Raw genomic sequence first — 451,178 nt, 5'->3', positions numbered from 1 at the left:
TCCGCCACAGCGGCGACGACGGATGCGCCTCGACCGCCATCAGAGCGTCCGTTCGAGAGCGCCAGGCACCTCGACGAGCCAGCCCTCACGATCGGCGTCGGCCGGCGCGACGGGCACGCGCCCCTCGCCGTCGGGCAGCGGGATCGCGGCGAGCAGGGCCCGCGTGTACGGATGCAGCGGGTCCTGCCAGACCGCCTCCGTCGCACCCGACTCCACCACGCGCCCGCGGTACATCACGAGCACCCGGTCGGCGATCCGGCGCACCACCGAGAGGTCGTGCGAGATGAAGAGCATGCCGGCGCCCGCCTCGACGCTCAGCGACCTCATGAGCGCGGCGACGCTGGTCTGGGTGGACGCGTCGAGGGCGGAGATGGGCTCGTCGGCCACGAGCATCCGCGGTCGGGCGGCGAGCGCGCGGGCGATCGCGATGCGCTGCTTCTGCCCGCCCGAGAACTGGTGCGGGTAACGGTCGACCATCGCCGGGTCGAGTCCGACGCGGTGCAGCCAGTCGGCGGGGTCCGACCCGGCGTCGCCGCGGGCCAGGGCGGCGCGGACGCCGTCCTGGAGCTGGTCGCCCACCCGCCGACGCGGGTTGAGCGACGAGTTCGGGTCCTGGAACACCATCTGCAGCCCGGTCTGGGACGTCCCACGACGGCGCAGTCCGAGCGGCTTCACCTCGTCGCCGTTCAGTCGCACCGAGCCGGAACGCCGCTTCTCGATCCCCACGACCGCGCGGGCCAGGCTCGACTTGCCGCATCCGCTCTCGCCGACCAGGGCCACGACCTCGCCGGGCGCGACCGTGAAGCCCACGCCGTCGACCGCGCGGAGCGGCGGGCGGCGGCCGTACTCGACGACGATGCCGTCGGCCTCGAGCACCGGTGCTGCGGTCATCGGGTGGCCCCCTCGGAGTCGGGATCGATGGAGTCGGCCGCCACGACGTCGGCGCGAGCGTCGAGGTCGTCGGCGGCGACCGCTCCGCGGCCCGCGATCAGGTCGTCGACGAGCTCGTCCGGCGTCTCCTCGAACGACGACCCCGGCAGCGCGGCGAGCAGCGAGCGCGTGTACTCGTCCTGCGGGTCGGTGAACAGCTGCCGGCGGGGCGCCGACTCGACGACGGCGCCCTGGCGCATCACGGTCACCACGTCGGCGATCGCGCTCATCACGCCGAGGTCGTGCGTCACGAGCAGCACGCTGAGTCCGCTGTCGTCGACGAGCTCGCGCAGCAGCTGCAGCACGCCCGCCTGCACGGTGACGTCGAGGGCGGTCGTGGGCTCGTCGGCGAGCAGCACCGACGGGTCGCACGCCAGCGCCACCGCGATCGCGATGCGCTGACGCTGTCCGCCCGAGAACTGGTGCGGGTACTTCTTCAGCGCACCGGCCGCATCCGGCACACGGACCCGGTCGAGCAGCTCGACGGCGCGCGTGCGCGCCTCCGCCGCCGACAGCCCGAGGTGGTGCCGCATGTGGTCGGTGAGCTGACGCCCGATCTGCAGCTGCGGATGCAGGCTGGTCGACGGATCCTGGAACACCATCGCGATGCGGCGGCCGCGGATCTGGCCGAGCGTCCGCCGCGACGCGCCGACGAGCTCGACGTCGTCGCCGCCCGCTCCGGCCCCCGCGAGCCGGATGCTGCCGGACGCCATCATGCCGCCGGGCAGGAGGCCGAGCACGGCGAGCGCCGTCATCGTCTTGCCCGAGCCCGACTCGCCGGCGAGGCCGTGGATGCCGCCGCGGGCGAGGGTGAGGTCGATCCCGTCGACGATGGTGCGGCCTCGGGCGGAGATGCGCAGGTCGCGGATGCGGAGCGCGTCGCCCGGCAGCCTGGTCGTGTCGCTCACAGCGTCGGCCCTCCCCCGCGGATCGTGGACGAGGTGGGATCGAGGGCGTCGCGCAGGGCGTCTCCCACGAAGTTGAACGCGATCACCACGGTGAGGATCGCGAGCCCCGGGAAGACGCCGATCCACCAGGCGTCGAAGTTCTTGATCGCATCCGACACCATCGAGCCCCACTCAGCCGTCGGCGGCTTCGCGCCGAGGCCGAGGAACGACAGTCCCGAGAGCAGCAGGATCGCCGTGCCGATGTCCAGACTCGCCAGCACGAGCACCGGGCCCACGATGTTGGGGGCGATGTCGCGGCCGAGCGAGCGCAGCGGAGAGAAGCCGAGCAGCTGTCCCGCGACGACGTAGTTCGATCTGCGCAGTCCCAGGACCAGCCCGCGGGTGAGCCTGGCGTACGACGGCCACGACACGATGAGCGCGGCGAGCACGGCGTTCAGGAGCGACGCGCCGAGCGCGGCGGCGATCACCATCGCGAGGATGACCGTGGGGAACGCCATCACGAGGTCGGTGACGCGCATCGCCACCTCGTCGACCGCGCGGCCGAAGAACCCCGCCACCGCGCCCACGATCGCACCGATGAGCACGGACAGCACGACCAGCAGCAGCGCGAGCGGGATCGTCACCTGAGCGCCCCAGATGACGCGGGAGAAGACGTCGCGACCCAGCGCATCCGTGCCCATCAGGGTGCCCTCGCCGGGCGGCTGCAGGATGGGGAGGTCCTGGGCGATCGGGTCGTGGGGCGCGATGACCGGGGCGAGGATCGCGACGACGATCCACGCGAGCGCCACGCCCGCGCCGATGAGCCCGAGCGGGGCGGACCAGCGGCCGAGCCGCATCCGCGGGCGACGCCAGCGCGGGGACGCCGCGTCGATCGGGTCGAGCACGCCGGCTCCGACGCCGTCGCGTGGCCCTGCGGGCGCGCCGTCGCGGGGATCGGGTGTCGTGGAGGTCCGCGGCGAGGTCACGAGGCCAGCCTCACTCTCGGGTCGAGCACGCCGTAGAGGAGGTCGACGACGAGGTTGACGAGCAGGTACATCACGCCGATCAGGAGGCCGACGCCCATGACCCCGGGGAGGTCGAGGTGGGAGGCCGCCTGGTAGGCATAGGAGCCGATGCCGGGCCAAGCGAAGATCGCCTCGACGAGGACCGTGCCGCTCAGCAGGCTTCCGAAGGCGAGGCCCACCACGGTGAGGATGGGGATGCTCGCGCCGCGGAGGACGTAGGACCAGATGACGGTGCGGCCGGGGAGGCCCTTGGCCCGCGCCGCGCGCACGTAGTCCTGGTCGAGGACCTCGAGCACCGCGGTGCGCACGAAGCGGGTGAGAAGGCCCACCGTGTAGAGCGTGAGCACGAGCACCGGCAGGAAGAGGTGCGCCATGGCGTCGAGGAACGTGTCGAGCTGGCCGACGAGGAGCGCGTCGACCGTGTACATCCCGGTCACCGTGGGAGGCGTGGTGTAGTCGCTGCTCAGCCGTCCGGATCCGGGCGCGATGTGCAGCTGGAAGTAGAAGACGTAGTAGAGCACCAGCGCGAGCCAGAAGGTCGGCACGCTGAGCCCGGCGAGCGACACGACACGGAGCACGTGGTCGGACGCCTTGCCGCGGCGGTGCGCGGCGATCGTGCCGAGCACGACGCCGATGATCACGCTGAGCACGATCGCGCCGATCGCGATCTCGAGAGTGGCGGGCAGGGCCTTCGCCAGGTCGGACGCCACCGGGTTGTGCGTGGTGGTCGAGACCCCGAGGTCGCCGTGCAGCAGGTTGCCGAGGTACGTGAAGTACTGCACCACGAGCGGCTGGTCGAGACCGTACTGGGCGCGGAACTGCGCCACGATCGCCGGGTCCTCCGCGGCCCGCTGGCCGAGCGCGGCCGCGACCGGGTCACCGGGGACGAGGTTCGTCAGGATGAACGTGACGAGGGTCACGCCCACCACGAGGAGCAGCGAGGTGATGACGCGCCGGAGCGCGTAGCGGAGGAAGGGGTGGGCCGCCCGGCCCCCACGCTGACGTGGGGACCGGACGGCCGTGTCACTGCGCGACAACGCTGCTACTTGCTGCCGAGCTTCGCGATGTCGAGGGTCCACACCGCGTTGTAGACCACGTTGTCGACCTTCGAGGCCGCGGCGATGTTGTTGCCGGGCTGCAGGAGCGGGATGAACGGGCCGTCGGCGTTGAGTGCGGTCTGCAGCTCCTCGAAGCGCGACTGGCGCTCGTCCGTGCTGCCACCCGCAGCGGCCGCGTCGGCGAGGGTCGAGATCGCCGGGTTCGCGCCCTCGGCCCAGCCGGCGCGGAGGCCGACCACGTTGCCCGGGGTGAACACGAGGTAGTCGCTGGGGTCCGGGTAGTCCGGGCCCCAGTACCAGAGGCCGATGGTCTCCGTGCCGTTGCGGTACGCGTCGAGCTCGGTCGCGACCGGCGCCGGGGCTAGCTCGACGTTCACGCCGATCTCCTTCAGCTGCGACTGGATGCGCTGGGCGATCGTCGGGAAGTCGAGACCGTTCAGCGTGATGTCGCTGGGGAAGTTGAGCGTGACGCTCTCGCCCGCGTAGCCGCTCTTCGCGAGGTCGGCCTTGGCGGCGTCGAGGTCCTGCGTGAGCTTCTCGTCGGCGGGGAGCGCGCCGAGCAGCATGCTGGGGATGACGCCCGAGGCCTGCGCGGTGCCGGTGCCGGCGATCGACACGAGGTCGTCGTAGTCGATGGCCTCCTTGACCGCCTTCACGAAGTCGGGGTTGGAGGTGATGGCCGACACGCTCGGGTTCTGGTTGAGCAGCAGGAAGATCACGTTCGCGGACGGGTCGCTGGTGACGGCGACCGAGTCGCCGAGGCCCTCCGCCTGGGTGCCCGAGAGGTCGAGCGCGATGTCGGCGCTGCCGCCCTGGACGTTGATCTTCTGCGTGGCGCCCTCGACGTTCTGGATGACGACGCGGCCGAACGCCGGCTTGTCGCCGTCGTACTTGTCGTTCGTGGTGAGCACGACCTGCGAGGCGAGGTCGAGCGAGTCCAGCACGTACGGCCCGGATCCGGCCGAGTGGGTGTTGAGGTACTGCTCGGCGGTGTCGGTCTCGTCGGTGGTGCCGCCGTTCTCCTTGACGACCTTCGAGTTGAGGATGCCGAGGGCCGGGTTGGCGAGGATCGCCGGGAGCGCCGGGGTGGGCGTCGCGGTGGTCAGCACGACCGTCTTGTCGTCCTTCTTGGTGACGGTCACGCCGTCGAGGAGGAAGGACGGGTTGCCCTTCAGGCCGATGACGCGCTGCAGCGAGAACACCACGTCGTCGGCCGTCATGACGGTGCCGTCGGAGAAGGTGTGGTCGCCGTTCAGCGTGAGGGTGAACTCGGTGGCGGCGTCGTTCTGCTCGAGGCTCGCGACTCCGTCGACGACCTTCGAGACGTCGCCGCCCTCGAAGGTGAGGAGGGTCTCGTACAGGGCCTTGTCGACCAGCTGGCCGGTCGGCTCGTACATGCGGCCCGGGTCGGCCGTCTTGAGGTCGAACGTCTTGTCGATGGTCAGCGTCTGCGTGCTGCCGTCAGCGCTGTCGGTCTTGCCCGACGCGCATCCGGTGGCGACGAGCGCGAGCGAGACCGCTGCTGCGGCGATCGCGACTCGGGCCGGGGTGGAGCGGAAAACCATGGAGGCCTCCTGGAGGAATGGATCACTTGGACGGTGTGGAGGTACTTTGGCACAATTCCGCGCCGAACGTCTTGCTTGACGAGGCCCTTTCAGACGGAATAGCGTCGGCTCACGGAATCGGAGGCGAAATGTCGAACACTGAGAAGCGGTCCGGCGGTTCGGCTGGACAAATCCATCCACCCCTGGACGAGGTGAACCTGCGCATCCTCGAGATCCTCCGGGAGGACGGCCGCATCTCGATGTCCGCTCTCGCCGAGCGTGTCAACGTCTCCCGGGCCAGCGTCTACAGCCGCGTCGAGCAGCTCACCGCATCCGGGGTGATCGCCGGCTTCTCGGCCATGATCGACCCCGGCAAGGTGGGTCTCGACATCTGCGCGCTGGTCTTCGTGACCGTGCATCCGCAGTCGTGGCACCGCTTCCGGGAGGGCATCCTGCAGATGCCCGACGTCGAGTACTGCTGCGTCACGACGGGCGAGCACGACGCGATGCTCATCGTCCGCTCGACCGACGTGGGCGGCGTGCACGACTTCGTCACGGGTGTCGTCGCGGCGCGGCCGGAGGTGAAGTCGGTGGTGTCGGTCGTCGTGCTTGACGAGGTGGTGCGGAAGTCCTTCGTGCTGCCGAGCGACATCCCCGACCGCTCCGGATCCACGAACCGCCTCGGAATGACGCGCTTCACCACCGCCGGCAACGGCCGCGACACCGCCCTGTAGCCGACCCCGCTCCCCGCGCGTCGGACAGCGTCCTCAGACCTCGACGCAGACGCTCACGTGGTCGACGCCGTCGATGGTGAAGTCCTCGATCAGGCGGATGCGTCCGGCCTCGCCGGTCTCCACGCGGCTGGCGCTCGATCCGGTGACGACGGTCCCGCCGTCCAGCAGGACGTGCGCGAAGGTCACCGACAGCGCGTCGCCGACGCGCGTCCCGAGGAAGCGGCCGAACGTCACGGTGTCGCCCTCGTAGTCGCCCCAGATCACCCCGTCGCGCTCGGAGTACCAGAACCGCGACGGCGACTCGGGGTCGACGGCGCTGTTCGTCGACGACTCCATCACGAACTCGCGGCCGTCGAGGCTCGGGGCGGATGCGGCGGGCACGTCGACTCGTTCGTTCACAGTCGAAGAGTATGCATCACGCATCGCTCCGTCTGGGCGGCATCGCCGCTTTGTCCCGTGCTTTCCACTCCACGCGATCGTGGGCTGGATGTTCCGTGACAGATCGAGCCTCCGGCGTCCGATTCATCCGGCGCCGCAACCTCCCACCGGATCTCGTCGACCGGGCCACCACACACCCGGCGGACGACCGAGCTGCGGGTTCCGCCCTCCCCACGCGGCGCCGCCGCCCCTCCGGGCACGAACACCCGCCGGACGGGCGGAACCCGCACAGAACGCACGGTGGCCGACCCACCTCTCGGTCTCCTCGGAGAGGACGACACTGGGATGATGATCGGACCTCGCACACACGCGTCCGCCGGTCGGTCACCGCTGAGGACCGGTATGGCGATCGCGCTCGTGGCGCTCATGCTGTCGGTCACGGGATGCGCACGACGGACGGACGTCGACGCCGGCTTCTGCACGCAGTTCGCCGAGCGCTGGAACTCCTTCGCCAGCCGAGGGCCGGACGCGGACGCTCCCGCCCTGCGCGACGAGCTCCTGGACTTCTGGGAGGACTCCCGCGATCCGGATGTCGTGAACGACACCGTCGACGAGGTGCTGCAGCTCGCCGCCCGCGACCTCCGGCAGGCGTTCTCCGAGCGCGGGCTCAGGCAGAAGGACGCGATAGCGGACCTCGACAACGCCCTCGGACTCGTCGCGCAGGAGTGCGCCGCGAGCGGTCACCCCATCGCGTACACCCCCGCCGCCGACGCGCTCCCCTGACGCGGGACCCTCCGCCGGGTGATCAGGAGGCGAGGGCGCGGACGCGGGCGAGCGCGGAGCGTTCGCCGTCGCGGGTGAGCTGCTCGGCACCGGCCGGACGGATGACGTAGCCGGTCGTGGGATCGAGCTGATCCAGGCCGATGTCGCCCGTCCGCGACAGGGTGTATCCGGCCGCGGTCTCGGCCTTCTGGCGGCGCCCGTACGCCAGGAGGACGACGAAGTTGACGAGGATCACGGCGATGACGACCACGACAACGCTGATGAGCGGCAGACCGACCAGCACCGAGTCCCCCGCGGTGAGACGGACGGTCTGCAGCCCGATGACGGCGATCACCGGAACCACCGTCAACGACGAGGTGACCCGGAGCACACGGGCCCAGGCCGTCGAGGGCATCCCAGGGAGCATGGCGCGGCGCGGCGGTGTGACGTACGACTGCGACGGCGCGCTCCGCCCCGAGCTCGCCGCGGTTCCGGCAGCCGCTGCACGGGAGGACAGGATCCGGTCACGGAGCTCCTCGATGGATCGCCCGCGCGCGGGGTTGAGCCCGCGTCCCGAGATCCCGAAGCCCAGCTCCACCGGCTCGTGAGGGGTGCGGATGCGGAGCGACAGTCCCGAGTACGACTTCCGTTGGATGGTCACGAAGGTCTCGGAGACTCCGAGGACATCGGGCCAGGCCACGGAGACCACGAGCTGTGCGTCCTCCTTGCCCCGGAAGACGTGCACGCCCTCGCCGTCGAGGGCGAGGACGAACGACCCGCCGATCACGGCGGGATCCACACCCCCGAGCACGCGGACGGCCTCGTCGGACTCCGCCACGCGCAGCGCATGGACGAGCATTGCCCCCGGCCGAAGCGCCCCCACGATCGCGAGCCGCTTGGCGGCCTGCCATTTCATGATGACGGCGACCACTCCGAAGACGGTCCCCAGGGCCGCCCCGATGATGATCGGGACGAGCGATCCGTGGAGCCGCGGGAACAGTGCCACGGCGAACCCGATCCCCGCGCCGAGCGGGATCAGCAGCAGCCAGACCAGGAAGCGCAGCGCCGCCGGCGGCACCGCGGGGACGCCCAGCGTCGCGACCGCCGCCCTGGCCTGCTCCGTCGTGACGTCGCCGCCCAGTCCCCGTCGTCGCAGCGCGGTGAGAGCCGCCGCCGCGTCGATCGCATCCCCGAGCCCGGTCGTGGGTGCGGGGCCCGCACTCGGGCCCGCCTCGTGCGCGAGGGTCATCGGCACGGTCACCGTCCCGAGCGAGGGGCTCACGACCGCGAGCGCGAGACGATCCGGGCCGTCTGCCGCCGCGCTGCGGACCACCCGCCACGGGAGGCCGAACGAGACCTCGCCCCCCGGCGACCGCAGTCGCATCCCCGTCACGTCGGCCTCGACGACCACCCGCTCCGGAGCCGCTCCGGCGAACCTCTCGGCCCCGATCGGAGCGATCGCGGCGAACAGCGCCGCGTCGCCGACCACGACGAACCTGACCTCGGACACGCGTGCCCCTCCCCCTCAGAAGAGCACCATCCTCACACACCACGCGCACCCGCTCAGAACACCAGAAGAGGGGGCAAGCCTCGAATCGGGGATTTGCGGCGCGTCGCTTAACTTAGTTAGATCGAGGGCGTGGCAGACCCCCTCTCGCAGCGCTCGATCGTGGATGCTGCCCTCGCCGTGCTCGACGAGGGTGGAGCGAGCGCCGTGACCGTGCGCGCGGTCGCCGCTCGGCTCGGGGTGCAGGCGCCCGCGCTGTACTACCACGTGACGAGCAAGCAGCATCTGCTCGACGAGATGGGCACCGAGATCACCCGCAGGGTGGTCTCGGTGCTCACGACTCGAGCCTCCGATGGACACTGGCTGCACGATCTGGCGGCCTATGGCGCCGCGCTGAGGGACGAGTACCTCCTCCACCGCGACGGCGCACGCACGTTCAGCGGCACGCTCATCACCGACCCCGCGGTGCTGCGCGCCCTGGAGCCCTGGCTGCGACGTTGGACCGACTACGGTGTGCCCCCGAGCGCGGTGTTCGATGCGATCGAGATCGTGACCGCCTTCGTGACCGGATACGTGATCGAGGAGCAGGAGCGCCTCCAGTCCGCGGAGGAGCCGGAGCGCTACTCGCCTGAGGCGAGGCGCGCACGACTCGGCGACGGCACCCCGCTCGTCGTCGACGCCGGCTATGCCCGCACGGATCCGAGTGGACGCTTCGAGAGGCAGCTCGCCGCGGTCATCCGCGGCATCGGCGAGTCGTCCCGCGTCGCAGAGGGAGCATCCGATGGTCCTTGAGCTGCTGGAGGCCACGGGCCGTCTGCAGGACGTGGGCGCGATCCTGTACGTGCTCTACTCCGTCTACAAGGAGCTGCGCTGGAGGCCGCTCTCCACGCGAGGCGAGTGGGGGATGCCGACGATCCTCGGACTCATCGGCGGGATCAGCCTGCTCAACACGGGTCTGTTGTCCGCCACGCCGATCGAATGGATCCTGGTCGGGGCGACGGTCGCTCTCGCGCTGGTGTGCGGCGTCCTCGCCGGGTGCGCTGCACGGTTCCGGCCCCTGTCCGATCGCGATCGTGCGTCGCTGGAGCGCCGGGCGGAGCGGGGAAAGCGGTCGCGCACCACCCCCTTGCCGGTCCTCGAGGTGAGGACGGGATGGATCGGCGCGGTCCTCTGGGCGGTCACCCTCGGCTCCCGCTACGGTGCCGAGTACCTGGGCGAGCACCTGGAGGCGCCCCTCGCCACCACGACGGGGCTCGCGCTCCTCCTCGTCGCCGTGAACGAGGCCGGGCGCGTCATCGCCGTCTCCCGCCGCGCGCCCCGCGGTGCGGATGCCGTGTCGCCGGCATGAGCCTACGCCAGGACCCGGTCCTGCCGAGGGGGACACTGGAACGGTGCTCGCCTCTCGCCTCGGCGCCCCAGCCGGTCGACCACCGCCGAGGGCGGCGACGGCGATCGCACTGATCGCGCTCAGGGAGGACTCTCGCGATCCGGACGTCGTGAACGACACCGTCGCGCAGGTGCTGCTCTCCGTCGAGCGCGACCTCCGGCAGGCCCTCTCGGAGCGCGGGCTCAAGCGAGAGAATGCGATCACCGACCTCGAGAACGCTCTCGGCGTCATTGCGCAGGAGNCAGCCCAGGCGTCCCGCCCCCCCCCCCCCCCCCCCCGACTTGCGGGAGATGCCCAGCGACGACGCCGTCGCGGTGCTCTCGCGCTTGCCCGCATCACGCCCGGCATCCTGGTACCGCACTGAGACGAGGGGGTGAGCTATCCTCGAACAATGTCCAGGAAGCATCGACCGGTGACAGAGGGCTCCGGCCTCACGCCCGAGTTCACACAGCTGCTCGTGGAGAGCTTCGTCGAGACCAAGGCGAAGCAGGAGCGTGCGGCCGAGAAGTGGGGCTTGGGCTCCAGCCGCGAGTGGTCCGCAGACCTCGCGCAAGGCACGATCACCTTCGACTTCCCTGATTACACCTTGCACGGGCGATGCCAGTTCCTCGGCAGCTATGCGCCCGAGGCGAGCACCTGGCTGTGGGGATGGGCAAACGAATCAATTCCCGCCCCGATGAGACACGCGGCCCTGCAGGTCCGCGCCCTCGCCGAGCGGCCCGGACTCGAGCTCCTCGCAGAGCCCAAGGTGGGTGTCCGGGCTGACATCGCCGACGACTTCGCCAGCATCGCGGTCGAGGTGGCCGGACTCGACGGCTGGTATCGCGTCCCCGCTGCGAGGTCCAACGCCTACCTGGGATTCACCGGCTTCGACGTCGAACCGCACGACTGACGACGGGCGACTGCACGGATCTGGCACTCATGGCGGGCTTCGCGGGGAGGCAGGCCGCCACGAGTGTCAGATCCGCTGCGGAGTCGCGCAGGCGCGGGGCCGTCAGTCCTCGAGGAGGATCGTGTAGACCTTGGCGATGCGGCCGTCGCGGATGAAGCAGGTGTCGACGCCACGCACGACGGGCGGCTGACCCTCCGGGCCGAGGTTCCAGGCGAGGTAGCCCATGTCGTGGTTGACGTAGATCCGGCCGGCGGGGCTGAAGATGAACCCGGGGGCGCCGTCGAGGAGACGCTGCGCCTTCGCGTCGAGGGCCTCCCGCCCGGTCGTGATCTCATCGGGATCGACGAACTCGACGTCCTCCGTGTAGGTGCGGGCGATGGCCTCGCGGCGGCGCTCGGGGTCGCGCTCGCCGAAGACCTCGAGGAGGTTGGCGCGCATGAGGTTCTCGATCGTGTCCGTCATCTCGTCGTCCTTCGTGTGTGTCCGAACGTCCTTCTCGGAGCGACTCTCTCGCATGCGGGGAAGGGAGGCAACCTCGGAGTCGTTCGAGGATCTAACGTGTGGGGATGAGCATCCGATCGCCGTCCGCCGCGCGGTGGTGCCGCTCGTCGGGGCTGCATCGGGTGGAGATGCGCTGGTTCGACGACCTGGGCCGCCCGGTGCAGGACGACGCGATCCTGCACCGGCTCCGGTCGCTCGCGATCCCGCCCGGATGGCACGACGTCTGGGCCGACGCCGACCCGGAGGCACGCGTTCAGGCGACGGGCGTGGATGCGCGCGGGCGCACCCAGTACCGCTATTCGGCCGCCGCCGAGGCCGAGGCGACCGCCCGGAAGTTCGCGGACCTGCTGCAGTTCGGGGGCTCGCTGCCCACGCTGCGCACGCACGTCGAACGGCACCTGACCGAGGGCGTCGGCGAGGACTCGCCGAGCCGGGTGCGGCGCGCGACGGCCGCCGCGGTGCGGCTGCTCGATCGCGGTCTGTTCCGGGTCGGATCCCCCCGGTACGCGCGGGACAACCACACCTACGGGCTCACCACGCTCACCCGTGAGCACGTGCGACTCGACGGCGACGAGATCGAGTTCGAGTTCATCGGCAAGGAGCACCGGCCGTGGCATGTGACGGTGCGCGACGGGCAGGTCGCCGAGGTGATCCGGATGCTCGTCGCCTCGTCCTCGTCGGCGACGGCGCCCCTGTTCTCGGTGCGGACCCCGGAGGGCGAGCACGCCATCACGAGCGCGGTGGTCAACGCGTACGTCCACGGCGCGACGAGCGCGCCGGCCACAGCGAAGACCTTCCGCACGTGGGGCGGCACGGCCGCAGCCGCCGCGGTCGCGGGCGGCGCGACGGCACCGTTCGCGGCCCGGTCGACACGACCGGACCTCGTCGCGGTCGAGGTCGCGGCGTACCTGCTCGGCAACACCCGCGACGTCGCCCGCCGGTCGTACGTCCATCCGCTCGCCCTCGAGGCCGGGCGCTCCCCCGCGGTCGTCGAGGCCATCGCCGCGGCCGCGCGGGCCTCCGGCAGCTCGGACGTCCGCGAGCTCCTGCGCGCCGACGCCGTCGTCCTCGCCCTCGCCGCAGAGCTCGCCCGCATCACGGCCTCCCCGGCGCCGCCCGCGTCCCCCGGACCGCCTCGCTGAGGTCGCCGGCCCGACCTTCGGCGACGCTCCGCCGGGGCGATCCGCGGGCCGAGAGGTTGCGGTCGCGGGCGCGCAGCGCCACGATGCGATCAGGCGCCCTGCAGCCGACTCTGGGCCGGAAGGGATCGACGGTGGACGACGAGACGCTCCTTGCGGTCATCTACCGAGGGCGGCCCGCGACGATCGAGGCGGTCGCCGACCTCACCCACCAGACGGCGGAGGCCGCGCGGGGCGCCGTGGATCGCCTCCGCGAGCGAGGGGTCCTCGGCGGGGACGGCGAGGACGTCCGGTACGTGCATCCGGCGGCGTGGGCTGCCGGGACGGTGGCCGATCAGTCCCAGCGGATGCGGGAGGAGGCCGCTCGGAGCCTCGTGCGGATCGAGGACGTCGTCGCGTCCCTCCCCTCGCTCCTTCGCGACTGGGCGGTGGGCGAGACGTCCGGCGATCCGGTCCCCGTCTACACACGGCACGGTCCGCATGCGTCCGAGGACCTCTGGTTCGAGATCGCCCCTCACGACACCGGGACCCTCTACGCCCTGCTGCCCGAGGTCGACCGCTTCCTCGAGCCGGACCCGGAGCGCGCCGCGCGCTTCGGCAGGGCCCTCGCCGGCAAGGACGCGGTCCGGGTGATCATGCCCACCTGGGCCGGGGACAATCCCGCCGCGCTTCGTTCCGTGGAGCACTACGAGCGCTCCGGCGTCCAGTACCGTCTGCTCGATCAGCCGGCGAGCTGGTTCTGGGTCGACGGCGACCTGCTGGCGGTGCCCTTCGAGTGGGGCGAGGGCCGACCGACGAGCGTGCTCTGCGTCCGCAACGCCTCTCTGGCCGGGATGGCGCGCGACTACTTCGAGCAGCTGTGGTCCAGGGCGGCCTCGCTCGAGCCGCCGGAGCACCCGTGGGCGTCGCTGCTCGTGCTGATGCGCCAGGGCACCACCCTCGACACGGCCTCCCGCATCCTCGGCATCAACCCGCGCACCGGCCGACGGCGGATCGCCGCCGCGATGGAGCACTACGGCGTCTCGACCCTCTTCGCGCTCGGAGTGATGGTGGGCACGCACGAGGCGTCGGTCCGCCCGGGCGCCCACCAGGGGTGAGGATGTCGGCGGGTCGCGCGCCGCGCTCCTAGCGAGCAGGCCGGATGCTCTGCGGCTGGTGGAAGACGTTCTCGGGATCGTAGGCGGCCTTGATCCGACGCAGCCGTTCCACACCATCGCCCCAGTACTCGTGGTCGCTGTCGCGCGCATCCGCGTTCGGGACGTTGACATAGGCGCCGGCGACATAGGGCTCGAGCGCCCGCCCGAAGCGGTCCACCCACGACAGGCACGCCTCGGTCAGCGCGGGGTCGCCGGCCGCGACGCCGGCCCGGTCGCCCCAGCCGGCACCGGGCTCCGCGTAGAACAGCGCACCGCGATGGGCGAAGGCGCTGCCGCCGGCCGGCTCGCTCGACGACATGCCGCCTCGCAACGCGTTCGTGAAGTAGTTGCACTCCGTCGTGGGCGCCTCCGCGATGAATTGCGCCACGACGGCGATCGCGTCGTCCGGGAAGGGCTCGGTCACGAACTGCGAACCGAAGCGCCAGTTCGCCGGCTCGTCCTCGAGCGGCACCTGGATGCCCGCGTAGAGATCGGCCCAGGGCCCCTCCTGCACGGTGATCTCCGGCGAGCCGAGACCGAGCAGGGGCTGCAGCAGCTCGTGCACCTCCGCCGTCGTGCCTCCCGCCGAGACGGCGATCAGGGCGATCCCGTCCCGGTGGATCTCGAGTTGGCTGGTCACCCGCGCGTCCGTGAACGGTGCTGTGCTCTGCCAGGCGCTGAACACCTCTCCGAGGAAGTCGAGGCCGGGCCATCGCGCCGTCATCAGCACGGCTTGCGGCAGGGGGTGCACCCGGTAGGTCAGCGAGGTCACGACGCCGAACGCCCCGTTGCCCGCGCCCCGGAGCGCCCAGAGGAGGTCGGGATCGTGCTCGGCATCCACCCGGGTCGCCGCCGCCGACCCGTCGGCGGTCGCGCGGACGATCTCCACCCCGAGGAGGTTGTCGCTCGCGAGACCGAAGGCCCGCGTGAGCAGTCCGAAGCCCCCGCCCAGCGTGGCGCCGACCAGACCGACCGATCCCTCCACCCCCGTGGGCGCAGCGAGCCCGTAGGCGCCCAGCGCCGAGACCGCCTCCTGCTGGAGGAGGCCGGCCCCGACCGTCGCGGTCCGAGCGGCGTGGTCGATGGCGACCGACTTCATCTCGCTGACGTCGATCACGAGGCCGTCGTCCAGGGAGGACCAGCCCTCCAACTCGTGGCGCCCACTGCGCACCCGGAACGGCATGCCCTCGCGGCGAGCCCAGCGGACGGCGCCGACGACCTCCTCCGTGGACCGGCAGAACGCGATCACGGCCGGATCGCGCGTCACCAGACGGTTCCAGGAGGCGCGGGCGCCGCCCCATCGCTCGTCTCCGCGCACGACCACACGCCCGGGGAGGTCGGCCACCTGCGGCAGCGAGATCGAGGGGCTTCCCATGGATCCCCAGTGTGGAGGACCACCGCCATCAGCGGTAAGGCCCGCTTCAGGACGTGTCCTGAAGCGGGCCTTGTCAGCCCGTCAGGGCGTCTCCCACACTGATCCGTGTCCGGAAGGGGCTCCATGGCCGACTGTCTCGCGGCGACCGGGGGCACCCTGCTCCCCCTCGTCCTCGCCCTCGTCCTGCTCGCGCTCGGCGCCGCGGCGGTGCTCACGATGAGGCGCGGCGGTCGTCTGCGCAGAGGGGCTGCGCTCGGGGTCGTGCTCGCCCTCGTACTGAGCGCATCGGTCGCCGCCTCCACAGGCCTCGATGCCGGCCCCGCCTCCGCCGCCGACGCGGCCTGCACCACTCCCGGGGCCGACCCGACGCAGACGCCTGCACCGGCGACCCCGGTCATCGGCGCCGATCAGGAGGTGATCTTCGCCAGCGGCGGAGTCACCTTCCACGGCTCCTACCGCGGCCCGGTCGACACGTCGGCCCCGGTCCCCGGGGTCGCCATCGTCGTGGGCACCGGGGGCGTCGACCGCAACGGCACCGCGGGAGACCTGCAGACCGACGCCTACTCATGGCTGGCCGACCTGCTGTCCGCCCAGGGGATCGCTTCCCTGCGGTACGACAAGCTCGGGACGGGCGCGACGGGCCTGGGCCCGTACACCGCCGATCCGGCGGAGATGCTGCCCCTGTCGTACGAGCAGCTGCGGGTGCAGCCCGCGCGCGACGCGCTCTCGTTCCTGGCCGCCCAGCCCGGGGTCGACACCGGTCGGCTGCTGCTCCTCGGTCACAGCGAGGGCGGGGCGGTGGCGCTCGACATCGCCACTCACCCGGGCAGCGCTCCCCCGCTGGCGGGACTGCTGCTGGTCGAGCCGGCGTACACCCACATCCTCGACATCGTCTCCCGCCAGTTCACCCAGGAGATGGACGAGGTCGTGGCCGCCGGGGGCATGACGGCCGACGACGAGGCCACCCTCACGACGTGGATGCGGGAGGGCGTCGACCAGATCCGCTCCGGGACGCCGCCCTACCCCGCTCCGGGTCCGGTGCCCCTCCCCGGCGCGACGGGCTTCACCCAGTACGTCCAGGGCATCATCCAGTCGAACGTGTACGGCTCCGATCCCGCCCAGATGGTGATCACCCACGCGTACCGCACGGCATACGGCAAGGACTTCGACGCGATCGTGGCCGACGAGCTCGCGTCTCAGGTGACGATCCCGACCCTCATCACCTGCGGCACGAGCGACTTCAACACGCCCTGCGGCGACGGCAGCCCCGGCAGCGGCGTGCTCGCCGTCGCGGCGGCCTTCGCGCCCGGCGTGGCGCAGCTCGAGGTCATCCCCGACATGGTGCACATCCTGCGCGACACCGGCGAGGACGACGTCCCCGCGATCGCCGACCAGCTGACGTACCCGTTCTCGCAGGACTTCGCCGCCCGCTTCAGCGCCTACGTGGCCCGCTTCAGCACGGAGGCCGCCCGATGAGCGCCGAGCGCGGGACGCCATCCCCCGAGCTGAAGCGGACGCTCGGCGGCTTCCAGGTCTTCGCGATCTCGTTCGCCTTCATCTCGGTGGCCGTCGGCATCTTCGGCACCTACGGCGACGTGCTGTCCTCGTCCGGACCGGTCGGCATCTGGCTGTGGGTGCTGGTCGCCGCCGGCCAGATCCTCGTCGCCCTCGTCGTCGCCCAGTTCGCCGCGCGCATCGCACTGAGCGGATCCTCGTACCAGTGGGCCTCGCGGCTGGCCAACCCCAGGGTGGGCTGGTTCTTCGGCTGGCTCACGTTCTGGTACCTGGCGATCGCCGTGGTGGCGATGGACAACGCGCTCGCGAGCCAGGCGCTCGCACCCCTGTTCGGTCTGCCGTCGGATGAGGGCACGACCCGGCTTCTCACCCTCGTCGTGCTCGCCGTGCAGGCGATCCTCGTCATCCTGTCGACTCGGCTCCTCGGCATCGTGAGCTCGGGTGCCGTGGCCGTGGAGCTGACGATCGTGGCCGTGCTGGTCGTGGTGCTGCTGGTGGTCGCGGCGGTGACGGGGACGGGACGGCCCGAGAACCTCGTCTCGCAGGGTGTGGCCACCGGGGCACCCGACTACTTCGCGATCGGCGGGGGGCTCATGGCCGGCATGCTGATGGGCCTGACCACCTTGGTGGGCTTCGACACCGCCGCGAACCTCGCGGAGGAGGCCAAGGATCCCTTCAAGAGCGTTCCCCGAGCGATCGTCGCCTCCGTCATCGCGGCTGCCGTGGCCGGCATGCTCTTCCTCGTCGCACTCACCGTGTCGATCCAGGACGTGGGCGCGGTGACCTCCGACGGGTCGCCGGTCGCCGCGGTGGTCCGGGAGCAGCTCGGCCCGGTGTGGGAGCGGGTGTTCCTGGCGGGCATCGCCTTCGCCATGTTCGGGGCGGGGATGGTCGTCATGGCCTCCTGCGCCCGGCAGGTGTTCGCGATGGCCCGCGACCAGCGCTTCCCCGCGCACGGCCTGATGCGCCGGGTGAACCCCCGGACGCAGACGCCCGTCGCGGCGACGGTGCTGATCGTGGCCGTCGGCATGGTGCTGATGGTGGCGCTGCCCGGGCAGGCGCTCATCCAGCTCATCGTGGGCAGCACGATCCTGCCCGCCCTGCTGTACGGCGGCGTCGTGGTGCTGTACCTCGTGGTACGCAAGCGGCTGGAACGCCGGGAGGGCGGGTTCAGCCTCGGCCGGTTCGAGCTCCCCGTCGCGATCGCCGCCCTGGTCTGGCTCGCGTTCGCGCTGTTCGCCCTGGTCACCCCCGGCGACGCCCTCGTGCCCGCCCTGATCGTCGCCGGGCTCATCCTGGTGGGGGCCGGGTACTTCACGTGGCTCCTCGTGGCTCGCCGCAGCACCCTCGACCACGAGCAGCCCGCGGACGGCGCGGTCGAGTCGATCGAGGCGGACCCCGCGTAGCTCAGCGGAGGCTCGGGGCCGGGAGCGGAGGGACGTACAGCCCCTCACGCTGCGCGAGCACCGCCGCATGGGTGCGGCTGGGCGACCCGAGCTTCGCGAGGATGTGCTCGATGTGCGTCGCGACGGTCCTCGAGGCGACCGTCAGGCGGTCGGCGATCTGGGCGTTCGTGCATCCGTCGATGATGGCGCCGAGGACCTCGAGCTCCCGCGCGGTCAGCCCGTGATGGTGTCCGGCCGGTGACAGCAGGACCAGTCCGGACAGTCCCCCCACCGGGCCCGCGAGGGCGAGATGGGTGACGCGCACGTGCTCGTCGCGAGACGGCTCGTCCGGTCGGGGCCAGAGGAACGCGGTGTGCGGCTCCACCATCTCGAGGAGGCTGCCGATCATCGACAGCAGCGGGGAGCCTCGCACCAGGAGCGGATCGCCGGGCAGGCCCGGCAAGGGGTGTGGACCGTCCGGGTCGAGCAGGAGGATCCCCGCGTACGCCTCCCTCATGAGCCTGCTCGCCGCCACGATCGACGCCACCCGGAAGCCGCCGCCGTGCGGGCCGGGTCGGGAGGCGTCTGCGGGTCCATCGGGCTCGAGAGGTGCGATGGCGTCCTCCGATCGCCTCAGGCGGTGTCCGCGGGCGAGACGGACTCACGCTGGTCGTCGGGCGACAGCGTCGTGTCAGATGCTCGTCGTCGCCATCTCGGTCGCACAGGGGGTTGCGCTTCCGCTACCGAGGAGATCGTCGAGCCCGCTCCGTGCGGGCTCTCGGTCAGGTCGGACCATCCGATCCCTCCCGGGCCAGGAGATCCGGTCCGGATCCGAGTCCCTGCACGTCGGGGTGGAGCCTCCTCCCCTCGCCCGCCGCGGCATCACGCAGGCGGGTCCGCCGCTCCTCCAGAGCCGCACGTCGCTCGGGCGGAGCGGTCTCGACGAGGTCGTCCAGGGCGGCCAGGAGTCGCCGGGCGACGAGAGGCGAGGACGAGCCGAGGTCGACGAGCTCGTCGAACGCGACGGCCACATACCCGTCCCAGGAGAGCTCCCGTGTGATCAGGCGGACCGTGCCGGCGGCATCCCGGTGCATGCTCTCGCTCAGCGGGCGGACGCAGAGCTGGCGCATGGCGTCGTGGAGGCGGTCGATCGACTGCACGGCCGTCGCGGGGTCCTGGTAGGGACTGGACGCGATGCTCCGCTCCGCGATGTCGACGAGCTTCCGCAGGCCGTAGGCGGCGTCGCCGACGTGGCTGCGCTCGTTGTCGAGCACGATGCCGCGCCGGATCGCTCGGGCGTCGAGGGCGCCGCCGCCACCGCCACCGCGACCGCCTCCGCCGCGCACGACGGGCGCGCCCCGGGGGACGAAGTCGCCGACCGCGACGAGCATCTCGAGGCGGTCCTCGCTCCGTCGGGCCTGATCGATGAGCAGAGGGTGATCGAGCATCACGACCACTCCGGACTCGTCTGCCGTGACGACGCCGGCCTCGACCCGGGGAGTCGTCCGCGCGGGGAAGGATCGGTCGATCTCGCTCTGCAGGTTGTCGCCGACCACGTCGATCAGCCCCGCCACCCGCAGCGACTGCCCGGCGTGATGCACGTAGGCGACCAGGACGATCAGGCTCGCGAAGAGCAGGACGTAGCCGGAGGCCACCGTCACGCTCGGCACCTGCTGCCCGGGTTCCGCCGTGTCGTCGACCTGTGCCACCGCGATCATGCAGAACAGGAAGGTCCCGGCGAAGAGACCGTGGGAGAGCTGGCTCGCTCGATCGCCGAGCAGGGCGCGCACGATGCGCGGGGAGAACTGCTGCATCGCCAGCTGGACGCCGAGCGTGAGCACCGTCAGCACGATCGTCGTCAGCGTCAGCATCGCGGACGCCGCCGTGCTGAGGATGGTCTCACCGCGGTCGGCGTGCCGAGCACGCTCGTCGGGAGAGCGTCGAAGCCCACGGCGTGGTCGACGGCGAGCGTGATCCCGGCGACGAGCGCCCCGCCCACGATGCACATCATCGGCACGGCCCACAGGCTGTTGACCTCCCAGTGGTACTCCCACCGGGTCGGGCGCCGCCCCGAGCGCTCCGGACGATGCGCCCGGGGCGAGCCCGAGCGGCTCATCAGGCGCCCGCGCCCGGCTTCAGCACCACCTTGGTCCAGCCGTCGTCCCGGGCGTCGAAGTGCCGGTACGCGTCCGGGGCCTCGTCGAGCGGCAGCTCGTGGCTGACGACGAACGACGGGCTCGCCTTGCCCGCGGCGATGAGGTCGCGCAGCTGGCGGTTGTAGCGCTTCACCGGAGCCTGGCCGCTGCCGAGCTTCTGACCCTTGAACCAGAACATGCCGAAGTCGAACGCCAGCTTGCCCTGCTTCGCCAGGTCGTCGGCCGCTCCCGGATCCTGCGGCACGAACACGCCGACGCAGCCGATCGTGCCCGTGAACCGGACCGAGCCGACGAGGCGGTTCATGGTGAGGTTGGCCTCCTCCTCGCCGTCCGGCTCGTGCGCCTGGTAGCCCACGCACTCGCATCCGTTGTCGGCGCCGAGGCCCATCGTCTGCTCCAGCACCGCCTCCACCGGGTCCACCGCGGAGTCGTCGATCGCGATCGCCCCGATCGACTCCGCGAGCGCCAGACGGTCCGGATGCCGGTCGACGACCATGACCTTGCTCGCACCCCGGATCGTCGCCGAGAGAGCGGCCATCAGGCCGACCGGACCCGCGCCGTAGATGACGGTCTGGTCCCCGGGCTTCACACCCGCCATCTCCGTCGCGTGATATCCCGTGGGGAAGATGTCGGCGAGCATGACGTAGTCGTTCGCCCTCTCCTCGGCGTCCTCGCCGAGGCGCAGGCAGTTGAAGTCGGCCCACGGGACGCGGAGGAGCTCCGCCTGCCCGCCGGCCCAGGGCCCCATGTCCGCGAACCCGTAGGCGGCTCCCGCCCAGGCCGGTTCGGGCTGCGCGGTCAGGCAGTAGTTGGTCAGACCGCGTTCGCAGTTCTTGCAGTGTCCGCAGGCGACGTTGAACGGGACGACGACCCAGTCGCCCACCTTCAGCTTGTCGACCCCGGCTCCGACCTCGATGACCTCGCCGAGGTTCTCGTGCCCGAACCACCGCCCGGTCTCGAAGTCCGTCCGGCCCTCGTACATGTGCAGGTCGGACCCGCAGATGTTCGTGGTGGTGATGCGGATGAGCGCGTCGGTGGGCCGCTCGATGCCCGCGTCCGGGACATCCTTGACGACGACGTCTCGCGGGCCCTCGTACACGACTGCCTTCATGGCCGTTCTCCTCTCCTCGAGTCCCGATGACCCGAGGCGGACGGAGCGCGCCGACAGCCTCTCGATCGTGACTAGCCCCAGTCGACGCCGCGGATCCGAGGGCGCCCATCGGCAGACATGCCGATCTCTTCGGCGGGGCACCGCCGATCGGCGATGTGGGACGGCGAAGTCAGCGGGCGGAGGACGTCAGGACGCGGAGGGCGTCACCAGACGATGCCGCCGCCGATCGAGATGCCGCCCCAGGTGAGGAGGACGAAGATCGCGGCGAAGACGACGGGGGCGATGCCCTTGCCGCCCCGCGCGAGGCCCTTCAGGAGGCCGATGACCGCGAACACCGCGGCGACGATCGAGAGCCCGCCGCCCAGGATCAGGCCGATGAAGAGCGGGATCGGCATGAGCAGCAGGCCGACGAGGCCCAGCCAGAAGGCGGCCCAGGCGCTGGGGTTCGTGCGGCGACCGTCGTAGGTGGAGGACATACCCCATTATCTGCTGAACGCCAGGGGACGGGCGGGGCTGGTAGCGGATGCGGAGACGCCGGTCCGGCGGGCTGCTCTGCCCGCCGGACCGGCGTCCCGGTGGCTACTCGCTCGCGCCGTCGGCTCTCGGACCGCGTCGACGACGGCGGGTGACGAACACCGCTGCAGCTCCACCGGCGAGGACGATCAGGGCCACGAGGGTGATCAGCAGCGCCTGGCTGCCCGTGCTCGCGAGGTCGCCGTTCGAGCTCGACGCGGAGCCGCTGCCGACGCCGACCGCACCCGAGCCCGCACCGGGCTGGCCTGCACCGGGACCGGTGCCAGGTTCCGTACCAGGGCCCGTTCCGGGGCCCGTTCCGGGACCGGTGCCGGGGTCGACGACCGTCACCCCGAACACCGAGGCGAGCAGGCGCACGGCCTCGACAGGGTCACCGCTCAGCAGCACGTGCTCCGCATCCGCGGTGATCCCCGCCGACGCGTCGCCCGTCACGGCGGTGCCGTTCACCATCGCGTCCTGCGCCAGGTCGCGGATCACCGAGACGAGCGTGTCGGACGCGGACAGCGTGGACGTGTCGACCGCCGCGAGCGCCGCGGCCCTCGTCGACACGGCCCCCGCGCCAGGCACGAGCTGAGCTGCCGCGTCCGCCGCGAGCTGCGCCGCGGTCACGCGGGCCTCCGCCGAGTCCGTCACCGCACCCGAGGCGTCCCAGACGGGAGCGTCGACGAGCGCCTGCACCGCATCCTGAGCGGCCCCTGCCGGCAGCGACGAGACCAGCGCCTCGAGACGGGCGCGCGGCGCATCCGTCCGCTCACCCCAGCCGTAGGCGTAGAGCGGCGAATACGACTCGTCCCCGACGTTGATCGGCACCTGGTCGGCCGAGGCGGGCCAGGTCAGCGGCAGGCGACCGGTGAAGGGGGTGTCGCCGAACAGCACGTCCGCGACTCCGGCACCCTCGCTGCCGGGGAGGAACGACGCCACGAGGCCGGAGATCTCGTCCATCTTGTCGGTGACGATCTGCGACCGTCCCGCGACGACGAGGACGACGCACTCCATGGCCCCGCAGACCTTGTCGATGGTCGAGCGGTCGGCGTCGCTGAGCGAGAGGCTCTTCCCGTTGTTCCCGACGTCGCCCTGACCCTCGGCGTACGGGGTCTCGCCGACCACGACCACGCCGACGCTGTCACCGTCCATCGGGGCCGACGCGTCCTTCGAGTAGGTGATCTCCGCATCCGGCGCCACCTGCTGCATGCCCGCGAGGATCGTGGTGCCCGTCGTGGCGGTGGGGCCGGAGCCGCCCTGCCACGAGATCGTCCAGCCGCCCATCTGGTTGCCGAGGTCGTCAGCGTTCGAGCCGGCGACGTAGATCGAGGCGTCCTTGGCCAGCGGCAGCACGCCGTCGTTCTTCAGCAGCACCTGCGACTCCGCCGCGGCCTGGCGAGCGTCCGCGCGGTGCTCGGCGCCGCCGAACTGGTCGGCCGTGCTGCGGTCGGTCAGCGCGTTCTCGAACAGGCCGAGCTCGAACTTCTGGGTGAGGATGCGGCTGACGGCGTCGTCGACGCGGCTCTGGGCGATCGTCTTGTCGACGGTCACCGCGTTCTCGACGCTCGTGATGAAGGCGCCGAAGTTGTAGGGCGCCATCGCCATGTCGAGGCCCGAGTTCACCGAACGCACCACCTTGTCGGCGTAGGTGCCGCCCGGCAGCTTGTCGATGCCCTCCCAGTCGCTGATGAGGAAGCCGTCGAAGCCGAGCTCGCCCTTCAGCAGGTCGGTGTTGAGCGCCGTGTTCTCGTGCATTCGGATGTCGCCGGTGCCGCCGATGTCGACGCCCGAGTACGAGGGCATGATCGTGCCGACGCCGGAGTCGATCGCCGGGATGTACGGCGCGACGAACTCCGTCTTGAAGTCGTCGAGCGACGGCGAGTGCGTGAGGCCCTGGTCGATCGGGTAGCCGTTCCCGACCTTCGACGGGTCGTAGGCGGTGCCGCCGTCACCCGCCCAGTGCTTGGCCGAGGCCAGCACCTCGTCGGTGCCCGACTTGTCGGTCGGGTCGTCGCCCTGGAGCCCGACGATGCTCGGGGCCGCGAAGGTGGAGACCAGCGCCGGGTCCTCGCCGAAGGACTCGTAGGTGCGGCCCCAGCGCTCGTCGAGCCCGACGCAGAGGCACGGTGCGAACGCCCAGTTCACGCCCGTCACCTTGGTCTCGACGGCGGTGTCCTGCGCGAGCTGCTGCACGAGGGCCGGGTCGCGCGTGGCGCCGAGTCCGATGTTGTGCGGGAAGATCGTCGCGTCGAGCACGTTGCTGTGCCCGTGCACCGCATCCGCCCCGTAGAGGAGCGGGATCTGCAGCGGCGTCGAGAGCGCCTGCTCCTGGAACCCGTCGATCATGTCCGCCCACGCCTCCGGCGTGTTCTGCGCCGGGGTCGATCCGCCGCCGGACAGGATCGAGCCGAGGCCGAGGTCGGCGATCTGGCTGGGCGAGGACAGGCCAAGGCGCTCGGCCTGCGCCATCTGCCCGACCTTCTCCGACAGGCTCATCCGGCTCATCAGATCGGCCACGCGGGTGGCGACCGGGAGCGAGGAGTCGAGGTAGGGCAGGCCGTACGCGTTGACGACCACCTTCGGCGGGCTCGCCGGGAGCTGGGCGCCGTCGGCGTCGAGCTCGATCGGGATGCTGCGCGCCTGGTCGCCCGCGGCGTCCGTGGTGAGCGCGGTCACCTCGAACGTCTGCGTCTGGCCGGATGCGGTGCCCGCCGGGAAGGTGAGCTCACCGCCGAACGCCCCCACGTGGGTGCCGATCTCGGCGGTGCCCGTCCCGGGTCCGTAGCTGACGGTGACGTCCTCCGTGAGCGCCTCGCCGTCGGAGGTGTTCAGCGTCACTCCGACCTGCACCGTCTGGCCGCGGTCGAGCAGGTACACGTCCTTGGTCGTGTCGACGGTGAGGTTCGCGGCCTGCTGCGGGGTGCCGTAGAGCTGCACGTCGTCGACCGCCCAGCCCGTGCTGGTGGCCTTGCCCGGGGTGAAGGTGATCGCGAAGCCCCACGCCTTCGTCAGGTCGAAGGTGCCGTTCTGGGTCTCGGCGCTGCCGGGCTGGTAGCTGCCCGGCGTGAAGGCGCTGAACGGCAGCTCGACGAGCTTCCAGCGGCTGGTGGAGCTGCCCCAGTTGTCCTTGAAGGTCGTGGTCCACAGCTCGGAGTGCTCGCCGTCGGGGCCGCCGTCCTTCACCTCGACCTTGATGTCGTCGCCCGCGGTCGGCGAGGCCGGGTTGCTGGCCTGCGAGGCGTACCACCAGAAGCGGAGGCCACGGTACGAGCTCCAGTCCTGCGACGACGCGAGGTTGTCGCTGAACCCGGCGTATCCGCCGGCCGGGATGAGGTAGTTCCCCGAGAGCACCCTGTTGTCGGGGACATCGCCGCGCTCCTGCGCCGTGACGTCCATCGTGACGAGGTTCTCGGCGCTGCCCCAGGTGAAGAAGCCCACGGGATCGGCCGAGGTGCTCAGCGGGACGTCGCCCTGGAAGTCCTCGAGGGTCGTGGCCCGCTCGAAGATCGCGAAGTCGTCGAAGCGGTAGGTTCCCGCGCCGAGGCCGGTGAGCGTCACGGCGAAGCCGGTCGAGGCGCCGGGCTCGAAGCGCGACGGGTCGGAGGGGTTGCCCTTCAGGCGCAGGTCGACGAAGAGCACGTTCACCTGCCGCCATCCGACCGAGTCGTCGACGACGTTCTTGTCGAAGAGCTGCCCGTTCGACTTCACCTCGAAGCTCAGCGTCTTGCCGGTGCCCTGACCGAGGAACCAGAAGCCGAACCCGTCGGCGGCCGACCAGTCCTGAGCGGCGGTGTCGTTCGTGAAGCCGAACCAGTCGTTCGCGCCGGGTGCGCCGGACACCGTGGCGACCAGCACGTGGTTGTCGGTGGAGGCGCCGGGGATGCCGTCGTCGACCGTCGTGGTGAGCGCCGGCTTGAGAGTGTCGTTGCTCGCCCAGGTGGAGTAGTCGGCGGGGACGCCCGACTCGAAGCCCTGGAGAACGGTGCGGGCACCGTCGTTCGGCAGGTCGCCGCTCGGAGAGAGCGTGACGACGGCGGTGCTCCGGGTGCCGAGCGTGATGCCGTCGGACGGGTCGGACAGCGCGAGCGTGAAGCTCCGCACGGGGGCGAGGGCGCCCTGCGACACCGTCGGGACGGTGACCGGCACCGAGGTCTCCCCGGCGGGGATCGTGACCGTGGTGTCGACGGCGGTGTAGTCGGTGCCCGCGACGGCGCTGCCGTCGGTGCTCTGGACGCGCACGGTCTGGTCGGTGGCGGCGGGACTGTTCAGCGTGACGTTCGCGGTGGCATCGCTGCCCGCGCTCACCTCGATGCTCTGGTCGTCGAAGCCGACCGAGGGCACGGTGACGCTGCCGCGCACGGCGAACGTGAAGATCGAGTAGCCGTAGTAGTGGAGGGTGGGCGCCTCCCAGGTGAAGGCGACACGCTTGAGCATGGCGACACGCACGTAGCGGGCGTCGGTGGGCGTGGCGAAGGTCACCTGGTCGGTGCCGCCGTCGCTGTCGGTGACGCTCGCCGCCGTGCTCCAGCTGGCCGGGTCGTCGGGGTTCGCCGACGCGACCTGCACGTCGTACGCGGTCGCGTACGCGGCCTCCCACGTGATCTCGACGCCGGTGACGGTCGCATCCGACCCGAGGTCGCTGGTGAGGGTGGCGGTGAAGGTGGTGTCCTCATCCGGGCCGTTGCCGCTGGCCCAGCGGGTGGTGGCGTCACCGTCGGTCGCGTTCGAGGCGGGGAAGTTCCCGTCCTTGTCGTTCTGCGAGGCGGAGGCCGTGGTCGTGCCGCTCCGGGCGAGATCGGGATCCGCCGCGGTCGCGGTGGCGGTCTGGCCCACCACGAGGCCTGCGCCCAGGAGGGCGGCGACCACGCTCGTCGCGAGCACCGAGCGGAGGCGACGGCGGGAGTCGGGGCGGGATGCGGCGGGCCGCGGGGCGAGCAGAGTCACTGTCACTCCTTCATGACTGTCCGTTCAACGGCGAACGGAACCCCCTGAACGCGTGTGACGCATCCGGGGGGTCGTTCGAGAAGCTTGTCATCCGGACCCGGTGCGGTCAAGGCTGCGGATGGCGGATGACAACGTTTGACAGAGCGACTGGCCATCCAATACCGTCGAAGTCATCCTTCGTCTGACAACGATGTCACAACCGTTTCGGCCCACCCGCCCAGGCGAAGCTCCCCGACACACGGCCATCACCGGCGAAGGAGTCACCGTGGCAGCCCACCGACCCGAACGAGCTCGCACGCGACGGAGGGCTCCGCTCCGCAGAGCCGCCGCGCTCCTCACGGCCGCCGCGCTCTGCTCCCCCGTCGTCGCCCTCACCGGCCCGGCCCTGGCCGCATCGGCCGCGCCCTCGAGCACCGCGGCCGTGGCCGGCCCCGCCGCGTACGGCGCCCCGGACGACACCGCCGCCGAGTACTACGCGGCCCTCCTGCGCCACACCCGCTGGACGAACACGGTGTGGGATGCCTCGATCAACGCCTACCAGTCGAAGGACTTCAACTTCGCGGTCGTGCTGGGCAACGCCGTCCTGCTCACCCACGGCGACTACGACGCCTCGATCGCCGGTATCTCGAAGGACGAGCTCCGCGCCCGCACGATCAGCACCATCCGCTACTACGCGGCGAAGAACCGCTTCGTCGACCCGAAGGGCACCTGGGGCCAGCAGCTGTTCTGGGACTCGACCTTCCAGTCCTACTTCCTCGACGCCGGCCGGCTGATGTGGGACCAGCTCGACGCCCAGACCCAGCAGAACCTGGTCACCATCGCCACGGGTCAGTCCTCCTACACGGCCGACCTGGACTACGGGGACGACCCCCGCTCCGGCTCGTGGACGGCCGACTGGCCGACCGGCAAGTACGAGGGTGACACCGCCCAGGAGGAGTCGGGCGTCTACACGCAGGCCCTCACCCCGGGTCTCGCGTGGGCCCCGAACGACCCGGATGCCGGGCGCTGGGCCGAGCAGCTCGGCGACTGGGCGCGCAACGCCGCCGGACAGCCGACGGCCGACGCGAACAACCCCGCGATCGTCGCGGGCAAGCCGATCTCGTCGAACACGATGCACACCATCTGGGACACGTACCTGGTCGAGAACCACGGCTCGTTCGGTCCGCACTACCAGTCCGACATCTGGCGCTCGGGCGGACGCAACGCGATCCAGTTCATCCTGAACGACCAGCCGATCCCCGACTTCCTCACCCATCAGCCCAACTCGGCCGAGCTGTGGGAGTCGATCAAGCTCGTCATGAGCGACCAGGGCGAGCCCTTCATGCCGATGGTCGCCGACCGCGAGTACCTCTACGGTCGCGACGTGCTGCCGATCGCCTTCCTCGGGCAGGTGCTGCGCGACCCCGACGCCGCCCGCGCCGAGGCGAACCTCGCCGGCGCTCTCGAGGAGTACCAGGCCTACGCGCCCACCGACCGGCTGACGAAGTTCTCCGGGGAACCGAAGTACGAGCCGGAGGCGCGCGCCGAGATCGCGATCTCCTACCTCCTCCACGTCGAGGCCGCCGAGTCGGCGGACGGTCCGGTGCAGCCCACCCCGCAGGAGGAGTTCTTCGACCGCCTCTCCGGAGTGCGCGACTACGGCGCAGGCCCCGGCCTCACCGTGCAGCAGACCCCGGATGCGTGGGCCGCGGCCTCGAGCCACCCCGGCTTCCTGAAGTTCCCGTGGGTGCCCTCGCACGACTCCTGGCTGTTCGCGCTGTCCGGCTCGAACCCGTTCCTCTACCCGACGAGCGGCGCCACGGTCGACGACCGCCGCGTCACCACCTACACCGACCCCCGCGACGGGTTCGAGGGCACGTCCTCGGTGTTCAGGATCGGCGACGGATACGCCGGCCAGGTGACGCTGCCGACCGGGTCCGCGATCTACGCCTCCACCGGCGCCGGCTGGCAGGACGGCACGGTCTCCGTGCGCAACCTCGACCTCTCCGGATACGACGGGCTCGACGGGTCGCGCACGTACACGACGGCCGAGGGCGCCACCACGGCGACCCTCCCGGTCACCGTCCCCGCCGACCCGGTCGACGCCCAGGCCGCGCGGATCGACGACCTCTCGTTCGATCCGGTCTCGGCGCGCTACGTCCGCATCCAGGGTCAGCAGGGCAACCCGAAGTACGGCTACTCGCTGTACTCGCTGCACGCCTACGGATCCGGCTCCGAGGCCTCGACCGACCTGGCTGCCGGCAAGCCGGCCACCGCCTCCAGCGAGGACGCCAAGGGCGGCAGGACGGCCTCGACCGTGACCGACACGAACCCCGGGTCGCGCTGGGCCGTGGCGACCGACCAGCGCACCCGCGCCGACTCGTGGATCCAGGTCGACCTGGGCTCCGAGCAGACCGTGGGGGCCGTGCGCCTGGCCTGGGAAGCCAGCGCCGGCGAGCGCTACCTCGTCCAGACCTCGTCCGACGGGGTGACCTGGACCACGCAGACCGCGTTCACCGGCTCCGCCGACGCGAACGCGGCGCGTGTCGACACGATCGACCTGACGCCCCCGGGCGCCCCCGCTCCGGCTCCGGTGGACACCCGCTTCATCCGGATGCAGGGCGTGCAGGGCGACTCGGCGTACGGCTACTCGCTCTACACCCTCCGGGCGCTCACCTCGACCGGTACGAACGCCGCGGCGGGCAAGCCCGCCACCGCCTCCAGCGAGGACCCGACGAAGCCGGCCTCCGCCGTCACCGACGCCGACGGCACCTCGCGCTGGGCCGTCTCGAAGGCGGACCGCGGTCGCCCGGACTCGTGGATCCAGGTCGACCTCGGCGCCCCCACCTCGATCGCCCAGGTGCAGCTCGCCTGGGAGTCGGCGGCGGGCCGCGAGTACCGCATCCAGACCTCGCTCGACGGCGAGACCTGGACGGACGCGGCGAGCTACCGCTACACCGGCGACCAGATCGCCTCGACCGAGGGCTCGTGGATCAACGTCGAGGACGAGGCGGGCTTCGTGGTCCGCGGCGGTCAGGCGCCGATCACCGTCTCGACCGAGGACCCCTCGATCAACGCGGTGCGTCTCGGCGGCGGCGACCAGCCGTTCCTCGTCGAGATGGTGCCGGGCGACTCCGCCGCGACCGCCGCCCAGGACTCGGCCGCCGAGCCGACGACCGACGCGCCGGGCCTCCTCGTGAGCTCGCTCGACGGCTACCTGACGGCGTTCAACCTCACCGACGCGGACGTGTCGGGCACGATCACCGTGCCCTACACCGGCGACACCGTCTCGCTCTTCGCCGGTGACCAGACCCTCGGCGCGGACTCCTCCTCGCTCGCGGTGACGGTCCCCGCCGGGAGCGCGGTCGTGCTCGCCCCGCGTGCGACGATCGCCGCCTCGGCCGCCGACGGCCTCGCGGTGTCGGTCGCCGACGGGCGCACGATGAGCGTCGCTGCCGCTGGTGTCTCCGCTGCCGCTGCCGCGGCCGACGCTGCTGCGGCGACGGTCGACGTCACGAACGTCGAGACCGGGCAGACGCAGTCGCTGCCGGTGGGCGGCACGGCCGTCGCCGGGGCGGCCACGTTCCCGGGCGCGACGCCGTTCCCCGTCCCGGATCTCGCGCTCAGCACGCTCACGTTCCCGGGCTCGGTGCTGCCCGCCGGGATGACCGCGCCGTCCCTCGCGGTCGACGGCGACAGCACGACGTCCTGGACGCCGGGGCCCGATGGCCGGATGGTCACCGATCTCGGCGCCGCGCATCCGATCGGGACCGTCACCACGCTGTGGGACGGCGCCGACGCCCCGGGCGCCACGGTGTCGGTGAGCGACGACGGGCTCACCTTCACCGAGGTGGGCACGATCGAGGCCGGCACCACGCACGGGTCCGTCGAGGTCGCCGCGACCGCGCGGTACGTGGCGCTGTCGACCACGTGGGCCGACGGCGACCCGGGCCTCGTGGCGCTGCGGGTGCTCGCGCCCGGCGCGGTCGACGACGCCGCCCCGGGCCCGATCTCGGGCGAGCTGTCGGACCTCACGGTGGGCCAGGCGGCGACCGGCGACCTGAGCGCGGACGGGACCCCGACCCCGACCTACGCGGTCGTCGCCGGAGCCCTCCCCGCGGGTGTCGTGCTCGATGCCGCGACGGGCGCGTTCTCCGGGACGCCGACGACCGCGGGCGCCTACGCCTTCACGGTCGCCGCGTCGAACGGGGTCGGCTCGCCGTCCGTCCGCGACTTCTCCGGGGTCGTCGCGGCCGAGGCCACCACGCCTCCCACCACTCCCGGCGAAGGCTCGGGCGGCACGGGTGGCACGGGCGGATCCGGCGGTTCTGCAGGCTCGGGCGGATCCGCGGGCGCGGGTTCGACCGGGTCGAACGACGCGGGTGACCTCGCCACCACGGGCATGGTCATCGGCTGGTCGCTCGCCGGTGCGCTCGGACTCCTCGTGGCCGGGGCCATCGCCTTCGCCGTGACCCGACGTCGCCGGGCCCAGCAGGGCTGAGACGACGCGAGGGGCCGGCCGGATGACGGCCGACCCCTCGCCCGATCCGCTCAGGACAGGGCGCTGAGGCGCTCGAACTCCTCGTCGGTGAGCGTGATCGCCGCACCCGCGACGTTCTCCTCGAGGTGCTCGACCGACTTCGTCCCGGGGATCGGGAGGATCACCGGCGAGCGCCGCAGCAGCCAGGCGAGGGCGAGCTGGCTCGGCGTCGATCCGTGCTCGGCGGCGATCGACGACAGCACGCTGCCGGGCCCCGACAGCTCACCGGTCGCGAGCGGGAACCACGGGATGAACGCGATGCCGTTCTCCGCGGCGTAGTCGAGGACGTCCTCGGACTTCCGGTTCGTGAGGTTGTAGAGGTTCTGGACGCTGACGATGTCGGCGACCGCACGAGCCCGCTCGATCTCCTCCACCGACACCTCGGACAGGCCGATGTGGCGCACCTTGCCCTCGTCCTGCAGGGCCTTCAGCTCGCCGACCGTCTCCTCGACGGGGACCTTCGGGTCGATGCGGTGCAGCTGCAGGAGGTCGATGCGCTCGACGTCGAGGTTGCGGAGGTTCAGCTCGGTCTGCTGCCGGATGTACTCGGGGCGACCGACCGGCGTCCACTGACCCGGGCCCTGGCGGGTGAAGCCCACCTTGGTCGCGATGACGAGATCGTCGGCGTAGGGATGCAGGGCCTCGCGGATGAACGCATCCGTCACGTAGGGACCGTAGACGTCGGCGGTGTCGATGAGGTTCACGCACAGCTCGACCGCGCGGCGGAGCACGCGCACGGCGCCCTCGCGATCCTCGGGCCAGCCCCAGACGCCCTTCCCGGTGAGCTGCATCGTCCCGTAGCCCAGCCGGTGGACGGGGAGGTCGCCGCCGAGGGTGAAGGTGCCGGATGCGGATGCGGTGATGTCGGTCGTCTCTGCCATGCCCAGCCCAACCCGGCGGGGCCTGACGCTATTCCGGGCAGATGAGGCCGGGAGCGCATGTGACAGTCGTGGAGGGTTCGCACGCTCCGAGACCACCACGAGTGTCACATCCACGCCGCTCTCGAGGCCGATCACCCGGAGGCGTCGCCCGGTCGTGCAGAGTGGAGGCATGACAGCACCGCGCCAGCTCCGCCTGATCATCGAGACCGACGACTTCGACGAGGCGGTCCGCTTCTACCGCGACGTCCTCGGCATGCCCGAGCAGCCGGCGTTCGCCACCGAGGGCGACGACCGCATCTCGATCCTGCACGCCGGGATCGCGACGATCGAGCTCGCCACCCGTACCCACGTGCGCGCGATCGACGCCGTGGAGAACGCGCCGACGAGCGAGGGCCCGGGACCGACGCTCCGGATCGCCCTCGAGGTGCCCGACACCGCGGATGCGGTTGCGGCCGCCGAGGAGTCCGGCGCCGAGCTGCTCGCCCCGCCCACGGAGACGCCGTTCCGGACGACCAACGCGAGGGTGCAGGGCCCGTCGGGCTGGCAGGTCACGTTCTTCCAGGAGCTCGAGACCCTGGAGGAGCGCACCGCCCGCCCCGGCTTCACCACCGACGACGAGCGCGCACGCTGAGCGCCGACCACCACCGGAGGAACACCATGGACGATCAGGCCTCCGCCCTGCTGCGCGCGGTGCGTGCGGCAGGGCTCCTCTCCGATCCCGTCGAGGACGAGGGCGTCGTGCGCGGCCCGGCCCGGCTGGACGCGGCGGGATACGACGTGTCGGTCAACCTCGACCCGGACCCCGACCTCGAGGATGCCGACGACTCCCCGGTCGACCCCGCATCCCTCATCGCAGCGGCCAGGGCGTTCCTCGCGCTGAGCCGCGAGAGATGGAGCGACCTCCTCGGGGAGATCGTCGAGGAGGTCGGTCCCGTCGCCGGACGCCTCCTGACGCGCGAGGACCTCGTGCTCGCGTGGGTGGCGGTCGTGCCGGAGGCGTACCTGCTGTCGTTCCCCGTGCCCGGCGACCCCCTCGCGGCCCACGTCCGCGTGCAGCTCGGCGCCGACCTCGAGCTCGATGAGCTCGGCGTCGACGAGGATGAGGACGAGGACGACGAGGATGCGCTCGAGTTCGACTCCCTCGACGCGCTGCTCGACGAGCTCGAGGGGAAGAGCACCTGATCGCCCACGCGGGCGGTGGCAGACTCTGGGGGTGAGCTACTCCGTCGACGTCGATCCGCAGCGCCTCGACCGCGAGTGGATCTGGCGGATGCTGTCGACGGAGGCGTACTGGCACCGCTGGCGCACCCGCGAGCAGATCGACCAGCAGGTGGACACCGCCTGGCGGGTCGTCGGCGTCTATGACAGCCTCACCGGAGCGCAGCTCGGCTTCGCCCGAGCCGTCTCCGACGGGGTGAACGACGCCTACCTGGCCGACGTGATCGTCGACCCGGACGAGCGGGGCCGGGGAATCGGAAAGCTCCTCGTGAAGACCATGATCGAGGACGGCCCCGGCGCAGCGTTCCGATGGACGCTCTTCACCGGAGACGCCCACGGCCTGTACCGCGGCTTCGGATTCGCGGCCCCGGACAGCACCGCGATGGTCCGCCCGGGCGCGCGCCCCGCTCGGGCGTAGGCCGGTTCCTTGTAGCGGATGGTGCGCTGCGTCGAGTCCGTATGCTGACTACGTGACCTCGACTCTGGGCTGCATCGGTTTCGACTCCGCCGGCCGAGCCGAGCTCCTGACCACCGTCGGGCGACTCGCCCACTCAGCCCGACCGCTGGGCACGGCCGACGGTGTCGAGGTTCTCCGCTGGGAGGACCCGAGCGGAGCGCGTCTGACCTTCGACCGACTGCGAGACCGTCTCGTCGCCTTCGTACCCTCGTTCGCCGGCCGGCCCGGGGTGTTGCTCCGCAATTGCCGCACGGTCGGCACGAAGGTCGTCGTCGGCGACGTGCTCGACTCCGCAGGGGCGCAGATGACGGTCATGGGCTTCGAGCTCGAGCAGCGCCGAGCCCTTGCGACCGACGAGCAGTGGTCGGGCACCGCGGCCGTCACCGGGTTCGCGCGGACGGCGGAGTTCTTCGACGACAGGACGGCGTACTCCCGATCGCCGTACAGCCTGCTCGATCCCGCCACCGCGGACGACGAGGTTGCCCCCGAACATCAGCTGGACACCGTGCGGAAGAGGACGGAACGCATGGCGGCCGAGTCATTCATTCCGTGGGGGCTCTTCGGCGACGGAACGGATCCCTCTGCCGAGGCCCGGCTCAACGGGACCGTCGTGGAGGCCACCCTACGTCGGAACACGGTGACCGGAACGCGCTTCCTCAGCGCGCGAGTCACCTGCATGGGGTTCGAGATCGATCTGGTCGCGGCGTGGGATCGCGACGAGCCCCCGACGCCCGGCTCAATCGTGGCAGCGGAGCTGTTCCTCATCGCGTCGATTGACTCACTGACGTTCGAGGGTGCCGCGTCCCGCCCCCCCCCCCCCCCCCCCCCCCCCCCCCCCCCCCCCCCCCCCCCCCCCCCCCCCCCCCCCCCCCCCCCCCCCCCCCCCCCCCCCCCCCCCCCCCCCCCCCCCCCCCCCCCCCCCCCCCCCCCCCCCCCCCCCCCCCCCCCCCCCCCCCCCCCCCCCCCCCCCCCCCCCCCCCCCCCCCCCCCCCCCCCCCCCCCCCCCCCCCCCCCCCCCCCCCCCCCCCCCCCCCCCCCCCCCCCCCCCCCCCCCCCCCCCCCCCCCCCCCCCCCCCCCCCCCCCCCCCCCCCCCCCCCCCCCCCCCCCCCCCCCCCCCCCCCCCCCCCCCCCCCCCCCCCCCCCCCCCCCCCCCCCCCCCCCCCCCCCCCCCCCCCCCCCCCCCCCCCCCCCCCCCCCCCCCCCCCCCCCCCCCCCCCCCCCCCCCCCCCCCCCCCCCCCCCCCCCCCCCCCCCCCCCCCCCCCCCCCCCCCCCCCCCCCCCCCCCCCCCCCCCCCCCCCCCCCCCCCCCCCCCCCCCCCCCCCCCCCCCCCCCCCCCCCCCCCCCCCCCCCCCGCCGACGCCCGCTGTTCGGATCGTAAGCAATAACCCGTGGATACCGAACGAACTCGATCGAGGTAGGCCCCTCAAGATGCCAGACCGCAAACGCCCACGGGCTACATCTCAGTGGTCCGCTCTGCCTGCAGCCCTCGCGTTGCTCGCGATGATCATTGCTCTTGTCCGGGCAATAATGGGGCATGTGCGCCTTGGTCATCGTTCGGTGGTATGTGGGTGCCTAGCGATCCGATCAGGGGCATACCTTCCAGGGGACTAGCCATGGTTCTCAGTGGTGTCACTCTCACCGTCACGCTTATCTGGGAACGGCCAGACGGAAAGCTGCGGACGATCACAGCTGATGATGAAGTCGTCAAGGTCACGAAGCGATGGATGGTGATTCGTGAGTCTCATCGCTAGTGGGCGTTGCCGCGACCCCGAACAGATGTGCTGCTGCTGACGAACTCGCCGGGAAGATCGTTGAGCTCGGCGATGGCGCCAGTAGCGATCCTCACTCGGGCTATTGCGCAGTCCCACGGAGTCCGACCATGGAGCCCTCTCGTCTTCGCCGCGCATCTCTGAGCTGACGTCCCGACGTCTAGGGAACCCACCGGGCATCGCGCATCGGCGATGCCCGGTGGGTTCGTCGTGAGGCTACCGCTCCCCGATCACCGTCAGCGTTCCAGTAGCCACGATGTGCGGGAGGATGTTGAAGGTGACGAACGCGGGAGTCGCTTCCTCGTCGAGTCCGAGCTCCTTGATGCTCGCGACATCCAGCGCGTAGACGGTGAAGGCGTAGTGGTGCGGGCCGCTGCCCACAGGCGGGGCCGACCCGATGAACTGCGCTGCGCGGGCGTCGTTCTTCACGGTCCAGGCCGGAGCCTCAGGCTGACCAAGGCCTGCCTGCAGTTCCCTGGTGGTCGCGGGGAGATCCGCGATCATCCAGTGCCAGAAGCCGGACGGCGTGGGGGCGTCGGGGTCGTGGACGGAGACGACGAAGCTTCGGGTCGACTCGGGCGCTCCGGTCCAGCTCAGCTGCGGGGAGCGGTCCTCTCCCCCGGGCACTCCGAACATGGCGGAATAGTGTGCTGCGCCGAATCGACCTCCCTCTTCGATGTCGGTGCTCGTCACCGCGAGCGTGCTGATCGGGCTTGAGGTGGTGGTCATGATGACTCCTTCTTGTGTCGTTGTGATGAGGGATCTGGGTCAGCGCCGAGATTCGTCGAGATCGGTGAGGACGACCTTGCCGATGACGCTCCCGCTCTCCACGAGCTCGTGAGCTCGTCGTAGGTTCTCGACGGTCCGACCGACCAGGACCGTCGTCGCGGTGCTGCGGATGAGGCCGGAATCGACGAGCTGGGCGACGTGGGAGAGGATCGCAGCCTGCCGGTCCATGTCTGCGGCGTGGTGCATCGACCGTGCGAACATGAACTCCCAATGCCAGGTCAACGCCTTCGACTTCAGCGTGACGACGTCGACGTGGGTCGGGTCATCGATGGCGACGATCTGCCCGAAGGGCTTCAGTACCGAGACGTAGGTCGGAAGCTGTCCGTGCGAGTTCGTGGTGAAGATCCAGTCGACCCCCTCCGGTGCAGCCTGGCCGAGTTGAGCGACGACGTCGCCGTGGTGATCGACCACATCGTGAGCGCCCAGGTCGCGCACCCACTTCGCGCTCTCCGGTCGCGACGCAGTCGCGATCACGTGGATCCCCGGGTACAGCGCTCGGACGAGCTGGATGACCATGGATCCGACGCCGCCGGCACCGCCGACCATGAGCAGGGTCCCCTCGCTGCTCGCCGTGAGGTGGAGTTTGTCGGCGAGTCCCTCGTAGGCGGTGAGCGCGGTCAACGGAAGCGCGGCCGCATCCGCGAAGGCCAGTGACTCCGGCTTCCTGGCCGCGATCCGCTCGTCCACGAGCTGAAGATCAGAATTGCTGCCGGGACGGTCGAGAGCCCCTGCGTAGTAGACCTCATCCCCTACGGAGAAACCCTGTACGTCCTCACCGACCCCGGTCACGATGCCCGCAGCATCGAAGCCGAGGATTCGGAACCCGTTCGTCGCGGGCGAGTGAGCCCGCACCTTCACGTCCACCGGGTTGACCGATGTCGCGCGGACGGAGACGAGCAGGTCACGGGGCCCCGGCGTGGGGGCCGCGATCCTGGCGGCGACGAAGCTGCGTTCATCGGAGGTCGGACCAGGATGCGTGAACCCGATGGCAGAAGTGAGCGTCTCAGATGTCATGACGACAGTCTCGAATCCACACGGTGGTTACCCGCAAGGGCACCGAGTTACCCGACGGTAACCACAGTCACCCCATTCCAGACCCTGGTACCCACTTGTAACCAGGTTCATTTCGGGAATCGCGTTCCTCGTCGTAACGTGATGGCGTGACAGCCGTGGATCACACCGACACCTGCGACCGAAATGACGTCTACGCCGCCGCATGCCCATGCCGCGAGATGCTCGATCTGCTCGCCAACAAGTGGTCGGCTCTGACCATCGGACTGCTGGAAGAGGGCCCGATGCGGTTTGGAGAGCTGAAACGCGAACTCCCCGGCGTGAGCCCCAAAGTGCTTTCCTCCACACTCAAACGACTAGAGGAAGCCGAGCTCCTCACTCGAACCGTCTATCCCGAAGTGCCCCTCAGGGTCGTCTACACACTCACCGAGAGGGGCGTCTCCGCTGCGGCTCCGCTGGCACACCTCCGCGAGTGGGTCAATGACAACGTCGGTCGTCACTGAATACACACTTTCCGGCTCCACCCCTCGCACGCTGGCCGGTGCCCTCGTCACGCCTTCGATGGCCGCTAACTGACGTCATGTCGCATGCGGTCCGACTCAGGCTGTGGCCGATGACACCCGGGGGGGGGAGAGACGGAATCCTCGGGCACATCGTCCGTGGCCTGGGGAAGCATGACCGGCGAGGCCATCGGGGGTCTGCCTGCTGCAGCGCACGCGAGGTACGCCTCGTACGGGTCGTCGGCTGAGGGGGCCGGGGGCTCTGTCGCTGCGCGCCGTCGGCGTTGCGACCACCAGCCTCCACGGGGGTATCGGAAGCCGGAATCCGGCGAGATCGTCAACCCCAGCATGCGTCCCGTGTACTTCGTGAGCGTCACGGGTTCTCGGCCTGCGCGCTGAGTGCGGTGAGGGCTTCGCGGTTGGTGCGGTAGATCGGTTCGTCGCTGATGAGTCCGAGGGTGCGCATCCGGTCGATGATCTGCTGACGGGGTCTGCTGTAGGCGATGGAGACGTGCCGGTCGGTGAGCCAGCGGGTGAGCGTCTCGAAGGTCTCGGCGCCCGTGACGTCGATGTCGGTGACGGCCTCGAGGTCGAGCACGACGTGGCGCACGTCGGGTGCGGTGGTCACGGCGCGTTGCACGGCGTCGCTGAAGACGGAGCCGTTGGCGAAGAAGAGGGGTGCGGCGAGCCGGATGACGACCACGCCGGGTGCGGTGGCGGTGCCGGCGGGTGCCGGGTCGAGCAGTGACGAGCCGGGTTCGCCATCGGGGGCGAGGACGTCGATGGCCGGGGTGGAGGCGCGTTTGGCGAGGTTGACGAGGGCGAGGACGAAGGCGATGACGATGCCGGGGATCGCCCCGATGAACAGGGTGGCGAGGAAGCAGACGGCGCCGATGACGAACTCGAACCGATCCTGCCGCCACAGTCGGCGGAACTCGCCTATGCCGAGGAGCGGGAGGATCGCGACGCCGACGACGGCGCCGATCGCGGGTGAGGGGATGTGCTCCAGCAGTCCGGTGCCGAAGACGAGGAGCAGCAGAGTGCCGACCGCGGCCACCAGGGAGGGCAGCTGGGTGCGCGACCCGGCCTGGTCCATGGCGGCCGTGCGCGACGTGGACGACCCGACGGCGAATCCGCCGGTGGCGCCCGAGGCGATGTTGCCGAGGCCGAAGGCAAGGAGGTCGCGGTTGGGTTGGGTGCGGTAGCCGCGTTTGTCGCCGTAGCTGCGGGCCACGAGCAGGCCTTCGGCCATGGTGACCATGGTGAGGGCGATCGCCGAGGGGACGAGCGCCAGCCAAGTTCCCCAGTCCAGGATCGGCCAGGTGAGGCTGGGTGGTCCTGCCTCGACGGGGCCGAGCACCGCGACCCCGCTCTGCTCCAGGCCCGTGGTGACCACGATCACGGTCGTGACTACGAGGACGAGAAGGGCCCAGGGGATCATCCGGGCGATGCGTCGACCGACGACGAGGACGGCGATCGAGGCGGCGGCGATGGCCACCGACCAGCCGTTGATCGCCCCCAGCCCGGTGATGAGGCCGGCGATCTTGTCGACGAACTCGCCGCCGGAGTCGATCTTCACGCCGAGCATCTTGGCGATCTGGCTGACGAGGATGTCGAGGGCGAGGCCGCCGACGAAGCCGACCAGGATGGGCTTGGAGAGGAAGCTCGCCAGGAAGCCGAGCTTGAACACCGAGGCCAGGACGAAGAGCACGCCGCTGATGATCGCCTGCGCGAACGCCATGATGGCGTAGTCGGCGCTGCCCGCTACCGCCAGCCCACCCACCGAGGAGGCGACGAGCGCGGCAGCGGCGGCGTCCGGTGAGGCGACGACCTGCCGGGAGGACACCACCAGGGCATAGACGACCGCTGGGACGACCAGAGCGTAGAGGCCCGCCGTGGGCGGTAGCCCGGCGATCTGTGCGTAGCCGATGTTCAGCGGCACGGCGATCGCGAGGAGTGTCACGCCGGCGAGGATCTCCCGGCCGGCGTTGCGCCAGGTGAGCCCGGCGAGGGGACGTGTCATGGGGTGGTCAGGGCTGCACGATGGTGAACCAGAGGGGGAAGTCGTCCAGCGAGGAGAAGAGCTGTTCGAGCGTGGCTCGGTCGCCCTCGACGTCGATGCCGTCGTCGGGGGAGGGCAGACCGTGGCGTCCGAAGAGCGCTTCGGCGAGCTTCGCCTTCGTCGAGGATGCTCGCGCGTCGACGGCGTCGAGCGGTGCGCCCGCGGTGTAGATCAGCACCCCGTTGCGCAGCTCGAGCAGGTAGTTTGCTGGACCGTCGGGTGCATCGGTGATGGTCCAGCCGATGGTGGCGTCGACGGTGGACACGGCAGGGCCGTTGAGCTTGATCCCCGCGTAGTCGAAGATCATCTCCGGCGTCATCGCGGCGAACACGTCGGGGGTGGCGAGCTCGACGCTGCCGAGGTCCCTCACTCCGTGGCGCAGCTCGAGTGCGGCGGCGAGATACTCGTTGCGCCACGTGCCGTTCTCGGACTGGTAGCCGAGCTGTTCGAGGGCGTCTGCCTGCAGCAGGGCGGCCTCCCGATGGTCGGGATGGGAGAACACCACGTGGGTGAGCACTTCGGCCACCCACCTGTAATCGCCGGCATCGAATGAGACGCGGGCCTTCTCGACGACCGCGTCGGGGCCGCCCATGAACTCGGTGTACCGTGCGCCGGCCTCCTCGGGAGGGAGCGCGTGGAGGTGTGCGGGGTGGGAGTCGTACCAGCCGAGGTAGCGCTGGTAGACCGCTTTGGCGTTGTGGTTGAGGCTGCCGTAGTAGCCGTGGCTGTACCACTGCTCGTCGAGACCGGGCGGCAGGGTCAGCTGCTCGGCGATCTCGACCATGGTGTAGCCGTGATTGGTCAGGCGCAGCACCTCGTCGTGGATGAACTTGTATAGGTCGCGCTGGTTCTCGACGTACTCCCGGATGTCGGCGTTGCCCCAGCGAGGCCACCCGTGCTGCCCGACGATCACGTCCATGCGGTCGCCGAACAGCTGGAGGGTCTCGTTCAGTGTCTTCCACCAGGTCGCGGCGTCGCGCACCTGCGCTCCGCGGAGAGTGAGGAGGTTGTGCATCAGGTGGTTGACGTCCTCCGCGGCGGCGAGCATCCGCAGTCCGGGGAAGTGGATGAGGAACTCCGCCGGCGCCTCGGTGCCCGGGGCCATCTGGAACACCATCTCGACTCCGTCGACGACCCGTCGCTCGCCGGTGGTCGTGATCAGGTCGGTGGGTGGCACCAGGGTGCTGCTCCCACCCACCGCCAGGCTGTTCGCCAGGCCCGCGTTGATCTGTCCGCGAGGACCGGGAGGCACCAGGGTGCCGTACATGTAGAAGCTGCGCCGGATGTCGGCGTTGCCGGCGTACACGTTCTCCGCTGCCGCTTCGTAGAGGAACCCCTCTGGCGCGATCACGGTGACGCCGTCCTGGCCCTCGACCACGACACGCGACCCGCCATAGTGGTCGGCGTGGCTGTGCGTGTAGATCAAGGCTTTCACGGGCCTGTCGCCGCGATGCTTCCGGTACAGCTCGAGCGCTGTTCGAGCGGTCTCGGTGAAACTCAACGGGTCGATGACGATGATGCCGCTGTCGCTCTCCACGATGGTCACGTTCGCGAGGTCGAGTCCGCGAACCTGGTAGACGCCCGGAACGACCTCGAACAGTCCGTGGTAGCGGTTCACTCGGGCGTGACGCCAGAGACTCGGGTGCACGGTATCGGGCGCGTCCTCGGACTCCGCGATGAAATCGTGGTCGGTGACGTCGTGGATCGGACGCCCGGCAGCGTTGAGGATCACGGGGTCGTCCAGGGTGGCGACGAAGCCACGCTGGGCGTCGTCGTAGTCCCGCCGGTCGGCCAGCGGCAGCGACCTCAGCGCCTCCGCATTCACGCGGGCCGTGTGCTCGGTCGCCGGCTTCGGGGCCAGCTCGTCGACATCAGTCATCGATCATCATCCTTCTGCTCAGAGGTTCGAACGCGACGGGCGGCGGTCAGCGCTGCCCGAGGTCGTGGATGAGCTCCTGCTCGTCCTCCTGCGACAGCGAGGTCTGCACCACGGTTCCGTTGTACGGGGCGAGCGCGGCGGCGAACTTGTCCTCGGTGAGCTTCACGGCGTAGACGACGACGGCCGACTTCCCCGCGGTGACGGTGGACTTGACCCGGTCTCGGAACTCCGCATCCAGGCCGGTCTTGTCCAGCCCGGCGAACAGAGCGCCGAACAGACCGCCGAAAACCAGGCCCGCGAAGGGCACGAAGAACAGGATGCCGATCAGCGTCCCGAATAGGGCCCCTCCGGCAGCGCCGACACCGATCTTCCCGACAGTTCCGGGGTATTCGACCTTGGTCTTGCCCTCGGCGTCGACCTTGACCAGGGCCAGGCCGGCAAGCTCGACGATCAGGTCGGACTGCAGTTGCTGGACCTGGTTGTAGGCGCCCTCGGCGTCCGTCTCGGAGTCGAATGCGATGACGATCAGATCGGCCATGATGTGTCCCTCCCACCGGGGTGTCCCGGGTGTTGCTGTCTGGTGACACCGATCCTCGTCGGCGGCCTGGTCAGCGTGCATCACCCTGAACGGGCGATGTGTCACGGCTGCTGCCGGACCTCCTGGATCTCCATGCCCATGTCCGCGATCCGGGCCAGTAGGCCGTGGAGTTCGCTCTGGTCCTGGACCGGGCCGATGAGCAGGGTGGAGGACGGCCCTACGGCGACGGCGTCCATCTCGGGAAAGGCCTCGGCGAGGATGTCGGACAGGGCGTGAGGAAGCCGGATCTCGTACTGCTTCGCAGTCATGGGTCCTCCCCGCGTCGACGTCCTGCCAGCGAGTCTGACCTCAGGGAGCGGGCCCCGCTTCACCCGGAAGGGGTGACGTTCAGAGGATTCCCTCGCGCCGGGCCCGGTCCACGGCGCCGCTTCGGTCGTTGACGTCGAGCTTGAGGTAGATCGACCTCAGGTGCGTCTTCACGGTGTTCACCGACAGGTGGTGCCGAGCCGCGATCGCCGCGATGCCGTGATGGGTGGGGAGATCCTGCAGCACGTCGAGTTCCCGGGCGGTGAGCGTCAGCGGAGGCGTGGAGCTGATCGCATCCGTCCACCCCGATGTCCTCTCCAGGATCAGCGCAGACCACGAGTCGGTGCGGCTCGCGGGCGGTGCCTCGGCGAGAAGCCGAGCCCCGGCGAAGGAGCGCGCCAGGAACGGCCGGATGGTGCGGTGGCGACGCGAACTGCTCACCGCCTTGGCGAGGTACCGGTGTCGCAGGCCGCCCTGGGCCAGCGAGGTGCTCTCGGCCAGCAGCAGCCACGCTCCCACGGGCGCGCCAGGATGCCACGCGCGGTGCGAGCGCTCGAGCGCAGCGAGGAGAGCAGCCGCAGTGGACTCGTCCCTGCCAGCCAGGATGTGACGAGCGAGATCGAGTTCGAGAGCGCCAGCACCGAGCACATCGGCGGCGAAGGCGGTCACGTCCTCGGCGGTGTCTCGGTCTCCGGCGGCGACGTAGTGGTCGACCAGTCGCAGCAGGGAGCAGCCGACCAACCTGGGATAGCGACGTCCCGAGTGACGCAGCAGCTCCGTCACGGTCTCCACGGCGCGGCCTGCATCGGCCGGTTCGTCAAGTCGCGGCAGCAGTCGCATCATCTGGGCAGGGACGCGTAGTCCTGTCGCGGCCGAGTTGCGGTCACCGGAGATCACCCGGCTCAGCTCGTCGTCATCGACGGGCAGGGCCTGCTGGTAGCGGCGCGCGGCTCGAACGATCGCCGCTCCGTCTCGCACCCGACCGAGCAGACCAGGCTGGGGCCGTTCCGCGAAGCTCGCCAGGTCGTCCTCGAGGACACGTGCACGGTCCCAGTCGCCGGAGCGGACGGCCACCGTCACCGCCAGCTCGGCGACCTGCAGGTACAACCATGCCAGCCCCGCCGATCTCGCACTCTCCGCGACCGCGTCCAGCAGACGGATGGCGTCCCGCGCGTTTCCAGCCCGCTCCTGCTCCCACGCCTCCGCCCCCAGGCACACCAGGTCCACCGGAAGGGATCGACGACGCATCTCCCGCGCCTCGCCGTCGTTCAACGGCACCAGCGGGCGGGACGCGCTCCCCGCGCCCGGGATGGGAGGGCGGAAGCGTTCCAGCGCGGCCAGGAGGACGTGCCAGGGGGAGTAGGCCGTCGCTGACGCTGCCGTCTCCGCAGCGTCGAACAGGTGACCGGCTCTGATCGCATCCGGGTAGGGGACCTCGATCAGCAGTCGCGTGACCAGAACGGACAGGGGCGGGTCTTCCCGGTCCGTGGCCTCCAGCAGACGAAGCACATCGTCTCGTTCTCCGGCCAGCACCAGATCGAGCGCGAATCTGTCGACGAAGGACGCCATCACGGTCTGGTCGCCAGTGCGAGCAGCATGGGAGAGTGCCTGCCCGGGCTCTCCGTGACGGGCGTACCAGCGCGCGGCCACACCGTGTGCCGTCAAGACGCGGGCCCGGTTCCGGCGTCTGGCCTCAGCCTGAAGCACCTCGAACACCACCGGATCGAATCGCACCCCATCGTCGTCGACGCTGATCATGGTGACGCGGTGAGCCAGACGCCACAGTCTCGACATCGCGTCCGCCCGCCCGGCCAGTTCACTCACCAGCGAGGCGGGCACCGAGCGGTCCACCGCCGCGTCCAGCAGCAGCTGCTCGTCATCCTCGTCACACCCGGCCAGGAGCTCGGCGGTCAGCATCTCGCCGATCGCGCGTCCGTCATGCACGAGACGAGCGAGCTGCTCCTCTCTGTTCGCGGCCTGCTCGAGCAGGGGCATCACCCAGGCGACCCCGGCGCACCAGCCGCCGAACCGGGTCTCCACGGCATCCAGCTGCGGCTCGGTCAACGTGAGCCTGTGCAGGCCGGCCACGGCGACGGTCTCCTCCCGAGTGAAGGCGAGATCCCCACTCCGCAATTCCCGCAGCAGGCCGCGCGCGGCCAAGGGGAGTGTGGATCGGACGGGAGCGTATCGACCCGCGACAACAATTCGGACCCGCTCCTGCGTCGCCGCAGCCGCAAGGAGCGCCTCAACACCCGAAGACGCTGCCGTGTGCGCGTCGTCCAGGAACAGGAACACCGGGTCGACATCCGCGGCCACATGCCCCCAGGACGAGGGCGGACCATCCACGGCGCGGACGTCGAAGCCCCCCGCTCGCAGCCGCGTCGTCCACTGCTGCAGGAGAACTGTCTTACCCGCTCCTGCAGGAGCCCACACCGCAGCGATCCGGGCCGATCCGACCACCAGATCGTGCAGAGGCGCCAGCAGCCTCGACCTCGCCAACAGGCTTCGCGATCCGACTTGACCGAACGGCGCCCCCGCCCTGTTCGCCACCATCCCCACCCCACTCGTCGCACACTCGTGACAACACTCGGGACACCCTCACCGTAGCAACGCCCGCAGCCGAACAGAAGCACCGACCAGACGTACCTCCACCAGATCGCCCGAACCGGGTGAGGCGAGCGATCTCAGCCGAGCCGACACTGGAGCCGCACTCCCAGATCGAGAGGAACGATGACAATGCGCGCGATCATCGGAGCAACCCTCCCGCTCGAGCCATTCACGGAAGACACTCAGGACGGAGACGACAGATGAGCGATCAGGAGTCCACGGGATTCACGGGCGGATTTCCCGATCCGGACACCATCGCATCCGCGTACGACGCCGCGGACCTCGCCCGGGCGGTGGTCTGCTACAAGCACTTCTTCCCGCTCGTCTCCGGTGCCCGCATCTTCACCGGGCAGGCCGAGGTGGGCGTGCAGGTCAATCGTGTCTTCGGCTACATGGACACCCGCCCGCAGCAGGCCGGGTTCACCCTCAACTCCGACACCCCCTACGCCGGCCCGCTTCTCGATCTGCGGGTGGGGCCGATGGTCGTCGAGGTGCCCGCCGGGGTGATCTTCGGTGCCGTGCTCAACTACGACCAGAGCTGGATCACCGACATGGGCATCCCTGGCCGCGACGGCGGCAAGGGAGGCCGGTACGTCATCCTGCCGCCCGGATACGACGGAGAGCTGCCCGACGGGTTCCATCTCGCTCAGGCTCAGTCGTTCAAGATCCTCGTGGGCCTGCGCGGCGTGCCCCTCCACGGCGACGTCGCCGCCGCGATCGAGCTGCTGAAGACCGTGCGCGTGCATCCTCTGGCGGAGGACGTGCATTGGGATGAGCCGGAGTGGCTCGACATGTCGGGCGCCCCGCAGGACACCTCGGCGGTGCCTGTGGAGGCGGGCTTCGACTTCTGGGAGACCCTGCACGAGGCGCTGCAGGACGAGCCGCCGCGGGCGGGCGACGTCGCCTACGAGGGCGAGCTCGCCGCGCTCGGCATCGAACGGGGCAAGCCTTTCGCGCCCGACGACCGCGCCCGGGAACTGCTCACCCGCGCCGCGGTCGAGGCCGACGCGCAGATGCGGGTGCAGTCCCTGGCCGACCGTCGACCGGACCGGGTTGTCTGGGACGACCGCCAGTGGGAGTGGGTGACCCTGCGTCCGGAGAACGCCGACTTCCTGATCGACGGCCACGTCGACGTGGATGCGCGCGACACCTGGTTCTTCCAGGCCATCGCCACGTCACCGGCGATGTTCCGCCGCCGCGCCGGTGGCGGCTCCCTCTACTGGTTCACAGCCCACGATCGCGAGGGCGAGTACCTCGACGGAGCGCGCGACTACACCTTGACCGTGCCGCTCCCGGCCCCGGCCGCGCTGTTCTGGTCGGTCACCGTCTACGACGCCCTCACCCGCAGCCAGATCCTCACCGACCAGAACCTCGCAGCGCTCCGCTCCCTGTTCGAACTCACTGCCGCGCCCGACGCGACGGAGATCACGCTGCGCTTCGGCCCCGAGCAACCCGCTGATGGGCCGGATCGCTGGATCAAGACCATCCCGGGGCGCGGCTGGTTCGCCTACCTGCGCCTCTACGGCCCCACCGAGCCGGCCTTCGACGGAACCTGGCGCCCCGGCGATGTCACCGCCGGATGACCCCCAACCCAACCCCCGGCCTTCCGGCTTCTCATCGACGCGCACTCAAGCTCTCTCGACGATTCAACGGGGCGGCCTCCAGGCCGTGGACGGCATCGCCGTCGACGGCGATCGCGACAGCCTCGAACAGCTCTTCGCGTCTCTGCAGGAGTTCACCCTCTGGTTCGACATCGTGCAACCCTGACTCGGGACACGTCACCTGGCGATAACTCGACCTGATGAACCTCCCGCAATCAAGCCGATGATGTTCCGTATGTCAACAGTCACGCCCGAGGCCGCTGTGACGACGCGTGGGTTCGCCGAGCACATCACGTGGAACTCACCCAGCTACACCGTGGACCTACTGGCAGTCCTAGCCCGCTGGCTCCAGATTCGGTGAGAGCTGGTCTGGCTGGAGAACGCCGCGGGATTCAAGGCCGAACCCGTCGCAGACCAGCCGAGCTCAACGAGCTGAAGATGCGTCGGACCCTTTGCGCGAGCACCCCTGTGTTCTCAACGTCTCAGAGTGTCGCGCGGGTACTCGCCGTAGGAGCTGAGGTAGGCAGACGCGAAGCGTGACATGTGGCCGAATCCGACCGCTCGGGCGATGTTCTCCACGCTCGCGGTGGCCGGGTCGGCGGCGAGGAGCTTCTCGCGTGCCAGAGCCAGCCGGGCGCTTCGCAGGTAGGCGGTCGGGGTCACTCCCAGCTGCGATCGAAACGCCTCCTGCAGGGCCCGCTCGGAGAGGCCGGCCGCGGCGGCGATGTCGTTGACGGCTATCGGCTCGTGAGCGTGGTCATCGACGAACGCGATCGCGCGTCGCAGGGTCGCCGTGGTGGGGTGCGTGTCGCCGCTCGCGTCCTGCCAGTTGTTCGGGAAGCAGCGGATCACGGTCGCGGCGACCAGGTCGGACAGTGCCTTGGCGATCATCGGATCGTCGACGAGACCGCCCCACATCGCGGTCTCCACCGTCTGGAGCGTGGATCGCCACAGCTTGTCGTGGGCTTCGGAGTGCGGCGCTGTCCCGGTGAAGCGCAGTGGCCCTCCGGTCGTGTGGCCGGCGGTGCGGTCGAGGAAGTCGACCAGCGTCTTCTGGCTGATCATGACCGCCTGTGCCGTGGTGTGGTCGTAGGTGCCGCGCAGTCCTTCGGGGAGGAGGAAGGGGCGGTCGGAGTCGATGGTGTCGCGCCCGAGCGTCATCTCACCCTTCATGTGCGCGACAGTGAACGCATATCCGACCGAGCTCTCCACGAAACCGTGGGTGGGCCGACCGGCGATCATGTAGTCCAGGAAGGTCAGGCCCTGCGGGCTGACGAAGGTGTCGAAGTCGCAGCGGAACTCCTCCCCGTGCCCGCTGCCGATCGTGGTGCCGGGGAAGAACTGGTCGATCGTCTCGACAGCCTCATCGGTATCGTGCGCTGACACGCTGACGGTGTGCATTGGAGCCTCTCCCTTCCCCTGGCTTCACGCCGTTCCTGCGCCTACGAGGCCGAGAATCCGCTGGCGGCGATGGGGTTATGGTGCGCAACCGGCCTCGGCGCATTCTGGCCCGGCTCCTCGATGAGCTGCAGCCCGCCGGGCTTGTTGGCCTCGAGCATCATCGCGTCGACCCATTCCGGGTTCACGGCGGGCTTCCTGTGCCCGTAGTACTTGAAGACGACGTCCGAGAGCGGGTGAATCCACACGGTGGTGCGGCCGTCGCCGGCGTCGGGGCTGTCGCGCCAGCTGAAGAGCATGGATTCGCCCCGGCGCAGCTTCGCGCCGATCACGACCTGGATGTGAGCGAGGACCCGATCGTCGAACTCCACGGCTATGTGAGAGCCGCACAGGAACTTACCCATGGCGGCCACGATTCCGCGGAAATCGGATCGTCGTCAACGCCCTGTGGCTAAGAGCGGTCGCGGTCTATGTTGCTTCCAGCATTCCGGATCAAGACTCTCTCCATGGGGAACGAAGCGCGGCCTCTCGATCCACAAGACGTCTCCGAGGGCGAACAGACGGCCCTGAAACGCCTCGAGTACGGCCCGCTGGATGTGCCCCCAGCCGACGACATCTGACGTCGCGCATCCGCCCAGGAGCAGGACACAGAATCCGACTTTCAGACCTGCTCTTGTCGCGGCGTCGCCTCTGCGATGGGACCTTCGAACCGCAGACGCGGTTCGACATTGGTCTTCTCGCCGCGACTTCACGGCCCGACGTACTCGCCGCGGGGACGCAGCCGCATCGCGGGCTCGGCGTATTCGGCGGCGATGTGGGCGATCCATCCGGCCGTGCGCCCGATGACGAAGACCGTGGCCGCGGTGTCCTCGGGAAGCCGGGCCGCCGAGGCGAGGGCTGCCAGCGCCAGGTCGACGTTCGGCGCCAGGCGGGCGCGGTCGGCGACGGTCTGCTGGAGCCGGCGCACGGCATCCATCGTCCCCTCGCCGTCGGGCAGGGTGGCGAGAACCGCTGTACAGATTGTTGAAGCAGGCGGTCCAGCCGTTCTCCCTCTGCACGAACAGGCTTCGGCGCAGCTCGGTCGTCAGCGGCGGCAGCAACTCCAGGGCGTCGCGCAGGTTCGGCAGGCCATGAGCCGAGCGGTCGGCGTACTTCCCGAGGCCCCGCATCCACGCGCCGAACTCGTCAGCGACCCTGTCGACATCGGCCCGGATGAAGCCGATCTGCCTGGTGATGGGCGCGTACTCCTCGTCAAGAAGCGTCCTCACCCTGTCCACCCTCCCCGCCTGATCGGTTGAACGGTACCCCTGCGGCTGTGATCTCGGCCACCGGGAGTGAGCGACCGATGCGCGCGCAGCCGAAGGAGACTCGCGGGTATCGCCCGGTAGTCGGGAGGCCGCAGGAACGAGTACGGGGACAGGCCTTGGGGCTGGATGGGCCGCCACGACTTCAGCGTCGTCCGCCGATGCGCCGCCAGCTGGCGGTCCAGGTGTCCGACGATGAGATATCGGCGCCGGAACCGGCCGCACGTCAGGTGCGCCCCGTGGAGCGCCGCCACAGCCACCAGTGTCCCCAGCTCCTGCAACGGCGTCATCACGCGACCATCACCGACGCGGGTGGAACCGAGGCACTCGACCCCGGCGACGGAACCGAACTCGACGGCAGGGATCTCGCCCCGGCCTCCGTAGACGGTCATCGGCAGAGCGGCGGGATCTCTCGGTTGGACGAGGAGCGAGAGCTGGGGTGTCCCGCTAGTGCCCTCGTCGACGAGATGGATGTCCGCACTCTCTCCCAGGTCGGTGGCGAGGTACTGGGCGAGGGCCTGGAGACTGTCCACAACGTTCCGATCTCACATGCAGGGAGGGGCGTTGAGGACCTGGCGGGTCTTCGACGTACTTCGAACACTAGAGCCACACCGGGCGTGCCGCCTGAATGCAGTGGAGACGAACGGTCGAGACCTCACTCGAGGAACTCGAGCAGGGCCTCGGCGAGCAGTTCCGGCTGTTCGTCCGGGATGACGTGGCCCGACTCCGGGATCACGACGCTCCGGGCATCGTCGGCGTGCGGGCGGACCGGGGCTGCCATGTCTGCGATGCTCGTCTTCGGGGAATGCGGGTACGCGGATGCGTCCCTCGACACCCTCGGCACGGCGATGAGCGGCAAGGTCACGGCCGTCTGCGCGACGTCGGCCGCGATCCTCGGTCGGCTTCAGCGCGAGTCGCGGCGACGGCTCGCGACCCCCTCGAGCAAGCGGCCGAGCAGCTCGATCGTCTCGTCCGTCGTCGACGAGATCTGCGAGCGCTGAGCAGCGTCGGCCAGCAGGTCGGTCCACTCAGCCCGGAGCCGCGCGAGGTTCTCCCCCGCCTCCCGGGTGGGGTGGAGCTCGATCACACGTCCGTCGGCGCTTCCCGCGCGCTTCTCGACCAGCCCCCTCCCGGCGAGCGAGGACACCAGGGTGCTCAGGTTGCTGCGCTGGAAGCCCGTGGCCGAGGCGACCTCCCCCAGCGTCGATCCCGGGTTCCGGTCGACGAAGCGCATCACGGCGGCCTCCGCGCTGGTGAGCGGCACGATCCGCCGATCGCGGTACCCCGGCCCCTGGATCTCCCGGGCCAAGGTGAGCACGAGGTCGGCCAGGTCCGCCCAGTCCTGGGAACCCGCATCGTCGTCCATGGACCCCATCCTAGTCACTTATGTGTATAGAACCATATACAATTGCTCGGTGACCTCTCCGCCCACCGACCTCACCTCCGTTCGTCACCGCTCCGTCACGCCAGGGCTGCTCGTCGTGCTCGCGCTGCTGTCGGCGATCGCCCCGTTCGCCACCGACCTCTACCTGCCCTCCTTCCCTCAGATGACGAGCGAGCTCTCGGCATCCGCCACGGAGGTGCAGCTGTCGCTCACCGCCTTCCTCGTGGGCGTCGCCGTCGGTCAGTTGATCTTCGGCCCGCTCTCCGACCGGTTCGGGCGGATGCGGCCCCTCGTCATCGGCGCCGTCGTCTGCCTCCTGGCCAGCGTGGTGACCGCGCTGGCCCCGACGATCGGCGTGCTGGTGGCGGCGCGGCTCGTGCAGGGTTGCGCGGGAGCCGCGGGCATGGTGATCGGACGCGCCGTCATCTCGGACCTCGCGCGGGGTGTCGCGGCGGCCCGCGCCTTCAGCCTCATGATGATCGTCGGCGGGGTGGCACCGATCATCGCGCCTCTGCTCGGGAGCGTGTTCAGCACGACGATCGGGTGGCGCGGTTCGATGTGGTTCATCACGGCGCTCGTGCTGGTGATGCTCGTGTCGGTGCTCGTCGTCGTGAGGGAGACCCACACGGCGGAACGACGTGCGGCGGCACGCGAGGCCCGGACCGGCGGGGGCGCGATCCGAGAGCTGGCTCAGCGCGCCTTCATCGGCAACGTGGTGGCGTTCGCCTTCGGGTTCGCCGTGATGATGGCGTACATCTCCGCGTCGCCGTTCGTCTACCAGACGATGATCGGGCTGACACCCGTGCAGTACGCGATCGCGTTCGGAATCAACGCCATCGGACTGGTGTCGGTGAGCGCGCTCTCGGCGCGGCTCGCCCGGACCGTGCCCGTGCAGCGGCTCCTCGGCATCGGGCTCGCCCTGATCCTCGTCGCCACCCTGGCGCTGCTCGCACTCGTGCTGACCTCGGCACCTCTGTGGCTGCTGGCCCTGCCGATCTTCGTCGCCGTGGCCAGCCTCGGTCTCGTGATGGGCAACGCCACAGCGGGGGCCCTCTCCGCCGTGCGCACGACCGCAGGCCTCGGATCAGCCCTGCTCGGCGCGCTCCAGTTCGGGGTCGGAGCCCTCGTGTCCCCCCTCGTCAGCGTCGCCGGCGAGACCAGCGCCCTCCCGCTCGCCGTCATCATGGCGACCTGCGCCGTCATCGCCACGCTGGGCTACCTCGCCGCGCGGCCCCGCACCCCACGAACGGGCGCCGCGGCGAGGCCCTGATCACCCCGGCCGAGGAACCTCTCGTTGCGTCGAATCCGCCGACGCTGACCCGATCGTCAGAGCGGGGCGCCTGTGTCTGCGAGGGGAAGCGCTGCCGTGACGGCCGTGCCGACGCCGAGGCGGCTGTCGACCACGACGCTCCCGCCGAGGCCGTTGATCCGGAGTTCGTGCGATGCGAGACCGACGTGGCCGGCCCGGATCGCAGCGCTCGAGGTCGACGGACCGACCGTGAAGCCGTGGCCGTCGTCTGTGACGGACAAGACGATGAGCTGGTCCCGCCGAGCGAGTGCGACGTCTATCCGACCCGCTTCGGCGTGACGTTGAGCGTTGGCGACGAACTCCCGGCACGCGCCGAACAGTGCGGCTTCTCTCTCGGACCCGAGAGGCGGCACGGGCTCGACCGTGGCGAACACCGGGACCGTTCCGCGCGAGGTCGCCGTGCGGGCGAGCTCCTCCACGGCTGCGGCGAGGCCGAGCTCCGCGAGGACCTGCGGGTGCAGGCTCTGGACGGTGCCTCGCAACCGGGCCGTCGTCTCCTCCAGCAGGTGATCCGCCGTGGCTATGAGGGCGGTCTCCGTTGACGTGTCACCGATCTGCTCGAGCAGGCGGCGGACCGCGATCACGTCCTGCAGCGGCCCGTCGTGCAGCTCGTCCGCCAGTCGGGTGCCGGCCCGATGGTCGGCGGCGAGCACCTGGGCGACGAGGCGCGAGTGCTCGCTCTGCGCTGCGGTGTCGGTGCGGGCGCGATGGGCGAGCACGAGCGACAGCGCCGTCGTGGTCAGGGCCATCCAGGTCAGCAGGAGGAAGTGCATCCACACGATCCCGGGCTGTGCAGGTCCGCCCCGTACCGCGAGGTTCTCCAACCAGACCGCGGCGTAGCCGCCCGCCACGAGCCCGCCCACGACCGCGGTGAGCGCCGGCCGATAGTAGAACACCGAGAAGACCGGGTAGAGGTAGAACACCGGCGTAATGAAGGACGTCGCCCCGGCCGAGCTCAGCGCCATCGCGATGAACATCCCCAGATCGACGAGGATGCTCGCCGTTCCTGCCCAGGACGGCACGGGACGCCACACGGACCACCCCACGGTGAACAGACCCCAGATCGCGAACACCGACACCCAGATCGCGAACGCGGTAGCGCCGGCATCTCCGGAATCGGCGAGGAACACCGCGAGCACGATCAGCGGAGCCAGGAGCGCCACGCGCAGCAGCGCCGTGACCCGATGGACGGATCCCAGGATGCGCGCGCCGAGGGAGAGGGACCCGCCGTTCGGGCGAGGACCGACGGACGTCATCGCAGCAGGCCCAACCGCATCGCCTCGGCGATCGCTGCTCCACGGCTGCCGACACCGAGCTTCTCGTAGAGCCGCCGGAGATAGGTCTTGACGGTGGACGTGGAGAGGTGCATCGCTCGGGCGATCTCAGGCGCCGATCGCCCCGCCGCTGCCGCCGCGAGGATGTCGCGCTCCCGTGGGCTCAGCGTGACCGCCGCCGGCGCAGTCCTGCGCTGCCGTATCTGGTCGAGCACGTCGCCGACGAGCTCAGGCGGGAGCACATCGGCGCCGGCGGCGACCGTGCGGATGGCGGCGATCAGGGTGTCGCGGTCGGCGTCCTTGGAGAGGAACCCCGCCGCGCCGTTCTCGAGGCACCGGAACACGATGGCGGGCTCGGCATAGGCGGAGAGCACGATCACCCGCGTCGGCAGCTTCTCCTCCGCGACCGCCAGCGCGAGGGCCGCTCCGTCCAGCCCGGGCATGCGGAAGTCGGAGAGCGCCACCTGAGGCGTGGTGGCGCGGATCGCGTCGAGCAGCTGCGTGCCGTCGTCGACCTCCGCGACGACGTCGACGACCTGCGACGCCATCAGCAGGTGGACGAGGCCGGCTCGCACGACAGGGTGGTCGTCGCCGACGGCGACCGTGATCTTCACACTCGCCCCCGGCCTGGGCGCATCGGCCCTCGAGGACCATCATCATCGCTCACCGGTCGTGGATCAAACGTCTGCGCCGTGGTCGGGCGGATCGGACGACAGAGGATGTCGTCCGATCGGATGACGCCCGGACGCCCGGCAGACACGAGGGCATGGGACCCCTATCGTCGAGCCGGAGCGCGCGGACAGCGGCTCCCTCACCGCCTAGAGAGGCGTCCCATGATCTCCGACATCATCTCGACCGTTCTCGCGGCCGTCATCGGCAACTACCTGATCAGCTGCTTCGTGCTCGGTCTCATCGTGGCGGTGGTCAAGGTGCTGCGCTGGAGGGGCCCTCGCACCGCATCCGTCATCAGCGGGCTGTTCCTCAACGAGTTCATCCTCTACGCGCTCGGGGTGGCCTTCGCGATCAACTTCGTCATGCACTCCGTCTTCGGCGACTACGCGGCCAAGACGATCGGATGGGCGCAGTCGCCCTTCCAGCTGGAGCTGGCCCTGGCCAGCCTGGGCTTCGCGATCATCGCCTTCGCCGTCTGCGGTCGCCGGGCCCAGTTCAGGGCGAAGGCGGCCGTCGTCGTCGCCGCGTTCGTCTCCGGACTCGGCGACGCCGCGGGCCACGTCTACCAGATGGTGGTCAACGGCGACTACGCGGTGAACAACACCGGCCTGCTCCTCATCGGCGACATCGTGATCAACGTGGTCGGGTTGGCCCTCGTCATCTGGCATGCCGTGGCGCGACGCCGCGATCCCGTCACCGGCACCGATGCCGCCCCGCCACGGAGTGCTGCGGTCGACGAGGCGGTGACGGCCCGATGAGCGGATCTCGATGGGCCTGCGCGGCAGCGGCCGCCACGGCCGTGCTCCTGGCGATCGCGCCCCTGTCGGCGGCGACGGCGGCACCGGGGCCGGGCGAACACGTCGTGACCATGACACCGGAGCTGCAGTCGCGCATCCAGGGGATGGTCGAGGGATTCCTCGTCGACAACCCCTCCGTGCCGGGGATCTCCGTCGCGGTCGTCACCCCCGATCCGGCGGGGACGGATCCCGTGATCACGACGTTCTCCGCCGGCGTCGAGGATCGCACCAGCGGAGCTCCCGTGCAGGCGACCACGCAGTTCGAGCTGGGGTCGGAGACGAAGGTCTTCACCGCCGACCTGCTCGAGTACCTCGTCGACACCGGGACCGTCTCGCTTGACGACCCCATCCAGAAGTACGCTCCGGCCGGAGTCGTCGTCCCCGAGTGGGAGGACCCGGACACCCACGAGAAGACCCCCATCACCTTGCTCGACCTGGCCACCCACACCGCGGGTCTCACCGACGCCCCACCCAACTTCCAGGACGGCTGCCCCGACGCACCGGAGAAGTGCGCCAACCCCAAGCCCGGCTACACGCCGAGCATGCTCTGGGACTCCTTCTCGAAGGACTGCGCCGACACGCGACAGTGCCCCTTGTGGAAGCCCGGCACCGCCTGGAACTACTCCAACTGGGGCTTCGCACTGCTGGGCGACATCGTCGCCGGTCTGGTCACCCCAGGAGCGGTCCCGACAGCACCGACCGGGCCGGGTGAGGTGTTCCAGACCTCCCTCGAGACGACGTTCCTGAATGAGCTCGGCATGACCTCGACTACGGTCGAGTTCCCGGACACCACCCCGGCGACCCCCTACTACGGTGACTCCGAGACCTACCGTTGGGACAACTACAACGCTTACGTGGGTGGCGGCGGCCTGATCTCCGACGCCGACGACATGGGCGCCTACGTCGCGGCGAGCCTCGGGTACCTCCCCGCAGACGTCTCGAGCGGACTCAGAGCGGTCGCGGACAGCGTCTCCCCGGTCCTCCCGATCAGCCAGACCTGCACACCCACCGTCCCGGCCCCCGAGCCGCCCGCACCGCCCACGAACACCTGCGAGAGCGCGGACTTCCACATGGGCCTCGGATGGGAGCGCTATCCCGCACAGGCGAAGGGCATCACCGTGCCCTACGCGCACAAGAACGGCGGAACCGAGGGCAGCAGCACCGACACGCTGCTCGCGCCGAGCCTGCATGTCGGGGTGAGCTCGATGTTCAATCAGAACGAAGCAGGCATCACCCAGCTCGCGCCGCGCATCCTGTCGCTGCTCATCGAAAGCCAGGCCTCGCCGACGCCCACCGCCGATCCGTCCCTCGCGAACACAGGCGTGGGCGCGGTCGGGTCCGGGCTGACCGCAGCGGCCTTCCTGTTCCTGGGCGTCGCCGCGGTCCTGGTCCGGCGCCGCGCAGGCACCCGCAGTTGAGCTCCCTGAGGAGGACCGTGTCCGCTTCCACTCTCTCGCGCCCGCTCTCGCACCGGTATCGCCGAAGTGCCGCGTTGCTGGTCGGCCTCGCGCTGCTCGGATCGAGCGTCGGCGTGGCTCAGGTCGTGAACGGATCACCCGCGGTCGCCGCCGATGCCGATGCCGCCTCTTGCGACGTCGTTCCCAGCACCGCCGCGGGTGCGAGCCCGATCGTGGGCGCCGACCTCGGAGATGAGGACTCGGGGATCTTCGACTTCATCACCTCGGTCGCCTCCAACGCGGTCGCCGACGGAGCGACGGATGGGGCGGGTTGGCTGCTGAGTCTCATGCTCGGCAACGGCGGAGGCGACGGGGACGACAGTGCGCTGCTGGCGAATCAACAGGCTCAGCAGCAGCAGCTCGATGCCATCCAGGCGTCCGTCAATGCGCTCGCCGACCAGCTGACGGACGCCGAGTACGCCATCAAGGCACAACTGACGCAGTCCACCTACGACGAACTCGTCGCCTCGGAGGATCAGAACATCTCCGCCATCCAGGCCAGCGTCCAGGCCGTGTGCAACCTCGCCAGCGAGGCCTCGACCTACAACGTGACGAACCCCTACCTGCCCGACTCCACCGACATCAACACCATCACCACTCTGCGCGACAGCGGCCTGGGCTATCTCGACGATCTCTCCAGCGCTCTCCTGGGCTCCAACGGCGCCGAAGGCATCATCGCCGTGTACCGGCAGGCGGTGTGGGATGGCGCCACCATCTCCGCATCCTCACCCCCTTCGCAGTCGACCTGGACGAGCGCGTACCTCGATGCCATGCACGCGCTCCTCGACTACTACGTCAACCTGTCAGGACAACTGTTCAACGCCTACGCGGAAGCCGTCCACTGGCAGAACGCAGCGTCCCCCGGGGTCGATGCCCTGGCCCCCGACAACTCGGACAAGATCGGTCAGTTCTACACTCAACTGCAGCTGGACATCCTCGCGTGGACCGACGCTGCGACCAGCAACCTCCCCACCATCCCCGACGGCACGGCGATCGACTTCAAGTCCGGCTCGAACGGGGTCTACAACCTGTGGACGACCGAGCCCGTGCAGGATCTGGGCACGAACTCGAACCAGTTCTGCCTCACTCCCGCGTCTTTGTGCGTCTACAACGTGTGGGAAGCATCCGCGAGCCCCTCATCCGTGGTGTCCACCACCATCGTGCCCAGCGTCATCCCGGTATCGAACCTGCTCACGACCGACCCTCTGGGATTGACCGGGTGGCGAGTCCCGTCCGCCGCCGATTGGCAGAGCTGGGTCGCGCCGGCCTACAGCGGCACGGGACCGACCACGGTCCTGTCCGGCCTCGACCCGAACAGCGGAGTCGCCGCGTGGGCTGCTGCTGAACAGATCCCGGTACTCGAAGCGCAATCGTTCACCGTCCCCGAAGGCGGGCCGATCGCCACCATTCCGCCCGTATTGGTCGACGGGGACTCCGATTCCGTCTACAGCTTCAACAACCCCGCGTCGGCATCACCGACCACCATGACACCGGCCACCGGAACCGGCTACGCCGGGCAGCTCGTCCTGGTCAGCTCGCTGACGGCAGCCCCGCCAGACCTCCCCGCAACGGTGCCCACCACGACGACGACTCCGACATCGGAAGGACGTCTCAGCATCTCCGCCGGCAGCCCCTCCGCCCAGGACTCCACCGCGACGGTGGCCGCCGCTGAAGCGCTGGGAACCACCGGGACGCTCTTCCAGTGGACGACCTTCTCGTCCGCGAGCTCCTGCTCGACGAACGGTTTCACCCAGCCCGCGGGCGCGAACGCAGTGCGAGTGACGGTCACGGGCGGCACGGGCGGCGGAGGCTGGGCGGGCGGAGGCCACAACGCCGGTGGAAGCGGCGCCCAGGTCAGCGCGGTCCTCCCTCTCTCGGCTGGAGCCACGATCTACGCTCAGGTGGGCGCCAATGGTGGAGACGGCTACCAGAACGGCGACAACGGCGAAGGCAACACCTACTGGGCTCCGGGCGGTGGCGGGTTCGGGGGCGGCGGGCCAGGGGGCCAGACCATCCCGACCGGGTCGATCTTCGCCGGCGCCGGAGGCGGGGGCGGGGGCTTCTCCGGGATCAGCGCCGACGCTGGATGCTCGCAGTGGCTGACCATCGCCGGTGGCGGCGGAGGGGCAGGCGGCATGTACAACCACAGCAGCGGCAGCGATGGCGGCAACGGATGCGTCCAGACCGGATGCGCGGGACAGACCCTCGACAAGGTCGGTGACGACACCGGCGGAGGTACCGGCGGCAACCTCATCTCCGCGGGCTCTGCGGGCGAGCACGACGGAAACTACGCCGGGTCGGGCACGAACGGTGGACGCTTCACGGGCGGGACCGGCGGCGTAGGAGGAAATGCCAGCAGCAATCCCTTCCACGACTGGGGAGGCGGCTCAGGCGGTGGCGGTGGCGGAGGCTGGGGCAGCGGTGGCGGAGGTGGCGGCTCCACCGGTGACTACGCGGGCGCAGGCGGAGGCGGAGGCGGCAGCTACCTCGCCTCCGGCGTCGCGCAAGCCAGCTTCACCACCTCCGACGCCGGTCCCTCGGTCAGCATCCAGCCCGTCCTCGGCGACGAGTACGCCATCACGCAGACGGACGGACACCGCTGGATCGCGCCTGACAACGGCGCCGGGCAGCCGATCACCTCAATCAACCCGTTCATCTGGTCCGACCTGGAGGAATGGGCCCTGCTTCCCGTGACCCCCGGAGCGGATTCCTACCAGATCGCCAACGGACCAGCCGCCCTCTGCGCGTCGTCGACCGGCGGCGCTCTCACCGGGGAGCCCTGTGCCTATCCCGCGAGTGCGCCGAGCTCGCAACAGGACTGGACCTTCCAACCCCAAGCGGGAGCCCTCGCGATCCTCGACGACCAAGGCGACGCCGCGTTCGGGGCGGGAGCTTCACCCGCCTCCATCACCTTCGGTCCCTGGCAGGACGTGAACTGGAGCACGTGGAACCTCACGCTCAGCCCCGACACCATCTGGGCCGCCCCGGGCGCCCCCAGCCCGCTCGGTGACGTCGACGCATCCGAACCCAGCCCACCGGCGGCCACTCCGGCCGCCCCGGGATCGACCGCGGCAGCCGCGTCCGGAGCCACGCAGCTGGCCGCCACCGGTACGACGTCGATCCCCCTCATCCTCGCGCTCGCGCTCATCGCCACCGCCGGGGGGATGGTCGTCGTCGTAGGGCTCAGGCACTCGCCGCGGCACAGGAGGACTTAGCCGGCCCGCAGGGCGAGGTGCTCCTCGCGCAGGATCGCCCACACCTGCTTGTCGTGGAAGACGCCGCCGTTCAGCCACGCGCCGCGCAGGGTGGCCTCGAACCGCATCCCCACCCGCTGCGCCACCGCCGCACTGCGGACGTTGTCGGCTCGACACCTCCACTCGGCGCGATGGAGCCCGCGCTCGATCAGCGCCCAGTCGAGGAGCGCGTTCACGGCGGGGGTGACGAGTCCCTGCCCCTCGGCCGCCGGCTCGAGCCAGCAGCCGATCTCGCACACCCCGGCCGCCGCGCTGAAGCTCACGAACATCACCCCGCCCCGCAGCACGTCGTCGACCCAGATCCCGTAGAGGCGCCCTCCGTCGGCGGCCGCCGATGTCGCGTAGCGGGTGATCGTCGCGGCGGCACCCTCGACGGTGTCCGTCACGAACGCGGGCCCGACCCAGGGGCGGATGTGCTCCCGCGCGCGGTCGAGGTGCGTCGCGAACTCCTCCGCGTGCCAGATCTCGAGGGGTCGCAGGGAGGCCGAAGGGCCGAGGTCGAGTCGGAACATGGGACCAGCATGACGGAGACACTGCACTCCGAGACGTCCCACACGACCAGCGCCTCCGACTGACCCCTCCGCCGCGCGGCCCAGGTCTCCCGCGCGGGGACCGGCCGGAGCCGGAGGTCACCCCCCTGCGAGAGACGTTACGGTCGAAGGATGGCGAGCATCACCTACCCGAGGGCGCTCCGCCCGGGCGCCCGGGTGGAGGTGCCGGCGCCGTCGATGGGGGTCCCCGCCCACCTTCTCCCGCGGTTGCGTGCGGCGGTCGAGGCGCTCACGGCGGGCGGGCTCGACGTCCACGTGCGTCCTCATGCCCTCGTCGACGGCCTCACCCCGGCATCCGCAGATGCCCGCGCTGAGGACCTGCACGCCGCCTTCGAGGAGGCGGCGGTCGTCCTCCCACCGTGGGGCGGTGAGCTCGCGATCGAGCTGGTCGAGCTTCCTCCGGGGAGCGCGTTCGAGCAGCGCAGCGCGCCTCGCCGGCGCAGCCGACCCTGGGGCGCGTGGGAGGACGAGCCGCTCGACCGCGATCGCGCGTACGACACCCCCACTCGGTGGCGGGCACTCGACGGCACGGACGACGTGGCGATGCGCGGCCGCCTGATCGGCGGCTGCCTCGAGACGGTGTCCCTGCTCGCCGGGACCCCCTACGGGGACGTGCCCGGTTTCGCACGGAGATACGCCCCCGAGGGGACGATCGTCTACCTCGAGGCGGCCGAGTCCGGGTCGATCGCCGTCCTGCGGATGCTCACGTCACTGCGCCTCGCGGGCTGGTTCGACGACGCGAACGGCATCCTCATCGGCCGCACCGAGGGCGCGGCGGTCCCGGAGCTGAGCCAGGAGGATGCGGTCCGACGCGCGCTGGGCGACCTCGATCTCCCGGTGATCCTCGACGTCGACACCGGACATCAACCACCGCAGCTGCCGCTGGTCAACGGCGCTCTCGCGGAGGTCCGCCTCGACGGCGCCGCGGGGACGATCGTGCAGCACCTGATCCCGTGAGGTGACCGGCGCTCCGACAGGTCAGCGGGCGGTGACGACGGCCTCGCTGCGGGAGCCGCCGGTGCGGATCTCGTCGCTCCACGCCAGCGCGATCCCGAGTCGGCCGGAGAGCAGGCCCCGGTACTCCTCGCGTCGCGCCGGGTCCTCGTAGACCTGGGCCGGACGGACGCGCTCGGTCGCGCAGAACGCGGCCAGCGCGCCGGCCGCCTCACCGATCGACCACTCGACGGGGTGCAGGCGGTAGGCGCCGTTCGTGATGTGCGTCGTCCCGATGTTCTTGTTCGCGGCCAGGAGGTTCTCCGTGTCCACCGGGAGGAGCGCGCCGAGCGGGATCTGGAAGGGGAAGCAGTCGATGTCGACGTAGGTGCGGCCTCCCGTCGACGGATGCAGGTCGATCCGGTAGAAGCCGATGCCGACGCTGTCGTCGAAGAGGGCGGATCCGGCGCCGTCGCCCCGCATCTCACGACCGATGTGCCCCTCGGTCACCGTGAAGCGGGCCTTGATGCGGCGGGACTCGCGCACGTACACGGCCTTCGCCAGGCCGTCGGTGGTTCCGAGCACGTCGCCGCGGAGCGCGAGCTCCGGGTACCCCTCACCCCCGTCGGTCCGTGGCGCCTCGGTCTGGATCCAATGGACGAACGACAGCGTCAGCTCCCGCGCCTCGGCCATCGCCAGCCTCTGAGCCGAGGGCGTCACCCCGATCAGCGGCCGGTCCCAGTAGTCGACCTGCGGCCAGTTGACGAGCGTGACGTCGTGGCCGGCCCAGTCCTCGTGCATCATGCGACGAGCGAGGATGCGGCGGTAGTGCCAGAGATCGAGGTCGTCCCCGTCGATCGCGTCGGTGGGGCGCCCGGCGAAGATCGGCCGCTCGCGGCGCTCGAGGGTGATCGGATCGACGTCCTCCCACGACAGCTGAGGCCCCGGCCAGAACGAGGGGACCGTGGTCCGCCAACGGTCGTACCCCTCGGGACGCGCGATGACGTGCGATTCGCCCGGTCGGAGCTCCAGGGCCGCACACCAGGTGACGGCCTGCTGGTCGTCGGGTCGCGCCTCGGCGGGGGCGTGGAGCTCGCCGGTGTCGCCGACGCCCTCGGCGCCCACGACGTGAGCGACGTCGCCGAGCTCGAGGAGGTCGCCCAGCTCGGTCGCATCCGCCACCAGCTCCGCCTCGACGAGCACCTCGTCGCCGGTGCGGAGGTCGCGCAGCAGCACGCCGGTGATGCGGTCGCCCTCCCGGTGGACCTCGATCGGCTCGTGCTCGGTGAGCACGGTGAGGAGCCCCGAGGCCTCGAGAGGCGACGTCATCTCGCGCACCGCGAGGTGGGCGACGCGGGGCTCCGCGCAGAGGCGCGACACGAATCCCGCGCCCGGGTTGAGGGCGACCGTGGTCCGCGCGCGCTCGGTCAGCGGGTACTCGCGGCGGTAGTGGTCGCGGATCCGGTCGCGCAGCTCGGAGTAGCTCGGCGAGATGCGCTGGCGGTCGATCCACTCGTGCTCGTCCGGGGGCACTCCCTGGCTCGTGAGCTGCCCGCCGAGCCAGTCGGTGGCCTCGGTGAGCACCACGGGGAGGCCGAGCCGTGCGGCGGTGACGGCCGCGGCGGTGCCGCCGAGCCCTCCCCCGATGACGGCGAACGGGACGCGGAGATGGCGTGTGGGCATGGGGTGTCGATCCTTCTGGTGGAGACGGGCGCTCGGGTGAGACGGGCGGATGCGGTGGGAGGCTGCGCGCTGGTCAGCCCTTGACGCCGCCGTCCGAGAGCCCGGAGATGAAGCTGCGCTGGTTGAAGAGGAAGACCACCAGCACCGGGAGCGTGGCGATGACGGTGCCGGCCATGAGCGGTCCGTACTGGACGTTGCCGCTGCCGAGGAACCGGGCGAGGGCGAGCTGCACGGTCTGCACCTCCTGCGAGCTCGTCACCACCAGCGGCCAGAGGAAGTCGTCCCAGACGCCGGTGAACGAGAAGATCGCGACCACCGCGATGAGCGGCTTGGCGAGCGGGAGGTAGACGCTGAAGAAGATCCGCAGCTCCCCCGCCCCGTCCATCCGCGCCGCCTCACCCATCTCCAGCGGCGCCGACAGGAAGAACTGACGCGCCAGGAAGATGTTCATCGGCATCACGATGTAGGGCAGGATGACGCCGGCGAGCGTGTCGAGCAGCCCGCTGCCTCCGTGACCCAGGATGTCGTTGCCTCCGACCAGCGGGATGCCCCGCGCCATGAGGAACAGCGGGATGAGGGTGACCGAGATCGGGATGGCCGCCGTCGAGATGAGCGTGTAGAAGACGGCGCGATTCCCGGGGAACGGCAGCATCGCGAACGCGTAGCCGGCGAGCACCGCGAGCAGGCAGTTCGTCACGACGGTGACGACGCCGACGATCCCCGAGTTCAGCAGGGCTCGGCCGAGGTCCGCATCCGAGAACGCGGTGCCGTAGTTCTCGAGCGTCGGATGCGCGGGGATGAGCGACACCGACCCGAACGCCTCCGACTCCGGCGTCAGCGAGAGGGAGATCACCCAGGCGAACGGCACCAGCACCAGCACGGTGACCACCATTAGCACGATGATCGAGCCGACGCGGCCCTGGCCCGGCGCGTGGCCCCGGCGCATCCGCCGCAGCGCGCTCGCACGACGGGTCTCGGCGGCGGCGCTCACCGGTTGCGTCCCATCACGCCGCGGATGGTGAGGAGCGAGAAGCCGATGATGAGGGCGAACAGGACGAAGGCCATGGCGGATGCGGATCCCATCGAGTTGTACTGGAACGCCTCGGTGTAGATGAGGTAGTTCACGGTCGTCGTGCTCCCGAGCGGACCGCCCTGCGTGAGCACGTAGATCTCGGCGAAGCCCTGAGCGAGGTAGATGATGTCCATCGCGATGACGTAGACGAGCATGGGCCGGAGTCCCGGGAGCGTCACGTACCGGAAGGTCGCCCAGCGACCGGCCCCGTCGACCCGCGCCGCCTCGTAGAGGTCGCGCGGGATGGACTGGAGCCCCGCGAGCAGGAGGACCATGTTGCTGCCGAGCGCCTTCCAGATGCGCATGGCCGAGACCGCGTTCAGAGCGGAGTCCGAGTCCAGGAGCCAGCTCTGCGCCGGGGCGCCGAACCAGCCGAGCACCTCGTTGAACAGGCCCGTCTGCGAGTACATCCAGAGCCACACCATGCTCACCGCGGTGAGCGAGACGATGTGCGGCACGTACAGCGCCGACCGGAAGAGCCCGACGCCCTTGAAGGGGCGGTTGACCAGGATCGCGAGGCCGAGGGCCAGGATCACGGTGATCGGGAGCACCTGCAGCACGTAGCGGCCGGTGACGAGGAGCGCGGAGCCGAAGTCCGCGTCGCTCAGCAGGTCGGTGTAGTTCTCGATCCCCGTGAACACCGGGCCGGAGCGGCTCAGCGGGCTGTACTTCGTGAACGAGAGGACGAGGCCGTACAGCACCGGCACGAGCTGGAAGATGACGATGTACAGGCCCGCGGGCAGGACGAAGAGCAGTCCGATGAGGGCGGTGCGGCTCCACCGCCGTCGCTTCCGGACGCCCCCGGGCTCAGGGGACGTCCTCCCGGCGGGCGGGGAGTCCACGTCCGCCGGGAGGATCACTGTCGTGGCCATGCGTGTGCTCTCTCTCAGCCGTTCGCGGCGAGGATCTTGTCCGCCTCGTCCGCGGCGTCCTTCAGCACCGAGGTCGAGTCGGCGACGCCGTTGAGTCCGCGCTCGAGCTGCTTGTCGAGCGCGTCGCGCACCTGCACCCAGCCCACGACGTTCGGGTTCGCGTGGAGGTGAGACGACTCCTGGAGGAACATCGTGATGATCGCGCTGTTCTTCGCGTAGTCGCTGTCGGCCGCCGAGGCCCGCACCGGGATGGTTCCGGTGCCCTGCGTGTACTCGGTGCTGATGTCGGGCGAGAGCATGAACTGGATGAAGCTCCACGCGAGATCGGCGTCGGGTGCGTCGGCGTTGATCATCAGGCCCGGTCCGGCACCGCCGAACGCGGCGGGCTCGCCGCCCTCGAACGAGAGCGCCGGCATGACCCGCAGGTCGCGGCCGGGCGACGCGTCGACGATCTGCTGCATCATCGACGGGGCCTGCACGGTCATCGCCGCGGTGCCCTGCACGAGCGGCTGCTGCGCGGCGGGGGCGTTGAGGTAGTCCTCGCCGAGGTTCGCCGAGACGGCGTCGTCGCCGGTGTACAGGCTCGTGAAGAAGTCGAGCGCGGCGGCGCCCTCGTCGGAGTCGAAGGTCGCCTCGGTGCCCTCGTCGTTCACCAGCGAGCCGTCCTGTCCGAACAGGAAGGTCGCGAACGACTGCTGGCGCGCGATCGCCTGGCTCGGGGTGAGGAACCCGGAGCGGGTGATCGTGCCGGAGGCGTCGCGCTGGGTGAGCTTCTCGGCGGCGGCCTTGAGGTCCTCCCAGGTGCTGGGCGGGTCGTCCGGGTCGAGGCCCGCGGCGCGGAAGGCGTCGGCGTCGTACATGACGAGGTAACCCTGCAGCGACAGCGGCATGAGGTACTGCGCGCCGTCGACCTGCCCGCCGGGGAGCGCGGCCGCGAGGTCGTCGCGGTCCTCCTGGCTGAGCGACGCGACACGGTCGTCCAGGTCGAGGATGCGGCCGTTGGCGACGAAGTCGGCCGTGGCGGCGGGTCCGTGTCCGAAGATGTCGGGGGCGGTGCCGGCGGCGAAGGCCGCGTTGAGCTTCGTCGAGATGTCGCCCCAGTCGACGTAGGTGACGTCGACCGTGGCGCCGGTCTCCTCCTCGAAGGCGGGGACGATCGTGTTCGTCACGAGGTCGATCTCGGTCTGATTGTTGCCGGGCAGCCAGACGCTCAGCGTCTTGTCGCCGCCTGCGCCGGAGTCGTCGCTGGTGGCGCATCCGCCGAGGGCCGCCGCGATGGCGCCGACGGCGGCGACCGCGGTGATCCGGGCGGCGAGGCGCGCCGTGCGGCGCCGGGAGAGGGAGTGAACGTCCATGTTGTCTCCTTATTCGTATTAGCTAGAGGGTCTGCGGAAGGGATGTCGTGCGGTGGCGACGTCAGCGAGCGGTCGGGAGGGCGGCGGCCGCGGGAGCAGCGACCGTACTCGCCTCCGGCGGCTCGCACGGGAGAGGCGTGACGAGATGATCGGTCGGCTCCCCGTCGATCACGGCGAGGAGCAGCTCGACGGCGCGGCACCCGAGCTCGCGGCGCGGCACCCGCACATGGCTGAAGGCGTCGCCGCGGGGGTCGGAGTCCAGGCTGATGACCGACAGGTCGGCGGGCGCGGAGAGACCGGCCTCGTCCAGAGCCTCGGCGAGGGCGCGGGCGAGGTCGAAGGTCTCGACGACGATCGCCGTCGTCCCTCCGCCGACGACCTCGGCCAGCCACGACGCCGTCACGGCGTCGACCTCGCGGACGTCGACCTCGAAGGTGGGCCGGTCGGAGGCGGCGATCTCCTCCACGGCGGCGCGGAAGCCGTCGAGGCGGTCCTGCTGCGCGAGACCCCGGAGCGGGGCGGCGAGGTAGGTGATGCGATGGTGGCCGGCATCCGTCAGCAGCGCGACGACGGGATGCATGGCCGCGGCGTAGTCCGCGGTGACGAAGGGGATGTCGACACCCTCGACCTTCCGGCGCCCGACGAAGACGAAGGGGAAGCCCTCCTCGGCGAGACGGCGGATCTCGTCGTCGTTCTTCTCGAAGCCGAGGATGACCGCGCCGTCGGCGAGCCGCATCCGGTTGCTCCCGGATCCGTAGATGCTGCGTGTGCCGTCGGGCTTCTGCGTGGAGGCGAACAGGACGAGGTCGAGGTCGGAGGCGACCGCCTGCTCCTCGATGCCGTTGAGGAACTCGCGGTAGTAGTCGTCCGGCGCCGTCGGGAACACCCGCTCGAAGGTGTGGACGCCGATGAGCCCGCTGCGGCCGCCGCGAAGCGACTGGGCGGCGACGTTCGGCACGTAGCCGAGCTCGGCCATGGCCTCGCGGATGCGGGCCTGAGTCGTCTCGGGGATGCGGTTTGCTCCCGCCCGGCCGTTGAGCACCATCGACACCGTGGCCTGGGACACGCCCGCGAGGCGGGCGATGTCGCTCTGGCGGGCGATGCGAGGACGGGTCACGGTGTCTCCTTCGACGACTGAGGCGACTATAGGCGCTGATACGTATAACCCGCAAGTGCTTCGAAGCGCTTGTCGTTATACGTATAAGCGACTACGAACGGAGGTGACCCATTCCGGTTCAAGGAGGAACCCATGAGGATACGACGACTCGCGCTCGCCACGATGACGGCGCTGGCACTCGCGGCGGGGGTGCTCGTCGCCACTCCGGCGCCTGCCGCACACGCCGCAGGCACGACCTACTACGTCGACGCCACCGGCGGATCCGACACCAACACGGGCACGAGCGAGAGCGCCGCCTGGAAGTCGCTCGCGAAGGTGAACGCCCTCACGGCGAGCGCCGGCGACCGCATCCTGCTGAAGGCCGGGAGCACCTGGACGAACCAGTACCTCGATCTCAAGGGCTCCGGGAGCCCGACCGCTCCGGTCCTCGTCGGACGGTACGGGACCGGGGCGAAGCCGCGCATCGACTTCGGCAACACCTCGGTCGGCGGTGAGGGCTTCGGCGTCCGCGTGACGAACGGGTCGTGGTGGACGATCTCCGACCTCGAGATCACGAGCGGCCAGCAGCCCACCTCCCTGCGGCGGAACGGCATCCTCATCCTCGGCGCGGGCTCGGGCGGGGGCGCCTTCAGCGGCATCACGATCCTGAACAACGACATCCACGACGTCTTCGGCAAGGACCGTCGCACGGGCGGGATCAACCTGCACGCCCGTCAGTCCGCGGCGAGCGACCCCGAGAGCACCTGGGACGGCGTGCTCATCCAGGGCAACACGGTCGACAACGTCGCCGACACCGGCATCCAGACGATGACCGACGCCTTCCTCGCCGGCTCCAGCTGGGTGCACACGCACGACGCGTTCACGAACGTGGTGATCCGCGGCAACACCGTGACGCGCATCCACCGCGACGGGATCCTCGTGCGCGCCGGGGTGGGACCGCTCGTCGAGTACAACACGACCGACCGGATCGGGAAGTACACGACCGTCGACACCTCCGTCGTGACCTACCTCCCGGCCGTCAGCGTCGTGGCGGCGCAGTGGGCGTACTACACGTCGGGGGCGGTGTTCCAGTACAACGAGGCGTCGCGCACGCGCCGGATCGACGGGGACGGCCAGCCGTGGGACTTCGACGTCGAGGTGACCGACAGCGTCTACCAGTACAACTACAGCCACGACAACGAGGGCGGCACGCTCCTCATGATGGACCACACGGCGGACAACGTCTTCCGCTACAACATCTCGCAGAACGACCTCGACCGCTCCGGCGGCGCCTTCAGCATCCCCTTCGGCGGCGGCGCCCTCACCGTGTACAACAACACCTTCTACCGATCGGCGGGCCAGACGGGCCTGCTCACCACGTCGAACTCGGCGGGCGTCGCGACGCACACGAACAACGTGTTCGTCAACGCGGCGTCGGGCACGTACGCGGTCGGCGGCGGGGCCGTCTACTCGAACAACACGTTCTTCGGCGCGAACTCCTCAGCGGCTCCCCACACGGGCAAGCTGACGAGCGATCCGCTCCTGGCGGCTCCCGGGACGGCGACCTCGATCGCCGACGCGGCGGCCGCGTACACGCTCGGCTCCACCTCGCCCTCACGGGACTCGGGCGCGACGATCACCTCGAACGGCGGGCTCGACTTCTCCGGCCGTCAGGTGCCGCAGGGCTCGGGTCCCGACCGGGGCGCGGTGGAGGGCTCCCCCGCCTCGATCCTGTCCTCCGAGACGTTCGAGAGCGGCGGATTCGGCGGGTGGGCCGCCGTCACCGGGACGTGGACCGTCGGCGGACAGCCGGGGGCGCTGAGGCAGGCGTCGACGTCCGGCGAGGCGATCGCCACGACAGGGTCGACCGCGTGGACCGACTACACGCTGTCGGCGCGGATGGCCGTGGGCACCGCGAACGGGAACGCCGGGGTGCTGCTGCGCTACACGGACAGCTCGAACTTCCTCCTGCTGCGCGTGAACCTCGCGACCTCCGCGCTCGAGCTGTACTCGAAGGTGGCGGGCACGCTCACCCTCGTGGCGAGCGCCCCCGTCAGTGTGCCGACCGGCCGCCTGGTGTCGCTGCGCGCCGACGTGCGCGGAAGCACGGTGACCGGATGGCTGAACGGCTCGCCGCTCCTCACCTGGACGAACCCGGTCGCTCAGCTCACCGCGGGCAAGGTGGGGGTGCGCACCGCCTCCTCCGCCGCCGTGTTCGACGAGGTCGTCGTGCGCGGGTAGTGCCCGCGGCGCGGGCGTGGAGGGCCGGGCGGACGTCGTCGGTGATGAGTGCGGCGAGGTCGTCAGCGCAGGGAACGGGCCGCACGACTCCGACGGCGGAGCGCGACGCGGGCGCCCGCCCCCGCGACCACGAGGAGCACAGCCGACGCCATCAAGGCGCCCGGGTCGCCCATGCCGGTCGCAGCGAGCGCTGCGGCTCCGCCCGAGTCGCTCCCGCCCGGTTCCACCGGACCGGGGACGGGAGCGGGCGCTGGGCCGAGCGCCAGGAGCGTGCCCACCGCATCCGCGAGCCCGGCACCGACGAAACGGCTGCGATCGACGTCGGCCGGCATCACCGTCGAGTAGGCGTCGGGGCGTGCGGCCGAGGTGAGCGCGGCGGTCAGGTCGGCGACGCCTGTCCCGGGAGCGTGCTGCAGCGCCAGGGCGAGCACGCCGGCGATGCTCGGTGCCGCCGCCGAGGTGCCGTAGAAGACGTCGCCGCCGGCGAGGTCGAAGGAGATGGGGACCCCATCCACACCCGCCACGGTCGGGCCGGGGACGGTGACGAGCGAGCCGGACACGCTCCTCAGCGCCGGCCCGCCCGATGAGAACGTCTCGAGCTCGAACGTGCTGCTGTCGACGGCCGCCACCCGGATGGCGGCCGGGTTGGCGTTGTGGCCGGACATCGATCCACCGACCGCGACCTCGTCGGTGGACTGGGGGTACTCGATGTCGCGGGCGACGAGAGCCGCGCCACCGGGCACGATTTCGAGCACCCACTGAAGCGGAGGCGACCCGACGGCATCGGGGCTGTCGCCCTCGAGCACGATGCTCACCGAGACGTCGGCGGGCGCCGTCCTGTCGAGGTTGACGAGACCGGCGGGGATGACGGGAGCACTCGGGTCGGGGCGAGGAACCGGATGCACGCTGCCGTCTGCGAACGTGAGGACGTAGCCGATGTTCGCGCTGCCGACCCAGCTCAGCTGGCCGGTCATGGACCCGGCGGCCGGGAGCGACACCCGCATCGCCGGATCCTCCGACCCCGCGGCCGGGTCGAAGTCGATGCAGGAGACGTCGTCGGGGTAGGCGGCGCTGACGTCATCGGGGCACGAGATCCAGTGGTAGCTCTCGGACGCCCAGCCGGCGATCGGGTAGCCCGCGCTGGGGGTGCCCGCCGCTCCCAGGACGTTGTCGTTGCCCGCAGCGGTGACGTACGTCACCCCGGAATCGACCGCGGCCTGGATGGCGGCGTCGGCCGCGTTGCTGATGATCGGATGCTCGTCGGTGCTCTGGATGTCATCGACGATCACATCGACCCCCCGCCCCACGAGCAGCTCGATCGCCGTCGCGAGCCCCTCCGCGCCACCTCCCTGGGGCGAGGCGAAGAAGAGCTCGGCACCCGGCGCGATCCCGTGCACCACCTGCGCCATCGCCCGGCCTTCGTCGTCCTCCGACGACAGGCCGTCGCGGACGACGGTCACGGGCGTGGTGTATCCGCAGGGGTTGCCGGGGCCCGGCAGAGCGCCGCTCAGCACGTCGTCGGCGGCGGTGGGGACCGCCGCCGTGTTGAACGAGTTCGAGATGACGCCCACCTTGACGCCCGAGCCGTCGACGCCGAACAGCGCACGCGCCTCGTCGGCATCGAGCGCCGCCGAGGCGACCGACGGCGCACAGCCCGGTGTGGCCCCGTTGCTCGCGTCCTCCGCCCATGCCGCCGGCGTGACGAGGGCCGTGCCCGCGCACACCGCGAGTGCGGCGATCGCCGACAGCGCTCCGATTCGACGCCCCATGGTGACCTCTCTCGTCCAGCGCTCACTGTAGTGGAGGTGGTCGCTCACGTCGCGCCGAGGGCGCGTTCCCGCGTCGCGGCTCAGGCGTCGAGCTGGGCGATGCGGCGGGCCAGCGCGGTCCGCCGTCGGCGCGAGTGCAGCACCGCCCGGATCGCGCCGTCGCGCAGGCCACGCAGGATCGGGCCACGGAGGGTGGCCATCCGCGTCATGCGGTCGGTGAGGGCGATCACCCGGCGGGCGGCCGGACGTCGCAGCCGCTCGTACTGCGCGAGCGCATCCGCCCCTCTCTCGCCTCCGAGGACATCGGCGAGCAGACCACCGAGCAGCACGGCATCCTGGATGCCGAGGTTCATCCCCTGCCCGCCCGCCGGGCTGTGGACGTGGGCGGCGTCACCGGCGAGGAAGACGGCGCCGTCGCGGTAGGTCGCGGCCAGGCGATGAGCGACGCGGAAGCGCGAGCCCCAGACGAGCGAGTCGACCACCGCTCCGCCCGGGCCGCGCTCGTCGAGGATGTGCTGGACGTCCGCCACGGTGGGCTGGGCGGGGGCCTCGTCCATGGTCGCGACGATGCGGTGGCGCCCGCCGGGGAGCGGTGCGACGACCACGAGACCCCGCGTCGCGAGGAACAGCTGCACCTCGTCTGCGGGAAGCGACCAGCGCAGGACGACGTCCGCGAGGACGAAGGAGGCGGCGTACTCCGAGCCGTCGAACGCGATCCCCCGCTCCTGACGGACACGACTCCGGCTCCCGTCCGCGCCGATGACGAAGCGGGCGGCGACCTGCTCGTGCGTGCCGTCCGGATGGCGGAGGACGGCGACCTCGCCTGCGCCGCCGGCCACGCCTGCGCCGCCTTCGCCGCCTGCGCCGCCTTCGCCGCCGGAGTTCGCTCTCATGAACGTGTCGAGCTCGACCTCCCTCTCCACCTGACCACCGAGCTCCGCGAGCGCGGCGTGGAGCAGCTCCTCGGTGCGCGCCTGGGAGAGCATGAGGGTGTACGGGTACGGGGTGCGGAGTCCGCGGAAGTCGAGGCGGGCGAGCGTCCGCCCGCCGTCGCGCACCGTGAAGTCGGGCACGACGACACCCTCGCCTACGAGCGTCGCCGCCATGTCGATCGATTCCAGCACCTCGAGGGTCCGCGCGTGGATGACGGCGGCGCGCGACGTGGTCGCGCCCTGCGGAGCGGCGTCGACGATGCGCACGCTCGCGCCCCGACCGCGGAGCGTCACGGCCGCGGCGAGACCGACGGGCCCCGCCCCGACGATGAGCACGTCGATCGGGCCACGAGCCGGTTCGGATCCAGAAGTCATCATGCGTTGACAATCTCATCGGTGACCTCAAAAGTCAACGGGTGTTGCTAAATTGAGTGGATGGCCTTCCGCGACGCTCTCATCTCCACCCCGAAGGGCCGGCGCTCGCGCGAGTCGATCCTGCGTGCCGCCGCCTCGCGGTTCGAGACCGACGGCTTCGAACGCGCGACGGTGCGAGCCATCGCGAAGGACGCGGCCATCGACCCGGCGATGATCATCCGCTACTTCGGCAGCAAGGAGGGCCTGTTCCTCGCGGCCACGACCATCGAGCTCGACCTGCCCCGGATGGAGTCCGTCCCGCAGGCCGACCTCGGCCACGCTCTCGCGCGGCACGCGGTGTCGTTGTGGGATGGCGAGACCCCGGGTCGGGCGCTGCGCATCCTGCTGAGGGCATCAGCGCAGGATGCGGACGCCGCCGCTCGTGTGCGGTCGGTCTTCGCCGCGCAGGTGCTGCCCCTCCTCCCGCGCGGGCTCGCGGACTCGGCTCTGCGGGCGAGCCTCATCACGTCGCAGATCCTCGGCTACGCGTTCGGCCGCTACGTGATCGGCCTCGAGCCGCTCGTCCACCTGGACGCGGAGGAGGCGGCCCGCCGCCTCGGCGCCTCCCTCCAGTCCGTCCTCGACGCCGCCTGAACGGCGCCGGCGTCCGCGCGATCGGCAGGGTCACGAGCGGGGGCGCGATCCGCGCGGCGACGCATCGCCGACCAGGCGGGGCGCGAGCCGGGCCAGTGCGGCCCGGACGGACGATCACGGAGCGTTGTCGTCCCGGTCGCGCTTCCCTGGCGGGTGGGGCGGGCGGTAGCATCGGGCCATGCGCGCCCTGGTCTCCTCGTGGTGGTGGCTGCAGTAGCAGCCGGGTGACGCATGTTCGCGGGCTGCATGGCAGTCCGCAGGCCCGCGGTCCCTCCGTGCAGCCCTCTCCTCAGAAGGGGCTTCTCGATGGACTCATTCGCCGCGACGCAGGCCAGGATGGCCGACCTGGACGACCGCATCCGGGCCGATCCTGCACGCTTCCGCGTCCTCACCGGAGAGCGGCCGACGGGACGCCTCCACCTCGGCCACTACTTCGGGACGTTGGCGGGCCGGGTCCTGCTGCAGGATCGCGGCGTCGAGGTCTTCCTCGTGCTCGCCGACTACCAGGTCATCACCGACCGCAACACCTCCCGCGACGTCGTCGCGAACGTGCATGAGGCGGTCCTCGACTATCTGGCCGCGGGGCTCGATCCCGCCGCGACGACGATCTTCCCGCACTCGGCCGTGCCGTCTCTCAACCAGCTCCTGCTCCCCTTCCTGAGCCTCGTGACGGAGGCCGAGCTGCACCGCAACCCGACGGTGAAGGCCGAGACGGCAGCGTCCGGGCGCGCCCTGAGCGGGCTCATGCTGACGTACCCCGTGCACCAGGCCGCCGACATCCTGTTCTGCAAGGGCAACCTCGTGCCGGTCGGGAAGGACAACCTCCCCCACATCGAGATGACGCGCACCATCGCGCGGCGGTTCACCGAGCGCTACGGCGCGCTGTTCCCCGAGCCGGAGCCGCTCGTGACCGCGTCACCCGAGGTGCCCGGCGTGGACGGGATGAAAATGTCGAAGAGCCGCGGCAACGCGATCGCCCTCGGGATGACGGAGGACGAGACGGCCGCGGTCATCCGGCGCGCGAAGACCGACGGAGAACGCCGCATCACCTTCGACCCCGTGGCGCGCCCGGGCGTCTCCGCGCTCCTGACCACGGCGTCGCTCTGCACGATGACTCCGCCGGAGGTGATCGCGGACGAGATCGGCGACCGGGGCAGCAGCGAGCTCAAACGCGTGACGACGGATGCGGTGAACGCCCGATTCGCGGACCACCGTCGGCGCAGATCCGAGCTGGCTGCCGACCCCGGCGTGATCGACGAGGTGCTGACCGCGGGCATCGAGCGCGCGAACGCGATCGCCGACCGCACCCTCGACGAGGTCCGCGAGCGCATGGGCATGCGCTACCTCGCGCGGGCGTGACGCCCCCGGCTCCGCCGCTCGAGACGACGGCGCTGAGTGACGGATGTGACAGTCGTGGCGACCTCCAGGCGCGGGAAGCCGCCGCGAGTGTCAGATCCGCACGCCGTGGGCCGGGCGCGGAGGCCTCCCCACCCCGGGGTTTGTCCACCTTTCCGTCGCGAAAACCGCGTTTCGCGACGGAAACTTGGACAAAGCCGGGGGTCGAGTGCGGGCGCAGGGGTTCACGTCGAGGAATGCGCGGCACTCGACGTCGCCAGCGAGTGCGGGGCGGGCGGTCCGGATGTGACAGTCGTAGCGACCTCCCGGCGCGGGAAGCCGCCATGAGTGTCAGATCCGCACCGCGTGCCAGTGACGACCCGGATGGGGCACTCGTCACGACCTCAGGCGTGCGACCATGCCACATCCGCGCGTCATGCGGAGAAGCGCCCGCTCGGCGGCCTCCCCTCCCCGGGGTTTGTCCACCTTTCCGTTCCGAAAACCGCGTTTCGCGACGGAAAGGTGGACAAAGCCGCCCCTCGCCCGTCAGAGGGAGGTGGCGAGGGCGGCGAGGGCGCGGTCGGGGGTGCCGAAGCGGTGGGCGGTGATGGAGACGGCCTGCTCGCGGAGGAAGGGGAGCAGCTCGAGGCGGCCCGACTCCGTGACGGGGCCCGCCCACACCGCGACGTCGGGGCGGCCGGAGGTGACCGCGACGATGTCGGCGGCGTCCGCATCCGAGCCGAGGAGGCGGATGCGCGCGGGCGGCGTCGTGCGGAGCGACGCAAGCCACTGCTCGGCCGACTCCACGCGGACGGTCAGGTCAGACTGGCCGGAGAGGACGGACGCGAGCGCCGGGGTCGCGACGCTCACCGTCGCGCCCGACCCGCTGAGGAGCGCGGCCGCGACCACGCGCACGAGGTCGGCGGGCGCGGCGGTCTCGCCGGCGCGCACCACGATCGAGGGTGCGGGCCGGTAGCGGAACACGTTGTGCTCCGCCTCGAGGCCCGACACGTCGGAGCCCGATCCGAACCGGTCGCGCCAGGCGATCGCGTCGCTCTGCACGGCACGGCGCACCGACTCGCGCGCCGCCTCGTCGAGCGCCGACGCAGCACCGTCCACCAGACGCGAGACCGGAGCCGACACCGCGGCAGAGGCCACCCCGACAGCAGCTGACGGAACCCACGACCCGAGCCCGACGAGGTAGTTCGGCCCGCCGGCCTTGCCGCCTGCGCCGACGGCCGAGCGCTTCCACCCGCCGAACGGCTGGCGGCGCACGATCGCGCCCGTGATGCCCCGGTTGACGTACAGGTTGCCCGCCTCGATGCGGTCGAGCCACGTGGTGATCTCACCGCGGTCGAGCGAGTGCAGGCCCGAGGTGAGGCCGTAGTCGACCTCATTGACGATGTCGATCGCCTCGTCGAGCGTGGCGGCGGTCATGATCCCGAGGATCGGGCCGAAGTACTCGGTGCGGTGGAAGGCCGATCCACGCACGACGCCGTCGCGGACGCCGGGGCTCCACAGCGTGTCGGAGTCGTCGAGACGGCGCGGCTGGATGAGCCACTTCTCGCCCCGGCCGAGGGTGGTCAGTCCCTCCCGCAGCTTCGGACCGGGCGCCTCGATCAGCGGGCCCATGCGGGTGGCCGCGTCGGACGGCATCCCCACGGTGAGGGAGCCCACCGCGTCGAGCAGCTGCGAGCGGAACCGCGGCGAGGTCGCGACCGACCCGACGAGCACCACGAGCGACGCGGCCGAGCACTTCTGGCCGGCGTGCCCGAACGCGGAGGCGACGACGTCCTTCACCGCGAGGTCGAGGTCGGCCGAGGGCGTGACGATGATCGCGTTCTTGCCGCTGGTCTCCGCGAGCAGCGGCAGGTCGGGCCGGAACGAACGGAACAGCGACGCCGTCTCGAACGCGCCCGTGAGGATCACGCGGTCGACCGACGGATGCGACACGAGCTGGCGACCCAGCGCATCCTCGTCGACGTCGACCAGCCGCAGCACCTCGCGCGGCACGCCGGCCGACCAGAGCGCCTCGGCGACGAGGGCCCCGCAGCGAGCGGAGAGCCCGGCGGGCTTGAACAGCACGGCGGATCCCGCCGCGAGCGCGGCGAGCGCGGAGCCGGCGGGGATCGCGACCGGGAAGTTCCAGGGCGGGGTGACCAGGGTGAGGCCGGCCGGCACGAAGGACGCGCCGTCGACCGACTCCAGCTCGAGGCCGAGCTCGGCGTAGTAGTGGGCGAAGTCGACCGCCTCCGACACCTCGGGGTCGGCCTGGTCGAGGGTCTTCCCCGCCTCCGACGCCATCACCTCGAGGAGCTCGGCACGACGCCGCTCGAGCTCGTCGCCCGCGCGGTGCAGGATGCGGCCCCGCTCCTGGGCGCCCAGCGCGGCCCAGGCGAGACCGGCGTCGCGCGTGGCCGCGACGAGCGACTCGAGCTCGGGCTCGCTGCTCACCCGCGCCGCCGCGACGGTCGCGCGCCCGAGGTCGCTCGACGGCACGCGGGCGAGGATCTCGTCCGCCCACTCGCGGTTCGAGCGCACGGACGGGTCGGTGTCGGGGGTGTTCTCGAAGAGCCCGGGCTGCGGATGCGGCACCGCCGCGAACCGGTCGGCCACGCGGTGAGCCGGCGGGACCGTGTCGTCGAGATCGGCGAGCGAGGCGAGGAAGCGCCCGCGCTCCCGGGCGAACAGGTCGGCCCGGTCGTTGAGCTCGAACACCGCCGACATGAAGTTCTCCTGCGACGCACCCTCCTCGAGGCGTCGGATGAGGTAGGCGATCGCGACGTCGAACTCGGTCGGCGAGACCACGGGCGTGTAGAGCAGCAGCGATCCGACCTCGCGCTTCACCGCCTCCGCCTGGCCCTGCGCCATGCCGAGGAGCATCTCGATCTCGAGCCCGTCGCGCACACCACGCCGACCGGCGAGGATCCAGGCGTAGGCGAGGTCGAACAGGTTGTGGCCCGCGACGCCGAGACGCACGTTGCCGATGCGGGACGGATGCAGGGCGTACTCGAGCACGCGCTTGTAGTTGGTGTCGGTCTCCTGCTTCGTGTGCCAGGTCGCCAGCGGCCAGCCGTGCACCGACGCCTCGACCCGCTCCATCGGCAGGTTCGCGCCCTTCACCAGGCGCACCTTCACGCCCGCGCCGCCGGCGGCGCGGCGAGCGGCCGCCCAGGCCTGCAGGCGGATCATCGCGCCCAGCGCATCCGGCAGGTACGCCTGCAGCACGATGCCCGCCTCGAGCTGCGTGAACTCCGGGCGATCGAGGAGGGTGGTGAAGACGGCGATCGTGAGATCGAGGTCCTTGTACTCCTCCATGTCCAGGTTGATGAACTTCGCCGGGCGGCCCTGCGCCACCGGGCGCATCGCCTCGCGGAACAGCGGCAGCAGCTTCTCGACGACGTCGGCGACCGCCTCGTCGAACGCCCAGGGGGCGTGCGGGGCGACCGTCGACGAGACCTTGATCGACACGTAGTCGACGTCGTCGCGCGCGAGGAGGCGGACGGTGCCGCCGAGTCGGCGACCGGCCTCGCTGTCGCCGAGCACCGCCTCACCGAGGAGGTTCATGTTGAGGCGCGTGCCCGGCTTGCGGATGCGCGCGATCGCCGGGCCGAGCTTCGCATCCGTCGCGTCGATGACGAGATGACCGACCATGCGGCGCAGCACGCGCCGGGCGATCGGGACGACGATGCCGGGGAAGGCGGGCGCCAGAGCGCCACCCAGGCGGACGGCCGCGCGGAGGGGCAGCGGGAGGAACGCGGGCACGTCCGGGGCGATGCGCTGGAGGGCGCGGGCGGCGACCCGCAGGTCCTCGGGGCGGACCACGCCGTCGACGAAGCCCACGGTGAAGTCGAGGCCCTTCGGATCCGCGAGCACGCCGGCCAGGCGGGCGGCAGAGGCGTCGGCGGTGTGCTCGGCCGCCTCCGCGAGCCAGCGGCGGACGAGCGCCTCGACCTCGTCCGCGAGAGCCAGCCCGGACGCGGAGTCGGTGCCGGGCGCTGCCGACGCGGCGGCGCGTGCATCCGCGTCGGCGCCGGACGCGGAGTCGAGGGCGAGATCGGCGTCGGCGGGGCGCGAGGAGAGATCCGTCATGAGGTTCATGTTCGGCGATCAGAACGCTCAGGAAAAGCGACGCTTTGTGACGGATACCGATAAGCTGCGGTGATCGATCCAGAGGGGGCGCGCATGCTCGACGTCCGGAAGCTCGTCCTGCTCCGTGAGCTGGCGATCCGCGGCACGATCGCGGCCGCCGCCGAAGCCCTGAGCTTCAGCCCGTCCGCCGTCTCGCAGCAGCTCAGCGCCCTCGAGCGGGAGACCGGCGTCGAGCTCCTCCGCAAGGCGGGGCGCCGCGTGCAGCTCACCCCGCAGGCCGAGGTGCTCGTGGCCGCCACCGCCGAGCTGCTCGACACCCTCGAGCGCGCCGACGTCGCGATGCAGGCCTCCCTCGGCGAGGTGACCGGCACGATCCGCGTCGCCGTGTTCCAGTCGGCGGCGCTGACGCTGATGCCCGCCGCGCTCCGGGCGATGACGGAGGCGCATCCGGGCCTCCGCATCGAGATGGCGCAGCAGGAGCCCGGCCAGGCGCTCAGCGACACCTGGGCCCGCGAGTTCGACGTCGTCCTGGGCGAGGAGTACCCGGCGCACTCGGCGCCCTGGCTCAGCGGGCTCGAGCGGCACGACCTCACGTCCGACGCCGTGCAGCTCGCCCTGCCCGCGGAGGCGGAGTCCCCGCATCCGCTGGCCTCGCTCGACGACGCCCGCACCATGCCGTGGGTGATGGAGCCGCTCGGCACCGCGAGCCGGCACTTCGCCGAGCAGCTCTGCCGCGTCGCGGGCTTCGAGCCCGACGTGCGCTACGAGACCGCGGATCTGCAGACGCAGATCCGCCTCATCGAGACCGGCAATGCGGTCGGGTTCATGCCCGAGCTCGTGTGGTCGGGCAGGCCCACGACGTGCCGCATCCTCACCCCGCCGGGGGCGCCGCGGCGGACGATCTTCACGGCGCACCGTGCGTCAGCGTCGGGGTCGCCTGCGATCGCCGCACTGCGCGGGGCGCTGGAGGCATCGGCGGCCGCGTGGCGCGCATCGACGATGGTGCCGGATGCCGCCGGCGCCTCGACTCGCGCGTCCGCGGCAGCGGGCGTGTCGCCTCAGGTCAGCGACGCCTTGTAGATCGCGGCGATCGACGCCTCGAGGGTGGCGTGGAACTCCTGGTCGGTCTGGTGCACCGAGAGCCCGTCGAGGAGGGCGCGGCTGAAGCTCGCGATCAGGCCGTGGTTGCGCGCCAGGCGCTCATCCGCATCCTCGCGGCTGTAGCCGCCCGAGAGGGCGACGACCCGGGCGACGTTCCGATGCGCGATGAGGTCGGCGTAGAAGTCGTCGACCGAGGGGATGGAGATCTTCACCGCGACCTTCCGGTCGCCGAGTCCGGCGAGGTGTTCGAGGATGCGCGCCTTGAGCTGCTCCTCGGCCGCCGCCTTGTCGGGGGCGTGGATGTCGACCTCGGGCTCGAGGATGGGCAGCAGTCCTGCGTCGAGCACTGTGCTCGCGAGGTCGAACTGCTGGTCGACGATCTGCGCGATCCCGCCCTCGTCGGCGGCGTGGATGACGGAGCGCTCCTTCGTGCCGAGCGCCCCCGCGGCCTTGGCTCGGCCCAGCAGGTCGCCGAGATCGGGGATGTCGCGCATCAGCTGCACGCCATCGGCCTCATCGCGGAGGCCCTTGTCGATCTTGAGGATGGGCACGATGCCCTTCGTGGCCCACAGCCACTCGGCGACGCCCTTGCCCTCGATCTCGCGGCCCAGGGTGTCCTCGAACAGGATCGCGGCGAGGATGCGCTCCGAGGTGAACGCCGGGTCGGTCATGATGCGGACGCGTTCGGCGTGGATGAGGTCGAACATCTGCTCGTCACCCGAGTACTCGGAGGGCTCGATGCCGTAGAGCTGCAGCGCCTTCGGCGAGCTCCCGCCGCTCTGGTCGAGCGCGGCCAGGAAGCCGCGGCCCGTCTCGAAGCGGCTGAGCATGGTGTCGTGGATGGTGGTGTCGTCGGTCACGCGTCACGCCTTTCGTCCGGGTGGCCCGCCTGGGGGAGCGGGCGTGTGCCGACCCGCCAGGGCCGAGCCTAGGCTCCGCCCGGCGGCGGCACCAGAGTGCGGATGCGGCGGCTGGTGGGTCCGAGCGGGACTCCGTGCCGAGCGTCAGGCGAGCTCGGCGGCGATCGCGGCGGCGGCGGCGCGCAGCCGCTCGCCGATCCGCTCGATGTCGGTGTCGTGGTGCACGTACACCACGGCGACCGCGGCGGGCGGGCGACCGCCCACGACGATGGGAGCGGCGACCGAGGCTAGTCCGGCGATGACCTCGTCGTGGCTCGTCGCGTAGCCGGCGGGCAGCGCGCGGTGGGTCGGGGCGTCCGCGATCGCGGGACGCCCCGCCGCCGGCATCGCCATCTGGATCGCCAGTCCGGGCGCCCCCGCCTCGAGCGAGTGCCTCGTGCCGGGCCGCTGGGCGACCGCGGCGTGCAGGTGCCGCGGCTCGACGCTCACCAGCGTCGTCACGATGTCGTCGCCGTCGAGCACCACGACGAAGGCGGTCATGCCCAGCTCGTTCGCCACGGCGGTGAGCTCGGGCAGCGCCGCGGACTGCAGGTCGCGCGCCACCGAGCGGGCGAGCGCGGCGAGTCGGGCGCCGAGCTCGAGCGCGCCCGCGGAGTTGCGCACCACGAGCCCGTGCTCCTCGAGCGTGCGCACGATCCGGTACACGATCGAGCGGTGCAGCCCGAGCCGGGTGGCGAGCTCGGCGATCGTGAGCGGACGCTCCGCCTCCGCCAGAAGCTCGAGCGCCTGGATCCCGCGCGAGAGCGTCTGCGACGACGACCCGCCCGCGGTCCGGCCCTCGTCGCTCATGCCCCCATCCTCCCATCGCCCGCCGCTCCGACGGGATGGACCCCCTCCGTGCATCGGGTGACCTCATTCCGGTCGCCCCCATCCGTCACTTTCCGCTAGTCCAGGGCCCGCGCACTATCCGAAAGTGACGGATGGGGGCGGCCGACGGAGACGTGCGGCCCCGGCTCAGGCGCGGGCGATAGCCTGACGGCGAGCCCGCCCCGCCGCTGCGCCCCGAGGAGGACCCGTGTTCCGGTCACCGCTGACCCTGTACCGCACCGTCGCGATCGCCGAGGCGGTGTCGTGGACGCTGCTGATCGCCGGGCTCGTGCTCCGCGCCACCGTCGGACTCGACGTCGCCGTGAGCATCGGGGGTGGCATCCACGGGTTCGTCGTGCTCGCCTACGCGGCGACGACCGTGCTCGTGGCGAAGAACCAGCACTGGACGGCGCGCCCGACGATCCTCGCGCTCATCGCCACGGTCGTGCCCTACGCCACGGTCCCGCTCGAGCTGTGGCTGCACCGCAGCGGACGCCTCGCCGGCCCGTGGCGCACCGCGCCCGCCCCTGCGCCCGGCGACCCCCGCGACCGCACGTGGCACGATCGCGCCTTCCGCGCGGCGATCGGGCACCCGCTCCTCCTCGGCGGCGGCCTCGTCGCGGTGGTCGCACTCGCCTTCGCGGTGCTCCTCGTGCTCGGGCCGCCCGTCCCGAAGGCCTGACGGCCGCGGTGAGAGGACGCCCGTCACGGAACATGCGCAGGTCCCCCGATATACGCGGGGGACTTGCCGTATTCCGTGACGAGCGTGCCGTTCCGGGCCCGAGAGACCACGAATGACCATGCGACATCATGGAGAGAGCGATCCCGCTCGCCATCGACCACCCTGGAGGACGCCGACCGTGCCATCGTCTCGCCCGAACACCCGCGCTCTCGCCTGGAGCGGCGCGGTGATCGCCGCCGCGATCCTGACGGGATGCTCATCCCCCGCCGCCTCCGACCCGAGCGCGGCGACCCCCGCCCCGACGCCGTCCCCATCGAGCACGCCGTCGCCCGCCCCCTCGAGCACGTCGACGGGCTCGTCCGCCGGCGGCGACTACGAGGCCTTCTGCGACGCCAACCGCGCGGCGGCGGCCGCCAAGGTGGGCACGGTGGGTGAGGACATCGTGGCCGGGAACGCTCAGCTCGAGGCGATCCGCGCGATCCTCCCCCTCCAGGGCGTGAGCGCGGAGATCGCCGCCGGAGCGCAGGTGTTCGAGGCGTCCGCCGTGGAGACCCTCGGCATCCTGGCGCAGTTCCCGTCCGACAGCCTCGTCTCCGACGTCGGCCTCGACCCGAGGTTCCTCGAGTCGGACGCGCTCCGCAACGCGGCCTCGGACCCGAACTACCAGGCCTTCATCGGCTGGACCATCCAGACCTGCGGCATCGGCGGCTGACCTCGGGGACGATGCCCCGACTCGACCCGCGCGGTGACGATTGGATAAGGTAACCCTTACCTAACCGACCTCGCCCGTCGAAAGGCCGTCCCGTCATGCCCGCGCGCTCCTCCCATCGTCGTCTCACCCTCGTCGCCGCCGTCCTCGGCGCGGCCGTGGTGCTCTCCGGATGCTCGGCGCAGGCGGACGCGGAACCCACGGCGACGGCGGGAGCGACCCATGAGGTGACGCACGCCCGCGGCACCACGGCGGTCCCGGACCAGCCGGAGCGGGTCGTCACGCTCGAGCCGCTCGAGCTCGACACCGCCGTGGCCGCGGGCATCACACCCGTCGGCGCGGCCGTCGCGAACACCACCACCGGCGTTCCCGCCTACCTCGGCGTCGACGGTGTGGAGCCGGTCGGCACCGTCAGCGAGCCCGACCTCGAGGCCATCGCCGCCCTGAAGCCCGACCTCATCCTCGGCACCGAGTCCCGTCACTCGGGGCTCTACGACCAGCTCAGCGCCATCGCGCCGACCGTGTTCATCGCGACGCAGGCGGATCCGTGGCGCGACAACGCCGAGCTCATCGGCGAGGCCCTGGGTCGCGCCGACGAGGTGAAGGCGGCCGTCACCGCCGTCGACACCCGCTGCGACGAGGTGGAGGGCGCCCACGACCTCGCCGGGAAGACGGCCGAGATGATCCGACCGCGCGACGAGACGACGCTGAGCCTCTACGGGCCGGTGTCGTTCGCCGGGAGCCTCCTCGAGTGCGTGGGCTACACCATCCCCGAGCACGACTGGGCCGACGGACTGCAGGCCGACATCTCGCCCGAGAACATCGCCTCGGCCACCGCGGATGCGGTCTTCGTGACCACCTCGGACGTCGACGACCCGTCGACCATGCCCGCCGCCATCACGCAGAACGCCGCCGCCTTCCCGACCGTGACCCTCGTCGACTCGAGCACGTGGGTCGCCGGAGTCGGACCGAAGGGCGCCCAGTCGGTGCTCGACGACATCGAGGGCTTCCTGAAGTCGGGTCGATGACGACCGAGGCGGTCGCCGACCCCACACGACCCGGATCCACACGACCCGGATCCGCACGACCCGGACCGACGCGACCCCGGCCCGTGCGGCTCGGCAGGACCGCCGTCGGCGCCCTCGTGCTCGCGGCGGTCCTCGCCGCGGCGATCGCCCTCTCGCTCATGATCGGCGCCAACCCGCTGCCCTGGTCGACCGTCTGGGAGAGCCTGCGCGGCGCGGGCACACCCGACTCCGACTACATCGTGCTGGGCCTGCGCCTGCCGCGCACGGTCGCCGGGATCGTCGCGGGGAGCGCCCTGGGCGTGGCCGGGGCGCTCATGCAGTCGTTCTCGCGCAATCCGCTCGCCGACCCCGGCATCCTGGGTGTGAACGCGGGGGCGGCCTTCGCCGTGGCCCTCACGGTCACCCTCGTCGGCGCGCACTCGCCGCTGCTCCTGGTCTGGCCCGCCTTCCTCGGCGCCCTCGTGGTGACGATCGCCGTGGCCGTCGTGGGTTCGTCGGGACGCGGCCCGGCCGACCCGCTCCGCCTCACCCTCGCCGGCGTCGCCGTGGGCGCGGTCCTCTCGGGCATCACCTCCGGGATGATGCTCAGCGACCCCGACGCCTTCGACTCGATGCGCGGCTGGAACGCCGGATCCCTGCTCGGACGCACCCTCGACGTCGTGCTCCCGGTCGTGCCCTTCATCCTCGCCGGACTGCTCCTCGCGTTCGTGCTCGGCCGCCCCCTCAACGCCCTCGCGCTCGGCGACGACCTCGCGCGGGCGCAGGGCATCCCCGTCGGCGCCGTGCGGGTGGCGTCGATCGTCGCGGTGACCCTCCTCGCCGGGGCGGCTACCGCGCTGGTCGGGCCGCTCTCGTTCGTCGGGCTCATGGTGCCGCACGTCGTGCGCTGGATCGTCGGACCCGATCAGCGCCGCATCCTGCCGCTCAGCGCTCTCGCCGCCCCCGTCGTGGTGCTGCTGGCGGATGTGCTGGGTCGCGTCGTCATCGCCCCCGCTGAGGTGCCCGCGGGCATCGTCACCGCGTTCGTGGGCGCGCCCGTGCTCATCGTGCTGGCCCGGCGACGGAAGGCGAGCGCGCTGTGACGGGCATCGACGTGGGGTACCGCAGGCTGGAGCTGCGGATGGGTCCGGTCCGCATCCCGCTGCGTGTCCGCAGCGTCGTGGTGGGTGCGGCGGCCCTGGTCGCGGTGCTCGTGCTCACCGTGCTCTCGCTGGGGTGGGGGACGTACACGGTCGCGCCCGACGCGGTGATCCGCGCGCTCCTCGGATCGGGGGACGCGATGGACACCACGGTGGTCGTCGGCTGGCGCCTCCCCCGCACGCTCGCCGCCGTCTCGATCGGAGCGCTCCTGGCCATCGCGGGCGCGCTGTTCCAGACGGTGACACGCAATCCGCTCGCGAGCCCCGACATCCTCGGCCTGTCGAACGGCGCGTTCACCGGGATGCTCGTCACCCTCGTGCTCGTCTCGGCGTCGTGGCCCGCGCGGGCCGTAGGCGCGCTCGTCGGCTGCCTCGCCGCCTCCGCCGTGATCTGGCTGCTCGCGTCTCGCGGCGGCGTGCAGGGGTTCAGGCTCATCGTCGTCGGGATCGGCGTCTCGGCGATGCTCGCCTCGCTCAACACGTGGATGCTGCTGCAGATCGAGCTGGAGACCGCGATGTTCGCGTCCAGCTGGGGTCAGGGCTCGCTGAACGGCGTGACGGGGGACGCCCTCGCCGGCGTGCTCGCCTGCGTGACGCCGTTCGCCGTCGCCGCGTTCGCCCTCGTCCCGGCGCTGCGGCAGATCGAGCTGGGCGACGACGTGGCGGCGGCGAGCGGGGTGCGCCCTCCTCTCGTCCGCGCGCTCGCTCTCCTCGTGGGGGTCGTGCTCGTCGCGGCGACGACCGCCATCGCCGGGCCGGTGGCGTTCGTCGCGCTGGCGGCGCCGCAGATCGCACGTCGCCTCGCCGGGTCGCCGACGCTGTCGCTCGCGCTCTCGGCCGTGGTGGGCTCGCTGCTGCTCCTCGCCTCCGACCTGGTGGCCCAGCACCTGCTGCCCGTCCCCCTGCCCGTCGGCGTCGTCACCGTCTCCGTCGGCGGCCTCTACCTCATCGTCGTGATCGTCTCGGAGATCCGTCATCGTGTCTGAAGCATCCGCATCCACCCCAGTAGCGTCTTCCGCCGTGTCTGCCCCGCCCGGTCTCTCTCGCCTCGTCGCCGAGGGCGTCACCCTTGGGTACGGCGACGCGCCGGTCGTCTCCGAGCTCTCCGTCGCGGTCCCGCCCGGATCCTTCACCGTCATCATCGGACCCAACGCCTGCGGCAAGTCCACCCTGCTGCGGGCCCTCTCGCGCCTGCTCGCTCCGACGGCCGGACGCGTGGTGCTCGACGGACGCACCATCTCCGCGCACCCCGCGAAGGAGGTCGCGCGTCGCCTCGGGTTGCTGCCCCAGTCCGCCCTCGCCCCCGACGGGATCACCGTCGCCGATCTCGTCGCCCGCGGACGCTATCCGCACCAGTCCCTGCTGCGGCAGTGGTCGAACGCCGACGAGGTCGCCGTGCGCGAGGCGCTCGAGGCGACCGGGACCACCGAGCTCGCCACGCGCCCCGTCGACGCCCTCTCAGGCGGGCAGCGCCAGCGCGTGTGGGTGGCGATGGTGCTCGCGCAGCAGACCGATCTCCTGCTGCTCGACGAGCCGACCACCTTCCTCGACATCGCCCACCAGGTCGAGCTCATGGAGCTGTTCGCCGACCTCCACACGCGCGGCCGGACGATCGTCGCCGTGCTCCACGACCTCAACCACGCCGCGCGGTACGCCGACCACGTCGTCGCGATGCGCGACGGGCGCATCGTCGCGCAGGGCTCGCCGCGCGAGGTGATCACGACCGAGCGCGTCGAGGAGGTGTACGGGCTGCCCAACGTCGTGATCGACGACCCCGTCACCGGCGGTCCGCTCGTCGTCCCGCTGCGCGGCGGGGCCCGCGTGGCCGGAGCCGGCACATGACCGCGCCTCGCCCCTGGGCGTACAGCGCGTTCCCCGTGACGGTGAGTGCCCGGCGGATGCTGTCCCCGCGGTTCCTCCGCCTGACCCTGGCGGGCGGGTCGCTCGAGCACTTCGCGCCCTGGGGCGTGGACCAGCGCATCAAGCTCGTGCTGCCTCTCCCCGGCGGCGGCCTCGCCGACTTCGGCCTCCTCGACGAGCCGACCCCGCATCCCTCGCACTGGTACACCCGCTGGAAGGGCCTTCCCGAGGGCGAGCGCAACGTCCTCCGCACCTACACGCCCGCCGCCGTCCGCCCCGACGCCCGCGAGATCGACGTCGACGTGTTCCTGCACTCCCCCGAGGGCCCCGCCTCGTCGTGGGCACGAGCCGCTCGCGTGGGCGACGAGCTTGTGGTCACGGGCCCGGATGCGCGCAACGGCTGGACCGGGTACGGCATCCACTGGACCCCGCCGGACACGGGCCCCGTCCTCCTCGTCGGCGACGAGACGGCCCTCCCGGCCGTGCGCAACATCATCGGGTCGCTGCCGCCCGACGCGTCGGGGGTGGCGATCGTCGAGATCGGGGACCCCGCCGACGACGGCGCTCTGGGCGGCGCGGGTCTGCCCTCCGGGGTGGAGCTGCGGATCGTGCGGCGCGGCGAGACGGCGTCGGCGGTGCGGGCGCACGCCTCTGCGGACCTCGGCGCCGCGTGGCTGGCCGGCGAGTCGAGCGTGGTGACGTCCTGCCGCCGCCTCATCCGCGAGACGGGCCTCCCCCGCGAGCGCCTCTCCTTCCTGGGCTACTGGCGCGAGGGCGGCCCCCTCGTCGACTGAAGGCCCCGCCCTCACCGTCGCTCGTCACGGAACATGATAATCTCTCAGTATGACCCCGTTTTGGAACAAGCGCGCTGAACCGACCACCGAGTCCGTGATGGTTCACCTCAATGCCAGGCTGCAGCCCGAGCACCGCGGGCAGATCTTCGAGGACCCTCTCGCCGAGCTGCTGGAGACTCGTTCACCCCAGAGCGTGGTGACGGGTGCGGGCACGGTCGTGAACCCCGAGGGCGGCCAGGAGTCGTGCGACATCTTCGTCGACCTCGCGGGCGATATCGACTCGAGCATCCGGACCATCACCGAGTTCCTGGAGTCGGCCGGAGCACCGGTCGGGTCGTTCGTCGAGCGCGGGTCGCGCAGGATCCCCTTTGGCTCCTATCGCGGGCTCGCACTTCGGGTCGACGTGACCGGCCTCGCCCCGGAGCTCTTCCAGGAGTACGACATGAACGACTTCATCGGCACGCTCAAGGCGCAGCTCCCCGAGAAGGCCGCCCTGCAGTCGTGGTGGAACGGACCACATGGCACGACCTTCTACTTCTACGGCCCCGACATCGACGCACTCCAGGAGTCGCTGAGCCGTGCGCCGAGTCTCTCCCCGCTGGCCCGGGACAGCCGCGTCGAGGTGATCGCCTGACTGTCCCGGTCCACGCGACGGGTCAGCCGACGACGACCAGGATCTGGCCCGGCTGGAGGGTGGGGATCTCGGTGTGGCGGAGGGGGTGCTCGCCGACGAGGGAGCCGTCGGCGGCGTAGATGCGCAGCGCCTGGTCGGCGCCGGCACTCGGCTTCACCTTCACGCGCTCGGCGTCCGACCCGGAGTTGTAGTACAGCGCCGTGGACCCGTCACCCGACGCGGAGACGCTCACCACCTCCGGTCGCACGAGGAAGCCGTCCAGTTGCAGGTCGGCCTCCTGCACGCACAGCCCGAGGTCCGCCGAGTTCCACGCCACGGTGCCGTCGAGCCGCTGCGGGAGCAGTGCGCCGCTCGCCTCGGTGACGCCCTTCGGGCCCACCGACGAGACGAGCGTGCCCAGGTCGCGGTTGCGCGCGGTCCAGGTGGAGACGGGCGCGGGCGCCGTCCCGTCCTCGACCTGCCACGAGACGGGCTCGACGATGCGGTCCTGGTGGTCGTCGCCGCGGCCGAGGGCGGCCGTCGCGCAGGTGCCCGCGGCGACCTGCGCGTACGCCCCGTTCCAGCTCGACTCCCCGGTCCAGGTCGACTCGGGCGTCACGACGCTCACGCCGTCGCCGGAGACGACGTCCTCCGCCTGCACGAACGAGATCCCCGCGCGCTCGCCGGCGGTGGTCACCGAGGTGGCCCGAGCAGCGACCGACGGATGCGCGTCCAGCGCGAGGACCGAGAGGAGACCGTGGATGGTCGACTCGGCGCCCGAGTTGCGGTTGATCGAGCCGTCGGGCTGGATCCCGTCGTACGTCACGCCCGTGGCGGGGTCGTACATCGGCTCCCCGGCGGGGTTGAGCCCGAAGAACCAGGCGCCCTGCAGTCCGGCGAGGTCGGTGTAGAGCGACGAGCCCGTCGCATCCGCCAGGGCCAGCGAGGCCTGGAGGCGCGAGTCGGCGCCGTAGGCGATCTGCACCCGCTCGGTGGGCGAGGGGTACCAGCCGTTGTCGGGGCCGCCTGAGGCGAGGAGCAGCGAGGCGAACCCGCCACCCTCGATGACGGCCGGCTCGGCGAGGGAGTCGTCGCCGAGCGCCTCGGCCGAGCGCACGAGGGCCGTGGGCATCTGCGACGACCAGGCGTGCCACATCGACCGCGACTGCGTCCACGGCAGCGCCGCCCCGTAGGGCCACTGGGTGGTGTCGCCGTCGGAGGTCGTGCGGGCCATCGCCTCGACGCCCTCGGCGAGCTTCTGCGTCGAGTCGCGGACGCCCGCGTCGTCCACTCCGGTCTCGAGGTAGGCGGAGAGACCGAGCAGCGCCTCGGCCGTGGCATCGGCTCCGTCCGCGAGGAGCCACGCGGGCACGGTCACGCCGTCGGCGACGAGCGTGGAGCCGTACTGCGACAGCACCTCGCGATCGACCGCGCCGACCGCGAGCTGCAGCCGCTCCTGGAGGAACGCGGCGAAGCCGGGGTCCGAGTCGCGGAACGCGGCGTACCCCTCGCCGAAGGCCCAGATCGTGCGGGCGAGCCAGTAGCTGTCGCCCGAGTCGCTCGGGTCGGGCAGCTCGACCGGCTCGGCGCTCGGGTTGAGCTCGCCGTCCGGCTGCATCCAGAGGATGACGTTGCCCGCATCCGGCCCGGAGTCGGTCTGGAAGTAGGCCAGCCCGCGCAGCACCTCGTACGCGTGCTCGCGGGCGGCATCCGACCCGGTCTGCTGCCAGTCGCGCAGGTAGACGACCGCGGCGCGGGCCACGTCGTCGGAGTTGAAGGCGCCCTGGGCGTAGTCGCCCGTGGCGGGGTCGAGCGGGCCGCCGCCGATGCGCTCGAAGGTGCCGCCCTCGCGCGCATCCGCGTAGGTCCACGGCACGGTGACGGTCGGATGCTCGGCGAGCTCGTACGTCGTGTGTCCCGGCACCTCGGACAGGGTCGGGGTGTCGAGCAGGAAGTCGAGGTGCGCCGTGTTGGCGAGCGGCGCAGGGGCGGTGTCCGCGGGCGACGCGAGCGCAGCCCCTCCTCCCACGCCGAGGGCGAGGCCTCCCGCGACGAGCGCGGTGGCGGTGGCCGCGGCGATCCCGCGGCGGACGGTGCTCTCCATCGAGCACTCCCTTCGTTCAGCGGGCTTTGTCCACCTTTCCGTCGCGAAACGCGCGAAACGCGACGGAAAGGTGGACAAACCCCGGGGGTTACGTGTGGAGGAGGCGGGCGGCACCGATCTTCGAGTCGGCCATGCCGTAGAAGACGTAGTGCGTGCCCTCGATCTCCTCGATGGCGGTCGGGAAGACGACGTTCGGCACGATGCCGCTGCGCTCCTCCTCGGTCTCGGCCGAGAGCAGCGGCTCGGAGGTGCGGGCGATCACGCGCGACGGGTCGTCCCCGTCGAGCAGGATGGCGCCCGCCGCGTAGTTCACGTTCTGCTGCTGCGAGAACGCGCTGTCGATGGTCCCGGTCACCCCATGGTGGAGGAGCAGCCAGCCCTCCGGCACCCGCAGGGGCGCGGGGCCGCCGCCGATCTTCACGGCCTCGAACGGGAACTCGGGCCCGGCGAGGAACCGGTGCCGCGTCCAACGCGTGAGGTTCGCGAGGTCCCTCTCGACCTCGGAGACCGGCACGTAGCTGATCCAGATGCTCTGCCGCTCGTCGGGCTGCCCCACCGGCAGGCGCACGCCCTCACCGGGCTTGGTCTCTCCGAGGTCCCACATCGGGCGGTGCAGCACCGCGTACGACCAGGTCCCGTCCGGGGCGGCCACGGGCGTCGGGAAGAACACCGTGTCCTTGTTGTGGAAGAGGTTGAGGTCCATGTCGAGCGCGTCGTCGTAGGCGAACGACACCGGGCCGAGGCGCTCCCACGAGCGGAGGTCGCGCGACACCGCGACGGCGGTGCGCGGCCCGAGGGGCCCGTAGGCGACGTAGGTCATGACGTGCAGGCCGAGATCCGGGATGAACGTCACCCGGGGATCCTCGACGCCGGCGTTGTGCGCGCCGCGCTCCCAGCCGCGGTCGGGCGCCAGCACGACGCCCTCCCGGGAGACGCCGACGGGGACGCCGTCGTCCGACACGATCACGCGGGCCAGCCCCACGCGCGACACGTTCCCGGCCGCCACGAGGCGGGGCAGCAGGTACAGCTCGCCATCCGGCCCGCGACCGGAGGCGGGGTTCAGCACGCCCTCGGCCTCCAGCTCGTCGCCGGGCACGGGCTCCATCACGACCCCGACACGCTCGAGGCGGTAGGGAACGGTGGTGGTCTCGGTGGGCATGGTCATCCTTTCACTCCGGATCCGAGGTCGGTCGAGACGAAGTAGCGCTGGAACACGATGAACAGCACCACGACGGGGGCGGCGAGCACGACGGCCCCCGCGAGGATCGCGCCGAACGGGTTGTCGGTCGACGCGGCGACGTTGGAGATGTAGTTGGCGAGGGACACGGCCAGCGGCTGCTTGGACGCATCCTTCGTGATGAGGAACGGCCAGAGGAACTCGTTCCAGGGGCCGATGAAGGTCAGCAGCACGCCGGTCACGAGGGCCGGCCGCACGAGCGGCAGCCCGACGCTCCACAGCAGGCGGAACTCGCCCGCCCCGTCGATCCGGGCGGCCTCGAAGAGCTCCCGCGGGAGCTGCAGGAAGTACTGCCGGAAGATGACCGTCGCCGTCGAGTTGATGAGGAACGGCAGGATCATCCCCAGGTAGTTGTCGCTGAGTCCGTAGTCGCGGGCGATCAGGACGTACAGCGGGATCTGCAGCAGCTGGAACGGGATGACCTGCACCAGCACCGCGAGCGCGAAGGTCGCCTTCTGCCCGCGCCACTGGAGCATCGCCATCGCGTAGCCGGCGAGCACGCCGAACACGATCGTCCCGAGCAGCACCCCGCCGGTGAAGATGCCGGAGTTGACGAGGCTGGTCCACAGGTTGATGCGGTCGTTGACGTTCGTGTAGTTCTCGAGGGTCAGGTTCGACGGGTTCGGGATGGCGCCCGCGATGGTGGGGTCGGGATCCGTCTGCAGCGACCCGACGATCATGTAGTAGAAGGGGAACAGGAACACGACGGCGCCGACGCCGAGCACGATCCCGCGCAGGATGATCGCCGCGCGCGACATCCCGTCGGGCGTGCGCCGACGGCGCGGCGAGGACGTGGTGGTCGGAGCGGGCGCCGCCTTCGAGGGCTCGGAGGCCGAGGCGGATGCGGCGGTGTCGACGGTGGTCATCAGTCACGCTCCCCTGCGAATCGGTTCTGGAGCCAGGCCACGATCAGCACCAGGATGACGAGCACCACGCCGATCGCGCTGGCCACGTCGGGCTGACCCTGCTGGATGCCGAGCTGGTACATCAGCAGCACCGGCGAGGCGGAGGCCCCGTTCGGTCCGCCGCCTCCGGTGAGGAGGTACGGCTCGGTGAAGAGGTTCGCCCCGGTCACGGTGGAGACGAGCAGCACCAGCACGGTGGCGGGCCGCACGCTCGGCACGGTGACCGAGAAGAACTGACGGATGCGCCCCGCGCCGTCGGTCGCGGCCGACTCGTAGAGCTCCCGCGGCACGTTCTGGAGCGCCGCGAGGTACAGCAGGATGTAGAACCCGAGCTGCTTCCAGGTCACGTACAGGGCGATGACCGGCATGGCGAGCTTCTCGTTGATCAGCCACGACGGATCCGGCGCCAGCGGTCCGAGGACCGTGTTGACCAGACCGTTCCCGTTGAAGAGGAACAGCCAGACGGCGACCACGGCGACCGAGGCCGTGACGTAGGGCACGTAGAAGCTGACCCGCAGGAAGGTGCGCAGGTGCACGACCTTGTCGAGCGCGATGGCGAGCAGCATCGAGAGGATCACCGTCAGCGGCACGTTGATGACGAGGAAGATCAGGATGTTGCCGAAGGAGCGGATGACGGCCGGGTTCGTGAACGCCGTGACGTAGTTCTCGAACCCGACGAACGGCCGGTCCACCTTCGCGCCGGGGGCGGCGAAGAAGAAGTCGTGGAACGAGATCCAGACCGAGTAGACGATCGGGAACGCGAAGATCGCGATCACGAACACGAGGTACGGCGCGCTGAACAGCAGTCCGAGGGGCTGCCGCCCGAGGATGCGCCGGACGAGGCTCCGCTTGGCGCGGGGCTCCGGGGCCTCGCCGCTGGGGTGCGGCGAGGCCTCCGGAGCGGGTGCGAGTGTCGTCATGACGTCACTTCTGGCCCGCCAGGTCGGTGATCTTCTGCGCGGCGTCGTCGAGCGCCTGCTTGGGGTCGCCCTCGCCGAAGATCACGGACTTGCTCCACGCGTCGCGGAGCGTCTGCAGCATCTGCACGGTGTTCGGTCCGCTCGGCACCTCGATGGTGCGGGCGGCCTGGGCGCCGAACGCCTGGTAGGCGGGGTTGGCCGAGAAGTAGTCGGCGTAGGTGGTCTCGAGGTCCTGGCGCAGCGGCATCTGGCCGGTGGTCTCGAGCAGCTGGCCGTCCTGCTCCTCGCTGGTGGCGAACTTCAGCACGTCCCACGCGGTGCCCTTGTTCTGGCAGGCGGTGAAGAGGCCGACGTTCTTGGCGTCGCTGAAGGTCCAGGTCTGATCGGCCGGCGTCCCGTCCTGCGTGGGCACGGGCACCGAGCCCCAGTTGACCTTGTCGTAGACCGAGATCGCCCACGGTCCGACGATCGCCATGGCGGCCTTGCCGTCCGCGAACGCGTCGCCCTGGTACTGCTCACGGCCGGCGAGACCCTGGTCGTAGAGGCTCTTCCAGAAGTCGGCGACGGCGTATCCCTTGTCGTCGTTGAAGGTGGCCTTGCCGTCCTCCACCAGACCCGTGCCGCCGGTGGCGGCGGCGTACAGCGGCATGAAGTCGAACTGGGTCTGGAAGAACTCGCTCGTCGGAGCGGGCTGGATCGCGTACTGCGACACCCCCGCGGCCACCAGCGCCTTCGAGGTGGCGAGGAAGTCGTCGTAGGTCGACAGCTTCGGATTCTCGGGGTCGAGGCCGGCCTGGGCGAAGAGGTCCTTGTTGTAGAAGATCTGGACCGGGTTGCTCTTCCACGGCATCTGGTAGTAGTCGCCCTCGGGGTTCTTGTACTGCTGCGCGAGGTCGCCGGAACGGGACTCGATGTAGCTCGCACCGTCGGGGAAGCTCGACAGGTCGACGAGGCCGCCCTGCTTCTCGAACTGTCCGACCGCGCTCGGCGCGGTGTTGAAGACCAGGCAGGGGGCGTTGCCCGCGGTGATCGCGGCGCCGATGACCTCCTCGCTGCTCTTGCCCGCGGGGATCTCCTGCCCCGTGATCTGCTGGTCGGGGTTCGCCTGGTTCCAGGCGTCGACCATGGCCTTGCCCCAGGCGACCTCCTGCTCGTTGTTCGAGTACCAGATCGTGATCGGGCCCTTGGCGCTCAGGTCGTCGGATGCGCCTCCGCCGCCTCCACAGGCGGTGAGGCCCAGGGCGGCGACTGCGGCGATCCCGATGCCGGCCAGGGCGCGGGTCCTCATCCTCTTCTTCGAGGGGTTCACGGTGTCTCCTTCGTTGCGTCGTGCTCTTCGGTTCTGTCTTGCGGGGGTGTCACGACCGCGGTGGCGCGGTCGAGGCGCGGACGACCAGGCCGGCGGGCGGCAGGTCGACGTCGGATGCGCTCCCGTGCTCCACGAGGTCGAGCAGGGTGCGAGCGGCCTCCTGGCCCCACTGGCTGGGGCGCGTGCGGGCCGACGTGAGTGAGGGGTAGACGTAGTCGGCGATCTCCGAGTCGTCGAACCCCGTGATCGAGAGGTCGTCGGGGAGGCGGAACCCGTTCTGCTGGGCCACGCCAAGACCGGCGATGGCCATCGGGTCGTTGGCGTAGACGATGGCCGTGACGCGCTCGTCGGCGGGATCCGCCAGGAGGGTCGACGTGGCGTTCGCGCCCTCGCGCGCCGAGAAGTCGGTCTCGAGGATGCGCGCGGGCGCGAGGCCGTGGGCGGCCAGGGCGTCCTCGAACGCCTGTCGGCGGCGCTGCGCATGGAGGAGTCGGCTCGGTCCGGCCACGTGAGCGATGCGCCGATGGCCGAGTCCGATCAGGTGACGGACCGCCTCGGTGATGCCGGGGGTGTCGTCGAGCACGACCGCCGGGAGCCGGCTGCGGTCGCTCGGCACGCGGCCGAGGGTCACCGCGGGCAGGCCGAGCTCGGCGAGCAGCTGCGGACGCTCGTCGTCGGCGCGGAGGTCGGTGAGGAAGACCCCGTCGACCCGGCCGTCCGCGGCCATGGCGCGGTACGCCTCCGCCTCGGCCGCGTCGTCGGTCACGACGCTCAGCACCAGCGCGCGTCCCCGGGCCGCCAGCACGCGCTCGACGCCCGAGATGAACGAGGGGAAGAACGGGTCGGCCGCGATCACCTCGGGATCGCGGGCGACGACGAGACCGAGCGCGTACGACGTCCGGGTGGACAGCGATCGCGCCGCGATGCTCGGCCGGAACCCCAGCTCGTCGGCGGCCTGCAGGATGCGGTCCCGCGTCTCGGGGGCGACCCCGGGGCGCCCGTTGAGCGCGAAGCTCACGAGCCCCTTGCTCACCCCCGCGCGCTGGGCGACGTCGATGATGGTCGGCTTCCGCTCCATCGTGTCCCGCCTCTCGCCTCGTCGCGTGTGCTGCTGAACCGGTTTAGCTGAACCGGTTTAGACGAGACCGTACCCCCAAAGGGTGACATCCGCAACATGCCCGTGGGCTGCCCGTCCCGGTCGTCTGCTCCGAGCGCACCCAAGAAGAGCGCTTTCTCGAGCCCCGCATCCGCGGTTTCCGGGTGCGCTCGCAGGCGTGGTCTACCGGCGCTCCTGGGGTTCACCGTCGCGCTCGCGCGCTCGTCGCCGGGCGCGGAGCATCACACGGACGAACATGATCTCCATCACGCACGCGAGAGCCGTCACGATGAAGAGAGGAGGCTGATGCTGGGCGATGCCGCCGACCGCGGTGCCCACTGCGATCAGTCCGCACATCACCACGTTGAAGACCGATCCGACCGACCCATATGGCCCCAGCGGCATGTTCGGGTCAGCCGGATCGAACCGCCCCAGCGTCCGTCTCATCGCATGCCCCCAGCCGATCCAGTAGGGCAACGCTAGCGGAACCGGCGGCGCGAGCGGATCTGACGCTCGTGGTGGCTTGGCGCGACGCGAAGCCACCACGAGTGTCAGATCCGCGCTACCGCATCCGCGGGAGCGCGTCAGACGAGCAAGCCCGCGCTGGCGAGGATGCGGGTGGGGCGGATGTGGAGGGCGACGCGCTCGGGGTTGGGGCGGGGCGGGCGGTAGCGGCGGGAGTAGAGCTCGACCGCGGTGGCGACCTCGTCCCGGTCGTCGTGCACCGAGGCGATCCCCTGGATGGACAGCCAGCGCGCCTTCTCGACCTGCGCCACCGTGGCCGTGGGATCACGCAGGATGTTGCGGACCTTCTGAGAGCCCGCGTTCGTGATGATCCGCACGATGCCGTCGGCGCCGAGGGTGAAGCCGACCGCGACCACGTGGATGCCGCCCCAGGGCGCCATCGTCGACAGCGTCGCCAGGTGGTAGTCCTCGAGGAAGGTCCGGCCCTCGTCGGTGAGCTCGCGCATCCTCAGACGCTAGCGGACGGACGGCCCCCGGTCCGACGAGCCCGACGCGTCCGACGACTCCGACGCGCGCTGACGCCGTCGCGCGACGCGCGAGATCCCGTAGAGGAGGAGCCCGAGCGCCACGAAGCCGCCGCCGTAGGCCCAGACCAGCGGCTCCTGCTGGGTGAGCAGCAGGATGCAGGAGGCCACACCCAGGATCGGGATCGGCGTCCAGATGCGGAAGTGCTTGTGGTCGACCTTGTCGCGCCGCAGCACCAGCACGGCCACGTTGGTGCTGATGAACACGAACAGGAGCAGCAGCACGACGGCCGACGCGAGGGTCTCGAGGTCGCCGATGAGCGTCAGAAGGATCGCGACCGCCGTCGTGGCCACGATCGCCACCCACGGGGTCCGCCGACGCGGCAGCACCCTGCCCAGAACGGACGGCAGCAGACCCTGCTCCGCCATCCCGTACGTGACCCGGCTCGACATGATCATCGTCAGGAGCGCGCCGTTCGCCACGGCGACGAGCGCGATCGCGCCGAACAGCCAGTCCGGGATCGGCACCCCGGATGCGGCGACCACGGCGAGGAGCGGCCCCGACGAGTCCGACAGCTCGTCCGCCGACAGGGCGATCGACGACGCGATCCCGACGAGGATGTAGACCACGCCGGCCGCGAGCAGCGCCCCGAAGAGCGCCCGCGGGTAGACGCGGGAGGGATCCTTGACCTCCTCGGCCACGTTCGCCGAGGTCTCGAATCCCACGAACGAGTAGTACGCCACGATGGCTCCGCCGAGGATCGCGAGCGCCGGCGAGACCCCCTCGGGGAACTGTCCGATGCGCGAGACGTCGCCGCCTCCCCCGCCGAGCAGGAGTCCGACGACCACGACGACGATGACGAGACCCGACACCTCGACGACGGTCATGACGACGTTGCTCTTCACCGACTCCGAGATGCCGCGGGCGTTGAGGGCCGCGACCAGGACGAGGAAGACCATCGCGGCGGGGATCGACGGGACGGGGAGGAAGGTCTGCAGGTACTCGCCGGCGAAGGCGAGTGCGAGCCCAGCGGCGCTCGTGACGCCGGCCGCGAGCATCGAGAACCCGACGAGGAAGGAGATCACGGGCGTCTTGAACGCCCGCTCGGCGAAGATCGCGGCGCCGCCGGCCTTCGGGTACTTCGTCACCAGCTCCGCGTAGGACCCCGCCGTGAGGAGGGCCAGCAGAAGGGCCGCCGCCAGCGGGGCCCAGAGCGCCCCGCCGACCTGGCCGGCGAGCACGCCCATGAGGGCGTAGATGCCGGCGCCCAGCACGTCGCCGAGGATGAAGAGGAACAGCAGCGGCCCCGTGATGCCCTTCTTGAGCTTCGAGTCGGAGGCGTCGGAGGCGTCGGGGGCGCCAGCGGCCTCGGATCGCGGGGTCGCCTCGCCGCGGGTGTCGGCGCTCACAGCGTCGGCAGCTTCGCGAGGGCCTCGTCCGCTCGGTGCTCGTCGACACCCAGGGTCTCGACGAGGAAGCGGCGGCCCGTGGCGGTGTCGCCCGACCGGTACGCCCGGAAGGCCGCCTCCGCCTCGGCGATCAGCTCGGGTGTGATCGGCATGTCCTTCGCGCCGAGCTGATCGGCCAGCGCCTGTGCGGTGTCCACGCCGTAGGCGCTGCGCAGCTGCTCGGGGAGCCGGTAGCTCCCCCACGTCCCGAGATCCATCTTCTGCCTCCTGGTGCTCGGTGCCCCACCGTAGGAGGAGGACGAGGAGGACCCGAGGGGGTCGCCGGACGGAGCGATTCGGAGTAGCGGGAGCCCGCGACGTCAGCAGTGGGCGTAGACGTACTCCGGCGACTCGGGCGTCGTCAGGCCGCGGTCACGGTAGACCGTCGACGTCGGGCGGGAGGGGTCTGCGCAGATCGAGTCGAGGGTCACCGAGGGGTCGTCGGCGTACTCGATGTCGATCACGGAATCGCCGTAGACGTCGGTGTAGGCCTCGCACTCACCGTACGAGACGCACTCCTCCGCGACGGCGAAGTCGAACCCGACGTCGGACCTCAGCGCCGACGCGTACTCGGCGGAGTTCTTCTGGCCGATCGACAGCCCCATCGCGTGAGCCCGCCCGGCGTAGAGCGCCGCGAGCGCCATGGCGCCCTCCAGGCTGAGCCCGTCGGCGCGGGTGAACGAGTCGAGGTTGTCGATCTCGACGGCGTCGAACCCGCTGCCCGCGCAGCGGGCGATGTCGGCCCCGAGGACTCCCGCGATGCGCTCCCGCTTCTCGTCGCTCGAGGTGTCGAGGATCACCTCATCGGGCCAGTCCGGGTCGGTGACCAGAGCGCCGGAGGAGTCGTGGAGGAGGAGATCCTCGTCCCACCGGTCCTGCTCGCCGGGCTGCGTCTGGAACCCGTTGACGTAGCAGATCGACCACACCCCGGATGCGGGCTGGGCGGTGCTGTCGCGCGCCACGATGCCGACACCGGCCGGCGGGTCGTAGGCGCCGCCGAGCTGGTAGTCGACGAGGGCCCCCGCCGGGAACGGCGCGCCGCTCACCGCCACCGTCGGCGGCGGCGTCGCGACCGGCGGCTCGGCCCCGGTCCCGGAGCAGGCGGTCACCGCGAGCATCCCGACGGCACCCATCGCCCCCACGGCGAGGCCGGACAGCAGCGGATGCGGACGACTCACCGCCCGAGTACACCACACCCGCCCGACAGTCCCGTGAGCGGATCGTGCCCTTCCGTGGCGAGACGACCTACCGTGGTGGCATGAGCGTGCACGCCGCGACAGCATCCGCCTTCGAGTCCGGCTCCGACTCCGACTCCGACTCCAGGAGATGAGCTCGCGTCTGCGGCAGCGGATGACCGCGGCCATCGCCGTCGGCGTCGCCTCCGCCGCCCTGCTGACCGGCTGCGTCGGCGGGCTCGGCGGCGTCAGCGGCGGACCGGGCCAGGGGCAGGACGCCGAGGTCGTCGAGCAGCACCTCGAGGCGGTCGAGGGCGTCGCCTCGGCGACCGTCGAGCAGGACGAGTACTCCAGCGGGCCCTCGGCGCAGCGCACGAGCATCGTGCACGTCGCGCTCGCCGACGGCTACCGCGTCGGCGACCCCGCCGCCGCCTTCGAGTGGCTGGCGCGCACCGCCTGGGCCGTCGACGACGACGGCCCCACGACGTCCAACCTCATGTTCGGCTTGACGGACGCCGGCGGCACTCCGATCGACTGGGACTGGTCCGCGGGCGCCTTCGCCCTTGGTTCGCGGGCGCCTTCGCCCTCGGCCTCGACCCGGACGACGTCGACTCCCTCCTCGCCGACCAGGGCCTCGTCGACGTGGTCGCCTCGACGGTGCCCTCCGCCTGGGGCCCCGCCCCCGGCCCGCTGCCCGAGGCCCCCGCCGGCGCCATCGTCCCCGACTGAGCCCACCACCCCGCACGTCCCGCGTCCGAGAGACGTGCGGGGCGAGGAGTCTGGCCGGGGAGGACGTCAGATGGCGTAGGCGCCGTACTCGGCCGCCCAGTCGACGGGGATGTGGAGGTCGGATGCGTCGCCGCGGCCGAGGGCGGCGCAGACGCGCTCCACCTCGCGCTCATCGTTCCACACGTGGAACGCCACGCGGGCGCGGCCCGCGCGGGAGGACGCGACGATCCCGGCCGCCGCGAGCGCCGCCGCGTCGGCTCCGGTCGCGTCCGGCCAGGTGACGATCGCGCTCCCCGTGAGGGGCAGGCCCAGTCGCGTGCGCAGCGTATCGGCGAGCCCGCCCGTGTACGCCCGCACCTCCTCGGCCGGCACGGCCGCGAACAGCTCGAGCGACGTCGTCGCCCCCACCCACGCCTGCCAGGCGGGCGAGACGTCGAAGCGGCGAGCGTCCGGCGCGAGCGTCATCGCGGGTCCGTAGCAGGATCCCCACACGTCGTCACCGGCGTACCAGCCGGCCGCGGTCGGGACGAGCTCGTCCGCGAACGACTCGCTCACCGTCAGCAGCGCCACACCGCGCGGAGCGCACAGCCACTTGTACGCGTGGCACACGGTCGCGTCGAAGCGGAAGGCGTCGACCGGCATCCACCCCGCTGCCTGCGTGGTGTCGCAGAGCGTGCGTGCGCCGGCCGCGCGGGCGGCGGCGACGATCGCGTCAGCGTCGGCGATCTCGCCCGTCGCCGACTGCACGAGCGAGAACGCGACGAGCGCCGTGGTCGACCCGATTGCATCCGCCAGCCCGGCGATCGGCACATGACGCACCACCAGGTCGTCGCGCACGAGGAACGGGAACACCATCGAGCTGAAGTCGCCCTCGACGACGATCACCTCCGACCCCGCGCGCAGCGACGCCGCGATCATCCCCACCATCACCGACGTCTGCGAGCCGATCGCCACCCGCGACACGTCGACCCCGACGAGTCGCGCGTACGCGGCACGTCCGCGCTCGGCCCACGCCCCGTAGCCCAGCGGCGTGGTCGTCCCCGCCGACCACGCGTCGAGGTCCTCGCGCAGCGCAGCGACCGCCTGACGCGGCGGCACTCCCGAGGTGCACGCCGCGAGGTATCCGGGCCGCACGTCGAACGACTCGCGCAGCTGCTCGACCGACTTCCGCCCCACCGTGTCCGCATCCATGTCCCCATGGTCGCGGTCCGCCCATCCATCACACAACGGCAGAGTCTCGATGCCATCCATAACCTCTTGTTATCGGATGCGCTAGGGTGCGCTCATGACGCTGGTCACCACCTCCGCCGGTGCGTTCGAGCTGGACTCGCAGACGCTCCGGATCGTCCACGCCGTCGCGACGTACGGCTCGATCACCCGCGCCGCCGCCGCGCTCGGGTACAGCCAGCCCGCCGTGAGCCAGCACCTGCGCCGGGTGGAGACGCGCATGGGCATGCCGCTCGTGACCCGGGTGGGCCGCGGCATCGCGCTCACCGACGCCGGCGAGGTCGTCGCGCGGCACGCGGGCGTCGTGCTCTCGGCGCTGGACTCGGCGTCGGGCGAGCTCTCCGAGCTGTCGGGCCTGCGCGCCGGGCGCGTGCGCCTGAGCGGGTTCCCGTCCGCCTCGTCGACGGTGGTCCCGTCGCTGCTGCGGACCATGGCGGACCAGCATCCCGGGATCGAGATCGGGTACGTGGAGGCGGAGCCGCCTGAGTCGATCGCCGCCGTGCGCGACGGGTCGTGCGACGTCGCGATCGCGTTCGCGTACCCGACCGATCCGGCGGATGCGTTCGGTCGCCTCACGGAGGGCCTCGCGGTCACGACGCTGTTCCGCGACGACATCCTCGTGCTGACCCCGTCCGACCTCGAGGTGGACGCCACCTCCCTCGGCTCCCTGCACGACTCCACCTGGATCGCCGGATGCCCGCAGTGCCGCGGTCACCTGCTCGACACCTGCGCCCGAGCGGGCTTCGCCCCGTCGATCGGCTACGAGACCGACAACGCGGTCGCCGTGATGAGCATGGTCGCGGCCGGACTCGGCATCGCCATGCTCCCGGCCCTCGCCACGACGGCCTCCCCCGTCCCCGCGGGTGTCACCGCGCACCCGACCGCCGGTGAGCACCGTCTCGTGGTCGCGGTCACCCGCCCCGATGCCCGCGCCCTCCCCGCCGTCGACGCCCTCCTCACCGCCCTCACCGCGGAGCGCCCCGCCGACCGCGCCGCCTGACGCTTCGACAGCGCCGACCGGCGCCGCGCGCGGCGTTCCGGAGGCCTGGCCGCCTCATGTCGGCGGACGCTCATCACGGAATACGGCGAAGCTCGCCCGTCTACGGCGAGGGTCACCCGGATCCCGTGATGAGCGTCGGCCCACCGACGGGTACGACGCCCCGGAACCTCAGTAGACGTACTCGAGGAGGTCGGTGCCGAGGGTGCGCATCCCGTCGAGGACGGCGAGCCGGGCGGGCAGGTCGCGGTCGTTGAAGCGCATGGTCACCGCGTACGCCACGCCCGCATCCGGCCCGGTGAGGACACCCACCTCCGAGCGGATGCCGTGATCCGACCCGGTCTTGTTGAACAGCGTGAGCCCGTGGCTGAAGTCGTCGTGCGCGAGCGGGTCGAAGCCGAACGCGCTGGCCACCATCGACAGGTCGGAGCCGAGGCTGAGCCATCCGACGACGAGCTTCGACGCCATCTCGTCGGCCGCCTCGCCTCGATGAATGCGCCGGAACAGCGACGACAGCTCCCGCGCAGACCCGACGGAGAGGTGCGGGGCGTCGTCGGGCCCGCGTTCGTCGCGCACGATGTCGAGCAGGTGCGTGCGCCGGAGGCCGAGCTGCTCCCCCCGGGCTCGCACCGCGTCGAGCCCGATCCGGCGCAGGAGCACGTTGGTGGCGAGGTTGTCGTTCGTCGCGCCCACGAGGGCGGCGAGGTCGGCGATGGGCAGAGCGGGCACCTGCAGGTGCTGCCAGAGCCCGGATCCCCCCACCCGATCACCCGCGGTGCGGTTGAGGATGCTGAGCGACTCCGCTCCGGGCACGGCGCGGAGCCCGGGTCGGCCTCCCGCGGTGTCGTCGGGCGAGGCGCCGCGGGCCGGCTGGTCCCGCTCGGAGATCCGTGCGGCGACCTCGACGAGGAGGAGCACCTGGCCGACCCCGGCGGTGGGCACGGAGAGGTGGTCGTCGACGGAGAACAGCACACGCCCCGTCTCGAGGTCGAGGACCGACGCCGTCACCTGCACGCCCGAGAGGGCGAGCGCCGTCAGGGACTCGAAGCCGTGGCGGAAGATCCCCCCCGCGCTCTCGCGCGCATCCGATCGTCGTCCCCGCGGCGGAGCGTCGTCTCGCTCGTCGCGGGGCCGTCTGCGGAGTGGCTCCGACACGGCACATCCTCCCCTCGCGCCGGCGCGGATGCGTTCGGGTTGCGCAGCCGCACGGGCAGTCGGCCTCCCAGCCGACGCGGTCCTACCAGATGGTCACACGCTCAGCTGGGTCCAACCAGAGACGGTCGTTCGAGGAGACCTCGAACGCGTCGTAGAACTCGTCGATGTTGCGCACGATCTGGTTGCAGCGGAACTCGCTCGGCGAGTGCGGGTCGATGGCGAGGAGGCGGATGACCTCCTCGTCGCGCGACTTCTGCTGCCACGCCTGGGCCCAGGAGAGGAAGAAGCGCTGGGCTCCGGTGAGCCCGTCGATGACCGGCGGCTCCTCCCCGCCCAGCGAGATGAGGTACGCCTTCCACGCGATGCCCAGCCCGCCGAGGTCGCCGATGTTCTCGCCGATGGTGAGGGCTCCGTTCACGTGGTGGCCCGGCGTCTGCGCGGGCTCGAGCACGTCGTACTGCGCGATGAGGGAGCTGGTGAGCTTCTCGAACGCCTCGCGGTCCTTCTCGGTCCACCAGTCGGTGAGGCGGCCGTCGCCGTCGAACCGGGAGCCCTGGTCGTCGAAGCCGTGGCCGATCTCGTGACCGATGACCGCGCCGATCGCTCCGTAGTTGGCGGCCGCATCGCGGTTCTCGTCGAAGAACGGGAACTGCAGGATCGCCGCCGGGAACACGATCTCGTTGAACCCGGGGTTGTAGTACGCGTTGATCGTCTGGGGCGTCATGAACCACTCGTCGCGGTCGAGCGGCTTGCCGATCTTGCCCAGCTCGCGCTGGAACTCGAACTCGTTCGTCGCGCGCACGTTCGCCATCAGGTCGCCCGGGTCGATCGTGAGCGCCGAGTAGTCGCGCCAGGTGGCCGGGTACCCGATCTTGGGAGTGAACTTCTCGAGCTTCTCGAGCGCACGTTCGCGGGTCTCGTGGCCCATCCAGCTGAGCTTCCCGATCGACTGCCGGTACGCCTCGATGAGGTTCGCGACCAGCTCGTCCATCGCCGTCTTCGCCGAGGCGGGGAAGTGCTTCTCGACGTAGATCCGGCCGACGGCCTCACCCATCGCACCCTCGACGAGCGAGACGCCGCGCTTCCAGCGCACGCGCATGCTGGGTGTGCCGGTGAGGGTGCGGCCGTAGAAGTCGAAGTTCTCCTGCACGAAGTCGTTCGAGAGGTACGGCGCCGCGGAGTGGACGATCTTCCAGGCGGCCCAGTCCTTCCACGACTCGAGCGGGACGCTGGTCAGGAGGTCGACCACCCCGGTGACGAAGCTCGGCTCGCGGACGACGAGCTCGTCGAACGCATGCTCGGGAGCCCCGACCGCCTCGCGCCAGAGATCGAGCAGCGCGGTCCCGTCGACCGTGCCGGCGTCGCCGCCGAGCCCGACGAACCCGCTCCACGACTGGAGGTTGTAGGTGGCCTGCGCGTCGCGCGTGCGCACGTTGTCCCAGTGCGTCTTCGCGATCAGCGTCTCCAGGTCGAAGACGCGCTGGGCGCGCTCGGCCGCATCCGACAGCCCGGCGAGCTCGAACATGGCGCCGATGTGACGCACGTAGGCCTCACGGACCTCGGCGAACTTCTCGTCGCGGAAGTAGCTCTCGTCGGGCAGCGAGATGCCGCCCTGCTCGACGAAGACGAGGTAGCGCTCGGGGTTGCCCGGGTCGTTGTCGACGAAGAGGCGGAGCAGCCCCGAGAAGCCCTCCCGCTCGAGGCGACCCAGCGTGCGTGCGAACGCGGGCACGTCGTGGACGGCGTCGACGATCGCCAGCTGCGCCTCGATCGGCGTCGCGCCGAGGCCGTCGATACGCTCCTCGTCCATGAAGCTCGAGTAGAGGTCGCCGATCTTGCGCGCCTCGCTGCCCTCGGGGGCCGACTGCGACTCCTCGATGATCTCGTGCACCGCCTTCTCCGCCTCCTCGGCGAGGACGTAGAACGAGCCGTAGCGCGCCTTGTCGTCGGGGATCGCAGTGCTTTCGATCCACCGGCCGTTCACGTGGCGGAACAGGTCGTCCTGCGGGCGGATGCTGGGGTCGAGCTGGTCGACGTCGATGCCGGAGTCAGTCACCCGTCAACTCTACGGACCTCCACCGTCATCCCAGCGAACTCTCGGCGTTCGCCTGAGTTCCGGATGCGGTCGGCGGCCGGATGCACGACAGGCGGCCGGACTACGCTTCGGGCATGAGCACGGACGCTCCCTCCCCCAGCGGCTCTCGCGGGATCTCCCGCGAGGCGCAGTCGTCGATCTTCCGGGCCGGCATCAGCGGCGCCCGCCCTCGAGTCCCGGTCGATCCCGCCCGGCTCGCGAAGGCGGCCCGGCGCGCACTCTCGACCGAGGCGTACGCGTACCTGGCCGGTGGTGCCGGGTCGGAGCGCACGCAGGCAGCCAACCGGCGGGCGTTCGAGCGCTGGCAGGTCTGGCCGCGTCCCCTCCGCGACGTCTCCGTCCGCGACCTCTCGACGACGCTCCTCGGCCGCCGACTGCCCTCGCCGCTGATCCTGGCGCCGCTCGGGGTGATGGAGCTCGCGCATCCGGAGGCCGACCTCGCCGTGGCACGAGCGGCGGCGTCCGCGGGTGTGCCCGCGGTGCTGAGCGGGCAGGCCTCGTTCCCCATGGAGGAGTCCGCGGCCGCCGCCCCCGGCGCCCCGAGGATGTTCCAGCTCTACTGGTCCGCCTCCGACGAGCTCAACGAGTCGCTGGTCCGCCGCGCCGAGGCCTGCGGATGCTCGGCCATCGTCGTGACGCTCGACACGCACCTGCTGGGCTGGCGCACCCGTGACCTCGACCTCGGCTACCTGCCCTTCACACGGGGGCTCGGGATCGCCCAGTACACCAGCGATCCCGTGTTCCAGCGGCTCGTCGACGAGCGCGCCCGAGACTCCGCGCCCGCCGAGGCTCCCCCGGTGCGGCTGACGCCGCGCACGGTCGCCGCGGGCATCACGATCGCCCGCAAGGGGAGGCGTCTGACCGGAGGCGGCCTCCGGGAGAGCCTGCGGTCGCCGCTGCCCCGCGCGGCGGTGGAGACGTTCCTCGACGTGTTCTCGACCCCGGCCCTGACCTGGGAGCGACTGGCCCGCATCCGCTCGTGGACCTCGTTGCCCGTGATCCTCAAGGGGATCGTGCATCCGGATGACGCCGAGCGGACCGTGGCCGAGGGCTACGACGGCGTCTGGGTGTCGAACCACGGCGGTCGTCAGATCGACCGCTCGGTCCCGACGCTGGACGTGCTGCCGGAGGTCGCGGCCCGCGTCTCGGGCCGTGTCCCGGTGATCGTCGACTCCGGAGTCCGCAGCGGGGCCGACGTCGCCGTCGCCCTGGCACTGGGTGCCGACCTCGTCGCGCTCGGACGCCCGTACGCGTACGGGCTCGCCGTCGCCGGTGAGCCTGGAGTGGCGGCGGTGATCCGCAACGTCCTCGCCGAGCTCGACATCACGCTGGGTCTCTCGGGCCACACCGCCGTGTCCGAGCTCGGCCCGGCGTCCCTCCGCCGAGCCGACTGACCGGCCTGGCACGTCACCGCGACACCGAAGCGGCAGCGCGTCGATTCCGCGGGCTCAGGCCTCGAGGTCGTCGTGGAGCCGGAGCTCCTCGTGGCGACCCGACATCCGCGGAACGACCCGGTCCTCTCGCCCTCGCCAGGGGTGTCGCCGGGGCCTCCTAGGGTGGATGCGTGAGAGAGCTCGACCGCGACATCCTGCGCCTCGCGGTCCCGGCGCTCGGCGCCCTCATCACCGAGCCCCTGTTCCTGCTCACCGACACCGCGCTGGTCGGTCACCTGGGCGTCGATCCGCTCGCTGCGGTGGGTGTGGCGGGAGCCGTGCTGCAGACCGTGATCGGACTCCTGATCTTCCTCGCCTACGCCACCACGCCGGCCGTGGCGCGGAGGCTGGGTGCCGGCGACCGACCGGGTGCGATCAAGGCGGGCATCGACGGCATGTGGCTCGCTCTCGCCGTCGGCATCGTCCTGGCCCTGGTGGGCTGGCCGCTCGCACACCCGGTGGTCGGCCTGTTCGGCACCACCCCCGCGGTCGAGGCGCTCGCCGCGCAGTACCTCGGTCTCTCCCTCCTCGGCATCCCCGCCATGCTCCTCGTCATCGCGGCGACCGGCCTCCTCCGCGGACTGCAGGACACCCGCACCCCGTTGGTCGTCGCGGTCGCAGGCTTCGCGGTCAACGCCGGACTGAACGCACTGCTCATCTACGGGGCGGGCTGGGGGCTCGCGGGCTCCGCCGTCGGGACGGTCCTGGCCCAGTGGGGCATGGCGGCGGTCTACGTCGTGATCGCGGTCCGTGCCGCCCGCCGAGACGCCGTGTCGCTCCGCCCCGGCGTCGAAGGCGTCTCCGGGGCTGCGATCTCGGGCGGATGGCTCCTCTTGCGCACGGCCAGCCTCCGCGCGGCCATCCTCGGAACGGTGGCGGTGGCAGCGACGCTCGGCGTGGTCGAGCTCGGCGCCTTCCAGATCGCCTTCACCGTGTTCACCACGCTCGCCCTGGCGCTCGATGCGCTGGCGATCGCCGGACAGGCCCTGATCGGACACGGCCTCGGCGCCTCCGACGTCGAGCGGGTCCGGGCGATCACGCGACGGCTCATCGCCCACGGCCTCGTGACCGGCGTCGTCCTGGGGGTACTGCTCGCTGCTGTCGCGCCCTTCGCCGGCCCGGTGTTCACGTCGGATGCGGCGGTCCAGGCCGCGCTGACGGTCTCGCTCTGGATCCTGGCCCTGAGCATTCCTCTCGGGGCATACGTCTTCGTGCTCGACGGAGTGCTCATCGGAGCCGGCGACGCCCGCTACCTCGCCCTGGCCGGCGTCATCAATCTCGTCGTGTACGGGCCGATGCTGGCCGCGGTCGCGCTCATCCACCCCACGGGCGACGCCGGCCTGGTCTGGCTCTGGATCGCCTTCGGCTTCGGGTATCTCGGCATCCGAGCGCTCACGCTGGGCCTGCGGGCGCGCAGCGACCGGTGGATCGTCGCCGGCTCCACACGCTGATCTCGCGCGAGCGGGCCGATCAGAGCGTGATCGTGAGCCCTCGGCGCGCGATGATCACCTCTCCCGGAAAGGTCGAACGGGCCCGCACACGAGCATCCTCCTGCGTGATCGAGCCGTCGATGTGCGTCAGCACCAGTCGAGCGGCGCCGACGGCGGCAGCAGTGGCCCCTGCCTCCTCGGGGGTGTGGTGCACGGACGGCTCCGTCGGCAGCTGTGCGGCGGTGCCGGCTTCGATCAGGACGGTGGTCGCCCCGGCGAGCGCGGTGTCCACCGCGGGGCCTGGCGCGGAGTCGCCGCTGTAGCCCAGCAGCACCTCGCCGTGCTGCGCGAACGTGAACCCGAAGGCCGGCATCCCGTGCTCGACCGGAGCCCAGGCCATCTCCAGGTCGCCGACTATCGCGCTTCTCTCCTCCGCCAGGTCACGAACATCGAGCGCCTGAGGCAGGCCCGTTCGCGAGCTCGGGCCCAAGAAGGCCGCCATCGCCTCGAGCATGCCGCGAGGCGCATACAGCGGTACCGGGCGGTCAGGGCGGTCCTCCGCGAAGCGCAGGGCGTAGTAGGCCGTGAGTAGATCGGAGGTGTGATCCGCGTGCTGATGCGAGACGACGATCGCCGTCAGGTCGCGGAGCGCGATGGCCCGCTGGAGCTCGGCGAGCGTGCCGGGGCCCGCGTCGAGCCAGATCGCGGTCGTCCCCGTCTGCACGAGGTAGCCGGACGCGGGCTCGTCCGGCCGCGGATACGGCGTCGCGGAGCCCAGCACGGTCAGATCCATCCGCTACCTCTTCTCGGGCTGCTTCTCGTATTCCGTCGCGTACTCGCGGAGGAGCCGGTGCTCCTCGTCCTTGCGCGGGTAGAAGAGCACGACCACGAGCGCGCCGATCACCATGGCGATGATGCCCGTCGCGTAGGCCCAGTCCGCACCCGAGAGGAAGGACTCCCGCGCCGCCTGGACGATCTGGTCCTGGTACTGCGGATACTGCTTCGCGATCGAGATCGCTCCGTCGAAGGACTTCTGCAGCTGCGCCTGGATGCCGGAGGTCACCTCGCTCTGCACGTCGGCCGGCGCCGAGGCCACGCTCTTCGCGATGGCGGAGGCGTACCCGGCGGTCAGGATCGAGCCGAGCACCGACTGCATGATCGATCCGCCGAGATCACGCTGCAGGTCGGAGGTGCCTGAGGCCATCCCCGCCCGGAAGACGGGGACCGAGTCGGTGAGCGAGCGGGAGGACGGCGGTCCCGCGAGTCCGACGCCGAGTCCGATCAGCGCGTAGCCCACCGCGACCGGTGCGTAGCTGATGCCCACGTCCCAGAAGACGTACATCGTGAGGAAGCCGAGCAGGCAGGCGGCGAACCCGAGGAGGAAGACCGTGCGCGCCCCGAACCGGAGCACGAGTCGACTCGACAGCGGCGCCGCGAGCACCATCACGGCCGCGGCCGGGAGGATGGAGGCGCCCGACTGGAAGGCGCTGTAGCCGAGCACGTTCTGGAGGAACAGCTGGCCGATGTACATCGCGCCCATCAGCGACCCGAAGACGATGATGCCGCCGACGGCCGCCACCCAGAACGTCCTCCGGGAGGCGATCCGCAGGTCGTAGAGCGGATTGCGCGCCCTGCGCTGGCGCAGGACGAACGCGACACCCGCGACGACGGCGATCACGCCGAGCACGAGAGCGGTCGTGCCCTGTCCCGGGACGGCCGCGAAGTTGATGCCGAGCACGAGCGACGCGACCATCACCGTCGAGAGGACGCCGCCCAGGTGATCCACCGCCTCCGTCGTCTCGTTCACCTTGGCCGGGACGAGGACGAGCACCAGGACGAGCGTGACGACGCAGAGCGGCAGCGTCATGAAGAACACGGACGGCCAGTCGAACATCCCGATGAGCCAGCCGGAGGCGAGCGGCCCGAGCGCGGAGATCGCTCCCCCGAGCCCCGACCAGAGCGCGATCGCCGCGATGCGCTTGGGCCCGGTCCAGAGCGCGGCGATGAGCGACAGCGTCGTCGGATAGGCCATGCCGGCCGCGACGCCGCCGAGGATGCGGGCGAGGAAGAGAACGTCGACGCTCGGTGCGAACGCGGCCAGGAGACAGGCGGGGATGCTCAGGACGAGACCGAGCACCAGCATCAGCTTGCGTCCGTAGCGATCACCGAGCGCGCCGAGGTAGAGCACGGACCCGGCGAGGCCGAGCGAGAAGCCCACCGCCACCAGGTTGAGCGCGCTCTGCGACGCGTCGAAGGCGGCGCCGATCGACGGGAGCGCGACGTTCGCGACGGAGAGGTTGAGGTTCGCGACACCCGCCGCGAGGATCAGCGCGAGGAGCACGAGCGGCCCGCGGGCCGGAGCCGTGCCCGCGGCGGGGCGGGACGCCGCGCCCGTGCCGGTGCCGCCGGCCACTCCGCCGGTGCTGTCGGTCGCTCCGCTCATCGCCCCTCCTCGCGGGTGCGCGGCTCGACCGGTCGCGCTCGAGGGAACACTATCGCCCGGGTGCTCCCGGAGGGAGGACGATGTCGTCCGGATCCGTCCAGAACCGACCCCGGGCGATCAGACGGGCGGCGGCGCGGTCGTCGTCCCGGCGTGGAAGACGCAGGGATACCGCCTCGAGGAGACCTCGTCGCCGGCGAGCAGCGCCACCACCGTCTCTCCCGCGGCGCGACCCTTCTCCGCGACCGGCTGGACCATCGTCGTGAGGTCGTGACGGGTGAGGCCGTCGATCCGCACACCGTCGAACCCGGTCACGCTCAGCTCCCGCGGGACGGCGATGCCGAGCTCGTCCGCCGCCTGCAGCACGCCCACGGCCAGCAGATCGCTCTGCGCCATGATGGCCGTCGGCCGTCGGTCCGCGGGGACGTCGAGGAGCACCCTCGCGGCCGCGGCGCCGCCCTCGACGAAGCTGTCGGCGCAGGCGTAGGCCTCCGCATCCGGGAACACACGCCGCATTCCCGCTAGGCGCTCGCCGGTGACCACGGTGGTGATGGCCGTCTCCGCCTCCGGAGTGAGGGGCCCGGAGGCGCGCTTCTCGTCGGTGGCGAGGGTGACGGTGGCGACCCGGCGGTGGCCGAGCTCGGCCAGGTGCCGGGCGAGCTCCTCGGCCGCACCGGCGTTGTCGAGACCGATGTCGACGACGCCGTCCTCCTCGTCGCCCTCGATCGACACCACGGGGATGCCGCGCCGCCGCAACGACTCGATGATCGTGCCGAGGTGCGGGCTGCACCCCATGATCACGGCGGCGTCCACGACGGCGGATCGCACGCTCTCGCTCGTCGCGCCGGTCTCGGTGAGCAGCAGGATCCCGTTGCTGTCCACGCCGAGCCCCTCGACGATGCCGTCGAGCGTGCCGATGTTCACCGGGTCACGGAACGCCTGCAGGAGGCGCTCGTCGAAGACGACGCCGACGACGCCGGAGCGACCCTGGCGCAGTGAGCGGGCCCGCGGATCCGGGCCGCCGTAGTCGAGCTCGGCGGCGGCGGCCAGCACCCGCGACCGCGTCTCCTCGGAGACCGGGCCCGCTCCGCTGAAGGCGAGGGAGGCGGTGGAGCGCGACACCCGCGCCCGCGCGGCCACGTCGGCGAGCGTGGCGCGGCGCGCTTGCCGACCCTCGTTCATGGCGGCTACTCTAGTCGAATCGTTTCGATCGAATCGATTCGATGCTCACTTTCCCGACATCCACGGAGCACTCCATGCAGCAGCAGCTGTCCGCTCGCGGACTCCGCGCCTGGCGCAACGCGATCTTCACGATCTTCGCCCTGAGCGGTCTCTCCCTCGCCACCTGGGTGTCTCGGCTCCCCGCCGTCCGCGACGAGCTCGGCATCGACACGCTGCAGCTCGGGGTGCTCATCTTCTGCATGTCGGCAGGATCCGTCATCGGCCTCATCGCCGCACCTGTCGTGATCAACCGCATCGGCGCGAAGGCGGGAATGGTCGGCGCGCTCATCGTCGTCTCGATCGGTCTCGTCCTGATCGGGGTCGGGAGCGACCTCGCCGCCTCCTCCCCGGTGGTCGGCCTCGGGCTCGCGTTGTTCGGCTTCGGGAACGGCACGTGCGACGTCATCATGAACGTGGAGGCCGCTGCCGTCGAGAAGCAGGCCGGGCGCACGCTCATGCCGCTGATGCACGCCTTCTTCAGCTTCGGCACCGTCGCCGGCGCCGGGCTCGGAGCCCTCGCCTCCGGCCTCGCCGTCCCGATCCTCGTGCACACCACCGTCATCGCCGTCGCCATCGCCGTCACGGTCCTGGCCGTGATCCGCTTCGTGCCGTCTGGGGCCGAGGCCGACGACGCCGCGAGCGCCGCCGCCTCCGCCCCACCTCGGGTCCCGTTCCGGCAGCGGCTCGTCGACGCCCTCGCCGTCTGGAAGGACGTCCGCCTCCTCCTCATCGGAGTGATCATGCTCGGCATGGCCTTCGCCGAGGGCTCGGCCAACGACTGGCTCACCATCGCGGTGGTCGACGGCCACCACCAGGACAACACCGTCGGCGCGATCGTGTTCTGGGTGTTCACCGCCTCGATGACGGCCGGGCGCATCGCCGGCGGCCCGGTGCTCGACCGGTTCGGCCGTGTGCCCGTGCTGCGCGTCAGCGCGCTCCTCGGCGTGATCGGCATCCTGCTCTTCATCGTGTCCCCGCTGCCCTGGCTCGCGTTCGTCGGGACGGTCTTCTGGGCGCTCGGATGCTCGCTGGGCTTCCCCGTCGGGATGTCGGCCGCCGCCGACGTCGACGACCCCCGGCTGTCCGCGGCCCGCGTGAGCGCGGTCGCGATCATCGGGTACTGCGCCTTCCTCGTCGGTCCCCCCGTCATCGGCCTCCTGGCCCACCAGTTCGGCATCCTCGGCGCACTGCTGCTCATCCTTGTCCTCGTCGTCCTCGCCGGGCTCGCCTCCCCCGCCGCCCGCGAGAACCACCCCTCCCCCGTCCCCGCCCGCTGACCCACCCTGGTTTCGCTGCCTCTCTGACCTTTCGCTGCCCCAATGACCCAGCGAGACGCCAAAGAGGCAGCGGAAGCGAGGTCCGCAGCGGGTACGCTCGTCGGGTGCGTCTGGTCATTGCCACCTGCTCCGTCGACTACGCCGGACGGCTGAGCGCCCATCTCCCCCTCGCGAAGCGTCTCCTCATGCTGAAGAGCGACGGCAGCATCCTCGTGCACTCGGACGGCGGCTCGTACAAGCCGCTCAACTGGATGAGCCCGCCGTGCACGGTCGCCTCGGTCGACCCCACGCCGGAGCAGGTCGAGGTCGGCGTCACCGAGGTCTGGCGTGTGACGCAGGCGAAGACCAACGACGTGCTCGTCGTCACGCTCTACGACATCGAGCACGACAGCAGCCACGAGCTCGGCATCGACCCGGGGCTCGTGAAGGACGGCGTCGAGGCCGACCTGCAGCGCCTCCTCGCCGAGCAGATCGAGCTCCTCGGCGACGGCCACACCCTCGTCCGGCGCGAGTACATGACGGCGATCGGTCCGGTCGACATCCTCGCCCGCGACTCCGCGGGCGCCGCCGTGGCCGTCGAGATCAAGCGGCGCGGAGAGATCGACGGGGTCGAGCAGCTCACCCGCTATCTCGAGCTCATGAACCGCGACCCGCATCTGGCTCCCGTGCAGGGCGTGTTCGCCGCGCAGGAGATCAAGCCCCAGGCACGCACGCTCGCTCAGGATCGCGGCATCCGCTGCGTGGTCCTCGACTACGACGCGATGCGCGGGCTCGACGACTCGCACACCCGCCTGTTCTGACGTTCTGAATGTCCTGAGCGGATGCGCGCCCCTCCGTCTGGCCGGTTCCTGCCCTGTCCCGGGTCGCTCTCTAGGCTGGGTGGGTGGCCCGACCTGCTCCCGCCTTCCCCAAGACCTACGCCAACCGCCCCCTGAGGACGGCGCTCGAGGCGTTCGCCGCGCATCCGGACGAGTCGACGCTCGAGGCGATGCTCGACGCCATGACCCGCGGCGGTCTCGTGATCGACCTCACGGGGACGACGGATGCGGGCGACCCGCAGGCCCGCACCATCCTCTCGACCGACGGCCGACAGATCCTGCCGCTGTTCACCTCGGTCACCGAGCTCCGAGCGGCCGTCCCGCCCGCCGCGCGCAAGGCGGTCCGGGCGACGATCCTCCCCGCGCCGATCGCCCTCCGCCTCGTCGAGGGCGGAGACATCGTCGCGGTGCAGTTCGACGCGGGCTCGATCGCGCAGATCGTCACACGTCCCTTCGTCGACCGCGCTCTCGCCCGTCTCTCGCCCGACGGCGAGTGAGGCTCCGGCGGGTTCGGCCCTCTGCGCGGGCTGTGACCGCCTGGACGGAGCTCACCTCTCGCGGAGAGGGCACAACCCGCACCATCGCCCTCGTACAGGCCGCGCCGCACGCATCCGCACGGCCCCATAGGATTGCTCGGTGACTGCGCAGACCCCGACCAAGCCGTGGACGTGCATCCTCTTCGACCTCGACGGCACGATCACCGACTCCGCACCGAGCATCATCGACCGCCTCTCGCGGACGCTCACCGCGCTGGGGCGCCCGGTCCCCAGCCCGGCCGAGCTGGTCCCGTTCGTCGGCCCGCCCATCCTCGACGGATTCCGTGACGTCGCCGACATGACCCCGGACGAGGCCGTCGAGGCCCTCGAGGTGTACCGCTCCTTCGCGCTCTCGGACGGCCCTGCCGCCGAGTCGCACGTCTACCCCGGGATGCTCGGACTCATCCGCGACCTGCACGCCGCAGGCATCCCGCTGGCCCTCGCCACCTCCAAGGGAGAGGCCCAGGCGGAGCGGGTGCTCGCCTACCTGGACCTGACCGACTGCTTCAGCGTCGTGTGCGGTTCGTCGCCCGACGAGACCCGCAGCGCGAAGGCCGACATCGTCGCCGAGGCCCTGCGTCGCCTGCGTGAGCAGGGCATCGACCTGTCGCACACCGTGATGGTCGGCGACCGCTCGCACGACATCGAGGGCGCCGGCGAGCACGGCGTCCCCGTCATCATGGTCGAGTGGGGCTACGGCTCACCCGCCGAGTCGGTCGGCTCGATCGCCGTCGTCCACTCCGTCGACCAGCTCCGCGCCCTCCTCCTCTGAGCCCTCCCGCGGGGAGCGGGGCGGACCTACGCCCGGCGTCCGCTGCGACGCGCCGTCACGACGGCGATCCCCGCGAGGACGGCCATGGCCGACACCGTTCCTCCGACGAACAGGAGGAGTCCGTCGCTGCCGGTGCTGGCGAGCTGACTCCCTCGGGTGTTCGCCGACCCGGCGACCGGCGGCGTCGTGGTCACCGCCGGGGCGACCGTGCGGCCGATGAAGGTGAGACTGCGGATCGCGGACGCGACGACCTTGCCGTCCTCCGCGTACGCACCGCGAAGGGTGAGCGTGCCGGAGAAGACCCCGCCCGGTGCAGGGCCGAAGGTGACCACCAGACTCGACGTCTCGCCGGGTCGCACGATCGACGGCGCGGCAGCGCCCGCATACACGATGGGCAGACTCGCGCCGTCGGACGTGATCGCGGTGAGGCCGGCCGGATCGAACTCCAGGTCGAGCACCCCATCGTTGACGACGGTGATCGTGGCGGACGCCAGCGCTCCGGACGCGACCTCGCCCACATCGATCACCCCGTCAGCCGGGCCGACGATGGAGAAGCTGGCGGGGTCCGTCGCGATCGAGAGCCCTGTGAGCATCAACCCGTATTGACGACTCATGCCGGCGACGTTGAACTCCGCGACCGACAGACTGATCGGCATCGAAGCCGCCCCGAGGACCACTGGGGCGAAGGTCAGCGTGAACTCCCGAGATTCGCCCGGGCGCACCTCCTCACCTGAGACGACGTGGTTGTCGGTGATCGAGAAGGGGGCCGTGACCGTCGCACTGAGCGTGCTGCCGTCGATGTCGACGCTCTTGGTCCCCGTGTTGGTCACGGTGACCACCAGGCTCCTGCTCGTGCCCGACTTCACCGGTCCCACGTCGGTCGACGATATGGCGAGGACGACATCCCCCGGGGCCGCCTGGGCGACGGGGGCCGAGGCCGCTCCCGCGGCGGTCAACGCGACGAGAAGCACGGCGGCTCCGAGGCCGGCGCGGATGCGCGCACGCATGGGGTCTCCTTCGGTCGGTGCAGAGTTCGGTCTCACCGTCCCAGCCCTTCGGCATCGGGCGTTATGAGCAATCCCTACTCATGAGCCGCGGGCCGCGGGCTCGAAGGGAAGCGTCATCCGCGCTCCGTACGATGGGGGCATGGGCGACCTCTCGCTGCTCTCCTTGCTCCCCAGCGTCGTGGTGTTCGGCGTCGCGATCGCTGTCTTCGTGCTCCTCGTGGTGTGGTTGCGGCGGCGGATGGCGCGCATCCGCTCACGGGCCGCCCAGGCGCCGGCCGTGTCGGGCGCGCCCCGGCGCCAGAGCGTGGAGGAGCTCGAGCGACGTGCGGGCATCCAGCTCGTCCAGATGGACGATGCGATCTCCGAGGCGCAGGACGAGCTGGGCTTCGCCGTGGCCGAGTTCGGGGAGGCCGAGACGAGGGCGTTCGCCGAGGCGCTCGAGACGGCGCGCAGGCGGTCGTCGGAGGCCTTCGCCCTGAAGCAGAGGCTCGACGACGCCATGCCCGACACCGAGCAGCAGCGCCGCGATTGGAGCAACCGGATCGTGCTGCTCGCCGACTCCGCGGTCGCTGCCATCGCCGCGCAGTCCTCGGCCTTCGAGCGGCGACGCAGGGCGGAGACGGCGGCCCCGGCGGCGCTCGATGCCGCGGAGCGCGCGGTCGCGGTCCAGCGCGAGAGGCTCCCGCTCGCCCGGACGGCGGTGACGGAGGCGGCAGCGCATTTCGCCGCCACCGCCGTGCAGCCCGTCGCCGAGGGCATCGATCGGGCGGAGCACCTCCTCGACCAGGCGCTCCAGCGGCTCCAGGAGGCGCGGACCTCTCTCGCCGCCGACTCTCTCGCCCCCGTGTCCCGGCAGGTCGCCGCCGCGGAGTCCGACGTGCGCCGTGCGGAGCGCTTGCTCGACGCCGGGGAGGGTCTCGACGAGACGCTCGCCATGGCCCAGACCCGGCTCGACGAGGCCGTGACCGACTCGCGCCGTCGTCTCGACGAGGCCGCCCGCATCCGGGAGACGGCGACCGACCCCGGACACGTCGCAGCCATCACCGCGGCGATGACGACGCTCAGCTCCGCCATCGTCCCGGACGGCACCCTCCCGGACCCCGTGCGCACGACCGACGTCATCGCCACCGCGACCACGGCGCTCGACGCGGCGCTGGCCGTCGCGCGATCCGCGTCGCAGAGGATCGAGGCCGCCCGCGACGCCCTCGCTGGAGCTCAGCGCATCGCCGAGAGCCACATCGCCACGGCCGCGGCCTCGATCGACGGGTCCCGCGGTCGAGTCGGCGTCGACGCCAGGACACGGCTCGCAGAGGCCCGCCGCCAGCTCGACATCAGCCGCGACGAGGCCGATCCTGTCGCCGCGCTCGATGCCGCCCGACGGGCCGCGACCGCCGCCACGGATGCCGATGCCCTGGCCGTCTACGACGCCACCCTGCGCTGAGGGTTATCCCCACCACTTTCCACAGCTGTGGGGACGGCACGACGGCGTTTTCCCCATCTCTCCACAGGTTGTCCACACCCCGGAGGGGGCCTCCTTTCCCGCACAATCGGCGTTGGAGCGGAAGTTATCCACAGAAGTCGTCCGCATCCCCTCACCACAGTCGGCTCGCCGCACACTCGACCGCATGAACGCAGACAGCATGGCCACCATCACCCTCTACGACCGCTCCGGCAGGATCGCCGAGCGTCACGACGACGTCCCACTCGCCATCCGAGGTTCGGAGCTCGTCTTCGGCGCGCCGATGCGCCGACGAATCCCGCTCCTCGAGGTCGAGTCGATCAGCTCCGAGGGGGACGACCTCGTCCTCTCGATCGACGACCATCGCCTGGAGGTCATGCTCGGAGACGTCGAGGCGGAGACGTGGGCCGACGGCTTGCGCTCGCTCGTCGACGCCCTCGCTCCCGGCGTCAGTCCGTGACGATGTCCTTCTCCACGGCTGTCCGGAGTGCCTCGAGCATCGCCGACCAGTTCGCCTCGGCGTGCTCCTGCTCCTCCTTGCCGGCGTTGTGGTCCTGCGTCAGCACGACGCGGGTCCGATCGTCGCCGATGGGCTCGAGGACGTACGAGACGGTGTGATGCACCTCCGTCGCCTCGGACTGGTCCGGCTTCGGGGCGAAGTGGGTCATCACGAGGCGGTGGGGCTCCTCCACGAGCACCACCTCACCCCGGTCCTCGAAGGACCTCCCCTCCCATTCGCCGCGGTAGACGATCGGGGAGCCCACCGTCCAGTCGGTCTCCACCTCGGACCCGAACATGTACTCCGGCACACGCGCGGAGTCGGTGAGCACGGCCCACACCTCCTGAGGCGTCGCCCTGATCTGCACGGTCGCGGTCGCCACGTGATTCTCGGTCATGTTCCGATCCCACACCCCGGAGCCGACAGCGCACACCCCTGGGAGGAAGGGGAGACCAGGCATGAAAGAGGAGGGTGAAACAAGGAGAGGACCCGGATCATCGATCCGAGTCCTCTACCGTCCGTGCGCGAGGGGGGACTTGAACCCCCACGCCCTTGCGGGCACTGGCACCTGAAGCCAGCGCGTCTGCCAATTCCGCCACTCGCGCGAACTGGACGAGACTACCACACGCCGGTGACGCGCCAGAGCCGCGACCGAGCCGCCCGGGCCACGTCCACCCGAGCCCGCTCAGGACGCCGGCGGACGCGCCCCGGTCACGGCGAGCACGACGGCCGTGCAGCGATCCTCGACGTAGTCGAGCCCGCCCTCCTCGGCGATCCGCCGCGCCTCCGGCGACGCGATCCCGAGCTGCAGCCAGACTCCGCGAGCGCCGATGCGGACCGCCTGCTCGGCGATGCCCGCCGCCTCCGGGGAGGGCCGGAACACGTCGACGAAGTCCACCTGCTCCGGGATGTCCTCGAGCGATCGGTAGGCGGGCTCACCGAGCAGCGTCGTCGCGGTCGGATGCACGCCGATGACGCGGTATCCCACCTGCTGGAGACGTGCGGGCACGGTGTGCGCCGACTTCGCCGGATCGGTGCTGAGGCCCACGACCGCGATGGTCCGGGACGTGCGCATGAGGCGCTCAGCCACCTCGTCCATGCTCTCCACAGTGCTCTGGTCGCCCATGTCCCGTATCGTAACCCCGCGTGCCTCGACGGCGGTCTGGCAGTGGTTTATCGGTCAAGCTGAGTAACATCGTCGTAGCATCCACCCCCAACACCGACACGCACCCGCTGTGCGAACCCCCATCCATTCGTTCCCGCCGCCGACGACGCCGTCAGGGACAGGACCGATAGAGGAAGCAAGGAGAACGGGACAGACGTGGGAATCCTGGACAGTTTCGAGCGAGGTCTCGAGCGTGCCGTCAACGGCGCGTTCGCGAAGACCTTCCGTTCGGGGCTCCAGCCGGTGGAGATCTCGTCCGCTCTCAAGCGCGAGCTCGACACCAGGGCCGCCGTCGTGGCCCGCGACCGCATCCTCGTGCCCAACTCCTTCCGCGTGCTCCTCTCGCCCGCCGACCACGAGCGGATGACCGCGCTGGGCTCGGCGCTGATCACCGAGCTCGACGGCATCGTGAAGCAGCACGCCGCGCAGCAGGGCTTCCAGTTCGCCGGCCCGGTCGTCATCGACCTCGTCAGCGACGAGTCGATCAGCAAGGGGATGATCGAGGTGGAGTCGTCGAACCTCGCCGACGACGTGCGCTGGGTCCCGGTGGTCGACATCGCGGGCAAGCGCCATCCGCTCCGCTCCCGCACCGTGATCGGCCGAGGCAGCGACGCCGACATCACGATCGACGACACCGGCACCAGCCGCAAGCACGTCGAGATCGTGTGGGACGGCTCGCACGCCCAGGCGCGCGATCTCGGCTCCACCAACGGCTCGCAGCTGAACGGGCGTCCGTTCCAGAAGGCGACCCTCGAGCCCGACTCGGTCATCACGATCGGCCGTACCGCCATCACCTTCCGGGTGGTCCCGCAGACGAGCGCGACGAGCACGAGCGGATCGGGCCGCGCGGGCGCGGGCCGGACGCCGGGCGCTCCGCCCCAGCGGCCCGCTGCCGCGCCGAAGCAGTCGGGCGGTCAGCGTGCCGCCCACGATCCCGGCGGGTTCTGGGGGTAGCGGCCGATGAGTGAGCTCACCCTGCTGATCCTCCAGCTCGCCTTCCTGGCGCTGCTGTGGATCTTCGTCTTCGTGATCGTGTACGCGATGCGCTCCGACCTGTTCGGCGCGCGGGTCCGCCGCATGAAGGAGGCGCCCGCCGCGGCCGCGCCTGCCCCGACACCGGTGACCACGCCGCCCTCCGGCGCCCCCGCTCCCAAGGTGCCGACCTTCGTCCCCGCACCCGGCACCGAGCTGAGCGGACCGCCGCGGGCGACGACCAGCAACGCCGGCCGCCTGGTCATCACCTCCGGCCCGAAGTCGGGCGCCGAGATCCCTCTCGGCACCGAGCCGCTCACGATCGGCCGCTCCTCCGACTCCAGCGTCGTCATCCGAGACGACTACACCTCCACGCACCACGCCCGCCTGATGGTGTGGGGCGAGGAGTGGGTGGTCCAGGACCTCGACTCCACCAACGGGACGTTCCTCGACGGGCAGCGCGTCACCTCCCCTCTGCACGTGACGCTCAACACGCCGATCCGCATCGGCGCCACCACGTTCGAGCTGCGGCGGTAGTCCGTGGCGATTGTGACCGTGAGCGCGGCCGTTTCGCACACTGGAAAGATCCGCTCGAACAACCAGGACTCCGGCTTCGCCGGGGAGACCCTGTTCGTGGTCGCCGACGGGATGGGCGGTCACGCGGGAGGCGACGTGGCGTCGGCTCTGGCGGTGCGCCGGCTCGCCGAGATCGACGGCGAGTACAGCTCGGCGGTGGATGCGGAGTTCGCCCTGCAGGAGGCGATCGTCGCCACGAACGCGGTGCTGTCCGAGACGGTCTACGAGCATCCGGAGCTCACCGGCATGGGCACGACGCTCAGCGCCCTGGTTCGGGTGGGCCAGAGCGTCGCCATCGCCCACATCGGCGACTCGCGCATCTACCGGCTCCGCGACGGGGTGCTCTCGCAGATCACCGTCGACCACACCTTCGTGCAGCGGCTCGTCGACTCCGGCCGCATCACGCCCGAGGAGGCGAAGACCCATCCCCGCCGCTCGGTCCTGATGCGGGTGCTCGGCGACGTCGACGCCGCACCCGAGGTCGATCTCCAGGTGATGGACACCCGACCCGGCGACCGGTGGATGCTCTGCTCCGACGGACTGAGCGGCGTCGTCGAGCGCGACGACATCGAGCGCGTGCTGACGGAGCTGTCCGATCCGGATGCGGCCGCCGACGCCCTCGTGCGCGAGAGCCTCGACCGCGGGGCGCCCGACAACGTCACCGTCATCGTGATCGACGTCGACCAGTCCCTCGAAATCACCGAGCAGACCCCGACGACGGTCGGGTCGGCCGCGGCGCCGATCGTCTTCGACCAGCAGGTCGGTCGACGTTCGGCCCGCCTGCCGGGCCTGCGCCTGCACCCGCGCCCGGTGCAGCCCGAGAGCCACTTCGAGCCCGAGTCGGAGGGCTACCTCGACGAGCTCATCGAGGAGGATCGCCGCCGGTCGCGCCGTCGGAAGGCGACGTGGCTCGTGGGCGCGCTCGTCGTGATCGGGATCATCGCGGCCGGCCTCTACGCCGGATACCAGTGGACGCAGACCCGCTACTTCGTCGGCCAGTCCGACGGCTACGTCGCGGTCTACCAGGGGGTCCAGCAGGGGATCGGGCCGGTGTCCCTCTCGCACGTCTTCCAGCAGACCGACATCCCCGTCGACTCGCTGTCGCCGTACGCGCAGGGGCAGGTCTCGAACACGATCAGCGCGGGCTCGGTGACCGAAGCCCTCGAGATCGTCCAACGCCTGTCGAACGCGACGGTGCAGCCGGACGACCCGGCCACCCCGAGCCCCACGCCGACACCGACACCGCAGCCCGCGGACCAGCCGGCCCCGCAGCCCGCCGCCGAGGGGGTGACCGGATGACCGACGTCACCGCTCCCGTCGGCACCACACGACCCGAGACGCCCGGCAAGGGCGTGCGTCGCATCCGCGTGCCGAAGAAGCTCCGCAACCTCGAGCTGGTCATGCTCCTCTTCGCGTGCGCGCTCAACGCGGCCGCGGTGGTGCTCGTGCAGTTCGGCGCGCTGGGCTACGCCGACCAGACCGTGCTGTTCCTCGGCGCCGGACTGTCCATCCTGGTGTTCGGGATGCACGTGGCGCTGCGGTTCGTCGCGAGCAACGCCGACCCCTTCATCCTCCCGATCGCGTCGCTCCTGAACGGCCTCGGCATCGCCGAGATCTACCGCATCGACATCGCCAACGACCTCACCGGCTGGGAGAGCACCGCCGTCCGCCAGGTGGTGTGGAGCGCGATCGCCATCGTCATCGCGATCGCGGTCGTGGTCGTGATCCGGAACCACCGCGTCCTGCAGCGCTACACCTACATCGCGATGCTCGTCGCCGCGGTGCTCCTGCTGCTGCCGATGCTGCCGGTGGTGGGCCAGGAGATCTACGGCGCGAGGGTGTGGATCCACATCGGGGAGTTCTCGTTCCAGCCCGGCGAGGTCGCCAAGATCGCCCTCGCGGTGTTCTTCGCGGGGTACCTCGTGTCGCGTCGCGACAGCCTCTCGATGGTGGGCCGCAAGTTCCTCGGGATGCGGTTCCCGCGCGCCCGCGACCTCGGCCCGATCCTGGTGCTCTGGGGCGTCGCGATGGCGATCATCATCTTCCAGCGCGACCTCGGCACCGCTCTGCTCTACTTCGGGCTCTTCGTCGTGATGCTCTACGTCGCGACCGGGCGGGCGAGCTGGGTGGTGCTCGGCGTCGGGCTGTTCCTCGCCGGTGCGATCATCGCCAGCCAGGTCCTGCCGTACGTGAACGACCGGTTCACCAACTGGCTCTACCCGTTCAAGGACCCCGACAACGCCAGCTACCAGCTCGTGCAGGGCCTCTTCGGCCTGGCGAACGGCGGTCTGATCGGGACGGGCCTCGGGCAGGGACGCCCCGACATCACCCCGCTGGCGCAGAGCGACTACATCATCGCGAGCCTGGGCGAGGAGCTGGGGCTGGCGGGCCTGTTCGCGATCTTCTGCCTCTACATGCTGTTCATCGCCCGGGGCTTCCGCATCAGCTTCGCCGGCCAGGACGACTTCGGTCGCCTCCTCGGCGTCGGGCTGTCGTTCACCGTCGCGCTGCAGTGCTTCATCGTCATCGGCGGCGTCACCCGGGTGATCCCGCTGACCGGTCTGACCACCCCGTTCCTCGCCGCGGGCGGTTCGTCGCTCGTCGCGAACTGGATCATCGTCGCTCTCCTGCTGCGACTGTCCGACACAGTTCGCAATCAGCCAAGGCTGGTGATCTAGAAGGATGACCCGAGAACTCAAGCGCGTGAGCATCGTGGTCGTGCTGATGTTCGTCACGCTCTTCGTGTCGAGCACCACCATCCAGTTCTTCCAGGCCTCGAACCTCGCCGACAACCCGCGGAACGCCCGGACGATCTACGCCAGCTACGACGTCCAGCGCGGATCCATCCTGGTGCAGGGCCAGCCGATCGCCGAGTCCGTGCCGAGCGGCGACGAGTACAAGTACCAGCGCGTCTACACCAACGGTCCGCTCTACAGCGCGGTCACCGGCTACTACACGCTCGGCCAGGGGTCGACCGGCATCGAGCAGTCCCTGAACGACTACCTCAGCGGAACCTCGAGCTCCCAGTTCCTCGACTACCTCAACCGCATCATCACCGGCCAGAACCCGCAGGGCGCCTCCGTCTCGCTCACCATCGACCCGGTGGCCCAGCAGGCGGCCTACGACGCCCTCGGCGACCTCCAGGGAGCGGTGGTCGCGATCGAGCCGTCGACCGGGCGCATCCTCGCCATGGTCTCCAAGCCCGACTACGACCCGAACGCCCTCGCGGTCCACGACACCAAGGCCGTCGACGACACCTACCAGCAGCTGCTCCAGGCCGCCGGCGATCCGCTCATCAACAAGACGATCGACGACCTCAACCCGCCCGGGTCCACGTTCAAGATCGTCACCACCGCCGCGGCGCTCCAGAACGCGGGCCTGCCCGTCGACCACACCCTCGAGAACACCGCCCGCTACCAGCTGCCCGGATCCGACCAGACGGTCTCGAACGCCGGCGGCGGCACCTGCGGGGGCGGCGACCAGGTCAGCATCGCGACCGCCTTCATCCTGTCGTGCAACATCCCGATGGCCGAGCTCGGCGTGGAGATGGGCGACAAGGACCTCGGCGACATGGCGAACGCGTTCGGCTTCGGCAAGGAGCTCACCGTCCCGATGGATGTCGCGGCGAGCCAGTTCCCGAGCACCGCGGGCGACGACGCCCAGCTCGCCCTGCAGTCCTTCGGCCAGGGCAGCGACGTCGCCACCCCGCTGCAGATCGCGATGCTCTCGGCCGGCGTCGCGAACGGCGGGAAGATCATGACCCCGAACCTCGTCGACTCGATCAACGCTCCCGACCTGAGCAGCCTCCAGAGCTTCCAGCCGAAGGAGTTCGCCACCCCGATGACGAGCGACACCGCGTCGACGATCTCTCAACTGATGGTCGAGGCGGTCCAATCCGGAGCGGCGACTAATGCAAGAATAGACGGGACCAGTGTGGCCGGTAAGACGGGGACCGCGGAGAACGGGGACGGCGATCCCTACACGCTGTGGTTCACCGGATACGCGCCTGCCGACAATCCTCGGATCGCCGTGGCGGTCGTGGTGGAGAACGGCGGCGGGCAAGGGCAGTCCGGCACGGGCAACAGCCTGGCCGCGCCGATCGCGAAACAAGTACTAGAGGCGGTGCTGAATAAATGAGACCCACAGCAGGGCTGACGTTCGGAGGCCGGTACGAGCTGTCCAAGCGGATCGCGATCGGCGGCATGGGCGAGGTGTGGGAGGCCACCGACCTCGTCATCGGACGCACCGTCGCCATCAAGATCCTCAAGGACGAGTACATGGGCGACCCCGGGTTCCTCGAGCGCTTCCGCGCCGAGGCCCGGCACGCGGCGCTCGTCAACCATGAGGGCATCGCGAACGTCTACGACTACGGCGAGGAGGAAGGCAGCGCCTACCTCGTGATGGAGCTCGTGCCCGGCGAGGCGCTCTCCACGATCCTCGAGCGTGAGCACACCCTCCCGACCGACCGCGTCCTCGACATCGTCGCTCAGACCGCGCTCGCCCTGCAGGCCGCCCACGCCGCCGGCCTCGTCCACCGCGACATCAAGCCCGGCAACCTCCTGATCACGCCGGATGGGCGGGTGAAGATCACCGACTTCGGCATCGCCCGGATCGCCGACCAGGTCCCACTCACCGCCACCGGTCAGGTCATGGGCACGGTGCAGTACCTCTCGCCCGAGCAGGCGAGCGGTCAGCCGGCCTCGCCCACCACCGACATCTACTCCCTGGGCATCGTCGCGTACGAGTGTCTCGCCGGCCGCCGTCCCTTCACCGGCGAGTCCCAGGTCGCGATCGCGATGGCTCAGATCAACGAGCAGCCGCCGCCGCTGCCCACCACCGTGCCCGAGCCCGTGCGCAACCTCGTGCTCGCCTGCATCGCCAAGAAGCCGGATGAGCGGCCGTCCTCCACCGGGAACCTCGCCCGCGCGGCGATGGCCCTGCGCCGCGGCGACATCGCCGCTGCCGCCGCAGCCGTGCCGGCCGTCCTCGGCGGCAGCGAGCTCCCGCCGACGTCGGCGACGCGCGTCATGTCGTCCGCCGCGCCCACCGCGGCGACCACGGTCCTCGGTGCGCAGGGCATCCAGCCCACGCCCACCGCTCAGGCCCCGGTCGCCACCGAGCCGCCCGCCGAGGCAGAGAAGAAGAAGCGGAGCCCCTGGACGGTCCCGCTCATCGTCCTCATCGTCATCCTCGCGCTGGTGATCGTCGGCACGATCGTGGGTCTGCTGCTGCAGAACACGGGGAACAGCTCGAACCCGACGCCGGCGCCGACCACCCCGACCTCGGCGCCCAGCACGCCGACGAACACCCCCACGCCGACTCCCACTCCGACGCCCACCTCGAACACGGTCGCGGTCAGCGAGGCCGAGCTCAAGGGCAAGACCTTCGATGAGGCGGCGGCCATCCTGACCGGTCTCGGACTGAGCGCCGACCGCGCGGCCGGCGCGCCGGCGACGAGCCCCGACCAGGTCGACGTCGTCTACCAGGCGAGCCCAGTCGGGAACGTCAACAAGGGCACCACGATCACGCTGACGGTGTACAGCGCCCAGATCGTCCCCGACGCGCCCAAGGACGCCCCCAAGGTGCAGAGCGGCGAGTCCGGCGGCAAGGTGCCGGCCAACGGCACCTTCGTGGTGAGCTGGCCCGCCTACAGCTGCCCCTCCGGGACCACGCTCAGTGGCTACACGGTCCAGGCCTCCAACGCTGCCGTGACGATCGAGCCGGGTACGGGCACCACCGCGACGCTGCAGGCCGCGAACGCCGAGGGCGCCACCATCTCCGTCACCTACGCGGTGAGCTGCTCCGGTGCGGCGTCGGGCTCCTCGCCCACGCTCACCGTCCCGATCGGTCCCGCTGCCAGCAGCGGCGGCACCGGCGGCGGCGGCACCGGTGGCGGCGGCTCCGGCAACTGATCACCCCGCGTCCACCACGTCCCGCAGCACCAGAGGAGCCCCATCACCGTGACCGACGACACCCGACTGCTCGCTGGGAGGTACCGCCTCGGTGACCTCATCGGCCGCGGCGGCATGTCCAACGTCTACATGGGGCGCGACGAGCGGCTCGGTCGTCAGGTCGCGATCAAGCTCCTCCGGTCGCAGCTCGCGGGCGATCCGATCTTCCGCACCCGGTTCCGGCAGGAGGCGCAGGCGGCCTCGCGCATGGCGCATCCGACCATCGTGCGGGTCTTCGACGCGGGCGAGGAGCGGATCGCCGAGCCGGGCGGCTTCGAGGGCGTCGTGCCCTTCATCGTCATGGAGTACGTCGACGGCCGCCTGCTGAAGGACGTCATCAAGTCCGACGGCCCGCTCGACGTCGCCGAGGCGATCCGGATCACCGAGGGCATCCTCACCGCGCTCGAGTACTCGCATCGGGCCGGCGTCGTGCACCGCGACATCAAGCCCGGCAACGTGATGATCACGCACGGCGGCCAGGTGAAGGTGATGGACTTCGGGATCGCGCGCGCCATCTCCGACTCGTCCGCCACGGTCGCGCAGACGACCGCCATCCTCGGGACGGCGCAGTACTTCTCTCCCGAGCAGGCGCGCGGCGAGTCGGTCGACGCCCGCACCGACCTGTACTCCACGGGGATCGTGCTCTTCGAGATGCTCACCGGGCGACCGCCCTTCAGCGGCGACACCCCCGTCGCGGTCGCCTATCAGCACGTCAGCGAGGCACCGGTCGCCCCGTCGACCCTCAATCCGCTGGTCTCCCCGGCGGTCGACCAGGTGGTGCTGCACTCGCTGGCGAAGGACCGCTTCGCCCGGTTCCAGAGCTCGGCGGAGTTCCGCGCCGATCTCGAGGTCGCCGCCTCCGGCCGCATCCCCTCCAAGCGCGTCCCCGTCGACGACTTCCAGTCCTCGCTGTTCGGCGCACCCCCGAGCCTCGCCGCAGGGTCGGAGTCGCCGCTCACCCAGCTGGCGGGCGACGACCAGTACGCGGTCCGCACCCAGTCGCGACCGCCGGTGCTCTGGATCTGGGCCGGCATCGCCTCCGTCGCCGTCATCCTGGTGGCGATCGTGTTCTGGGTGCTCTCGCTCCAGCCCTCCGATCAGCTGCCCGCGGCTTCGCGCGAGGTGCCGACCGTGACAGGGCAGACGTTCGAGGATGCCCAGTCCACGCTGCAGCAGCTCGACCTCGTCACCGCGCGCTTCGAGGTCTACAGCGACACCGTGCCCAAGGGCCAGGTCGTCGACACCAACCCCGCGGCCGGGACCATCGTGTCTCCCCAGACGGTGATCACCGTCAACGTGTCGCAGGGGCGGAAGAGCGTCCCCGTGCCCTCCGTGCAGGGGCTGTCGTCGACCGACGCCGCCGCCCAGATCACGCAGGCGGGGTTCAAGGTCGGCCAGATCACCAAGGAGAACTCGGCGTCGGCCCCTGCCGACACCGTGATCCGAACCGACCCGGCGGGCACGACGGACGGCTACGCCGGCGACACGATCAACCTCGTGGTCTCCTCGGGCCTCGTCACGGTGCCCGACGTCACCGGTCAGCCGATCGATGCCGCCCAGTCGACGCTCTCCGGCCTCTCTCTCGCGGTCAAGGTCGAGCAGGACATGGGGTGCGACGCCGTCACGGGAAATCCCGTCTCAGGCCAGTCGATCGCCCCCGGCGATGCTGCCCAGGGCTCGGAGATCACACTCCGCTACTGCGGCCGACGCTGACACCGATCCGCCCGGCCCGTCCGGTCGGCCCGCGCATCGCTCTGCGAGCGGAGGCCGGGCAGCTCAGACGGCGCGGAGGAGCGGGTTGAGACCCTTCGAGAGCTCCTTGGCCTCGACCAGTCCCGCGACCGCGAGCCAGTTGCCGAGCATCGCGTAGCCGCCCTCGGTGAGCACCGACTCGGGGTGGAACTGAACACCGTAGATCGGTGCGGACACGTGGCGCAGACCCATGATCACGCCGCCCTGCGTCCGTGAGGTGATCACGAGCGACTCGGGCACCGTGCCGTCGACCACCGCGAGCGAGTGGTAGCGGGTTGCCGTGAACGACGCAGGGACGTCGTCGTAGAACGCGCTCCCGTCGTGCTCGATCACCGAGGTCTTGCCGTGCATGAGCTCCTCGGCGTTGGTGACCGTCGCGCCCATCGCCTCGGCGATCGCCTGATGGCCGAGGCACACACCGAGCAGGGGCACGTCGGCCTCGATCGCCGCGTGCACGACCGGGATCGACACCCCCGCATCCGCGGGCTTTCCCGGACCAGGCGAGACGAGGACGGCGTCGTACTCGGCGAGCTTCGTGGCGGCGTCGGAGGCGTCGAACGAGTCGTTGCGCACCACGTCGACCTCGGCACCCAGCTGCTGCAGGTAGCCCGCCAGCGTGTAGACGAAGCTGTCGTAGTTGTCGATGACCAGGACCCGGGTCATTGGTCGACCGTCACATCCTGCGTGGGGGTGGTGAGCTCGTCGATCCACGGGAACACGTAGAAGGCGAGCACGTAGAGGATCGCCGCGACGAGGACGACGAGGATGAGGATGCGGAGCCAGACCGGACCGGGCAGAACACGCCAGAGAGCTGCGTACATCAGGCGCCCACCATCCCTGCGATCTCCGCCGGCGGCCCGGCCGACCTCGGCTGCCAGCTCTCCAGCACGCCGTACGCGATGATGCGCTCAGAGGCGATGTAGAGCGGGTTGCAGCTGGTCAGGGTGATCAGGCGGTCGGTCGGAGCGACACCGTCGGCCTGCGGGACCGGGTCGATGACGCCCACACCGTACGGCGTGACGTACTCGAGCCCACGGAAGCGATAGGTGTAGAACCCGTCCTGCGTCTCGATGTAGATGGGGTCGCCGATCTGGAGCTCGTTGATCTTGAGGAACGGGCTCCCCCAGCCGTCGCGGTGGGCCGCGATCGCGAAGTTGCCCACCTCGCCCGGCATCTGGGTGCTCGGGTAGTGACCGGCGCCTCCGTTGTTGAGGACGGCCTTCGGGTCGACGCCCTGAGCGATGGTCTTCCGGAAGTCGCTGCCGAAACGGGGCACGTAGAGCACCGCGAACTCCTGGCCCGCCCCGGGAATGGCGGCGACGGGCGGATCGCCGTACTGGCCGCTCGCCGGGCTCGGCGCCGCCGTGGGGCTCGCATCCGTGGTCGGCGCCGTCGTGGGGGTCTCGGTGGCCCACTGCTGCGAGAGGGAGGACGCGTCGCTGGCCTGCTGGTTGTTCAGCATGATGCCGTTGATCGAGAACTGCCAGCCGAGGAAGAGGAGAACCAGCACGCCGGCCGTGATGAGCAGCTCGCCGAACACGCCGATGATCCGCGACGCGACGCTGCGACGGGGCTTGGTCTTCTTGGGCCGGCGCGGTCGCAGAGGAAGGTCGTCGGCCCCCGGGGCGACGTCGTCAGACGTGCTCATGGTGACATCCTAGGTGCGTCTACCTGAAGGACTGCTCCGGAATGGTTGCCTGTGGAGAACGACCCGGGTGCGCACAGGCGTTTTCGTTAGACTTCTCCCCATGGCCAGAGACCGAGCATCCTCGAGCGACGTCGCGCGACGCTCGCGCGACGTGCAGCGCACCACTTCCGACGAGACGGCGAAGAGCCCGAATCCGGTCTGGTACAAGCCCGTCATGTTCGGCTTCATGCTGATCGGGCTGCTCTGGATCATCGTCTTCTACGTCAGCCAGGGCATCCTGCCCGTCCCCGGGCTCGGCACGTGGAACATCCTCATCGGCTTCGGCATCGCCTTCATCGGCTTCATCATGACCACCAGGTGGCGCTGACCCACGACCGGGTTCCACAAGTTACACCGGTGTAATCATCCCCAATGGGGATAAGGCTGTGGATAACTTTCGTCAGTAGGTGAGCGATCTGACCACGGTGAGTGCGATGAGCACCACCACGATCGCCGCCACCAACAGGATCTGCACCCACCTCTGCTGCCGACGCCTCGTGCGCACGAAGACCAGTGCGACGAGTGCGCCCGCGACGAGGCCACCCACGTGCGCCTGCCACGAGATGTTCGACAGGAAGAACCCCATCGCGAGGTTCAGTCCCACGAGCACCAGGATCTGAGCGCTGTCGCCGCCCAGGTGACGGTTGATGATGAAGAACGCGCCCATCAGACCGAAGATCGCGCCCGAGGCTCCGACCACGGCCGTCAGGGGGTCGGCCAGCAGGTCGACCGCCACAGAACCCCCGAAGCCCGCGACCAGGTAGAGGGTCAGGAACCGCCACCGCCCGACCATCCGCTCCAGGATGGGGCCGAAGATGAACAGCGTGTACATGTTCAGCAGGATGTGGAGGATCGACCACGGCGCTGAGATCGAGAACGGGGAGTGCACGAACACCGCGGTGATCATGCGCCAGGGCTCGAAGGGCACCCCCGGCAGACCGCTGGTGTAGATCGGTGCGTACTGCAGGGCCTGCGTGACGCCCAGTCCGGGGATCGACTGCAGGATGTAGACGAGCACGCACGCGGCGATGATCGCGTACGTCATGACCGGCGCACCCTGCCCGGTGAGGTTCCGGAGGAACGACGGCCGCCGCGACGCGCTGTACGCTCGCGGGGTCTCCTGTCGATCGCGTCGAGCGCACTCGACGCAGTGCACGCCCACCGCCGCCTGCACCTGGCACTCAGGACAGATGGTGCGACCGCACCGCTGACAGAGGACGAAGCTCTGTCGGTTGGGGTGCCGGTAGCAGTAGTTGTCGGGGGAGTCCGGGAGACTCGTCATGGGCGGCGAGCGTGCGCGACGGGGAGGGTCAGACGGCTTCGACGGTGACGCTCTCGATCACGACGTCGTCGAGCGGACGGTCGTAGGAGTCGGTGGCGACACCCGCGAGCTTGTCGACGACGCGCTTCGACGCGTCATCGGCGACCTCGCCGAAGATGGTGTGCTTGCCCTGGAGCCAGGTGGTCGGGCCCACGGTGATGAAGAACTGCGATCCGTTCGTGCCACGGCCGCCCTGGATGCCGGCGTTCGCCATGGCGAGCATGTACGGCTGGGTGAAGTCGAGCTCGGGGTTGATCTCGTCGTCGAAGCGGAAGCCGGGGCCGCCGGTACCGGTGCCGAGGGGGTCGCCGCCCTGGATCATGAAGCCCGGGATGATGCGGTGGAAGACCACGCCGTCGTAGAGCGGCGCCGTGGAGGGCTGGCCCGTCTTCGGGTCGGTCCACTCGATCTCACCCGTCGCGAGCCCGACGAAGTTGTTCACGGTCTTCGGTGCGTGGAAGCCGTAGAGGTTGACGACGATCGGGCCGTGGTTCGTGTTGAGGGTGGCGACATGGGTGTGAGCGGGCATGGTCCGATTCTCCCACACCGGCCGTGTCGTCCAGGGAAGCCGCAGCCGCCTTGCGGCGGATGACCAGTGAGCTGCTATGGCCGATGTGCGGATGCGTGGCAAGATGACAGTGATCGTGCTCACTCCGATGGAGGTTTCACATGGCTCTCTCCCGCCGACGCCGTAAAGAGCTCAAGCGACTGAAGGGGTCCGCCGAGTCGCTCTGGGCCGACCAGCAGGTCTTGATCGAGCGTGCCAGCGACGTCCTCAAGCAGGCGAAGCTGCAGGCAGGCCACCTCACGACGGAGGAGGTCATCCCCCGGGTGAAGACCGCCGCCGACTCGGTGTCGCCGGCCATCAGCAAGAACGTCGCCGCCGTCAAGGCCGCGGGCGACACTGCCCGTGATCGCTTCACGTCGGATGTGGTGCCCGCTGTGGCGACCACCCTCGGCTCGGCCGTCGCCGTCCTCCAGGCCGCTCGCGACCCCGAGCTGGCCAAGAAGCGCGCGAAGAAGCTGAAGAAGAACGTCTCGAAGAACATCGCGGCGTTCTCCCCCAAGAAGCAGAAGTCGGGACCCGGAGCCGGTGCCGTCGTGCTGATCAGCCTCGGTGCCGTCGTCGCGGTCGGCGTCGCGTACGCCGTCTGGCAGACCTTCCGTGCCGACGACGAGCTCTGGATCGCCGACGAGGAGCCCGACTCGCTCGACAAGCCTAACGCCGAGGGCTGACCCTCCGCGCTGACCTCGAGAGGGGCCGTCCGATCCGTCGGGCGGCCCCTTTCTTGTGTCTTCCTCATGTGCTACTTTGTAGAACATGGCCGAGGTCGGGATTCGGGCGCTGAAGCAGAACGCTTCCGCCGTCGTCGCACGAGTAGCCGCAGGTGAGACAGTGACCATCACCGACAGAGGGCGCCCCGTCGCGCTCATGACCCCGATACGCCCGTCGCGCGTCGAGGAGATGATCGCGTCGGGCCAGATCAGGCCCGCCACACGATCGTTGGCCGACATGCCGCTCCCGAAGCCCCTCGACGACGACGGCCCCACGTTGTCGGAGGTGCTGCAGCAGATGCGCGACGAAGACGACCGGTAGCGTGTACTCCTACTTCGACTCGTCCGCGTTCGTGAAGCTGGTCATTCCCGAGGAGGCCAGTGTGGAGTTGAAAGCGTGGGTCGATGGATCTTCGCTCAGCCCCATCTCCAATGATCTCCTTCACACCGAGATCCTGCGCGCAGTCAGACGGCGTGCCCCTCAGCGCCTTCCTGACGCGCGCCACCTGCTCTCCGGTGTGCTGACGGCGTCCATCACGACGAGCATCGCCGACAGGGCCGCGTGGCTCGAGCCACCGTCGGTCCGATCGCTCGACGCGCTCCACGTCGCGACAGCCCTGGAGATCGGCGATGGAGTCCACGCCTTCGTCACGTACGACACCCGGATGCAGGAATGCGCCAGGGCACATGGGTTCGATGTGGTGGCGCCGGGGGCGTGAGCTTCGCGTGAAGGAGCTCGCGTGAAAGAGCTCGCGCCGAGCGGAGTAGCGCCGGAAGCGGTGCTTCCGGCTTGCGACGAGGGGAATCGTCCCTGAGCCAAGCATGGCTCAGGGGCCCACCCCTGGTCGGGCTTCTCATCCACGCATCTGCACCGAATGACGAAGGCCCCGCACCAGCGGGGCCTTCGTCATTCGGTGGAGACGAGGGGAATCGAACCCCTAACCCCCTGCTTGCAAAGCAGGTGCTCTGCCAATTGAGCTACGTCCCCGAAGGGATGGAGTGGGGCTACAAGGACTTGAACCTTGGACCTCTTCGTTATCAGCGAAGCGCTCTAACCGCCTGAGCTATAGCCCCGTAGGCCGGAATGGCCGAATAGAACCCTACCTCACGACCGGCTGGTCATCCAAACCGGCCGCGAGGCCCGGCTCACTTGTTGGTGAACCCGAGCATCACGCCGCCGGTGATGCGGACCGCGAGGTTGTACAGCGCGGCCGCGATCGCACCGAGCGCGGTGATGACGATGACATCGAGCACCGCGACGACGACCGAGAAGCCCATGACCTGACCGAGCGACGCGATGTCGTTCAGGTTGAAGTTCTCCTGGCCGGCGATCGACTGCAGCAGCGTGTTGATGCGGTCGAACACACCGGTCTGGTTGAGCACCGACCAGATCAGGAAGCTCGCCACGATGGTGATGATCCCGAGGATGATCGCGAGCAGGAACGAGATCTTCAGCACCGACCAGAAGTCGATGTAGACGAGCTTGAGGCGTACCTGCTTGGTCGACGCCACTCGCGCGGTCTTCTTCGCGAGCTTGTCGGCAACGTTACTCATCCGTCGGTACATCCTCTCCAGACGCCAGGTCGGCGGCGGCCGCCCCGGGCTCGGATTCGAGCTCGGCGTCCAGGTTGCGTTCGGTGTTCTTGGCCACAGCAATGATGCGGTCGTCGTCTGAGAATCTGGCGAAGACGACGCCCATCGTGTCACGGCCCTTGGCCGGGACTTCGGCCACGGCAGACCTTACCACCTTGCCGCTGGCAAGAACCACAAGCACCTCGTCGTCCTCGCCGACGATCAGCGAGCCCACGAGATCGCCCCTCGCCTCGGCCAGCTTGGCCACCTTGATGCCCAGTCCGCCGCGGCCCTGGAGCCGGTACTCGTCGACCGAGGTGCGCTTCGCGTACCCGCCCTCGGTGACGATGAACACGTATCCGTCGTGGCTCACCACGGACGCGCCCTGCAGGGTGTCGCCCTCGCGGAACTTCATGCCGATGACACCGGACGTCGCGCGCCCCATCGGACGGAGGGTCTCGTCGGAGGCGGTGAAGCGGATCGACATGCCGTGACGCGACACGAGCAGGACGTCGGAGTCCTCGTTCACGAGCAGCGCCGAGACGAGCTCGTCGCCCTCGCGCAGGTTGATCGCGATGATGCCGCCCGAGCGGTTCGTGTCGTACTCGGTGAGGGCGGTCTTCTTCAGCAGACCGTCGCGCGTGGCGAGCACCAGGTACTGGGCGACCTCGTAGTCGCGGATGTCGAGGATCTGCGTGATCTGCTCGTCCGGGCTCATCGCCAGCAGGTTGGCGACGTGCTGGCCCTTCGCATCGCGACCGGCCTCCTGGATCTCGTACGCCTTGGCGCGGTAGACGCGCCCGGTGTTCGTGAAGAACAGGAGCCAGTGGTGCGTCGTCGTGACGAAGAAGTGCTCGACCACGTCGTCGGCGCGCAGCTGCGCGCCCTTCACGCCCTTGCCACCGCGGTGCTGCGAGCGGTAGTTGTCGCTCCGCGTGCGCTTGATGTACCCACCGCGCGTGACCGTGACCACCATCTCCTCCTCGGGGATGAGGTCCTCCACGCTCATGTCGCCGTCGAAGCCGAACATGATCTCGGTGCGACGGTCGTCGCCGAACTTCTCCGTGATCTCACGGAGCTCGTCGGCGATGAGGGTGCGCTGGCGGATCTCGGACGCGAGGATCGCCTCGTACTCCTCGATCAGCGCGGCCAGCTGCTCCGCCTCCTCCTGGATCTTCTGCCGCTCGAGCGCCGCGAGGCGTCGGAGCTGCAGCTCGAGGATGGCACGGGCCTGCACCTCGTCGATCTCGAGCAGGTCGATCAGGCCGTCGCGCGCATCCTCGACCGTGGGCGACCGGCGGATGAGGGCGATCACCTCGTCGAGGGCGTCGAGCGCCTTGAGGTACGCACGCAGGATGTGCATGCGCTCCTCGGCCTTGCGCAGCCGGAAGCGGGTGCGACGGACGATGACCTCGATCTGGTGCGTCACCCACTCGCGGATGAAGCCGTCGAGCGAGAGCGTGCGCGGCACGCCGTCGACGATGGCGAGCATGTTCGCGCCGAAGTTCTCCTGCAGCTGCGTGTGCTTGTACAGGTTGTTGAGGACGACCTTGGCCACCGCGTCGCGCTTCAGGATGATGACCAGGCGCTGACCGGTGCGGCCGGACGACTCGTCGCGGATGTCGGCGATGCCGCCGATCCGCCCCTCCTTGACCAGGTCGGCGATCTTGATCGCCAGGTTCTCCGGGTTGACCTGGTACGGCAGCTCGGTGACGACGAGGCAGGTGCGACCCTGGACCTCCTCGATGTTCACGACCGCGCGCATCGTGATCGAGCCGCGACCCGTGCGGTACATGTCGTGGATGCCCTTGACGCCGAGGATCTGCGCCGACGTCGGGAAGTCGGGCCCCTTGATGCGCTGGATGAGCGCCTCGAGCAGCTCCTCGCGCGACGCATCGGGGTGCTCGAGCGCCCAGAGCGCACCCTCGGAGACCTCGCGCAGGTTGTGCGGCGGGATGTTCGTGGCCATGCCGACCGCGATGCCGACGGAGCCGTTCACCAGCAGGTTCGGGAACCGGCTCGGAAGGACGACCGGCTCCTGCGTGCGCCCGTCGTAGTTGTCCTGGAAGTCGACGGTGTCCTCGTCGATGTCGCGCACCATCTCCATGGCGAGCGGAGCCATCTTGGTCTCGGTGTACCGGTGCGCGGCCGCGCCGTCGTTTCCGGGCGAACCGAAGTTGCCCTGTCCGAGCGCCAGCGGATAGCGAAGCGACCACGGCTGGACCAGTCGCACGAGCGCGTCGTAGACCGAGCTGTCACCGTGCGGGTGGAACTGGCCCATCACGTCGCCGATCACACGCGTGCACTTGGAGAAGGCCCGGTCGGGACGGTATCCGCCGTCGTACATCGTGAAGACCACGCGGCGGTGCACCGGCTTGAGGCCGTCGCGGACGTCGGGCAGCGCACGGCCGACGATCACGCTCATCGCGTAGTCGAGGTACGAGCGCTGCATCTCGAGCTGGAGGTCGACCTGCTCGATCCGGTCGCCGGCGGGGCCGGTGGTCTCGATGTCGTCGGTCACAGGGATCTCTTTTCAGGATGTGCGGGGCGCCGGGGCGCGGAGAGAGGGGACGGGAGGCGGGGCCTCGGCGTCAGATGTCGAGGAAGCGGACGTCCTTGGCGTTCTGCTGGATGAAGGTGCGGCGTGCGTCGACGTCGTCGCCCATCAGGGTCGCGAAGATGCCGTCGGCGATGGCCGCGTCCTCCAGGGTCACCTGCAGCAGCGTGCGCGAGTCGGGGTTCATCGTCGTGTCCCACAGCTCCTGGTGGTTCATCTCGCCCAGACCCTTGTAGCGCTGCACGCCGTTGTCCTTCTGCAGACGCTTGCCCGCCGCGGCGCCGGCCTCGAGCAGCGCATCCCGCTCGCGGTCGGAGTAGACGTACTCGTGCTCCGCGTTCGTCCACTTCAGACGGTAGAGCGGCGGCTGCGCGAGGTACACGTAACCGAGCTCGATGAGCGGTCGCATGTAGCGGAACAGCAGGGTGAGCAGCAGCGTCGTGATGTGCTGACCGTCGACGTCGGCGTCGGCCATGAGCACGATCTTGTGGTACCTGGCCTTCTCGCCGTCGAAGTCCTCGCCGATGCCCGTGCCGAACGCCGTGATCATCGCCTGGATCTCGGCGTTGGCGAGGGCGCGATCCAGACGCGCCTTCTCGACGTTGAGGATCTTGCCGCGCAGCGGCAGGATCGCCTGCGTCTCGGGGTTCCGGCCGGTCTTGGCCGAACCACCCGCCGAGTCTCCCTCGACGAGGAAGATCTCGCTGCGCGAGGGATCCTTGCTCGAGCAGTCGGCGAGCTTGCCAGGGAGGCCGCTGCCCTCGAGCAGTCCCTTGCGACGGGTCTGCTCGCGCGCCTTGCGGGCCGCGATGCGGGCCTGGGATGCGGAGATCGCCTTGCGGATGATCTCGCGCGCCACCTGCGGGTTGCGCTCGAACCAGTCGCCGAGCTGCTGACCGGTGATGCGCTGCACGAACGCCTTCGCCTCGGTGTTGCCGAGCTTGGTCTTGGTCTGGCCCTCGAACTGCGGTTCGCTGAGCTTGACCGAGATGACCGCGGTGAGACCCTCGCGCACGTCGTCGCCGGAGAGGTTCTCGTCCTTCTCGCGGAGGAGGTTCTTCTCGCGCGCGTAGCGGTTGACCAGCGAGGTCAGAGCCGCGCGGAAGCCCTCCTCGTGCGTGCCGCCCTCGTGCGTGTTGATCGTGTTGGCGTAGGTGTGGACGCTCTCCGAGTACGCGGTCGTCCACTGCATGGCGACCTCGAGGGCGATCTTCTTGTCGGTGTCCTCGGTCTCGAAGGAGATGATCTCGGGGTTGACCACCTCGCTCTTCTTCGCCGAGTTGAGGTACTCCACGTAGTCGACGAGACCGCGCTCGTAGTGGAAGACGTCGCTGCGGGTCTTGCCCTCGTCGTCGGGCTCGCGCTCGTCGTCGAGCGAGATCCGCAGGCCCTTGTTGAGGAAGGCCATCTGCTGGAAGCGGGTGCGCAGGGTCTCGTAGTCGAACTCGACCGTCTCGAAGATCTCGGCGTTGGGCCAGAACGTGATCGTCGTCCCGGTGCGCTCGGTCTGCTCACCGCGCTCCAGCGGTGCCTCGGGCACGCCGTTCCGGTAGGACTGACGGAAGACGTAGCCGCCACGGCTGACCTCGACGTCGAGCTCGCGCGAGAGCGCGTTGACGACGGAGCTGCCGACGCCGTGGAGTCCGCCGGAGACCGCGTAGCCGCCACCGCCGAACTTGCCGCCCGCGTGGAGGATGGTCAGGACGACCTCGACGGTCGACTTCTTCTCGGTGGGGTGCTCGTCGGTGGGGATGCCTCGACCGTTGTCGATGACCCGCACACCACCCGACGACAGGATGGTCACCTGGATGTCGTCGGCGTAGCCGGCGAGCGCCTCGTCGACGGAGTTGTCGACGATCTCGTAGACCAGGTGGTGCAGACCGCGCGGACCGGTCGAACCGATGTACATGCCGGGGCGCTTGCGCACCGCCTCGAGGCCCTCGAGCACCTGGATCTGATTGGCGCCGTACTCATGGTCGACGGGCTGATGATGAACCGCCTCGCCTGAGATCGCAGGAGTGTCGTCCGTCACAGGCTCGTTCGATTCATCCGTCATAGATTCCAGGCTCCTCAGCTGTCGCGAAAGCGACCCTTCATCCTATCAAGCGAGGCCCCGATCGCGGGGCTGGAAAGGCCCTCTGAGCGGCTTTTTCGCTCCTGGCGACCAGATTTGTCCACTCAGCCGTAGGTATCGCGAGGGCCACGCCCTGGAATCGATCTGGAGCCTCGTTTCCAGGTGGGGGCGTGGGGCGCTTCGAAGCGGATGGACTCGATGCCCGCATCGGGGTATCTCTGAGCGATGCTCCCCAGCAGGTGCGAACGCATCGTGCGCAGCTGCGTCGCCCAGGCCGTCGAGTCGCACTGGATGGTGAGCACGGCGTCGGTCACGCCCATCGGCCGCGAGTGCTCGGCCGTCTCGGGCCCGGCGATCTCGGCCCAGTCGAGCATGATGTCGGACTTCGCCAGCGAGGCCGTCCAGCCCAGCTCCTGCGAGAGCGAGTCGACCACGTCGCCGAGGGGTCGCGGGTCACGGCCCCGACCGTACGGCATGTTCGTCCCGTCGTCGTCGACCTCCCTCGTGCGGATCCCGCGACGCGTGCGGCGGACGGGGGCGCCGGCCAGGGCCTCCTTCAGACGGAGGTAGACGTTCTGCGACTCAGTCATCGGCCGCCTCCGTCTCCACGATCTCCCCGGCGTTCACGTGCACGGTGTGCGCGGTGAGCTCCTTGGGCACGTCGTCGTAGACGGCGGCGGTGATCAGCACCTGCTCGTAGTCGAGGACCGCCTCCGCGAGCCGAGCCCGCCGGCCCGAGTCGAGCTCGGCGAACACGTCGTCGAGGATCACCACGGGATCTCCGAGGAGCGACTCGGTGCGCAGCAGGTCGGCGCTGGCCAGCCGGAGCGACAGCGCGAACGACCACGACTCCCCATGGCTCGCATACCCCTTGGCGGGCAGCCCGTTCAGGGTGAACAGCACGTCGTCGCGGTGCGGACCGCAGAGCGTCACCCCTCGATCGCGCTCGGCCCGGCGCACCCGGTCGAGCCCGGCGCGGAACATCGCCCGGAGATCGTCGATCGAGGAGGACACGTCGCCCAGCGGCCCGGACTCGCCGTCGGCGTCCTCCGAGTCCGGATGATCGGCGAGCACGCTCAGGACCACCCCGAGCGCCGGCTCCTGATCCGTCCCGGCCACCGCCTGATACGCGGAGCGGACACGCGGACCGAGGGCGGCGACGACGGCGATGCGCTCCTTCATGATCTCGGCGCCCAGCTCGACCAGCCTGTCGTTCCACACCTCGAGTGTCGGCAGCGTCTCGGCCTTCAGGCCGGATGCGCGCGCGGACTTCAGGAGGGCGTTGCGCTGACGGAGCACCCGGTCGTAGTCCGAGAGCACCCCGGAGAGCCGAGGGCTCCGCTGCACGAGGAGCCCGTCGACGAACCGACGCCTCGTCGACGGCTCGCCGCGGACGAGGGCGAGATCCTCGGGAGCGAACAGCACGCTCGCCGCGTAGCGCGGCAGCTCGCGCGGCTTGATCGCCGCGCGGTTCACCTGCGCGCGGTTCGCTCCCGTCCGGTTGATCTGCACCTCGACGAGCAGCTCACGCTGCTCGTGCGTCAGCTTCGCCCTGATCACCGCCGACTCGCATCCGCTGCGGATGAGGGCCTGGTCGGTCGAGACGCGGTGCGACCCGACCGTGGCCAGGTACCCCACCGCCTCGACGAGGTTGGTCTTGCCCTGCCCGTTGCGGCCGACGAACAGGTTCGCGCCGCGCTCGAGCGCCACGTCCGCCGTCCGGTAGTTGCGGAAGTCGGTGAGCTGGAGGTGACTGACGTGCACTCAGGCGATCAGTCGAGCTCTTTGACGGCGTGACCGCCGAACTGGTTGCGCAGGGCCGCGACGGCCTTCATCGAGGGCGAGTCCTCCTGGCGCGAGACGAAGCGGGCGAAGATCGCGGCGCTGATGGCGGGCATCGGCACGGCGTTCTCGATCGCCTCCTCGAGCGTCCAGCGGCCCTCGCCGGAGTCCTGGACGTAGCCCTGGATGTCGTGGAACTCGGGGTCGGCCTCGAGTGCGCGGACCAGGAGGTCGAGGAGCCAGGAGCGCACGACCGTGCCGCGCTGCCAGGCCTTGAACGTCCCGGTGACGTCCTTGATGATGTCCTTCTTGGTGTCGAGCAGCTCGTAGCCCTCGGCGTAGGCCTGCATGATGCCGTACTCGATGCCGTTGTGCACCATCTTGGCGTAGTGGCCGGCGCCGACCTCGCCGACGTGCACGAAGCCCTCCTCGCGCGGACCCTCGGGACGCAGGGCGTCGAAGATCGGCATGGCGCGCTCGACGTTCTCGGCGGTGCCGCCGACCATCAGCCCGTAGCCGTTCTCGAGGCCCCAGACGCCACCCGAGACACCCGCATCCATGAACTCGATGCCCTTGGGCACCAGGTACTCGGAGTGCTTGAAGTCCTCGGTCCACTTCGAGTTGCCGCCGTCGATGATGAGGTCGCCCTCGTCGAGCACGTCGGCCAGGTCGTGGATCACGCCGTCGGTGATCTCACCGGCGGGCACCATGACCCAGACGATGCGCGGCGCAGGCAGTGCCGCGGCGAGCGCGGCGAGGTCGGGGACGTCGGTCACGGCCGGGTTGCGGTCGTATCCCGTCACCTCGATGCCGGCGTTGCGCAGACGGGTGCGCATGTTGTTGCCCATCTTGCCGAGTCCGATGAGACCGATCTGCATGAACCTTCTCCTTGTTCGAGGTGTGCCGAGTTCGAGGTGGGGTGGAGGGGCCGGGATCAGCGGAGCAGCAGGTTGGGCTGCAGCAGGTAGCGGTAGTCGTCGGACCCGGGCTGGTCCTTCGACGACTGGCTGGTGATCAGCACCGGGCCGGGCTTGTTCGGGTTGTCGGTCTTGGTGAACGAGATCCGGACGAACTCGGAGTGCACGGCGCCGAGTCCGTCGAGGAGGAACTGCGGCTTGAGCGACACGACGGTGTCCTCCCCGGTGAGGAGGGCGTCGATGGTCTCGGATGCCTGCGCCTGCTCGGATCCGATCGCCTCGAGGGTCACGCCGTCGAGGGTGAAGCTGAAGCGGAGCGCGGCCTCGCGCTCGAGCACCAGGGAGACGCGCTTGACCGCCTCGATGAGCTCAGCGGTGTTCATGACCGCGTAGTTCTCGACGCTCTCGGGGAACAGTCTCTTGACCGGCGGGAAGTTGCCCTTGATGAGCAGCGTCGTCACCGTCTTGCGATCGGCGCTGAAGGCGATGAGCTCGCGGTCGTCGGTGCCCGTGATCGACACCGAGATCGTGCCCGCGTTGCCGAACGTGCGACCGACCTCGTGGAGGGTGCGCGCCGGCACGAGCGCCGTCGCCTGCTGGACTCCTCCGTCGCTGCCGTCCCAGTCGATGTCGCGGACCGCGACGCGGTAGCGGTCGGTGGCGACGAGCGAGAGCGAGTTGTCGGCGATCTCGAGCTGGACGCCGGTGATGACGGGCGTGACGTCGTCGCGGGACGCGGCGACGGCGACCTGCGCCACCGCGGTGGAGAACGTGTCGGCCGGGAGGACGCCGCTCTGGGCGCCGACCTGCGGGAGGGTCGGGTACTCCTCGACGGGCATGCTCAGCAGGGTGAAGCGAGCGGAGCCGCAGCGCACGACGATGTGCGAGTCCTCCGTGGAGAACTGCACGGGCGCGTTGGGCAGGCGCGAGGCGATGTCGCTCAGGAGGCGCCCCGAGACGAGGACCACGCCCGACTCCTCGACCTCCGCGGGGATCTGCGTCTGAGCGGAGACCTCGTAGTCGAAGGACGACAGGGTGAGCTCTCCGCCCTCGGCCTCGATGAGCACGCCGCTCAGGATGGGGAGGGTGGTGCGCTGCGGGAGGAGCTTCACCGCGAACGAGACCGCCTCGCTGAAGACGTCTCGATTTACTTGGAACTTCACGAAGTCACCTCTGAGTGCACGGTAGACGCTGGGTCGACTCATGTTATCTGGTGCGGTCGGCCGCCGCCGATCGGGTTCGCCGATCCCCAAGGTTGTGGGGAGCCATTAATGAGAGAGAGATCGTTAATGGTGTTAACCGCTGTGGATATGTGGACAAGTCTCGTCCCGCCGCGCGGATTCTGGAAACTACAACTCTGTAAGTTGTCGATGACGTGTGAATGACACCGTGTGCCGAGGAAACCGCATCCGGCGGCGAGATGAACGGATCCACAACTCGACGCGACGGACTCACAATTGTCATTCGGTTCTCCACAGGTTGTCCACACTGTGTGGAAACATGACGAAAGCCCCTCTCTCGGGCCGTCGTGGCCGAGGTCGGGGCTGTGTCGGGGAAGGGCGTCAGGCGCCCTTGTAGCGCTGGTCGTGCTTGATGCGGTTGCTGATCTCGGTGACCTGGTTGTAGATCGACCGCTTCTCCGTCATGAGCTTGCCGATCTTGTTGTTGGCGTACATCACCGTGGTGTGGTCTCGTCCGCCGAACAGCTGACCGATCTTGGGGAGCGAGAGGCTCGTCATCTCGCGGCACAGGTACATCGCTATCTGGCGTGCCGTCGCGATGGCCTGCGAGCGGGACGACCCGTAGAGGTCGTCGACCGAGAGCTTGAAGTACTCGGCGGTGTTGTTGATGATGTCGACCGGCGCGATGACGTTGTCGTCGTCGAGCGTGATGACGTCCTTCAGCACGGTCTGCACCAGCTGCATGTCGACGGGCGTCCTGTTGAGGCTGGCGAAGGCGGTGACCCGGATGAGCGTGCCCTCGAGCTCGCGCACGTTGGACGAGACCTTCGACGCCATGAACTCGAGGATGTCGTCGGGCACACGGAGTCGCTCGCTCTGCGCCTTCTTCCTCAGGATCGCGATGCGGGTCTCGAGGTCTGGTGTCTGCACATCCGTGATGAGGCCCCACTCGAAGCGGGTGCGCATCCGATCCTCGAAGCCGGTGAGGTGCTTCGGAGGGAGGTCGGAGGTGATGACGACCTGCTTGTTGTGGTCGTGCAGGGTGTTGAAGGTGTGGAAGAACGCCTCCTGCGTCTCCGCCTTGCCCTGCAGGAACTGGATGTCGTCGATCAGCAGCAGGTCGATGTCGCGGTACCGGGAGTGGAAGGCCGCTCCGCGGTTGTTGGCGATCGAGTTGATGAAGTCGTTCGTGAACTCCTCGGAGCTGACGTACCGGACGCGCACCCCGGGGTAGAGGCTCATCGCGTAGTGGCCGATGGCGTGGAGCAGGTGCGTCTTGCCGAGGCCGGAGTCGCCGTAGATGAAGAGGGGGTTGTAGGCCTTCGCCGGCGCCTCGGCCACGGCGACCGCCGCGGCGTGGGCGAAGCGGTTGGATCCGCCGATGACGAAGTTGTCGAAGCTGTACTTCGGGTTGAGCCTGGTGTCGTTGTTGCGCTGCGGCCCGACCGCGGTCTCCTGCACCGGAGCGGGCAGAGCCTCGACGTAGGCGGCCTCAGACACGGCGACGGCCTGCGTCTCCTCGCGCGCGGGGAGAGGGACGGAGGACTCGGCGAGCCGATAGCCGTCGATCTCGGGGTTCACCACGACGGCGAAGGTGCTGACGCCGAGTTCGCCGTCGAGCGAGCTGAGCGCCTGGATGAGAGCGGGCCGGACACGCTGCTCGAGCATGTCGCGGGTGAAGTCGTTGGGCACCTCGAGGTAGAAGGCGCCGCCCATGATCCCCTTGGGGACGACCAGCGAGAGGAAGCCCTTCAGCTGGGGGGTGATGCGCTCGTCGGCGGCCAGGACGGAGAGGACGGTGCGCCAGTTGTCTTCGGTGGAATCTCCTACCTCAGCCAACGGAACTCCTGTCGGGACGACTGCCGAACGACGACGGCCGTCGCGTGCGAGATTGCGAACATGTGCCAGTCGGTCAGACCCCGGCTGGCAGCAACTGTGAGCACCTAAGCTAGCCACTGCCATGGTCGGTGGCAAGTTTGCGGTATTGACCGGAGGTGTGTCATACACAGATGTTGTCCACAGGTGTGGAGAACGTCGGCGGACACTGACATTTGACCATTCCGCGTTGTGCACGTAGCTTTAATCAGTTGACTTATGGGTTCTGCCGAGCCCGTCCCCCTTTCTATTCGCCGGGTGTGCGTCTCGTACCGCGCCTGGACACGGAGAAAATCATGAGCAAGCGAACCTTCCAGCCCAACAACCGCCGCCGCGCCAAGGTGCACGGCTTCCGCGCCCGCATGCGCACCCGCGCCGGCCGTGCCATCCTCTCGGCGCGCCGCTCCAAGGGCCGCACCGAGCTCTCGGCCTAGTCCGACCCTGCCCTGACGGTGCGGAGCGGTGCTGGCGAGACGCAATCGACTCACCACGGGTGAGGAGTACCGCTCCACGGTGAGGCGCGGTCGGCGCTTCGTCGGCCCTCACACCGTCACCTACATTCGCGCATCCGATTCGTCGGATGCGCGTTTCGGCTTCATCGTGGCGAAGAACGTCGGCGGGGCCGTGGTGCGCAACCGGGTCCGGCGTCGGCTCAAGGCGGCGAGCTACGACCTGCTCCCCGCGGTGTCCGGCGGACTCGACGTGGTGGTCCGGGCGCTGCCCGGAGCTTCGTCCCAGCCTTACGGGGTACTGTTCGACGAGCTCTCCACGTCGCTCAGAAAAGGATCAGTGCTCGCATGAGGATGCTGCTGACGACGATCCTGCTTCTCCCCCGCAACCTGGCGGTGCTCCTGCTTCGCGGATATCGCGCGGTGATCTCTCCCCTCTACGGCGACGTCTGCCGCTACTACCCCTCGTGCTCCGCCTACACGCTGCAGGCCATCCAGCAGCGCGGTCTGGTCGTGGGCTCCGCGCTCGGCGTGTACCGCATCGCACGCTGCCACCCCTGGGCGAAGGGCGGTGTCGACGACGTCCCGCCGGTTCGTCGGCCGCGCTACCGCACCACGCCATTCGGCTTCGTCGTCTCAGCTAGCCACGGAAAGGGCTGACGCTCACCACCATGGAAATCCCCTTCATCGATACGATCCTCTGGCCCATCAAGTGGGTGGTGGAGCTGATCCTGGTGGCCTGGCACTGGCTGTGGACGAGCATCGGCCTCGACCCGGCCGCCGGCCTGACCTGGGTGCTCTCGATCGTCGGTCTGGTGATCGTGGTCCGCGCCGCGCTCATCCCGATCTTCGTGCGCCAGATCAAGAGCCAGCGCAAGATGCTCGAGGTCGCGCCACAGCTCAAGAAGATCCAGGACAAGTACAAGGGCAAGCGCGACCAGTTCTCCCGCGAGGCGATGTCTCGCGAGACCATGGAGCTCTACCGCCGCACGGGGACGAACCCGCTCTCGTCGTGTCTGCCGCTGCTGATCCAGATGCCGATCTTCTTCAGCCTCTTCTCTGTGCTGAACAATGCTCAGAAAGGTCAGGCGGGCGTCGGCCCCCTGAACGCTGAGCTCGGCAAGCAGTTCGGCGACGCGACGCTGTTCGGCGTGGCTCCGCTGCACGACACCTTCATCGGGTCCTGGAACGCGGGCGGACCGTGGCAGGTCATGGTGATCGCCGGTCTGATGGTCGTTCTCATGACGGCCTCGCAGTTCTACACCCAGCTGCAGATCATGGCGAAGAACCAGTCGCCGGAGGCCAAGGCGAGCCCGATGTACCGCCAGCAGCGCATCCTGCTCTACATCCTCCCGCTGGTGTTCGTCTTCTCGGGTGTCGCCTTCCCGCTGGGCGTGATGTTCTACTGGCTCACGTCGAACTTCTGGACGATGGGTCAGCAGTTCCTCGTCATCCGCAACATGCCGACCCCGGGCAGCGAGGCCGCGAAGGCCCGTGAGGCCCGTCTGGCCAAGCGGGGCAAGCTGGTCCAGAAGGACGATCCCGGCGTCGAGGAGATCGAGCAGCCGAAGCAGAGCACTCAGCGCCAGCAGCCGATCAGCAAGGCACGAGCGAAGAAGCAGGGGGGTCAGAAGTGACCGAGACCGACGTGACGGAGACCGAGACCGTGGACGCCGCCGTCCAGGACGACGGCGACATCGCCGCCGACTACATCGAGGAGCTCCTCGACATCTGCGACATCGACGGCGACATCGACATCGAGGTCCGCGATGGCCGGACCTATGTCTCGGTCGTGGCCTCCGGCGACAGCAACCTCCACGTCCTGTCGAACCCCGAGACGGTGACGGCTCTCCAGGAGCTCACGCGTCTCGCCGTCCAGGCGAAGACCGGCGAGTTCAGCCGGCTCATCCTCGACGTGGGCGGCAGCCGCGACGCTCGCCAGCGTGAGCTCGAGGCGATGGTCGACCGCGCGATCGGTCAGCTGGACGCCGGTGCCGAGGAGGCTCACCTCGAGCCCATGTCGTCGTACGAGCGCAAGCTGGTGCACGACATCGCCGCCGGCCGTGGCTTCGGCTCGGAGTCGGAGGGCGAGGGGCGCGATCGTCACACGGTGATCACCCGCGCGTGAGCATGGACTCCCCCGCTGTCGAGGTCGAGGCGGAGCCCGCGGTCGCGGCTTCGCTGTTCGGCGACGGGATCGAGAAGGCGCGCGCCTTCGCGGCCGACCTCGCTGCGCGCGGGGAGACGCTCGGCCTGATCGGTCCGCTGGAGCTTCCGCGATTGTGGAGCAGGCACATCGTGAACTGCGCCCTCCCCGCTCCCCTGTTCGAGGCGGACACCTCCGTGGCCGACATCGGAAGCGGGGCGGGGCTGCCGGGGATCGTGCTGGCGATCGCTCGTCCTGATGTGGCGTTCACCCTGATCGAACCGATGGAGCGACGGGTGGCCTGGCTCGAGGAGCAGAAGTCCCTGCTCGCACTCGACAACGTGACCGTCATCCGTGCCCGTGCCCAGGATGCGACGGGCTCCTACGACGTCGTCACGGCCCGAGCGGTGAGCGCGTTCTCGAAGCTCGTCCCCATGACGGTGCCGCTGACCCGCGACGGCGGGCGCCTGGTCTTCATGAAGGGCGCCAACGCCGAGGCGGAGATCACCGCGGCGGCGAAGGTGATCGCGCGCTTCCGTCTCCGCGACGTGGCGGTGTCGGTGCTCGGCGCGGACCTTCCGGTCGAGCCGACCCGCGTGATCACCGCCCTCGTTCCGTAGTTCCCCCCTCCGCTGTCGCGTGGGTGCGCGGGTGGGCTCGGCTCTCGGCGGCGGCCGCTGTCGCTTCATCACGGATTCCGTGACACCTCCGCGTATAGCCGGGGGCCTGCCCGTATTCGGTGATGAAGCGCCACGCCCGTTGCGATCGTGTAGGTCGAGCCGGCCTAGGGCTCTTCCGTTCTCGGGTGGGGCGCGTGGAAGCGGATGCGGCTCTGCGTCGTGGTGCCGCGCTCGGCGCCGCGGCTGTCGCTTCATCACGGATTCCGTGACACCTCCGGGTATAGCCGGGGGCTTGCCGATTTTCCGTGATGAAGCGACACGTCGACTGCGATCGCGCAGTTCGAGCTGGCGTATGGCTCTTCCCGTCTCGGGTGGGGCGCGTGGAATCGGACGCGGCTCTGTGTCGTGATGCCGCGCTCGGCGCCGCGGCTGTCGCTTCATCACGGGTTCCGTGACACTTCCGCGTATAGCCGCGTGCTTGCCCGAATTCCGTGACGAAGCGACATGTCGGCTGCGATCGCGCAGTTCAAGCCGGCCTATGGCTCTTCTCCTCTCGGGGGGACGTGGACGCTGCTCTGCGTGGTGTGGTTGTCGTGTTCCGCGCCGCGGCTGTCGCTTCATCACGGATTCCGTGACACTTCCGCGTATAGCCGCGTGCTTGCCCGAATTCCGTGACGAAGCGACACGTCGACTGCGATCGCGCAGGTCGAGCCAGCCTGGGGCTCTTCTCCTCTCGGGGGGACGTGGACGCTGCTCTGCGTGGTGTGGTTGTCGTCCTCCGCACCGCGGCTGTCGCTTCATCACGGATTCCGTGACACCTCCGCGTATAGCCGCGTGCTTGCTCATATTCCGTGACGAACCGACACGTCGACTGCAATCGCGCAGGTCGAGCTACCCGCAGTTCCTGTCCTCTCGGGCTGACCGGCCCCGGTTTGTGCAGGCAGGTGAAAGCGGACTCGGCGCTGCGTTGTGTCGACACCCTTCTTAGCCGCGACGGCTGTCGCTTCATCACGGATTTCGGAACACCTCCGCGTATAGACGGGGGCTTGCCCATATTCCGTGATGAAGCGACGCATCGGGTGCTATCGCGTAGGTCGAGCCGGTGCTGTCGTCACCGGGCTCGCTCCGAAGCTCGCCCCTCTCGTGCGGGCCGACTGCCCCGCTGGCGCAGGGGGAAAGCGGACCGCGCTTTGCGTTGTGTCAGTGTGGTGTTCGGGGTCCGCGGCTGTCGCTTCATCACCTAATTCGCGACACCTCTGCATATAGGCGGGGACTTGCCGGTATCCCGCGACGAAGCGCCACGTGGGGTGCGATCCCGTAGGTCGAGGCAGCTCCATGGATCCTGTCCTCTCGGGCAGTCGGTTGTGCGTTCGTGCGGCGGGCGGAAGCCGACGGGCCTGTGCGTTGTGTCAGTACTTGTTCGGTGTACTCGGTTGTCGCTTCATCGCGGATTTGGTGGAAGCTCGGCGTGTGGGAGGGAGCCTTTCCCGTATTTCGTGACGAGCCGACATGTAGGGTGCGATCGCGTAGCCGAGCCGACCGTGCGTCCCAGCCCCTTGGCGGGGCCACTCGCCCGTCTGCCTGGAGTCCTTGTTCACCAGCCGGAGCACACCCGGCTCGATGTCGTGTCGGTGCCGTACTCGGTGGCGGTGTGCGCGCTGCAGCGCCGGATTGGCGCGACCTTCGGCGTATGGGCGCGGATTTGCGTGTATTCCGTGTCGAGGCGTCACGCGGGAAGCGATCGTTTAGGTCGAGGCGTTCTGGATGATCGTCGCGCTCGTGCCGCGCCTCCTCGGTCCCTGAGCGCACCGCTCCCCCGTTCACGGCGAGTGATCGGCGGGTTGCGTGTGCGTGCGCGGTCGCGAGCGGGATGGCGGCCGTGCTTGGTGGCCTCGGTGGTCGTTTCACCGCGGAATCAATGAGGACATCGGCGTTTAGGCGGGTACTTGCGTGTGTTCCATGTTGAGGCGTCATGCGGGAACTGATCGTCTCGTTGAAGGGTTCACGCGGGTATCGATCGTTTAGGTCGAGGCGTTCCGGATGATCGTCGCGCTCGTGCCGTGTCTCGGTGGCTCCTGAGTGGATCACTCCCCCGTTGGTCCAGCCGGGTCGGCGGGTTGTGTGTGAGGTCGCGGGGCGAGTAGTGGCTGTGGCGGGGATCGCGGCGGCCGCTTCAGCACCGAATAGGCCAGACCTTCGGCGTCTAGGCGGAGACCTGCGTGTATTCCGTGTCGAAGGACATCGAAGTAGCAGTCGCGTAGGTCGAGCTGCCTTGGGTGGTTGTTGCGCTTGTTCCGGACTCCCCGTCATATGGGGCAGGCCATTCGCTGTTCGCGCAGGGAGTGCGGCGGTGTGCGGGAGGGTAGGGTTCCGCGTCGGGCGGTGGCTGTGTTGGATGGCCGCGGAGGTTGGTCCAGCGCCGAAGCTGCGGGGCCTCCGGCACATAAGCGGGGAGTTGGTTGTAGTTCGTGTCGAGGGGTCACTCGGGCGGTGATCGAGTCGGTTGAATCGACACCGGGTCCTGACGGCGCTCCCCCTGTACGTCTCGTCATCTCGCTCTTACCGTGATGCGTCGCGGCCCCTCGGTTTTGTGGGGAATGCACGCCGTCGGCTGGGTGTCCGTGCGTGGTGATAGGGAGGCGGTTTCAGGTGAGCGGTGTTCCTCGCGGCGGCGGGAGGAGTGCGCCTTCCGGACTCGATCACCTGCGCATGGGCCGAGCGCGTGAAAAGAACTGGCCGTCGTGTGTCTTTAGAGATCGTTCTTGATCATGAGGGCTTGGTCGTGTTTCACGTGAAACATCAAGTGGGCGGTTGAGCATGGCAAGTGCGGCGAGGAGCGGCTGAGACGGGCCAAACTGCTCTCTGTGGAACGCAATGACCCAGTCATAAGGCCTGCAGCTCACCCGGCAAGGTGTCCATCACGAGCTTAGGATGGCTCCTGGTGAACTTCGGCCCTTGACCTGGGGTTCTAGTGGCGCCAACGGCGTGCTCCGTGGTCATCTCGCGCCATCGAACGCTCGCCGGGTCGGTGAAGCCCATCTTGGACTCCTCCCACTCGCCTGCGCCGGTCGCCGAGACCGTCACACGGGCTATCGGCGCTCCGAACCCCACCCCACGTTTCACGTGAAACATCGCGTGAGGGGCGCATCCGCGCACAGGTTCGTTGGATAGCATCGGAGGGCTCAGTGACCGAGTCGAGACCCGGATGTTTCACGTGAAACGTCGTGATGGAGAACTGCACCGCATGCCGTCTGAATCAGCCTTCGACGAGACCACTCCCCTGGCCCGTGAGCTCGCCGACCTGTCGGAGCGCAAACGTCGACTGGCGTCACGCACCTTCCCCTTCCCGGAGACCACGCGGATCTTCACTGTCGCCAACCAGAAGGGCGGCGTCGGCAAGACGACGACCACGGTCAACCTCGCTGCGGCGCTGGCCAAGCACGGGGCGACCGTCCTGGTGATCGACCTCGATCCCCAGGGCAACGCGTCGACGGCGCTGGGCATCGAGCGTCGAGCGGACACGCCCAGCATCTACGACGTCCTCATCCACGACGATGACGTCGCGGAGGTCGTCGCCAAGAGCCCCGAGTTCGAGACCCTGTGGTGCCTTCCGTCGAACATCAACCTCGCGGGCGCCGAGATCGAGCTCGTGCCCATGGTGGCCAGGGAGCAGCGGCTGCGCACCGCCCTCGACGAATACATCTCCAAGCGAGCGGCGGAGGGCGATCCGATCCACTACGTCTTCATCGACTGCCCGCCGTCCTTAGGGTTGCTGACGATCAACGCGTTCGTCGCCGCGCGCGAGGTGCTCATCCCCATCCAGTGCGAGTACTACGCGCTGGAGGGACTGAGTCAGCTGCTCAGCAACATCCAGCTCATCGAACGGCACCTCAACCCCGCTCTGACCGTGAGCACGATCCTGCTCACGATGTACGACGCGCGAACCAGACTGGCGTTCCAGGTCGCCGAGGATGTCCGCACCCACTTCCCCACCCAGACGCTCGCCACGGTGATCCCTCGTACGGTGCGGATCTCCGAGGCGCCCAGCTACGGGCAGACCGTCATCACCTTCGACCCAGGATCGACCGGATCCGTCTCCTACCTCGAGGCAGCAGGCGAGATCGCAGACAGAGGAGCAGCACATGGCCACTAAGAAGCGAACCGGCCTCGGTCGAGGCATCGGCGCCCTGATACCGACCGAGCCGACCAGCAGTGACGGCAGCCGTCCCGTCGACGTCTTCTTCCCTGATTCGAGGGCGGTCGCGGTCTCCGCAGCGGTGCCGGGAATCGCCGAGGCCACCACGCAGGGACCTGCTCCCGATGACGCACCCGACCTGGTCGCGGTTCCTGGCGCGCGTCTCGTCCAGCTGGACCCCGCGTCCATCGTCCCGAACGCGAAGCAGCCGCGTTCGGTCTTCGATGAGGACGACCTTCAGGAGCTCATTCACTCCGTCCGCGAGATCGGGGTCCTCCAGCCCATCGTGGTGCGCGAGCTCCCGAAGGACGCGGACGGCGACGAGCCCCGCTTTGAGCTCGTCATGGGCGAGCGTCGACTCCGTGCGACGAAGGCGGCGGGCCTCGATCGCATCCCCGCCGTCATCCGCGACACGGCCGACGAGGACATGCTGCGTGATGCGCTCCTCGAGAACCTGCACCGATCGCAGCTGAACCCGCTGGAAGAGGCCAGCGCCTACCAGCAGATGATCGACGACTTCGGCATCACGCAGGACCAGCTGGCCGAGCGGATCGGTCGCTCGCGTCCTCAGATCACCAACACGATCCGCCTGCTGAGGCTCCCTCCCGAGGTGCAGAAGCGTGTGGCGGCCGGCGTCCTGAGTGCCGGGCACGCGCGAGCGGTCCTGTCGGTGGGCGACGTCGAGGCCATGACGAAGCTCGCCGACAAGATCGTCAACGAAGAGCTCTCGGTCCGTGCTGCGGAGGCCCTCGCGGCCGAGACGCCGAAGCAGAACCGATCGAAGCCGACGGCGGGGACCAAGCGCGGACACCTCGACGAGATCGGCGACCGTCTGGGCGACCGTCTCAACACCCGGGTCCGGGTCAGCCTCGGCCGCACGAAGGGTCAGATCGTGATCGACTTCGCGACGATCGATGACCTCAACCGAATCCTGGGGGAGATCGGCGAGGACGGATTCGGCCGGGCCTAGTCGAGGGGATGCTCGCCGGCGTCGCGGATCGCGACCTCGGCGAGGGTCTCGTACACCTCGCCGAGCTCGAGTCCGGCCGCCACCAGAGCCTGGGGCACGATGGACGTCTCCGTGAGACCGGGGAGCACGTTCGCCTCGAGGAACCACGGGACGCCTGCCTCGTCGACGATGAAGTCGACACGGGAGATGTGCCGGAGGCCCAGCACGTCGTGAATGCGCAGGGCGGCATCGCTCACGGCCGCGGCCACGGAGTCGTCGAGCCGAGCGGGCGTGAAGAAGCTCGTCTCCCCCGCGTTGTAGCGTGCCTCGAAGGAATAAACCCCTGATCGGGGCACGATTTCCACGATCGGCAGCGGCTGCGGGCCCTCACCGAGATCGAGGATGCCGACGGACACCTCGGTGCCGGCGACCTTCGTCTCGACCAGCGCGGTCTCGACGTAGGTGAAGGCGTCGACGATGGCTCGCGGCAGCTCGTCCTCCGCATGGACCGAGGTCACACCCTGCGCCGAGCCGCCGGTCGCGGGCTTCACGACGACGGGTCCCGGGAACGACGAGTGGACGCGCGACAGGACCTGGGCGCCGCCGAGCTCGCGAACCGAGTCGCGGGTGAGGGTCAACGAGAGGGGCGTGCTGAACCCGGCGCGCGACACGAGCACCTTCGCGACCGGCTTGTGCCACGCCAGGCGCGAGGCGTCGGCGGTCGAGCCCACATACGGCACCCCCTGCGCGGCGAGCAGTGCGCGGAGCGCGCCGTCCTCACCGCTCGCGCCGTGGAGCGCCGGCCACACCACATCGGGACGGGACTCCTCGAGGTACGGAAGGAGGGTGGCGTCGGGATCGCGCACGACGACCCGGTGCCCGCGGGCGGCCAGGGCCTCGGCGACGCGGCGCCCGGAGCGGAGCGAGACGTCGCGTTCGTGCGAGATGCCTCCGGCGAGGACGAGTACCGTGCGAGGGGTCTTGGAGGTCATGTCAGTCCAGGTTCGGGGGCGGCGCGGAGAACGAGGTCGAGGCGGATCGGAGCGGCACGGGTGCGCCGGAGGAGAACGTGCTGACGAGGTCGGTCTCGCCGCTGATCACCGTCTGGAGACGGCGGACACCGACCCGGATCATCTCCGGCGTCGGATAGCAGAACGACAGTCGGATGTTGTCGTGCCCTCCCCCATCGGCGAAGAACGCGGTTCCCGGGGTGTAGGCGACGAGCTCCTTGACGGCACGGGGCAGCATCTTCTTGGAGTCGAGGTACGGCGGAAGGGTCAACCACACGTAGAAGCCGCCCTGCGGATCGGTCCAGCTCAGCTCGGGGAGGTACTCCTGCAGCGCGGAGATCATCGCCTCCTTCCGCTCGCGGTACACCCCGCGGAACCGGTCGACCTGGGCCCGCCAGTCCACGGTCTCGAGGTACTCCGAGATCACGAGCTGCGAGAAGGAGGACGGAGAGAGGATGGCCGCCTCGTTGGCCAGGATGAGCTTCTCTCGGATCGCGTGCGGTGCGACGGCCCATCCGACCCGGAAACCGGGCGCGAACGTCTTGGAGAACGTACCGAGGTAGATGACCCCGTCCTCCTCGACGGACCTCATCGCCGGAGGCGGAGGCGTGTCGAAGTGCAGCAGGCCGTACGGGTTGTCCTCGAGGACGAGGATGCCGTTGTCGCGGGCGATCTCGAGGATCTCGAGACGACGCTCCCAGGTGAGAGTCACTCCCCCGGGGTTCTGGAACGACGGGATCATGTAGAGCAGCTTCAGTCGCTTGCCCAGACCCTTCAGGCGCGCGATCTCCTCGCGGAGCGACTCGGGGATCATCCCGTGCTCGTCGCTCCGCACGTGGAACACGTCGGCCTGGAACGACTTGAAGATGACGATGGCGGTGAGATAGGTGGGACCCTCCGCCAGCACGGCGTCGCCGGGGTCGAGGAACAGCTTGCTCACGAGCTCGAGCGCGTGCTGCGATCCGGTGGTGATGACGACGTCGTCGGCGCTGGCCCGGATGCCCTCCATCGCCATCACGTCGAGGATCTGCTCCCGCAGACGGGGCACCCCCTGCCCGGAGCCGTACTGGAGCGCGACCGAGCCCCGCTCGGCCATGACGCGGTTGAACGACTCGGTCACCAGCTCCTGCGGAAGCGCGGAGACGGCCGGCATCCCGCCGGCGAGCGACACCACCTCGGGCCTCGAGGCCACGGCGAACAGGGCGCGGACCTCGGAGGCGGCGAGCCCGGCGGTACGGGCGGCGTAGTTGCCGTACCAGGGGTCGAGGTTGTTGCCCGAAGACTGCGTTGACGTGTGACTGCTCACTGCACTCATCCCATGTTGACCGAGATCCCATGCTAGGGCAGACGAAAGTGGCCCGTGCACGAGGTGCGACGGGCCACTTGGATGCGCGTGGCCACCCCCGACGGGCGCGCCGGGGATGGCTGCGGAGCCGGCGAGGCCGGCGCGAGGTCAGATGAAGTCGGCGAGATCGGCCTCGAGGGCCGCCTTCGGCTTCGCGCCGATGATCGTCTTGACGACCTCTCCGCCCTTGTAGACCTTGAGCGCCGGGATCGAGGTGATCTGGTACTTCATGGCCGTCTCGGGGTTGTCGTCGACGTTGAGCTTGACGATCTCGATCTTGTCGCCGTGCTCGGCGGAGATCTGGTCGAGGATGGGGGCGACCGCACGACACGGACCGCACCACTCGGCCCAGAAGTCGACCAGGACGGTCTTCTCGTTGCCGAGGACGTCGGAGGCGAAGCTGGCGTCGGTGACTGCCTTTGCGTTGGACATGGTTCCTTCTCTCTGATGGTCTGTGATGCTCGTCGCCGTCGGCGGCGAGATGGTTCGGTGAGCCCTACTCCGCGCTGACGAGCTGCTCCGCTTCGAGCGGGATGCCCGCCGCCTTCTCGACCTCGATCTGGTCGAGCGCGGCGAGGTAGTGCTCGGCGTCGAGAGCAGCGACGGTGCCCGACGCCGCGGCCGTGACCGCCTGGCGGTAGCTCGGGTCGATGACGTCGCCCGCCGCGAACACGCCGCGGAGGTTCGTCTTCGAGGAGCGGCCCTCGACCGCGATGGTGCCGTCGGCGGTGAGGTCGAGCTGACCGTGCACGAGGTGGACCCGGGGGTCGTTCCCGATGGCGACGAAGAGCCCCTGCACCGGCAGCTCGCGGGTCTCACCGGTGATGGTGTCTCGGAGGGTGAGCGCCTCGACGGCGTTCTCGCCCGTGATGCCGGTCACCTCGGAGTTCCAGACGAACTCGATCTTCTCGTTCGTCATCGCGCGCTCCTGCATGATCTTCGAGGCGCGCAGCGAGTCCTTGCGGTGCACGACGTAGACCTTCTCGGCGAAGCGGGTGAGGAAGGTCGCCTCCTCCATGGCCGAGTCGCCACCGCCCACGACGGCGATCGTCTTGCCCTTGAAGAAGAACCCGTCGCAGGTCGCGCACCACGAGACACCGCGACCCGACAGACGCTCTTCGTCGGGGAGGCCGAGCTTCCGGTAGGCCGACCCGGTGGCGAAGATGAGCGAGCGGGAGTCGTAGGACCCGCTGTACCCGGTCTCGACGTGCTTGACGTCGCCCGTGAGGTCGACGCTGGTGACGTCGTCGAGGATGACCTCGGCACCGAACTTCTCGGCCTGCTCCTGCAGCTTGGACATCAGGTCGGGACCCATCACGCCCTCCGGGAAGCCGGGGAAGTTCTCGACCTCGGTGGTGTTCATCAGGTCGCCGCCGGCCTCGACGCTGGAGGCGAGCACCACGGGCTTGAGGCCGGCGCGGGCCGCGTAGATCGCAGCGGTGTACCCGGCGGGGCCGGAGCCGATGATGACGATGTCGCGCATGTGAGTCCTACTCCTCGTGGAGACCACGGATCTGGACCGCCGATCGCGGTCCTCGTGCAGTAGAACACATCCTAATCTCGCGCTATTCCGCCGTCGGCGGACGCTCGGCGCGCCTTCAGGAGGGGTCGGGACGACGGCGCCGGATGCGCGACATCACAAGTGCGCGGGCCTCGTGCACCTCGGGCGAGCGGAGCAGGAGGAGGGCGCCGGCGTAGACGGCGAGCATCACGACGCCGACGATCAGCATGGTGAGGATCGGGGTCAGGTATCCGCCCGTGATGAAGTCCGTCCCGAAGAGCTGCTGCAGCGCCCACATCACGAGCAGCCCGACGATGCCGGCGGGCACGGCCGCGCCGACGAAGCGGGCGAAGCTGACGAGGACGGTGCGGCCCCCCGCTCCGCCGAGCTTGCGCCGCACGAGCAGGGCCGCGACGAGGGTCTGGACCCCGGTCGCCGCCGACAGCGACAGCGCCAGGCCGATGGCGATCCACTGCACGGGGAGCAGCCCCGACAGCAGGGCGAGGACGGCGAAGATCGACGCCTGCAGCACCTGGAGGAAGAACGGGGTCCGGGTGTCGCTGAGCGCGTAGTACACCCGCTGCAGGATGAACAGCACGGTGAACGGGATGAGCCCGACCAGGAACGCGATCAGCACGTTGCCCATCGCGACGGCGTCGGCGGCGGTGTCGCTGAACAGGCTCGCGAACGGATAGGCGACCACGGCGAGCACCACGTTGGCGAGCACCATGAACGCCGCGGTGGTGCGCAGCAGGGTGGACACGTCGACCCGGAAGGACCCCATGTCGCCCTTGCTGGCGTGGGTGCTCATCCGGGTGAAGAACGTCGTGGCGATCGAGACCGTCACGAGCGAGTGCGGGAGCATGAAGATCAGCCAGGCATAGCTCACGGCGGCGACGGACGCGCCCTGGCCCGAGGCGATCGCGGCGATGTTCGTCTCCAAGAGACCGGCGGCCTGGGTGACCAGGAGCATCGCGAACGTCCAGCCGGCGAGCTGACCGGCGCTGCCCAGGCCGACGCCGCGCCAGCGGAAGTCGGGGCGGTAGCGCACGCCGACCCGTCGCCACGCCACGAAGAGGATGAGCGCCTGGGCGGCGACCGCGACCGTGGTGGACCCGCCGAGCAGGACCACCATGCTCGGCGACCAGTCGGTCACCGCGCGGACGCCCTCGCTGTCGGCGCCGAAGAGCACCATGAACGCCACGAGCCCGAGGATCGAGACGACGTTGTTGAGCACCGGCGCCCAGGTGAACGGACCGAACGCGTTCTTGGCGTTCAGGACCTCTCCGAGCACTGTATAGAGGCCGTAGAAGAAGATCTGCGGCAGGCACCAGTAGGCGAAGACGACCGCCAGGGCCCGCTGGTCGCCGGTCCATGTCGTCGTCGAGATCCAGACCAGCGCCGGTGCGGCCAGCGTGGCGACGAGGGTCGTGGCGCCCAGGATCACCATCGCGATGGTGAGCAGCTTGTTGATGTAGGCGCTGCCCCCATCCGAATGCAGCATCGCCCGGACGATCTGAGGCACGAGCACCGCAGAGAGCGTTCCTCCGGCGATGATCGCGTAGATGTTGTTGGGCAGCTGGTTCGCGACGGCGAACGCGTCGGCGCTCGCGCTGTTGACCGCGCCGATCGTCGCTGCGAGCACGATCGAGCGGACGAAGCCCATGATCCGGGAGACGAAGGTGCCCGACGCGAGGAGCACGCTCGAGCGTCCGATGCTGGACGGGCTCACTCGGCGACCTCCTCGTGGGCGGTGCTCTGCGCCGCTTCGTCCTCGGCGCTCTGCGCCGCGTGGCGCCTGCGGCGCTTGATGATCTCGCGGGTGATGCCGATGCCGAACAGCACGACGACCAGGCCGCCGGCCACCGCGGTGCCGACGGTCTCCCAGTCGGCGCTCACCGTCACCTGCCGCGCGGGCGGCGACGACAGCACGGTCCCGTCGGGAGCCAGCAGCTGGAGCCGCAGCAGGACCTGCCCGTTCGCGACCTGGGCCTCGAGCGGGATCTTCACGCTCTTCCGCGAGCTCGCCTCCAGGGTCACGGGGGTGTCGGTCTGCCCGACCACCAGCCGGCCATTCGACGGCACCGCATGGAGCACCACGCTCACGGGATAGGGCAGATCGTTGGCCAGCGTGATCGGCAGCTCGGACTGGTTGCTCACCATGGTGATGCTCGATCCGTCGACGATCTGCACCGACTCGAGGGTCTTGGCGGTGGCGTTCACGACGTCGGAGGTCGCGGTCGCGAACGCGGCGGGCCGATCGGCCCAGGCGTTCGCGAGGGTGCTGAGCGCGACGGCGCGCGATCGGCCCTGGATCAGCTGCGGGTCGTCGAGGACGCTGGAGAACGTGTCGAGCCGGGGGATCGTGCCGAGCACGGAACGCACCTGGTCGACGCGTTCGGCGGGCTCGGCGGAGTCGACCAGGGTCGCCGACGCCGTGGTGCTGCGGACGGAGTCGACGAGGTCGCTGAAGTCGGTGGTGCCCGCCCACGGCACGGACTCGAGCGCCGAGAAGAGGCGGTCGGTCGACGCCGGCGGCGTGCTGTCGCGATCGAGCACGATGAGGGTCCCCCGGTCGCCCGTCGACGCGGAGCGCTGAGCGTCGACGGCGAGGGCGGCGGAGAGCTCCGCGATCGACTGGCCCCTGGTGATCTCGTCGGTGTCGCTCACGCTCCCCCGCGCGGCGACCGAGGCGGCGCGGTCCGAGACGAGGACCGGGCTGTCTCCGATCAGCGCCGAGGATCCGGGAAACTCGCCCCCGGAGGAGTCGGTGAGCTGGCTCGAGCCGATCAGCGGTGTCTCGAGACCCGAGGCGAGGTAGAAGCCGAAGTCGTCCGCGACGACCGTGCCGTCCCGGGGCCACGCCACGCCCGTGCTGGTCCAGTTCCAGGCCAGGAGCTGATCCGTCGTGGGAACGGTCCCGGAGGCGAAGTCCGACGCATCCAGGGCCCAGCTGAAGGAGGTCGGCGTGAGGGCGGAGGGGAGGCCGGCCTGCGCCTGCGCCGACAGGTCCGCATCGCCGTACTGGAGGGCGAAGGTGTCGTTCGAGACGTCCGCCAACCGGGCGAGCCAGGCCGACGCCGACTCGGGCGCACGGGTGCCGAGGACCCGGATCGACGCGATGATGCGGGGATCGATCGCCAGCGCGACCGGACGATCGGCGTAGGCGTCGAGCTGGGCCGTGAGCACCCCGTCGGGCGCCGTGTAGGCCTTCAACTCGTCGCTGCTGAGGAGTGCGGATGTGGTGACCGGCACGGTGATCGGTGCGACGAGGGCGACGGGATCGGCCGTCGGGGCCCCGCCCTGGTTCCAGACCACCGCCGATCGACTGGTCGCCTCCACGTCGCCCGCGACGGTCACCTCGGCCGACACGCCGTACGCACCCCACTCGGTGAGACCGAACGCCCCCGGGTCGATGGTGACGGAGACGGAGTGGGTCGCGCCGGAGGGCACGGAGGGCATCGACGCCGAGCCCACCGGCACGGTCGTCGCCGTGACGCCGTCCGCGGGGGCGAGCCACGAGGACAGGGCGGCATCGTCGGCGAGGCGGGTCCGGTCGAGCTCCACCTCGACCGCGCCGGGAGCGAGCGTGGACGCCGTGCCGTTCGTCACCTGGACCTGCACGGAGTAGGCCGCGCCGGGGGTGACGACGCCGTTGGCCGAGGGCGACATCTGGACCGACACCGTCCCGTCGTTCAGCGGGCCGGGCGACGCGGTGGGGGTGGGCGTCGGCGTGGGGGTCGAGTCGGCGAACGCGGCGCCCGGGGTCGCGAAGACCGCGCCGGCGACGAGCGCTGCAGCTGCGATCGCGGGCGCGACTCGAGGGGATCGGCGCGCTTCGTGCATGGGGGCTGGGGACACCGGCGCTCGCCGCGCATCCGTGACAAGTGTAGGACGACCCCGCCGGGAGACCCGGGAGGCGAGAGCTGGGAGGGCCGTCGCGGCTACACTGTCCCGGTGCAGTCGGTCCAGCAGTCGCTCGAGTTCCTCTCGCGACTGGCCTCCGAAGGGCCGGTCGCGACCCTCGCGGCCGCCTTCGCCGAGGCCGGCTACGAGCTCGCTCTCGTCGGCGGGCCGGTGCGCGACGCCTTCCTGGGCCGGCCGATCACCGATCTCGACTTCACGACCGACGCGCGACCCGACGACATCCTGCGGATCGTCACCCCGATCTCGCAGGCGCAGTGGGACGTCGGACGGGCCTTCGGCACGATCGCCGCTCGCATCGACGGCGAGAGCGTCGAGATCACCACCTACCGCAGCGACGTCTACGACGGCCGGACCCGCAAGCCGGAGGTCGAGTTCGGCGACACGCTCGAGGACGACCTCACCCGTCGCGACTTCACGGTGAACGCGATGGCGCTCCGGCTGCCCGAGCTCAAGCTCGTCGATCCCTCCGGCGGCATGGACGACCTGATCGCCGGCGTCCTGCGCACCCCCGGCGCTCCCGAGCGCTCGTTCGGCGACGATCCGCTGCGGATGCTCCGCGCGATCCGGTTCAGCGCGCAGCTCGGTTTCCGGGTCGACGTCGACACCGCGGTGGCCATCTCGGAGCTGCGCGACACCATCGAGATCATCTCGGTCGAGCGGATCAAGGAGGAGCTCTCGAAGCTCCTGAAGACGGATGCGCCCCGGCGCGGCGTCGAGCTGCTGGTCGAGAGCGGCCTGGCCGACCTGATCATCCCCGAGATCCCCGCGCTGCAGCTCGAGATCGACGAGCACCACCACCACAAGGACGTCTACCAGCACAGCCTCACAGTGCTCGACCAGGCCATCGACCTCGAGCGGAGCCGGCACCCGGGATCCCCGCCCGATCTGGTGCTGCGCCTCGCCGCGCTGCTCCACGACATCGGCAAGCCGGCGACGAAGCGCAACGAGCCCGGCGGACAGGTCAGCTTCCACCACCACGACGTGATCGGCGCGAAGATGGCGCGCAAGCGGCTGCGTGCGCTGCGGTTCGACAACGACACGATCGCGGCGGTGTCGCGGCTCATCGAGCTGCACCTCCGCTTCTTCGGATACACCGACGGCGCCTGGACCGACTCCGCGGTGCGTCGGTACGTGCGCGACGCCGGCGACCAGCTCGAGCGTCTGCACATCCTCACCCGAGCCGACGTGACGACCCGGAACCGGCGCAAGGCCGACCGGCTGCAGTTCGCGTACGACGACCTGGAGGAGCGCATCCGCGTGCTCGCCGAGGAGGAGGAGCTCGCCGCCGTGCGGCCGGACCTCGACGGCAACGACATCATGCGCATCCTCGACATCGGCCCCGGCCGCGAGGTGGGTCAGGCGTACGCGTACCTGCTCGAGGTCCGCCTCGACGAGGGCCCTCTCCCCCGCGAGGAGGCGGAGCAGCGCCTCCGCGCCTGGTGGGCCTCCCGCGCCTGAGCACGGCCGCACTCTCATGACCCCACCCCGGATCGCCACCCTGGTGACCTTTCGCCATGCGCATGAGCGTGGCGAAAGGTCACGAGCATGGCGAAACGTGGGGGGTCAGGAGAGGTGGGCGGCGATGAAGTCCTCCAAGGCGGCACGGGCCTCATCGTCGGGCATCTGCCGGGCGGGGCTCTTCATGAAGTAGGCGCTGGCCGCCTCGAGTGGACCGCCGAGGCCGGCGTCCTTCGCGATCTTCGCCGCACGCACGGCGTCGATGATGACGCCGGCGGAGTTCGGCGAGTCCCACACCTCGAGCTTGTACTCCAGGCTCATCGGGGCCCCGCCGAAGCCGTGACCCTCCAGCCGGACGAACGCGAACTTGCGGTCGTCGAGCCACGGCACGTGATCGCTCGGCCCGATGTGCACGTCGTGCGCGGGCAGGTCGATGTCGATGTTGCTCGTGACGGCCTGGGTCTTCGAGATCTTCTTGCTCGACAGGCGGCGACGCTCGAGCATGTTCTTGAAGTCCATGTTGCCGCCGACGTTCAGCTGGTAGGTGTGGTCGATCTGGATGCCCCGGCTCTCGAGCAGGCGGGCGAGCACCCGGTGGGTGATGGTCGCGCCGACCTGGCTCTTGATGTCGTCGCCCACGATCGGCAGGCCCGCCGCGACGAACTTCGCCGCCCACTCCGGATCGCTGGCGATGAAGACCGGGATGGCGTTGACGAACGCGACACCCGCATCCAGGGCCGCCTGCGCGTAGAAGCGGGTCGCCTCCTCCGAGCCGACGGGCAGGTAGCTGACGAGCACGTCCGCTCCGGATGCGCGCAGCGCCTCCGCGACGTCGGCCGGCTGGGCGTCGGACTCCTCGATCATGTCGACGTAGTACTCGCCCAGCCCGTCGAGGGTGGGGCCGCGCTGCACCAGCACGCCGGTCTCGGCGACGTCGGCGAACCTCAGCGTGTTGTTCTCGCTCGCCCAGATGGCCTCCGCGAGGTCGACGCCGACCTTCGCCGCATCCACGTCGAACGCGGCCACGAACTCCAGATCGCCGACGTGGTGGGGTCCGAAGCGCACGTGCATGAGGCCCGGCACCACCTCGTCGTCGGGAGCGTCCCGGTAGTAGGTGACACCCTGCACCAGCGAGTTGGCGCAGTTGCCGACACCCGCGATCGCGACCTTGACGCTCATCGGACCTCTTCCCACGTCGTTGCACAAACGCAACGAGCTTACCGAGCGCTGCGGTACCGCTCGACGACGCCGACCGGGTGACGCTGACCGCCGCTGAGTACGAAGTCGTCGCCGTCGAGGGTCAGCTGCGAGGCGTGGGCGGTCATCGCGGCCCGCTTCGCTGCGAGCGAGCCGAGGGTCAGCAGGTCGAGCGCGCTCTCGCCCGGGCCGTCGTCGACCCGGGGCTCCACGATCTCGACGAGCGGCAGGCGGAGACGCTCGGCGACGGCGCCCGCGGCCTCGCGCATCCGCACGTGATCGGGGTGCCCGTATCCGCCCCGCACGTCGTAGCTGACGATCGACGTGGGCTCGAAGGCGGTCGCGAGAGCGGTCAGGTCGGCGACGACCTCGTCGAGGGGGGCGAGGCTCAGCGCGTCGCCCGGCGCGTCCTCAGCCGCGACCGCGAAGCCGTCCGGCCCCCAGGCCATGCCCGAGTCGACGTACCTCCGGTCGCGCTCCTCGCCCAGCCAGGCGTGCTGCGGGCGGCCGAGCGCGGTGAGGGCGGCGGCGAGCTCGCGCTCGCGGTGGGGTGCGAGGGCCGGAGTGCCCTCGAAGGCGTGGAGCGGGCCGGGCACGACCTCGCCGCGCTCGCCCCGCGTGCCCGTGACGACGAGCACCGCCGCACCTCGGGCGAGGAGGGCGGCGATCGTGCCGCCCGTGGAGATGGTCTCGTCGTCCGGATGCGCGTGGGCGAACAGGACGCGATCGCCGAGTGCGGTCAGCAGGTCGGTCATGCGCACGCCGTCCGGAGCGAGACCACACGGTCGTAGTCGTTGAGCATCTGCTCCGCCGCGCGATCCCAGGTGCGCGAGGCGGCGTGAGCCAGGGCGCCGCGTCGCAGCGGGATGCGCTCGAGGTCGTCACGCGTCATCCGCAGCATGGCGGCCGCCCAGGCCTCCGGATCGCGCTCGGGCACGAGGAGCCCGGTCACCCCGTCGATCACCGACTCGGACAGGCCGCCCGCACCCGAGGCGATCACGGGGACGCCGCTGGCGGCGGCCTCGAGCGCGACGATGCCGTAGGTCTCGGAGAACGAGGGCACGAGGAGGGCCGCTGAGCGTCTGAGCAGCTCCGCCGCGTCGGCCCGTCGGCGGGCCGGCAGCAGCTCGACCCACGGATCGAGGCCGAGCGCGGCGATGCGGGCGCGCAGGATCCTGCCGTACTCCTCGTGTCCGGGGCTCACACCGCCCGCGATCACGAGGCGGGGTCGCGCCGGGGCGGGGATGCGGGCGAGGGCCTCGATCGCGAGGTCGGCCCCCTTGAGCGGCTGCAGTCGAGCCAGGAGGAGCAGGGGGCCGCCGACCGGTGCGGGGTCGACCGGATGGAAGAGATGGCTGTCGACGCCGGGTTCGACCACGTCGACGCAGGACTCGGATGCGCCGTAGTCGCGCACGACGGCCGCCGCCTCGAAGCGGCTCGCGGCGATCGTGAAGGCCGACCGGCGCACGGCCTCGTGCTCCGCGTCGATGCGGGTCTGCGGCTCGGGCCGGTCCCCCGGCGCGAGGAGCGCGTTCTTCACCGTGGCCACGGTGTGGAGGCTCGTGATGTGCGGGATGCCCTGGGCCTCCGCCACGGGCAGGGCGGCGGCCGCGCTCAGCCAGTAGTGCGAGTGCATCAGGTCGAAGCGCGGCAGCGCGCCCAGGGCGGCGCCGAACTCGGCGGTGAGGGCGGGGAGCTCGGACTTCGGCACCGGCGCCGGAGGCCCTGCGGGGAGGTGACGCACAGGGGCCCCGCCCGGAGTGGTGTGGAGGTCGCCGCGGGGCTGGTCGGCGGACGTCCGTCGAGTGAGCAGCTCGACGTCCGCTCCGCGAGCGGTGAGCGCATCCGCGAGGCCGGCGAGGTAGACGTTCATGCCGCCGGCGTCCCCCTCCCCCGGCACGTCGAGGGGGGACGTGTGCATCGAGACGAGGGCGACGCGGATGCTCACCCCACCAGAGTAGACGCGGATCCCGTCCCTCCCTGGTCGGGGATCCGCGGCTCTGCTAGCATGTACAGGTTGTCCTGCGCCCAGTGGCGATCGCCACGCGGACGCGGACAGATGCAGATACACCCTCCTGTCACAGACCGTCTGTGACCGTTCTAGTCCGAAGGAGGTGGGTTTGTGACGCATCAGTACGAACTCATGGTGATCCTCGACCCCGAGATCGATGAGCGCACCGTGGCCCCGAGCCTCGACAAGTTCCTCAACGTCATCCGCAACGACGGTGGCACCGTGGACAACGTCGACATCTGGGGTCGCCGCCGTCTCGCCTACGAGATCAACAAGAAGTCCGAGGGCATCTACGCCGTGGTGAACCTCACCGCGACGTCGGAGTCGACCAAGGAGCTCGACCGCCAGCTGAACCTCTCCGAGGCCGTCATGCGCACCAAGGTGCTGCGTGCCGAGGAGGGCTTCGCCCAGGTCGCGGCAGCCCAGAAGCTGGCCGAGGAGAAGGCCGCCCGCAAGGCGGCCGGCCCGAAGTCGGCTCCCCGTGCGGCGGCGGCGAGCAAGTAGTCCGTCATGGCAGGTGAGACCGTCATCACCGTGGTGGGCAACCTCACGGCCGACCCCGAGCTGCGCTACACGCAGAACGGGCTCGCTGTCGCGAACTTCACCATCGCGTCGACGCCGCGCACCTTCGACCGCCAGTCCAACGACTGGAAGGACGGAGAGGCGCTCTTCCTCCGTGCCAGCGTGTGGCGCGAGTTCGCCGAGCACGTCGCCGGGTCGCTGACCAAGGGAAGCCGAGTCATCGCGACCGGTCGTCTGCGTCAGCGCTCCTACGAGACGAAAGAGGGCGAGAAGCGCACCTCGATCGAGCTCGAGGTGGACGAGATCGGCCCCTCGCTGCGCTACGCGACCGCTCAGGTCACCCGCACCTCGGGTGGCGGCGGTGGCGGTGGCGGCCGCGGTCAGGTGAGCCAGTCGAGCGAGCCGTGGGCGGCATCCGCCCCCGCGACCTCGTCGAGCGACCCCTGGAGCAACCCCGGCGGTGGCGGCGGCTACGCCGACGACACCCCCTTCTAAACACTTCTTCCTCAGAACAGGACACTTCTCATGGCTGGAAAGTCGAGCGGCGATCGCCGCAAGCCGCTCCGCGGCAAGGGCGCGAAGAACGCAGCGCCCGCGAAGTCGATCCGTGTCGGCGTCATCGACTACAAGGACGTCGCCACTCTTCGCAAGTTCATCTCCGAGCGCGGCAAGATCCGTGCTCGCCGCATCACCGGTGTCTCCGTGCAGGAGCAGCGCCTCATCGCCCGCGCCGTCAAGAACGCGCGCGAGATGGCGCTCCTGCCCTACGCAGGCTCTGGCCGCAACTAAGGAGCGCACGCATGTCGAAACTCATCCTCACCCACGAGGTGACCGGGCTCGGCTCCGCCGGTGACGTCGTCGACGTCAAGAACGGCTACGCCCGCAACTACCTCATCCCTCAGGGCTTCGCCGTGGCGTGGAGCCGCGGTGGCGAGAAGCAGGTCGAGCAGATCAAGTCGGCCCGCGCCGCTCGTGAGCTCGCCACCCTCGAGGAGGCGCAGTCGCTCAAGGCCAAGCTGGAGGACACCACCGTCAAGCTGACCGTCAAGGCCGGCAAGGAGGGTCGTCTCTTCGGCTCGGTGAAGACCTCCGACATCGCGGACGCGGTGTCGGCGGCCGGCATCGGCGACCTCGACCGTCGCAAGATCGAGATCCCGACCGCCATCAAGTCGGTCGGCACCCACGAGGCCACGGTGCGTCTCCGCGACGACATCTCCGCCTCGATCACCCTCCAGGTGGTCGCAGCAAAGTAGCAGCTCCCGCTGCCAGGTGGCAAGAGCCGAAACGGCTCTTGCCACCTTTGTTTTCCCCAGATCCATCCACAGGTGACGACACTTCACAGAAGTCTCCACTACCAGTCGAACCTTTTCGATGTGCACAGGGTTGGGATGGATGGAATCCCTGGTCAGAGCGGATATCGTTCAGTGGCTGCGTCATCTTTCCACAGTCGTTCCCACAGCTTGTGCACAACCCGCCCGGCGTTTTGCCCACGTCCTCCACACTTCTGTCCACAGGCCGTGTTGAAGCCGAGGGACGACGTTCCGTAGGGTGAGGCGCGCCCAGGGGGAACCCGTCGGATGTCGGTCGTGGGCGCGATACTGCGTCATGTCACCACACCGGTCAGGCGACCACAGAAGGAGTGCCCGTGTCGATCGCTCACCTCGGTCTCGAGTCCCGTCAGGGCAACGATTCCCGTGGTCCCGCGACCGACCGCGTCCCTCCGCACGACCTCCTCGCCGAGCAGAGCGCTCTCGGCGGCATGCTGCTGAGCAAGGATGCCGTGGCCGACGTCGTGGAGACGGTCCGCTCGGTCGACTTCTACATCCCGAAGCACGAGGTCATCTTCGAGGCCGTGCTCAACCTGTACTCGCACGGTGAGCCCACCGACGTCATCGCCGTCACCGACGAGCTGACCAAGACGGGCGAGCTCACCCGAGCGGGCGGCGCCGAGTACCTCCACACGCTCACCAGCCTCGTTCCCACGGCCGCCAACGCGGGCTTCTACGCCTCGATTGTCGCCGAGAAGGCCGTGCTCCGACGCCTCGTCGAGGCCGGCACGCGCATCGTGCAGATGGGATACGCGAGCGAGGGCGAGGTCATCGACCTCGTCAACAACGCGCAGGCCGAGATCTACAACGTCAACGGCGGTGTCGAGACCGAGGACTACGTGCCGCTCTCCAACGCCGTCACCGCGGCGATGGACGAGATCGAGGCCGCCGCCGGCAAGGACGGTCAGATGACCGGCGTGCCCACGGGCTTCGCCGACCTCGACAACCTCACCAACGGCTTCCACCCCGGCCAGATGATCATCGTGGCCGCGCGACCGGCCCTCGGAAAGTCGACGCTCGCTCTCGACTTCGCGCGTGCCGCCGCCATCAAGAACGACATGCCCGCCATCTTCTTCTCCCTCGAGATGGGTCGCAGCGAGATCGCGATGCGTCTGCTGTCGGCCGAGGCGTCGGTCCCCCTGCAGAGCATGCGCAAGGGCAAGGTCGACTCGCGGGACTGGACGACGATCGCCTCGACGCGCGGCCGCATCAACGACGCTCCGCTCTACATCGACGACAGCCCCAACATGTCGCTCGTCGAGATCCGGGCCAAGTGCCGTCGGCTCAAGCAGAAGGTGGGCCTCAAGCTCGTCGTCATCGACTACCTCCAGCTGATGACCTCGGGCAAGCGCGTCGAGAGCCGTCAGCAGGAGGTCAGCGAGTTCTCGCGTGCCCTCAAGCTCATGGCGAAGGAGCTCCAGGTGCCGGTCATCGCCCTCTCGCAGCTGAACCGTGGTCCCGAGCAGCGCGCCGACAAGAAGCCCGCGATCAGCGACCTCCGCGAGTCCGGATCGCTCGAGCAGGACGCCGACATGGTGATCCTCCTCCACCGTGAGGGCGCCTACGACAAGGACAACCCCCGCGCCGGCGAGGCCGACTTCATCGTCGCGAAGCACCGCAACGGCCCCACCGACACCATCACCGTCGGCTTCCACGGCCACTTCTCTCGCTTCGCCGACATGCCCGCGATCTAGCGTCTGTCCGAGTGCACCCGGAAAGAGCGGTTGCATACGCCGCGCATCCACGGTTGCCGGGTGCGTTCGCGCCGCAAGAGTAGCGTCAGAGTGTGAGTGACGAGCGGGACGTCGCGACGCGGAGGCTGCTGTTCTGGCTGCGCGTGCCCTACGTGGCCGACGCGGGGCTGGTGGTCATCGGGGTGTGGCTGCTGCTCGACGGGAACGGCGTGGGGTGGTGGGTGCTGCTGTTCGCCGCGCTGCGGGCTGTAGTCGGCACGATCTCGCTGTTCGTGATCGCGCCGCGCATGATGGCGGCGCGTCGGCGCGAACCCTGAAGTCCGAGTGCACCCGGAAAGAACGGTTGCACGCGCGGCGCATCCGCGGTTTCCGGGTGCACTCGCACCTATGCCGCGCGGGAAGAGGCGACGCCGAGGTGGCGGGCGAGGAACCTCGCGGCCTCGTCGCCCGCGTACGCGGGGACGCCCGTGTGGCCGCCCAGGTTCGCCGCGAGCGACTTCTCCGGCGAGCCGAACGCGTCGAAGAGGTCGAGCGCGGCCTGGCGAGGATTGTCGACGTCGTCCCACTGCAGCAGCATGTGGATCGGGATGCGCATGGCGCGGGCCTCCTCGAGGATGACCCGCGGGATCCAGCTGCCGGCGAAGAGCACGGCCGCGGCGATCCGAGGATCAGCGAGGGCGAGCCGGACGCCGAGCGAGATGATCCCGCCCGAGTACCCGACGGGGCCGCCGAGCCCCGGGAGCGCGGACAACGCGTCGAGCGCCGCACGGCACTCGGGCACGGCGGCGTCGACGAGCGGCAGGACGAGCCGGTCCACCGTGGCGTCGGCCACCGGCTCGCGCGCCCCGAGAGCCGTCCGAAGCTCCGCCCGCGCTTCCTCTAGCGCCGACAGCCGCGGCCGAGAGCCACTGCCGGGCAGCTCGAGGGCCGCGCTCGCGAACCCGTCCTGCGCGCTGCGCCGGGCGCGCGCGATCAGTCGAGGATGCTGGGCGTCGAGACCGCCGGGATGACCGAGGAGGATCAGCGGGGCGGACCCCGAGGGATCGAGGGGAGGCATCCACAGGATGCCCGGGACGTCGCCCACGAGGAGGGAGCGTTCGAGGAGATCGCCGTCGAGTCGGCGTTCGGAGAGGATCTGCAAGGTCATGGTCGTGCCCTTCGGGAGCGCTGGATGTGCGGTGCTCCCGGACGACCTATCGCCCGACCGTGACCTCCGAGGGGAGCACCCCTGTCGTCTGCTTCACGGGTACCACCTCCTCGTCCTCGCTCACGGTGTCCCCGCACAGTAGCAGCCCACGCACCGGCGCGACAGAGCCGCGACAGGACGCGACGGAGCCGGGCCCGGGCGTAGCGTGAGGGCATGACGAAGGCGGTGGAGTTCGCGCCACGGGTGGGCGACGACGAGCTCGAGGAGCTCAGGGCGCGGTTGCGGTGGACGCGGTGGCCCGACGTGATCGAGGGATCCGGGTGGACGCGCGGCATCGACGTCGTGTGGCTGCGCGACCTCTGCGCGTACTGGGCCGACGGCTTCGACTGGCGTGCCCAGGAGGATGCGCTCAACCGGCTGCCGAGGCACCTCGTCGAGGTCGGCGGTCTGCGCATCCATGTCGTGCACGCCCTGAGCGCGGGGAACGGGGACGGACGGCACGGCACTCCCCTGCTGCTCTGTCACGGCTGGCCCGACTCGTTCTGGCGCTACACGAAGGTCATCGGCCCGCTGACGGAGGCGGGCTACGACGTGATCGTGCCCGACATGCCCGGCTTCGGGTACTCCGAGGCACCCCGGGATCGCGTGCTCGACTCTCGGGCCGTCGCCGCGCTGTGGGCCGAGCTCATGACCACGCTGGGCTACGACCGGTTCCTCGTCGCCGGGGGCGACATCGGCAGCCACGTCGCCCGCTACCTCGCCCTTGATCATCCTGAGAGGGTCGCCGCAGTGCACAGGACGGATGCGGGACTCCCGCCGGCCACGCTGGATCCGTCGACGCTGTCCGACCCCGAGCGGGTGTGGATGGCGCGGGCGAGCGAGTGGAGTGCCGCCGAGGGCGCGTACGCGGCCATGCAGCGCACCAAGCCCGACACGGCCGCCGTCGGCCTGACGGACTCTCCCGCGGGGGTGGCCGCCTGGATCCTGGAGAAGCTGCACGCCTGGAGCGACCTCGGCCCCGGCGGTGCGCTGGAGGACGTGTACTCGCGCGACGAGCTGCTCACGGCGGTCTCGATCTACTGGCACACCGGGACCATCGCGTCCTCGCTCCGCATGTATCAGGCGAACGCCGCCATCCCCGCGGAGCAGCTGATGCGGCGCGTGGAGGTGCCGTCGGGCTTCTCCCTCTACCCCGGAGACATCGCCACGCCGCCGGACGAGTGGCTGCAGCGGATGGCGGAGGTCGCCCGGGTGACGAGACCGGAACGCGGCGGCCACTTCGCGCCGTTCGAGGTGCCGGAGTCGTACGTGACGGAGATCACGTCGTTCTTCGAACCGTACCGGCCGTGAGATCCATTCATTGACAGACCTGAGGATCACTCGGTAGTGTGCGAGGAAATCTCATCACACCGTCGGGGGTCATCATGGTGGGCAGAATCTTCGTATCCGCTCTCATCGGCGTCGCGGTCGCGGCGACCTTCCTCGCCGCGGGCTCAGCGGCGTCGGCGTACGTGCCGGACGGCCAGGTCTCGATCAGTCCGGCCAGCGTCTCACCCGGTGGGGTGGTCACCGTCAGTGCGTCCGCCGACTCATTCCTCGCGGGTGAACCGGTGCGGGTCGCCGTCAACGGATACGCCGCGCAGCAGGCCGCACTGGGGCTGCTGGTCACCGCCAGCGTCGTCGAGGCGCCCGTGAGCGAGACCACCGCCACGACCGGGTCGGCCTCGCCGACCGGTGCCCTGGTCGTCACCGTGACCGCTCCGCCCGATGGCCGAGGGAACTATGTGGTCGAACTCCAGGGCCTCACCAGCGGAAGGGTCTACAGCGGCGCGTTCTCCGTCGACTCGCCCGCGGGTGCAGATGGCTCGTCCGCTGGAGGCACGCTGCCGAACACCGGCACCGACTCCTTCGTCTTCTACGAACTGGGCGCCATCGGCCTCGCCGGGCTGATCGGGGGCGCGCTCGCGACGGCCTCGGTCCGCCGACGTCAGGGGGCGTCGACCGCCGAGCGGTAGACATCCGCCACCCGACCGAGGAAGCGCTCGATCGTCTCGCGCTCCTCCGGGTCGAGCGAGGCGACGACGTCGTTCACGCTCGAGATGACGGGGACGAGTTCGCTCATCGCCCTGGCGATCGAGTCGGGCGAGGGCACGACGACGATCTTCCGACGGTCGTGCGGATGCGGGCTGCGCGACACGTGCCCGAGCGAGACGAGCCGGTCGACGACGAGGGTCGACGCGGCCGTCGAGATGCCGAGGCGTGTGGCCAGGTCGCTCGGGGTGAGGGGCCCCTCCTCGATGAGGTGCTCCATCGCCGCGAGATCGGTGGGGTTCACCGAGAGATGCGACCCGAGTCGCCGCTCGAAGGCGTGCGCCAGCGTGAGGATCTCGCGCAGCTGGGTACCGAGGGTGGTCGGCTCGGGGATGCCGTGCGTCGCCGCGAGTGCGGTCGCGTCTCGCGCGCTGTCGGCCATGGGAGCCATGGTAGACCTCACCCGTCGCCCGGCGCCCCGCCCGGGTGGGCGTCCAGGCAGCGCCGACTACACTCGAACGGTCGGAACGAAGAAGGATGCCGTAGTGAACGACGCGACGAGCGCCGCCGAGAGATCGCCCTACTGGGGCGTGCCGCTGGCGCGAGCCATCCCCTATCTCGTCACCGGACTCGTCATCACGTTCGTGTCCGACCACTCCCCCGTGATGGGCCTGGTCAGCTACGGCCTGCTCTCCCTCGTCGCGAGCGTGCTCGTCGGCGTGCTCACGCTGCGGACGCTCACCGAGCCACGCGACCGGTCCGCTCGACTGCTCTTCCTCATCCAGTCCGTGGTGGGAGTGGTGCTGGGTGTGCTCGCCCTCGTCTTCGCGGGCGTCGGCGGGGGTGCGGGCCTGGAGGCGTTCGTCTTCGTCGTCGGCATGAACGCCGCGATCGGCGGGTTCCTCGAGCTCTACACCGGGTTGCGATCCAAGCACGCCGCTCACCGCGACTGGATGGTCGTGGGCGGCGCGACGGTCGTGCTCGCGGTCGTGACGCTGCTCCTCCCCCCGGGCGATCCCGTGCTGGCCATCGGCATCGTCGGCGCCTACGCGATCATCGTCGGCCTCTTCCTCGTCATCGCGGGCTTCTCGCTGCGCTGGGGCGGGCACCAGATCTCCACCACCCGAACCCGGAAGACATCGTGAACGCACCCTCGAGACGCGACCGGCTGCGCCCGGTCGAACTGCTGGTCCTCTCGGCCGTGATGGCCGCCTTCGTCGGGCTCGTGGTGTTGATGTCGACCCGCGAGCTCTCCCTCGCGGGCATCTTCGCGGGTGTCGCCTTCATCGTCACCCTCGTCGTGATCGCGATGTTCGCGCTGACCTTCAAGCCGAACGAGACCGAACGGCACGAGATCGACGACGACGACTCCCAGCGCCCCACCGGACACTGACCAGGAGGCGCGTCAGTCGGCGAGGTGGTCGACGAGCTGCGAGGCGAGCCCGACGTAGCGCGCGGGGGTGAGCGCGAGCAGCCGCTCCTTGGCGGCGTCGCCGATGTCGAGGCCCCGGATGAACTCCGCCATCTCCGCGGCGCCGACGCGACGGCCGCGGGTCAGCTCCTTCAACAGGGCGTAGGGGTCGGCGATCGACGATCGGCCCTCGGTGACCTCGGCGCGGACCACGGTCTGGATGGCCTCGCCGAGCACCTCCCAGTTGGAGTCGAGGTCGGCCTCGAGCGCCGCCGTGTTGAGGGAGATCTGTCCGAGGCCGCCGCGGATGTTGTCGAGCGCGAGCACCGAGTGGCCGAGCGCGACACCGATGTTCCGCTGTGCGGACGAGTCGGTGAGGTCGCGCTGGAGCCGCGAGGTCACGAGCGTCGAGGCGAGGGAGTCCAGGAGCGCGCTGGAGAGCTCGAGGTTCGCCTCCGCGTTCTCGAAGCGGATGGGGTTCACCTTGTGGGGCATCGTCGACGAGCCCGTCGCGCCCTCGACCGGGATCTGGGTGAAGTAGCCCATCGAGATGTACGTCCACACGTCGGTGCAGAGGTTGTGCAGGATGCGGTTGGCGTGGCTGATCCGCGCGTACAGCTCCGCCTGCCAGTCGTGCGACTCGATCTGCGTCGTCAGCGGGTTCCACGTGAGCCCGAGCGAGGTGACGAACTCGTTCGAGATCGCCTGCCAGTCCGCATCCGGGTCGGCGGCGAGGTGGGCGGCGAACGTCGCGGTCGCGCCGCTGAACTTGCCGAGGTACTCCGTCGCGACGATCTGGGCCCGGACCCGCTGCAGGCGGTGGACGAACACCGCGAGCTCCTTGCCCATGGTGGTCGGGGTCGCCGGCTGGCCGTGGGTGTGCGCCAGCATGGGCGCATCCCGGTAGAGCTCGGCCTGGCGGGTGAGCTCGGCGATCACCGCGTCGAACGCGGGGAGCCACACCGAGGAGACGGCCGAGCGGATCGTGAGCGCGTAGGAGAGGTTGTTGATGTCCTCGCTCGTGCAGGCGAAGTGGGTGAGCTCGGCGATCGAGGTCAGGCCCAGCTCGTCCAGACGCCGGCGGATGAAGTACTCGACGGCCTTCACGTCGTGGCGGGTGGTCGCCTCGAGGGAGGCGAGCTCGTCGATCGACGCCTGGTCGAAGCCGTCCACGAGGGAGCGCAGCGACCGCTGCTGCTCCTGGGTCAGCGGGGTGGTGCCGAACATGCCGTGGTCGGTGAGGTAGATCAGCCAGTCGATCTCGACCAGGACGCGAGCGCGGTTGAGGCCCGCCTCGGACAGGTGGTCGCCGAGCGCCTGGACGGCGGGACGGTAGCGGCCGTCGAGCGGGCTGATGGGCTGAGGGGGGAGGGTCATGAGGGGCTGACCGTCGGCCTTTCGTCGTGGTGCGTCGCCCGCATGGCGGGCGCGATCTGGTGGAACAGGGCTCGATCGGCGCGCTCGATCTCGGCGAGCACCGCATCGAACATCGCCGCATCGCCGTAGTAGGGGTCCGCGACGTCGGACGCGCCGCGCGCCTCCGGATCGAAGGAGAGCAGCAGGCGGATCTTGGAGCGGTCCTCGTCGGATCGGGCCCAGGAGCGCAGGATCCGCTCGTGGCTGCGGTCGAGGGCGACGACGAGGTCGAGGTCGTCGAACCAGCTCGGGTCGAACTGCCGCGCCCGGTGCGTGCGGCCGTCGTAGCCGGCGTCCTCGAGCGCCGCGAGGGTGCGCGGGTCGGCCTGCTCGCCGACGTGCCACTCACCCGTGCCGGCGGACGTGACGCGGATCGCGTCGCCGAGACCGGCATCCTCGGCCATGCGGCGGAGGACCACCTCGGCGATCGGGGACCGGCAGATGTTCCCGGTGCACACCATGCAGATGCGGAACGGATCGGCCATGGCCTTCATTCTCCCATCCCGTCCTGCGGTGGCGCGCCCGGTGGCGGCCGAGGCGCTCCTTCGGTCGAGCCTCGCGGATCAGCGGTCGCGGCGGCTCCGGGCGAGCGGCCGCAGGATCGCGCCGATGATGGCGGACAGGATCGCCATCACGAGGGCCCCGAGCACCGCCCACCAGAACCCGTCGACCACGAGGCCGAAGCCGAAGATCGTCGTCGACAGCCAGCTCACGAGCATGAGCAGCAGTCCGTTCACGATGAGCGCGAGGAGGCCGAGCGTGAGGATGTACAGCGGGAAGGCGACGACCCGGATGATCGAGCCGAGGATGCCGTTGACGACTCCGAAGATCAAGGCGACCAGCAGGAGGGTCAGGATCGACGGCAGGACACCGGAGTCGTAGGAATCGAGATGGATGCCTCCGCTCACGATCAGTGTCGTCAGCCAGAGGGCGATCGCGTTGGCCACGAGCGACACGAGGAATCTGCGCATGGCCTCACTATCCCAGAGCCGACGGCCGGAGGCCAGGGTCGCGCCTCCTGCTCCCTCCGGCCCCGGTCGTAGGATGACGGGATGGTGAAGCTGCGCCCCGAGATCCTCGCCCTTCCGGCCTACAAGCAGGGCAAGGCGGCGGAGGGCGGCTACAAGCTCTCGTCGAACGAGAACCCCTTCGATCCGCTGCCGGGCGTGCTCGAGGCGGTCGACCGCGCGACCCGGTCGCTGCACCGCTACCCGAACGCCGCCGCACCGGAGTTGACCGCCCGCGTCGCCGCCACCTGGGGTGTGGCCGAGGACGAGGTCATCATCGGCGCGGGCTCGGTGGCGCTCCTCGTGCAGTTCACCCTGGCGGCCGCCGGCCCCGGCGACGAGATCGTGTTCTCCTGGCGCTCGTTCGAGGCGTACCCGTGGATGGCGGTGCTCCCGGGGGCCACGGCGATCAAGGTGCCCAACACCCCGGACGAGCGCCACGACCTCGACGCGATGGCCGCGGCGATCACCGACCGCACCCGCCTCGTGATCGTCTGCAGCCCGAACAACCCGACCGGCACGATCGTCACCCAGGCCGAGTTCGACGAGTTCCTCGCGAAGGTGCCCGACGACGTGCTCGTGATCCTCGACGAGGCGTACGCCGAGTTCGTCACCGACGTCGCCGCCGTGAACGGGCGCACCCTGGCGCTGCGCCATCCGAACCTCGTCGTGCTGCGCACGTTCTCCAAGGCCTACGGCCTGGCCGGCCTCCGCATCGGCTACGGGGTGGGCCCGGCCTCGATCCTCGCCGCCGCGCGCACCACGATCATCCCCCTGAGCGTGACGGATGCGGCCCAGCAGGCCGCTGTCGCCTCCCTCGACCGGGTCGACGAGCTGCACGAGCGCGTCGCCCACATCGCCGCTCGCCGAGACCGCGTGTGGGCGGCTCTCGTCGACCAGGGGTGGGACGTGCCGAAGCCGCACGGCAACTTCGTCTGGCTCGCCACGGGCGAGCACAGCGAGCGTGCCGCCGAGGTGTTCTCGCAGCACGGGGTGATCGTCCGGGCGTACATGCCGGACGGCGTCCGGGTGACCATCGGAGAGGACGAGGCTGTGGAGCACGTCCTGGCTGCAGCGGAAGAGATTGTGCAGACTCTCCAAGGGAAGGGCCTGCGGCTGCCGGTACGGTAGATCCGACGTTGTCAGGAGGTACCGCCGTTGTCCGACACGACGCCGACCGTCCAGTTCCTCTCCCTCGAGGGTGAACTGCGACCCACCGACGCCGCCGAGGAGTTCGCGGATCGGCTCGCCGAGCTGACCGACGACGACCTCCGGTCGATGTACCGCTCGATGCAGCTCGCCCGGCACTTCGACGCCGAGGCCTCGAACCTGCAGCGACAGGGCCAGCTCGCGCTGTGGATCCCCTCCCACGGCCAGGAGGCCGCGCAGGTGGGCTCCGCGATGGCGGCCCGCGCGCAGGACCACATCTTCCCGGCCTACCGCGAGCACGTCGTCGCACTCGTGCGCGGCGTCGACCTCTACGAGGTCCTCCGCCTGCTGCGCGGCGAGACGCACGGTGGATGGGATCCCACCGACCCTGCGAACGGCAACGTCCACGGGTACACGCTGGTCATCGGCGCGCACTCGCTGCACGCCGTGGGCTATGCGCAGGGACTCCAGCTCGACGGCGTGGTCGGCACCGGCGACCTCGAGCGCGACGCCGCCGTGCTCTGCTACTTCGGCGACGGCGCCACCTCGCAGGGCGACGTGAGCGAGGCGCTCGTCTTCGCCGCGAGCTCCCAGGCGCCCACCGTCTTCTTCGTGCAGAACAACCAGTGGGCCATCTCCGTGCCCGTGCGGGTGCAGTCCCCCGTCCCCCTCGCGCTGCGGCCGACCGGGTTCGGCATCCCCGGGGTGCGCATCGACGGCAACGATCCGCTGGCGAGCTACGCGGTCACCCGGTCCTTCCTCGACGACGCGCGCGAGGCGCGCGGGCCCCGGTTCATCGAGGCGCTCACCTACCGCCTCGGCGCTCACACGTCCTCCGACGACCCGACGAAGTACCGCGATCCCGAGGAGTACGCGTACTGGGTCGCCCGCGACCCGATCGTGCGCTTCGAGAAGCACCTCCGCCTGCTCGGCGAGGGCGACGCCTTCTTCACCGACGTCGTCGCCGAGGCGGAGGAGTTCGCCGACCGGATGCGCCGCCGCATCCTCACCGCGGGGTCGCCCGACCCCGCGACCATGTTCGACCACGTGTACGCAGAACCGCATCCGGTCATGACGGAGCAGAAGCTCTGGCTGGAGCGCTACGAGGCCTCGTACGCAGAAGGAGTGCAGTGACCATCCAGGATCAGGCGACCGCCCCCGCCGCGCCGACGCGCGCCGCGGTGGAGGAGCTGCCCATGGTGAAGGCCCTCAACGCCGGCCTCCGCCAGGCGCTCGCCGACGACGACAAGGTCCTCCTCATGGGAGAGGACATCGGCACGCTCGGTGGCGTCTTCCGGGTGACCGAGGGGCTGCAGGCGGAGTTCGGCGCGAAGCGCGTGTTCGACACGCCGCTCGCCGAGTCGGGCATCGTCGGCACCGCCATCGGGCTGGCGATGCGCGGATACCGACCGGTGTGCGAGATCCAGTTCGACGGGTTCATCTTCCCCGCCTTCGACCAGATCACCACGCAGCTGGCCAAGCTCACCAACCGGGCGCAGGGCGCCTTCTCGCTGCCCGTCGTGATCCGGGTGCCCTACGGCGGCCACATCGGCGCCGTCGAGCACCACCAGGAGAGCCCGGAGGCGTACTTCGCCCACACCGCGGGCCTGCGGCTGGTCAGCCCGTCCACCCCGCACGACGCGTACTGGATGATCCAGGAGGCGATCCGCAGTGACGACCCCGTGATGTTCTTCGAGCCCAAGAGCCGCTATTGGCCCAAGGGCGCCGTCGACTTCGGAGGCAGCACCACCCCGCTCCACGCGAGCCGGGTCGTCCGCCAGGGCACCGACGTCACGCTCGTCGCCCACGGGGCCATGGTCAGCGTGCTCATGCAGGCCGCCGAGGTCGCCCAGGAGGAGGGCATCAGCGCCGAGGTCATCGACCTGCGGTCGCTCAGCCCCGTCGACTACGGCCCGATCGTCGAGTCGGTCACCAAGACCGGGCGGCTCGTCGTGGCCCAGGAGGCGTCCGGATTCGTGTCCCTCGGCTCTGAGATCGCCGCCACCGTCACCGAACGGGCCTTCTACTCGCTGAAGTCGCCGGTGCTCCGCGTCTCCGGCTTCGACATCCCGTTCCCGCCCGCGAAGCTCGAGAAGCTCCACCTCCCCGACGCCGACCGCGTGCTCGAGGCGGTCGACCGGGCCATGGCCTACTGATCACGAGGATCCGCATGAGCAGCACCCAGTTCCACCTCCCGGACGTCGGCGAGGGCCTCACCGAGGCCGAGATCGTCTCCTGGAAGGTCGCGCCAGGCGACCCCGTCGAGATCAACCAGGTCATCGTCGAGATCGAGACCGCCAAGTCGCTCGTCGAGCTGCCCTCCCCCTACGCGGGCGTCGTCTCGGGCATCCTCGTCGACGAGGGAACCACCGTCGACGTGGGCACCGCCCTCATCACGGTCGACGCGGTCGATGGCGAGGAGGCGCCCGTCGTCACGCCCGAGGACGAGGTCGGCGGCGGCTCGGTCCTCGTCGGATACGGCAACCACGGCAGCATCACCAGCCGTCGCGCCGGACGCGGCAAGGCGACCATCCGCGCCATCGGCGAGGAGGAGGGCGGGCCCCGTGCGCGACCGGGCCGTCACCACCCGGTCCCGGGCATGCCCGTGCTCGCCAAGCCCCCCATCCGCAAGCTCGCGAAAGACCTCGGGGTCGCCCTCGAGGAGGTCTCCCCCACCGGGCCCGGCGGCGAGGTCACCCGGGAGGACGTCATCCTCCACGCCGACCAGGCGAAGGTGTTCCAGAACATCGAGACGCCGCAGTGGGCGCCCGTGCGCGAGGAGCGCATCCCCGTGAAGGGCGTGCGCAAGCAGATCGCCCAGGCCATGACGACCAGCGCGTTCCAGGCGCCCCACGTCAGCCTCTTCGTCGACGTCGACGCCACCCGGACCATGGAGTACGTGCAGCGGCTCAAGACCTCGCCCGACTTCGCCGGCATCAAGGTCTCCCCGCTGCTCATGATGGCCAAGGCCGTCATCTGGGCGGTGCGCCGCAACCCGATGGTGAACTCCGCGTGGACCGACCAGGAGATCATCGTCCGCAACTACGTGAACCTCGGCATCGCCGCGGCCACCCCCCGCGGACTGATCGTGCCCAACATCAAGGACGCCCACGACATGTCGCTGCGGCTCCTCGCCGAGTCGCTGCAGCAGCTCACCCAGACCGCGCGCGAGGGCCGCACCACCCCCGCCGACCAGGCCAACGGGACCATCACGATCACCAACATCGGTGTGTTCGGGATGGACACCGGCACCCCCATCCTCAACCCCGGCGAGGTGGGGATCATCGCCCTCGGCACCATCAAGCAGCGGCCCTGGGTCGTCGACGGCGAGGTGCGACCCCGCTACGTGACGACGGTGGGCGCGAGCTTCGACCACCGCGTCGTCGACGGCGACGTCGCGAGCCGTTTCGTCGCCGACGTCGCCTCCATCCTCGAGGAACCCGCGCTGCTGCTTGATTAGGACGCCGCCGCCCCTGCGGCGTCCTGCCGCGATCTGTTGCGCTGCTCGGGTTGCGCCGCGGGTCTGCTGAGGAAGCGACGTCACGCCGCCGCTTCCTCAGTGCGTGAGGCGCCGCGGTCGGCGTGGGCGGGCAGGGGGCGCGGGCTTGCACGGGAATGAGGGTGCGGCTAGCATCGCCGGATGCAGAAGATGAGGATGCGTCACTGTCTCGCGATGGCGGCGAGCGTGGCGGTGAGCGCGGCGGTTGTGGGAGCGGGCGCGGCGTCGGCAGCGATCGTGAAGCCGCCGATCGAGCTCGTCAGCCACGACGTCGCGGGCGGATACGGCGATGCGGACTCGGACCGGTCATCGGCGAGCTCCGGCATGCAGTCGATCGCGTTCATCTCCAGCGCGAGCGACCTCGATGCACCGTCCAACGGTGACGCTCAGGTCTACGTACGTGATCGCGAGAGCGGACGGCTCGAACTCATCACCGTCGGCACGGGAGGCAAGCCGGCGGTGGGCGACGCACAATCGGTGGCCATCTCGGCCGACGGTCAGAAGGTCGCCTTCACCTCAGCCGGCGCCGACATCATCCCGGGGCTCACACCCGGTGTCTCCCAGGCGTACCTGCACGACAGGTCGACCGGGCAGACGATCCTCCTGAGCCATGACGCCATGGGAGCACCGTCGTCGAAGCAGGTGAGGAACGTCGACATCGACGACGCCGGCGACACCGTCTCCTTCGATACCGCGGGCGAGCTGACGTCCGTGACCGGCAAGGGGGTCGGACAGGTCTACGTCTGGCGATCCGGCACGGTCCAGATGGCGAGCGTGGACCCCACCGGGACGGTAGGAGGGACGATGGGCACGGAGGAAGGGCTCCTCTCGCCCGACGGGCGGATCGTGGCATTCACCTCCTTCGATCAGCTCAGCGCCTCCCCGGCCAACGGTTCACGGCTGCAGTCCTACGCCCGGTACCTCGACAGCGGCACCACCGTCATGATCTCCACCTCGCCGGACGGTTCTGCCTCGGCCGACAAGGACGCCCTCGTGAGCGCCGTGCTCGACGACGGCACAGCCCTCGTCTCGACGTCGGCGGCGAACCTCGCGCCCGGCCTCACCCTCGACCCCGCGTTCACGCAGCTCTATCACGTCTCCGGCGCTGCACCGGGATCGCCCACCAGGACATCGATCCTCATCACGCACACGGCCGCGTCGGCGACCACGTCCTCCCGGGCCGACGTCGGCAGCTCCGGGATCTCCTCCGATGGCACCTACGTCGTCTTCGATTCACGCGCGGTCGACCTGACGACCTCGCCGAGGGGGACGGGTGACCCGGAGATCTACAGCTGGGACCCGTCGACGGGTGTGGTGAGCGGAGAGAGCGTCGACGTCTCCGATCCCGGGCGGCTATCAGGGCGTGGTGCAGGTGATGTGTCGGTGGCACCGGACGGATCGGGATACGCCTTCACCGCTCGGACAGATGGCCTGGTGACTGTGCCGACGCCGCCGATCGTCCTGGTGTGGCAGGTCTACGCGGGCTTCAGGGCGGTGACTACTCCCGACCCGACCCCCTCGCCGTCGGCTTCCGGTGGCGCCATCGGAACCGTCGCGCAGACCGGCCGAGACGGTCTTGCGGCCACGGGTCTGGATCCGAGGGGGCTGGGAGCGGCGGCCGTCCTCCTCATCGTCGCGGGTCTGGGTGCGGGCCTCAGCTTCCGGAGGCGGACCAGGCACCGGCGAGCATGACGACACCCAGGGTGGCGACCGCGGCGTTGCCGGCCAGGGGGGTCACGCGGGCGAGACGTGGGCCCGCCCGCCGACCCACGAGCGCTCCCGTCAGGACGAGGACGAGCTGCCACGTCGCCGAGGCCAGGCCGACGCCCGCGACGAAGAGCACGCCGCCGGCCGGGGACGGTGCGGCGCCCTGCCCTGCGACGAGGGCCGTGAAGTACAGCAGGGTCGCCGGGTTGAGAGCGGTGAGACCGAAGAAGAGCAGGAAGCGGTGGCGGGAGCGCGGGCGCCGCATGTCGGCCCCGACATCGATCGCTCCGGGCCTGGCAGCGCGGACGAAGCCCCGGGTGGCGATCGCGAGAAGGGCGACACCGCCGATCACCCCGGGCCAGGGCGACCACGAGGCGATCAGGGGTGCAGCGGCCGCACCCACCGACACGGCGGCCGCGCAGTAGAGGACGTCGACCACGGCGACCGCCAACGCGGCCGGAACCCCGCCGACCAGGCCCCGGGACGCGCCCTCCTGGAGGAGCAGGATCCCGATCGCCCCCAAAGGGAGCGCGAGGGCGAGGCCCGCGACGATGCCGGCGCCGAGCGCCTCGTGAGGGTCCATGACGTCCGAGTGTCGCGAACGGCAGCGGAGGTCGCAGTGCGATCGTGCAGTTCGATGAGAGGATTCACCATGTGGACGCCATCGACGAGCAGATCATCAGCATCCTGCGGGTCGACGGACGCGCATCGTTCAGTGCGCTCGGTCGTGAGGTCGGGCTCAGCACCAACGCCGTCGCCGCCAGGGTCAGGCGCCTGGAGAGCAGCGGAGTCATCACGGGTTACCGGGCGATCCTCGGTTCCGACGCCCCGGACGAGGTGAGCGGCCTCGAGGCGTTCGTCGACGTCCGACTCGAGCCCGGCCGCGACTCCGAGGAGTTCTTGGCGTGGGCGGTCGGTGCCCCGCCGATCCTCGACGCGGTGCACGTGACAGGGCCGTACGATTACCTCCTTCGTGTTCGCGTTGCGGACACCGCCGCGCTCGACGGTCTTCTCCGGCTCCTCAAGCGGGAAGCCGGAGCGGCGCAGACCCAGACCCGCCTCGCGCTCCGGCCTCATCCGCACGCCTCCGCATCCGCTGGACGGCGATTTTGATAACCGTTCTCAGGTGATTAGAGTCGGGGGTCGTGATCCCGAATCCAGGCCGCCCGCGTCTGCGCAGGAGTGCGCTCGCGCTCGCGGCGGTCCTCTCCGCGGGAGCGGCGCTCGCGGGATGCACGAGCATGCCGGCGGCGACGATGACGGTGGGCAGCGGCGCGTCGGCCACGCTGTCGGTGGTGGCCTCCACCGACGTCTACGGCAGTCTGGCGAGCGCGGTCGGCGGCGACCAGGTCGCGGTGACCAGCCTCATCGACAGCCCGACGAAGGATCCGCACGAGTTCCTGGCCAGCGCCCGCGATCAGCTTGCGGTGAAGGACGCCGATCTGGTCATCGAGAACGGCGGGGGCTACGACGACTTCCTCCCCCAGATGGTCGATGCCTCGGGAGCGAGTCCCGTCGTGGTCTCGGTGGCGGAGGTGTCGGGGTATCCGGCCGAGGGCCTGAACGAGCACCTCTGGTACGACGTCCCCACGATGGAGCGGCTCGTCGACGAGCTCGCCGATCGGTTCAGCGACCTCGACCCCGAGGACGCACCGGTCTTCACCGCCAACGCCACGAGCGCCAAGGGCCAGCTCGCCGCCCTGGCCGCCACCGAGGACGATCTCGCCGAGAGCTACCGCGGCCAGCGCTTCCTCGCGACCGAGCCGCTCGCGCTCTACATGCTCGACGCGATCGGCCTGGTCGACGCCACCCCTGCCGGGCTGCAGGATGCGGTCGAGCGCGGCGCCGAGGTCCCTCCCGACGAGTTCCTGCAGGCGATCGAGCTGGCCACGAACGGCACCGTCGACCTCGTCGTGCACGACACCCAGACCCCGACGGCGCAGGCGAACGCCCTGGTGGAGAACGCGAAGACGGCGGGGACTCCGACGGTGGCGCTGTCCGAGACCCTGCCGGAGGGCGAGGACTACTTCACCTGGATGAAGGCGAACCTCGACCGGATCACCGAGGCGCTGGCGCGATGACCGGTCCGGCCGAGTCGCCCGTCCTGCGCATCCGCGGTGGTGCGCTCGCCTACGGCCCGCGTCGACTCTGGTCCGGTCTCGACCTCGACGTCCAGGCGGGCGAGTTCATCGCGGTGCTGGGGGCGAACGGATCGGGCAAGACGAGTCTCCTCCGTGCCGTCCTCGGCCAGCAGCCCCTCACCTCGGGCTCGATCGAGTTCCTGGGCCGCCCGGCCCGCCGCGGCGATCGCCGCATCGGCTACGTCCCGCAGCAGAAGCTCGCCGACGACGGCACCCCGCTCCGCGCTCGCGATCTCGTCGCGCTCGGCATCGACGGGCACCGGTTCGGACTGCCGCTGCCGTCGCGCTCGCGCCGAGCGCGCGTCGACCTCCTGCTGGAGGAGGTCGGGGCCGAGTCGTACGCGGATGCGGGGGTCTCCACCCTGTCGGGTGGCGAGCAGCAGCGGCTCCGGATCGGGCAGGCGCTCGCCGGCGAGCCGCGGCTGCTCCTCTGCGACGAGCCGCTCCTCTCGCTCGACCTCGCGCACCAGCGCGGGGTGAGCGAGCTGATCGACCGGCAGCGTGCCGCCCGCCGGATGGGCGTGCTCTTCGTCACGCACGACATCAACCCCGTGCTCTCGTTCGTCGATCGCGTGCTGTACCTCGCCGGCGGCGGGTTCCGCATCGGACCGCCCGACGAGGTCCTGCGGAGCGACGTGCTCTCCGAGCTCTACGGCTCCCCCGTCGACGTCATCCGCACCCGCGGGCGCGTGATCGTGGTGGGGACGCCGGATGCGGGACACGACCACCACCACGACGACGACGAGGTGGAGTGATGGACGACATCTGGTCGCAGATCTTCGACTTCAGCGACTACGGACAGCTGCTGGCCCTGCTGCAGAACTCGATCATCGCGGGAGCCGTGCTCGGGGTGGTCGGCGGACTGATCGGGGTCTTCGTGATGTCGCGCGACATGGCCTTCGCCGTGCACGGCATCAGCGAGCTGTCGTTCGCCGGGGCGGCCGCGGGGCTGCTGTTCGGCATCGGCGTGGTCGAGGGTGCGCTCGCGGGGTCGATCGTCGCGGCCCTGCTCATCGGCATCCTGGGGGCGAGGGCACGCGACCGCAACTCGATCATCGCCGTGCTCATGCCGTTCGGGCTGGGGCTCGGGATCCTGTGCCTCGCTCTCTACCCGGGGCGATCGGCCAATAAGTTCGGGCTCCTCACGGGCCAGATCGTCGCCGTCGACGATCCGCGCCTGAACTCCCTCATCGTGATCTCGGCCATCGTCGTGATCGGCCTGCTCCTCACCTGGCGCCCGCTGACGTTCGCGAGCGTCGACGCCGACGTGGCGGCGGCTCGCGGGGTGCCGACCCGCGCGATGTCCATCTGGTTCATGCTGCTCCTCGGCCTCGCCGTCGCGGTGTCGGTGCAGATCGTCGGATCCCTGCTGGTGCTCTCCGTGCTGGTCACCCCGGCCGCGGCGGCGCTGCGGGTGTCGAAGTCACCCGTGGTCGTGCCCTTGCTCTCCACGCTCTTCGCCGTCGGCTCGCTGGTCGGCGGCATCCTGCTCGCGCTCGGATCCTCCGTGCCGATCAGCCCGTACGTCACGACGATCTCCTTTCTCATCTACGTCGTGTGCCGCATCGTGGAACGTGTCCGCCGAGGGCGTGACGGCAGACGGCATACCCCCAGCCGATCCGCGTTACCGTGGGAGGAGAGGACGGAGAGGGCATGAAGCGCAACACCTGGCAGCGGGAGGCCGTGCGGTCGGCGCTCGGATCGCAGATCGGCTTCGTCAGCGCGCAGACGCTCCACTCCTCGCTCAAGGGCTCCGGATCGCAGATCGGCCTGGCCACCGTGTACCGCGCGCTGAACGACCTCGCCCAGGAGGGTGAGGCCGATTCGCTGCAGTCGCCCGAGGGCGAGGCGCTGTACCGGGCCTGCTCCCTGGCGCACCACCACCACCTCATCTGCCGCAGCTGCGGCCTGACGGTGGAGATCGAGGCCGACGAGGTCGAGGAGTGGGCGCAGCGCACGGCGAAGCTGCACGGGTTCAGCCGGCCCGAGCACGTGGTCGACATCTTCGGGTTCTGCTCAGCCTGCGTCCCGCCCCAGCGCTGACTTGGCGGATGCGCATCCGTCGCGTACTCTAGGAAGGTTGGGTGGAGCCTCCGCCCATTGTGGACCGGGCACAGCCCGGTTCGCCGACAAGTCATCTTGGGTGAAGACGCTCGTCTTCACGGTAACCAAATGGAGGAACAGTGGCAGCAGTGTGCCAGGTGACAGGAGCCGTTCCCGGCTTCGGTCACAACATCTCGCACTCGCACCGTCGTACCAAGCGGCGGTTCGACCCGAACGTGCAGAAGAAGACCTACTACGTCCCGTCGCTTCGCCGTAACGTCACCCTGAACGTCTCGGCCAAGGGCATCAAGGTGATCGATGCTCGCGGCATCGAGTCCGTCGTCAAGGACATCCTGGCGCGTGGGGAGAAGATCTGATGGCTAAGCAGCAGGACATCCGGCCGATCATCAAGCTCCGCTCCACCGCGGGCACCGGCTACACCTACGTGACGAAGAAGAACCGTCGCAACGACCCCGACCGTCTCGTCCTCAAGAAGTACGACCCGGTGATCCGCAAGCACGTCGACTTCCGAGAGGAGCGGTAAACAATGGCCAAGAAGAGCAAGATCGCGCGCAACGAGCAGCGCAAGGTGATCGTCGACCGCTACGCGGCTCGTCGCGCCGAGCTGAAGAAGGCTCTCGTGAGCCCGAGCAGCACCGACGAGGAGCGCGAGGCCGCCCGCCTCGGCCTGCAGAAGCTCCCCCGCAACGCCTCGCCGGCTCGCGTCCGCAGCCGCGACGCCATCGACGGACGTCCCCGTGGAGTGCTGACGAAGTTCGGCATCTCGCGTGTGCGCTTCCGCGACATGGCGCACCGTGGCGAGTTGCCGGGCATCACCAAGTCCAGCTGGTAGGTTACAGGCGGTCGTTCCCGACCGCCTGTATCAATTAGGGAGCTACCGGTCGGTAGCGAAGAAGGTCCGAGGAGGACACCCATGGCTGATAAGTCACTCAACAAGACCGAGCTCGTCGCAGCCGTCGCCGCCGCTTCGGGTCAGACCCAGTCCGCTGTCAACGACGTGCTCGACGGTCTGTTCTCGACCCTGGCCGACTCCGTCTCGAGCGGCACCAAGGTCACCATCCCGGGCTGGATCGCCGTCGAGCGCACCGAGCGTGCCGCCCGCACCGGCCGCAACCCGCAGACCGGCGCCACCATCGAGATCCCGGCCGGCTACTCGGTCAAGATCTCGGCGGGCTCGAAGCTGAAGGCTGCTGCCAAGTAAGTCCCCGACTTCTGTAGGAAGGGCGTCGACCTCACGGTCGGCGCCCTTTTCTGCATACCGGGCGCGTGCCGAGCGAGGGGCGGCGCTCAGGATGGGGCGCGTACGCTTGTCGGGTGACACGAGTCGTGAGGATCGTCGCGCCCGCCGCGCTGGTGGTCGCGTCGTTCGCCGCACTCCTGATCGCGCTCGCCGTCGGCGGCGCCGCGGCCCCGCAGCTCCTGCAGGACCCGGGCGACGTCGTCCGCTACGGGCTCCCCGTGGCGCAGATGATCGTGAACATCGCCGCCGCCGGCATGATCGGGGCTCTCGGCATGGCGCTCTTCGTGTTCCGTGCCGGCAGTGACGAGTACGGCAAGACGCTCGACATCGCGGCCGCCGCGTCCGCTCTGTTCACGGTGTCGGCCGCGGTGACGGGGTTCTTCAACTACCTCAGCGTCACCGCCCGCACGGTCAGCCTCGACGACAGCTTCTCCCAGGGGCTCGGCCAGTTCCTCACGCAGATCGCCCTCGGCCAGGCCTGGCTCTGGACGACGCTCCTCGGCGCGGTGCTGACCGTGCTGTGCTTCGCCGTGCGCAACCAGACGGCGCTGTTCTTCGTGGGGCTGCTCTCGGCCGCGGCGCTCATCCCGATGGCGCAGCAGGGCCACGCCTCGGGCACCGAGGGCCACGACGCCGCGGTCACCGCGCTCGCCCTCCACATCATCTTCGCGGCCGCCTGGCTCGGCGGGCTCCTCGTGCTGGCCCTCCTGAGCCGCCGCCTCGAGACGCTCGACCTCGTCGCGGCGGTGTCGCGCTACTCCGCGGTGGCGCTGATCTGCTTCGTGGTCGTGGCCCTCTCGGGCTACGTGAGCGCCCAGCTGCGCATCGGCACCCTCGACCAGCTGGCCAGCGCGTACGGCGCACTGGTCCTGGTGAAGGTGGGCGCTCTGCTCGCCCTCGGGGTCATCGGCGCCCTGCACCGCACCTTCCTGGTCCGTCGCCTCGACCGGACCGGGCACCGCGGGTACTTCTGGTGGCTCGTCGCCGTCGAGATGGTGTTCATGGGCATCGCCACGGGCTTCGCGGCGGCGCTCGGGCGCACCGCGACGCCGGTGTCGCAGGAGATCCCGGTGGTGCAGACGCCGGCGCAGATCCTCACCGGCGAGCCGCTCCCGCCCGAGCCGTCCTTCCTCACCTACCTGACGTCGTGGAACTTCGACCTGCTGTGGGTGCTGGTGTGCGGGTTCGGCATCGCTTTCTACCTCGCCGGGGTGATCAAGCTGCGCCGCCGTGGCGACGCGTGGCCCTGGTACCGGAGCGTGCTCTGGGTCGCCGGGATGCTGCTGCTGTTCTGGGTCACGAACGGCGGGCTCAACGTCTACGAGAAGTACCTGTTCAGCGTGCACATGTTCGGGCACATGACCCTGAGCATGATGGTGCCGCTCCTGCTGGTCCCCGCCGGTCCCGTCACGCTGGCGCTCCGCGCGATCGACAAGCGGTCCGACGGCACCCGCGGCATCCGCGAGTGGATCCTGCTCGCCGTGCACTCGCGTGTCGCGACGGTGATCGCCAACCCGATCGTGGCCGGCGTGCTGTTCGCCACCTCGCTCGTCGCGTTCTACTACACGCCGCTGTTCCGCTGGGCCACCGTCGACCACATCGGTCACGAGTGGATGATCGTGCACTTCCTCATCGTCGGGTACCTCTTCGTGCAGGCGCTCATCGGCATCGACCCGGTGCCCTACAAGCTGCCCTACCCGTTCCGGCTCCTGCTGCTGCTCGCCACGATGGCCTTCCACGCCTTCTTCGGCCTGGCGCTGATGAGCGGCACGGGTCTGCTCATGGCCGACTGGTTCGGGGCGATGGGCCGCACGTGGGGACCGAGCGCGCTCGTCGATCAGCAGAACGGCGGCGGAGTCGCGTGGAGCGTGGGCGAGATCCCCACCTTCATCCTCGCCGTCGTCGTGGCCGTGCAGTGGAGCATGAGCGACAAGAAGGAGGCCACGCGGAAGGATCGCGCGGCCGACCGCACCAACAACGCCGAGCTCGCGGAGTACAACGCGATGCTCGAGAAGCTCTCGGCGCGAGACGGCGGCCGGTGATCGTCCCCGACGCCACGACGGCGCTGCGGATGCTCGACGCCGGCGACATCTCCGCCGTGGAGCTCGTGTCGGCCCACCTCGACCTCATCGAGCGCCGTGGCGGGGAGCTCAACGCGGTGGTGGTCGTCGACCGTGACCGGGCGCTCGCGGAGGCCGCCGCGGTCGACGAGGCACGCGCATCCGGCCGCGACCCGGGTGTCCTGGGCGGCGTTCCGATGACGGTGAAGGACTCGTTCGCGGTGGCGGGGCTGCCCGCCTCGGATGGTCGGCGCTCCTCTCTGTCCACGCCGAGCGAGGATGCTCCCGCCGTGCGGCGGCTGCGGGCTGCGGGCGCGATCGTCGTCGGCAAGACCAACCTGCCCGACGAGCTGGGCGATCACCAGACGCGCAGCGAGCTGTACGGGGTGACGCGCAACCCGTGGGATCCGACTCGTACGCCGGGCGGGTCGTCGGGCGGATCCGCCGCCGCCGTGGCCGCGGGCCTCTCGGTCGCCGACCTCGGCAGCGATCTCGCGGGGTCCATCCGCGTGCCGAGCGCCTGGAGCGGGACGTTCGGACACGTCCCGAGCCACGGGCTGATCTCGAAGCGCGGGCATCTGCCGCGTCCGCTCGGGTCGAGGCTCGAGCCGCCGCTGTCGATGAGCGGTCCCCTCGCTCGCTCGGCGGACGATCTCGCCCTGCTGCTCGAGGTGCTCTCGGGGCCCGGCACTCCCGGTGAGGGAGCGCCGACGCCGGCGCCCCATGCGGTGAGCTCGCTGCGCGGTGCGCGTGTGCTGGTCTGGACGGATGCCGCTGCTCCCACCACGCGCGAGCAGTCGGATGCGGTGGCACGGCTCGCGGTGGGTGTGTCGGATGCGGGCGCCCGGGTCGAGGAGCTGCGCACCGAGTGGAGCGACGTGGTCGAGCTCTTCGGCCGGCTGGTCGCGGGCGAGCTGACGTACGGGACCGCGGGGTCGCCCGCCTCGTGGACGGACGTCGAGAGACAGCTCGAGCTCTCCGAGCAGTGGACGCACCGCCTCGGCGGAGCGCTGGTGATCGCGCCGGCGACCTTCGGCAGCGCGCCGCTTCTCGACGACGGGCCCCAGAGCGGGCGACGCTACGACCTCGACGGCGTGTCGATGCCGGCCGGGCCGGTGACCTCGGCCTGGAGCGCGCTGGTGAACACGCTCCGGGTGCCGTCGACGATCGTGCCCCTGGGACTCGACAGCGCCGGTCTCCCCCTGGGCGCGCAGATCGTGGGTCCGCGCCTCGGCGACCGCTCGACGATCGAGCTCGCCCGGCTGCTGACCGAGGCGGGCCTCATCGCGTTCGCCGCACCGCCCGGGTGGTGACGGGCCGCCTGGAACCGGACTGACCCTCAGCGCTGGGCGAAGGTCACTGTGCCGTCGGGCTGGATGGTGAGAGTGAACGTCACCGTGAAGGGGACGGACTCGTCGACGGTGGTCTCGGAGCCGTCGAAGAGCGAGCGCTCCCCCACCGTGACGTGTGCGGATCCGCTGCTCGAGGGGACCACCCAGGACGACTGGCCCGCGATGATGGAGACGGTCGGGTACTGCTCGATGCTCCACTGCGGAGAGCTCGTGATGCGGTTGTCGACGGCGAGGCCGAACGGGCATCCGGGAGGGTAGAGCACGGTCTGCGCCGCGCACGCGTCGAGGAAGGTGTCGACGGAGTCCTGCACCGCGTTCACCAGCGCGAGCTTGGGCTGGACGTCGACGATCGCGCTGATGGAGCTGAGCGGAGCCGTCGCGGCCATGCCGATGCTCTTGGCGCCGAGGAAGTCACCGCTGTGGGAGAGCACGTACATGCCGGGCACCAGCACCTCGTACGAGCCGCTGGCGTGGAACGCGGACGGGTCCGCCGTCTCGACCTCCGCTGCGCCGGCGGTGAACGACGCGGCGTGGGCGACCGTGATCGTGGCGGACGCGATCGGTGACTTCGCGAAGGCCCAGGTGGGGAAGACGAGCGCGCTGGAGCCCGTGCGGACGACGTCGAACTCGGAGCGTCCGTCTGTGACGTGACGGTCGGAGCCGACGAGGCTGTAGCTGAAGACCAGGCGATACCGGTCGGGGGCGATCTGAGCGTCGCTGACGAGCGAGACGTCGGTGAGCGTGCCCAGCGCATCCGCCTGCAGCAGGGCTGCGGCCCCTGTGCCCGGCTCGTCGCTCGAGGTCAGGACCACCCCGGGCATGCCCAGCGCCGCGTCGACGTCGTGTCGGGCGAGGGCGTCGAGGTACTCGCGGACGAAGGCCTCGGGGCTGTACGTCTCGCGCGCCATCGCTCCGACGGACGCGCCGAAGGCGACCAGGAGCAGGGCGCCGATGCCGCCCCAGATGAGCAGCGTGCGTCGGCGAGCACCCTGCTCGCCTGTGGACGACAAGCTCATGTCCACAGTCTAGGGAATCGGGTCGCCGCAGCCCCCCGGGCGGGTAGCCTGGGTACTCGCATCCCGAAAGGCCAGTCATGGATCGTCCGCCCCTGTCTGACGAGCAGCAGCGGGTGTTCGACCTCATCGAGGGCACCCGCGAGCACGTGCTCGTCACCGGCCGAGCCGGAACCGGGAAGTCGACGCTCCTCAACCACCTCTCGTGGAACACCGAGAAGCAGATCGTGATCAGCGCGCCGACCGGGGTCGCAGCGCTCAACGTCGGCGGCCAGACCATCCACTCGCTGTTCGGACTCCCGATCGGGCTCATCGCCGACCACGAGATCGAGCTCCGCGCCGACGTCCGGAAGGTGCTCAACACCATCGACACCCTCGTCATCGACGAGGTCTCGATGGTCAACGCCGACCTCATGGATGCGATCGACCGGTCGCTCCGCATCGCCCGCCACCGCAAGCTGGAGCCGTTCGGCGGCGTGCAGATCGTCCTGTTCGGCGACCCGTACCAGCTCCCCCCGGTGCCCGGCGACAGCGAGGAACGGGCGTACTTCGCCGACCGCTACCGCTCCATGTGGTTCTTCGACGCCGTGGTCTGGCAGCAGACGCCGTTGCGGATCGTGGAGCTCACGCAGGTGCACCGTCAGAACGACGACCAGTTCCGGTACATGCTGAACGCGGTGCGATTCGGGCAGGTGACGAAGGACATCGCCGACGTCCTCAACGAGGCCGGTGCGCGCACCCCGCCCGACGACGGGACGATGACCCTCGCGACCCGGAACGACGCCGTCAACCGCATCAACAAGGCGTCGCTCGAGCGGCTGCCGGGACGGGCTCTCACGGCGAAGGCCGAGGTGAGCGGCGAGTTCGGCGGCCGGGCCTACCCCGCCGACGTCGAGCTGCAGCTGAAGACGGGGGCGCAGGTGATGTTCCTCCGCAACGACGCCGACTCACGATGGGTCAACGGCACCGTCGGCACGGTGACGAGGATCGACGGCACGAAGGTGCGGGTGGAGGTCGACGACGAGGAGCACGAGGTCGAGCCCGTCGCCTGGGAGAAGTACCGCTACTCGTACTCCACCGAGTCGAAGCAGCTCACGAAGGACGTCGTCGGCGAGTTCACCCAGTTCCCGCTCCGCCTGGCGTGGGCCGTCACCATCCACAAGTCCCAGGGGCAGACCTACGAGAAGGCCGTGGTCGACCTCGGGCACCGTGTCTTCAGCGCGGGACAGACCTACGTGGCCCTGAGTCGGCTGACCTCCCTCGAGGGGCTCTACCTCACGCGGCCGCTGCGGCCGAGCGACATCATCGTCGACCGCGACGTGCTCGACTTCATGCGCCGATCCCGCGAGGGCGCGGCGACCTGACCGCCGTGCTCACGAGAGCGGGCCGGGGGCGGTGCTAGTCTGCGAACCGGCCCGATCCGGGGCCCGTGAGTCAGGGGGATGACGATGAGCGACGAGCAGCAGGGTACCGGGGAGCCGACACCGCCCATGGAGGGCGTGCCGCCCGTACCGCCGGCACCGCAGAGCGCGCCTGTGCCGCCGGCGCCGTCCGTGCCGCCAGCTCCGCCGGCACCGCCGTCGGGATCGCAGCCGTACGCGGCTCCGGTGCCGCCGTCGGGTTCGCCGCAGCCGTACAGTCAGCAGCCCTACGGCCAGCCTGATCCCGCGGCTGCGTACGGGCAGCCGCAGTCCTACGCGCCGGCGCCCCCCGCGCCGCCGTCCTACGGCCAGCCCTACCCGCAGCAGCAGCCCTACGGTCAGCCGCAGCCGTACGGCTACCCGTCTCCGTACCCGGCTCTGCCGCCGTACGAGCCGCTCGCGATCGCGTCGATCAGCGTGGCGGGAGGGGCGGCCATCCTCGGCTTCTTCCTCACCTTCCTCGCCGTCGGTGCGGTGGTCGGCGCGATCCTCGGTCTCGTGGCGCTCTCGCGGATCAAGCGCACCGGCAACAGGGGTCGCGGGCTCGCCATCGCCGGGACGATCGTGGGCTTCGTGGTCACCGGCATCGGACTGCTCGTCCTCATCGTGGCCATCGGATTCTTCGCCGTGGCCGTCGGGAGCTACGGCTACCCCAGCTGACGCGGACGAGACTCGGAGTGTCATGCTCCGTTGCGGGTCGCACATCACCCCTGCCATAGTGATGCTCGGCCCATCCGGGCGTGACGATGAGCCCGATGCGGGCCAGACAAGGGGAACGACATGACCGAGCAGCAGCCTCCCGCCTACAACCAGCCGCAGTACGGTGCCGCCGCACCCTACGGCGAGCCGAAGTACAACACCCTCGCGATCGTCGGGTTCATCCTGTCGTTCTTCGTGTCCCTGGGTGGGATCATCGTGGGCTTCATCGCCCTGTCGCAGATCAAGAAGACGGGCGAGAAGGGTCGCGGCCTCGCGATCGCCGGCATCATCATCGGCTTCGTCGCCATCGCCTTCACGATCATCTACATCATCGCAGCCATCGCGCTCGTCGCCTCGTCCGCGACCTACAGCACGTACTGATCAGCGCCTGATCGCTTGATCGCAGACGCCCCGTTCGGGTCAACGCCCGACGGGGCGTCTGCGTACCCGCTACTGTTGCCACACGGAGGGACCCGATCCGATGGCGACACTGCTCTACCGCGTAGGCGCGTTCGCCGCACGCTTCCACATCCTGGTCATCGTGGGCTGGGTGATCGTGCTGGGACTCGCCGTCGGCGGGGCCCAGCTGCTGGGCGGCACGCTCGTGTCGTCCTTCTCGATCCCCGGCACCCAGTCCCAGAACGCGCTCGACATGCTCGAGCAGCGCTTCCCGCAGGCCAGCGGCGCCGCATCCAAGGTGATCTACGTCGCCCCGCAGGGCCAGCAGATCACCGCCTTCGAGTCGCAGATCGACGACTCGATCGCCCAGCTCAAGACCCTCGACCACGTGTCGATGGTGACCGGGCCGTGGGACAAGGATGCGGACGCGCAGATCGCCTCCGACGGCTCGATGGCCTATGCGAACGTCCAGTACGACGTGCCCTCCACCTCGCTCACCGAGCACGACACCGACGCGATCATCTCGGCGGGCGACGTCGCCTCGACCGACGGCGTGACGGTCGGGTTCGCGGGGGTCACCGATCCGCCCGAGGCCGGCGTCGACTACACCGAGGCCATCGGTCTCGTCGTGGCGTTCGTCGTGCTCGTCATCACCTTCGGATCGCTGCTCGCGGCCGGGATGCCGCTGGTCACCGCGCTGATCGGCGTGGGCCTGGCGTCGATGTCGATCACCATCGCGTCCGGCTTCGCCACGATCTCCTCCACGGCTCCTCTCCTGGCGACGATGCTCGGTCTCGCGGTGGGCATCGACTACGCCCTCTTCATCGTCTCCCGCCACCGATCGCAGCTCGCACGCGGGGTCCCGGTGAGGGAGTCGATCGCCATGGCGGTGGCGACCGCGGGGAGCGCGGTGGTGTTCGCCGGACTGACCGTGATCATCGCGCTGCTCGGGCTGGCCGTGGTGCAGATCCCCTTCCTCACGGTCATGGGGATCGGCGCGGCGATCGCCGTGGTGTGCGCGGTCATCGTGGCGGTGACGCTCCTGCCTGCGCTGCTGGCCCTGTTCGGACGGCTCCTCATCCCCAAGCCCACCTCGCGGGCCGCCCGCCGCGAGCTCGCGGGCCCCGGCGGGCGTCCGACCCTTGCCCGGAGGTGGGTGCGCCTCGTCACCGCCCGTCCCATCATCACCGTGGTCGCGACGGTGCTGGGCCTCCTCATCCTCGCCGTGCCCGCGACGCAGATGCGCCTGACGCTGCCGGATGCGGGCTACAACCCGCCCGGTTCGGAGTCGCGCCAGGGGTACGACCTGCTCTCGCAGGGCTTCGGACCGGGCTTCAACGGTCCGCTCCTCGTCACCGCCGACATCAGCAAGACGCTCGACATCAGCAAGGCCCTCACCGCCCTGCACGACGAGTTCGCCGGCCTGCCCGACGTCGCGTCGGTCAGCCAGGCGATCCCCAACGCCACCGCCGACATGGCGATCGTGTCGATCATCCCCGACTCGTCGCCCGACAGCGAGCAGACCGTCCAGCTGGTGCAGTCCATCCGCGACAAGGCCGGCTCGTTCGAGGACGCGAACGGCTTCCCGTACCAGGTGACCGGCCAGACGGCGCTCGGGATCGACGTCTCGCAGCGGCTGTCGGATGCGCTCCTCCCCTTCGCGCTCGTCGTGGTCGGGCTGTGCATCGTGCTGCTGACCATCGTGTTCCGCTCGCTCGCGGTTCCGCTCTCCGCCACTGTCGGCTACCTGCTCTCGGTCGTCGCCTCCTTCGGTGTGACGACCGCGATCTTCGAGTGGGGCTGGCTGGCGGATGCGCTCACCGTCGCCAAGGTCGGCCCGGTGATCAGCTTCATGCCGATCCTCGTGATGGCGGTGCTCTTCGGGCTGGCGATGGACTACGAGGTGTTCCTCGTGTCGAAGATGCGTGAGGAGTTCGTGGAGCACGGCGACGCGCACCGCGCGGTGGTCGACGGGTTCTCGGGCGCGGCGCGTGTGGTGACGGCGGCGGCGTGCATCATGTTCGCCGTGTTCGCGTCGTTCGTGCCCGGGGGCAACGCGATCCTGCAGCCGATCGCGCTCGCGCTCGCGGTGGGGGTCTTCCTCGACGCGTTCGTGGTGCGGATGACGCTCATCCCGGCCGTCATGATGCTGCTCGGGCGGTTGGCGTGGGCGCTCCCCGCGCCGCTCGCGCGACGGCTGCCCGACGTCGACCTCGAGGGTGAGCGGGTGCGGCACATGCTCGCCGCGGCGGCGTGGCGCCCCGCGGGTGCGGGTGCGGGTACCGCTGCCGGCGGGGGCGGCGCGGGTGCCGTCGGTGCTTCGGGTGCGGGCGTCGCCGGTGCTTCGGGCGCGAGTGCGGGTGCGGCGGGCGCGGGTACTGCGGGTGCGGGTGCTGCCGGGTCGGGTGCGGCGGGTGCGGGTGCTGCCGGTGCGGGCGCGGCGGGTACGAGTGCTCCTGCCGGCGAGGGGCGAGTGGAGCGGGAGGGAGCCGACGAGGGGGCGCCCGAGGGCATCGATGCACTCCTCCTCGGAGACGAGGCGGGACTCGAGCCGATCGCGCACGATCAGCCGGACTTCGTGATCGCCCTCGAGGACGCCGTGGTCGCCGGCTCGGGCGCGGGTCCGCTGACCGTGACGGCCGGCCCCGGCGACGTGGTCCTCGTGACCGGACCCGCGGGCACCGATCCGCTCGCCGTGGCCGCTGCCCTCACCGGACGGCAGCACGTCGAGTCGGGTCACGCGGTCGTGCTCGGCCACCCCCTCCCCTACTCGGCGAGCCGCCTGCGGCGGGAGGCGGCGCTGCTGCTGTCCGACCCCGGCGACGCGGGGCGGCCCGGTCGCGAGACGGACGTGCTCAGCGCCGTGCCGAGGCGAGCCGCCCTGGTCGCCGTCGACCTCACCGGTCCGGCGGGCTCAGGGTCCGGGCTCGACCTCGCCGCGATCGACCGGGCCGTGTCGCTCGCCACCACCGTCGTGGTCGCGACCAGAGCGGACGATGCCGACAGGTGGAGCGTTCCGGGACGCGAGGTGCGAGTCCTGCACCTGACCCCTCCGCCGTCGAGCTCTCCACAGATCCGCTCCGCCCCACCAGGTGAAGGGCGGGCGCAGGACAGGATCGGATCGGACGACAGCAGAGAGGAGGTGACCGCGTGAACCGGTTGAAGGCACTCACCCGACGCGGTGACCTCCGCGCCCTGTCGCCGTTCGCCCGCACGGTCGTCCTCGTGCTGGCGGTCCTCACGCCTCTCGTGGTGGCGGGCGTCTCCGTCTCCGCGATCCAGGAATCCGACCGCGGATCGGCGTCGAGCCCCACGGTGCTCCCGGCCGCGATCGTCAACGACGACCAGCTCGTCAACGTCGATCAGAACGGCACCCAGACCCCTGTGCTCGCGGGCAAGCTGCTCGTCAGCCAGCTCACCTCGAGCGGCTCGGCCACGGGATTCGACTGGACCGTGACCGACGCGGGGACCGCATCCGATGGTCTCGCCTCGGGCCGGTTCAGCGCGGTCGTCACCATCCCCGGCGACTTCTCGAAGTCGTACGTGTCGCTCTCGAGCAGCGATCCCGTGCAGGCGCAGCTGCAGGTGCAGACGAACGGCGCGGGCAGCTACGTCGGCGAGCTCCTCGCCTCGGCGCTCTCGGTGAACCTGCAGGCGGCGCTGTCGAGCACGGTGACCGAGCAGTTCGTCCAGACCACGCTCGGCGGCTTCACCTCGATCCAGAGCTCCCTTCAGCCCGCGGCGAGCGGCGCCGGCGAGCTGGCGGGGTACCAGAGCACGCTCGCCTCGGGTGCGGGCGAACTGGCCACCAACCTCCACAAGGCCGCCGATGGCGCCGGTGAGCTCAACACGGGTGCGCAGGCCTACGCCGGCATCATGCAGCAGATCGCCTCGGCGACCACCGACCTCCCCACCTACGCCGGGTACCTGGCCGATGGCAGCTCGCTGGTCACCAGCGGCATCGGCCTGATGCGCGACGCCGTGACGACGAAGTCGCAGCAGGTGGGCACGCTCGCCTCCGATCAGGCGGCGCAGGCGGCGCAGCTCAGGGAGATCGCCAAGGGGGTCAGCGACCCCGCGACAGCTCAGAAGCTCGACGACCTCGCCGACGACATCGACGGCACGGCCGCGGGCGCCGCCCTGATCTCGGGCGGGCTGGTGTTCGACTCGCTCGGCGGAGACGTGCTCGAGTACGGCTCGGGCCTCGTGACGGGCGGTGCGCAGGAGTTCGCCGACGATCTCCCCTTGCTGTCCACCGGTCTCCAGGACGCAGCCACAGGTGCCGCGGGCATCGCCACCGGCACGGCGGGGCTTGCCGACGGACTCGGCCAGTTGGCGACCGGCACCGACCAGCTCGCGGGCGGGGCGAGCCAGATCTCGACCGGCCTGACCGGCCTGGCGAACGGCCTCGACCAGGCGGTCGCGCAGATCCCCACCTACACCCCCGACAAGGCCAAGTCCGTCGCCACCGTCGTGGCGCAGCCCGTCGTGACGAGCACGTCCGACGTGTCCGCGCTGCCCGGCGCGGGCGCGGCGATCTCGGCCGTGGCGGTTCCGGTCGCCCTGTGGATCGGGGCGCTGGTGCTGTACCTGGTGCTCATGCCGTTCACGCGGTCCGCGCTGCTGTCCACCGCATCCACCCTGCGGGTCGTGGTGTCGGCGCTCAGGTGGCCGCTGCTCCTCGGTGCGGCTCAGGCGGCGCTCGTCGCGGGCGTCCTGCTCGTGGTGGGCGTGCGTCCGGCGCATCTTGTCGGATCGGTCGTGTTCGCCTTCGTGATGGCGGTGTCGTTCGTGATGCTGCACCAGGGGCTCGTGGCGCTGCTCGGGCAGGGCGGGCGCATCCTGTCGCTCGCCCTGGTCGTGGTGCAGGTGGTCGCCGCCGCGGTGGTGATCCCGGCGGGGCTGAGTGCGCCCGCCTACACGGGGCTCGCGACCGTGCTGCCGCTGTCGCATGCCATCACGGGCATGCAGCTCCTCGCGACGGGCGGCTCGCTGCTGTCGGTGCTGCAGGAGGCCCTCGTGCTCCTGGTGTTCGCGCTCATCGGGCTCGTGCTCGCCCTCGTCGCGGCATCTCGGGCCCGGTCGCGAGACCTGGTCTCCGGAGCGGTGCCCGCGCCCGCGGCACCGCGCGACGCGGAGCGCGCCGCGACACCCCCGGCGGACGGCCCGCGTACCCCCGGCACGGTCGTCGGTCCCCACGGGTCCCGCGGCCTCACCACTCCTCCCCCGGCGCCCTCCGGCGCCTGACCGCCGCCCCGGGAGGCCGCGGTCCGTGCCGCTTCGCGCCTGCCCGCCGGCGCATGACATCAGCCTGCGTCGGCCGGGATGGTCCGGCCGCCTCGCGCTTTCCCCGGCGCCTGCTGCCAGCCTGGGCGTCCGCAGTGTCCGGCCGCCTCGCGCGCGCCCGGCAGACCAGCCGCCCACCGCCGTCTGTGACGTGGAGCGGCGGCCCCTTTTCAGGAGATCCGGGCCGGATCGCCCGCTTTCAGGGCGATATGTCCTGAATACGGCCGCCGCTCCTGAAAACGGCATTGGCACCGCGCCGCCCGGCCCGGACCGATATGCGCCGATGGAGGTGTCGCCCCGCCCTTGGAAGGCGCTCACGTGGTCGCTTCGTCACGGATTTCGGCGGAGTCCCTGCGTGTATCGGGGGACTTGCGCGTATTCCGTGATGAGGCGGCGGGAGGACGTCCGCGGGCCGGTGCCGACGTCGGGTAGCCGCCGGCAGCCCGTCAGCGGGATCCCGGGTCGCGCGGACCGGGCGCTTCGTCACGGATTCCGGCGGAGCCCCCGCGTATACGGGGGGACTTGCGCGTTTTCCGTGTTGAAGCGACGCGGGGTGCCCGCCGCGGCGCGCTCAGCGGCGGGCGGCGGCGAGGCGCTCGGCGCGGGCGGCGACCGCGAGGCGGATGAGGTCGTCGCGCGAGAGGCGGGGCTCGAAGCCGAGCAGCTCTCGCGCGCGGGCGTTGGACGTCGTGTAGCTCGGCGCCGAGACCGGCAGCACCACGTCGACCGTGCCGAGGCCGGCCGCCGCGGCGAGGTCGCGGGCGAAGGCGCCGAGGTCGAGCGGCTCGTCGGGTCCGAGGCCGATCACCTCGTGCCCCGTCGTCTCCGCCTCGAGGGCGAGCACCACGCCGTGGGCCAGGTCGGGGGTGCCCAGGATGCCCATCTGCACGGGGGCACCATCCTCACGGGAGGCGACGAGCAGCGTCGAGTCGTCGTCGGAGAACGGCTCGAGCGCCGCCACCACGGCGGCGTGCCCGGCCGCCCGCTCTCGGGCGAGGCGCCGCGAGGCGAAGAACCGGGGCCCGGAGAAGAAGGAATCGGGGTCGAGCAGCTCGGCCGGATCCTGCGTGTGCGAGAAGCGCAGCACGACGGTCGACCAGTCGAGGGTGCGGCCCGCGAAGGCCACGACCTCCTCCGCGAGCACCTTGCTGAGGCCGTACCAGGTGGTCGGCAGCCGGGGTGGTCCTCGTCGAGCGGCTGGTACTGGGGCGCGTTCTCCGGGTACACCTCCCCCGTGCTGGCGAGCACGAAGCGGCGGACCGCCGAGCCCTCGAGGGCCCGCACGAGGTGCACCGTGGCGTCGGTGTTCGCCGACAGGATGCGTTCCGCGTCGGCCGGCGACCACGACATGAACGCGCCGAGATGGGCGACCGCCTCGACGCCGGCGAGCCGGGGATCGGCGATCGGCAGGTCGGACAGGTCTCCGACGAGGTACTCCACCCCGTCGAGAGGTGTGCGCGGCGGCACGAGGTCGAGCCCGACGACGTCGTGACCCCGCGAGCTCAGCTCGGCGGCGACGGCCCGACCCACGCGGCCGGAGGCTCCGGTGACGGCGATGCGCATCCGATCGCCCCGCTCAGGCCTGCTGCCGCAGCGGCAGGCGGAACGTCTCGCGAGCCCGCAGCACGACCACCAGCGACACGGCGGCGGCGGCCATGACGTAGAAGGCCGGTGCGAACGGGTTCCCGGAGGCGGTGATCAGGAAGGCGGCGAAGTACGGCGTGATCCCGCCGAAGATCGCGACCGACACGTTGTAGGCGATCGCCATCGACCCGTAGCGGATGTTCGTGGGGAACAGCTCGGCCATCGCCGCGCTCGAGGCGCCGTCGTAGGCGGCCATGAAGACGCCCAGCAGCACCATCGCGGCCGTCGCCGCCCAGAAGTTGCCCGCGTTCATGAGCATGAGCGTCGGATACGTGAGCACCACGAAGCCGATGCAGCCCGCGATCATCACCGGCTTGCGTCCGATCCTGTCGCTGAGCAGGCCCATGAACGGCACGAGGACCGCGATGGCGAGGAGCCCGATCGTGGTGACGGCGTAGCTCGTCGTCTGGTCGTAGTGGAGCGTGGTCTGCAGGTACGACGGCATGAAGGTCTGGAGGATCCAGTGCCCGACGGCCTTGATCACGACGAAGCCGACGCAGAACAGCAGCGCCTTCCACGACGTGCGGAGCGACGTGCGCAGCGGCGACTTCGTGACCTCGCCCTTCTTCTCGATCGCCTGGAACTCCGGGGTGTCCTCGAGCTTCCAGCGCAGGTAGAGCCCGGCGAGGCCGAGCGGCAGCGCCAGGAGGAACAGGATGCGCCACCCCCAGCTGTTGAGCGCATCCGCACCCAGGGTCGAGGTGAAGAGGAGCACCAGGCCGGCGCCGACGACGAAGGCGGCGAAGCCGAAGACGTCGACGAAGCTCGACACGAAGCCGCGGCGGTTCGACGGCGCGTACTCCGCGAGGAGCGTCGTCGCGCCCGAGCTCTCGCCGCCCGCGGCGAAGCCCTGCACGAGACGCACCAGCACCAGCAGGAGCGGCGCCCACAGCCCCACCATCGAGTACGTGGGCAGCAGGCCCATCACCACCGTGGCGCCCGAGGTGACGAGGATGACGGTGGCCAACGTGGACTTGCGGCCCATCCGGTCGCCCAGGGAGCCGAAGAAGAGCCCGCCGAGGGGCCGCATGACGAACCCGGCGCCGAAGACCGCGAACGCCGAGAGCAGTGCGGCTCCGGGGTCGCCCTGCTGGAAGAAGTTGATGGCGATGACCGTCGCGAGCGTGCCGTAGAGGCCGAAGTCGAACCACTCCACGAAGTGGCCGGCGCCGGCGGCGAGGATCACCTTCCGGATGCGGCGGGAGCGCTGATGGTCGTCGAGGGGCGTCGCCGCGCTCGCGGCGGTCGGGTCGGTCACGGTCATGGTGTCTCCCACATCGTTGTCGGGGCTCGGTCTGATGGCGATTGTATCACCAGACGCAACCGATGTACCACTGAACGGTAGAAAGTGATCACCAAGTGGTACTGTCGAGGATCGACGCCGGCACCACCGCCGACGCGGATCGACGCTGATCGGAGACCCATGCTCAAGCGAACCACCACCGCCGACGTCGTCGTCATCGGGGGCGGACTCGCCGGCGTCTCCGCCGCGGTGGCGGCGGCTCGCCTCGGATCCAGGGTCTCGCTCGTCACCAACCGCCCGGTGCTGGGCGGGAACTCCTCGAGCGAGGTGCGGGTGTGGGTGGTCGGCGCCACGGCGCACGGCACGCAGAAGTTCGCCCGCGAGACGGGCATCATGGGCGAGCTGTTCCTCGAGAACCAGTACCGCAACGCCGAGGGGAACCCCTACTACTGGGACCAGGTGGTGCTCGACCTCGTCCGCGCCGAGCCGGGCGTCACCCTCCACCTCAACACGGATGTGCGGACGCTCGCCATGAGCGAGGACGGCCGACGCATCCGCTCGGTGACCGGGTGGACGATGGGCAGCGAGATCGAGACCACGTTCGAGGCGCCGATGTTCCTCGACTGCACGGGCGACGGCCTCATCGGCCATCTCGCCGGAGCCTCCTACCGCGTCGGGCGCGAGGGTCGCGACGAGTACGGCGAGGAGTGGGCGCCGGAGACGGCCGACGACGAGCTGCTCGGCAGCTCCCTCTTCTTCTACACGAAGGACACCGGTCGTCCGTCCCGGTACGTCGCCCCGAGCATCGCGAAGGACATCACGCAGACGCCGATCGTGCAGAACCGCATCATCCGCACCGGCGACAACGGATGCGACTACTGGTGGATCGAATGGGGCGGAGAGCTCGACACGGTCGCCGAGAACGAGCGGATCCGCGACGAGCTCTGGGGGGTCGTGTTCGGCATCTGGGACCACATCAAGAACTCCGGCGAGTTCGACGCCGACACCCTGACGCTGGAGTGGGTGGGGTCCGTCCCGGGCAAGCGCGAGTACCGGCGGTTCGTCGGTGACCACACCCTGACGCAGAACGACATCCTCGACCAGGTCGCGTTCCCGGATGCGGTGGCCTTCGGCGGCTGGTCGATCGACCTGCATCCTGTGGAGGGCGTCTACGCCGATCGGGCCGGGGCGCAGCAGCGCTACAGCCCCGGCACCTACGACATCCCGTTCCGATCCCTCTACTCCCCCGATCTCGACAACCTGCTCTTCGCCGGGCGCGACATCTCCGCCTCGCACGTCGCGTTCGGGTCGACGCGCGTGATGGCGACGTGCTCCACCCAGGGGCAGGCGGCCGGGACGGCGGCCGCGCTCGCGGCCCGTCACGGGCTGACGCCCCGCGAGCTCGGACGCGACAGGCTCGCGCTGCTCCAGTCGACGCTCCTCCGCGAGGACGCGCCGCTCGTGGGCGTGCGGTCGGACGACCCCGACGACCTGGTGCGGTCGGCACGCCTCTCGGCGTCGTCCACGCTCGAGACGATCGACACCCGCGCCCTGCCGTCGGCGGGGATGGTGGACCTCGACCGGGACCTCGCGGTCGTCATCCCCGTCGAGCCCTCGCTCGACAGCGTCACGTTCGAGGTCGAGGCGGAGGCGGCGGGCGAGATCCAGATCGAGCTCTGGACGACGGGCAAGCCCCAGAACTACGCGCCGATCGAGCACGTCGCGACGGTGACGGCGACGGTCGAAGCCGGGTGCGGCGAGGCGGTCGCGCGCTTCGACTGGACCCCGGACGAGCCTCAGAACGGGGTCGTCGTGGTGCGGGCCCACGAGGGGGCGCGGCTCGCCCTGCGCGAAGGGCGGCCGTACGGCCTGCTCGCGCTCGCCGGGCGGCGCCACGACGACGCCCCGTTCGACCACCACATCCCCGAGGAGCACGATCAGCCCGCGACGGACTGGGTGGCGCGCGGCCTCCGCCGTCGGTCGTTCGCGCTGGCCGTCGAGCCCGCCACCACGGCCTACGCAGCCTCGCACGCGGCCGACGGGCTGCAGCGGCCCTACGGCGGGCCGCACCTGTGGTCGTCGGAGATGCGGGATCCGGGAGCTCGGGCGTCGTTCGCGTCGTTCGCGTCGTTCGCGGAGCATCCCGAGGTGCTGACCGCGCGCTGGGACGCGCCCGTGACGATCCGTTCGGTGCGCGTCGTGCTCAACGACGACGTCGACGAGGACCTCGTGAACCTCCACCATCACCGCACCAACTTCGACGTCGTGCCCGAACTGGTGACCGACTACCGCATCGAGGCCTGCGTCGACGGCGAGTGGCGGGTGCTCGCGGCGGAGTCCGGCAACCGGCACCGTCACCGCATCCACGACGTCGAGCCCGTCGAGACCAGCGAGCTGCGTCTGGTGTGCACCGCCACGGCGGGTGCGCCGTTCGTGTCGGTGCACGCGCTGAAGGCGTATGCCGAGCCCAGCGGCCGCGTCGCGCCATGGTCGGACGCCGGGGGTGCTCGCGGCTCCGGTACGGTGAACTGAGCCCGCGCCCGCGGGCGAGAGCGTGCGCGAGGGAGTCGGAGCGGACATGACGGGCGAGGTGCATCAGGGCATCGGTCGCGCGGCCGCCGTGCTCACCGCCCTCGGCGAGTCGAAGACGGGAGCGCTGCGCGCCTCGGACATCGCGAGGGCCATCGGGCTCGGTGCGTCGACCACGGCCCGTCTGCTCACCTCGCTCGAGGAGCTGCGGTACGTCCGCTCCGACGGGCAGCTGTATTCCATCGGCTCGGCGATCCTCGAGCTGGCGAGCCAGGGGCTCAACCACAACCCGGTGCACCGCGAGTCGCGGGCGGCGGCGGAGGAGCTGGCGCACCGGATCGGACTGAGCGTCAACGTGGGCGTGCGCGACGGCGCGTCGCTGGTGTACCTCTGCCACTTCGAGGGCGAGCTCGCGCCGAAGGCCCACACGATGGTGGGGATGCACCAGCCGCTCCACGCGTCCGGGCTCGGCAAGTGCCTCCTGCTCGATCTCGACGAGGAGGGGCGCCGCTCCCTCCTCGGGAACGACCTGCCCGCCTACACCGCGCACACCATCACGGATCACGCCCGGCTGACCGAGGTGCTCGCCGAGTCGGAGCTGCGCGGCTACTGCCTCGAGGACCAGGAGCTGGCCCTCGGCCGCCTCTCGATCGCCGCACCCATCCGCGACGCGGACGGCATCGTCGCGGGCATCTCCGTGTCGGGCCGCCTCTCGCTCGTGCGCGAGCTCGACCGCGACGAGCTCGCCGAGCAGCTCATCGAGACCGCCGACCGCATCAGCGTCGGCCTCGGGCTGATCTCCGCCCGCCCCCAGCGCCGCTGAGCCCCGCCGTCCGGCGCGGGCGTCGACGTGGCCGCGGTGCGCGCGCGGGCGCGCGTGTGCCGTCGTTCGTCACGTCAGACGTGCAAGCTCCCCGCGTAGAGGCGGTGGTGGTGCGGTATTCCGTGACGAGCGACGGCCACGGGGGCTCGCCCCGTCGCCTCGACACCGATTCCGGGCATGTCTCTCCTTATACGCCGGGGTGCGTCACATCCGGTGTCGAAGCGACGTCGCTCAGGATCGCGAGGGCCGCTGCCCGCAACCGCACTCGTGAGAGCGGGTCACCCCGCCCCGGCCGCAGGAGGCGGACCGCCTACGAAGACGACCAGGAGGGCGGCGACGACCCCGACCGCGGCGACCACGGCCACGAGAGCGAGAAGGGCCATCACGGAACCCACGACGATCAGTGCCCATCCCCACGCGGGCAGGGGTGCTCGTCCACCCGACATCGTCGCTCCCCCTGGAACCTCGTGGACGGAGTCTAGCCTGCGCCCGTTCTCAGGAGGAGAGGACCGAAACGCCCGTACTCAGGACGATGTGTCCTGAGTACGGGCGTAGTTCCTGAAAACGGCCGCGGTCGTGGGCGGTGCCGGTGCCGCGCCCGCGGTCGCGGGCGGGGCCGGCGGCGGGCGGTCAGCGGGTGGCGCGGCGGCGGCGGAGGCCGACGAGGAGGAGTGCGCCCGCGGCGAGGACGAGCGCGCCCGCGCCGCCGATCGCGCCGGCGTCGAGGCCCGTCGCGGCCAGCGAGCCCGTGCCCGCAGTGCCCGCGGCGGCGGGGGCGACGGGGGTGGCGGGCGTCGTCGGGGCCGCCGGCGTCACCACCTGCGCCGTCCCGCCGGTCGCGAGCACGCGGACCGAGCCGTCGGACTCGAGCTCGACGGTGGCGCTCATCGCCGCGGCGAGGTCGAGGCGCTGCCACGATCCGCCGCCCGACCCGGTGAGGTCGAGCGGGAAGCCGGAGTCGATCTGGGTCTGGGCCAGCACCGAGGTGCGCTGCGCATCCGTCAGCGTCGGGAAGGTCGTGAGGAGCAGGTTCTCCGCTCCGGCGGGGACGTCGGGGGCGAGGCCCGGCGTGCCGACCTGGCCGAAGCCGTAGGTGAGCCGCTGCTGGTAGGCGGCGACGGCGGAGGCGCGGTCGGTGACCTGCTGCGCCCCGAAGTCGGCCGAGAACGCCTGGCCGCCGTAGGGGTCCGCCTGGTACTGCCCGCCGGCGGCGGTCTGCTCCGCGATGCAGTGCGCGAGCGTGTCGCCGCACTTCGCCTCGAGGTACGACACCAGCTCGGCACGGGCGGGCTCGAGGACGGAGGTGCGGTAGTCCGCATCCGACCACAGCGTCGAGAGCGCCAGCTCGCCGGCGATGCGGCCGCCCATCACGTCGAGCGGGTAGTGCACCCCGAGCACGATGCGGTCGTTGCCGTTCTCGGAGGCGCGGGAGAGGATCTCCGGCGCCAGCTCGGGCAGCAGCGTCGCGAGCGTGATGCCCGCCTGATACGCCGTCGTGGTGTGACCGCTCGGGAACGACCCGCCCTGGCAGATGCCGGTCGAGCCGTATCCGGCGCTCAGCGGGACGTCGTTCGGCGAGAACTGGTGGGTGGTGTCGACGGTGTCGGGCACGCGCTCGATGAGGAGGTTGCCCTGAGTGTTCGCCCCCGCGGATGCCCACGGTCGGCCCACCCGGTCGGCGCTCAGCGAGCCGGCGTTGGTGACGTCGGGGGCGCAGGCGGCGGCGTCGCCCGGGGTGGCAGGGGTGTTCGGGTCGGTGGCGAGGTAGGGGCGCGGGTGGCTGAAGTAGCTCTTCGCGGTTCCCGTGCCGACGAAGGCGCCGGCGGATCCGGTCTCGCTGTTGATGAGGGCCGACGTCAGCGGCAGCGAGCCGTCGTTGCGGCCAGCGATGTAGAGCGCGCCGAGCGTCGCGCCGAGGCCCGTTCCGACGGTGATCGACTGGTCGTAGGCGGTGCCGGTGTTGTCGTACTCCGCGTCCTGGAGCGCGGTGAACCGCTGCGCGTCGGTGGCGGAGCGGTTGATCCAGACGGCGAGCTCATCGTCGTAGGCCATCACGTCGGGGTTCTCCACCGTGCCCTGCTGCACCGTGGGCGAGACGCGCGAGTCCGGGACCCAGAAGGCGCTGTATCCGGAGAGCGCGGGGACGATATCGGGGGGCGTCGGCGCCGCGTGGGCGGCCGCCGGGATGGCGACGAGGGCGGCGGTCACGAACGCGGTCGCGGCGAGCGGGCGCGCGAACCGGGATCGCGCGGAGGGCATGCGCATGTCGGGTTCCTCTCGAGGGGAGGGAAGTTCACACCGGTGAACTTCCTCGCGCCCCACGGTAGGACGATCCGGCTCCCGCGTCGATGAACGACGGATGACGCTCCGGTGAAGGAGCGCTCGCGCCCTCAGGCGACCGCAGCCGCCTTCGCCGCGGCGAGGTCGAGGAACAGCTCCGTGTTGAACCGGTAGGCCACGAGCACCTCGTCGATGACGCGGTCGCGCTCCGCCTCGTCCCACCCGACGGCGTCGAGCTGGGTGCGGTAGTGCTCCTTGAACTCCTTGGGCTTCGCGATCTCGTCGAAGAGGTAGAAGCCGACGCCGTTGGTCTCGAAGCCGAACTGGCGCTGCATCAGCGTGCGGATGATCTGCCCGCCCGACAGGTCGCCGAGGTAGCGCGTGTAGTGGTGGGCGATGAAGCCGCCGTTCCAGGTGGCCGCGACCTCGTCGATCCGGGCGACGTAGCGCTCGGTCGTGGGCAGCGGTCGGATGCGGTCCTTCCAGTCGTCGCCCAGGAGGAAGCGGAGGTCCTCCTCGAGAGCGGGCAGACGCGTGAGCTTGGGGGTGATGAAGAGGGCGGCCACCGGGTCGTCCTTCATCGCCTCGGCCGCCGCCTCGAGCGCGGCGTAGATGAACCAGTGCTGGGCGACCAGCGAGACGTAGTCGTCGCGGGTGCCCTTGCCGCTCATGAGGTCGGTCATGAAGCCGGCGCCCTCGCTGTCGCTGTGGCCGCTCCAGGTGCGCTCGCGCAGCGCCTGCGAGAAGGGGATCACAGTGGCCATCGTCACTCCCAAGTTAGGTTAGTGTCACCTAACTTAGCGGACCGATCGCCTCACGTCACGCATGAGGACGCGGCTCGACGCCGAGGACGGCGCAGGCCTCGTCGTACAGCGCCACGATCTCGCGTCGCACGTCCGGACGCTCGGCGATCGGGCCGTTCGGCCAGGCGACCGTGGCGCTCCGGGTCGAGCCGCTCGTGGTCACCTCCCAGGTTCCGCCGTCCGCGTCGTATCCCGTCATCACGGATGCCTCTGCGGACGGATCGACGAAGGCCCGCGCGATGAGGATGTTGTCGTCGGTGTGGTCGCCGTTCATGTGCCGCAGGATGGCCTGCACGACGTCGGGATCGAAAGCGCTCATGCCTCGACGGTAGTGCAGGAGGAGGCGGCCGCTCAGTCCAGCAGGTGCGACTGCAGGAAGTAGGCGGACCGGGCGAACGCGAGCGCGGCGGCGTTCTTGTCGAGCAGCTCGAGCATGGTCGCGTTGGCGAAGCCGTCGCCGGTGCCTACGTAGGTGTGCTGCGTCACGGGCGTGCCGTGCTCGCGGAGACGTGTGATGAAGCGGTCGGTCTCGGCCCCGTTCTCCCACACGCCCGCCTCCGATCGATGGACCAGCACGGGCGCGGGCACGATGCCCACCTCGTCGTCGGCGAGCCCGGCATAGTACGACACCACCGCATCCACCGATCCGCTCTGCGCCGCGCGCAGCGCGAGCCAGCCGCCCACCCCCAGCCCGATCACGCCGACCCGTGCGGCGCCCGCCCCGCGGGTGAGCTCGATCGCGTCGTCGAGGGTCGCGATGGCGAAGCCCGCGTCCATCCGCTGCAGCAGCTCGTCGGCGCCGGCGGGATCGACCGTGGCGAGGCCGTCGAACAGGTCGGGCACGGCCACGAAGAACCCTTGAGCGGCGAGCGCCGTCGCGTAGGCCTCGAGGTAGGGCAGCCGTCCGTACGAGTCGTGCACGATCACGACCCCGGGCCTGCCCTCCTCGCCGAAGGTGAGCGGCCACCCGGGCGACGGGATGTCGACGAACTCGGCCATGCTAACGATCCTCCTCCATGAGGTGCTCGAGGTGCATCGCCGTCTGCTGGAGCGCCGACTGGAGCACGAAGCCGCGCATGTTCTCCCATCCCGGCGACCAGCTCACGCGGGAGGCGATCTCGAAGACGGTCGGGTCGGCGAGCGTGTCGCGGGCACGGGCGACCTCCTCGCTGCGGCGGAGGTGGTGTCGCGCGATGCGCGCACACCGGTCGGCGAGGCCGCGGAAGCGGTACTCGTGTCCGGGGAGCACGTCGAGCGCGTCGTACTGCGCGATGCGGCTCAGCGAGTCGAGCATGGCGGTGAGCGCGTTGCGTGGCGAGGGCCCGCCCAGCCCGAGGCCGCTGTACACGGTGGGCAGAACGTGGTCGCCGGTGAAGACGACGCCGGAACCGCCGGAGCCGTCGAGGCTGCCGGGGCTGCCGGGGCCGACGGAGTCGTCGAGGTCGTCGACGAGGCACAGGCTGCCGGGGGTGTGCCCCGGCGTGACGACGGCGCGCAGGGAGCGGCCGGGGATGGGGAGGGTGTCGCCGTCGTCCACCAGCGCGTCGGCGCGGAACGGCGTGACGTGAGCCGCCCGCTCGGCCACCTCGAGGAGCTCGGGGATCCTGTCAGCGGGCACACCCCATCCGCCCGCCCTCTCGCGGGCACGTTCGACCCAGGTGGGCGCCGAGCCCACGAGCGCGTCGATCGAGGCCTGCTCGGCGCGGCTCAGCAGGACGGGGGCGCCGGTGCGCTCGCGGAGGGCGGCCGCCATCCCCAGGTGGTCGCTGTGGAGGTGGGTCACCACGATCGACGACAGATCGGAGAGCCGCCATCCCCGCGCGGCGAGGGCGCGCTCGACACGCTCGAGGTTGTCGGGGGAGTCCCATCCGGTGTCGATCAGGTGCGGAGCGCCGTCGCCGTCGGCGACCAGGTACGCGAGCGTGTACGGCACATTGGGGCCGGGCGGCAGGGGAAGGGCGACCGTGGAGATCCCGCCCCCGGCATCCTCGGACGCGGGAGCGGTGCGCGAGGCCGACGCCCGGAGCTCCGCCTCGCTGAGGGCCGGGGGCGCGACCTCGTCGGTCACGGCAGCAGGGCGATCGTCTCGAGGAAGACCCGGTTCACGCGCGCGGTGTCGACGCCCAGCGCCACCTCGACCGGATGGGCGGTCGCCGCGGAGCCGTGCACCGCATCCTCACCGTGGCGGACCCTGCGGTCGACCACGGTCTGGCCCCGGCTTGCGCCCTCGAGCTCCACCCGCACCGGGTGCACCCGGGTGAGCAGCGCCTCGGGGTCCACGAGCGCGACCACGGCGCCGGCGTCGCCGATGTGGCCGGAGTATCCGTCGGGGTTCTCGGGGTCGGGGTCGGCCATCGGATGCGTGAGCAGCTGCGCGACCACCTGCTCCCCCACACGAGCGCTGTCGGCGAGCCGGTCGCGCTCGGCGCGGGGCATCTCGACGGCGTTGAACACGTCGAGCCCGTACATGTAGGTGGGCGCCCCGGAGCCGATCGTGACCGCGGCGGCCTCGGGGTCCTGCCACACGTTGAACTCGGCGACCGCCGTGGCGTTGCCGCCCGAGGCGGAACCGCCCATGAAGACGATGCGCTCGAGCGCCTCCGCGACCTCGGGGTACTGGCGCAGCAGCAGGGCGATGTTCGTCTGCGGGGCGAGCGCGACGATGGTCGCCTTGCCGTTCCCGTCGGCTGCGGCCTGGAGGATGAGGTCGCGGAACAGGTCGACGCTGTGACGCGGGTCGACCTGGCGCGAGGAGGGCGGGAGGTCGAGGCCGCCGAGGCCGTCCTCGCCGTGCACGTGCGAGGGGCGAGCAGGCTCGATCAGCGGGCGGCTCGCGCCGGCTGCGACCGGGATCGCCGGCGCGTCCGCCGCGTCGAGGACCCGGAGGGTGTTGGCGACCACCTGCGGCAGCGGGGCGTTGCCCGCGACGCAGCCGATGCCGAGCACCTCGATCTCGGGATGGGCGACGGCGAAGAGGATCGCCATCGCGTCGTCGATGCCGGTGTCCACGTCGAGCAGGATGCGGTGTGCCACTCGCCCTAATGTACCGGCGCTGCCGTGCCCACCGCTGCCGTGCCGGACGCTGCCCTGCCTGGCGCCGGGCGAGCTCCGACGTGCGTGACCTCGTGCACGAACTCGCGGAGTCGGCGGTACACCTCCTGCGACTGCGGATACCCGTCGAACTGCTGCCAGGTGTGGAGCGTGTTCGGGGTGGCGCGGTCGTAGACGAGGGACCGCACCCGCACACCGTGCTGGCGCAGGCGCTCGATGAAGTTCAGGTTCGCGCGGTAGAAGTAGTCGCGCTCGGAGGTGCTGACGAAGACGGGCGGGAAGCTCCGGTCGACCCACTCGATCGGCGAGAGCGGTGCGGACGCGCGTCGCAGCTGCGCGCGCGTCGCGTTCCGCGCGCCGCCCGGCAGCAGCATCCGCACGAAGCCGAGGCCCATGATGAAGCCGCGCTCGAACAGGACGGAGAAATCGACCACGCTGCAGTGCTGCACGAGACCCCGGATGGCCCCGGCGGCCCCGGCCAGCGGCGCGGCCCGCAGACGGTAGTGCCCGGCGAGCGTGCGGTGGTGGGCGGATGCGGTGAGCAGTGCCGAGATCTGCCCGCCCGCCGAGTCGCCGCCCAGCACGAGGCGGTCGGGGTCGCCGCCGTAGTCGGCGATGTGCCTGCGGACCCAGGCGAGCGCCGCATCCGCGTCGTGCATGATGTGGGTCATCCGGAATCGGGTGGCCCGGCGGTAGTTGACGTTCACGACCACCATGCCGTGGCGGGCCTGGCACGCGCAGTACTTCGTCAGCGCATCCTTGTCGCCGCTCGTCCAGCCGCCGCCGTGGAAGTACACGTAGACGGGGAGGGGCTCCTCTGCGGCACGGGCGCTCTTCGGCGTGATCACGTCGAGGCGGTGCGCGCGGATGCCGTCGCCGACGAAGTCGAGGTCGAGGTGGTAGTCGACGTCGGTCACCGGATCGGCGTTGAATCGGGCGAGCTCGCTGCGCCGCAGCGCGCGCATGAGCCCGCGCCACATCCACACCGGGACGCGCCGGGGCCGACCGAGATCGGCCAGCCGCTCGAGCGCGCGCCGCAGGCGGGGCGCGCGGGCGCGGACTCGTTGCATGGGCACGAACGTACGCGGCGCACCCGAGCAGCCGCTCCGCCGCTGCTCCGCGTTCCCTGAGCGCTGTTCCGGCGCCGGGACCGTCGTTCATCACGGAATACGGCCCACCGACCGCGTATGGCGGGTCGGTTGCTCGTATCCCGTGATGAGCGACCGGGATGCCGCGTCATCTCGACACCGAATCGGTCGGACCGACGCGGATATCGCGGGGCTGGAGCGGATTCGGTGTCGAGCTGACGCGGTGGCCCGAGTCAGAGGCGGGCGAGGGTGTCGATGTCGGCGAGGAAGTCGGCGGCGACGTCGTCGGCCACCGTGCGGCGGGTGGCGCGGATGGCGGCGAGGTAGTCGCCGGTCGTGGGGCCGTCGGGGTCGGACGGCGTGGGGTCGGGCGACGCGTCCGCGGTCGCCCCGTCCCGCTCGGCGGGGAGGGCGCGCTCGAGCGAGGCCTGGGCGGCTCGGCGGGCGGCGTACTCGATGTCGGCGGGCGTGAAGCCGTCGGTGGCGTCGACGAGGGCGTCGAGGTCGATGTCACCCGCCGCGGGAGGGAAGTGTCCGCGCCAGATGGCGGCGCGTGCCGCCGCATCTGGGAGCCCGATCGGGATCACGTAGTCGAACCGGCCGTGCCGGAGGAACGCGGGATCGAGGGCGCGGATGAAGTTCGTCGCGCACATCAGCAGCCGTCCCTCCTGCTCGCGGAACTCGGGGATGAGCTTCAGCAGCTCGTTCGTGACGCCCTGCGTCGCGCTCGGCGGCTCGCCGCCGCGGCGGGAGGCGATCTCCTCCACCTCGTCGATGAAGACGACGGCGTGCTCGAGCTCCTCGATGCGGGCGAACGTCTCCCGCAGACCTCCGGCGAGGCCGCGCGGGTCGCCCGCCAGGCGCGACGGGAACACCTCGACGAACGGCCATCCGAGACGACTCGCCACCGCGCGGGCGAACGTGGTCTTCCCGGTTCCGGGTGGGCCGAACAGCATCGCCGCGCGCGGGGCGACGACCCCGTGGCGGGCGGCGACCTCCGGATGCGACAGAGGGGTGACGAGCCGCAGCTCGAGCAGCTCCTTCTCGCGGGTCATGCCGCCGACGCGGTCCCACAGCCCGGGCGCGGGCATCCGGCCGCCGAGCTCCTGCAGCACGGCGAGCGTCTCGCGCCGCACCGGGACCGTGCGCTCGACGTAGTGCAGGTCCTGCTTCAGCGTGAACGACGCGCTCAGGTAGTCGTCGAGGTGCTGGTCGGTGGCGGGCAGCAGCGCGGAGAGCTTGCCGAGTCCGAGGGGCGCCATCCGCCGCTCGAGCGCCGACAGCAGGCGCGCGCCCAGGCCGTCGTTCCGCTCGGCGTACAAGGGCAGCACGCCGAAGAACACGATCCACCCCTGCGCGTGCGCCGCGCGTCCCACGGCGGCGCCGACCACCTGCTCGCCGTCGACCGCGATCATGGCGTGGTCCTTCTGGCAGCTCGCGATCACCTCGCCGAGGGCGTAGACCGGCTCCGCCGGGTGCGCCTGCTCCCACAGGTGCAGCACGCCGTCGAGGTCATCGACCTGGAAGTCGCGGATGCGGATGCCCGACATGGCTTTCCTCCTCTGCCCACCTCGGTGTGGGTGTTGGTTCGAGGGGAGCATTCTGGCAGGTCGGCCCTTGTCGTCGCCATCGTCCAGGCGGCGGTCGGGGGCGCGGCGTCAGCGGCGCTGCTCGGCGGACCGGTCGGGCGGGGGCATGAACGGCGTGAGGTCGCTGCCGCCCCAGACGGTGTCGCGGTCTCTCGTGGCCGTTCCGCCTCCCACGCCGGTGGTGTCGTCGTCTGCCTCCACGGATGCGTCGGGGTCGAGGGCCGGGCGCCGCCGTCGCAGCGCCGTGACGACGAGGGCGAGGGCCAGGGTGAGGAAGCCGGCCGTCAGCGCCGCGGGGACGACGACGTACGACAGCTGCTGCAGCGTGTAGACGACGGTCTGGCTGCAGCCGACCCCGGGTGTGCACTCCTGGATCGTCGAGTTCGTGACGTCGGGCGTCCGTGACCAGACGGCGTACCCCGATCCGCCGACGATCAGCACGGCGGCGACGCACCAGAGGACGACGGTGGGGCGCATGGCGGCTCTCCTCGCGTTCGTGGGGGTGGGCAGCAGCGGGCGCACGGCCGCCAGGGCGAGTGACGCCGACGCGCTCACCGCACCCGCGAGGAACAGCGGCTGCACGTGATCGAGCGCGGCCCCGTGCAGGGTGAACAGGAGCGGATCGCGGCTCACGCAGCCGAGCCCGCTGGTGCAGGTCATCGCGTAGTCCTCGAGGTCGAGCGACGAGAACACCGCGTACACGAGGGCACCGAGGACGATCATGACGAGGCCGGTGACGGCGGCGGCGGAGACCGGGTTTCGCACGGGGCACCTCCTGCGGATCGCGTCGGTGCGGCGCTGGTGCGGGACCAGGATCGTGGAGCGGATGACGGGAATCGAACCCGCGCTATCAGCTTGGGAAGCTGAAGTTCTGCCATTGAACTACATCCGCGTACCGCCGAAGCGGTCTCCACATCCTAGCGGAGACGAGCGGAGCGTGTGCGAGTCGGCCCGACACGCCTCGCTATGCTGGGCGCGTGCTGCTCTCCGACCGCGACATCCGCACCCGACTGCACGACGGACGGATCCGCCTCGACCCGCTCGACGAGTCGATGGTGCAGCCCTCGAGCGTGGACGTGCGCCTCGACCGCTTCTTCCGGCTGTTCGACAACCACAAGTACCCGTACATCGACCCCGCGGTCGACCAGCCCGAGCTCACGCGGTTGATCGAGACCAAGGGTGACGAGCCGTTCATCCTCCACCCCGGGGAGTTCGTGCTCGGGTCGACCCTCGAGCTGGTCTCGCTGCCCGACGACATCGCGGCGCGTCTGGAGGGCAAGAGCTCGCTCGGCCGGCTCGGACTGCTGACCCACTCGACCGCGGGGTTCATCGACCCCGGGTTCTCGGGGCACGTCACGCTCGAGCTGTCGAACGTCGCGACCCTGCCCATCATGCTCTGGCCCGGCATGAAGATCGGGCAGATGTGCTTCTTCCAGCTGTCGAGCCCCGCCGAGCGCCCGTACGGATCGGCGGAGTACTCGTCGCGGTACCAGGGTCAGCGCGGCCCCACCGCGAGCCGGTCGTTCCAGAACTTCCACCGCACGGTCGTGCCGCCCTCGAGCTCGGACTCCCCCTCGATCTGAGGCTTTGTCCACCTTTCCGTCGCCGATCGCGCGATTCGCGACGGAAAGGTGGACAAACCCCGGGTAGGGGCGGGGTGGGCGCTACGCGGAGGCGCCGCCGGGGAGGCCCGCGGCGCCGAGCGTGGTCGCGCCGCGCGAGCGGGCGCGCTGCTCCTCGAGCGCGGCCTCGAACTCGGACTCCCACTCCGGGTCGACCGCGATGCCGAGGCGTCCGGCCTCCTCGAGCGTGAGCTCCTTGGGGAAGCCGTTCGTGTCGGAGAGGCGGAACACGTCGCGTCCGGTCATCGTGGTGCCCGCGTACTCGGCGACCATCTCGAGCCCGGCCTCGAGCGTGCGCCGGAAGGAGGTCTCCTCCTTCACGAGCACCGCGATGACCTCGTCGCGGCTCTCGGCCACCTCGGGGTAGTCGTCCTGGTACAGGTCGGCGATGACCGGCACGATCTCGCCGAAGAAGTTCTCGCTCAGCCCGAGGGCGAGCGCCTGGCGGATGGCGCGGCGCAGCAGGCGCCGCATCACGTACCCCTGCTCCTTGTTGGACGGACGCACCCCGTCGACCGCGAGGAACGTCGCTCCGCGCAGGTGGTCGGCGATGATGCGCATCGCGACCGTCTCGTCCTCGTAGGAGCGCCCGGTGAGCTCCTGCAGCTTCGCCACGATCGGCCACATGAGGCTGATCCGGAAGACGTCGGGCGAGTCGATGGCGGCCGCCGCGATGCGCTCGAGACCCCCGCCGAAGTCGACGTTGCGGCGCGTCAGCTCCTCGAACGAGCCGTCCTCGAGGCGGTGGTACTGCATGAAGACCTCGTTGCCGATCTCCATGAACTGCCCGCTGTCGGATGCGGGGTGCGCCTTCCCGAAGGACGGATCGTGGTGCTCGGGGCCGAAGTCGTAGAACACCTCGCTGTCGGGTCCGCAGGGGTCGCCGATCGGGGTGCCCTCGAGCGAGCCGCCCCGCGACCACCAGTTCTCGCCGCCGTCGTAGTAGAAGATGCGCTCGCCGGGGTTCACGCCGCGGGCGTCGCCATCCGCCTGGCTGCCCATCGCGACGATCTCGGCCTCGATGCCGCGCTCGTGGAACACCGTCTGCCAGATGTGCGCGGCCTCCTCGTCGCGCGGGATGCCGCGCGACTCGTCGCCGATGTACGCCGTCACGTACAGCTTGTTCGGGTCGAGCCCGACGACGTCGACGAGGAACCCGAAGAACTGCCGGATCTGCTCCTCCTTGAAGTAGTCGCCGAGGCTCCAGTTTCCGAGCATCTCGAAGAAGGTCGTGTGCCGGTTGTCGCCCACGTCGTCGATGTCCTGGGCGCGCACGCAGGGCTGGCTGTCGGCGAGGCGCACGCCCGCGGGGTGCTCCTCCCCGAGCAAGTACGGCAGCAGCGCCTGCATCCCGCTGCCCGTGAAGAGGGTCGAGCGGTCTCCCTGCGGGACGAGCTTCGCGCGCGGGATGATCACGTGCCCTCTGTCCTTGAGGTAGGCGAGGTAGGAGTTGCGGATCTGGTGGGCGTCCATCCGCGCATCATCCCATAGCGGGGCGCCCGCGCGGGAGGGAGTGAGCACCACCCCATACGGGTGAGCCGTCGGCGGATCGGCGCGTGAGCCTCCTTCACTATCATCGACGGATGCGACACGTGGTCTTCGTCCTGGAGGTGGGCGACGCGGTGGCGGCGCTCGAGCGGATCGGGCGACGCCGTGACGTGTACGAGCTCTCGGTCGACGGCATCCCGCAGTCCAGGATCTCGCTGGTCGAACCCCGGACGCTGGCGTTCGAGTACACCCAGTGGATCGGGAGGATCCTCGACGCGGCCGCTCCCGCATCCGACCCGCTCACCGTGGTGCACCTGGGTGCGGGGGCGCTCACCCTCCCCCGGTACGTGGCCGCCACTCGCCCCGGGTCGCCGCAGTTCGTGGTGGAGCGTGAACAGGAGCTGCTCGAGGGCGTGCTGAACGCGTTGCCCCTTCCGGACGGTGCCGACGTGACGATCGCGTACGGGGATGCCCGCGCCGTCGCCACGGAGGCCGCGACGCAGGGCTGGCCGGAGGCAGCGGATGCGGTGATCGTCGACCTCTGGAGCGGGGCCCTCATCGGTGCGCGGGTGGCCAGTCGCGAGTTCTACGCCCTCGTCGCCGAGCGCCTGGCGCCGGGCGGACTTCTCGTCGTGAACCTGCTCGACGGCCCCGGGTTCGAGTACACGCGGTCGCAGGCGGCCACCCTCGCCTCGCTGCTCCCGTCGGTCGCGGCGCTCATCGAACCGCGGATGGCGTCGAACACCGAGCTCGGCAACGTCGTGCTCGTCGCCTCGGCCCGACCGCTCGACGCCGTGCTGGAGGGCCTGAAGTCCCCGGGAGGAGCGCGCGAGGCGGGGCCGCGTGTCGTCGAGGGCGAGGCGCTGCGTGCCTGGATCGGCGACGCCGCGCCCGTGGACGACTCGACCGCGATCGACTCGCCGCCCATGGAGGACGAGCACTTCGCCCGCCACTTCGGACGCCCGCTCCCGGGGCTGTAGACCGGACGTCAGTCCTTGGTCGGCTTCGGGGGAAGGGTTCCCATGGTGCGCCTCCTTCGGATCGTGGGACGACCGTAGCGCTCGATCGAGCAATCCTCAATCCGCATCGGTGCTCTGGGGAGGGAACCGGGGTTGGCTGGGGGTGTGCAGACGTTCCTCCCCCACGCCTCATTCGCTGCCAGCGCGGCCGTGCTCGATCCCCGCCGGCTCGGCAAGCAGCGGGTTGAGGCGCTGCAGGTGCTGCGCGCCATCACGGTGCCCGACTACGGCTGGCGCCACCATCCCGCCGCGAAGATGTGGCGGGGATACGTTCCGGCGCTCACCGCGTACTCGCTCGCGGTGACGGATGCCTGGATCGAGGCGGGCTACGCCGACACCGTCCGTCCGCAGCTGCTGGCCTTCGCGCCCGAGGTCGACGGGGTCGCGCAGGCGGATCTCGAGCTGCCGCCGTGGATCGGCGACGAGGCTGTCCATCGCAGCCACCGCTCGAACCTGGTGCGGAAGGACCCGGAGTTCTACGGGCCGCTCTTCCCGGAGGTACCCCCGGACCTCCCCTACGTCTGGCCGCCCGCGACGCGCTGAGCGCTCCGTCCGCGCGACTTGCCCGTGATCGGAGGTGTCGGCTAACCTGACGATCACTCACCGATAAGCGAGGATCTGTCGTGAAACCGTCCCGTGCCCTCTCCGCCGTGCTCGCCGGTGCCCTCGTCGCGGCCGTCGCCCTCGTCGCCTCCGTCCCTGCCCACGCCGCGGCCGGCGACATCCGCGTGTACACCGACGTCCTACCCGGGACAGGCCCCGGGGCCGTGCGAGAAGCGCCCGACGGGTCGATCTGGGTCGCGGAGCACCTCGGCGGCTACGTGCACAGATACACCGCGGGCGGGGAACATGACAGCATCTACGGCCCCTATGCCGGATTCGGCACGATCGCCGACACCATCTTCGGACCCGACGGACGGCTGTGGATGATCTCGTCCACGCACGTCGGCGCAGCGAGTGGGGGTGCTCTGACCGGCTCGTGGGATCTGCGTGGAGCCGCTCCTCTGGGCGGCGACGTCGATCCGACAGCGATCACCAGCAGTGACGGGTCGCTGTGGATGGCAACGGGGAGCGGATTCCAGGGAGTGGTTCAGGTCGCCACCGGAGGAGCGTTCGACTTCATCGATCTTCCCGAGCGAGTGTTGGACATCGATGCGCACCCCTCTGCGTCCAGGGTCTGGTTCAGTGAGATCCTCACGGAGTACGTCGGCTTCGTCGATCCTGCGACGAAGCTCTACACCCGGGTGCCGAATCCCGACGGCTCGAGACTGAATGGATTCGTTGCAGCGGCTCCGGACGGCTCAGCGTGGGTGGCGTCCGGAGCGGACATCTATCACGTCACTGTGATGGGCACCTCGTCGACATGGCAGAAGTTCTCGGTACCCGGGACCATGTACGTCCGGGCGCTCGAACTGGGACCAGACGGTACGCTGTGGGCCAGCTACAACGGAGACTCGCTCTTCGCGGTGTTCTCCGATGGAGCGACCGTCGACTTCGGTTCAACCGGGGTCGAGCTCGACGAGCTGTCCGTGATCGGCGGCAAGCTGTGGATGTCGGGGGGAATGGACGACCTGGCCGCGATGGAGCTCCTGGTGCCCCCCACTCTGACCGCCTGCCCGACGCCGACGGGAACGGTGGGGACGGGGTACTCGTCCGGCGCTCTTCCCACCACCGGGAGCGACCCCAAGCGGTTCTCGACGGTGGTCGGATCGGTTCCTCCTGGCCTCACACTCGACACCGCGACGGGCGCGCTGTCCGGTACGCCGACCGTCGCGGGTACGCACGTCTTCACGCTTCGCGTCACGGGGTCGATGGGGATGCGCGAGGCCGCGTACGACAAGCGCTGCGTGGTCACCATCGCCCCGGCGCCCGCGATGCCGCCCGTGCTGGGCCCGCTCGTCGAGAGCGGAGGAGCCGTGGCCGGAGTCGCGTACTTCGCGACCGTCACGACCACGGGCGCGGAGCCCATGACGCTCACGGTGACCTCCGGATCCCTGCCGCCGGGCGTCACTCTGGCGACGAGCGGACGGGTCGCGGCACTGAACGGCGCGCCCAGCACGGCCGGAACCTACGACTTCGAGATCACGGCGACCAACGCGGATGGATCGAATACGCGAGCCTATCGGATCGTGGTCGCACCGTCGCCCGCAGGTCCGCCCGTGCTCGGTGGCCTCGTCGAGTCAGGCGCGGCGGTGACAGGGGCGGCCTACGCGGCCTCCGTCACGGCGACCGGTGATGAGCCGATGACCTTCGCGCTGACGTCGGGCACCCTTCCCCCTGGCATCACTCTGACGGCCTCCGGCAGGGTGGCGACACTGTCCGGGACACCGACCACCGCCGGCACCTACACGTTCTCGCTGACGGTCACGAACGCCGCGGGAGCCGGTACTAAGAGCTACCGGATCGTGGTGGCTGCAGCGGCGGTCGCCCCGACGTTGCCCGTGGCCTCCTGGCCCGCCGTGCAGGTGAACACGCCATTCTCACAGACCCTGACCGCGACCGGCGACGAGCCCCTGACGTTCGCGGTGAGCAAGGGAACGCTCCCTCCGGGACTCGCGCTCATGTCAGCCGGACGGACGGTGACGATATCGGGCACGCCGACGGCGGCCGGAGACACCGACATCGAGATCACCGCGTCCAATGCCGCGGGCAGAGATTCGAAGGCCTACCGCATCTCGGTGACCGCGCCACCGCCCGCACCCGTCGCACCCACGCTGGGTGAGGCGACCTGGGCGGCAGCGAGGGTGGGCGATCCCTTCGACGCGTCCATCGCCGTGACCGGGACGGCGCCCGTCGACGTGCGGGTCACGGCGGGATCGCTGCCCGCGGGGCTCACGCTCGGGCGGACGGCCACCGGGGTCCGGATCTCGGGGACGCCGATCTCGGCGGGGCCGGCCGCTTTCACGCTCACCGCGACGAACGCAGGGGGCGAGGTGTCGCTCGAGTATCGCATCACGGTCGAGCCGCTGGCGGTGACGCCGGGCAACGGGGGTGGGGGCGGGACCACACCGGGAGCATCGGGAGGCGCCGCAGCTGGTGGCGGGGGCGCCGGAGGCGCCGTGACGGGAACGCGACCGGGCGCCCTCGCGAGCACCGGGCTCACCGGGCCGGGCGGCGCCCCGCAGCTCGCGGTAGGAGCGCTCGCCCTCGTGCTCTCCTCCGCGGGCGCGGCAGCGGTGGGGGCGGCCACAGGTCGACACCGGGTGTTCACCGTCCGTTCGGGGGCCGCGAGCCGACGGGAGGGCTAGGCAGGTTCTCGTGCGGGTCGCGCCGAGTCGCGACGGCCCGGTCGACCGGACGGCCGGCGGCCGCCGCACGGGAAGGGGAGGTGGCGCGGTGGACGACGTGCTCATCACCGTGATCCTCGTGATCGCGTTGGCGCTCGTGTTCGACTTCACCAACGGGTTCCACGACACCGCGAACGCGATGGCCACGTCCGTCGCGACCGGCGCGCTCAAGCCCCGCGTGGCGGTGGGCATCTCGGCGGTGCTGAACCTCGTGGGGGCGTTCCTGTCGACGGAGGTGGCGAAGACGGTCTCGGGCGGCATCATCAACACCGGACCGAACGGTCTCGACATCACGCCGGTGATGATCTTCGCCGGACTGGTCGGGGCGGTCATCTGGAACATCGCCACCTGGTATCTCGGACTGCCCAGCAGTTCCACCCACGCCCTCTTCGGCGGACTCATCGGGGCCGCGATCATCGGTGCAGGCTTCGACGCCGTGAACTTCGGCGTCGTGATCTCGAAGGTGGTGCTCCCAGCACTGTTCTCCCCCGTCGTCGCCGGCCTCATCGCCCTCGTGGCCACCTACCTCGCGTACCGGATCACGAAGAACGCCCGCGCCCGCGGATCCGAGACCGGATTCCGGCACGGACAGACGATCTCTGCGTCGCTGGTCAGCCTCGCCCACGGCACGAACGACGCGCAGAAGACCATGGGCGTCATCACGCTCACCCTCGTGGCCGCCGGCTACCAGGGCGGAGACAGCGGGCCGCAGTTCTGGGTCATCCTCGCCTGCGGCCTCGCGATCGCGCTCGGCACCTACCTCGGCGGCTGGCGGATCATCCGCACCGTCGGCAAGCGCATCACCGACATCCAGTCGCCTCAGGGCTTCTCGGCCGAGACCAGCTCGGCCGCGACGATCCTCGTCTCCTCACACCTCGGCTTCGCGCTCTCGACCACCCAGGTCACCTCGGGCGCGGTCGTCGGGGCGGGCCTGGGCAAGAAGCTCGCGTCCGTCCACTGGGGTGTGGTCGGCAGGATCGGTGTGGCCTGGCTCGTGACGCTGCCGGCCGCGGCCCTCGTCGGGGGCGTGGCCGCCTGGGCGGCGAGCACCAGCGTCATCGGCCTCTTCGTCGTGATCGCGTTCGCGGCGGCGGCCATCCTCACGTTCTACCTGCTCTCCCGCAGGAACCCGGTGAACCACGAGAACGTGAACGACGAACCCGGCGACGGTCAGAAAGACGACCAGAGGCGCGACCAGAGGGACGACGAGCGGGCGGGAGCGAGGGCATGAGCATCGACATCGACTGGGGCGCCTTCGTGCTGGTGTTCGCCGTGGCGCTCGCCGCCACCGTGGCCATCGTCACCTCGTACTCCGTGGGGCTCCGACTGCTCGCCACGGGTGCGGATGCGAAGCACCGGCCCGCGATCGCCACCGCCGGGGCCTTCGTCTGCTTCGCGATCGGGGTCGCCGCTGTGCTCTACGGCCTCTACCTGATCATCCCCCAGTTCCACTGACCGGATCGGATGAACAGCGCGTGAGACGTCGTCGACTCGCCCGTTAACGTCCATCGTGCACAATGACCCCCATGTCCAAGAAGATCGATGCCGCCCTCAAGGCTCTTGTGAAGGCCCTCGAGAAGCACGCTGATGCCGTCTCCGACAGCTCGGCGAGCAAGCAGAAGGTCGTGCGAGCCGCCGCCCGCGTGCGCAGCGCCGCCACGACCTACGCTTCCGTGACGTACGCCAAGGCCCACACCGAGAGCCCGTTCACCGACATCGTCGACCCGAAGCTCCCGGACGACACCCTGGCGTCGCTGCGCGCTGAGCGCGACGCCCTCAAGGCGAAGAAGTCCGCCACCTCGAAGTGAGCACAGCCGCCGGGGGAGTCGACCAGGCCGTCCTCGACCGGGGCGGCGCCGCGGCGCATCCGCGCACGCTCATCGACGTGCTCCGGGCCTCCGTCGAGGCCTCGCCCGAGGCATCCGCCCTCGAGGACGCCGCGGGCTCGCTCAGCTACCGCGAGCTGATGGCGCAGGTCATCTCGACCTCCGCCGAGCTCCACGCGGCGGGTGTCCGCCGGGGCGACCGGGTGGGCGTGCGGATGCCGTCGGGCCAGCGTGAGCTGTACGTCGCGATCCTCGCGGTGCTCGCCGCCGGTGCGGCCTACGTCCCCGTCGACGTCGATGACCCCGATGAGCGTGCCGCCCTCGTGTTCGGCGAGGCGGACGTCGTCGGGGTGATCAGCGGATCCGGCGTCTACTCCCCCCGCAGGGCGAACGCCGACGAGGGCGGCGCCGACCGGCGTCTCTTCCGCACCGGCCGTCCGGCCCCGCACGCCAGCACGTCCGCGCTCCCCGTCATCACTCCTCCGACCCCCGACGACGACGCCTGGATCATCTTCACCTCGGGCTCGACCGGCACGCCGAAGGGCGTCGCGGTCTCGCATCGGTCGGCCGCGGCCTTCGTCGACGCCGAGTCGCGTCTCTTCCTCCAGGACGAGCCCCTCGGGCCGGGCGATCGTGTGCTCGCGGGGCTCTCGGTCGCGTTCGACGCCTCCTGCGAGGAGATGTGGCTCGCCTGGGCCCACGGCGCGTGCCTCGTCCCGGCTCCGCGCTCGCTGGTCCGCAGCGGGATGGACCTGGGTCCGTGGCTGACGACCCGCGACATCACGGTCGTCTCGACGGTGCCAACGCTGGCCGCGCTGTGGCCGCCGGAGTCGCTCGACAACGTGCGCCTGCTCATCTTCGGCGGCGAGGCGGTCCCGCCCGAGCTCGGTCAGCGCCTCGCCACCGCCGGCCGCGAGGTGTGGAACACCTACGGGCCGACCGAGGCGACCGTCGTCGCCTGCGCGGCGCCCCTCGGTGGCGACGGACCGGTGCGGATCGGCCTCCCGCTCGACGGCTGGACTCTCGCCGTGGTCGACGCGGACGGCGCCCGGGTCGCGGAGGGCGAGGTCGGCGAGCTCATCATCGGCGGGGTGGGTCTCGCCCGGTACCTCGACCCGGCGAAGGATGCGGAGAAGTACGCCCCGATGCCGTCGCTCGGCTGGGAGCGCGCCTACCGCAGCGGCGACCTCGTGCGCTTCGAGGCGGAGGGCCTGGTCTTCCAGGGCCGCGCCGACGACCAGGTGAAGGTGGGCGGACGGCGCATCGAGCTCGGCGAGATCGAGGCTGCGCTGCAGAACCTGCCGGGCGTCTCCGGCGCCGCCGTCACCGTGCGCACGACCGCGGCGGGCAACACCGTCCTCGTCGGGTACGTCGTCGCCACCGATCGGGCCGGCTTCGATCGCGAGCTCGCCGTGCAGCGCCTCCGCGAGGAGCTCCCCGCCGCCCTCGTGCCGCTGCTCGCCGTGCTCGACGACCTGCCGACACGCACCTCCGGCAAGGTCGACAAGGCGGCCCTCCCCTGGCCCCTGCCCTCCGACGTCGCGGACGAGGATCCCGACGCCGCCCCGCTCGACGAGCTCACCGCACGGCTCGCCGAGCTGTGGACGCGCGTCCTAGGCATCGCCGTCACCGACCAAGACGCGAACTTCTTCGACCTCGGCGGAGGTTCGCTCTCGGCCGCGCAGCTCGTCGCCGGGATCCGTGAGATCGATCCCGAGTTCACCGTCGCCGACGTCTACGCGCATCCCCGGCTCGGCTCCCTCTCGGCCGAGCTCGCCGCCCGACTGCCCGACGCGGACGCGGGCGGTCCCGGCGGCGCGAGCGGAGGCGAGACCCGCGCGCCCGCCCGCCCCGTGGTCGCCACACCCCGGCGGATGCGCATCCTGCAGACCCTGCTGGGCGCCCCGCTCTTCATCCTCTCCGGCCTTCGATGGCTCGTGTACCTGCTCACCGCCTCGGCGATCCTCCAGACGATGGACGGCTTCGGGTTCCTGCCGACGGCGCCCTGGTGGCTCCTCGTCATCGGACTGGTGCTGTTCGCGACCCCCTTCGGGCGGATGGCGCTGTCGGTCGTGGCGTCGCGGCTCCTGCTGAGGGGCCTGGAGCCCGGTGACTACCCCCGCGGCGGATCCTGGCACCTGCGGCTCTGGCTCGCCGAGCAGGTCGCACACCAGGTGGGTGCGGTGAGCCTCGCGGGCGCGCCGTGGATCAATTACTACGCCCGCGCGCTCGGTGCCCGGATCGCCGACGACGTCGACCTGCACTCGCTGCCGCCGGTCACCGGGCTGCTGCGCATCGGCCGGGGCGCGGCGATCGAGCCGGAGGTCGACCTCTCGGGCTACTGGGTCGACGGCGACACCGTACGCATCGGCGAGGTGCGCATCGGCGCCGGCAGCTCGATCGGCGCCCGCAGCACGCTCCTCCCGGGCACGAAGATCGGCAGGGGCGCGGCCATCGCGCCGGGATCGAGCGTCTTCGGGCGGGTGCCCTCGGGGCAGCGCTGGGCCGGATCGCCCGCCCAGCGCGTGGGCAAGGCGCGGACCTGGTGGCCCGAGGAACGCCCGCCGCGTCGATCGCGCTGGCTCGTCGCGTACGGCGCCTCGAGCGTGGTGCTCTCCCTCCTGCCGCTGGTCTCGCTCGCCGCCGGTGCCGCCGTGGTCGCCGCGTTCGCACGCTGGTCGGCGACGCTCGGCGAGGCCGTCGGCCGAGCCGCCGTCGGCCTGGTGCCCGGTACCCTCGTCGCGGGAGTGCTTCTCACGGCGCTGGTGCTGCTGCTCACCCGGCTGTTCGGTCTCCGGATGACGGAGGGCGTGCACGCGGTCCGCAGCCGCGTGGGCTGGCAGGTCTGGTCGACCGAGCGTCTCCTCGACATGGCGCGCACCCTGCTCTTCCCGCTGTACTCGGCGCTGTTCACCCCGGTGTGGCTGCGGATGCTCGGGGCCGAGGTGGGCAAGGACGTCGAGGCCTCGACGGTGCTGCTGGTGCCCGCGATGACGCGGGTGAAGGACGGCGCGTTCCTCGCCGACGACACCCTCGTGGGCTCCTACGAGCTGGCGGGCGGCTGGATGCACGTGGCCCGCGCCGAGATCGGCAGCCGGGCGTTCCTGGGCAACTCGGGCATGGCGGCGGCCGGCCACCGGGTTCCGCGCGACGGGCTCGTCGCGGTGCTCTCGAGCGCTCCCCGCAAGGCGAAGTCCGGCTCGTCGTGGCTGGGGTCTCCCCCGGTGCGGTTGCGACGAGCGCCCGCGGAGACCGATGAGTCGCGGACGTTCGCTCCCCCTGCCGGGCTGCGTGTCGCGCGGGTGCTGTGGGAGCTGTGCCGCTTCGTGCCGGTGGTCGTCACCTGCGCGATCGGCCTCGGCGTCGTGTTCGCGCTCGCGGCGCTCGCCTCGATCGAGCTGTGGCTCGCCGTCGTGCTGAGCGGCGCGGTGATGCTCGCGGCCGGTGCTGTCGCGGCGGGCGTGAGCACCGCGGCGAAGTGGGCGCTGATCGGTCGCATCCGCGCCGGTGAGCATCCCCTCTGGTCGAGCTTCGTGTGGCGCAGCGAGGTCTCCGACGTCTTCACCGAGCTCGTCGCCGCGCCCTGGTTCGCGCAGGCCGCGAGCGGCACCCCGGCGCTCGTCTGGTGGCTGCGCAGCCTCGGCGCCCGGATCGGGAACGGCGTGTGGTGCGAGACCTACTGGCTCCCCGAGGCCGACCTCGTCCAGCTGGGAGACGCCTCCACCGTGAACCGCGGATGCGTGGTGCAGACGCATCTGTTCCATGATCGGATCATGAGCCTCGACACCGTCACCCTCGACGCGGGCGCCACGCTCGGCCCCCACAGCGTCATCCTGCCCGCCGCCCGCATCGCGGCGCAGGGGACGGTCGGCCCGGCGTCGCTCGTGATGCGCGGTGAGCTCGTACCGCTCGGCAGCCGCTGGAGCGGGAACCCGATCGGGCCGTGGCGCGAGGTGCGCACCCGCGAGTACCGCGCGGCCGGCGGCGCGCGATGACGGGGCGCGGAGTCGCGTTCTCAGGGGATCCCTACACCCCGGGTGTGGGGACCTGGTCGTACCGGGTGTCCTCGTACGACCTCGACCTCGACTACCGGGTGCCCACCAACCGCCTCGACGGGGTCGCCGTGATCGAGGCCGTCGCGATGGTCGACCTGGACCGCATCGAGCTCGACCTGTCGAAGCTCAAGGCGTCGAAGGTGAAGCTCGACGGGAAGCGCGTGCAGGGGGTGTCGCACGTCGGGCACAAGCTCGCCGTGAGGTCGCCGGCCACCATCCCGGCGGGCAAGGCCTTCACCCTGGAGATCGAGTACGCGGGTCGTCCGGGTCCACGGCGGAGCCCGTGGGGTCCGATCGGGTGGGAGGAGCTCGCAGACGGCGTCCTGGTCGCGTCGCAGCCCATGGGCTCGTCGACGTGGTTCCCCTGCAACGACCGACCCGGCGACAAGGCGACCTACCGCATCCGTTTCACCGCCGAGGAGGACTACGCCGTCGTCTGCAGCGGCGAGCTGACGAAGACGTCGACGCGGAGCGGTCGGACCACCTGGGTCTACGACCAGGAGGCGCCCACCGCGGCCTACCTCGCGACGGTCCAGGTGGGTCGGTACGCGCGCCGGACCGAGGGGAAGAAGGTGCCCGTCGACTACGCGTACCCGCTCGAGCTCGAGAAGCGGCGGGCGAAGGACTTCGGCCGCCTCGACAAGATGATCTCCTACTTCTCCAAGGCCTTCGGGCCCTATCCGTTCGACCGGTACGGCGTGGTGATCACCCACGACACCCTGGAGATCCCGCTCGAGGCGCAGGCGATGGCGGTGTTCGGCGAGAACCACGTCGACGGCGAGCACGGCTCCGAGCGCCTCATCGCGCACGAGCTCGCCCACCAGTGGTTCGGCAACAGCGTCGGGCTGTCGTCGTGGCGGCACATCTGGCTCAACGAGGGCTTCGCCTGCTACGCGGAGTGGCTCTGGTCGGAGGAGCGCGGCGGCGCCTCGGCCGACGTGCTCGCCCGGCAGCACTACGACAGGTTGCGCGCCGCACCCGAGGACATCGTGATCGGCGACCCGGGCTCGGCCTCGATGTTCGACGACCGGGTCTACAAGCGCGGCGCTCTGACGCTCCACCAGCTGCGCAGACGCCTGGGCGACGACGACTTCTTCGGGCTGCTGCGACGGTGGACGACGGAGCACCGGCACGGCGTGGCCGAGACCGAGGCGTTCGTCCGGCTCGCCGAGGAGGTGTCGGGCGATCAGCTGCGGGCGCTGTTCGACGAGTGGCTCAGTCGCCCTGCCCTGCCGTTGTGGTGAGCTCCAGGCTCCGCCAGCTCACCACCGGGACCACTCGCTTCCTGCTCGTCTTGCGCGGCGCGATCGCGACGCTGGCTCGGACTCGGCGATCGAGTCGCACGTCCGCCAGAGCGTAGCGCGGTGCCTCCGGGTCGGATCCGATCGTCGCCGAGATGGCGCCCTCCTGCGCGGTGATGAGCACCGAGGACGGGTCGACGGTGAGGCCGCGCCCGTCGGCCTTCAGCACCGATTCGAGGCGTGTCCAGTGCTGCACCGGATCCCACGTCCGACCGGCGGGGCGCGAGGTGGGCGGGACCAGGGCCGCGATGGCCGAGACCGCCTCGACCGACGTGTCGACGGGCTCCACGTCGATGCCGACCAGCCCGCTCCAGCTCGCCGCGACGGCGACGCCGGCCGAGCAGTGCGCGATGCTCACGCTGAGCCGACGGCCCTTCGGGCGCGCCACGTCGACGTTCGGCCGGCCATGCGGACCCCCGCAGTGCGAGCAGATCGCCCACACGGTGACGTCGGCGGCATCGACGGGCGGATCGGCGAGCTCGGCCGCCAGCCTTCTCACCGCGACGCGTCCGGTGACGAACCGACGAGCGGCCTCCTGGTCGCTCATCGCGTGGTGACGGCCGCGCTCCTCCTCGGTGAGCAGGGACAGCATCCCCCCGAGGTCCTCCCCCGAGGGGAGAGGAACCCAGCGGACATGCACCTGAGGCGTCATCGCGAGCGACACTAGCGCGCGAGGGTGTCCTCCAGGTGAACGTCAGCCGCCCGCGATCCTGCCGCGCGGTGATCGGCTCCGACGCGCGAGGACGAGCCCGATGACGCCGATGACCACGACGGGGACGGCGCCCGAGAGCAGCATCCCGGCCCTCGCGCCCACGTTCTCGACGACCTGTCCCATGATCGGTCCGCCCAGGGCCTGGCCGCCGAGGAGCACCAGCACGTAGAGGGCCATCACGCGTCCGCGGATGGCGGCGTTCGACGACATCTGGACGAGCGTGTTCGCACAGGTGATGAAGAGCAGCCAGCCCAGACCGGTGACGACGAGACCGGCGCCGAACGCCGTCTCCGTCGGCAGGAGCGCGGTGAGGGACTGCGCCGCCGCGTATCCCAGGGCGCACAGGACGACGGTCCGCAGCCGCACCGTGCGTCGACGGGTCGAGAGGATCGCCCCGGTGAGTGCGCCCACCGCGACCAGGGTGTTGAACGCGCCGTAGCCGCCCGCTCCGGTGCCGAAGACGTGGTCGGCGAAGCCGGCGAGGAGCACGGGGAGGTTCTGCGAGAACACCGCCAGCACACCCATGATGACGATGGTCCAGAGGATGGCGGGCTTCGCCGCGGCGTACCGCAGGCCCTCGATCAGCTGTCCCCTGCGCCGCGGCGCCCTCGGCACAGGGTGCATCTCGGAGCTGCGGAGCCGGGTGAGGGCCACCACGGTCGACGCGCAGGCGAGCGCGTTGATCGCGAACGACCAGCCGGCGCCCACGCTGACCAGCAGCACGGCGCTCGCGGCGGGGCCGATGATGCCGCCCAGCTGGAAGCCGGACGAGTTCAGGCTGATCGCGTTGGGCAGCAGGCGCGGTCCGACCAGCTGGCCGGTGAAGACCTGCCTCGCCGGGTTGTCGACCACGGTGACGAATCCCAGCACCAGGGCGGCGGCGAAGACGTGCCAGATCTGAGCGACCCCGAGGAGCACGACGACGGCGAGCACGGCGCTCGTCAGGAACGAGAGGCTCTGGGTGATGACGAGCAGCGTCCGGGTGCGGTACCGGTCGACGATGAGCCCCCCGAGCAGGCCGAACAGCAGCATCGGGCCGAACTGCAGGGCCGACATCGCGCCGACCGCGGCCGTGGAGCCGGTGAGCTCGAGGGCGAGCCAGTCCTGCGCGATCCGCTGCATCCACACGGCCGACATGGCGATGAGGTTCGCGGAGGCGAAGAGACGGTAGTTGCGCACCCCGAGGGAGACGAAGGTCTGGCGCCAGGGCGGCGAGGAGGAGAGGACGGCGATGGGTTCGGTGGGCGGGGAGGGTGGAGCTGCGGTCGTCACGATCCTTCGACGCTACGCTCGCCGTATCCATTGCGGAACCGGATAGGGGCTATTATTCCCATCACGTTTCGTAATGAGGAGGCGCCGTGCTCGATCCCGTCATGCTGAGGAGCTTCCTCGCCGTCGCCGAGACCGGCAGCTTCACGCGGGCGGCGGCGCAGCTCGGCATCAGCCAGCCCACCGTGAGCCAGCACATCCGCAAGCTCGAGCAGGCCACGGGCCGGATGCTGGTGGCGCGCGACACCAGGGAGGTCGCGCTCACCGACAACGGCGAGGCGCTCGCGGGCTTCGCCAGGACGATCCTCGCCGCGCACGCCGCAGCCGACGGGTACTTCAGCGGCTCGGCGATGCGGGGACGGCTCCGCTTCGGCGCGGCCGACGACCTCGCGCAGACCCAGCTGCCGCGCATCCTGCGGCACTTCCGGCGGCTGTACCCGCAGATCAACCTCGAGCTCACCGTCGGGCAGAGCTGGCCGCTGTACCGGAGGCTCAAGGGCGGCCATCTCGACCTCATCCTCGTCAAGCAGGTGCCCGGAGACGAGAGCGGCCTGCCCGAGTACGGCACCGTGGTGCAGCGCGACGAGCTGGTGTGGGCGGGCGAGGAGGGTGCCGCGATCGCGGAGGGCGCGCCGGTGCCGCTCGTCACGTACCACGCGCCGAGCATCAGCCGTCGGCTCGCCATCCGCGCGCTCGAGGGCGCCGGGCGCACGTGGCGGATCACCTGCAACACCCGCGAGGTCAACGGCGTGCTCGCGGCCGTGCGCGCCGGTCTCGGCTTCGCGGCGCTCCCGAGCCGCCTCATCCCGGGCGACCTCGTGCAGGTCGGGCCGCGGCTCGGCCTCCCCCCGATCGGCGACGTCGAGTTCACGCTGCTCGAGAACCCGATCGCGCCGGTGGAGCCGGTCCGGGCGCTCGCCACCGCCATCCGGGAGCGCACCCTGACGTGACGCGCGCGTGCGCGGCTGCGCACACGCGGATAGCCGATCCCGCGGGCCCAGGAAGGCCGCAGAAGTAACACGATCGAAACATTCGGGGTTGATCCGCGACATCTCCGTGCTCCAAAGTGGACGTCATGCCCAAAAGCAGTATGGACGCCACGTCCATTTCCGCGGGATCCGCGAAGGGTCTCGTGAAGGGGATCGCCCTGGTCGACATCGTCGCTGCCAGCGCGAAGCCCCTGCGCCAGGTCGACCTCGTCGAGGCGAGCGGCCTCCCCCGCCCCACCGCGGTCCGTCTGCTCGAGTCGCTCGTCGAGCTCGACGTCCTCCGCATCGAGTCGCGCGGACTGTACGAGCTGGGTCCCCGGGTCGCCGCGTGGGGCCAGGCCTTCCTCGACGGCCTCGACCTCACCCGTCAGGCGTTCGACATCATCGAGGGCCTGGTGGACAAGAGCGACGAGACGTCCTACCTCGGCGTGCTCGACCGGAGCTCGGTGCTCTACATCTCCGCCGTCAACAGCCCGCAGCCGGTGCGGCCCGCGGCACGGATCGGTGCTCGCAACCCGCTCCACTGCACGGGCATCGGCAAGGCGATCCTCGCCTTCCGCACCCCCGCCGAGCGGGCGGAGCTGCTGGGCGACGGCGAGCTCGAGCGTCGCACGCCGAACACGATCACCGATCGCGACGCGCTCGCCGCCGAGCTCGACGCCATCGCGGAGCGCGGCTACTCGATCGACGAGATCGAGAACGAGGAGGGCGTGCGCTGCGTGGCGGCACCCGTGCGCGACCACCTCGGGAACGTGATCGCCGCCATCTCGGTGTCGGCGCCGGCCTACCGGTTCACGCGGGAGGACGTGCTCGAGTTCGCGCCCACCGTCGTCGCCGCGACGTCCGAGCTGTCGGCGCGACTGGGATACCGCGACCGCGCCGCGACCGCGACGACCGAGGCATCCGCGGACGAGCCGGAGGCCCAGCTCGCCGCCACGAAGGGAGACACCGATGACTGACGAGAGCTGGCGCGGCAAGGTCGGCGCCCTCGACGACGAGGCGATCGAGGCGTTCCTCGAGGAGCCGCAGATCGCCCGCCTGGCCTGCCTCGACCTCGAGGGCTGGCCCTACGCCGTCCCGATGTGGCACGAGTGGCGCGAGGGTGCGTTCTGGCTCGTCGCCCGCCAGAAGTCGGCCTGGGCGCGCTTCCTGCAGAACGACGAGCGCTGCGCGCTCACGATCGACGAGTCCGGCGCCCAGCGCAAGGTCACCGGACAGTTCCGGGCGGTCATCGTCGAGGAGCCCAACGTCGGCGGAGCGTGGGTTCCCGTGGCCGAGCGGATGTCGGTGCGCTACCTCGGCGAGAACGGCGTCAAGTATCTCGAGCCCACTCTCGACAAGCCGCGGTGGCTCATCCGCCTGGATCCGGTGAAGATGCAGACCTGGCAGGGCAACGACTGGGCGGGTCGCTACAAATGAGCCGTCCCACCGACGTGGTCGAGCTCGCCCAGCGGCTCATCCGCGTGCCGAGCCCGAACCCGGGAGGCAACGAGCGCGCCGTCGCCGCCGTCATCACGGATGCGATGCTCGATCTCGGCCTGCCCTTCCCCCGCACCGTCGCCAAGACCGCCGATCGGCCGAACCTCGTGTCGACGATCGACTTCGGCCCCGGCGGCCGTCACCTCGTGCTGGCGGGCCACATCGACACCAAGCCGGTCGGCGACGCCGTCTGGACGGTGGACCCGCTCGCCGCGGATGTGGACGGGGACCGGCTCTACGGTCTCGGCTCAGCGGACATGAAGGGTGCGATCGCCGCGATGATGCTCGCCGTCGCCGGGCTGGTGGGCGACCAGGAGCCGGCGTCCGGTCGCGTGACCCTCGCTCTCGTCGCCGACGAGGAGAACGGCGCCGAGTACGGCGCCCAGCACCTCTGTCAGACCCTCGACCTCGAGGCCGACGCGGTCGTCATCGGCGAGCCCGGCGGCATCCACGACGACTGGGACCGACTCCATCTGGTGAGCCACGGCATCGCCCGGATGCTCGTCACGGCGTCGGCCCGTCAGGGCCACTCGAGCCTCTCCGGGCTCCTCGGCACGCGCAACGCCGGCGTCGACGCCGCTCGAGCCCTGGTCGCCATCGCCGACCGCGCCGAGCTGGTCATCCCGGAGAACACCGCAGGGCTCGTCGACTGGCAGGCGACGATCAACCCCGCGCTGCGATTCTCCGGGGGCGTCGGCTACGGCGTGCTGCCGGACGCGATCTCGGCGGCCGCCGAGGTCCGCACCCTCCCGGGGATGCGCCAGGAGGACATCCGGGACGCGTTCGTGGCGGCGGTGGCCGCCGACCCGGGGCTCCGCGACGCCGACGTCGAGATCGACTTCGACGCGGCACCCAACGACTTCCTCGCGGCGACGTCCGTCGATCCGGAGCATCCGGTCGTCGCGGCGGCGCGACGCGCCTCGGTGCTCGCGCTCGGCGTCGAACCCCCGCTCGCCGCCTTCCCGGGCACCACCGACGCGACCTGGTTCGATCGCGCCGGCATCCCCACGCTCCCCGCTCTCGGCCCCGGGCTCCTCTCGCGGTGCCACGGGGCGGACGAGTGGGTGTCGGTCGACGCGCTGAGACAGGCCGTCCCGCTCTACGGCGAGCTTGTCTCGGCGTTCTGCGCGGAGCGCGTGGAGGTGTCGGCATGAGCAACGCGTCCGCCTTCCTCGCCCGCAGCGGGCGCACGCTGGCACCGCTGGCAGGTCTGATCGTCGTGCTCGTCGCGGCGGCGATCACCACCCCGGGGTCCTTCACCGTCGACGTCCTGCGTCTGGTGCTCTTCCAGATCGGGCTCATCGGCGTCACGGCCATCGGTCAGACCCTCGTCCTGCTCGTGGGCGGGATCGACCTGTCGATCGGCGCCGTGATGACGCTGGCCACGGTGATCGTGGCGACGACGACGAACGGCGACGACAGCGCGCTGCTCGTGGCGGTGGTGCTCGCGGTCCTCGCGGGCCTCGCCGTCGGAGCCGCCAACTCGGCCCTCGTGCAGCTGCGGAGCGTTCCCCCCTTCGTCGCGACCTTCGCGACCTTCGTGCTGGTGCAGGGCATCATCGTGGCCTGGACCCGTGGTGCGCCGTCCGGCGCCATCCCCGACGCGATGCGCTGGCTGGGGATCGGCCGGCTGTTCGACTTCATCCCGGTGCCGGCCGTCGTGTTCGCCGTCCTCGCCGTGGTCGTCGGCCTCGTGCTCGTGCGCACCACCCTCGGCCGTCGGGTGTACGCCACCGGCGCGAACCCCCGTGCCGCCCGCCTCTCGGGGGTCCCGACCGGGTGGATCGTCACCGGCGCCTACCTCGCCAGCGCGCTCACGGCCGTGCTCGCCGGGCTGATCAACGCCGGATACATCGGCTACGTCGACGCGGGGCTGTCGCGCAGCCTCGACCTCAACTCCATCGCCGCCGCCGTGATCGGCGGCGTGGCCCTGACCGGAGGAAAGGGACGCATCGGCCAGACGGTCGTCGGCGTCGTCCTCCTCGCCGTCCTGCTCACCTGGCTCGTCCAGCTGGGAGCAGGCGCCGGTGCCCAGCTCATCGTCTCCGGGATCGTCATCCTCGGCGCGGTCTGGCTGCAGTCCGGACGCTTCACCCTCAGCACCATCCGTCATCTGACCCGTAGAACCACCACAGCAGAGAGAGGCTGACCCGCTCATGTCCTTCCGTCCATTCCGGTCCGCCCGCGGCCGCTCCGCGGTCGCGATCGTGGCCAGCGCCGGCGTGCTCATCGCACTCGCGGCCTGCAGCTCCGAGCAGGAGGGGTCGTCCTCGACCTCGGCTGCGAACGCCGACTGCTCCAACGCCGCTGCCGCCCAGGACAGCTACACCAAGGCCTGGTCGACCACCGCCGAGGAGCTCGGCATCCAGGACCTCACCCCGGTCGAGGAGACCGTGTGCGAGATCGACACCGCGTCCTACAAGAAGGACGAGCCGGCGGGCGGCTACACCATCGCCCTCGCCGCGCAGGGCCCGATCAACTCGTGGGGCACCCTCAGTGAGGAGGCGTTCAAGCGCCACGCGGACGAGATCGGCGTCAGCACCCTCTACGCGTCGGCCAACGGCGACGCCACGACGCAGGTCGACAACATCCAGCAGCTCGCCAGCCAGAAGCCCGACGCCATGGTCGTCGTGCCCATGGGCGAGGGCATCACCGGTCAGGTGCAGGCGGCCACCGAGCAGGGCATCCCGGTGATCCTCTGCTCCGGCATCCTGCCCGACGACAGCGGCGCCGTCTCGACGGTGACCCGCCAGTACGACCTCCTCGGCTCGGCGTACGCCGAGTGGCTCGTCCAGAAGCTGGGCGGCAAGGGCAAGGTCGCGATGCTCAGCGGTCTCGCCGGCGTGCCGACCGCCGAGTACCAGGCGGCCGCGGCCAAGAAGGTGTTCGAGAAGTACCCGGACATCGAGGTCGTCACCCAGCAGTACACCGAGTGGTCGCCGACCGTGGCGAAGACCGTCGCGGACAACCTGATCACCCAGTACCCCGACCTCGACGGCATCTGGAGCGACTCCGGATACGGCGACCTCGGCGTCGTGCAGGCGTACACCGAGGCCGGCAAGACCGTGCCTCCGCTGACCGGCGACTCGAGCAACGCCTTCCTCAAGGCCACCGAGGGCACCGACGTGCAGTTCGCGCTGTCGACCTTCCCGCCGGAGATGAGCGCCGACTGCCTCGACACCGCCGTGTCGGTGCTGAAGGGCGAGCCCGTGCTGAACAAGGTCTTCATCGACTCCCCGTCGTTCACCAACGAAGACGCGGCCCAGTACGTGCGCAAGGACTGCGGCGACAACCTGTTCGTCCCGTCCACGCTCGACGACGCCACGCTCGTGGAGCTGGGGCTCTGCAGCTAGTCATGCCCACGCAGCACACGGTTCTGGAGGCCCGGGGACTGACCAAGTCGTTCCCGGGCGTCCGGGCCCTCTCCGGAGTCGACTTCACCGCGCGCGCCGGACGGGTCCATGCCCTCCTCGGTGAGAACGGCGCGGGGAAGTCGACCCTGGTCGGGATCCTCACCGGCAACCAGCGCGCCGACACCGGCACCCTGACGGTCGCCGGCGAGACCCGGGACTTCGGCAGCCCCCGCGAGGCGCTCGACGCCGGGGTGATGGCCGTCTACCAGGAGCTCACCGTCCTCCCGGCGATGACGGTGCTCGACAACGTCATGCTCGGCCAGGAGGTGACGAAGGCGGGCTCGCTCAGCCTGTCGCAGCAGCGCTCCATCGCCCGCGACGCCCTGTCCCGCGTCGGCCTGGCCGACATCGACCTCGGCGCCCAGGCCGGCGACTACTCGCTCGCGAACCAGCAGCTCATCGAGATCGCGCGTGCCCTCATCCGCAGGGCGAGCGTGGTCATCCTCGACGAGCCCTCCGCGGTGCTCTCCGGCGACAAGCTGGATGCGCTGCACGCGGTCGTGCGCGAGCTCGCGGCCGCGGGGACCGCCGTGGTGTACATCACCCACCTCCTCGACGAGGTGCAGGAGCTGGCCGACGACGTCACGATCCTCCGCGACGGCGCGACCGTCGCCGAGGGCGAGAAGAAGGACTTCGACACCGAGCGCATCGTGCGCGAGATGGTCGGCCGCACGGTCGACGCGGTGTTCCCCGAGCCGGGCGAGCTCACCGGCGACGTCGTGCTGCGCCTGACCGGCGTGGTGCCGCGCAGCCGCACCCGTCGGCCGGCGCCGATCGACCTCGAGGTGCGCGCGGGCGAGATCGTCGGGGTCGCGGGGCTCGTGGGCTCGGGCCGCAGCCGTCTGCTCCGCACGATCGCGGGCGCGCATCCGCTCGCCGCGGGCCGCATCGAGGTGGCCGGCCGGCCGATCGGCGGATCCATCCGCCGGGCCCTCCGCGCGGGTGTCGTCCTGGTGCCCGAGGAGCGGAAGACGGAGGGGCTCGTGCTCGACCTCACCGTCTCCGAGAACACGACGATGGCCGTGCTGGGCAGGATCGCCCGCTTCGGCTGGATCCGGCGGGCCGTGCAGCGCGACCGGTGGTCGGCCGAGCAGGAGCGCCTCGGCATCCGCGCATCCGGTCCCGACCAGGAGACGCGACTGCTCTCCGGCGGCAACCAGCAGAAGATCGTCATCGCCAAGTGGCTCGAGCTGGGCCCTACGGTGCTCGTGCTCGACGAGCCCACCCGTGGGGTCGACGTGGGAGCCAAGGCGGAGATCTACCAGATCATCTCGGAGCTCGCGGCCCAGGGCCTGGCGGTCGTGGTCGCGTCCAGCGAGCTGATCGAGGTGCTCGGGCTCTCGCACCGTGTGCTCGTGGCCAGGGACGGCTCGATCGCCGGTGAGCTGCCGGGCGGTCTCGGCAACGAGGAAGAGGTCATGCACCTCGCGATGGGAACGAACCGATGAGCACTGCAACCGCCACCGTCGACGCGCGACCCGAGAGGTCGAAGCGCTTCGGCTTCGCCGCCCTCGTACGCGGCGGCTTCGCGGTCTGGGTCGTCGTGATCGCGCTCGTCGTCGCCCTCAGCATCGTCAAGGGCGGCGCGTTCTGGACACCGTCGAACCTCTCGACGGTGCTCACGGCGACCGTCGTGCTCGGCCTGGTGGCCATGGGCCAGCACCTCGTCATCCTCACCGGCGGCATCGACCTCTCGGTCGGATCGACGGCCACGCTCTCCGCGCTCCTGACCGCGGTGCTCATCGACGCCTATCCGATCCGCGTGATCCCCGTCCTCCTCGGGATGGTGGTGCTCGGGGCACTCGTGGGTCTGTTCAACGGCGCCTTCGTGGCGTTCGCCAAGCTGCCCGCGTTCATCGTGACGCTCGCGTCGTTCTACATCGTGCAGGGCATCGCCCTCACCGTGTCGAGCGTGCCGGCGGGCAAGGTCACGTCCGACCTCAAGAACTTCGCGCTGGGCAGCCTCGGGCCGATCCCGTACTCGTTCCTCGTCGTCGTGATCGCGGTCGCGGTCGTGGGCTACCTCCTCGCCCGCACCCGCTGGGGCAAGCACGTCTACGCGGTCGGCGGCGACCTCAAGGCGGCGCGCGCCGTGGGCATCAAGGCCGACCGTGTGCTCGTCTGGGTCTACGTGGCCTCGGGCATCCTCGCCGCCATCGCGGGCATCATGCTCGCCGCCCGTTCGTCGATCGGCTCGCCGACCGCAGGGCAGGGCCTCGAGCTCTCGGCGATCACGGTCGTCGTCATCGGCGGCACCTCGCTGCTCGGCGGCCGCGGCAGCCTGTTCGGCACGCTCGGCGGCGTGCTGCTGCTCGCGCTGGTCTCCAGCTCGATCACGCTGCTGCAGATGCCGTCGACGCTCACCGACCTCATCCGAGGCGCGGTCATCGTCATCGCGGCGACGCTGTTCGTGGTGAAGGCGAAGCGATGACCCGCGTCGACGCGCACGCCCACGTGTTCCGGCCCGCCGCGGTGTCGCCGCGAGGAACGGACGAGCTGGCGCCGGACGACCGCGACGCCCCCGTCGAGGCGTTCGTCGCCGAGCTCGAGCGCCACGGCGTGGGCCGCGCGGTCCTGGTGCCGCTCGACGAGCACGACGACTACGTGCGCGAGTGCCTCGACGCCGATCCCGAGCGCTTCGCGGCCGTCGCGGTGTCCTCCGACGCCGAGCGCGGCCGCGCGGGTGGCCGGCATGCGGAGTCCGTCTCGGACGCGCTCGACCGCCGCCGCGCCGGGTTCCGCTTCGGCGGCCTGCGCACGACCTGGCTCGGGGAGCCCGGACAGGACATCCGCGACTCGCCCGCCCTGCCGATGCTGAGGTGGTGCGCCGACCGTGGCGTGGTGCTCTGGGCCTACCTGCCGCCCGACCAGTTCCCGCTGGTGGAGGCGGTGGCCCGCGAGCTGCCGGATCTCGCCATCGCGCTCAACCACTTCGGCTTCTCCCCCGCCGACATGAGGGTGGACGCGCACGGGCGGCCCTGGTTCGCCTCGCGCCTCCCCGACGAGCGGGTGGAAGCGGTGTGCGCGCTGGCCGCGCATCCGCAGATGCACGTACTCGTCTCAGGTCACTACGCCGTCTCGCAGGAGGACGCGCCCTACTCCGACCTGCGCGGACCGACCACGAGGTACCTGGAGGCCTACGGCGCCGACCGGGTGATGTGGGGGTCCGACATGCCCTGGCCCGCCGCCGCGCCCGGATACAGCGCCCTCCTGGATGCGATCGGCTCGGCGCTCGACGAGGCCGGCTCCTCCGCCGCCGAGCGGGAGGCCGTGCTGGGCGGGACCGCCTCGCGCCTGTTCGCGCTCGCTCCCGCCTGACCCCGCAGGCGATCCGCGGATCGGCCCCGTCCGACCGGGCCGTCTTGGCGCGGGCCCCCGGCCGCCGCCTCCGCCCCACGACTCCACCACCGACCAGCACGACGAGAGAGAGACACAATGCCCCAGCTCGCACCCGCGGCCGACGCGATGCCGAGATCCGGCATCCGCCGGGTCATGGATGCCGCATGGAAGCTCGACCGACCGGTCATCGGCCTTCATGTCGGGGAGCCCAGCTTCGACCCGCCGACCCACGTGGTCGCCGCGGCGGAGGCGGCGTACGAGACCGGTGACACCCACTACACGCCCAACGCGGGCGTGGGGGCGCTCCGCAGCGCCATCGCCGACAAGCTGCGGTCGCACAACGGGCTCGAGGTCTCCCCCGACCAGGTCGTGGTGACGGCGGGCGGCGCCCAAGCGCTCCACGTCGCGTTCACGGCGACGCTCACCGCCGGCGACGAGGTGCTCATCCCCGACCCGGGATGGCCCAACTACACGATGGCGGTCGGGCTCCTGCAGGCGGTCCCGGTGGGCTACTCGCTGCGGCCGGAGAACGGGTTCATGCCCGACTTCGAGGAGCTCGAGCGACTCGTCACGCCGCGGACGCGGCTCATCGTGGTGAACACGCCGTCCAACCCGCTCGGCTCGGTCATGTCCGCCGAGGTCGTCGAGGCGCTCGTGCGCTTCGCCGACCGCCACGACATCTGGCTGCTCTCCGACGAGTGCTACGACGCGCTCACCTACGAGGCCGTGCACACCTCCCCCGCTCGCTTCGACGGCCAGGGTCGTGTGCTCAGCGCGTTCAGCTTCTCGAAGACGTACGCGATGACCGGGGTGCGGGTCGGCTATCTCGTCTCGGCGCCGGAGTTCGCGCCGACGCTCGCGAAGCTGCAGGAGCCGATGATCGCGTGCGTGAACGCGCCCGCTCAGGCGGCCGCCCTCGCCGCGCTGACCGGCCCCCAGGACGAGGTGGTCGCCATGCGGGAGGTCTACCGGACACGTCGCGACGCCGTGATGGCGGCCCTCGACACGCTCGGCATCCACTACCTCACCCCGCACGGCGCGTTCTACCTGTGGCTCGACGTCAGCGACCGGACGGACGGCGATGTCGCGACCTGGGCGGTGCGGCTGCTCGAGAGCGAGTACGTCGCCGTCGCGCCCGGCACAGCGTTCGGACCGGTCGGAGAGGGGTGGATCCGCCTCTCGCTCGCCGCCGACACCGACGACCTCCTCGAGGGCGTCCGACGGATCGGGGACTTCCGATGACCGCCCGGCTGCCCCTCAGCGACGTGCTCCTCGCGAGCCGGGTGGTGGCGATCGTCCGGGGCCGCTCGTCGGAGCACCTGCTGGCGGTCTGCGAGACGCTCATCGAGTCGGGCGTGCGGTGCCTCGAGATCACGACGAACACGCCGGGCTGGATCGACGGCATCCGCACCCTCCGCTCGCGGTACGGTGCGGAGGTGGATCTCGGGTCGGGCACCGTGCTGACGGCCGAGCACGTGGCGCAGACGGTCGACGCGGGCGGCGCGTTCCTCGTGTCGCCGTCGCTCGACCTCGGCGTCGGCGCGGCGGCCGCCGTGGCCGGGCTCGCCTGGTACCCGGGCACCCTGACCCCGACCGAGATGGTCACCGGCTGGAACGCCGGCGCCACCGCCGTGAAGGTGTTCCCCGCGGCGACCGCGGGCGGGCCGGAGTACCTGAAGCAGGTGCGGGCGCCGCTCGACGACGTCCTCATGATCCCGACCGGCGGCGTGTCGGCCGGGGACATCCCCGCCTACCTGCGCGCGGGAGCCTCCGCCGTCGGCGTGGGATCGCCGCTCATCGGCGATGCGCTCTCGACGGGCGATCTGGCCGGCCTGAGGTCGCGGGCGTCGGCGATCCTCGCCGCCGCCGCCCCGGAGGGGGCAGCATGACCGACGTGCTCACGTTCGGCGAGACCATGGCGCTGCTCACCCCGCACCAGGTGGGGTTGCTGCGCCACGCCGACTCGCTCGCCGTCGGGATCGCGGGCGCCGAGTCGAACGTGGCGATCGGGCTCGCGCGACTGGGCGCATCCGTCCGCTGGATCGGCCGTGTGGGCGACGACGAGTTCGGGCGCCTCATCACGATGACGCTGCGGGGCGAGGGCGTGGACGTGCGTGCCGTGGTCGACCCCGACGGGCCCACCGCGCTGATGCTCAAGGAGCAGCGGATGTCGCGCGCCACACGCGTGGTCTACTACCGTGCCCACAGCGCAGGATCGCGGCTGTCGCCGGCCGACGTCGACGAGGCCTCCATCGCCTCGGCGCGGGTGCTGCACGTGTCGGGCATCACCGCCGCCCTCAGCGCATCGGCGCGCGACGCCGTGCTCACGGCCGTGACCCACGCCCGCGCCGCCGGGGTGCTCGTGTCCCTCGACGTGAACCACCGCTCCGCGCTCTGGGATGCGGCCACCGCCGCTCCCGTCTACCGGGAGCTCGTCGCCGCATCCGACATCGTGTTCGCCACCGAGGCGGAGGCGTCGATGATCGTCGACGGCTCGGACGCCGTGAGCCTCGCCCGTGCGCTGAGCGGGCTCGGGCCGTCGGCCGTCATCGTGAAGCGCGGCTCGCTCGGAGCCGTCGCGGTGATCGACGGGCAGGACCACGTCGTGCCGCCGATCCCGGTGACCGCCATCGACTCGGTCGGTGCCGGGGACGCGTTCGCGGCGGGATACCTGGCCGGACTGTGCGCGGACGAGTCGCCGGAGGCGTGTCTCGCGCTCGCAGCGCGGACCGGGGCGTTCGCGGTCACCGTCCGCGGTGACTGGGAGGGTGCGCCCACGCGCGACGAGCTCGTGCTGCTGGACGCGGCACCCGACGAGGTCGCGCGCTGAGCGCACGGATGGCGACGCGCACCGAGCGCGGGACGGGAAGAGAATAGGGACATGACGCTTCGACTCGGATACAAGGCCAGCGCTGAGCAGTTCGACCCGCGGGAGCTGGTGGAGATCGCCGTCGCCGCGGAGGCGCACGGGATGGAGTCGGTGGCCGTCTCGGACCACTTCCAGCCCTGGCGGCACGAGGGCGGGCACGCGCCCTTCTCCCTGACGTGGATGGCCGCCGTGGGCGAGCGGACGTCGTCGATCCGGATCGGCACGTCGGTGATGACCCCCACGTTCCGCTACAACCCCGCGGTGATCGCGCAGGCGTTCGCGACCATGGGCGAGCTCTACCCCGGACGGATCTTCCTCGGTGTGGGCACGGGCGAGGCGCTGAACGAGATCGCGACCGGGTTCCGCGGAGCCGGCGAGCAGACCTGGCCCGAGTTCAAGGAGCGGTTCGCCCGCCTGCGTGAGGCGATCTCGCTGATGCGGGCGCTGTGGACCGAGGACCGCGTGAACTTCCAGGGCGAGTACTACTCGACCCACGACGCCTCCATCTACGACCGGCCCTCCTCCCCCATCCCGGTCTACGTCGCGGCGGGCGGCCCGGTCGTGGCGCGCTACGCCGGCCGGGCGGGCGACGGCTTCATCTGCACCTCGGGCAAGGGCATGTCGCTGTACACCGACGACCTCATCCCGGCGGTGAAGGAGGGCGCGGCGAAGGCCGACCGCGACTTCGACGACATCGATCGGATGATCGAGATCAAGCTCTCCTACGACACCGACTACGACACGGCGCTCGAGAACACCCGGTTCTGGGCCCCGCTGGCGCTGTCGAAGGAGCAGAAGCACGACATCACCGACCCGGTCGAGATGGAGAAGGCGGCGGATGCGCTCCCCATCGAGCAGATCGCCTCGCGCTGGATCGTGGGCGCCGACCCGGACGAGGTCGTCGCCCAGGTGGCGCAGTACGTCGACGCCGGGCTGAACCACCTCGTGTTCCACGCGCCCGGCCAGGACCAGCGCCGCTTCCTCGAGCTCTTCGAGCGCGACCTCGCCCCGCGCCTCCGCGCCCTGTCCTCCTGACGCGCGCGCCGCGGGCTCTCTTCGAGACGCGGATCTGACAGTCGTGGTGGGCTCGCGAGCCGTCAGCCCGCCACGAGTGTCAGATCCGCGCGGCCCTCAGTAGCCCGCGCGCGGGTCGACGACACCCTCGAGGGGCGAGCCGGCCCGGCGCGCGGCCACGTTGCGGCCGATGCGGTCGGCGAGGAGGGGTTCGATCATCGCCGGCGTGTCCGCCGTGTGCGGGGTGATGAGCGCGCGCGGCTCGGTCCACAGCGGATGCCCGTCGGGCAGCGGCTCCGGATCCGTCACGTCGAGCGCCGCGCCCGCGATCCGCTCCTCCCGCAGGGCGCTGACCAGCGCATCCGTGTCGATCAGCCCGCCGCGCGCGATGTTGACGACCACCGCGTGAGGCTGCAGCAGGGCGAGTGCGTCGGCGTCGAGCAGGCGCCGGGTGCCGTCCGTGAGCGCGGCGGCGACCACGACCACGTCGGCGTGGGCGAGCACCTCGGCGAGGCGGTCGCTCGTCACGGTGCGGTCGGCGCCCTCGGCCGGAGCGTCGCTGCGGCGCACGACGGTCACGGTGGTCCGGAATCCCTTCATCAGCCGCACGATCTCGAGCCCCACTCCCCCGGCGCCGACCACGACGACCTCCAGCCCGTGCAGGCTCGTCCCGGCCACCTCGCCCCAGCTCGTCGCGCGCGCCCGTTCGGGCAGCAGTCTCAGCAGCGCGAGCGTCAGGGCCAGCGCGTGCTCGGCGACGGGTTCCGCGTACGCGCCCTTCGCGCTCGTCCAGGCGAGCTCCAGATGCGCGCGCAGCGACCCGGCGTACTTCTCGATCCCGGCACTCGGCAGCTGCACCCACGACGCCTCCGGATGCGCCTCCAGCGTGCGCTCCAGGTCGTCGGGGCGGGTCCCGAACCAGACCACCAGCCCGTCGAGCCGCTCCCCCTCCCGGACCTCGACCACGCTCCCTCCCGCCTCGCGGACGGCGCGTTCCACCCTGTCGTTCGTCTCGGGCAGGACACCGACGCGCAGCTCGCTCATCCCCCCATCCTCCCCCGGGACGCGGCCATCCTCCCCCGGAGCGCGGCGCGCGTCAGAGGGCCGGGACGGACTGGGCGGGGTCGGGGTGGAGGCGGTCGAGCTGCAGGGCGAGCCAGGGGCTGAACGCCCAGCTCGCGGCGGAGACCGCGACGCGGAGGTCCGCCGGGTCGACCCAGCGCCACTCCATCACCTCGTCGCGGTGGGGGTCGAACGAGCCCGACACGCGGGCGGTGTAGACAGGGCAGACCTCGTTCTCGACGATGCCCGAGGCGTCGACCGCGAGGTAGCGGAAGTCGGGCAGCACCGGCTCGACGCCCTCGAGCGTCATGCCGAGCTCGTCGGCGGCGCGGCGGTGGACGGCGTCGACGATGTCCTCCCCCGGCGCCGGGTGTCCGCAGAACGAGTTCGTCCAGACTCCGGGCCAGGTGCGCTTGTGGAGCGCGCGTCGGGTGACCAGCATCCGGCCCTCGTCGTCGAAGACGTGGCACGAGAAGGCGAGGTGCAGCGGGGTGTCCTCCGTGTGCACGGTGGCCTTGTCGGCGGTGCCGATGGCCTCGCCGTCGTCGGAGAGGAGGACCACCTGCTCGGTCGTCTGCACCATATCGTTGACCTCCTTTATTACTAGACTGCCATGTAATGTGAAGCAGGTGGACGCACACGGCCTCCTGGCTCTCTCCGAACGGCGCACGCACCTGGTCGACGAGGTGCTCGAGCGCTTCTTCGCCGAGCAACGTCGCCGAGCCCGGGGGATCGGCGAGGCCTACAGCACACTCTGGGAGACGCTCGAACGCAACTCTGCGGGCGGCAAGCGGTTCCGTCCGCGCATGGTCATGGCGGCCTACGAGTCTCTCGGAGGGCAGGACCTCGAGTCGGCGGCGACCGTCGGCGCCGCGTTCGAGCTGCTCCACACGGCGCTCATCGTGCACGACGACGTCATCGACCGCGACTTCGTGCGGCGGGGGAGCCCGAACGTGTCGGGAAGCTACCGCGACATCGCGACCACCGCCGGCATCCCGATCCCGATCGCGGAGCACCGCGGGATGTCGGTGGCCGTGATCGCCGGCGATCTCGCGCTCTTCTACGCCTACCGGCTGATCGACTCCGGAGGCCTGTCCGAGCAGGTACGCCGTCGTGTGGTCGACGTGCTGGACGAGTCGATGTTCCTCTCCGCGGCGGGCGAGCTCTACGACGTCGACTTCTCGATCCGCCCGGGCGTCCCGCCGGTGGAGGAGATCGTCGAGATGGAGCGCCTGAAGACGGCGATGTACTCCTTCGAAGGTCCGCTGCGGGCCGGCGCGCTCCTCGCGGGCGCGCGAGAGGAGGCGGTCGTCGCGTTGGGCGACTTCGGCCGCGGCATCGGCATCGCCTTCCAGATCGTCGACGACCTCCTCGGCGTCTTCGGCGACGAGGAGGCGACCGGCAAGTCGAACCTCGGCGACCTCCGCGAGGGGAAGAGCACGGTGCTCCTCGCGCACGCGGTGACCCGCCCCGAGTGGCAGGAGGTCGCCCACCTCGTCGGCGACCCCACGCTGACGCTCGAGCAGGCCGACCGCATCCGCGCCGTGCTGGAGGCGACCGGCTCCCGCCGCTTCGCCGAGGCGCTCGCGCGCGACTACGCCAACCGCGCCTGGGAGGCGCTGGCCTCACCGGCGCTCACGAGCCGTGTCCGCGACGAGTTCCGCCCCGTGGTGGCCGGGGTGCTGGAGCGCGTCCGATGACCGAGGCCGCGCGCGAGTCGCAGCTCTCGCTCTACGACCGTGTCGCCGTCGAGACGGCGGCGATCGTGATCCGCCGCTATTCGACCTCCTTCGGTCTGGCCGCGCGTCTGCTGGGTCCGACGGTGCGCCGCGACGTCGAGAACATCTACGCGCTGGTGCGGATCGCCGACGAGGTCGTCGACGGGCTGGGGGAGTCGGCGCACCTCGACGCCGACGGGATCCGCGAGCGGCTGGATGCGCTCGAGGCGGAGACCGAGCAGGCCATCCGCGTCGGATACAGCACCAACCTCATCGTGCACGCCTTCGCGCTGACCTCCAGGCAGGTCGGCATCGGAACCGACCTCACGCGTCCGTTCTTCCGGTCCATGCGCGCCGACATCACCCGGACGGCCCACGACCGCGCGTCGTTCGACGACTACGTGTACGGATCGGCCGAGGTCGTCGGCCTGATGTGCCTCGCGGCGTTCCTGCGTGGAGTCGACGTGACCCCGTCGGAGCGAGCGCGTCTCGAGACCGGCGCGAAGCACCTCGGAGCGGCGTTCCAGAAGATCAACTTCCTCCGCGACCTGGCCGCGGACTTCCGCTCCCTCGGGCGCAGCTACTTCCCGGATGTGACGGTCGAGTCGTTCACGGAGGCCCAGAAGGCGCAGATCCTGGCCGAGATCGACGACGACCTCGCCTGCGCTGCCCGCTGTCTGCCCGGGCTCCCGCCGTCGTCGCGGAGGGCGGTGGCCCTGGCCCAGGGGCTCTTCGAGGAGTTGGCGACACGACTTCGCGACACGCCCGCCGCCACGCTCATGACGACCCGCATCCGCGTTCCCAACCCGGTGAAGGCGAGAATAGCTGCAGGGGCCGCCGTCGGGCGGCTGCCACGGGCGGTCGAGAAGGAAGCAGCGGAGTGACGTCGAGAGCGGTCGTGATCGGAGGAGGGATCAGCGGCCTGGCCACGGCGGCGCTGCTGGCCCGCGAGGGACGTCAGGTGACGCTCCTGGAGAAGAACGAGAGCCTGGGCGGCCGGGCGGGCAGCTGGGAGCAGGACGGCTTCCGCTTCGACACCGGCCCGTCGTGGTACCTCATGCCCGAGGTGTTCGACCATTTCTTCAAGCTCATGGGGACGAGCGCCGACCAGGAGCTCGATCTGGTGCGCCTCGACCCGGGCTACCGCGTGTACACGGAGGGCGACCCGAAGCCGATCGACATCGCCGCGAGCCGCGAGGAGAACATCGCGCTGTTCGAGTCGCTCGAGCCGGGCTCGGGACCGCGGATGGAGGCGTACCTCGACTCCGCCGCGGAGACGTACGGGCTCGCCAAGGAGCACTTCCTCTACTCGACGTTCGACCAGGTCCGACCGCTGCTCGTCGGGCCGGTGCTGAAGCGCTTCCCCAAGCTGGTCCGGCTGCTCACCGAGAACCTGATGTCCTTCGCAGGCAGGACGGTCCACGACGACAGGCTGCAGAAGATCCTCGGCTACCCGGGCGTCTTCCTCGGTACCTCGCCGTATTCCGCTCCGAGCATGTACCACCTGATGAGCCACCTCGACCTCGCCGACGGCGTGCTTTACCCGCGCGGCGGGTTCACCTCGGTGATCCACGCTCTCGAGCGGATCGCCCGCCGAGAGGGCGTCGAGATCATCACGGGGGCCGAAGCGACCCGCATCGTGCTCGCAGTCGAGGCGGAAGCGGCGGCCGAGGCCATTACGAAGCCGGCGGATCCGTACGACTACCCCACCACGGAGTTCGACACCACGGTGCTCGACCGCGACGAGCTGCGTCGCATGCTCGGAGGGGAATACGAGCCGGCCGCCACGGTGCCGGCGGCGGTCGAGGCGCCGCGGCAGGCGGCGAAGGGCCAGCTCCCTCACGTGGGCGGGGTCAACTGGTCGGATGCGGAGGGTCGCGCCCACTCCATCGACGCGGACCTCGTCGTCTCGACCGCCGATCTCCACCACAGCGAGACGGACCTCCTGCTGCCCGAGCTCCAGACCTACCCGGAGTCGTACTGGGAGAAGAGGACCGCGGGTCCGTCCGCCGTCCTGATCCTGCTGGGCGTCCGCGGCGAGCTGCCCGAGCTCGAGCACCACACGCTGTTCTTCACGAAGGACTGGCGGTCGAACTTCCGCGCGATCTTCGACTCCCCGCCCGGCACGGCCGTCCCGGACCCGGCGTCGATCTACGTGTGCCGACCCAGCGCATCCGACCCTGCCGTGGCGCCCGACGGCGAGGAGAACCTCTTCGTGCTGGTGCCGATCGCTCCGGACGTCTCGCTCGGACGCGGGGGAGTGGACGGGGACGGCGACGCGCGCATCGAGACCATCGCCGACGCCGCCATCGAGCAGATCGGGGCCTGGGCCGGCATCCCGGACCTCGCCTCTCGCATCCTCGTCCGCCGGACGGTCGGGCCGGCCGACTTCGCCGACGACTTCCACGCCTGGAAGGGCACCGCCCTCGGGCCCGCGCACACGCTCCGACAGAGCGCGATGTTCCGGGCGAAGGGCGTGAGCTCGAAGGTCGACGGCCTCTACTACGCGGGGGCGTCCACCATGCCCGGAGTGGGACTGCCGATGTGCCTCATCAGCGCCGAGCTGGTGATCAAGCGCCTGCGCGGTGACGTCTCCACGACGCCTCTCGCGGAGCCGCTCGAACCCCTCGACACGGTCGACCGGATGGTGCCCGGCGCACCGTCCGGCGGCAGGAGCTGACCGATCGCGGATGGGCGTCCTCTACCTCTGCGCGCTGCTGATCTCGATCGGCGGCATGGTCACGCTCGACGTCCGGTTCCGGCTCTTCGTCTTCGCCGGGGCTCCCGTGCGCGCGGTCGTGGTCCTGGTCACGGGCGTGGTGTTCTTCCTCGTCTGGGACCTCTTCGGCATCGGTCTCGGCGTGTTCTGCCGCGGCGAGACGGCGTTCATGACGGGCCTGGTGATCGCTCCCGAGCTGCCCGTGGAAGAGGTCTTCTTCCTCCTGCTGCTCTGCTACCTCACGATGGTGCTGTTCTGCGGCGCCCGTCGGATGCTCGCCGCTGCGGGTCGCCGGACCGGGTCTCGGGCGGGAGCGGGGGAGGGGGCATGACGTACTGGGCGCTCAACTCCTTCTTCCTCGCGGTCACCGCGGGGGTGGGGATCATCGCGGTGGTGGTGCTCGCTCGTCGGTCGGGCGCCGTGCTGAGGCGTTCGCTGGCGGCGGGAGGCCTCGGCCTCGGCGTGCTGCTCGTGATGACGGCCGTGTTCGACAACGTGATGATCGCCGTGGGCCTCGTGGCGTATGCCCCGGATCGCATCAGCGGCGCCTTCATCGGGATCGCGCCGGTCGAGGACTTCGCCTACGCGATCGCAGCGGCCGTGCTCCTGCCGTCGCTGTGGGTGCTCCTGGAGCGTCGGGCGCGTGTGGCGCCTCGGGCACGGGTGGCGCCGCGCGCGCCGGAGCCGGGGGAGGAGCCGCGATGATCCGCCAGCTGCTCCTCTCGTCGCGCCCGCTGTCGTGGGTCAACACCGCGTACCCGTTCGCGGCGGCGTACCTGCTGACCGTGCGCGAGGTCGACTGGGTCTTCATCGTGGGCACGATCTACTTCCTGGTGCCCTACAACCTCGCCATGTACGGCATCAACGACGTCTTCGACTACGAGTCCGACCTGCGCAACCCGCGCAAGGGCGGCGTCGAGGGCGCCGTGCTCGACCGGTCCCTGCACCGGATCACCCTCTGGGGCGTGGTCATCACGAACGTGCCCTTCCTCGTGGTCCTCGTGCTGGCCGGCTCGCCCCTGTCGTGGCTCGTCCTCGCCGTGAGCGTCTTCGCCGTGATCGCGTACAGCGCGCCGGTGCTGCGCTTCAAGGAGCGCCCGTTCCTCGACTCCCTCACCTCGAGCACGCACTTCGTCAGCCCGGCCGTCTACGGGTTCGCCCTCGCGGGTGCGACCGTGACGCCGGCCCTCGTGGCGCTCCTCGCGGCCTACTTCGTCTGGGGTGTCGCGAGCCACGCCTTCGGCGCGGTCCAGGACATCGTCCCCGACCGGGAGGCCGGCATCGGATCCGTCGCGACCGTCATCGGCGCTCGCGCCACAGTGCGCCTGGCCTTCGTCGCGTACCTGGTGAGCGGAGCGCTGATGCTGCTGACGCCGTGGCCCGGCCCGCTGGCGGGTCTGCTCGCCCTGCCCTACGCGGTGAGCATCCTGCCGTTCTGGTCGATCACCGACGCCGAGGCCGAGGGGGCGAACCGCGGCTGGCGGCGCTTCCTGCTGCTCAACTTCGTCACCGGCTTCCTCGTCACCCTCCTCCTCATCTGGACCTGGATCCTCACGCCCTGATCCGGGCCCGACGGGCTCCTTCGATGGGCGCGCCCCGCTCCTACGACGGGCCCGACCCGCTCCTGCGATGGGCGCGCCCCGCTCCTACGACGGGTCCGCCAGCCAGGCGAGCGCCGACTCGACCACACGCGTGTCGCGGATCGCGCCGAGGTGGTCCAGTCCCGCGTGCTCGGTCACGCGCATCCGCTCCGCGGCGAGGGGTGCCGCCGCGCGGAGCGCCTCGCGGAACCGCGTCGCGGCCTCCGGCGGGACGTGCGTGTCGTCCGCGCCCAGTTCGAACGCGATCGCCGGGCCGTGAGCGTAGCCGCCGGGGTGGGTCATCGGGTCGAGGTGCGAGTACATCCACTGCCCGAAGGCGGTCGGATCGCCCTGGAGGATCACCTCCTCCGGGTTCCCGACGTGTCGCATGCCCGGCCGGGTCCAGTCGGGCGTCGCGCCCACGGCGGCCACCCGGGTCACGCGCCGGTCGATCCCCGCGAGAGCGACGCCGATGTCGCCCCCCATCGAGAGCCCACCGGCCACGATGTCGTCCGCAGCCACGGGGAAGCGTGCGGTGGCCCAGTCGAGGACGCGGACGGCGTCGAGCGTGGTCTGCCCGAGGATGGGCCACATGTCGCGTCGGAAGTGGGCGAACACCGACGCGACGACCGCCCGGTCGTCGCCGTCGCCGCGTTCGCCGAGCCTGAAGGGGTCGAGGCCGACCGCGGTGAAGCCGTCGTGCGCCAGTCGCGCGAGCTGGGGCGCGACGGTCTCCTTCGTGCCCCCGAGGAAGGGGAGGAAGAGAGCCAGACGGCCGCGGTCGTTCGCGGGCGCGGGGGTGACGAAGACGACCGGGAGCCCGTCGACGGATGCGCGCTGCAGAGGTGTGTCGCTCACACCGACGAGGCTACGACCGGCGCCGCGTTCATCGCGAGGCGGGTGCGCGGTCGGCGAGCCAGGGGAGGAGGGTGTCCAGCACCTTCAGCGCGATCTCGCCGTGGCCGACGCCCGGGTAGGTCTCCGAGGTGACGTCCGTTCCGGCTGCCTGCTGGGCGACGACGTAGGAGGCCGTGACAGCGGGGCGGACGAGGGTGTCGGAAGCGCCTTGCGCGACGAAGAGCGGGACGTCGAGCCGGGTGGTGGGAGCGGCGTTCTGGGCCAGCACGTCCTTCCACCCCGGGACCGTGGTCGGATCGTGGGCGAGGAAGCTCCCGATGAGCGGATCCGCGATGTCGTGCAGCTGCGAGTTCTGGCCGATCAGACAGAGGTCCGCCATCCCCGGGACCGCGTCCGCGCCGGCCTGGGTGAGGATCGCCGCGAGCGGATCGGCGGGCAGCGATGAGGCATAGGCGGTCGCGTACGAGTCGAACGCGTAGGCGCCGATGGTCACGCCCGACACGTCGCCGATGTCGGCGGAGAGCAGGCTCGCCAGATCGGTGGCCGGAGCGGCGACGGCGACCACCTGTACCTCGAGGTCGGGGGAGTAGGCGGGCGCGCGGGCCGCCGCGAAGAGCGAGGCGTGGCCGCCCTGAGAGTGGCCCCACAGCACGACTCGGTCGCTCGCTCCCGTGCCGTCCACGTGCTGTGCCGCACGGGCGATGTCGAGCACGTTCGCGGCCTCGGTGTCGCCGATGAGGAACGACGGAGACCCGGGCGCACCCATCCCTGCATAGTCGGTGGCGGCGACCACGTAGCCCGCCGCGAGCAGCCGGTCGAGCCCTTCGATCAGGTCGAAAGGATCGACACCGATCGAAGGGGCGCAGCGCGGTGCTGTGCCGGTCGTCGGATGCGCCCACGACACGACGGTGCGGTCGCCCTCCTTCGCTGCATCGACGGGGGCGATGATGGTGCCGGAGACGGCGATGTCGGCGCCCGACGCATCCGTCGAGTGATAGAGCAACCGCCAGGCCAGGGCGCCCTCGGGGCCGTCGTCGAGGCGCTCGGTGCGGATGACGTCACCCGGCTGCCCGGCCGGGAGCGGCGTGGGCGGGGTGTAGAACGAGGGATCGCCCGCAGAGGCGGCGCCCTCCGCGAGACGGCCGGCGATCTCGACGACGCCCGCGGTGACGGGGACCGCGATCAGCAGCACCACAGTGAGGACGATCGCAGCGAACACGCGACGGCCGCCTCGGGCCGGTCGCTCCGTCGCGTTCCCCATCCGGGCAGGATACCGGGCGGAGCCGGATCCTCCCGTCGGCGACCTCGTCCGGCGGGCTCGCGGGGTCGCCGCGACCGGTGGAGACGGGGGAGGCGCGCTGGGTCACCGTGACGAATGTCACGGCGAGGTCGTGACGCAGGGCCGAGGACCTCGATGCGCGTCGACGCCAGGCTGGAGACATGCAGACGACGACACCCTCCCGGCAGGCGCCACCCGCCGCCACCACCCTCAGCCCCGCGGTCGACGCGACGGCGCTGGTCAAGCGCTTCGGCACGGTCCGCGCCGTCGACGGTGTCGACCTGCACGTGCGACAGGGCGAGATCGTGGCCTTCCTCGGGCCCAACGGCGCGGGCAAGACGAGCACGATCGACATGCTCCTCGGCCTCACCACGCCGGACGAGGGCAGCGTGCAAGTCTTCGGCGAGGCGCCCCGAGCGGCGATCGCCCACGGCCTCGTGTCGGCGGTGCTCCAGACCGGAGGGCTCCTCAAGGACATCACCGTGCGCGAGACGCTCGAGCTCACGGCGAGTCTCTTCGCCGACACCCGGCCGGTGGCCGAGGTGATGGCGCGTGCGGGCATCGCGGAGATCGCCGACCGTCGCGTGGGCGTCTGCTCGGGCGGTCAGCAGCAGCGGCTGCGCTTCGCGATGGCGCTCCTCTCGGACCCGGGGCTCCTCATCCTCGACGAGCCCACGACCGGCATGGACGTCGAGGGCCGCCGCTCGTTCTGGAGCGCCATCCGCGCCGACGCCGCCCGCGGCAGGACGGTGCTGTTCGCCACGCACTACCTCGAGGAGGCGGACGAGTACGCCGACCGGATCGTGCTGATGAGTCGCGGTCGGATCGTGGCGGACGGCACGACGAGCGAGATCAAGAACCTCGTGTCGGGCCGGGTCGTGCAGGCGACGCTGCCGCAGGCGGACCAGGTGTCGCTCGCGGCGCTCCCGGGCGTGGACGACGTGGAGGTCAAGGGCGACCGCGTCGTCCTCCACACGAAGGACTCCGATGCGGTGGCGCGATACCTGCTCACGCAGACCGACGCCCGCAACGTCGAGATCACCCCGCAGAACCTCGAGAGCGTCTTCCTCGCGCTCACCTCCGATGAGACGGGCGCCCAGCCGCCCGCGGACGACCAGCAGAAGGGGGACCGCTCATGACCGCGGCGACCACGACCACCGGCGGATCCGGATCCGGATCCGCATCCGCTCCCGCTCAGGCAGGAACCGCATCCGCTCCCGCTCAGGCGGCAACCGCATCCGACCGGGTCGCCCTCGACCGCAGGGTGCCGCCCTTCGGCGGCTTCAACCTCACGTACCTGCGGATCGAGCTGAAGCGCAAGCTGCGCAACCGGCGCACGCTCGTCTTCACCATCGCGTTCCCGATCGTGATGTTCGTCATCATCGGGCTGCCCCTCCGCGACGAACCGCTCACGGCGACGCCGCTCGACCAGGGCGGCCCGTCGGTGGCCGCGTACATCATGGTGTCGATGGCGATGTACGGCGCGATGATGTCGGCGACGCAGACCGGCGCGGCCGTCGGCGTCGAGCGCGCCCAGGGGTGGAGCCGGCAACTGCGGCTGACCCCCATCAACCCGCTCGTGAACGTCGTGATCAAGATGATCGCCGGCATGCTGCTCGGCCTCTTCGCCGTGGTGGCGACCTTCGCCGCGGGCGCGATCAGCGGCATCCAGCTCGAGCCGTGGCAGTGGATCACGACCGGCCTCGTCGCGTGGGTGCTGGCGGCCGCCGTGTTCACCGCGCTCGGCCTCATGGTCGGCTACCTCGTGCCGGGCGAGAACGCCGCTCAGATCACGAGCCTCGCGATCGTCCTGCTGGCCTTCCTGGGCGGACTCTTCTACCCGGTGAGCAGCATGCCCGACTTCATGCAGACGATCGCCTCCTTCACGCCCGTCTACGGCATCAGCCAGATCGCCCGTGCTCCGCTGACCGGCGAGAGCGTCGACCTGCTCTGGGTGGTCAACGCCCTGGTCTGGCTCGCGATCTTCGTCGGGGGGACGGCCTGGGCCTTCCGCCGCGACACCAAGCGGGTCTGACGTGGGTGCGACCGTAGAGTGATCCCCATGGTGGACGGACGAGTGGACGGCGGGCCGGGGTGGCCCGTCCGTCCCTCGTCCATCACGTCGTTCGGCCGACTCTCCCGGGCGGAGATCCTCGTGTCGGCGGGGGCACGGCGCTGGTACGTGGGCGCGGCGATCGCGCTCATCTGGTTGATCAGCATCGCTCAGGATGCGGTCGAGCACTCCGGCTCCGTCCCGGCCGCGATCGGCGGCGTCGCGCTCGTCGTGCTCTTCGGCGCGGCCTTCCTCGCCGGAGCGCCCCTGACCTGGTCGCTGCCGCTCCGCCTCCGGCTCCTCGTGCCCGCCGGTCTCCTGGCGCTGTCGTTCACGCTCTTCCCGTGGGTGCACTGGGGCGTGGTCGGGACGTGGACCTACGTCGGCGTGCTGGTCGGGATGGGGCTGCTGCCGTGGCGGGTCACCTGGCCGGTGATCGTCGGGTTGGCCGCCGTCGCGCTCGTGGCGCTGGGCGTCACGGAGGGGTGGAGCGAGGACATCCTCTGGCTGCCCGCCATCATCCTGTCGATCTCGGCGATGATGGCGGCCTTCGCGCGGACGACCGCGACGATCGCGCAGCTGCGCGACACGCAGGTGGAGCTCGAGCTCCTCGCCGTCGAGCGCGAGCGCAATCGCGTGGGCCGCGACCTCCATGACATCCTCGGCCACTCGCTCACCGTCATCACGGTCAAGGCCGAGCTCGCGGGCAGGCTCATCGACGCCGATCCGCAGCGAGCGCGCACCGAGATCGCCGAGGTCGAGGGCTTGGCGCGGGGTGCGCTCGCCGACGTGCGCGCGACCGTCGCCGGGTTCCGCGGTGTCAACGTGAGCACCGAGCTCGCGGCGGCGCGGTCGGCGCTGGCGGCGGCGGGCATCGCGGCCGACCTGCCGTCCTCCACCGACGTCATCCCCGCAGACCGCCGCGAGCTCTCCGGCTGGGTGGTGCGAGAGGGCGTGACCAACGTCATCCGGCACTCCGGCGCCTCGACCTGCCGCATATCGTTCCGCGGGGGCGAGGTCGAGGTCGCCGACGACGGCATCGGGCCCACCGCCTCCGCCGCGACGTCGACCGGGCTCGCCGGTCTGCGGGAACGCGTCGAGTCGGCGGGCGGGCGGATGAGCGTGGGGCGGAGCGATCTCGGCGGGTTCAGCCTGCGGGTGGTGCTGTGAGCGCGGGTGCGGTTGCTGGTGCGGGTGCGGGTGTGGGCGCCGCGGCATCGGCGGGCGGCGGCGGGTCCATCCGGCTCCTGGTGGCGGATGACCAGGCGCTCGTGCGCGGCGCACTGTCCGCTCTGCTCGGGCTGGAGCCCGACATCGAGGTCGTGGCCGAGGCGGGCCGCGGCGACGAGGTGGTCGGGGCGGCGCAAGCGGCGGACGCGCAGGTCGCGATGCTCGACATCGAGATGCCCGGCATCGACGGGATCGCCGCCGCTGCCGAGCTGCGCGCCGCGATGCCGTCCTGTCGCGTGATCATCGTCACCACGTTCGGCCGCCCCGGGTATCTCAAGCGCGCCATCCAGGCGGGCGCATCCGGGTTCGTCGTGAAGGACACCCCGGCCACCCAGCTCGCGGACGCCATCCGCCGGGTCCATCGGGGCGAGCGCGTGCTCGACCCCACCCTCGCGGCCGAGTCGCTCGCCCAGGGCGACTCCCCGCTGACGGAGCGGGAGACGGACGCCCTCGCCCTCGCCCGCACCGGCGGCTCGGTCGCCGACATCGCCCGCATGCTGCACCTCTCGGAGGGCACCGTCCGCAACCACCTGTCCGCCGCCATCGGCAAGACCGGCGGTCGCAACCGGGCCGACGCCGCGCGCATCGCCGAGTCGAACGGCTGGCTGTAGTCGTAGCCGGACCGCGGCGGCGGGTACCCCATCTCGGCGGTCGTCGCCATCCGTCTCGGATGCGTCGGGGCACGGGATAGCGTGGACGCATGGAGCGCAGATCAGCGGTGCCGACCGTGCAGGTGGACGACGGCACCTTCCGAGTGACGGAGTGGCGGTTCGAGCCGGGTGCGGAGACCGGATGGCACACGCACGAGCACCCGTACGTCGTCGTGCCGCTCTCCACCGGGACGCTCGCGGTCGAGCAGGAGGACGGCGGCCACGCCGTGTTCGAGTACGTCCACGGCCGCAGCTACAGCCGCGAGCCCGGCGCCCGCCACAACGTCGTCAACCACAACCCCGGCGAGTTCGCCTTCGTCGAGATCGAGCTCGTCACCCGCTGAGCTGCCCCACGCCCCCCGCGCCCCGCGTCAGTTCCCGAGCGCCCCCAGAAAGAGCGCTTTCCCGGCGCGCAGAGCCGCGCCTTCTGGGTGCGCTCGCGCCCGGCCGCGCGGCGGCGCACGGCGCAGCCGCCGAGGCCGAAGCGCGCTAGAGCGGCTCGACGCCGAAGGCGCGGGCGAGCTTGTCGATCTTCTGCGCGCGGCCGAGGCGCGGCAGGTCGGACCCGTCGCGGATGACGCGGCCCCGCGCCTCGAAGTCGGCGAGGAAGTCGCGCGCCCACGTCACATCCGACTTGGTGGGGGAGATGACCTCGTTGATCACCGGCAGCTGGTCGCGATCGAGGCACAGCTTGCCGGTGAGCCCGAGCGCCACCGCCACCTCCGACTGCTCGCGCAGGATCGGGTGGCTGGAGCTGACGGTCGGGCCGTCGATCGGGCCGGGGAGCTTTCCGATGCGCGAGGCCACGACCAGGCGGGACCGCGGGTACGCCATCGCCATGTCGTCGGCGCTGGTGCCCGTGTCGCGGCGGTAGTCGCCGCTGCCGAACGCGAGACGGAAGGCGCCGCGGGCACGGGCGATCGACACGGCCTCCTCGATGCCGAGCGCCGACTCGATGAGGGCGAGCACAGGGGTGGATCCGCCCAGCCGGTCGAACGTCTCGGTGACGTCGGCGGCCGACTCGGTCTTCGCCAGCATCACCCCGCGCAGGCCCGGCAGACCCTTGAGGTGATCGACGTCGCCGCTCCAGAAGTCGGTGGTGCGATCGTTGATGCGCACCCACGCGCTGCCGCCGTTCGAGAGCCACGTCGCGACATCCTCGCGGGCCTGCGGCTTGAGCTTCGGATCGACGGCGTCCTCGATGTCGAGCACGATCTGGTCGGCCCGCGAGCGGTGCGCCACGTCGAACTCGTCGGTGCGGCGGGCGGACACCAGCAGCCAGGATCGTGCGATCTCGGCGGACACCTCGTCAGCGTCGTCGGCGGGGCGTGATGTAGTGGGCAACGTCATCGTCTCGGGCTCTTCTCTCGGTCGTGCACGTGTCGGAGCGCTTTCGATGTTACCCGCGCCCGTCCACCCGCCGATTCACGTGGTCACGTCAGGGGCCCATCGTCGCCAGCCGCTGTACGTGGGTCACGACGCCGTGCTCAGGATCATCCAGAGTGCGACTGCTCCGCCTGCGCCCGTGAGGGCCGCAAGCAGGGGGAGTCCGACCTCCTTGACGAGATCAGAGTCGCTAGAGCGGTGAACCCACCGCCTCCTCACCGCGACCGTGAGCGCCCACACCGTCAGGACAGCGGACACCGCGAGCGAGACCGGAGTCAGGAGCATCGCGACGACCCCGAGCGCAGCAGCCGGTGGACCGCCACCTGGAAGCACCGCCAACGCGCAGGCCACGAACGGAGGAGCGTCGAAGACGAGCGCCGCGAGACCGATCGACGAAGGGTTGGTCTGTCCGCGTCCGTTCACGTGCCCGTGCCGAGGAGGGGCTCGAACGACTGGAGGGTCGCGCTGAACAGGAACGCGAGCGTGATCGCCGCGACCGCGCTGAGCAGCGCGACGAGCGACAGGGCGAGCCCGATCCCGGCGAGCGTGCGGGGTCGGCGGAGGAGCCCCACGATCGCGGTGATGGACCCGCCGAGCCCGAGGAGCCCGGCGAGGGGAGCCGCGACGAACCACGACAGCAGCCCGACGAAGACGTCGAACTGAGCGGAGTCATCGAGCTCCAGCTCGCCCCACACCACCGCCACGAGCACCACGATCACGACCACGATCGGCACCGCGGCCAGCACCCCCACCCCGCCCACGATCACCGACGCGAGCCCCGGCCCGTTCATCCTCCGCGGCGCCACCGCATACTGAGACATACTCGGTTATAGCACGATGTTCATCCACGTGATGCCGACGACATTCGAGAAGGGACAGGGCTGATGGATCCGAACAAGTACGTCGTGACCGAGAACACCCCGATCGTCGACGGCGACGCGGACCTCGAGGGCAACGAGTACCGGTACGCGGATGGCACCAGGATCACCGAGGAGAACACTGAGGCGTACACCGTCGAGCGCAAGCGAGCGGGTGGTCGTCCCTCGCTCGGGGCAGCCCGCGGAACCTCCCCCTCGGTGAACTTCCGACTGCCCGCGAAGCTGCGAGAGGAGGCCGAGGAGCTCGCCCGCAGAGAGGGCCGGGGCTTGTCGGTCATCGCACGCGAGGCCCTGGAACAGTACATCGTCTCTCACCGCGCGAGCTGAGCCTGACCCCGAGCGTCGCGCAGGACACGAGTGTTCACGCCCGGTTCACGGGCGCGACCCCGAGCGGTCGGGCGGGGTGCATACCGTCCTCCAGTGGATGTGCCGCGCGCCACGCGCATCCGGCCCACAGCATCGGAGGAGACCCGTGAACACCACCACCCCGACCACCGACGGCATGAGCGCGTTCCGCGCCGGACGTCGCCCGCATCCCCGTCGCGCCGCGCTCGCGGCGGGAGCAGCCGCCGTCGCGCTGTCGCTCACCCTCGCCGCCTGCTCCGGCTCGGCCGACGCCAGCGGGGGCAGCAGCTCCGCCGTCGGCGACGCGGCCACGGCCACGAGCGCCGCCGACCTCGGCGGGATGGACGCGCTCGTCGAGGCCGCGAAGGCCGAGGGCCAGCTCAACGTCATCGCCCTGCCCGACAACTGGGCCAACTACGGCAAGATCATCTCCGCCTTCGAGGACGAGTACGGCATCACGGTCAACTCGGCGGACCCCGACGTGTCGAGCGCCGAGGAGATCCAGGCAGCCCAGAACCTCAAGGGCCAGGACACCGCTCCCGACGTGTTCGACCTCGGCGCCGCCGTCGCGCTGGCGAACACCGACACGTTCGCGCCGTACAAGGTCGAGACGTGGGATGACATCCCCGCCGACAACAAGGAGTCGACCGGTCTCTGGGTCAACGACTACACGGGCCTGATGTCGATCGGCTACGACCCGAAGGCGGTCCCCGCCCCGAAGTCGCTGCAGGATCTGCTCGGCGCCGACTACAAGGGCAAGGTCGCCATCAACGGCGACCCGACGCAGGCCGGCGCGGCCATCGCGGCGGTCGAGCTGGCCGCCCTGCAGAACAAGGGCACCGCCGACGACATCCAGCCCGGCATCGACTTCTTCTCGAAGCTGAACGAGGCGGGGAACTTCCTCACCGTCGACCCGACCCCGGCGACGATCGCCTCGGGCGAGACCCCGGTGGTCTTCGACTGGAGCTACAACAACCTCAGCGCCGTCGACGCCTCGAGCGGCCGCGAGTGGAAGACGGTCATCCTGCCGGGCGTCGCGCTCGGCAGCTACTACAACCAGGCCATCAACGTCGACGCCCCGCACCCCGCGGCGGCGCGCCTGTGGCAGGAGTTCCTCTACGGCGACGAGGCGCAGAACCTCTTCCTCGCGGCCGGTGCCTACCCGGTCCGCCTGAGCGCGATGCAGGATGCGGGCACCGTCGACAAGGACGCGCTCGACGCCGTCGGCGCCCCGCCCGCCGACGTCGTGCAGTTCACCGCGAAGCAGACCGAGGACGCCTCGGCGCTGCTCGCCAGCAGTTGGGCCGCAGCGATCAAGTGACCACCGCCACGGCAGCACGCGCGTCCGGCGACCTCGCCACCGGGACCACCCCCGGTGCGCCGAGGCGTCGGATGCGTGTGCCCGCCGCGCTTCTCGGGCTCACCCCGTTCGCGGCCTACGTCCTCCTCTTCCTCGCCATCCCGACCGTGCTCGCGGTGGCGACCGGCTTCTTCGACGCCGACGGCGGGTTCACCCTCGCGAACGTCGCGGGGCTCCTCGACCCGGCGGTGCTCAGCGCCTTCGGCAGCTCCTTCTGGGTCTCCGCCGTCACGGCGGTGATCGGCGCCGTCGTGGGAGCACTGGTCTGCTACGCGCTGCTCGGCACCCGACCCGATGGCGCGTTGAGGGCCGTCGTCGACTCGGTGTCGAGCGTGCTCGCCCAGTTCGGCGGAGTGATGCTCGCGTTCGCGTTCATCGCGACCATCGGCATCCAGGGCGTCGTCACCGTGCTGCTCGAGGGCTGGGGCCTCGACATCTATGCGGATGGGGTCTGGCTGTACCAGGTGCCTGGACTCCTCCTTCCCTACCTCTACTTCCAGGTGCCGCTCATGGTGATCACGTTCATGCCGGCCATGGAGGGGCTCAAGCCGCAGTGGGCGGAGGCGAACGCGGTGCTGGGCGGATCCCGGGCCACCTACTGGTGGCGGATCGCGTTCCCCATCCTCGCCCCGTCGTTCTTCGGCAGTCTGCTGCTGCTGTTCGCCAACGCGTTCTCGTCGTACGCGACCGCCGCCGCGCTGATCAGCCAGGGGTCGCAGATCGTGCCGCTGCAGATCCGTGCCGCGCTGGTGAGCGAGACGGTGCTCGGGCGCGAGAACATGGCGGGGGCGCTCGCCCTCGGGATGATCATCGTGATGGTCGTGCTCATGTACTCCTATTCGCTCCTGCAGTCGCGGACCGAGCGGTGGCAGCGGTGAAGCGGCCGGTCGGCGCGGCGCCGTCGCTGCTGGTGCGGTGGATCGTCCTCGGCATCGTGGGGGCGCTGTTCGCGATCCCGATCCTGGCGATGATCGAGTTCACCCTCCGTGGGGCGGTGGCCGGCACCTACGACCTCGGCCACTGGGCCGCCATCCTCGATCCGGAGAAGGAGCGCGCGTACCGCGTGCTGTTCCAGGGGCTGAGGAACTCGCTCGTGCTCGCGGCCGCGACCGTCGTCATCGTGCTCGTCTTCCTCGTGCCCGCGATGGTCATCGTCGCCGTAGGCGCCCCGCGTCTGCGCCGGGCGCTCGAGTTCGTCTGCATCATCCCGATCACGGTGCCGGCGATCGTCCTCGTCGTGGGTCTCGCCCCGGTCTACTCGGTCGTCGTGCGGGTGTTCGGCAGCGCACCGTGGACTCTCGCGTTCGCGTACGGGATCACCGTGCTGCCCTACGCGTACCGTGCGATCCAGTCCAACCTCGCGGGGGTGGATGTGGTCACCCTGTCGGAGGCGGCGCGCTCGTTGGGTGCATCCTGGGGTTCGGTGTTCTTCCGGGTGATCGTGCCGAACATCCGACGCGGGATCCTGGTGGCGTCGATCATCACGGTGGCCGTGGTGCTCGGCGAGTACACCATCGCGTCGCTGCTCAACCGGAACACGCTCCAGACGGCGCTGGTGCAGGTGTCGAAGAGCGACCCGTACGTCGCGGTGATCTTCGCGCTGCTCGCGCTCGCCCTGGTGTTCGTGCTGCTGCTCGTGATCGGGCGCGTGTCGACGGCGGGGCGTCGCGGGCGCCGCGCGCGGGGCGGGCGGGCCCGTCGTCCGGCTCGCGTGGTGGGTGCGGCGGTGGCCGCTCCTGCGCCGGTGTCGGAGCCCGCACGCGCTCCAGCAGCCGCGCCTGCGGCCGGGCCTGCGCCCACTCCTGGGCTCGGCCCGGCGTCGTCCGCGGCCCCCACCGCCGCCGGTCCGTCCGGCTCGGCGGCGTCCTCTTCTCCCGTCCGTCCCTCGGAAGGCTCCGCTCCATGACCACCCCGGCCCCCACCCTCGCCACGCGCGGCGCCCGCATAGGCTTCCGCTCGGTCGTGAAGGACTACGGCGACGCGCGCGCGCTCGACGGCGTCGACCTCGACGTCGAGCCGGGCGAGTTCATCGCGCTGCTCGGTCCGTCCGGATGCGGCAAGACCACCGCCCTGCGCTCCCTCGCCGGCCTCGAGAGCATCTCCGCCGGTGCTCTGACGATCGACGGCGACGACGTGACCGCGGTGCCGGCCAACAAGCGCGACATGGGGATGGTCTTCCAGGCGTACTCGCTGTTCCCCCACATGACCGTCCTGCGGAACGTCGAGTTCGGGTTGCAGATGCGTCGCGTCGCCGCCCTCGAGCGGCATGCTCGAGCCCGGGATGCCCTGGCGCTCGTCGGACTCGAGTCCTTCGGGGAGCGCTATCCCCACCAGCTCTCCGGCGGCCAGCAGCAGCGTGTCGCCCTGGCGCGTGCGCTGGTGACGCGTCCGCGGGTGCTCCTGCTCGACGAGCCGCTGTCGGCTCTCGACGCGAAGGTCCGTGCCTCCCTCCGCGACGAGATCCGCCGCATCCAGACCGAGCTCGCGATCACCACCCTCTTCGTCACGCACGACCAGGAGGAGGCGCTCGCCGTCGCCGACCGCGTCGCCGTGATGAACAAGGGGCGGATCGAGCAGATCGGATCCCCGGAGGCGCTCTACTCGCATCCGTCGACCCCTTTCGTGGCGACGTTCGTGGGCCTGTCGAACCCGATGGCGGCGACCGTCCGGGCGGGCCGCGCCCTCATCGGCGACATCGTGCTGCCCCTGCTCGACCCCTCCGCGCCCGACGGCGACGCGCTCGCGCTCGTCCGCCCCGAGAACATGGTGATCGGACCCGTCGGCTCGGGCATCCCCGCGACGGTGATCGCGACGAGCTTCCTCGGCGCCCTCCGCCGCACCACCCTCCGCACCGACGCCGGCGAGGTCGTCTTCGCCCAGCACGGTGCGTCCGTCCGCCCGGCCCCGGGCGACCGCGTGGGCCTCGACGTCCTCGCCGACCCCGTCGCCATCTCCGCGTAGCCCTCGCCCGCTCTGTGAGGAGTGGGCTTCGGGCGCCCGGGTGGGGATCGAGTGCTCACTTCGGGTGCCCGCCGGGTCAGGATGGTGCGGATGGTGAGCAGTGGGCTCTTCCGCTCGCTGCTCTCTGCTCTCCGCTCGCTGCTCGCTGCGCTTTCACTCGCGCTGCAGGGGTTCGGATGCTCACTTCTAGCACGATCCCACTCTGAGCAGCGCCAAGAGTGAGCACTCCGCGCGGGCGAAAGTGCCGAGCACGCGGTGGGTGGGCCCATCGCGAGGGTCGCGGATATGGCAGTCGTGGTGGCTTCCGCGTCGTCGCGGTCGCCACGAGTGTCAGATCCGCAGGCCGGGCGAGCGAGCGTGCCTGCCGTGTGCGCGAGGGAGGCTCACGCTGATGACTCGATCTGGCAGTCGTGGTGACTTCCGCGTGGTCGCGGTCGCCACGAGTGTCAGATCCGCAGGCCGAGGCTTACGCTGATGTCCCGATCTGACAGTCGTGGTGCCTTCCGTGCCCGGGAGGCCGCCACGAGTGTCAGATCCGCGGGCCGGGTGAACGAGCGTCACGCTGATGTCCCGACCTGACAGTCGTGGTGCCTTTCGCGCCCGGGAGACCGCCACGAGTGTCAGATCCGCGATCTCGGACGCGGGCCGTGCCGTGCGGGCAGGGGTGTGCCGGGCGCCCCGGTGAGAGGCGCCCGGCGGTGATTCCCCCGGCTGGGTGCGGCGGTTAGCGCTGGGCCTTCCGACGCGTGGACGAGAGGACGAGGAGCGCGAGCCCCGCCAGGAGCAGGAGCGCCATCGTGCCCGCAGCGGGAGCGATGTCGGCTCCGGTGTTGGGCAGCGAACCCGTGCCGGCGGTCATCCCGGCGGGCGAGCTGCCGGCGACGGAGGCGGTCACGCTGACGGCGCCGCTACCGCTGGTCCCCGGGGTTCCGGGGATGCCAGGAGTGCCCGGGGTTCCGGGGGTGCCGGGCGTGCCAGGGGTGCCGGGGGTTCCGGGGGTGCCGGGAGTTCCAGGCGTTCCAGGGGTGCCAGGAGTACCCGGGGTGCCAGGAGTACCGGGGGTGCCAGGAGTACCGGGGGTGCCAGGAGTACCGGGGGTCCCGGGCGTGGACGGGGTGTCCGTGGTGCAGTCGCCGATCACGCAGACCGCGTTCCCACCCACGGTGACCGGCACGCCGATCACCGGGATCACCTGGTTGCCGCCGCCGATCGATCCGTCACCGTCGGTGCTGGGGTCGTCCGAGCCGGTGCCCGGGGTGACGACGGTGGTCGCATCCTCGGAGCTGCAGTCGCCGATCACGCAGACGGCGTTGCCGCCCGCGGTCACCGGGACGCCGACGACCGGGATCACCTGGTTCCCTCCGGCGACGGAGTCGCCGCCGTCCGTGGTGGCGCCCTCACCGGTACCGCCGGTGCCGGGGACGACGCCGGTGGTGGATCCGGTCGAGGTGGCGTCGCCGACCACGGCCACGCCGTTGCCGCCGACCGTCACGGGAGCTCCGAGGTCGAGCCCGACCTGGTTGCCCCCGGCGACGGAGTCGTCACCGGTCGTGGTGGTGCCGGTTCCGCCGGTGCCCGAGCCGGGCTGGACGGTGGTGCTCGAGTCCTCCGAGGTGGCGTCGCCGATGACCGCGATGCCGTTGCCGCCGACGGTGATGGGGGCGGTGGCGTCGACGGGGATCTGGTTGCCGCCGGCGAGGGAGTCGTCCCCGTCGGTGGTGGTGCCGGTGCCGGCTGCGGGCTCAGCCGGAGCCGAGCTGCTGCCGCCGGTGGTGGATCCGGACGAGGATGCGTCGCCGATCACGGCGATGCCGTTGCCGCCGACGGTGATGGGGGCGGTGACGTCGACGGGGATCTGGTTGCCGCCGGCGAGGGAGTCGTCCCCGTCGGTGGTGGTGCCGGTGCCGGCTGCGGGCTCAGCCGGAGCCGAGCTGCTGCCGCCGGTGGTGGATCCGGACGAGGATGCGTCGCCGATCACGGCGATGCCGTTGCCGCCGACGGTGATGGGGGCGGTGACGTCGACGGGGATCTGGTTGCCGCCGGCGAGGGAGTCGTCCCCGTCGGTGGTGGTGCCGGTGCCGGCTGCGGGCTCAGCCGGAGCCGAGCTGCTGCCGCCGGTGGTGGATCCGGACGAGGATGCGTCGCCGATCACGGCGATGCCGTTGCCGCCGACGGTGATGGGGGCGGTGACGTCGACGGGGATCTGGTTGCCGCCGGCGAGGGAGTCGTCTCCGTCGGTGGTGGTGCCGGTGCCGGTCGCGGGCTCAGCGGGAGCGGAGCTGCCGTTGCCGGTGGTGGATGCGGTGGAGGATGCGTCGCCGATGACGGCGATGCCGTTGCCGCCGATGGTGACGGGGGCGGTGACGTCGACGGGGATCTGGTTGCCGCCGGCGAGGGAGTCGTCTCCGTCGGTGGTGGTGCCGGTGCCGGTCGAGGGCTCAGCAGGAGCCGAGCCGCCGGTGGTGGACCCGGACGAGGACGCATCCCCGATCACCGCGATGCCGTTGCCGCCGACCGTGATGGGGGCGGTGACGTCGACCGGGACCTGGTTGCCGCCGGCGAGGGAGTCGTCCCCGTCGGTGGTGGCGCCGGTGCCGGCTGCGGGCTCAGCGGGAGCCGAGCCGCTGCCACCGGTGGTGGATCCGGTGGAGGACGCATCCCCGATCACGGCGATGCCGTTGCCGGAGACGTCGATCGGGATCGACACATCGACGGGCGCCTGGGTCCCGCCGAGGACTGAGTCCGAACCGCTGGTCTCCGCATCCGAACCGGCTGCGGGCTCAGCCGGAGCCGAGCCGCTGCCGCCGGTGGTGGATCCGGTGGAGGACGCATCCCCGATCACGGCGATGCCGTTGCCGGAGACGTCGATCGGGATCGACACATCGACGGGCGCCTGGGTCCCGCCGAGGATCGAGTCCGAACCGCTGGTCTCGGGAGCGGCCGCAGCCGGAGCCGGAGCCGGGTCGGACGAGGCGGCCGAGCCGCTCGACGCATCCTCCGACTCCGCATCCCCGACGACCGAGACGGCGTTGCCGGAGACGTCGATCGGAACGGACACGTCGACGATGCCCTGGGTCCCGCCCAGGATCGAGTCCGAGCCGCTGGTGTCGACCGCGGCGGACGGAGCCGCCTCGGCCGGTGCCGGAGCGGACTCCGGTGCGGTGCCGGCGTCGCTGCTGCCGGCGTCTCCGAGGACGGAGATGCCGTTGCCGCTGACGTTGATGGGCAGCTCGACGCTGACGATGGCCTGGTTGCCGGCGGCGACGGAGTCGTCTCCGCTGGTCTCGGCCGCGTTCGCGATGCCCGCTCCTGCGGCGGTCAGGCCGCCGGTGATGAGGACGAACCACAGTCCTCGTGACAGGTACTTGTTCACGGTGCTTCTCACCCCTTCAAGGTGTTGAGTCGGATGCGCGCACACGGTCATGTGGATCGCGCTGAGGGATCTCGTCTGGACCCTGGCGACGGGAGCGTCGCGATCAGGTCCCGGATCCTCGACTCAGTCGGGGGAGGAGTCGGTGTCGTACACCGGGGCCGACGGCAGGTCATCGTCGGAGGAGGTGCCGCTCAGGCCGGTCACCAGGAAGGCGCTCGCGGCGCCGGTCAGGTCCACGGCGGACGCCGCGGCGCCCGCGGCACCGGAGGCGGCGCCGCCCGAGCCCGCTCCGCCGGTCGGCAGCGCGGGCGACACAGGCGCCGGGACCGCGGGAGCCGCAGGAGCGGGAGCGGGAGCGGGAGCCGGCACGGAAGCGGACGAGGGGACGGCCGTGGCGGCCGCAGAAGCCGCGCCTGCAGAGGCGACGCCGTCACCCGAGGCGGCGAGGAGGGCGCGGTCGGCACGATCCACGGCCGGAGTCGAGAGGGTGAGCACGCCGTCGGACGTCGCGTCACCGGGAGAGGAGCCCGACCCCGGCACGCCCGGAATGCCGGGACGGACGGGGGTCGAGGGAACCGAGGGGACGCCGGGGACGGACACGACCGGAGCCCCGGAGCCGATGCCGCCGAGGACCGGCTCCACCGCCCCCGCGACTGGCGGGACGACGCCGGAGACGGCCCCGCCCAGGCTGCTCTCGACCGCCCCGACGACCGGGTCGGCGATGGTCGAGACGGGGTCTGCTCCGAGGAGGTCGGAGACCACCGGGAGGCCGTTGACGACACCGTCGACGGCCCCGACGACAGGGTCGGTGAGGCCGGCCACGGGAGCGGAGCCCAGGGCTCCGGACGCCTCCGTCAGCACACCCGGAACCGCCGCGGCCGCAGGGGCCACGACGTCGTCGACCGGGGCGGGAAGCGCGTCCACGACGGGTTCGACGACCTCCGCGACGGGCTCGGGGAGCGCGTCGACGACGGGAGCCGCGACGGGCTCGACCACGTCGGCGACCGGATCCGGTACAGCGGCGACGACGGGCTCCGCGGCGGCGGCGACGGGAGCGACTACCGCATCCGCGGTGCCCGACACGAGCGAGGAGACGGCGTCGGTGACGCCGGAGACCGGAGTGTCCACGACCTGCGTGACGGCGTCGAGGGTCCCGCCGAGCGCACCGCCCAGACCGGACCCCTCGTCCGCGTGAGCGGGCTGGGAGCCGAGGAGCAGACCGCCGAGGACGAGACCCGCGGAGGCGCCCGCCGTGGCGAGCCCGATCCGCAGCCAGTGATGCGCGCGAGATCGCTCGGCGGGCAGAGCCGGCTCGAGAGCCACAGCGCATCACCTCCCATCCCATGGATGTCTGGTCATCCCACGAAACGCTCGTGGTGAGACGTCGTCAAGGCCGAGGACTACTCAGATGGACACCAGTAGGTAGTCACCAGTAGTGCGCGACGACGTCCGGAGACACGGAAAGGGCCCCGGCGCCGAAGCGACCGGGGCCCGAGCCGGGACCAGAGGGGGACGACCCCTCCGGCTCAGCCGGCGATGAGGTAGTCGTGCAGGTACTCCTCGCGCAGCATGCCGAGCGCGCGGCGCTGGATCTGGCGGGCGCGCTCACGCGAGACGCCGAGCACCTCGCCGATCTCGTCGAACGACATCGGGTCCTCGCCGTCGAGCCCGAAGCGCATCGCGACCACGCGCGACTCGCGCGGGGGGAGCGTGGCGAGGCGGCGGGCGAGGTCCTCGTGCTGCAGCTGGAGAGCGGCCGCGTCGAAGGGCTGCGGCTGGGTCGAGTCCTCGATGAGGTCGCCGAGCTCGGCGTCGTCTTCTCCGACGGGCGTGTGGAGCGACACGGTCTCGCGGCCGTGGCGCAGCAGCTCCTGGACCTTCGCCGGCGGCAGGTCGACGGCGACCGCGACCTCCTCGATCGTGGCCTCGCGGCCGAGCTCGATCATCAGGCGACGCTGCATGCGGGTGATGGACGAGATCTTCTCCGAGGTGTGCACGGGGATGCGGATGATGCGTCCGCTGTCGGCGAGGGCTCGGTTGATGGCCTGCTTGATCCACCACGATCCGTACGTGGAGAACTTGAACCCGGCTTGGTAGTCGAACTTCTCGACCGCGCGGACGAGGCCGATGTTGCCCTCCTGGATCAGGTCGAGGAAGGGCAGACCGCGGTCGAGGTAGCGCTTGGCGATCGAGACGACCAGGCGCAGGTTGGCCTGGATGAGCTTCCGCTTGGCGGCCTTGCCGTCACGCACCAGCCACTGCAGGTCGCGCTTGAGTGCGGCGTCGTCGATCTCGGTGGTCGCCAGCTTCTCCTCGGCGATCACGCCCACCTCGATGCGGCGGCCGAGGTCGACCTCGTCCTCCGCGCTGAGGAGGGCGGTGCGCCCGATCTGTCGCAGGTAGTCCTTCACCGGGTCCTCCGATGCCCCCCTGATGTTGAGGCTGGGGGCAGGCTCGGCGGCCTCGGTGTGCGTCTCGTGGACTGCTACTGAGTTTGACATCTTCATCCTCCGTAGGGTGTGAGCATCCCGGCTCGTTAGACAGGCTAGCTAGTTATCTCTGTAACCCAAAATGGGGAACCTTGGGATTGACACGCCGTGATCTTCTGTGCCATGGTCCGCTCCCGCCCCTCGAAAGGGGGTGATGATGCGGTCGCGACGGTACCCGGCGAACCGTCGAATAGGCTGGACGGACAGCACTCACGAGAGCAGGGCGACGTGGAGAGATGGGCGCGGGTGGGCCGCGGAGCGGCCGCCGCATCCTTCGCCACCTTCTTCGCCGCGTTCTCGCACGCCGTCGCCGGCTCGACCGCACCGGGGGCCGTGGGCGTGGTCATCGCGTTCGCGTTCGCCCTGCTCGTCTGCACGGCGCTCGCCGGACGCCGACTGTCCCTTCCTCGCCTCGTCGTGGGCGTGCTCACGAGTCAGGCCCTGTTCCACCTGCTCTTCGGGGTGGGGGCGGGCGATCCGCGGATCGACTGGTCGCAGCACCTCGGCCACCACGGCGAGGTCGTCGGCACCCTTCCGCTGGGGATCGCCGCACCGGTGCAGGCGCCCGTCCACGCGGCGCACGACGGGGCCTGGATGTGGATGGCGCACCTCGTCGCTGCGGCCGCCACGATCGTGGCCGCCCGCTGGGGTGCGCGTGCGCTCGGGGCTCTCGCCGCCCTGGTCGACCTGGGTCTCCGCCTCGTCGTCAGGCGTGCGGCCTCTCTCGTGCCCGTCGAGACTCCCGGGGTCCGCGCCGCCGTCGTGGCGACCGTCCCCGAGTGGGCACCGCACGCCCGACTCCTCCTGGGGCGGATGCGTCACCGCGGTCCGCCCGCGCGTCTCGCCCTCCACTCCTCCCTCGCCTGAGCCTCCCCACGCCACGACCCACGGTCTCCTCCGCGGTCCGTCGTCGTCATCGGGATCGCTGGGCGCATCCATGACGACACGGCGCGTGCGACTCCGCGCGCGCCGGACACCAGACCTCGTGAAGAGAGACATCGTGAAGAGACGCACCACCCTGAAGAAGACCACCGTCCTGGCGAGCGCGGCCGCTGCGCTCGCCGTCGCGGGCGGCGTGCTGTTCGCCGCGCCGCTGGCCGCCAGCGCCCACGTGCACGTGGAGCCCGACACCGCCTCGGCGGGGGGCTACGCCGTGCTCACGTTCCGTGTGCCGAACGAGTCCGACACGGCGACGACCTCGTCGCTGACCGTCGACCTGCCCACCGACACCCCCGTGACCTATGTCGCGACCGAGCCCGTGCCGGGCTGGACCGCCAAGGTCGTCACGAGCACCCTCCCCACACCGGTCACCGAGGGTGATGTGACGATCACCGAGGCGCCCACCCAGGTGGTGTGGACCGCGGACGACGGCGTGGGCATCGGGAAGGCGCAGTTCCAGCGCTTCCCCGTCCAGGTCGGACCGCTGCCCGACGTCGACAGCATCACCCTCCCGGCCCACCAGGGCTACTCCGACGGATCGGTCGTCGACTGGAACGAGCCCACACCCGCCTCGGGGGAGGAGCCCGAGCATCCGGCGCCGGTCGTCTACGTCAACGCCGCCCCGCCGGCCGACGAGGACGCGGCGAGCGTCACGGTCGCGTCCGCGGGATCGGAGGCGGCCTCGAGCTCCGGCGCCACCGCCTCGTCGGATGCGGGTCTCGGCCTCGGCTTCGGGATCGGCGGCCTCGCGCTCGGAGCGGTGGCCCTCGTGGTCTCGCTGATCGCCCTGCTGCGCCGACCCCGGACGAACGGGGCGTCGCGGTGACCCGGCGCCTGCCCCTCCTCGCCGCGACGATCGCCGGCGCCCTCCTGGCGGGGGCGGCGGCCGTCGGCGTCGCCGCCCCGGCCTCGGCCCACGACTACCTCGTGTCGACGAGCCCAGCAGGCGACTCGACTGTGTCGGAGCCGCTCAGCACGGTGTCGCTGACGTTCAACGAGCCTCCGTTCTCGGACGCGGGCGCCGCCATCGGCATCCGCGTCTCGGATCCCTCGGGTGCCGTCGTCTCCCAGGGCGCGGTGTCGATCACGGACTCGACGCTGTCCATCGCGGTGACCCCCACCACGCAGGGGGCCTACCAGGTGGAGTGGCAGAACGTCTCGGGTGACGGGCACACCGTCTCCGGGACGTTCGCGTTCACGTACGCCGGTCCGGTCGCCGCGGCGACCGTCGATCCCTCGGCGCCGGCCACTCCCGTCCCGTCGTCGGTGCCCACGGTCACGCCGTCGCCGGCCTTCGAGGTCCCCTCGCCGTCCGCGACCGCGGGGGCGAGCGGGATGGAGGCGACCACCTCCGGCGGGTTCCCGCCCGTCCTCGTGGGACTGGTCACGGCGGGCGGACTGCTCGTGCTGGCCGCCATCGTGACGATCGCGCTGCTCGTGGCCCGCCGGCGGCGGATCCCCGCCGACGAACCGGGGACGGGCGCACCGCCGCGTGACACCACGGGCGAATAGGATCCGACCGTGACGGATGCGCGCCGCCGACCCGACGAGGACCCCCGCCCCCCGGGCGACCCCTCCTCGCCCGGCGGCGCGCCTCCGCAGTCCGGCGGCGCGCATCCGCAGCAGGGGGAGGAGCGGCGCGAGCTGCCGGTCGACGCCGACCTCGTGGAGCCGCGGTCGCTGCGACCGCCGCGGGGAGTGCACCTGCGCCCGGCGCTCATCCTGCTCGTGGCGCTGGGAGGCGCGCTCGGGACTGGGCTCCGGGAGGCGATCAGCCTCGCGGTCCCCATCGTGGGCGGCTTCCCGCTCGCGATCTTCGGGATCAACCTCGTCGGCGCGTTCGTGCTCGGCTTCCTCCTGGAGGCGCTGTCGAGGCGCGGGCCCGACACCGGTCGTCGGCGGCTCCTCCGGCTCGGACTGGGGACCGGCCTGCTCGGCGGATTCACCACCTACAGCGCGCTGGCCGCCGACAGTGCGGTGCTGCTCACCGGCCCGGAGGCGTGGCTCGGCGTCGTCTACGCTCTCGCGACGGTGGTGCTGGGCGCCGGCGCGACCCTCGCCGGGATCGCCCTGGCCTCGCCCCGCCGCCCGAGGACGGGAGCGGCATGACCCCCCTCCTGTTCGTGCTCCTCTCGCTCGCCGGCGGCGTCGGAGCGGCCGCCCGCTTCGTGCTCGACGGCGCGGTCAAGTCGCTGGTGCGGACGAGCTACCCGGTGGGCACCACCCTCATCAACCTCTCCGGGTCCCTCCTGCTCGGGGTCGTCACGGGGCTCGCCCTCTCGCACCTCGTGAGCGACGACTGGCGGCTCGTCCTCGGCACCGGCTTCCTCGGCGGGTACACCACGTTCAGCACGGCGAGCCTCGAGACGGTGCGTCTGGCGCAGCAGCGCCGCTGGGGTGCCGCCCTCGCGAACGGCGTCGGGATGCTCGCCGCCTCGGTCGCGCTCGCCCTCGCCGGCTACCTCCTCGGCTCGAGCCTCTGACACTGCGCCCGGTGATGCGGGTTGCGCCCCCTCTGCGCGCGGTGACGCCGCTCTGCGGGGTCGAGCACGCGCAGGGAGGGCGGAACCCGCATCACCTCGGCCCGCGCACCCTGCCCGCTCGTCAGGACTCCGGGGGCACGTGCTCCGCGAGTCGCCGGTAGGAGCGTTCGATGTGCGCGGCCATCGCGGCCTCCGCGGCCTGCGCGTCGTGCTCTCGGAGGGCGGCGAGCACGGCGTCGTGCTCCTCGGCGGTGTCGGCCGCGATGCCGTGGTGGAAGTAGAGGCGGTACAGATGGGTGTGCGCACGGAGCCGCACGACCGACTCCGTCAGCATGTCGTTGCCCGCGCTCTCGACGATCAGGCGGTGGAACGCGGCGTCCCGCTCGGCGAAGGAGCGGTACCCGGCGTAGTGCGCGTCGTCCGTGCCGTCGTCGGCGGTGTCGACCAGCGACTGGAGGGCGGCGAGCTGGTCCGGCCCGATGCGCGACGCGGCGAGCGCCGCGGCCGGCGGCTCCAGGAGCATCCGCACCTCGAACAGCTGGCGGAGCTCGGAGGCGTCGAGGAGCTCGGCGGCCCGGTATCCCTTGCGGGCGGAGTAGACCACGAGTCCCTCGCTCTCCAGCCGCACGAGCGCCTCCCTCATCGGAGTGGGCGACACGTCGAGCTGACGGGCGATCCCGTCTATGCTCACGCGACTCCCGGGCTCGATGGTCTGGTCCATCAGCATGCCGAGCACGGCGTCGTAGACGTCGTCGGCGAGGGCCCTCCGCGGCGGCAGTGCGTGGGTCTCTGCCGACATGCGTTCATGCTACTCTTGCCGCTGATCATAGATCCTATAGGATCGACGATCACCGAAGGAGGACGACGATGTCTCGACCCAACAGCACCCCCGGGGCCCCCGCGACGGCCCTGCCCCGCAGGAACTCCACCCTCGGAGTCGGAGCCGCCACACTCGTGGGCTCCGCTCTCGAGTGGTATGACTTCTACCTCTACGGCACCGCCGCTGCCCTCGTCTTCAACCGGATCGTGTTCGTCAACACGGATGCGACGGTCGCCACCCTGGCGGCCTTCGCGACCTTCGCGCTCGGATACTTCATCCGGCCGCTCGGCGGTCTCATCTTCGGGCGACTGGGCGATCTGCTGGGCCGGAAGCGGATCCTGATCCTGACGCTGCTCATCATGGGCGGCGCGACGATCCTGATGGGTCTGGTCCCCACCTACGATCAGGTCGGGATCTGGGCTCCCGTCATCCTCATCGTCCTCCGGCTCGTGCAGGGCATCGGCGCCGGGGCGGAGTTCGGCGGGGCGGCGATCTTCGCCGTCGAGAACTCGAACCCGCGCCGCCGAGGGCTGCACGGGTCGTGGCCGTCGGCCGGGGTCTACCTCGGGCTCCTCCTGGCATCCGGGGTGTTCGCGATCGTCACCCAGCTCCCGGAGGACCAGTTCCTCGCCTGGGGCTGGCGGATCCCGTTCCTGCTCAGCGTCGTGGTGATCATCGTGGCCCTGGTGATCCGCCTGCGTCTGGCGGAGACGCCCGTGTTCGAGGAGGTCGCGGCGGAGGAGCACAAGCCCACTCCGGTGCGCGATGCGTTCGCGAACGAGAAGCGCGGCATGCTCTCGCTCGTGCTGGCGCAGACCCCGCAGAACGTGGTCTCGTCGATCAACCTCGCCTTCATCACCGCGTACATCGCGGGCAACCTCCAGCTCGCCAACACCGTCGGTCCGCAGGCGACCACGCTCGGCACGGCGGTGACGATGATCTGCCTGCCGCTGTTCGGACTGCTCTCCGATCGGATCGGCCGACGCCCGGTGATGCTGATCGGCATGGTCTTCTCGGCGCTGTTCGCGTTCCCCTACTTCTGGCTCATCGAAGGCGGCCGGGCTCCTCTCCCGATCACGATCGCCATCGTGCTGAGCCTGGGCATCGGGATCGGAGCCATGTTCGGACCGCAGGCCGCCTACTTCGCGGAGCTGTTCACCGGCCGGTCCCGCTTCACCGGCCTCGCCTTCTCGAGGGAGTTGGCCGGGGCGCTGACCGCCGGCACGACGCCGCTGATCGCCGTCGCCCTGGTTGCCGCAGCGGGCGGATCCACCTGGCTGGTGTCGGTGTTCATCATCGCCGCCTGCATCCTCGGGATCGTGTCGGTGCTGGTCGTCGGGGAGACTCGCGGGCGCCGGCTGAGCGCCACCACCGTGGCCGAGCTCAAGGCGTCGACGGGCTCCTTCGAGAACTGACCCGACGATCCGAGGCTCAGTGCCCTCCGCCCGGGCGGCGGCGCAGCCGCGTCTCCTCCTGGTCGAGCAGCGACTGCGCCTCGGCGAGCACGCGCGAGGAGTAGCTGCCGAGCGACCGCAGCTCGAGCATCTTCTCGCGCTCGGCGGCGACGATGAGCAGGCGCAGCTCGCGGAACTGCCGGTGCGGCGTCTGATCCTGCAGCTCCCGGCGGCCCGCTCGCTCCCACGCCGCCTCGGTGCGGAGGAACGTCGTCTGCCGTGCCCGTTCGACGACGTCGGGGTCCACCTCGTCGCCGGACTCGGACACGTGGTCGTCGAGAGCATCGAGACCGGCCCCGCTGATCGTCTCGAGCAGGGACGCGAGCTCCTTCCGGTCCTCCCGAGCGTCGACCCCCTGCACCTTGAGGAGGCGGATGAGCGCGGGCAGGGTGCCGCCCTGCAGCACGATGCTCGCGACCGCGACGGTGAACGCGATCAGGATGAGCTGCGGCCGGTACGGCGTGGTGTCGGGCAGCGACTGCGCCGCCGCGAGCGTGACCACCCCGCGCATCCCGGACCAGCCGAGCACCACGCCGCCGCGCCAGTCGATGCCCTCCTGGCGCTGCTGCTCGAGGTCGGCGCGGCGGCGCTCGTAGTCGTGCTCCAGCCGGTCGCGGACGCGGGCCTGGCGCTTCGTCGTCACCGGATGCGTCCGGTAGTAGTAGAGCGCGAGCAGCGACCGGTAGGTCCGTCTCTCCGCCCGCCGTTCCCGTTGACGCAGCCCGAAGACGAGCGGCCCGATCCACAGGTACCGCAGCAGGATGAGCGCGAGCGTCGCGATCAGGCCGATGCCCACGGACGCCCCCACGCTCAGCACCGAGTCGTCGACGTCCTCGACCAGGGTGCGGATCTCGAGCCCGATGAGCAGGAACACGCCGTTCTCGAGCAGGAACTGGATCGTGCGCCAGTTGATGCGGTCGCTGATCCTCGACTGCGGGGAGAACCGCGACGGGGCGGCGTGCCCCGTGTAGAGCCCGGCGACCACGACGGCGAGCACGCCGGATGCGCCCAGCGCCTCCGCGGGCATGAACGCGACGAACGGCACGGCCAGCGAGAGCGCGGTGTCGAGCACCGGGTCGTCGAGCTTCGAGCGCACGAACACCGTGACGATCCCGGCGAGCAGGCCGATCACCACGGCGGCGATCACCGCGTAGAAGAAGTCGCCCACGCCGGCCCAGGGCGAGGCGAGCAGGCCGGCCGAGGCGGCGACGGCCGACCGCAGCAGCACCAGGGCGGTCGCGTCGTTGACGAGTCCCTCGCCCTCGAGCACGGTGAGCAGTCGCGGGGGCAGGCCCAGCCGTCGTCCGATCGAGGTGGCGGCCACCGCATCCGGCGGGCTGATGATCGCGCCCAGCGCCACCGCAGCGGCGAAGTCGAGGTCGGGGAGCAGCTCGAAGAGGAGGAACCCCGTCGCGAAGGCGGTGACCACCACGAGGAGCACCGAGAGGCTGGCGATCGGCGCGAGGTTGCGACGGAAGTCCATGATCGGCACGCTCACGGCGGCCGCGTAGAGGATGGGCGGCAGCAGTCCGTCGAGGATGATCTCGTGCGGCACCTCGACGTCGGGCACACCCGGCAGGTACGACAGCCCCACGCCGACGACCACGAGGATGATGGGGGCGGCGATGCCGAGCTTCCTCGCGAAGGCGGCCACCGCGACGATCACCGCGACGGCGAGGACCGCGTAGACGCCCAACTCCATCCCCTCAAGCCTAAAGGTGCAGAGACTGCACCGGTGGCCGCGCGGGTCAGGACGTGGGAGGCAGGGGCCCGTTCGGGTGCGTGCGGGCCAGCTCGACCGCGGCCGCGCGGGTGTTCACGTCGAGCTTCCGGTAGAGCGAGCGCACGTGCGTCTTCACCGTGTTGGGGGAGAGGAACTCCGCGGCCGCGATCTGGTTGAGGTTCAGACCCTCCGCGAGGTACCACCAGACGGTCCTCTCGCGCCGCGTGAGAGCGGGGAGCTCATCCGACGCCTCGCCCAGGATGCGCGGCAGCAGTCTCGCGAGGCGGTCGTCGGTGGCCGCGCGCCTGACGATCGCGGGCTCGAACCCGGCGACCGGCACGTCGAGCAGCGCGGTGTAGATCTGCTCGCGCGAGATCGTCTCGAGCGCCGCCTCGACGAGGACCTCCGCCTCGGCCGCGTCCTCGGCCACCGAGGCGTGCAGCAGCTCGATCAGCACCCGGGCGCGGATGCTGAGATCCGGGTCGTTCAGCAGCGGACCCGTCAACGCACGTGCGGCCGCGGGATCGCCCTTCTCCACCGCAGCGAGAGCCGCGTCGACATGGTTCGTCTCGACGGCGATCTCCCCGGCACGGCCCACGTCGAGCCGCAGGGTGGTGGCGCCGCGGTCCTCGCGCGTGAGGCGGTGCGTGGCCAGGGCGATGACGTACCAGTTGAGCCCGCTCTCCCACTGCTTCGGGTAGTGCGCGAGGCAGGTGGCGCGCAGCCGCGTCATCGCGGCTCGCGTCGAGCCCGTCAGGGAGGCGATGCGGGCGTCGAGCCACACCAGGACGGCCCAGGCCTCCGTCCCGTCGAGAGGCTGGGCCGCGTCGGCGAGGCGCTGGGCCTCGTCGAGGTCGAGGCAGTCGATCGCGAGCATCGCGCGCGCCGCGGTCGCCAGCGGATGGTCGGCGATGGCGTCGGCCCGACCGACCCAGAGCCCCGCGTACCGCCTGTCTCCGTGCACGGCGTGGATGTAGGCGACAGTGGCCGCGGCCAGCACCGACTCGACCTCGCGTCCGGTCGCCTGAGCCGTGTCCCAGACGCGTTCCCAGGCCCGGAGGCCCGCGATGTCGTCGCCCGCGAGCGACAGCGAGATCGCCCACTCGCGCCGGAGGTCGACCAAGGCCGCCTCCATCGAGCGGACCTCGTCGGCGTCGACGCCCTCGAGGAGGCGGTGGCACGCCCGCACCTGGTCGACGGAGGCCGCGAAGCGCCCGGAGCGCCTCAGCTCGACGGCCCGCTGGGTGAGCGTCGCGAGCTCGTCGATGACGCTGCGCGCATCCTCGTCATCCCCGTCCGTCACCCTCCCATCATGGTCGGGCGAGGGCGGGAATTCACCCCCAGGTGTCAAGAAGCTCATCCGGACGGGTGAGATCGATGCGGTCTCCGCCCCGCCAGCCTGGTGGAGACCCGGGTTCCAGCCGGGTGGAGCCGCGACCCGTTCGGCTCCACCCGGGGTCTGGACCCGGACGGCCTCACTCGGAGGCCGCCGGCGACCTCCCCGCCTCCGACGCATCCTCGGCTCGCATGCGAGCGCGGATGCCGCCGTCGACGCCCAGGGTGCCGGCCATCGGCTCGTAGATCGCACCCGGCCCGGTCGGGGAGGCGGATGCCCGCTCCACCTCCCTCTCCACCAGCTGCCCGGTGAGGCGCTCGGTGGCGCCGGGCAGGAAGCGGTGCGAGGCGGTGGCGCCGCGCGCCTTCGGCCCGACCGGCATCTGCGTCCTCGGACGAGTGCACGCCTTCACGATCTCGTCGACGACGAGCTGCGGGTCGTCCATCATGGCCATCCGCGGTGCGTGGCCCGTGTAGTTGGCGGCGTGCGTCCACCACGGGGTGTCGATCGCGTAGGGCATCACGGTGGCCACCTTCACCTCGTCGAGTCCGGCGAGGCGCAGCTCCTCCTCGAGCGAGCGCCCGAGACTGAGCACCGCCGCCTTCGTCGCCGCGTAGGTGGACTGGTAGGCGAGCGGGACCTCGCTGTCGACGGAGCCCACGTTGACGAGCACGCCTCGACCCCGGGCGGTGAACCGCTGGAGCGCCACGTGCGAGCCGTAGAGGACCCCCTTGAGGTTCACGTCGACGATCCGCGCCTGGTCCTCGACGGGGATCTCCCAGAACAGGCCGAGTCCGCCGACACCCGCGTTGTTGATCCACACGTCGATGTCGCCGAAGCGGCGTTCCGCGCTCGCGGCGATCCGCTCGACGTCCTCCCGCCGACTCACGTCGGCGTGGACGGCCTCGGCGGATCCGCCGTCGGCCTCGATCCCGGCGACGAGGGCCTCGAGGGCGTCGCCGCGCCGGGCGGCGACCACGACCTGTGCGCCTCGGGCCGCGAGCTCGACCGCCGAGCCCCTTCCGAACCCGCTGGAGGCGCCGGTGATCACGATCGTCCGGCCCGCGACCGCATCCGCTGTGCTCATGCGCCCCACGCTAGGCCGACCGTCCGCATCCGGCAGGGGGTTGCGCACGAGTCGCTACCGTCCGTTCACCGGGCCTCACTACTGTGAGGACATGTCTGCCACCACCTCCCGGGGCCACGTCATCGCGTGGGGGCTCTGGGACTGGGCGTCCGCCTCCTTCAACGCGGTCATCACCACGTTCGTCTTCACCGTCTACCTCACGTCGTCGTCCTTCGGCGACACCAGCGCGAGCTCGACGGCGCTCGGCTGGGTGATGGCCGGGGCGGGTGTGGTGGTCGCCCTGCTCGCGCCCGTGACCGGGCAGCGATCGGATCGCGGAGGGCGCCGCAAGCTGTGGCTCGCGGTGAACACGTACGTGGTCGTCGCCATGACGGCGCTGATGTTCTTCGTGCAGCCGGCGCCGGAGTTCCTCTGGCTGGGGCTCGTCCTGCTCGCGGTGGGGACGGTGTTCTTCGAGTTCGCGAGCGTGAACTACAACGCGATGCTGCAGCAGGTGTCGACTCCCCGCACGATCGGACGCGTGTCGGGCTTCGGATGGGGGATGGGCTATGTGGGCGGCATCGTCCTGCTGCTCATCGTCTACTTCGGGTTCATCGAGCCGATCGGCGGGAGCGCGCTGTTCGGCGTCCCCGACACCGACGGGCTCCCCATCCGCGCCACCGTGCTCGTCGCCGCGCTCTGGTACGCGGTGTTCGCGCTGCCCGTGCTGCTCGCCGTCCCCGAGTACCACGAGCCGTCGGCCGTCGCGTCGCCGCGCATCGGGTTCCTCCAGTCGTACGTGGTGCTCTTCCGCGACGTGCGCGCGCTCTGGCGCGAGCGACGCCACACGGTGCTGTTCCTCATCGCCAGCGCGGTGTTCCGCGATGGGCTGACGGGGGTGTTCACGTTCGGAGGGGTGCTCGCGGCGGGTTCGTTCGGGTTCTCCTCGGGGGAGGTCATCGTGTTCGCGATCGCGGCGAACGTCGTGGCGGGGATCTCCACGGTCCTCGTCGGCCTCGTCGACGATCGCGTCGGGGCCAAGCCCGTGATGGTGGGCTCGCTCGTCGGCCTCCTGCTGTTCGGGATGCTCGTGTTCGTCTTCCACGACGGCGGCCAGACCGCCTTCTGGATCTTCGGCCTCGCCCTCTGCGCCTTCGTCGGGCCCGCGCAGTCGGCATCCCGCTCGTTCCTGGCCCGGCAGATCCCCGAAGGGCGGGAGGGCGAGATCTTCGGCCTCTACGCCACGACGGGGAAGGCCGCGACCTTTCTCACGCCGGCGATGTGGGCGGTGGCCATCAGCATCGCCACCGCCGTGCTGCCGGCCGGCTCGAGCACGCAGTACTGGGGCATCCTCGGGATCGTGCTCGTGCTCCTCGTCGGGCTCCTCCTGCTGATCCCCGTCCGCTCCCCCTCCGCGGACGCCCGCTCCCGCGACCCCCTCACCACCGAGTCCACCCCCGTCTGAGCCCGCCGCGTGGTCGGCCGTTCTCAGGAGCTGCGCCCCTTCTCAGGACGATTCATCCTGAGAAGGGGCGTCGCGGCGGGGTTCTCCTGAACACGGACGCTCAGCGCCCGCCCTCCGCGCACCGTCGGGGGCGCGTCAGTACTTGGCCGACTGGCCGCCGTCGATGGGGAGCACCGCGGCGTTGACGTAGGACGCGTCGTCCGAGAGGAGGAACGCGACGACGGCTGCGATCTCCGGAGCCTCGCCGTAGCGCTTCGTGGGGTTGCCCTGGATGAACTGCTCCGCGGCCTTGCGGGGGTTCTCCGGGTCGAGCTGGCGCATCGAGCCCTCGACCATGGGCGTCCAGATCGCGCCGGGGGCGATGGCGTTGATGCGGACGCCGAACTGCCCGTACTCGACGCCGGAGTTGCGGGTGAGCCCCACCACGCCGTGCTTCGCGGCGGCGTACCCCGACTGGTTGCCGACACCGCGGATGCCGCCGACGCTCGCCGTGTTGACGATCGCTCCGGATCCCTGCTCGTGCATCACGGCCAGCACCTTCTCGAGGCCCAGGAAGACGCCGCGGAGGTTGATCGACACGACGCGGTCGAACTCCTCGGCGGTGAAGGACTCCGTGAGGTTCTGGCGGCCCTCGATGCCGGCGTTGTTGAAGAAGCCGTCGATGCGGCCGAAGGCCTCGAGGGTCTTCGCGACGTAGCCCTCGACATCCGCCTCCTGCGAGACGTCGGCGGTGGCGACCAGGACCTCGGCGTCGGTCGCGGCCTCCTTGACGGCGGCGACCGTCTCCTCGAGGCCCTTCTCGGAGATGTCGACGAGGGCGAGCTTCGCGCCCTCGGAGGCGAGGCGGACGGCGGTGGCGCGCCCGAGTCCGGAGCCGGCTCCGGTGATCAGGACGACGCGGTCGGTGAAACGGGTGGACATGGTGCAGCCTCCAGTGTGGCTCGGATGCGGAGGGCTCGAGGTCCTTCAACGGGCGGCGAGTCCGGCCCCACGGGCGCGAGGCCGACGTCAACCCTACACCTGTTGATTAGTGGAGGTGTCCGCTCGTGACCATTCCTCAGTTATGATGAGGGTTGCTCGTCTTTCAGGAGGAACCGTGGTCGCTCTCGTCGTGTCATCCCTGCTCATCCGGTCGCATCCCGCGACTCGAGATGACGTGGCGGGATGGCTGCCGCTCGTCGAAGCCGACGTGCGAGAGGGCTCCGGGCCGCTGACGCTGGTCATCGCCGACCGGTCGTACGAGATCCCCACCTCGCCGTCGGGCGAGGGGGTGTCCACCCGAGAGCTTCTGCCCGAGGGGCCTGTGATCACCGTGTCGGGCGCGCTCCCCTTCGAGCTGCGGATGCGGGGCGAGACGCTCTTCGCGGGCGCGATCGACGTGTCGGACGACGGGTCGTGGCTCGTGCGGCCACCCGCCCTGCCGGCGGGTCACCTCCTGGTCCAGGCATCCGCCGACGAGGACGCACCCTGGGTGGCGGCGACGGCATGGGTGCCGGGTGAGGTCGACGAGTACTCGGTCTACGCCGGGCTGCGGTACGACGGCGACGTGCTCCCGGTCTCGCTGGAGGTCGATTCCGTCCGCCTCGCGGGAGGTGCGTCCCGGGTCCGGGTGGAGTCGCCCGCGCTCCGCGCGTGGCTCCTCGCCGACTACTCCGACTCCGACGAGTGGCACGAGCTGTTCGAGAACCCGGGCGAGTACGCGCTCGAGGTGGGCGGGTCGACCATCGAGTTCTCGGTGGTCGACGGCGTCCTCCGTACGGGCGGCCCCGCTGAGCTCGACCTCGCCGGCGACCTCGTGCTCTTCGCCGACGACCGGCCGGTCTGGGGTGGCGTCGTCGCGCATCCGACCGACGTGCGGTCCTGGTACGAGCGCTTCCTCGACTTCGGCTCCGAGGGCGGGAGCGACGACACGGGCTCGAACGACGCGGCCGGGTCGTCAGCAGAGGCCCGGGCGGCGATCGAGTCGGTGCAGACCCACGTGGGCACGTACCGCGACGACCTCGCCGCGGGAGGCGGGTCCCTCGACCACGACCAGGTCGACTACGCCCTGAGCGACTTCCTCCCCCTTCGCGAGCGGATCACGGCCCTCCGGGCGTCGGAGCCCGATGACCTCGACCTCGCCGCGGCCGCGGGCGAGCTCGACGAGCTGATCGCGCTCGCCGAGCGGTTCCTGCGCGGCGAGAGCGACGAGGTGGAGGCGCTCCTCGCCCCGTTCCGTGCGGTGCTCCGTGCCGACAAGCTCGCGATCTGCCTCGACCGTCCTCCGCACGAGTACCGCTACCTCACCTCGGGCAAGCGCGAGATCTCGACGCCGGAGGAGCTCGCCGCGGCACCCGTCTGGTACTTCGAGGGCGGCGGCACCGAGGGCGGCCTCCTCCTCGAGGTCTCCTCGTGGTCGGTCATCGGCTTCCACTTCGCCCCCGACCACACCCTCACCGACCGCACGGAGACCTCCGGCCTCGGCGCCTCCGCCCCCTCCTCCGCCTTCCCGTGAGCGTGATAGGATTCCTCATGTACAGCCCCAGGACCATTCGGATCGCCGGACTCCTGGGGCGCACGTCTTCCTGATCCGCGAGTGATCCACTCCGAGATGATCGAGGCACTGCCGAGGCTCATCAGCGGCCCCCGGTTCGAGACGTATCTGCGAGCGAGTTCCGGCGCGCCCGAGACGGCCGTGCGGCTCTACCTGTGGAACATCCAGGCATCCTCGGCACTCTGGGGGCCGTTGGCCATCCTCGAGGTCGTCATCCGCAACGCCCTACACGACGCGCTCCGTTCACGGCGACGAGACGACTGGTGGAACGATCCGTCCGTGCGTCTCATGCCCCGAGAGAGATCCATGATCGACGACGCGATCGCGGGACTGGTGAGGCGGGGGATCCCGCGACCCTCGCCCGATCAGGTCGTCGCTGCGACCACCTTCGGTCTGTGGACAGGACTGACCGATGGCGGCGTGCCTCGCGACCCGTACCTCAGCTAAGAGACCGCCCTCTGGCAGCCACGGCTCGCTGGGGCCTTCCGCTACGCGGGAACCGTGCGCCGCAAGCAGATCCATCGGGAGATCGACGACCTCCGCATCCTTCGAAACCGGGTCGCCCACCACGAGCCCATCTACCGGACCGATCTGGTCCGTACGAGAGATCGCATGGTGCGTGTGGCGGGATACGTCGATCCCGATGCCGCCCGCCTGATCATGGCGCTCGACCGCAGCGAGGATCTCGTCGCGCAGAGGAGGGAGCTCACCTGACCTCCTTCCTCGTCGGGAGGAGCGCCCGAGCCGCGGCGCAGCAGCCCCGCCCGGCGCCGAGGCTCACAGCGGGTGCGAAGGCAGTCATAGGTCGGCCATAGGTGGGCGAAAGCCCACGCACGGCGGGGGGTCGTGACATGGAGTGACTTCAGCAGGCACGACATCCGAGGACCCACCATGCAGCAGCCCACCGGCGCCGACGACCAGACGCCCCGCGACCAGACCCCCACCCAGCCTCTCGCCGACGAGACCGCCGCCGCGACGCACGGCATCACGCCCGCACACGGTGCGGATGCGCCGACGGCGGCCCCGATCAACGAGACGGCCCCGACGAACGAGACGATCCGGATGCACCACGATGGCCAGGGCTGGACCGGCCCCGCCTCCAGCGGTCCGGCCGACCCGCTCCGCCACGGGACGATCACCCCGGCCCAATCCCAGACCCCGGCCCAGGCGCCAGGCGTCGGATCGCACCTGGTGTCCGGCGCGTCCGGAGCAGGGGTCCCCGCAACGCCCCCCGCCGTCCCCACCGCGGCCGCCGACCACGCCGCCCGGCTCGCCGCGGCGCAGCAGCAGGCCGCGGCTCAGCAGTGGGCGGCGTGGCAGGCGCATCTCGCGCGGACGAGACCGGCCTCGGCCCCGTCACCGTATTGGCCGGCGCAGGCGGCCGGTGGTCTCCCCGGCCAGAGCGCTCCGGGCGGACCGGCCGGCCCCGGCGGGCCGCAGGATCCCTCTGCCGGCTACGGCCTCCAGCCCGGGCAGCCGCCGCGCCGTGATCGCCGCGCGGCGATGCGTCGCCGTCGCGCCGTCACGCTCGCCGTGGCCGGCGGGCTCGCCCTCGCCGCGATAGTGGGCACGAGCGGATACGCGCTCGGCTCCACCTTCGGCACCTCGACCACCGCGGCCGTCGACTCCCGCCTCGGCAGCGGAGGCGCGAGCGGAAGCACGAGCGGCGGAAGCGGCACCGGGTCCGGGGGCAGCGCATCCGGCCAGGGCAACTCGCCGTACCTCCTCATCCCCGGACAGGGCAGCAGCGGCTACGGCCAATACGGCAGCGGCGGCACGAGCACCGACACGAGCACGGACGCCGTCGCCGCCAGCGCCGCGCAGAAGAAGGGTGTCGTCACGATCGTGTCGCAGCTCGGCTACCAGAGCGCCGAGTCGGCGGGCACCGGCATCATCCTGACCTCGGATGGCCTGATCCTCACGAACAACCACGTCGTCGAGGGCTCGACCGCCACCCAGGTGACGGATGAGACCACAGGCAAGACCTACAAGGCGACCGTCGTCGGCACCGACAAGACGCACGACATCGCGGTGCTCCAGCTGCAGGATGCGAGCGGCCTGACCACCGCGTCGTTGGAGAAGTCCGACTCCGCCGCGGTCGGCGACGCCGTCACCGCCGTCGGGAACGCCGGGGGCACGGGCGACCTCGTCGCCGCCGCCGGGACGGTCGCCGCGGTCGACCAGACGATCACGACCCAGAGCGAGGCTGGCGTGGACGGCGAGACGCTCTCGGGGCTGATCCAGGTCGACGCCGACATCGTGTCGGGCGACTCGGGCGGACCCCTGCTCGACGCCCAGGGCGACGTGGTCGGCATCGACACCGCCGCCTCGAGCGGATCCGCCGACATCACCGGCTTCGCCATCCCGATCTCGACCGCACTCGACATCGCCGCGCAGATCGAGGCGGGCACGGAGACCGACACCATCGAGATCGGCTACCCCGGCTTCCTCGGCGTCGAGCTCGCCCAGACCCCGACCGGGTACGGATCCGCCTACGGCAGCGCCACCGGTCGCTCCGGCAGCGGCGCATCGGCCGGCAGCGCGACGTCCGGCGCCACGATCGGCGGCGTGATCGAGGGCACCCCCGCCGACGAGGCGGGCCTCACCGCGGGCGACGTGATCACCGCGGTCAACGGCACGCCCGTCTCGAGCGCGGACGACCTCACGAAGATCGTCGGCCAGATGGAGCCAGGTGAGGTCGTCACCCTCACCTGGACCACCGCCTCCGGCACGTCGCAGACGGCCGCCGTCACCCTCATCCAGGGCCCCGCCGCCTGATCCCTCCCCCCCCCCCGGCTCCGCCATACCCAAGCTGCTCCGCCACACCGATCGAGGTGGCGGAGCAGCTTGGGTATGGCGAAACCGCAAGATGGGAGAGGCGCGAGCGGCTCAGCGCGGGGGATCGAGGTTCTCGTCGCGGAGGAGCAGCGCGGGGTCGTAGTGCCTCGTGCGGTACGCGGCGCGGCCCACCATGTGGGCGGCGAGCGGCGCGGTGAGGCTCTGGAAGCCGATGATCGCCACCGCGAGCGTCACCGTCGCGACCGACGGCATCGAGACCGCCACGTCGACGACGATCGCGATCAGCCCGAGCACCTGAGGCTTCGTCGCGGCGTGGAGTCGCGTCAGCACGTCGCGGAAGCGGATGAGCCCGACGGCCGCGGCGAAGCAGAGGAACGCGCTGAGCAGCACGAGCACGGCGGTGATGATCTCGCGGGGACCCCATCCGCCCAGGTCCGAGAGGTCGAAGCCGGTCATGTGTCGTCCTTCGTGGCCATGAAGCGGGCGATGCTCACCGATCCGACGACGGTGAAGATCGCGAGCCCCAGCAGCACGGGCAGCGTGTCGGTGTGCTTGTTGATCGCCATCTCGGCGCCGAGGGCGCACATCACCGTGGCGACGAGCACGTCGGAGGCGATGATCCGGTCGAGTGCGCTGGGCCCCTTGATGATCCGGTACAGGGCGCCGATGGCGGCGGCGCCGAAGAGCACCGCGGCGATGATGACGACGATGATCACGTGGTCGCCTCCTGATCGAGTCGAGCCCTGTCGTCGCGCGATCCGAACGCGAGGATGATCCGCCGCTCGGTCTCAAGCACCTTCCGCTTGGCGAGCTCCGCCGCGGCATCGTCGCGCACGCCGATCGTGTGGATGAGGAGGGTCGCCTCCTCCCGGTCGACGTCGAGGAGGATCGACCCCGGTACGAGCGAGAGCGCCTCGGACGTGAACACCATGACGATGTCGGATCGGGTGCGCAGCGCCACCTGGATCACGGCGCTCTGCTGCAGCCGCTTCGGTCCGAGGGCGATCCCGGCGACCTGGATCGACGCCACGACCATGTCGACGGCGAGCCGCACCAGGAACCAGATCGCCCGGAGCGGGTCGAGGTGGCCGCTGAAGCGCACGGCCGGCAGGTAGAACACGATCGACACGATCGCGGCCAGCGCGGCGCCGGTGAGGAGTGCGAGCCAGGTGAACTGCCCCCAGAGCAGCATCCACAGCAGGATGAGCCCGAGGAAGGGCAGCAGGCCGCTGAGGATGCGCGCCCGGATCACCGACCCCCGGCTGCGCGGCGCCATCAGCGCTCACCCCCGCTCGACCCCGAGCCCGGCGACTCCGCGGCCGGCGACCCCGAGTCCGGCGACCCGGAGGCCGGCGACCCCGAGGCGGGCGACCCGGAGGCCGGCGACTCTGTGCCGGCATCGAACGACCCGTCCGGGAACACCGCGTCGATGTACACCTGAGGCTCGACCACGTTCCGTGCCGCGCGCTCGGTGAGCGCGAACAGCGGTCCGGCGAACACGGTGAGGCACACCGTCAGCGCGATGAGCCCGGTGGCCGCCACGACCATGAGCCGCGGCGTCGTGGACAGCATGGACGAGGAGCCCTCCGCATCCGCGTGCTCCTGCAGCCGGTCGGTGAGGCGGCCCTCGTAGTCGGCGACCTCGGCCGCCGGCCGCCAGAACGCCAGGTTCCAGACCCGCATGAGGGCGTAGAGCGTGAGCAGCGAGGTGAGCGCCCCGGCCCCGATCAGGACGTAGACGAGCGGGTTCGGCGCGGCCGCGCCCGCCTCGAACAGCGCGACCTTGCCGAGGAAGCCCGAGAACGGCGGGATGCCCCCGAGGTTCAGCACGCCCACGAAGAACAGCACCGCGACGAAGGGCGCCGTCTTCAGCAGTCCGCCCAGCTTCGTCACGGACGTGGACCTTCCCACCCTCTCGACGAGCCCCACTGTCACGAAGAGCGCGGTCTGCACCATGATGTGGTGCACGATGTAGAAGATCGCCGCACCCTCGCCGATCTCGCTGCCGAGCGCCACCCCGAACAGCATGTAGCCGATGTGGCTGACGAGCGTGAACGACAGCAGCCGCTTGATGTCGGCCTGCGAGATCGCGCCGAGGATCCCGATGACGAGCGTGAGCAGCGCGACGATCAGGAGCGGTATCTGCAACGGCACCTGGATGAACAGCAGCTGGTCGGTGCGGATGATCGCGTAGATGCCCACCTTCGTCAGCAGGCCGGCGAACACCGCCGTGACCGGCGCCGGAGCCGTCGGGTAGGAGTCGGGCAGCCAGAACGACATCGGGAACACGGCCGCCTTCACCCCGAACCCGATGAGGAGCGCCACGCAGAGCACGGCCTGGATCTCGAGCGGGAGCGCGCCGATCCGCTCCGCCAGCAGGGCCATCGTGACCGTGCCGGTCGCCCCGTAGATGACCGCGATCGCTCCGAGGAAGAGCAGCGACGACATCAGGCTCACCACGATGTACGTCGTGCCGGCCCGGATGCGCGCACCGGTGCCGCCCAGGGTGAGCAGCACGTAGGAGGCCGCGAGCAGCATCTCGAACCCGACGTACATGTTGAACAGGTCGCCCGCGATGAAGGCGTCGAAGAGGCCGGCGGCGAGGATGAGGTAGGTCGGGTGGAAGATCGACACCGGCGTCTCGCGATCGCCGTCGGCGACACCCTGGCCGATGGCGAACAGGAGCACGCCGAGCAGCATCAGCGCCGACACCAGCACCATGATCGCCGACAGTCGGTCGACGACCAGGACGATGCCGAACGGGGGCGCCCATCCGCCCACGTTCATGACGAGCGGGGCGTCCTGTGCGTCGACGACCGCGAGCAGGATCGAGGCGATGGCCGTGACCAGCGTCAGCGTGGTGATCGAGATGACGATCTGCACGAGGCGGCGGCGGCCGAAGACGAGCGCGAGCGCGGCGCCGACGAGCGGCAGCACCACGAGGAGCGGGATGAGGGACACGACGCTCACGAGGTCACGTCCCTCTCGTCGCGCGACGAGTCGCGGGCGGAGGCCGACGGGGAGGAGCCCGACGGGGAGGAGCCCGCGGCCGCGGAGCCCTCGCCGACGGCCGCCGTCGCGCCGGTGGCGCTGTCGGCGGCGTCGAGCACGGCGTGCGCGGTGTCCTCGACCTCGGACGCGAGCTCCGCGCGCATCGCCTCGTCATCCTCCTCGATCGACACGCTCATCCGCTCGGCGTCCTCCAGCTCGCGCTCGTCCTCCTCGTGCTCGTCGCTGACCGTGTCGCCCTCGTCGCCCAGGTTGGCCAGCCACCACGACCGGTAGATGAGCGCGAGGAGGAAGGCCGTGATGCCGAAGTTGATGACGATCGCGGTGAGCATCAGCACCTGAGGCACCGGGTCGACGATCGAATCGGCCTCACTGGCGTCGCCGATCAACGGCGCCTGCCCGGATCGGCCCGCCATCAGGAACAGGAGCAGGTTGATGCCGTTCCCGAGCAGCAGGAAGCCCACGAGGATGCGCGTCAGGCTCCGCTCGAGCATCACGTAGACGCCGGTGCCGCAGAGGACGGCGGAGAGCACGAGCAGCGTGATCGAGGCGCTCACCGCGCACCACCCCCCGCGGACGCGGGCGCTTCGGGGTGGCCCTCCGCCTGGGCGGCCTGGGTCTCGGCCTGCTCCTCGGACACCGTGTGGGCGTCGGGGGCGCCGCTGACCTCGTCGTCCTCGGCGAGCTGCCGGTCGACCTCGCCGCCGAGCGAGCGCAGCACATCGAGGACCACACCGATGACCACGAGGTACACCCCGATGTCGAAGATCGTGGAGGTGCCGAAGGAGACGTAGCCGAGCACCGGCACCTCCGCTGACCAGTACGCCGAGGTCAGCACGTCCGCGCCGAGGAACAGCGACGCGAGCGCGGTGCCGGTGGCGAGCAGGATGCCCGCGCCGAGCAGCGGCCCCGGTCCGATGGGGGCCGCCTCCCCGAGCTCGTAGCGCCCACCCGCGAGATAGCGGACGATGAGCGCGAGCCCGGCGAGCATCCCCGCCGCGAACCCGCCTCCCGGGGCGTTGTGGCCGACGAAGAGGAGGTAGATCGACACCAGGATCGCGGGGTGGAAGACCAGGCGCACGATCACCTCGAGCACGAGGGAGCGGTCGCGGGGGGCGAGCGTCCGTCCGCCGAGGAGCCAGGTGTGCTGCCGGTCGTTCTCGGCCGGGGCGGTGGGCGTATGCGGGTCGTCGACGAGCTTCTGGCGGTTGGCCGCACGGCGGCGGTCCCGCGACTCGCGCAGCCGCGGGACGAGCTCGTGCCGTCCGCTCACGAACAGCAGGCTCGCCACTCCGGTCGCCACCACGACGAGCACGGAGAGCTCGTTCATGGTGTCCCAGGCGCGGATGTCGACGAGCATCACGTTCACGACGTTCTGACCGTGGCCCTCCAGCAGCGCCAGGCGCGCGAGCTCCGGACCGAGGCCGCCGGCCTCGCGGGCGCCGAGCGCCACCCAGCCCACGACCGCGACGGTCGCGCCGAAGGCGATGCCGATGAGGGCCCGGCGCTTCTTGTGCTTGGGCTTGTTGTGCTGGGCGATGCGGCGCGGGAGGCGGCGCAGCACGAGGACGAAGACGACGATCGTCACGGTCTCGACCAGGGCCTGCGTGAGCGCGAGGTCGGGGGCGCCGTGCATCGCGAAGAGCACGACGAGCCCGTACCCCGTCGACCCGACGAGGAGCACCGCGGCGAGCCGCTGCTGGGCGCGCGCCGCCATCACGGCCGCGATGGCCATCGCCGCCGCCACGAACACCTGCGCCGGGTAGTCCCAGAGCACGAAGGTGTCGGGCCACTGGCGGCTGATCGCGGTCACCGTGCCCAGCGAGAGCACGAACACCACGAGGATCGTGCCGAGGTACTGCGCCAGCCCGCCCTTCTGCGCGAACATCGTGACGCGCGCGGCGACGTGGTCGATCGTGCTGAGGACGTGCCAGTACGCGCGGCCGGCGTCGAGCGGCAGGTGCAGCACGCTCTGCACGTCGCGCACGCGGGCTCGCCACCGGAACATGAGGAGCCCGAGCACGATCACGGCCGCCGACACGAAGAGCGCGGCCTCGAGCCCGTGCCAGAGGGCGAGGTGGTAGTCGCCCTCGCCGGCGTCGTCGGCGTACGTGGCGAGCGCGACGTCGAGCAGCGGCTTCGCCAGCAGTCCGCCCGCGATCGACGCCAGGGCGAGCACGGCGGGGGCGACGAGGATGCCGCGCGAGGGGGCATGCGGATGCGCGGCCGCGGTCGGCGTGCTCGCCGTCGCCGTTGTGGTGGTGGGAGTGGGCTTCCGCCCGAACGTGCCCCACACGAAGCGCGCGGTGTAGGCGACCGTGAGCACCGAGCCGAGGCCGGTCGCGATGATGGCGACCCATCCCCATCCGTCGCCCATGATCGCGGCCTCGATGAAGGAGGTGAAGGCGGCCTCCTTCGCCACGAACCCGACGAGCGGGGGGATGCCGGCCATCGACAGGGCGGCGACGATCGCGATCGTGGCGAGCACCGGACGCCGGCGGCCGAGGCCGGACAGGGCGCGGAGGTCGCGGGTGCCCTCGTCGTGATCGACGATGCCCACGACGAGGAAGAGGGTCGACTTGAACAGGGCGTGGGCGATGACGAGCGCGAGACCCGCGAGGGCCGCATCCCGCGTGCCGAAGCCCGCGACGACCATGAGGAAGCCGAGCTGGCTCACCGTGCCGTAGGCGAGCAGGAGCTTGAGGTCGTTCTGCTTGAGGGAGCGCCAGGCGCCGACCAGCATCGTCAGCGAGCCGAGGATCACGAGCACCGGCACCCACCCCGGGGTGTCGGCGAACCCCGGCGCGAGCAGCAGCACGAGGTACACGCCCGCCTTCACCATCGCCGCCGCGTGGAGGTAGGCGCTGACGGGCGTGGGCGCCGCCATCGCCGCGGGCAGCCAGAAGTGGAAGGGGACGAGCGCCGACTTCGACAGCGCGCCCGCGAGCACGAGCATGACGGCGACGGTGGTGAGGGCGCCCTCAGGGTGGGAGTCGACGATCGCCGAGATCGAGCTCGTCCCCGTCTCGACCTGCAGCAGCACGAGCCCGACCAGCATGGCCAGGCCGCCGAACGTGGTCACGAGCAGTGCCTGGAGCGCGGCGCCTCGGCTCTCGCGCCGGTTCGTGTAGTGGCCGATGAGCAGGTAGCTGAGGATCGACGTGATCTCCCAGAACATGAACATCACGTACACGTCGTCGGCGGTGACGAGCCCGTACATGGTGCCGGCGAACAGGAGCAGGAGCGCGGCGATGCGGCCGAGCGACGGCTCGTCCCGGCTGAAGTACCGCGCGGAGTAGACGAGGACGAGAGCACCGATCCCCGTGACGATGAGCGCCATCACCCACGAGAGCGTGTCGACCCGGAAGGAGAACGCCACATCGAGCTGCGGGATCCACGGCACGAGCTCGGTCGGCGGGCGATCGGCGAGCACCGCCTCCGTCTGCGTCAGCGTGAACACGAAGGCGGCGGCCGGCACGAGCGCGGCGACGTAGAAGACCCTCGTCGAGAGCACCCGCGTGAGGGCCGGCGTGAGCGCTCCGATCACTGCGAACAGCAGCAGCAGGGCGATCATGCGATCTCCTCACGGTGGGGGCATCGTCAGGCTCACCCACCATTGTACGCGAATGTCGCCGATCGATGACATTTCTTCTTAAGTAAGCAAACGCTTCCATGCGGAGCTGTGGTAGCGTACGCTGACATTTCCAACGAGGACGTCGAACGCTGCCATCGGGAGGGACCATGCGGACGGCTGAGGAGCTCGGCGCCGAGGTGCGAGCGAGACGGCGCGAGCTCGGGCTCACGCAGCAGGAGCTGGCGGCTCGGGCTCACGTGACGCGGCAGTGGATCGCCCGACTCGAGCATGGCCACGAGAGAGCCGAGCTCGACCCTCTCCTGCGGACGATATTCCAGCTCGAGATGGAGCTGCGGGTGGAGCCGGCCGCCGTCGAGGACGACCTCGACGACTATGTGCGGTCGTTCGCCAGGGCCGAGGAATGAGGCGCGAGCTCGTCGTCCTCCTCGGATCGCGGCGGGCAGGCACCCTCCGATGCGAGGTGCGCTCCTGCACCTTCGAGTACGACTCCGAGTACGTGCACGACCCGCGGTCGACACCGCTGTCGCTCTCGATGCCGCTGCGGCCGGGGGTGTTCGAGTCCCGCGTCGTCGACCCCTACCTCTGGGGTCTCCTGCCCGACAACCCCGAGACGCTGCAGCGTTGGGCGATCCTCGCCACTCCCCCCGCGGACGAGCACAACCCCTTCTCCCTCCTCGAGCACTACGGGCGCGACTGCGCAGGAGCGGTGCAGTTCGTCTCGCCGGAGGAGTTCGGTGCTGCGTTCGAGCCGGTGCCGACTCGATGGTTGAGCGAGAAGGACATCGGCGACCAGCTGCGGGCGCTCCGGCGTGATCCGAACGCGTGGACGTTCGACGAGACGGGCGGCCGGTTCAGCCTGGCCGGAGCGCAGGCGAAGTTCGCTCTCCTGAAGGAGGACGGGCGCTGGGGGCGGCCGCAGGGGGCGACACCCACCACGCACATCCTCAAGCCGGGGATCCCCGAGTTCCCCGGGTCCGCGCTCGATGAGCACCTGTGCATGAGCATCGCGGCCGAGGTCGGACTGCCGACCGCGCGGTCGACGATCGAGACGTTCGACGGTGAGGTCGCGATCGTCGTGGAGCGGTACGACCGCATCCGTCTGGACGATCGGATCGAGCGCCTGCACCAGGAGGACTTCTGTCAGGCGCTGGCCGTCATGCCCTCGCAGAAGTATCAGAGCGACGGAGGCCCTGGGCTTATGCGGATGACCGAGCTCCTGAGGCGTGTGCAGCGTGCCCGCCAGGCCGACGCCACCGCCCAGCGCCTCCTCCTCGCGACCGCCTTCGACTGGGTCATCGCGGGCACCGACGCGCACGCGAAGAACTACTCGCTCCTGCTCCGCGGAGCTGCAGTGAGCATGGCGCCGCTGTACGACGTGGCGAGCTACGCGCCCTTCCCCCGCTACTCGCCCGAGACGGTGTCGCTGGCTCAGAAGGTCGACGGGCGCTACCGGATGGCCGAGATCGGACCTGCCGAGTGGCGGGCACAGGCCGCCGCTCTCGGCCTCGACCCCGATGGGTTCCTCGTACAGCTCCGCGACCTCCTCGACCGCATGCCGCGGGCGATCGAGAGGGCGTGCCTCGACCGGGCCGCGCTCGAGATCGATGCGGCGTTCACCGAGCGCCTGCGCGAGGCGCTCCTTCGCCGGACGGAGTGGGCGGCAGCGTTGCTGTGAGCGTCTGCCTCTCGTGCCGATGAGCGCGGCGCGGCCCGAGTGCGTGACTAGTATGGGGGGCATCCGCCCGGGGTGGCCTGCGGCGGCGCGCTCGCGTCGAGAGGATGTCGCCATGCACGGCCTGATCTCCGTCCCCCACGACGGACCGGCCCACACCGACGTGCCCGTCGCCGACGGAACCGTCGCGCTCGACCTGCCGGAGGAGCTCCTCCGCTCCGAGCTCGAGCACACCTACAACGAGTCGTCGATCGCCTTCACACCCATGGTGTCGAGCACCGACCCGGTCGAGTTCACGGCCGCCGTCCTCTCCCACCAGAAGGACGCATTGCGCCCCCAGTCGTTCCCCGTCGTCGGGATCTACCTGCGCAAGGACGGCCACGCCTATCGCATCAGCGGCGTGGGCACCGACGACTCGGGCAGCATCTACGTCACCGTCGACGAGGCGCCGCTCCACCCCGGCGAGGCCCCGCTCGCCTGAGCCCGCAGCGCCGGAACCGTCGTCCCATGCCCGACGTCACCGACGCGTACGCACGTCGAGCCGAGGAGTACACGGAGCTCCTGGGCTCGATGGCGGCGGTCCACGCGTCCGACCTCGCCCTCGTCGACGAGTGGGCTCGCTCCGTCGCGGGGCGGGTGCTCGATGCGGGGTGCGGACCGGGTCACTGGACGGCGCACCTCGCCGACCGCGGGCTCGACGTCCGGGGGATCGACCTCGTCGAGCCGTTCCTCGATCACGCGCGCCGGGCGCATCCGCAGGTGAGGTTCGACCGGGCGAGCATCGACCGCATCGACGAGGACGACGCGGCTCTCGGTGGAGTGCTGTCGTGGTTCTCCACGATCCACCACTCGCCGAGCCGGATCGGAGTGCCCCTCGCGGAGTTCGCGCGGGTGCTGCGGCCGGGCGGGTCGCTCGTGCTCGGCTACTTCGATGCGCCCGACGGGACGGGAGTCGAGGAGTTCGACCACGCCGTCGTCGAGGCGTACCGCTGGTCGCCCGAGCGGATGCGGGGCGAGGTCGAGCGGGCGGGCTTCGAGGTCGTCGAGACGCACCGGCGTTCGGGACGGGGCCAGCGCCCGGTCGCGGCGGTCGTCGCCCTGCGTGCGACACCGGACGGCCGCTGAAAGGTCGCCTGAGAGGACACATGGGCCGTATACGGGGTCATCTTCGCTCTGAGGCGACCTTTTGACGGCCTTCAACCGCCCGAGCCGAGCCGCGGCGCGCTACGCGCTGCAGGCGGCGGCGACGAAGGCGCGGATGAGGTCCTCCGACTTCACGCCGCGGCTCGACTCGACGCCGCTCGAGACGTCGACGCCGTACGGCGAGTAGGCGCGGATGCGCTCCGCGACGTTGTCCGGGGTCAGGCCGCCGGCGAGCAACCAGGAGCGCTCCGGCGGCCGCGACAGGAGCGAGGCGGGGTCGGCGGCCTCGCCGGATCCCGGGTCGGGGCCGTCGAGCAGCAGACGCACGGCGGGGAGGAGGGAGTCGTGCGCGGCTCCGGCCGCGTACTCGGCGGCGCCGAGCGCCCGGATCACCCGGAGCCCGGCCGCTTCGGCGGCCTCGATGCCCCCGGGCTCGACGACGCCGTGCAGCTGCACCGTCGTGAGGCCCGCGACGTGCGCCGCCTCGAGCACCGTGTCGGTGGGCGCATCCTGGAACACGCCCACGAACTCGACGCTCCGGGGAAGACGTTCGCCGAGCATCCGCGCGTCGCCGGGCTCGATGTAGCGCACGCTGCGGGGAGCGAACACCACGCCGACGGCGTCGACACTCGCGTCGACGCAGACGTCGAGCATCTCGGGGGTGGTGATCCCGCAGACCTTCACGAACACCGCGCCACTCTACCGCCGCCGTCCCCCGGGGAGCGGGGAGCGGGTCCGCCCACCGGCCCGCCGGGCGCCCCGCCCACCGCGTTCCGAGGGGAGTCGCCGCGTTCGTCCAGGAAGGGCCGGTACCGTCGCCAGGTCGCAAGCCCGAACGTCGGTGGAGGGAACCGGGTGCCAGAACAAGTACGCCACGGACGGCAGCAGACCCCGTCGCGGGCCTCCCTGCTCCTCAAGTCGATCGCCGTCGCCGCCGCGGTGGTCCTCGTGAGCGGGATCGGGGTCGCCGCCTACGCGTACAACGACATCACCTCGCAGATCAGCGACGCGGCCGTCGACATCGGCGGCGACGCCACCACGCAGCCGGCTCCGTTCCTCGGCGCCATCGACGGCGGGTTCAACATGCTCGTGGTCGGCACCGACAACGACGCCAACCAGGGCGACTCGTTCGGCGAGCGCGACGCGACGCTCAATGACGTCAACATCCTCGTCCACGTCTCGCCCGACCACCAGAACGCAGTGGTCGTGAGCTTCCCCCGCGACCTCGTCATCGACCAGCCCTCCTGCAACGACTCCGGCGAGGTGTACAGCGAGCCGCTCAACACCTCGTGGGAGCGCGGCGGGGATGGCGGCGGCCTCGCCTGCGTGGCGGCCACGATCCGCGAGCTCACCGGTCTCGACATCCCCTACGCGGCCGCCACCTCCTTCAACGGCGTGATCGAGATGACGAACGCCGTCGGAGGTGTCCAGGTGTGCGCCACGGCTCCGATCGAGGACCCCGACTCCGGCCTCTACATCCCGGAGGGGTACAGCACGGTCGAGGGTGCCGAGGCGCTGGCCTTCCTGCGCAACCGGCACGGTGTCGGCGACGGCAGCGACCTCGCGCGCATCGGCTCGCAGCAGCAGTACCTCTCGTCGCTGCTGCGCAAGATCCGCGATTCGAGCACGCTCTCCGACCCCACGAAGGTGTACGGCCTCGCTCAGGCGGCGGCCCAGAACATCACGCCGTCTACGTCGCTGAAGAGCCCCGACGCGCTGGTGTCCCTCGCCCTCTCGCTGAAGGACATCGACCTGTCGAAGGTGGTGTTCGTCTCCTACCCGGTGAGCGCCTACGTGGACGACCCGAACAAGGTGCAGCCGATCCCGGACCTCGCCGACGAGCTGTTCCAGCGCATCTCGACCGACCAGCCCTTCACGCTCGACGCCGACTCCACGGCGACCGGATCGTCGCAGGACCCCTCGGCGGGCACCGCGCCTCCCGCCCCCGAGCCCACCGCGACGGCCGGCGCCCCGGATGCCACGGATGCTCCGACCGACGCGGCCGACACCCCCGACGTGATCGAGGGCCTCAAGGGTCAGACCGCCGCGGAGCAGACCTGCGCCAACCCCTTCGACGGCTGACCCGATCCGGCCGAGACGGAATTCTCTCGCCCCGATAGAAGTTGAGTAGAGCAGACTCAAGTTTTACTGTGAGGCCTTGACACCCGGATGCGACCGGGCCAGGATTGAGGCTATGCGGCTCAAGTTTGAGTCGCCACAAGACTTCGACAGATTCACGCAACATCGGGAAAGAGAGAAAGAGCGAACATGGCTCGTGCAGTAGGAATCGACCTCGGTACCACCAACTCCGTGGTGTCCGTGCTCGAAGGTGGAGAGCCCACCGTCATCGCCAACGCCGAGGGCTTCCGCACCACCCCGTCGGTGGTCGCCTTCACCAAGGACGGCGAGGTGCTCGTGGGTGAGACCGCGAAGCGCCAGGCCGTCACCAACGTCGACCGCACCATCTCCAGCGTCAAGCGCCACATGGGCACGGACTGGACCGTGGAGATCGACGGTAAGAAGTACACGCCGCAGGAGATCTCGGCGCGCATCCTCGCGAAGCTGAAGCGCGATGCGGAGTCGTACCTCGGCGACACGGTCACCGACGCGGTGATCACGGTCCCGGCGTACTTCAACGACGCCGAGCGCCAGGCCACGAAGGACGCCGGTGAGATCGCCGGCCTCAACGTGCTGCGCATCATCAACGAGCCCACCGCGGCCGCACTCGCCTACGGTCTCGACAAGGGCAAGGAGGACGAGCTCATCCTCGTCTTCGACCTCGGTGGCGGCACGTTCGACGTGTCCCTCCTCGAGGTCGGGAAGGACGACGACTTCTCCACCATCCAGGTGCGCGCCACCGCGGGTGACAACCGCCTCGGTGGAGACGACTGGGACCAGCGGATCGTCGACTATCTGATCAAGAACTTCAAGGACACGACCGGCGTCGACGTCTCGAAGGACAAGATCGCGCTCCAGCGCCTCAAGGAGGCCGCGGAGCAGGCGAAGAAGGAGCTCTCGTCGGGCATGTCGGCCAGCATCACGCTGCCGTACCTGTCGCTGACCGAGAACGGCCCCGCCAACCTCGACGTGACGCTGACCCGCGCCAAGTTCGAGGAGCTCACCAGCGACCTGCTGGCTCGCACCGAGAAGCCCTTCCGCGACGTCATCGCCGAGGCGGGCGTCTCCGTGAACGACATCGCGCACGTGGTGCTCGTGGGTGGGTCCACCCGCATGCCCGCCGTGGTCGAGCTCGTCCGCAAGCTCACCGGTGGCAAGGAGCCCAACAAGGGCGTCAACCCGGATGAGGTCGTCGCCGTGGGCGCCGCGCTTCAGGCCGGCGTGCTGAAGGGCGAGCGTAAGGACGTCCTCCTCATCGACGTCACCCCGCTGTCCCTCGGCATCGAGACCAAGGGCGGGATCATGACCAAGCTCATCGAGCGCAACACGGCCATCCCCACCAAGCGGAGCGAGACCTTCACGACCGCCGACGACAACCAGCCGTCGGTCGCCATCCAGGTGTTCCAGGGCGAGCGCGAGTTCACCCGCGACAACAAGAACCTCGGGACGTTCGAGCTGACCGGCATCGCGCCGGCTCCGCGCGGCATCCCGCAGGTCGAGGTCACCTTCGACATCGACGCGAACGGCATCGTGCACGTCTCCGCGAAGGACAAGGGCACCGGCAAGGAGCAGTCGATGACCATCACGGGCGGCTCGTCGCTGCCCAAGGAGGACATCGAGCGCATGGTCCGCGAGGCCGAGGAGCACGCCGCCGACGACAAGAAGCGTCGCGAGGCCGCCGAGGTCCGCAACCAGGCCGAGACCCTGGCGTACCAGACCGACAAGCTGATCAAGGACAACGCCGACAAGCTGCCGGAGGACGTCAAGAACGACGTCCAGGCCGATGTCGACGCCCTGAAGACCGCGCTCGCGGGCGAGGACGACGCCGCCGTCAAGACGGCGTTCGACAAGCTGAACGAGTCGCAGACCAAGCTCGGCCAGGCCATCTACTCGCAGTCCCAGGCGGATGCGGGTGCGGGCGCTGCCGGCGCCGGTGCTGAGGGTGCGACCGACGGATCGTCGAACAACGACGACGACGTGGTCGACGCCGAGGTCGTCGAGGACGAGGACGAGAAGAAGTAATCATGACTGACGAGAACCAGACCGGTCCCGAGAACGAGGACCGCGAGGAGCCGATCATCCGCGACAAGCGCAGGATCGACCCCGAGACGGGTCGGGTTCGTCAGCCTGCCGACTCGGGGGCCGACCAGGCCCCCGAGTCCGGCGAGCCCGGCTTCATCGAAGCCGAGGGCCCCGACGTCGAGACGTCCCTGACGGATGCCGACCTGAGCTTCCTCTCGGGCCAGAGCTCCGCCGAGGAGCTGGCCGCCGAGCGTCTCGCCGACCTGCAGCGGACCACGGCGGAGTACGCCAACTACCGGCGCCGCACGGAGGCCAACCGCGAGGTGGAGCGCGAGCGCGCCGTCGGCGACGTCGTGAAGGTGCTCCTTCCCGTGCTCGACGACCTCGACCGTGCCGAGAAGCACGGCGATCTCGTCGAGGGTGGACCGCTGACCGCGATCGCGCAGAAGCTGCGGTCCGGCGTGGAGCGGGTGGGCCTCAAGCCGTTCGCGGCGGCGGGCGAGCCGTTCGACCCTCAGAAGCACGAGGCGATCTTCCAGCAGCCCAGTGACGACGTCACCGAGCCGCAGATCGCCGACGTCGTGGAGTCGGGGTACTACCTCGGGTCGACGCTGCTACGCGCCGCGAAGGTCGTAGTGGCGGTGCCCCATGGCTAGCCAGGACTGGTTCGACAAGGACTTCTACGCGACGCTCGGTGTGTCGAAGGACGTCTCCGAGGCAGACCTGAAGAAGACGTACCGCAAGCTCGCCAGGCAGTACCACCCCGACTCCAACCCCGGAGATGCGGCGGCCGAGGCGCGGTTCAAAGAGATCAGCGAGGCCTACGCGGTCCTGTCCGATCCTGAGCAGCGCAAGGAGTACGACCAGATCCGGGCCATGGGCTCCGGCGCCCGCTTCACCGCGGGCGGCCAGGGCGCGGGCGGCTTCGAGGACGTCTTCGGCGGCATGTTCGGCGGAGGCGGCGGCGGGCGCACGAGCTACAGCTACCAGCAGGGCGGCGACTACGACGACCTGCTCGGCGGACTGTTCGGCGGTCGCGGGGGCTTCGGCACCTCGACCGGTGGCTTCCGCGGCTACGGCGGACCGCAGCGCGGTCGCGACGTCACCGCCCGTACGACGATCGACTTCGTCACTGCGGTGAAGGGCGACACGATCAAGCTGCAGACCTCCGACGGCAAGCCGATCACCGTCAAGATCCCGGCCGGGGTCTCCGACGGTCAGAAGATCAAGCTGCGCGGCAAGGGCGAGCCCTCGCCCGACGGCGGCGAGTCCGGCGACATCGTGCTCACGGTGTCGGTGCGCAAGCATCCGGTGTTCGAACGCGACGGCCTCAACCTCCGGGTGACGGTGCCGGTGACGTTCGTCGAGGCCACCCTCGGCGCCACCATCGAGGTCCCCACCCTCGGGGGCGCTCCGGTGAAGCTCAAGGTCGCGCCGGGCACCCCGTCGGGTCGCGTGCTGCGTGTGAAGGGTCGTGGCGTCGAGACGTCGAAGGGCAAGGGAGACCTGCTCGCCGTCGTCCAGGTCGCGGTGCCCTCGCACCTGTCCCCGGCCGCACGGGAGGCCCTCGAGGCCTTCCGCGAGGCGGAGCCGAACGAGAACCCGCGCGCCGACCTGCTCGCGAAGGCGCACGAGTAGGCATGCCCCGCTCTCTCGCCGAGTGGCGACCTTCCGCCCTTCCCGCACCCCGGGAGGGGCAGGATGTCGCCACTCGGCGCATCCGTCGTTCTGGAGGTGACGTGACGCATGGATGAGAACTCCCCGCTCTTCGCGATCGCCGTGGCCGCCGAGCTGGCCGGCATGCATCCGCAGACGCTGCGGCAGTACGACCGGATCGGGCTCGTCTCACCGCGACGCACCGCCGGGAAGTCGCGCCGCTACTCCATGCGCGACGTCGCACAGCTCCGTGAGGTTGCCCGCCTCTCCTCCGAGGGCGTCTCCCTCGAGGGCATCGCCCGCATCCTGCAGCTCGAGAACCAGGTGTCCGCGCTCTCCGCCCGGGTGCAGGAGCTCGAGTCCGCGCTCGCCGAGGAGGTGCTCAACCGCCCCGGTCGCCGTGTCTTCGCCTCGTCCGTCGAGGGCGAGACCGTCTCCCTCCGGCACGGCACCCGCACCTCCCGCCGCACCGAGCTCGTCGTCTGGCGCCCCGCCGCCCATCCCCACCCCGCCGAGCTCCCCCCGCTCGACTGAGTAGAAGTGACAGCTGGACGGACGCTTACTAACACTTACGGGCGTAACTGTTAGTAAAATCACGACGTGGCAACAGATCTCGAGGTGAGCGAGGTGCAGGACGTGCCCGTGCCCGCGCTCGAGTACGAGACGCACCACTGGCGGCCACAGCATCCTGCTCTGTTCTCTCGGGCGGAGGTCACCCGGCAGACGGGGGATTACCGGTCCGCCGTCCCGCAGCGAATCGCGGCCTGGGTGCCCGCTCTGCCCGCAGACCTGACGGCCGACGTGGTGGACGCGTCGGCGGCTCTCATGTCGTTCGATGCGCACACGGTCTCCGCGCTCGGGGCCGAGGATCCGACTCTCGGCCCCATGGCCTCGATCCTGCTGAGGACGGAGAGCGCTTCGAGCTCGCAGATCGAACAGCTGACGGTCTCCGCCAGGCAGCTCGCGCTGGCGGAGCTCGACCAGAGCGAAAGGACGAACGCCCGCGCCGTCGTCGGCAACGTGCGCGCCATGGAGGCCGCGCTGCGTCTCTCCGATGTGCTCGACGCGGCGAGCATCCTCGCCATGCAGCGAGAGCTTCTTCTCGCTCAGCCGGGCTACGAGGAGCATGCAGGGGTATTCCGGGATGAGCTGGTCTGGATCGGGAACCGCGATACCGCGGGCCCGAGAGGTGCCGAGTTCATCGCACCGCAGCATCCGCTGATCGGGCCGGCCATCGAGGACATGCTCGACTTCGCCGCCCGGGATGACCTCCCGGCGCTCGTGCAGATCGCCGTCGCGCATGCCCAGTTCGAGACGATCCACCCGTTCGTCGATGGCAACGGCCGAACCGGTCGAGCCCTGGCTCAGGCCATGCTGAGGTCGAAGGGGCTGGCCGCTCACGCGACCGTCCCCCTCTCGGCCGGACTGCTGACGGATGCCGAGGGGTACTTCGGCGACCTGCAGGCGTACCGAGCAGGCGACGCCGGGCCCATCATCCATCGGTTCGCAGCCGCCGCGCGGTACGCCGCTGCGACAGGCCGGGTGCTCGTCGACGATCTCCGGCGCGAGCTCGAGCTCTCACGATCGCAGCTGGAGGGACTCCGTTCGCAGGCCGCGGCGTGGCGGGTGCTCCCGACCCTCATCGGTCAGCCGGTCGTCAACGCCCGCTACCTCCAGGCCACCCTCGGGCTCAGCGAGATGACCGCCCTCCGAGCCCTCACGGCGCTCACGGAGCGGGGTGTCCTGGTCGAGCGGACCGGCAGGGCTCGGAACCGGATCTGGCAGCACCCCGGAATCCTGGACGTACTCGACTCCTACGCCGCTGCCATCCGCCGCGCTGCGATCCGACCTGGCCGCTGAGGCGACGTGGGTGCGGGATGCGGCGGTCTGCACCCGACGGGGTCCTTCCGACTGAGTTGACGTACGGAAGTAGAGGAGTCATCATGTTCGATGGCGGACACGGATTCGATCGACCACGCGCCAATCTCGGAGGACGCCCGAGAGGCGGTGCGCGCGAAGCGGACGAGGGGCGCCCTGATCGCCGGAGCGGTCGGGTTCGGGCTCATGGGCGCCGGGGGTGTCGCGCTCGGCGACGGGCTGAGCCTCGTCGCGGCGGCGTATGTGTCGTCGTTCGATCCAACCGGGTTCCAGCCGCCGCCCGGCGTGACCGTCACCGTGGAGATCCCGCAGATCGAGGCCGATCCCCTGGTGGGCGTGGTCATCGCCGCCGTCGGTCTGATCGCCGTTCTCGCGGGCTTCATCTCGAGTGTGGTGATCCTCGGCCTCGCCGACGTCGACCGCCGTGGCGCCGTCACCTGGGCCGGCATCGGGATCGGCGCCGCGCTCCTGGCTGCCGCACGCATCGCGCTGTCGACCGTCGCGCAGTGGTTCGGTCTCGGATCCGCGAAGCTCACGGCGAACGTCCTCGTGACGGTCGCCGCTGCGCTCGTCCTCTCCGTCGTCGTCGGCGCCGTCATCTGGCTCCGCCTGGCGCGGCGCCTCACCACGATGTGACGTCGCGGGGTGACCGGACGTGGATGACGTACGCGACTTCGGACCGCCCCTGCCGGACGGCCCGCCGCGGTCGGCGCGGAGGACGGCGGCCGGGTGGCTGGGCGGGCTCGCGCTCGCCCTGCTGACGTGGGCGACGACGGTGCTCCTGGCGATCTGCCTCGAGCTTCCGATCGCCCTCAGCGGCGCGGGCCTCTGCTTCGCGCTCGCTGCCACGATGCTCTACGGCCTCGGCGTGGCGGGCATCGCGTCGCTGGCAGCGTCGTGGGGTTCGCCCGGCGCGTCGGATGCGGCCCGGCTGGCTCGCCGCTGGATCGCGATCACGGGCTGGGTATTCGGCTCGATGCTCGTGTTCGGGGGCGTCCTCTACGCCATCCTCCTGGAGGACCCCGATCATTCGCGAGTCGTGCCGGTTCTGATCACGTCCGGCATCGTCGACGTCGTCGTCCTCCTTCCGCTGACAGGAGTCGGCGTCGCGCGACGTCGTCGCTGGTCGGACGTGAAGGCCCCGTTCCCGTGGTTCTGACGACCGACCCGGCTGGGCGGCAGAGGAGACTTCGGACGATCGTCGGCGCCTCCACGTTCCCTCTCATCGCACCCTTGTGCGTGTACGTGCCTTGGCTGATCGCGCAGGTGCTCTTCCTCGCGCTGACGGTGTTCTGGACTGACGACCCCGACAAGACTGCTATCGAGTACGACGCGATGATCGCCCGGAACGTCTCTCGGGCGCTGGCTGCGCTGTTCTCTCCCGCGATGCTGGTCACGGATGCTCTGACCGTCGGGCTCGCGGTGCTGGGGATCGTCGTGAGCATCCGCCGTCTCCGTGAGGCCGGTTCGGACTATCCGAGAGCGGAGACGGGTGTCGCCGTCGCCCGCGCGGCGGCGGTGTTCGCTGTGCCGGCGATCGTGATGAGCCTCGTGGTGGTGTTCTCGGGTGGGCTCGTAGGCTTCGAGCAGACGCTCACCAGGATGGGGCCGCCCGGGCTCGGCGTATGCCTCGCCGGTCTGGTCCTGTCCGTCGGTGCGGGCGCGCTCGGCTGGCGCTGGGTGCGCTGACGGCGTCGGGCCCGTTTTCGCGGGGATCTGACGTTTCGCGTGCCCAATGGGCACGCGGAAGGTCAAAGAGGGCGCGAAGACCCGCGCCCACGCGGCGCGGCGAGAGCTCAGGGGGCGGGGGCGGGGAGCTCGGCGGGCCACCAGGGGGTCTCGACGAAGCCGCGCTTGAGGTAGAGCAGCTCCATGTTCGCCGACCAGCCGCGGACACCGTCGAGGTGGGCGAGGGACTCGCGGGTGAAGGAGTAGAGGTCGGCGACGGTCGGGGTGATCACCTCGCAGAGCAGGGCGTTCTCGTCGAGGAGGGCGGCGAGGTAGCGCACGAAGGGGTAGCGGGCGAGCTCCTGGGCGACCTGCTCGAGCCGGTCGGGCGCGACCGTGACGGTGAGCAGCGTCTCGGCGCCCATCCCCAGCGCGGCGGAGGGCACCAGGGCGAGCACGTCGACGCAGCGCGCGGCGCGCATCCGCTCGAACCGACGGCGGACGCTCGACTCGTTGAGTCCGATCTGCTCCGCGATCGCGCTGAAGGTCTCGCGCCCGTCGACGCGGAGGGCGTCGAGGATGGCCCGGTCGGCGGAGTCGAAGTGCTCCGGGGCGCAGTCCTCGAGCGACGCCGAGGTGAGGTCGTGGACCTCCTCGCCGTTGCCGAACATCTCGCCGTAGAGCTGACGTCCCCAATCCAGGCTGACCTTGTAGACGTGCATGATGAGGTCGCTGCGCCAGCGCGCGACGCCCTCGATCGACTGCAGGTCGGTGATCAGCTCCGGATACCGGGTGGCGCCGCCGCGCACGACCAGCTCGGCCACGACGTCGAAGCTGCCCGTCACCAGGGTGCAGAAGCGCACGTCCGGGTTCTCGGCGAGCGCGGCCGCGACGGCGAGGTGCTTCCCCGGGGTGGCGTTGATGCGCACCCAGAACGAGTCGTACGGCCCCTCCGCCCCGAGCGCGGGCACGGCGGCGATGCGGATGACGCCGTCGGTGATGAGCTGCTGTCCGCGCCGCGCCACCGTCGTGACGGGCGCGCCCACGACCTCGGCGATGGTCCGCCAGCTCGCCCGTCCGTCGCGCTGGAGCGCGACGACGATCCGCTTGTCGAGGTCGGTGAGCTTGTCGAGTGCCGGGTGCTTCACTGGGCCGGAAGGCTCACCGGCGGGTAGACCTCGTGCAGGAACGATCTCACCGTGCGCGTCCATTCCTCCGCCTCCTCGATCTGGGGCGAGTGGCCCGAGCGCTCGAACACCACCAGCCGTGACCCGGGGATCAGCTCCGCGATGGTCTCGCTGCACGACACCGGCGTGATCCAGTCGGTCCGTCCGACGGTGATCAGTGTAGGGACTCCGATCGAGGGGAGCAGGGGCTTCACGTCGTAGGTCTTCAGGTTGACGGAGAACGCGTGGTTGTGGGCTTCGTAGCGATAGGGCGTCGCCTCCACCTTCCGCTCCGTCGCCTCGGGGTCGTAGTGGAAGTCGTAGAGGGGCAGGATCTCGCGCCAGCAGTCCTTCAGGTCCTCGTTGTCGCGCACCCGACCCTCGTCGATGCGGTCGAACTTCTCCATGTCGATCGTGACCCGGTCGCTGGCGAGCGCGTTCTCGCGCGCGAGCGCGCCGTGGGTGTGGTCGGCGGCCGTGTCGCGCAGCACGATCGCGGCGACGCGGTCGGGGTAGCGCGTCGCGTACTCGAGCGTCATGAACCCGCCGTACGACCCGCCCACCATGGCTATCCGCTCCGCGCCGATCCACTCGCGGAGGCCGTCGATGTCGGCGGCCCACTGCTCGTGGCTGAGCTCGCCGGACCCCTCGCTCTCACCGCTTCCGCGGGCGTCGAAGACCACGACCCGGTACTCGTCGGCGAGGCGACCGAAGCTCGCCCGCGGCTCCGCGCGCGAGCCCAGTCCGGGCGCGCCGTGGTGGGCGATGATGACGGGCGCGCCCTCGGGGCCGAGCACCTCGACGGCGAGCTCGTTGTCGTTGATGCGCACCCGCTGCGCGGTGCTGGTCGCCCGGGCGAACTCGGGGAAGACGTCGGCCATGGTGGTCCTTTCCAGTGGAGCGGTGGAGCGGTGGAACTGTCGCGCGGTGGAGCTGTCGAGCGGTGGATCAGGTCAGAGCGGGATCAGGTCAGAGCGGGATCACGCAGTCGTCGAGCGATCGCGGGAAGCGGGTCAGCGGCTCCGACCCGGATGCGGTGACGAGCATGCTGTCGCTGATCCGGTACCCCGCGTGGCCGGGGATGTAGATCCCCGGCTCATTCGACACGATCATCCCCGCCTCGAGCGGGGTCGGGTCGCCGTCCTCGAGCCAGGGCGGCTCGTGCATCCCGAGCCCGATCCCGTGCCCTTGGCGGTGCCGCAGGTACTGCCCGAGTCCGGCGTCGCGGATGACGGCGAGGCAGCGCGCGTTGCTCTCGGCGCAGCGCACGCCGGGCGCGATCGCGCGGGACCCCTCCGCCTGCGCGTCGCGGACGGTGTCGTGGTACCGGCGCTGCTCCGGGGTGGGGGAGCCGAGCACGAAGGTGCGCTCGCCCTCGACGAAGCGCCCGCCCACGGCGGCGCCGAGCGACAGCATGAACGTGTCGCCGTCGCGCAGGCGGTACCCGGAGGGCAGGCCGTGCGGGATGGCGGAGTTGGCCCCGGCGTACACGAGCCCACCGGCCAGGAACGAGATGACGACGACGTCGCGGTGCTCGCCGTACATGATGCCGATGCCGGTGCGACCGACGTGCCCGGCGAGATCCGCCTCGGTGGGCAGCGGCCGGCCCTCGTCGATGGCCTCGCGGATGAGGTCCACACCCGCCTGCAGCATCACATCCGTGATGCGCGCGGCCTCCCGGTGCTGCTCGACCTCCTCGGGGAGCTTCACGTACCGGGCGCGGGTGACGAGCTCGGTCGGGACCCAGTCGACGGCGTCGAACGCCGCCTGCAGCATCGCGAGCCGGTGCTGGGTCACCTGGGTGGTCACCCCGACGCGACCGCGAAGGGCCCCGGCCGCGCGGGCGAGAGGCGCGAACGGGTTCTCGAGGCCGGGATACTCGGCGAAGGTCACGATCTCGGCCCGCGAGCGCTGCTCCTCGGCGTGCTGGCGCTCGAGCTCGGGCACGAGCAGCACGGCCCGGCCGGCGGCATCGAGCAGCACCGCCACGGGCCGCTCGCCCGGGTGGTGGAAGAAGCCGCTCAGGTACGAGACGTCCTCCGGGTCGTCCGTGAGGATCGCCTCGAGCCCCTCACGCTCCAGCAGCGGCAGGATGCGCTGCTGGATGCGGTCGTACACCTCCGGTGCGAGGCGCTGGGTGAAGCCGGCGGTCGTGACCGAGGTCGTGGCGGTGTCAGCGCTCATGGTTCCGGGGGTTCCTCGCATCGTTGTAGGCGATCGACAGCAGCGTCGCGGAGAGCACGAGCGCGAGGATCGCGAGGGACGGGAAGAGGGTCAGCCACCACGCGCTGACCATGGCGCCCGACTGCTGCGCCTCGTAGAGGATGCGTCCCCACGACCAGGTGGTCGGGTCGCCGAGTCCGAGGAACGACAGTCCCGCGGCCGACAGCACGGCTCGGGATGCGGTGACGACCACCGAGACGACGATGACCGGGGTGACGGCGGGCACGACGTGACGGCCGAGGATCCAGAGGTGGTTCCGGGTCATCAGCCGGGCCGCGTCGATGTAGGGCAGCTTCACGACCGTCAGCGCCTGCGACCGCACGAGCCTCGTCACCTCGGGCCACGAGAACGCGGCCACCACGAGGATCAGCGTCGACGTCGACGGGCCGGCGAGGGCGGCCACGAGGATCATCAGCGGCAGCACGGGCAGCGAGAGCGTCAGGTCGACGATGACGCTGATGACCGTGTCGAGCTTCGGCACGTAGGCGCCGACGACCGCGACGAGCGTGCCGAACAGGATCGCGATGACCGAGGCGGCCACCGCCACGAGCACCGACTGCTGGGTGCCCCAGATGACCTCGGCGAAGACGTCGCGCCCCAGCGCATCCGTGCCGAACCAGTTCGTGGGGTTCGGCGGGCTGAGGACGTCGGTGCCGTAGCTGGCCGGGTACGGCGCGAGCAGCGGGGCGAGGATGCTGATCAGGATGAGGACCAGCAGGATGCCGAGCGACACCATGCCCAGCGGCATCCGCCGGAACGCGCGCCACGTCGCCGAGCTGGCGCGCCGGCCGTCCGTTCCCGCCGGCTCGACCGTCGGGCCGACGAGCTCCGATTCGGGCAGGGGAGCGGTCATGAGGTCTTCACTCTCGGGTCGAGGAATCCGTAGGCGATGTCGGTGAGCATGTTCACGATGACCACGGTCACGGCGAGGAGGAGGAACGCACCCTGGAGCACCGGGAAGTCGAGCTGGGTGACGGCCTCGTAGATCCCGCGCCCGATGCCCGGGTAGGCGAACACGGTCTCGGTGAGCACCGCACCGCCGACCACGAAGCCGAGCTGCAGGCCGATGAGGGTGGTCGCGGGCAGGAGCGCGTTGCGGAGGGCGTGCTTCCACAGGATGCGCCGGTAGGGCAGGCCGTTGACCTTGGCGAGCGTGATGTAGTCCTCGCCGAGCGCGTCGATGAGGGTGCCGCGCATCGTGAGCACGTACGACCCGAGCTGGATGAGGGTGAGCGACACGACGGGCAGCACCAGGTGCTGAGCGACCGAGCCGTACCACTCCATCCCGTAGACGCCGGTCGAGTAGGCGCCGCCGATGGGGAACCAGCTGAGCGCGAGCCCGAAGACGAGGAGGAGCACGATGCCGACGCTCGGCACGAACAGGGACTGACCGGTCACGCCGAGCACCTGCACGAGGCGATCCAGGAAGCGGTTCTTGTGGGAGGCGGCGAGCACGCCGAGCGGGATGCCGATCAGGACGGTGAGCACGAGCGCGGTGATGGTGAGCAGCAGCGTCCAGGGCAGCCGCTGGAGGAGCACGTCGGTGACCGGGATGGACTGGGTGAACGAGGTGCCCAGGTGGCCCTGGACCAGCTGCCCGAGGTACAGCACGTACTGCACGATGAGCGGCTGGTCCAGGCCGTACTGGGAGAGCAGGGCCGCCCGGGTGTCCTCCGTCATGTTCGTGCTCGCGACGGCGAGCGCGGGATCTCCCGGCAGCAGTCGCAGCAGCAGGAACGTCACGGTCACGGCGAACCAGATCGTGATGAGTCCTCTGCCGAAGCGCCGGAGGACGAACAGGGCGATGGACACTCGGGGCGGCCCTTCCTTGGTGGGTGGGTGTCGACGGGGGCGTCGGTGGGGGCCGACGCCCAGCGCCGGCTAGTCGGAGACCTTGTACGCGCTCGCGACCGAGATCGGGTTCACGATCGAGAGCAGCTCGCTCGGCTTGGAGACGAATCCGGCCCAGTCGGAGCTGTAGGCGACGTAGAGGTTCTGCGTGTACATGATGTTGTCGTAGACGTTGTCGTGCACGATCTTCGCCGCGTCCCGCATGATCGAGATCTTCTCGTCCTCGTCGAACGTCTGCGAGGCCTTCGCGATGAGCGCGTTGAGCTCGGGGTCGTCGACGTAGGTGTAGTTGATCGCTCCGTCGGGCAGGTACGACAGGGAGAAGTTCGTCACCGGGTCGTCCATGATGGCGAAGTTGCCCGCGTAGATGTCGAAGTCGCCCTCGTTGGTCATCGCCAGGTAGGTGTTGCGTTCCGTGCCCTGGAGCTCGATGGTGATGCCGGCCTCGGCCGCGCTGTCCTTCACGAGCTGGGCCCACTGGCTGGTGACCGGGTCCTGCAGCGAGTAGATCAGCCGGAACGAGACGGGGAACATCCCGTTCGCGTCGGCGGTGTAGCCCGCCTTCTCCATCAGGTCGCGCGACATGTCCGGGTCGAACTCGTACTCGGTGATCGAGTCGTCGTAGTACTTCGACAGCACGGGCATCAGCGGGCTCGACCCCGTCGACACCGCCTGACCCTGCAGCACGACGTTGCGGATCGCCTCGTAGTCGGCCGCGTGGGCGAGGGCCTGACGGACCTCCACCTTGGCCAGGTCGGGGTTCGTCATGTTGTAGGTCATGTGCGAGTACCCGAGACCGGTGATCTCGGCGACCTCGATGCCCTCGGTGCCCTGCAGCTGCTTGACCTGCGCCGGCGGGAGCGAGTTCGCGATCACGTCGACCTCGCCGCTCTGGAGAGCGAGGATCTCGGTGTTCACGTCGGGGAAGACGCGGTACACGATCTTCGCGGGCAGTGGGGTGCCGCCCTCGACGAGCGGGTAGCTCTCGGTCCGCTCGAGCGTGTACGACTGGCCGACCTGCACGCTGTCCATGACGAACGGACCGGCGCTGACCCAGCCGCCGTTCGATCCGTCGTTCGGGAACTCGGCGACGGATCCGGCCGGCTCGAACACGTGCTGGGGCACGACGTTGCCCCAGAACCCGATCTCCTCGACGATCGACGAGTCGGGCTGGGTGAGCGTGATCTCGACCCGGGTGTCGGACACCGCGGTCGCCGACTCGAAGTTCGCCATCTGGCCGTAGAAGGTGCCGGACGGCTTGTCGCGCTTGACCGCGTTCATGGTGTACGCCACGTCCTTCGCGGTGATCGGCGTGCCGTCGCTCCACGTCATGTCGTCGCGGATCTCGTAGTACCCGGTCGTGTCGTTCACATAGCCCCAGTCGGTGGCGAGCTCGGCCGACTTCGACCCGTCGTCTCCGATGGAGAGCAGGTGCGGGTACATGAGGTTCGTCATCCAGTAGTCGCTCCGGCTGTTGCCGATGAGCGGGTTGTAGTTGACGACATCGGTGGTGGTGGCGATCGTCAGTGTGTCGTCGCCGGCCGTGGGAGTGCCGGTGGCGGCCTCCTCGGGCGCCTGCGGAGCGCAGGCGCTGAGGGCGAGCACGGCCGCAGCCGCCACCGCCCCGATCGCAAATCCTCTGTGACGCATCAGACCCAGACCTCCTCGAGTACCCGCAGGGTGTTCCCTCCCACGACGAGGCGGATCTCGTCGTCGGAGTAGTCGTGCTTGACCAGCCAGCCGATGATGTTCGCCATGGCCTCGGTGGGGTTCTCGACCCCGTCCACGTACTCGACCTCCTCGTAGTCGACGTGCCCGTGGGCCTGGCCGATCGAGAGCTGGCTGGCGAAGGCGTGGTGCAGGCCCACGTGGTCGCCGTACAGGGTGTCGGGGCCGAAGCTCACGTGCTCGATGCCGACCAGGTCGACGCAGTAGCGGAAGTGGTCCATGACCGACTCGAGCGAGTGCCTCGGGTGCTCGGGCGAGAGGGTGGTGTGGGGGGCGGCCTCGATGCCGATCACCCCGCCCCGCTTCGCGCACTCGACGATCGTCTCATCCGTCTTCATGCGGTTCGTGGGCCAGAGTCCGCGGGCGCCGGCGTGCGTGATGAACACGGGCTTGGTGGAGGCCTTGATGACGTCGACGCAGGTGCGGTCGCCCGAGTGCGAGATGTCGATCGCGATGCCGAGCTTGTTCATGCGGGCCACGGCGCGCTCGCCGAAGTAGGTGAGTCCGCCGTCGCCGCGCTCCTTGAGGCCGCTGCCGAGGTAGTTCGCCTCGGAGTAGGCGATGCCCATCTGGCGGACGCCGAAGCCGTAGAGCACGTCGAGGCGGTCGACCTCGTTCTCGATCGGCGTCGCCGCCTCGAGCGCGAAGATGTGGGCGACGCGTCCGGTCTCCTTCGCGTACTGGATGTCCTTCAGCGTCTCGCCCTTGATGACGTAGTCCTGGTGGGCCAGGTCGGCCATCCGCACGCCGAGGTCGAAGAGCACGTCCTGGTACTTCCAGCCGGCGTCGCTCGAGATGCAGCACGTGCCGTCCATCCCGTTGTCGAACACGGCGGTGAGGCCCGAGCGCGAGAGGCCCTCGTAGCCCGTGGGTTCGCGGCCCTGACGGATGTGGTCGCGGAGCTGGCCCATGTCCTCGGGGAAGACCTGCACGTGCTCGTGGAGCGAGATGACCGTCTCCTCGCGGAGCAGTCGTGCGGCGCGCTCCGCCTGGTCGTCGCTGAGCGCGAGCCCCTGGTACTCGGGCACACGGCCGATCTGCTTCGCGTAGGCGAACTCGCGGTAGTCGACGCCCGGCTCGAGGTAGTCGTAGGCCGTGTATCCGGTGTAGCGCTCAGCTGGTTCGAGCACGTTGCATCTCCATTCGTCGTTCGTCGGCGGTCGGGTCGCGCCCCACAGGGCGGACTCGGGCGCCGTTGACAGCAGACGATCCACTATTCCGGCTGTTTGGTCAACCAAAATGGCAGGATTCGGCGCAGAGTTTATGAGACTGAAACATTTCGGCGGTGGATTCCGTGCAGAATGGTGCCGTGCAGAACCACGACGAGACACGCCCGCCGGTCCTCACCGTCCGTCGGCTCGACATCGGCTTCCGGAGCTCGACCGGGGTCACCAGCGCGGTGCGCGGCGTCGACCTCGACGTGCGGCCGGGCGAGCTCGTGGCGCTCCTCGGTGAGTCGGGATCGGGCAAGACCGTCACCGCTCGAGCGATCATGGGGGTGGAGGACGAGTCCGCCGAGGTGAGCGCCGCCGAGCTGCGACTGGGGGAGGTGTCGCTCCTCGACCTCACCGCCGACGAGCGCCGCCGGCTGAGGGGCGATCGGATGAGCATGGTGCTGCAGGATGCGCTGTCGTCGCTCAACCCGGTCCTGAAGGTCGGCGACCAGATCGGCGAGATCTTCCGTGTCCACCGCGGCATGAACCGCAAGCAGGCGCGAGCCCGGGCGGTCGAGCTCCTCGACATGGTCGGCATCGTCGACCCGGGGTCGCGCGTCGACGACTACCCCCACCAGTTCTCCGGTGGGATGCGCCAGCGCATCCTCATCGCCATGGCCATCGCGCTGGAACCCGACCTGCTCATCGCCGACGAGCCGACCACGGCGCTCGACGTCACCGTGCAGGCGCAGATCCTCCGGCTGCTGCACGACCTCCGCGGGCGGCTCGACATGGGTGTCCTGCTCATCACCCATGACATCGGCGTGGTCACGGAGGTCGCCGACCGACTCGTCGTCATGCACGACGGCGTCGTCGTCGAGCGGGGTGACGCGGATCGGGTCTTTGACGACCCGCAGGACCCGTACACGCGGACGCTGCTCGGCTCGGCGCCGCGACCGGAGCCGCCGCGCGAGCTCGCCGTGGCGGAGCCCGAGCGGGAGGAGCTCATGCTCTCGGTCAGCGGGCTGTCGCGGACGTTCCGAACCGGGAGCGCTCTCGCCCGCCGGGAGGTGCGCGCCGTCGACTCGGTGGGCCTCGTCCTCCGCCGGGGCGAGACCCTCGGCATCGTCGGGGAGTCGGGCAGCGGCAAGTCGACGCTCGCCCGGATGATCGTCGGGCTGGAGAGCGTCGACGAGGGCACCGTCCTCTACCGCGGACGCGACGTCACGCGCCGCACCCGAGGCCGTCGGCCCGGGGCGCAGGCGGGGGTCCAGATGGTGTTCCAGGATCCGTACACCTCGCTCGACCCGCGGATGCGAGTCCGCGACGTCATCGCCGAGCCGCAGACCGTGGCGCGGGTCGGCACCGCATCCTCTCGCCGGGATCGCGTCGCCGAGCTGCTGGAGCTCGTGGGCCTCAAACCCGACATGATGAACCGCTTCCCGCACCAGTTCTCGGGCGGTCAGCGCCAGCGCATCGGGATCGCCCGGTCGCTCATGCGCGACCCCGACGTGCTCGTCTGCGACGAGCCGGTCTCCGCGCTGGACGTGACGATCCAGGCTCAGGTGGTCGACCTGCTGGTCGACCTGCAGGACAGGCTCGGCCTCAGCATCCTCTTCATCTCGCACGACCTCTCCGTGGTGCGGAACCTCGCGCACCGGGTGCTCGTGATGTACCACGGCAAGGAGGTCGAGACCGGGCCGGTGGAGCAGATCTTCGACGATCCGCGGGAGGACTACACGAAGTCGCTGCTGGCGTCGATCCCGCCGTTGACCCGCGCGGAGCGGGGCCGCCTCACGGGGACGCGCGCGGCCTGACCTGGGTGGGGACGCCGACTCCGGGCGCGAGGGGGTCAGAAGCCACGGCGTGCGCGGTGGAAGACCTCGCTCCGGTCGCCGATCGCCTCCTCGGTGGCGGCGGGCGAGCGGTCCGTCGTCGGCGGGGCCGCGGGGTGGTCGTCGATCCCCGTGACGCTCTGCTCGAGCCTGTGCCGTCGGCGGCCCACGACGATCGACCCCGACACGATCGCGATCACGGCCACGACAACGGCGGCGACGATGATCCAGGTGGTGGTGTCGGCCATCGATCTCCTCCTCGTCCGTGTCCGCCCGACCCTACCCTCGACTCTGCGGGGGCGCAGGCTCCCCAGCAGATGAGGACGAGATGCTCAGCTCCAGGCGACGCGGAGCGCGGAGGGTGTGAAGGCGTAGAGAAGGTACAGGTCACCGGACGAAGCGTCGATGACAGCCCCTCGAGGTCGCCGAGCGAGTGGCAGGACCTGTCGTTCCGCGCCTGTACGGGTGTCGATCACCGATACCGATGAGCCCGTGAGCTGGATGATCGTCGAGTCTGCTCCGATCAGGAATGGTGCGGCGATGGCTCCGCGGAGGGGGAACGCGGTCACGGCCTCGCGTCTGCGGAGGTCGTAGACCACGTACGTCGAGCTCGCGCTCGTCGGGTCCGTGATCTCCATCACGAGTGTGCGTGTCGAGCGGTCGACGTGCCAGGTCTGGATGACGCTTCCGAAAGGGAGGTCAGGTGTCGTCGAGACCAGGTCCACTCTGTTCAGCACGGTCGCCGAGTCGAAGGTCGCGAGAACACGTCGTCCGCCGGTGAGCACCGTCGCGATGACTGCATCGGCGTGGACGTCGAACTCCACGTGCGCCACCTCGGTGAAACACTGCCGAGCCGTGATGGCCAGAGTCGCCTCGTCCACGACCACGATGCAGTCGTCGGTCGTGTCGTGTTGGATCCCCACGAGGCGATGATGCAGGGGATCGATGTCGACCTCGCCGATGGGGAGGGTCGCCCGAGCAGTCTCGGTCATCCGGTCGAGGCTGATCCTGACGAGATCGTCGCCATCCCTCGCCACGGCGAATCGACTGAGCGGATCCATCGCAAGCAGATCCCATCCCGACGCTACGCGGGTGAGGATGCGCAGGTCTGTGCCGTCGACGACGGTCAGAGCGCCGTCGGCCTGAAACCAGAGTCTCCCCGTGACCGCGTCCACGGCGACGTCGTCGACGTGGGAGAACGTGCCGAGCGCTTCGGGCTCGCCGACGAAACCGTGAGTCGTCGCAGACGCCGCTGGCGCGAGGGCGGTCGACATCACGACGGCGGAGGCGATCATCGGCAGGACGAGGAGGCGGCGAAGAGATCTGCTCGGCATGCCGAGACGCTATCCGGGGATCGGCCGGAGGTGGGATGAGCACTCTCTGCTCATCAGCGCCGGGCCCGCTCGCCTGGGCGTCCCATCCCGTAGCGTGTGGGGATGACGTCGCTCGAGTGGGACCTTCTGCGGCGGTGGCCCGACGTGGAGGCGCCCGAGCTCGTCGCGGTCGACGCTGCGGACCGGCTCATCCTCGACGAGGCGGCGGACGCCGGGCTCCTGAGCGCGGGCCGACGCGTCAGCGTGATCGGCGACGACTACGGAGCGCTGACGCTGGGTGCGGCCGATGCGCTGGGTCCCGCGGCCGCGATCGTCCGCGTGCACCAGGACGCGCTCTCCGGCGAGCGGGCGCTCGCCGCGAACGCGGAGCGGGTCGGAGTCGAGACCGCACGGTTCCGGTCGTTCCCCGTCCTCGCGCCGGAGGTGGTCGAGGGGGCCGACGTGGTGCTGATCAAGCTGCCCCGGAGCCTCGAAGCGCTCGACGACATCGCGCGCCTGATCGCGCGTCACGCCGATCCGGCGGTGCGTGTCGTCGCGGGCGGACGGCTCAAGCACATGAGCCGCTCGATGAACGACGTCCTCGGACGGGCGTTCGACACCGTCGAGGCATCCCTGGCGCGACAGAAGGCGCGCGTGCTGCGCGCATCCGGTCCTCACCAGGGGGTGACGGCGGCGGGCCACCAGCGGGCGCGGATCGAGGAGCTCGGGCTCTGGAACTGCGCGGTCGGCGGCGTCTTCTCCGGCGCCCGGCTCGACATCGGCACACGGGTGCTGCTCGAGCGGATGCCCGAGATCGCCGCCGCGACACGCCCTGACGCCACCGTGGTCGATCTGGGCTGCGGGACGGGCCTCCTCGCGGTCGCGGCCGCCCGCGCGCTGCCCCGCGCTCGCGTGATCGCCACCGACCAGTCGGCGGCGGCGGTCGCCTCGGCTCGGCTCACCGCCGAGGCAAACGGTGCGGCCGATCGGGTCGAGGTGCTGCGGGCTGATGCGGGCGACGCGCTGCCGGACGGGTCGGCCGCCCTCGTGCTGCTGAACCCGCCGTTCCATGTGGGCGGCACGGTGCACACCGCGATCGCGAGCAAGCTCTTCGCGGCATCCGCGCGCATCCTGGCCCCGGGCGGCCGTCTCGTCGCCGTGTGGAACTCCGGCCTCGGCTACCGCCGCGAGCTCGAGCGCGTCGTCGGCCCCACCGAGCAGATCGCCCGCACCCCGAAGTTCACCCTCACGGAGTCCGTCCGCCGCTGAGCGCACGCGGGTGGGATGCGCGGACCGCGTCAGATGTACTGGGTGCGGGCGGGGGCCGGGATGCGCGTGGGCCGGTCGAAGGCGTACTGGCGGCGGGTGACCAGCTCGGCGTAGATCATGATGCCGACCACGCCGAGGAAGGCGACCGCGCGGGGGAGGACCGTGAGCAGCGGGTCGTTCTCGAGCCGCATGATCAGGTTGAACGGCTCGGCGAGACCGATCAGCATGAAGAACACGGTCGGGTAGACGATCGTGCGCACCGCCCAGGCCCGGCGGATGCCGGTGAGCACGAGCAGCGTCATCAGCCAGATGCCGTACCAGGGGTGGATGGTGGCCGAGGTCAGCACGATCGCGGCGAAGCATCCGAACAGCAGGAGCAGCGGGTCGAGGTTCCTGCGCTTGACGAGCAGCCAGGTCGCGAAGGCGGCGCCCGCGGCCATGAACAGCAGCTTCACGACGGCCTGCGTGATGCCGCCGTCGATGTGCACCAGGGGGGCGAAGCCGCCGAGCGTCAGCCCGATGATGTTCGCCGGGGCGTACCAGTTGGAGACGGCGGTGGGGGTGGCGAGACCGATGATCCAGCCGGCGCCGACGCCGAGGACCCAGCCCAGCACGAGGACGCTGCCGACTCCGATCGCCGCGACGGCGATCCAGCGGCGGATGACCACACCCCACGAGGCGTGCTGCCCGGCCCAGATCAGCCCGATGATGGGCAGCGCGATGAGGGCGATCGGCTTGACGCCGATGGCCGCCGCGACGAGGACGGTGCCGAGGATCGGGCGGTGGCGCATCGCGTAGTAGACGCCGGCGATGATGAACCCGAGCATCAGCGAGTCGTTGTGCCCGGCGGCGACGAAGTTCATGAGGACCAGCGGGCTCGCGGCGATGAACCACAGCACGGCGGCCTCGTTGTAGCCGCGCAGTCGCGCGATGCGCCAGGCGTAGTACGCCATCATGGCCAGGCCCGCGACGGCGAGGAGGCGGAACAGCAGCACCGCGATCTCGGTCGGGAAGGCGGAGGTGGCCGTGACGACCATCTTCTCGAACCAGAGGAACAGCGGTCCGTAGGGCGTGGAGGTGTCGGCCCAGAGCGGGTCGACGCCGATGCCGTACCAGCCGGGGATGTCGGCGACGCCGGTGAGGTAGGGGTTGCTCCCCGCCACCATGAGGCGCCCCTGCCCGACGTAGGCGTACATGTCGCGGGAGAACAGCGGCAGCGCCACGATCAGCGGGACCGTCCAGGCGATCGCGGCCGTGACCACGCGCTTCGTGGCGCCCGTCGCCTCAGGCGCGGGCTCACCGCGGCGGCGCAGCAGGGACAGCCCGAGGGAGATCCAGGCCGCCAGGAGCAGCAGGGCGCCCAGCACGACGGCGAGCGCGCACAGCACCTCCGCCACCCGCGCGTTGCGGATGGTGTCGACCAGCGGCCAGGAGTGAAGAACGGATGCAGGGCCGAGCCAGCCCACGCCGAGCGAGCCGGCGGCGATGCCGATCGATCCGATCACTCCCAGCGGCAGGCGCCATCGAGGAGGAAGGAGATGCACCCTACCTGCCTATCATGCCGAACTGAAGAGACGCCGGTCAGGAATATAACGATTCGTACTGGCGCCCCAGGCTCCTCTCGGCTAAACTTGAGTCAACAAAGCTCAAGTTTCCCTCGGCCGACCGGATCGTCGAGATCGAGGGGTGTAGTCCGCTACGGCGGAGGAGGACAGAACAGACATGGCAATGCCGGGAAGCGCTCAGGGCGACGAGCAGAAGAGCGCCCTCGAGCAGTACGGCGTCAACCTGACGGAGATCGCGGCGAGCGGCAAGCTCGACCCGGTCATCGGGCGCGACGCTGAGATCCGCCGTGTGAGCCAGGTGCTCACGCGGCGCACGAAGAACAACCCCGTGCTCATCGGCGAGCCCGGCGTCGGCAAGACCGCCGTCGTCGAGGGGCTGGCCCAGCGCATCGTCGCGGGCGACGTCGCCGAGTCGCTGAAGGGCAAGCAGATCGTCTCGCTCGACCTGTCGGCGCTCGTCGCCGGCGCGAAGTACCGCGGCGAGTTCGAGGAGCGGCTGAAGGCCGTCCTCGCCGAGATCAACGAGTCCGACGGGCAGATCATCACCTTCATCGACGAGCTCCACACCCTGATGGGCGCGGGCGGCGGCGAGGGGTCGGTGGCCGCATCCAACATGCTGAAGCCGATGCTGGCCCGAGGCGAGCTGCGGCTGATCGGCGCGACCACGCTCGACGAGTACCGCGAGTTCATCGAGAAGGACGCGGCCATGGAGCGCCGCTTCCAGCAGGTGTTCGTGGGCGAGCCCAGCGTGGAGGACACGGTCGCGATCCTGCGCGGTTTGAAGGAGCGCTACGAGGCGCACCACAAGGTGTCCATCGCCGACTCGGCGCTGGTCGCCGCGGCGGCCCTCTCGAACCGCTACATCCCGGGACGTCAGCTGCCCGACAAGGCCATCGACCTGATCGACGAGGCCGCCTCGCGGCTGCGGATGGAGATCGACTCCGCGCCCGTCGAGATCGACGAGCTCCGTCGCAGCGTCGACCGGCTGAAGCTCGAGGAGCTGGCCCTCAAGAAGGAGAAGGACGACGCCTCGAAGGAGCGTCTGGCGACCCTCCGCGAGACGCTCCGCCTCCGCGAGCACGAGCTCGCCGAGCTGCAGGCGCGGTGGGATCGCGAGCGCGCGGCGCTCAACCGGGTGGGTGAGCTGAAGGAGAAGCTCGACCGCGCCCGGATGCGCGCCGAGCGCGCCCAGCGCGAGGGCAACCTCGAGCAGGCGTCGCGCCTCCTCTACGGCGAGATCCCCGTGCTGGAGCGCGAGCTGCGCGAGGCCGAGGCGAACGAGGACGAGGTCGACCAGGGCGAGCGCATGGTCAACGATCAGGTGACGAGCGACGACATCGCCGCGGTCATCGCGGCGTGGACGGGCATCCCGGTCGACCGCCTCACCCAGGGCGAGACCGAGAAGCTGCTGCACCTGGAGGCCGAGCTCGGCAAGCGCCTCATCGGGCAGAAGGCCGCGGTGCGGTCGGTGGCGGATGCGATCCGCCGCTCCCGGGCGGGCATCGCCGATGAGGGGCGTCCCACGGGGTCGTTCCTCTTCCTCGGCCCCACCGGCGTCGGGAAGACCGAGCTGGCCAAGGCGCTCGCGGAGTTCCTGTTCGACGATGAGAAGGCCCTCATCCGCATCGACATGTCGGAGTACGGCGAGAAGCACTCCGTCTCGCGACTGCTCGGCGCCCCTCCCGGGTACATCGGGTACGAGCAGGGCGGTCAGCTGACGGAGGCCGTGCGCCGGCGTCCCTACTCGGTGATCCTCCTCGACGAGGTCGAGAAGGCCCACCCCGAGGTGTTCGACGTGCTGCTCCAGGTGCTCGACGACGGCCGGCTCACCGATGGGCAGGGCCGCACGGTCGACTTCCGCAACACGATCCTCATCCTCACCTCGAACCTCGGATCGCAGTTCCTCGTCGATCCCACCCTCACGCGCCAGCAGCGCGAGGAGGGGGTGCAGACGATGGTGCGGCAGGCCTTCAAGCCCGAGTTCGTCAACCGCCTCGACGACATCGTCATCTTCGACGCGCTGTCGCGGGAGGACCTGGCGCAGATCGTGTCGCTCTACATCGACCGGCTCGTGCGGCGGCTCTCGCAGCGTCGACTGCAGCTCGCGGTCACGCCGGATGCCCGCACCTGGCTGGCCGAGCGGGGATACGACCCGATCTACGGCGCGCGTCCGCTGCGGCGGCTCATGCAGCACGAGATCGACGACCGGCTCGCAACCGCGCTCCTCGCGGGCGAGGTGCGCGACGGGGAGTCCGTGCTCGTCGACGTCGCGCCGGACGGCGACGGCCTGACGGTGTCGCCGATGGTGGTCGCCGACCTCATCGAGTAGCCGTCGCGGCCCTCCCGACACGGGTGTCCGCGTCGCTCGTCACGTGAAACGGGCAAGCCCCCCGACATACGAGGGGGCTTGCCCGTTCTGCGTGATGAGGAACGCCCTCTCGGGGTCACTCGGAGACGAGGACGACCTCGTCGAGGGGGAGGCGGGTGCGCGGAGCGCCCTCGCGCGCGATGAGGGTCTCGTCGCCGAGCTCCTCCGCCGGCGCGAGGGTGCCCACGGCGGTGACGGTCAGCGGGCGCAGGGTGGCGGGCAGGTCGAACGCCTCGGCCAGTGCGGTGGCGTCGAAGCCGCCCATGGTGTGCACGTGGAGGCCGTCGGCGTGGGCCTGCACGCTGAAGTGCGCCATCGCCTGCCCGAGGTCGTACTGCGCCCACGGGCGCGGCTTGCCCTCGGCGTCCTCCGTCTCGTAGATGCCCACCACCAGGGCGCCGGCCGAGCCGGCCCAGACGCTGTTGAAGCCCATCAGGGTGGCGGCGATCCGATCGAAGGCGGCGGTGCCTCGGCGCGCGACGAGGAAGCGCCACGGCTGCGAGTTGGCGGCCGACGGCGACCAGCGGGCCGCCTCGAGCGCCGCTGTCAGCTTCTGCTCGTCGATGGTCTCGTTCGACACGAACGAGCGCGGGCTCCAGCGCTCGGCGAGGGTGTCGAGGATGGGGGCGCTCGTCTCTGCGGCGCGGCTGAAGGTGGTGTCGAGGCTCATGTCGCTCTCTTCTTCCTGCTGGACGGTCTGGGAGGCGACGCGCACCATCGGGCGTCATTCCATGCAAACACCTTGACCGCCCGGAACTATTCCGGCGCGCGCCGCCCGCCGTCAGCTGCGGACGAGGCGGGCGATGGCGGCGGAGGCCTCGGCGATCTTCTCTCGGGCGGTGTCGCCGCCCTCCTCGACCGCCTCCATCACGCAGTGCGCGAGGTGATCGTTGAGCAGGCCCAGGGCGACCGACTCCAGAGCGCTCGTCATCGCGGAGATCTGCGTAAGGATGTCGATGCAGTACTTCTCGTCGTCGACCATGTTCTGCAGGCCTCGGGCCTGACCCTCGATGCGCTTGAGCCGCTTGAGGTAGGCATCCTTGTCGGCGATGTAGCCGTGGTGCGCGTGGTCGCTCATGCGGAGATCCTCTCAGGGCTGAGGTCGATGCGGCGCAGCAGCTGCGCGTTCAGCGCCACGATCACCGTCGAGGCGCTCATGAGCAGCGCGCCGACGGCCATCGGCATCACGAACCCGATCGGGGCGAGCACCCCGGCGGCGAGGGGGACGGAGATCAGGTTGTAGCCGGCGGCCCACCAGAGGTTCTGCTGCATCTTCCGGTAGCTGGCGCTCGACAGGTCGATCACCGATACGACCGACCGCGGGTCGGAGCTCGCCAGCACCACGCCGGCCGACGCGATCGCCACGTCGGTCCCCGCCCCGATCGCGAGGCCGACGTCGGCCTGGGCGAGAGCGGGAGCGTCGTTGACGCCGTCGCCGACCATCGCGACCTTCTTCCCCTCCGCCTGCAGAGCGCGCACGGTGGACGCCTTGTCCTCGGGCCGCACCCCGGCGAAGACGCGGGTGATGCCGAGATCGGCGGCCACCGCATCCGCCACCGTCTGCGCATCCCCGGTCACCATCACGACCTCGACCCCGCGCTTCGCGAGCGCGGCGACCGCGGTGCGCGACTCGGGCCGCACCTCGTCGGCGAGCGCGAGCGCGCCGATCACCTCGTCGCCGTCGAGCACGTGCAGCACGGTGCGCCCGTGGCTCGCCCACTCCTCGGTAGCGGGCAGCGGATGCGCACCCCGCTCCGCGAGCAGGCCCGGCCCTCCGACGCTGATCGCGCGGCCGTCGACCGTGGCGCCGACACCGGTGCCGACCGTGGAGCGGAAGCCGGACGCGCGAGGGACGTCGAGGCCCTTGGCGCTCGCGGCGGCGACGATCGCCACGGCCAGCGGATGCTCGCTGTCGGCCTCGGCGGACGCGGCCAGCGCGAGCACCGCATCCTCGTCGCGCCCGGCGACGGCGGCGACGCCGACCAGGGCGGGCTCGCCCTTGGTCAGGGTGCCGGTCTTGTCGAAGAGCACGGTGTCGACGGTGCGCATGGTCTCGAGGGCCAGGCGGTCGGTGACGAGCACGCCGGCGCGGGCCGCGCGCTCGGTCGAGATGGACACCACGAGCGGGATGGCGAGCCCCAGGGCGTGGGGGCAGGCGATGACGAGCACGGTGATCGTGTTGATCAGGGCGTCGTCGGGCCGGCCGATCGCGCTCCAGACGATCGCGGTGAGGATCCCCGCGCCGAGCGCGTACCAGAACAGCCATCCGGCCGCGCGGTCGGCGAGCCGCTGCGCGCGGGAGCTCGACGCCTGCGCGTCGCTCACCAGGCGCTGGATGCCGGCGAGCGCGGTGTCGTCGCCCGTCGCGGTGACGCGGATGCGGAGGGCCGAGTCGGTCGAGACCGTCCCGGCGACCACGCGGTCGCCGACCGTGCGGGCGACGGGAGCGGACTCCCCCGTGATCATCGACTCGTCCACGTCGGCGGCGCCGTCGACGACCTCGCCGTCGGCCGGGACGCGGCCGCCCGGTCGCACGATCACGACATCGCCCACACGCAGGTCGGCGGGCGTGACGGTCTCGGTGGCCGCGGGGTCGGATCCGCTGACCCGCTCCGCCTCGTCGGGCAGCAGCGCGGCGAGCGAGTCGAGTGCCGAGCCCGCCTGGGCGAGGGAGCGCATCTCGATCCAGTGGCCGAGCAGCATGATCACGATGAGCAGCGCGAGCTCCCACCAGAAGTCGAGGTCGTGCGCGACGACGCCGAGCGTGGCGAGCCAGGAGGCGACGAACGCGACCGTGATGGCGAGACCGATCAGCAGCATCATGCCGGGCTGCTTCGCCCGGATCTCGTCGACCGCGCCCGTGAGGAACGGCCGGCCGCCGATCACGAACATGACGGTGCCGAGCACCGGCGAGATCCACGTGACGGGGCCGGAGTCGGGCAGCGGGTAGCCGAGGAGCATGGCGAACATGCCGCTGAACGCCACGGTCGGCACCGCGAACGCGAGCATCACCCAGAACAGCCGCCGGAACATCGCCACGTGCCCCGCGTGCCCGCCGTGCCCGTGGTGGTCGTGCCCGCCGTGCCCCGCGTGCCCGCTGTGGTCGTGCCCGGCGTGTCCGCTGTGGTCGTGCCCGGCGTGCCCGCTGTGGTCATGCTCGGCATGCTGGTGGTGATCGTGCTCGGCATGTCCGCTGTGATCGTGCGCATCGTGGTCGCGCTGGTCGGGTGTCTGCAGGCCCTGATGCTCTCTCCGCGGCTGATCCATGCCTGTACTGTACCCCCCTAGGGTATCGAGGTCCACTCCTAGCACGTCGACCCGACCGATTCGACGTCCCGGACAGGAGGGAGGACTGGGACGAAATCCCAGTCGACACCGCTCGAGCCGCGCCCGTACTCTGACGCCGGAGCGCCGACGCCGGCGCAGGGGGAGACGAGCATGAGCGCACAGCTGATCACGCGCCGACGGAGGGCGGGGGTCACCGCTCTCCTCACCGCAGCCGGAGTGCTGCTGGCGACGGCGGGGCCGGCGGCGGCCGAGTCCGCGAAGGCCGCCACCTCGATGACGCCCCAGCTGCACGAGGCCATCGAGGCGCGGATCGCCGAGTTCCAGGCGCAGGTCGGTGCACCGGGCATCTCGGTCGCGGTCGTCATGCCCGGTGCGGACGGCACGGGGCCGGAGGTCACGACCTTCGTGACAGGGACACCGACCCTCGGATCAGGGCTCTCGGTCGACCCGACGACGCAGTTCGAGATCGGGTCGGAGACCAAGGTGTTCACCTCGGACCTGCTGGCGTCGCTCGTCGCCGAGGGCAGGGTCTCGCTCGACGATCCCGTGCAGCAGTACGCGCCGGCCGGCACCACGGTCCCGGTCTGGACGGACCCCGACACGGGCCAGGTGACGCAGATCACCCTCCGGGATCTCGCCACCCACCAGGCCGCGCTGCCCGATTCCGCGCTCAACTACTGGACGCCCTGCGACGGGGTCCCGGGCGAGTGCAACCCCCAGCCGCACTACACCCGCGAGCTGCTGTGGGAGGGGCTGGCCCAGACGCAGCTGCTCTGGAAGCCGGGGACGAACTGGCTCTACTCGAACTTCGGCTTCGGCATCCTCGGGACGATCCTGGCGGATCTCGTCGAGCCCCCGTCGGGATCGGAGCGACCCGCCTATGAGGCCGTCATCAGGAAGACCTTCGTCGACGCCCTCGGCATGACCTCGACGACCCTCGGGACCGGACCGCGGATCGCCACCCCCTACGCGAGCGACGGCTCCTCGACCATCTACTGGGACGACACCAACGCCCTCGCGGGCGAGGGCGGCCTCGTCTCCGACGTCGTCGACATGGCCACCTGGACGAAGGCGCACCTCGGCTACCTCCCCGCGGATGCGCCCCAGGGCGTCCAGACGATGAAGGACACGCTGCAGCCGCAGAGCACCATCACGACCTACTGCCAGGCGCCCGACGACTGCTCGCCCGTCACCGACTTCCAGATGGGCCTCGCATGGCAGCTCTACCCTGCCGGAACGAACGGCATCGACGCGGCGTGGGCGTTCAAGAACGGCGGCACGGCGGGGTTCAGCGCCGACACCACGCTCGCACCCGATCGCGGGATCGGCGTCACCACGATGTGGAACATCCAGCGGGCCTCCGGCTCGGATCCCGAGCTGGGGATCCAGCTCCTCAAGCTGATCCTGCAGCACGAGGACAAGCCCGTGCCGGACGACAAGCCCCACGGCGAGCACCACGAGCCCGCAGCGCTGGCCGACACCGGCTCCTCCGGAGCCGAGACCGTCCTGCCCGTCCTCCTAGGGCTGTCGCTCCTCGCCCTCGGCGCCGTCCTCGTCGTCCGTCGCCCGCGCCGTCCGGTCTCTCCGCGGCGCTGACCCGCGACGCGCGACGCGACGCGACGTGACGCGGCGCGGCGCGGCGCGGCGCGGCCGAGCGCAGCCGGGTGGCCCGGCGAGGGCCATGGTCCGATGAGGGCCACGACGCGGAGCGAACCCCGCCATAGCCTCTCGATCGAACCGATCGAGAGGACCGTCCGTGCTGTTCCTCCCCGGAGCCGCTCGCTCGCCCGACGGCTTCCCGCCGAACGCGGCGACGCTGCTGCGTCTCCGCGACCTCGGACCGCTCAAGCTCGCGCAGGTGCGTGCGCCCACCGGCCACGAGGACCCCGCGTGGGGATATGTCGACCCGGGCGACGCCTTCGTGTTCACCTTCGTGGCCGGTGGCGCCGTCGAGATCGCGGGATCCGGGGGGCCAGGTCTGGTCCAGGCGGGCGAGCTCGGGGTCACGTACACCCCTCGGCTGGCGGGGATGCGGATGACGTCGGACTTCCACGCCGTGTCGCTGCGGGTCGACCACGCCGCGCTGCCCCTCGCCGATCCGGAGATCGACGTGCTCGGGGCGCGTCCGTTCTCCCTCGAGGAGAGCGTCCCGCGGCTGCTCGCCACGATGACCACCCAGCTCGTCTCCGCCGACCGCGTCCTGGGGGAGGCCTCGGAGGCCGCCTTCGTGCAGTCCGTCGTGGACCTCGTCACCGGGTTCACCGACGACCTGCTGCATCGCGGCCGCGATCCCGAGGCCGTTCGGCGCGGCCTCGTCGCGGAGGCGCGGCGGCGCATCCGTCTCCACCTCGCCTGCGCCACGTTCGGACCCGTCGCGCTCGCGGAGGACCTCGGTGTGTCGGTGCGCACCCTCCACAAGGCCTTCGAGCAGGAGGCGGAGACCGTCGCGGCGGCGATCCTCGACGCGCGGCTCGTCAGGGCGAAGGCGCTGCTCGGCCGCAGCGGCTCCGCGCTCTCCGTCGAGGCCGTGGCCCAGCGCTGCGGCTTCGCCTCCGCCTCCGCCTTCAGTCGCGCGTTCAGCCGGACCCTCGGCGTCTCGCCCCGCGACTGGCGCCGCGCCTCCGACCGTCTGCTGGAGTCCGTCGGCGCATGACCCTGCGTGCAGGGCACTCGTGTCCGCCCGTGCAGGTCGCGTGACACACCCGCCGGCCCGGCGTGAGCATCGTGTCGCCCGCCGCTCCCGTGGCGGAGCGACGAAGCGACAGACACAGGCGAGAGGAACGACCGATGACGATTCACAAGGACTCCGCACACCAGGGCTCGACCGCCGCCGGCTCGGCGAAGCCGGAGGAGAAGACGCCTGTCATGAAGGATGTCCCGATCGGCCTGGATGCGTCGGGTCTGCGGACGGAGTTCGACAGCATGGGTGATGTCGAGGTCCCGGCGGACAGATACTGGGGCGCGCAGACGCAGCGGTCGCTGCAGCACTTCTCGATCGGGAACGACCACATGCCCAAGGAGGTCTACCACGCCTACGGGTACGTGAAGAAGGCCGCGGCGCTGGTGAACCAGGCCGCGGGCCGCCTCCCGGAGTGGAAGGCGGCGCCGATCATCAGGGCCGCCGAGGAGACCATCGCCGGGAAGCTCGACGACCACTTCCCGCTCTACGTCTGGCAGACCGGATCCGGTACCCAGTCGAACATGAACGTCAACGAGGTCCTCTCCAACCGGGCGATCCAGCTGCTGGGCGGCACCCTGGGCACGCAGCAGCCCGTGGGGCCCAACGACGACGTGAACATGGGGCAGTCCAGCAACGACACGTTCCCCACCGCGATGCACATCGCCGCGATCCTGGAGATCGATGAGCGGCTCCTGCCGCGGGTGACCGAGCTGGCGGACGAGCTGGAGCGCAAGGCGATCCAGTGGATGGACGTGGTCAAGATCGGCCGCACCCACCTCGAAGACGCGGTGCCGTTGACGGTGGGGCAGGAGTGGTCGGGGTGGGCGGCGCAGATCCGTTCCTGCATCGCGGAGATCGAGCACAGCCGCGAGGGTCTTCTGAAGCTCGCCGCGGGCGGCACCGCGGTCGGCACGGGCCTGAACGCCCCGGAGGGGTTCAGCACCGAGATCGCTCTCACGATCGCGGAGCTGACCGGGAAGGAGTTCGTGACCGCGCCGAACAAGTTCGAGGCGCAGGGCTCCCTGGACGCGATCGTGCGCGCGCACGCGGGGCTGCGGAGCCTGGCGGTGGCGTTGATGAAGATCGCCAACGACATGCGCTGGCTGGCGTCCGGGCCGCGGACGGGGTTCGCGGAGCTGATCCTGCCCTCGAACGAGCCGGGCTCCTCGATCATGCCGGGCAAGGTCAACCCGACGCAGTGCGAGGCGATGGTGATGATCTCCATCCAGGTCCTGGGTGATGACTCCGGGGTCGCGTTCGCGGGCTCGCAGGGCAACTTCGAGCTCAACGCGATGCGGCCGATCATCATCAACAACTTCCTCCACTCGGCGCGGATCCTGGGCGACGGGATCGAGAAGTTCCTCACCTACTCCGTCAAGGGCACGAAGCTGAACGAGAAGAAGATCGCGTCCTCCGTGGGCGAGTCCCTCATGCTCGTCACCGCGCTCAGCCCGGTGATCGGCTACCAGAACTCCGCCCACATCGCCGAGGCGGCGCTGGCCAACGACCAGACCCTCCGCGACGCTGCGATCGCCTCCGGCAAGGTCACCGCCGAGCAGTTCGACAAGATCGTCGTCCCCGACGCCCTTGTCGGCCACGGAGTCGAAGGCGCCTGATGTCGGACCGACGCGACACCCGTCAGGGCGCAGCGTCTCCCTCCTCGTCCGCGGCGGTGACCACCACGGCCACCGCCGCGGACGAGGAGCGGTTGGTCGCCGATGCGCTCGCCACCCTCCACGCCAACGGCGCCGAGAGCGACCGGACCCGGGCGCGTGCTGCTCAGCTCTCGGCCGCACTCGGGCGGAGCGTGACCGTGGACCTCGGATGGAACCGGTCGACGATCACGATCGGACCGCGGAGGATCGACGCCGACAGGGGTGGCGGCACCGCTCGCGAGTCCGATCCGGACGACGGTGTCGCGCTGGTGCGCCGGTCCGCCCCCTCCGCACTGGGCATGAACCGCGTGCTCGGCGTCGACCGGGCGATCGACGGGCTCAGCGACCGGACCCTCACGCTCGACGCGGCGAGTGCGGCCGTGCGCGGGGCGGCGGCGCTGCGCCCCGCGAACCTGCTCCTCTTCACCGCGGCCTGCGTCGTCGGCGCCTGCTGCCTGGCGATCATCTTCGGTGTGAGCCGCTGGGAGCCGCTCGCGGTCATCGCCGTCTCCGCCGGGGTCGGGGCGGTGCTGCGGCGCGGGCTGGCCGCGTGGGGCGCGTCGAACTTCTGGCAGGTCGGCCTGGCCGCCCTCGTGGCGGGGGTCCTCGGATCCCTCGCCGTCGACGTCGGGTTCAGCTCCGACCTGCGCCTGGCCGTCGTGTGCCCCTGCATGATCCTCGTCCCCGGCCCGCACATCCTGAACGGATCGTTCGACCTCGCGGCGCTGCGCCTCCCCCTGGGCCTCAGTCGCCTCACCTTCGCCACGGTCACCCTGCTGTCGATCGGAGCGGGGTTGATCGTCGGCCTGGCCGCGGGGGGCGCCGACCTCGTGCCGGATCCGGCCGGTCGGGAGATCCCGGTGCTGCTCGACGCGGTCGCGGCGGGGGTGGTCGCGGTCTGCTACGGCGTCTTCTACTCGGCGCCCCTGCGCATCCTGTACTGGCCGCTCCTCGTCGGGGCGGCGGTCCACGCCCTCCGATGGGTCGCGCTCACGGTCTGGCAGTGGGAGTCGTGGCTGGCCGCGGGGCTCGCCTGTCTCGTCGCGGGAGCGGTGCTCGTCCCGATCTCCACACGGTTCCGGGTGCCGTTCGCCGCCGTCGGCTTCGCCTCGGTGGTCTCGCTCATGCCGGGAGTCATCATCTTCCGAGCGCTGGACGGCCTGGCCACCCTGTCGTCCGTCACGGGGCCGGATGCCGCGCAGCTCCTGGTGCAGACCGTCGACAACGCGAACGAGGCGTGGCTCACCGTCTTCGCGATGACGCTCGGCCTCCTCGTCCCGGTGTCGCTCTACGCCCACCTCGAGCGGCGGAGGGTCCGATCGTGAGCTCTCTCGGTTCGCGCCGTCCGCTCGTCATCGCGACGGGGCTCAGCGTCATCGCCGGCATCACCGACGTGACGAGCTGGCTGCTCCTCGGCGGGTTCTTCTCGGCCCACGTCACGGGCAACGTGGTGGTGCTGGCGGCCGACGCCGTCGACGGAAGGGCGCCGGGCGTCGCCAGCCTCCTCGCCGTGCCCGTCTTCATCGCCGTGGCCGCCGTCGCGACCCTCGTGAGCGCGCGGATGCGCGGGGACGACCGCCGCCGGACGGCCGCGCTCCTGGGGGCGCAGGCCGTGCTGCTCACCGTCGCGGGGAGCTTGTCGTTCACGACCACCGCCTCCGACGACCCGGGAGCACCGCTCGCCGTCGTCATCGGACTCTGTGCGGTGGCCGCGATGGCCGCGCAGAACGCCTACCTCCACCTGGTCCACGGGATGTCGTTCACGACAGCCGTGATGACGGGGAACCTGGTGACGGCCACGGTGTCCGGCATCTCGAGCCTGCGCGATCCGTCCGACCAGGCCAGCCGCCGGCGCTGGAACGACACCTGGCCCATCGTGGCCGGCTTCATCGCCGGGTGCGTGGTCGGTGCGGCGGCGGCGGGTCTCCTCTCCGACCGGGCGGCGGTCGTCCCCGCCGTGCTCGCGATCGCGCTCCTCGTCGCGGTCACGGCGACGGATCGCACCGACGTGCCCGCACCCGCTTGATAGCCTCGGACCATGGCCCGCCGGAGGGAGTTCGACGAAGATGCACTGCTCGAGACGTGCATCCCGTTGTTCTGGGAGAAGGGGTTCCAGGGCACCTCGATGACCGACGTCGCGGTGGCGACGGGGGTCGGCAACGGCAGCATCTACGCCGCCTACGGATCGAAGGCCGGTCTGTTCCTGGTGGTGCTGGAGCGGTACTGCGCGACCCGGGTCGAGCTCGTCCGCGTCGCGATGCGGGGCGAGGGCTCCACGGTCGACGCGGTGCGGGGGTTCTTCGAGACGATCGTCGACGACTGCGCTCGGCACCGCCCCAGCTGGGGCTGCCTCATGCTCACCTCGATGGCCGAGCTCGGACGCCAGTGGCCCGAGGTCGCCGAGCTCACGCTGAGGACCGTCCGCGAGATGCAGGACGTGGTGATCGAGCGGCTCCGTCGCGCGTCGCCCCACGAGTCGGCGTCGTCGCGGCGCGATCTCGCGGCGACGATCGTCCTCGCCTCGCAGGCGATCCTCCAGGCGAGCCTGCTCGAGCCCGAGCCGGTGCGCCTGCGCCGCTTCGCGCTCTCGTCGGTGGAGCGGCTCGCGCCGCGGTTGGCCGCCTGACGCACGCCGAGCCTCTGCCGCGGCACGACGTCCGCGGCACGACATCCTCCTTTTGTCGAATGCCGGGAATCGGCTTTTCGTGCAGGATCGGGCCCACGGGCCGAATCTGGAATACGCGATCCAGCATCATGGTCCTCAGAGGAGGGCCAACAGTGAGCGACTCGAACTCATCACTCGGCCAGTACCTCCGAGCGCGGCGTGACGTGCTGCGGCCGGAGGACGTGGGTCTGGTGGCCGACGCCGGGCGTCGTGTGACCGGACTGCGCCGCCAGGAGGTGGCGACCATGGCCGGGATCAGCCCCGACTACTACCTCCGTCTGGAGCAGGGACGCGACCATCAGCCCTCGCCGCAGGTGCTCCTCGCGCTCGGTCGGGCCCTGCAGCTGGACGGCGATGCGACCGCCTACCTGTTCCGTCTGGCCGGCCAGGCGCTGCCGCTCTCGCGTGGTCGGGGAGGGACGCTGCGCCCCGGCGACCGGCCGGATCCCGTGGACGCCGAGACGATGGACAACGTCACGACGTTCCTCAACCAGTGGACGAACGCCCCGGCGTACGTGCTGGACCGCAACCAGGACGTGCTCGCGGTCAATCCGCTCGGCCGCTCCTTCATCCCGTTCGGCCTCCCGCCGGGCGCCAACATGCTCGAGGCCATGGTCGAGGGCGCGCTCGCGGCCACGGAGCGTCAGGAGTACTGGGACCGCGTGGTGCGCGACACCACCGCCGCGCTGCGCTACTACGGCGATCCCGCCGACCCCAGGCTGGAGCGTCTCGTCGAGACGCTGTCGCAGCGCTCCGAGGTCGTGCGCGACACCTGGGCGAGCCACGAGGCGAAGCCGAAGCGCGGCGGGGTGGCGCCGGCGCTCATCGAGCCCTTCGGCTACATCAACTTCCGCTGGCAGACGCTCGAGGTGCCCGGCGGCGGCCAGTACCTCACCACCTTCTTCGGCGACCCGGGCTCGACGGCGGCCGCCGCGATCGAGTACCTCGCCGCGAAGCTCAAGGTGAGCGACGAGCTCGCCAAGGCCGGCCCCGATCTGCCGCCGCCGCTCGGCTCCATCACCGAGACGGATGGGTGACCACAGCAGGGCCACGACCAGGCCGCTGGACCGGCCTAGCGTGTCGCTCATCCCCCTCGAAAGGATCAGCGCCATGACCGCTCCCACCATCGTCCTCGTCCACGGCGCCTTCGCCGACGCCGCGAGCTTCGCCCCCGTCACCCGGATCCTGCTCGACCAGGGCTTCACCGTGCGGGTGCCCGCGGTGCCCAACCGCAGCCTGCTCGGCGACTCGGCGTACATCCGCTCGTACGTGGAGCAGCTCGACGGCCCGGTGCTGCTGGCCGGCCACTCCTACGGCGGCGCGGTCATCACGGTCGCCGGTGCCGCCGACAACGTCGTCGGTCTCGTCTACATCTCCGGCTACGCCCTCGACGAGGGCGAGAGCCTCGGCCAGCTGCAGGGCGGCTTCCCCGACTCCGACCTCGCGGCGAACCTCGTCTACACCCCGTTCCCCCTCGAGGGCGCCGAGCCCGGCACAGACGTCTCGGTGAAGGTCGACGCCTTCCCGGACGTCTTCGCGCACGGCGTGGACCGCGCCGACGCGGAGGTGCTGGCCGCCGGACAGCGTCCGCTCGCCGCCGTCGCCTTCAGCGAGGCCGCGCCGGTCGCCGCGTGGAAGACCAAGCCCGGCTGGGGCATCGTCTCCGCGGCCGACCACACCATCAACCCCGACGTGGAGCGCTTCGGCTACCAGCGCGCGGGGCTGAAGTCCGTGATCGAGATCGACGCGCCCCACCTCGTGATGCGTTCGCACCCCGCCGAGGTGGCGAAGGTCATCGCCGACGCGGCGAACGAGCTCGCCTGAGGCGGTCGAGAGCACCACGGACCGGAGACCTGTGACCGCATCCGCCCCGCCCACGCCGACGAAGGCCCCGTCGGCGTGGGCGCCGCTCGCCATCCCCGCCTTCCGCATCCTGTGGATCGCCCAGCTGGGGAGCAACATCGGCACCTGGATGCAGACGGTCGGCGCCCAGTGGTACCTGGTCGAGGCGGCGGCGGGCGCGACGCTGATCGCGCTGGTGCAGACCGCGAGCCTCGCGCCGTCGCTGCTGCTCTCGCTCCCGTCCGGGGTCCTCGCCGACGTGCTCGACCGTCGCCGCCTGCTGATCTGGGGGTCGGCGGCGAGCGCGGCGTTGGCCGCGGTGCTCACGGTGGTGTCGGCGGTCGGCGCCCTGACGCCGGTGTTCGTGCTGGCCATCACCTTCCTGCTCGGGGTGACCTCGACGCTGACCTCGCCGGCGTGGCAGGCGATCCAGCCCGAGCTGGTCCCGCGGGAGATGATCGGCGCCTCCTCGGCGCTCGGGGGAGCGGCGGTCAACGGGGCGCGGGCGGTGGGCCCGGCGCTCGCGGGAGTCGTGCTGTCGTTCTTCGGCGCTCCCGTCGTGTTCGGGCTGAACGCGCTCAGCTTCGTCGGCGCGGTCGTCGCGCTGATCGCCTGGCGGCGTCCGCCGCAGGAGGGCCTCGACGATCGTGAGCGCTTCACGGCGGCCCTCCGCGCGGGCGTGCGGTACGTGGTGTCGGCGCGGCTCGTGCGCCGCATCCTGCTGAGGTCCGCTCTGTTCGCGGCGCCGGCGGGGGCGCTGTGGGCGCTGCTGCCGCTCACCGCGGAGCGGATGGGCCTCGATTCGACCGGATACGGGCTGCTGCTCGGCGCTCTCGGCGTCGGCGCGGTGCTCGGGATCGTGCTGCTTCCGCTCGTGCGCAAGCGGCTGCGCGACTCGGTGGTGCTCGGGCTCAGCGCCGTGCTGTTCGGGCTCGGCACGGCGGGGGCCGCGCTGCTGACGTTCTGGCCGGCGACGGTGGTCCTGCTGCTGGCGGGGCTGGCGTGGATCGGGACGCTCACCGTCCTCAACGCGAACCTCCAGCTCACGCTGCCCCAGTGGGTGAGGTCGCGGGGCGCCGCGGTCTACATCCTCGTGTTCATGGGCACGATGTCGATCTCCTCCCTGGTCTGGGGCGTCGTCGCGCAGCTCATCGGCGAGCAGTTCGCGCTGCTGGCCGCGGCGGCCCTGCTCCTGATCGTCGCGGCGAGCATCCGCTTCCTGCCGCTGCTCCCGGGGACCGGCACCATCGACCGCACGGCGGCCACCTGCTGGGCCACGCCCACGCTGCAGGTCGAGCCCGAGCCGACCGACGGGCCGGTGCTCGTCGAGGTGGCCTACCGAGTGCCGCCCGAGCATCTGTCCGACTTCCTCGCGGCGGTCCGGCTGCTGGGCGGCTCGCGCCGACGGACGGGAGCGTACCGGTGGCGTGTCTACCGCAGCCTCGAGGAGGGCGGCGTCATGCTCGAGAGCTTCCTCGTGCCGTCCTGGAGCGAGTACCGCAGACAGCGCACGCAGCGCCTCACCGGCCGGGACCGGGAGATGGAGCAGGACGTGCGCGCGCTCGTCACCGCCGACCCGACGGAGCGTCACTACCTCGCTGCGGGGTGACGGCGACCGACGCGGGGAACCCGCTGAGCTCCTGCTCGTGCTCGTGCTCGTGCTCGTGCTCGTGCTCGTGCGTCACGCGGTAGCGTCGAGGTCCTAGGCCTGCTGGTGGGAGCCGTGGATGGTGCTGCGTATCGGGGATCTGCCGTTCGATGAGCCGGTGTTCCTCTGGAACGGGGCGAGCGAGACGGTGTTCGAGCTCACGTCGACTCTCGTGCCCCTCGACGCCCGCCGGAGTGCGCGGTGGGCGCGGGTGCGGGTCGAGATTGGCCCGTTCGCGCCGGGCTACTACCTGCTCAGCGGCGTGGGCTTCACGGAGGTGGACGTCCGGGTCGCCGACCCGAGCCTGCGTGCCGACTCCGTGCGCAGCATCAGACGCGCGGTCATCGAGATCGGCCTGTTCGAGTGGACCGACGATCCCGACTTCGCCCGTGAGCGCCATGCGGGCCGGCGGCGATGACCGGGTCGGCCGCGCGGACGAGGGGGCGGGTGGGGAACCCGGTCCCCGCGCCTCCCGCTCCGGGTCCGAGAGGGTGTCCGGTGCGGGTGGTGCCTACAGGCGGTGGGTGTCGAGGTAGCGGGACAGCGAGATGTCGTGGGTGCGGAGGCGGTGTCGGACTCGGACCATCGTGTAGCCGGCGGCGCGGAGTGCGGTGGCGGTGCCGCGGTTGAGTCGGAGCGGCTGGTCCGGGACGCGGTAGCCGCCGATGCCGGCGTAGATCGCGAGGATCTTCGGGGTGATCGTCCTGCTGCCGAACTTGGCGGCGCCGTATCCGGTGCCGAGGTGAGGGTCGTGGTCGGTCATGGGCGCGGCCGTCGGGGGGTGGGCGAGCCGGCGCGGTGGCGGCGGGTGAGGAGGAGCACGGCGCCGGCGAGCACGAGCGCGAGGGCTGCTGCGCCGGCGGTGCCGGCCGTTCCGCCGTCGAGTCCCGTGTCGGCCAGGCCCGCCGCGGATGCCGAAGGCGACGAGGGGACCGCCGGTGCGGGTACGGCGGCGGGGATGACCTCGATGATGACGGTGGCGGTGAGGGCTCCCAGGGTCGCGGTGATCGTGTGGGGGCTGGCATGGGGGAAGGTCACCGTCGTGCCGCTGATGACATCGGAGTCCACGGAGGAGGTGAGCACGGCGGCGCTGGTGTCGACCGGGTTGCCTGCGGCGTCCGCTGCGGTCAGGGCGAAGGTGAGCGTACCGCCCTGGTCGACGGTGGTCGCGGACGGGGTGACGGTCAGTGTCGTGGCGGGGCCCGCGGTGACGGTGACGAGCGCGACGGCTGTGACATCCCCGAGGGTGGCGGTGATGGTGTGGCTGCCGGCGCCGGAGAACGTGACGGTCCGGTCCTGGATGGTGTCGGCCGGGTTCGAGGAGGAGAGCACGGCATCGGTGGTGTCGATGGGGTTGCCGGCGGCATCCGCGCCCGTGACCGTGAACTCGAGGCTCTCGCCCTGGGAGATGGTCGTGCTGGCGGGGGTGAGCGTCAGTGTCGTGAGTGGCCCGGCGGTGACGTCGATGGTGGCGGTGGCGGTGATGTCGCCGAGGGTGGCGGTGATGGTGCGGGTGCCGGCCCCGGAGAACGTGACGGCGCGTCCGTCGATGGAGTCGGTGGTCGCCGTCGAGGCGAGCTCGGCGGCATCCACGTTGACGGGGTTTCCTGCGCCGTCGGTGCCGGTGAGGGTGAACACGGTCGTGTCGCCCTGGGTGACGGTGGCGGTGGCGGGTGTCACCGTCAGGGCGGCGAGCGGGCCCGCGACGACCTCGATGGATGCGGTCGCGCTGATCCCTCCGAGGGTGGCGGTGATGGTGTGGGTGCCGGCGCCGGAGAAGGTCACGGAGGTGTCGTCGATCGTGTCGGCGGAGCTGGCTGAGGTGAGTGCGGCGCCGCTGGTGTCGACGGGGTTGCCTGCAGCATCCGCGCCGGTGATGGTGAACCCGATCGTGTCGCCCTGGGTGACGGTCGTGGTGGACGGTGTGAGGGTGAGAGTCGCGACCGGTCCGGCGATGACGTCGATGGTGGCGGTGGCGGTGATGTCGTCGAGGGTGGCGGTGATGGTGCGGGTCCCGGCGCCGGAGAACGTGACCGCACGTGCGTCGACGACATCCTTCTCTGCGGTGGAGGTCAGGGTTGCGTCCTCCACGTTCACGGTATTCCCGGCGGCGTCGGCGCCGGTGATCGTGAACACGGTCGTGTCGCCCTGGGTGACGGTGGCGGTCGCCGGTGTCACCGCCAGCGTGGCGAGCGGGCCGGCGACGACCTCGATCGCGGCGCTGGTGGACACGCCGTTCAGGGTGGCGGTGACGATGTGGGTGCCGGCGCCCGAGAACGTCACGGATGTACCGGTGATCGTGTCGGCGCGGGTGTCGGAGGAGAGAACGGCGCCGGTCGTGTCGACGGGGTTGCCGGCGGAGTCGGTGCCGGTGACAGTGAATCCGATCGTGTCGCCCTGGGTGATGGTCTGGGTGGCGGGTGTGATCGCGAGGGTGCTGAGGGGTCCTGGGGTGACAGTGATCTCCGCGGTGGTGGTGACGCCGTTCAGGGTGGCGGTGACGGTGCGGACCCCGGCGCCGGAGAACCTGATCGAGTGGCCGTCGACGGTGTCGGTGGGGGCTGCCGTCAGGACCGCGTCGTCGACGTCGACGGGGTTGCCGGCGGAGTCGGTGCCGGTGAGGCTGAAGGCGGTGGTGCCGCCTTCGGTCACGGTCGCGGTCGCGGGGGAGAGGGACAGGGTCGCCAGGGGGCCGGCGACGACGCGGATGGTGGTGGAGGTGCTGACGCCGTTCAGGGTGGCGGTGACGACGTGGTCGCCGGCGCCGGAGAACAGGACCGTGTGTCCGCCGACCAGGTCGCGGCTGCCGGAGGTGAGGGTCGCGTCGGTGGTGTCGACGGGGTTGCCGCCGGCGTCGGTGCCGGTGATGGTGAACACGACCGCGTCGCCCTGCGTGACCGTGAGATTTTGCGGGGTGATCGAGAGGGACGCGACCGGGCCGGCCACGACCGTGATGTCCGTGGTGATGGTCGAACTCTGCAGCGTGGCCGTCACCGTGTGAACGCCGGCGCCGGAGAACCTGACGGTGTGGCCATCGACCTTGTCTCTGGTCCCGGTGGAGACGACCGTGGCGCCGGAGGTGTCGATCGTGTTGCCGAAGGAATCCCAGGCCCCGACGGTGAAGTCGATCGAGGATCCCTCGGTGACGGTGGTGTCCGAGGGCGCAATGGTCATCGCGGTCGCGGGCCCAGGGACGATCTGGATCGTGAAGGTCTTCTGGACCAGCGCGCCCTGCACCGTGGTGGAGGCCGTGACGCTGCACGGGCCCGCGATGGTGAACACCCCGCCGGCGGCGAGGCTGCACCCCGCGAACGCGAACTCGATGCCCGGTTGCGGGGAGAGCGGCTCGCCGTCGGAGCCGTTCACCGTGATGGGGAAGAAGATGCGCTCGCCGGCGGCGATGGTGAAGTCGGTGGGGACGGTCATCGTCGCAGGCGCGACCGGGTACAGGTTCAGGAAGCTCTCGCCTCCGAGAGGAGACGTGCTGGTGAACCAGGTGCCGGAGCCGTCCCTGAGCGTGTTCCACGCCGTCCCGGGAGGGGGTGTCGGGAGCGTACGCACACCGTCCGCGAACGTCGGAGCCAGCACTTGGACGTCCGCGAACATCGAGGAGTTGAAGTGCACGAGCGTGTTGTTGCCCGACACCATTCCGGTCGGCGGCCGGGAGGAGAGCGTGATCGATCCCCGGTTGTCGATCCATCCCGGACCCTCCAGGCTCGCGCCCACGGTGGGGTCGGCGGTCGAACCCACGATGCGGCCCGACTCCCCGACCCTGACCTCCTGGCTGGCTGTCGTGCTCCTGCCCACGTAGAGACGACCCGAGGGGAGACGCAGCGTCCCGTCCACTCGGAGCGACCCGAAGTCTCCGACGGGTGTGCCCTTCCAGCCGGCCCCGAACGCGTTCTGAGCGATGGCGACGACCTCACCCTCCGGCCCGATCGTCAACGATCCGCCGGCACCCCCGTCCGATGAGGCTCGGGCGATACCACCGCCGATCGCTGTGCCGTATTGTCCCCCTGCGCTGGCCGTGAGGATCCCGCCTGTGACCGCGATGGTCGCGCCGGCGCCGCCGCCGTTGCCGCCTCCCACACCGACGGAGTCGGATTCGTGCGCGTGTGCGTTCAGAGTGCCCGATGACACTGTGACGGTCCCACCCGCACCCCCGTCGGAGCTTCCGCCGACGGCTGCAGCCTGCACGCCGCCGTAGGCGTTCACGGTGCCGCCCGCGACGTTCAAGGTACCCCCGTCGCGACCGATGCCCACAGCGCCGCCGATGCCCGCGCTGAGGTTGCCACCGTAGGCAGTCACCGTTCCTCCGCGAACCGTGAGGGTGGCCCCTGTCGTATCGATGCCTGCGCGGGTGGTGCCGCGAGAATCGGCAGTGAGGGTACCGCCGCTGCCATCCGTCGGCCCCGTCACCGACAGCTCCACGCCTTCGGCGATCCCGAGCGCTCGTACCGAGAGATCATGCGTACTCAGGTCCAGAGTCGTGTTGCACGATACCGGCAGCTGTCTCTGGTCGTTGGAGATGTCGGCGCCCAAGACGATGGTGTTCGGGACCGGTCCGCAAGTACTGAGGGCCGCCGTGAGTTCGGTGAAGGTGGTCACCGTGGTGGTGACCGCGAAGCTCGGAGCAGCGGGAACGGCCACGAGGAGCCCGATCGCCACGGGGAGAGCCGCCCAGCCCATCCTCGGGCGCCGAGACTTCTCCACCGGCTCGTTCGACTGTCCTCGACGCATGCGAGCTCCCGTTCGTGCTGTTCCTCGCCCGCGGATTCGAGGGAGATCGCGCCGAAGCTAACAGGTTCGGTAACGGGCGAGCCAACTCATTACGGTCAGACTGTAGTGACCGTCCCAGGCGGTCGAGCACATCGGAACGGGGTTGGGAGACGTCCGAGCCCGATGACCTCTTCGCGCGCGTGCGCCGACTCGAGGTGGAGCTCACGAGCGAGGGCCGCGAGGACATCGCGCTGCAGCTTGCGGATGCGGTCGCGGCAGGCTCGACGGGTACCGAGATCCTCATGCGGGTGAGAGCGGTCATGCAGAGCGAGGCGGTGCGCGGCGCGACTCAGCATCCCTCTCTCGCATCGCGGAGGGAGGCGGTGCTGGCTGAGATCGACGCGCTGCTGTCGGCCCGATCGTGGCCGACCCGGCGCACGCCGACCTCGGAGGACCCTCGCTCAGCGCTGCCCTGCGGAGCCGAGGTGCTGCTGGATCTTCATCAGCGCGGGCACGGCGTCCAGGAGCTTGTGGGTCTCCGCGTCTGTGAGCGTGTCGACGGCCTCGGCGAGGAGCCGGTTCCAGGAGGCGTAGACGGTTCGGACGCCGTGCAGCGCCGTGGTGGACGGGTAGAGCCGCGTCACACGCCGATCGGCGTCGTCCCTGACCCGCTCGACCAGGCCTCGTGCGGTGAGGTCGCGGAGGGCGGTGCTGACGTTGCTGGGGAACTTGCCCAGCCGCTCGGCGATCTGGATCAGAGTCACGCCGGGGGATTCCACGACCACGCGGATGACCTCGCTCGACAAGCCGGACAGCCTGATCTCGTCCGTCTCCGCGAAGGCCTTCCAGAGGTGGTCCGAGATGGTCAGCACGGCCCGGGTGAGCTCTCCGACCGCTTCCTCGTGCTCGGCGTCCATGATCCCAGTCTAGATGCAAATGGTTATCAATGCCATACATAAAGCTTGCTGAGACTGCGCCGTCAGCACTTTCCGGCCGAGCCACAGGAGCGTAGAAAGTTATCGCATCAATAAACAGTTGACGCGAATGACAGAAAGGAACGGAACATGTTCTCGATCAAGGCGCACCCCGTCCGCAGTGGGATCATCGGCGCCGCCGGCGCCGCGATGCTGGTGGCGGCCGTCGGCATCGGCGCGGGCGTGGCCAACGCGGGCACGCTGCCGGCGTGTGAGGCTTCGCAGCTGACGGTCTCGATCGTCGGTCAGCAGGCGGGGATGAGTCACCGTGAGCTCACCTACGAGGTGACGAACACCTCCGACCAGGCCTGTCTCGTGCATGGCGCGCCCACGGCGGTGACGCAGACGGACGGAGCGGCCACCTCGACGACGACGGGGGACAACTACTTCGGCAAGAACGGACCGGAGCAGATGATCCGGCTCGACCCCGGGCAGTCCGCGACCGGGGAGATCGCCTGGACCATTCCGCCGACCGCGCCCGGCACCACCCCGTACAGCCTGTCGGTGGACCTGCCCGACGTGGGCACGCTCGAGACCGGCTACCACGACAGCACCGGAGCGCTCGACGGCGCCTACACGGTCACCGATCTCCAGCCCGCGCAGTGAGGCCACCGTGGGTCGTCTCCCGTCGGGGAGGCGACCCACGCCTCCTGCGCCGTCTGCTCCAGTGACCGGGGCGCTCGCACCGCGCTGGGGCCGATCGCGGCTCATGGCTGGGGCATGGGACACCGCGCGGAAGGGTGGGATGGTGGATGCACGGCGCGGGTGGTGCGTGGCATGGCGGAGACACTTGCCCTTGCGCTCGTCGTCGGGTTGACGGCGTGCTCGAGCAGCGACCCGACGGGATCGGAGGGGGCCGCCACGCCGACAGCCGCTCATCCCGACGCGGCCTGCGCTCTGCAGCAGCTCACAGCGGGGGACGGCATCCACTTCGGGGTCAACCTCGACTGGGGGTCTCAGTCGGTCGGCGAGTACGCGGACCTGCTCGGCGCCCCGCCCGCCGATGTGGTGTCGTTCTCGCCGATCCCCTGGACGGCACAGGAGCGCGAGTGGGTGACGCAGGCGGCGGATCAGGCCGCTCAGGTGGGGGCGGCGCATCTGCTGACCCTGGAGCCGCAGGCCGGGCTGGCGGCGGTCACGGACGACGTCATCGCCGACGTGGTGTCGCTGCTGCAGGAGGAGACCGACGCAGGTGTACCGGTGATCGTGCGTTTCGCGCACGAGATGAACGGGTCCTGGTACGCGTGGGGCCAGCAGCCCGAGGAGTACGTGGCGACCTTCCGCCGAGTCGCTGCCGCCATCCACCAGCAGGTCCCGGGCGCAGCCCTGATGTGGGCACCGAACTACGGAGGCGGGTATCCGTTCGACGGCGGCGCCTACGCTGCACCGCCGGGGTCTGCTGCCGCCGGGGTGCTCGATACGGACGGTGACGGTGCCGTGACCGGATTCGACGACCCGTACGCGCCCTACTACCCGGGCGACGACTACGTCGACTGGGTCGGCATGTCGTTGTACCACTGGGGTTCGGCGCACCCGTGGGGAGAGAACGAGGCGCCCGAGGCGGGCAAGTTCGTGGCGCAGCTCACCGGCGCTTATTCGGGACTGGGGGGCGACGACACCGCCGTCCCGGACTTCTATGCCGACTACGGCCAGGCGCGCGACAAGCCGGTGGCCATCCCCGAGACGGCGGCCCTCATCGTCGACCGGGGCGACCCGGTCGGGCAGGACGCCATCCGTCAGGCGTGGTGGCAGCAGATCCTCGCCCCCGAGGTCCACCAACGGTTCCCGCTGTTGCGACTCGTGAACTGGTTCGAATGGGTCAAGGTCGAGCAGGAGGTGGGCGACACCGTCCACTGGGCAGTACTGGACGATCCCGACACCCGAGAGGCCTTCCGGGCGGACCTGCCCGAGTGGATCGAGTTCGGATCCGACGGCTGCCGGTAGACTGCCGCCCATGGGAACGTTGAACGCAGCGCCGATGACGGCGTTCGTCTACTCGATCCGCGACCGCCGCGCCTGACGGCGCGTCGCTGATCGCCGCGTGATCGCGCCGTCTTCCGGGATGTCCTCGCACCCCGGCAGCGCGTCCTTCTGCGTACCCGCTCACCGGGGTGCTCCGAACCTTTCTCTGGAGCGCTCATGCGTACCCGTTCCCGTCACGGTGGCCGACACGAACTCGGCCAGAACTTCCTCGTCCACACGCTCACCATCGACCGGATCGTCACCCTCGTCGCGGCCACGGACGGCGCGATCCTCGAGATCGGCGCCGGTGGCGGCGCCCTCACGGCCGGGCTCGCGAGCCTGGGCCGCGAGCTCACCGCGATCGACATCGACGAACGCCGCATCGCGGCCCTCCGCCGTGCGCACCCGGCGGTGCGAGTCGAGCATGCGGACGCGCTCCGGCATCCGCTCGACTCACCGGTCATCGCCGGCAACATCCCCTTCCACCTGACGACGCCGATCCTGCGCCGTCTGCTCCGGCGACCGGGATGGCGGGACGCCGTGCTCCTCACCCAGTGGGAGGTCGCTCGCAAGCGCGCGGGCGTCGGCGGTGGCACCATGCTGACCGCTCAAGCAGCCCCGTGGTTCGAGTTCACCCTGCACGGCCGGGTGCCGTCGCACGCCTTCCGGCCCGCTCCGAGCGTCGATGGCGGAGTCCTGTCGATCACCAGGCGCACGTCCCCGCTCGTGCCCGTCTCGCAGAGGCGCGCGTACGAACGTTTCGCGGGCGACGTGTTCACGGCGAGAGGCCGGGGCATGGCCTCGATCCTCACGACGGTGTGTCGTTCCCCGCGGTCGGTGGTGAGGCGACACCTCGCCCAGGCGGGCATCGGCGACGACGCGCTGCCGCGCGACCTCGCTCCGCACCAGTGGGCCGACCTGTGGGCGCTGCGCACGGGGTGAAGGCGGGGACGACAGGCTCTCAGAAGGTCGCGAACCGAGCGGCGAGGCCTGCACGGTCCAGGCCTGCACCCAGGCACAGGGTGAGGAGGACGCGGGCCTTCGGCCCGTCGAGGTCGTCCCCGAACAGCACTCCCGCGGCGGCGAGATCCTGCTCCGAGCCGGGGAACGCGCCCACCGCGCGATACAGTTCGCCAGCCCCGGTGCGGCTCACCGCGACCGTCGGGATCCTGGCGGCGATCCGGCGGATCGCGGGCATCGTGCGGGCGGGAGCGTGTCCTGCGCCCATGACCTCGATGACCAGTCCGTCCGACAGGTCGGCCACCGCCTCCAGCACGGCCGGGTCGTCTCCGACGGCGAGTCGCGCCAGCCCGACGCGAGGCACCGAGGAGGGTGGCGGCAAGGGGAGCGTGCGACGGCGAGGAACGAGGGGGATGCGTACGCGCCCTTCCACGATCCAGCCCACGGGTCCCACGTCGGCCGAGGTGAAGGCCGAGGTGGACGAGCTGTGCGTCTTCCGGACGGAGCGCGCCAGGTGGATCCTGTCGTCCATCACCACGAGGGTGCCGATGCCTCGCGCCTGCGGAGAGGCGGAGACGCGGAGCGCGCCCAGGAGGTTCGCCGGGCCGTCCGCGCCGGGGAGTCCGGCGTTGCGCATCGCGCCGGTGACCACGACCGGACCGTCGGACGCGACGAGGAGGTCGAGCAGGTACGCGACCTCCTCGAGTGTGTCGGTGCCGACCGTGACGACGACGCCGACCGCCCCGTGCAGCAGCGCAGCGGAGACGGCGGCAGCGAGCTCGACGAGGTCGTCGAGACCGAGGCTGGCTGAAGGAAGACGGCGGAACGTCGTCGCGTCGACCGTCAGGCCGGCCCGGCCCACCAGGTCGCCGACGACGTCCTCGGCCGACAGCGTCATCCCCGCGTTCCCGCCGCCGGCGTCGACCGGCGCCGCGATGGTGCCGCCGAGGGCGAAGAGGGCGACGCGCGGCGACTCCCTTCCGGCGGCGACGGGGTCGCTCATCCGGCGGTGAACTCGCGGTCGAACGGGAACCTGCGGTCGGTCTCGAACGGGTACCGTCGGCGGAAGTCGCGGTTGATGTTCTCGCAGGTGTCGAACGTGACGCCCTCGTGAGAGGCCATGTGCTCGATGAGGCGTTCGAGCATGAGCAGCACCTGGGGGCGGCCCGACACGTCCGGATGCAAGCAGATCGGGAACGTCGCGTAGTCGTACTCGCGGTACACCCAGTCGAACTGGTCGCGCCACAGCTCCTCGATCTGACGCGGGTTCGCGAATCCGTAGCTGTTCGGGCTGCCCTTGACGAACATCATCGGGGGCAGATCGTCGAGATACCAGTTGAACGCGAGGCTCACCAGGGGGATCTCGGTTCCGCGTACGAGCGGCTTCATCCACTCGGAGGCGTCCTTCGAGTAGTCGATCACGGTCCAGGTGTCGCCGGTGCGGGCGTAGAAGGGCTGGAAGTCGTGCAGCACCTGCGTGCGGTCGTACTCGAACCCGTTCTCGAGCAGCAGGTCGGCGGTGATCGTCGTCATCTCCCCCCAGGGGGCGATGTACCCGGTGGGCCGGCGGCCGGCCACCGATTCGATGAGCTCGATCGAGCGGGCGAGGACGTCCTGCTCCTGCTGCGGAGACATGTCGCGCGGGTTCTCGTGAGAGTACCCGTGCGCCCCGATCTCGTGGCCGGACGCGACGGCCATCTCGATGCTCTTCGGGAAGGTCTCGATCGAGTGGCCGGGGGCGAAGAAGGTCGACTTGATGTCGTACCGATCGAACAGCGTGATCAGACGCGGCATGCCGACCTCGCCCGCGAAGAGCCCGCGCTGGATGTCCTGCAGACTGTCCTCTCCGCCGTACGATCCGAGCCATCCCGCGACGGCGTCGACGTCCACTCCGAACGTGACCTTGATGTCCTTCACTTGCGTGTCTCCTTCGTGCGTCGGTGGTTCTTCGATGCCGCGTGGTCGATCGTCAGGGCCGACGTTCGTTGGGGAACGTCATTGACTCCAGCAGCGCCTGCTGGCTGGCCCGGACGTGCTCGCGCATGACGCGCTCCGCGGTGGTGCCGTCCTTCGACAGGATGATGTCGAGGACATGATGGTGTTCCGTCTCGCTCTCGACCAGTCGGCCGGGCTTGGACAGCGAGGTCTGGACCAGTCGCGTGTACGCGAGCTGGTTCATCATCATCCGGTAGTGCTGCGCCAGCTTGTCGTTGTCGGCGCCCTCGATGATGAGCGTGTGGAACTCATGGACGAGGGCGGCGTAGCCGTCGACGTCCCCGGCGAGCACGGCCTCGTCGGCCCGGCGCACGTTCTCGCGAAGGAGCTCGAGCTCGGGCACGGTCCCTCGCACCGCGAGCAGGCGCGCGGCTGCGCCCTCGAGCAGCTCCTTCAACTGGAAGAGCTCCGTGATCTCGCGGCGTGACGGGGTGGTGACGAACGTCCCGACCCGAGGTCGGATGACGACGAGCCCCTCCGTCTGCAGTTGCTTCAGCGCCTCCCGCACGGGCGTCCGGCTGACGCCGAAGTCATCAGCGAGAGCCACCTCGGAGAGGGCGGCCCCGGAGGAGAGGGTGCCGTCGATGATCAACGCCCGGACCCCGTCGGTCACCCGCGTCTGGATACTCGGCGCCCGGGGTTCCTTCTCTTGCATGGTACAGACCGTAGGTTCCAGCCGCCGGTCGTGTCAAGAAACTCTGTTGCATGCATGAAAGCGAAGTGTGGTCGCCAGATTTCCGGCATATTTCCCAAATCTGGGGCAGCGAATTTCGCAGTTGACACTCTCGGCACCGGTCCACATAATCGGTCCTACCATGCAACAGCGAGCACATCACAGCCCTCTCCCAAGCCTCTCCGTCACAGAGAGCGCCCCGGAGATCGCCTACCGGCTCCGCCCGTCCACCGACGCCGCGGCCGAGGTGGTCGTACTCCTTCACGGCGTCGGGAGCTCGTCGGCGACCTGGGCGGAGCTGGCTCCCCTCGTCGACGAGCGATACGCGCTGCTGATGCCGGACTACCGCGGGCACGGCGACTCCGCCAAGCCCGAGCCTCCGTACCGCGTGGAGGACTTCGTCGCCGATCTGCTCCGCCTCACGGCCGAGCTCGGCATTCGACGCTTCCATCTCGTCGGCTTCTCGATCGGCGCGGTCTTCGGGCAGGCGCTCGCTCTCGCCGCCCCTGACGCGGTCGCCTCGCTGGTCCTCCTCAACTCGATCGCCGACCGCACCGAGGCGGAGCAGGAGCGAGCGCTCGAGCGTCTGGAGGTCATCCGGACGGGAGACCTCGAGCAGATCGCGGCGAGCAGCGCCGAGCGCTGGTTCACCCAGGGCTTCCGTGACGAGCACCCCGAGCTCGTGAGCGCCGAGACTACGATCGTCGCCGCCAACGAGCCCGGCCCGTACGCGGCGGCGTACGAGGTGCTCGCGACCACGGACCTCATCGACAGCGTCGACGGCATCCGCTGCCCCGTCCTCCTCGTGACCGGAGAGGACGACCGCGGCTCCACACCGCGGATGTCGCACGCCATCCACGACCGGCTTCCTGCGGCGGACCTCGTCGTGGTACCCGGACTCCGCCACTACCTCCACATCGAGGCGGCCCCGCTGATCGCCGAGCTGATCAACGACTTCCTCGTCCGCCATCCCCTCGACTCCGCTGACGCACGACCCGAGAACACCCCCACCATTCACCAGAACCATGCCCCAGAAGGAGAACCAGCATCATGAGACGCACAGCACTCGTCGCGGCGGCAGCGCTCGCCGCGACCTCCGCCCTGGTCCTCGGCGCGTGCAGCAGCACGCCGAGCACCTCGGACTCCACCGGCGCGGCCGGCTCCGACATCACCATCGCGGCCCCGCTGAGCGGTCAGCTCGGTGACAAGAGCTTCATGGACTCCGCGAACGCAGGCCTGACGAAGGCCGCCGACGACCTCGGTGTCAAGGTCAAGGTCATCGAGGCCGGCGCCGACGACGCACCCGCCTGGGAGCGCAACCTGACGGAGGCGTCCGCCAGCGGCGAGAACAACCTCATCGTCACCGGCGGCACCGTCATGGCCTCCACGCTCGAGAAGGTCGCCGCGCAGTTCCCGGACCAGAAGTACCTCATCTTCGACTCGGAGAGCGTCGGGCCGAACGTCACCGGCATCAGCTACGCGCAGAACGAGGGGGCGTTCCTCGTCGGCGCCCTCGCTGCGCTCGTCACCGACAACCCCGATGTGTTCCCCCGCGCAACCGGCAGCCACAAGATCGGCGTGGCAGGCGGCATGGACATCCCGGTGATCCAGGACTTCATCACCGGCTTCACGCAGGGTGCGAAGGCGATCGACCCGAGCATCACGGTCGACGTCCGCTTCATCAACGACTTCGCCAGCGCGCAGAAGGGCTACGACATCGCGATGGCGCAGTTCAACGACGGCGCCGACGTGGTCTACCAGGTGGCGGGCGCGGCGGGCCTGGGCGTGCTGCAGGCAGGTGAGGACAGCGGACGCTACGCGATCGGCACCGACTCGAACCAGAACGACCTCCACCCGGACTCCACTCCGGCGAGCGCGATCAAGTCGGTCGACAACACCGTGTACGACGCGATCCAGTCCTTCGTGGACGGCAAGCTGGAGATGGGCACGACGATCACCGGGAACATCGCCAACGACGGTGTGGGCATCGCCTTCAACGACGCGCTCGTTCCCGCCGACATCCAGAAGAAGGTCGACGACCTCAAACAGCAGGTCATCGACGGGACGATCACGGTCGACACGGCCCTCTGACCCCCGGGGGCGCCAGGTCACAGACCCGCCTGGCGCCCCGACCCGGTCGCGATCGGAGAACACGACACACCATGGACACACCACTCCTCTCGATGAAGGGGATCGTCAAGACCTTCGGATCGATGACCGCGGTCGACCACGTCGACCTCGAGATCCGGGCGGGCCGCATCCACGCTCTGCTGGGCGAGAACGGTGCGGGCAAGTCGACCCTGATGAACTGCCTCTTCGGACTGCTGCGGCCCGACGGCGGCAGCGTCGAGATCGATGGACAGATCGTCGAGGTCACCTCGCCGAAGCGGGCCCTCGAGCTCGGCATCGGCATGGTGCACCAGCACTTCAAGCTGGTCCCCTCGCTCACCGTCGCCCAGAACGTCGCCCTCGGACGTGAGCCGCACCACGGCCCCTTCGTCGACACCAAGGCCACCATCGAGACCGTCGAGCGGCTCTCTCGCGAGTACGGTCTCGACGTCAAGCCCCACGACCGCGTCAGGTCCCTCTCCGTCGGCGCCCAGCAGCGCGTCGAGATCCTCCGCGCGCTCGCCCAGGACGTCCGCATCCTCGTGCTCGACGAGCCCACCGCCGTACTCACACCCGCCGAGACCGAGCGGTTCTTCGAGGTCGTGCGGGGCTTCGCCGACCGCGGGCTCGCCGTCATCCTGATCAGCCACCACCTCTCCGAGGTGCGTCGGGTCGCCGACGAGGTGACAGTGCTGCGGATGGGGTCCCGCGTCGCGCACTCCGAGATCGGTGCGGTGACCAACGCCGAGCTCGCCGCCCTCATCATCGGCAAGGAGCAGGAGGTGCACTCCGAGGTCGAGCGCGGGACGCCCGGCGAGGTCCGCCTCAGCGTCGACGGCCTCCATGTCCGCGACTCGCGCGGCGTCGACGTCGTCAACGGCGTCTCCTTCGACGTGCGGGCCGGAGAGATCGTGGGCGTGCTCGGGATCGCAGGCAACGGTCAGACCGAGCTCGTCGAGGCGGTGACGGGACTGCGTCGTCCGGGCGCCGGTGCCGTGGTGGTCAACGGCACCGACACCACCGGGAAGCATCCGGGCAAGGTCAGGGCCGCCGGCCTCGGTCACGTGCCCGAGGATCGCCAGGGTCGCGGCATGGCCGGGTACTGGTCGGTGCAGGACAACATCGCGATCGGCTATCTCGACACCGACGACGTGGGCGGACGGCTGATCAGCGGAACGCGGATGGCGGCACTCGCCCAGCGTCTCATGAAGGAGTACGACGTGCGGGCCAGGACGCCCAGGCAGCTCGCCAGACGGCTCTCCGGCGGCAACGCGCAGAAGATGGTGCTCGCCCGCGAACTGTCGCGGCGTCCGAGCATCGTGGTCTGCGCCGAGCCCACCCGAGGCCTCGACATCGCCGCCACTGCGGCGGTCCGTGCGCGACTGGTGGAACAACGGGATCTCGGCGCGGGGGTGCTCCTGGTGTCCAGCGAGATCGAGGAGGTCACCCAGATCGCCGACCGCGTCCTCGTCATCTCCTCCGGGCGCATCGTCGCCGAGTTCGCCGATCGGCGCCCCACCGAGTCCGAGGTCGGCCGCGCCATGCTGGGAGGAGAGGAATGAGCACCCCCACCACGTCGTCGGAGGCGGACGTCGAGGGAGCGAAGCGCAAGGCTCCGCTGTTCCTGACCGCGACCGCGCGCCGCGTCGTCCCTCTGGGCCTCCGCCAGTCGATCGTCGCCGTGCTGATCGGCGTCGCGATCTGCTTCGTCATCATCCTCGTCGTCGCCGACGAGCCGTTCGTGGCGTTCCAGGCCTTCGTGCTCGGCACGTTCCGCAATCCCTACTCGATCGGGACGATGCTGGCCATCGCCACGATCCTGGCCTGCACCGCATTCGCCTCGACGGTCGGCTTCCGTGCCGGCGCCTTCAACATCGGGACCGAGGGACAGCTCGTGCTGGGCGGGCTCACGGCAGCGGTCGTCGCCGGGTCGTTCCCCACCGGCGGCATCCTGGCGCAGATCGTGGCCCTCCTCGCGGCGGCTGCGGCCGGCGCGCTGTGGATCCTCATCCCCACGGTGCTCAGGGTGAGATGGCGGACGAACGAGATCCTCACGACCTTGATGGCCAACTACATCGCCGCCGACATCGCACTGTTCATGGTGAACAACTTCTTCCGCGACACCACCTCCGGCGCAGTCGAGACCCCGCCGCTGGACGAGTCCGTGTGGCTGGCCCGCATACTCCCGCCGTCGCAGGCCAACATCGGCATCGTGATCGTGATCCTCATCGCGGTCGCGCTCTGGATCTGGTTCGACCGCACCCGGTCGGGCAAGCGCGGTGAGGTCTCGGGTCTCCAGCCCGCGTTCGCCGAGTATCTCGGCATCCGGTCGGTGTCGTTCCTGCGCAACTCGATGCTGCTCTCCGGGGCACTCGCCGGATTCGCGGGAGGGCTCGCGATCCTCGGCATCTCGCACTCCTACATCGAGGGCTTCTCACCCCAGTACGGATTCCTCGGGATCACCGTCGCGCTGATCGGGCGACTGCGTCCGCTGGGCATCCTGGTCGCCGCCGCGCTCTACGCGACTCTCATCACCGGGGCGACCGCGATGCAGTCGGTCTCGGACGTGCCGTTCTCGCTGGTGTTCGTGCTCCAGGGCATCCTCATCCTGCTCATCACCAGTCAGCGCATCGGATCCCGAGGAGGTGCGGCGTGAACGTCGTCGGAGACTTCCTCTCGCTCGCCTTCAGCAGCACGATCCCGATCATCGTCACCGCGCTCGGGGGGATGTTCGCCGAACGCGCCAGGGCGACCAACATCGCGCTGGACGGCACGATGCTCATCTCCGCGCTCGCGGCCATCGCCGTCGGCGCGACCACCGGATCGCCCTGGCTCGGGCTCGTCGGCGGCGTCGTCGCCGGCATGGCCTACGCCGCGCTGCTGGCCTTCGCGGCATTCGTGCTGCGGTGCGACATCCTCATCGCGGGTATCGCGGCGAACCTCCTCGCCACGGGCATCACCCTCCTGGTGGTGCAGAACGTGCTCCAGTCGACCGGCACCTACGCTCCGGGCGGGGTCACCCTCCTGCCGCGCATCCCCCTCGGCCCGCTCGCCGAGATCCCCGTCCTCGGTCGCGCGGTGGACGGGCAGAGCGTGCTCTTCTACCTCGCCATCGCCGCCGTCGTGGCGAGCATCATCACGATGAACCGAACCCGCTGGGGCGTCCACGTCAAGGCGGTGGGCGAGTCGGAGGAGGCCGCCGAGGCGGCGGGTCTCAGACCCACGCTCATCCGCACCTCGGCGCTCCTCGTCAGCGGTGCCGCGGCCGGCATCGGCGGCACCTACCTGTCGATGAGCTCGGTCGCCTCGTTCAACTCCGAGCTCACCGGCGGACTCGGCTTCATCGCGTTCGCCGCGGTCATCTTCGGCCGGGCGATGCCGGGCTGGACCATCCTCGCCTCGGTGCTCTTCGGCATCGCGACCGCCCTCAGCATCCAGCTGCAGGGCGCCGGGATCATCGACCAGCAGCTGCTGCACTCGCTGCCCTACATCGCCACGATCGTCGCGCTCGCATTCCGGTCGATACGGGAGTTCCGCCGCAACCGCTTCGACGTGTCCGATACGTCCTTCCTGCCCGCCATCATCCCGAGAGGCTGAGATGACCCAGCGAACCCCCGTCCTCGTCGATTGCGACACCGGTGTCGATGACGCGATGGCACTGCTGTACCTTCTCCGTCGCGACGACATCGAGATCGTCGGCATCACGACCGTCTTCGGCAACAACACCGCCTCCCGCTGCGCGCACAACACCCTGCGCGTGCTCGAACTGGTCGGCCGTCAGGACATCCCGGTCGCGGTCGGTGCTGAGAAGCCCCTCGTCGGTGAGGTCACCTATCTGGCCACGCACGTCCACGGCTCGGACGGGCTCGGCGACTCCGGACTGCCGATGGAGATCTCCACCTCACCCGTCGAGGCCACCGCGGTCGAACTGATCGACCGTCTCTCGCTCGAGCACGCCGGGTCGTTGCGGATCCTCGCACTGGCACCGTTGACGAACCTCGCCCACGCGCTCACCCGGATCGCCGATCTCACCGATCGGGTCGTCGATCTCGTCGTCATGGGGGGCGCCGCCGACGTGGCGGGCAACCAGTCGCCGGCTGCGGAGGCGAACATCATCCACGACCCCGAGGCGGCGCAGCAGGTGCTCACGGCGGACTGGCCCGTCGTGCTCGTCCCGCTCGACGTGACCATGACCGAGGTCGTCACCGAAGAGCACATCGCCCGACTCCGAGCCGCGGGCAATCCGGTGGCCGACTTCGTCGCGGCCACGACCGAGTTCTACTTCGACGGTTACGGGGTCGACTCCTACGGCCGTCGCAGCTCACCCTGTCACGACGCCCTCGCCGCCGCGATCCTCACCGGCGAGGTGGTGCCCTCCGTCTTCCCGCTCCTCGGCGTGGTCGTCGACTGCACGGACGGGCCAGGACGAGGCGCCACCATCTGCGACACCCGCGGCCGGTGGAAGGGCTTCCCCGACCAGCCGGACGGCGATTGCCGTATCGCGCTCGTCACCGAGGGGACCTTCCCCGACCGCATGGTCGAGGCCTTCACCCGCTGAGCACCTCGGCTCCCGTGAGCCCAGACACATCGCTTCACCGCACCAGAACCGAGAAGGACACCGCATGAGCACCGCGTACCGCATCCGCAAGTGGGTCAGCACCGTGGAGGAGATCCACCACGACGGCGGCGACCCCCTCGACCCGCCGCTGATCAAGGCGGCTGTGGGAGTCGTGATCGCGAACCCGTTCGCCGGCCGGCAGGTGGCCGACCTGTCGGCCCTCACCGATCCCAGCGCCGAGCTCGGCACCGAGCTGGGCCGACGGGCAGTCAACCTGCTGGGCGGGCGGCCGGTCGAGAGCTACGGCAAGGGCGGCATCGCCGGACTCGCCGGCGAGCAGGAGCACCTGGTCGCCTGCGTCACCACCGTCTTCGGTGACGCCTTCCGCGATGCCGTCGGCGGTGGCGAGGCCTGGATCTCGTCCGCCACGAAGACCGCGTCCGCGGGTGCCGCGCTCGATGTGCCGCTGGCGCACAAGGATGCGCTCTACGTGCGCTCGCACTACGACTCCATCGCGATCTCCTCGCCCGACGTGCCTCGCCCGGATGAGCTCCTCGTCGTCGTCGCCGTCGCGACCGGACCCCGTGTGCACCACCGCGTCGGCGGCCTCGCCGCCTCGGAGATCATCGGTGGCGGTCTGCGATGAGCCAGGCCGACTTCGCGGTCATCGGGTCGCGCCTGGCGGATCGCGTCGCGATAGTGACCGGGGCGGCGTCCGGCATCGGACGCGCCACGGCGCTCCGGCTCGCCGCGGAGGGCGCCCATGTCGTCGTCAGCGACGTCCGCAGCGAGCCGCGCGAGGCGCTCCCCGAGGAGCGGCCTACCGCCGAGACCATCCAGGCGGGGGGAGGGCGCGCGACCTTCGTCCGCGCCGACGTGCGCCGCACGGAGGACGTCGAGTCGCTGGTGGGGACGGCGGCGGAGATCTCGGGCCGTCTCGATCTCGTCGTCAACAACGCCGGGATCTTCGGACTCGCGCCGCTGCTCGAGACCACCGACGAGAAGTGGGACGAGGACATGGCCATCAACGTCAGGTCGCAGTTCCTGATGTGCCGTGCAGCGGTGCGGGTCATGCGTGAGCAGGAGCCGATCCGCGAGGTGCGCGGCAGGATCGTGAACGTGTCGTCGCAGCTCGGCCTCACCGCTCCGCCCGAGGCGGTGACCTACGCCGTCGCCAAGGCGGGGGTCGCCCACCTCACCCGCCAGCTCGCCGTCGACTTCGCCGCGGACGGCGTGATCGTGAACGCCGTGGCGCCCGGGCGCATCCTCACCGGGACCCACCCAGGCGAGCGCGAGTACCTCGCTGACGGCACGGTCGACGCCGCGACCGCGTTCTCCCTGAAGCGGACGCCGTTTCCGCGGCTCGGCCGGCCCGAGGACGTCGCGGGCGCCATCCTGTTCCTCGGATCGGACGACTGCACCTTCGTCAGCGGTCATGTCCTGGCCGTCGACGGCGGCTGGACGGCGTACTGAGCGCCGTCCCCGCTTCCTCCCCTCACTCCCCTTCCACGAGAGGTCCTCGATGTTCGAACTCACCGGCCGCGTCGCCATCATCACCGGAGCCGCATCCGGCATCGGCGCAGAGACCGCGCGCCGCTTCGCCGAGGGCGGCGCCTCGCTCGTCCTCGCTGCCTACGAGCCTGACGGGCACGACGTGGCCGGTGTGCTCGCCGACGTCGAGGCTGCCGGCGGACGCGCGATCGTCCGTCCCACGGATGTCCGTTCCACTGCGGACGTGGAGGCGCTCGTGCAGATCGCCGTGGACGAGTTCGGCCGTCTGGACATCGCGATCGCCAACGCGGCCATCGCTCGACGCGTCCCCTCGGAGGAGCTCGATGACGACACCTGGCGAGACCTCCTCGAGGTCGACCTGCTGGGTGTCTGGCGGCTGTTCCGGGCGGCGCTGCCCGTGATGCGGGCGGCGGGATACGGCCGGCTCCTCGCCACCAGCTCGACGGCGGGCCCCTACGAGGCGTGGCCGGAGCACATCCACTACTCGGCCGCGAAGTCCGGGATCCTCGGCATCGTGCGGTCGCTGGCGGGCGAGGTGGGACCCGACGGGATCACCGTCAACGCGATCGCGCCCGGCATCATCGAGACGCCGCAGACCCTCGACGGGGTCAACTCACTCGGCTCCACCGGCGTGCAGAACACCGCCCTGCGTCAGCCGGTCCGCCGCGTCGGCAGGCCGGCCGACATCGCCGCCGCCTACCGCTACCTCGCCAGTGAGGAGGCATCCTTCGTGACGGGGCAGTGCCTCGTCGTCGACGGCGGACGGCTGCTCGTCACCGCCGGCTGAGCGCATCCCCCCCAGCTCGATGGTGGCGCTGGATCCGCGGACTCGCATCGACGCGGCGCCGCTGGACGGCATCTCGACCCGTGGCGCTCAGCCCGTGGCGAGCCCGTCGGAGACGCCGAGGCGGTCGATGAGGGTGTCGATGTCGTCGGTGCCGAGCAGGCGCTCGCTCGTCGTCAGCGCCAGCCCGGCGACGCCGGCGACCTCGCCGAGCTCCGAGACCGTGATCGAGAGGTGGCGTGTCGCGAGCGGCTGCGACCGCTGGTAGACACGCTCGCGGACGCCCGAGAGAAGGACCTCCTCGCACTCGGCGAGCTGGCCGCTGAGCACGATCGTGCGGGGGTTGAGGATGCTCACGAGGTCGGCCACGGCGTCGCCGAGCACACGGCCGGCCTGGCGCACCAGCCTCACGGCCGTGCCCTCCCCGCGACGGACCAGGGCCACGACGTCCGAGACGTGCTCGGCCTCCACCCCGGCCGCGGCGAGGTCCCGCAGGATGGCCCAGCCACCCGCGTAGGCCTCGACGCATCCGGCGTTGCCGCACCGGCAGGCCAGCGGCTCGCCGTCGCCGGAGGCCACCGCCGCGGTGTGTCCTATGTCGCCCGCCGCTCCCTCGCCGCCTCGGATGATCTGGCCGTTGAACACCAGTCCCGACCCGATGCCCGTACCCACCTTGAGGCTGATGAGATCGTCGACATGACGCTGGTGCGCCTCGGCGACGGCCCGCGCGTTGGCGTCGTTCTCCACCATGACCGGCACGCCGAACCGGGCGAACCAGCCTCGGATGTCGAACCTGTCCCACCCGGTCATGATGGGCGGGTTCACGACCTCGCCTGCGGCGAAGTCGACGGGACCGGGCACGCCGATCCCGACTCCCCACACGTCCTCGCCCTGGAGCAGCTCGTCGAAGGCGTCGTCGACGACCGACAGCACCGCATCCGGCCCCTCCCAGACGTCGACGCGGCGGGACACCCAGCGCACGGGCGTGCCGCTCAGGTCGCAGACCGCGGCGACCAGTCCGGTCGCGCCGACGTCGGCGGTGAGGAGCCGCGCGCGATCCGCGTTGAAGACGAAGCGACTGGACGGTCGACCGCCCGTCGACTCGCCGCCGCCGATCTGCTCGATGAGTCCCGAGGCCTCGAGAGCGGCGAGGCGCTGGTTGACGGTGGATCGGGACAGCCCGGAGAGATCGATCACGTCGGTGCGCGAGAGCTCACGATGCTCGCGGAACAGGGCGAGGACCTCGCCGATATGTGTTCGCACGTCCTTCACTGTACGCAGGGCTCCGTCGCTGTCGAGGGGGAAGTTCCTCCATTCTAGACATGTGATGAAGGAAACCTGCGGCACTTTTGGTTTGCTTAAACACAAAAGTGGCGATAGCTTCGTGTGAGACGGCACGCGGTAGTGCCCTGACCTGTCAAGGATCACAATGTTCAGCAACGACGCATCATTGAAGCGCGTGACGCGCATCGCCCTCCCGCTGGGCGCACTCGCACTCCTGCTCGCCGGCTGCGCCGGTTCCGGCTCCGGGTCGGACGGCTCGGGCTCGTCCAACGTCGCGGCCGTCATCAAGGGCCTCGACAACCCCTTCTTCCAGGCGATGCAGTCCGGCATCCAGGACACCGCAGACGCCGACGGCGTCTCGGTCACCATCCAGGCCGCCGCCGACATCGGCGACACCACCGGTCAGGCCGACAAGCTCACCGCCCTCGCAGGGCAGGACTTCGGCTGCTTCGTGGTGAACCCCATCTCGGGCTCCAACCTCGTCCAGGCGCTCGCCCCCATCGCCGCAGCGGGCAAGCCGATCGTCAACATCGACCAGCCCATCGACGCGGATGCGGCTGCCGCCGCCAACATCACCCCCGCGACCTACATCGGCACCGACAACGAGGCGGCGGGCGGCAAGGCCGGCGACTTCGTGGTCAGCAAGGTCCCGGCCGGCGCCAAGGTCGCCATCATCGGCGGCATCGCGGGCGACGTCACGAGCGCGGCTCGCGTCGACGGGTTCAAGGCCGCTGCGGGCGACAAGCTCGACGTCATCCAGGAGTCGGCGGCCGACTGGAAGCGCGAGGTCGCCCTCACCCAGGCCACCGACATCATCGCCGCGAACCCCGACATCTCCGCCTTCTTCGCCGCGAACGACGACATGGGGCTCGGCATCGTCAAGGCCGTCGAGAACGCAGGCCTCACCGGCAAGATCACGGTCGTGAGCGTCGACGGCAACAAGGACGCGCTCGAGTCGGTCAAGGCGGGCGGGCTCACCGCGACCGTCGCCCAGTACCCCTACGCGATCGGCGAGCTGGGCCTCCAGGCCTGCCAGGTGGCGGTCGCCGGCGGCGACCTCCCGAAGGACATCGAGTCGCCCACCGCTCTCGTGACCTCCGCCGAGGCCGATCAGGCGATCAGCGCCTTCCCCCAGCCCTTCGCCCCCTTCGAGAACCCGCTCGAGGGTCTCCTCTCCAAGTAGCCGGTGATGCGGCGCCCGCCTGGCGGGTGCCGCATCCAGATCCAGGGACGCGAGTCCAGTTAGAGAGCAGTCCAGGACGTGACCACCATGACCAACACCCAGCAGGTCCGCCCCGCAGGCGGCATGCGATCGTTCGGAGGGCAGCTGAAGCAGCTGAGCTTCTGGGCCGAGAACGCCGCCCCCATCGGGCTCGTCGTCCTGGTGATCGTGTTCGCGATCCTCAGCCCGACCTTCCTCACCCTCGGGAACATCAAGGCGATGCTCGTCGCCGCGGCGATCCTCGTGATCCTCGCCATCGGGCAGTCGTTCGTCATCACCACCGGCGGGATCGACCTCTCGATCTCCGCGACGATGACGCTCGGCGCCGTCGGCTTCGGCCTGGCCTACACCGCGGGTCTCGGGTTCTGGCTCTCCGCGGTCGTCGCCATCCTGACCGGGTTGCTCATCGGCCTGATCAACGGACTCCTGATCGCCACGGGCAAGGTCACGGACTTCATCGCGACCCTGGGGACGCTCTCCGTGGCGACGGGTCTCGCCCTCATCGTCTCGAACGGCAAGCCGATCACCGTCACGAGCGTCGAGCTCCTCACGCTCACCTCGGGCTCCGTCTGGATCTTCGGCTACCCGATCATCCTCGCCGCGATCCTCGGCGTCCTCGCCTGGTTCTTCATGTTCCGTACCCGGTTCGGCCTCCACGTGCAGGCCGTGGGCGGCAACGAGGATAGCGCGAGGGCGAACGGCATCAGCTCCACGCGCATCCGGATGGCCGTGTACCTGATCAGCGCGGGCCTGGCAGGCGTGGCCGCGATCCTCCTCGTGGCCCGCGTCGGCGCCGCAGAGCCTGCGATCAACACGCAGTACCTCCTCAACTCGATCGCCGCGGTCGTCCTCGGCGGCGTGAGCCTGACCGGCGGCAAGGCGAAGATCGTCGGCCCGATCATCGGCGCCCTGCTCCTCACCGCCCTGACCAATGGACTGACGCTGCTCGGCGTCTCGCAGTTCTACCAGCCGCTCGCGGTCGGACTCGTCGTCGTCCTCGCCGCCCTGCTCACGAGGTTCCAGAAGAAATGATCGACAAGTACAACTCCCGCCCCGACATCGCTCCCTTCACCGGTTCGACCCCGGCGACCGACTTCATCCTCACCGCGACAGACATCACGAAGTCCTTCGGGGGCGTGCACGCGCTCCGCGGGGCGTCGATGACGATGCGTCGGGGCGAGATCACCGCGCTCATCGGCGACAACGGCGCCGGCAAGTCGACCATGGTGCGCTGCCTCTCCGGCATCCACCGCCCCGACTCGGGCGAGATCGTGCTCGACGGCGAGGTCGTCCACTTCGAGTCGCCGAACGCGGCGAGGCAGCAGGGCATCGAGACCGTGCACCAGAACCTCGCGCTCGTCGAGGACCTCGCGGTGTGGCAGAACTTCTTCCTCGGCCGTGAGAAGACCCACGGTCTCGGCCCCTTCCGCACCCTCGATCGCAAGCTGATGCGGAAGACCGCCGAGGAGATGCTCCAGGGCCTCGCGGTCAACGTGCCGCCCGTCACGAGCAAGGTGCGGCGTCTCTCCGGCGGTCAGCGCCAGGCCGTCGCCATCGCCCGCGCGGCGGGGTGGGGCTCGAAGATCGTCATCATGGACGAGCCCACCGCGGCGCTCGGCGTGCAGGAGACCGCGCGCGTCGAGAACGTCATCACCACCTTGCGGGATGCCGGGGTCGCCGTCCTCCTCATCAGCCACAACTTCGACCAGGTCATGCGCCTCTCCGATCACGTCTGGGTGATGCGGGCCGGGCTCGCCGTCGCCGAGCGGCGCACGGAGGAGACCGACGGCGACGAGCTCGTCGCGCTCATCACGGGCGCGAAGGCGGCCTGACATGAGCGAGCCGCGGATCCCGTTCCGGCTCGCTGCCGCACGGCGCGTCCGCCCGCTCGGCGCCCACGCCGGCATCTGGATGGCGGGCTACTCCACCGAGGCGTTCGCGAGGGCGGCCGACGGGTGCGCCGGGGCCGGCTTCGACCTGCTCGAGCTGCCGTCCTCACCCGAGGCCCTCGCCGACGCGTCCAGCATCGCGCGTGGACTGGACCGGAGAGGCCTCGATCGGGTCGTCTCACTCGCCCTCGACACCGCGAGCGACGTCTCGAGTGCCGATGAGGGCGTCCGTGCCGAGGGCGAGCGCCGCCTGACCGAGGCCGTGCGACTCGCCGAGGAGGTGGGCGCTCCCTACGTCGGCGGCGTGACGTTCAGCGCGATGACGAAGTTCACCGAGGCTGACGACGGATCGGGGCGTCAGCGCTCGCTCGAGGTGCTGCGCCGCGTCGCCTCCCGTGCGGTAGAGGCCGACGTGCGGATCGGCGTCGAGTACGTCAATCGCTATGAGAGCAACCTGCTGAACACCGCGGCCGACACCCGTCGCTTCCTCGAGGAGCTCGACCTCCCGACGGCACTCCTGCACATCGACACCTACCACGCGAACGTCGAGGAGACGTCGCAGGCCCAGGCGGTGGCGGATGCGGGCGACAGGCTCGCCTACATCCACGCCGCCGAGAACCATCGGGGCGAGCTCGGGACGGGCAGCATCGACTGGGCGGGGTTCGCCCGGGCGCTGGTGCTCGCCGGGTACCGGGGACCGCTGACGTTCGAGTCGTTCACCCCCGCCGTGACCGGAGCGCGCACCGCCGCCGAGATCGGGCTGTGGCGGAGCCTCTGGAGCGATCCGGATGCCGTGGCCGCTTCGGCCGCGCGGTTCCTCCGCCTGCAGCTCGACCTGGCGGAGGCGGCGGTCGGCGCCGCGTCCGACCCCGCCCGCGTGACCACCGCATCCGACCTCGCGGCCTGAGTGCCGAATCCGCAGCTTCATCCAAGAAGGAGACACCCATGTCCATGAACCCCCTCGGAGTGCATGCTCTCGTGTTCGCGGGCGGCACCACGCCGGCCGAGATCGACCTCATGGTCGCCGAGACCAAGAAGGCGGGCTTCGATCTGCTCGAGCTCTCACTGCACGACTCACCGAACCTCGACGTCGATTCGGCCCGCGCCTCGCTCGAGGCGGCCGGTCTCGGGATCGTCTGCTCGCGCGGTCTCGCCTTCGACGCCGACGTGTCGAGCGACGACCCCGCGGTGGTCGAGCGCGGAGCGAAGCTGCTTCACGACTCGCTCGACATCACCCACCGCCTGGGCGGCAGGCACTTCACCGGCGCGCTCTACAGCGCTCTCGGGAAGTACGGCCGCCCCCTCAGCTCGGCCGGGCGTGCCAACGTCGTCACCGTGCTGAAGGACCTCTCAGCGGAAGCGGCGAAGCTCGACATGACGCTCGGGCTCGAGATCTGCAACCGCTACGAGACCAACGTCATCAACACCGCTGCGCAGGCGTTGGACCTCGCCGACGACATCGGCGCCGACAACGTCGTGATCCACCTCGACACGTACCACATGAACATCGAGGAGGACGACTTCGTCCGGCCCGTGCACCTCGTGGGCGACCGGCTCGGCTACGTGCACATCGGCGAGAACCACCGCGGCTACCTCGGCTCGGGGCACCTCGACTTCACCTCGTTCTTCCACGCGCTCGCCGACATCGGGTACAGCGGCCCGATCACCTTCGAGTCGTTCTCGTCGGCCGTGGTCTCGCCCACCCTGTCGAACGACCTGGCCGTGTGGCGGAACCTCTGGAACGACGGCCCGGCGCTGGCCGCCCACTCGAACGCCTACCTGAAGACGATGATCGAGGGCACGCGTGCCGGAGCCTGAGGCGCCGTCCGCAGCGCTCACCCTCGACTCGCTGGCCGAGCGCGCCTTGGCGCTCGTGCCGGCGGGCGGCGGCCGTGCCGTGTTGGGGATCGCGGGAAGCCCTGGAGCGGGCAAGTCGACGCTCGCCGCGGCGCTGGCGCGGCACGTCAACGACCTGCAGGGTGCAGCCGCGTTCGCCGCGCCGCTCCCGATGGACGGATACCATCTCGCGGAGTCGACCCTCCGCGGGCTGGGCCGGCTCGACCGGAAGGGCGCCATCGACACGTTCGACGGCTGGGGGTTCGTGTCGCTGCTCTCGCGGCTCCGGGAGGAGACGGGTCACACCGTCTACGCGCCGAGCTTCGATCGCCGGGTGGAGGAGCCCATCGCCGGCGAGCATGCAGTCGAGCCGGAGACCAGGCTCGTCATCGTCGAGGGCAACTACCTCCTCGCCGACGTCGAGCCGTGGTCGCGGGTGAAGGGACTCCTCGACGAAGCGTGGTTCTGCGAGACTCCCGTCTCGGAGCGTGAGCGCCGCCTCGTCGCCCGCCATGAGCTCGGCGGCCGCAGTCACGAGGCGGCGGTCGACTGGGCGCACAACGTCGACGGTCGCAACGCCCTCCTCATCGAGGCCACCGCCGCCCGCGCCGACCTGGTCATCTCAGGCCAGCTGCCCGCCCTCTCCTGACACCCTGGGCAGTCGCGATGGCGAGTGCGTCACCGCGCTCGCCATCGCAGGGGCGGCGCTCAGCCGCGCGTGCCTCTGGCTGCGGCGGCGCGACGGGCAGAGCGGAACGACACCAGCGCGCCACCGGCGAGCAGCAGCAGGGCGAGGAACGCGACACCGCCGGGAGCCCCTCCGGCGCTCAGCCCCGTGTCGGCGAGGCGCGTGCTGGCTGCAGCGGCGGGCACCGGAGCCGGCGCAGGTGCTGGAGGCAGCGCCGCGATCGCCGCGGGCGCAAACACACGTCCCGAACCCCAGACGTTGGCGTCGGAGACGCCGTAGTCGAACGGCTGCTCCGGCATCGGGACCGCCGTCGAGACGAGCGCCTCGCGAACCTGCTCGGCTGTCGACTGCGGGGAGTACTGCATCGCGAGTGCGGCCACGGCGGCGACGCCGGGAGCGGCGGCCGACGTGCCGGGGAAGTAGTAGCCGTCGGGGATGACCGTGCTGCCGGAGTAGTAGCTCTCGAAGAACGTCGTGCGCACGTAGTCGACCCCGATGAGATCGGGCTTGACGAGCACGCGCGGCTCGAGCAGACGCTCCGCCGGTCGGCTCGTCAGCGCGTCGACCGGGCCGAAGTAGTACGTTGCCGGACCGGTGCCCGAGTAGTTCTCCATGCGCTCGGGGTTGAATGCCGGTGCCGCTCCGCTCGTGAGCACGGCGGGGTCCGCCGGGTGCGCGAACACCGCCGGGCCGATGACGACGTCGTCGCGCCACTCGCCGCGAGCGTAGGGCAGGCGCTGCACGCCGCCGGTGTCGACCGTGAAGATGACCTTGACGCGCGGGGTGCCGGGTTCGCCCACGTTCTTCGCGCGCGCCAGCACGAGCGTGTAGTCGCCGAGGACGGTCTGGACCGTGGGGTCGGTCGTGGCGGTGTACGCGACGTACGACGCCGGTGTCCTGTCGTCGAAGGTCCCGCTATCCGTGGACAGCGGCAGGGGTGCGCCGGCGGCATCGAGCAGGAACGGCACGATCACGGTCGATCGACCGTCGACGGGCTCGGCCCACTGCGTCATCAGTGCGAACGTGGCGGCGGTCTCGAGCGTCACCGGGAGGCCCTTCGCCGGTGCGCCCGCAGGCCCGAAGTCCATGCAGTCGACCTCGGTGCCCGTGGTGCCCAGGGCCGTGTCCATCATCGCGCCGATCCCGGCGAAGCAGTCGCCGGGACGGTACTCGGCCGACTCCCACGACCCTGTGGGCGCGATGTCGTCCGTGCCGGCCCCGAGGTAGCCGATGCTGCCCTCGTTCTGGGCGGCGGCGACGTAGAGCACGCCTTCGGCACGGATGTCGGCGATCTTCTGCGCGACGACCCCCTGCTGGAACCACGGCTCGGTGTACTGCACCACGTCGTCGACGATGACGTCCGCGCCATTGTCGACGAGCGTCTGGATGTTGTCGGCGAACTCGGTCTGTGTGGCCCCCTCGGTGGCGAACATGAGTCGCGCCCCGGGGGCGATGCCGTGCACGACCTGGGCCATCGCGCGTCCCTCGTCGGTGAACATGGTCGCGTTGTCCTCGAGGATCGGACCGACCGGCGTCGTGTAGCCGCAGGGGTTGCCCGGCCCGGGGAGGGCGCCAGCCAGCACGTCCTCCGCGGCGTCCGTCGCCACCTTGTCGCCGCCGAGGTCGTAGGAGTCGGAGATCACGCCGACCGTGAGACCCGTGCCGTCGAGGCCGTACTCCGCCTGCACCGTGTCGACGCCGAGGGGTGCCGCCGTGTTGACGGGGGTCGATCGGCAGCTCGCGCCCGTGAGGTCGGGGTCGCCCGAGAACCCCAGGGCAGCGCCGAGCTGCGTGGGCAGGGCGGTGCTCGACGCGTGCTTGGAGAGCAGACCCGGTTCGAGCGAGACGACCCCGGGCAGGGCGGCCGCGTCGTCGAACAGATCGGGTGTGGCGTAGACCGAGACGGCGGGGGCGCTGACGCCCACCGAGCGCACCTCGACGAGACCCTGAATGGCGGGGATCGCCGCGCGCTGTGCCTCGAACGACTCGAACCGCAGCTCCACGATCACGCGTCCGCTGCCGTCGACCGCGAGCGAGCCCGGACCCTCGGCGGGCAGGCCGGCGGCACGGGAGGCCTCGGGTGTGCCCGGGGTCGCACCCGACGCCGCGAGGCGTGCGAGGCCCGACGAGACTCCACCATCGGCGATGCCGGTCGGATCGGCCGGGTCGGCTTGGGCGACGGCGGGGAACGCGAACAGGGATGCCGCGACCACGAGGCCGCTCGTCAGCCCGATCGCCTTCCGGCGCAGCGTCGCGCCTCTCCGGTCATCCGTTCGCCCGCTGCTCGTCCTGGCATCCGCGTAGGCGTGACCCATCGCACCCGTCCCCCGTCGCGCCGCACCCCGTGCGCGGTCGTGCTCACTCTATCGACGACCGAAGCCCCTCCCCGAGACTCCCGCGCGGGTCGTCTCTGGTGCTCCTCGTCTCTCGGGTTCGTTCATGGGAGAGTCTGGATATGAAGAGTGTGAAGTACGGCACGGAGGTGTTCACCACCCCTGATGCCGTGGCGGATGCGCTGATGACCTTCTCCGCATCTTTGCGCAGCATCGATCACGGCATCCTGGTCACGGTCCCCACGTACGAGCCGGGTGAGGGCGAGGGGTCGATCTCTCTCGTGCTCGGTCCGGGGATCCCGCTGTCGTCGCGTCCGAGTGTGTCGGAGGTCCCCGATCCTGAGGCCGCGGACATCATCGACCACCTGACCACGGCGACCCTGAAGCGCACCGCGGTCAGCGTCGTCGTTCCTGGGCACACCGGTCCCGACAACAGCCCTCCGGCAGCGTTGGACGTCATCCTCGGCGAGGATCGGGTCGTCTGATGGGCCGGATCCTCTACGGCCCGCAGGAGCGGCAGATCGAGATCGAGGACCGAGCACTCACCCATGTGCAGCTGGTCATCGTCGCCAAGCTGCGTCGGAACGAGTCCTTCACCTTCTCCTGGGCGGCACCAGATGACGGCACCAGGGCGACGGTGTGGGTGCATCCCTCGATTCCGTTGCAGTTCCAGTTCGACTCGATTCCGACGCCGTCGATGAACAATCGGTGGTTGCAGGACCTCAACGCGGGTGCGGCCCGCGGGGACCTGCGGATCGGCGACGAACCCGACCCTGATCCGTCACGCTCACGCTGACCCCGTCGCGAGAACCCGCCGCTGCGATGGCACGGGGCGGTGCACGGGCCTGCGATCATAGGCGCTATGGGCAAGCTCCTGTATGGTCCGCACCAGCGCGCGGTGGAGATCGAGGACCGCGATCTGGCGCACCTGCAGGTCGTGATGCTCTCCAAGCTGCGCCGGGGCGAGTCGTTCGCGTTCTCGTGGGACAAGGCAGTCAGCGAGGGTCGTGGCAGGGCCTCGATCTGGATCTCCCCCGCCATTCCTCTGGAGTTCTCGTTCCTGGGCGGCCGTCGTCCTGCACTGAATCGGGCGTGGATCGATCAGATGATGGTCGGCGCCGCCAGCGGGGAGCTCCAACTCATACCGGAACCCTGACGCCGCCGCCCCCGCGGCAGTCCGGCGTCGATGCGGTCCGGTCGAGGGCTCTCGGCAGAAGAAGCATCCTGTTCCCGTTGTGATGAGCCGCTCTCCGCGCCACAGTGGATCAAAAGGAACGAGGCGGGTGATGGGGAAGCTCTTGTGCGGGCCGCACGTCGCGGTCGAGTTCGACGACCGGACCTTGGCTCACCTGCAGGTCGTCATCACGGCGAAGATCCGCAGGGGCGAGTCCTTCCTGTTCAGCTGGCGCGACAGCATCGACGCCGGAGACGGTCGCACCACGGTCTGGGTGCAGCCGCGCTCCGACGTCGTCTTCAAGTACTACGGCCACCGCAAGCCGACGATCAACAGCGTGTGGATCGACGCGCTCATGCTGGAAGCGAACAAACCCGGCGGATTGCAGCTGGTCGCCGAGCCAGGGGAGAGCGAAGAGGCCCCGGTCGGGCATCACAACCCCATCAGCGCCAGCGGAGCGAGCGGGAGCGGTCGTGCATCTCGCGCACGTTGACCTCACCGACACCGACCAGGCCGTCGAGGCGCTGGAGACCTTCTTCGAGCACGCCCACGAACCCCTCTCCGTCGCCCAGATCGCGGCCGCGGCTCGTCTGTCGGTCAGCGGACTCCAGCACGCCTTCCGAGACCAGCTCGGCGTCTCCCCGACCGGGTATCTGCGACAGGTGCGCCTCGAACGCGCCCGCGCTGCGCTCCTCGCCGGTGACCCCACCGACGACGATCGCGTCGCGGCCCTCGCCCGCGCCGCCGGGTTCACGCACCTGCCCCGGTTCGCCGCCGCCTACCGTGCGCGCTACGGCGAGAACCCGTCGGACACCCTCCGCTCGTAGGTCCTTGCTCAGCCTCGCCTGGGACCGATCTCGACAGGCGACGCCCAGCTGTCGGGGCTGCGCGTCGTCTCAGCGCGGCCAGCTGTCAAGCCCAGATGGTTCAGGCTGGATCGTGTCTAGAACGTAGGCATGACGCAGCAGCGGGGACGCATGGCCACCTCTACGAGGTGGCCATGGCGTCGCTGGCGTGCTGTCACTGTCCCGCTCGCCGATCCTGTGGATGACCCCTATGCGGCGTATCTCGCCTGGATCGCTGCGGGCAGGCCCGCCCTGCATGTACCCCTGGTCCTGCCGGGCCCGGCAGAGGACGACGTTCCCGAGGACGGTGCTCCACCTTCGACGCCGAGGCATCCGACGGCGACGTGGGCTCCCGCCGAGCGGAGACGATGAGATCGGTCAGCTGAGCATTGAAGCTGCTGCTAGTGGGCGGGCTGGCCGGACGCGCTGATGGGATTGTGGTGCCCTCGGGGCACTCCTTCGGGTGTACCGGGTTCCTCGACGAGCTGCAGCCCGCTGGGCTTGTTGGCTTCGAGCATGAGTGCGTCGATCCAGGCGGTGTTGATGGTCGGCTTGCGATGGCCGTAGTACTTGAACGCGATGTCCATCAGTGGGTGAAGCCACACGGTGGTGCGGCCGTCTCCGGAGTCGAGGCTGTCACGCCAGCTGAAGAGCGTCGACTCACCTCTCCGCAGCTTCGCCGCGATCACCACCTGCAGATGGGCGAGGATCCGGTCGTCGAACTCCACCGCCACGTGTGGTCCGTACAACATCTTCCCCGTTCAGGATCTCCCTTCCCCCTCGACAGTGCTGCGTTCTCTGGCTGAGAGCAACCCTCCCCGGCTAGGGCTCCGAACGCTCTACATGCGCGTTCGCGCGCACTCGATGAGGGACATCAGGAGGCGGATCATGGCGGAGAGCAGTGTCGCCGAGCCCAGCGACTCGGAGGAGCCCAGCGGGTCGGAGGAGTCGGTGTGGCGCCGCCTCGAATACGGGGACGAGGATCGCGCGCAGACCGTGTGGGACGACGGACCGGTGGTGGAAGGCTGGTCGCAACGATCGGGGGTACCTGATGGTGAGGACGTGGGACAGGTCGACCGGGGACCGTGATGAGGCGGCCGCGATGCTCCGCGACAGCTTCCCGCGGTTGTCCCCGCGGGGAGCCGCTCTGCTGGGCGCATCGGTCATCGTTGCCCTGTCAGCATGGCTGAGCCCCTTGTGCAATCGCTTCGTGGGGCGTTACGTTGCGCGGGTGGAGATCGATGTGGCGGAACTGCGCGAACGCCTCGTCGCCGTGCGCGCGGCTCGGCTGGCCGGGCCCGTCGAACTCAGCGACGCGGCGTTGCTTCTGGAGTCGTCGGTCGAACGCGTGCTCGACGGGCTCGATGCTGAGAAGGCCGTCCGCTCCGAGGACGAGGGCTCGTGGTCCGGTGCCAGTGTCCTCCGGTCGATGGAATACGGCCTCTGATCGCTGCAGGCCTGGATGAGGATCTCGGCTCGTCGTCGCGTCAGTGGTCGAGGACCCACTTGGGCGGCACACCGTACTCGGCGCGGAACATCCCCGCGAACCTGCTCGGCGAGGAGAACCCCCACCGACGTGAGATCTCCGCAACGGTGTCACCCCTGGTCGGGTCACCGTCGAGCAGGTCCTGCCGCGCCGCATTCAGCCTGACACGTCGCAGGTAGGCCGTCGGTGTCATCTCCGAGACCGTCTGGGACCGGAAGGCCAGCACCAGCTCGGGCACGGATGACCCCGCGGCTTCCGCTGCGTCGTCGATCGTGATGGGCAGCGAGGCGAAGGCATGGAGGAAGTCGGCGGCGGCGCGATGGATCTTCCTCTGGCGCTCGGCCGACGCGTGGAACGCGGCCCGGTCGCCGATCAGGCGGAAGGCCTCGATCGAGGTGACGGCGAGCAGACGGTAGACGCTGGCTCGGATCAGGTCGTCCCGGAGCGCTCCTTCCTGCTGGTAGGCGCGAGCCATCGCGAACACGGCGAGCCAGGTGTCGGCCGCCGCGGGCGTGCAGGGTCGGGGACCGTCGAAGTCCAGCACGAGGTCGTCGCGCCCGTAGAGGAGCCGAGCGGTGCGCTGGAGGGCGGCGGGGTCGAAGCCGGCGACACGGACCTCGGTGTCGGTGTTGATCGCGGTGTAGGGGTGCTTCGGTCGGAACACTGCAGGCTCACCACCCATGTCGCCGCTGGCGCGGCCTTCCTGCCATGGCATGGACGGCGTGGCGGTGGCGAAGATGAACTGTTCGAGGTTCACGGTCGAGACGTAGGAGCCGTCGAAGTAGCCGTCTGCGATCTGGAACCGTTCGTCACCGGCGGCGCGGTTCGTCAACGCCTTGAACTCGCGCTGGATCTCGATGCGGCCGTAGGTGTTGGCCAGGTGCTGCTCGGCCTCATCGGGGTCGACGGACGAGAAGGCGAACTCGAAGTAGGTGGACCGCACGTCCCATCACCTCCGCGCTGGGCAGGTCGGATGCTGCCGATCACTCTGCACGTGATGTCCGGGATGCGCAAGCGTCGCGACCGCCGATGTCGACGCCGCACCGGGCGATCTCTGCGTGCACGTGATCTATCCCGGCCCGTCGCTCGCGGCAGCGAGCAGGGGCACCAGGACGTCGCTGAGCGGTGTGCGAAGGCCGTGCCGTCGCGCCCGCCGCTGGATCACCCCGTTCCGCGCGTCCCACTCCAGGCTGCGGCCGTTCTCCCGGTCGAGCAGGATCGACGTCCCGCGGTCGGCGGGGGAATCGCGGAACGCGGTCAGGATCTGTTCCGGCAGGTCGTCGTCGAGGACGGCGCCCTCGGCTCGCGCCACCTCGAGTCCCTCCCTCACGTAGGCCAGGGTGAGGTCCCCGATGTCATCGCGGTGGAACACGCCGGCGCGGCGGAGGGTGAGCGCCATCACTCCGGCCGCGGCGTTCTGGAGGAGCTTGCGCCAGGCCAGAGAGGTGAAGTGCTCCGAGGCGTCGACGGCGCACCGCGTCCCCTCCAGGACGGCGAGGACCTCCGAGGCGCCGTCCCTGCGCGGAAGGGTGAGGTGTGCCGCACCGAGCAGCCGGACCTCTCCGTGCCCGTCGGGCACCGCCGGGAACCAGACGACCGAGGGGAGGATCCGAGCGGCTGGCGTGAGCGGAGCCACCGTCTCGACCTGCTCCACGCCGTTCTGGAGCACGCAGACGACGGTGGACGGAGCGCACAACGCGGTGAGCCAGGGCGCCGCAGCCTGGGTCTGCGTCGCCTTGACCGCGAGGAACAGGATGTCGACGGGGTCGACGTGCGCCGACGGGTCGGTCCGCACCGGCCCGGGCAGCGTGATCGTCTCGCCATCCTCCATCCGGAGGTGCAGCCTGCGATGCGCCGTGCGACCCGCCACGAGCGGAGTGCGGCCGGCCTCATGCAGGAGCGCCGCGATGGTCGTCCCGATCGCCCCAGGCCCCACCACGGCGATTCGGGGATCGGAGTCAGCCATCCATCGAGGCTACGTCACCCCACCGGACGAGCTCACCCTGCGTGACGATCAGGCGATCGACCGCATCGGGCGTTCGGGAACGCGAGCAACCTCTCGAGGGCTCAGCTCCGAATGGGAGAGGGAGGTGCGATGGCGACAGGGCGGGCCGAGCGATGAGGACGTGGGACCACGTCACTCGCGACGTGGGCGAGGCGGCGGAGATGCTGCGAGCGGAGTTCCCGCGTCTGGCCTTGTCGACGGAAGACGAGGCTCGGTTCGCCTTCCGGCACTCGGGGAGCGACGAGAGCAGATGGTCCTTCCACCGATCGAGGGTTCAGGGCTCCGCCACGATCATCGGCTCGGTCACGGAGGGATACGGCGTCGGCCGAGTGCGCGCCGGGTCAGCGGTCTTGGAGTACGCGGGTCTGCGGATCGACACCACCAGGCCGTATCTCCGGCCTCCGGGTCGCTCCACCCTCCTGGTCGAGGACGCCTCGCTCGAACTGGTGGTGCTGGACCAGACAGCGGTCCGGCACCACGCACCGCGCTACCTCGTCGGCACCGACCTGGGACTCATCGCTCCATCAGCCGAGAACACCGCGCCGGTATCCGCCGCGGCCGAGCGGCTCTGGAACGCTGCTCGAACGTACGCGGGAGAGGTCGTGAACGACCCGGAGCTGATCTCCTCTGCGCCCGTCCGCGATCAGCTGTTCGACCTGCTGCTGAGGTCGTTCCTGCGCTGCTTTCCGGTCACCTCCGACACGCGCACCCTGCCGGGAGCCCGCAGGGCGGTCTTGCCCGCCACCATCCGGCGGGTGCTCCAGCACATGGACGACCACTCCGCCGAGGCGCTCACCGTCGCCGACCTGGCGGAGATCGGGCGGCTGTCCGTTCGCGCCATGCAGGACGGCGTCCGCCGCTACACCGGCCTCACCCCCCTGCAGTACCTCCGCGATCGCCGCCTCGACGACGCCCATGCCCGGCTCATCGTGGCCGACGCGGCGACGGTCAACGTCGCCGCGGTGGCTCGCGCCTGCGGTTTCGTGCACATGCCCCGTTTCGCGCGCGACTATCGCCTCCGCTTCGGCGAGAACCCCCGCGACACCCTCCGCTCGTGAGGAGCGCGAACACGTCGAGGGGCGGGCGCGCTCATCCCCGCAGCGCGGTGCCTAGCCGTCGAGCGCTTCGCGAGCCCGCTCCTGACAGCGACTTCCGGGCTGTCTCTAGGCCACTTCCAAGACCGTGCTTAGGGTGTGTCCACGCTTCGGCGTCCCCTTGATCCACGATCTCCGAAGGAACATCTGTGCGCACTTCTCATTCGACGAGGCGATCGCTGTCGTCCCGTCTGGCGTTCATCGGCACCGCCGCCGTCCTCGCCGTCGTCCCCGTCCTCGCCTCGGCCGCCGCGGCGAACGCCGATGACAGCTTCGCCGTCACCACCCCCTCGCAGGGGCAGGTGGACGTGCCGGAGTACCTCCCGAACACCGCGCAGTTCGCGGGTGCGGGCCTGTCCGCCGGCAACCACGTCGACGTGCAGTACGTGACCGGCGACGGATCGCTGCACACGGCCATCTACGGCGGCAACACCCGAGCCGACGACGGTTCGTGGACCGCCGTGGCCAACTTCGACCTGCTCGGCGTGGGCCAGACCCAGGTGATCAGCACGGTCGAGGAGGTCGCTGCGGACGGCACCGTCGTGCAGTCGCGTCCCCTGGTCTTCACCCTCGCGGTCGCTCCGAACCCCGCGAACCCGTTCACCGTGACGACCCCGTACGTGACGGAGACGATCGACTCCGCCACTCCGACGTTCACGGGCACGGGCGAGCCCGGCGCGGAGATCGTGATCACCTATGGTGCGCGCAGCCTCACCACCGCCGAGGCCGGCCGGGGCATCGTGGGTGCGGACGGCACCTTCTCCATCGTCACCGACTTCAGCCGTCTCGAGCCGGGCGCGGGTACGCAGGCCCAGGGCGGCGTCGGAGCGATCTTCACCGAGACCCTGAACGGCGAGGCGGTCCCCGGTGCCGACCAGCAGTCGATCCTGTTCTACTTCGCGGAGGCTCCCGTCCCGCTGATCCCGCTGACCCTGACGGTCGACCCGAGCTCGCTCACGGTCGCCGACGTGACCGACCCCGACAAGGGCGTCGCGATCACCGCGACCGGGTTCAGCCCCAACGAGGGCCTGACCGCCACGCTCACCGGTCCCGACGGCGTCGCCGTCGAGCTGTCGGGTGCGGGCGGCCTGTTCGCGGACGACGAGGACGGCAGCTTCGCCGATCGCCTCACTCTCAGCGGCGACGTCCTGACCGGCGAGTACACGCTGACCCTCAGCGGCAACCGCAGCGCCCGCATCATCAGCACCGAGTTCACCGTCGTGGCCAACCCCGTCACCCCGGTGACGCCGGGGGGCAACGGTGGGAACGCCGTCCCCGCTCCCACCGGGTCGGGACAGCTGGCCAACACCGGCTTCGATGCCGCTCCGCTGGGTGCCCTCGCGGGCGGCCTGCTGCTGGCAGGCCTGGTCGTCGCCGCCCTGCGACGCCGCGCCCACGTCTGAGCCGGATACACATGCAGCGGGGCCGCATCCTCTCTCGGGATGCGGCCCCGGGAGGACTCCGCCACCGGGCCGGGGTGATGGCGATCGGGTGTGACATCATCGAACCCTCATGGACCTCAACCTGCGCAGGCTGGAGTACTTCGCCGCGGTGGCGGATGAGCTGAACTTCGGCCGCGCCGCCGAGCGGCTCCATGTCGCGCAACCGGTGCTCAGCCGGCAGGTCGCGATCCTGGAGCGGGAGCTCGGCGTGGTCCTGTTCGAACGCTCCACTCGCGGCACGGAGCTGACGGATGCGGGCCGGAGCCTCCTGCCGGACGCACGGAGCCTGCTCCAGTCCGCGGCGGCGATGCAGCGCCGTGCTCGGCACGCGGCGCGCGGCGTGGAGCGGCTCACGCTCGGTTTCATGCCGGGCCTCGTCGTCACCCCGATCGTGCAAGGGCTGCGCGTGGCCCACCCCGACGTCGAGGTCGACATGCTCCGCACGACCTGGGACGACCAGGTCGACACGATCCTCGACGGCCGCGTCGACCTCGGACTCGTGCGGATGCCCGTCGCTGCGCGAGGCATCCGCGTCGAATCCCTGTTCCGCGAGGAGCGTCTCGCGATCCTGCCCGCCGACCATCCCCTCGCCGAGGCCTCCCGCCTCGGCGTCGACGATCTCGCCGCGCTCGACCTCCTCCAGTCACCCGACGCCGTGCCGGAGTGGCGCGACGCTCGACGACGGCTCGGCCTCCCCACCGGACGCACCACAGGGCATCCGCGCGACGTCGAGGTGAAGCTGGAGCGCGTGGCCGCCGGCCACGGAGTCGCGGTGCTCCCCGCCTCGACCGCACGCTTCTACACCCGGCCGGACATCGCTGTCCGGGCCGTAGCGGGGCTCGGGCCGAGCGAGGTCGCACTGGCCTGGAGCTCGCACCGGGAGAGCACGGCCCTCCGGACGGCGATCGAGACGGCACGCGAGCTGCGAGCCTCGCTGACCACCGAACAGATCCTGAGCGACGAGTAGCGCGAGCCGAGGCGGCGTCGGGCGACGATGTCATACCTGCTGAGCATCACGCGGTGTGAGAGAGGTCTTGGACCAGCCGTGGGCCACGGAGCGATGCTGGGGTCATGACAGTTGACTCCTCCTCCCGTGTCGTCATCCTCGGCGGCACCAGCGGCATCGGCCTCGCCGTCGCTCGCCGGGCCGTCGAGGCCGGCGCCGCCGTGACCATCGCGTCCCGCAATCCCGCCTCGATCGAGCGTGCACTCGGCGAGCTGCCCACCGGCGTCCTCGGCCGCGCCGTCGACGCCGCCTCGAGCTCGGACGTCGCCGCGTTCTTCGATGGCGTCGGTGAGTTCGACCATCTCGCCTACACCGCGGCCGAGAACCTGGTCGGCCGCACGCTCGATCAGATCACGCCCGAGATCTCGCAGGAGTTCTTCGGACTGCGCCTGTTCCACGCGATCGACGCCGTCCGCCTCGCCGTGCCGCACCTTCGCCCCGGCGGATCGATCACGCTCACCAGCGGCACCGCGGCGTTCAAGGGCGGCACGGGCTGGGCGCTCGGTGCCGCGGTGTGCGGCGCCATGAACTCCCTCGTCCGCTCCCTGGCGGTCGAGCTGGCGCCGCTGCGCGTGAACTCCGTCGCCCCGGGAGTCCTCCGGTCGCCCCTCTGGTCGGGCATGAGCGAGGAGGACCGCGAGGGCATGTACGCCGGCGTGGGTGCCTCGCTGCCCCTCGGCCGGGTCGGCGAGCCCGAGGACGCGGCCAAGGCGTACCTCGCGCTGATGGACCAGGACTACGTCACCGGCACGGTCGCGGTCGTGGACGGCGGCACCCTGGTCGCCTGACCCGCTATGTGCCGGGGAGGGCGACGGTGACGCGGAGGCCGCCCTCGGCGCGGGGGACGAGCTCGAGGGTGCCGCCGTGGGCGTGGACGATCCGCGCGGCGATGGCGAGTCCGAGACCCACGCCGTCGTGGTCGGAGCGCGCTCTGTCCGCGCCGCGCTGGAACGGCTCGGTGTAGCGCGCCACCTCGGAAGGCGGGAGCGGCTCACCCGAGTTCTCCAGCGTCAGCGTCGCCCAGCCGGGTGAGGATGCGGTGGTCACCGACACCGTCCCTCCCGACGGGAGGTTGTGCACGATGGCGTTGTGCAGGAGGTTCGTGGTCAGCTGCAGCAGGAGCGCTCGTGAGCCCGAGGTGAGGGCCGCGTCGCCCGAGACCTCGACCGCGACACCTCGGCGCTCGGCGAGGGGGAGAAGCGACTCCGCGGCGGTCTCGGCCAGCAGCGAGAGGTCCACCTCCTCCCGGTCGAACGGGACCTGCTCGGCGCGACTGAGCAGCAGCAGGGCCTGGGTGAGGTCGATCGCCCGGCCGTTGATCTCGGCGAGCCGTTCCAGGAGCACCCGGGTGTCCGCATCCGGGTCGCTGCGGGCGACGTCGAGCAGCACCTGCGTGGTCGCGAGCGGAGTGCGCAGCTCGTGCGAGGCGTTCGCCGCGAACCGCTGCTGCTCGGCGACCTGCGCCTCCAGACGGGCCAGCATGGAGTCGAAGCTGTCGGCCAGCTCGCGGAACTCGTCCTGGCGTCCCTCGAGTCGGATGCGATGGGAGAGCGCGCCCTGCGCCGCCTGTCTCGTCGCCGTGGTGATGCGATCGAGCGGCGCGAGCATCCGGCCCGCCAGCACCCAGCCGCCGACGAGGCCGAGCAGGAGCAGGAACAGCAGGGCCCAGGCCGCCGGCGGCAGGAAGGCGCGGACGAGGTCGCCGCGGTTCGGGACGAACGGACCGGAGGTCGCGATGTCCCCGCTCGGCACGTAGCGGAGGAGGAACACCCACACGATCGCGAGGAGGAGCGTGCCCGCGACCAGGAGGAAGCCGGCGTAGCTCAGGGTGAGGCGGATCCGCACGCTCATCCCGGGCGGCCTGGCGCTCATCGCGGAGCGGCCTCTGCGAGATCGGCGTCGATCCGGTATCCGACACCCGGAACCGTGGCGATGAGCCACGGTTCGCCCAGACGCTTGCGGAGCGCCGACACGGTGATCCGCACGGCGTTCGTGAACGGATCGGCGTTCTCGTCCCACGCCCGCTCGAGCAGCTCCTCGGCGCTCACGACCCCGCCCTCGGCGGAGAGCAGCACCTCGAGCACGGCGAACTGCTTCCGGGTCAGCGCCACGTACCGTCCGTCGCGGAACACCTCCCGGCGGAAGGGATCGAGTCGGATGCCGGCCAGCTCGCGGACAGGCGGACGCAGCTGGCCGCGGCGCCGGTCGAGGGCCCGGAGGCGGAGCACGAGCTCACGCAGCTCGAACGGCTTCGTGAGGTAGTCGTCGGCGCCCAGCTCGAAGCCGGAGGCCTTGTCGTCGAGCCGATCCGCCGCCGTGAGCATGAGGATGGGGATCCCCCGGCCCGACGACACGATGTGGGCGGCGACCTCGTCCCCGGAGGGGCCAGGGATGTCGCGGTCGAGCACGGCGAGGTCGTAGGAGTTGAGCCCCAGCAGCTCGAGGGCCGTGTCGCCGTCGCCGGCGATGTCGGAGGCGATGGCCTCCAGTCGGAGCCCGTCGCGGATGGCCTCGGCCATGTACGGCTCGTCCTCGACGATCAGCACCCGCATGACCTCATGGTAGGAGCCGGGACCTATCGTCGGCGTATCGGGATCCGCGTACGCCCTCGCAACGCGCGCTCGCCTTCGCTGGAGGCATGACCACCTCGACACCCCGGCGCCCGGGCGCCCGGACCTCCGGCGCACGATCCCTGGCTCTCGCTGCGATCTCGGTCGGCGCGGTCGCCGTCCTCTTCGCGCTCTCCCTCCCGTTCCTGCTCTCCTCCTCCGCCCTGTCGCTCGGCGCACGGCCGGTGCAGGATGACCCGCTGCGCGGGCCTGCGACGGTGAGCGAGGGATCGTCGGCGGACGGACCGACGGAGGCGGACGGCGTCCTGCCCGACGGCGCCACCCTCGGAGACGACCGGTATCCGGGCATCTCCCGTCTCGATCGGGATCTCCGCTCCGCGCTGTCCGCCGCAGCCGACGCGATGGCGGGGGACGGCATCCGCCTGACGATCACCAGCGGATGGCGCTCCGCCGCCTATCAGGAGCAGCTCCTGGAGGAGGCCGTCGGCGAGTACGGGTCGAGGGAGCAGGCGGAGCGGTGGGTCGCCTCCCCCGAGACGTCCCTCCACGTCGCCGGGGAGGCGGTCGACGTGGGCCCGTGGGATGCCGCGACCTGGCTCGAGGATCACGGCTCGGACTACGGGCTGTGCCGGATCTACGTGAACGAGCCGTGGCACTTCGAGCTGCGCCCGGAGGCGATGGGCGGCGGGTGCCCGCCGACCTACCTCGATCCGACCGAGGACCCGAGGCTGCAGCCGTGAGCTCGACCCACCGTCCGGTCGGACGGGCGCTCCTCGTGGTCGCGCTGGCGCTCTACCTGGTCCTCCTGACCTGGCTCGTCGTCTGGAAGCTCGCGGAGCCCTCCATCGGGACGGCGGCCGATCGGCATCTCAAGCTGATCCCGTTCGTCGCCACGTCGACCGCCGGCGCCAGCCGCCCGATCGAGGTCATCGGCAACGTCGTCGTCTTCGTGCCGTTCGGTCTCCTCCTCGGGCTCCTCGCCCCCGCACGCCTCCGGCTGAGCGCGGCGGCGATGGCCCTCACCAGCTGCGGCTTCGAACTCGCGCAGTTCGTGCTCGCCGTCGGCATCACCGACACGACCGACGTCCTCACGAACACCGCCGGGGGAGTGCTGGGGCTCGCGATCGTCCGGCTGGCCGCTCTCCGGGGCCGCTCGGTGCGACGGGAGGGGGGTCTCAGACCGCGTCGGCCGGCCCGGAGCGCGGGATGGTCGTCGTGAGAGCCGTGCCCGCGCCGGTGCTCCGGACCGAGATGCGGCCCTCGTGGGCGGCGACCGTGCTCTTCGCGAGGGTCAGGCCCAGGCCGAAGCCCTGGATCGCGTTGTGGTGCGCGTAGGGCGTGCGGTAGAAGCGGTCGAAGATCCGGGTCTGCTCTCCCCGGCTGATGCCGGGGCCGGAGTCCTCGACGGTGATGGCGATGGAGGAGGGCGTGACGGTCTCGGTGACGGTGATGGTCGATCCGACGGGACCGAACTTCACCGCGTTGTCGATGATCTCCTCGAGCGCGCGCTGCAGGCGCTCCCGATCCGCTCGCGCCGACGTGTCCGCGGCGGGGTCCCTCACCACGTGGATGCGCTGCTCGCGAGAGCGCGCGCGGTCGTGGAGTGCGGCGACGGCGCGATCGAGCACGGCGCCGACATCGCTCGGCTCGAGCGCGAGGGGAGAGGTGGTCGACGTCGCGGCGAGCAGCTCGTCGATGCGGTCGCGGAGTGCCGCGGCGTTGCGGAGCACGACGCGGAGGTACGAGGTGCTCTCCGAGTCGGCCGGGTCGATCGAGTCCTCCAGCAGGTCCAGGTAGCCGGTGATGTTCGTGAGCGGGGTCCGGAGCTCGTGCGACACGGTCGACAGGAACGCCTCGCGGACCTCGATCGCCTGCGCGAGCTCCGTGATGTCGTAGGCGACGATCACCGTTCCGAGGAGCTCCCCGTCGGGCCGGTGGACCCGACGGGAGGAGGCCATGATCGCGATCTGCTCGTCGGCGGGTCCCACCCACTCGACGTGGTCGGCGATCTCCTCTGCGCGCAGAGCCCGGGGGATGATCTGCTGGTCGTAGGGGATCGTCGTCTCGCGGTCGGCCATCAGGACGTCGTCGCCGGCGTACGGCGGGCGCTCCAGCTCGAACCCCGCCAGACGGGCCATGTCGGCGGCCTGACGGTTGGCCACGACCAGCCGGGTGTCGGCCGCGTAGAAGGCGATGCCCGCGTTCACCGTGTCGATGATCGCCCTCGAGAGGAGCTCGCTGTCCTGCGACCGCCGGAGCATCCCGGCCTGAGCGTCCATCGACTCGACGAGCCGCTGCCGGTTGCGGCGGAGCTGGGCCGCGGCCAGGTTCACCACGATGGCGACACCGACGATCAGAGCGGGCAGGAGGACCACGTTCGACCACTCGAGCGCGTTCGTGGGCCAGCGCCCCCGGAAGACGAACGGGAACGACGTGATCACCAGCGCCCCGCCGATCGCGACGGCCATCGCCCACGGACGGAACCCGTAGGCGAGCCACAGGACGGGGAAGATGGCGAGGATCCCGACGGAGGGGAGCTGATCCAGCAGTTCGGCGCGGATCAGGGCGATGCCCACGATGTCGATCACCGCCACCGTGATCAGGGTGTTGGGGTTCCAGCGCTCCCACGGCAGGGCGACGGCGAGGACGGTCGCCGCGACGATGAGCGCGAGCCCCGTGAGCAGCGTCGGCGAGAGGAGCTCGTGCGGCAGCGAGAGGGCGACGAGCCCCGTCACGAAGGCGGACCCGAGGAGGAGGGGGAGCTGGGCGAGCACGGACACCCGCCGTCGGCCGCGCGGAGTGGCCTCCATCTCGAACAGCGGCATGAGTAGCTCCCCAGGGCGATCCGTGGACCGGTAGGTCCATCATCGGGCCTCGCCCCCTCGTTCCGCACGCTCGGCATCGCGTCTCGCCTGTTCCTTTCGGGAGCGATGACGCGTAGACTTCGCTGAGCGAAGGATGTTTCGCACAGCGAAGATGGGAGACGGCGTGATCGACAAGCGGATCGCCTCGGCGGCGGAGGCGATCGCCGACGTGCGGGACGGCGACACGGTGATGATCGGGGGCTTCGGGCGCGCCGGTCAGCCCGTCGAGCTCATCGACGCCTTGATCGAGCAGGGCGCATCCGACCTGACGATCGTCAACAACAACGCGGGCAACGGCGACACCGGCCTGGCGGCGCTCCTCGACCGGGGCCGAGTCCGGAAGATCATCTGCTCGTTCCCCCGGCAGAGCGACTCGTGGGTGTTCGACCGTCTCTACGCCGAAGGCGCCATCGAGCTCGAGCTCGTGCCGCAGGGCAACCTCGCCGAGCGCATCCGCGCCGCCGGGGCCGGGATCGGGGCGTTCTACACGCCGACGGGCGTGGGAACGCAGCTCGCCGAGGGCAAGGAGACCCGCGAGTTCGGCGGACGCAGATACGCGCTCGAGCTCCCCATCCACGCCGACTTCGCGCTGGTGAGTGCGCTCCGCGCGGATCGCTGGGGCAACCTCGTCTACCGCGAGACCGCGCGGAACTTCGGTCCGATCATGTGCACGGCCGCGCGGACCACGGTCGTGCAGGTCGACTCGACCGTCGACCTCGGTGAGCTCGACCCCGAGACCGTCGTCACCCCGGGTCTCTTCGTCGACCGCGTCGTCGAGGTCGGTGAGCGCGCCTGGCTCCGGGAGGGCGTCTTCGTCGGCGGGGTCGACCTCGAGGGCCGGCCGCTGGAGCGCCCTGCCGACGTCTCGACGACCTCCGCCCAGGAAGGAGATCCGGCATGACCACGCGCATCACCCGCGACGAGCTCGCGGCGAGGATCGCTGCCGACATCGAGGAAGGCTCGATCGTCAACCTCGGCATCGGCGCCCCGACCCGCGTCGCCGACTTCCTGCCTGAGGGCGCCGAGATCATCCTGCACACCGAGAACGGGATGCTCGGCATGGGCGCAGCTCCCTCCGCCGGGGCCGTCGATCCGGACCTGATCAACGCGGGGAAGCAGGCCGTCACCGCGGTGCCCGGCGCCGCGTACTTCCACCACGCCGACTCGTTCGCCATGATGCGGGGAGGTCACCTCGACGTGTGCGTGCTCGGCGCGTACCAGGTCGCGGCCAACGGCGACCTGGCGAACTGGTCCACCGGCAAGGCCGGCGCGATCCCGGCGGTCGGTGGGGCGATGGACCTCGCGATCGGCGCGAAGAGCGTCTACGTGATGACCGACCTGCTCACCCGTTCGGGCGAGTCGAAGCTCGTGGAGCGCTGCAGCTACCCGCTCACGGGTGTCGGATGCGTGTCGCGGGTCTACACCGACCACGCGATCTTCGACGTGACCCCCGACGGCTTCGCCGTCACGGAGACGTTCGGCGACACCACGGTCGGGGAGCTGCGGGCGCTCACCGGGCTCGCGCTGCGCGACGCGACCACCGGGACGACCGCGACCCCCGCGCCCCGGGAAGAGAGGACCGCCCGATGATCGAGACCGTCGTCTACGACGCCCTGCGCACCCCCTTCGGCCGATCGGGGGGAGCGCTCGCGGGCACCCGGCCCGACGACCTGGCCGCCGTCGTCCTCAGGGCCGTCGTCGAGCGCACCGGGCTCGACCCGGCGCGGATCGACGACGTCATCCTCGGCGACGCCAACCAGGCGGGCGAGGACAACCGCGACGTGGCCCGTTTCGCGGCACTACTGGCGGGCTTCCCGACGACCGTGACCGGGGTGACGGTGAACCGGCTGTGCGCATCCTCGATGGATGCGGTGATCCAGGGATCGCGCGCCATCGCGGCGGGGGACGCCGACCTCGTCCTGGCCGGCGGCGTCGAGTCGATGACCCGTGCGCCGTATGTGCTCGAGAAGTCGCCCAAGGGGTTCCCGAGTGGCGGCAACCCCACGCTGTGGAACACCTCGATCGGCTGGCGCATGACGAACCCGCGGCTTCCCGCCGAGTGGACCATCTCCAACGGCGAGGCGGCCGAGAAGGTGGCGCAGGAGCGCGGGATCTCGCGTGAGCAGCAGGACGAGTTCGCGGTGCGATCGCACCGGCTCGCGGCGGCCGCGTGGGCCGACGGGGTGTTCGAGGGCGAGGTGGTGCCGGTGCCCGGCGTCGAGCTCGCGCGCGACGAGGGCATCCGCGACGACACCTCCGTCGAGCGGCTCGCCGGGCTGCGGGCGCTCTTCCCGCGCGACGGCCACGGCACCGTGACGGCGGGGAACTCGTCGTCGATCAACGACGGCGCCTCGGCGATCCTCCTGGGCCGTGAGGGCGTGCTCGACATCGAGCCCCTCGCGCGCATCACCGCCAGGGCGGCCCACGGCGTCGACCCCGACGACTTCCCGATCGCCCCGATCGAGGCCGCGAACAAGGCCCTCGCCCGTGCGGGCCGTCGCTGGTCCGACGTCGACGTGGTCGAGCTCAACGAGGCGTTCGCCTCGCAGACCCTCGCCTGCCTCGCGGGCTGGTCCGAGCTCGATCCGGCGAAGCTGAACGCCCACGGCGGTGCGCTCGCCATCGGCCACCCGCTGGGTGCGTCGGGCGGCCGGGTCATCGCGCGGGCGGCCCACGAGCTGGCCCGCCGCGGAGGCGGCGTGGCCGTGGCGACGATCTGCATCGGTGTGGGTCAGGCTCTCGCCGTGGTCCTCGAGCGCTGACCGGTCGCGTCCCGTGCCGAGCGGACGAGGGGCGACCGGTGGATAGAGTGACAGCGTGAGCGAGCCCCCATCCGAGGACTTCGTCCAGTCCCTGGCGCGCGGGCTCGCCGTGATCGCCGCCTTCGACGGGAACCATCCCGAGATGACGCTCTCCGAGGTGGCGCGCCGCGCGGACGTCCCGGCTGCGGCAGCGCGACGATTCCTCCGGACGCTCGAGAAGCTGGGGTACGTCAGGTCCGACGGCCGGTCGTTCCGCTTGACCCCGCGCGTGCTCGAGCTCGGGTACGGGTACCTCTCGTCGTTGTCCCTGCCCGAGGTCATGGAGCCGCATCTCCGCGAGCTCTCGGCCGAGCTGGCCGAGTCGGTCTCCGCCGGCGTGCTCGACGAGGACGACGTGGTCTACGTCGCGCGCATCCCGACCCGCCGGATCATGAGCGTGTCGATCACCCTCGGATCGCGGTTCCCGGCGTTCGCCACGAGCATGGGCCGGGTGCTCCTGGCCGGCCTCCCGGAGGCCGAGCTCCGCGAGAGGCTGCGCTCTGCTCCACGTGAGCGCTTCACGCCGGCGACCCTCGTCGACGTGGACGAGCTCGTCGCCGAGATCACGCGGGTGCGTGAGCGCGGCTGGTCGATCGTGGACGGCGAGCTCGAGGAGGGGCTGCGGTCGATGGCGGTGCCCGTCCACGGCAGGGACGGTGCGATCGTCGCGGCGCTGAACGTCTCCACGAGCGTCGGCAGGCACGCTGTCGAGACGATCGAGAGCGAGTTCGTGCCTCGGGCGCGGGAGACCGCCGCGGCGATCGAGGCGGACCTGCGCTGAGCCCGTCGGCGGGCGGAGGCGAGCGGTCGCAGCGACGTCCGCGTACCCCGTCGACGTGCCTCGAAGTGGGGCGTCCGATCCGTCGGGACGGGGTGCCGGCCTCTGGAAGAATTCTCGGCAGTGCGTGTCAGCACGGGTCTCGAGGGGGGACACGATGATCGACTGTCTTGCGAACACGGGTTCGGCGCCGGTGGTGCCGCTCGTCATCGGCGCGGTGGCGCTGGCCCTGGGCGTGGTCGCCGTCTGGCGATTCCGACGCTCCGGAGCTCGAGGAGCCACGGCTCTGCTCCTGCTCGTCGCGCTCGCGGTCGGGGGAGGTGCGGCTCTCGGCGGCCCCACCACCAGCGCCTTCGCCGCCGAGACCGGGTGCGAGACGACCGCCGCGACCACGGCCCCCGCTCCGGCCCCGGCACCCGAGCCGGAACCGCAGCCCGTGCTGCCCAGCGCGCTCGTCCCGTCGTGGACCCCGTCTGCGCTCGCGATGCATCTGGTGGCGGAGGGGTCGTTCCCTCCCTACCCTCACGGCTCGGCCCAGCTGACGGTCCTCAACAACACCGACACCGTCGCCTCGAACCTCGTCGTCGACCTGCAGGCGTCCCCTGCCCCGGGGATCGGCGCCGTGCTCGTCGATGACAACCTCGAGGGCGACGGATGGGCGTACGTCCCGCCGGGCGGAGGCGGACACATGCAGATCACCTGGACGGGCACGCTCGCTCCGGGGCAGTCGACCCCTCCGGTCACGCTCCACTTCGGCACCGACGACTCCGGGGGCACCGGCTCGGGCACCTTCACCGCCACGGCGACCTCGGGCGACCTGGCCACGGTGCCCGCGGTCCTGCCGATCACCTACGACCAGCAGCCCGGCTGACGTCCCGATCCCGGCCGGAGGCTGCTCTCTGATGACCTCTCTGCCCTGGTGGAGCAGAGCAGCATGAGTGCAGCTCCCGAGCGTGTGCCGACGCGGGTGGCGGCGGCGCAACGGACCCGCACGTCGATCCTGGAGGCCGCTGCCGCGCTGTTCAGCGAGCACGGCTACGGGGCGACGACCCTGAAGGCGATCGCGGAGCGAGCGGGCGTGTCGGTGGAGACGGTCGGGCTCGCGGGGCCGAAGCGGCGCCTGCTCCGAGCCGCCTTCGACATGGCCTTCGCCGGCAGCAGCAGCGCGTTCCCCGCCGGGGGCGAGCCGGCGTACGTCGCACTGACCGAGCAGCTGGCTTTCGAGGAGGCGGTGGGGGAGTACCTGCGCGTGCTCGGGTCCTCGATCGCGCGCACCGCCGGCCTGTGGTCGGCGTTCCAGGCCGCGGCCGACGCGGACGCCGGAGCGGCGGCCCTGTTCGAGGAGGTCCGACAGGTCCGCCGGACGGAGTTCCGTCGCACGGCCCAGTGGCTGGCCGATCGGGGTGTCATCTCGGGCGAGCAGGTGCCGGGCGTGGTCCAGGAGTTCTTCCTGATCGCCTCCCACGAGACCTATCTCCTGCTCAGGGCCGAGTGCGGGTGCACGCCGGAGACCTTCACCACCTTCCTCCAGGCCCGGGTCACGCGCCTGCTCGGCGAGCTGAGAGCCTGACGCGGAGCCCCTGCGACCTTGTCCGATCCTGGGCGGAGGACTACGACTGGCGAGAGCACGAGGCGAGGATCCGCGAACTGCCCTGGGCGGTCGCGGGCGGCGCGCGTCCGCTGCGCGTCGCGCACAGGGTGGTCCCGGGAGCTCGGCAGACGGTGCTGCTCCTGCACGGGTGGCCCGACTCGGTGCTGCGTTTCGAGCGGCTGCTGCCTCTCCTCGACGACGTGAACGTCGTCGTCCCGGCGTTGCCCGGCTTCCCGTTCGCCCTTCCGGTGCCCGAGGGCGGCGCCTCCTCGATCACCATGGCGGAGTGGGTGGGCGAGGCGATGGCCGACCTCGGCTACGACCACTACGTCGTCTCCGCCGGAGACGTCGGATGCGACGTCGCCGAGGCGCTGGCGGCCTCGCATCCTGACCGTGTCGGAGCCATGCACCTGACCGACGTGTCGCAGTACCACTTCCTCGCCGACCTCCCGGCCGATCTGTCGCCCGACGAGCAGGCCTACGTGGAGCGGGGACGCCGGTGGCAGGCCGCCGAGGGTGGCTACATGCACGAGCAGTCCACGAAGCCCTGGACCCTCGCGGCCTCGCTCGGCGACTCGCCGGCGGGGATGGCGGCCTGGATCCTCGAGAAGCTGCAGTCGTGGACCGACTGCGACGGTGACGTCGAGACGGTGTTCTCCCGCGATGAGCTGCTCACCTGGATCTCGGCGTACTGGATGCACCGCTGCATCGGGACGTCCTTCCCGCCGTATGCCGCCGGCGGGGGCAAGCCCTGGCCCCGCGTGGCCGTGCCGACCGCGTTCACGATCTTCCCGAAGGACCTCGTGAACGCGCCCCGCAGCTTCGCCGAGCGGCGCTTCGACGTGCGGTCCTGGCAGGAGTTCGAGCGCGGTGGGCACTTCGCCGCCTGGGAACGGCCCCGCGACTACCTGCAGGGCGTCCGCGCCGCCCTCGAGCTGGCCGCGGACGAGAGGTGAGGCCGAGGCCCACGGCGCCGCCCTGCCGTCGACCTCGCCGCCTGCCAAGCTGAGGGGAGGTCGTAGGGGAGGGAGGCATCCGTGATCGTGACCGTGGCGCTGGCGCTGGCGGGGGCCCTGATCTACGGCATCGCCGACTTCCTGGGCGGGTTCGCCTCGCGGCGGGCGCTCCCCGTCGTCGTCACGGCCCTCGCGGCCACAGCGGGTCTGGTGCCTCTGCTCCTCGGTCTGCTGCTCCTCGGCGGTGAGTTCACGCCGGGCGCGCTGCTGTGGGGTGCGGTCGCGGGCGTCTCCGGGTCCGTCGGGGTCCTCCTCCTCTACGCGGCGCTGGCGGTCGGGCCGATGAGCGTGCTCTCGCCGGTGACCGCGGTGATCGCGGCGTCGGTCCCTGTGCTGGTGGCCGTCCTCCGCGGCGCGGTGCTCTCGCCGATCGGGATCGTGTCGCTGCTCGTCTCCCTGGTGGCCGTGGTCCTCGTCGCGACCACCCGGGAGCGATCGGGTGCGCGGCTGACGCGGCGCGGCCTCGCCGCGGCGGTCGTGGCCGGCTGTGGCTTCGGCGGCCTGGTGCTCGCCTACGAGCAGGCGCCGGAGGGGTTCAGCACCCTCCTGGTCGCGCGTCTGGTCCAGGTCGTGGTGATGGCGGTCGCCGTTCTGATCACCGTGGTGGCGCTGCATCGGAGCGCACCGGGGATGCGCGGGCTCCTCCGCCCCTCCGCTTCAGGCGGCGTGGGGCTCTCGGGCGGACGACGGGACACGCTGAGGTTCGTGGCCCTCGTGGCGATCTGCGGCATCTGCGATGCGGGAGCGAACGTCCTCATCCAGACCGCTCTGCACGCGAGCGACGATCCGACCACCCTTCCGGTGGTCGGGGTGTTGAACTCCCTCTACCCGCTCGGCACCATCCTGCTGGCCTGGATCGTCCTGCGGGAGCGTCTGGGCAGGGTCCAGGTCCTGGGCCTGGCCCTGGCGCTCGCGGCGAGCATCGGTCTCTCACTCAGCTGACCAGTCCGGTTATCGTGGGTGCGTGACGGAGGTCGAGACCGGGGCGCACCGCCCGCCGCTGACGATCGACGCTGAGACGTGCCGGCGGGACGCCGAACCCGCGTCCCCCGTGGCCTGAGCGGCGATCCCCATGGCCTTCCCCTCGTTCGAGGATGACGCCTCGATCCTCTTGGCGACGCTCCGGAGCAAGGAGGGGGCGCGGACGAGCGTGCGGAGCGTGATCGGGACGTGGGACATGATCAACGTCGACGTCCCCTCGCGCGAGATGATCGAGTCCGCCGCCGGTGCTCTTCAGCGAGGGGGCCTCATCGCGATCGACGACGACTGGGCCCTCCGGCCCACCGCCGAGGGGGCCCGGATCCTCCGCACGCCCCGACGCGTGAGCATGCGCGGGCTCCCGAGCGCGGTGAGGGAGCTTCTCCCGCCTCTCGCACCGGACCCCGCCGTGGTGCTCCCGGCGGAGGTCTACGACGCGGCCCTCGCCGACTACCTCCGCCCGCGACCGCCGCTGCGGACGGTCCTGTGGCGAGCCCTGACCCGCCGCTCCGATGTCGGCGGCGGGACGCCCGGGCGGGGTTGAGCATCCGGGTTCGGCGGCTTCACATCGCCGGCGCTCAGGACACGAAGCCGCGGGCGAGCTGCCGAGCAGCACGATGACGTCGAGCACGAGCCACACGGTCGCCGGTGGTGGCGCTCTCGAGGCGAGGGGTGCCCGCCTCCACAGCCGCTCGACAGTCCTCAGCGGCGCGCCCGGGAGGTGAGCAGCCGGGCGAGGCGGTAGGGCGAGGCGCCGACCGTCCGCCCGTCGGGCAGCAGGAGCGAGGGCGCCACCTCGAGGCGTCGTCCGTGCACCGTCATCCTCAGGATCGGGACGATCGCCTGCCCGGAGCTGGGCATGTCCTCGTGAGCCTCGTCGAGTGCGCTCCAGGGGACGAAGGCGAGGGAGGCGAGCGAGCCGGCTCCCCAGAAGCGCATGCCCTCAGGGATGAGCTGGAGGAGCATCCGCCCGCCGCCAAAGATCGCAGGGCCGGGATCGAGCGCGCCGGCCGAGGCCCACCGGGGCAGGGGGAGAGGCGTGAGGACGACCAGGGCCCACGGATCGTCCCAGGGCGGCGCAGCGGAGCCGGAGTCGAAGATCGCCGCAGCGAGCCGCCGCTGGGAGGCTCGGCCGTAGTGGATCATGAGGCCGATGAGGGCGCCGAAGGCTCCGACGACGACGAGGAGGATGAGGGCGCCGAGACCTCCGCGACTCGGATCGACGACAGCGGCGACGATCTGGACGACGAGCACCACGCCGTATCCGCCCAGGACGAGTCCGATCAGGACCCGCTGGGAGATCCGCACGTCGGGCATGGTCCGGTCCTGACGACCCGTGAGGTCGAACGGGTCGAAGCCGTGCGGCCTCCGCGCATCCCCCGTGCTCCCCGACGCCACGCCTCACGCTATACCCGCGAGACATCGTGTCGCTGCGTGGCGAGGCCCTGCGGGCGCGCACGCGGACCCGGACGCGGATCGGGGGTGGTCGGGGTCAGAGGCCGGACGGTCTCAGGCGCGGGTCGCTCGGGCCCCCGCGAGTGCCCTTGTGCGGCTCCTCGATGATCTCGACGTCACTCACCTGTGCGCTTTCCACCATCAGCAGGTCGAGCGATGTCACGAACAGCTCGGCGATGACCTCGTCGCTCACCTCGGCGCTCGGGAGGTCGACCCGGAACCTCTGCGCCTGGAGACCGCCCTCGTTCGAGAAGGTCACGATCGCATCGAAGACGGCACGGTACTGAGACATGCCGCCACGCTAGACCCTCCGATCCCCCCGGGCGGTACCCCGTCAAGGGACTCCCGTGTGCCGCGACGCGGGCAGTAGCATGCGGATGCGCGCCACGCGTGTGCGGGCCGCAGACCACCAGGGGGGAACCATGTCGACCGAGTCCATCGCATCCGCTCGTCCGAGCACCGTCACCGCCGCGTTCTGGCTGTGGATCGTGGAGGCCATCCTCAGCGTGGTCTTCGGGATCATCGTCGTGGCCGTCGCAGCCAGCACTCCGGCCGTGACCGACCTGTCCGGATCCCAGCGCGACACCGCGGTCGGGGTCCTCATCGGGGTCGCGGTGGTCTTCATCGTGGTCGCGGTCATCCGCGGGCTCATCGCCTTCGCGATGCGCCGAGGGCGCAACTGGGCCCGGATCGTGCTCACCGTGCTGGCCGCGCTCAGCATCGTCGCGACCGTCGTGCAGGGCGGTGGAGCGGGATGGCTCCTGTGGGTGTCGGTGGTGCTCGCGGTCGTCGCTGTCGTGCTGATGTTCGTGCCGGCGTCCAACGCCTGGTTCCGTCGAGGCGCCGCGACGACGACCGCGCCGTCCGCCGCCTGATGATCGAGGGCGTGGAGGCTCCCGACGGGAGCCCCTCTCGCGTGGCCTCCGAACCGCCGCGGACGCCGTACCCGCGGTGGGGTCTGCCCGCCTTCTTCGTCGGGGTCGGGTTCTTCGTCCTCGCCGAGCTGGTCGGCACCGTCCTCCAGCTGGTCGTCGGGGATGACGCTCCCGACCTGATGGTCCTGGTGGGCTACCTGCTCGTCTGGGCCGCCTTCCTGGGGGCGCTCGCCATCGCCACCCTCACCGGTGGTCGCCGCAGCTTCGTCGCCGACTTCGGTCTCCGCTTCCGTTGGGTCGACCTGCCCCTGGGCGTGGTGCTGGGTGTCGCCGTCGCGATCGGGGCCGGCTTCCTCGAGAACTGGATCATCTCGATGCTCGGCGGGGCGGGGTTCTCAAACCTCCCGAGCCGGAGCGAACCCGCGGCCTGGTACGTCGTGAACGCCGTCCTGGGTGCGGCGATCATCGCCCCGTTCGTGGAGGAGCTCTTCTTCCGCGGCCTGTTCCTCCGCTCGCTCGCGCACCTCGTGCGGGGCGGACTCCACCGCACGCGCGGCCGCGACTGGGATCCCGCCCTGCAGGATCCGCCGCGCGGGCGCCGGATCGCCGCCGCCCTCGTGTCGGTGGGAGTGTCGGCGGTCGTCTTCACCTCCTTCCACATGCTGGAGGCGGCCGAACCGGTCGACCTGCTGATCCTCGCGGCCGGGACGCTCCCGCTGGGCATCCTCAACGGGATCCTCGCCTACCGCACCGGCCGCCTCGGTCCGGGCATCGTCGCCCACGTCACCTTCAACGCGTTCGCCCTGCTCGCCTGACCGGGCGAGCCCGTCCGCCCCGCGCCGTGGGCCGCCCTGGTACGTTGCATACGTATGAGCTTCCTTCACCGGTCGGCCTCGGCGTGGGCGGAAGGTCACTCCCTCTCCGCCGACGTTCGCGGATGCGCGGACGCACGATGAGCGCATGAGCGGGCTGAGGAACGGCGGCCGGGGGGCACCGCCCCGGATGGAGCGGCCGACGGTGAGCATCCTCCCCTGGGTCATCGGGCTCGTCGTGGCCGGGCTCACGGTCTCGGCCGTCGCATCGCTGGCGCTCGACCCGTCGGCGGGGGACGGCGCCGCGACGCTGGTCGCCGGGTTCGGGGTGCAGATGGTGGCCGTCGCCGTGGTGTGCGTCTTGCTCGCCCACCACTCGCTCGCCTTCCGGCGCACACGATTCGACTTCCTCTGGCTGCTGTTCGGCGTCCTGCCGATCGGCAGCCTGCTGCTCGCGATCCCCGCGATCCTGTCTGATCCCGTCTACTTCGACGCCACCAGTCCGCCCGGCTTCTGGTCGACGCTCGCGCTCCACGCTGTGCTGATCCTCGTGGGCGCGCTCTTCGGGCCGCTGCTGTGGTTCTTCATCCTGATGCCCGTGTCTCAGCTGGTCGGCGGAGTCGTCGCGCTCGCTCGGGGAGAGAAGCCACCCGTCTTCCGGTTCGTCACCCCGATCGTGATGCTGGCGCTCGCGGCGTTCATCCTCCTCGGCGCGGGCGCGCTCGACCTCGGCGCCGCCCTCCCCGGGCGTTTCGCGGCCCCGCAGATCGTCCTGGCGATGCTGGGTCTGCCGGGCAGCTACGTGGTGGCATCGCCCCTGCTCCTCTGGGTGTGTCGCGGGATCCTCCTCGCGCTCCTGGTCGCGTTCCTCGGCTCGTGGTGGGCGCGCCGGCGTGAGGCCCACGCCGGCTGACGCCTCAGCCCTCCCCCACCGCGACGAGCGGGGCGACGACGGGACGGCGGACGTTCTCGCCGATGGTGCGGAGGCCCACGGTCGCCCACGCCGCGACGAGGAGCACGAAGAGCGCGACGCTGAGGACCGCGATCGGCGCGGATCCGGTGTGGGCCGCCAGGCCCGCGGTCCCGGTGACGCAGGTGCCCACCGGGAAGGTGAACGACCACCAGGTGAGGGAGAACGGCAGGCCGCGGCGGACGGTGCGGATCGTGATCGCCGCGGCGATGCTGAGCCAGAGGAGCGCGAACCCGAGCACGGTCACGCCGAAGAGGATCGCGAACATCATGAGCGCGTCATCGAACGCGGGTGTGAAGGCGCCCGCGGAGTTCCCTGCGAGGAGGTTCACGGCGGTGATCGACTGGCCGAGCGGGCCCAGGACGATCCACAGGGTCGGGACCATCCCCTCCGGGCCGACCTTGTGGACGGCCAGCCGCTGCCAGATCTGCACGATGATCACGATCGACGCCAGCAGGCTCGACCCGAACATCGCGAGGCACCCCAGCAGGAGCGTCTCGCGGAGCTGCCCGGCAGGCGTGTACGGGAGGAGCAGCGCACCGGTGGCCGCCGAGACCATCGGCGGGACGACAGGCATGAGCCACCCGCCGAAGGCGGAGTCAGCGCTGTTCTCGTGCCGGGTGAACGCCAGGTACGGGACGATGATCGCGCTGAACAGGCCCAGGATCGTCCCCGCCGCCCACAGCACCGTGTCGATCGCGACGGCGGCGTCGACCCCGATGACGTCTCGGCCGACCAGCAGCGTACCTGCTCCGACGGTGAGCAGCGCCATCGGCGGCGCCCCGTAGAAGTGGGCCATGACGGGGTTCAGGTGGTGTGCGCGCGCCGCGGAGGGATAGCGGACCCAGTGGAGCGCGGTCGCGATGAGGAGGAAGACCAGCCAGCCCGAGGCGAGCAGCCAGACGGCCACCGCTCCCTCCCGCAGGCCCGGGAAGGAGATCGGGAGGACCGCGGCACTGGTCGCGACGATGCCGGTCCCCATGACGGAGGCGAACCAGTTCGGAGTGACGGCGGAGAGGGCGAATCGAGCCATGCTCCGACCCTCTCGCTCCGGTGAGAGCGCCACTACAGTGAGATCACTGTGGATGTACAAGCATCGGTTGTAGCTGAGTCGGCCGGCGACCTGGTGTCCCTGCGTCTGCTCGCCGCGGTGGGGGAGAGCGGATCGATCTCCGCGGCCAGTCGGGCGGTGGGGATGTCGCAGCAGGCGGCATCGGCTCGGCTGCGGCGCCTCGAGCTCGGCGTCGGGTTTCCTCTGCTCCGCCGGGGCGCTCGGGGGACCACGCTCACGAGCGAAGGCGCACTGGCCGCCCTGTGGGCCTCCGACGTCGTCGAGGCGGCGGACAGGTTCGAGGCGGGCATCAGCGGGTTGCGGGACGACTCCGCCCCGCTGGAGGTCGCGGCGAGCCTGACGATCGCCGAGTACCTGATCCCGGCCTGGCTCATCGCCCTGCGGCGCGGCGACTCGCGCAGCATCTTGCTCTCGGTCGCTGCGATGAACAGCAGTCGGGTGATCGAGCGCGTCCGCACCCGGGAGCGGGTGCTGGGGTTCATCGAGTCCCCCCAGGACACCGCGGGCCTGGCTTCCCGGCTCGTCGCCCGTGACGAGCTCGTCGTCGTCGTCGCGCCCGAGCATCCGTGGTCTGCGCGCGAGAGCATCAGCGCGGCGCAGCTCGCCCGCACCCCGCTGATCGTCCGGGAGCAGGGGTCGGGGACGCGGCTCAGCGCGGAGCAAATGATGGCCGACGCGGGTCTCACGCCGGCCGCGCCGTACGTGGAGCTGCCGACCACCTCCGCCATCCGCACCTCTGTGGCGGCCGGAGACGGAGCCGCGATCCTCAGCATCCTCGCCGTGCGCGACGATCTTGCGGCCGGTCGCCTGATGCGGGTGCGCGTCCGCGACCTGCGGTTCGTCCGTGAGCTCCGGGCGGTCTACACGGATGAGCAGCTCTTGCCGTCCCGCCTGCAGACGCTCCTCGCCCTCGCGACCCGGCTCCCGCTCGGCTCGGCACCGATCCGCTGAGAGAGGGTCACCGGACCGGGTGATCGGGCGGGTGAATTGTGCCCTCCGTGCTCAGCGAGGGGTGCGGTGTTTGCCATCCTCGCGAGGAGGCATCAGACCCGTGATGCCGACAGACCCGGTCTGTCCGCGGAGGCTGCGGCCGCTCGACCCCACCCGAGCGGCCGCGGCCTTCGCTCTCTCGCGTCGAGCGCGCCACGAGCTCGACGCGCCCACCCGCTAGGAGACCGTCGGTGACCATCGCCCCGTGGCCCGTCCTGCTGACCCCCTCGCTGGAGGCGATGCTGCGGCGGGCCACCGCAGCGGAGCACACCGCCACGGGGATCCGACGACGCCTCGCCTTCCACAACACCCGCGTCATCCTGGGGGCGCTCCTGACGAGCGGATGCGACATCCACCACATCGCCCAGCTCGTGGGTGTGAAGACGGAGAGCGTGCGGGCTCGCGCCGAGCGGCGCGGACTGCTGCCCGTCGTGTCGGCCCCCGCCCTGACGGGCCTGACGGGCGAGGATCTGGCGACCCTCCCCCTCCACGCCCCGTGGGGCGCCGTCCCAGGCCCGACCTACCGCGCCGACGACGTCGTCCGGCTCCTGCAGCACCTCGACAGCGCCACGGGGTAGACGCCCAGACGCGAGAACCCGCCCTCGATCCCCATCCGGAAGGGCGACTGCTCGCCACTCGCGGGGGCACGTCCCGGGTGCTCAGCGCTGACCGCCGGAGACGAGGAGGACGTCTCCGGTGACCCAGCGGGCGCCGTCCGAGGTGAGGAAGGCGACGACGCTCCCGTAGTCGTCGGGGCGTCCGCTCCGGCCTAGAGGTGTCGCGGCGATGGACGCCGCCTCCATGTCCGACCCGACGAAGCCGCTGCTCCTGGTGCCGTCGGTGTCGGACGGGCCGGGAGCGATCGCGTTGACACGGATGCCCCGCGGGCCGAGCTCCTTCGCCGAGATGACCGTGAACGCCTCCATGGCGCTCTTGGTCGCCACATACAGGCTCGCGAAAGCGGGGTGCTGGTAGGTGCCGCCCGTGGACACGTTCACGATGGCTCCATCGGTGACGTCCTCCTGTGCGGCGAGGGCCTGCGTGGTCAGGACGACGCTCCAGAAGTTCGTGTCCATCTGCCGCCGGTAGTCGGTCTCGGTGATCGTCTCCAACGGTGCGAACGCGGCGATGCCGGCGTTGTTCACGAGGATCGTGACCGGTCCGAACGTCACCCGCGCCTCCTCGAACAGCGCGCGGACGTCCGCGGGGAGGGAGACGTCCCCCGCGACCGCGACCGCGCGGCCGCCGGCGGCCCGGATCTGATCCACCACCCGACTAGCTCCCTCCGCATCGGACCGGTAGTTGACGACGACGGCGTGTCCGGCTTCGGCCAGGGCCAGGGCAATTCCCGCTCCGAGGCCCTTCGATGCGCCGGTCACGACGGCGGTTCGGGTGGTTGCTGTCGACATGGGGTCTCCTTCGATCTGGGGAGACTTCAATCTAGGTTTCCGATAGGAACCATTCGGTACCCTTCGAGCATGAGCGCGCTGAGCGGGACGATCTTCCTGGCCGACTGCCCAGCACGGACGGCGATGGAGGTCATCGCGAGCAAGTGGTCCGTGGTGACGCTCTACGCCCTTCACGACGGGCCGAAGCGCTACGGCGAGCTCGTGGACATGTCGGGCGGCATCTCGCGGAAGGTGTTGACTCAGACTCTGCGCCGCCTCCAGGCGAACGGTCTCGTCGCTCGAACCGCGTTCGCAGAGGCCCCACCCAGGGTGGAGTACTCGCTCACACCGCTGGGCGAGTCCCTGCAAGAGCCGATCGCGGCACTCACGGAGTGGGCCAAGGAGCACGGCGAGACACTGGTCGCCTTCCAGGAGCAGGGCGACTCCGTCGCCGGCTGAGCAGCCTCGAGCGCAGCCGTCCGGGAGGCGGGCTTCCGTCAGGCGTCGCGACGGGCGGCGACGGGCGCCTGGAGCGAGGCGGCGAGTCCCTCCGCGTACTGCTCCATCGCGCCGACGATGTCCACGTCCTCCGGGTCGAGCAGCCACTGGGTGTTGAGGCCGTCGATCGCGCCCACGACCTCGGCGGCCTTCAGCGCCGGATCGACCGCCGGGTCGAAGACGCCGGCGTCCTGTCCGTCGGCGATGAGCTGGGCGACGAGGCGACGCAGGCGCCGATACCGCGCGACGAAGTGGTCGTGCGCGACCGCGTCTCGCGGCAGGTTCTCGGCCACGAGCACGGCGAAGAGCCGCACCAGGTTGGGGTCGGACACGTTGCGCCGAGCGGCGGCGGGCAGCCCCCGGATGGCCTCGACCCCGCCGATCGCGGCGAGCTCCTCGGCGAACGCGACCGCGGCACCGTCCCGGTCGTCGATCACGGCGTCGAGCAGCGCCGGCTTGCTGCCGAAGTAGTAGAGCAGCGCCTGCTGGGTCACGCCGACGCGCTGGGCGATGTCGGCGATGCTCGTGTCGCGGTAGCCCCGCTCGGCGAACATCTCGCTGGCGACCCGCACCAGCTCTCCGCGCCGCGAGTCACCGCGCTCCGTGCCGCGGTGCCGCCCGCGTCTGGACGGGGATGCGGACGGGCTCTCGCTCATGTCCTCATTCTGCCCTGTTGCTTTTGACTTACCACTCGGTAAAATGACAGCCATGTCATCGACGACCTGGCCTGAGACGTGGACCGGGCGCTGGATCTGGTCGGACCGTCCCGCGCTCGCGGGACCGAGCGCCGAGCATCCGTACGGCGCCCCGGACCCTGAGCGGTTCGACACGCGCGTCCTCCTCCGCCGGGCTCTGCGGCTCGACGGCGCTCCGCGCTCCGCCTCTCTGCGCATCACGGCCGACTCGGACTACCGGCTGTTCGTCAACGGGCGCGAGCTCGGCTCCGGGCCGATCCGGCACTCTCCCCGCCGCATCGAGTACGACGAGTACGCGATCGAGGACGCCCTCGTCGCGGGCCTGAATGTCGTCGCCGTCCTCGCGCGCTTCCGCGGCTTCCCCTCGCCGTGGTGGGAGCCGTCACCGACCAGCTTCACGCTGGGTGGCGGATGCGTCGCCGCCGAGATCTCGATCGACGGCGACATCGTCGGCACCGACGCGAGCTGGCGCATCCGGGAGGCTGAGGCGTGGACGCCGGCGCCCCCCGCGGGATTCCTCGTGACGCAGCCGGACGAGCTCCTCGACGCCCGCCTGCTCGACGCGGACTGGACGCATCCCGACTACGACGACTCGGACTGGCAGCCGGCGACGGTGCTTCACGAGCACTCGATCGTCGGCCCCTCGGGGCGGACCACGCCCGGTGGGGAGCCGTGGGGAGCACCCGGACCCCGGCCGGTGCCCGCCCTCACCGGAGAGCGGAGGTCGCCTGTGGCCGGGCTGATCCTGTCGGGTGGGGAGGTCGCGTGGGACGGCGCCGCGCTCGGTCCGGCGCGGGCCGTCCTCTCCGGGCTCCTGGCCTTGTGGGCCGGCGCGGCCGACGAGGCCTCCACCGATCTCGAGCTCCCCGCGGAGGTCGCCGCCGGTCGTCACCTCCTCGTCGTCGACTTCGGCGCCATCGTCAGCGGACGGCTGGAGCTGCGCCTCGACGCCACCGTCGGCACCACGGTGGTGGGCAGCCTCCTGGAGGCGCCGACCTCGGCCGCCCTCGACTCCGCCGCCGTGCTGGGCTACGTCTGTCGCGGCTCCGACGACCGCTTCGTGTCCTCCGAGCGCCTCGGCGGACGCTGGCTCGTCCTGCTCGTCGAGTCGGAGACCGCGTGGCGCCTGGAGGAGATCGCCGTGCTCGAGCGTGTGCGCCCTCGGGAGGCGGTCGAGCCGTTCCGCTCGGACGACGGACGGCTGGACCGGATCTACGACGTCGCTCTCCGCACGGTCGACCTGAGCTCGCACGACGCCTACGTGGACTGCCCCACGCGCGAGCAGCGCGCGTGGACGGGCGACTCGGTCGTGCACCAGTCGGTCGACTTCGCGGCGAACCTCGACTGGAGCCTCCCGAGGTGGAGTCCGCAGCTCCTGGCGCAGCCGCGGACGGACGGCATCCTGCCGATGGTCGCAGCGGGCGACTTCGCCACCCCGGCCGTCCCCACCATCCCCGACTGGTCCCTGCACTGGATCCGTCAGGTGCACCGACTGCACGAGTACACCGGCGACCTCGAGGTCGTGGCGTCGCTGATGCCGGTCGCCGAGAACGTGCTGCGGTGGTTCGACCGCCATCGTGGCGGGGACGGACTGGTGTCCGACGTCCCCGGATGGGTCCTCATCGACTGGTCCCCGGTGCAGGTCGAGGGGCGCAGTGCGGCCCTCAACGCGCTGCTGGCGCGAGCCTTCCGCGATGTCGCTGAGCTCTCCGACGCCCTGGGTGACGCGGGGCGCGCCGCGTGGGCACGTGATCGGCACGCGGCGATCGGCGCCGCCTTCGAGGTGTTCTGGGACGAGGGGCGCGGCGCCTACCGCGACACCGTCATCGACGGGACGCGCGGCCGCTCGGTGAGCGAGCACACGGCGGCCGCGGCCGTCTGCGCCGGCATCGTCCCGGCGCATCGGACGGCGGCCGTGCGCCGCCTGCTGCTCGACCGCTCCGCCGTGTTCACCCGGAGCCCGTTGGCCGACCACGGAGCGGATGCGCTGGGCCCGGTGGCGGGCACCCCGGTGTCGGTGCGCGACGCTCCCGACTGGGACACCGAGCGCCTCACGGTCGGCGCCCAGCCCTTCTTCCGCCCCCTCGTGCACGAGGCCCTCGACCTCCTCGGGGCGACCGACCGGCTGCCCGACCTCCTGCTCGACTGGGACGCCCTCCTGGCCGACGGTCCCACCGCCTTCCGCGAGTGCTGGGAGGGCGGTTCCTACTGCCACGGGTGGAGCGGGACACCGGCGCGCGACCTCATCGTCTTCACCCTGGGCATCCGGCCCGCCGAGCCCGGCTGCACACGGATGCGGATCGCGCCCCGCCCCGGCCGGCTCACGCGCGCCTCCGGCGCCGCCGCCACGCCGTTCGGCCCCGTGCGCGTCGCGGTCGAGGGCGACCGGGTCGAGATCGACTCTCCCGTCCCGTTCACCTTCGTGGATCGTGACGGACGCGAGAGCGACCACCCTGCGGGAGCCGTGACGACGCGGCTCTGACCCCTGCACCTCCCGGTGCACCGACGAAAGGAGGCGACGATGCCTTCCCTGTTCCTCTCCCTGGCGACCGCCGCAGCGCTGACGATCTCGCTCGCCGCCGCTCCGGTGGCGACGACCCCGTCCGACCCTTCGACCGCATCTGCGGCGCCGTCCCTCACGGCCCCGCTCGCGCATCCGGTCTGGCTGTGCCATCCCGCCGACCCGAGGTCCGCGTGCGGGGACGCGACCGGGCGCTACCCCGACGGCACGACCGTGCCGCTGTCGACCACCGTCGCTGCGGACGGTTCGACCACCGTGACGCAGCCGTCCACCGGAGCAGAGCCGCCCGTGGACTGCTTCTACGTCTATCCGACGGTCGACCTGCTGCCCAACCCGCCGCTGATGGTCGGCTCGGCCCCGCCCTCCGCGCGCGACGACGAGGTGGCGGTGCTGCTCGCGCAGCTCGGTCCGCTGACCGACCTGTGCCGGGTGTTCGCGCCCCTCTACCGGCAGAGCACCCTCGCGCAGCTCGCACTGAGCGGCGCGACCGGAGGCGACCCGTACCCGGGCCCGGGGTTCGCCGACGTCCAGCAGGCATGGGACGACTACTGGGCGCACGACAACATCGACCCCGTCACCGGCGAGCGTCGCGGAGTGATCGTGCTCGGCCACTCGCAGGGCAGCGTCGCGGTCGAGGAGCTCCTGCAGCACTCGGTCGACGGCGACCCGACGGCGACGGCGCAGCTGGTCAGCGCCGTCGTGCTCGGCGGTCAGGTGCAGGTGCCGATCGGTGCGACCGTCGGCGGCGGATCCGATCCCGCGTCGACCTTCCAGCACCTGCCGCTCTGCCAGCCGCAGTCCGGCAGCGTGCCCACGGGATGCGTGATCGCGTACTCGAGCTACGGGCAGCCGTCCGGCTCGAGGCCCACCTCCGGGAGCCTGGCGGACAACCTCGACCCGGGGCACCAGATCGCGTGCGTCAACCCGAGCGCGCTCCTCGCCGGAGCGGCTCCTGACGCGACGACCCCGCTCGACCCGGTGCTGCCGACGCGCACGCTGGTACGCGGCAGCCTCCTCGCGCCGAACGGGGCGCTGACCCACCTCCTGATCGGATACACGCTGCCGTCGGATCCGACCGGCTACCGGGCCACCCCGGGAGCCCTCACCGGGCGCTGCGCCTTCGCCGGCGACGCGACCTCCAACGCGAGCTGGCTGCAGATCGAGGACCCCACGGGCATGCTGCCCGACACCGCGACCTCGGCGCTCGGCCTGCACGTCGTCGACTACAACGTCGACCTCGGCGGCCTCCACACGCTGCTCAGCGCTCAGGCCGCGCAGTGGGTCCAGGCCGCGCAGGCCGCCGATCCCGCCCTGCGCCGATGACCCGCACGACCTCGCACGTCCCGCATGACCTCGCACGACCCGATGACCCGCACGACCCGACGATCGGAGACCCTCCCATGACCGAGCCCTTCCCCAGCCCGGCGCAGGCCGCCGCCTCGCCGGATGCCGCGCCCGCCGACCCGCAGGCCCGCCGACCCTGGCGCACCGCCCTGCTGGCCGGCATGGCCTCCTACCTCGACGCCGGCACCATCGTCGCCGTGAGCGCCAGCCTCACCCTCTGGCGCAACCAGTTCGCCCTCGACGCCTGGCAGCTCGGCTTCCTGTCCGCGGCGCTCACGGTGTGCATCGGGATCGGCGCGATCGTCGGCGGCCGGATCGGCGACCGCGTGGGCCGCAAGCGCGTGTACTCGTTCGACCTCCTGCTCTACGCCTTCGGGCTGCTCTGGATCGTGTGCGCCGTCGCGCCGGTCATGCTCTTCATCGGCGTGATCATCGTGGGTCTCGCCGTGGGGGCGGACGTGCCCACCTCGATCACGGTGGTCGGGGAGACGGCACCGGGGAAGCGGCGCGGCCGGCTCGTCACCTTCACGCAGCTGCTCTGGGGGCTCGGTCCGCTGATCGTGATCCTGGTGGTCCTGGCCTCGACCGGTCTCGGCGAGTGGATGCCGCGCATCGTGTTCGGTCATCTCCTCGTCCTGGCGCTCATCACCTGGGCCCTGCGCCGGCGCATCGGCGAGCCCGTGGCGTGGAAGAGCGCTCGCACCGCGGGCGCGACCCGGGAGGGGGCGCGAGCCCTGTTCCGCTCGCCCCTGCTGCGGAACACGCTCTTCATCCTCGGCTTCTACGTGCTGCTGACGATCGGCACCAACTTCTACGGCTCCTTCGGCCTCTACTCGCTCGAGACGGTCGGAGGCCTCAGCCCGTCCACCGCGCTCCTGGTCTCGCTCATCGGGGTCCCGGTCGTGCTCCTCACGGTGCTCGCGATCATGCGGGCGATGGACGGCCCGGCGCGGCGGCCGATCTTCGTGGTCGGGGCGATCGTGCAGGTGGCCGCCTGGATCGTGCCGCTCGTCCTCCCGGCCGGTGCCGTGACGCTCGTGATCGCCTTCGTCACCTACGGCATCGGCACTACGATGGCCGGTGAGGCGCACTACAAGGTGTGGTCGCAGGAGCTCTTCCCGACGGAGCTGCGGAGCACCGCGCTGGGGCTGAGCTTCGGCGTCGCCCGCATCGCCTCGGCCATCTCCCTGGTGTTCGTGCCCACCCTGCTCGCCTCGGGCCTCGTGGGGGTCTCGGTGCTGATGATCGTCGTGACGGTCGGCTCCGGGTTCCTCGGACTCGTCTTCATGCCGCGGAGACGAGGGGAGTCGATCGAGGAGATCGACGCTCGGCTCCGCGTCGACCCGGTCCGATGACGACGGGGACCGTCGGCTTCATCGGGCTCGGGATCATGGGCGTGCCGATGGCCACGAACCTGGTCCGTGCCGGCTTCGACGTGGTGGTGTGGGCGCGTTCCCCCTCTGCCGTCGACGAGCTGGTGGCCGAGGGCGCGCGGGCGGTGGACGACGTGGCCGGCGTGTTCGAGGCCGCGAGCACGGTCGTCCTCATGCTGCGCGACGAGCCGGCGGTGGATGCGGTGCTCGCGCGGGGCACGGATGCGTTCGCAGGCTTGGTGTCCGGGCGCACCGTGGTGCAGATGGGAACCTTCACGACCACCTTCTCCCGTGCCCTCGCGGACGAGGTGGGCGCTACCGGAGGCCGCTACGTGGAAGCACCCGTGTCGGGCTCGCGGGGCCCTGCCCGGGATCGGACGCTCGTCGCGATGCTGGCGGGCGACCCCGACGCGGTCGCCGAGGTGGAGCACGTCGTCGCCGCGATGTGCGCCCAGACGTTCCGCTGTGGCGCCATCCCTGCGGCGCTGTCGATGAAGCTCGCGGTGAACACCTTCCTGATCACGATGGTCACGGGCCTGGCGGAGACCTTCCACTTCGCCGCCCGGAGCGGGGTCGACCTCGACGTCCTCAGAGAGGTTCTCGCCGCTGGACCGATGGCATCCGTCGTCTCGCGGGGGAAGGCGCAGAAGCTGACCGACCGGGACCTGTCGGCGCAGGCGGCTGTGACGGACGTGCTGAAGAACGCTCGACTGGCCGAGGACGCAGCTCGCGCCGCCGGATCGTCTCACCCGCTGATGACCGCCAGTCGCGAGCTCTACGAGGAGGCGGCGGCTGCCGGCCTGGGGCATCTCGACATGATCGCCGTCATCGCCGCCCTCGACGAGCGTGCAGGCGTGGACCCGAAAGGGGCACTTGCCGTGCAGGTCCGTGATGGTCGAGACTGCGAGAGCTGCCCACCGTCGAGCTGAACGCCCGGGCGCCCGACCCGAAGGATCAGCATGACCCGCTCCGCTTCCGTACGGCGCCGCGCTCTGGGCGGAGGAGCCGGCGTCGCGCTGGCCGTCGCTGCCCTGGTCGCGGTCCCGGTCGCCCCGGTCTTCGCGGCGACGACGACGGTCTCGACCCTCGCAGAGCTCCAGGGTGCGCTCGCCGACTGCACGAGCGCACCGAACACGATCGCGCTGGGTGCCGACATCTCGGCGCCGGGCGCCGCCCTCACCGTGCCGTGCGACACCACGATCGATCTCGGCACACACGATCTGTCGGTGCTGAACGTCGTCATCGCCGAGGGGGAGGGCCTGACGGTGGACGGCCCCACGGACGGATCGGGCGGCACCCTCACGGCGGATGCGACGAACGCCGCCAACGGCACGGCCGGCATCCAGACGACGGGAGCGACGCTCACGGTGACCGGGGGCACGGTCACCGCACGCGGCGCCGACACCACCGGGCCCGGCATCGGCGGCGACCGATCGGACGCGGGCTCCCTCGTCGTCGCGGGAGGTGTCGTGAACGCCTACGCAGACGGGTACAGCGCCGCCGTGGGTGGCGGCTACCCGCGGAGTGCGGGCGGATCCGTCACCGTCACGTCCGGCGCCCTGAACGCCTATGCGGAGGGGCCCTACACGGTCGCCGTCGGCGGCGCGGGTGGCGGCGCCAGCGGAAACGGGGGCGCGGGGGCACAGGTCACGGTGACCGGCGGTTCCCTCACAGCCTCCGCGTCGAGGGAGTACGGCACGGCCATCGGCGGAGGGGTCGCCGGACTGGATGCCGCCGACCTCGGAGGTGCTGGGGGGTCGCTGACCATCGGCGCGGGCGCCGAGGTCACCGCGACAGCGCCTCGGAACGCCATCGGGTCGGGGTGGAACGTCTTCACTGACGTGCCGACAGGCGACTTCGGAGCGGTGGACGTCGATGGCACCCTGCGCCTGCCGTCCGGAGGGCTCTACGTCGGCACCGACGCGGCTCCGGGGCCCGAGATCACCGTCGGCACGTCCGGTCGCATCGTGGGGTCGACGGCGGATCCCGCCACCGGAGCCGGCATCAGCGGCCCCGGATCGATCGACAACCAGGGCTCCATCACCCTCGCTCCGCCGAGCGGCGCCGTGACGGGCAACAACCGGCTCGTCCGGTTCACCCCCACCGCCCCCAGTGTGAGGGTGTTCGCGCCGTCGTTCGCCGACGGCGCCCGGACGCTTCCCGCTCCCCCCACCGGCACGCAGTGGAACACGGCCGCGGACGGGTCGGGCGACTGGTTCACCACCACCTCGTCCACGGCCGGATCCGGCACGCTCGACCTCTCCGCGGTGGTGCCGGGGACGATCGTCGTCTCGACCGATCCCGCCGCCCTGACCGCCACTGCGGGCGAGCCCTACGACTTCCCGGTCACTGTCACCGGACCCACCGGCGCGCCGCTCGTGCCCCAGCCCACGGTCGACTACACGTCCACCGACTGCACCATCGGGGCCGGCGGCGTCTTCACCGTCGCCCGCTCCTGCAGCATCACGGCCTCCACCACCGTGCAGGGCGTGCCGCTGTCGAAGACCTTCACGATCCAGGTCGTCGCGGGTCCGCTCGCTGCGCTGACCCTCACTCCCGCGTCCGCCACGGTCACCCAGGGTGCGTCCCTCGCGTTCCTGGTCAGCGGGGTCGACGCCGAGGGCAACGCCGTCGACGTCACCGCCGCCGTGCTCACCTCGTCGTCGCCGGCCGACACCGTCGCCGGCCGATCGGTCACGTTCTCCGGCGCCGGGGCGCACACGGTCACCGCCACTCTCGGATCCGTGTCGACGACGGCGGCCATCACGGTCGTCGCCGGACCGCTCAGCTCGCTCTCGATCACGCCCTCGACCACGACGGTCCCCCAGGGCGGCACCGTCGCGTTCACGGTGACTGGTGCGGATGCCGCCGGCAACCCCGTCGACGCCTCCGCGGCGGTCCTCACCTCGTCGGGCACCGCCGACGCGGTCGACGGGCACGCCGTGACCTTCTCCGGCGCGGGCGCCCGCACCGTGACCGCGGCGCTCGCGGGGGTGACGACCACCGCGTTCGTCGAGGTGGTCGCGGGCCCGCTGGCGACGTTGACGATCACGCCCTCCTCGAGCTCCGTGGACCAGGGCGGCACCCTCGACTTCACGGTCACCGGGACCGACGCCGCGGGCAACCCCGTCGACACCTCGGATGCGGTGCTCACCTCGTCGGTCGCCACCGACGTCGTCGACGGCTTCTCGGTGACCTTCCCCCACGCCAGCCCGCACACCATCACGGCCACGATCGGTGCGGTCTCGGCCAGCGTCACGATCCAGGTCGTCCCGGCTCCTGCTCCAACCCCCGGCCCGAGCCCGGCGCCGGCACCCGCACCGGCGGGCCTGGCGAACACGGGCGCCGACGGCGGGGCCGCGACCCTCGCCGGAGGTGCGGCGGTCGCGCTGCTGCTGCTCGGCGGGGTCCTGCTCCTGATCCGACGCTCGGTCCGCCGGGTGGGGTGAGCGTGACGGTCGCGCCACCGCGCGACCGTCACGCCACCGCGCGGATGACCCCCGTCACGATCAGCGTGATCACCGTGGTCCAGAGGACGATCGCGGCCGCCTGCCAGGCGAGCACGCGCCGCGGGGGCACGCCGGTCGAGGTGAGCGCCGCTGCGGTGAACTGCGTGGGGAGCAGCAGCGGACCCAGCAGGCTCACCCCCGGCGTCCCGTACCGGTGGTAGGCCCGCTCGAACTTCTCGCGCCGGGCGCTGGTCCGCTTCTCCGCGCCCGCACCCGCACTCGCACTCGCTCGGCGCGTCGTCACGGCGGTGCGGACGCGGGCGGCGGCGAGGACGACGATCGTGACGCAGATCAGGTTGCCGATCGCGCCGGCGAGGGCGGCGACGATCGGAGGGATGCCGCCGACGATGCCGATCCCGGCGGCGCCCTCGCCCTCGATGAAGGGCACCGCGCCGGCCAGGGCCACGACGAGGGGCTGGACGAGGGTCGGGACCTCGGCGACGAGGTTCTGGAAACCGAGGACGAGGTCGGTGACGGGGCTCGACATGACTGCTCCTGAGGGGTGGGTCCGCGGCGTGTTCCGCGGTGATCCCATCCCATCGAGAGCACTCGCCCAGCGGCAGTGCCGCGGCGTCACGACGGGGCGGGAGGATGGGCCGACGGACCCGTGACAAAAGTCACGGCCGTACAGTGGCCGGGGTGAGCACTCCGACAGCCGCCGCCCGCGCCCGCGACGTTCGCGTGACGTGGTGGTACACGGTCCTCTCGATCATCATGCTGCAGCTGTTCGGTCTCGTCGTCTGGGCGCTCGTGCTGGTGATCGACGAGCCTCCGCTGCACACCGTGCTCTACCTGGCCGGCGCTGCCGGGTCGGTGGCGTCCGCGATCCTGCTGCTCGTCCGCTACCGGCGCGAGCCGCTGGACGAGGGCGACACGACCGCGCGCCGGCCGGTGTGGCCGCTGGTCCTCGCGGGCGTGGCATCCGGGGCGCTCGCCGGGGCCGCCGCAGGCTCCCTGCTGCTCGGGGTGACGCTCGCGGCGCAGGCGCTCTGCCTCGTGTCGTGGCGGTCGGGCATCCGGCTGCGACTCGTGCTGCTGCTGGTCGCCGTGATCGTCGCGGCGTGGGTGGTCGAGGCGACCCACCTCGATCCGGACGGTCGTGTCGCGCGGATCCTCGGGATGGGCCTCTTCATCGCGATGCTCCCACCGCTGTCCGCGACGTCGCTGTGGTGGTGGGACATCGTCCGCGAGCTCGATCGCGCCCGTCGCGCCGAGGGGCGCCTCGCCGCCGCTCAGGAGCGCCTGCGCCTCGCGAGCGACCTCCACGACCTCCAGGGCCATCACCTGCAGGTCATCGCCCTGCAGCTGGAGCTCGCCGAGAAGATGCTCGCGCGCGACCCCGCCGCGGCCGTCGAGCAGGTGCGCCTCGCCCGCCACAGCGTGGACGAGGCGCGCCGCGGCACCCGCGAGCTGGCCGTACGGTTCCGCGGTGTGCCGCTTCCGGACGAGCTCGCGAACGCCGCCGACCTGCTGCGCGCCGCCGGTCTGCGCGTCGACCTCGAGATCGCTCCCGACGCCGCGGACGCTCCCGCGGACGTGCTGGGCCCCGTCATCCGCGAGTGCACGACGAACGTGCTGAAGCACGGCGGCGGAGGGTCGGCATCCCTGTCCCTCCTCCACCGCGACGACGCGTGGGTGTTCACCATCGAGAACGACGTGCGCGAGCCCCGCGGCGCCGGAGGCAGCGGGCTCGACGGCATCGCGGAGCGCATCGGCCGCGTCCGAGGGACGGTGGAGGCCGGACGCTCCGGCGACCGATTCCGGGTCGCGGTCACGGTGCCCGAGGGGGTGATGGCGTGATCCGCGTGCTCATCGCCGACGACGAGGACATGATCCGCACCGCGCTCGCGGCACTCCTGCGGCTCGAGCCCGACCTCGAGGTGGTGGCGGAGTGCCGAGACGGCGAGAGCGCGATCGCCGAGGCCGAACGGGTGCAGCCCGACGTGTGCCTCCTCGACCTCGAGATGCCGGGCCTCGACGGCGTCGACACCGCGGCACGCGTCCTGCGGCAGGTGCGCACGCGGTGCGTGATCGTCACCCGTCACGCCCGCCCGGGCGTGCTGCGCCGGGCGCTCGGCGCCGGCGTGCACGGCTTCCTGCCGAAGTCCCGTCCTGCGGATGACGTCGCCTCGGTCATCCGCGAGGTCGCTACGGGCCGGCGCTACGTCGACCCCGAGATCGCCGCCGACGCGCTGAGCGACGAACGCAGCCCGCTCACCGACCGCGAGCTCGACGTCCTGCGCGCGGGCGCCCGCGGAGAGACGATCGCCGAGATCGCCGCCTCCCTGCACCTGTCGGCGGGTACCGTCCGCAACCACGTGTCGTCCGTGCTGGGCAAGCTGGGTCTGGCGACCCGCCAGCAGGCGACGATCCACGCGCGCGAGCGCGGCTGGATCTGAGCGCACGGCTGCGGCTCGCCTCCGGCGGGAGACCGAGGCGGGGACTCGTCAGCGATCGAGCCAGGCGCGGAAGCCCTGCGGTGTGTTCGTCCACTGGCGGGTCCCCGAGGCCAGGGCGAGGTAGGGGCCCATGACGAGCAGCGCGATCAGGAGCAGCCAGACCGGGTGGCCGAGGATGAGGGCGACGACCGCTGCGGTGACGCCGAGCCCCAGCCAGACCGCGACCGCGATCAGCTTGAGGCGCCTGCGGCGCGCGCCGGTGGGGGACGTCTTCACGGGAGCAGGCTACGCCTCGCAACGCGGCCTCGCGAGCACGATCGCCGTGGGGCGACGTCAGTCGGACCAGTCGGTCGCGGCGGCGGACCCGGCCTGCGGGACGATCTCCGCGAGCCGTTCCTGGAGGGCGGCGGTAATGAACCGGTACGAGTCGCTGCCGAGCACGAGGCGGCGGGGTGCGGGGGAGACGTCGACGCTGGCGATGATCGCCGCCGCCATCTTCGCGGGGTCGCCGAGGGAGGGCCGGGAGCGATCGCCCGCGGCCCGGGTCATCGCCGCGGGCGTGTCGTCGTAGGCGGCCAGGGGCGTCGCGGTGGCGAGGCTGTCGAACCGGAACTCGGTCCGCGCGCCCCCGGGCTCGACGATGGTCACCTCGATGCCGAACGGTGCCGTCTCCTTGGCCAGCGACTCCATGAACCCCTCGATGCCCCACTTCGACGCGTGGTACAGCGACGCGCCGGGGTTGGTGGCCAGACCACCGTAGGTCGACAGTTGGACGATCCGGCCTCCGCCCTGGCCGCGCAGGTGGGGCAGCGCCGCTCGGGTGACCTGGATCGACCCCAGCAGGTTCGTCGCCAGCTGGTGCTGCACCTGTTCGTCGGTGAGCTCCTCCGCCGCGCCGAAGAGGCCGTAGCCGGCGTTGTTGACCACGACGTCGATGCGGCCCAGCCGGGCGAAGGCGTCGTCGACCACCCGCCGGACGGCCGGCACGTCGGTCACGTCCAGATGCGGCACCACGAGTCGATCGCCGTACCGCCGTTCGAGGTCGGCGACCGACCCGTCCCTTCGCACCGTTCCCACCACGCGGTCCCCGGCCGCGAGCAGCTGCTCCGTGAGCTGCCGGCCGAATCCGCTGTTGATCCCGGTGATGAACCATGTCCGCTCCGTCACGAGCGCACCGCCTTTCCGTCGTTGCTGTCTGTGGCGTCTCTCAGCGTGCGCGCCGCGGAGCGCGCCCGGGGAGACCGCGTCCGGAGGGGTACTGCCAGGGCATACCCACCGGGTGACGAGCCGCGTACCGTGAGGCTCGTGGATGCGCGCAACGAACTCGGCACGTTCCTCCGGGCACGTCGCGAGCTGGTGCAGCCCGAGGACGTGGGGCTGCCGCGCGGCGCGACCCGGAAGGTGCACGGCCTCCGCCGGGAGGAGGTCGCCGCGCTGGCCGGCATCAGCAGCGAGTACTACCTCCGTCTCGAACGAGGACGCGACACCCACCCGTCCGACCAGGTGCTGGACGCGCTCGCCCGCGTGCTGCAGCTCGACCACGAGAGCCGGGGCTACCTCCTCGATCTCGCCCGGGCGCGTCCGTCGTCGCCCCCGGCGGAGGGCGACAGGCTGCCCGCCGATGCCCAGCTCCTGCTCGACACCATCGGAGCGCCGGCGTTCATCGTCAACAGGTACCGCGACGTCCTCGCCGCCAATGCCGCCGCGACGGAGCTCTCACCGATGATGCGTCCTGGCGTGAACCGCATCCGGGCCCTGTTCCTCGACGCGGAGACCCAGCGGGCGCATCCGGACTGGGAGCAGCACGCCGCCTCGATGGTCGCGCAGCTGCGGGCCGACCTCGGCACACGCACCGACGACCCCCGCGCGCAGACGCTCATCGGCGAGCTGACGATGAAGAGCAGCCTGTTCCGCACGCTCTGGGACCGCCACGACGTGGGCCGAGGGGGCCGGAGCGACACCCTCATCGTCCGTCCCGGCCGGCCTCCGCTCGCCTTTCGGCAGGAGAAGCTCCAGCTGGTCGCCGATCCCGCGCTGCTGCTGGTCGTCTACCTCCCGCAGACCGCCCCCTCGGACGTCCCGCCCGCCGACTCGGGGGAGGGGCTCAGCGGATGCCGAGCGTGGCCAGAGACGTGACCGTGACCCCCACGGTGGCCAGTGCGGCGCTTCCGAGGACGATGGCGTCGAGGGAGAGGGCCCGCCGCGTGGGGCGGGTGCTGACCGCCTCGCCGTCGGCGGGGGACACGGCAGTACGGGACGTCGACATGTTCTTCTCCTCGGCGGGCGGGGTCGCCCAGGGTTCGGGTTCGCCGACGCGGTGTCCCGCGGCGGTTCGACATCATGCCTACCACTGAATCGGTCAATGGCAAGTGAGTCATCTGCCGAACTATCTGACCTCGGCCGTGGTCGTGGCGGGTGCCGCGCGGGTGGTCCGCCAGGTGTCGACCGTGATCACCGCGCCCAGGATGGCCACGGCCAGCGCGACGGACGCGAGGGTGTCGGTGAGCCAGTGGTAGCCGAGGTAGAGGCGGGCGACGATCTGGCAGGCGATCATGGCGGCGGAGAGCGCGAACCCTCCGATCCAGGCCGGGAGCGAGGGTCGGCGCGAGACGAGCAGGTAGGTGAGGAGGAGGAAGAAGTCGCTCACGCCGGTGACGTGGCCGGAGGGGAAGGAGAACGTGCCGTCCGCCCCGAGGAGCATGTACTCCATCGGGGGACGCGGGCGCTGCACGACGTGCGCCGTGATCTGCACGCAGATCACCCCGAACACGGTGCCCGACGCCAACAGCAGCGGCCGCCAGAGGTGGCGTGCCACGGCGAACCACACGACGAGCACGACCAGGATGATCAGCGGCAGGAAGACCGGTCCGAAGACCGTGGCGAGGGTGTCCATCACGACGGTCCCCTCCGCGAACCGCTTCTGGCGGAACCACTCGGCGACGCCGGGGTCCAGCGCCGTCAGGCCGGTACCCGTGGCCACCTGCACGACGAGGGCGACGAACGCGAGCGCTCCCAGCCCCATCAGGATCCCTCCGAGGGTGAACGAGCGTCTCCGAGCCGGGGCGGGGACGACGCGGAGCTCGAACAGGAACCTCCTGTGGAACCGCGACCGGCGTGAGACGACGACATCCGAGAGGTGGTTCGCCGACACACCCCACACCGTACCCGGGTCGGGCTCGGCCGGACCCGGTGGGCACGGTGGTGAGAACTACCCATGGGCGCTGCGCCGGAACGACCGTAGATTTGAATCGGACTCCGCACACGATCGGCGGACGCTGACGAAGGGGGCGCCCATGAGCGACGACAGGAACAATCCCGGACCGCAGCAGTCGGGAGAGGACGGCCAGCAGCCATCACGGGGTGCAGACCGGACGGGTGACCTGCCCGCCTACCCCGTGCAGGGGCAGGGCGACTCCGGCCCGGCGTTCCCCGGATACCCGCCGCAGGGACAGCCGGGTTCCGGCGTGCCGCCGCAGGGTCCGCAGTCCCCGAACGCCGCTCCCCCGACCGGCGCACCGCAGCCGCATCCGGGTTACGGACAGCCGCAGAGCCCGCAGCCGCATCCGGGTTACGGCCCGCAGCCCCCGACCTACGGGCAGCCGCAGGGTCAGCCTCCGCAGAGCGGCCCGCAGCCGCATCCGGGCTACGGGCAGCCGCAGGCGCAGACGCCGCAGTGGGCCCAGGGGGCTCCGAACGGATCGGGAAGGCCGCCCAAGAAGGGCCTCAGCGTCGGCGCCCTGATCGGGATCATCGGCGGTGGCGTCTTCCTGCTCCTGGTCATCGGGGTCATCGTCGCGATCGTCGTCATCCGCTCCGTCGCGTCCCCGGCAGGCGGCGGGACCTCGCAGTCCACCTCGCCGTCGCAGGTGGTCACGGAGTACCTCACCGCGATCGCCGACGGCGACGCCGAGAAGGCGCTCGGCTACCTCGGGACCCCTCCCGAGGACAAATCGCTCCTCAGCGACGAGGTGCTCGCCGCGTCGAACGAGCTGGCTCCCCTGACCGGGGTCTCGGTCGTGACCGAGGACACCAGCAACGGCAGCTCGGACGTCACCGTCACCTACCAGCTCGGTGCGCAGCCGGTCACCGCCGAGTACAGCGTGCTCGACTACGACGACGACGGCGTGTGGGAGATCTCCGGCGGGACCGGCTACATCAGCACCTCGAAGTTCGAGGGTCTCGGGCTCACGATCAACGGCACCGCCGTGCCGGACGGCGACGAGGTCGAGGTCTTCCCGGGCTCGTACCAGCTCGCGACGACGTCGGCGAACTTCACGCTCTCCGGCGACGCGACCGTCGTGGTCGACCAGCCGTTCGGCACGGCCGACACCAGCGACATCACGCCGGCGCTGACGGATGCGGCCCTCCAGCAGTTCCGTGGGCTGGTCCGTGCTGCGGTCGAGGGGTGCATCGCGTCGACGACGCTCGACGCGGGCTGCGGCCTGGCCATCCCGGCGACGCTGTCGGACGGCACGCAGCTGACCGACGGCACGATCCAGCGGACCCTGCCGGCCGACACCAGCACGACGATCGACTCGCTCGAGGTGACCCTCAGCTACGACAACCCCACGCTGGCGCAGGGGGAGTCGATCGGCGGCATCGACGTCTCCGCCCAGTGCACCCAGGGCGGCCAGACCGGCACCTGCAGCGTGCTCTTCGGCCCGTCCCTCGGCAGGCCCTCCGTCGACATGGCCTCGCCCAACCCCACCGTCCTCTGGGACTGACGTAGCCTGCAGCGCTGGTCTCTCGACTGCTCACTTCTGGTGCCTTCCGCAGGAAGATGCACGCAGAAGTGAGCAGTCGACGAGCTCCGACGAGCCGCTGGGGTCTGTCGGGGGTCTGTGACAGGCTCTCCGCATGGAACAGCGCGTCAGCTTCATCACGCTCGCCGTAGCCGATCCGAGGCGCAGCCATGCCTTCTACGTGGACGGGCTGGGGTGGGAGCCGATCTTCGTCGGCGACGACGTGCTGATGCTGCCGGTGGCTGAGCGGGTGATCCTGTCGCTGTGGTCCGTGGACGGGTTCACGGCCGAGATCGGTGAGGCCCCCGCATCCGGGGTCGCCCCGATCACCCTCGCCCACAACCTGGCGACGCCCGCAGAGGTCGACGCCGTCCTCGACGAAGCGGCACGGCTCGGCGCCCCGGTGAGCGCCGGCCGCACCCGGGAGTGGGGCGGGTACTCGGGGTACTTCTCGGACCCCGACGGGTTCCGCTGGGAGGTCGCGGTCAACCCCGGACCGACCGGCGAGTTCGTGCTCCCGACCCGGCCGGGCACCGCCGGCTCGCCGACCTGACCCCACCGCGCCGACCGGCGCGATCGGCTGGTCCGCCCGCGAGCCCGACGAGATAGATCGTCTCCTCCTCCGGCTTGCGGTACGTGAGGTCTCGGTCGCGGAGCGCCGCCCTCGGTGAACTGGCGCGGATCTTCGCTCCTGTTCTGCCCAGCACGGCCCCACCCGACTCCGATCCCCCTGCCTCACGTGCGCCCCTGTCTACGGGGCTCCGCCGACGGATCCCTTGCGACGAGTCGCGTCATCGAGGGCGTTCCGCGCCGCTTCCTCGAAGCGGAGATCCCTGCCGTTCAGGTGATCCGCGATGAGGGCTCCCATGAGCTCGCCCACGACGCGCCCGAAGGCCTCGCCGGTCTCCACTGAGGTGTCGATTGCGGAGAGGGTGACGTCGCCGCTCACGCCGAGTCGTCTGAGCCGTCCCCGCAACGCGTCCGCCGTGAGACGGCGGACCTCGGGATCCTGTTCGGCCGAGTAGCCCAGGGTCGACCGGCCTCGGTATGCAGCGACGCGTCGCACCGGTTCGTTCCTGACGATCAGGCCCCCCGCAGGATCGGGCCGATAGATGACCACCGCATGGAGTCGTGGCCAGATCCCACCGAGGTTCCTGTCCAGCTCGACGTCGAACCGGATCGTGCCCGCCTCGGGGCCATCGGTGATCACCAGATGGCCGGACGGACCGGGCGACCCGAATCCATGCACCGCGGGACCGCTCATGCGGACAAGCTACTCTCCGCGCGGCGGCTCTGGCGCGCATCTATCCTGATCGTCGTGTACGGAGTGCCCGCCGATGAGTCGTTCGCCTTCTTCGAGGGGCGTCGTCTCGACGCCGTCACGTACGGCCGGTATCAGGTGGCGCTCTCCTTCGACGGCGAGGTGTCGATCCAGATCGAGGGCGAGATCGGGGTCGCCGCGGCCGGTGTGCCGGAAGTGGTGGTGACCGACGCGAGGGACGTCGCGCGCCCGCTCCTCGACCTGCTCGCTCGCACCGTCGTCTCGGTGCGGGTCGACCCTCCGACGAGCCTCACGCTGGTGTTCGACGACGGCACCGAGGTCCGTGCGATCGACGATCTCGGGCCCTACGAGTCCTTCACGATCCACCACGGGATGAGCCTGTGGATCATCTGACCCCCGCGGCCGCGTCCTCCTCGGCGGAGGGCCGGAGGCGGTAGACGAGGTGGGTGACCCCGGGGGCGACGACGACGTCGGGGTCGCGCAGGAGGGCCGTGCCGGGGTCGACGTCGCCGAAGTAGCGTCGACCGCTGCCGAGCACGACGGGTGCGAGATCGATCGCGACGGCGTCGAGGAGACCGGCCTGGAGCGCCTGCCCGGCGACGGTGCCGGCCGCGACGGCGACGACGCCGTCACCCGCGATCTCCGACGCGGCCGCGATCGCCTCCCGGATGCCGCTGGTCACGAAGCGGAAGTCCTCCGCGCCTGCCGGAGACCAGTCCTCGGGAGGCGTGTGCGTGAGCACGACGACGGGTACTCCGAGCGGATGCCGCCCACCCCATCCGCGGGTGATGTCGAAGAGGCGACGGCCGACGACCAGTGCTCCGACCTGCGACGTCCAGGCGCGCCAGAACTCAGCGCTGGTCGGCGTCAGGCGGAAGCGGACGTCCGGGTTCGCGCTGGGGACCTCGACGTCACCCGCGGAGTACCAGTCGAACAGCGCGCCGACCGAGTCGTCGTCCCGCGCGATGAACCCGTCGAGCGACATCGTCGCCGACGACACCACCGTCGCCATGGTCCACCTCCGATGCGGTCAGGCCTCTCGTAGAGGCTCTCGCGTCTCGCACCTGACCCGCAAGAGGAGTACCGATCTCAGGCTCGACGCGGGGCGGCGAGGCGCTTCGCGGCCTCGACGACGAAGCGCCGGCGGGCGGCGCGCTCGTGCTCGTCGGTGGGGCCGGCGCCCGTGATCATCTCCGCCAGCTGCGGCACGGTCTGCCACCAGGCCGCGAGGGCGATGAGCGAGAACGCGAGGTGGCCGGGGTCGATGTCCGGGTCGATCAGCCCCTCGTCCTGGGCGGCGGCGAACCGCGCGATCTTCTCGCGGTAGTGCTGCGTGCGGATGTCGGCCCGCGCGGGAGGGCCGTCCTGCAGGCCCTCCCACTGCAGCAGTCGGCCGAGCTCGGGATGAGCGGCGTGGTAGTCGTAGGTCGCACCGGCGAACTCGCCGATGTCGTCCAACCCGGCGCCCGAGAGCTCGACCGCGGTGGCGAGGCGCTCGAGCTCCTCCGTGAGCACGAGGTCCCAGAGTGCCTTCTTGTCGCCGTAGTAGCTGTAGAGGCGCTCCTTGTTCACCCCGGATCGCGCCGCGATGGCGGCGACCGTCGTGCCGTCGAACCCGTGCGCCGCGAACTCGGCGAGCGCGGCCTCGCGGAGGCGTCGCCGCGTTCCCTCCACATCCCAGGCCATCCGTCCACGATACCAACGCTGCGGTTGGAGTTTCCGCAGAACGAGCGTAAACTCCAACCGAAACGTTGGAGTTGGAGGACTGCATGACCGACACGACACGCCTTCCGGAGCAGCTGACGGCCCCCGCGCCAGGGACCGTCGCCCTCGTCACCGGAGCGAACAGCGGGATCGGGCTCGAGGTGGCGCGGCAGCTCGTCGAGCGCGGCGTGACCGTCTGGATGGGCGCCCGCGACGCCGAGAAGGGGCGAGAGGCCGCCGCGCGGCTCGGCGACGGGGCGCGCTCGCTCCGGATCGACGTCACGGAGCCGACCTCGATCGAGGCCGCGGCGGAGCAGGTGGGAGACCTGGACATCCTCGTCAACAACGCCGGGGTGAACCCGGGCGCGGAGGACATCACCGGGACGTCTCTGGAGCAGCTGCGCACCGCCTACGAGACCAACGTGTTCGGGCTCGTCGCCGTGACGCAGGCGTTCCTCCCCGCCCTGCGGCGGTCTGCGCATCCGCGGATCGTGAACGTGTCGAGCGGCACCGGCTCGCTCGTCTGGAACAGCGGACCGAATCCGCAGTTCGACTGGGAGCGGGTGAAGGGCGGCGGACTGGCCTACCGGAGCTCGAAGACGGCCGTCAACGCCGTCACCCTCCTCACCGCGCAGGCGTTGGGAGAGGGCTTCAAGGTGAACGCGCTGGCCCCGGGTCTGCGCGCCACGAACCTCGTCCCGGGGATGTCGGTCGGCGGCGACCCGGCGGAGGCCGCCACGGGCGCCGTGCGTCTCGCCCTGCTCCCGGACGACGGCCCGACGGGAGCGCTCTGGTCCTGGGACGGCACCCGCGCCCCGTGGTGACCCCGCGCCCCGTGGTGAGCCCGTACCCCTGACGGATCAGGAGGCGGGGTCGAGGGGGGACGGGCGCAGGAGCCCGAGCCGCCGGGCCTCGATCACGGCCTGGCCGCGCGTGCGCACCGACAGCCGGGACATGATCGCGCGCAGGTAGCTCTTCACCGTGACCTCCGACAGGCTCAGCCTGGCTCCGATCTGCGCGTTGGTGAGCCCGTACGCGACCAGGGCGAGGACGTCCCGCTGGCGTCTCGTCAGCTCGGCCTCCGACGACGGGGCCGCGTCCGCCGAGCCGAGCAGCTCCTCGAGCGCACGGGCGGTGTCGGGGTCCCGCGTCTCCGCGGCGATCCGGAGCAGGGCACCGCGGAGGTCGGGAGCGGGGTCGTCGACGACGGCCTTCCGCATCCGCAGCTGCACCCGCTCGTCGACGAGGTCGCGGACGCGGAGCTCCTGAGCGACGGACGACGCCACCCTCGTGAGCGACGCCATCGTGGAGTCCAGCGAGCCCGACTCGCGGCTGCCCGCGTAGAGGAGGCCGCGGACCTGGAGGTCGACGACGATGGGGGCCACGGCGAGCGAGGCGATCCCCTCGCCGAGGATCTGGGCGTCGAAGTCGTGGGTGATCCCCTCCGCCCTCCCGTAGTCACGGACGACGGCGGGCTGTCCCGAGACCCAGGCGAGCCCGCCCAGACCACGAGCGGGGCGGACGTCGATGCTCGTGAGCCGTCGGAGAGGTGCACCCGAGACGGCCGACACCCGGATGCTGCGCGCGCCTCGGAGCCCGCCGAAGGCGACCGAGAGCCCGGTCTGATCCCGGACCATCCTGGTGGCCTGCTGTAGCAGCGCCGCGTCGTCGGGGCGCATCGTGGTGAGATCCATGGTTACCGCCTTTGGAACCTACTGGTGACCTATCATCGTGGCGAAGATGGCTGGCACGCGAGACGTCGACAGCCTAGATCGTCGGCGGCACTTTGACGAGGAGGTCACAAGTGGGCACGTCCCCTGACAGCATCGACAACCTGTTGCACGAGTCGCGGCGGTTCTCGCCTCCGCCGGAGTTCGTCGAGAACGCGGTCGCGACGGCCGAGCTCTACGAGCGGGCTGCGGCCGATCGCCTCGGCTTCTGGGCCGAGCAGGCGCGCGAGCTGCACTGGCACACTCCGTTCTCCGACGACCGGGTCCTCGACTGGTCGAACCCGCCCTTCGCGCGCTGGTTCGACGACGGCGAGATCAACGTGGCCTACAACTGCCTCGACCGCCATGTCGAGGCGGGACGCGGTGACCGGGTGGCGCTGCACTGGGAGGGCGAGCCCGGCGACTCCCGCTCCCTCACCTACGCGGAGCTCACCGCGGAGGTGAAGAAGGCCGCCAACCTCCTCGCCGGCCTCGGAGTGGGCCAGGGCGATCGGGTGGCGATCTACCTCCCGCTGATCCCGGAGGCCGTGATCGCGATGCTCGCCGTCGCGCGACTCGGTGCGGTGCACTCGGTCGTCTTCGGCGGCTTCTCCGCCGAGAGCCTGCGCGCGAGGATCGACGACGCGGATGCGAAGCTCGTGATCACCGCGGACGGCGGCTATCGCAAGGGCAAGGTCTCCCCGCTCAAGCCCGCCGTCGACGCCGCCCTGGCGCTGCCCGACGCGGACGGCGCCACCGGCACCCACACCGTGGAGCGCGTCCTCGTGGTCAAGAGGGGCGAGAACGAGATCGACTGGACCCCGGGTCGCGACCTGTGGTGGCACGAGGAGATCGCCACGGTCGACGCCGAGCACATCGCGCAGGCCTTCCCCGCGGAGAGCCCGCTGTTCATCCTCTACACCTCCGGGACGACCGGGAAGCCCAAGGGCATCCTGCACACCTCCGGCGGATACCTCACGCAGGCCGCCTACACGCACCGGACCCTGTTCGACCTGCATCCCGAGACCGACGTGTACTGGTCCACCGCCGACGTGGGCTGGATCACCGGACACTCCTACGTCGTCTACGGCCCGCTGGCCAACGGTGCGACCGAGGTGATCTACGAGGGAACCCCCGAGAGCCCGCATCCGGGCCGGTGGTGGGAGATCGTGGAGAAGTACAAGGTGACGATCCTGTACGCGGCGCCCACGGCGATCCGCACCTTCATGAAGCTCGGACGGCAGATCCCCCAGCGGTTCGACCTGTCGTCGCTGCGCCTGCTCGGCAGCGTGGGCGAGCCGATCAACCCGGAGGCGTGGGTCTGGTACCGCGACGTCATCGGCGACGGCATCACCCCGATCGTCGACACCTGGTGGCAGACCGAGACCGGGGCGATCATGATCTCGGCCCTTCCCGGGGTCACGATCCTCAAGCCCGGATCCGCGCAGGTGCCCGTGCCCGGGATCAGCGTCGACGTCGTCGACGAGCAGGGCGTCTCGGTCGGAGCCGACCAGGGCGGGCTCCTCGTCGTCACCGAGCCGTGGCCGAGCATGGCCCGCGGCATCTGGGGCGACCCGGACCGGTTCATCGACACCTACTGGTCGAGGTTCGGACCCACCGTGTACTTCGCCGGCGACGGCGCTCGGCGCGACAAGGACGGCGACATCTGGCTGCTCGGGCGGGTCGACGACGTGATGAACGTGTCCGGCCACCGCCTGTCCACCGCCGAGATCGAGTCGTCGCTGGTGGCGAACCCGATGGTCGCGGAGGCCGCCGTGGTCGGCGCGTCCGACGAGACCACGGGTCAGGCGGTGGTCGCGTTCGTGATCATCAAGCAGTCGCACCTCGAGGCGGCCAGCGCCGAGGATGCGATCCCGCAGCTCCGCAAGCACGTCGCCGACCAGATCGGACCCATCGCCCGGCCCCGCGACATCTACCTCGTCACCGAGCTGCCCAAGACCCGCTCCGGGAAGATCATGCGCCGCCTCCTCCGGGACGTCGCCGAGGGCCGCGAGGTCGGAGACACCACCACCCTCGCCGACACCACCGTCATGCAGGTCATCGCCACGACGGTCCGGTAGGCCGTCAGGGGGTCTGGTCGGGGCGGCGGAGCTTGTCGTAGTACTCGATCTCGCGCTCCAGCTCGGCGAGCTGCTCCTCGGTCGAGCGGGTGTCGCGCGCCGGGCCCGCCGCGGGCGAGGGCGGCGGTTCCCGGTGCCAGCGGCGGGGATCGCCGAAGCTGACGTTCTCGGTCGGCCGCCGGTCGTACTCGCGACCGATCGTGAACCAGAGCACCGTGCCGATCATCGGCAGGAACACGACCAGCAGCACCCAGACGACCTTCGGCAGATGCTTGATCTGCCCTTCGTCGCGCCTGATGATGTCGACCAGCGCGCCGATCGTCAGCGCGAGCAGCAGGAAGGAGAAGATGACGTACACGGGCCCCCCGTTCGAGTGTCAGCGTCCCCTCCAGACTCCACCCCCGGACGCCCTCCCGTCAACGTCCGTGCCGGGCTGACCCGCGGGATGCGCCCGCGCAGCGCGCTCACGTCGCCCAGGTCTGCTCGATCGCGCGCACAGCGGGCGGAACCCGCGGCGGGCTCAGCTCGCGGCGGGCCCCAGCTCCGACCGAGGTCCTCCCTCAGCGCTCACGGCACCGGCCGCGGACGAATCGAGGGCTGCGGCGAGGATGTCCGCCAGCTCGGGGCCGCCGCTCGCGGCCGTGAGGAATCTCCGGGCGCTCGGATCGACCGCTCCGCGGTGCACCGAGTTGATGACGATCTCGCGCACGGTCTCGCGCTTGCCGGGGGAGAGCGAGGCGACGATCTCGTCGGCTCTCGCCAGGAGCATCCGGTCCACTGTCCTCGTCCTTCCTCTGTCGGCTGCCGGCTCGGCCGCTGCCTCCGCGTCGTGTTCCGTCGTCACACAGTACCGAGCGTCCGAGCGAAGCAAGGCACACAGTCCGGTCCACGCCGACCGTCGCCGCGGGGCTATGAGCCCGCCGTGAATCCGCCCACCGTCGCGAGCGTCGTCGGACCCCGCGCGACTGCGACCCCGCATGCTCGCAGTCGTGACGACTCCGCTGCCCGACGCAGACCGACCGTCCCGGGCGGCGGTCGCCCCGAGGATCGTGCGGGTGCTCCTCGCGCCGCTCCCGCGCAGGCTCTCCGCCGACGCGGCCGTGCTGCTGGCGGTGGTGCTCTTCCTCGTGATGTTCGGCCTGGTCATGGTGCTGTCCGCCTCCTCGGTGGACTCACGCATCGACTCGGGCGACTCGTTCACCGTCTTCCTGCGGCAGGCCTCCTTCGCGGCGGTCGGGGTGCCGCTCATGCTCCTCGCGGCCCGGATGCCCGCGACGCTGTGGGCGCGTCTGTCCGGTCCCGTCCTGCTCGTCGGATGCGCGCTGCAGCTCCTCGCACTGGTCACCCCGCTGGGTGTCACGGTCAACGGCAACCGCAACTGGCTCGAGCTCGGTCCGCTGACCTTCCAGCCGTCGGAGATCGTCAAGGCCGGCATCGTGCTCTGGCTCGCGATGTTCCTCGCCCAGCGCGAGCGGCGTCTGGGAGAGATGCGCGGCGCGGTCCTCCCCACGCTCCTGGTGCCGGGCGCGGCCATCGGGCTCGTCCTCCTCGGCGGCGATCTCGGGACCGCGATGATCCTCCTCGCCGTTGTCGTCGGCGCCCTCTACTTCGCGGGCGTCCGGATGCGTCACCTCCTGCTCGTCGTCGGGGTGATCGCCGTGGCCGTCGTCATCGCCGCGATCAGCCGCCCGAGCCGCCTCGCGCGCATCGGCGCCTTCCTCGACCCGGCGAGCGCGGATCCGGGTGACGACGGCTACCAGACGCTCAACGGCTACTACGCGCTGAGCGACGGCGGGGTGTTCGGCGCCGGCATCGGCGGCTCCAAGGAGAAGTGGGCGTGGCTTCCCGCCGTCGACACCGACTTCATCTTCGCGATCGTCGGCGACGACCTCGGCTTCATCGGAGCGTGCACGGTCCTGGCGCTGCTCATCGTGCTCGCGATCGTCTTCGCCCGAATGACCAGGGGCGCCCAGACGATGCACCAGAGGGTGCTCACGGGCGCGGTGATGACGTGGATCCTCGGGGAATCCCTCGTCAACATCGCCGTCGTGCTCGGGCTCTTCCCCGTGCTCGGCGTGCCGCTGCCCTTCGTCTCCGCCGGCGGCACCGCCCTGCTCAGCGCCCTCGTGATGGTCGGCGCCGTCGTCTCCGTCAGTCGACCCGGGAGATCCTCGCCCGTCCGCTGAAGCCCACGCCCCGGACTCGCGGGCCGAGGGCGGGTGCGGTTCAGTCGCGGAGGGCCCAGCGGCCGAGCGGCGACTCGACGAGGCGGTCCTCGATGCCGGCGGCGAGGAAGGCGGCTCTGGTCGCGGCGGCGTCGTCGGCGAAGTGGCGCCAGCCGTCCTGGTGGGCGACCACGACTCGCGGACTGCGGAGCACCTCCGCCGCCGCTGCCACCCGGGCCGACGTGAAGGTGAGCGGTCGGTCGTCGAACCTCGCCGGGACGTGCGCGCCGCCGCCGTTGAGCACGGCGATGTCGGGCCGGACGCGCGAGGCGACGTCCGCCACGGCGGCGAGCGAGGCGTTGTCGCCACCTATGTAGACCGTGGGGGCCTCGGGGTGCGCGAGGAGGAACCCGGTGACCTCGCAGTTGACCCACCCCTCGGGCGTGATCGCGTCGGCGGGGCCGTGGAGCGCGGGGGTCGCGGTGATGGTGAGGCCCGACGGATGCTCGACCGACTCCCACGCGCGCAGGCCCGTCGCGCGCTCCCCGAGGCGGGTCGCCGCGGACGGGGTCGTCACGACCATCGGAGCCGCCTCGGCGATCGCCCGGCCGGCCTCGTCCAGGTTGTCGGCGTGCTCATCGTGGCTGACGAGCACGAGGTCGAGAGCGCCCAGCGCATCCGCCTGGACGGCCGGACCCGCCGTCTTGACGAGCCGACCGTAGTCCGTGGGCGGGTCGAACGTCGGGTCCACCAGGATGCGCAGCCCCGCGAGGTCGATGACCACCGTCGGCCCGCCGATCACCCCGACCCCGACCCCGGACCTCTCCGCGCCGATCACATCCGCCTCCGCCATCCCCTCAGGATGCCACGCCCCGGCCGGGCGCCCGGATGGTCATGCCTCCGTGGCATCGTCCCCGGCACCCCGTCCCGATGCGCGCGCGCACCGCCATCTGGCGGAGGATCGCCCGGCACGTCCCGCCACGTGGCGGTGACACGCGTCGGCGGGTGCTCGCAGAATGAGAGCAGGCGCACCGTCGCGCCGACCCGGACGAAGGAGTCTGCCATGGCCGCTGAAGCTGTTCTGCCCCGCCCGCCCTACGACGCCGAGCTCGCGCCGATGCTCGACGTCATCAGCACGATGCTGCCGCCCACACTGACCGCGGACATGCTCCCTGCTCTGCGCCAGGGAACCCTCCCCGGGATGCCCAGCGCGGAGGAGGTCCTCGCGAAGGCGCGGCTCCGATCCCGCGACGTCACGATCGCCGGCTACCGTGGCGGCGAGATCGTCGTCTCGGTCATCGAGGCGGAGGGGCGCACCGGCCACGGCCCCGGGATCCTCCACACCCATGGCGGCGGGATGATCATGGGCGACCGATTCGGGGGGATCGCCGCCTTCGCCGAATGGCTCCACCGATACGACGGCGTGCTCGTCTCCGTCGAGTACCGGTTGGCCCCGGAGTTCCCCGACCCCTATCCGGTCGAGGACTGCTACGCCGGTCTCGTGTGGACGGCGGAGAACGCGGAGGAGATCGGCCTCGAGGCGGGTCGTCTGCTGATCGCCGGAGCGAGCGCCGGCGGCGGTCTGGCGGCGGGGGTCGCCCTCCTGGCCCGCGACCGTCAGGGTCCTCCGCTCCTCGGACAGATGCTGCTGTGTCCGATGCTCGACGACCGCGACGCGACCGTGTCGACGAGGCAGTACGAGGGGATCGGGGTCTGGGATCGCGGCAGCAACCTGCTGGGCTGGGGATCGCTCCTCGGCGATCGCCGAGGGACCCCCGACGTGTCCATCTACGCGGCGCCGGCCCGCGCCACCGATCTCTCGGGCCTGCCCCCCGCCTACATCGACTGCGGCAGCGCCGAGGTGTTCCGCGACGAGGACGTCGCCTACGCCTCCGCCATCTGGGCATCCGGCGGGCAGGCCGAGCTCCACGTCTGGCCCGGAGGGTTCCACGGCTTCGATGGCTTGGCCCCGCAGGCCGCCCTCTCCCACGACGTCGTCGACGCCCGCGACCGCTGGATCCGACGACTCCTCGGATGACCGGCGGCCTAGGCTGAGCACGACAAAGGAGTGAGGCCATGCAGGAGCTCGCGGGACGTCTGACCGAGCTCGATCCTGCAGCGGGGGAGTCCGTCCGCGTCATCGACTACTTCGACTCGCTCGTCGCCGGGGGCGCGGGCATCGAGTCGATCGTTCGAGCGGCGGCGATCCTCAGCGCGACCTCGGCGACGGCCCTCGTGAGGGGCCGACTCATCGGCATCGACGCCGACGGCGCTCGCATGACGCCGGCCGCGCCGATCGACACGACCCCGACGGACGCACCCATCGTGTGGCTCCACCGCGACGGCGGGCCGGGGCCGAACGACGCCATGATCATCGACCGCGCGCAGATCGCGCTGTCGATCATCCTCGCGCGGACGGATCCCGCCATGAGCGCCGTCGAACGACTCGTCGACGCCGGCACCTCCCGCGTCGACCGTGAGGCGGCCGCCCAGCGCTTGAGGCTCACTGGGCCGATACGCCTCGTCGCGGCCCCGCCGCACTCCTCCCACCCCGTCGCCGCGTCCACCGTGCTCGCGACGAGGGAGGGGGCCGTGTGGATCGGCGTCGGCGACGTCATCCCCGCGGAAGGTCCGGTCGGCACCAGCGTCGCGCACGACATCGACGACCTTCCCCGGGCCTGCGACGATGCACGCCTGGCCCTGCGTCTCGCCACGGAGGACCATCGCGTCGTCGATGCCGCCGAGCTGGGTGTGCTCATCCTGCTGGCGCGCACCTTCGACCCCTCCGCGACCCCGCATCCCGACGTCGACGCGCTCGAGGGCCTCGACGAGCGGACGCGTGCGGTCTTGGACGTGGTCGTCGAGAGCGAGAGCATCCGGGCGGCCGCCGTGAAGCTCTCCCTGCACCACAGCAGCCTGCAGGCGCGGCACGAGGGCTGGACCCGTCAGCTCGGGTACGACCCCTTGAGCCCCCGAGGCCGGGTGCGCTTCCTGGCCGCGCGTCTGATGCAGCGCCTCGCGTGATCCGTCACACGGTCGGCGGCTCCGCCCGGCGCACGGTCCCGTGTCGCTATGACGGGTCCGCGACGAGCTCGGCCTTGAACCCGGCGGTGTTCTCCAGCCAGCCCGCGTAGTGGTCCGGTCCGCCGGCGTGCGGATAGCGGTCGTGGTAGAGCGGTCGCCACCCGTGCTGCTCGGCTTCGGCCATGACGGCGTCGACGCGGTCGCGGGACCCCGCCTTGAAGGCGAGATGGTTCACGCCGGGTGATCGCCGATCATGGGTCGTCCCCGTGAGGTTCGGCGACGTCGTCAGGGTCAGGTAGGCCCCACCGGCAGCCCAGGACTCACCGCCCGCCCACTCGTCCGCACGATCGAACCCGAGCTCACGGAGCAGCCAGCCCCACTGGGCTCGAGCCTCCGCGAGGTCCGCGACCCAGACCTCGACATGGTGGAATCCCGACACGACCTCCAGTCTCTCAGTCCCGAGCGTCCCCATCCCCGTGAGCACCGCATTGTCTCTCCTGTTCCCCCGCAAGGGGAATCCCCTGGGCCGGATCGTGCCGCGGCCTAGCGTCTGACACACCTGGCGGACCGCATCGCAGCGTGTCCCGACCGGTGACCGAAGGCGCGAGAAGGAGGAGACATGGGTGTGAAGGCAGCCGTCGCTGTGGGTGCGGCGGGTATCGCGGTGGGTGTGGTGGCGCGGTCGCTGGTGAAGGGTAGATCGGAGTCCGATGGCGACGGTCGGCATCCCGAGGGGTGGAAGGCCGTGACGGTGCTGGGCGATCCCGCGGCCTTCGAGCAGGGGGGATACCCCGAGCCCCTGCAGCGCCTCGTCGAGGTCCTGGAGGTGCGGGTGCAGCCGGCTCCAGGCGACAAGGGCTTCGAGGTGCATGCCCGCGTCAAGGACGGCGCCGATCCGGCGGTCTTCGGCGACGACGACCCGGAGCAGGCGTTGCGGGCGGCACTCAGGGACGCCAAGCAGATCGTCGAGACCGGCGAGGTGCTGCGTCCCGTGCCGCGTCCGCATGGTGAGCGACCGACGACCCTGTTCGGTGCGGTCGTCGACAAGGCCGAGGACGAGGCGAAGGGCGAGGGTGTGCTGTGAAGGCTCTCTGTTGGACCGGGGTGAACGAGCTCGCGGTCGAGAACGTCGACGATCCGGAGATCCTGAACGCGCAGGACATCATCGTCAAGGTCATCCTCACCACCTCGTGCGGATCGGACCTGCATCTGCTGGGCGGGTACGTGCCGACCATGCGTGCCGGTGACGTGCTGGGTCACGAGTTCATCGGCGAGGTCGTCGAGGTGGGCTCCGCGGTGACCAAGCACAGCATCGGCGACAGGGTCGTGGTGTGCTCGTTCATCAGCTGCGGCAAGTGCTGGTACTGCAAGAACGAGCTGTACTCACTCTGCGACAACGGCAACCCGAACGCCGGCATCCCCGAGATGCTGTGGGGTCAGGCGCCGGGCGGATGCTACGGCTACTCCCACGCGCTGGGCGGTTGGGCGGGCAGTCACGCGGAGTACATCAGGGTGCCGTTTGCCGATCAGGGCGCCTTCTCCGTCCCGGAGGGCGTCTCCGACGAGCGGGCGCTGTTCGCCTCGGATGCGGCCCCCACGGGCTGGATGGGTGCGGATCTCGGCGGGGTCAAGCCCGGTGACACCGTCGCCGTCTGGGGCGCCGGCGGGGTCGGGCAGATGGCGGCTCGCGCCTCCCTCCTCCTCGGTGCCGAGCGGGTCATCGTCATCGACCGCTTTCAGGAGCGGCTGGCGCAGGTGGAGAGCGTCATCGGCGCCGAGACCATGAACTACGAGACCAGCGAGGTCCTGCCCGAGCTGAGGGAGCTCACCGGTGGGCGTGGGCCCGACGTGTGCATCGAGGCCGTCGGCATGGAGGCGCACAACGACGGGATCGACTTCGCCTACGACCAGATCAAGCAACAGCTGCGACTCCAGACCGACCGGCCCACCGCGGTGCGCGAGGCGATCTTCGCGGCCCGCAAGGGCGGCAGCCTATTCGTGCTGGGCGTCTTCGGCGGCGTCGTCGACAAGTTCCCCCTGGGTCCGATCATGAACAAGGGCCTCACGCTCCGCTCGGCTCAACAGCACGGTCACCGGTACATCCCGATGCTGCTGGAGCGGATGGCACGAGACGAGCTCACCACCGAGCACCTCGCGACCCACGTGATGCCGCTCGAGGAGGGGCCGCAGGGGTACGCGATGTTCAAGGAGAAGACCGACGGCTGCGTCCGTGCCGTCTTCAAGCCGTAGGCGAGCGCTTCTGCGCCGCATTCGCACACCACGACACACATCACGACGAAGGGAACGAGAACATGAGAGCAGTAGTCCATCAGGGGACGCCGCACGAGAGCGAGGGTGTGAGATGACCGGCGCACTGGACGGTCGCCGCGTGGCGATCCTGGCGGCAGACGGGGTGGAGCGGGTCGAGCTGGACCAGCCCCGGCGAGCGCTCGACGACGCCGGCGCGGAGACCGTGCTGATCTCCCTGAAGGAGGGGTCGATCGCCGCGCGCGATCACGACCTCGACGACGCGGGCAGCTTCGACGTCGACCTGACGATCGCGGATGTCGAGCCGGGCGACTTCGACGCCCTCCTCCTCCCCGGCGGCACCGTCAACCCCGACAAGCTCAGGATGGATGCCGGAGCCGTCGCCTTCGTCCGTGACTTCGTCGACTCCGGCCGTCCCGTGGCCGCCATCTGCCACGGCCCGTGGACCCTGGCCGAGGCGGACCGGGTCAGGGGTCGACGCCTGACCTCCTGGCCCAGCGTGCGCACCGACCTGCGCAACGCAGGCGCGGAGGTCGTCGACGAGGTCGTCGTCACCGACGGCACCCTCACGACGAGCCGGTCACCGGACGACCTCCCCGCGTTCTGCGAGCGCATCGTCCAGGAGTTCGCCCGGACGTCCGCCTGAGGTCCTCCCGGTCACGAGCACGGAGCGTGGACTCCCTCTTCGGAGGGGGCCCGCGCTCCACCGTCGGAGCTTGCCCGCATCGGTGAGTGAGTGTACAGTCACTCTCATGACACCTCGAAGCTCGGTCCTCTCGACGGCGGACGCGCGGAAGCCCCTCGTGGCGGACGTGGCGGTGCGCGAATTCGCTCGCGGCGGGTTCCACGGCACGACCATCGCCGACGTGGCTCGAGAGGCGAAGATCTCGCCGGCGTACGTCTTCAAGCTGTTCCCCAGCAAGGAACGTCTCTTCGTGGCTGCTCTCGAGAGATGCTTCGAGCAGGTCGTGGCCGCGCTGGCCATCGGAGCCGACGCGGCGGCCGACCCGGATGCGGACTCGGTCCTGTTCGAGATGGGGGCGGCCTATGCCGACCTGATCAAGGACCGCACCCTGCTCATGCTCCAGGTGCACGCGCAGTCCGTCGCCGAGATCCCCGAGATCGGGGAGGCTCTCCGTGCGGGCCTGGCGAAGGTGACGATGTTCGCCAAGGATCGGTCCGGCGGCAGTGACGATGCCGTGCAGCGCTTCATCGCCTACGGCCAGCTGTGCCACCTGATCGTCACGGCGCACCTCGAGGACGTCCCTGAGTCGTGGGCCACGATCCTCTCCCACGGCATCCGCCACCCCGACTGACCTCGACCCCCGACGCGCAGGGCGCTTCTGCGCGCCGTCAAGAGTGAGTGAGCAATCACTCTCTACCCCTCGATGAAGGAGAATGCGATGAATGTGAAGCCCGCCGCCGCGGATGGTTCCGTGGCCCGCCCCGCCGCCCAGGACAGCCCCAGGAGCACCCACCGCTGGTTCGCGCTGGGGATCCTGGCCCTCGCCGAGTTCCTGGTCGTCCTCGATGCGTCGATCGTCAACATCGCCTTGCCTGAAGTCGGGACACAGCTGGGCATGGACACGGTGGCCCTGGCCTGGGTCATCACCGCCTACGTCCTGCCGTTCGGAGGACTGCTGCTCCTCGGCGGCAGACTCGCCGACCGGTACGGGCATCGCAGGCTCTTCCTCCTGGGTGTTCTCGGATTCGTGGCCGCGTCGATGCTCGCCGGCCTCTCGGTCAGCAGCGGGATGCTGCTCGCCGCGCGAGCCCTGCAGGGCGCATCGGCGGCTCTGCTCGCACCGGCGGCGCTCGCTCTCGTGACGCAGCTGTTCCCGTCCGCGGCCGACCGCACCAAGGCGCTCTCCCTCTGGGGCGCCGTCGCGGGCATCGGCTCGGCGGCGGGGGTCCTGCTCGGGGGAGTGCTGACCGCGGCGATCGGTTGGCAGGCCGTGTTCTTCGTCAACGTGCCGGTCGGTGTCGTCGTGCTCGCGCTGATCCCGGCGCTCGTCACCCGGGATCGCGCCAGCACTCCGTCGCGTCTCGACTACCCGGGAGCCGCCACCATCACCGGCGCCCTGGTGGCCATGGTCGGAGCCCTCAGCGCGGTGGAACAGGTCGGCTTCGCCCACCCGATCACGATCGGGCTCGGCGCTGCGGCGATCGTCCTCGCCCTCGCGTTCGTGCTCATCGAGCGACGGAGCAGCAACCCTCTCGTGCCGCTGTCGGTGTTCCGCAACCGGAACCTCGCGTCCGGAAACCTCGCCATGCTCCTCGTCGGCGGGGCGATGGTCGCCCTGTTCTTCGCGCTCTCCGTCTACATGCAGGCCGTGCTCCACTACGACGCGCTCGCGGCGGGCCTCACCCAGCTCCCCCTCGCCGGTGCGCTCGTGATCGTGGCAGGCGTCACCCCGGGCATCGTGCGCAGGATCGGCCTGAAGGCGACGCTGATGGGGTCGCTGTTCGTGCTCGCCGGTGGCCTGGTCTGGCTCGCCGCATCACCCAGCGACGCCGACTTCGTCGTGGACATCCTCGGTCCGAGCATCCTGATCGGGATCGGCCTGGGCGCCGCGTTCGTCACCGCCACGCAGCTCGCCGTCGACGACGTCGACGGGGGAGAGGCGGGCCTCGCCGGTGGACTCATCAACACCAGCCAGCAGATCGGCGGTGCGCTCGGGCTCGCGATCCTGGCCTCCGTCGCGACCGCGCGGACCGGCGCGCTCGAAGCCACGGGTGCGGCCTCCGCCGACGCCCTCACGGGCGGGTTCTCGTGGCTGTTCCTCGGAGCCGCGGGCTTCGCCCTGCTCGGATCGATCGCCGCGCTCCGAGCCCGCACCACCCGATGACCCAGCGCCCGCCGACGGGGCCTCTGGCCGGCCCCCGTCGGCGGCCCGCCGCATCCCTCGCCTCGATGAAACGGAGAAGAAATGTCCACACCGCTCCTGCCGCCCGTCCCCTCCACGAAGGCTCGGAGGCCTCGTCGCGCCCATCCGGTGATCATCGTCTCCGCTTGGGTGACGCCGGTCCTCCTGCTCGGACAGTTCGCACTGCTCGCGGCCGTCCCGGTGGCGTTGGCGGTGATCTTCACGCTCCGGGACGCCCGCAGTCGAGCCCTTCGGTGGTGGGTCGGGGCGCTGGCCGTCGCCTACGCTGCACCGCTCGCGATCTGGGCGTTCCGGCCGGATCGCGCCGAGAGCCTGAGCAAGGACATCAGCCCGATCCTTCTAGGCCTCGTCGTCGCGCTCTCGGCTGCCCTTCTCGTCAAGATCTACACCCGCCGCAAGCGCTGAGAAGCACCGGCGGCGCGGTCCCAGTCCAGCGACTTGAACTGCAGGAAGGTGCACAGGTTGCCGGCGACCACGAGCTCCGAGGCGAGGGCGGCGAGCTGGTAGGGCGTGAGAGGCCGATCCCGGAGGCGGGAGGTGAGTGTCGCCTCCCAGAAGGGATCCCCTTGCCGGGGCTGCAGATAGATGTCGGCGTACTCGTTCTCCAGATGGACGATCACCAGCCCGGTGTCTCCGCCGTCGGATCCGTCCTGCAGGGCGACGTCGAGACCGCCGGCGATGCTGTGCCCCTGCTCGCGGAACTCCTGCACCCACTGTTCCAGCAGGGCTCTGCTGCGGTACGGCCCCTGCGGCAGCGGCTCGTCAACCCGCACGTCTGACGCCGTGTCGTCGTGACGCAGCGGTGGCGGCGTGTCGTGGCCGAGAGGGTGTCGCGGGCTGGATCGCGGCGCTGTACCGCTGCTGGTAGGCGACGTAGTCGGCGTCGTTGGCCGCGCGGGCGGCGTCCGATGCTGCCGCGGCCAGCTCCACCTTCGGGACGAACAGATCGGTGTCGTCGATCCGCTCCGGGTACCGGGAGCGATGCTCGGCGACGGTCGACGTGTCGCTCGCCGCGGTGTGAGCGGCCCGGCCGCGCTGCGGCGGACGCTCGTGGTCGCAGGCAGGGCAGTAGACGTACCCGTCGTCGCGGATCAGGAGGATCCCGTCGGGACAGTGGCCGCAGGGGATGTTGGTCTCGACCGCCTCGGCCTGCGGTGTGTCGCGGTCTTGGCCTGAGGAGGCGCGGTCTTCTGGAGACGCGGGGGTGGTGCCCATGGTGGGCTCCTGACTGGTCGGTGTCGACTTCCCAGCCGGGTATGTGGGGAGCTCCCCCTTCAGATGTGGCCACGCTACACCCTGGTGGTGACCGTGAGCCTGTGCGTCTCCGCCCGGTGCAGCCGACCATCCCGAACCGGTCAGGTGAGGTGCTCCCGCACGGTCCGCAGCGCCCGCAGGCGCTGGTCGCGGTCTGCTTCCCGTGTGATGCCCTGCTCCATCCAGAAGATCTGACCGTCGTCGTCGGCGACGGACGCATCGGCGCCGGCCTGCAGCGCACCGTCCGTCATCGAGGTGAGGAGCCGCTCGGCGCGCTCGATGTCCTGCACCGACGGCGCGAGCGCCAGCACGGCCCGGACGGCGCGGATCACCTGCTCGTCCACATCGGGTGAGGAGCCGTGGATGTCGGACAGCTCACCCACGACCCTGATCTCCATCGCCAGTTCACCCGTCATGCACCCCGACCCTAGACCCTCACCACGCGGCTCGCCCGACGGGGATCGGCGAGAGCTCGGTGGCAGCGCTGCGCGGCGCCCGGGCGATGCCTCCGGTTTCGAGGAGATCAGCTACGACACGAGCAACTCTGCGTCCGATGCGGTGAGGAGGTGGCGGAAGATCGCCTCCTCCACGTGGTTCAGGTGTGCGGTCATCGCATCAGCCGCGCGGTCGGGATCGCTGGAGAGGATGCTCTGGCACATCGTCAGGTGCTCGCCGATCGAGTCCCTGATCCGGCTCCGGTCGCTGTGCGCGATGTGTCGGAGGCGGGCGCTGTGCGGACGCAGGTCCGTGATCGAGCGTCGTAGGTACTCGTTCGGAGTGGAAGCGGACAGAAGGGCGTCGAACTCAGCGGTGGCGTCGGTGAACCGATCCGGAGCGCTCGCCAGGAACTCCATGGTGCTGAGCTCGGTGAACCTGTCCTGGAGCTCCTCGATCGCCGAGTGCAGTGTCTGATCGGACTCGGCTGCAGCCGCGACGAGGCGGATCGCCGCCGGCTCGAGGATCCGTCGGAACTCGAAGAGCGCCCTGGCGCTTCGGAGGGAGATCCGGGAGACGGTCGGCGCGCGTCGGGGCTCGAGCTCCACCAGCCCGTCCGCGGCGAGACGCCGGATGGCCTCACGGACAGGAGTGCGCGAAGCGCCCGTGTAGTCCACCAGGTCGATCTCGGAGAGCGTCTGTCCAGGGGCGAGCTTCGCCGTCTCGATGTCGGAGCGGAGGAGGGCATAGACGATGTCCGCCTTCCCCTGCCATCCGGAACTCGATCCGCTCATGTCACGATTGTATTTGTCAGATGGGTATACCTGCGGGTATAACTTAACCCGCGCGCTTCCTCCCCGTTCGAGACCCTGAAGGAGCAACGATGCTCGTAGTACTCGGCTTCGCGATGATCGCGGTGTTCCTGTACCTGGTGATGGCCAAACGGGCCACGCCGATGGTGACCCTGATCCTCGTGCCGATCGTCTTCGGCCTGTTCACCGGCGCGGGCCTGGGCCTGACCGACATGGTGATGGAGGCTCTGCTCAAGCTCGCACCGACGGCCGGGCTGCTGTTCTTCGCGATCATGTTCTTCGGCACCATGATCGATGTCGGCCTGTTCGACCCGCTGATCAGGTTGATCCTCCGATTCGTCGGCAACCATCCCACCCGACTCGTGGTCGGGACCGCGCTGCTGACGACGGTCGTCTCTCTGGATGGGGACGGGTCGACGACGTTCATCATCGTGACCTCGGCCTTCCTTCCGCTCTACCTCCGGCTCGGTCTCAGTCCCGTGGTGCTGACGGTGATCGCGGCCATGAGCAACGGCGTCCTCAACACCGTCCCCTGGGGCGGCTCGACCTCGCGTGCGGCAGCGGCACTCAACGTTTCACCGATCGACATCTTCGTCCCGATGGTGCCCTCAATCGTGGCGGGCCTCCTGGCGGTCCTGGTGATCGCCTACTTGATGGGACGGAGCGAGTCGAAGCGACTGGGCCGGCTCGTCCTGGCGGACTCTCCCGGATTCCTGAAGCGGGCGGACGTCGTGGACCGCGAGCTCCGCGCGAACTCCTCCGCTGCCCGGCGGGCGGGCGCCGCCGCGGCCGACGACGCGACCGGTTCGACGGTCGTGCTCACCAACAGCTTCTCCGTCGCGGTCGACGATGAGGGCAACGATCTCATGGCTCGCCCGAACGCACGCCCTCGATTGGTGTGGGTGAACCTCGTGCTCACCGTCGCGACGATGGTCGTCCTGGTCATGGACCTCACCGAGCCGGTGCTGATCTTCATGATCGCCGCTTCGATCGCGCTGGTCGTGAACTTCCCGCGCATCAAGGATCAGTCCGCGCAGATCAAGGCTCACGCATCCTCGATCATCTCCGTCGTCGGAATGGTCTTCGCGGCCTCGGTCCTGACCGGCGTCCTGTCGGGGACCGGCATGGTCGACGCGATGGCGACCTGGCTGGTCAGCATCATCCCGCCGTTCCTCGGACCGTTCATGGCGACCATCGCGGGCATCCTCAGCATCCCGCTGACCTTCATCATGACCAATGACGCGTTCTACTTCGGTGTGCTGCCGATCCTCGCGGAGACGGCGTCGCACTTCGGCATCGAGCCGGTCGAGATGGCTCGCGCCTCGCTGGTCGGCCAGGCTCTGCACCAGTCGAGTCCTCTCGTCGCCTCGTTCCTCCTCCTGATCGGGCTGGCGAACGTGAACCTGGGTGATCACGTCAAGAAGGTCATCGTCCGCGCGGTCATCGTCGCCTTGATCATGCTGGCCGTGGGAGGGCTCTTTGCCTACCCGCTCTTCTAGGCCGGATCACGCCTTGCGGCTCGATGCGGCGCAGGTCATCGTCGCCGTCCGTTCGCTGCTCGAGGCTCAAGGAGTCCCCTCGGGCGACGCGGAGCTGATCGCCGACAGTCTCGTCGCCGCAGACCTGTGGGGTCACCAGTCCCACGGCGTCCTCCGCCTCCCGTGGTACATCGACCGGTTGCGCGCCGGCAGCATGACGGCGCGGACCGAGCCGGCGATCGTCAGCGACACCGGCCCACTCCTGGTCATGGACGGGAGGGACGGCATCGGGCAGGTCCTCGCCGAGCGTGCGAGGACGGAGGCCGTCCGGCGCGCCCACGAGTTCGGCGTGGCAGCGGTGGGTGTGCGCAACTCGAACCACTTCGGGACGGCGATGTACTTCACTCGGCGCGCCGCAGCGGAGGGGTGCGTGGGGATCCTGACCACCAACGCGTCTCCGGCGATGGCGCCCTGGGGCGGCCGAGAGAAGGCCGTCGGCACCAACCCCTGGTCCGTCGCCGCCCCATTCGGCGACCGGGTCGTCGTGGTCGACGTCGCGAACACAGCGGTGGCGCGAGGGAAGATCCACCTCGCGAAGCAGCGCGGCGACTCGATCCCGGAGACCTGGGCGCTCGGGCGCGACGGCAATCCCACATCCGATCCCGCCGAGGCCGTGGACGGCGTCATCCTGCCCATGGCGGGGCACAAGGGCTACGCCATCGCCTTCATGATGGACGTCCTGTCGGGTGCGCTCACCGGCAGCGAGGTGGGAACCGGGGTCCACGGCCCGTACGAGCCGACCGCGCGCAGCGGCGCGGGACATCTCTTCCTGGCCATCGACGTCTCCGCCGCCGGGTCGATGGCGGAGTACACCGAGCGGGTCGGGCGGATCGTCAGCGAGGTCACGAGCGTGCCTCCGGCCGAGGGCCACGCCCGCGTGCTCTACCCGGGCGAGGTCGAGGACCGTCATCGTCAGGCGGCGCTCGAGGCCGGGGGGCTCGATCTGCCGCAACGGACCATCGACGCTCTCCGACGGATCGCTCACGAGGACGGTGTCGTGCTGCCCTTCTGACCCCTCCTGCTTCCCACCTCCATCCTGTTCACGACACCCCATTGAGGACCTCATGAGAATCGCACTCCTGCCCGGTGATGACATCGGCCCCGAGATCAGTGCCGCCACCCGCCACGTGCTCGACACGGCTGACCAGGCCTTCGCGCTCGGACTCACGTTCGACGAGCACGAGGTGGGCATGGCCTCCTATCGCCGCATCGGCACCACCCTCTCGCCCGAGGTCGTCGAGGCCTGCGTCGAAGCCGACGGAGTGATCCTCGGCCCCGGGGGGATGTCTGCCTACCCGCCGGTGAGCGAAGGGGGCATCAACATCCCGGGCACCATCCGCAAGCGACTGGACCTGTACGCCAACCTGCGACCCTCTCGCCATCGACCCGGGGTCCCGCTCAGCCGCGAGGGCCTCGACGTGCTGATCGTGCGGGAGAACACCCAGGGCTTCTACGCCGATCGGAGCCTCTTCGAGGGATACGGGGAGTTCCGTCCCACCTCAGAGACCGCCCTCTCGCTCAGGGTCATCACCGCAGAGGCGTCACGGCGCATCGCGAAGGTCGCCTTCGAGCACGCCCGGCAGCGTCGCGGCTCGGTCACCATGGTCGGCAAGCGGCACGTCATGCAGGTGACCGACGGGCTCTTCATGGCCGCCGTCTCCGAGGTCGCCGCCGCGTACCCGGACGTGCGCCTCCATGAGATGGACATCGACGCCATGGCCGCCGACCTCTACCTGCGGCCCGCGAAGTTCGACGTGATCCTGACGACGAACATGTTCGGAGACATTCTCTCCAACGAGGCCGCGGCGCTGGCCGGCGGACTCGGGCTCGCCGGTGCCCTGAACGTCGGGGACGATCACGCCGCAGCCAACGCCGGGCACGGCTCCGCGCCCGACATCGCGGGGCAGGGCATCGCGAACCCCGCCAGCCTGATCATCTCCTCGGCGCTCCTGCTCGCCTGGTGGGGCGACCGCACCGGGAACAGCGCGTACTCGTCCGCTGCGCGCGCCATCGAGTCCGCCGTCGACACGGTCATCGTCGACTCCGGAACCCGCACGCGCGATCTCGGCGGTTCCGCGACGACCGATCGCTTCGCCAGCGAGGTCGCCGAGGCCGTGGTCGCATCGCGTGCCCCGCAGGCCACGACGGGCGAGCGGGACGCATGACCGCGAAGACGTCCAGTGAGCGATCGGCACACCCGCGGATCGCTCTGGTGCACGGTGTGCAGGCGGCGATGCGGCCTGCACAGGAGGCGGTGCGATCGGAGCTGGACTGCACGATCTGGAACCTCCTCGACGATCGGCTGATCGACGACGCCCTGGCCGGCGACGGGGTCACGACGGCGTTGCAGGAACGCATGCAGCATCTCATCGACAGCGCCGTGGACCGCGCTGACGCCGTCCTCATCACCTGCTCGCTGTACTCGTTCATGGCGGGGCTCCAGCCTTCCGACGGGGTTCCGGTCTTCGGGTCCGACGACGCAGCATTCGATGAGGCCGTCGGCGCGGGCCGAGGGATCACCCTGGTCTCGTCGATGCCCGCAGCCCTTCGCGACTCCGAGGAACGCCTTCTCGGTCACGCCGAGTCGAGGGGAGCGACGCTCGACGTCGCTTCCACCCTGGTCGCGGAGGTGATGCCCGCCGTGCTGGCGGCGGACTACCGGAGGGTGGCCGAGGTGATCGCCGGCACCGTTCCGCGCCAGTCGGTCATCGTGCTGGCGCAGTACTCGCTCGCCCCGGCGGCCCCGCTCCTGGCGGAGATCACCGACTCCCACGTCATCAGCCCCGCTGCAGCGGCCGCCCGGACGCTTCGCCGCCTCATCGAAGCCTGACAGAGGAGCTCCCGATGTACACCGTCTTCGTCCGTCTCCAGATCGCGCTCGAGAAGCGCGACGAGTTCGTCGCCGGCATCCGCGCAAACGCGCGGGCATCGCTGGCCGATGAACCAGGCTGCCTCCGATTCGACGTCCATCAGGACGCGACCGATCCCACCACCTTCTACTTCTACGAGATCTACGTCGACGAGGCCGCGTTCGAGACCGCGCATCGCGCTGCGCCGCACTACGCCCGTTGGCGAGAGGTGGTCGCCGCCTGCGTCGTCCCGGGGACGCAGCAGAACACCTACGCCCTTCCCCTGTTCCCGGGTGACATCCCAGAGAATCCGACCAGCTGAAGCGGAGCATGCCATGGCACACCGATCACCTCTCATCGCGCTGATCAGCGCAGTTCCCGCCTCGATCCCGCCGGTGACGGCGGCGCTTCAGGCGCACTTCCCCGAGGCGACCGTGTGGAACATCCTCGACGACCGCCTCCTCGAGGAGGCCGAAGACGAGGGTGGGCTGACACCACGACTGACCGCTCGGATGCGGCGACTGATCGATCATGCCGTGACCGAGGGCGCCGATGGCGTCCTCCTGACGTGCTCGTTGTACTCTCCTGTGGCCCGACTGGGCGCCCAGGGGACGGATGTCCCCGTGTTGGGGCCGGACGAGGCCGTCTTCGGGGCCGCGGCCGCTCGCGACCGGGACGGCGCCATCCTGGTCGTCTCCTCCGCCGCGGGGCCTCTCGCCGACTCGCTCAGGAGGATCAGAGAGGAGCTCGGCGAGGACCGCCCGGTCGAGGGGGTCGTGGCCGAAGGGGCCGTCGGAGCGTCGCGATCAGGTGACATCGATGCGCTCGTGACGAGCATCATCGACGCCATGGCGACGACGGGCACCGCGTGGGACTCCGTCGTGCTCGGCCAGTACTCGCTCGCTCCCGCGGCCCCGACCCTCGAGGACCGGCTCGGGATCCCCGTCCTGTCGGGCCCGCGGTTCGCTGTGGAGGCACTCCGCCGTGCGATCACGGGAGAGGTCCGATGATCGGCGCGATCGCAGACGACTTCACCGGCGCCACCGACATCGCTGTCGCGTTCCGCCGCGTCGGTCTCAGCGTCGGCATCCGATTCAGCCTGGAAGACGTGTCAGAGGAGCGGCACCACGAGGACGTCGTCATCGTCGCGCTCAAGACGCGCACCATCGCCCCCTCGGATGCGGTCGCCCAGTCGATGGATGCGCTGGACTGGCTTCGCGAACAAGGCGCGACGCAGATCTTCTTCAAGTACTGCTCGACCTTCGACTCCAGAGCCGACGGGAACATCGGGCCCGTCGCCGACGCCCTCGGCCGTGCGCTCGCCGCCACACGGGTCGTCTTCGTGCCGGCCTCGCCTCGTCACCTGCGCACCCAGTACATGGGGCATCTCTACGTGGACCAGAAGCTCCTCTCCGATTCCTCGATGCGAGACCATCCGCTCACCCCCATGACCGATTCGTTCCTTCCCAGGGTCCTGGCGCATCAGACCGCGCATCCCGTGGCTCTGCTCGACCACCGGGACGTGGCCCGCGGCGTGGAGAACGTGAGCCAGCGCCTCGCCGAGACGGCTCACGAGGCCGGCACCTACGTCGTCGTCGACGCCATCGACGATGCCGACCTCCTCACCATCGGTGCGGCGTGCGTCGACGACATCCTCGTGACCGGCGCTGCGGGTCTCGCCGAGGGGTGGGGAGCGGCGCACGCCGCTCGAGCCGGTGCGCGGCCAGACGCCTCTCCGGCCGGCTCCTCGCACGAGGGCTTCACGAGCGTGGTCCTCGCGGGCAGCTGCTCCGCGAGGACGCTCGAGCAGGTCGCACACATGATGCAGAAGGGACACCCCGCTCTTCAGCTCGACGCGATCACCTACCCCGACCCCGCTGAGCTCTCTGACCGCGCTCTCGCCTGGTACGGCCAGCAGGACCCGGCCTCTGCCCCGCTCATCTACTCCACCATGCCGGCCGAGGAGCTGCATCACGTGCAGGACGTGCTCGGCGCGGAGGGGGCGTCACGCATCCTCGAGGGAGCCATGGGACGCATCGCGAGCGGGCTCGTCGAACGAGGGGTGAACCGGCTCATCGTCGCCGGAGGCGAGACATCGGGCTCGGTCACCACGGCCCTCGGTGTCGTCGGCGGAGCAGTCGGACCGGAGGCGGCGCCCGGGGTGCCGTGGATCGTCACGGCCGGACCTCGGCCGCTCACGCTCCTGCTCAAGTCCGGGAACTTCGGTGATCCGCTTCTTCTCACCCGTGCAGCCACCAGCGTCTGAAAGGCCACTCGATGAAGGATTCCCACGAACGATCGGACATCGTTGCAGCCGCGCGATCCCTGTTCGGCCGGTCGCTCACCCACGGCAGCACCGGCAACATCAGCGTGCGGGTGGGGGACCACATCCTGGTCACCCCCACCGGGAGCAGCCTCGGTGCCGTGCAGGCAGAGGACCTCGCCGTCATCGATCTGCAGGGGCGGCATGTCGAGGGCCCGAAGCCCTCGAAGGAGGCATTCCTCCATGCGGCGATCCTGCGCGCACGTCCAGACGACACCGCGGTGATCCACACGCACTCCACCCACTCGGCTGCGGTCTCCTGTCTTGCCGACCTCGACGCGGCCGACGCCCTCCCGCCCCTCACCGCCTACTTCGTCATGCGCATAGGGCGGCTCCCGCTCCTCCCGTACCACGCACCGGGTGATCCCTCGCTGGAACAGCTCGCGGAGCGCACGGCCGTCGATCATCGAGCTCAGCTGCTCAGCAATCACGGCCCGGTCGTCGCGGGGCCTTCGCTCCAGGCTGCTCTGGATGGACTGGAGGAGATCGAGGAGACCGCCAAGTTGTTCCTGCTCCTCCAGGGGTACCCCGTCCGCCCGCTCTCCGAGAAGGAGGCCGCTGCTCTCCGCGCCTGAGAGCCGGCCCCTTCCCTACGGGATGATGCGCTGGTCGCGGAGGTCCTGGAAGACGCTGAGGAACATGGCCTCGGTGTCGACGTACTCGTGGAAGCCCGCGCGGCGCGACTTCGAGGTGTCGGCGATGACGTCGTAGTCCCAGCCGAACACGAAGTCACCGAACTGCCACGACGACACCTCCCGGTAGGGCGTGCGTCGCAGCCCGTGGCGCGCCACCATCTCGTTCCACACCTCCTCCTTGTCGGCCATGACGTCGGCCAGCGACATCGGCAGGGGAGGTGCGACCTCGAGCTCGAAGAACCGGGCGATCGCAGGCCACATCGGCTCGATGGCGTCGACCACGTTGACCAGCATCGCGAGGTTGGGGGCGACGAGCTCGGTCCAGCTGGGCCGGTCCTGGTGGGCGGCATAGAAGACGTGGGTCATGTCGGTGAGCTCGGCGAGGGCGTTCGCGGTGCCCTCGCGGTCGAGAAGGTCGACGGCGACGTGCCGCACCGCACCCGCGTCGACACCGCCGCGGCGCGACAGACCCACGATGGACCAGCCCCCCTGCCGTTCGAGGTGGCTGATGAGGTTCCCCCCGACGGTGTTCAAGGCGCTCGGGCATCCGACACGGCTCGCGATCCTCGGATGGCTGAAGGATCCCGGCTCCTTCCCGCCGCAAGATCGGCCGGCCGAGGAGGTGGGCGTCTGCTTGAAGCACATCCAGGCGCGCGCGGAGGTGTCGCAGTCCACGGCCTCGCAGTTCATGGCCACGCTGCAGCGAGCCGACCTCGTCACCTGCACTCGGATCGGGCAGTGGTCCCACTACCAGCGCGACGAGGACGAGATCGCGCGCGTGAGCGCGCTGATCGGCACGTCGCTGTAGCTCGCCGACGTGGGAGGATGCCGGCGCGGTCCGTCCGGTCGGACGGCGAGCCGCCAGAGCGCATGGTCCCTGACCCAGTGGCGGCGGCAGCCGTGGGCTGGCCGCCGGATGCTGGTCAGAAGCCGACGGAGAACACCACGTGCTGGCCGGAGGCGGCCGCGGCCGCGTAGAACTCGCGAAGGCGGGCGAGCCAGCTCAGCGCGTAGCTCTCTTCGTCCGGTCCATGCTCCGGGTTGCGCAGCTCGTCGGGCATCTCGGTTTACGCCGTGCGGAAGGCAGGGTCCGTGAGCGCGGCGAGGAAGGCGGCGACGTCCCTCACCTCCGCCGGCGACGAGTGCGTGACCCAGGATGCGTCGGCGTCGTGTTGCAGCGACCGCGCACCGCCGATGACCCCACGGGCGGGCCAGTCGGCGGCCGGACCCTCGGGTGCGAGCGCGCAGGCGATGGGGTCCCAGGCCTTGTCGATCTCGCCGGCGCGGCCAGAGGCGGCGACGTCCTCTTCGAGAGCGGCGAGAGCGGCCCGCAGGGCGGGGTCGTCACCGGCGGTGACCAGCACTCTCGCCGCCTCGGCGGGAGTCAGGCGGAGGTGGAGACCGCGTTGCATGAGGGTCATGCTAGCGGGGGCCGGATGCACGCCACGGTACCCGGGGTGCTGATCGACCCGCGGCCGTCGTTGTCGCATGTGAACATTCACATCCGCGCACATCCGGGAAGATCTCTTTTCCGTAACGGGCACCTGTCTTTCCGCTCGCACCTTGACAGCCGCCCAATTGTGATCGCTAACATATTCACAACTCACCCCCACGGGTTGCAATCACACCGGCGATGCGGCCGGACCGAAACAAGGAGGTTTTGGAATGAAGGCGAAGAGACTGCTCGCCGGTCTGGCGCTGGCAGGAGCCGTCGCCCTGGCGGCGACGGGATGTTCGGGGTCGGGATCCGGCGGTGCCGGGTCGACCGATGGCGCGAGCGGTGACGTCATCACCGTCGGGTTCGCGCAGACCGGGTCCGAGAGCGGATGGCGCAGCGCGAACACGGAGTCGATGAAGGAGGCGTTCTCGGCCGAGAACGGCTTCGACCTCGTGTTCAACGCGGCCGACAACAAGCCCGAGGCGCAGATCGCCGCGGTGCGCAACTTCATCAACCAGGGTGTCGACGCCATCGTGCTCGCCCCGATCGTCAGCGACGGCTGGGACGACGTGCTCAAGGAGGCGAAGGACGCCGGCATCCCGGTGATCCTCGAGGACCGCACGGTCTCCGCCCCCGACGACCTCTACGAGAGCTGGGTGGGCCTCGACTTCGAGAAGGAGGGCGAGACCGCCGGGAAGTGGGTCGCCGACAACTACGGCAAGCAGCCCACCAACCTGGTCGTCCTCGAGGGCACCACGGGCTCGTCGGCGGCGACCGACCGCGCCACCGGGTTCAACTCGGCGATCGAGGGCTCCCAGATCAAGGTGCTCGACTCGCAGACGGGCAACTTCACCCGCGCCGACGGCAAGACCGTCATGGAGGGCTTCCTCCAGAAGTACGGCTCGGAGATCAACGTCCTGTTCGCGCAGAACGACGACATGGGTCTCGGTGCTCTGGATGCGATCAAGGCCGCCGGTCTCACCCCCGGCCAGGACATCAAGATCGTCACCATCGACGCCGTCAAGGACGGCATGACCGCTCTGGCCGACGGCGAGTTCAACTACATCGTCGAGTGCAACCCGCTCCTCGGCGATCAGGTCGCCCAGGTGGTGAAGGACGTCCTCGCGGGCAAGACCGTCGACAAGCAGTACATCGTCGAGGACCAGGCGTTCGACCAGGAGCAGGCCAAGGCCGTCCTGGACAGCCGCCCCTACTGATCCCGACGCGCTCCCGCCTCGGGTGACGCCGCCGACCGCCGAGGTCGGCGCCCCTCGAACGGATGCGCCCCGCGCGAGCTGGCTCACGCAGCTCCCGCGGGGCGCATCTCCCACCGCTCGACGAGCCGCCGGCCTGCCGGACGGCTCTCACGAAGGAAGCGTCCCGCATGTTCTCCTCGCCTGCCGTCGTCGCGATGCGCGGCATCAGCATCCAGTTCCCCGGGGTCAAGGCCCTGGACGGTGTCGACTTCTCGCTCTACCCCGGCGAGGTCCACTCGCTCATGGGCGAGAACGGCGCCGGGAAGTCCACCCTCATCAAGGCGCTCACCGGCGTCTACGGCATCGACTCCGGCACGATCACCGTCGGGGGACAGGAGCGGACGTTCCGCTCCACCGCCGACGCCCAGGCGGCGGGCATCTCCACCGTGTACCAGGAGGTGAACCTGTGCCAGAACCTCACCGTCGGTGAGAACGTCATGCTCGGCAACGAGCCCCGCCGGATGGGCGGCATCGACTGGAAGCGCCTCCACCGTGAGGCAGCCGGGCACCTCGCCGAGCTGGGGCTCGACCTCGACACGCGCTCCGTGCTGTCCACGCACTCGATCGCGGTGCAGCAGCTCATCGCCATCAGCCGCTCGATGGTCGTCGACACGAGCGTGCTGGTGCTCGACGAGCCCACCTCGAGCCTCGACCGCGACGAGGTGCAGCAGCTGTTCACCGTGGTGCGGCGCCTCCGCGACCGGGGTGTGGCCATCCTCTTCGTCTCCCACTTCCTCGACCAGGTCTACGAGATCTCCGACCGCCTGACCGTGCTGCGCAACGGCAGTCTGGTCGGCGAGTACCGGGTCGGCGAGATCGACCGCGGCGCCCTCGTCGCCGCCATGATCGGTCGTGAGCTCAGCGAGCTCGACTCCCTCTCCGCCAGTGCGGGACGCGCCATCGACCGCTCCGGCATCCCGGTCCTCCGCGCCGTCGGCGTGGGCAAGAAGGGGATGCTCGAGCCCATCGACCTCGACGTCCACCCCGGAGAGGTGGTCGGCCTTGCCGGTCTGCTCGGATCCGGCCGCACCGAGCTCGCCCGTCTCATCACCGGCGCCGAGCGCGCCGACAGCGGCACCACCGAGGTGCACGGCCGGGTGGCGCGTCTGACCACTCCCCGCCACGCACTCGACCGACGGGTCGCGTTCTCGTCCGAGGACCGCAGGGGCGAGGGGATCATCGGGGACCTGACGGTCGCCGAGAACATCCTCCTCGGCGTGCAGGCCCGGCGGGGCGCGCTCCGCCGGGTGAGCAAGGCCGAGAAGGATGCCCTGGTCTCGGAGTACATGACGGCGCTGGGCGTGCGTCCGGCCGATCCCCACGCCCTCATCCGCAACCTGTCGGGCGGCAACCAGCAGAAGGTGCTGCTCGCCCGCTGGCTCGCCACGGCCCCCGAGCTGCTCGTCCTCGACGAGCCGACCAGGGGCATCGACGTCGGCGCGAAGGCCGACATCCAGCGGAAGGTCGCGGAGCTGGCCGAGAAGGGCCTCTCCGTCGTCTTCATCTCCTCCGAGCTGGAGGAGGTGCTCCGCATCGCGCAACGTGTCGCGGTGCTGCGCGACCGTCATAAGATCGGCGAGCTGACGACCGTCGACACCGACGTCGACGATCTCGTCGCCTTCATCGCCGCGGAGGACTCCCCAGCGATCGAGGACGAGGCGCTCGTCACCGAACAGGAGAAGATCGCATGAAGAGGCTGTTCTCCCACAGGCTCGTCTGGCCCATCGCAGCGCTCCTGCTGCTCATCGTCATCAACACGGTCTCGCGACCGTCGTTCCTCAGCATCACGCTGCAGAACGGCGAGCTCTACGGATCGCTGATCGACATCCTCCGCAACAGCGCCCCGCTGATGCTCGTCGCGCTCGGCATGACGATCGTGATCGCCACGCGCGGCATCGACCTGTCGGTCGGCGCGATCATGGCGGTGTCGGGCGCGGTCTCGCTCACCGTCATCGAGGGATCGAACGATCCCGGCGGCCTCGGCACCGTCGCCGTCGCGATCCTGGCCGGCGTCGGCGTCGCCCTGGTGCTCGGCGTCTGGAACGGCTTCCTGGTGTCGGTGCTCGGCATCCAGCCGATCATCGCGACCCTGGTGCTCATGCTCGCCGGTCGCGGCGTCGCGCTCCTCATCACGGGCGGCTTCATCACCACGATCAACAGCGATCCCTATCAGTTCATGGCCCAGGGCTACGTGATCGGGCTGCCGTTCGCGTTCTTCGTCTCGCTGGCCGCCATCGCCGTGGTCGCGCTGCTCGAGCGGCGCACCGCGCTCGGCATGCTCACGGAGGCCGTCGGCATCAACCCCGAGGCGAGTCGGCTCGCGGGTGTCCGCTCCCGCAGCATCGTCTGGGGCGCCTACATCGCCAGCGGCACGCTCGCGGGAATGGCCGGCATCCTCTACAGCTCGAACATCATGGCCGCGGACGCGAACTCCGCCGGCCTGTACATCGAGCTGGATGCGATCCTCGCCGTGGTGCTCGGCGGCACCTCGCTGGCGGGCGGCAAGTTCAGCATCGCGGGCACGGTGATCGGCGTCTTCACGATCCAGACGCTGAAGAGCACGATCACCTTCCTCGGAGTGCCGCCCGCGGTCAGCCCGGTGTTCATGGCCATCGCGGTCGCGATCGTCGTCCTCGCCCAGTCGCGCCGGGTGCGCGGCTGGCTCTCCTCCGCCGGCCGACTCGCCCGGCCCACGACCCGTCCCGACTCGAAGGTGCTGTCATGACCACACTCACCGCCGTCCGGCGCCCGGCCGCGCAGCGCGCGAGCCTCGGCCGACGCTTCCTCGCCCGTCACGTCGCCTGGGTGCCGGTCTTCGCGGCGCTCGGCATCCTCCTCGTCATGATCATCGGCGCGGTGGCCTACTTCCCCAACTTCCAGCTGCCGCGCATCCTGTCGTCGATCCTGCTCGACAACGCGTACCTCCTCGTGCTCGCGGTGGGCATGACCTTCGTCATCCTCACCGGCGGCATCGACCTCTCGGTCGGCGCGGTCATGGCGTTCACCGGCATCCTGTGCGCCCGGCTCCTCGGCGACGGGGTCCCGGTCGGGGTCGCGGTGCCGTCGATGATCCTCATCGGCGCGGCCATCGGTCTGCTCATCGGCCTGCTCGTGCAGTACTTCGACGTGCAGCCGTTCATCGCGTCCCTGGTCGGGATGTTCCTCGCCCGGGGCCTGGCGTTCGTGGTCAGCCTCGAGTCGATCAAGGTCGAGGACGGCGGGCTGCTCTGGCTGCAGTCGACCCGCTTCTCCTTCGCGGGCTGGTACATCACGCCGACCGGGATCATCGCACTGCTGTCCGTCGCGATCGCCGCGATCGTGCTGCGCTACACGCGCTTCGGGCGCACGATCTACGCGGTCGGCGGCAACGAGCAGTCGGCGCGGCTCATGGGTCTGGCGGTCGTGCGGACGAAGCTGATCGCCTACGTCATCAGCGGCGTCTGCGCGGGACTGGCCGGCATCATCCTCACCGCCTACTCGGGTGCGGGCTATCCGCTGAACGGCATGGGGACCGAGCTCGACACCATCGCTGCCGTGGTCATCGGAGGCACCCTGCTCACCGGCGGGAGCGGCTTCGTCCTCGGCTCGATGATCGGCGTGTTCGTGTACGGGCTGATCAAGACGATCATCTCGTTCCTCGGCGCCGAGCAGTCGTGGACGAGGATCACCGTCGGAGCCCTGCTGCTCGTGTTCGTCGTCGTGCAGCGCCTGATCGTCCGGCGGTCGGCCCGCCGCAGCTGACCTCGCGGGTCGCGGCGCGGAACGGGCGCCGCGACCCGAGCATGCATGATAGGACCCATGGACCCGACGCCGCCGACGACGCCGGCGCTGCTCGACGTCAGCGGCGCCACGGTCCGCTATGGGCCGGAGACGGTCCTCGACTCGGTCGACTTCCACCTCCGACCCGGCGAGATCCACTCCCTCATGGGGGAGAACGGCGCGGGCAAGTCGACGCTCCTCAAGGCGATCACGGGGGCCATCCAGCTGACCTCCGGCACCATCCGGATCGAGGGGGACGAGGTCCGCTTCGCCTCACCCCGTCACGCGCAGGGCGCGGGGATCTCCGCCGTGTACCAGGAGGTCGACCTCCTCCCGAACCTGACGGTCGCCGAGAACGTCTTCCTCGGGCGGGAGCCGCGCCGCCTGGGCGCCATCGATCACAGGCGGATGCGGCAGCAGGCGGCCGAGGTGCTCGCCTCGCTGGGCATCGAGGTCGATACCGCGTCGTTGCTCGGCACGCACTCCCTCGCGCTGCAGCAGATCGTCGCGATCGCACGCGCGATCTCGACCGACGTCCGCATCCTGGTGCTCGACGAGCCCACCTCCAGCCTCGACGCCGACGAGGTCGCCGAGCTCTTCCGCGTGATGCGCCAGCTCGCCGCCTCCGGCGTCGCGATCGTCTTCGTCTCGCACTTCCTCGACCAGGTGTACGAGATCTGCGACCGCGTCACCGTCCTGCGCGACGGCCGGCTCGTGGGGGAGTACTCGACCCGCGAGCTGCTCCGGGTCGACCTGGTCGAGAAGATGCTCGGCTCGGCCGGAGCCTCGGAGGACGTGCCGCTGCCGGAGAAGACGAGGCACGATCCCGACGTGGCGATCCTCGAGGGTCGGGGGATCACGGTGCGTCCCGGCATCCAGCGAGCGGACATCACCCTCTCGCCGGGGGAGGTCCTCGGGGTCGCGGGTCTGCTCGGCTCGGGCCGGAGCGAGCTCGCGCGAGCCGTCAGCGGCGTCGACCGGCTCGATGAGGGCCGGCTCACGGTGGCGGGAGCCCCGCGGGTGTTCCGCTCCCCGAGACAGGCGGCTCTCTCGGGCATCGTGTACTCCTCGGAGAACCGCCGATCCGACGGGATCATCGCCGACCTCAGCGTGCTCGACAACATCACCCTCGCCCTGCAGGCCCAGCGCGGAGTGCTCCACCGGATGAGCGTCGCGCGACGACGGGAACTGGCGCAGAGCTGGGTCGACGCCCTCCACATCCGCCCCGCCGACATCGACCGCAAGGTGGGCGAGCTGTCGGGGGGCAACCAGCAGAAGGTCCTGCTGGCACGCCTGCTGGCGCTGGCGCCCGACATCGTGGTGCTCGACGAGCCGACCAGGGGCATCGACGTCGGCGCGAAGGCCGAGGTGCAGCGCCTCGTCGGCGAGCTCGCGGACAACGGGCTGGCGGTCGTCTACATCTCGGCCGAGCTCGAGGAGGTGCTGCGTGTCTCCACGACGGTCATGGTCCTCCGCAGCGGCCGGGTGGTCGACACCCTCTCCGCGGCCGACCTGACCCCCGAGCGGCTGCTCGCCCTCGTCGCGCGCCCCGAGCAGGGAGACGCCGCGGATGGCTGAGGGCAAGGGGGCGCGCGCCGCCACCATCTTCGATGTCGCGCGCCTGGCGGGCGTCTCCCACCAGACCGTCTCGCGCGTGCTCAACGACATGCCGAACGTGAAGCCGGCGACCCGCACGCGGGTGGAGCAGGCGATCGCGCAGCTCCGCTACAGCCCGTCTCCCGCGGCTCGCGCCCTGGTGACCCGCCGCACGCGCACGATCGGGCTGGTGACCCCCGGCACGCTCGACTACGGACCCACCTCGATCGCCACCAGCTTCAACTTCGCGGCCCGCGCCGCGCGCTACAACGTGGACGCGGTGAGCACACCCGACAACGACGTCGCGGCCGTCCGCACCGCCGTCGAGGGACTGCTGAGACAGCGTGTCGACGCCCTCGTCCTCATCGTGGTCGACATCGAGGTGCTGCAGAGCATCCAGGGGCTGCAGGTCGGCGTCCCCCTGGTCGCCGCCGCGGCGACCAGCCGCCCCCATCCGCTGCTGGTCTCGATCGACCAGTACCGCGGGGCGCGCGCGGCCACCCGGCACCTCATCGAGTCGGGGTACGAGCGGATCCTGCACGTGGCCGGGGCGTCCCGGGCGCCGGACGCGCTCGAGCGGGTCCGCGGGTGGCGCGACGAGATGGCCGCCGCCCTCCGCGAGGTCGTCGAGCCCGAGGTGGGGGACTGGTCGGCCGAGAGCGGCTATCGGATCGTCCAGGACCTCGACGTCCGGCCCGGCGACGGGCTCTTCATCGCGAACGACCACATGTCGATCGGAGCGCTGTCCGCCCTCCGCGCTCGCGGCCTGCGCGTGCCCGAGGACGTGGGGGTCGTCGGGTTCGACGACCTCCCCGAGTCGCCCTATCTGCTGCCGCCGCTGACGACCGTGCGGCAGGACTTCGCCGCGCTCGGGGCGCTCATGATGCAGAAGGTGCTCGTGCTCGCCGACGAGCCGGATCGTGTCACCGAGGACACCCCGATCCCGACCCGGCTGGTGCTGCGGGAGTCGACGCGGCCGCGCTGAGCAGGCGTCAGGTGCGCGACCCGCTGGTGCCGGGGGTGTCGCGCGTGCTGCTGGTGCCGCGGGAGTCACGCCAGGAGTGCGTCGGCGCGTAGCCGAGGAGGCGACGGGCCTTGTCGATCGACAGCAGCGTCTCGTCAGCGGTCACCGCGCGCTTCCTCGGCACGTCGGGGAACACCGCGGCGATGAGCTCCTCGTTCGGGACGGTCGACACCGTGTCGGCGGCCGCGATGATGAAGCGGTCGAAGCCCGGGGGAGCGACCTCGAGCGCCCGCTGCACGGCCTGCGCGCCATCCCGGGCGTCGATGTAGCCCCACAGGTTCCACTTGCGCTCGAGCGGGTCGTCGTCGAACGGGAAGGCGGCGTAGTCCTCGTCGACCATCACGTTCGAGAACCGGAGGGCGGTGATCGAGAGATCGGGATGCCAGCGCACGAGCTCGATCGCCAGCTGCTCCTCGAGGTGCTTCACCAGCGAGTACACCGACTCGGGGCGCGCCGGGTAGTCCTCGTCCACCGGGATGTAGGGCGGCGGCACGTCGAACGGCAGCCCGAGCACGGTCTCACTGGAGGCGTAGACGATGCGGCGGATGCCGAGCCGCGTCGCCGCCCAGAACACGTTGAAGGTGGCCGCGATGTTGTTGTGGAAGGTGGCGATGTCGCTGCGGATGCCCGGCGCGGGGATCGCGGCCAGGTGCACGAGCGCATCCACCCCGTCGTGCTGATCGCCGACACCGCCGAGCGCGTCGATCACCTGGCCGTGGTCGGTGAGGTCGACCTGCACGAACCCCGGCCCGCGCCGGCCGACGGCGTCGAGGCCGATGACCTCGTGGCCGGCGGCTCTCAGTTCCGCCGCGACGACCGACCCGAGCTTGCCGGATGACCCTGTGACCGCGATGCGCATGACCCCCAGTCTGCTCCCGTCCGGGCGTCCGGCGGCCCCTTCGACGTGCTCCGTGCCCGATACACTCGCCGGATGACGACTCCCGAGGCGCGGCCGCCCGCCGAGGACGGGGTCTCGGGCGTCAGCATCCGCGACGTCGCCAGGCTGGCGGGGGTCTCGCATCAGACGGTGTCCCGCGTGCTGAACGACCACCCGAGCGTGCGGCCCGCGACGCGGGAGCGGGTCCGGACGGTCATCGCCGAGCTCGGGTACACGCCGAGCCGCGCGGCGCGGTCGCTCTCGATGCGCCGGTCGGGCGTGATCGGGATCCTCGCCACGTCGAGCGCCGAGTACGGGCCGGCGTCGTGCATCCAGGCCATCGAGACCGCGGCCCGATCGCACGGGTACACGGTCTCCGTCGCCGACACGGGAGGCATCGGCCCCACCGAGGTGCGGTCCTCGCTCGACCACCTGCTCTCCCAGCAGATCGAGGCGCTCGCCGTGATCGCCCCGCACGGGGAGGCCCTCACCGCGGTGGAGACGCTCCCTCGCGCCCTGCCCCGCGTGATGCTGCAGGCGCCGGGCCACGGGACGCATCCCGGGCTCGCGGTGGATCAGGCGGCGGGCGTGGGCCTCGCGGTCGCCCACCTCCTGGAGCTCGGCCACACCTCGATCGCCCACATCGCCGGCCCGTCGGACTGGCTCGACGCCACGGCCCGCGCGGCCGCCTTCGGTGCCGCGCTGGATGCGGCCGGGCTGGCGCCGGCGGCGATCCTCGAGGGCGACTGGAGCGCCGGCTCCGGATACCGGATCGGTCTCGAGCTCGCCGCCCGACGGCACATCACCGCGGTGTTCTCGTCGAACGACCAGATGGCGCTGGGGCTTCTCCACGCCCTCCACGAGGGCGGTGTCCGTGTGCCGGACGACATCAGCGTGGTCGGGTTCGACGACATCCCCGAGGCCGCCCACTTCTGGCCACCGCTCACCACCGTGCGCCAGGACTTCGCCGAGCTCGGCCGGCGCTGCGTCGACCGCCTCCTCGGCCTCGACGCGGACGGCCCGTCCGTCCCCATCGCCCCCCTCCTCATCCCCCGCCGCAGCACCGCTCCCCTTCCCTGACCCCCCTCCCCTCGGGGCGCAGCCCGAGCGGGCGTGCCGGGTTTGTCCACGAAACGCTCCTTCCCGGACGGAAGAGGGTTCATTCGGTGGACAAACCCGGGGAGTCGGAGGCTCTACCACGGATGGGGGAGGGGCGCTCGGATGCGGCGTCAACGTTCGGCGCCTAGCGTGCCGGGATGAACGCCACGACCAGTACCGCGTTCCGCACGGCCGGCCCGATCGCCGCGATGGTGCTCGCCGCCGGGACGCTCAGCTCCTGCGTCGGCCCGACGGGCGACGCCGAGGTCCAGACGGCC

General features: G+C 70.8%; 435 protein-coding genes, 4 tRNA genes and 2 pseudogenes (2 of these 441 only partly in view). 257 read left to right on the top strand and 184 right to left on the bottom strand.

The annotated features are described in order from the left end of the window. The 6 genes in view from IEX69_RS12800 to IEX69_RS12775 are tightly spaced (at most 5 nt apart) and all read right to left on the bottom strand, a layout consistent with a single transcriptional unit that may run on beyond the window. A protein-coding gene (locus IEX69_RS12800) for an aminopeptidase P family protein (RefSeq protein ID WP_217348649.1) crosses the window boundary here: on the bottom strand, positions 1-40 show its 5' end (the start). 1,430 nt of this gene lie to the left of the window's left edge; 40 of the gene's 1,470 nt are visible here — the first part of the coding sequence; its start codon is at positions 38-40; the stop codon falls past the left edge of the window. Then, entirely contained in the window at positions 40-891 is an 852-nt protein-coding gene (locus tag IEX69_RS12795) for an ABC transporter ATP-binding protein (protein ID WP_085017720.1), read from the bottom strand. The genes IEX69_RS12800 and IEX69_RS12795 overlap by 1 nt, the downstream gene beginning before the upstream one ends. Next, positions 888-1,838, bottom strand: coding sequence for an ABC transporter ATP-binding protein (locus IEX69_RS12790; protein WP_085017719.1), 951 nt, complete (start codon positions 1,836-1,838; stop codon positions 888-890). The genes IEX69_RS12795 and IEX69_RS12790 overlap by 4 nt, the downstream gene beginning before the upstream one ends. Next, positions 1,835-2,803 carry an ABC transporter permease gene (locus IEX69_RS12785; RefSeq protein WP_229756346.1) on the bottom strand — a complete coding sequence of 323 codons (969 nt, stop codon included), beginning with the start codon at positions 2,801-2,803 and terminating at the stop codon, positions 1,835-1,837. Before IEX69_RS12785 ends, IEX69_RS12790 begins: the two co-directional genes overlap by 4 nt. Further along, entirely contained in the window at positions 2,800-3,879 is a 1,080-nt protein-coding gene (locus IEX69_RS12780) for an ABC transporter permease (protein WP_085017718.1), read from the bottom strand. Before IEX69_RS12780 ends, IEX69_RS12785 begins: the two co-directional genes overlap by 4 nt. A 5-nt stretch (positions 3,880-3,884) precedes the next feature. Next, the gene (locus IEX69_RS12775; protein ID WP_085017717.1) at positions 3,885-5,465 is read right to left on the bottom strand and encodes an ABC transporter substrate-binding protein; all 1,581 of its coding nucleotides are present in this window, start codon (positions 5,463-5,465) and stop codon (positions 3,885-3,887) included. 191 nt (positions 5,466-5,656) lie between these two features. Here IEX69_RS12775 and IEX69_RS12770 point away from each other — a divergent pair, with 191 nt between their 5' ends. Beyond that, positions 5,657-6,178 carry an Lrp/AsnC family transcriptional regulator gene (locus IEX69_RS12770; protein WP_229756345.1) on the top strand — a complete coding sequence of 174 codons (522 nt, stop codon included), beginning with the start codon at positions 5,657-5,659 and terminating at the stop codon, positions 6,176-6,178. Positions 6,179-6,211: 33 nt separating this feature from the next. Here the strand turns inward: IEX69_RS12770 and IEX69_RS12765 are convergent, their stop codons facing one another. Continuing rightward, positions 6,212-6,577: an avidin-fold protein gene (locus IEX69_RS12765; protein ID WP_229756344.1), complete on the bottom strand. Its 366-nt coding sequence runs from the start codon at positions 6,575-6,577 to the stop codon at positions 6,212-6,214. Positions 6,578-6,958: 381 nt separating this feature from the next. Here IEX69_RS12765 and IEX69_RS12760 point away from each other — a divergent pair, with 381 nt between their 5' ends. Beyond that, positions 6,959-7,339 (top strand): hypothetical protein, encoded by a 381-nt coding sequence (locus IEX69_RS12760; RefSeq protein WP_085017715.1) that lies wholly within the window; start codon positions 6,959-6,961, stop codon positions 7,337-7,339. 22 nt (positions 7,340-7,361) lie between these two features. On the opposite strand, the gene IEX69_RS12755 is transcribed toward IEX69_RS12760, so the two are convergent. Then, the gene (locus tag IEX69_RS12755) at positions 7,362-8,828 is read right to left on the bottom strand and encodes a hypothetical protein (RefSeq protein ID WP_085017714.1); all 1,467 of its coding nucleotides are present in this window, start codon (positions 8,826-8,828) and stop codon (positions 7,362-7,364) included. A gap of 129 nt (positions 8,829-8,957) precedes the next feature. Between IEX69_RS12755 and IEX69_RS12750 the strand changes: the two genes are divergently transcribed. The 3 genes from IEX69_RS12750 to IEX69_RS12740 all read left to right on the top strand — a co-directional run bounded on the left by IEX69_RS12750 (position 8,958) and on the right by IEX69_RS12740 (position 11,104). Further along, positions 8,958-9,617, top strand: coding sequence for a TetR/AcrR family transcriptional regulator C-terminal domain-containing protein (locus IEX69_RS12750; protein WP_157127048.1), 660 nt, complete (start codon positions 8,958-8,960; stop codon positions 9,615-9,617). Further along, positions 9,607-10,173: a hypothetical protein gene (locus IEX69_RS12745; protein ID WP_085017713.1), complete on the top strand. Its 567-nt coding sequence runs from the start codon at positions 9,607-9,609 to the stop codon at positions 10,171-10,173. Before IEX69_RS12750 ends, IEX69_RS12745 begins: the two co-directional genes overlap by 11 nt. 451 nt (positions 10,174-10,624) lie before the next feature. Continuing rightward, a complete protein-coding gene (locus IEX69_RS12740) occupies positions 10,625-11,104 on the top strand; it encodes a DUF6882 domain-containing protein (RefSeq protein ID WP_085017712.1) in 480 nt (159 codons plus the stop codon). A 102-nt stretch (positions 11,105-11,206) separates the two neighbouring features. Here IEX69_RS12740 and IEX69_RS12735 read toward each other — a convergent pair whose 3' ends face one another. Further along, on the bottom strand, positions 11,207-11,566 hold the full coding sequence (locus IEX69_RS12735; RefSeq protein ID WP_229756343.1) for a nuclear transport factor 2 family protein: 360 nt from the start codon (positions 11,564-11,566) through the stop codon (positions 11,207-11,209). A 104-nt stretch (positions 11,567-11,670) separates the two neighbouring features. Here IEX69_RS12735 and IEX69_RS12730 point away from each other — a divergent pair, with 104 nt between their 5' ends. Together IEX69_RS12730 and IEX69_RS12725 are read left to right on the top strand one after the other, a co-directional pair. Beyond that, on the top strand, positions 11,671-12,747 hold the full coding sequence (locus IEX69_RS12730; protein ID WP_085017711.1) for a DNA topoisomerase IB: 1,077 nt from the start codon (positions 11,671-11,673) through the stop codon (positions 12,745-12,747). Positions 12,748-12,878: 131 nt separating this feature from the next. Further along, positions 12,879-13,841: a hypothetical protein gene (locus tag IEX69_RS12725; RefSeq protein WP_157127047.1), complete on the top strand. Its 963-nt coding sequence runs from the start codon at positions 12,879-12,881 to the stop codon at positions 13,839-13,841. Between the two features lie 28 nt (positions 13,842-13,869). On the opposite strand, the gene IEX69_RS12720 is transcribed toward IEX69_RS12725, so the two are convergent. Next, positions 13,870-15,255, bottom strand: a complete 1,386-nt coding sequence (locus IEX69_RS12720) for an FAD-binding oxidoreductase (RefSeq protein WP_085017709.1) — start codon at positions 15,253-15,255, stop codon at positions 13,870-13,872. Between the two features lie 123 nt (positions 15,256-15,378). Here IEX69_RS12720 and IEX69_RS12715 point away from each other — a divergent pair, with 123 nt between their 5' ends. Next, positions 15,379-16,731, top strand: coding sequence for an alpha/beta hydrolase family protein (locus tag IEX69_RS12715; RefSeq protein WP_085017708.1), 1,353 nt, complete (start codon positions 15,379-15,381; stop codon positions 16,729-16,731). Then, on the top strand, positions 16,728-18,176 hold the full coding sequence (locus tag IEX69_RS12710) for an APC family permease (RefSeq protein ID WP_085017707.1): 1,449 nt from the start codon (positions 16,728-16,730) through the stop codon (positions 18,174-18,176). Before IEX69_RS12715 ends, IEX69_RS12710 begins: the two co-directional genes overlap by 4 nt. A gap of 1 nt (position 18,177) precedes the next feature. On the opposite strand, the gene IEX69_RS12705 is transcribed toward IEX69_RS12710, so the two are convergent. The 6 genes from IEX69_RS12705 to IEX69_RS12685 all read right to left on the bottom strand — a co-directional run bounded on the left by IEX69_RS12705 (position 18,178) and on the right by IEX69_RS12685 (position 26,882). Further along, positions 18,178-18,672 carry a helix-turn-helix transcriptional regulator gene (locus IEX69_RS12705; protein ID WP_157127046.1) on the bottom strand — a complete coding sequence of 165 codons (495 nt, stop codon included), beginning with the start codon at positions 18,670-18,672 and terminating at the stop codon, positions 18,178-18,180. A gap of 265 nt (positions 18,673-18,937) precedes the next feature. Beyond that, complete coding sequence (locus IEX69_RS12700; RefSeq protein WP_085017705.1) at positions 18,938-20,026, bottom strand: DUF2254 domain-containing protein; 1,089 nt, start codon at positions 20,024-20,026, stop codon at positions 18,938-18,940. Then, positions 20,020-20,271 (bottom strand): hypothetical protein, encoded by a 252-nt coding sequence (locus IEX69_RS20935; RefSeq protein WP_085017704.1) that lies wholly within the window; start codon positions 20,269-20,271, stop codon positions 20,020-20,022. Before IEX69_RS20935 ends, IEX69_RS12700 begins: the two co-directional genes overlap by 7 nt. Further along, positions 20,271-21,422, bottom strand: coding sequence for a glutathione-independent formaldehyde dehydrogenase (locus IEX69_RS12695; protein ID WP_085017703.1), 1,152 nt, complete (start codon positions 21,420-21,422; stop codon positions 20,271-20,273). The genes IEX69_RS20935 and IEX69_RS12695 overlap by 1 nt, the downstream gene beginning before the upstream one ends. Positions 21,423-21,625: 203 nt before the next feature. Next, complete coding sequence (locus IEX69_RS12690; RefSeq protein ID WP_085017702.1) at positions 21,626-21,898, bottom strand: hypothetical protein; 273 nt, start codon at positions 21,896-21,898, stop codon at positions 21,626-21,628. A gap of 103 nt (positions 21,899-22,001) precedes the next feature. Continuing rightward, complete coding sequence (locus tag IEX69_RS12685) at positions 22,002-26,882, bottom strand: glycoside hydrolase family 3 N-terminal domain-containing protein (protein WP_174604356.1); 4,881 nt, start codon at positions 26,880-26,882, stop codon at positions 22,002-22,004. A gap of 265 nt (positions 26,883-27,147) precedes the next feature. Between IEX69_RS12685 and IEX69_RS12680 the strand changes: the two genes are divergently transcribed. Further along, the gene (locus IEX69_RS12680; RefSeq protein ID WP_085017700.1) at positions 27,148-31,362 is read left to right on the top strand and encodes a discoidin domain-containing protein; all 4,215 of its coding nucleotides are present in this window, start codon (positions 27,148-27,150) and stop codon (positions 31,360-31,362) included. 50 nt (positions 31,363-31,412) lie between these two features. Here the strand turns inward: IEX69_RS12680 and IEX69_RS12675 are convergent, their stop codons facing one another. After that, positions 31,413-32,282, bottom strand: a complete 870-nt coding sequence (locus tag IEX69_RS12675; protein ID WP_085017699.1) for an aldo/keto reductase — start codon at positions 32,280-32,282, stop codon at positions 31,413-31,415. Between the two features lie 169 nt (positions 32,283-32,451). On the opposite strand from IEX69_RS12675, the gene IEX69_RS12670 reads away from it, so the two are divergent. From IEX69_RS12670 to IEX69_RS12660, 3 genes are read left to right on the top strand one after another with little or no spacing between them, the layout of a single operon-like run. Continuing rightward, a complete protein-coding gene (locus IEX69_RS12670; RefSeq protein WP_217348648.1) occupies positions 32,452-32,913 on the top strand; it encodes a VOC family protein in 462 nt (153 codons plus the stop codon). A gap of 26 nt (positions 32,914-32,939) precedes the next feature. Further along, entirely contained in the window at positions 32,940-33,464 is a 525-nt protein-coding gene (locus tag IEX69_RS12665; protein ID WP_085017698.1) for a hypothetical protein, read from the top strand. Between the two features lie 31 nt (positions 33,465-33,495). Then, positions 33,496-33,918: a GNAT family N-acetyltransferase gene (locus IEX69_RS12660; RefSeq protein ID WP_229756342.1), complete on the top strand. Its 423-nt coding sequence runs from the start codon at positions 33,496-33,498 to the stop codon at positions 33,916-33,918. Positions 33,919-35,944: 2,026 nt separating this feature from the next. Here the strand turns inward: IEX69_RS12660 and IEX69_RS12655 are convergent. Further along, positions 35,945-36,457: a YbhB/YbcL family Raf kinase inhibitor-like protein gene (locus IEX69_RS12655; RefSeq protein WP_085017695.1), complete on the bottom strand. Its 513-nt coding sequence runs from the start codon at positions 36,455-36,457 to the stop codon at positions 35,945-35,947. A gap of 39 nt (positions 36,458-36,496) precedes the next feature. Next, positions 36,497-37,531 (bottom strand): zinc-binding alcohol dehydrogenase family protein, encoded by a 1,035-nt coding sequence (locus IEX69_RS12650; RefSeq protein ID WP_085017694.1) that lies wholly within the window; start codon positions 37,529-37,531, stop codon positions 36,497-36,499. 146 nt (positions 37,532-37,677) lie between these two features. On the opposite strand from IEX69_RS12650, the gene IEX69_RS12645 reads away from it, so the two are divergent. Then, positions 37,678-38,031 carry a winged helix-turn-helix transcriptional regulator gene (locus IEX69_RS12645; protein ID WP_229756341.1) on the top strand — a complete coding sequence of 118 codons (354 nt, stop codon included), beginning with the start codon at positions 37,678-37,680 and terminating at the stop codon, positions 38,029-38,031. A 370-nt stretch (positions 38,032-38,401) separates the two neighbouring features. Here IEX69_RS12645 and IEX69_RS12640 read toward each other — a convergent pair whose 3' ends face one another. The 5 genes from IEX69_RS12640 to IEX69_RS12620 form a co-directional block, all read right to left on the bottom strand. Beyond that, a complete protein-coding gene (locus IEX69_RS12640) occupies positions 38,402-40,051 on the bottom strand; it encodes a SulP family inorganic anion transporter (RefSeq protein ID WP_085017692.1) in 1,650 nt (549 codons plus the stop codon). A 7-nt stretch (positions 40,052-40,058) separates the two neighbouring features. Then, positions 40,059-41,969 (bottom strand): alkyl/aryl-sulfatase, encoded by a 1,911-nt coding sequence (locus IEX69_RS12635; protein ID WP_085017691.1) that lies wholly within the window; start codon positions 41,967-41,969, stop codon positions 40,059-40,061. 46 nt (positions 41,970-42,015) lie between these two features. Next, complete coding sequence (locus IEX69_RS12630) at positions 42,016-42,507, bottom strand: DUF1269 domain-containing protein (protein WP_085017690.1); 492 nt, start codon at positions 42,505-42,507, stop codon at positions 42,016-42,018. A 101-nt stretch (positions 42,508-42,608) separates the two neighbouring features. Then, a complete protein-coding gene (locus IEX69_RS12625; protein WP_085017689.1) occupies positions 42,609-42,815 on the bottom strand; it encodes a DUF8691 family protein in 207 nt (68 codons plus the stop codon). 79 nt (positions 42,816-42,894) lie between these two features. Then, complete coding sequence (locus IEX69_RS12620) at positions 42,895-44,901, bottom strand: LuxR C-terminal-related transcriptional regulator (RefSeq protein ID WP_188760952.1); 2,007 nt, start codon at positions 44,899-44,901, stop codon at positions 42,895-42,897. A gap of 719 nt (positions 44,902-45,620) precedes the next feature. Here IEX69_RS12620 and IEX69_RS12615 point away from each other — a divergent pair. Beyond that, a complete protein-coding gene (locus tag IEX69_RS12615; protein ID WP_188760950.1) occupies positions 45,621-47,003 on the top strand; it encodes a DUF1254 domain-containing protein in 1,383 nt (460 codons plus the stop codon). Positions 47,004-47,088: 85 nt separating this feature from the next. Further along, positions 47,089-47,187, top strand: coding sequence for an alkyl sulfatase C-terminal domain-containing protein (locus tag IEX69_RS21145; protein WP_276328901.1), 99 nt, complete (start codon positions 47,089-47,091; stop codon positions 47,185-47,187). 308 nt (positions 47,188-47,495) lie between these two features. Here the strand turns inward: IEX69_RS21145 and IEX69_RS12610 are convergent, their stop codons facing one another. The 5 genes from IEX69_RS12610 to IEX69_RS12595 all read right to left on the bottom strand — a co-directional run bounded on the left by IEX69_RS12610 (position 47,496) and on the right by IEX69_RS12595 (position 51,089). Then, positions 47,496-48,407, bottom strand: a complete 912-nt coding sequence (locus tag IEX69_RS12610) for a helix-turn-helix domain-containing protein (protein WP_174604353.1) — start codon at positions 48,405-48,407, stop codon at positions 47,496-47,498. 56 nt (positions 48,408-48,463) lie between these two features. Continuing rightward, positions 48,464-48,823 carry a DUF7882 family protein gene (locus IEX69_RS12605; RefSeq protein ID WP_085017684.1) on the bottom strand — a complete coding sequence of 120 codons (360 nt, stop codon included), beginning with the start codon at positions 48,821-48,823 and terminating at the stop codon, positions 48,464-48,466. 344 nt (positions 48,824-49,167) lie between these two features. After that, positions 49,168-49,416 (bottom strand): citrate/2-methylcitrate synthase, encoded by a 249-nt coding sequence (locus IEX69_RS12600; protein ID WP_338027673.1) that lies wholly within the window; start codon positions 49,414-49,416, stop codon positions 49,168-49,170. 962 nt (positions 49,417-50,378) lie between these two features. Next, complete coding sequence (locus tag IEX69_RS21110; RefSeq protein ID WP_268235400.1) at positions 50,379-50,504, bottom strand: hypothetical protein; 126 nt, start codon at positions 50,502-50,504, stop codon at positions 50,379-50,381. A 123-nt stretch (positions 50,505-50,627) separates the two neighbouring features. Beyond that, positions 50,628-51,089, bottom strand: a complete 462-nt coding sequence (locus tag IEX69_RS12595) for a MarR family winged helix-turn-helix transcriptional regulator (RefSeq protein WP_174604352.1) — start codon at positions 51,087-51,089, stop codon at positions 50,628-50,630. Between the two features lie 49 nt (positions 51,090-51,138). Between IEX69_RS12595 and IEX69_RS12590 the strand changes: the two genes are divergently transcribed. After that, positions 51,139-52,377, top strand: a complete 1,239-nt coding sequence (locus IEX69_RS12590; protein WP_229756340.1) for a multidrug effflux MFS transporter — start codon at positions 51,139-51,141, stop codon at positions 52,375-52,377. A gap of 56 nt (positions 52,378-52,433) precedes the next feature. Here IEX69_RS12590 and IEX69_RS12585 read toward each other — a convergent pair whose 3' ends face one another. Both IEX69_RS12585 and IEX69_RS12580 read right to left on the bottom strand, forming a co-directional pair. Next, positions 52,434-53,672 carry a sensor histidine kinase gene (locus IEX69_RS12585; protein WP_085017678.1) on the bottom strand — a complete coding sequence of 413 codons (1,239 nt, stop codon included), beginning with the start codon at positions 53,670-53,672 and terminating at the stop codon, positions 52,434-52,436. Next, positions 53,669-54,304 carry a response regulator transcription factor gene (locus IEX69_RS12580; protein ID WP_229756339.1) on the bottom strand — a complete coding sequence of 212 codons (636 nt, stop codon included), beginning with the start codon at positions 54,302-54,304 and terminating at the stop codon, positions 53,669-53,671. Before IEX69_RS12580 ends, IEX69_RS12585 begins: the two co-directional genes overlap by 4 nt. 219 nt (positions 54,305-54,523) lie before the next feature. Here IEX69_RS12580 and IEX69_RS12575 point away from each other — a divergent pair, with 219 nt between their 5' ends. The 3 genes from IEX69_RS12575 to IEX69_RS12565 are packed head-to-tail and all read left to right on the top strand — an operon-like array spanning position 54,524 to position 59,831. Next, on the top strand, positions 54,524-55,120 hold the full coding sequence (locus IEX69_RS12575; protein WP_174604351.1) for a DUF6790 family protein: 597 nt from the start codon (positions 54,524-54,526) through the stop codon (positions 55,118-55,120). Beyond that, on the top strand, positions 55,117-56,577 hold the full coding sequence (locus tag IEX69_RS12570; protein WP_174604350.1) for a serine hydrolase domain-containing protein: 1,461 nt from the start codon (positions 55,117-55,119) through the stop codon (positions 56,575-56,577). The genes IEX69_RS12575 and IEX69_RS12570 overlap by 4 nt, the downstream gene beginning before the upstream one ends. A 17-nt stretch (positions 56,578-56,594) precedes the next feature. Beyond that, the gene (locus IEX69_RS12565; RefSeq protein ID WP_188760947.1) at positions 56,595-59,831 is read left to right on the top strand and encodes a hypothetical protein; all 3,237 of its coding nucleotides are present in this window, start codon (positions 56,595-56,597) and stop codon (positions 59,829-59,831) included. Here IEX69_RS12565 and IEX69_RS12560 read toward each other — a convergent pair. After that, the gene (locus IEX69_RS12560; RefSeq protein WP_085017675.1) at positions 59,828-60,382 is read right to left on the bottom strand and encodes a GNAT family N-acetyltransferase; all 555 of its coding nucleotides are present in this window, start codon (positions 60,380-60,382) and stop codon (positions 59,828-59,830) included. The genes IEX69_RS12565 and IEX69_RS12560 overlap by 4 nt on opposite strands. A gap of 150 nt (positions 60,383-60,532) precedes the next feature. Between IEX69_RS12560 and IEX69_RS12555 the strand changes: the two genes are divergently transcribed. After that, on the top strand, positions 60,533-61,378 hold the full coding sequence (locus IEX69_RS12555; RefSeq protein ID WP_085017674.1) for an LD-carboxypeptidase: 846 nt from the start codon (positions 60,533-60,535) through the stop codon (positions 61,376-61,378). A gap of 21 nt (positions 61,379-61,399) precedes the next feature. On the opposite strand, the gene IEX69_RS12550 is transcribed toward IEX69_RS12555, so the two are convergent. From IEX69_RS12550 to IEX69_RS12530, 5 genes are all read right to left on the bottom strand, one after another. Next, complete coding sequence (locus IEX69_RS12550; RefSeq protein WP_085017673.1) at positions 61,400-63,037, bottom strand: FAD-dependent oxidoreductase; 1,638 nt, start codon at positions 63,035-63,037, stop codon at positions 61,400-61,402. Positions 63,038-63,110: 73 nt separating this feature from the next. Beyond that, positions 63,111-64,028: a carbohydrate ABC transporter permease gene (locus IEX69_RS12545; protein WP_085017672.1), complete on the bottom strand. Its 918-nt coding sequence runs from the start codon at positions 64,026-64,028 to the stop codon at positions 63,111-63,113. Then, positions 64,025-64,981, bottom strand: a complete 957-nt coding sequence (locus tag IEX69_RS12540) for a carbohydrate ABC transporter permease (protein WP_085017671.1) — start codon at positions 64,979-64,981, stop codon at positions 64,025-64,027. Before IEX69_RS12540 ends, IEX69_RS12545 begins: the two co-directional genes overlap by 4 nt. Before the next feature lie 14 nt (positions 64,982-64,995). After that, positions 64,996-66,336, bottom strand: a complete 1,341-nt coding sequence (locus IEX69_RS12535) for an ABC transporter substrate-binding protein (RefSeq protein WP_085017670.1) — start codon at positions 66,334-66,336, stop codon at positions 64,996-64,998. Between the two features lie 61 nt (positions 66,337-66,397). Further along, positions 66,398-67,453: a LacI family DNA-binding transcriptional regulator gene (locus IEX69_RS12530; RefSeq protein ID WP_085017669.1), complete on the bottom strand. Its 1,056-nt coding sequence runs from the start codon at positions 67,451-67,453 to the stop codon at positions 66,398-66,400. Between the two features lie 132 nt (positions 67,454-67,585). Between IEX69_RS12530 and IEX69_RS12525 the strand changes: the two genes are divergently transcribed. Beyond that, positions 67,586-69,673: a 3-keto-alpha-glucoside-1,2-lyase-like domain-containing protein gene (locus tag IEX69_RS12525; protein WP_157127043.1), complete on the top strand. Its 2,088-nt coding sequence runs from the start codon at positions 67,586-67,588 to the stop codon at positions 69,671-69,673. Positions 69,674-69,735: 62 nt separating this feature from the next. Here IEX69_RS12525 and IEX69_RS12520 read toward each other — a convergent pair whose 3' ends face one another. Then, on the bottom strand, positions 69,736-71,442 hold the full coding sequence (locus IEX69_RS12520; protein WP_085017667.1) for a S8 family serine peptidase: 1,707 nt from the start codon (positions 71,440-71,442) through the stop codon (positions 69,736-69,738). Between the two features lie 80 nt (positions 71,443-71,522). Beyond that, a complete protein-coding gene (locus IEX69_RS12515) occupies positions 71,523-72,752 on the bottom strand; it encodes an FAD-dependent oxidoreductase (RefSeq protein WP_085017666.1) in 1,230 nt (409 codons plus the stop codon). 57 nt (positions 72,753-72,809) lie between these two features. Here IEX69_RS12515 and IEX69_RS12510 point away from each other — a divergent pair, with 57 nt between their 5' ends. Next, the gene (locus IEX69_RS12510) at positions 72,810-73,382 is read left to right on the top strand and encodes a TetR/AcrR family transcriptional regulator (RefSeq protein WP_085017665.1); all 573 of its coding nucleotides are present in this window, start codon (positions 72,810-72,812) and stop codon (positions 73,380-73,382) included. Positions 73,383-73,688: 306 nt separating this feature from the next. Continuing rightward, positions 73,689-74,741 carry a tryptophan--tRNA ligase gene (gene trpS, locus IEX69_RS12505; protein WP_085017664.1) on the top strand — a complete coding sequence of 351 codons (1,053 nt, stop codon included), beginning with the start codon at positions 73,689-73,691 and terminating at the stop codon, positions 74,739-74,741. A gap of 522 nt (positions 74,742-75,263) precedes the next feature. On the opposite strand, the gene IEX69_RS12500 is transcribed toward trpS, so the two are convergent. Beyond that, on the bottom strand, positions 75,264-78,809 hold the full coding sequence (locus tag IEX69_RS12500) for a bifunctional proline dehydrogenase/L-glutamate gamma-semialdehyde dehydrogenase (RefSeq protein WP_085021235.1): 3,546 nt from the start codon (positions 78,807-78,809) through the stop codon (positions 75,264-75,266). A gap of 93 nt (positions 78,810-78,902) precedes the next feature. Here IEX69_RS12500 and IEX69_RS12495 point away from each other — a divergent pair, with 93 nt between their 5' ends. After that, the gene (locus tag IEX69_RS12495; protein WP_085017663.1) at positions 78,903-79,889 is read left to right on the top strand and encodes a LysR family transcriptional regulator; all 987 of its coding nucleotides are present in this window, start codon (positions 78,903-78,905) and stop codon (positions 79,887-79,889) included. Here the strand turns inward: IEX69_RS12495 and IEX69_RS12490 are convergent. Next, on the bottom strand, positions 79,868-80,770 hold the full coding sequence (locus IEX69_RS12490) for a fructose bisphosphate aldolase (RefSeq protein ID WP_229756338.1): 903 nt from the start codon (positions 80,768-80,770) through the stop codon (positions 79,868-79,870). The two genes, IEX69_RS12495 and IEX69_RS12490, sit on opposite strands and share 22 nt — an antisense overlap. 144 nt (positions 80,771-80,914) lie before the next feature. Beyond that, positions 80,915-81,619 (bottom strand): IclR family transcriptional regulator, encoded by a 705-nt coding sequence (locus IEX69_RS12485; RefSeq protein WP_085017662.1) that lies wholly within the window; start codon positions 81,617-81,619, stop codon positions 80,915-80,917. 226 nt (positions 81,620-81,845) lie between these two features. Here IEX69_RS12485 and IEX69_RS12480 point away from each other — a divergent pair, with 226 nt between their 5' ends. From IEX69_RS12480 to IEX69_RS12445, 8 genes are all read left to right on the top strand, one after another. Next, the gene (locus IEX69_RS12480) at positions 81,846-82,319 is read left to right on the top strand and encodes a DUF3817 domain-containing protein (protein ID WP_085017661.1); all 474 of its coding nucleotides are present in this window, start codon (positions 81,846-81,848) and stop codon (positions 82,317-82,319) included. A gap of 178 nt (positions 82,320-82,497) precedes the next feature. Further along, positions 82,498-83,031 (top strand): hypothetical protein, encoded by a 534-nt coding sequence (locus IEX69_RS12475; protein WP_157127042.1) that lies wholly within the window; start codon positions 82,498-82,500, stop codon positions 83,029-83,031. Between the two features lie 95 nt (positions 83,032-83,126). After that, a complete protein-coding gene (locus IEX69_RS12470; protein ID WP_085017659.1) occupies positions 83,127-84,056 on the top strand; it encodes an ABC transporter substrate-binding protein in 930 nt (309 codons plus the stop codon). Beyond that, entirely contained in the window at positions 84,053-85,138 is a 1,086-nt protein-coding gene (locus IEX69_RS12465) for a FecCD family ABC transporter permease (protein WP_085017658.1), read from the top strand. Before IEX69_RS12470 ends, IEX69_RS12465 begins: the two co-directional genes overlap by 4 nt. Beyond that, complete coding sequence (locus tag IEX69_RS12460) at positions 85,135-86,181, top strand: FecCD family ABC transporter permease (RefSeq protein WP_085017657.1); 1,047 nt, start codon at positions 85,135-85,137, stop codon at positions 86,179-86,181. The genes IEX69_RS12465 and IEX69_RS12460 overlap by 4 nt, the downstream gene beginning before the upstream one ends. A 34-nt stretch (positions 86,182-86,215) precedes the next feature. Further along, on the top strand, positions 86,216-87,037 hold the full coding sequence (locus IEX69_RS12455) for an ABC transporter ATP-binding protein (RefSeq protein ID WP_085017656.1): 822 nt from the start codon (positions 86,216-86,218) through the stop codon (positions 87,035-87,037). Continuing rightward, on the top strand, positions 87,034-87,849 hold the full coding sequence (locus IEX69_RS12450; RefSeq protein WP_085017655.1) for a siderophore-interacting protein: 816 nt from the start codon (positions 87,034-87,036) through the stop codon (positions 87,847-87,849). Before IEX69_RS12455 ends, IEX69_RS12450 begins: the two co-directional genes overlap by 4 nt. A 49-nt stretch (positions 87,850-87,898) precedes the next feature. Continuing rightward, positions 87,899-88,483 (top strand): hypothetical protein, encoded by a 585-nt coding sequence (locus IEX69_RS12445; RefSeq protein WP_085017654.1) that lies wholly within the window; start codon positions 87,899-87,901, stop codon positions 88,481-88,483. A gap of 22 nt (positions 88,484-88,505) precedes the next feature. On the opposite strand, the gene IEX69_RS12440 is transcribed toward IEX69_RS12445, so the two are convergent. The 11 genes from IEX69_RS12440 to IEX69_RS12390 form a co-directional block, all read right to left on the bottom strand. Continuing rightward, on the bottom strand, positions 88,506-90,566 hold the full coding sequence (locus IEX69_RS12440; RefSeq protein WP_085017653.1) for a hypothetical protein: 2,061 nt from the start codon (positions 90,564-90,566) through the stop codon (positions 88,506-88,508). A gap of 88 nt (positions 90,567-90,654) precedes the next feature. Continuing rightward, positions 90,655-91,731: a glycoside hydrolase family 130 protein gene (locus tag IEX69_RS12435; RefSeq protein ID WP_174604347.1), complete on the bottom strand. Its 1,077-nt coding sequence runs from the start codon at positions 91,729-91,731 to the stop codon at positions 90,655-90,657. After that, positions 91,728-92,561 carry a carbohydrate ABC transporter permease gene (locus IEX69_RS12430; protein ID WP_085021233.1) on the bottom strand — a complete coding sequence of 278 codons (834 nt, stop codon included), beginning with the start codon at positions 92,559-92,561 and terminating at the stop codon, positions 91,728-91,730. The genes IEX69_RS12435 and IEX69_RS12430 overlap by 4 nt, the downstream gene beginning before the upstream one ends. A 107-nt stretch (positions 92,562-92,668) precedes the next feature. Continuing rightward, the gene (locus tag IEX69_RS12425) at positions 92,669-93,628 is read right to left on the bottom strand and encodes a carbohydrate ABC transporter permease (protein ID WP_085017651.1); all 960 of its coding nucleotides are present in this window, start codon (positions 93,626-93,628) and stop codon (positions 92,669-92,671) included. 4 nt (positions 93,629-93,632) lie between these two features. Continuing rightward, on the bottom strand, positions 93,633-94,916 hold the full coding sequence (locus tag IEX69_RS12420; protein WP_085021232.1) for an ABC transporter substrate-binding protein: 1,284 nt from the start codon (positions 94,914-94,916) through the stop codon (positions 93,633-93,635). A gap of 70 nt (positions 94,917-94,986) precedes the next feature. Next, positions 94,987-96,015 carry a LacI family DNA-binding transcriptional regulator gene (locus tag IEX69_RS12415; RefSeq protein WP_085017650.1) on the bottom strand — a complete coding sequence of 343 codons (1,029 nt, stop codon included), beginning with the start codon at positions 96,013-96,015 and terminating at the stop codon, positions 94,987-94,989. A gap of 201 nt (positions 96,016-96,216) precedes the next feature. Continuing rightward, positions 96,217-96,480, bottom strand: coding sequence for a hypothetical protein (locus tag IEX69_RS12410; protein WP_085017649.1), 264 nt, complete (start codon positions 96,478-96,480; stop codon positions 96,217-96,219). A 137-nt stretch (positions 96,481-96,617) separates the two neighbouring features. Then, positions 96,618-97,004 carry a pyridoxamine 5'-phosphate oxidase family protein gene (locus IEX69_RS12405; RefSeq protein ID WP_085017648.1) on the bottom strand — a complete coding sequence of 129 codons (387 nt, stop codon included), beginning with the start codon at positions 97,002-97,004 and terminating at the stop codon, positions 96,618-96,620. 9 nt (positions 97,005-97,013) lie between these two features. Then, the gene (locus IEX69_RS12400; RefSeq protein ID WP_229756428.1) at positions 97,014-98,336 is read right to left on the bottom strand and encodes an APC family permease; all 1,323 of its coding nucleotides are present in this window, start codon (positions 98,334-98,336) and stop codon (positions 97,014-97,016) included. 92 nt (positions 98,337-98,428) lie between these two features. Further along, positions 98,429-98,689, bottom strand: coding sequence for a hypothetical protein (locus IEX69_RS12395; RefSeq protein ID WP_085017646.1), 261 nt, complete (start codon positions 98,687-98,689; stop codon positions 98,429-98,431). A 102-nt stretch (positions 98,690-98,791) separates the two neighbouring features. Continuing rightward, positions 98,792-99,649 carry an endo alpha-1,4 polygalactosaminidase gene (locus tag IEX69_RS12390; protein ID WP_229756336.1) on the bottom strand — a complete coding sequence of 286 codons (858 nt, stop codon included), beginning with the start codon at positions 99,647-99,649 and terminating at the stop codon, positions 98,792-98,794. A gap of 148 nt (positions 99,650-99,797) precedes the next feature. On the opposite strand from IEX69_RS12390, the gene IEX69_RS12385 reads away from it, so the two are divergent. Further along, the gene (locus tag IEX69_RS12385; protein WP_157127041.1) at positions 99,798-100,454 is read left to right on the top strand and encodes a hypothetical protein; all 657 of its coding nucleotides are present in this window, start codon (positions 99,798-99,800) and stop codon (positions 100,452-100,454) included. Here IEX69_RS12385 and IEX69_RS12380 read toward each other — a convergent pair. Further along, positions 100,442-101,566, bottom strand: a complete 1,125-nt coding sequence (locus IEX69_RS12380) for an aminotransferase class V-fold PLP-dependent enzyme (protein ID WP_085017644.1) — start codon at positions 101,564-101,566, stop codon at positions 100,442-100,444. The genes IEX69_RS12385 and IEX69_RS12380 overlap by 13 nt on opposite strands. 94 nt (positions 101,567-101,660) lie before the next feature. On the opposite strand from IEX69_RS12380, the gene IEX69_RS12375 reads away from it, so the two are divergent. Next, positions 101,661-102,602: a LysR family transcriptional regulator gene (locus IEX69_RS12375; protein WP_085017643.1), complete on the top strand. Its 942-nt coding sequence runs from the start codon at positions 101,661-101,663 to the stop codon at positions 102,600-102,602. A 168-nt stretch (positions 102,603-102,770) separates the two neighbouring features. On the opposite strand, the gene IEX69_RS12370 is transcribed toward IEX69_RS12375, so the two are convergent. Both IEX69_RS12370 and IEX69_RS12365 read right to left on the bottom strand, forming a co-directional pair. After that, complete coding sequence (locus IEX69_RS12370; RefSeq protein ID WP_229756335.1) at positions 102,771-103,754, bottom strand: serine hydrolase; 984 nt, start codon at positions 103,752-103,754, stop codon at positions 102,771-102,773. Between the two features lie 82 nt (positions 103,755-103,836). After that, positions 103,837-105,810, bottom strand: a complete 1,974-nt coding sequence (locus IEX69_RS12365; RefSeq protein ID WP_085017642.1) for a M13 family metallopeptidase — start codon at positions 105,808-105,810, stop codon at positions 103,837-103,839. Positions 105,811-105,923: 113 nt separating this feature from the next. Between IEX69_RS12365 and IEX69_RS12360 the strand changes: the two genes are divergently transcribed. Further along, entirely contained in the window at positions 105,924-107,243 is a 1,320-nt protein-coding gene (locus IEX69_RS12360) for an alpha-hydroxy-acid oxidizing protein (protein ID WP_157127040.1), read from the top strand. A gap of 170 nt (positions 107,244-107,413) precedes the next feature. Then, positions 107,414-108,733: an MATE family efflux transporter gene (locus IEX69_RS12355; RefSeq protein WP_085017640.1), complete on the top strand. Its 1,320-nt coding sequence runs from the start codon at positions 107,414-107,416 to the stop codon at positions 108,731-108,733. A gap of 19 nt (positions 108,734-108,752) precedes the next feature. On the opposite strand, the gene IEX69_RS12350 is transcribed toward IEX69_RS12355, so the two are convergent. The 3 genes from IEX69_RS12350 to IEX69_RS12340 form a co-directional block, all read right to left on the bottom strand. Continuing rightward, a complete protein-coding gene (locus IEX69_RS12350) occupies positions 108,753-109,505 on the bottom strand; it encodes an MBL fold metallo-hydrolase (protein WP_085017639.1) in 753 nt (250 codons plus the stop codon). A 3-nt stretch (positions 109,506-109,508) separates the two neighbouring features. Next, entirely contained in the window at positions 109,509-111,155 is a 1,647-nt protein-coding gene (locus IEX69_RS12345) for an MFS transporter (RefSeq protein ID WP_085017638.1), read from the bottom strand. A gap of 117 nt (positions 111,156-111,272) precedes the next feature. Then, positions 111,273-112,334, bottom strand: a complete 1,062-nt coding sequence (locus IEX69_RS12340) for a LacI family DNA-binding transcriptional regulator (RefSeq protein WP_085017637.1) — start codon at positions 112,332-112,334, stop codon at positions 111,273-111,275. A 41-nt stretch (positions 112,335-112,375) separates the two neighbouring features. On the opposite strand from IEX69_RS12340, the gene IEX69_RS12335 reads away from it, so the two are divergent. From IEX69_RS12335 to IEX69_RS12320, 4 genes are all read left to right on the top strand, one after another. Continuing rightward, positions 112,376-113,650 carry an MFS transporter gene (locus IEX69_RS12335; RefSeq protein WP_229756334.1) on the top strand — a complete coding sequence of 425 codons (1,275 nt, stop codon included), beginning with the start codon at positions 112,376-112,378 and terminating at the stop codon, positions 113,648-113,650. A 104-nt stretch (positions 113,651-113,754) separates the two neighbouring features. After that, positions 113,755-114,450, top strand: coding sequence for an endonuclease NucS (nucS, locus tag IEX69_RS12330; protein WP_085017635.1), 696 nt, complete (start codon positions 113,755-113,757; stop codon positions 114,448-114,450). Between the two features lie 83 nt (positions 114,451-114,533). Beyond that, the gene (locus IEX69_RS12325) at positions 114,534-114,965 is read left to right on the top strand and encodes an SseB family protein (protein ID WP_085017634.1); all 432 of its coding nucleotides are present in this window, start codon (positions 114,534-114,536) and stop codon (positions 114,963-114,965) included. Positions 114,966-115,104: 139 nt separating this feature from the next. Further along, positions 115,105-115,776, top strand: coding sequence for an HAD hydrolase-like protein (locus tag IEX69_RS12320; protein WP_085017633.1), 672 nt, complete (start codon positions 115,105-115,107; stop codon positions 115,774-115,776). 26 nt (positions 115,777-115,802) lie between these two features. Here the strand turns inward: IEX69_RS12320 and IEX69_RS12315 are convergent, their stop codons facing one another. Further along, a complete protein-coding gene (locus tag IEX69_RS12315) occupies positions 115,803-116,783 on the bottom strand; it encodes a choice-of-anchor D domain-containing protein (RefSeq protein ID WP_085017632.1) in 981 nt (326 codons plus the stop codon). 139 nt (positions 116,784-116,922) lie between these two features. Here IEX69_RS12315 and IEX69_RS12310 point away from each other — a divergent pair, with 139 nt between their 5' ends. Both IEX69_RS12310 and IEX69_RS12305 read left to right on the top strand, forming a co-directional pair. Continuing rightward, the gene (locus tag IEX69_RS12310; protein ID WP_085017631.1) at positions 116,923-118,224 is read left to right on the top strand and encodes a coiled-coil domain-containing protein; all 1,302 of its coding nucleotides are present in this window, start codon (positions 116,923-116,925) and stop codon (positions 118,222-118,224) included. Between the two features lie 184 nt (positions 118,225-118,408). Next, positions 118,409-118,702, top strand: a complete 294-nt coding sequence (locus IEX69_RS12305; protein ID WP_157127039.1) for a hypothetical protein — start codon at positions 118,409-118,411, stop codon at positions 118,700-118,702. Here IEX69_RS12305 and IEX69_RS12300 read toward each other — a convergent pair. From IEX69_RS12300 to IEX69_RS12290, 3 genes are all read right to left on the bottom strand, one after another. Further along, a complete protein-coding gene (locus IEX69_RS12300) occupies positions 118,692-119,138 on the bottom strand; it encodes an SRPBCC domain-containing protein (RefSeq protein ID WP_174604346.1) in 447 nt (148 codons plus the stop codon). The genes IEX69_RS12305 and IEX69_RS12300 overlap by 11 nt on opposite strands. 124 nt (positions 119,139-119,262) lie before the next feature. Further along, positions 119,263-119,346: transfer RNA gene (locus tag IEX69_RS12295), tRNA-Leu, on the bottom strand. An 80-nt stretch (positions 119,347-119,426) separates the two neighbouring features. Then, the gene (locus IEX69_RS12290; RefSeq protein WP_217348647.1) at positions 119,427-119,867 is read right to left on the bottom strand and encodes a CoA-binding protein; all 441 of its coding nucleotides are present in this window, start codon (positions 119,865-119,867) and stop codon (positions 119,427-119,429) included. Between the two features lie 195 nt (positions 119,868-120,062). Here IEX69_RS12290 and IEX69_RS12285 point away from each other — a divergent pair, with 195 nt between their 5' ends. From IEX69_RS12285 to pknB, 7 genes are read left to right on the top strand one after another with little or no spacing between them, the layout of a single operon-like run. After that, entirely contained in the window at positions 120,063-120,860 is a 798-nt protein-coding gene (locus tag IEX69_RS12285) for an FHA domain-containing protein (RefSeq protein ID WP_085017628.1), read from the top strand. A 6-nt stretch (positions 120,861-120,866) separates the two neighbouring features. Continuing rightward, positions 120,867-121,415 carry an FHA domain-containing protein FhaB/FipA gene (locus IEX69_RS12280; RefSeq protein ID WP_085017627.1) on the top strand — a complete coding sequence of 183 codons (549 nt, stop codon included), beginning with the start codon at positions 120,867-120,869 and terminating at the stop codon, positions 121,413-121,415. 18 nt (positions 121,416-121,433) lie between these two features. Further along, entirely contained in the window at positions 121,434-122,753 is a 1,320-nt protein-coding gene (locus IEX69_RS12275; RefSeq protein WP_229756333.1) for a PP2C family protein-serine/threonine phosphatase, read from the top strand. Then, positions 122,750-124,132, top strand: a complete 1,383-nt coding sequence (locus IEX69_RS12270) for an FtsW/RodA/SpoVE family cell cycle protein (RefSeq protein ID WP_085017625.1) — start codon at positions 122,750-122,752, stop codon at positions 124,130-124,132. The genes IEX69_RS12275 and IEX69_RS12270 overlap by 4 nt, the downstream gene beginning before the upstream one ends. A gap of 4 nt (positions 124,133-124,136) precedes the next feature. Beyond that, on the top strand, positions 124,137-125,591 hold the full coding sequence (locus IEX69_RS12265) for a peptidoglycan D,D-transpeptidase FtsI family protein (protein ID WP_085017624.1): 1,455 nt from the start codon (positions 124,137-124,139) through the stop codon (positions 125,589-125,591). After that, positions 125,588-127,366 carry a protein kinase domain-containing protein gene (locus IEX69_RS12260; protein ID WP_085017623.1) on the top strand — a complete coding sequence of 593 codons (1,779 nt, stop codon included), beginning with the start codon at positions 125,588-125,590 and terminating at the stop codon, positions 127,364-127,366. Before IEX69_RS12265 ends, IEX69_RS12260 begins: the two co-directional genes overlap by 4 nt. A gap of 48 nt (positions 127,367-127,414) precedes the next feature. Continuing rightward, positions 127,415-129,118, top strand: a complete 1,704-nt coding sequence (gene pknB / locus IEX69_RS12255) for a Stk1 family PASTA domain-containing Ser/Thr kinase (protein ID WP_085017622.1) — start codon at positions 127,415-127,417, stop codon at positions 129,116-129,118. A gap of 63 nt (positions 129,119-129,181) precedes the next feature. Here pknB and IEX69_RS12250 read toward each other — a convergent pair whose 3' ends face one another. From IEX69_RS12250 to IEX69_RS12240, 3 genes are read right to left on the bottom strand one after another with little or no spacing between them, the layout of a single operon-like run. Further along, positions 129,182-129,820 (bottom strand): anthranilate synthase component II, encoded by a 639-nt coding sequence (locus tag IEX69_RS12250; RefSeq protein WP_085017621.1) that lies wholly within the window; start codon positions 129,818-129,820, stop codon positions 129,182-129,184. Next, the gene (locus IEX69_RS12245) at positions 129,817-129,978 is read right to left on the bottom strand and encodes a DUF4175 domain-containing protein (RefSeq protein WP_162818385.1); all 162 of its coding nucleotides are present in this window, start codon (positions 129,976-129,978) and stop codon (positions 129,817-129,819) included. Before IEX69_RS12245 ends, IEX69_RS12250 begins: the two co-directional genes overlap by 4 nt. Then, positions 129,978-130,805, bottom strand: a complete 828-nt coding sequence (locus tag IEX69_RS12240; RefSeq protein ID WP_174604345.1) for a class E sortase — start codon at positions 130,803-130,805, stop codon at positions 129,978-129,980. Before IEX69_RS12240 ends, IEX69_RS12245 begins: the two co-directional genes overlap by 1 nt. A 100-nt stretch (positions 130,806-130,905) precedes the next feature. On the opposite strand from IEX69_RS12240, the gene IEX69_RS12235 reads away from it, so the two are divergent. After that, positions 130,906-131,172, top strand: a complete 267-nt coding sequence (locus tag IEX69_RS12235; RefSeq protein ID WP_085017620.1) for a cell division protein CrgA — start codon at positions 130,906-130,908, stop codon at positions 131,170-131,172. Between the two features lie 72 nt (positions 131,173-131,244). On the opposite strand, the gene IEX69_RS12230 is transcribed toward IEX69_RS12235, so the two are convergent. Continuing rightward, entirely contained in the window at positions 131,245-132,126 is an 882-nt protein-coding gene (locus IEX69_RS12230; RefSeq protein ID WP_085017619.1) for a rhomboid family intramembrane serine protease, read from the bottom strand. A gap of 28 nt (positions 132,127-132,154) precedes the next feature. Then, the gene (locus IEX69_RS12225; RefSeq protein ID WP_085017618.1) at positions 132,155-132,694 is read right to left on the bottom strand and encodes a peptidylprolyl isomerase; all 540 of its coding nucleotides are present in this window, start codon (positions 132,692-132,694) and stop codon (positions 132,155-132,157) included. Positions 132,695-132,834: 140 nt separating this feature from the next. Here IEX69_RS12225 and IEX69_RS12220 point away from each other — a divergent pair, with 140 nt between their 5' ends. From IEX69_RS12220 to IEX69_RS12210, 3 genes are all read left to right on the top strand, one after another. After that, complete coding sequence (locus IEX69_RS12220; protein WP_085017617.1) at positions 132,835-133,401, top strand: hypothetical protein; 567 nt, start codon at positions 132,835-132,837, stop codon at positions 133,399-133,401. 85 nt (positions 133,402-133,486) lie between these two features. Then, a complete protein-coding gene (locus IEX69_RS21105) occupies positions 133,487-133,762 on the top strand; it encodes a type II toxin-antitoxin system Phd/YefM family antitoxin (protein ID WP_085017616.1) in 276 nt (91 codons plus the stop codon). Between the two features lies 1 nt (position 133,763). Then, complete coding sequence (locus tag IEX69_RS12210; protein WP_085017615.1) at positions 133,764-134,159, top strand: type II toxin-antitoxin system VapC family toxin; 396 nt, start codon at positions 133,764-133,766, stop codon at positions 134,157-134,159. Positions 134,160-134,355: 196 nt separating this feature from the next. Here the strand turns inward: IEX69_RS12210 and IEX69_RS12205 are convergent. The 10 genes from IEX69_RS12205 to dnaA all read right to left on the bottom strand — a co-directional run bounded on the left by IEX69_RS12205 (position 134,356) and on the right by dnaA (position 145,239). Next, positions 134,356-134,428, bottom strand: a tRNA-Ala gene (locus tag IEX69_RS12205). A gap of 12 nt (positions 134,429-134,440) precedes the next feature. Beyond that, positions 134,441-134,514, bottom strand: a tRNA-Ile gene (locus IEX69_RS12200). A gap of 72 nt (positions 134,515-134,586) precedes the next feature. After that, the gene (locus tag IEX69_RS12195; protein WP_085017614.1) at positions 134,587-134,994 is read right to left on the bottom strand and encodes a DUF3566 domain-containing protein; all 408 of its coding nucleotides are present in this window, start codon (positions 134,992-134,994) and stop codon (positions 134,587-134,589) included. Next, a complete protein-coding gene (gyrA, locus tag IEX69_RS12190) occupies positions 134,987-137,533 on the bottom strand; it encodes a DNA gyrase subunit A (protein WP_085017613.1) in 2,547 nt (848 codons plus the stop codon). Before gyrA ends, IEX69_RS12195 begins: the two co-directional genes overlap by 8 nt. 70 nt (positions 137,534-137,603) lie before the next feature. Then, positions 137,604-139,625, bottom strand: a complete 2,022-nt coding sequence (gyrB, locus tag IEX69_RS12185; protein WP_085017612.1) for a DNA topoisomerase (ATP-hydrolyzing) subunit B — start codon at positions 139,623-139,625, stop codon at positions 137,604-137,606. Between the two features lie 122 nt (positions 139,626-139,747). After that, positions 139,748-140,233 (bottom strand): DciA family protein, encoded by a 486-nt coding sequence (locus tag IEX69_RS12180; RefSeq protein WP_085017611.1) that lies wholly within the window; start codon positions 140,231-140,233, stop codon positions 139,748-139,750. Continuing rightward, the gene (recF, locus tag IEX69_RS12175) at positions 140,226-141,407 is read right to left on the bottom strand and encodes a DNA replication/repair protein RecF (protein WP_085017610.1); all 1,182 of its coding nucleotides are present in this window, start codon (positions 141,405-141,407) and stop codon (positions 140,226-140,228) included. Before recF ends, IEX69_RS12180 begins: the two co-directional genes overlap by 8 nt. An 8-nt stretch (positions 141,408-141,415) precedes the next feature. Next, positions 141,416-142,303: a phosphogluconate dehydrogenase (NAD(+)-dependent, decarboxylating) gene (gene gnd / locus IEX69_RS12170; RefSeq protein ID WP_085017609.1), complete on the bottom strand. Its 888-nt coding sequence runs from the start codon at positions 142,301-142,303 to the stop codon at positions 141,416-141,418. Between the two features lie 56 nt (positions 142,304-142,359). Next, positions 142,360-143,505 (bottom strand): DNA polymerase III subunit beta, encoded by a 1,146-nt coding sequence (gene dnaN / locus IEX69_RS12165; RefSeq protein ID WP_085017608.1) that lies wholly within the window; start codon positions 143,503-143,505, stop codon positions 142,360-142,362. 399 nt (positions 143,506-143,904) lie between these two features. Further along, positions 143,905-145,239, bottom strand: coding sequence for a chromosomal replication initiator protein DnaA (gene dnaA, locus IEX69_RS12160; RefSeq protein WP_373284491.1), 1,335 nt, complete (start codon positions 145,237-145,239; stop codon positions 143,905-143,907). Positions 145,240-145,694: 455 nt separating this feature from the next. Between dnaA and rpmH the strand changes: the two genes are divergently transcribed. The 8 genes from rpmH to IEX69_RS12120 all read left to right on the top strand — a co-directional run bounded on the left by rpmH (position 145,695) and on the right by IEX69_RS12120 (position 153,778). Then, positions 145,695-145,832 (top strand): 50S ribosomal protein L34, encoded by a 138-nt coding sequence (gene rpmH, locus IEX69_RS12155; RefSeq protein WP_085021227.1) that lies wholly within the window; start codon positions 145,695-145,697, stop codon positions 145,830-145,832. A gap of 28 nt (positions 145,833-145,860) precedes the next feature. Continuing rightward, positions 145,861-146,199, top strand: a complete 339-nt coding sequence (rnpA, locus tag IEX69_RS12150; RefSeq protein WP_085021226.1) for a ribonuclease P protein component — start codon at positions 145,861-145,863, stop codon at positions 146,197-146,199. Beyond that, positions 146,196-146,507: a membrane protein insertion efficiency factor YidD gene (gene yidD, locus IEX69_RS12145; RefSeq protein ID WP_085021225.1), complete on the top strand. Its 312-nt coding sequence runs from the start codon at positions 146,196-146,198 to the stop codon at positions 146,505-146,507. The genes rnpA and yidD overlap by 4 nt, the downstream gene beginning before the upstream one ends. 17 nt (positions 146,508-146,524) lie before the next feature. Further along, positions 146,525-147,484 carry a membrane protein insertase YidC gene (gene yidC, locus IEX69_RS12140; protein ID WP_115364893.1) on the top strand — a complete coding sequence of 320 codons (960 nt, stop codon included), beginning with the start codon at positions 146,525-146,527 and terminating at the stop codon, positions 147,482-147,484. Continuing rightward, positions 147,481-147,975 (top strand): Jag family protein, encoded by a 495-nt coding sequence (locus tag IEX69_RS12135; RefSeq protein WP_085021223.1) that lies wholly within the window; start codon positions 147,481-147,483, stop codon positions 147,973-147,975. The genes yidC and IEX69_RS12135 overlap by 4 nt, the downstream gene beginning before the upstream one ends. A gap of 2 nt (positions 147,976-147,977) precedes the next feature. Further along, a complete protein-coding gene (rsmG, locus tag IEX69_RS12130) occupies positions 147,978-148,613 on the top strand; it encodes a 16S rRNA (guanine(527)-N(7))-methyltransferase RsmG (RefSeq protein ID WP_085021222.1) in 636 nt (211 codons plus the stop codon). A gap of 3,244 nt (positions 148,614-151,857) precedes the next feature. After that, positions 151,858-152,766, top strand: coding sequence for a ParA family protein (locus IEX69_RS12125; RefSeq protein WP_229756331.1), 909 nt, complete (start codon positions 151,858-151,860; stop codon positions 152,764-152,766). Next, positions 152,756-153,778 (top strand): ParB/RepB/Spo0J family partition protein, encoded by a 1,023-nt coding sequence (locus tag IEX69_RS12120; protein ID WP_085021220.1) that lies wholly within the window; start codon positions 152,756-152,758, stop codon positions 153,776-153,778. The genes IEX69_RS12125 and IEX69_RS12120 overlap by 11 nt, the downstream gene beginning before the upstream one ends. Here the strand turns inward: IEX69_RS12120 and IEX69_RS12115 are convergent. The 6 genes from IEX69_RS12115 to IEX69_RS12090 all read right to left on the bottom strand — a co-directional run bounded on the left by IEX69_RS12115 (position 153,775) and on the right by IEX69_RS12090 (position 161,459). Next, on the bottom strand, positions 153,775-154,749 hold the full coding sequence (locus tag IEX69_RS12115) for a D-alanine--D-alanine ligase family protein (protein ID WP_085021219.1): 975 nt from the start codon (positions 154,747-154,749) through the stop codon (positions 153,775-153,777). The two genes, IEX69_RS12120 and IEX69_RS12115, sit on opposite strands and share 4 nt — an antisense overlap. Position 154,750: 1 nt before the next feature. Beyond that, the gene (locus tag IEX69_RS12110) at positions 154,751-156,082 is read right to left on the bottom strand and encodes an aminotransferase-like domain-containing protein (protein ID WP_085021218.1); all 1,332 of its coding nucleotides are present in this window, start codon (positions 156,080-156,082) and stop codon (positions 154,751-154,753) included. 138 nt (positions 156,083-156,220) lie between these two features. After that, the gene (gene trxA / locus IEX69_RS12105) at positions 156,221-156,544 is read right to left on the bottom strand and encodes a thioredoxin (RefSeq protein ID WP_085021217.1); all 324 of its coding nucleotides are present in this window, start codon (positions 156,542-156,544) and stop codon (positions 156,221-156,223) included. A 64-nt stretch (positions 156,545-156,608) separates the two neighbouring features. Further along, a complete protein-coding gene (gene trxB, locus IEX69_RS12100) occupies positions 156,609-157,595 on the bottom strand; it encodes a thioredoxin-disulfide reductase (RefSeq protein WP_085021216.1) in 987 nt (328 codons plus the stop codon). A 115-nt stretch (positions 157,596-157,710) separates the two neighbouring features. Then, positions 157,711-159,345: a murein biosynthesis integral membrane protein MurJ gene (gene murJ, locus IEX69_RS12095; RefSeq protein ID WP_229756329.1), complete on the bottom strand. Its 1,635-nt coding sequence runs from the start codon at positions 159,343-159,345 to the stop codon at positions 157,711-157,713. Beyond that, on the bottom strand, positions 159,342-161,459 hold the full coding sequence (locus IEX69_RS12090) for a DUF6049 family protein (protein ID WP_085021215.1): 2,118 nt from the start codon (positions 161,457-161,459) through the stop codon (positions 159,342-159,344). Before IEX69_RS12090 ends, murJ begins: the two co-directional genes overlap by 4 nt. 111 nt (positions 161,460-161,570) lie before the next feature. Between IEX69_RS12090 and IEX69_RS12085 the strand changes: the two genes are divergently transcribed. Beyond that, positions 161,571-162,998 carry a CCA tRNA nucleotidyltransferase gene (locus tag IEX69_RS12085; RefSeq protein WP_085021214.1) on the top strand — a complete coding sequence of 476 codons (1,428 nt, stop codon included), beginning with the start codon at positions 161,571-161,573 and terminating at the stop codon, positions 162,996-162,998. 105 nt (positions 162,999-163,103) lie between these two features. Here IEX69_RS12085 and IEX69_RS12080 read toward each other — a convergent pair whose 3' ends face one another. The 3 genes from IEX69_RS12080 to IEX69_RS12070 are packed head-to-tail and all read right to left on the bottom strand — an operon-like array spanning position 163,104 to position 166,143. Next, positions 163,104-164,177: an inositol-3-phosphate synthase gene (locus IEX69_RS12080; RefSeq protein ID WP_085021213.1), complete on the bottom strand. Its 1,074-nt coding sequence runs from the start codon at positions 164,175-164,177 to the stop codon at positions 163,104-163,106. A gap of 38 nt (positions 164,178-164,215) precedes the next feature. After that, positions 164,216-164,950, bottom strand: a complete 735-nt coding sequence (locus tag IEX69_RS12075; RefSeq protein ID WP_085021212.1) for a PIG-L family deacetylase — start codon at positions 164,948-164,950, stop codon at positions 164,216-164,218. Further along, on the bottom strand, positions 164,947-166,143 hold the full coding sequence (locus IEX69_RS12070; RefSeq protein WP_174604561.1) for a glycosyltransferase: 1,197 nt from the start codon (positions 166,141-166,143) through the stop codon (positions 164,947-164,949). Before IEX69_RS12070 ends, IEX69_RS12075 begins: the two co-directional genes overlap by 4 nt. 195 nt (positions 166,144-166,338) lie before the next feature. Here IEX69_RS12070 and rpsF point away from each other — a divergent pair, with 195 nt between their 5' ends. The 6 genes from rpsF to IEX69_RS12040 all read left to right on the top strand — a co-directional run bounded on the left by rpsF (position 166,339) and on the right by IEX69_RS12040 (position 170,067). Beyond that, the gene (gene rpsF, locus IEX69_RS12065) at positions 166,339-166,710 is read left to right on the top strand and encodes a 30S ribosomal protein S6 (protein ID WP_373284490.1); all 372 of its coding nucleotides are present in this window, start codon (positions 166,339-166,341) and stop codon (positions 166,708-166,710) included. Positions 166,711-166,716: 6 nt separating this feature from the next. Next, positions 166,717-167,223, top strand: coding sequence for a single-stranded DNA-binding protein (locus IEX69_RS12060; protein ID WP_085021209.1), 507 nt, complete (start codon positions 166,717-166,719; stop codon positions 167,221-167,223). Between the two features lie 30 nt (positions 167,224-167,253). Beyond that, entirely contained in the window at positions 167,254-167,517 is a 264-nt protein-coding gene (gene rpsR, locus IEX69_RS12055) for a 30S ribosomal protein S18 (protein WP_085021208.1), read from the top strand. A gap of 11 nt (positions 167,518-167,528) precedes the next feature. After that, positions 167,529-167,981, top strand: coding sequence for a 50S ribosomal protein L9 (rplI, locus tag IEX69_RS12050; RefSeq protein WP_085021207.1), 453 nt, complete (start codon positions 167,529-167,531; stop codon positions 167,979-167,981). Between the two features lie 392 nt (positions 167,982-168,373). Continuing rightward, entirely contained in the window at positions 168,374-169,750 is a 1,377-nt protein-coding gene (gene dnaB, locus IEX69_RS12045; RefSeq protein ID WP_085021206.1) for a replicative DNA helicase, read from the top strand. Positions 169,751-169,842: 92 nt separating this feature from the next. Next, entirely contained in the window at positions 169,843-170,067 is a 225-nt protein-coding gene (locus tag IEX69_RS12040; protein ID WP_085021205.1) for a hypothetical protein, read from the top strand. A 68-nt stretch (positions 170,068-170,135) separates the two neighbouring features. Here IEX69_RS12040 and IEX69_RS12035 read toward each other — a convergent pair whose 3' ends face one another. Next, positions 170,136-170,897: a dienelactone hydrolase family protein gene (locus IEX69_RS12035; RefSeq protein ID WP_308420496.1), complete on the bottom strand. Its 762-nt coding sequence runs from the start codon at positions 170,895-170,897 to the stop codon at positions 170,136-170,138. A 213-nt stretch (positions 170,898-171,110) separates the two neighbouring features. Here IEX69_RS12035 and IEX69_RS12030 point away from each other — a divergent pair, with 213 nt between their 5' ends. Further along, entirely contained in the window at positions 171,111-172,247 is a 1,137-nt protein-coding gene (locus IEX69_RS12030) for an epoxide hydrolase family protein (protein WP_085021204.1), read from the top strand. A 74-nt stretch (positions 172,248-172,321) separates the two neighbouring features. Then, positions 172,322-172,912 (top strand): hypothetical protein, encoded by a 591-nt coding sequence (locus IEX69_RS12025; protein WP_085021203.1) that lies wholly within the window; start codon positions 172,322-172,324, stop codon positions 172,910-172,912. Here IEX69_RS12025 and IEX69_RS12020 read toward each other — a convergent pair. Further along, on the bottom strand, positions 172,885-173,370 hold the full coding sequence (locus IEX69_RS12020; RefSeq protein ID WP_085021202.1) for a MarR family winged helix-turn-helix transcriptional regulator: 486 nt from the start codon (positions 173,368-173,370) through the stop codon (positions 172,885-172,887). The genes IEX69_RS12025 and IEX69_RS12020 overlap by 28 nt on opposite strands. A 103-nt stretch (positions 173,371-173,473) precedes the next feature. On the opposite strand from IEX69_RS12020, the gene IEX69_RS12015 reads away from it, so the two are divergent. Further along, a complete protein-coding gene (locus IEX69_RS12015; RefSeq protein ID WP_085021201.1) occupies positions 173,474-174,073 on the top strand; it encodes a hypothetical protein in 600 nt (199 codons plus the stop codon). Further along, positions 174,070-174,321, top strand: coding sequence for a hypothetical protein (locus tag IEX69_RS12010; protein WP_085021200.1), 252 nt, complete (start codon positions 174,070-174,072; stop codon positions 174,319-174,321). The genes IEX69_RS12015 and IEX69_RS12010 overlap by 4 nt, the downstream gene beginning before the upstream one ends. 12 nt (positions 174,322-174,333) lie before the next feature. Here the strand turns inward: IEX69_RS12010 and purB are convergent, their stop codons facing one another. The 3 genes from purB to IEX69_RS11995 form a co-directional block, all read right to left on the bottom strand. Next, complete coding sequence (purB, locus tag IEX69_RS12005; protein ID WP_085021199.1) at positions 174,334-175,716, bottom strand: adenylosuccinate lyase; 1,383 nt, start codon at positions 175,714-175,716, stop codon at positions 174,334-174,336. Continuing rightward, complete coding sequence (locus tag IEX69_RS12000) at positions 175,713-176,249, bottom strand: low molecular weight protein-tyrosine-phosphatase (protein WP_085021198.1); 537 nt, start codon at positions 176,247-176,249, stop codon at positions 175,713-175,715. Before IEX69_RS12000 ends, purB begins: the two co-directional genes overlap by 4 nt. 69 nt (positions 176,250-176,318) lie before the next feature. Further along, positions 176,319-176,726, bottom strand: a complete 408-nt coding sequence (locus IEX69_RS11995) for a phage holin family protein (protein WP_085021197.1) — start codon at positions 176,724-176,726, stop codon at positions 176,319-176,321. Positions 176,727-176,807: 81 nt separating this feature from the next. On the opposite strand from IEX69_RS11995, the gene IEX69_RS11990 reads away from it, so the two are divergent. The 5 genes from IEX69_RS11990 (at position 176,808) to IEX69_RS11970 (ending at position 183,102) form a co-directional block, all read left to right on the top strand. Then, positions 176,808-177,893, top strand: coding sequence for a histidinol-phosphate transaminase (locus IEX69_RS11990; protein ID WP_085021196.1), 1,086 nt, complete (start codon positions 176,808-176,810; stop codon positions 177,891-177,893). 27 nt (positions 177,894-177,920) lie between these two features. Next, a complete protein-coding gene (locus IEX69_RS11985; protein WP_085021195.1) occupies positions 177,921-179,045 on the top strand; it encodes a thiamine pyrophosphate-dependent dehydrogenase E1 component subunit alpha in 1,125 nt (374 codons plus the stop codon). Between the two features lie 62 nt (positions 179,046-179,107). Then, a complete protein-coding gene (locus IEX69_RS11980) occupies positions 179,108-180,067 on the top strand; it encodes an alpha-ketoacid dehydrogenase subunit beta (RefSeq protein WP_085021636.1) in 960 nt (319 codons plus the stop codon). Between the two features lie 14 nt (positions 180,068-180,081). Next, complete coding sequence (locus tag IEX69_RS11975; RefSeq protein ID WP_085021194.1) at positions 180,082-181,371, top strand: dihydrolipoamide acetyltransferase family protein; 1,290 nt, start codon at positions 180,082-180,084, stop codon at positions 181,369-181,371. A 180-nt stretch (positions 181,372-181,551) separates the two neighbouring features. Beyond that, entirely contained in the window at positions 181,552-183,102 is a 1,551-nt protein-coding gene (locus tag IEX69_RS11970) for a TolB-like translocation protein (RefSeq protein WP_157127370.1), read from the top strand. On the opposite strand, the gene IEX69_RS11965 is transcribed toward IEX69_RS11970, so the two are convergent. Continuing rightward, entirely contained in the window at positions 183,065-183,700 is a 636-nt protein-coding gene (locus IEX69_RS11965) for a LysE family transporter (protein WP_085021192.1), read from the bottom strand. The two genes, IEX69_RS11970 and IEX69_RS11965, sit on opposite strands and share 38 nt — an antisense overlap. Before the next feature lie 71 nt (positions 183,701-183,771). Between IEX69_RS11965 and IEX69_RS11960 the strand changes: the two genes are divergently transcribed. From IEX69_RS11960 to IEX69_RS11910, 11 genes are all read left to right on the top strand, one after another. Next, the gene (locus IEX69_RS11960; RefSeq protein WP_085021191.1) at positions 183,772-184,230 is read left to right on the top strand and encodes an Lrp/AsnC family transcriptional regulator; all 459 of its coding nucleotides are present in this window, start codon (positions 183,772-183,774) and stop codon (positions 184,228-184,230) included. 32 nt (positions 184,231-184,262) lie between these two features. Beyond that, on the top strand, positions 184,263-185,198 hold the full coding sequence (locus tag IEX69_RS11955; RefSeq protein WP_085021190.1) for a metal ABC transporter solute-binding protein, Zn/Mn family: 936 nt from the start codon (positions 184,263-184,265) through the stop codon (positions 185,196-185,198). Beyond that, on the top strand, positions 185,195-186,013 hold the full coding sequence (locus tag IEX69_RS11950) for a metal ABC transporter ATP-binding protein (RefSeq protein ID WP_085021189.1): 819 nt from the start codon (positions 185,195-185,197) through the stop codon (positions 186,011-186,013). Before IEX69_RS11955 ends, IEX69_RS11950 begins: the two co-directional genes overlap by 4 nt. Continuing rightward, positions 186,013-186,915, top strand: coding sequence for a metal ABC transporter permease (locus IEX69_RS11945; protein WP_174604557.1), 903 nt, complete (start codon positions 186,013-186,015; stop codon positions 186,913-186,915). Before IEX69_RS11950 ends, IEX69_RS11945 begins: the two co-directional genes overlap by 1 nt. Beyond that, the gene (locus IEX69_RS11940) at positions 186,912-187,301 is read left to right on the top strand and encodes a Fur family transcriptional regulator (protein WP_085021187.1); all 390 of its coding nucleotides are present in this window, start codon (positions 186,912-186,914) and stop codon (positions 187,299-187,301) included. Before IEX69_RS11945 ends, IEX69_RS11940 begins: the two co-directional genes overlap by 4 nt. A gap of 140 nt (positions 187,302-187,441) precedes the next feature. Further along, positions 187,442-187,678 (top strand): 50S ribosomal protein L28, encoded by a 237-nt coding sequence (gene rpmB / locus IEX69_RS11935; RefSeq protein WP_066522785.1) that lies wholly within the window; start codon positions 187,442-187,444, stop codon positions 187,676-187,678. After that, a complete protein-coding gene (rpmG, locus tag IEX69_RS11930) occupies positions 187,678-187,845 on the top strand; it encodes a 50S ribosomal protein L33 (protein ID WP_085021186.1) in 168 nt (55 codons plus the stop codon). The genes rpmB and rpmG overlap by 1 nt, the downstream gene beginning before the upstream one ends. Before the next feature lie 3 nt (positions 187,846-187,848). Further along, entirely contained in the window at positions 187,849-188,154 is a 306-nt protein-coding gene (gene rpsN / locus IEX69_RS11925; protein ID WP_085021185.1) for a 30S ribosomal protein S14, read from the top strand. Positions 188,155-188,235: 81 nt separating this feature from the next. After that, positions 188,236-188,523, top strand: coding sequence for an HU family DNA-binding protein (locus IEX69_RS11920; protein WP_085021184.1), 288 nt, complete (start codon positions 188,236-188,238; stop codon positions 188,521-188,523). Between the two features lie 113 nt (positions 188,524-188,636). Next, positions 188,637-190,604: a bifunctional copper resistance protein CopD/cytochrome c oxidase assembly protein gene (locus tag IEX69_RS11915; protein ID WP_217348646.1), complete on the top strand. Its 1,968-nt coding sequence runs from the start codon at positions 188,637-188,639 to the stop codon at positions 190,602-190,604. Continuing rightward, positions 190,601-191,935, top strand: coding sequence for an amidase family protein (locus IEX69_RS11910; RefSeq protein ID WP_085021183.1), 1,335 nt, complete (start codon positions 190,601-190,603; stop codon positions 191,933-191,935). The genes IEX69_RS11915 and IEX69_RS11910 overlap by 4 nt, the downstream gene beginning before the upstream one ends. Positions 191,936-191,961: 26 nt before the next feature. On the opposite strand, the gene IEX69_RS11905 is transcribed toward IEX69_RS11910, so the two are convergent. Beyond that, positions 191,962-192,990 carry a hypothetical protein gene (locus IEX69_RS11905; RefSeq protein WP_157127369.1) on the bottom strand — a complete coding sequence of 343 codons (1,029 nt, stop codon included), beginning with the start codon at positions 192,988-192,990 and terminating at the stop codon, positions 191,962-191,964. Positions 192,991-193,067: 77 nt separating this feature from the next. Between IEX69_RS11905 and IEX69_RS11900 the strand changes: the two genes are divergently transcribed. From IEX69_RS11900 to IEX69_RS11880, 5 genes are all read left to right on the top strand, one after another. Further along, positions 193,068-194,351: an ATP-dependent DNA helicase gene (locus tag IEX69_RS11900; protein ID WP_085021181.1), complete on the top strand. Its 1,284-nt coding sequence runs from the start codon at positions 193,068-193,070 to the stop codon at positions 194,349-194,351. Positions 194,352-194,435: 84 nt separating this feature from the next. Then, complete coding sequence (locus IEX69_RS11895) at positions 194,436-195,068, top strand: DUF4190 domain-containing protein (protein WP_157127367.1); 633 nt, start codon at positions 194,436-194,438, stop codon at positions 195,066-195,068. Between the two features lie 120 nt (positions 195,069-195,188). Further along, positions 195,189-195,488 carry a DUF4190 domain-containing protein gene (locus IEX69_RS11890; RefSeq protein ID WP_085021179.1) on the top strand — a complete coding sequence of 100 codons (300 nt, stop codon included), beginning with the start codon at positions 195,189-195,191 and terminating at the stop codon, positions 195,486-195,488. Positions 195,489-195,588: 100 nt separating this feature from the next. After that, positions 195,589-198,660 carry an MMPL family transporter gene (locus IEX69_RS11885; protein WP_085021178.1) on the top strand — a complete coding sequence of 1,024 codons (3,072 nt, stop codon included), beginning with the start codon at positions 195,589-195,591 and terminating at the stop codon, positions 198,658-198,660. Further along, positions 198,657-200,753, top strand: a complete 2,097-nt coding sequence (locus IEX69_RS11880) for a YhgE/Pip domain-containing protein (protein WP_085021177.1) — start codon at positions 198,657-198,659, stop codon at positions 200,751-200,753. The genes IEX69_RS11885 and IEX69_RS11880 overlap by 4 nt, the downstream gene beginning before the upstream one ends. 610 nt (positions 200,754-201,363) lie before the next feature. Here IEX69_RS11880 and IEX69_RS20920 read toward each other — a convergent pair. The 3 genes and pseudogenes from IEX69_RS20920 to IEX69_RS11865 all read right to left on the bottom strand — a co-directional run bounded on the left by IEX69_RS20920 (position 201,364) and on the right by IEX69_RS11865 (position 203,700). Beyond that, complete coding sequence (locus IEX69_RS20920) at positions 201,364-201,936, bottom strand: NAD-dependent epimerase/dehydratase family protein (protein ID WP_229756328.1); 573 nt, start codon at positions 201,934-201,936, stop codon at positions 201,364-201,366. A gap of 47 nt (positions 201,937-201,983) precedes the next feature. After that, positions 201,984-202,355, bottom strand: a pseudogene (locus IEX69_RS21225) (NAD-dependent epimerase/dehydratase family protein); the annotation flags it as partial. A gap of 13 nt (positions 202,356-202,368) precedes the next feature. After that, positions 202,369-203,700: an MFS transporter gene (locus tag IEX69_RS11865; protein ID WP_085021174.1), complete on the bottom strand. Its 1,332-nt coding sequence runs from the start codon at positions 203,698-203,700 to the stop codon at positions 202,369-202,371. Positions 203,701-203,859: 159 nt separating this feature from the next. Here IEX69_RS11865 and IEX69_RS11860 point away from each other — a divergent pair, with 159 nt between their 5' ends. Next, the gene (locus IEX69_RS11860; RefSeq protein WP_085021173.1) at positions 203,860-206,211 is read left to right on the top strand and encodes an FAD-dependent oxidoreductase; all 2,352 of its coding nucleotides are present in this window, start codon (positions 203,860-203,862) and stop codon (positions 206,209-206,211) included. A gap of 46 nt (positions 206,212-206,257) precedes the next feature. Next, positions 206,258-207,031: an IclR family transcriptional regulator gene (locus IEX69_RS11855; protein WP_085021172.1), complete on the top strand. Its 774-nt coding sequence runs from the start codon at positions 206,258-206,260 to the stop codon at positions 207,029-207,031. Between the two features lie 630 nt (positions 207,032-207,661). Here the strand turns inward: IEX69_RS11855 and IEX69_RS11850 are convergent. The 10 genes from IEX69_RS11850 to IEX69_RS11805 all read right to left on the bottom strand — a co-directional run bounded on the left by IEX69_RS11850 (position 207,662) and on the right by IEX69_RS11805 (position 216,734). Then, positions 207,662-209,296: a phosphatase PAP2 family protein gene (locus IEX69_RS11850; protein WP_085021171.1), complete on the bottom strand. Its 1,635-nt coding sequence runs from the start codon at positions 209,294-209,296 to the stop codon at positions 207,662-207,664. Positions 209,297-209,421: 125 nt separating this feature from the next. Further along, positions 209,422-210,075 carry a biliverdin-producing heme oxygenase gene (locus IEX69_RS11845; RefSeq protein WP_085021170.1) on the bottom strand — a complete coding sequence of 218 codons (654 nt, stop codon included), beginning with the start codon at positions 210,073-210,075 and terminating at the stop codon, positions 209,422-209,424. A gap of 55 nt (positions 210,076-210,130) precedes the next feature. After that, positions 210,131-210,433 carry a DUF2470 domain-containing protein gene (locus tag IEX69_RS11840; RefSeq protein WP_085021169.1) on the bottom strand — a complete coding sequence of 101 codons (303 nt, stop codon included), beginning with the start codon at positions 210,431-210,433 and terminating at the stop codon, positions 210,131-210,133. A gap of 32 nt (positions 210,434-210,465) precedes the next feature. Beyond that, entirely contained in the window at positions 210,466-211,113 is a 648-nt protein-coding gene (locus tag IEX69_RS11835) for a dienelactone hydrolase family protein (RefSeq protein ID WP_085021168.1), read from the bottom strand. 1 nt (position 211,114) lies between these two features. Next, the gene (locus IEX69_RS11830) at positions 211,115-212,182 is read right to left on the bottom strand and encodes an MBL fold metallo-hydrolase (protein ID WP_085021167.1); all 1,068 of its coding nucleotides are present in this window, start codon (positions 212,180-212,182) and stop codon (positions 211,115-211,117) included. Continuing rightward, positions 212,179-213,147 (bottom strand): nucleoside hydrolase, encoded by a 969-nt coding sequence (locus IEX69_RS11825; protein WP_229756327.1) that lies wholly within the window; start codon positions 213,145-213,147, stop codon positions 212,179-212,181. Before IEX69_RS11825 ends, IEX69_RS11830 begins: the two co-directional genes overlap by 4 nt. A 5-nt stretch (positions 213,148-213,152) precedes the next feature. Continuing rightward, on the bottom strand, positions 213,153-214,235 hold the full coding sequence (locus IEX69_RS11820) for an alpha/beta hydrolase (RefSeq protein WP_229756326.1): 1,083 nt from the start codon (positions 214,233-214,235) through the stop codon (positions 213,153-213,155). A gap of 251 nt (positions 214,236-214,486) precedes the next feature. Next, the gene (locus tag IEX69_RS11815; RefSeq protein ID WP_085021165.1) at positions 214,487-215,803 is read right to left on the bottom strand and encodes an ATP-binding protein; all 1,317 of its coding nucleotides are present in this window, start codon (positions 215,801-215,803) and stop codon (positions 214,487-214,489) included. 108 nt (positions 215,804-215,911) lie between these two features. Next, positions 215,912-216,607 (bottom strand): hypothetical protein, encoded by a 696-nt coding sequence (locus IEX69_RS11810; RefSeq protein ID WP_085021164.1) that lies wholly within the window; start codon positions 216,605-216,607, stop codon positions 215,912-215,914. A gap of 53 nt (positions 216,608-216,660) precedes the next feature. Next, a tRNA-Gly gene (locus tag IEX69_RS11805) sits at positions 216,661-216,734 on the bottom strand. Between the two features lie 85 nt (positions 216,735-216,819). On the opposite strand from IEX69_RS11805, the gene dcd reads away from it, so the two are divergent. Next, complete coding sequence (gene dcd, locus IEX69_RS11800; RefSeq protein WP_085021163.1) at positions 216,820-217,425, top strand: dCTP deaminase; 606 nt, start codon at positions 216,820-216,822, stop codon at positions 217,423-217,425. Between the two features lie 81 nt (positions 217,426-217,506). Here the strand turns inward: dcd and IEX69_RS11795 are convergent, their stop codons facing one another. Then, positions 217,507-218,937, bottom strand: coding sequence for an alanine--tRNA ligase-related protein (locus tag IEX69_RS11795; protein WP_085021162.1), 1,431 nt, complete (start codon positions 218,935-218,937; stop codon positions 217,507-217,509). 110 nt (positions 218,938-219,047) lie between these two features. Between IEX69_RS11795 and IEX69_RS11790 the strand changes: the two genes are divergently transcribed. From IEX69_RS11790 to IEX69_RS11755, 8 genes are all read left to right on the top strand, one after another. Continuing rightward, entirely contained in the window at positions 219,048-219,932 is an 885-nt protein-coding gene (locus tag IEX69_RS11790) for a spermidine synthase (protein WP_157127363.1), read from the top strand. A 144-nt stretch (positions 219,933-220,076) separates the two neighbouring features. Then, a complete protein-coding gene (locus tag IEX69_RS11785) occupies positions 220,077-220,514 on the top strand; it encodes an MSMEG_6728 family protein (protein WP_085021160.1) in 438 nt (145 codons plus the stop codon). An 80-nt stretch (positions 220,515-220,594) separates the two neighbouring features. Beyond that, positions 220,595-223,219: a putative Ig domain-containing protein gene (locus tag IEX69_RS11780; RefSeq protein WP_085021159.1), complete on the top strand. Its 2,625-nt coding sequence runs from the start codon at positions 220,595-220,597 to the stop codon at positions 223,217-223,219. An 88-nt stretch (positions 223,220-223,307) separates the two neighbouring features. Then, the gene (locus IEX69_RS11775; RefSeq protein ID WP_085021158.1) at positions 223,308-224,489 is read left to right on the top strand and encodes an inorganic phosphate transporter; all 1,182 of its coding nucleotides are present in this window, start codon (positions 223,308-223,310) and stop codon (positions 224,487-224,489) included. Beyond that, entirely contained in the window at positions 224,486-224,713 is a 228-nt protein-coding gene (locus IEX69_RS11770) for a hypothetical protein (RefSeq protein WP_085021157.1), read from the top strand. The genes IEX69_RS11775 and IEX69_RS11770 overlap by 4 nt, the downstream gene beginning before the upstream one ends. Before the next feature lie 71 nt (positions 224,714-224,784). Next, a complete protein-coding gene (locus tag IEX69_RS11765) occupies positions 224,785-225,066 on the top strand; it encodes a hypothetical protein (RefSeq protein ID WP_085021156.1) in 282 nt (93 codons plus the stop codon). Continuing rightward, positions 225,063-229,079: a Pls/PosA family non-ribosomal peptide synthetase gene (locus IEX69_RS11760; RefSeq protein ID WP_085021155.1), complete on the top strand. Its 4,017-nt coding sequence runs from the start codon at positions 225,063-225,065 to the stop codon at positions 229,077-229,079. The genes IEX69_RS11765 and IEX69_RS11760 overlap by 4 nt, the downstream gene beginning before the upstream one ends. 44 nt (positions 229,080-229,123) lie before the next feature. Beyond that, a complete protein-coding gene (locus IEX69_RS11755; RefSeq protein WP_229756325.1) occupies positions 229,124-230,383 on the top strand; it encodes a M1 family metallopeptidase in 1,260 nt (419 codons plus the stop codon). On the opposite strand, the gene IEX69_RS11750 is transcribed toward IEX69_RS11755, so the two are convergent. Continuing rightward, complete coding sequence (locus tag IEX69_RS11750; protein WP_157127360.1) at positions 230,355-231,092, bottom strand: 4'-phosphopantetheinyl transferase family protein; 738 nt, start codon at positions 231,090-231,092, stop codon at positions 230,355-230,357. The two genes, IEX69_RS11755 and IEX69_RS11750, sit on opposite strands and share 29 nt — an antisense overlap. A gap of 42 nt (positions 231,093-231,134) precedes the next feature. After that, positions 231,135-232,424, bottom strand: coding sequence for an MFS transporter (locus IEX69_RS11745; protein WP_174604555.1), 1,290 nt, complete (start codon positions 232,422-232,424; stop codon positions 231,135-231,137). Between the two features lie 86 nt (positions 232,425-232,510). Here IEX69_RS11745 and IEX69_RS11740 point away from each other — a divergent pair, with 86 nt between their 5' ends. The 13 genes from IEX69_RS11740 to fgd all read left to right on the top strand — a co-directional run bounded on the left by IEX69_RS11740 (position 232,511) and on the right by fgd (position 245,545). Then, entirely contained in the window at positions 232,511-233,371 is an 861-nt protein-coding gene (locus IEX69_RS11740) for a LysR substrate-binding domain-containing protein (protein ID WP_085021152.1), read from the top strand. 125 nt (positions 233,372-233,496) lie between these two features. Then, on the top strand, positions 233,497-234,369 hold the full coding sequence (locus tag IEX69_RS11735) for an IclR family transcriptional regulator (RefSeq protein WP_157127358.1): 873 nt from the start codon (positions 233,497-233,499) through the stop codon (positions 234,367-234,369). After that, complete coding sequence (locus IEX69_RS11730) at positions 234,362-234,829, top strand: pyridoxamine 5'-phosphate oxidase family protein (RefSeq protein WP_085021150.1); 468 nt, start codon at positions 234,362-234,364, stop codon at positions 234,827-234,829. The genes IEX69_RS11735 and IEX69_RS11730 overlap by 8 nt, the downstream gene beginning before the upstream one ends. Then, on the top strand, positions 234,826-236,043 hold the full coding sequence (locus tag IEX69_RS11725) for a M20 family metallopeptidase (RefSeq protein WP_085021149.1): 1,218 nt from the start codon (positions 234,826-234,828) through the stop codon (positions 236,041-236,043). The genes IEX69_RS11730 and IEX69_RS11725 overlap by 4 nt, the downstream gene beginning before the upstream one ends. Continuing rightward, positions 236,040-237,038 (top strand): ABC transporter permease, encoded by a 999-nt coding sequence (locus IEX69_RS11720; RefSeq protein ID WP_085021148.1) that lies wholly within the window; start codon positions 236,040-236,042, stop codon positions 237,036-237,038. Before IEX69_RS11725 ends, IEX69_RS11720 begins: the two co-directional genes overlap by 4 nt. 7 nt (positions 237,039-237,045) lie before the next feature. Then, a complete protein-coding gene (locus IEX69_RS11715) occupies positions 237,046-238,242 on the top strand; it encodes a substrate-binding domain-containing protein (RefSeq protein ID WP_085021147.1) in 1,197 nt (398 codons plus the stop codon). A 2-nt stretch (positions 238,243-238,244) separates the two neighbouring features. Further along, positions 238,245-239,750: a sugar ABC transporter ATP-binding protein gene (locus IEX69_RS11710; protein ID WP_085021146.1), complete on the top strand. Its 1,506-nt coding sequence runs from the start codon at positions 238,245-238,247 to the stop codon at positions 239,748-239,750. Next, positions 239,747-240,733 carry an ABC transporter permease gene (locus IEX69_RS11705; protein ID WP_085021145.1) on the top strand — a complete coding sequence of 329 codons (987 nt, stop codon included), beginning with the start codon at positions 239,747-239,749 and terminating at the stop codon, positions 240,731-240,733. The genes IEX69_RS11710 and IEX69_RS11705 overlap by 4 nt, the downstream gene beginning before the upstream one ends. Continuing rightward, positions 240,730-241,620 (top strand): amidohydrolase family protein, encoded by an 891-nt coding sequence (locus IEX69_RS11700; RefSeq protein WP_085021144.1) that lies wholly within the window; start codon positions 240,730-240,732, stop codon positions 241,618-241,620. The genes IEX69_RS11705 and IEX69_RS11700 overlap by 4 nt, the downstream gene beginning before the upstream one ends. A gap of 117 nt (positions 241,621-241,737) precedes the next feature. Next, complete coding sequence (locus tag IEX69_RS11695) at positions 241,738-242,883, top strand: pyridoxal phosphate-dependent aminotransferase (RefSeq protein ID WP_085021143.1); 1,146 nt, start codon at positions 241,738-241,740, stop codon at positions 242,881-242,883. Beyond that, positions 242,880-243,530, top strand: coding sequence for a bifunctional 4-hydroxy-2-oxoglutarate aldolase/2-dehydro-3-deoxy-phosphogluconate aldolase (locus tag IEX69_RS11690; RefSeq protein WP_085021142.1), 651 nt, complete (start codon positions 242,880-242,882; stop codon positions 243,528-243,530). The genes IEX69_RS11695 and IEX69_RS11690 overlap by 4 nt, the downstream gene beginning before the upstream one ends. Continuing rightward, complete coding sequence (locus tag IEX69_RS11685) at positions 243,527-244,471, top strand: sugar kinase (protein WP_085021141.1); 945 nt, start codon at positions 243,527-243,529, stop codon at positions 244,469-244,471. Before IEX69_RS11690 ends, IEX69_RS11685 begins: the two co-directional genes overlap by 4 nt. A 51-nt stretch (positions 244,472-244,522) precedes the next feature. Then, positions 244,523-245,545, top strand: coding sequence for a glucose-6-phosphate dehydrogenase (coenzyme-F420) (gene fgd / locus IEX69_RS11680; RefSeq protein ID WP_085021140.1), 1,023 nt, complete (start codon positions 244,523-244,525; stop codon positions 245,543-245,545). Positions 245,546-245,641: 96 nt separating this feature from the next. Here fgd and IEX69_RS11675 read toward each other — a convergent pair whose 3' ends face one another. Together IEX69_RS11675 and idi are read right to left on the bottom strand one after the other, a co-directional pair. Beyond that, positions 245,642-246,568, bottom strand: coding sequence for an NAD(P)-dependent oxidoreductase (locus IEX69_RS11675; RefSeq protein WP_085021139.1), 927 nt, complete (start codon positions 246,566-246,568; stop codon positions 245,642-245,644). Between the two features lie 52 nt (positions 246,569-246,620). Next, positions 246,621-247,169 carry an isopentenyl-diphosphate Delta-isomerase gene (idi, locus tag IEX69_RS11670; protein WP_085021138.1) on the bottom strand — a complete coding sequence of 183 codons (549 nt, stop codon included), beginning with the start codon at positions 247,167-247,169 and terminating at the stop codon, positions 246,621-246,623. A gap of 46 nt (positions 247,170-247,215) precedes the next feature. Between idi and IEX69_RS11665 the strand changes: the two genes are divergently transcribed. Genes IEX69_RS11665 through IEX69_RS11635 form a run of 6 tightly spaced genes read left to right on the top strand, consistent with a single transcriptional unit; the run spans position 247,216 to position 252,585 of the window. Then, positions 247,216-248,286: a polyprenyl synthetase family protein gene (locus tag IEX69_RS11665; protein ID WP_229756324.1), complete on the top strand. Its 1,071-nt coding sequence runs from the start codon at positions 247,216-247,218 to the stop codon at positions 248,284-248,286. Further along, positions 248,283-249,188 carry a phytoene/squalene synthase family protein gene (locus IEX69_RS11660; protein WP_085021136.1) on the top strand — a complete coding sequence of 302 codons (906 nt, stop codon included), beginning with the start codon at positions 248,283-248,285 and terminating at the stop codon, positions 249,186-249,188. Before IEX69_RS11665 ends, IEX69_RS11660 begins: the two co-directional genes overlap by 4 nt. Next, positions 249,185-250,984: a phytoene desaturase family protein gene (crtI, locus tag IEX69_RS20915; RefSeq protein ID WP_229756323.1), complete on the top strand. Its 1,800-nt coding sequence runs from the start codon at positions 249,185-249,187 to the stop codon at positions 250,982-250,984. The genes IEX69_RS11660 and crtI overlap by 4 nt, the downstream gene beginning before the upstream one ends. 10 nt (positions 250,985-250,994) lie before the next feature. Further along, complete coding sequence (locus IEX69_RS11645; protein WP_085021135.1) at positions 250,995-251,354, top strand: lycopene cyclase domain-containing protein; 360 nt, start codon at positions 250,995-250,997, stop codon at positions 251,352-251,354. Continuing rightward, the gene (locus IEX69_RS11640; RefSeq protein ID WP_085021134.1) at positions 251,351-251,728 is read left to right on the top strand and encodes a lycopene cyclase domain-containing protein; all 378 of its coding nucleotides are present in this window, start codon (positions 251,351-251,353) and stop codon (positions 251,726-251,728) included. Before IEX69_RS11645 ends, IEX69_RS11640 begins: the two co-directional genes overlap by 4 nt. After that, positions 251,725-252,585, top strand: coding sequence for a prenyltransferase (locus IEX69_RS11635; RefSeq protein ID WP_085021133.1), 861 nt, complete (start codon positions 251,725-251,727; stop codon positions 252,583-252,585). The genes IEX69_RS11640 and IEX69_RS11635 overlap by 4 nt, the downstream gene beginning before the upstream one ends. Positions 252,586-252,669: 84 nt before the next feature. On the opposite strand, the gene IEX69_RS11630 is transcribed toward IEX69_RS11635, so the two are convergent. Both IEX69_RS11630 and IEX69_RS11625 read right to left on the bottom strand, forming a co-directional pair. Next, positions 252,670-253,461 (bottom strand): alpha/beta hydrolase family protein, encoded by a 792-nt coding sequence (locus IEX69_RS11630; protein WP_085021132.1) that lies wholly within the window; start codon positions 253,459-253,461, stop codon positions 252,670-252,672. A gap of 28 nt (positions 253,462-253,489) precedes the next feature. Beyond that, complete coding sequence (locus IEX69_RS11625; protein ID WP_085021131.1) at positions 253,490-254,722, bottom strand: alpha/beta fold hydrolase; 1,233 nt, start codon at positions 254,720-254,722, stop codon at positions 253,490-253,492. Between the two features lie 179 nt (positions 254,723-254,901). On the opposite strand from IEX69_RS11625, the gene IEX69_RS11620 reads away from it, so the two are divergent. The 5 genes from IEX69_RS11620 (at position 254,902) to IEX69_RS11600 (ending at position 259,017) form a co-directional block, all read left to right on the top strand. Then, entirely contained in the window at positions 254,902-255,879 is a 978-nt protein-coding gene (locus IEX69_RS11620; RefSeq protein ID WP_085021130.1) for an ABC transporter ATP-binding protein, read from the top strand. Beyond that, positions 255,876-256,775, top strand: a complete 900-nt coding sequence (locus tag IEX69_RS11615; protein ID WP_085021129.1) for an ABC transporter permease — start codon at positions 255,876-255,878, stop codon at positions 256,773-256,775. The genes IEX69_RS11620 and IEX69_RS11615 overlap by 4 nt, the downstream gene beginning before the upstream one ends. A 27-nt stretch (positions 256,776-256,802) precedes the next feature. Then, positions 256,803-257,963 (top strand): sensor histidine kinase, encoded by a 1,161-nt coding sequence (locus IEX69_RS11610; protein WP_085021128.1) that lies wholly within the window; start codon positions 256,803-256,805, stop codon positions 257,961-257,963. A gap of 32 nt (positions 257,964-257,995) precedes the next feature. Then, positions 257,996-258,634: a response regulator transcription factor gene (locus tag IEX69_RS11605; protein ID WP_229756322.1), complete on the top strand. Its 639-nt coding sequence runs from the start codon at positions 257,996-257,998 to the stop codon at positions 258,632-258,634. A gap of 89 nt (positions 258,635-258,723) precedes the next feature. Further along, positions 258,724-259,017, top strand: a complete 294-nt coding sequence (locus IEX69_RS11600; protein WP_085021127.1) for a cupin domain-containing protein — start codon at positions 258,724-258,726, stop codon at positions 259,015-259,017. A 145-nt stretch (positions 259,018-259,162) separates the two neighbouring features. On the opposite strand, the gene IEX69_RS11595 is transcribed toward IEX69_RS11600, so the two are convergent. Together IEX69_RS11595 and IEX69_RS11590 are read right to left on the bottom strand one after the other, a co-directional pair. After that, positions 259,163-260,023 (bottom strand): HpcH/HpaI aldolase/citrate lyase family protein, encoded by an 861-nt coding sequence (locus IEX69_RS11595; RefSeq protein ID WP_085021126.1) that lies wholly within the window; start codon positions 260,021-260,023, stop codon positions 259,163-259,165. 455 nt (positions 260,024-260,478) lie between these two features. Next, a complete protein-coding gene (locus IEX69_RS11590) occupies positions 260,479-260,880 on the bottom strand; it encodes a hypothetical protein (RefSeq protein WP_157127356.1) in 402 nt (133 codons plus the stop codon). 63 nt (positions 260,881-260,943) lie between these two features. On the opposite strand from IEX69_RS11590, the gene IEX69_RS11585 reads away from it, so the two are divergent. The 5 genes from IEX69_RS11585 to IEX69_RS11565 all read left to right on the top strand — a co-directional run bounded on the left by IEX69_RS11585 (position 260,944) and on the right by IEX69_RS11565 (position 265,603). Beyond that, on the top strand, positions 260,944-261,264 hold the full coding sequence (locus IEX69_RS11585) for a ribbon-helix-helix protein, CopG family (protein WP_085021123.1): 321 nt from the start codon (positions 260,944-260,946) through the stop codon (positions 261,262-261,264). Positions 261,265-261,439: 175 nt separating this feature from the next. Further along, positions 261,440-262,603 carry an ABC transporter substrate-binding protein gene (locus IEX69_RS11580; RefSeq protein ID WP_085021630.1) on the top strand — a complete coding sequence of 388 codons (1,164 nt, stop codon included), beginning with the start codon at positions 261,440-261,442 and terminating at the stop codon, positions 262,601-262,603. After that, positions 262,600-263,520, top strand: coding sequence for an ABC transporter permease (locus IEX69_RS11575; protein ID WP_373284462.1), 921 nt, complete (start codon positions 262,600-262,602; stop codon positions 263,518-263,520). The genes IEX69_RS11580 and IEX69_RS11575 overlap by 4 nt, the downstream gene beginning before the upstream one ends. Beyond that, positions 263,508-264,548, top strand: a complete 1,041-nt coding sequence (locus IEX69_RS11570; protein ID WP_229756321.1) for an ABC transporter permease — start codon at positions 263,508-263,510, stop codon at positions 264,546-264,548. Before IEX69_RS11575 ends, IEX69_RS11570 begins: the two co-directional genes overlap by 13 nt. Further along, a complete protein-coding gene (locus IEX69_RS11565) occupies positions 264,545-265,603 on the top strand; it encodes an ABC transporter ATP-binding protein (RefSeq protein ID WP_085021121.1) in 1,059 nt (352 codons plus the stop codon). The genes IEX69_RS11570 and IEX69_RS11565 overlap by 4 nt, the downstream gene beginning before the upstream one ends. 724 nt (positions 265,604-266,327) lie before the next feature. On the opposite strand, the gene IEX69_RS20910 is transcribed toward IEX69_RS11565, so the two are convergent. The 3 genes from IEX69_RS20910 to IEX69_RS11550 all read right to left on the bottom strand — a co-directional run bounded on the left by IEX69_RS20910 (position 266,328) and on the right by IEX69_RS11550 (position 271,477). Further along, the gene (locus IEX69_RS20910) at positions 266,328-268,988 is read right to left on the bottom strand and encodes a beta strand repeat-containing protein (protein WP_229756320.1); all 2,661 of its coding nucleotides are present in this window, start codon (positions 268,986-268,988) and stop codon (positions 266,328-266,330) included. Positions 268,989-269,099: 111 nt separating this feature from the next. Beyond that, entirely contained in the window at positions 269,100-270,299 is a 1,200-nt protein-coding gene (locus IEX69_RS11555; RefSeq protein WP_085021120.1) for a hypothetical protein, read from the bottom strand. Positions 270,300-270,502: 203 nt separating this feature from the next. Further along, positions 270,503-271,477, bottom strand: coding sequence for a sigma-70 family RNA polymerase sigma factor (locus IEX69_RS11550; RefSeq protein ID WP_229756319.1), 975 nt, complete (start codon positions 271,475-271,477; stop codon positions 270,503-270,505). Between the two features lie 216 nt (positions 271,478-271,693). Here IEX69_RS11550 and IEX69_RS11545 point away from each other — a divergent pair, with 216 nt between their 5' ends. The 5 genes from IEX69_RS11545 to crcB all read left to right on the top strand — a co-directional run bounded on the left by IEX69_RS11545 (position 271,694) and on the right by crcB (position 274,887). Beyond that, the gene (locus tag IEX69_RS11545; protein ID WP_157127352.1) at positions 271,694-272,332 is read left to right on the top strand and encodes a hypothetical protein; all 639 of its coding nucleotides are present in this window, start codon (positions 271,694-271,696) and stop codon (positions 272,330-272,332) included. Between the two features lie 133 nt (positions 272,333-272,465). Continuing rightward, positions 272,466-273,230 carry a YcnI family copper-binding membrane protein gene (locus IEX69_RS11540; RefSeq protein ID WP_229756318.1) on the top strand — a complete coding sequence of 255 codons (765 nt, stop codon included), beginning with the start codon at positions 272,466-272,468 and terminating at the stop codon, positions 273,228-273,230. Further along, a complete protein-coding gene (locus IEX69_RS11535; protein WP_085021116.1) occupies positions 273,227-273,916 on the top strand; it encodes a copper resistance CopC family protein in 690 nt (229 codons plus the stop codon). The genes IEX69_RS11540 and IEX69_RS11535 overlap by 4 nt, the downstream gene beginning before the upstream one ends. 9 nt (positions 273,917-273,925) lie before the next feature. Continuing rightward, positions 273,926-274,513 carry a fluoride efflux transporter FluC gene (locus IEX69_RS11530; RefSeq protein WP_308420493.1) on the top strand — a complete coding sequence of 196 codons (588 nt, stop codon included), beginning with the start codon at positions 273,926-273,928 and terminating at the stop codon, positions 274,511-274,513. Then, on the top strand, positions 274,510-274,887 hold the full coding sequence (crcB, locus tag IEX69_RS11525; RefSeq protein WP_085021115.1) for a fluoride efflux transporter CrcB: 378 nt from the start codon (positions 274,510-274,512) through the stop codon (positions 274,885-274,887). The genes IEX69_RS11530 and crcB overlap by 4 nt, the downstream gene beginning before the upstream one ends. A 121-nt stretch (positions 274,888-275,008) precedes the next feature. On the opposite strand, the gene IEX69_RS11520 is transcribed toward crcB, so the two are convergent. After that, positions 275,009-275,686, bottom strand: coding sequence for a GntR family transcriptional regulator (locus IEX69_RS11520; protein WP_085021114.1), 678 nt, complete (start codon positions 275,684-275,686; stop codon positions 275,009-275,011). A 68-nt stretch (positions 275,687-275,754) separates the two neighbouring features. On the opposite strand from IEX69_RS11520, the gene IEX69_RS11515 reads away from it, so the two are divergent. Then, positions 275,755-277,122, top strand: a complete 1,368-nt coding sequence (locus tag IEX69_RS11515; protein WP_085021113.1) for an MFS transporter — start codon at positions 275,755-275,757, stop codon at positions 277,120-277,122. Between the two features lie 16 nt (positions 277,123-277,138). On the opposite strand, the gene IEX69_RS11510 is transcribed toward IEX69_RS11515, so the two are convergent. From IEX69_RS11510 to IEX69_RS11500, 3 genes are all read right to left on the bottom strand, one after another. Beyond that, positions 277,139-278,863, bottom strand: a complete 1,725-nt coding sequence (locus IEX69_RS11510) for a cation:proton antiporter (protein WP_085021112.1) — start codon at positions 278,861-278,863, stop codon at positions 277,139-277,141. Between the two features lie 46 nt (positions 278,864-278,909). Beyond that, a complete protein-coding gene (locus IEX69_RS11505; protein WP_085021111.1) occupies positions 278,910-280,187 on the bottom strand; it encodes a helix-turn-helix transcriptional regulator in 1,278 nt (425 codons plus the stop codon). 172 nt (positions 280,188-280,359) lie between these two features. Then, positions 280,360-281,307, bottom strand: coding sequence for an SDR family NAD(P)-dependent oxidoreductase (locus IEX69_RS11500; protein ID WP_085021110.1), 948 nt, complete (start codon positions 281,305-281,307; stop codon positions 280,360-280,362). A gap of 91 nt (positions 281,308-281,398) precedes the next feature. Here IEX69_RS11500 and IEX69_RS11495 point away from each other — a divergent pair, with 91 nt between their 5' ends. Then, positions 281,399-282,751, top strand: coding sequence for an MFS transporter (locus IEX69_RS11495; protein WP_157127350.1), 1,353 nt, complete (start codon positions 281,399-281,401; stop codon positions 282,749-282,751). Positions 282,752-282,886: 135 nt separating this feature from the next. On the opposite strand, the gene IEX69_RS11490 is transcribed toward IEX69_RS11495, so the two are convergent. Then, complete coding sequence (locus IEX69_RS11490; protein WP_085021109.1) at positions 282,887-283,672, bottom strand: glucose 1-dehydrogenase; 786 nt, start codon at positions 283,670-283,672, stop codon at positions 282,887-282,889. Positions 283,673-283,847: 175 nt separating this feature from the next. On the opposite strand from IEX69_RS11490, the gene IEX69_RS11485 reads away from it, so the two are divergent. The 4 genes from IEX69_RS11485 (at position 283,848) to IEX69_RS11470 (ending at position 288,062) form a co-directional block, all read left to right on the top strand. Beyond that, complete coding sequence (locus IEX69_RS11485) at positions 283,848-285,245, top strand: hypothetical protein (protein ID WP_085021108.1); 1,398 nt, start codon at positions 283,848-283,850, stop codon at positions 285,243-285,245. 96 nt (positions 285,246-285,341) lie between these two features. Then, positions 285,342-285,731: a hypothetical protein gene (locus IEX69_RS11480; protein WP_157127348.1), complete on the top strand. Its 390-nt coding sequence runs from the start codon at positions 285,342-285,344 to the stop codon at positions 285,729-285,731. A 54-nt stretch (positions 285,732-285,785) separates the two neighbouring features. Next, positions 285,786-285,998, top strand: coding sequence for a hypothetical protein (locus IEX69_RS11475; RefSeq protein WP_157127346.1), 213 nt, complete (start codon positions 285,786-285,788; stop codon positions 285,996-285,998). Positions 285,999-286,175: 177 nt separating this feature from the next. Continuing rightward, on the top strand, positions 286,176-288,062 hold the full coding sequence (locus tag IEX69_RS11470; RefSeq protein ID WP_229756317.1) for a S1C family serine protease: 1,887 nt from the start codon (positions 286,176-286,178) through the stop codon (positions 288,060-288,062). Between the two features lie 111 nt (positions 288,063-288,173). Here IEX69_RS11470 and mnhG read toward each other — a convergent pair whose 3' ends face one another. From mnhG to IEX69_RS11440, 6 genes are read right to left on the bottom strand one after another with little or no spacing between them, the layout of a single operon-like run. Further along, entirely contained in the window at positions 288,174-288,539 is a 366-nt protein-coding gene (mnhG, locus tag IEX69_RS11465; protein WP_085021106.1) for a monovalent cation/H(+) antiporter subunit G, read from the bottom strand. Then, positions 288,536-288,799, bottom strand: coding sequence for a monovalent cation/H+ antiporter complex subunit F (locus tag IEX69_RS11460; protein WP_085021105.1), 264 nt, complete (start codon positions 288,797-288,799; stop codon positions 288,536-288,538). The genes mnhG and IEX69_RS11460 overlap by 4 nt, the downstream gene beginning before the upstream one ends. Further along, positions 288,796-289,359 (bottom strand): Na+/H+ antiporter subunit E, encoded by a 564-nt coding sequence (locus tag IEX69_RS11455; RefSeq protein WP_085021104.1) that lies wholly within the window; start codon positions 289,357-289,359, stop codon positions 288,796-288,798. Before IEX69_RS11455 ends, IEX69_RS11460 begins: the two co-directional genes overlap by 4 nt. Continuing rightward, the gene (locus IEX69_RS11450; RefSeq protein ID WP_085021103.1) at positions 289,359-291,053 is read right to left on the bottom strand and encodes a Na+/H+ antiporter subunit D; all 1,695 of its coding nucleotides are present in this window, start codon (positions 291,051-291,053) and stop codon (positions 289,359-289,361) included. Before IEX69_RS11450 ends, IEX69_RS11455 begins: the two co-directional genes overlap by 1 nt. Then, a complete protein-coding gene (locus tag IEX69_RS11445; protein WP_229756316.1) occupies positions 291,050-291,649 on the bottom strand; it encodes a Na(+)/H(+) antiporter subunit C in 600 nt (199 codons plus the stop codon). The genes IEX69_RS11450 and IEX69_RS11445 overlap by 4 nt, the downstream gene beginning before the upstream one ends. Beyond that, on the bottom strand, positions 291,646-294,666 hold the full coding sequence (locus tag IEX69_RS11440) for a Na+/H+ antiporter subunit A (RefSeq protein WP_085021102.1): 3,021 nt from the start codon (positions 294,664-294,666) through the stop codon (positions 291,646-291,648). The genes IEX69_RS11445 and IEX69_RS11440 overlap by 4 nt, the downstream gene beginning before the upstream one ends. A 167-nt stretch (positions 294,667-294,833) precedes the next feature. Here IEX69_RS11440 and IEX69_RS11435 point away from each other — a divergent pair, with 167 nt between their 5' ends. The 4 genes from IEX69_RS11435 (at position 294,834) to IEX69_RS11420 (ending at position 297,484) form a co-directional block, all read left to right on the top strand. Further along, a complete protein-coding gene (locus tag IEX69_RS11435; protein ID WP_085021101.1) occupies positions 294,834-295,091 on the top strand; it encodes a helix-turn-helix domain-containing protein in 258 nt (85 codons plus the stop codon). Beyond that, positions 295,088-296,362, top strand: coding sequence for a type II toxin-antitoxin system HipA family toxin (locus IEX69_RS11430; protein ID WP_085021100.1), 1,275 nt, complete (start codon positions 295,088-295,090; stop codon positions 296,360-296,362). Before IEX69_RS11435 ends, IEX69_RS11430 begins: the two co-directional genes overlap by 4 nt. A 112-nt stretch (positions 296,363-296,474) precedes the next feature. After that, positions 296,475-296,840 (top strand): hypothetical protein, encoded by a 366-nt coding sequence (locus tag IEX69_RS11425; protein ID WP_085021099.1) that lies wholly within the window; start codon positions 296,475-296,477, stop codon positions 296,838-296,840. A 26-nt stretch (positions 296,841-296,866) separates the two neighbouring features. Then, a complete protein-coding gene (locus IEX69_RS11420; protein WP_085021098.1) occupies positions 296,867-297,484 on the top strand; it encodes a class I SAM-dependent methyltransferase in 618 nt (205 codons plus the stop codon). 99 nt (positions 297,485-297,583) lie between these two features. On the opposite strand, the gene IEX69_RS11415 is transcribed toward IEX69_RS11420, so the two are convergent. After that, positions 297,584-298,192 (bottom strand): phosphoribosylanthranilate isomerase, encoded by a 609-nt coding sequence (locus tag IEX69_RS11415; RefSeq protein WP_085021097.1) that lies wholly within the window; start codon positions 298,190-298,192, stop codon positions 297,584-297,586. 165 nt (positions 298,193-298,357) lie between these two features. Between IEX69_RS11415 and IEX69_RS11410 the strand changes: the two genes are divergently transcribed. The 9 genes from IEX69_RS11410 to IEX69_RS11370 all read left to right on the top strand — a co-directional run bounded on the left by IEX69_RS11410 (position 298,358) and on the right by IEX69_RS11370 (position 306,865). Then, entirely contained in the window at positions 298,358-299,584 is a 1,227-nt protein-coding gene (locus tag IEX69_RS11410) for an LCP family protein (protein ID WP_085021096.1), read from the top strand. Positions 299,585-299,770: 186 nt separating this feature from the next. After that, positions 299,771-301,642, top strand: coding sequence for a molecular chaperone DnaK (gene dnaK, locus IEX69_RS11405; protein WP_085021095.1), 1,872 nt, complete (start codon positions 299,771-299,773; stop codon positions 301,640-301,642). Between the two features lie 2 nt (positions 301,643-301,644). Continuing rightward, positions 301,645-302,298, top strand: a complete 654-nt coding sequence (locus IEX69_RS11400; protein ID WP_085021094.1) for a nucleotide exchange factor GrpE — start codon at positions 301,645-301,647, stop codon at positions 302,296-302,298. After that, positions 302,291-303,280 (top strand): DnaJ C-terminal domain-containing protein, encoded by a 990-nt coding sequence (locus tag IEX69_RS11395; RefSeq protein WP_085021093.1) that lies wholly within the window; start codon positions 302,291-302,293, stop codon positions 303,278-303,280. The genes IEX69_RS11400 and IEX69_RS11395 overlap by 8 nt, the downstream gene beginning before the upstream one ends. A gap of 108 nt (positions 303,281-303,388) precedes the next feature. Further along, entirely contained in the window at positions 303,389-303,832 is a 444-nt protein-coding gene (locus IEX69_RS11390; RefSeq protein ID WP_085021092.1) for a heat shock protein transcriptional repressor HspR, read from the top strand. Between the two features lie 66 nt (positions 303,833-303,898). After that, a complete protein-coding gene (locus IEX69_RS11385; protein ID WP_229756315.1) occupies positions 303,899-305,158 on the top strand; it encodes a Fic family protein in 1,260 nt (419 codons plus the stop codon). Between the two features lie 90 nt (positions 305,159-305,248). Beyond that, complete coding sequence (locus IEX69_RS11380; RefSeq protein ID WP_085021091.1) at positions 305,249-305,812, top strand: hypothetical protein; 564 nt, start codon at positions 305,249-305,251, stop codon at positions 305,810-305,812. Between the two features lie 19 nt (positions 305,813-305,831). Next, on the top strand, positions 305,832-306,335 hold the full coding sequence (locus IEX69_RS11375; protein WP_085021090.1) for a hypothetical protein: 504 nt from the start codon (positions 305,832-305,834) through the stop codon (positions 306,333-306,335). Positions 306,336-306,415: 80 nt separating this feature from the next. Next, positions 306,416-306,865, top strand: a complete 450-nt coding sequence (locus IEX69_RS11370; RefSeq protein ID WP_157127344.1) for a hypothetical protein — start codon at positions 306,416-306,418, stop codon at positions 306,863-306,865. 107 nt (positions 306,866-306,972) lie between these two features. On the opposite strand, the gene IEX69_RS11365 is transcribed toward IEX69_RS11370, so the two are convergent. The 7 genes from IEX69_RS11365 to IEX69_RS11335 form a co-directional block, all read right to left on the bottom strand. After that, positions 306,973-307,992, bottom strand: a complete 1,020-nt coding sequence (locus tag IEX69_RS11365; RefSeq protein WP_229756314.1) for an Lrp/AsnC family transcriptional regulator — start codon at positions 307,990-307,992, stop codon at positions 306,973-306,975. Then, complete coding sequence (locus tag IEX69_RS11360) at positions 307,989-308,891, bottom strand: alpha/beta fold hydrolase (RefSeq protein WP_085021087.1); 903 nt, start codon at positions 308,889-308,891, stop codon at positions 307,989-307,991. Before IEX69_RS11360 ends, IEX69_RS11365 begins: the two co-directional genes overlap by 4 nt. Before the next feature lie 88 nt (positions 308,892-308,979). After that, positions 308,980-310,194 (bottom strand): M24 family metallopeptidase, encoded by a 1,215-nt coding sequence (locus IEX69_RS11355; RefSeq protein WP_085021086.1) that lies wholly within the window; start codon positions 310,192-310,194, stop codon positions 308,980-308,982. Further along, positions 310,184-311,086 carry an ABC transporter permease gene (locus IEX69_RS11350; protein ID WP_085021085.1) on the bottom strand — a complete coding sequence of 301 codons (903 nt, stop codon included), beginning with the start codon at positions 311,084-311,086 and terminating at the stop codon, positions 310,184-310,186. The genes IEX69_RS11355 and IEX69_RS11350 overlap by 11 nt, the downstream gene beginning before the upstream one ends. Next, positions 311,083-312,045: an ABC transporter permease gene (locus IEX69_RS11345; protein ID WP_085021084.1), complete on the bottom strand. Its 963-nt coding sequence runs from the start codon at positions 312,043-312,045 to the stop codon at positions 311,083-311,085. Before IEX69_RS11345 ends, IEX69_RS11350 begins: the two co-directional genes overlap by 4 nt. Positions 312,046-312,114: 69 nt before the next feature. Beyond that, positions 312,115-313,734: an ABC transporter substrate-binding protein gene (locus IEX69_RS11340; protein WP_085021083.1), complete on the bottom strand. Its 1,620-nt coding sequence runs from the start codon at positions 313,732-313,734 to the stop codon at positions 312,115-312,117. Next, positions 313,734-314,942: a dipeptidase gene (locus IEX69_RS11335; protein WP_085021082.1), complete on the bottom strand. Its 1,209-nt coding sequence runs from the start codon at positions 314,940-314,942 to the stop codon at positions 313,734-313,736. The genes IEX69_RS11340 and IEX69_RS11335 overlap by 1 nt, the downstream gene beginning before the upstream one ends. 179 nt (positions 314,943-315,121) lie before the next feature. Here IEX69_RS11335 and IEX69_RS11330 point away from each other — a divergent pair, with 179 nt between their 5' ends. Then, positions 315,122-316,783, top strand: a complete 1,662-nt coding sequence (locus IEX69_RS11330) for a dipeptide ABC transporter ATP-binding protein (RefSeq protein ID WP_085021623.1) — start codon at positions 315,122-315,124, stop codon at positions 316,781-316,783. A 35-nt stretch (positions 316,784-316,818) separates the two neighbouring features. Here the strand turns inward: IEX69_RS11330 and IEX69_RS11325 are convergent, their stop codons facing one another. Beyond that, positions 316,819-317,049 carry a hypothetical protein gene (locus IEX69_RS11325; RefSeq protein ID WP_085021081.1) on the bottom strand — a complete coding sequence of 77 codons (231 nt, stop codon included), beginning with the start codon at positions 317,047-317,049 and terminating at the stop codon, positions 316,819-316,821. A gap of 84 nt (positions 317,050-317,133) precedes the next feature. Continuing rightward, complete coding sequence (locus IEX69_RS11320) at positions 317,134-318,135, bottom strand: hypothetical protein (protein ID WP_085021080.1); 1,002 nt, start codon at positions 318,133-318,135, stop codon at positions 317,134-317,136. A gap of 102 nt (positions 318,136-318,237) precedes the next feature. On the opposite strand from IEX69_RS11320, the gene IEX69_RS11315 reads away from it, so the two are divergent. Next, positions 318,238-319,383, top strand: coding sequence for a methyltransferase (locus tag IEX69_RS11315; RefSeq protein WP_085021079.1), 1,146 nt, complete (start codon positions 318,238-318,240; stop codon positions 319,381-319,383). A gap of 29 nt (positions 319,384-319,412) precedes the next feature. On the opposite strand, the gene mptB is transcribed toward IEX69_RS11315, so the two are convergent. Then, positions 319,413-320,927, bottom strand: coding sequence for a polyprenol phosphomannose-dependent alpha 1,6 mannosyltransferase MptB (gene mptB / locus IEX69_RS11310; RefSeq protein WP_157127342.1), 1,515 nt, complete (start codon positions 320,925-320,927; stop codon positions 319,413-319,415). Between the two features lie 178 nt (positions 320,928-321,105). Here mptB and IEX69_RS11305 point away from each other — a divergent pair, with 178 nt between their 5' ends. Next, positions 321,106-323,277 (top strand): ATP-dependent Clp protease ATP-binding subunit, encoded by a 2,172-nt coding sequence (locus tag IEX69_RS11305; RefSeq protein ID WP_085021077.1) that lies wholly within the window; start codon positions 321,106-321,108, stop codon positions 323,275-323,277. A gap of 115 nt (positions 323,278-323,392) precedes the next feature. Here the strand turns inward: IEX69_RS11305 and IEX69_RS11300 are convergent, their stop codons facing one another. From IEX69_RS11300 to IEX69_RS11290, 3 genes are all read right to left on the bottom strand, one after another. After that, positions 323,393-323,986: a nitroreductase family protein gene (locus IEX69_RS11300; protein ID WP_085021622.1), complete on the bottom strand. Its 594-nt coding sequence runs from the start codon at positions 323,984-323,986 to the stop codon at positions 323,393-323,395. Positions 323,987-324,097: 111 nt separating this feature from the next. After that, entirely contained in the window at positions 324,098-324,394 is a 297-nt protein-coding gene (locus tag IEX69_RS11295; RefSeq protein ID WP_085021076.1) for a metal-sensitive transcriptional regulator, read from the bottom strand. Beyond that, positions 324,391-326,349, bottom strand: a complete 1,959-nt coding sequence (locus IEX69_RS11290) for a heavy metal translocating P-type ATPase (protein ID WP_373284489.1) — start codon at positions 326,347-326,349, stop codon at positions 324,391-324,393. Before IEX69_RS11290 ends, IEX69_RS11295 begins: the two co-directional genes overlap by 4 nt. A 6-nt stretch (positions 326,350-326,355) precedes the next feature. Here IEX69_RS11290 and IEX69_RS21220 point away from each other — a divergent pair, with 6 nt between their 5' ends. The 11 genes from IEX69_RS21220 (at position 326,356) to IEX69_RS11240 (ending at position 337,512) form a co-directional block, all read left to right on the top strand. Beyond that, entirely contained in the window at positions 326,356-326,604 is a 249-nt protein-coding gene (locus tag IEX69_RS21220; protein ID WP_373284459.1) for a hypothetical protein, read from the top strand. A 150-nt stretch (positions 326,605-326,754) separates the two neighbouring features. Next, positions 326,755-328,200, top strand: coding sequence for a serine hydrolase domain-containing protein (locus IEX69_RS11285; protein ID WP_085021074.1), 1,446 nt, complete (start codon positions 326,755-326,757; stop codon positions 328,198-328,200). A 160-nt stretch (positions 328,201-328,360) separates the two neighbouring features. Then, on the top strand, positions 328,361-329,257 hold the full coding sequence (locus tag IEX69_RS11280; RefSeq protein ID WP_085021073.1) for an AraC family transcriptional regulator: 897 nt from the start codon (positions 328,361-328,363) through the stop codon (positions 329,255-329,257). 134 nt (positions 329,258-329,391) lie between these two features. Continuing rightward, positions 329,392-330,900: a class II fumarate hydratase gene (gene fumC, locus IEX69_RS11275; protein ID WP_085021072.1), complete on the top strand. Its 1,509-nt coding sequence runs from the start codon at positions 329,392-329,394 to the stop codon at positions 330,898-330,900. Next, complete coding sequence (locus tag IEX69_RS11270; RefSeq protein ID WP_085021071.1) at positions 330,900-332,264, top strand: threonine/serine exporter family protein; 1,365 nt, start codon at positions 330,900-330,902, stop codon at positions 332,262-332,264. The genes fumC and IEX69_RS11270 overlap by 1 nt, the downstream gene beginning before the upstream one ends. After that, positions 332,261-332,965, top strand: a complete 705-nt coding sequence (locus IEX69_RS11265) for a YoaK family protein (protein WP_174604553.1) — start codon at positions 332,261-332,263, stop codon at positions 332,963-332,965. Before IEX69_RS11270 ends, IEX69_RS11265 begins: the two co-directional genes overlap by 4 nt. 12 nt (positions 332,966-332,977) lie before the next feature. After that, positions 332,978-333,565, top strand: a complete 588-nt coding sequence (locus IEX69_RS11260) for a TetR/AcrR family transcriptional regulator (RefSeq protein ID WP_229756313.1) — start codon at positions 332,978-332,980, stop codon at positions 333,563-333,565. Between the two features lie 152 nt (positions 333,566-333,717). Next, positions 333,718-334,641, top strand: a complete 924-nt coding sequence (locus tag IEX69_RS11255; RefSeq protein ID WP_085021069.1) for a helix-turn-helix transcriptional regulator — start codon at positions 333,718-333,720, stop codon at positions 334,639-334,641. Between the two features lie 73 nt (positions 334,642-334,714). Then, positions 334,715-335,428, top strand: a complete 714-nt coding sequence (locus tag IEX69_RS11250; protein ID WP_085021068.1) for an alpha/beta hydrolase — start codon at positions 334,715-334,717, stop codon at positions 335,426-335,428. 31 nt (positions 335,429-335,459) lie between these two features. Continuing rightward, positions 335,460-337,055 carry an MFS transporter gene (locus IEX69_RS11245; protein ID WP_085021067.1) on the top strand — a complete coding sequence of 532 codons (1,596 nt, stop codon included), beginning with the start codon at positions 335,460-335,462 and terminating at the stop codon, positions 337,053-337,055. Between the two features lie 118 nt (positions 337,056-337,173). After that, positions 337,174-337,512 (top strand): hypothetical protein, encoded by a 339-nt coding sequence (locus IEX69_RS11240; protein ID WP_085021066.1) that lies wholly within the window; start codon positions 337,174-337,176, stop codon positions 337,510-337,512. Positions 337,513-337,605: 93 nt separating this feature from the next. Here the strand turns inward: IEX69_RS11240 and IEX69_RS11235 are convergent, their stop codons facing one another. The 3 genes from IEX69_RS11235 to IEX69_RS11225 form a co-directional block, all read right to left on the bottom strand. Then, positions 337,606-337,857, bottom strand: a complete 252-nt coding sequence (locus IEX69_RS11235; protein ID WP_085021065.1) for a hypothetical protein — start codon at positions 337,855-337,857, stop codon at positions 337,606-337,608. Then, positions 337,854-341,402 (bottom strand): beta strand repeat-containing protein, encoded by a 3,549-nt coding sequence (locus tag IEX69_RS11230; RefSeq protein WP_157127341.1) that lies wholly within the window; start codon positions 341,400-341,402, stop codon positions 337,854-337,856. Before IEX69_RS11230 ends, IEX69_RS11235 begins: the two co-directional genes overlap by 4 nt. 872 nt (positions 341,403-342,274) lie before the next feature. Beyond that, complete coding sequence (locus tag IEX69_RS11225) at positions 342,275-342,730, bottom strand: MarR family winged helix-turn-helix transcriptional regulator (protein ID WP_085021063.1); 456 nt, start codon at positions 342,728-342,730, stop codon at positions 342,275-342,277. 147 nt (positions 342,731-342,877) lie between these two features. Here IEX69_RS11225 and IEX69_RS11220 point away from each other — a divergent pair, with 147 nt between their 5' ends. From IEX69_RS11220 to erm, 3 genes and pseudogenes are all read left to right on the top strand, one after another. Further along, positions 342,878-343,393 (top strand): DUF4232 domain-containing protein, encoded by a 516-nt coding sequence (locus IEX69_RS11220; protein ID WP_085021062.1) that lies wholly within the window; start codon positions 342,878-342,880, stop codon positions 343,391-343,393. 171 nt (positions 343,394-343,564) lie between these two features. Further along, on the top strand, positions 343,565-344,731 hold the full coding sequence (locus IEX69_RS11215) for a glycoside hydrolase family 26 protein (RefSeq protein WP_085021061.1): 1,167 nt from the start codon (positions 343,565-343,567) through the stop codon (positions 344,729-344,731). A 195-nt stretch (positions 344,732-344,926) separates the two neighbouring features. Further along, a pseudogene (gene erm, locus IEX69_RS11210) lies at positions 344,927-345,673 on the top strand (23S ribosomal RNA methyltransferase Erm); the annotation flags it as partial. A gap of 37 nt (positions 345,674-345,710) precedes the next feature. Here erm and IEX69_RS11205 read toward each other — a convergent pair. Genes IEX69_RS11205 through IEX69_RS11195 form a run of 3 tightly spaced genes read right to left on the bottom strand, consistent with a single transcriptional unit; the run spans position 345,711 to position 348,317 of the window. After that, positions 345,711-346,712, bottom strand: a complete 1,002-nt coding sequence (locus IEX69_RS11205) for an asparaginase (protein WP_085021059.1) — start codon at positions 346,710-346,712, stop codon at positions 345,711-345,713. Further along, positions 346,709-347,626: a polysaccharide deacetylase family protein gene (locus tag IEX69_RS11200; RefSeq protein WP_085021058.1), complete on the bottom strand. Its 918-nt coding sequence runs from the start codon at positions 347,624-347,626 to the stop codon at positions 346,709-346,711. Before IEX69_RS11200 ends, IEX69_RS11205 begins: the two co-directional genes overlap by 4 nt. 52 nt (positions 347,627-347,678) lie before the next feature. Then, positions 347,679-348,317 (bottom strand): GntR family transcriptional regulator, encoded by a 639-nt coding sequence (locus IEX69_RS11195; protein ID WP_229756312.1) that lies wholly within the window; start codon positions 348,315-348,317, stop codon positions 347,679-347,681. A gap of 202 nt (positions 348,318-348,519) precedes the next feature. Between IEX69_RS11195 and IEX69_RS11190 the strand changes: the two genes are divergently transcribed. The 9 genes from IEX69_RS11190 (at position 348,520) to IEX69_RS11150 (ending at position 357,343) form a co-directional block, all read left to right on the top strand. Continuing rightward, the gene (locus IEX69_RS11190; protein ID WP_085021056.1) at positions 348,520-349,431 is read left to right on the top strand and encodes an alpha/beta fold hydrolase; all 912 of its coding nucleotides are present in this window, start codon (positions 348,520-348,522) and stop codon (positions 349,429-349,431) included. Continuing rightward, the gene (locus IEX69_RS11185) at positions 349,428-350,468 is read left to right on the top strand and encodes a BMP family lipoprotein (protein ID WP_085021055.1); all 1,041 of its coding nucleotides are present in this window, start codon (positions 349,428-349,430) and stop codon (positions 350,466-350,468) included. Before IEX69_RS11190 ends, IEX69_RS11185 begins: the two co-directional genes overlap by 4 nt. Positions 350,469-350,539: 71 nt before the next feature. Further along, positions 350,540-352,048 carry an ABC transporter ATP-binding protein gene (locus IEX69_RS11180; protein ID WP_085021054.1) on the top strand — a complete coding sequence of 503 codons (1,509 nt, stop codon included), beginning with the start codon at positions 350,540-350,542 and terminating at the stop codon, positions 352,046-352,048. Next, on the top strand, positions 352,045-353,142 hold the full coding sequence (locus tag IEX69_RS11175; protein WP_085021053.1) for an ABC transporter permease: 1,098 nt from the start codon (positions 352,045-352,047) through the stop codon (positions 353,140-353,142). Before IEX69_RS11180 ends, IEX69_RS11175 begins: the two co-directional genes overlap by 4 nt. Further along, a complete protein-coding gene (locus IEX69_RS11170; protein ID WP_085021052.1) occupies positions 353,139-354,083 on the top strand; it encodes an ABC transporter permease in 945 nt (314 codons plus the stop codon). Before IEX69_RS11175 ends, IEX69_RS11170 begins: the two co-directional genes overlap by 4 nt. 1 nt (position 354,084) lies before the next feature. Then, a complete protein-coding gene (locus IEX69_RS11165) occupies positions 354,085-355,044 on the top strand; it encodes a nucleoside hydrolase (protein ID WP_085021051.1) in 960 nt (319 codons plus the stop codon). Positions 355,045-355,108: 64 nt separating this feature from the next. Next, positions 355,109-355,690, top strand: coding sequence for an amino acid synthesis family protein (locus IEX69_RS11160; RefSeq protein ID WP_085021050.1), 582 nt, complete (start codon positions 355,109-355,111; stop codon positions 355,688-355,690). Beyond that, on the top strand, positions 355,687-356,517 hold the full coding sequence (locus IEX69_RS11155; RefSeq protein ID WP_085021049.1) for an SDR family NAD(P)-dependent oxidoreductase: 831 nt from the start codon (positions 355,687-355,689) through the stop codon (positions 356,515-356,517). The genes IEX69_RS11160 and IEX69_RS11155 overlap by 4 nt, the downstream gene beginning before the upstream one ends. Positions 356,518-356,566: 49 nt before the next feature. Continuing rightward, complete coding sequence (locus IEX69_RS11150) at positions 356,567-357,343, top strand: SDR family NAD(P)-dependent oxidoreductase (RefSeq protein ID WP_085021048.1); 777 nt, start codon at positions 356,567-356,569, stop codon at positions 357,341-357,343. A gap of 87 nt (positions 357,344-357,430) precedes the next feature. On the opposite strand, the gene IEX69_RS11145 is transcribed toward IEX69_RS11150, so the two are convergent. Then, positions 357,431-358,603: an ROK family transcriptional regulator gene (locus tag IEX69_RS11145; protein ID WP_174604551.1), complete on the bottom strand. Its 1,173-nt coding sequence runs from the start codon at positions 358,601-358,603 to the stop codon at positions 357,431-357,433. Between the two features lie 166 nt (positions 358,604-358,769). Here IEX69_RS11145 and IEX69_RS11140 point away from each other — a divergent pair, with 166 nt between their 5' ends. The 6 genes from IEX69_RS11140 (at position 358,770) to IEX69_RS11115 (ending at position 364,220) form a co-directional block, all read left to right on the top strand. After that, positions 358,770-359,807 (top strand): substrate-binding domain-containing protein, encoded by a 1,038-nt coding sequence (locus IEX69_RS11140; RefSeq protein ID WP_157127337.1) that lies wholly within the window; start codon positions 358,770-358,772, stop codon positions 359,805-359,807. Positions 359,808-359,894: 87 nt separating this feature from the next. Then, a complete protein-coding gene (locus IEX69_RS11135; protein WP_229756425.1) occupies positions 359,895-360,878 on the top strand; it encodes an ABC transporter permease in 984 nt (327 codons plus the stop codon). After that, positions 360,875-361,678 (top strand): ATP-binding cassette domain-containing protein, encoded by an 804-nt coding sequence (locus tag IEX69_RS11130; protein WP_085021046.1) that lies wholly within the window; start codon positions 360,875-360,877, stop codon positions 361,676-361,678. The genes IEX69_RS11135 and IEX69_RS11130 overlap by 4 nt, the downstream gene beginning before the upstream one ends. Before the next feature lies 1 nt (position 361,679). Then, complete coding sequence (locus IEX69_RS11125) at positions 361,680-362,642, top strand: sugar phosphate isomerase/epimerase family protein (protein WP_085021045.1); 963 nt, start codon at positions 361,680-361,682, stop codon at positions 362,640-362,642. Between the two features lie 38 nt (positions 362,643-362,680). Next, on the top strand, positions 362,681-363,553 hold the full coding sequence (locus IEX69_RS11120) for a sugar phosphate isomerase/epimerase family protein (protein ID WP_217348644.1): 873 nt from the start codon (positions 362,681-362,683) through the stop codon (positions 363,551-363,553). After that, a complete protein-coding gene (locus IEX69_RS11115) occupies positions 363,540-364,220 on the top strand; it encodes a nucleoside/nucleotide kinase family protein (protein ID WP_085021044.1) in 681 nt (226 codons plus the stop codon). The genes IEX69_RS11120 and IEX69_RS11115 overlap by 14 nt, the downstream gene beginning before the upstream one ends. Positions 364,221-364,279: 59 nt before the next feature. On the opposite strand, the gene IEX69_RS11110 is transcribed toward IEX69_RS11115, so the two are convergent. Further along, on the bottom strand, positions 364,280-366,574 hold the full coding sequence (locus tag IEX69_RS11110; RefSeq protein ID WP_085021043.1) for a S8 family serine peptidase: 2,295 nt from the start codon (positions 366,572-366,574) through the stop codon (positions 364,280-364,282). Between the two features lie 140 nt (positions 366,575-366,714). Here IEX69_RS11110 and IEX69_RS11105 point away from each other — a divergent pair, with 140 nt between their 5' ends. The 5 genes from IEX69_RS11105 to IEX69_RS11085 all read left to right on the top strand — a co-directional run bounded on the left by IEX69_RS11105 (position 366,715) and on the right by IEX69_RS11085 (position 368,593). After that, complete coding sequence (locus tag IEX69_RS11105; protein ID WP_157127335.1) at positions 366,715-367,077, top strand: hypothetical protein; 363 nt, start codon at positions 366,715-366,717, stop codon at positions 367,075-367,077. Beyond that, the gene (locus IEX69_RS11100) at positions 367,077-367,388 is read left to right on the top strand and encodes a DUF7882 family protein (RefSeq protein ID WP_085021041.1); all 312 of its coding nucleotides are present in this window, start codon (positions 367,077-367,079) and stop codon (positions 367,386-367,388) included. The genes IEX69_RS11105 and IEX69_RS11100 overlap by 1 nt, the downstream gene beginning before the upstream one ends. Positions 367,389-367,454: 66 nt before the next feature. Continuing rightward, complete coding sequence (locus tag IEX69_RS11095; protein WP_085021040.1) at positions 367,455-367,748, top strand: DUF7882 family protein; 294 nt, start codon at positions 367,455-367,457, stop codon at positions 367,746-367,748. A 130-nt stretch (positions 367,749-367,878) separates the two neighbouring features. Beyond that, positions 367,879-368,259 (top strand): DUF7882 family protein, encoded by a 381-nt coding sequence (locus tag IEX69_RS11090; protein WP_085021039.1) that lies wholly within the window; start codon positions 367,879-367,881, stop codon positions 368,257-368,259. Further along, positions 368,240-368,593, top strand: a complete 354-nt coding sequence (locus IEX69_RS11085) for a helix-turn-helix transcriptional regulator (protein ID WP_174604549.1) — start codon at positions 368,240-368,242, stop codon at positions 368,591-368,593. Before IEX69_RS11090 ends, IEX69_RS11085 begins: the two co-directional genes overlap by 20 nt. A 419-nt stretch (positions 368,594-369,012) precedes the next feature. Here the strand turns inward: IEX69_RS11085 and IEX69_RS11080 are convergent, their stop codons facing one another. Next, entirely contained in the window at positions 369,013-369,363 is a 351-nt protein-coding gene (locus IEX69_RS11080) for a DUF7882 family protein (protein ID WP_085021037.1), read from the bottom strand. A 136-nt stretch (positions 369,364-369,499) separates the two neighbouring features. On the opposite strand from IEX69_RS11080, the gene IEX69_RS11075 reads away from it, so the two are divergent. Next, entirely contained in the window at positions 369,500-369,700 is a 201-nt protein-coding gene (locus IEX69_RS11075; RefSeq protein WP_157127332.1) for a hypothetical protein, read from the top strand. Positions 369,701-369,713: 13 nt separating this feature from the next. Further along, positions 369,714-370,058, top strand: coding sequence for a hypothetical protein (locus tag IEX69_RS11070; protein ID WP_157127331.1), 345 nt, complete (start codon positions 369,714-369,716; stop codon positions 370,056-370,058). Between the two features lie 40 nt (positions 370,059-370,098). Here IEX69_RS11070 and IEX69_RS11065 read toward each other — a convergent pair whose 3' ends face one another. After that, positions 370,099-371,040 (bottom strand): helix-turn-helix transcriptional regulator, encoded by a 942-nt coding sequence (locus tag IEX69_RS11065; RefSeq protein WP_085021034.1) that lies wholly within the window; start codon positions 371,038-371,040, stop codon positions 370,099-370,101. A gap of 126 nt (positions 371,041-371,166) precedes the next feature. Next, entirely contained in the window at positions 371,167-372,063 is an 897-nt protein-coding gene (locus tag IEX69_RS11060; protein WP_085021033.1) for an oxidoreductase, read from the bottom strand. A gap of 152 nt (positions 372,064-372,215) precedes the next feature. Here IEX69_RS11060 and IEX69_RS11055 point away from each other — a divergent pair, with 152 nt between their 5' ends. The 4 genes from IEX69_RS11055 (at position 372,216) to IEX69_RS11040 (ending at position 376,432) form a co-directional block, all read left to right on the top strand. Beyond that, complete coding sequence (locus IEX69_RS11055) at positions 372,216-373,160, top strand: helix-turn-helix transcriptional regulator (protein WP_085021032.1); 945 nt, start codon at positions 372,216-372,218, stop codon at positions 373,158-373,160. 185 nt (positions 373,161-373,345) lie between these two features. After that, on the top strand, positions 373,346-374,599 hold the full coding sequence (locus IEX69_RS11050; protein ID WP_085021031.1) for a hypothetical protein: 1,254 nt from the start codon (positions 373,346-373,348) through the stop codon (positions 374,597-374,599). 109 nt (positions 374,600-374,708) lie between these two features. Further along, the gene (locus tag IEX69_RS11045) at positions 374,709-375,605 is read left to right on the top strand and encodes a LysR family transcriptional regulator (protein WP_085021030.1); all 897 of its coding nucleotides are present in this window, start codon (positions 374,709-374,711) and stop codon (positions 375,603-375,605) included. A gap of 104 nt (positions 375,606-375,709) precedes the next feature. Then, the gene (locus tag IEX69_RS11040; RefSeq protein ID WP_085021029.1) at positions 375,710-376,432 is read left to right on the top strand and encodes an SDR family oxidoreductase; all 723 of its coding nucleotides are present in this window, start codon (positions 375,710-375,712) and stop codon (positions 376,430-376,432) included. Positions 376,433-376,436: 4 nt separating this feature from the next. Here the strand turns inward: IEX69_RS11040 and IEX69_RS11035 are convergent, their stop codons facing one another. Together IEX69_RS11035 and IEX69_RS11030 are read right to left on the bottom strand one after the other, a co-directional pair. Continuing rightward, on the bottom strand, positions 376,437-377,495 hold the full coding sequence (locus tag IEX69_RS11035) for a sensor histidine kinase (protein ID WP_085021028.1): 1,059 nt from the start codon (positions 377,493-377,495) through the stop codon (positions 376,437-376,439). A gap of 17 nt (positions 377,496-377,512) precedes the next feature. Then, positions 377,513-378,196, bottom strand: a complete 684-nt coding sequence (locus tag IEX69_RS11030; protein WP_085021027.1) for a response regulator transcription factor — start codon at positions 378,194-378,196, stop codon at positions 377,513-377,515. 86 nt (positions 378,197-378,282) lie between these two features. Between IEX69_RS11030 and IEX69_RS11025 the strand changes: the two genes are divergently transcribed. After that, entirely contained in the window at positions 378,283-378,954 is a 672-nt protein-coding gene (locus tag IEX69_RS11025) for a M15 family metallopeptidase (RefSeq protein WP_085021026.1), read from the top strand. After that, the gene (locus IEX69_RS11020; RefSeq protein ID WP_174604548.1) at positions 378,951-379,433 is read left to right on the top strand and encodes a VanZ family protein; all 483 of its coding nucleotides are present in this window, start codon (positions 378,951-378,953) and stop codon (positions 379,431-379,433) included. Before IEX69_RS11025 ends, IEX69_RS11020 begins: the two co-directional genes overlap by 4 nt. On the opposite strand, the gene IEX69_RS11015 is transcribed toward IEX69_RS11020, so the two are convergent. Continuing rightward, on the bottom strand, positions 379,390-381,039 hold the full coding sequence (locus tag IEX69_RS11015; RefSeq protein ID WP_085021024.1) for a sensor histidine kinase: 1,650 nt from the start codon (positions 381,037-381,039) through the stop codon (positions 379,390-379,392). The genes IEX69_RS11020 and IEX69_RS11015 overlap by 44 nt on opposite strands. A 163-nt stretch (positions 381,040-381,202) precedes the next feature. Between IEX69_RS11015 and IEX69_RS11010 the strand changes: the two genes are divergently transcribed. The 9 genes from IEX69_RS11010 to IEX69_RS10970 all read left to right on the top strand — a co-directional run bounded on the left by IEX69_RS11010 (position 381,203) and on the right by IEX69_RS10970 (position 388,786). Then, positions 381,203-381,979 (top strand): 3-oxoacid CoA-transferase subunit A, encoded by a 777-nt coding sequence (locus IEX69_RS11010; protein ID WP_085021617.1) that lies wholly within the window; start codon positions 381,203-381,205, stop codon positions 381,977-381,979. Further along, positions 381,976-382,668 (top strand): 3-oxoacid CoA-transferase subunit B, encoded by a 693-nt coding sequence (locus tag IEX69_RS11005; RefSeq protein ID WP_085021023.1) that lies wholly within the window; start codon positions 381,976-381,978, stop codon positions 382,666-382,668. The genes IEX69_RS11010 and IEX69_RS11005 overlap by 4 nt, the downstream gene beginning before the upstream one ends. Beyond that, positions 382,665-383,840, top strand: coding sequence for a thiolase family protein (locus IEX69_RS11000; protein ID WP_085021022.1), 1,176 nt, complete (start codon positions 382,665-382,667; stop codon positions 383,838-383,840). The genes IEX69_RS11005 and IEX69_RS11000 overlap by 4 nt, the downstream gene beginning before the upstream one ends. A 55-nt stretch (positions 383,841-383,895) precedes the next feature. After that, entirely contained in the window at positions 383,896-384,660 is a 765-nt protein-coding gene (locus IEX69_RS10995; protein WP_085021021.1) for an IclR family transcriptional regulator domain-containing protein, read from the top strand. Positions 384,661-384,814: 154 nt separating this feature from the next. Continuing rightward, positions 384,815-385,528 (top strand): hypothetical protein, encoded by a 714-nt coding sequence (locus IEX69_RS10990; RefSeq protein WP_085021020.1) that lies wholly within the window; start codon positions 384,815-384,817, stop codon positions 385,526-385,528. A gap of 63 nt (positions 385,529-385,591) precedes the next feature. Beyond that, a complete protein-coding gene (locus tag IEX69_RS10985) occupies positions 385,592-386,227 on the top strand; it encodes a TetR/AcrR family transcriptional regulator (protein ID WP_157127329.1) in 636 nt (211 codons plus the stop codon). Then, the gene (locus tag IEX69_RS10980; protein ID WP_085021018.1) at positions 386,149-387,204 is read left to right on the top strand and encodes an alpha/beta fold hydrolase; all 1,056 of its coding nucleotides are present in this window, start codon (positions 386,149-386,151) and stop codon (positions 387,202-387,204) included. The genes IEX69_RS10985 and IEX69_RS10980 overlap by 79 nt, the downstream gene beginning before the upstream one ends. 81 nt (positions 387,205-387,285) lie before the next feature. Further along, positions 387,286-388,206 (top strand): DMT family transporter, encoded by a 921-nt coding sequence (locus tag IEX69_RS10975; RefSeq protein ID WP_085021017.1) that lies wholly within the window; start codon positions 387,286-387,288, stop codon positions 388,204-388,206. Between the two features lie 130 nt (positions 388,207-388,336). Further along, positions 388,337-388,786 carry a hypothetical protein gene (locus IEX69_RS10970; RefSeq protein ID WP_085021016.1) on the top strand — a complete coding sequence of 150 codons (450 nt, stop codon included), beginning with the start codon at positions 388,337-388,339 and terminating at the stop codon, positions 388,784-388,786. A 158-nt stretch (positions 388,787-388,944) separates the two neighbouring features. Here IEX69_RS10970 and IEX69_RS10965 read toward each other — a convergent pair whose 3' ends face one another. Both IEX69_RS10965 and IEX69_RS10960 read right to left on the bottom strand, forming a co-directional pair. Beyond that, positions 388,945-389,640 carry a hypothetical protein gene (locus tag IEX69_RS10965; protein ID WP_085021015.1) on the bottom strand — a complete coding sequence of 232 codons (696 nt, stop codon included), beginning with the start codon at positions 389,638-389,640 and terminating at the stop codon, positions 388,945-388,947. Positions 389,641-389,734: 94 nt separating this feature from the next. Then, positions 389,735-389,989 (bottom strand): hypothetical protein, encoded by a 255-nt coding sequence (locus tag IEX69_RS10960; protein WP_085021014.1) that lies wholly within the window; start codon positions 389,987-389,989, stop codon positions 389,735-389,737. A 130-nt stretch (positions 389,990-390,119) separates the two neighbouring features. Between IEX69_RS10960 and IEX69_RS10955 the strand changes: the two genes are divergently transcribed. From IEX69_RS10955 to IEX69_RS10945, 3 genes are all read left to right on the top strand, one after another. Continuing rightward, complete coding sequence (locus tag IEX69_RS10955) at positions 390,120-390,572, top strand: hypothetical protein (protein ID WP_174604546.1); 453 nt, start codon at positions 390,120-390,122, stop codon at positions 390,570-390,572. A gap of 11 nt (positions 390,573-390,583) precedes the next feature. After that, positions 390,584-391,387: a CPBP family intramembrane glutamic endopeptidase gene (locus tag IEX69_RS10950; RefSeq protein ID WP_174604544.1), complete on the top strand. Its 804-nt coding sequence runs from the start codon at positions 390,584-390,586 to the stop codon at positions 391,385-391,387. A gap of 145 nt (positions 391,388-391,532) precedes the next feature. Next, positions 391,533-392,297, top strand: a complete 765-nt coding sequence (locus tag IEX69_RS10945) for a hypothetical protein (RefSeq protein WP_157127327.1) — start codon at positions 391,533-391,535, stop codon at positions 392,295-392,297. Between the two features lie 4 nt (positions 392,298-392,301). On the opposite strand, the gene IEX69_RS10940 is transcribed toward IEX69_RS10945, so the two are convergent. After that, a complete protein-coding gene (locus IEX69_RS10940) occupies positions 392,302-393,387 on the bottom strand; it encodes a TDT family transporter (RefSeq protein WP_085021011.1) in 1,086 nt (361 codons plus the stop codon). Between the two features lie 48 nt (positions 393,388-393,435). Between IEX69_RS10940 and IEX69_RS10935 the strand changes: the two genes are divergently transcribed. After that, positions 393,436-394,377 (top strand): LysR family transcriptional regulator, encoded by a 942-nt coding sequence (locus IEX69_RS10935; RefSeq protein ID WP_085021010.1) that lies wholly within the window; start codon positions 393,436-393,438, stop codon positions 394,375-394,377. Positions 394,378-394,607: 230 nt separating this feature from the next. After that, positions 394,608-394,994, top strand: coding sequence for a hypothetical protein (locus IEX69_RS10930; RefSeq protein ID WP_085021009.1), 387 nt, complete (start codon positions 394,608-394,610; stop codon positions 394,992-394,994). An 81-nt stretch (positions 394,995-395,075) separates the two neighbouring features. Here the strand turns inward: IEX69_RS10930 and IEX69_RS10925 are convergent, their stop codons facing one another. Continuing rightward, a complete protein-coding gene (locus IEX69_RS10925) occupies positions 395,076-395,825 on the bottom strand; it encodes an SDR family NAD(P)-dependent oxidoreductase (protein ID WP_085021008.1) in 750 nt (249 codons plus the stop codon). 69 nt (positions 395,826-395,894) lie between these two features. On the opposite strand from IEX69_RS10925, the gene IEX69_RS10920 reads away from it, so the two are divergent. Beyond that, positions 395,895-396,263, top strand: coding sequence for a winged helix-turn-helix transcriptional regulator (locus IEX69_RS10920; protein WP_085021007.1), 369 nt, complete (start codon positions 395,895-395,897; stop codon positions 396,261-396,263). Positions 396,264-396,301: 38 nt separating this feature from the next. Here IEX69_RS10920 and IEX69_RS10915 read toward each other — a convergent pair whose 3' ends face one another. Then, positions 396,302-396,958 (bottom strand): TetR/AcrR family transcriptional regulator, encoded by a 657-nt coding sequence (locus IEX69_RS10915; protein ID WP_174604542.1) that lies wholly within the window; start codon positions 396,956-396,958, stop codon positions 396,302-396,304. A gap of 52 nt (positions 396,959-397,010) precedes the next feature. Between IEX69_RS10915 and IEX69_RS10910 the strand changes: the two genes are divergently transcribed. The 5 genes from IEX69_RS10910 to IEX69_RS10890 all read left to right on the top strand — a co-directional run bounded on the left by IEX69_RS10910 (position 397,011) and on the right by IEX69_RS10890 (position 405,684). Beyond that, the gene (locus tag IEX69_RS10910) at positions 397,011-399,479 is read left to right on the top strand and encodes an alpha-L-rhamnosidase-related protein (RefSeq protein WP_174604541.1); all 2,469 of its coding nucleotides are present in this window, start codon (positions 397,011-397,013) and stop codon (positions 399,477-399,479) included. Between the two features lie 39 nt (positions 399,480-399,518). After that, positions 399,519-400,841, top strand: coding sequence for a DUF3089 domain-containing protein (locus IEX69_RS10905; RefSeq protein WP_085021004.1), 1,323 nt, complete (start codon positions 399,519-399,521; stop codon positions 400,839-400,841). Between the two features lie 77 nt (positions 400,842-400,918). Next, on the top strand, positions 400,919-402,217 hold the full coding sequence (locus tag IEX69_RS10900; protein ID WP_174604540.1) for an MFS transporter: 1,299 nt from the start codon (positions 400,919-400,921) through the stop codon (positions 402,215-402,217). Continuing rightward, on the top strand, positions 402,214-403,164 hold the full coding sequence (locus tag IEX69_RS10895; RefSeq protein ID WP_085021002.1) for an NAD(P)-dependent oxidoreductase: 951 nt from the start codon (positions 402,214-402,216) through the stop codon (positions 403,162-403,164). The genes IEX69_RS10900 and IEX69_RS10895 overlap by 4 nt, the downstream gene beginning before the upstream one ends. A gap of 30 nt (positions 403,165-403,194) precedes the next feature. Next, complete coding sequence (locus IEX69_RS10890; RefSeq protein ID WP_085021001.1) at positions 403,195-405,684, top strand: beta strand repeat-containing protein; 2,490 nt, start codon at positions 403,195-403,197, stop codon at positions 405,682-405,684. A 28-nt stretch (positions 405,685-405,712) separates the two neighbouring features. Here the strand turns inward: IEX69_RS10890 and IEX69_RS10885 are convergent, their stop codons facing one another. Further along, positions 405,713-406,231 (bottom strand): small multidrug efflux protein, encoded by a 519-nt coding sequence (locus IEX69_RS10885; protein WP_085021000.1) that lies wholly within the window; start codon positions 406,229-406,231, stop codon positions 405,713-405,715. A 152-nt stretch (positions 406,232-406,383) separates the two neighbouring features. Here IEX69_RS10885 and IEX69_RS10880 point away from each other — a divergent pair, with 152 nt between their 5' ends. Together IEX69_RS10880 and IEX69_RS10875 are read left to right on the top strand one after the other, a co-directional pair. Then, on the top strand, positions 406,384-407,544 hold the full coding sequence (locus tag IEX69_RS10880; RefSeq protein WP_085021616.1) for a sensor histidine kinase: 1,161 nt from the start codon (positions 406,384-406,386) through the stop codon (positions 407,542-407,544). Beyond that, positions 407,541-408,143 carry a response regulator transcription factor gene (locus IEX69_RS10875; protein WP_085020999.1) on the top strand — a complete coding sequence of 201 codons (603 nt, stop codon included), beginning with the start codon at positions 407,541-407,543 and terminating at the stop codon, positions 408,141-408,143. Before IEX69_RS10880 ends, IEX69_RS10875 begins: the two co-directional genes overlap by 4 nt. A gap of 48 nt (positions 408,144-408,191) precedes the next feature. Here the strand turns inward: IEX69_RS10875 and IEX69_RS10870 are convergent, their stop codons facing one another. After that, the gene (locus IEX69_RS10870) at positions 408,192-408,419 is read right to left on the bottom strand and encodes a hypothetical protein (protein ID WP_085020998.1); all 228 of its coding nucleotides are present in this window, start codon (positions 408,417-408,419) and stop codon (positions 408,192-408,194) included. 57 nt (positions 408,420-408,476) lie between these two features. Beyond that, complete coding sequence (locus IEX69_RS10865) at positions 408,477-409,310, bottom strand: SDR family oxidoreductase (RefSeq protein ID WP_085020997.1); 834 nt, start codon at positions 409,308-409,310, stop codon at positions 408,477-408,479. A gap of 138 nt (positions 409,311-409,448) precedes the next feature. On the opposite strand from IEX69_RS10865, the gene IEX69_RS10860 reads away from it, so the two are divergent. After that, positions 409,449-410,279: a helix-turn-helix domain-containing protein gene (locus tag IEX69_RS10860; RefSeq protein WP_157127323.1), complete on the top strand. Its 831-nt coding sequence runs from the start codon at positions 409,449-409,451 to the stop codon at positions 410,277-410,279. Here IEX69_RS10860 and IEX69_RS10855 read toward each other — a convergent pair. Both IEX69_RS10855 and IEX69_RS10850 read right to left on the bottom strand, forming a co-directional pair. After that, entirely contained in the window at positions 410,248-410,409 is a 162-nt protein-coding gene (locus IEX69_RS10855; protein WP_157127322.1) for a hypothetical protein, read from the bottom strand. The genes IEX69_RS10860 and IEX69_RS10855 overlap by 32 nt on opposite strands. A gap of 120 nt (positions 410,410-410,529) precedes the next feature. Next, the gene (locus IEX69_RS10850; RefSeq protein ID WP_085020996.1) at positions 410,530-411,294 is read right to left on the bottom strand and encodes a phosphatase PAP2 family protein; all 765 of its coding nucleotides are present in this window, start codon (positions 411,292-411,294) and stop codon (positions 410,530-410,532) included. A 142-nt stretch (positions 411,295-411,436) separates the two neighbouring features. On the opposite strand from IEX69_RS10850, the gene IEX69_RS10845 reads away from it, so the two are divergent. Then, positions 411,437-412,867: a chromosomal replication initiator protein DnaA gene (locus IEX69_RS10845; protein WP_085020995.1), complete on the top strand. Its 1,431-nt coding sequence runs from the start codon at positions 411,437-411,439 to the stop codon at positions 412,865-412,867. Positions 412,868-413,000: 133 nt separating this feature from the next. Continuing rightward, entirely contained in the window at positions 413,001-413,438 is a 438-nt protein-coding gene (locus IEX69_RS10840) for a VOC family protein (RefSeq protein ID WP_085020994.1), read from the top strand. Positions 413,439-413,636: 198 nt separating this feature from the next. On the opposite strand, the gene IEX69_RS10835 is transcribed toward IEX69_RS10840, so the two are convergent. Beyond that, on the bottom strand, positions 413,637-414,149 hold the full coding sequence (locus IEX69_RS10835; protein WP_085020993.1) for a hypothetical protein: 513 nt from the start codon (positions 414,147-414,149) through the stop codon (positions 413,637-413,639). A 54-nt stretch (positions 414,150-414,203) separates the two neighbouring features. On the opposite strand from IEX69_RS10835, the gene IEX69_RS10830 reads away from it, so the two are divergent. Further along, positions 414,204-414,560 carry a DUF6188 family protein gene (locus IEX69_RS10830; protein WP_085020992.1) on the top strand — a complete coding sequence of 119 codons (357 nt, stop codon included), beginning with the start codon at positions 414,204-414,206 and terminating at the stop codon, positions 414,558-414,560. Here IEX69_RS10830 and IEX69_RS10825 read toward each other — a convergent pair. Both IEX69_RS10825 and IEX69_RS10820 read right to left on the bottom strand, forming a co-directional pair. Further along, positions 414,553-415,179: a dihydrofolate reductase family protein gene (locus IEX69_RS10825; protein WP_085020991.1), complete on the bottom strand. Its 627-nt coding sequence runs from the start codon at positions 415,177-415,179 to the stop codon at positions 414,553-414,555. The two genes, IEX69_RS10830 and IEX69_RS10825, sit on opposite strands and share 8 nt — an antisense overlap. A gap of 77 nt (positions 415,180-415,256) precedes the next feature. After that, positions 415,257-415,853 (bottom strand): TetR/AcrR family transcriptional regulator, encoded by a 597-nt coding sequence (locus IEX69_RS10820; protein ID WP_085020990.1) that lies wholly within the window; start codon positions 415,851-415,853, stop codon positions 415,257-415,259. Positions 415,854-415,936: 83 nt separating this feature from the next. On the opposite strand from IEX69_RS10820, the gene IEX69_RS10815 reads away from it, so the two are divergent. Continuing rightward, entirely contained in the window at positions 415,937-416,695 is a 759-nt protein-coding gene (locus IEX69_RS10815; RefSeq protein WP_085020989.1) for an SDR family NAD(P)-dependent oxidoreductase, read from the top strand. Between the two features lie 36 nt (positions 416,696-416,731). On the opposite strand, the gene IEX69_RS10810 is transcribed toward IEX69_RS10815, so the two are convergent. Then, positions 416,732-417,565 carry a LuxR C-terminal-related transcriptional regulator gene (locus IEX69_RS10810; RefSeq protein ID WP_085020988.1) on the bottom strand — a complete coding sequence of 278 codons (834 nt, stop codon included), beginning with the start codon at positions 417,563-417,565 and terminating at the stop codon, positions 416,732-416,734. A gap of 110 nt (positions 417,566-417,675) precedes the next feature. Between IEX69_RS10810 and acs the strand changes: the two genes are divergently transcribed. After that, positions 417,676-419,661 (top strand): acetate--CoA ligase, encoded by a 1,986-nt coding sequence (gene acs, locus IEX69_RS10805; protein ID WP_085020987.1) that lies wholly within the window; start codon positions 417,676-417,678, stop codon positions 419,659-419,661. A 4-nt stretch (positions 419,662-419,665) separates the two neighbouring features. On the opposite strand, the gene IEX69_RS10800 is transcribed toward acs, so the two are convergent. Together IEX69_RS10800 and IEX69_RS10795 are read right to left on the bottom strand one after the other, a co-directional pair. Then, positions 419,666-420,019 (bottom strand): PLDc N-terminal domain-containing protein, encoded by a 354-nt coding sequence (locus IEX69_RS10800; protein ID WP_085020986.1) that lies wholly within the window; start codon positions 420,017-420,019, stop codon positions 419,666-419,668. Between the two features lie 162 nt (positions 420,020-420,181). Then, on the bottom strand, positions 420,182-420,430 hold the full coding sequence (locus IEX69_RS10795) for a hypothetical protein (protein WP_085020985.1): 249 nt from the start codon (positions 420,428-420,430) through the stop codon (positions 420,182-420,184). 220 nt (positions 420,431-420,650) lie between these two features. On the opposite strand from IEX69_RS10795, the gene ftsW reads away from it, so the two are divergent. After that, the gene (gene ftsW, locus IEX69_RS10790) at positions 420,651-421,847 is read left to right on the top strand and encodes a putative lipid II flippase FtsW (protein ID WP_174604536.1); all 1,197 of its coding nucleotides are present in this window, start codon (positions 420,651-420,653) and stop codon (positions 421,845-421,847) included. Positions 421,848-421,887: 40 nt separating this feature from the next. On the opposite strand, the gene IEX69_RS10785 is transcribed toward ftsW, so the two are convergent. Further along, positions 421,888-422,679: an MBL fold metallo-hydrolase gene (locus tag IEX69_RS10785; RefSeq protein ID WP_085020983.1), complete on the bottom strand. Its 792-nt coding sequence runs from the start codon at positions 422,677-422,679 to the stop codon at positions 421,888-421,890. 210 nt (positions 422,680-422,889) lie between these two features. On the opposite strand from IEX69_RS10785, the gene IEX69_RS10780 reads away from it, so the two are divergent. Continuing rightward, positions 422,890-423,864 carry an alpha/beta hydrolase gene (locus IEX69_RS10780; protein ID WP_085020982.1) on the top strand — a complete coding sequence of 325 codons (975 nt, stop codon included), beginning with the start codon at positions 422,890-422,892 and terminating at the stop codon, positions 423,862-423,864. 38 nt (positions 423,865-423,902) lie between these two features. Further along, a complete protein-coding gene (locus IEX69_RS10775; protein ID WP_085020981.1) occupies positions 423,903-424,850 on the top strand; it encodes a hypothetical protein in 948 nt (315 codons plus the stop codon). Between the two features lie 46 nt (positions 424,851-424,896). Here IEX69_RS10775 and IEX69_RS10770 read toward each other — a convergent pair whose 3' ends face one another. After that, a complete protein-coding gene (locus IEX69_RS10770) occupies positions 424,897-425,289 on the bottom strand; it encodes a VOC family protein (protein WP_085021614.1) in 393 nt (130 codons plus the stop codon). A gap of 180 nt (positions 425,290-425,469) precedes the next feature. Between IEX69_RS10770 and IEX69_RS10765 the strand changes: the two genes are divergently transcribed. From IEX69_RS10765 to IEX69_RS10740, 6 genes are all read left to right on the top strand, one after another. Beyond that, a complete protein-coding gene (locus IEX69_RS10765; protein ID WP_085020980.1) occupies positions 425,470-425,934 on the top strand; it encodes a hypothetical protein in 465 nt (154 codons plus the stop codon). Further along, the gene (locus tag IEX69_RS10760; RefSeq protein ID WP_085020979.1) at positions 425,931-427,100 is read left to right on the top strand and encodes a zinc-dependent alcohol dehydrogenase; all 1,170 of its coding nucleotides are present in this window, start codon (positions 425,931-425,933) and stop codon (positions 427,098-427,100) included. The genes IEX69_RS10765 and IEX69_RS10760 overlap by 4 nt, the downstream gene beginning before the upstream one ends. 112 nt (positions 427,101-427,212) lie before the next feature. Beyond that, positions 427,213-427,764, top strand: coding sequence for a type 1 glutamine amidotransferase domain-containing protein (locus IEX69_RS10755; protein WP_085020978.1), 552 nt, complete (start codon positions 427,213-427,215; stop codon positions 427,762-427,764). Between the two features lie 106 nt (positions 427,765-427,870). Next, complete coding sequence (locus IEX69_RS10750) at positions 427,871-428,434, top strand: TetR/AcrR family transcriptional regulator (RefSeq protein WP_085020977.1); 564 nt, start codon at positions 427,871-427,873, stop codon at positions 428,432-428,434. A gap of 87 nt (positions 428,435-428,521) precedes the next feature. After that, on the top strand, positions 428,522-429,967 hold the full coding sequence (locus IEX69_RS10745; RefSeq protein WP_085020976.1) for an MFS transporter: 1,446 nt from the start codon (positions 428,522-428,524) through the stop codon (positions 429,965-429,967). Positions 429,968-430,048: 81 nt separating this feature from the next. Beyond that, positions 430,049-430,411, top strand: coding sequence for a hypothetical protein (locus IEX69_RS10740; RefSeq protein ID WP_085020975.1), 363 nt, complete (start codon positions 430,049-430,051; stop codon positions 430,409-430,411). Here the strand turns inward: IEX69_RS10740 and IEX69_RS10735 are convergent. The 4 genes from IEX69_RS10735 to IEX69_RS10720 all read right to left on the bottom strand — a co-directional run bounded on the left by IEX69_RS10735 (position 430,390) and on the right by IEX69_RS10720 (position 432,489). Beyond that, positions 430,390-430,779, bottom strand: a complete 390-nt coding sequence (locus IEX69_RS10735; RefSeq protein ID WP_085020974.1) for a hypothetical protein — start codon at positions 430,777-430,779, stop codon at positions 430,390-430,392. The genes IEX69_RS10740 and IEX69_RS10735 overlap by 22 nt on opposite strands. Then, positions 430,769-431,221: a hypothetical protein gene (locus IEX69_RS10730; protein ID WP_085020973.1), complete on the bottom strand. Its 453-nt coding sequence runs from the start codon at positions 431,219-431,221 to the stop codon at positions 430,769-430,771. Before IEX69_RS10730 ends, IEX69_RS10735 begins: the two co-directional genes overlap by 11 nt. 140 nt (positions 431,222-431,361) lie before the next feature. Next, the gene (locus IEX69_RS10725) at positions 431,362-431,676 is read right to left on the bottom strand and encodes a hypothetical protein (protein WP_157127321.1); all 315 of its coding nucleotides are present in this window, start codon (positions 431,674-431,676) and stop codon (positions 431,362-431,364) included. Between the two features lie 111 nt (positions 431,677-431,787). Then, positions 431,788-432,489: a GntR family transcriptional regulator gene (locus IEX69_RS10720; RefSeq protein WP_085020971.1), complete on the bottom strand. Its 702-nt coding sequence runs from the start codon at positions 432,487-432,489 to the stop codon at positions 431,788-431,790. A gap of 89 nt (positions 432,490-432,578) precedes the next feature. On the opposite strand from IEX69_RS10720, the gene IEX69_RS10715 reads away from it, so the two are divergent. Genes IEX69_RS10715 through otnC form a run of 8 tightly spaced genes read left to right on the top strand, consistent with a single transcriptional unit; the run spans position 432,579 to position 439,792 of the window. After that, a complete protein-coding gene (locus IEX69_RS10715) occupies positions 432,579-434,006 on the top strand; it encodes a CitMHS family transporter (RefSeq protein WP_085020970.1) in 1,428 nt (475 codons plus the stop codon). A gap of 13 nt (positions 434,007-434,019) precedes the next feature. Continuing rightward, on the top strand, positions 434,020-435,057 hold the full coding sequence (locus IEX69_RS10710) for an Ldh family oxidoreductase (protein ID WP_157127320.1): 1,038 nt from the start codon (positions 434,020-434,022) through the stop codon (positions 435,055-435,057). A 52-nt stretch (positions 435,058-435,109) separates the two neighbouring features. Further along, positions 435,110-436,210 carry an isocitrate/isopropylmalate dehydrogenase family protein gene (locus tag IEX69_RS10705; protein WP_085020968.1) on the top strand — a complete coding sequence of 367 codons (1,101 nt, stop codon included), beginning with the start codon at positions 435,110-435,112 and terminating at the stop codon, positions 436,208-436,210. Continuing rightward, positions 436,207-436,875 carry a hypothetical protein gene (locus IEX69_RS10700; protein ID WP_085020967.1) on the top strand — a complete coding sequence of 223 codons (669 nt, stop codon included), beginning with the start codon at positions 436,207-436,209 and terminating at the stop codon, positions 436,873-436,875. Before IEX69_RS10705 ends, IEX69_RS10700 begins: the two co-directional genes overlap by 4 nt. Positions 436,876-436,889: 14 nt before the next feature. Beyond that, positions 436,890-437,216 (top strand): putative quinol monooxygenase, encoded by a 327-nt coding sequence (locus IEX69_RS10695; RefSeq protein ID WP_085020966.1) that lies wholly within the window; start codon positions 436,890-436,892, stop codon positions 437,214-437,216. A 13-nt stretch (positions 437,217-437,229) separates the two neighbouring features. Next, positions 437,230-437,904, top strand: a complete 675-nt coding sequence (locus IEX69_RS10690; RefSeq protein WP_085020965.1) for an aspartate/glutamate racemase family protein — start codon at positions 437,230-437,232, stop codon at positions 437,902-437,904. After that, positions 437,901-439,160 carry a 3-oxo-tetronate kinase gene (gene otnK / locus IEX69_RS10685; RefSeq protein WP_085020964.1) on the top strand — a complete coding sequence of 420 codons (1,260 nt, stop codon included), beginning with the start codon at positions 437,901-437,903 and terminating at the stop codon, positions 439,158-439,160. The genes IEX69_RS10690 and otnK overlap by 4 nt, the downstream gene beginning before the upstream one ends. A gap of 11 nt (positions 439,161-439,171) precedes the next feature. Beyond that, positions 439,172-439,792 (top strand): 3-oxo-tetronate 4-phosphate decarboxylase, encoded by a 621-nt coding sequence (gene otnC, locus IEX69_RS10680; RefSeq protein WP_085020963.1) that lies wholly within the window; start codon positions 439,172-439,174, stop codon positions 439,790-439,792. A gap of 15 nt (positions 439,793-439,807) precedes the next feature. On the opposite strand, the gene IEX69_RS10675 is transcribed toward otnC, so the two are convergent. Further along, positions 439,808-440,326 (bottom strand): Rossmann-fold NAD(P)-binding domain-containing protein, encoded by a 519-nt coding sequence (locus tag IEX69_RS10675; RefSeq protein ID WP_229756309.1) that lies wholly within the window; start codon positions 440,324-440,326, stop codon positions 439,808-439,810. A gap of 34 nt (positions 440,327-440,360) precedes the next feature. Here IEX69_RS10675 and IEX69_RS10670 point away from each other — a divergent pair, with 34 nt between their 5' ends. Continuing rightward, complete coding sequence (locus IEX69_RS10670) at positions 440,361-440,660, top strand: ArsR/SmtB family transcription factor (RefSeq protein ID WP_085021612.1); 300 nt, start codon at positions 440,361-440,363, stop codon at positions 440,658-440,660. Positions 440,661-440,775: 115 nt separating this feature from the next. Here IEX69_RS10670 and IEX69_RS21215 read toward each other — a convergent pair whose 3' ends face one another. Then, positions 440,776-440,913: a DUF1877 family protein gene (locus IEX69_RS21215; RefSeq protein WP_157127319.1), complete on the bottom strand. Its 138-nt coding sequence runs from the start codon at positions 440,911-440,913 to the stop codon at positions 440,776-440,778. A gap of 6 nt (positions 440,914-440,919) precedes the next feature. Beyond that, the gene (locus IEX69_RS10660) at positions 440,920-441,264 is read right to left on the bottom strand and encodes a DUF1877 family protein (RefSeq protein WP_174604534.1); all 345 of its coding nucleotides are present in this window, start codon (positions 441,262-441,264) and stop codon (positions 440,920-440,922) included. 253 nt (positions 441,265-441,517) lie between these two features. On the opposite strand from IEX69_RS10660, the gene IEX69_RS10655 reads away from it, so the two are divergent. From IEX69_RS10655 to IEX69_RS10630, 6 genes are all read left to right on the top strand, one after another. Further along, entirely contained in the window at positions 441,518-442,507 is a 990-nt protein-coding gene (locus IEX69_RS10655) for an ABC transporter substrate-binding protein (protein ID WP_085020961.1), read from the top strand. A gap of 167 nt (positions 442,508-442,674) precedes the next feature. Continuing rightward, positions 442,675-444,237 carry a sugar ABC transporter ATP-binding protein gene (locus IEX69_RS10650; RefSeq protein ID WP_085020960.1) on the top strand — a complete coding sequence of 521 codons (1,563 nt, stop codon included), beginning with the start codon at positions 442,675-442,677 and terminating at the stop codon, positions 444,235-444,237. After that, positions 444,234-445,271 (top strand): ABC transporter permease, encoded by a 1,038-nt coding sequence (locus IEX69_RS10645; protein WP_085020959.1) that lies wholly within the window; start codon positions 444,234-444,236, stop codon positions 445,269-445,271. The genes IEX69_RS10650 and IEX69_RS10645 overlap by 4 nt, the downstream gene beginning before the upstream one ends. Further along, a complete protein-coding gene (locus tag IEX69_RS10640; RefSeq protein WP_085020958.1) occupies positions 445,268-446,287 on the top strand; it encodes an ABC transporter permease subunit in 1,020 nt (339 codons plus the stop codon). Before IEX69_RS10645 ends, IEX69_RS10640 begins: the two co-directional genes overlap by 4 nt. Before the next feature lie 57 nt (positions 446,288-446,344). Next, positions 446,345-447,883, top strand: a complete 1,539-nt coding sequence (locus tag IEX69_RS10635) for a sugar ABC transporter ATP-binding protein (protein WP_085020957.1) — start codon at positions 446,345-446,347, stop codon at positions 447,881-447,883. Further along, entirely contained in the window at positions 447,876-448,886 is a 1,011-nt protein-coding gene (locus IEX69_RS10630; RefSeq protein WP_085020956.1) for a LacI family DNA-binding transcriptional regulator, read from the top strand. The genes IEX69_RS10635 and IEX69_RS10630 overlap by 8 nt, the downstream gene beginning before the upstream one ends. Before the next feature lie 7 nt (positions 448,887-448,893). On the opposite strand, the gene IEX69_RS10625 is transcribed toward IEX69_RS10630, so the two are convergent. After that, positions 448,894-449,784: an NAD-dependent epimerase/dehydratase family protein gene (locus IEX69_RS10625; protein WP_085020955.1), complete on the bottom strand. Its 891-nt coding sequence runs from the start codon at positions 449,782-449,784 to the stop codon at positions 448,894-448,896. A 72-nt stretch (positions 449,785-449,856) separates the two neighbouring features. Between IEX69_RS10625 and IEX69_RS10620 the strand changes: the two genes are divergently transcribed. Together IEX69_RS10620 and IEX69_RS10615 are read left to right on the top strand one after the other, a co-directional pair. Then, positions 449,857-450,882, top strand: coding sequence for a LacI family DNA-binding transcriptional regulator (locus IEX69_RS10620; protein ID WP_085020954.1), 1,026 nt, complete (start codon positions 449,857-449,859; stop codon positions 450,880-450,882). A 176-nt stretch (positions 450,883-451,058) separates the two neighbouring features. Beyond that, positions 451,059-451,178: the beginning of a hypothetical protein gene (locus IEX69_RS10615; RefSeq protein WP_085020953.1), read on the top strand. It continues 432 nt past the right edge of the window; only the first 120 of its 552 coding nucleotides appear in the window; it begins with the start codon at positions 451,059-451,061; the stop codon falls past the right edge of the window.

It is taken from the genome of Cnuibacter physcomitrellae, from assembly GCF_014640535.1.
Taxonomy (GTDB): domain Bacteria; phylum Actinomycetota; class Actinomycetes; order Actinomycetales; family Microbacteriaceae; genus Cnuibacter; species Cnuibacter physcomitrellae.
The sequence above is the reverse complement of the archived record's forward strand: the minus strand, read 5'-3'. Positions and strand labels throughout refer to the sequence as shown.

Excerpts from the sequence above, each read along its gene's own strand:
- IEX69_RS12795 (WP_085017720.1), bottom strand. The coding sequence starts at position 891 with ATGACCGCAGCACCGGTGCTCGAGGCCGACGGCATCGTCGTCGAGTAC.
- IEX69_RS12775 (WP_085017717.1), bottom strand. The coding sequence starts at position 5,465 with ATGGTTTTCCGCTCCACCCCGGCCCGAGTCGCGATCGCCGCAGCAGCG.
- IEX69_RS12760 (WP_085017715.1), top strand. The coding sequence starts at position 6,959 with ATGGCGATCGCGCTCGTGGCGCTCATGCTGTCGGTCACGGGATGCGCA.
- IEX69_RS12745 (WP_085017713.1), top strand. The coding sequence starts at position 9,607 with ATGGTCCTTGAGCTGCTGGAGGCCACGGGCCGTCTGCAGGACGTGGGC.
- IEX69_RS12735 (WP_229756343.1), bottom strand. The coding sequence starts at position 11,566 with ATGACGGACACGATCGAGAACCTCATGCGCGCCAACCTCCTCGAGGTC.
- IEX69_RS12730 (WP_085017711.1), top strand. The coding sequence starts at position 11,671 with ATGAGCATCCGATCGCCGTCCGCCGCGCGGTGGTGCCGCTCGTCGGGG.
- IEX69_RS12720 (WP_085017709.1), bottom strand. The coding sequence starts at position 15,255 with ATGGGAAGCCCCTCGATCTCGCTGCCGCAGGTGGCCGACCTCCCCGGG.
- IEX69_RS12715 (WP_085017708.1), top strand. The coding sequence starts at position 15,379 with ATGGCCGACTGTCTCGCGGCGACCGGGGGCACCCTGCTCCCCCTCGTC.
- IEX69_RS12710 (WP_085017707.1), top strand. The coding sequence starts at position 16,728 with ATGAGCGCCGAGCGCGGGACGCCATCCCCCGAGCTGAAGCGGACGCTC.
- IEX69_RS12705 (WP_157127046.1), bottom strand. The coding sequence starts at position 18,672 with ATGAGGGAGGCGTACGCGGGGATCCTCCTGCTCGACCCGGACGGTCCA.
- IEX69_RS12700 (WP_085017705.1), bottom strand. The coding sequence starts at position 20,026 with ATGCTGACGCTGACGACGATCGTGCTGACGGTGCTCACGCTCGGCGTC.
- IEX69_RS20935 (WP_085017704.1), bottom strand. The coding sequence starts at position 20,271 with ATGAGCCGCTCGGGCTCGCCCCGGGCGCATCGTCCGGAGCGCTCGGGG.
- IEX69_RS12695 (WP_085017703.1), bottom strand. The coding sequence starts at position 21,422 with ATGAAGGCAGTCGTGTACGAGGGCCCGCGAGACGTCGTCGTCAAGGAT.
- IEX69_RS12690 (WP_085017702.1), bottom strand. The coding sequence starts at position 21,898 with ATGTCCTCCACCTACGACGGTCGCCGCACGAACCCCAGCGCCTGGGCC.
- IEX69_RS12675 (WP_085017699.1), bottom strand. The coding sequence starts at position 32,282 with ATGGCAGAGACGACCGACATCACCGCATCCGCATCCGGCACCTTCACC.
- IEX69_RS12670 (WP_217348648.1), top strand. The coding sequence starts at position 32,452 with ATGACAGCACCGCGCCAGCTCCGCCTGATCATCGAGACCGACGACTTC.
- IEX69_RS12665 (WP_085017698.1), top strand. The coding sequence starts at position 32,940 with ATGGACGATCAGGCCTCCGCCCTGCTGCGCGCGGTGCGTGCGGCAGGG.
- IEX69_RS12655 (WP_085017695.1), bottom strand. The coding sequence starts at position 36,457 with ATGACCACCACCTCAAGCCCGATCAGCACGCTCGCGGTGACGAGCACC.
- IEX69_RS12650 (WP_085017694.1), bottom strand. The coding sequence starts at position 37,531 with ATGACATCTGAGACGCTCACTTCTGCCATCGGGTTCACGCATCCTGGT.
- IEX69_RS12640 (WP_085017692.1), bottom strand. The coding sequence starts at position 40,051 with ATGACACGTCCCCTCGCCGGGCTCACCTGGCGCAACGCCGGCCGGGAG.
- IEX69_RS12635 (WP_085017691.1), bottom strand. The coding sequence starts at position 41,969 with ATGACTGATGTCGACGAGCTGGCCCCGAAGCCGGCGACCGAGCACACG.
- IEX69_RS12630 (WP_085017690.1), bottom strand. The coding sequence starts at position 42,507 with ATGGCCGATCTGATCGTCATCGCATTCGACTCCGAGACGGACGCCGAG.
- IEX69_RS12625 (WP_085017689.1), bottom strand. The coding sequence starts at position 42,815 with ATGACTGCGAAGCAGTACGAGATCCGGCTTCCTCACGCCCTGTCCGAC.
- IEX69_RS12615 (WP_188760950.1), top strand. The coding sequence starts at position 45,621 with ATGAGCGATCAGGAGTCCACGGGATTCACGGGCGGATTTCCCGATCCG.
- IEX69_RS12605 (WP_085017684.1), bottom strand. The coding sequence starts at position 48,823 with ATGGGTAAGTTCCTGTGCGGCTCTCACATAGCCGTGGAGTTCGACGAT.
- IEX69_RS21110 (WP_268235400.1), bottom strand. The coding sequence starts at position 50,504 with ATGGCAGCCCCGGTCCGCCCGCACGCCGACGATGCCCGGAGCGTCGTG.
- IEX69_RS12595 (WP_174604352.1), bottom strand. The coding sequence starts at position 51,089 with ATGGACGACGATGCGGGTTCCCAGGACTGGGCGGACCTGGCCGACCTC.
- IEX69_RS12585 (WP_085017678.1), bottom strand. The coding sequence starts at position 53,672 with ATGACGTCCGTCGGTCCTCGCCCGAACGGCGGGTCCCTCTCCCTCGGC.
- IEX69_RS12575 (WP_174604351.1), top strand. The coding sequence starts at position 54,524 with ATGATCTCCGACATCATCTCGACCGTTCTCGCGGCCGTCATCGGCAAC.
- IEX69_RS12570 (WP_174604350.1), top strand. The coding sequence starts at position 55,117 with ATGAGCGGATCTCGATGGGCCTGCGCGGCAGCGGCCGCCACGGCCGTG.
- IEX69_RS12560 (WP_085017675.1), bottom strand. The coding sequence starts at position 60,382 with ATGTTCCGACTCGACCTCGGCCCTTCGGCCTCCCTGCGACCCCTCGAG.
- IEX69_RS12555 (WP_085017674.1), top strand. The coding sequence starts at position 60,533 with ATGGCGAGCATCACCTACCCGAGGGCGCTCCGCCCGGGCGCCCGGGTG.
- IEX69_RS12550 (WP_085017673.1), bottom strand. The coding sequence starts at position 63,037 with ATGCCCACACGCCATCTCCGCGTCCCGTTCGCCGTCATCGGGGGAGGG.
- IEX69_RS12540 (WP_085017671.1), bottom strand. The coding sequence starts at position 64,981 with ATGGCCACGACAGTGATCCTCCCGGCGGACGTGGACTCCCCGCCCGCC.
- IEX69_RS12535 (WP_085017670.1), bottom strand. The coding sequence starts at position 66,336 with ATGGACGTTCACTCCCTCTCCCGGCGCCGCACGGCGCGCCTCGCCGCC.
- IEX69_RS12525 (WP_157127043.1), top strand. The coding sequence starts at position 67,586 with ATGAGGATACGACGACTCGCGCTCGCCACGATGACGGCGCTGGCACTC.
- IEX69_RS12520 (WP_085017667.1), bottom strand. The coding sequence starts at position 71,442 with ATGGGGCGTCGAATCGGAGCGCTGTCGGCGATCGCCGCACTCGCGGTG.
- IEX69_RS12515 (WP_085017666.1), bottom strand. The coding sequence starts at position 72,752 with ATGATGACTTCTGGATCCGAACCGGCTCGTGGCCCGATCGACGTGCTC.
- IEX69_RS12510 (WP_085017665.1), top strand. The coding sequence starts at position 72,810 with ATGGCCTTCCGCGACGCTCTCATCTCCACCCCGAAGGGCCGGCGCTCG.
- trpS (WP_085017664.1), top strand. The coding sequence starts at position 73,689 with ATGGACTCATTCGCCGCGACGCAGGCCAGGATGGCCGACCTGGACGAC.
- IEX69_RS12500 (WP_085021235.1), bottom strand. The coding sequence starts at position 78,809 with ATGACGGATCTCTCCTCGCGCCCCGCCGACGCCGATCTCGCCCTCGAC.
- IEX69_RS12495 (WP_085017663.1), top strand. The coding sequence starts at position 78,903 with ATGCTCGACGTCCGGAAGCTCGTCCTGCTCCGTGAGCTGGCGATCCGC.
- IEX69_RS12485 (WP_085017662.1), bottom strand. The coding sequence starts at position 81,619 with ATGAGCGACGAGGGCCGGACCGCGGGCGGGTCGTCGTCGCAGACGCTC.
- IEX69_RS12470 (WP_085017659.1), top strand. The coding sequence starts at position 83,127 with ATGCCCGCGCGCTCCTCCCATCGTCGTCTCACCCTCGTCGCCGCCGTC.
- IEX69_RS12465 (WP_085017658.1), top strand. The coding sequence starts at position 84,053 with ATGACGACCGAGGCGGTCGCCGACCCCACACGACCCGGATCCACACGA.
- IEX69_RS12450 (WP_085017655.1), top strand. The coding sequence starts at position 87,034 with ATGACCGCGCCTCGCCCCTGGGCGTACAGCGCGTTCCCCGTGACGGTG.
- IEX69_RS12445 (WP_085017654.1), top strand. The coding sequence starts at position 87,899 with ATGACCCCGTTTTGGAACAAGCGCGCTGAACCGACCACCGAGTCCGTG.
- IEX69_RS12440 (WP_085017653.1), bottom strand. The coding sequence starts at position 90,566 with ATGGAGAGCACCGTCCGCCGCGGGATCGCCGCGGCCACCGCCACCGCG.
- IEX69_RS12435 (WP_174604347.1), bottom strand. The coding sequence starts at position 91,731 with ATGACCATGCCCACCGAGACCACCACCGTTCCCTACCGCCTCGAGCGT.
- IEX69_RS12430 (WP_085021233.1), bottom strand. The coding sequence starts at position 92,561 with ATGTCGCGCGCGGCGATCATCCTGCGCGGGATCGTGCTCGGCGTCGGC.
- IEX69_RS12425 (WP_085017651.1), bottom strand. The coding sequence starts at position 93,628 with ATGACGACACTCGCACCCGCTCCGGAGGCCTCGCCGCACCCCAGCGGC.
- IEX69_RS12420 (WP_085021232.1), bottom strand. The coding sequence starts at position 94,916 with ATGAGGACCCGCGCCCTGGCCGGCATCGGGATCGCCGCAGTCGCCGCC.
- IEX69_RS12415 (WP_085017650.1), bottom strand. The coding sequence starts at position 96,015 with ATGGAGCGGAAGCCGACCATCATCGACGTCGCCCAGCGCGCGGGGGTG.
- IEX69_RS12410 (WP_085017649.1), bottom strand. The coding sequence starts at position 96,480 with ATGAGACGGACGCTGGGGCGGTTCGATCCGGCTGACCCGAACATGCCG.
- IEX69_RS12405 (WP_085017648.1), bottom strand. The coding sequence starts at position 97,004 with ATGCGCGAGCTCACCGACGAGGGCCGGACCTTCCTCGAGGACTACCAC.
- IEX69_RS12395 (WP_085017646.1), bottom strand. The coding sequence starts at position 98,689 with ATGGATCTCGGGACGTGGGGGAGCTACCGGCTCCCCGAGCAGCTGCGC.
- IEX69_RS12385 (WP_157127041.1), top strand. The coding sequence starts at position 99,798 with ATGAGCTCGCGTCTGCGGCAGCGGATGACCGCGGCCATCGCCGTCGGC.
- IEX69_RS12380 (WP_085017644.1), bottom strand. The coding sequence starts at position 101,566 with ATGGATGCGGACACGGTGGGGCGGAAGTCGGTCGAGCAGCTGCGCGAG.
- IEX69_RS12375 (WP_085017643.1), top strand. The coding sequence starts at position 101,661 with ATGACGCTGGTCACCACCTCCGCCGGTGCGTTCGAGCTGGACTCGCAG.
- IEX69_RS12360 (WP_157127040.1), top strand. The coding sequence starts at position 105,924 with ATGAGCACGGACGCTCCCTCCCCCAGCGGCTCTCGCGGGATCTCCCGC.
- IEX69_RS12350 (WP_085017639.1), bottom strand. The coding sequence starts at position 109,505 with ATGGATCTGACCGTGCTGGGCTCCGCGACGCCGTATCCGCGGCCGGAC.
- IEX69_RS12345 (WP_085017638.1), bottom strand. The coding sequence starts at position 111,155 with ATGAGCGGAGCGACCGACAGCACCGGCGGAGTGGCCGGCGGCACCGGC.
- IEX69_RS12340 (WP_085017637.1), bottom strand. The coding sequence starts at position 112,334 with ATGAACGAGGGTCGGCAAGCGCGCCGCGCCACGCTCGCCGACGTGGCC.
- IEX69_RS12335 (WP_229756334.1), top strand. The coding sequence starts at position 112,376 with ATGCTCACTTTCCCGACATCCACGGAGCACTCCATGCAGCAGCAGCTG.
- IEX69_RS12315 (WP_085017632.1), bottom strand. The coding sequence starts at position 116,783 with ATGCGTGCGCGCATCCGCGCCGGCCTCGGAGCCGCCGTGCTTCTCGTC.
- IEX69_RS12310 (WP_085017631.1), top strand. The coding sequence starts at position 116,923 with ATGGGCGACCTCTCGCTGCTCTCCTTGCTCCCCAGCGTCGTGGTGTTC.
- IEX69_RS12305 (WP_157127039.1), top strand. The coding sequence starts at position 118,409 with ATGAACGCAGACAGCATGGCCACCATCACCCTCTACGACCGCTCCGGC.
- IEX69_RS12300 (WP_174604346.1), bottom strand. The coding sequence starts at position 119,138 with ATGACCGAGAATCACGTGGCGACCGCGACCGTGCAGATCAGGGCGACG.
- IEX69_RS12290 (WP_217348647.1), bottom strand. The coding sequence starts at position 119,867 with ATGGGCGACCAGAGCACTGTGGAGAGCATGGACGAGGTGGCTGAGCGC.
- IEX69_RS12280 (WP_085017627.1), top strand. The coding sequence starts at position 120,867 with ATGAGTGAGCTCACCCTGCTGATCCTCCAGCTCGCCTTCCTGGCGCTG.
- IEX69_RS12270 (WP_085017625.1), top strand. The coding sequence starts at position 122,750 with ATGACCGACGTCACCGCTCCCGTCGGCACCACACGACCCGAGACGCCC.
- IEX69_RS12265 (WP_085017624.1), top strand. The coding sequence starts at position 124,137 with ATGACCCGAGAACTCAAGCGCGTGAGCATCGTGGTCGTGCTGATGTTC.
- IEX69_RS12260 (WP_085017623.1), top strand. The coding sequence starts at position 125,588 with ATGAGACCCACAGCAGGGCTGACGTTCGGAGGCCGGTACGAGCTGTCC.
- IEX69_RS12250 (WP_085017621.1), bottom strand. The coding sequence starts at position 129,820 with ATGACCCGGGTCCTGGTCATCGACAACTACGACAGCTTCGTCTACACG.
- IEX69_RS12245 (WP_162818385.1), bottom strand. The coding sequence starts at position 129,978 with ATGTACGCAGCTCTCTGGCGTGTTCTGCCCGGTCCGGTCTGGCTCCGC.
- IEX69_RS12240 (WP_174604345.1), bottom strand. The coding sequence starts at position 130,805 with ATGAGCACGTCTGACGACGTCGCCCCGGGGGCCGACGACCTTCCTCTG.
- IEX69_RS12235 (WP_085017620.1), top strand. The coding sequence starts at position 130,906 with ATGGCCAGAGACCGAGCATCCTCGAGCGACGTCGCGCGACGCTCGCGC.
- IEX69_RS12230 (WP_085017619.1), bottom strand. The coding sequence starts at position 132,126 with ATGACGAGTCTCCCGGACTCCCCCGACAACTACTGCTACCGGCACCCC.
- IEX69_RS12225 (WP_085017618.1), bottom strand. The coding sequence starts at position 132,694 with ATGCCCGCTCACACCCATGTCGCCACCCTCAACACGAACCACGGCCCG.
- IEX69_RS12220 (WP_085017617.1), top strand. The coding sequence starts at position 132,835 with ATGGCTCTCTCCCGCCGACGCCGTAAAGAGCTCAAGCGACTGAAGGGG.
- IEX69_RS21105 (WP_085017616.1), top strand. The coding sequence starts at position 133,487 with ATGGCCGAGGTCGGGATTCGGGCGCTGAAGCAGAACGCTTCCGCCGTC.
- IEX69_RS12195 (WP_085017614.1), bottom strand. The coding sequence starts at position 134,994 with ATGAGTAACGTTGCCGACAAGCTCGCGAAGAAGACCGCGCGAGTGGCG.
- gyrB (WP_085017612.1), bottom strand. The coding sequence starts at position 139,625 with ATGACGGATGAATCGAACGAGCCTGTGACGGACGACACTCCTGCGATC.
- IEX69_RS12180 (WP_085017611.1), bottom strand. The coding sequence starts at position 140,233 with ATGACTGAGTCGCAGAACGTCTACCTCCGTCTGAAGGAGGCCCTGGCC.
- gnd (WP_085017609.1), bottom strand. The coding sequence starts at position 142,303 with ATGCAGATCGGTCTCATCGGACTCGGCAAGATGGGCAACAACATGCGC.
- dnaA (WP_373284491.1), bottom strand. The coding sequence starts at position 145,239 with ATGGGCGGCGCCTTCTACCTCGAGGTGCCCAACGACTTCACCCGCGAC.
- rpmH (WP_085021227.1), top strand. The coding sequence starts at position 145,695 with ATGAGCAAGCGAACCTTCCAGCCCAACAACCGCCGCCGCGCCAAGGTG.
- yidD (WP_085021225.1), top strand. The coding sequence starts at position 146,196 with ATGAGGATGCTGCTGACGACGATCCTGCTTCTCCCCCGCAACCTGGCG.
- rsmG (WP_085021222.1), top strand. The coding sequence starts at position 147,978 with ATGGACTCCCCCGCTGTCGAGGTCGAGGCGGAGCCCGCGGTCGCGGCT.
- IEX69_RS12125 (WP_229756331.1), top strand. The coding sequence starts at position 151,858 with ATGCCGTCTGAATCAGCCTTCGACGAGACCACTCCCCTGGCCCGTGAG.
- IEX69_RS12120 (WP_085021220.1), top strand. The coding sequence starts at position 152,756 with ATGGCCACTAAGAAGCGAACCGGCCTCGGTCGAGGCATCGGCGCCCTG.
- IEX69_RS12115 (WP_085021219.1), bottom strand. The coding sequence starts at position 154,749 with ATGACCTCCAAGACCCCTCGCACGGTACTCGTCCTCGCCGGAGGCATC.
- IEX69_RS12110 (WP_085021218.1), bottom strand. The coding sequence starts at position 156,082 with ATGAGTGCAGTGAGCAGTCACACGTCAACGCAGTCTTCGGGCAACAAC.
- trxA (WP_085021217.1), bottom strand. The coding sequence starts at position 156,544 with ATGTCCAACGCAAAGGCAGTCACCGACGCCAGCTTCGCCTCCGACGTC.
- trxB (WP_085021216.1), bottom strand. The coding sequence starts at position 157,595 with ATGCGCGACATCGTCATCATCGGCTCCGGCCCCGCCGGGTACACCGCT.
- IEX69_RS12090 (WP_085021215.1), bottom strand. The coding sequence starts at position 161,459 with ATGCACGAAGCGCGCCGATCCCCTCGAGTCGCGCCCGCGATCGCAGCT.
- IEX69_RS12080 (WP_085021213.1), bottom strand. The coding sequence starts at position 164,177 with ATGAGCGTCAAGGTCGCGATCGCGGGTGTCGGCAACTGCGCCAACTCG.
- IEX69_RS12075 (WP_085021212.1), bottom strand. The coding sequence starts at position 164,950 with ATGACCGACCTGCTGACCGCACTCGGCGATCGCGTCCTGTTCGCCCAC.
- rpsF (WP_373284490.1), top strand. The coding sequence starts at position 166,339 with ATGGTGATCCTCGACCCCGAGATCGATGAGCGCACCGTGGCCCCGAGC.
- IEX69_RS12060 (WP_085021209.1), top strand. The coding sequence starts at position 166,717 with ATGGCAGGTGAGACCGTCATCACCGTGGTGGGCAACCTCACGGCCGAC.
- rpsR (WP_085021208.1), top strand. The coding sequence starts at position 167,254 with ATGGCTGGAAAGTCGAGCGGCGATCGCCGCAAGCCGCTCCGCGGCAAG.
- rplI (WP_085021207.1), top strand. The coding sequence starts at position 167,529 with ATGTCGAAACTCATCCTCACCCACGAGGTGACCGGGCTCGGCTCCGCC.
- IEX69_RS12035 (WP_308420496.1), bottom strand. The coding sequence starts at position 170,897 with ATGACCTTGCAGATCCTCTCCGAACGCCGACTCGACGGCGATCTCCTC.
- IEX69_RS12030 (WP_085021204.1), top strand. The coding sequence starts at position 171,111 with ATGACGAAGGCGGTGGAGTTCGCGCCACGGGTGGGCGACGACGAGCTC.
- IEX69_RS12025 (WP_085021203.1), top strand. The coding sequence starts at position 172,322 with ATGGTGGGCAGAATCTTCGTATCCGCTCTCATCGGCGTCGCGGTCGCG.
- IEX69_RS12020 (WP_085021202.1), bottom strand. The coding sequence starts at position 173,370 with ATGGCCGACAGCGCGCGAGACGCGACCGCACTCGCGGCGACGCACGGC.
- purB (WP_085021199.1), bottom strand. The coding sequence starts at position 175,716 with ATGACCCTCCCCCCTCAGCCCATCAGCCCGCTCGACGGCCGCTACCGT.
- IEX69_RS12000 (WP_085021198.1), bottom strand. The coding sequence starts at position 176,249 with ATGAAGGCCATGGCCGATCCGTTCCGCATCTGCATGGTGTGCACCGGG.
- IEX69_RS11995 (WP_085021197.1), bottom strand. The coding sequence starts at position 176,726 with ATGCGCAGATTCCTCGTGTCGCTCGTGGCCAACGCGATCGCCCTCTGG.
- IEX69_RS11990 (WP_085021196.1), top strand. The coding sequence starts at position 176,808 with ATGGTGAAGCTGCGCCCCGAGATCCTCGCCCTTCCGGCCTACAAGCAG.
- IEX69_RS11980 (WP_085021636.1), top strand. The coding sequence starts at position 179,108 with ATGGTGAAGGCCCTCAACGCCGGCCTCCGCCAGGCGCTCGCCGACGAC.
- IEX69_RS11975 (WP_085021194.1), top strand. The coding sequence starts at position 180,082 with ATGAGCAGCACCCAGTTCCACCTCCCGGACGTCGGCGAGGGCCTCACC.
- IEX69_RS11970 (WP_157127370.1), top strand. The coding sequence starts at position 181,552 with ATGCAGAAGATGAGGATGCGTCACTGTCTCGCGATGGCGGCGAGCGTG.
- IEX69_RS11965 (WP_085021192.1), bottom strand. The coding sequence starts at position 183,700 with ATGGACCCTCACGAGGCGCTCGGCGCCGGCATCGTCGCGGGCCTCGCC.
- IEX69_RS11950 (WP_085021189.1), top strand. The coding sequence starts at position 185,195 with ATGACCGGTCCGGCCGAGTCGCCCGTCCTGCGCATCCGCGGTGGTGCG.
- IEX69_RS11945 (WP_174604557.1), top strand. The coding sequence starts at position 186,013 with ATGGACGACATCTGGTCGCAGATCTTCGACTTCAGCGACTACGGACAG.
- IEX69_RS11940 (WP_085021187.1), top strand. The coding sequence starts at position 186,912 with ATGAAGCGCAACACCTGGCAGCGGGAGGCCGTGCGGTCGGCGCTCGGA.
- rpmG (WP_085021186.1), top strand. The coding sequence starts at position 187,678 with ATGGCTAAGCAGCAGGACATCCGGCCGATCATCAAGCTCCGCTCCACC.
- rpsN (WP_085021185.1), top strand. The coding sequence starts at position 187,849 with ATGGCCAAGAAGAGCAAGATCGCGCGCAACGAGCAGCGCAAGGTGATC.
- IEX69_RS11920 (WP_085021184.1), top strand. The coding sequence starts at position 188,236 with ATGGCTGATAAGTCACTCAACAAGACCGAGCTCGTCGCAGCCGTCGCC.
- IEX69_RS11905 (WP_157127369.1), bottom strand. The coding sequence starts at position 192,990 with ATGAGCTTGTCGTCCACAGGCGAGCAGGGTGCTCGCCGACGCACGCTG.
- IEX69_RS11900 (WP_085021181.1), top strand. The coding sequence starts at position 193,068 with ATGGATCGTCCGCCCCTGTCTGACGAGCAGCAGCGGGTGTTCGACCTC.
- IEX69_RS11895 (WP_157127367.1), top strand. The coding sequence starts at position 194,436 with ATGAGCGACGAGCAGCAGGGTACCGGGGAGCCGACACCGCCCATGGAG.
- IEX69_RS11890 (WP_085021179.1), top strand. The coding sequence starts at position 195,189 with ATGACCGAGCAGCAGCCTCCCGCCTACAACCAGCCGCAGTACGGTGCC.
- IEX69_RS11885 (WP_085021178.1), top strand. The coding sequence starts at position 195,589 with ATGGCGACACTGCTCTACCGCGTAGGCGCGTTCGCCGCACGCTTCCAC.
- IEX69_RS11865 (WP_085021174.1), bottom strand. The coding sequence starts at position 203,700 with ATGACCGTGACCGACCCGACCGCCGCGAGCGCGGCGACGCCCCTCGAC.
- IEX69_RS11860 (WP_085021173.1), top strand. The coding sequence starts at position 203,860 with ATGCTCAAGCGAACCACCACCGCCGACGTCGTCGTCATCGGGGGCGGA.
- IEX69_RS11855 (WP_085021172.1), top strand. The coding sequence starts at position 206,258 with ATGACGGGCGAGGTGCATCAGGGCATCGGTCGCGCGGCCGCCGTGCTC.
- IEX69_RS11850 (WP_085021171.1), bottom strand. The coding sequence starts at position 209,296 with ATGCGCATGCCCTCCGCGCGATCCCGGTTCGCGCGCCCGCTCGCCGCG.
- IEX69_RS11845 (WP_085021170.1), bottom strand. The coding sequence starts at position 210,075 with ATGGCCACTGTGATCCCCTTCTCGCAGGCGCTGCGCGAGCGCACCTGG.
- IEX69_RS11840 (WP_085021169.1), bottom strand. The coding sequence starts at position 210,433 with ATGAGCGCTTTCGATCCCGACGTCGTGCAGGCCATCCTGCGGCACATG.
- IEX69_RS11835 (WP_085021168.1), bottom strand. The coding sequence starts at position 211,113 with ATGGCCGAGTTCGTCGACATCCCGTCGCCCGGGTGGCCGCTCACCTTC.
- IEX69_RS11820 (WP_229756326.1), bottom strand. The coding sequence starts at position 214,235 with ATGCAACGAGTCCGCGCCCGCGCGCCCCGCCTGCGGCGCGCGCTCGAG.
- IEX69_RS11815 (WP_085021165.1), bottom strand. The coding sequence starts at position 215,803 with ATGTCGGGCATCCGCATCCGCGACTTCCAGGTCGATGACCTCGACGGC.
- IEX69_RS11795 (WP_085021162.1), bottom strand. The coding sequence starts at position 218,937 with ATGGACGCCCACCAGATCCGCAACTCCTACCTCGCCTACCTCAAGGAC.
- IEX69_RS11790 (WP_157127363.1), top strand. The coding sequence starts at position 219,048 with ATGCGACACGTGGTCTTCGTCCTGGAGGTGGGCGACGCGGTGGCGGCG.
- IEX69_RS11770 (WP_085021157.1), top strand. The coding sequence starts at position 224,486 with ATGAGCATCGACATCGACTGGGGCGCCTTCGTGCTGGTGTTCGCCGTG.
- IEX69_RS11765 (WP_085021156.1), top strand. The coding sequence starts at position 224,785 with ATGTCCAAGAAGATCGATGCCGCCCTCAAGGCTCTTGTGAAGGCCCTC.
- IEX69_RS11750 (WP_157127360.1), bottom strand. The coding sequence starts at position 231,092 with ATGACGCCTCAGGTGCATGTCCGCTGGGTTCCTCTCCCCTCGGGGGAG.
- IEX69_RS11735 (WP_157127358.1), top strand. The coding sequence starts at position 233,497 with ATGCCCAAAAGCAGTATGGACGCCACGTCCATTTCCGCGGGATCCGCG.
- IEX69_RS11730 (WP_085021150.1), top strand. The coding sequence starts at position 234,362 with ATGACTGACGAGAGCTGGCGCGGCAAGGTCGGCGCCCTCGACGACGAG.
- IEX69_RS11725 (WP_085021149.1), top strand. The coding sequence starts at position 234,826 with ATGAGCCGTCCCACCGACGTGGTCGAGCTCGCCCAGCGGCTCATCCGC.
- IEX69_RS11720 (WP_085021148.1), top strand. The coding sequence starts at position 236,040 with ATGAGCAACGCGTCCGCCTTCCTCGCCCGCAGCGGGCGCACGCTGGCA.
- IEX69_RS11715 (WP_085021147.1), top strand. The coding sequence starts at position 237,046 with ATGTCCTTCCGTCCATTCCGGTCCGCCCGCGGCCGCTCCGCGGTCGCG.
- IEX69_RS11710 (WP_085021146.1), top strand. The coding sequence starts at position 238,245 with ATGCCCACGCAGCACACGGTTCTGGAGGCCCGGGGACTGACCAAGTCG.
- IEX69_RS11705 (WP_085021145.1), top strand. The coding sequence starts at position 239,747 with ATGAGCACTGCAACCGCCACCGTCGACGCGCGACCCGAGAGGTCGAAG.
- IEX69_RS11700 (WP_085021144.1), top strand. The coding sequence starts at position 240,730 with ATGACCCGCGTCGACGCGCACGCCCACGTGTTCCGGCCCGCCGCGGTG.
- IEX69_RS11695 (WP_085021143.1), top strand. The coding sequence starts at position 241,738 with ATGCCCCAGCTCGCACCCGCGGCCGACGCGATGCCGAGATCCGGCATC.
- IEX69_RS11690 (WP_085021142.1), top strand. The coding sequence starts at position 242,880 with ATGACCGCCCGGCTGCCCCTCAGCGACGTGCTCCTCGCGAGCCGGGTG.
- IEX69_RS11685 (WP_085021141.1), top strand. The coding sequence starts at position 243,527 with ATGACCGACGTGCTCACGTTCGGCGAGACCATGGCGCTGCTCACCCCG.
- fgd (WP_085021140.1), top strand. The coding sequence starts at position 244,523 with ATGACGCTTCGACTCGGATACAAGGCCAGCGCTGAGCAGTTCGACCCG.
- IEX69_RS11675 (WP_085021139.1), bottom strand. The coding sequence starts at position 246,568 with ATGAGCGAGCTGCGCGTCGGTGTCCTGCCCGAGACGAACGACAGGGTG.
- idi (WP_085021138.1), bottom strand. The coding sequence starts at position 247,169 with ATGGTGCAGACGACCGAGCAGGTGGTCCTCCTCTCCGACGACGGCGAG.
- IEX69_RS11660 (WP_085021136.1), top strand. The coding sequence starts at position 248,283 with ATGACCGAGGCCGCGCGCGAGTCGCAGCTCTCGCTCTACGACCGTGTC.
- IEX69_RS11645 (WP_085021135.1), top strand. The coding sequence starts at position 250,995 with ATGGGCGTCCTCTACCTCTGCGCGCTGCTGATCTCGATCGGCGGCATG.
- IEX69_RS11640 (WP_085021134.1), top strand. The coding sequence starts at position 251,351 with ATGACGTACTGGGCGCTCAACTCCTTCTTCCTCGCGGTCACCGCGGGG.
- IEX69_RS11635 (WP_085021133.1), top strand. The coding sequence starts at position 251,725 with ATGATCCGCCAGCTGCTCCTCTCGTCGCGCCCGCTGTCGTGGGTCAAC.
- IEX69_RS11625 (WP_085021131.1), bottom strand. The coding sequence starts at position 254,722 with ATGGGGAACGCGACGGAGCGACCGGCCCGAGGCGGCCGTCGCGTGTTC.
- IEX69_RS11620 (WP_085021130.1), top strand. The coding sequence starts at position 254,902 with ATGCAGACGACGACACCCTCCCGGCAGGCGCCACCCGCCGCCACCACC.
- IEX69_RS11615 (WP_085021129.1), top strand. The coding sequence starts at position 255,876 with ATGACCGCGGCGACCACGACCACCGGCGGATCCGGATCCGGATCCGCA.
- IEX69_RS11610 (WP_085021128.1), top strand. The coding sequence starts at position 256,803 with ATGGTGGACGGACGAGTGGACGGCGGGCCGGGGTGGCCCGTCCGTCCC.
- IEX69_RS11600 (WP_085021127.1), top strand. The coding sequence starts at position 258,724 with ATGGAGCGCAGATCAGCGGTGCCGACCGTGCAGGTGGACGACGGCACC.
- IEX69_RS11595 (WP_085021126.1), bottom strand. The coding sequence starts at position 260,023 with ATGACGTTGCCCACTACATCACGCCCCGCCGACGACGCTGACGAGGTG.
- IEX69_RS11590 (WP_157127356.1), bottom strand. The coding sequence starts at position 260,880 with ATGTCTCAGTATGCGGTGGCGCCGCGGAGGATGAACGGGCCGGGGCTC.
- IEX69_RS11585 (WP_085021123.1), top strand. The coding sequence starts at position 260,944 with ATGGATCCGAACAAGTACGTCGTGACCGAGAACACCCCGATCGTCGAC.
- IEX69_RS11580 (WP_085021630.1), top strand. The coding sequence starts at position 261,440 with ATGAGCGCGTTCCGCGCCGGACGTCGCCCGCATCCCCGTCGCGCCGCG.
- IEX69_RS11565 (WP_085021121.1), top strand. The coding sequence starts at position 264,545 with ATGACCACCCCGGCCCCCACCCTCGCCACGCGCGGCGCCCGCATAGGC.
- IEX69_RS11550 (WP_229756319.1), bottom strand. The coding sequence starts at position 271,477 with ATGTCAAACTCAGTAGCAGTCCACGAGACGCACACCGAGGCCGCCGAG.
- crcB (WP_085021115.1), top strand. The coding sequence starts at position 274,510 with ATGACCCCCCTCCTGTTCGTGCTCCTCTCGCTCGCCGGCGGCGTCGGA.
- IEX69_RS11520 (WP_085021114.1), bottom strand. The coding sequence starts at position 275,686 with ATGTCGGCAGAGACCCACGCACTGCCGCCGCGGAGGGCCCTCGCCGAC.
- IEX69_RS11515 (WP_085021113.1), top strand. The coding sequence starts at position 275,755 with ATGTCTCGACCCAACAGCACCCCCGGGGCCCCCGCGACGGCCCTGCCC.
- IEX69_RS11510 (WP_085021112.1), bottom strand. The coding sequence starts at position 278,863 with ATGGAGTTGGGCGTCTACGCGGTCCTCGCCGTCGCGGTGATCGTCGCG.
- IEX69_RS11500 (WP_085021110.1), bottom strand. The coding sequence starts at position 281,307 with ATGAGCACAGCGGATGCGGTCGCGGGCCGGACGATCGTGATCACCGGC.
- IEX69_RS11495 (WP_157127350.1), top strand. The coding sequence starts at position 281,399 with ATGTCTGCCACCACCTCCCGGGGCCACGTCATCGCGTGGGGGCTCTGG.
- IEX69_RS11490 (WP_085021109.1), bottom strand. The coding sequence starts at position 283,672 with ATGTCCACCCGTTTCACCGACCGCGTCGTCCTGATCACCGGAGCCGGC.
- IEX69_RS11480 (WP_157127348.1), top strand. The coding sequence starts at position 285,342 with ATGATCGAGGCACTGCCGAGGCTCATCAGCGGCCCCCGGTTCGAGACG.
- IEX69_RS11470 (WP_229756317.1), top strand. The coding sequence starts at position 286,176 with ATGCAGCAGCCCACCGGCGCCGACGACCAGACGCCCCGCGACCAGACC.
- mnhG (WP_085021106.1), bottom strand. The coding sequence starts at position 288,539 with ATGACCGGCTTCGACCTCTCGGACCTGGGCGGATGGGGTCCCCGCGAG.
- IEX69_RS11455 (WP_085021104.1), bottom strand. The coding sequence starts at position 289,359 with ATGGCGCCGCGCAGCCGGGGGTCGGTGATCCGGGCGCGCATCCTCAGC.
- IEX69_RS11440 (WP_085021102.1), bottom strand. The coding sequence starts at position 294,666 with ATGATCGCCCTGCTGCTGCTGTTCGCAGTGATCGGAGCGCTCACGCCG.
- IEX69_RS11435 (WP_085021101.1), top strand. The coding sequence starts at position 294,834 with ATGCGGACGGCTGAGGAGCTCGGCGCCGAGGTGCGAGCGAGACGGCGC.
- IEX69_RS11430 (WP_085021100.1), top strand. The coding sequence starts at position 295,088 with ATGAGGCGCGAGCTCGTCGTCCTCCTCGGATCGCGGCGGGCAGGCACC.
- IEX69_RS11425 (WP_085021099.1), top strand. The coding sequence starts at position 296,475 with ATGCACGGCCTGATCTCCGTCCCCCACGACGGACCGGCCCACACCGAC.
- IEX69_RS11420 (WP_085021098.1), top strand. The coding sequence starts at position 296,867 with ATGCCCGACGTCACCGACGCGTACGCACGTCGAGCCGAGGAGTACACG.
- dnaK (WP_085021095.1), top strand. The coding sequence starts at position 299,771 with ATGGCTCGTGCAGTAGGAATCGACCTCGGTACCACCAACTCCGTGGTG.
- IEX69_RS11400 (WP_085021094.1), top strand. The coding sequence starts at position 301,645 with ATGACTGACGAGAACCAGACCGGTCCCGAGAACGAGGACCGCGAGGAG.
- IEX69_RS11395 (WP_085021093.1), top strand. The coding sequence starts at position 302,291 with ATGGCTAGCCAGGACTGGTTCGACAAGGACTTCTACGCGACGCTCGGT.
- IEX69_RS11390 (WP_085021092.1), top strand. The coding sequence starts at position 303,389 with ATGGATGAGAACTCCCCGCTCTTCGCGATCGCCGTGGCCGCCGAGCTG.
- IEX69_RS11380 (WP_085021091.1), top strand. The coding sequence starts at position 305,249 with ATGGCGGACACGGATTCGATCGACCACGCGCCAATCTCGGAGGACGCC.
- IEX69_RS11360 (WP_085021087.1), bottom strand. The coding sequence starts at position 308,891 with ATGGCCGACGTCTTCCCCGAGTTCGCCCGGGCGACCAGCACCGCGCAG.
- IEX69_RS11355 (WP_085021086.1), bottom strand. The coding sequence starts at position 310,194 with ATGAGCGCTGACACCGCCACGACCTCGGTCACGACCGCCGGCTTCACC.
- IEX69_RS11350 (WP_085021085.1), bottom strand. The coding sequence starts at position 311,086 with ATGACCGCTCCCCTGCCCGAATCGGAGCTCGTCGGCCCGACGGTCGAG.
- IEX69_RS11340 (WP_085021083.1), bottom strand. The coding sequence starts at position 313,734 with ATGCGTCACAGAGGATTTGCGATCGGGGCGGTGGCGGCTGCGGCCGTG.
- IEX69_RS11325 (WP_085021081.1), bottom strand. The coding sequence starts at position 317,049 with ATGGCCGACACCACCACCTGGATCATCGTCGCCGCCGTTGTCGTGGCC.
- IEX69_RS11320 (WP_085021080.1), bottom strand. The coding sequence starts at position 318,135 with ATGCCGAGCAGATCTCTTCGCCGCCTCCTCGTCCTGCCGATGATCGCC.
- IEX69_RS11315 (WP_085021079.1), top strand. The coding sequence starts at position 318,238 with ATGACGTCGCTCGAGTGGGACCTTCTGCGGCGGTGGCCCGACGTGGAG.
- IEX69_RS11305 (WP_085021077.1), top strand. The coding sequence starts at position 321,106 with ATGGCAATGCCGGGAAGCGCTCAGGGCGACGAGCAGAAGAGCGCCCTC.
- IEX69_RS11300 (WP_085021622.1), bottom strand. The coding sequence starts at position 323,986 with ATGAGCCTCGACACCACCTTCAGCCGCGCCGCAGAGACGAGCGCCCCC.
- IEX69_RS11295 (WP_085021076.1), bottom strand. The coding sequence starts at position 324,394 with ATGAGCGACCACGCGCACCACGGCTACATCGCCGACAAGGATGCCTAC.
- IEX69_RS11290 (WP_373284489.1), bottom strand. The coding sequence starts at position 326,349 with ATGTTCCGGCGGCTGTTCTGGGTGATGCTCGCGTTCGCGGTGCCGACC.
- IEX69_RS11285 (WP_085021074.1), top strand. The coding sequence starts at position 326,755 with ATGAGCGCACAGCTGATCACGCGCCGACGGAGGGCGGGGGTCACCGCT.
- fumC (WP_085021072.1), top strand. The coding sequence starts at position 329,392 with ATGACGATTCACAAGGACTCCGCACACCAGGGCTCGACCGCCGCCGGC.
- IEX69_RS11270 (WP_085021071.1), top strand. The coding sequence starts at position 330,900 with ATGTCGGACCGACGCGACACCCGTCAGGGCGCAGCGTCTCCCTCCTCG.
- IEX69_RS11260 (WP_229756313.1), top strand. The coding sequence starts at position 332,978 with ATGGCCCGCCGGAGGGAGTTCGACGAAGATGCACTGCTCGAGACGTGC.
- IEX69_RS11250 (WP_085021068.1), top strand. The coding sequence starts at position 334,715 with ATGACCGCTCCCACCATCGTCCTCGTCCACGGCGCCTTCGCCGACGCC.
- IEX69_RS11240 (WP_085021066.1), top strand. The coding sequence starts at position 337,174 with ATGGTGCTGCGTATCGGGGATCTGCCGTTCGATGAGCCGGTGTTCCTC.
- IEX69_RS11235 (WP_085021065.1), bottom strand. The coding sequence starts at position 337,857 with ATGACCGACCACGACCCTCACCTCGGCACCGGATACGGCGCCGCCAAG.
- IEX69_RS11225 (WP_085021063.1), bottom strand. The coding sequence starts at position 342,730 with ATGGACGCCGAGCACGAGGAAGCGGTCGGAGAGCTCACCCGGGCCGTG.
- IEX69_RS11220 (WP_085021062.1), top strand. The coding sequence starts at position 342,878 with ATGTTCTCGATCAAGGCGCACCCCGTCCGCAGTGGGATCATCGGCGCC.
- IEX69_RS11215 (WP_085021061.1), top strand. The coding sequence starts at position 343,565 with ATGGCGGAGACACTTGCCCTTGCGCTCGTCGTCGGGTTGACGGCGTGC.
- IEX69_RS11205 (WP_085021059.1), bottom strand. The coding sequence starts at position 346,712 with ATGAGCGACCCCGTCGCCGCCGGAAGGGAGTCGCCGCGCGTCGCCCTC.
- IEX69_RS11190 (WP_085021056.1), top strand. The coding sequence starts at position 348,520 with ATGCAACAGCGAGCACATCACAGCCCTCTCCCAAGCCTCTCCGTCACA.
- IEX69_RS11185 (WP_085021055.1), top strand. The coding sequence starts at position 349,428 with ATGAGACGCACAGCACTCGTCGCGGCGGCAGCGCTCGCCGCGACCTCC.
- IEX69_RS11180 (WP_085021054.1), top strand. The coding sequence starts at position 350,540 with ATGGACACACCACTCCTCTCGATGAAGGGGATCGTCAAGACCTTCGGA.
- IEX69_RS11175 (WP_085021053.1), top strand. The coding sequence starts at position 352,045 with ATGAGCACCCCCACCACGTCGTCGGAGGCGGACGTCGAGGGAGCGAAG.
- IEX69_RS11165 (WP_085021051.1), top strand. The coding sequence starts at position 354,085 with ATGACCCAGCGAACCCCCGTCCTCGTCGATTGCGACACCGGTGTCGAT.
- IEX69_RS11160 (WP_085021050.1), top strand. The coding sequence starts at position 355,109 with ATGAGCACCGCGTACCGCATCCGCAAGTGGGTCAGCACCGTGGAGGAG.
- IEX69_RS11155 (WP_085021049.1), top strand. The coding sequence starts at position 355,687 with ATGAGCCAGGCCGACTTCGCGGTCATCGGGTCGCGCCTGGCGGATCGC.
- IEX69_RS11150 (WP_085021048.1), top strand. The coding sequence starts at position 356,567 with ATGTTCGAACTCACCGGCCGCGTCGCCATCATCACCGGAGCCGCATCC.
- IEX69_RS11140 (WP_157127337.1), top strand. The coding sequence starts at position 358,770 with ATGTTCAGCAACGACGCATCATTGAAGCGCGTGACGCGCATCGCCCTC.
- IEX69_RS11135 (WP_229756425.1), top strand. The coding sequence starts at position 359,895 with ATGACCAACACCCAGCAGGTCCGCCCCGCAGGCGGCATGCGATCGTTC.
- IEX69_RS11130 (WP_085021046.1), top strand. The coding sequence starts at position 360,875 with ATGATCGACAAGTACAACTCCCGCCCCGACATCGCTCCCTTCACCGGT.
- IEX69_RS11125 (WP_085021045.1), top strand. The coding sequence starts at position 361,680 with ATGAGCGAGCCGCGGATCCCGTTCCGGCTCGCTGCCGCACGGCGCGTC.
- IEX69_RS11120 (WP_217348644.1), top strand. The coding sequence starts at position 362,681 with ATGTCCATGAACCCCCTCGGAGTGCATGCTCTCGTGTTCGCGGGCGGC.
- IEX69_RS11110 (WP_085021043.1), bottom strand. The coding sequence starts at position 366,574 with ATGGGTCACGCCTACGCGGATGCCAGGACGAGCAGCGGGCGAACGGAT.
- IEX69_RS11105 (WP_157127335.1), top strand. The coding sequence starts at position 366,715 with ATGAAGAGTGTGAAGTACGGCACGGAGGTGTTCACCACCCCTGATGCC.
- IEX69_RS11100 (WP_085021041.1), top strand. The coding sequence starts at position 367,077 with ATGGGCCGGATCCTCTACGGCCCGCAGGAGCGGCAGATCGAGATCGAG.
- IEX69_RS11095 (WP_085021040.1), top strand. The coding sequence starts at position 367,455 with ATGGGCAAGCTCCTGTATGGTCCGCACCAGCGCGCGGTGGAGATCGAG.
- IEX69_RS11090 (WP_085021039.1), top strand. The coding sequence starts at position 367,879 with ATGGGGAAGCTCTTGTGCGGGCCGCACGTCGCGGTCGAGTTCGACGAC.
- IEX69_RS11080 (WP_085021037.1), bottom strand. The coding sequence starts at position 369,363 with ATGTTGTACGGACCACACGTGGCGGTGGAGTTCGACGACCGGATCCTC.
- IEX69_RS11075 (WP_157127332.1), top strand. The coding sequence starts at position 369,500 with ATGGCGGAGAGCAGTGTCGCCGAGCCCAGCGACTCGGAGGAGCCCAGC.
- IEX69_RS11070 (WP_157127331.1), top strand. The coding sequence starts at position 369,714 with ATGCTCCGCGACAGCTTCCCGCGGTTGTCCCCGCGGGGAGCCGCTCTG.
- IEX69_RS11060 (WP_085021033.1), bottom strand. The coding sequence starts at position 372,063 with ATGGCTGACTCCGATCCCCGAATCGCCGTGGTGGGGCCTGGGGCGATC.
- IEX69_RS11055 (WP_085021032.1), top strand. The coding sequence starts at position 372,216 with ATGAGGACGTGGGACCACGTCACTCGCGACGTGGGCGAGGCGGCGGAG.
- IEX69_RS11045 (WP_085021030.1), top strand. The coding sequence starts at position 374,709 with ATGGACCTCAACCTGCGCAGGCTGGAGTACTTCGCCGCGGTGGCGGAT.
- IEX69_RS11040 (WP_085021029.1), top strand. The coding sequence starts at position 375,710 with ATGACAGTTGACTCCTCCTCCCGTGTCGTCATCCTCGGCGGCACCAGC.
- IEX69_RS11035 (WP_085021028.1), bottom strand. The coding sequence starts at position 377,495 with ATGAGCGTGCGGATCCGCCTCACCCTGAGCTACGCCGGCTTCCTCCTG.
- IEX69_RS11030 (WP_085021027.1), bottom strand. The coding sequence starts at position 378,196 with ATGCGGGTGCTGATCGTCGAGGACGAGCCGTACATGGCCGAGGCCATC.
- IEX69_RS11025 (WP_085021026.1), top strand. The coding sequence starts at position 378,283 with ATGACCACCTCGACACCCCGGCGCCCGGGCGCCCGGACCTCCGGCGCA.
- IEX69_RS11015 (WP_085021024.1), bottom strand. The coding sequence starts at position 381,039 with ATGCCGCTGTTCGAGATGGAGGCCACTCCGCGCGGCCGACGGCGGGTG.
- IEX69_RS11005 (WP_085021023.1), top strand. The coding sequence starts at position 381,976 with ATGACCACGCGCATCACCCGCGACGAGCTCGCGGCGAGGATCGCTGCC.
- IEX69_RS11000 (WP_085021022.1), top strand. The coding sequence starts at position 382,665 with ATGATCGAGACCGTCGTCTACGACGCCCTGCGCACCCCCTTCGGCCGA.
- IEX69_RS10990 (WP_085021020.1), top strand. The coding sequence starts at position 384,815 with ATGATCGACTGTCTTGCGAACACGGGTTCGGCGCCGGTGGTGCCGCTC.
- IEX69_RS10985 (WP_157127329.1), top strand. The coding sequence starts at position 385,592 with ATGAGTGCAGCTCCCGAGCGTGTGCCGACGCGGGTGGCGGCGGCGCAA.
- IEX69_RS10970 (WP_085021016.1), top strand. The coding sequence starts at position 388,337 with ATGGCCTTCCCCTCGTTCGAGGATGACGCCTCGATCCTCTTGGCGACG.
- IEX69_RS10960 (WP_085021014.1), bottom strand. The coding sequence starts at position 389,989 with ATGTCTCAGTACCGTGCCGTCTTCGATGCGATCGTGACCTTCTCGAAC.
- IEX69_RS10955 (WP_174604546.1), top strand. The coding sequence starts at position 390,120 with ATGTCGACCGAGTCCATCGCATCCGCTCGTCCGAGCACCGTCACCGCC.
- IEX69_RS10945 (WP_157127327.1), top strand. The coding sequence starts at position 391,533 with ATGAGCGGGCTGAGGAACGGCGGCCGGGGGGCACCGCCCCGGATGGAG.
- IEX69_RS10940 (WP_085021011.1), bottom strand. The coding sequence starts at position 393,387 with ATGGCTCGATTCGCCCTCTCCGCCGTCACTCCGAACTGGTTCGCCTCC.
- IEX69_RS10925 (WP_085021008.1), bottom strand. The coding sequence starts at position 395,825 with ATGTCGACAGCAACCACCCGAACCGCCGTCGTGACCGGCGCATCGAAG.
- IEX69_RS10920 (WP_085021007.1), top strand. The coding sequence starts at position 395,895 with ATGAGCGCGCTGAGCGGGACGATCTTCCTGGCCGACTGCCCAGCACGG.
- IEX69_RS10915 (WP_174604542.1), bottom strand. The coding sequence starts at position 396,958 with ATGAGCGAGAGCCCGTCCGCATCCCCGTCCAGACGCGGGCGGCACCGC.
- IEX69_RS10910 (WP_174604541.1), top strand. The coding sequence starts at position 397,011 with ATGTCATCGACGACCTGGCCTGAGACGTGGACCGGGCGCTGGATCTGG.
- IEX69_RS10905 (WP_085021004.1), top strand. The coding sequence starts at position 399,519 with ATGCCTTCCCTGTTCCTCTCCCTGGCGACCGCCGCAGCGCTGACGATC.
- IEX69_RS10900 (WP_174604540.1), top strand. The coding sequence starts at position 400,919 with ATGACCGAGCCCTTCCCCAGCCCGGCGCAGGCCGCCGCCTCGCCGGAT.
- IEX69_RS10895 (WP_085021002.1), top strand. The coding sequence starts at position 402,214 with ATGACGACGGGGACCGTCGGCTTCATCGGGCTCGGGATCATGGGCGTG.
- IEX69_RS10890 (WP_085021001.1), top strand. The coding sequence starts at position 403,195 with ATGACCCGCTCCGCTTCCGTACGGCGCCGCGCTCTGGGCGGAGGAGCC.
- IEX69_RS10885 (WP_085021000.1), bottom strand. The coding sequence starts at position 406,231 with ATGTCGAGCCCCGTCACCGACCTCGTCCTCGGTTTCCAGAACCTCGTC.
- IEX69_RS10855 (WP_157127322.1), bottom strand. The coding sequence starts at position 410,409 with ATGTCGACGTCCCGTACTGCCGTGTCCCCCGCCGACGGCGAGGCGGTC.
- IEX69_RS10845 (WP_085020995.1), top strand. The coding sequence starts at position 411,437 with ATGAGCGACGACAGGAACAATCCCGGACCGCAGCAGTCGGGAGAGGAC.
- IEX69_RS10840 (WP_085020994.1), top strand. The coding sequence starts at position 413,001 with ATGGAACAGCGCGTCAGCTTCATCACGCTCGCCGTAGCCGATCCGAGG.
- IEX69_RS10835 (WP_085020993.1), bottom strand. The coding sequence starts at position 414,149 with ATGAGCGGTCCCGCGGTGCATGGATTCGGGTCGCCCGGTCCGTCCGGC.
- IEX69_RS10825 (WP_085020991.1), bottom strand. The coding sequence starts at position 415,179 with ATGGCGACGGTGGTGTCGTCGGCGACGATGTCGCTCGACGGGTTCATC.
- IEX69_RS10820 (WP_085020990.1), bottom strand. The coding sequence starts at position 415,853 with ATGGCCTGGGATGTGGAGGGAACGCGGCGACGCCTCCGCGAGGCCGCG.
- IEX69_RS10815 (WP_085020989.1), top strand. The coding sequence starts at position 415,937 with ATGACCGACACGACACGCCTTCCGGAGCAGCTGACGGCCCCCGCGCCA.
- IEX69_RS10810 (WP_085020988.1), bottom strand. The coding sequence starts at position 417,565 with ATGGATCTCACCACGATGCGCCCCGACGACGCGGCGCTGCTACAGCAG.
- IEX69_RS10795 (WP_085020985.1), bottom strand. The coding sequence starts at position 420,430 with ATGCTCCTGGCGAGAGCCGACGAGATCGTCGCCTCGCTCTCCCCCGGC.
- IEX69_RS10785 (WP_085020983.1), bottom strand. The coding sequence starts at position 422,679 with ATGGCGGAGGCGGATGTGATCGGCGCGGAGAGGTCCGGGGTCGGGGTC.
- IEX69_RS10780 (WP_085020982.1), top strand. The coding sequence starts at position 422,890 with ATGGCCGCTGAAGCTGTTCTGCCCCGCCCGCCCTACGACGCCGAGCTC.
- IEX69_RS10775 (WP_085020981.1), top strand. The coding sequence starts at position 423,903 with ATGCAGGAGCTCGCGGGACGTCTGACCGAGCTCGATCCTGCAGCGGGG.
- IEX69_RS10765 (WP_085020980.1), top strand. The coding sequence starts at position 425,470 with ATGGGTGTGAAGGCAGCCGTCGCTGTGGGTGCGGCGGGTATCGCGGTG.
- IEX69_RS10755 (WP_085020978.1), top strand. The coding sequence starts at position 427,213 with ATGACCGGCGCACTGGACGGTCGCCGCGTGGCGATCCTGGCGGCAGAC.
- IEX69_RS10750 (WP_085020977.1), top strand. The coding sequence starts at position 427,871 with ATGACACCTCGAAGCTCGGTCCTCTCGACGGCGGACGCGCGGAAGCCC.
- IEX69_RS10745 (WP_085020976.1), top strand. The coding sequence starts at position 428,522 with ATGAATGTGAAGCCCGCCGCCGCGGATGGTTCCGTGGCCCGCCCCGCC.
- IEX69_RS10740 (WP_085020975.1), top strand. The coding sequence starts at position 430,049 with ATGTCCACACCGCTCCTGCCGCCCGTCCCCTCCACGAAGGCTCGGAGG.
- IEX69_RS10730 (WP_085020973.1), bottom strand. The coding sequence starts at position 431,221 with ATGGGCACCACCCCCGCGTCTCCAGAAGACCGCGCCTCCTCAGGCCAA.
- IEX69_RS10725 (WP_157127321.1), bottom strand. The coding sequence starts at position 431,676 with ATGACGGGTGAACTGGCGATGGAGATCAGGGTCGTGGGTGAGCTGTCC.
- IEX69_RS10720 (WP_085020971.1), bottom strand. The coding sequence starts at position 432,489 with ATGAGCGGATCGAGTTCCGGATGGCAGGGGAAGGCGGACATCGTCTAT.
- IEX69_RS10715 (WP_085020970.1), top strand. The coding sequence starts at position 432,579 with ATGCTCGTAGTACTCGGCTTCGCGATGATCGCGGTGTTCCTGTACCTG.
- IEX69_RS10705 (WP_085020968.1), top strand. The coding sequence starts at position 435,110 with ATGAGAATCGCACTCCTGCCCGGTGATGACATCGGCCCCGAGATCAGT.
- IEX69_RS10700 (WP_085020967.1), top strand. The coding sequence starts at position 436,207 with ATGACCGCGAAGACGTCCAGTGAGCGATCGGCACACCCGCGGATCGCT.
- IEX69_RS10695 (WP_085020966.1), top strand. The coding sequence starts at position 436,890 with ATGTACACCGTCTTCGTCCGTCTCCAGATCGCGCTCGAGAAGCGCGAC.
- IEX69_RS10690 (WP_085020965.1), top strand. The coding sequence starts at position 437,230 with ATGGCACACCGATCACCTCTCATCGCGCTGATCAGCGCAGTTCCCGCC.
- otnK (WP_085020964.1), top strand. The coding sequence starts at position 437,901 with ATGATCGGCGCGATCGCAGACGACTTCACCGGCGCCACCGACATCGCT.
- otnC (WP_085020963.1), top strand. The coding sequence starts at position 439,172 with ATGAAGGATTCCCACGAACGATCGGACATCGTTGCAGCCGCGCGATCC.
- IEX69_RS10670 (WP_085021612.1), top strand. The coding sequence starts at position 440,361 with ATGAGGTTCCCCCCGACGGTGTTCAAGGCGCTCGGGCATCCGACACGG.
- IEX69_RS21215 (WP_157127319.1), bottom strand. The coding sequence starts at position 440,913 with ATGCCCGACGAGCTGCGCAACCCGGAGCATGGACCGGACGAAGAGAGC.
- IEX69_RS10660 (WP_174604534.1), bottom strand. The coding sequence starts at position 441,264 with ATGCAACGCGGTCTCCACCTCCGCCTGACTCCCGCCGAGGCGGCGAGA.
- IEX69_RS10655 (WP_085020961.1), top strand. The coding sequence starts at position 441,518 with ATGAAGGCGAAGAGACTGCTCGCCGGTCTGGCGCTGGCAGGAGCCGTC.
- IEX69_RS10650 (WP_085020960.1), top strand. The coding sequence starts at position 442,675 with ATGTTCTCCTCGCCTGCCGTCGTCGCGATGCGCGGCATCAGCATCCAG.
- IEX69_RS10645 (WP_085020959.1), top strand. The coding sequence starts at position 444,234 with ATGAAGAGGCTGTTCTCCCACAGGCTCGTCTGGCCCATCGCAGCGCTC.
- IEX69_RS10640 (WP_085020958.1), top strand. The coding sequence starts at position 445,268 with ATGACCACACTCACCGCCGTCCGGCGCCCGGCCGCGCAGCGCGCGAGC.
- IEX69_RS10635 (WP_085020957.1), top strand. The coding sequence starts at position 446,345 with ATGGACCCGACGCCGCCGACGACGCCGGCGCTGCTCGACGTCAGCGGC.
- IEX69_RS10630 (WP_085020956.1), top strand. The coding sequence starts at position 447,876 with ATGGCTGAGGGCAAGGGGGCGCGCGCCGCCACCATCTTCGATGTCGCG.
- IEX69_RS10625 (WP_085020955.1), bottom strand. The coding sequence starts at position 449,784 with ATGCGCATCGCGGTCACAGGGTCATCCGGCAAGCTCGGGTCGGTCGTC.
- IEX69_RS10620 (WP_085020954.1), top strand. The coding sequence starts at position 449,857 with ATGACGACTCCCGAGGCGCGGCCGCCCGCCGAGGACGGGGTCTCGGGC.